This is a genomic window from Mycobacterium sp. ITM-2016-00316, from assembly GCF_002968335.2.
GTDB lineage: Bacteria > Actinomycetota > Actinomycetes > Mycobacteriales > Mycobacteriaceae > Mycobacterium.
Genome location: NZ_CP134398.1, coordinates 1,535,459 through 1,996,831, shown reverse-complemented (window position 1 = coordinate 1,996,831; position 461,373 = coordinate 1,535,459). Strand labels below are relative to the sequence as shown.

Here is a 461,373-nt window from a genome sequence, read left to right as displayed (position 1 = left end):
GCGCGGCCGCGGCGCGGTTGTCCAGCAGCGACCGGCCCGCACCCACATCCTTGATCGCCGCGGCCAGCTCCAGGCCCTTGATGTCCTTGATGACATACCCGCTGGCACCGGCCAGGATGGCATCGAGCATGGCCTCGTCAGAGGTGAACGATGTCAGCATCAGGCATCGCAGATCAGGCAGGGCCGAGAGCAGGTCGCGGCACAGTTCGATGCCGTTTCCGTCGGGTAACCGCACATCGAGCACCGCCACATCGGGGCGGACCGCGGGCACCCTGGCCAGCGCCTCGGCGACGGTGCCCGCTTCACCGACGATCTCCAGGTCGGGATCGGATCCGAGCAGGTCGATCAGACCGCGACGAACGACCTCGTGGTCGTCGACCAGGAACACCTTCAGCACCGACATGACTCCATCATGGCCGGTACTGCGGCAGCGCGTCCTCGCGAAACTCCCGTCCGGTCATCCGGTCGGTCCTGATCCGGATGAAGTGATCCCGTCGGCCCTGCACCCAAGGCTCGATGAAGGTGCCCGCGACGTCCACCAGATCATCGACCCCGGTGATGGGTTCGGCGTGCCCGACGACGGTCACGCTCCAGCCGTTGCGCAGGTCCGCGTCCAGCACGTCGGCCTCGAAGGCCACCACCTGGTTGGCGGTGGCCGCCTGCAGTTTGGGGCCACCGGCCACCCGGATCACCACATCGTCGCGCCATACCCGGAAGTTGACGGGCTGGATCGCGGGCAGCGCGTCCTCGGTGAACACCAGCCTGCCGACCCGCACCTGCGCGAGCCGATCCAGGCACTGCCTGCGATTGAGAACGTCGAGCTGCGATCCGTGCGGCTTGCTCATCGACATTCCGGCCACCTCCCTGGGGCGGCGTGCCTCGCTCGCCGCGTCGAGGTCAAGTGTCGAGGACACCGACCGGCAACGACAGGGCCGAAAGTCCTCAGTTCGAGGAAAAGCCCTGGTGAACAGGTTGCAGGCCAGCTGTTTCGGCACTCGATCCGCCGCCGAGCCCGGTGCGCGTCACGCTGTGTCTCGTGTGTGTCGGAGCCCGGTGGCAGGCTGGACGGGTGCTGCTCGCTGAGATCGCGGCCACCTCGACGGAGGTGGGCTCCCTGTCGTCGCGCCTGGCCAAGGTCACTCGCGTCGCCACGACGCTGTCCGCCGCAGGCACACCCGCCGACATCGGCGTGATCGTGGCGTGGCTGTCCGGGGAACTTCCGCAGCGCCAGATCGGCGTCGGCTGGGCGTCGCTGCGCACCCTGCCCGAACCGGCCGCCACCGCCACCCTCACCGTGGACGGCGTCGACGCGACGTTCTCGGAGATCAAAGGGCTGAACGGGCGTGGTTCACAAGCTCGGCGCACGGCGAGCCTGGCCGCGCTGTTCGGCGCCGCCACCGCTGATGAGCAGCAGTTTCTGCGGCGGCTACTGGCCGGCGAGTTGCGCCAGGGCGCGCTGGCCGGGGTCATGGTCGACGCCGTCGCCAAGGCCGCCGAGGTGCCGGTAGCAGCGGTGCGGCGGGCAGCCATGCTGGCCGGGGATCTGCCGGTCGTCGCGGCCGCCGCCCTGCGCGGTGGTGAGCCGGCGCTGGCCCGGTTCTCCCTGCAGGTCGGTCGCCCGGTCGGGCCGATGCTCGCCCAGACCGCGGCCTCGGTCGAGGACGCACTCGACAAACTGGGCGGCACAGCGCTGTTCGAATCGAAGCTCGACGGGGCCCGGGTGCAGGTCCATCGCGTCGGCGATACCGTCTCGATCTACACCCGCAGCCTCGACGATGTCACCGCGCGCCTGCCCGAGGTCGTCGAAGCCACCTTGGCGCTGCCGCTCACCGCTCTCATCGCCGACGCGGAGGCCATCGCACTGCGCCCGGACGGCCGGCCGCATCGCTTTCAGGTCACCGCCTCCCGGTTCGGCACCCGCTCCGGCGAGGTCGGCCGCGAGCCGCTGTCGGTGTTCTTCTTCGACCTGCTGCACCGTGACGGCACCGACCTGCTGGATCTTCCGATGACCGAGCGGCTCGCCGCGCTGGACGAGGTGGTGCCGCAGAACCAGCGGATGCAGCGGCTGTTGACCGCGGATCCCGATGTCGCGCAACAATTCCTGGCCGACACACTGGACGCCGGGCATGAGGGCGTGATGGCCAAGGACCCGGGCGCCGCCTACGCGGCGGGCCGGCGCGGTGCGGCCTGGCTGAAGGTCAAGCCGGTGCACACCCTGGATCTGGTGGTGCTGGCCGTGGAGTGGGGTTCCGGGCGACGCACCGGCCTACTGTCGAACATCCACCTCGGCGCCCGTGACCCGCAGACCGGGGGCTTCATCATGCTGGGCAAGACGTTCAAGGGCATGACCGATCAGATGCTGGCCTGGCAGACCCGGCGTTTTACCGAGTTGGCCGACGGAGCCGGGCTGCCGGCGACATCAGGCTCAGCGCCGACCGACGGCTACGTCGTCACGGTGCGGCCCGAGCAGGTCGTCGAGATCGCCTACGACGGTGTCCAGGGTTCGACCCGGTATCCGGGTGGGATGGCCTTGCGGTTCGCCCGGGTACTGCGCTACCGCGAGGACAAGAGCGCCGCCGAGGCCGACACGGTCGACACCGTCCGTGAACACTACGAACGCAACGGATGACCGGAAAGTCCCGTTGCAGCCTTTGTCCGGTGCAAGGATCAACACATGGCTTCACCACGCGCACCGGAGCGCCTCGAAGAACATGACGGCGATATCACCTACATCCGCACCGACAAGGATCTGCCGCCGGTAGCGATCGTCGACCGGTCCCCCATCACCGCAAAGCACCGCATCATCTTCGGGCTGGTGGCCGTGCTGGGCGCCGTGGCGTGGGCGATCATCGCGTTCTTCCGCGGCGAGACCATCAACGCGGTCTGGTTCGTCATCGCCGCGATCTGCACCTATGTCATCGGCTTCCGGTTCTACGCCCGCCTGATCGAGATGAAGATCGTCAAGCCGCGCGATGAGGTCGCCACCCCGGCCGAGGTGTTCGAGAACGGCACCGACTACATGCCGACGGACCGGCGGGTGCTCTTCGGACACCACTTCGCTGCCATCGCCGGGGCAGGCCCACTGGTGGGACCCGTGCTCGCCATGCAGATGGGTTACCTGCCCGGCACCATCTGGATCATCATCGGCGCGTTGGTCGCCGGCTGCGTCCAGGACTACCTGGTGCTGTCGATCTCGGTGCGCAGACGCGGACGGTCGCTGGGCCAGATGGCCAAGGACGAACTCGGTGTGGTCGGCGGTGCCGCGGCGATCATCGGCGTGCTGGTCATCATGGTGATCCTGCTCGCGGTGCTGGCCCTGGTCGTGGTCAACGCACTGGCCGAGAGCCCGTGGGGCGTGTTCTCCATCGCGATGACGATTCCGATCGCCATCTTCATGGGTTTCTACCTGCGCTTCCTGCGGCCCGGCCGGGTCTCGGAGGTGTCGCTGATCGGTGTGGTGCTGCTGTTGCTGGCCGTGGTGTCCGGCGGCTGGGTTGCCGAAACTCAATGGGGCGCCGACTGGTTCACGCTGTCGAAGGTGGCCTTGTCGTGGTGCATCATCATCTACGGCCTGGCCGCATCGGTGCTGCCGGTCTGGCTGCTGCTGGCTCCGCGGGACTATCTGTCGACGTTCATGAAGGTCGGCACCATCGCGCTCCTGGCCGTCGGCATCCTGATCGCCCGGCCGGTCATGGAGGCCCCGGCGATATCGTCGTTTGCCACCAGCGGCACCGGGCCCGTGTTCGCCGGTTCGCTGTTCCCCTTCCTGTTCATCACCATCGCCTGCGGTGCGCTCTCGGGCTTCCACGCGCTGATCTCCTCGGGCACCACGCCCAAGCTGCTGGAGAAGGAAAGCCAGATGCGGCTGATCGGCTACGGCGGCATGCTGACCGAGTCGTTCGTGGCGATCATGGCGCTGATCACCGCCGCCATCCTCAATCAGCACCTGTACTTCGTGATGAACGCGCCGTCCGCATCCACCGGCACCACCGCGCAGACAGCCGCCGATTACGTCAACGGGCTCGGGCTGTCCGGGCCGGACATCACCGCCGAGGAGATCACCGGGGCGGCGGCGGGCGTCGGTGAGGAATCGATCGTGTCCCGTACCGGCGGGGCTCCGACCCTGGCCTTCGGGATGTCCGAGGTGCTGCATCAGGTCTTCGGCGGCGAGAGCCTCAAGGCGTTCTGGTATCACTTCGCGATCATGTTCGAGGCTCTGTTCATCCTCACCACCGTCGACGCGGGCACCCGGGTGGCACGCTTCATGCTCTCCGATGCCCTCGGCAACCTCGGCGGGCCGCTGAAGAAGCTGCAGAACCCGAGCTGGCGGGTCGGCGCCTGGATCTGCAGCATCGTCGTGGTGCTCGCCTGGGGCGGCATCCTGCTGATGGGTGTGACCGATCCGCTGGGCGGCATCAACACCCTCTTCCCGCTGTTCGGTATCGCCAACCAGTTGCTGGCGGCGATCGCGCTGACCGTCGTCACGGTGGTGATCATCAAACGCGGATTGCTGAAATGGGCTTGGATACCCGGAGTCCCGCTGGCATGGGATCTCGTGGTGACGATGACGGCGTCGTGGCAGAAGATCTTCTCCGGCGACCCGCGGGTCGGCTACTGGACGCAGCACTTCCAGTACCGCGACGCCAAGGATGCGGGCATGTCGACGTTCGGGGCGGCGAAGAACCCCGATCAGATCGACGCCGTCATCCGCAACACCTTCATCCAGGGCACCCTGTCGATCGTGTTCGCGGTACTGGTGGTCATCGTGGTCACCGCCGGGGTCATGATGGCGCTCAAGGCCATCCGTGGCACCGGCCGACCGCTCACCGAGGACGAAGCGGTGCCATCGCGGATCTTCGCGCCGTCCGGACTGATTCCCACCGCTGCCGAGAAGGAGGTGCAGAAACAATGGGACGCGCTGCCGACATCATCGGCCAGATCGGTTGGTACTGGTCATCATTGATGGGTGACAACCATTATCGTCGCTACGTCGAGCACCTCGCCCGCGTGCATCCCGGCTCGCCGGTTCCCACCGAGCGGGAGTACTGGCGGATGCGACACGCCGCGACCGACGCCAATCCGCAGTCGCGCTGCTGCTAGCTCACCCGGTACCGGATCGGCAGGTGCTTGAGCCCGCCCACGAAGGTGGTCGCGATATGGGCGGGGGTGCCGGTCAGTTCGACCGATTCCAGGCGCGGTAGCAGCGCGGAGAAGAAGCTGTTGACCTCGAGGCGGGCCAGCGCCGCACCCAGACAGAAGTGCACACCGTACCCGAAGGCGATGTGCTTGTTGGGGTCCCGGCCGATATCGAACCGGAACGGCTCGTCGAACACCTCGTCATCGCGGTTGGCCGACACATAGGACAACAGCACCGAATCTCCTGCCGCGATCCGGACGCCGCGAATCTCATAGTCCCGCTGAGCCGTTCGCATGAACTCCTTGACCGGCGTCGTCCAGCGGACCATCTCCTCGACCGCGAGCGGCATGAGGCCGGGGTTGTCGCGCAGCCTGGCCAGTTGGCCCGGATGCTCGATCAGTGCGTGCATGCCGCCGGAGATGCTCGCGCTGGACGTGTCATGCCCGGCGGCGGCCAGAATTGCGTAGTACGAGACGGTTTCGATATCCGAGAGTGGCTCGCCGTTGATCGTCGCGTTGGCGATGGTGGACGCCAGGTCATCGGTCGGGTGCTCGCGGCGCTTCGCGGTGAGCTCGGTGAAGTACTGGAACATCTCCAGCAACGCCATCATCTGCTCGTCTTTACCCTTGCCGCGCTGGAGCTCCTCGTCATCGCTGCCGAACAGTTCCTGGGTCCAGCGCAGCATCGAGCTGAAATCCGCTTCGGGCGCCCCGAGCAGCGTCATGATCATGTACAGCGGATAGTTGACCGCCACCTCTTGCACGAAGTCGCATTCCGGGCCCTCGGCCGCCATCTTGTCGACGAACTGCACGGCCAGTTCGTCGGCGCGCTCCTTGAGCGCCCGCATCGCCTTGGGCCGGAACCAGTTCGCACCGATCGCCCGGAAGTCCCGGTGCTGCGGGTCGTCCATGTGGATCAGCGTCTTGATGCCGACGGCCGCCTGTTGCTCATCACCTTCTCTGGTGATCAGCACCGGCCGCGGAGAGTTGGTGAACACGTCGTTGGCGCGCTCGATCTCCATGATGTCGGCATGCTTGGTGATCGCCCAGAACGGCGCGTAGTCCGGGACCTCGACCCACGACACCGGCGCGTGCGCGCGCAGGTGGGTCAGCGCGGCGTGTAGTCCGGCCTCGTCGGCGTAGGCCTTCGGGTCCGCGAGAACCTTTGCGGCGTCGTCCATCGTCGGAATGCTCACCGTCTGCCCCTTACTGTCCAGTGCCCACGACGCCGAGTGCGTCCTCGGCGCGCCGCTCATACCCCGACCGCGCGGCGGCGTCGAATTCCAGGAACACCTTGTCGGTGCCGAAACGACGGCCCACCCAGCGCCTCCCGCGGGGGCCGAGCAGACCGACCGGACCGAGCACGAACCGGATGCCGGCGGGCACCGTCACGTGTGTTCGGGGTCTGTCGAGCGCCTTTACGATCGCGGCGGCGATCGCCGCGGGTTCCACGGGCTTGTTCGACCTGGTCTGCGCGGTACCGGAGATCAGCTCGGTGCGGGTGAACGGCGGCATCACCACACTGACCTGCACCCCGCGGGCGGCGAACTCGTCGGCCAGCGCGCTCGACAGGCTGATCACCGCGGATTTCGTTCCGGCATAGACGGTCTGGCCCGGTACCGGCATCAAACCGGCCAGCGACGCGACGTTGATGATGTGGCCCGATCCGTGTTCGATCATCTCGGGAAGCACCAGCTGACAACCGGTGACCACGCCGTAGAAGTTGACCTCGATGGCCGATCGCAGCGCCTGCTCGCTCTGTTCGAGAAATCCGCCGATCGGCATCACCCCGGCATTGTTGATCAGCACGTCGATATGACCGCCGCCGCGGGCCTCGTCCAGAAAAGCGGCGAACGAGTCCCGGTCGGCGACATCGAGCGGATATCCGCGCACGCGGCCACCGAGACTGCTCACGGCGGTCTCCAGCACGGCGACGTCACGATCGCCGATCACCACCCGCGCGCCGCGATCCAGCAGGGCACGGGCCGTCGCGTACCCGATACCGCGCGCCGCGCCGGTGATGACGATCGTCTTGCCGGCGATTCTGTCGGTCATGATTCTCTCTCCGCCAACGACTTTCGGACATCACCGAGGACCACCGCAATCGCGGCCTCCGACATCCCCACCGGGAATCCGGGCAGCACGCGGTCGATCGCACCTGCGCACCTGCGCACCAGGGCGTCCGCCACGTCGGGCAGTTCTGCGACGACGGCGAACGCGGCCAGCACGTCGTCGTCGATCAGGGTCGCCATGGTGTCCCACTCCCCCAGCCGGGACAGGCGATGCAACTCGGTGTGCAGGTCGCCCCAGCCGTGCAGCTCGAGCACCGTGCGGTAGGCCGGCGTCGAACCGTAGAACGCAAGCTGCTTGCGGTGCGCGGCCGCCGACGCCTCGAACTGTTCGGCATTCTCACCGGTCACCACGAACACCGGGCAGGACAGCTCGAAGTCGTCCCGGGACCGGCCCGCCGCATCCAGACCCGTCTGCAGCGCGGGCGCGGTCACCTCGTCGAGGTAGCGGCGGGTGGTGAAGGCATGCGCGATCAGGCCGTCGGCGACCTCACCGGCGGTCCGGGTCATCAGGTCACCGACCGCGGCGATGAAGATCTTCGGCACCCCGTGCGGCTGCGGCTCGGGGGTGAACATCGGCGTCATCAGTGTGTGCGTGTAGAACTCGCCCTCAAAGCTCAGGCGTGTGCCGTGCTGCCACGTCGCCCAGATGGCGTGGACCGCGGCGACGAATTCCCGCATCCGGCGGGCCGGATGACTCCACGGCATCCCGTAGCGCCGCTCGATGTGCGGCTGCACCTGGGTGCCGAGACCCAGGATGAACCGCCCTTGCGAGTAGGTGTTCAGGTCCCAACCGAGGTTCGCGATCAGCATCGGGTTACGCGCGAAGGCCACCGCGATACTGGTTCCCAGTTGCAGCCTGCAGGTGTGCTCGGCGGCCAGTAGCAGTGGCAGGAACGGGTCGTGGGCGATCTCGCCGGTCCAGCAGCCGTCATAGCCCTGCTTCTCGATATCCCGGGCCCGCGCGGGAACGTCTGCGAGGTCGCTCGGGATACCACGATCGATGCTCAGCCGGGCGATATTACCCATGCCGGGGACGCTACAGTAAGCAATTCGGTATGGTCAACGGACCACGACGGTCAGCGAGAACAGGACCCCTGTATGACGAACGCCTCCGACTGGCAGGACACGCTCGACGATCTCGAGCGCCGTCGTGAGCACGCCCTGGCGATGGGCGGGCCGGAACGCGTCGCCAGACATCACGCCAAGGGCAAGCTCGACGTGCGCGCCCGTCTCGACCGACTGCTGGACGCCGGTACTTTCCGCGAGTTCGGCAGCTTCGCCGGCGGCGAGATCGCCGCCGACGGCATCGTCACCGGGTCCGGCCTGATCAACGGTGCACCGGTGATGGTGGGCGCCGAGGACTTCACCACCCTGGCCGGTTCCATCGGCTCCACCGGCAACGCCAAGCGTTACCGGCTCGCCGAACTCGCGGTGCGCGACAAGATTCCGTTGGTCATGCTGCTCGAGGGCGCCGGTTTCCGGCCCACCGGCGCACACTACGGCCGCACCCCCACCGATCTCATCGCCCAGGCCCAGTGCTCGGGCCGGGTGCCGACGGTCGCCGCGGTGCTGGGCCCCTCGGCCGGGCACGGCGCGCTGGTCGCACCGGTGAGCGATTTCCGGATCATGAGCAGTCAGGGCGCCATCTTCACCGCCGGGCCACCGGTCGTGAAGGAGTCCACCGGAGAGGACATCACCAAGGAGGATCTCGGCGGACCGGGCGTCGCGCTGCACAGCGGCGTGATCCACAACCACGCCGACACCGACGAAGCCGTCATCGACGACATCCGCCGCTACCTGTCCTACTTCCCGTCCAGCGCCTGGTCCTATCCCGAGCAGCTGCCCCATGACGAGGAGTCCGAACCGCGGCCCACCCCGGAACTGCTCGACATCATTTCCCGCGACAACCGCCGCGTCTACAACATGCGCTCGGTGCTCGACATCGTGTTCGACAACACCGACTGGTTCGAGGTGCAACCGCAGTTCGGCAAGGCCATCATCTGCGCGCTCGCCCACCTGGGTGGACATCCGGTCGCCGTGGTCGCCAACCAACCCAACGTGTTGGCCGGCTCCATCGATGCCGACGCCGCCGACAAGGCAGCGCATTTCATCTTGGTGGCCGACTCCTTCCACCTGCCGATCGTGTTCCTGGCCGACAATCCGGGCATGCTGCCGGGCAGTCGTTCGGAGCGCACCGGTGTGTTGCGGGCCGGTGCCCGGATGTTCGCGGCACAGACGGCGGCGACCACGCTCAAGCTGCATGTGACGCTGCGCAAGGCGTACGGCTTCGGCTCGATGGTGATGTCGCTCTTGGGATTCGACAATCAAGAGGCGACTTTCGCCTTCCCCGGCGCCACGATGGGCGCGATGAGCGCGGCCGCGTTGTCGCGGGCCTCGCATGCCGAGGCGGACCTGTCCGCGCAGCTGCGCGAGGCCGAGCTGTCCGCGTCGTTCCGGTCCGCGGATCACCTCGGCTTCGACGAACTGATCGACCCGCGCGAGACCCGCGACCAGTTGCTCGACGCGCTGCGCCGAGGCTTGCGGGCCCGCCAGGCCGCCGCCGAGCCGGTGCAGCGCACGGTCATCCTCCCCTAGCCCCTGCGATTTGTGGAGTTCTCGTCGGATTGGTTCCGACGAGAACTCCACAAATCACCGCGCGAGTGCGTGTGCGATCTGCCCAATGACGCGATCGGGATACTCGGTGAGATCCAGCCACGTGAATCGAAGGACCTGGAAGCCGGCCAGAATCAGAGCATTCTGGCGCACTCGGTCGTGATTGAAAACGTCGGCGTCACTGTGGAATGCCCAACCATCGACTTCCAGGATCAGTTTCGCATCGGGAAACGCGTAGTCAACCTTGTAACCGGCCACCCGGTGGTTGGCCTTCCACCCGGTGATACCAGCCTGGCGAAGGAGCGTCGCGAGCAGGCGTTCCGCCGCGGATCGGGTACCGTCCTCCGCAGCCCTCAGCAAGCGTCGCGCGGCCGGTGCACCGTGGCGGCCCTTGTTGTTGAGGTGGGCCTTCCACAGCGCGGGTAGGTAGACGTGGCGTTGCAGGGCAGAGTCCATCAGCTTGGCACCCCCACCGCGACGAACGGCGGCTTCGACGACCGTCAGCGGCAGCGCCGTCACGCGCAGACCGTCCCGTTCGACCACCTCTGCGGGATCGAGATCACGCCGGCGCAGCCTTGTCCCGGGCTGTTGCTGCAGACGGCGGTCCCTCGGCACCGTCACCTCGACGAGTTCCGGCGGGTACTGCGTGAGTTGTTGCCACCATGCCGCGGCCATCCCGCTGGCAGCGGCTTGGTCTCCGTACGCCCACACCCCCGCGCGCATCCGGGCGTTCTCGGTGAATTGGCGGTCATCGGCGAAGTAGACCCCGCGGGAGCAGCGTCGCCACTGACCGGTGTGTACCCGGTAGTCCACGTCGTCCTGGCTCAGCCCGGCCCGTCGGGCCTGAGCGAGAGTGATGACACCATCGTGGTCGCGCAGCAGGTCGGCCAGCATACTGATTTGGACGCAGCGCACCGCCAAACGGTTCCATCATCGCGATTTGAGGAGTTTCAACCGGAATGATTCCGGTTGAAACTCCTCAAATCACTGGGGTGCGGTCGCGCGGTACTCGACGACCACGGGTTCGAGCTCGTCGGGGGTCGCGCCGTGCATGATGACCGCGTCCGCACCGTAGTCGAATTCCTTGCGGATCCGGTCGACGCACTGCTGCGCGGAGCCGGTCGCCGACGGTTCCAGCCACTCGTCGGGAATGAGCGTGGCGATATGCTCGATCTGCTCGGCGGTGCCCTTGTGGTCGATACCGCCACCGATGGACTGCACCACGGTGTCGTCGCGGAAGCGTTGCAGCACAGCAGGATCCCAGCCGTTGGTGTTGACCAGCAGATCGCCGTATCCCTGCAGGTAGGTCGCCAGCCGCGCGACGGTCTTCTTCAACCGCAGCTCCTCGGGCAGGTGATCGCCGACGGTGGCGAAGCAGGACCACACCCGCACCTCGTCGGGATTGCGGCCGGCCTGTTCGGCGGCCTCCTTCACCGTCTTCACCGCGCGCTGCAACGTCTCCGGGGTGAAGTAGGTGTGCAGGATGACATCGTCGAACTCGCGGCCCCCGAGCGCCAGCGTCTGCGGACCGAAGGCCACGATCGCCAGCCGGATGTCCTCGTTGAAATCGGGGTCCAGGAAGAGCAGCTGGTACTTACCGATCGGGCCGTCGTGGTCGAAGATCAGCTCGCCGTGCCACAGCCGGCGCATCACCTGCGCGAAGTCCTCCATCTGCGCCGTCGTCACCGCCGGCACACCGAAGGCCCCATACATCGCCGCGATCCCCCGGCCGAGCCCGAGCGTGAAGCGGCCACCGGACAACCGGTGCATGGTGGTGGCCCACGACCCGGTGATCAGCGGATGGCGGGTGTTGTGATTGGTTGCGGCGGTGGCGATCTGCATCCGATCGGTCACGGCCAGAGCCGCGCCGGTGAGCGACGACGCCTCCTTGACGTTCCAGCGCTCAGAGATGAATCCGGTGCCGAAGCCGAGTTCCTCGCCGCGCCGGGCCTCGTCCATGAGCGTGGCGGGACCTTCACCGCCCGCACCCGCCAGCAGGTAGTAGCCCAGCTCATCGAGCACACGATTCGTCACGCCCACACTCCTTGTTTGTAGCCACAGTTCCAGACCTCGGTGATCCGCCCGTCGATCACCCGGAAGATCTCCATGCTGCCGATGGTCGTCTCGGTGCCGTCCGTGAGCGTCATCGGCGACTGGTACACAATCGCCACGTGTTCGCCGTCATCCCCGGCAACGACCAGGTTGAGGTCGAACCGGATGCGCTCGAACATCGCCCAATGGTCCACCACCCGGTTGACCGCCTCGGCATGGGTGAGCACCTTCACCTCGCCGACGTCGTGGCGGGTGACGGTGTCCCCCAACAGTTCGTCGGCCAGCGCGAAATCACGCTCGTTCCACACCACCAGGTTGTACTGCTCCACGACCTCACGGGCTGTTCTCACAGGACGAACTCCTCCAGCGCCGCGATCTCGTCGATGGCGGCCACCGCCCGGTCGATCAGGGTGACGCAGAGTTGTCGCGATCGTTCGGGCACCACATCCCAGGTGAGCAGCGCGACCACCGGCATGAACAGCAGCAGCGCCACCCCGAAACGGTAGTCCCGCCAGGCTTCGTCGAACCCGTAGTCGGTGATCCCGCGGCTCTCCAGCGCGGCGACGTACTCGCGAACCAGGACTTCGTCCTTGCCCCGGCGTACTGACGTGGGCAGTCCCTGACTCACCAGGTAGGCGATATCGGCGGCGCCCCCGCCGCGCACCGACAGCTGGAAGTCGACGATCTTGAGCTCGTCGCCGCGGAAGAACAAGTTGTCCGCGCGGATGTCGCCGTGCAGCAACATCATCCGCTGTGACAGCGCATCCAGTGCCTGCGGCGCCAGCTCGGCGAACCGTTCGGCGAAGCGCGCCACCGCGGGCGGTACCGGCTGGCTCGTCTTCTCCATGTAGAGCTGCCAGCCGGGGGTGAACGCCGGCAGGAACAGGTCGCGGGTCAGCGGGTTGTCGATGTTCGGAAAGTCCTGCAGGCCATCGGCGTGCGGGTTCCGCACCGACCAGGCATGCAGATCGGCCAGCGCGCCGATACACAACTCGGCGCGTTCGATCGACAACCCGGCCAGGTGGTCGGCGTTGTCCCAGTCGCACAGATCCTCCAGCACCAGGACGAAGGTGTCCCCGTCGATACGGGCGATATGGCAGCCGGGCGTGGCGATCGGGGCCGCGGGTGCGATGTGCCGGTAGAACGCCAGCTCCCTGCGGTATCCGCCGAGCAGTTCCATCCCTCCGCGTGCTTCGGAATCTGCGGGCAGCTTCACGATCACCGACGCGGGCAGGCCCGTATCACCGGTCAGCATCAGGCGATACAGCCGCGCGGAGAACCCGGTGTCCTGCGCGATTCGGTGCGCCCGCACCGAGGTGACGGTCGCGGATCCAGGCAACGCATCGGTGAGCCACCGCGCGGTCACCTCCTCGATGGCCGACGGGACCACGACGGGTCCAGCGGGTGATGTCATCGGCGACCTCCGCAGAAATTTGACGCTGAACAACTAAGTTAGTTGTCGGGCGTCTAATATGCAAGGGTGTCCGAGCGCCTCACCCAGCACCAGCGTGTGGAACAGTCCTCGCGCCGGCTGTTGCAGGCCGCCGCCGAGTTGATCGTCGAAAAGGGCTGGGAGGCAACGACAGCAGCCGAGATTGGGCGGCGCGCCGGCTACAGCAGGGCCATGGTGCACGCCCGCTACGGCAGCAAGGACGCCATCCTGGAGGCGTTTCAGCAGGTCTATGTGGCACGGTTGAATCCCGATCCCGAACCGGATTCCACCGGACTGCAACAGGTGTTCGCTCACTTCGACCGGGTGCAGGAGATCCACGCGGAGGACGCCTCGGTGACCAAGGCGATGTTCGTCTCTGCCTTCGAGGCCGTGAACACCAGCTCACCGCTGCGCGAGGGGGTGCGCGCGCAGCTCAGTGCGGCGGCGCAGAAGGTGGCGGCCGGGGTGCGCACCGGGATCGCCGACGGGTCGCTGCGCCCGGACATCGACGCCGACGCCGCGGTCCGCGATATCACCGGCTCGATTTTCGGGATCGCCTTCCAGTGGGTGGTGTTACCCGAGGAACACGACCTCGATCACGAGATCACCTGCGTTCGGGCACGCATCATCTCGACCTACGGCAGCTAAGCCAGCAGGAACCGCTCGGTCGCTGTCTGCACACCCCCGGAGAACAGCTGCCCGACATGGCTTCCGTCATGCCAATGCAGCTCACCGCCCCAGCGCTCGTGCATCGCCAGCGCCGAACTGCGCATCGCCATCTGATCGTGCCAGGCCCCCACGATCAACCGCCGGTCGGTGACCGGCGCGGTCGCCAGCGGATCGATCACCGAGGTCATGGCCGACACGGTGTCCGACAGCAACTGCTCGCCGGCGCTGCGGCCGGGCCGGCCCCAACGACCCAGATGCAATCCGATCATCGCGTTGAGCCCGAGGATCGGGGTGTACAACGCCACCGCATCGACGCGGGCGTCCAGGTGGGACACCAGCGCGGCGACCGCGCTGCCCAGCGACAACCCGGACACCGTCACCGATTCCGAATCGGTTGCCAGCCATCCGATCAGCGCCCGCACCTCGGACACCACCCGCATCGTCCCTGCCACGTTGGCCAACGGGTCCCGCGCCGGATACTCGGGCCATTCCCGCCGCCGCGCACCGTGCCCGGGCTGCACCGGCAGCGCCACGTTGAAACCCAACGCATCCAGCCTGCGCACCCGCGCCACCATCAGATCCATCGGATCGCCCTGTCCGGCACCGTGGATCCAGACCACCCAGGGACGCTGTTCGCCACGCCGGTACAACCGCACCCGCGCCGTCGCCACCCCGCCGTGCCCATCGGCCAGCAGCGACTGCGGCAGTGCGGGCGTGTGTTCGAAGCACAGTTCCTCGAACTGCAGCGCCCCGAAGGTCCGCGGCTCGATGCCCGCCACCTGTAGCGGCTCCGGCTCGCGATGCGCCCCGTCGATCCCCAGCGCCCCGAGCTCGTCGGCGGCATCGCCGTAGGCCGCCAGGGGACGCGGCAGCTGTGGAGGCGGGCCGGTCAACGTCATCCCGGTCACCACCAGCTCATCGAGTGCGACCTCGCCGAGTTGCCGTAACCCCCTTCGCGACAACCCATTCCAGTCACCGGACCCGTTCAGCGCGCCGACCGACCGCGGCAGCACCCCGCCGAGCTCCCATGCGATCTGAATGGCTCTACGCAAGGGTGAACCCTCGATAGCCGCCGGCCGCGATCTCGTCGCAGCGCCGTCGGTACTCCGGGATGCCCGCGGTATAGCCCATGTACATCCGCTTCTTGCCGGGCACGTTGGCGCCGTTGTACCAGGAGTTGCACGACGGGTGCACCAGCACCGTCGCCGCCACCAGCGAGGTGGCGTGCTCGATCCATTCGCGCTGCGCGTCGGACTGTGCGTCGATGGTCCGGTAGCCATGTTCGCGCAGATGGCCGATGCAGTCCGCGATCCACTCGATGTGCTGTTCCATGGCCGCGACGAAATTCGTTGCCGCCGAGGGACTCCCCGGCCCCTGCACGGTGAACAGATTGGGGAACCCGGCCACGGCCAGACCGAGATAGGACAGTGGCCCTTCCTCGGCCCAGTAGTCACCGAGCAGCGCGCCGTCACGGCCGCGTACCTTCATCTTGCTCAGCGCGCCGGTCATGGCGTCGAACCCGGTGGCGTAGATGATGACGTCCAGATCGATATCGCGCTCTTGTGTGCAGATGCCGTCCGCGGTCACCGAGCGGATCGGGTTCGCACGCAGGTCCACCAGCGTCACATTGGCGCGGTTGAAGGTCTCGTAGTAACCCTGATCGATGATCGGGCGCTTGCAGGCGAACGGGTGGGTGGGCACCAGGGCGGCGGCGGTGCCGGGATCGGTCACGATGCGCGCGATCGCCTCGCCGTACAGCGCGGTGGCCATCCGGTTGGCTTCGATATCGAAGAAGACGTCGCCCCAGTTCAGCGCGCCCATCACACCGCGTTCTTCGATAGCACGCAGCTGCTCCTCACGGGTCGCCGACGTGATCGGCGGGCTGGCCAGCATGTCCAGCAGCACCGAGAACGCGGAAAGCCGGGCCGCACCGACCGGGTGTTCCCGTTGGGCCGCTCGGATGTTCGCATAGTCGGCCTTCAGGTCATCCAGTTCACCCTTGGCGAAGGCGCGCACGGTCCAGGGCAGCGTGAAGGCCGGCGAGCGCTGAAGGACGACGAGCTCGCCGGCCTGCCGCGCGACCACCGGGATCAGCTGCACGCCGGTCGATCCGGTGCCGATGACACCGACCCGCTTGCCGGTCAGATCGACGGGCTCGGCCGGCCATCGGCTGGTGAACAGCGATTCGCCGGTGAAGGAAGCGATCCCGGGGATGTCCGGTTCCAGCGGGACCGACAGAATGCCCGTTGCGGCCACCACGAACTGCGCCTCGTACGGTTCGCCCCCGGACACGTCCAGCCGCCAGACCGCGTCGTCCTCATCGAAGGTCATGCCGAGCACCTCGGTCCCGAAGCAGATGTCGCGACGCAGGTCGAGCCTGTCGGCGACGAAATTGAGATAGGCCTCGATCTCCGGCTGGGCCGGCATGGATTCGGTCCACACCCACTCCTGCTGAATCTCCTCGGAGAAACTGTAGGAGTACTCGATGCTCTCGATGTCGCAGCGGGCACCCGGGTAGCGGTTGACCAGCCAGGTGCCGCCCACCGCATCGGCCTTTTCCAGAACCGTTACCCGCAGGCCAAGTTCGCGCAGTGTGTGCAGTGCGTACAGCCCGGAGAACCCGGCGCCGACAACGATGACGTCATAGCCGCGCATGGTGGCGCTCCACGTAGAACTCGGCGGCCCGGGCAATGGCTTCGGTCGCCGGCCGTGGCTGCCAGCCGAGCTCGCGGGTCGCCTTCGAATGATCCAGCGGCGAGGTGTGGTCCAGCAGCCGCACCGAGGTGAGCGTCACGGGTGTGTCGCGGCGCAGCACCCTGCCGAGCAGCTCACCGGCGGCTCCGACCGCGTAGAGCAACTGCACCGGCAGCCCGATGTGCGGCGCGCGCGCACCTACGGCGTGTGCCGCGGTCGAGAACAACTCGCGCTGACTGATATAGCGCTCGGAGACGATGTAGCGCTGCCCCACCGTGCCGTGTTCGGCGGCCAGCACCAATGCCTCGGCGGCGTCCTCGACGCCGACGACCTCCGAGCCGACGCCGTTGACGTAGACCGGCACCCGCCCCAACGCCGCGGCCGCGATCATCGCGCCGTGCGGGGTGGGCTGCCAGTCGCGCGGACCGTAGGTGTTGGACACGCACATCGCGACGGCGGGCAGTCCCCGCTCGCGGGCATAACCCAGCACCAGATCCTCGGCCTGACGCCGTGATTCGACATACGGGCCACCGAGGCCCGGCCAGTTGAACGGGTCGTCCTCGGTGGCCGCCCGGCCGTCGTTCCCGACGGCCACCGCACCGATGGTGCTGGTGAAGACGAATTTGGGCAACCCTGACGCGACCGCGATGTCCAGCACACCGCGCAGCCCCTCCACATTGGTGCGGAACAGCGGGGCCGGATCGCGAAGCCAGGCCCGGGTGTCCACCACGCAGTAGAACACCGCGTCGCAGCCGTGCATCGCGATGTGGACCGCCTCGGTGTCGAAGATGTCGCCGTAGTGGCGGTCGACGTCGAGATCCTCGATGGCTCGTGTGGAACTACTGTCCCGCAACAGCACCCGCACGCGATCGCCGCGTTCCACGAGCTTGCGGGTGACATGGGAGCCCAGAAAACCGCTGGCACCCATCACCAGCACGGTGCGCTGTTCGGTCACCGCTACTTCGCCTGGGTGAAACGCAGGATGGTCCTGGTCAGGTGCAGGCTGGTGATCACCCAGCCACCGTCGCGTTTCTCGTAGGTCTCGTGGTAGTGCCCGGCACCGAAAAGCTCACCGCCATCGGCAAACAACAGCAGATCCTCCATCGCCCAGATGGCCGACGCGGTGGTATCCGAGGTGAGGTCGATCTCCGGGGTATGCACGTGGTGCTTGGTCTGCGCGTGCTCGACTCCGCCCAGCACCACCGGCACGAACTCGTCGAGTCCGTTCAGATCGGGTGCGGTCTGACCGTCGGCGCCACCGGTGGAGATCGCCATGTCCAGCTTCACCACGACATCGGGCGCGAACAACGCCTTCCACGCCTCGTAATCCTTGGTGTCCAGGAACCGGCAGTACCGTGCCTTGAGTTGGCGGATCGCCTCGTAGTCGTCCATATCAGAACTGTGCCATTCCGTTGTCGATGGACAGCGCCACCGCACTGATGTGCCGGGCCTCGTCGGAGGCCAGCCACGCCACCGACGCGGCAATGTCCTCGGGTTCGGCCATCCAGTTCGGGGTGAACGGGGTGCCCATCTGCACCAGCGGCGGGTTGGTCTCGAAGGCCTTACCGAGCGCGCCGACCATGTCACCGGTGCCCATCGCGGTGTTCACCGGCCCGGGGTGCACGCTGTTGACTCTGATGTGGTGCTTGCCGAGTTCGGCAGCGAACGCCCGCGCCATCCCGGTGACGGCGTGCTTGCTGGCGGTGTAGTGCACCATGAATGCCTGCATCTTCACCCCCGCAAGCGAACTCACCAGGATGATCGAGCCACCCCTGCCGCCGTCGATGATGTGCTGAGCGCCGGCCATCACCGTGTTCCAGGTGCCGGTGACATTGATGTCGATGGTGTCGCGGAAGGACTCCGGGGTGATGTCATGCCAGGCCTCGGGGATGGTGATGCCGGCGTTGGCGACGATCACATCGAGGCGGCCCAGTTCGGCGACGCCGTCGTCGACGGCGGACAACAGGGCATCGAAGTCACGCACATCCACGGCGCGATGGAAAATCCGCCGCCCCGTGGCCTTGACCAGATCAACCGTCTCGGCGAACTCATCGGGGGTGGCTGACAGGTAAGGCACCTTCGGCGGAAGCGGCCCGGCGATGTCGACGGCGATGATGTCCGCCCCCTCGTTGGCCATCCGGACGGCATGGGCGCGGCCCTGGCCACGCGCAGCACCGGTGATGAAGGCGACTTTGTCGGTCAACAACCCTGGCATCGTGCTCCTTTGCATTTCACGGCTCTTGCGGACGATACTACTGTAAGCTGTTCAGTATCAGGTTCGGATCTGGAAGGTGTTCCCGTGGAGGTTCCGTTCACCTGGAAGGTCACCGGCTGGTTCATGATCGGCTGGTCGGCCGAATTCGTCGCCGGGGAAACCCGGCCGCTGCGCTACTTCGGTGCAGACCTGGTGGCCTGGCGCGATCAGGACGGCGCACTGAACCTGATGGAAGCCCATTGCAAACACCTCGGTGCGCATCTGGGCCACGGCGGCAAGGTCGTCGGCGACTGCGTGGAATGCCCCTTCCACGGTTGGCGGTGGGGACCCGACGGCACCAACCGCCACATCCCATATCAGCCCGACAAGCCCAACCGCGGCCTTCGGCTGCGCACCTATCCGATCGCCGAACAGCACGGCTGCGTGTTCATGTGGTTCCAGCCGCACGGCGAACCCCCGCGCTGGGAACTGCCCGATATCTTCGACAAGTTCCCGCAGTTCCCCACCGATCCCGACGCGTTCTACCGGCCCTATCCGGAGTTCTCCCGATTCGCCGAGAACGAACCGGTGCATCCGCAGATCGTCGCCGAGAATGGCCCTGACAGCGCGCATTTCCGCTATGTACACCGCGCCACCGTCACCCCGGTCTGCCTGGACTGGAAGGTCGTCGACAACGAGTGGCAGTTCCTCACCGGCTGGCCCGATGCCCGCAGCGACGATCCGGACAAGATGTCGCTCTACATCCACAGCCACTTCTCCGGCCTGGGTTTCGCGATCAGTGCCTTCGAGGGCGCCGCCGAGCACCGGCTGATCTTTGCCTGCACCCCCGTCGATGACCACGTATCCAACATGTTCTATTCGATCTGGTGGCCCAAGGTGCCCGGCGACACCTCCGACATCCCACCCGAGGATGTCCGCACGCGCGTCGAGAAGCAGTATCTGGTGACGGTCTGGGACGATCTCGACATCTGGCGCTACCAGAAGTACATCGAGCGGCCCTCGCTGTCCAAGATCGACGCGAAACCCTATATGGCCATCCGTAAATGGGCGACGCAATTTTATGAGGTCCCGCCGGTCGGCACACCGGTATGACGACGGCGATCATCACCCAGGAACTCCAGGGTGCGGTGGTCGGCCCGAACGCCGGTCTGGCCGTGCTGGCCGACGAGGCCCGTCGGGTGGCACTGCCCAATATCGGCCGGCTGCTGCCTGCGGCCCGCGCCGCAGGCCATCACGTCGTGCACTGTCTGGTGCAGCGCCGCCCGGACGGATTGGGGTCCAATCACAACGCCCGCCTGTTCGCCGCGGGTAAGCGCTCCGTCGACATCACCCCCGGCAGCGAAGGTGCCGCCCTGTTGCCCGAATTCGGCCCGGAGCCAGCAGATCTGGTGCTGTCACGCTGGCATGGACTCGGGCCGATGGGCGGCACCGATCTGGATGCGATCCTGCGCAACCTCGGCGTCACCACCATCGTCGCCGTCGGGGTCTCGCTGAACATCGCCATCCCCAATCTCGTGATGGACGCCGTCAACGCGGGCTACCGGGTGGTGCTCCCCCGGGACGCGGTCGCCGGTATCCCCGCCGAATACGGTGCGGCCGTCATCGACAACAGCCTGGCCCTGCTGGCCACCATCACCACCACCGCAGCACTCATCGAAGACTGGAGCACCCATGGCTGAGGTTTCCCCGATGTTCACCGTGTCTGCGGTGGCCGAGGCCGTCGCCGAAGCGATACCCGACCGCACGCTGGTGGCCCAGGGTGAGCGACGGTACAGCTACCGCCACATGGTCGACCGGTCGACCCGGCTCGCCGCATATCTGCACGCTCAGGGTCTGGGTTGCCACACCGAGCGCGACACGCTGGCCGGGCACGAGGTCGGCCAGGACCTGCTCGGCATCTACGCCTACAACGGCGCGGAGTACGTCGAGGGGATGCTCGGCGCGTTCCGGGCCAGGGTGGCGCCGTTCAACGTCAACTACCGCTACGTGAAGAACGAATTGCAGTATCTGCTGGCCGATTCGGAGGCCTCGGCGCTGCTGTACCACGGCGCCTTCGCACCGCGGGTCGCCGAGATCCGGGACGAACTACCGAATCTCAGGGTGCTCATCCAGATCGCCGACGGGTCCGGCAACGACCTGCTCGACGGTGCCGTCGACTACGAATCGATCGTCACCGCCGAGGCGGCCGCTCCGCCGGTGCAGCCCTCCCCCGACGATCTCTACGTCCTCTACACCGGCGGCACCACCGGCATGCCCAAGGGCGTGTTGTGGCGCCAGCACGACATCTTCATGACCGCATTCGGCGGCCGCAACATGATGACCGGCGAGCGGGCCGGATCGGTCGAGGAGATCGTCGGTCGGGTCACCGAGAACCCCGGCACCACGCTGCTGATCCTGCCGCCGCTGATGCACGGCGCCGCCCAGTGGGCCGCCATGACCGCGATCACCACCGGTCAGACGCTCGTCTTCTCGAACATCGTCGACCGTTTCGACGCAGCCGAGGTGGTCCGCACCATCGAGCGCGAACGGGTGCTGGTGGCCACCGTGGTCGGCGACGCGATGGCCCGCCCGTTGCTGGCCGCCATCAAAGCCAGCCTGCGCGACGGCAGCGCGGATGTCTCCAGCCTCGCCGTGGTGGCCAATGGCGGCGCGCAACTCACCCCGTATGTGAAGCAGCAATTGATCGATTGCAAACCCGGGCTCATCGTGATCGACGGTGTCGGTTCGTCGGAGACCGGCGCGCAGATGAGCCACATGTCCGCTCCCGGTGCGGTATCGACCGGCACCTTCAACGCCGGGCCCGACACCTGCGTGGTGGCAGCGGATTTCACCGCCATCCTGCCGCCGGCCCATGACGGTCTCGGCTGGCTGGCCCAGCGCGGTTTCGTGCCGCTCGGCTACAAGGGCGATGCCGCCAAGACCGCGGCGACGTTCCCGGTGATCGAGGGTGTGCGGTGTGCGGTGCCTGGCGACCGGGCCCGGCATCTGGAGAGCGGTGCGGTCGAACTGCTCGGCCGGGACTCGGTCACCATCAACTCCGGTGGCGAGAAGATCTTCGCCGAGGAGGTGGAGTCGGCCATCGCCTCGCATCCGTCGGTGGCCGACGTGGTGGTGGCCGGCCGCCCCAGCGAGCGGTGGGGTTCCGAGGTGGTCGCGGTCGTCGCACTCGCCGACGGTGCCCGCGCCGACGCCGAGGAACTCATCCGGCACGCCGAAAGTTCCATCGCACGGTACAAGTTGCCGAAGGCTGTGGTGTTCCGCCCGCTGATCGAGCGCAGCCCGGCCGGGAAGGCCGATTACCGGTGGGCGCGTGAGCAGGCGGCGGGAGCCTGATCAGCGGTTCCTGAGCCGGCGCCGGGTACGCCGGCGGGCCATGTTCAAGGTCACGTCGGCGTACATCTGCATCCCACGGCGGAACGGCGGTGCCGCCGAGCCGGTCATGCTGAACGGCAGATCGGTGCCCACCACCGTGCGCTGATGGCTGAAGGCGTCGAAGCCGGCCTTACCGTGATAGGCACCCATACCGCTGCGGCCAACCCCACCGAACGGCGCAGCCGACGGGATCATCTGCGCGGCAAAGTCATTGCGCGCCACACCCCCGCTGCGGGTATTGCGCAGAAAGGTCCGGAAGGTGTCGCCATCCGGGCCGAACCAATAGGCGACCAGCGGCGCCGGACGCGCGTTGATGTAGTCGATCACCTCACCGAGCGCCGAGTAACCCAGCACCGAGAGCACCGGACCGAATATCTCCTCCGACGCGATGGCCATCCGCTCGTCGACACCGCGGACGATGGTCGGCGCGATCTTGCGGGTGGCACGGTCCGGCAGCGACTCGCCGGCCGGGACCACCGATTCCACGGTGGCGCCCCGGTCGCGGGCGTCGTCGATCAGGGCGACCACCCGGTCGAAATTGGCCTCGTTGACACTTGAGCAGTAGTCGTCATTGCCGATGATGCTGGGGAACATGCCCGCCCAGGTCCGCCGGACGGTGTCGACGAACTGCGCCACGCTGCGATCGGGGACGAACACGTAGTCCGGGCAGACACAGACCTGACCGCCATTGACCATGCGGGCCTGCGCGATTCGGGTCGCCGAGCGCTCGATGTCCGCAGCCGGGGCCACCACGACGGGATTCTTGCCGCCCAGTTCCAGGGTCACCGGCACCAGGTTCTCCGAGGCGGCGCGCTGCACCAGCGATCCCACCGACGGAGAGCCGGTGAAGAACAGGTGGTCGAACGGCAGCCGGGAGAACTCGGCGGCCACCTCGGGGCCACCGGTCACCACGGCGAGTTCGGTGTCCTCGAAGTACTTCGGGGCCAGCGTCGCCATCAGTTCCGCGGTGCCCGAGGTGACCTCGGACATCTTGATCATCACCCGGTTGCCCGCGGCGAAGGCCGCCGAAGCGGGTAGCACCACGAGGTTGAGCGGGAAGTTCCACGGACCGATGATGCCGACGACGCCCAGTGGAGCCGGCTCGACCTCGGCGCGGAGCCCGGCCACGCGCGCCGCCCGCATCAGCTTGGTGGCCTTCATCCATTGCGGCACATGAGCCCTGGTGTGTTCGATCACCGGAATGATGCCGACGACCTCGGTGAACAGAGATGCCGCACGTGACCGGGTGCCGAAGTCGGCGGCCATCGCGTCGACGAACGCGTCGGTGTTGTCCAGCACCAGCGCCAACAGCCGGTCGATCCGGTTGCGGCGCAGTGCCGCGCTCGGCGGGCCGGCGGCGATGAACGCCCGCCGTTGGCGTTCCAGCAGAGCTCGTGCGTCGACCTCGTGCGCGATGCGCTGGTCGGTTGTGCTCATTTCCTGAACTCCCTCCGGTAGTCCTCACGGTAACATGGGACGTGTTACTGTAAGGATTACAGTACGAACCGGTGGCACGAAGGCAGGTAGCACGCGTGGACAGCCAGACGCAGGGCGAAAACGACCTACTGGCGGACTTGGGCGACTCGTTCAACCTGCTCCGCGACCCGTACCCGTTCTTCGCCGCACACCGCGCCCGGCACGGCGTCTTCGCGGGCAGTGTCATGGACTGGTCCAAGACCCCGGACGAATTCCGGCCCGCGAACCAGTACGCGGCGGTGTCCTATGACGCCGTCAACACCATCTTCCGAGACGGCAAGTCGTTCAATTCCAAGATCTACGACGACACCATCGGCCTGTTCATCGGCCCGTCCATCCTGGCGATGGAGGGCACGCTGCACCGCGCACACCGCAATCTGGTCACCACGGCCTTCAAGGCGAAATCTCTGAAGCGCTGGGAGCCGGAGATCGTCCGACCCATCTGCGAACAACTCATCGACGAGTTCATCGAGACCGGTCGCGCGGACCTGGTCCGCGACTTCACCTTCGAGTTCCCGACCCGGGTGATCTCCAAGCTGCTGGGTCTGCCCGAAGAGGATCTCGCGTGGTTCCGCGCCCGGGCCGTCGAGTTGATCAGCTACCACGTCAAGTACAAGCGCGCCTTCGAAGCCTCTGCGGCGCTGAAGGATTACTTCGTCAACCAGATCGATCTGCGGCGGTCTTCGCCCACCGACGACATCATCGGCGATCTGGTGACCGCCGAGGTCGAGGGCGAAAAGCTCACCGACGAAGAGATCTACTCGTTCCTGCGGTTGCTGTTGCCGGCAGGGCTGGAGACCACCTTCCGGTCCTCGGGCAATCTGCTCTACCTGTTGTTGACCCATCCCGATCAGTTCGCCGCGGTACAGGCCGACCACGAGCTCCTCGGCCAGGCGATCGAGGAGGGCCTGCGCTACGAGACACCGCTGACCACCGTGCAGCGTTCGGCGAGCGTGGCCACCGAACTCGACGGTGTCGAACTGCCCGCCGGCGCCGTCATCGATGTGTGCATCGGCGCGGCCAACCGCGACGAGTCCCGCTGGGAACGGGCCGAGGAGTTCGATATTTTCCGGACGCGCCTGCCGCACATTACTTTCGCCGCCGGTGAACACACCTGCCTCGGACTTCATCTGGCCCGGATGGAGACCAGGGTCGCCATCGAATGCCTGCTCAACCGGGTCACCGATCTCAAGCTCGACACCAGCGGGGATCCCCACATCTTCGGCCAACCGTTTCGCTCGCCCACCGCCGTACCCGTCACCTTCGAGCCGATCACCTGAGCGTGACTGGCCGCCGGTGGCCGCCCTGGCTGGCGCGTCAGGCCTGACGGGGCAGTCGCCACCCGATGGTCTTGGTCTCGGTGTACTGGGCGAAGCCCTCGATACCGCACTGCCGCCCGACGCCGCTGTTCTTGTACCCACCGAACGGTGCGTCGGCGCCGTAGTACATGCCGCCGTTGACGCCGATGGCTCCGGTCCTGATCCGCCGGGCGATACCCATGGCGCGTTCCGGGGACTTCGACATCACCGCGCCGGCCAGCCCGAAGGCGCTGTCATTGGCCAGCCGCACCGCTTCGTCGTCGTCGTCGAACGGGATGAGCACCAGCACCGGGCCGAACACCTCGTCCTGGGCGATGGACGATCCCGGGTGCGCGCCGAGGATCACGGTCGGCGCCACGAAGTGCCCATTGGCCAGGTGGTCGGGCAGCCCCGCGGGTATGCCGCCACCGACGACGACCTCGGCACCGTCGCGCCGTGCGCCGTCGATGGCATCGAGCACCCGTTGCTTCTGGGCCGCACTGATCAGCGGACCCACCAGGGTGGTCGGCAGCACCGGGTCACCGACGGGCACGCCACCGAAAGCCATTATCACAGTGGTGACGGCCTCGTCGAACAGGCTGCGGTGCACCAGCATCCGGGTATTCGCCGCACATGCCTGACCGGCGTGCACGCAGGCGCCGATGGCACCGGGGATGATGTGTGCCGGGTTGGCGTCGTCGAGCACGATCATCGCGGACTTGCCACCGAGTTCCAGGAAGGTGCGCTTCATGGTGTCGGCGCCGACCCGCATCAGATGCCTGCCCACCGCGGTCGACCCGGTGAACGACACCATGTCCACGCGGGGATCGGTGCCGAGCAGCGCGGCCACTTGATTGGACGGGGTGGGGACCACGTTGATCACCCCGGCCGGGATGTCGGTGCGCTCGGCGATCAGACGCCCGAGCCGGGTGGCATTCCACGGGGTGCTCGGATCGGGCTTGAGCACCACGGTGTTTCCGGCGGCCAGCGCCGGGCCGAGCTTGTTGAGGATGACTTCGATCGGGAAGTTGGACGGGGTGATGGCGGCGACGACGCCGACCGCCTCCTTGACCACGGTGCGCGCGTTGCGCTCGCCGAACAGACCGCCGCCGTCGAGGCGTCGCTCCCATTCGAACTCGTCGATCAGCCGGGCCGGGTAGCGCAGCGCATCGGCGAGCGGCCAATCCAGTTGCGCGTTCTGCGTCGTCATGGCCGGGCATCCGACCTCGGCGATCAGTTCCTCACGCAGCTGTTCGGTTTCGGCTTCGATGGCACTCTGCAGCTGCAGCAGGCAACGCTGCCGCAGTGCGCGGTTGGTCGACCAGTCGCTGTCATCGAATGCGCGCCGGGCTGCACCGATGGCGTGGTCCATGTCCTCGGGACCTGCCGCCGTGGTGCTGCCCAGCACCAAACCTGTTGCCGGGCTGACATTGTCGAACTCGGCACCGGAGACCGCGGCGGTCAGCTCACCGTCGATGAGCATCCGCGTCTCGGCCCGGCCCGCCGCCCGGTACCCGAGGTCCACGCTCGTCGTGACCGCCGCGACCTCACCCACCAGAAGACCTCCCGCACCGCAATCCGTCACCACCGAGGCGACCACCAGATACACTACTGTAAGAATTACAGTTGGCCCGAGCAGTTCGCGGATCCCGAGGAGACCTGAATGCAGAAAGCGCTGGCGGCAGAGATTTCGACGTGGCCCGACGCCGAGCCCGCACTGATCGGCAGCCGGTGCGGCTCCTGTGGCGCGACGACGTTCCCGGTGCAACGGCGCTGTCCCGGCTGCAGCAGTGCCGCGATGAGCCCCGAGCACCTGCCCCGGCGCGGCACCCTGATCGCCTGGACCACCCAGGGCTTTCCGCCCGGTCCGCCCTACAAGGGACCCACCGGCAAGGACTTCGTGCCGTTCGGTGTCGGGCTCGTCCAGCTCGGAGATGTACTGCGGGTCGAGGGACGGCTCACCGAGAACGACCCGGCCAAGCTGACATTCGGCATGCAGGTCGCACTGACCATGATTCCGTTCGCGACCGACGCCGACGGTGACGAGTTGATCACCTTCGCGTTCGCACCGGTAGAGGGAGCCTGATGCACGACGTGGCGATCATCGGAGTCGGCCTGCACCCGTTCGGCCGGTTCGAGGGTAAAACGGCTCTTGCGATGGGGGTGGACGCCATCTTCGCCGCCGTCGACGACGCCGGGGTCGAGTGGAAGGACATCGGTGCCGCCACCGGGGGCAGCTGGACGGTCGCCAACCCGGACGCCATCGTGGGCATGGTCGGGCTGTCCGGCATCCCGTTCACCAATGTCTTCAACGCCTGCGCGACGGCAGCGAGTGCGGCCAAGGTGTGTGCGGACGGTATCCGCCTCGGCGACTACGACATCGGGATCGCCGTCGGGCTGGACAAGCACCCGCGCGGCGCCTTCACCGAGGATCCGGGTCTGGTCGGCATGCCGGCCTGGTACGCCGAGAACGGCCAGTACCTGACCACCCAGTTCTTCGGCATGAAGGCCAACCGCTACCTGCACGACCACAACATCTCGGCGCGCACCCTGGCCAAGGTGGCGAACAAGAATCTGCGCAACGGCGCCCTGAACCCGAACGCCTTCCGGCGCAAGCCCATCACCGAGGACGACATCCTCAACTCGACCATGCTGAACTACCCGCTGACCCAGTACATGTTCTGCGCCCCCGACGAAGGCGCGGCCGCGGTGGTGATGTGCCGGGCCGACCTGGCGCACAAGTACACCTCCAAACCGGTGTACCTGAGGGCCGTCGAGGTCCGCACCCGCCGCTACGGCGCCTACGAGGTGAACACCACCTGCGCCCCGGTGGTGGAGGATGTGGCCCCGACGGTGTACGCCGCGCGTGCCGCATTCGAAAAGGCCGGTGTCGCACCCGAAGACGTCGACGTGGTGCAACTGCAGGACACCGACGCCGGTGCCGAGATCATCCACATGGCCGAATGCGGGTTCTGCGCCCACGGCGACCAGGAGAAGCTGCTGGCCGACGGTGCCACCGAGATCGGCGGCGCGCTGCCGGTGAACACCGACGGCGGCCTGATCGCCAACGGCGAACCGATCGGCGCGTCCGGGCTGCGCCAGATCCACGAACTGGTGCGCCAGCTGCGCGGCGAGGCCGGTGATCGCCAGGTTCCCGGCGAACCCAAGGTCGGTTTCGCCCAGCTCTACGGCGCGCCCGGCACCGCGGGTGCCACCGTCCTGACCCTCTGAGAGGTAACCGATGACCGAGCAGTTCCGGGACGCACCGATCTTCGATGCCGACCAGCACATGTACGAAACCGCCGATGCGCTGATCAAGTTCCTGCCCGAGAAGTACAGCCGGGCAGTGCAGTACGCGCAGTTCGGCAGGCAGACCAGGATCGTGATCAACAACCGGGTCACCGATTTCATCCCGAACCCGACGTTCGAGCGGGTGGCTGCCCCGGGGGCTCATGAGAAGTTCTTCGCCGGGGAGAACACCGAGGGCCTGACGCTGCGCGAGATGCAGGGCAAGGCCATCGAGGCGCCCGAGGCCACCCGCACGCCGGAGGCGCGGGTCAAGGAATTGGACCGTCAGGGCGTCACCGAGGCATTGAACTACCCGACGCTGGGCAGCCTGGTCGAGCATTCCAGCGCCGATGACCCGGCGCTGACGCTGGCCATCGTGCACGCACTCAACGAGTGGATTCTCAGCATTGGTCCTTCAACTACCGGAACCGGGTGTTCACCACCCCGATCATCAACCTGTCCGAGGTGGACGCCGCCCAGCGTGAGTTGGCCTGGCTGCTGGAGAACGGCGCCAAGGTGGCCCTGATCAAACCGGGCCCGGTGAACGGTCTGCACGGCTGGCGCTCCCCCGCGCTTCCGGAGTTCGACCCGTTCTGGCGCGATGTGGAGGCGGCCGGTCTGCCGATCGTGCTGCACGCCAGCTATCCACCGCTGGACGATTACGTCGGCAAGTGGGAACCGCCGTACACCCAGAACTTCATGACGCAGAGCGCCTTCCGCTGGATGGTGCTGGGGCACCGCGAGATCGCCGATATGATCACCGCGCTGATCTGCCACGGAACCTTCACCCGCTTCCCCAGACTGCGGGTCGCCAGCGTGGAGAACGGCAGCGGCTGGATCTACCCGCTGTTCCACGATTTCGAGGATCTGCAGAAGAAGATGCCGCAGAACTTCCCCGAACATCCGCACGACGTGTTCCGCCGCAACATCTGGGTCAGCCCGTTCTGGGAGGGCTGCGTCTCCGATGTGGTAGACACCGTCGGCTGGGACAAGGTGCTGTTCGGGTCGGACTACCCGCATCCCGAGGGGCTTACCGAGCCCAAGGGTTTCTGGCGCTACGCCGAGGGCATGGACGTCCGGCGCACCTACGATTTCATGGGTGACAACGCCCGCCGGTTCATGGGCCTCCCGATCGCCAACCCGGACCCCGAGGCCGTCAAGCCACCGGTGCTGGCCCGCGCCTGACCTTCGCCGAAACGGTATTCCGGAGGGCTGCTGCTCGCAGTTTCCCTTCCGGAATACAGTTTCGGCGCTACGAGGCCTTGACCTTGGGCGCCGAGTAGTTGGGCTTACCCAGCCCGAGCACATGCTGGGCGATCATGTTGCGGAACACCTCGAGCGTCCCGCCGTAGATCCCCACCAGCGGCGCGAACCGGTACACGTACTCGCTGCGGTCATCGAAACCGCCCTCGGCGCCGATCGGCAGTGCGGCCACCGACCCGGCGACGTCCATCAGGTCGGGTGCGACATCACGCATGGTCTGGGCCAGCGCGACCCGGCCGAAGATGCTCGGGGCGGACAGCGATGCCTCGATGCGGGCGATGCTGCGGCCCAGGCGGTATCCGACCGATGCGTCCTCGATGGCGCCCGAGCGTTGCACCACGGCGGCGACGTTGTCGGCGGCCTCGATCATGAAACCGGCCTGATGGGCCATGATCGCCACGTCGGCCAGCCCGTCGTCGGCGGCCGCGACCGCACCGTGCTCGGCATCCAGCGGTTCACGCACCACCGTCCAGCCGCCGTTGACCTCACCGAGGCGGTAGGTGTCGTCGACGCGGACATCGGAGTAGTACACGATGTTCGTGCGGTCACCGTCGACGGTGCGGATGCCCTGGATCTCGACGCCGGGAAGATCCAGCGGCACCAGGAACATGGTGAGGCTCTTGTGCTTCGGGGCGTCCGGATCGGTGTTGGTGATCAGAAAGGTGTACGAGCAGTTGTGCGCGCCGGTGGTGAACATCTTGGAACCGTTGATGATCCACTGGTCACCGTCGCGCACCGCGCGGGTCTTGCAGGTGGCGACATCGGAGCCGCCCTCGGGCTCGGTGTAGCCCAGGCACAGTCGCACCGTGCCGTCGAAGACACCGCGGAGCACCTCATCGCGGATCTCGTCGGGGGCGAACTTGGCCACCGAGCGCGCCACCATCGACGTGGTACCCCAGGTCACCCACGGCACCTCGGCGCGGCGCTTCTCCAGTTCCCAGATGCGCCGCCGCACCCGGCTGAACCCGCCGTCGGCCTCGGTCTTCCATTCCTTCTCCAGGTACCCGGCCGCGCCGAGCGCCAGATGCACGCCCTCATCGAAGTTGTCACCGGTCTCGCGGTCGCGGCGGATGACGTCCTCGGTCACCACGCTCGCCAGGAACTCACGGGCCTCGGTCTGGAAAGCCTTGTCTTCCGCGGACAGTTCGACTGCTGAGAAATCCATGACTCTTACACCCCTGCCGTTTCGCGCGCGGTGACGATCCGCGCGATGTGTACTGCGGTGGCGCCCGGGTCGCCGCCGGCCAGCGCCCAGCCGCGGGCCCGGACCAGGTATGCGGTGGCGGCGGCCTCGGCCGACACCCCGAGCCCGCCCTGTACGTGCACCGCCATCGTGGCGGCCTTGGCGGCCTCCTCGGCCATGAACACGAACGCCGACGGCGCCAGTTCGGGCCGTTCCGCGGGTTCGTTGTCGAGGAACCAGGCCGCGCGCCGGGCCAGCCCACGGCCGCTCTGCACGGTGATGGCGATATTGGCCAGCGGGTGCGAGATGCCCTGCAGGGTGCCGATCGGCACGCCGAGGGTGTAGCGGGACTTGGCGAATTCCGCGGCGATGGTCATGGTCTCCTCGACCAGGCCGACCAGCGCGGCCGCCGTCAGCAGCCGCCACTCATCCAGTGCCCGTTGATATTCAGCCAGGGCGCCGGGACCACTGGCCAGCACCACGCGGCTGTCGGCCGCGGCCGGGTCCACCCAGGCCATCGGCAACTTGCCGATATTGTCCACCTTGGCCGGCGGGCTGGAGTAGCCGAGCTGCACGACGTCGTCACCGTCGCGGACGATGATCTGCCCGGCAATCGCCCCGGCCGGAATCAGCCGCGGGCCACAGGGCGCCACCTGTTGTGCATCCAGCGCGACCAACGTCGTGCCCGCGACGATGCCGTCGGCGTCATCACCGGCCAGCGCGCTCAGGCGCGCCAGCAGCCGCGCGGCCACCACGTGGTCGATCCACGGTACCGGAGCCAGGTAGCGGCCGATCTCCTCGGCGACCAGGGTGAGGTCGACCAGCGTGGCCCCGTCACCACCGACCGATTCGGGCAGGCCCATGGTCGTTGCGCCCATGCTGCACAACCGTTCCCACAGACTCTTGTCGAATCCACCGGCCTCGGCGGCGCGCACGGTCTCGATATCGGAATGCGTCTTGAAGAACTGCCGGTACGCGGCCTGCAGGTCCTTGTGGTCCTCGGTCAGGCTGTAGTCCAGCCTGCGCAATTCGTAGCGGTCCATGGTTTAGCTCCCCTCGTTCTCGCCGAAGAAGAACTCGGCAGCGTTGTGGTAGAGGTAGTTCTCCAGCACCTCGGCCGGCAGATCCAGTGCCCGCGCCTCGGGCACCACGCGTTCCATCCGCAGCACCGGATAGTCCGAGGCGAAGATGATCTTGTTCGGCCCGCGGGTACGCATGTAGTGCAACAGGCTGTCCGGCAGCCGTTTCGGTGACCACGCCGAGGTCATCAGCCGCAGGTTCTGGTACTTGAGCAACATCCGGATCGCGACGTCCCACCACGGGTCCGCCCCGTGGATCATGCACAGCTTCAGCTCGGGGAAACGCACGCACACCCGGTCCAGGTGGATCGGGTTCTGCACCTCACCCGGGATCGGCGGGCCGGGCATGCCGGTGTTGACGCACAGCGGCAGTTCCAGCTCGGCGCATTTGGTGTAGAGCGGGTAGTAGACCGCGTCGCTGGGCGGATACTGACCGTCGGCCCAGAAGCTTGGTCCGACAACGGTGTAGGCGACCGGTAGGTCTTTGGTGATGGCGGCCAGTTCGCGCAGCGACGGGATGGGCCGCAGCAGGTTGACTCCGCCCATCGCCAGCGCGAACCGCTCCGGATGGGACTCGACGAATGTGCGCGCCGTCACCGAGGGTTTGGCGAGTGAGTCCATCAGGATCGCCTTGCGCACCCCGTGGGTATCCATCTCGTCGAGCAGCGCCGCCAGGTCGATCGGGTCGTACATGGACGTCGGGCCCTTGAAGTAGTCGTCGCGCACCTTCGTCATGAAGGTGGGCTGCTGCTCCGTCTCGCCGAAATGCACATTGGCCAGGCAGTCGATCACTTTGTGGGTCATACCCGCACCTCTCCAGACGCCACATTCTTCGCCCACCGGTAATCGGCCTTGCCGTTGCCGAGCCTGCGGACCTGCTCGACGAAGAGCACATCCTTGGGCGCCTTGAAACGCGCCAGCACCGTGCAGCTGTGCTCGCGCAACATCGCTGCGGTCATCGTGGCGTGCGGGTGCAGCGCCACGATCGCGACGATCTCCTCGCCCCACCGCTCACTGGGCCTGCCGACCACCAGGGCATCGACGACGCCGGGGTGCGCCCGCAGGGCCGCCTCGACCTCCTCGACGAAGACCTTCTCCCCGCCGGTGTTCACCACCAGCGAGTCCCGGCCGTAGAGCCGCAGGCTGCCATCGGAGTCCAGCGCCGCCCGGTCCCCGGAGATCACCACCCGTTGGCCGCCGACCTCGGGGAAGGTCTTGGCGGTGGCGTCGGCGTCGTCGAAGTACCCCAGCGGTATCCGTCCGTTGCGGGCCACCCAGCCCACCTCGGCCTCACCGGGTTCCAGGAAGCGCGTGTAGTCCTCGGCGAGCACCAGACCACCGGGCCGCAACTGGAAGGTGTCGGCGGTGTCGGTCTGGCGCTGGGTGTGCCCGAAACCCATGTTGCCGGTCTCCGAGGAACCGAAGCCGTTGATGATGGTGATCTGCGGGAGGTGATCCAGCAGGGCCCGTTGATGTTTCGGGTTGGTGGCCGCGCCACCGGTGCCGATGGCGAACATCGAGGACAAGTCATAGGAACGCGTTGCGAGTTCGTCGACGATCGGGGCGGCGTACGCGTCGCCGACCATGGTCATCAGCCCGACCTTCTCGCGCTCCGCGGTCTCCAGCACGTTGCGCGGATCGAACTTCGGCTTGGTGTCGTGCAATACGACGGTCTGCCCGGACAGCAATCCGGAGAAGGCCGTCCACAAACCGGCCGCGTGCATCAGCGGTGAGACGGCGAACCACGGCGGCCCGGCATGGGCGACCTTGTCGTGGATCTCGCCGACCTCGTCGTGGTCGGCCCCATTCATGGAGGACACGTAGATGTCACCCTGGCGCCAGAGCACACCCTTGGGCCGGCCGGTGGTGCCCCCGGTACAGATCATCAGCAGATCATCCGGCGACGGCACCGCCGTACAGTCCGAATCGCTCTGGGCCAGCGCATCATCGAGGCGCACCGCACCGGGAAGTTCGTCCCCGTCCCCGTCCCCGTCGCCGTCGTCGACGGAGATCAGCAGATCGGCCTGCAGTACCGAAGCGAACGTGGCGCCCAGCGAGCGGTGATAGATGATCGCCCGCGGCCGCAGGTAGGCCAGCAGGTCGGCGACCTCGCCCGGCGAGTAGTAGTAGTTGACGTTGACCGGCACCGTGCGGGCCTTCAGGCACCCGATGACCATCTCCGGATACTGATCGTTGTGCATGATCAGCGCGACGCGGTCCTGCCCGCACTCCCACCGGTTCAGTTCATCGCGTTCGCGGTGTGCGCCGAGTCCGCGCCCGGCCAGGAAGTTGGCCAGCCGCCGGGTCTGGTCCGCGCTCTCGGCGAAGGTGGTGCGCCGAGTGCCGCACACCGTCATCTCCCGGTCCGGGACTGCCTGGGCGATCGCGTCGATGACGGCGCCGATGGTCCATTCGGTCATTGCGGTGGCTACACCGACACCAGGTGCGAGACGCCGGGGGCGATGCGGGTGACGTCACCGAGCAGTTCGAGTGCGTTGTCACGCATCACCTTCCGGGTGTCCTCGAGGCTGAACTCGGGGAACTGCGGGATATCGGCGGTGAACGTGGTCGGGTCGGCCAGGCCCTCGCCGTGCGGCCAGTCCGAACCGAACAGGATCTTGTCCACCCCGATGGTGGCGGCCAGCAGCTTCACGTCGTCCTCGTAGTACGGCGCGATCCAGACGTTGTTGCGCAGCTGCTCCACCGGGTCCTCCTTGAAGTGGTACGGCGCATTGTTGGCCGCCTTCTTGAGGCGCTTGATCAGCCGGTAGACGAAGTAGGAGCCGTTCTCGATGCTGGCGACCTTCAGCGTGGGGTGCCGGGTGAATACCTGGTGCACGATCATCGAGGCCATGGTGTCGTGGATGGCGCGATCGTCCATGATCACCATGTCCAGCGGGTCGCGCTTGCCGAATCCCTTGAACACCCCGCTGCCACCCCACAGCGCCGGGATCGCCATGTACCCGGAGTCGGACAGATGGAACACCACCGCGACGCCGGCCTCGGCCAGCCGGGCCCAGACCGGGTCGTGTGACGGGTCCCCCAGCGACCGCGGCTTGGCCACCCCCGGCACCGGAGCCGGGCGCACGCAGACCAACTTGGCACCCCGGCCGATGACGAATTCGGCCTCTTGGACCGCCTTCACGGGATCGGCGAGCGAGATGATCGGCGCGGAGATGAAGCGTCCGTCGGGCCGCTCGAAGCCCCAGTCCTCGTCCAGCCACAGGTTGAAGGCGTGCACCGAGGCCATGGTGGCCTCGATATCGTGCTTGAGCCCTTCCTCCACACCGCAGGCGAACGTCGGCAGCATGAACACCGTTTCGAGGTGCTGACGGTCCAGCACCTGCAGCCGGGCGTCGCGGTTCTGGTACTCGGGATGCTCGGAGAGCCGGTCGACCTTCATCAACGACGCGGGGTCGACGCCCTCGGGGATTTCGCCGCGGAACAGCAGGTCCAGGCACCCCGGCTCGATGATCGGGTCGAAGGTGGGGTTGGGAATGAAGTGGTTGACCGTCCCGCCGAACACCGCCAGCGTGCGCTTGCCGTCCTGCACCATCTGCACACCGCGGCTCTTGAACTCCTTGGGCAGGTGCCGGGTGAAGGCGTCGATCGGCTCGTAGTAGTGGTTGTCGACGTCGACGGCGAGGTACGGCAGACGCTCCGGTGTGTCAGACATGTCAGTCAACCTTTCAAAGCTGTTTCAATGCAGGGAAGTTCGGCGGCCGTTTCTCGAAGAACGCGGTGATGCCCTCGACCAGATCGGGTCGCACCATGGACTCGTGCATGAGGGTCTCGGCACGCGCACTCACGTCGGTGACCGCGTCGTTCGCGTCGCCGTAGAGCTGGCGCTTGATGACCGCCATGGACGCCGGTGAACAGTTGCGGGCCAGATCCTCGGCGTAGGCCAGGGCGGTGGGGAGCAGATCTTCCGGCGCCACAACCTCTTTGACCAGGCCGAGCTGGGCGGCCTCGTCGGCGAGGAAGGTGCGCCCGGACAGCAGCAAGTCCGCCGCCACACCCCAACCTGCCAACCGGGGCAGGATCCAGGTGATGCCGTACTCGCCGATCAGTCCGCGCCGCGGGAAGGCGGTGGCGAACTTGGCGCCGGCGGCGGCGAACCGCACATCGCACATCAGCGCATGGGTCAGGCCGATACCGACGCAGGCACCGTTGATGGCCGCGATCACCGGTTTGCGCAGGGCGGTCAGGAAGTGCGGGTGTCGTTCACCGACGATCTTGCTGACATCGGTGTCCCCGCTGATCGACGCGCCGAGATCCTGCATGGCGCCCATGTAGGCGCCGGCACAGAATCCGCGGCCGGTGCCGGTCAGCACGATGGCCCGCACCGCATCGTCGGCCTCGGCGCGGTCGAAGGCCGCATAGACCCCCCGGGAGATATCGGCCCCCCAGGAGTTCAGCCGCTCCGGGCGATTGAGCGTGATGACGGCGACGCCACCCGCCGCGATTTCGTAGAGCACGGCATCAGTACCCACGCTGTCGGCGATGGTCACCGGTCACCCACCTCCCGCTGAAGCATACTTACTGTATACCTATCGGTAGTGCATTCCGCAAGTGCCCTGATGCGCCGCGACCAGCGAAAACTCGACGAAATCAGATGAAGTCGCTACCGCCGTCGACGTTGATGTTGGCGCCCGTCATGTAGGAGTTGCGTCTGGACGCCAAAAACGCGGCGACGGGCCCGATCTCACTGGTCAGTCCGGCGCGCGGCAGGTGGGCGGGATGACCGAAGTGCTCGTCGATGGCTGACATCAACGCATACGGGTCGCTCCCGTCCACACCCACCGAACGGGCCCAGCCCAGCAACGCCTCCGAGGAGATGCTGCCCGGGGACACCACGTTCACCATGATCTCGTCGGGCGCCAACTGCAGCGACAGGTTCTTCGAGACGCTGTTCACCGCCGCCTTGGCCGCGGTGTAGGCCGGCAGCCGGGTGCTCTGCCGCTGCGTCGAGTGCGCCGAGAAGTTCACGATGCGCGCCCATTGCGCCCTGCGCAGCAACGGAAGTGCGGCCCGCACGCAGCGCACCATGCCCAACAGCCCGGCGTCGAAGGTCTCCTGCCACTGCCGGTCGGTCAGCTCTTCGAAGTTGCCTGCCGCGCCGGGGCCGACGGTGTTGATGAGTGCGTTGAGCTCCCCGCCCCAGCGCTCACCCAGGTCGGCGAAGACCCGCCGCACCGCGGCGTCGTCACCGATATCGGCGACGATCGCCACGGCGTCCGGACTCCCCCGCAGGGCCAGATCCGCCGCGGCGGCGTCGAGCACCTCGGCCGAGCGTCCGATGATCGCCACCCGGGCCCCGTCATCGGCCAGGCACTGCGCCGTCGCGAAGCCCATGCCACGGCCACCGCCCACGACGACGGTTGCCGCACCGGCGAACCCGAGATCCATTGTGCCGCCCTATTCGTCGACGATCAGCTCCCGGACCAGTTCGGCTTGCGCTTTTCGGCGAACGCGGTGGCACCCTCGATCGCATCCTTGGAACCGAACACCGGACCCATGATCTCGTTCTGCTTCTGCCACATCTCGCTGCGGCTCCACTCGCCGGACTTGACGATGATCTCCTTGGTCGCCGCCACCGCCAGCGGACCGTTGGCGGTGATCTTCTCGGCGAGTTCCAGCGCGCCCGCGAGCGCCTCGCCGGGCTCGGTCAGCTTGTTGACGAAGCCCCAGGCGAAACCCTGTTCCGCGGTGAAGTTCTCACCGGTGAGCGCGAGTTCCAGCGCCTTCTGATACGGGATCCGGTGTGGCAACCGCAGCAGTCCCCCGCCGCCGGCGACCAGCCCGCGCTTGACCTCGGGGATACCGAACTTCGCTTCCCGGGACGCCACGATGAGGTCGGTGGCCAGCACCATCTCGGTGCCGCCGGCCAGTGCGTAGCCCTCGACGGCGGCGATGACGGGTTTGCGGGGCGGCCGCTCGGTGAAGCCGATACCGCGCCCCTCGACATAGGGCAGCTCGCCGGAAGCGAAGGCCTTCAGGTCCATCCCGGCGCTGAAGTTCCCGCCGGCGCCGGTGAGGATCGCCACCGACAGCTCCGGGCTGTCATCGAGCTCATCCATCGCGGCCGCGAGGCCTTGTGCCACCGGCAGATTGAACGCATTGCGCGCCTCGGGCCGGTTGATGGTGATGACCAGGGTGCGGCCCCGGCGCTCGGTCAGGATTTCATCGGCCACTCTCGGGTCCTCGCATTCAGCTGAACAATGGGGCGGGTCAGATACCGGAAAACATTACTATAGTCATTACGGTAGCCGGCCGAGAGCGCCGTATAGCCCACCCGAGAACGCGCGTACCGGCGTCGACGGTATGGCTACCGGTAAGCTTGACGGTTCACTGGCCGGCCCCGGAAAGTGAACCGCAGCATCGATCGCGAAAGAGGTGCCCGCCGTGGCGAAGCAACCGGTTGCCGAGAAACGACAGCGCCGCGAGCGCGGGTCGATCAACCCCGACGACATCATCAAGGGCGCCTTCGAACTCGCCGAGCAGGTCGGGATCGACAACCTCAGCATGCCGCTGCTCGGTAAGCATCTGGGCGTCGGCGTCACCAGCATCTACTGGTACTTCCGCAAGAAGGACGACCTGCTCAACGCGATGACCGATCGCGCGCTCAGCGAGTACGTCTTCGCCACCCCGTATGTGGAGGCCAAGGACTGGCGCGAGACGCTGCGCAACCACGCTCGCACCATGCGCAAGACCTTCACCGGCAATCCGATCCTGTGCGATCTGATCCTCATCCGCGCCGCGCTGAGCCCGCGCGCCGCGAAACTCGGTGTGCTGGAGATGGAGAAGGCGATCTCAGGACTGGTCGAGGCCGGATTGAGCGCCGAAGATGCCTTCGACACCTACTCGGCTGTCACGCTGCACGTCCGGGGTTCGGTCGTGTTGCAGCGCCTCGCGGAGAAGAACACGGGCGAAGAAGGGCCGGGCGCCTATGACCAGAGGATGGTCATCGATCCGGAGGTCGCGCCGTTGTTGGCGCAGGTGACCAGCGAGGGCCACAGCTTCGGGGCCTCCGACGAGAACAACTTCGAGTTCGGCCTGGACTGCATCCTGGAGCATGCGAGCCGCCGGCTCGAGAGCGGCCGAAAAGCGAAAACCCCGGCCCCGAAGGGCCGGGGCAAGTCCACCGGGTAACTCAGCCCTTAGACCTCGATCACCAGGCCGCCGCCCTGACCGCCACCGGCGCACATCGCCGCCACGCCGATACCGCCGCCGCGACGCTGCAGTTCGTAGATCAGGGTGGTGACCATCCGCGCGCCGGAGGCGGCGATCGGATGACCCAGGCTGCAGCCGCTGCCGGAGAAGTTGACGAGTTCCTCGTCGAGGCCGTACTCGCGCACCGCCGCCACGGGCACCGAGGCGAACGCCTCGTTGATCTCCCACAGTGTCACGTCGGAAGGCTTGAGCCCGGCGCGGTCGAGAACCTTGCCGATCACCTTCACGCCGCCGAGTCCGGTGTCCTTGGCGGGCACGCCGACCGAACCCCACGCCCGCACCTTGGCGAGCACATTGAGGTTCTCCGCGGCCGCGTAGTCGTCGGCGACCACCGCGACAGCAGCGGCAGCATCATTGGTGCCACTGCTGTTGCCCGCGGTGATGGAGAAGCCTTCGATCTCCGGGTGCAGGACTTTGAGGCCGGCCAGCTTCTCCACGGTGGTGTCGCGCCGCGGGTGCTCGTCGACGCTGAACTCGATGACCGAACCGTCGGGCTGGGTCACCTTGAGCGGCACGATCTCGTCGAGGAACTTGCCCGCATCCTGCGCGGCGACCGCGCGCTGATGCGAGCGCGCCGCCCAGGAGTCGAGTTCCTCGCGGGTCAGTCCGTAGGACTGCGCGGTGTTCCATCCCACGGTGATGGACATGTCCCGGGAGGGCGCATCCGGAGCCTCCGGGTGGATGGGCGGCAGCCAACGCTCCTCGAACTTGAGTTCCGGGCCGGGAATACGCTGATTCATCAGCGGCGTCATCGACAGCGACTGCACACCGCCGGCGATCAGCGAGCGCTCCATCCCGGAGCCGATCTGGGCCGCCGCATTGCCGATGGCGGTCAGACTGCCCGCGCAGTGCCGGTTCACCGCCTGCCCGGGTGCATTCTCGAAACCCGACAACAGTGCGACGTACCGCGCCAGGTCGCCGCCGCCGTAATGCGACTCGGCGATGATGATGTCGTCGAGGGCCGACGGATCGATGCCTGCGCGCCGGACCAGTTCGGGCAGGACCGCGCCGAGCAGCACCTCAGGCGGGGTGTTGACCAGGGTCCCCTTGAAGGACCGGCCGATGGCGGTGCGGGCGGCACCGACGATCACGGGTTGGGGCATGTCTTTCCGCCTTTACGATATCCAGTGTTTATGTAAACGTAGCACCCACTGTAGGCGCTCCGTTGCGGGGTTGGCTACTGCGGTTCGGGCACGTGGAAATGCTCGTCACGCAGCCGGAACGCCTCCTTGGTCCCGTGCTGGGCACGGGTCTTGACGAAGTTGAACTCTCCCGGCGAGAACTGCAGGTTGGTCCCATAAGCGTGGAACATGTAGCTGGCCACCTCCTCGCCCGCATAGGCCTGGCTCTGCTCGACCCACCGGAACGCCTCCTTGGCGATGACGACGCCGTCGGCCGGCATCTTGGCGGCCTTCTGCGCCCAGTACCGGGCCCGGGCCGCGACCTTGTCGGCATCGCAGGTGTCGGTGAAGACCCCGAGGTGCTCCACGGCGCCGGCCTCGATGATGTCACCGGTGAGCAGCATGCGACGCGCGAGCACCGGACCCAGCCGGTGGAAGAACATGTGCAGGCTGCCCAGCGCCGGACCGAGGAAGCGGGTGGCGGGCATCCCGATCTTGGTATCGCGGGCGATCACCGAGATGTCGGTCATCAGCGCCATCTCGAATCCGCCGCCGAGCGCGTACCCGCTGATCTCGCCGACGGTGACCTTCGGGAAGCCCAGAAAGTTGTGATAGAAGTCGAAAGACTTGCGGTCCACGGTCAGTCGGCGGCGCTGGCTGGGCCGGGATTTCCTGGGTGCGGACTCCTTGGCTCCAGCACTTTGCTCTTCGCGCGAGCGCTCATCGCCATACCAGCCATAGGCATTGTTCATGTCCGCACCAGTGCTGAACACGCCCTCGGCGCCGCGCAGCAGCACCACGGTGATGTCGTCGTCGTCGGCCACGGTATCGAGGTGGCGCGCGATCTCATCGCGCATGGCCGCGTCATAGGAGTTGCGCTGCTTCGGGTTGTTGAAGGTGATGGTGGCGATGCGGTGATCCGCATCGACCTCGAAGAGCACCCGGTCGTCAGTCATGCGAAATCAGCCTCGCTTCAATCGTTTTGTCGGTTCCGGCGGCCAGCGTGGTCCGCCGGGCCGCGGTGAGATGGTCGGCGGCCAGTTTGGTGGCGCGGGCGACGTTGCCGTCGGCGATGGCGTCGAGCAGACGCTGATGATCGCGTAGCGCGGCACGCATCGTGCCTTCGTGCATATCGTCGCCCCATACCGCCGACTCGTGGGTGGACCAGATCAGTTCCAGCGAGCCGATCAGCAGGATCATCGGTTCGTTTCCGCAACGCGCCACCAGCACCTCGTGGAAGCGGCGGGCATTGCGCACATACTGCGCGGTATCGGCGAACTGGGCTGCCTGGGTGTCGATTTCGGCCTGTAGCTGAGGCACCACCTCGGTAGCCCGGTCCGCACGGGCCGCGCACATGCCCGCACAGATCGGCTCCAGGTGCAGCAGGGCACCGCTGACGTCGGCCGGCGTGGCGGCGCGGGTCTGCAGCACCATGCCGATCATGTGCGCCGTGCGTTCCGCAGACGGCAGTTGCACCACCGCGCCGCCCATGTTGCCGCGCCGCACCGAGACCAGGCCGTCGGTCTCCAGCAGGTGGATCGCCTCGCGTAGCGCCGGTGGGCTGACGCCCAATTCGGAGAACAGGTTCTCCTGGGTGGGCAGGATGTCACCGGCGCGCAGCCGCCCGGACAGGATGTCGTCGCGCAGTTTGGACGCCACGATCTCGGCAACCCGTGGCTGCCGGATGCGCCGGGCGCGTCCTTCCATCGACGACCTTTCCTTGCTAACTTGTACAAGATAGTAACCGCATCGCCTACTGTATGGGCAACTGTATGGATGAGGAAAGGCCGGGTGCCAGGTGAGCGACGGTTCGGTGACCACCTCCCGCAGAGACTCCGTCCTGCGGATCACGCTCGACCGGCAGTCACGCCGAAATTCCCTGGACCACCAGATGATCGACGATCTGGTCGGCATACTGACTGCTGCCGCCAGCGACGATTCGCTGCGCGCCCTCTTCATCACCGGCGCCGGTGACCATTTCTGCACCGGTGCGGACTGGGTGTCCACGAACAGTTCCGGGGAGCGCCCCCGCACCGGCGACCTGGTCCGGCGCATCCCGCACACCGCGCATCGGCTGATCGAACTCGTCGCCACCATCCACCTACCGGTGGTCTGCGCTGTCCGCGGCTGGGCCGTCGGTCTGGGCTGCAACCTGGCCCTGGCCGCGGACTTCACCGTCGCCGACACCGGAGCCACCTTCTGGGAGCCGTTCATCTCCCGCGGGTTCAGCCCGGATTCGGGTTCCACCTGGCTGCTCCCTCGGCTGGCCGGCGTGGCCCGCGCCAAGCGGATGCTGTTGCTCGGCGAGAAGGTCAGCGGCACCGATGCCGCCGACTGGGGGCTGATCCACAGCGCGGTGCCCGCCGACGAGGTGGAGACCGCCGCCGATGAGCTGCTGGCCCGGCTTTCCAGTGGACCGACGGTCGCCATCGGGCTGGCCAAGCAGGCCATCGCCTACGGCCAGCACGCCACTCTGCCCCAGTCCATGAATCAAGAGCTGTCCAATCTGGAACTCTCCTGCCGCACCGCCGATTTCAAAGAGGGCCTGGCCGCGTTCCGGGAACGCCGCGACCCCGACTTCCAGGGACGCTGAGAGGAATCATGAGCTACGACACGATCACCTATGACGTCGACGGCCACAAGGCCACCATCACCATGAACCGGCCCGACGCGCTGAACGCGTTGTCGCCGCACATGATCACCGAACTGCGGGCGGCCTATCAGCGAGTCGAGGACGACGACAACGTGTGGCTGATGATCGTCACCGCCAACGGGCGGGCGTTCTGCACCGGCGCCGATGTCAAGGAGATCCCCGGCGACGGCAAGGTGCTCAACGAACGCCCGTACCTGTCCACCTACGAACAGTGGGAGGCCCCGCAGGAGGGCACCCCACCGTTTCGGACCATGACCAAACCGGTCATCGTCGCCGTCAACGGAATCTGTTGTGGCGCAGGGCTGGATTGGGTGACCACCGGTGATATCGTCATCGCCTCCGACAGGGCCACCTTCTTCGACCCACATGTCAGCATCGGCCTGGTCGCCGCGCGCGAGATGGTGCGCCTGGCCAAGGCACTGCCCCGGTCGGTGGCTTTGCGGATGGCGCTGATGGGCAAGCACGAGCGAATGACGGTGCAGCGGGCCTACGAACTCGGGCTGATCACCGAGATCGTCGAACACGAGAAGCTGCTGGCGCGTGCGCACGAGATCGCCGACACGGTCAATCTCAATGCGCCGCTGGCAGTACGGGGTACCCGCCTGGCCATCCACAAGACGCTGGATCTGCCGTTGCACGAGGGGGAGATCCTGGCCGAGACGTTCCGGGAGCGGGTCACCCGCACCGAGGATGCGCTGGAGGGGCCGCGCGCGTTCGTGGAGAAGCGCACGCCCAACTGGCAGGCGCGGTAGGGGTGGACACCATCCTGCTCGACCTGAACCACGGCAGCCACGTCGCCACCGTGACGCTCAACCGCCCCGAATCGCTGAATTCGTTCAACCGCGCCATGTGCCATGAGATGCGCGATGCCTGGCACACCATCAAGGATGACGAGGCCATCCATGCGGTGGTGCTGCGCGCCGCCGGTGACCGCGCCTTCAGTGCCGGCCTGGACGTGAAATCCAGCTATGGACAACCCGAGATCGTCTGGAACCACGAGGATCCGGGCGAGCTGCTCAGCCCCAAGTGGCAGAAGATGTGGAAGCCGGTGGTCTGCGCGGTGCAGGGCATGTGCACCGCGGGTGCGCTGTACTTCGTCAACGAGTCCGATGTGGTGATCTGCTCGCAGGAGGCCACCTTCTTCGACTCCCATGTCAGCGCCGGGCTGGTGTCGGCGCTGGAGCCGATCGGACTGATGCGCCGTATCGGTCTCGGCGACACCCTGCGGATGGCGTTGATGGGTAACGACGAACGGGTGAGCGCCGATACCGCGCTGCGGATCGGTCTGGTCACCGAGGTGGTGCCCCGAGACATGTTGTGGAACCGCGCCGATGAGATCGCCACCGCCATCGCCGCCAAACCGCCGACCGCGACCCAGGGCACCGTCAAGGCCATCTGGGAGTCGCTGGACAAGCCGTACCGCGCCGCGATGGACCACGGTCTGATCTACACCCGGCTGGGCAACCCGATCGCCAAGGAGGAGCTCGCGGCACGACCGATCCCCAAGACCCCGCCGCGGATCCGTTGATGTCCCATCCGCTTTCGCAACGCATCGGCACCGTCCTGGATCTGGATCCGTCGGCGCCGGCGCTGCAGTACGAGGGTCGGTGGTCCAACTGGGGGCAGCTCGCCATGCTGGCGCGCCGCATCGGCGCGCTCACCGGCCCGGTTCGGGTCGGGATCATGCTGCGCAATCAGCCCGCCCATGTCGCCGCGCTGCTCGGCGTGCTGGAGACCGGCGGCACCGTCGTGGTCATCAACCCGTCGCGCGGTGATGACCGCACCCGCGCCGATATCGCTGCGCTCGTGCTGCCGGTGGTCATCGGCGTCGCCGACGATATCGCCAACCTGCTGACACCGGCATTCACCGGCACGGTGATCACCATCTCCGATCTCGACACCGCCCCCACCGAGGAGCTGGGCACCACCATCGATGACGCCCGACGCCCGGGAGTCGCGGTGTGGATGCTGACCAGCGGCACCACCGGCCCGCCCAAACGGGTCGACCTCACCTACGACATGCTCGCCCGCAGCGTGCTGGGACGCCAACCGTGGCAGGCGCCCACCGAGCTGCGACGCGGGGTGGCGATCGTGAACTCCCCGCTGGTGCACGTCGGCGGGGTATTCCGGATCCTGCTGTGTATCAGTGAGGCCCGGCCGTTCGTGCTGCTGCCCAAGTTCGAACTGCAGCGCTGGGCCGCCGCGGTGCGCGAGCATCAACCCCGCGCGGTGTCGCTGGTGCCGGCCGCGCTGCGGATGGTGTTGCACTCCGCACTCACCCGCGACGATCTGGCCGGCGTACGCGCGGTCACCTCGGGCACCGCCCCGTTGTCCGCCGACGACGCCGATGCCTTCACCGCCAAGTTCGGCATCCCGGTGCTGACGTCCTATGCGGCCACCGAGTTCGGCGGCGGCGTGACCGGTTGGACGCTGGCCGATCACCAGCAGCACTGGCAGGCCAAGCGTGGCAGCGTGGGCCGTGCCAATCCCGGCGCACAACTACGGGTGGTCGACGAGGCGGGTCACGTCCTCGGCCCGGACGAGCAAGGGCTGTTGGAGGTCATTCCCGCACAGATGTCGTCTGGGGACTGGATCCGCACCACCGACCTGGCGCGCATCGACGCCGACGGATTCGTCTGGATCCTCGGCCGCGCCGATCAGGCCATCATCCGGGGTGGTTTCAAGGTGATGCCCGACGATGTGCGCACCGCGCTGGAAAGTCACCCCGCGGTGCGCGGCGCTGCGGTCATCGGCCTGGCCGACGAACGTCTCGGCGAAACCCCGGTCGCCATGGTCGAATTGCGCGGCCAGGCCACCGCGGACGAGCTGTCCGAATTCCTGGCCACTCGGCTGGCCCGCTACGAAATCCCGACCGACATCGCCATCGTCGAGGTGATCCCGCGCACCCCGTCCGGCAAGGCCGATCTCGGGGCGGTACGAGAGCATTTCACCACCTCGTGATCGAGTCACTGGTCGACCTGCTCCGCCGCCGAGCGGACCATCCCCTGCTGATCTGCGATGACGAACGGCTGACCTACGCCGAGGCAGATATCCGGTCCGCAGACCTCGCGCGTGGCCTGGTCGCGCTGGGCGCGGGCAAGGGCACCCACGTCGGGCTGCTGTACCCCAACGGCGCGGCGTTCGTGGTGGGGATGCTGGCCGCCGCGCGTATCGGTGCGGTGGTGGTGCCGTTCTCCACCTTCCAGACCGCCGCGGAGTTGACGACCCAGCTGGTCGACAGCGACACCGAGTTCCTGTTGGCGGCGCGGTCTTTCCGTCAACACGATTACGAGCAACACCTCGCAGGGATCGCGGCGCCGTGCCTGCGCCACGTGCTGTTCGACCCGCCATCGGCCGCCGAACCGGACCTGACCGGGCTGGAAGCCGACGTCGACGGCTGCGATCCGCTGGCGATCGTCTACACCTCGGGTTCGACCGGCCCGCCCAAGGGTGCGGTGCACACCCACGCCGGGCTGCTCGGGCATCAACGCAATCTCAACGAGATCCGCGGACTCTCCGAGTCGGACATCTTGTTCTGCACTTCGCCGTTCTTCTGGATCGGCGGTTTCGCGTTCGGCCTGCTCGCCACCATCGTGGCCGGGTCCACACTGGTCTGCTCGAATGCCACCGATGCCGGTGAAACCCTGGATCTGCTGGAGGCGGTGCGCCCCAATGTCACCAACGGCTTCGCCACGGCCGTCGCGCATCTGACCCGTCATCCCAGTTTCGTCGACCGGGACCTGTCGACGCTGCGCCGCGGGAATCTGTACCCGATCATGGCGCCGGATGCCCGTCCGGCCGATCCCGAGTTGCGGCACAACATGCTGGGGATGACCGAGGCCGCCAGCGTGCTGCTGATCGACGGCGACGAGTCCGATCAGCCCGAGCACCGGCGCGGCAGCTTCGGCCGTCCCGCGCCGGGGTTCGAGACCACGGTGCTCGACACCGGTGAGCTCTGTATCCGTGGGCGTTATGTCATGCAGGGCTATTACGGACGCAGCCGCGAGGAGTGCTTCGACGCCGACGGCTGGTTTCACACCGGCGATCTGGTGCGCGTCGACGAGGACGGCTACTTCTATTACCTGACCCGTGCCGGGGCGATGATCAAGACCGCGGGAGCCAATGTCACCCCCGGCGAGGTGCAGAAAGCTCTCGCGGCGCAGGGATTCGTCGCCCACGTGCTGGCTCTGCCCGACGCGCAGCGCGGGCAGATCGTGGCCGCCGTGATCGTCAGTGACGGTCCGGTCGACACCGAGGCGCTCCGCCGGGCATTGCGGGAGACACTGTCGTCCTACAAGGTGCCCAGACGGTTCGCGATCTGCCGCCCCGCCGATGTCCCCATGATGTCCAGTGGCAAGGTCGATCTGCCCGGGCTGGTGAAGCTGTTCGATGACTGAGACCATCGATGAGCTGATCCGCGCGCGGGCCACCGACAGCAAGCCGATGATCATCGATCCCGACACCCGGATCAGCTACGCCGAACTCGATTCGAGCACAGTCGCGTTGGCCTCGGGTTTGCTCGGCGCCGGCATCGGAAAAGGCACCCGGGTCGGGCTGATCATGCCCAACAGCGCCGACTGGGTACGGATCGCGCTGGCCCTCACCAGGATCGGCGCGGTGCTGGTGCCGCTGAGCACACTTCTCACCGCACCCGAACTCACCGGACAGCTGCGTACGGCCTCGGTCCAGCACCTGATCGCCGTCGAGGAGTTCCGCGGCCGGCGCTACGCACCGGGGCCGGTGGCATCCCTGCGCCGGGTGTGGACGCCGAGCGAGGTGCTGGCATTGCGCGGCAGGGCAGCGTTCCCACCCGTGCGGCCCGCCGACCCGTTGGTCATCATGTTCACCTCGGGCAGCAGTGGGCCACCGAAGGGCGTTCGGCATTCCCACGGCAGTGCGCTTGCCGCGGTGCGTTCCGGGCTGGATGCACGCCTCATCACCGAGGACACCCGGCTGTATCTGCCGATGCCGTTCTTCTGGGTGGGCGGTTTCGGGGCCGGGATCCTGTCCGCGCTGCTGGCTGGGGCCACGTTGGTGACCGAGCCGATCCCGCAGGCCGAGTCGACGCTGGAATTGCTTCGCCGCGAGCGGGTCACGCTGTTCCGCGGTTGGCCCGACCAGGCGACGGCGCTCTCCCATTTTCTGTTGGCACCCCTGCCCGACCTACGGGTGGGCAGTCTGGAGGCGTTGTTGCCACCGGAGAGGCGCTCGGCCCCGGGGGCGCGGGCCTCGCTGTTCGGGATGACCGAATCGTTCGGGCCGTACTGCGGGTTTCCCGCGGACACCGATATGCCCGAATCGGCCTGGGGCAGTTGCGGGAAGCCGTTCGCCGGGATGGATGTGCGGATCACCGATATCGAATCGGGTGAGCGGCTGCCCGCAGGCGAGGTCGGCCAGATCCAGATCCGCGGACCGCACGTGCTGCGCGGGATCTGCCGGCGCGGCCGCGAGGACGTGTTCACTCCGGACGGGTACTACCCCACCGGTGATCTCGGGCTCCTCGATGAGGACGGATTCCTGTTCTACCGCGGCCGGTCCGATGACATGTTCAAGGTCAGTGGGGCCACGGTGTACCCCAGCGAGGTGGAGCGTGCGCTGCGGGCGATCCCCGGAGTACGGGCGGCGTTCGTGGTCGATCTCGCCGGCTGCGTCGCCGCTGCCGTGGTGACGAGCCGGTCCGCCGCCGAGTTACGCACCGCGGCCAGGGAAACGCTCAGCGCCTTCAAGGTCCCGACGGTCTGGTCGATCCTGGACAGCGAGCACGCGGTTCCCTTCGGCGCCACCGGTAAGCCCGACAAGCACCGGATCCGCGAGATGCTCGCGGCGTCACACGATGGCGTCCGCCCGTAACCCTGCTATCTGCGCGGCGTCATAACCGATCTCCCCAAGCACCTCATCGGTGTGCTCGCCGAGCAGTGGGGCGCGGCGCCGGATGCTGCCGGGTGTAGCCGACATCCGGAACGGGGTCTCGATGATCGGCACATCGCGGGAGGCGCCGGGAAAGGGCACTCGCTTCAGGTAACCCATGGCCTGGATGTGCGGATCGTCGAGCACTTCCTGAGTGGAAAGCAGCGGCGCGGCGGGCATCTTCGCCTTCTCCAGGAGTTCGAGGACCTCGGCCTTCGTCTTGTCGGCACACCACTGCGACATGATGTCGTTGAGGACATCGCCGTTCTCCCAGCGGATATCGTCGTCGGCGAAGCGCGGGTCGTCGAAGAGTTCCGCACGGCCCATGAGAATGCACCACCGTTTGAACATCGGCTGACCGGCCACCTGTAGGAGCACCCACTGATCGTCGGCGGTGCGATACAGATCGCACGGGGCCACCGAGGCGCCCTTGTTGCCCATCCGCGGCTTGTCGGTCTGCAGGAGTTCCCGCTCGATGAGGAAGGCGTTGGACAGCATCAGCGCAGTCGGCAGCAGGGCACCCTCGACGTGCTGTCCTTCCCCGGTGCGGTCCCGGTGGTAGAGCGCCATCATGACGCCGATCGTCAGCGTGAGCGCGGTGCCGAAGTCGTTGTAGGGCACCACGGTCCGGATGGGTTGGTCGGGCAGTCCCTGCCGGTACACCGCGCCAGACATGACCTGGCCGGCGCCGTCGAAGCCGACCTTGGTGCTGTACGGGCCGCCCTCACCGTAGGCGGTGGCGCTGGCCAGGATGATGTCCGGCTTGACGGCGCGCAGCGTCTCGTAGTCCAGTCCGCTGGCCCGCATCCCGGCGGACGGCATATTGGCGACGACGATATCGGCGCGTGCGACCAGTCGGCGGGTGATCTCCGCGCCCTCCGCGCTCGTGGAATCCAAAGTCAGGGAACGCTTGTTGCGGTTGCACTGCAGGAAGGTGCCGCCCTCACCGCCGTCGGTGACGGCCTGGACCCACCGGTCCTCGCCGCCCTCACGTTTCTCCACGCGCAGGACGTCGGCACCCATATCGGCCAGGATTGCACTGCACCAGGGCGCGGCGATGAATCGGCCGTAGTCGAGTACCCGTATCCCGTCGAGGACCCCTGGCATGGTTGAACCCACCTTCGTCGAATATCCGACTGTAAGTATTACAGTATGGGTTCTTCGTCATCCAGTCCCGGTCGCAGCTCTGGCGGGAAGAGTTCTTCGGGGTGGAAGTGGTGGTTGAGGGTGTCGCCGCCGGTGTCCATCAGTGGTGGTGGGTGCCAGTGCACGCGGCCGGTGACGGGGTCGATGGTGTTGGTCCAGCCCAGTTCGGCGAGCTGGTTGTCGGGTCCGCAGCCCAGCCCGAGGTCGGGTGCGTCGGTGAGTCCGCCGTTGTTCCAGCTGGGGTTGGCGTGGTGGGCCTGGCAGCGACACGCCGCTTGGGTGCAGCCGGGTCGGGTGCAGCCACGGTCCCGGTTGTAGAGCAGTAGCCGTTGGGCTTTGGTGGCCAACCGTTTGGAGCGGCCCATGTAGAGCGGTTCGGCGGTGTGGTGGCGGTAGACGATCAGGTAGTGGTGGGCGTGTTCGGCCAGCCGGATCAGATCCCGCATCGGCATGAGGGTGCCCGATCCGGTGACCGCGATCCCGGCGGCGGCCTCCAACTCTTTGAGGGTGGTGGAGACGACGAGGGTGACGGGTAGGCCGTTGTGTTGGCCGAGCCTTTTGGACATCAGGGTGTCGCGTAGGACGGCTTTGATGGCGTCGTGGTTGCGTTGGGCCTGGGTGCGGGGGTCGCGCAGAAATTCGTCAGGGTCCCACTTCACCGGTGGGCCGGCGGTATCGCACACCTCGGGTTCGGGTTCGGATACGTCGGACATCTCGGGTTCGGGTTCGGATACGCCGGACATCTCGGGTTCGGGTTCGAGTTCACCGTCACTATCGGCGCCGGCCTTGTCCTCGTGCGCGGCCTGGTCCCGGGCCGGCGGCTGGGGCTCGACACCCTCGTCGTCCACACCCTTGTCGTCGACAACCGCGTCGTCGACAACCGCGTCGTCCGCAGCGTCGTCTTCCAGTGGGTTGGGCACCGGATTCTGCTGGGGCTGCTCATCGTCGGGGTTGTTGATGCCCGGGCGTGCCCAGACGTCGAGGATGGTGCGCAGGTAGGCGGCGAATTCGGCGTCCACCCAGCCCGACACCTTGGCCATACCGTCGACGTCCTGGGGACCGATGCTCAGCCCGCGCCGGTGGCGTGCCGGGTCGGGGCCATCACCGTCGGGGTTGATCAGAGCCAGCGCGTGATCGGCGGCCTTCTGCACCGTCTCGGGGGTATTGGTGGTGGCGATATCGACCAGTGTGGATTCCAGTTGCCCGCGCGCGGTGGCATCCAGGCGGGCCGAGGCCTTGTTCAGCGTGGCCCGGATGATCGCGATGTGCCCGCTGGTGATGGCCCCGGCGGCCAGCGCGGCCGCGCATGCCGCCAGCACCGGCTCCAACACCTCACCGGTCATGGTGTGCCGCGGCCCCAGATCGCGGGCGGCGGTGATGCGCCGGGCAGCTTCGGTGGCGCTGAGGCGGTCGCGGGTGGCCAGCACATCGGTCCAGGTTTTGCCGCCGATCTCATGCGGGGTGGCCCGATCCATCAGGGCGGCCAGGATCCGGTGATCGACCGCGGTATCGGCGCGGGCCTGCTGCTCACGCTCAGACAACAGGCCCAGCAGTTCGGCGGTGTCGAACATCGCGAAATCGGCGTCCAGCAGCGCCTTGACCGATGCGGCGCGATCGGACAACGCGTGCTGCACCGCGTCCCGGCCGCCGACCACATCACTGTTCATGACTCGAACATACGTGCGACCACCGACAAAACCGGCCAGGAAGTGACCGATGTGATCAATGAGTCCAAAGAAAATTCTGAGACTCGGCTGTCGCTCGAAAGTCACTGACAGCCGGGCACTTTCGCACCCGAATATTTGCGGGCGCGAGTGATCGAGGGACGATCAGACCGGAGCGAGCACCCGCCGCAGAAACACCAGTTGATCCTCGACGGTCTTGTCGAACCACTCGTTGCCCGGCCAGACGTCGAAGTGGTCGCAGGCATACCGATGCACCTGTGCCCTGGCCAATTCCGCGGTCTTGGCCACCGCGCCGGCGGGGACGAACCGATCGAAGTCGCCGATCTGCACCAATGCGGGGCACGAAATCCGACGGACCGCGGCCTTGACGTTCATCCGCCCCAACTCCATGCCCACCGAGGAATCGATCTGGTTGCGCCAGGTCGGCCCGGCCATCGCCAGATAGCTCTCGTAGGCCCCGGACAGCGTGAGCGCGCCGGGCTCGCCCGGCCTGCCGACGATCGGCATCAGCGTCGCCGCACCGCCCCGGGCCACCGACACCTTGCTGCGCACCCCGGTCGCGGTCCACCGCAACGCGGTCAGCACATCACGCTCACCGATCGCGGCCCGGCCGGCAGCCAGCCCGCTGGTCAGCGGGGTCAACGCGATCACCGCGGCGATATCGTCCCGGTCACCGGCAACCTGAAGGACATGCCCGCCCGACATGGATGCACCCCACAGCCCGATCCTGTCCCGATCGACATCCGGTAGGTCCGCCGCCGCGGCGATCGCGCTGTGGAAGTCGGCCAGTTGCCGTTCCAGCGAGATCGTCTGGCGCGGAGAGCCTTCGGACGCTCCGAATCCGCGATAGTCGAACGCGAACACGTCGATACCGGCCGCGGCGAACCGTTCCGCAAATGGTTCCAGGCCAGAGTCCTTGGTGCCGCCGAATCCGTGCGCCATCACCACGACCGGTCGCGAATGCTCACCGGATGCACGAAAATGCCACGCACTGCAACGTGTTCCGTGCGAGGTGAAGGACAGCTCCTGATAGCTCATCGATTCTCTCCATAGATCGTGCTCAACCACACCGCGGCCGCCCCTTCGATCAGCTGCGCACGCGTCAGCGACCCGCCCAGGATGAACCGCTCCAGCATTCGGTCGTTGAACTCCAGCAGCACCGCCGCGAGGACCGCTGGCTCGGGAGCGGAGCCGGGCCGCTCCGCCCGGATCATCTCGGCCACCGACGGAATGAACGCATCGCGCGCGTCGTCCCAGATCTGCCTGACGGTGGAGCTGGAACCGCGGGCCTCCAGCATCGCGCCGAAGACATGCCGGTACCGGTCGCTGCTGTCGAAGAGCCCGTTCAACATGGTGTACACCCGGTCGCGCGGCGCCCCGTCGCCGGTGGTGAACTCCTCGTTCACGACGAAGATCTCGGTGACCAGACGCTCCATGAGAGCCCCGACGGCGGCCGCCTTGTTCTCGAAGTAGAAATAGAAGGCCGAGCGCGTGACACCGGCCTGCGCGGTGATCTCGGCGACGTTGATGGTATCCAGGCTGGATTCCTGCAGCCATCCGTCCAGTGCATCGAGGATGGCTTCGCGCCGTTCGTCGCTGCGGAGCGACGGCCGGCGATCCGTCGGCGACCTCACGCGGGTACCGACACGGGGCGCGACGCCGCACGCTTGATCCCGGCCGGGATCTCCTTGGTGCGGATATCGTGCTCGTAGTAGAAGTAGTCCACCTGCTGGGTGTGTCGGGCCCGGTTGGTGCAGTGCCCAGCGTGCAGCTGCTGATCGGCGTCGATCACCCGCTCCATCTCATCGGCAGCCGGTAGCACGTACCTCCCGGCGGCGTAGGCCGCGAGCAGCCGCGATTGGCATTCCACGAACGGGAACAGCGTCGGAATGGCCTGAGCGAAACCGATGAAGACCAGATCCTCGAAGCCCGGCTTGAACATCCGCTTGTACAAGCGGATCTGGTTCTCGGGCGCGCTGATCAGATCGGGATCGAAGAACGGGAAGGTGATGTTGTATCCGGTGGCGTAGATGATGACATCGAACACGTCCGATGTCCCGTCGTCGAAGTGCACGGTGTCCCCGTCCAGCAGCGTGACATTCGGCTTCGGGATCACGTCGCCGGAACCCAGTCGCAGCGGTAGTTCGACCGACTGGGTCGGGTGTGCCTCGAAAAGTTTGTGATTGGCCGCAGGTAGGCCGTACTTGGTGGGATCAGCGCCCACCAGGGGGGCGAATGCCTGCGCGGCCCTACGTTGCCAGGACAGTGGCAGGTACGGCGTCGTCTTGAAGATCTTGTCCCCGGGTTGCCCGGCAAGGTATTTCGGGACGATCCAGGCGCTCGACCGCGTCGACAGCGTCACCTTGTTCTGCATTGCCTTCGACGAGAGTTCGACGGTGATATCGGCGGCGCTGTTTCCGATTCCGATGACGAGAATGCGCTTGCCGGTCAGCGCCAGCGGGGTCTGCGGATCGATGTAGTGGTGCGAATGGATCGATTCACCGGTGAAGGTGCCGGGAAACTCGGCCCACCGCGCATCCCAGTGATGTCCGTTGCCGACGACGAGCAGATCGAACTCCCGCTCGGTGCCGGACTGGTCCTCGATCAGCCAGCCACCACCGTCGCGCCGGCGGGCGTGGCGTACCGCGTTGTTGAACTCGATGTTCTCCAACAGGCCGAAAGCCTCGGCATAGGAGTCCAGGTAATCCTTGATATCGCTGTGGTGCGGGAACGACGGAAAGTGGTGGGGCACCGGAAAGTCCTTGAACGACAACCGATGCTTGGAGGTGTCGATGTGCAGTGACCGGTAGGCGCTGCTCAACCCGTTGGGGTTGCCGAACGCCCAGTTGCCGCCGACGCGGTCGGAGATCTCGAAGGTCGTGTACGGAACGCGGTAGTCCTTGAGCATCTTGCCGGCGGTCAACCCGCTGATACCTGCACCGATGACCGCTGTACGCGGCAGGGTTCGCACCACCATCACTCCTCGGGTCGCTGTGATGGGCGACACTACCGAGGGTTCTGACGCGCGTCAATAACTACTGACGTACGTCAAATGGGGCGGATGACCCCCAGCTTGGTGAGGTGCTCGCACAGCGGCGCGACCCCGATGGTGAAGTGTTCGGCCATCGCAGCGCGGGCCGCACCGGCGTCGCCACGCTCGAAGGCCGCAATCACCCGGCGGTGATCCTTGATGGACTGAGCGGGCCACCCATCGAGGGTGGGGAACACCGATTCCGGCTGATAGCGGGTGATACCCGACATGAACTGGGTGAGCTTGGGTGAGTCGGCCACCACGTTGATCAGCCGGTGATACTCGTGATTGAGCCGCACCGTGCGGTCCGAGTCGGGCTGCTCGTAGGCCTGCTCCAACTGGTCCTGGATCGCCTTCAGCTCGGAAAGCTGTTCGGCGCTGATGTTCTCGGCCGCCCGCGCGGCCAGCTCTCCCCCGACGTAGGCCTGCACATTGGCGACATCGGCAAGGTCGCGCGCGGTGAATTCGAGCACCATGAAGCCGCGGCGCGGATGCTGAACCAGCAGACCCTCGGCGCGCAGATTCAGCAGTGCCTCGCGCACCGGGGTGACGCTGATGCCGAGGTCGACGGCCAGCTGGTCCAGCCGTAGATACTCCCCCGCCGGGTAGGTGCCGTCGAAGATGCGGCGACGGACCACGCGGGCGACATCGTCGGAGAGTTGCGGCCGGACCGCGAACTCGGCGTCAGACCCGGTACTCATCCAGCAGATTCTTGCTGATGATGGTCTTCTGGATCTCGCTGGTGCCCTCACCAATCAGCAGGAACGGGGCGTCGCGCATCAACCGTTCGATCTCGTACTCCTTGGAGTAGCCGTAGCCGCCGTGGATCCGGAAGCTCTGCTGGGTGACCTCGGCGCAGTACTCGCTGGCCAGGTACTTGGCCATCCCGGACGCGACGTCGTTGCGGTCACCGGAGTCCTTGAGCCGTGCCGCGTGCACCATCATCAGGTGGGCGGCCTCGACCTTGGTGGCCATCTCGGCGAGCTGGAACGCGATGGCCTGGTGCCCGGCGATCGGCTTGCCGAACGTCTCCCGTTGCTGCGCATAGCGAATCGCCAGCTCGAACGCCCGCAGCGCGACGCCACACGCGCGCGCCGACACGTTCACCCGGCCGACCTCGACACCGTCCATCATCTGGAAGAAGCCCTTGCCCGGAAGTTCGCCGAGCACGTCCCCCGCACCGGCACGGTAGCCGTCGAAGATCAGTTCGGTGGTGTCGATGCCCTTGTAACCCAGCTTGTCGAGCTTGCCCGGAATGGTCAGCCCCGGCAGCACCTCGCCGAATCCGGCCGGCTTCTCGATCAGGAACGCGGTCAGATTGCGGTGCGGTTTGTCCGCTCCCTCATCGGTTTTCACCAGTGCGGCCACCAAGGTGGAACTGCCCCCGTTGGTCAGCCACATCTTCTGCCCGGTGATCACGTAATCGGAGCCGTCGCGGACCGCCTTGGTGCGGATCGCCGCGACATCGGAACCCAGTTCGGGCTCCGACATCGAGAACGCGCCGCGCACCTCACCGGTCGCCATCCGGGGCAGGTAGTGCTGTTTCTGTGCGTCCGTGCCGTGCTGGCGGATCATGTACGCGACGATGAAATGGGTGTTGATGACCCCGGATACGCTCATCCAGCCGCGGGCCAATTCCTCCACGCACAGTGCGTAGGTCAGCAGTGACTCGCCCAGGCCGCCGTACTCCTCGGGAATCATCAGACCGAACAGGCCCATCTCGCGCATCTGGTCGACGATGTGCTGCGGGTAGGTGTCGGAGTGTTCCAGCTCCTGCGCGTTCGGGATGATCTCCTTGTCCACGAACTGCCGCACGGTGGCGAGGATGTCGGTCTGCACGTCGGTGAGACCGGGAGTGTGCGCCAATCTAGTCATGGGCGATCCCGCTCCGCTTCTCGCTGGTCATAGCAAAGTCCGTTCGAATACGGCGGCCAGGCCCTGGCCGCCACCGATACACATGGTTTCCAGCCCGTAGCGGGCATCGCGCAGTTCGAGTTCACGCGCCAGGGTGGCGAGCATCCGGCCGCCGGTCGCGCCGACCGGATGGCCCAGCGAGATACCGGATCCGCGCACGTTGGTGCGGTCGAAATCCGCGTCGGTGAATTGCCATTCGCGGGTGCAGGCCAGCGCCTGGGCGGCGAAGGCCTCGTTGAGTTCGATGAGGTCGATATCCGAAAGCGACAATCCCGCCTTGGCCAATGCCCGCTCGGTGGCCGGCACCGGCCCGATGCCCATGATGTTGGGCGCCACCCCGGCCACACCCCAGGACACCAGCCGGACAAGGGGTTTGAGACCAAGTTCGGCGGCACGTTCGGGTGTGGTGACGATGCACATGGATGCGGCGTCGTTCTGCCCACTGGAGTTGCCGGCAGTCACGGTGGCCTCGGGGTCGCTCTTGCCCAGCACCGGGCGCAGCCTGCTCAGCGCCTCGACCGTGGTGTCCGCGCGCGGGTGTTCGTCGGTATCTATGACGGAGTCAGCCTTTCGCGAGGTGACCGTCACCGGGATGATCTCCTCGGCGAGCACGCCGCTGCGCTGGGCGGCGACGGCCTTCTGGTGCGAGCGCACCGCCAGTTCGTCCTGTTCGGTCCGCGAGATGCCGTACTGACGGCGCAGATTCTCGGCGGTCTCCAGCATGCCGCCGGGCACCGGATAGTGCTTGCCCCCGGCCGTGGTGCGGCCGCGGGCGAGTCCGTCGTGCACCGTCACTCCACCGCGCGACCCGCCCCACCGCATATCGGTGGAATGAAAGGCCACGTTGCTCATCGATTCGGCGCCGCCGGCGACGACGAGATCGTTGTTGCCGCTGGACACCTGAAGGCAGGCCTGGATGACGGCCTGCAGGCCGGATCCGCAACGCCGGTCGAGCTGCATGCCGGGCACGGTGATCGGCAGACCCGCGTCCAGCGCGACCACCCGTCCGATCGCCGGGGCCTCACTGGAGGGATAGCAGTGCCCCAGGATCACGTCCTGCACGGCATCGGCGGGAATCCCGGTGCGTTCCAACAGACCCTGCAGTGCCGCAACCCCTAGGTCCACGGCGGTCAGGGATTGGAACATCCCGCCGTAGCGGCCGATCGGGGTGCGGACCGGCTCGCAGATCACCGCATCAGACATGTCAGATGTGCCGCCCGCCGGTCACTTCGAGCACCGTGCCGGTCATGTACGAGGACAGATCCGAGGCCAGGAACAGGGCCACGGAGGCGACCTCGCTGGGCTCCCCGGCGCGCGCCATCGGGATCTCAGCCAACTTCTGGTCCCAGATCCGCTGCGGCATGGCCTCGGTCATCGCCGAGCGGATGAGGCCGGGTTGGATGGCGTTGACCCGGACACCCAGGTGGGCGATTTCCTTGGCGGCGGCCTTGGTGAGTCCGACGATGCCGGCCTTTGCCGCGGAGTAATTGGTCTGTCCGATCAGACCGACCTTGCCCGAAATGGACGAGATGTTGATGATGGCACCGCTTTTCGCCTCACGCATGATGTTAGCGGCCAGCCGGGTGCCGTTCCACGAGCCCTTGAGGTGCACCGAGACGACCTGATCGAACTGCTCCTCGGTCATCTTGCGCATGGTCGCGTCACGGGTGATGCCCGCATTGTTGACCATGATGTCCAGGCTTCCGAAGGTGTCCACGGCGGTGCCGACGAGCGCTTCGACCTGGCCGGCGTCGGTGACATCGCACCTGACCGCCGTGGCCACGGCGGAACCGCCGAGCGCGGTGACCGCGGCGTCGGTGGCCTCCGGATTCAGGTCACCGAGCACCACCCGGGCGCCTTCGGCGACAAACCTCTCGGCGATCGCGAACCCGATTCCCTGTGCACCGCCGGTGATCACCGCGGTCCGACCGTCGAGCAGACCCATGGGAGCCCATCCCTTCCTGAAGCCAGAAACTAATCCATACATAAAATATGATATTTCTTGTATCAAACCACCCCTTGCGGTGATCGCACCAATTCAGGAGAGCCCGCCGATGGCCGACAACGCCGCCGCGCCCAGCGCGGATCCCACGACAGCCGCCGTATCGGAGGCAGACTTCGCCGATATCCTTGCCGCCACCCGCCAGTTCATCCGCAACCAGGTGGTCCCCCGTGAGCTGGAGATCATGTCCGCCGACCGGGTGCCCGACGACATCCGCGAGCAGGCCAAGAACATGGGGCTGTTCGGGTACGCGATTCCACAGGAGTGGGGCGGGCTCGGACTGAACCTGGCCCAGGACGTCGAGCTGGCCATGGAATTCGGGTACACCAGCCTGGCGCTGCGCTCGATGTTCGGCACCAACAACGGCATCGCCGGTCAGGTGCTCGTGGGTTTCGGCACCGACGAGCAGAAGTCGCGCTGGCTGGAGGGCATCGCCTCCGGCGACATCGTGGCGTCTTTCGCGCTGACCGAACCGGGTGCGGGATCCAACCCGGCCGGGCTGCGAACCAAGGCCGTCAGAGACGGGAGCGGAGGGCTGGGGGCACCTCCCGCTCGCGGGGGAGAGCGCAGCGACCCGGGAAATGACTACGACTGGGTGATCAACGGGCGCAAGCAATACATCACCAATGCGCCGAATGCCGGCCTGTTCATCGTCTTTGCCCGCACCCGCCCCGCCGACGCGGACGGACCCGGTATCGCGGTGTTTCTGGTGCCGGCCGATACGCCGGGCATCCAGATCGGGGCCAAGGACGCCAAGATGGGCCAGGAGGGCGCCTGGACCGCGGATGTCAGCTTCGATGATGTGCGGGTCGGCCGGGACTCCCTGATCGGCGGCAGCGAGGACATCGGCTACCGCGCGGCCATGACATCGCTGGCACGCGGCCGCGTACACATCGCGGCGTTGGCGGTCGGCAGCGCGCAGCGTGCCCTCGACGAATCGGTGGCCTACGCCGCGACCGCCACCCAGGGCGGCACCCCGATCGGCAGTTTTCAGCTGGTTCAGGCGATGCTCGCCGACCAGCAGACCGGCGTGATGGCCGGCCGCGCGCTGGTCCGCGAGGCCGCACGGCTGTGGGTGACCGGCGAGGACCGGCGCATCGCACCGTCATCGGCAAAACTGTTCTGCACCGAAATGGCGGGCAATGTCGCCGACCTCGCCGTCCAGATCCACGGTGGCAGCGGCTACATGCGCGACGTGCCGGTGGAACGCATCTACCGCGAAGTGCGTTTGCTGCGCCTCTACGAGGGCACCAGCGAGATCCAGCGCCTCATCATCGGGGGCGGCCTGGTCAAGGCCGCCCAGCGGCGCGCCGCGAATCAAGCGATATAGCGCACGATCGACTCTGCCACCGCTGCAGGCTTTTCCGAGCCTTCGATCTCGACGGTGATGGTGACCGTCGACTGGGCGGCGCCTTCGAGCGCCGTCACATCGGTGACCACGGCGCGGGCCCGCACCTTGGCACCGACTTTCACCGGCGTGATGAAGCGGACCTTGTTGTACCCATAGTTGACCGCCAGCGAGATGCCCTCCACCCGATACAGGTGATGGCTGAAATACGGCAGCAGTGACAAGGTCAGCAGACCGTGGGCGATGGTGCCGCCGAAGGGTCCGTCGGCCGCACGTTCGGGATCGACGTGGATCCACTGGTGATCTTCTGTTGCTTCGGCAAATTTGTTCACCCGGTCCTGGCCGATCTCCAGCCACTCCGTCGGACCCAACTCGGCCCCTTTGGCCCCCACCAATTCATCGAGATTCTTGAAAACCTGCACCGCTCCTCCTCCGGTCACCATGTCGATTTTTCCCATCCATACATAGCGCGTCATCGACGGGCGTCGGGCACCGGGTCATCGATCACCGGATCGACATGACCGTGAAAAGGTAGCGAATGGCAGACACGGTGCCTTCTGCGTGATCGATTTAGAAAACTATTTGGTCGCTGAATGCGATTTGCCACCACTTACGCCAGCGATAATTTGCATGAAGTTAGCCACTATTAACTAGTTGCCCGTGAAATTGCTAGAAACCCACCTACGCGAAGTTGGCAACGAGTTGTCAGGAACGGCAATAACTTGCCGCTGGTATATCCCCTGGATATGGCGATACTTAACTGCACTATTTGAAGTTACCTCAGGAACGTACCCGCTCGGGGCAACGTTCCGACAACTGATCGGTGGGCCTGGGAATGAGCGTGTCTGTCGCCGAAACCGCGTTTCGCGGACTCCCCGATAATGCGTCGGCGCAGTGGTGGGACAGGGACACGGACTGCACCCTCGTGGTGTCCACGCCCCGCGCGGAGCCCGAGCTCTGGGACGATTTCATCGAGGGCGCCATGCGCAGTTACCGCAAACACGGAGTGGAGCGTGCGATCGACCCGACCGCACTGGCCGACCCCGCCACCACGTCGCTGTTCCTCGCCGCGATCGACGACGCCGGCCAGGTGGTCGGCGGCGTTCGAGCCCAAGGCCCGTACGGTGGCGCCGACGAGAGCCATGCGGTGGTCGAATGGGCCGGACAGCCCGCGCTGCCGCAGGTACGCAAAATGATCGACGATCGCATGCCGTTCGGTGTCGTCGAGATCAAGACCGCGTGGACCGACGACGGGTTTGCACGCAGCCGAGAGCTCACGCCCGTTCTGGCCCGTATGCCCCTGCACGCCACCCTCGTCCTCGGCGCCAAGTTCGCCATGGCGACCGCGGCGGCGCACGTACTCGATCGCTGGCAATCATCGGGCGGTGTGGTCGCCACCCGCATCCCGGCCACACCCTATCCCGACGAGCGCTACGCGACCAAGATGATGTGGTGGGATCAAGCCGAATTCACCAGAACGGCTGACCCGCAACAGATTATCGCCATTCGGGCCGAAGCGCGCGTGTTGCTGCCGCTGCTCGATGACCTCGTCGCGCCGGCCGGGACCGCCGAGGCCGGGGTGTGATCATCCGACCGGCGGGCGCGCTGCCGTTCGGATCGTTCGATCAGACCACGAAACGTCGGACCCATGGGATGGCACCAATCATGGGCGACGTCTGGAATACACTTTTCGCAGGCTGTCCGGACGCCCGCCGGCGCCCGTGCGTCGCCACGCGGCACCGTCAGGTGTCGCCACACAGAGAGGTCTAGGTGCCCCGCAGCCTCGAACTCGTCGTCACCGCGGTCGCCACTCGCCTGATCGCCGTGGACGCCGCCACCGCGACCGGCGTCAGCCAGCAGGTGCTGGCCGAACTGGTCACATACTTCGATGTCGATTTCAGTTTCCTGCGGCACAACGACCACGGCATCCACGCGACTCGGCTCATCGCCGAGTGGCCTCCGCGCACGGAGGAGGTGCGGCCCGACCCGCTTGAGCTGGTCTACTTCGCCGACGCCGAACCGGTTTTCGCGCTGGCCGAACATCTCAAGGAGCCCGTGGTCTTCCGGCCCGACGCAACGACGACGACGGCCTGTGTGCCGCTGCTGTCCGGTGACGTCACGACCGGGGTGATCGGCTTCGCCAAGGCCGGCGACCGGGAGTGGACCGCCGAGGAACTCAATGCGCTGGCCGCCATCGCGTCCCTGTTCACTCAGGTGCAGGCCCGGGTGTACGCCGAGGAGCGACTGCGGTTCCTGGCCGAGCACGATGACCTCACCGGACTGCACAACCGCCGGGCCTTGATGGCCCATCTGGATGACCGGCTCAAGCCGGGGCAACCCGGCCCGGTCACCGCGCTGTTCTTCGACCTGGACCGGCTCAAGGCCATCAACGACTACCTCGGCCACTCAGCGGGAGACCGTTTCATCAGGGTGCTCGCCGAACGGCTCGCACTGGCCTCGGGCCCCAGCATGATCGCCCGCCTCGGCGGCGATGAGTTCGTGGTGGTCCCCGCCTCCCCCACCGGTGCCGCCGCGGCCGAGGAACTCGCCCACCGGTTACAGGCCGTGCTGTCCAGGCGGGTTCCTATCGACGGCGAGATGGTGACCCGCACGGTCAGCATCGGTGTCGCGCTGGGCATCCCCGGGCAGGACACCACCTCGGATCTGCTCCGCCACGCCGATCAGGCCGTGCTCACCGCAAAAGGTACCGGCGGCAACCAGGTGACCATCTACTCCAACGCGATATCGCTGGAGAGCGAGTTCCGCAACGACATCGAGCTACACCTGCAGAGCGTGATCGAGACCGGGTCGCTGTTTCTGCGCTACCTACCCGAGGTCGATATGCGCACCGGCAAGGTCCTGGCGACCGAGGCACTGGTCCGCTGGCAGCATCCCACCCGCGGCCTGCTCGCCCCGGACTCGTTCATCGGCGTCGCCGAATCCATCAATCTCGCGGGCGAGCTGGGCCGCTGGGTGATGCGCACGGCGTGCGCGGACTTCGCCGGTTGGCGGGCCAACGGCTTCGGGCTGGACGCCGTGCTGCGGGTCAACGTGTCACCGGTGCAGCTCGTCGCGGACGGGTTCGCCGAATCGGTGGCGTCGATCGTCAGCGAGTTCGGGCTGCCCCGAGGTTCGGTATGCCTGGAAATCACCGAAAGCATTGTGGTGCAGGACATCGACGTCACCCGGATCACGCTGGCCAAGCTGCATGAGGTCGGCGTGCAGGTCGCCATCGATGACTTCGGCACCGGTTACAGCGTGCTGTCGCTGCTGAAGTCGCTCCCGGTGGATGCCCTCAAGATCGACAAGAGTTTCGTGCGCGATCTGGGTGCCGACCCGGGAGATCTGGCCATCGTGCGGGCGATCATCGCCTTGGCCGAGGCGTTCGGCCTGCAGTTGGTGGCCGAGGGGGTGGAGACCGAGACCGCCGCGATCACGCTGTTGCGGCATGGTTGTCACCGCGCCCAGGGGTTCTTGCTGTCACGCCCGATCGCCAGTGACCAGATGGAGGCACTGCTGAGGCGAGGCCGGGTGTCGGTGGACTTTTCGGCCGGCACCTCCTAGCCGGCCCCGCCAACCACACTCTGTGAGCTATGCCCCGAGGGCCGGGCCGATCGTGGTGTTCCAGGACTCCTGCATCTCCGACTCGAACAGGCCCCAGGTGTGAGAGCCGTCGGGACGCACCACGTAGGTGACCGGGACACCGGCTGCCGCAGCGTTGTCGGCGAACACCCTGGTGCTCTCGGCAACAATGCGCTCGATCAGACCGCCGGTGATATTGGGACCGAAGCCGGGCGGCAGCCTGTCGACCTCGCCGACATTGCCCGACCCCGACGCCGCCACATACACCGCGACACCGGCGAGTTTCGACACGTTCAGCGACGGATCGTGAGCCACCCACAGGGGACCGCCCGCCGGACCCCACATCGCGTCGGCACTGGCGCCGCCACCCATCAGGGTGATTCCGACCTGCTGCGGATTGGCGGCCGGGGTCAGCAGCCCGCTGTAGGAGCCGACGGCCCGATACAACCCGGGAGCCTGAATCGCGTAGTCGACCGCGGTGCCCCCGGTGCTCGACAGACCACCGACGGCGTTGCGCCCGTTCGTGTTGTACTCGGCGTCGATCAGCGGCGGCAATTCCTGGGTCATGTAGGTCTGGTACTGCTTACCCGGGTCGGCCACCCAGTTGGTGAACCAACTGAACTGCCCGCCCAGCGGAGACACCACATTGACGTTCTTGTCGGCGAAGAAGCCCGGGATGTCGGCCATCCCGAACCAGCTCTTGGTACCCGGCGCCCAGAGCCCACCGGGATCGAGATTGTCGCCACCGTCGATTCCGGGCAGCAGATAAAACGTGGGCGACCCACTGCGCGCCGCCTTGTAGACATCGTTGACGATCACCTTGTTCATCGACGGCGAGAACACCGACACCTTGTCCCACCGGTCGTTGACGTGCTCGATGCCGGTGATGTGCGGGCTCTGCCCTGGTTGCGCGGTGGCGGCCGGCACCGTGAGCAATGACACCGCAAACGCCAGCGCGCCGGCGATCGCGCCCGCGCGACGCGTCACACGATGTCGTCGTCGGGTGTCGAAAGTCGTATCCACGGAACCCCTTTGGTCTCTGCGTCGAATGGTCACGTGCGTAGCGCGCGCAGGCACCTGGCCTGCGCGCGCTACGGGTACTGTGCCCGATGCGTCCGCTCCGATGCATGAGGTATTCACCCCAATTTCGGCGCCGACGCAGCCACGTTGGCGGACCCACATACCTGGTTGTCCGCAACGTCGGGCCGGGCAAGCTGCTACGGCACCGGCCCCTGAACGCCCGGGGGGCAGGGAGACGGCGCGAAGAGACCCCAGCACCAGCCCGGCGGAATCGGCGGCGGCGGGACGAATCCCTGACCGGGCGGCGGCCCTGGCGGGTTCGGCCCGTCCCAGATGTTGTTCGCGACGTTGCCTTGCCCGAAGTAGACGAACCAGTATTCGTGGCAGATGTTGGTATCCCAGATCACCGGGTTGACCCGCTTGTTCCCGGTCTCCACCGGGGGATCTCCTGGACACCAGGTGTGCGGTCCGTCCGGGGGAACCTCGGCTTGGGCGGTGCCGGTGGACAGCCCAACACCGGCGATCGCAAGACCGGCCGACATCACCACCCCGGCCACGATCCGCTTTCGACTGTGCGTGGTCTTCATGCTGTGATCTCTCTGATTGAGGGCCGCAGTGCGCGGCCCCGGGTGTGGGAAGTACACAAGCCCCCAGCCGCTACCGATCCCAATTTCGGGGTCCCTTCCCTCGTCCCGTCCCTGCATCCGTCCACACGTGCCGTGCCGCGTCGCGCATGCGTCGTACCCGCCGGGCCGAGCTTTCGACCGGATCCTGACCAGATGACGGTTCGCCGATGCCCGTGGTGGGCCGCGCATGTTCACTGTGCGCCGGCTACCAGCGCCGCACATGAGGCGATTACCGCATTTTGGCCCACATCCGGATTCACGCTCGGCGCGCAACCACTGTCGCGCCGCGACCCGTCCCTGCCGCCACGCACACGCGTTCGCGAGCATGCACGGGCCGGCTGGGCTAATCTCTTGACCGCATCCTGACCAGATGGCGGTCTGCTCACGCACCTGGTGCGCTGGCCGCACATACTCCTGTCGTACCGTGCACGACCGCTCCACCCCAGCACATCAAGCGTCACCCGTTGTGGTCAGAACGCAACGGCCGGGACCAACTGGCCGAGGATTGATCCGAGGCGGGAGGGTTGTGGCCCCGAGGGAACGGCTTCTCAGCGAGGTTCGGCGCTGGCCGAACTGGACAAAGCCCAACGGGCAGTTGCCCGGGGTGCCGGGCGGTTGGTGTTGCTGCGCGGAGAGGCCGGCGTGGGTAAGACCACGGTGATCGCGCGGTTTGTCGACGGGTTGGGCCAGCGCGCGCGTGTGTTGCAGGGCTGGTGTGATCCACTGACGTCGCCGCGACCGTTGGGGCCGCTGGTCGACATGCTCGCGGACACGTCGGGCGAGCAGGCCGCCGGACTGCGCGCCGCGGTCGATGCGGGTGACACCGAGGCGATCTACGCCCGACTCGTCGGCGTGTTCGGCAACGCGACCGCGTCGGTCTGCATCGTCGAGGACGTGCACTGGGCCGATGGCGCGACGCTGGATCTGTTGCGATTCCTGTCCCGAAGGATCGCCTCGCTGCCGCTGCTGCTGCTGGTGTCCTACCGCGACGACGAGATCGGTGCGCAGCATCCGCTGGCGGTGCTGCTCGGCGATCTGGCGACCTCGGCGGCGGTGAGCCGGATCGGGCTGCAACCCCTCAGCGAAGCAGCGGTGGCCGAGTTGTCTGCGGGAACCGGGACCAATGCCGCCGTGTTGCATCGGCTCACCGGTGGTAATCCGTTCTATGTCACCGAGGTGCTGGCTGCCGGTCCCGGCGCGCGTGAAGCATTGCCGCGCAGTGTGTCCGAGGCGGTGTGGGGACGACTGGCCCGACTGTCGAACTCAGGGCGTGAGACCGTGTACGCCACGGCGGTATGCGGGCCGCGTGCCGATCTGGCCCTGGTGCACGCGGTGTGCCCGGCCGCGGCCGAGGGGTTGGCGGAGTGCCTGAACGCCGGGGTGCTGGTCGCCGACGCGGACACGGTGGGATTTCGCCATGAGCTGGCCCGGCGCGCCACGCTCGATCAGATCCCCGCATACCAGCGCCGAATGTTGCACAAACAAGCGCTGATCGTCCTCACCGAACCGCCGGTCGACCCGGATGGGCTGGGAACGTTGGCTTTTCACGCCGATCAGGCCGGCGATACCGACGCGGTCATCGGCTACGGGCCCGCCGCCGCCGAGCGGGCATCCGCATTGGGCGCCAACCGCGAAGCCGCCGAGTTGTACGCGTTGACGCTGCGCCACGCCGACGACGTACCCGACGAACAGAAAGTGCGATGGCACGAGCACCACGCGATCAGTAGCCATTTGAGCGGGTTGCCCGACGCCGCTGTTGCTTCCTTCCATGACGCGGCCGCGCTGCGCCGCGCCTTGGGTGATCGCCTCGGGGAGGCAGAGAACCTGCGCTTGGTGTCGTACCTGCTATGGATGCTGGGGCGCACCACCGAGGGCATCGAAGCCGGCCGCGCGTCACTACGCCTGCTCGAAGGTGTCGGGCCGTGCCCAGAGTTGGCATGGTCACTGGTCAACATGGCCGAGTTGGCCTCCGGGGATTTCGACCCGCGGCGCACCGAGTATGCGATGCGCGCCATGGCCGTCGGCATCGAGACCGGTGAGACCGCCGTTGTGGTGCGCGCACGCGCCGCTGTCGCCATGGTCGAGGTGACATCCGGTGACACCGGATGGGGTGAGGCCGAACGGGTATGGCGCGAGGCCATGACCACCGAGGGACTGACCGAACTCGGCGGCATCATCGGCGCGACGCTCTGCTGGTTCGCCGCCCTGCACCACCACCACGAACGCGCCGAGAACTACATCACCGAAGTCTCCTCCTTCTGCACCACACACGATCTCGGTGTGTTCCTTCCGTTTGCCACCGGCGCGGCCGCCCTCTGTGCGCTGCACCGCGGAGAGTGGACGCGTGCCCGCTCGTACGCCGACGATGTGCTGACGCGACCGTCACCCGGCCCGATGCAGCGCATCATGCCGCTGATCACGGTGGCGTTGATCGGCGCGCGCCGGGGCGAGCAACCCGATGCCGGTCTACTGGACGAGGCCCTGGCGGCGACCGAGCCCAATGAGCTGTTTCGCCTCGGAGTGGTGTGGGCCGCCCGCGCCGAGGTGGCCTGGCTCGCCGGCGACGACGACACCGCCCGCGCGCAGGCGCAGGCCGGTCTGGCCGCGGCCACCAGCCCGCACGCCGATCCCTGGCTGGTGGGCCACCTGCGCCGCTGGGCATACCTGGCCGGCGGCCCACTGCCGGACGGCCCCGCGGTCGACGCCGTCACGCCCTACCGTCACGAGGTCAGCGGAGACTGGCAGGCGGCAGCCGCCGAGTGGACGCGCATGGGCTGCCCCTACGACGCGGCCATCGCTCAACTCGGCGGCGACATCCCCGCGGTGGAGGCCGCACTCGAGACCTTCCGAGCCCTCGGTGCACGTGCCGTGTCCCGGCGCGCCCAGCAACGCCTCGCCCTGCTGCGCGGCCGCAGTCCGGACGCGCGCCGAAAGGCGACCGCCGCCGATCCGCACGGGCTGACCAACCGTGAGCGCGACGTGCTCGAACTCCTCGCGGTCGGCCACAGCGATGCCGAGATCGCCGCCGAGCTGTACATCAGTCCCAAGACCGCCAACCGGCACGTGGGTGCCATTCTCGCCAAACTCGGCGTCCGAAACCGCACCCAAGCCGCCGCCTTCGCGCACCGGATGTCGAACCCGTGACGACGGACAACGGCGTCGGGGCCCGCTGATCGCGCAGGGTCCGCACTAGGCGGAATTCATCTCCGCGGCGGTCGACACATCGGCCGTACTCAGCACCTCGACCCGGCCGAACCGGCTGGCCGCCAAACCGACCAGCGCGATGCGACTGTCGACATCGAGGATTCGGGTGTCCGGCGAGACCGGCTGCTGCGACGTCACCGCGATTCCGACGCGGGCCCGCACCGCCCAGGGTCCATCGGCAGAGTCGACCACCACGCCCACGATCCGGCCCTCCTCGAACACGATGCGCTGCAGCGGATGGTCGGCGAGCACCTCGATATCCCGTTCGGCCACCAGTTCGTCCAGCCGCTCGGTGAAGGTCGCTGCCGTCGGCGGCGACTCGTCGAGCGCGGCCACCTGGAATGACGTTCCGTTCGTCGCCCGCATGGTGGTGGTGGGCCAGTGGTCCACCCGGGTGAAGAGCACGCCGTATGGCGACGCGATGCAGCCCGCGGCCCAGGTACCGAGCCGCGCCCCGACGAAGGTCTCGACCTGCGCACGACGGGAGGTGTCGACCTGGATCTCGTGCAGGGCCCGAACCTGCAGCGCGGCGGGATCCCCGGGCAGCGCCACCGTCGGGAGCTCTTCGGCGAGCGCATCGAAAAACGCCATGGTCTCGTCGTCGGCGACGGCGGGCAGCCAGCCGCGGGGGTGGTCGGTCTGCGGTGCCGTGGCCGCACCCGGCAGCGCGACGAACACGTCGAGCCCGGCATCCACCGCGGCGACCGCACATGCCAGCCCTGCGGGCCCGGCACCCACCGACACCACGTCGACAATCTCGTCCCACATACTCCGTTATCAACCTTTTGATAGCTGTGTGATCATTGCGGCACGCCGCAAGTCTTCTAGGGCAAACGCGTCTGCGCCGTAGTCAGCCCCATCACATGGTGCGATATGCATCGACAGCGGCGCATAGCAATACGCATGCAGTCCACGCAGCAATTCACTCGAGTTTGCTGACGCGGACGGGGGCAACACCCCACCCTATCACCCATAAATATGCCTCGACCTGCGACGACGGCGGGGCGACGCACGCCCGGCCCACCCTAGGTCAGGCGCCGCACCGCGGGTCGCCGTCCGGGGATTTCACAACCGGCCACCCAAACTGCTACTTATATATCTAAGTTAGACAGCAGACGGAGAGGGTGGGCACTCATGGACCTGAGCTGGTCGGACGCGGACACGGCGTTCCGCGACGAGGTACGACAGTTCCTCGCGGACACGATGACGCCGGACATCCAGCGGGCCGGACGCCTGATGACCAGCGTGTACAGCGACCACGAGGCGAGCCTGGCCTGGCAGGCGATCCTGCACGAGCGGGGCTGGGCCGCGCCGGCATGGCCGGTCGAATACGGCGGCTGCGACTGGACCCTGACCCAGCACTACATCTTCAGCCGGGAGTGCCAGCTGGCCGGGGCGCCCACCCTGTCCCCGATGGGCATCCGGATGGTCGCGCACGCGATCGTCAAGTTCGGCACCGCGGAGCAGAAGGATTTCTACCTGCCCCGCATCCTCACCGGCGAGGTCTTCTTCTGCCAGGGCTACTCCGAGCCCGAGGCGGGATCGGACCTGGCCGCGCTGACCATGGCCGCCGTCGACGACGGGGACGATCTGGTGTGCACCGGCAGCAAGATCTGGACCACCCACGCCACCGAGGCCAACTGGATGTTCGCGCTGGTGCGCACCTCACGCACCGGTAAGAAGCAGCAGGGCATCACCTTCGTGCTGATCGACATGACCACCCCGGGGATCGAGATCCGGCCCCTGGTGATGACCTCCGGGGAGGAGGTCCAGAGCCAGGTGTTCTTCGACGAGGTGCGTGTCCCCAAGGTCAATGTCATCGGGGCCATCGACGACGGATGGACGGTGGCAAAATACCTGCTGGAATTCGAGCGTGGCGGCGGCGCGACCGCCCCGGCGCTGCAGGTGATGGCCGAGGACATCGCCACCGTGGCCGCCGAGCAGCCCGGCCCCGCCGGCGGCGTGCTGATCGACGACCCCGCCTTCTCCCGGAAACTGGCCGACGCCCGCATCCGCACCGAGGTGCTGGAGATCCTGGAGTACCGGGTACTCGCGGCGCTGGCCGGCGGCGGACATCCCGGCGCGGCCTCGTCCATGCTCAAGGTGATCTCCACCGAGCTGAGCCAGACACTCACCGAACTCGCCATGGAAGCGGCGGGACCGCGCGGGCGCGCTTACCAGCCGCACGCCGCCTGCCCCGGCGGGCCGATCGCCGATTTCGTTCCGCCCGCCGACGGGTACGTCACCGGCGAGCCGTGGCAGGCCGTCGCACCACTGCGCTACTTCAACGACCGGGCCGGCTCGATCTACGCCGGCAGCAACGAGATTCAACGCAACATCCTCGCCAAAGCAGAGTTGGGACTGTAGATGGACTTCACACTTTCCGACGAGCAGCAATTGCTCCGCGAGGGACTCGGCAAGTTCCTGTCCACCCGCTACGGCCTGGAATCCAGCCGGGCGGCGGCCAAACTGGGCCCGGGCTGGCAGCCCGAGATCTGGCGCGCCTTCGCCGAAGACCTCGGCATCCTGGGCGCCGCGCTGCCCGAGCGGGTCGGCGGAATCGGCGGGGGCCCAACCGAAATCATGGTGATCGCCGAGGCGCTGGGCCACGCGCTGGTCATCGAGCCCTACGTCGATACCGTCGTGGTGGCCGGCGGGCTGCTGCAGCGGGCCCAGAACCCGGTCGCCGACGCCCTGCTGGAGAAGATCGCCGGAGGCGAGGCCGTCGTCGCGCTGGCGGCCGCCGAGGCGCAGTCCGGTGACCGCTGGTGCGACGTCGCCACCACGGCGCGCGCCGACGGCGAGACCTGGGTGCTCGACGGCACCAAGATCGCGGTGCTCAACGCCCCGCTGGCCACGCACCTGATGGTCACCGCGACCACCGGGGCGGGACTGTCGTTGTTCCTGATCGACCTCGCCGATGCCGCGACCGGTCTGACATTGCACGGCTACCGCACCGTCGACGACCGGCGGGCCGCCGATGTGGAGCTGTCCGGCGTCCGCGCCGTCCTGCTCGGTACCGACGGTGCGGCCTGGGAATCGGTGTCGCGGGCCCGCGATGAGGGTGCCGCCGCGGTGGCCGCCGAGGCCGTCGGGAACATGCGAAAGGTGTTGGCCGACACCGTCGAATACTGCAAGCAACGCCAGCAGTTCGGCACGCCGATCGGCGCCTTCCAGGCGTTGCAGCACCGCATGGTGGACATGCACATGGAGCTCGAACAGTCGGTGGCCGCCGTCTATCTGGCCGTGCTGAACCTGGAAGCCGAACCACCACAGCGCGCCCGCGCGGTATCGGCCGCCAAAGCCACCGTCGGACGGGCCGCACGATTCATCGGCCAGAACGCCGTGCAATTGCACGGCGGCATGGGCATGACCGAGGAATTGGCCATCGGGCACTATTTCAAGCGCCTGACCGCCGTCCAGTACGAATTCGGAACCACCGACCACCATGTCGCGCGGTACGCGCAGCTGACCCGGCCGTAACCGTCATTCGGTGCGGGGCCGGTACTCCCAGCTCGCACCCGCGGTCAGGGTGCCCGGTTCGAGTTCGGTGCGGCCCGCGTCGCGGATGTGCACGGTCTGGTCCAGAATCTCGTCGGGCTTTCCGCCGATGACGATCACCGGATGGTCGTATTCGATGCCGTAGAGCTTCAATGCCGCGTGCACCGCGTGTGCGGCGGCCTTGCCGCGAGACATCGTGGCGTTCGAATTGACCCTGATGACGAGCCGGCGTTCCGCGCCCGCCGTCTCGTCGCTGCCGCTGACATCCATGGCCCAGAGTGTAGGGACGACCGTCACTCAACTGCCGCAGGCTTTGCCACAACCTGTGACACACCCGCGCTACGCTGAAATTCCTATGGGGATCTCGACGCTGTCGGTGGCCGCCTACCTATTGGTGGGCGGATTCTGCGGTGCCTGGTTCTGGCGGGTCATCCGGTCCGCCGGCCACCGCGTCAACCTCGCCCTGGTCATCGTCAGCGCCGTCTTCGGCCTACTCTGGCCCGTCATGATGCCCGGCGTCACGGTCTACCGGTGGATGCTGCCGCGTCCCATCGAGTTCCGCGAGGACGCGACCGCACCCGCCGCTCATTGAGGCGCACCCAGCGCGGCGGTACGCATCTCCGGTATCCCGATGAACTTCACCCGCGGGCGCGACAACGAGGTGCCGCGCTCCCGTTCGGCGGCGTCGATCGCCCGCCAGCCCGACCAGTCGATGGGCTGTACTCCCCTGTCCTCCAAGAGATTCCGCAGCTGGTCCGGCTCGGCGACAGGACGGCGCAGCACACCGTCGAGGTGGTCACGCCATAACTGGGCGACGGTCTCCTCCGCGCAGGTCCGATTGGTGCCGATCACCCCGCGCGGCCCACGTTTGATCCAGCCCGTCACATAGCTGCCGGGCGCCCCGTCGACGCGGCCGCCGATATTGGGCACGATGCCGGTCGCCTCGTCGAACGGCAGGCCGTCGACGGGAGCGCCCCGGTACCCGATGGACCGCAACACCAGGCCGGCGGGAAGGTCACCGTCGCTCACCCGCAGCGCATGCACCCTCTCGTCGCCGACGATCTCCACCGGGGTGCTCATGAACCGGAACACGATCCGCTTGTTCCCCGGAGTGGCCGGGCGCTGCGCGTACTCGCGCGCGATCTTGAGTTTCAGAGTGGCCCACAGGTCGGTGTCATCGACCGGGTCTTCCAGCGGTCCGTCGATGATCACGTCGACACCGTCGAGCTGGCCCAGCGCCAGGAACTCGCCCACCGAGAACGCCGCGTCGGCCACACCTCTGCGGCCCAGAATCACCACCTCCCGGATTCTGTTGTCACGCAGCGCTTCCAGTGCGTGCTCGGCGATATCGGTTGCACCGAGCGCCTGCTGATCCATAAGCAGCACCCGGGCGACATCGAGGGCCACGTTTCCGTTGCCGACGATCACCGCTCGCTCGGTGCCCAGATCGAATGTGCGGTCGGCATGATCGGGATGCCCGTTGTACCAGCCGACGAAGTCGGCGGCCGGATGACTGCCCGGCAGATCCTCTCCCGGGACGCCGAGTTCGCGGCTGGTCGCCGCACCGACCGCGTAGATCACCGCATGATGGTGTGCGAGCAGGTCCTCGTGGGTGAGGTCGCGGCCGATCTCGACGCCGAGGTGGCAGCCGAACCGCGGGTTGGCGAAGATGCGCTCGAAGATGCCGACCACCGCTTTGGTGTGCTGGTGATCGGGTGCGACGCCGGCGCGGATCAGTCCGAACGGGGTGGGTAGCCGTTCGAACAGGTTCACCTGGACCCCGTCGACGGCGATCAGTTCGGCCGCGGCGTAGCAGGCCGCCGGACCCGCGCCCACCACGGCGATCCGCAGATCTCCTGGCGTGACACCCTGGCGGGACGCGGGTGGCGCGGAGGTGTCCGGTTCCAGCGGATGGCGCGCGAAGTAGGCGGCGTTGATGTCCTTGAAACGCTCCTGCCCGGCCGGCAGGTCCTCCTCGTAGTGGATCGCGCCGACGGGGCATTCGTCGAAGCAGGCTCCGCAGTCGATGCAGGATTCCGGGTCGATGTAGAGCATGTCCGCCGCGGACGCGCCCACCGGCCGGATGCAGTCGACCGGGCACACCGGTACACAGCTGGCGTCCTTGCAGCAATTCTGCGTGATCACGTAGGCCATGACATCCCCCTCGGCTCGGCATCGGAACTCTTCCCAGAATACTGGACACTTGTCCGATTGACCTAAGTGAATCGGAGCGGTCTTCCACCTTCTCAGGCCGCGGCCAGAGAGTTGTTGGCATATAATTGCTCTTCAATGGCGTCTTGGGAGCTGATGTTGCCAATCTTCGGCTACCGCTATACCTTGGACACATGTCCAGCCCAGTGGTGGCTGAAGTCACCTATCTGCAGGATCCGGCGTACCGCCGCAAGCACACCCACCGCCAGGTGTTCGGCGCGGCCGCGGCGATCCTCGACGCACGAGCCGAACTGTCCATCGCCGAACTGGCCGCCAGGGCCCGGGTCGCACCGTCCACCGTGTCCGCGCACTTTCCGTCCATCGACGCGATGTTCGCCGAGCTGTACCTCAATCGGGTGTACGAGCTGCCGCTGACCATCGATCCCCGTGCCGGTGCGGGCGCCCGGGTCAGCGCCCAGTTGCGCGCCGTGACGCTGGTGCTCGCCGACGAACCCTTGCTGGCCTCGGCCTGCGCGCGGGCACTGCTGCGCGACGGCGACGACGCGGTGGCCGGGGTGCGCGCCCGGGTCGCCGCCGAAGTGCACCGCCGGACCGCCGCCGCCCTCGGGATGGGCGCCTGGCCGGAGGTGCTGGACGCCGTGGAAACCCTGTTCTGGGGCGCCCTGCTGCAGGTGCAGACCAACGGGATGAGCTACCACGCGATGGCCGACAGGCTCGACACCATGCTCTCGCTGATCCTGCCCGACACCGACTGAACCCCGCCGGGTGCGTAACGTCACCGGCACATGACCATCGCCCGTATCCACGACCTGGTGACCGCCGCGGCCGGCGTCGCGCCGGATCGTGCTGCGCTCATTTCCACGGACGGCACGGCAGTCTCGTTCGCCCAGTTCGACTCTCAGGTGCGCGAGCGGGCGTCCTGGATCACCGACCGCAGCCGGCCCGGTGACCGCATCGCGGTCCTCGCCGACAACAGCGCCGACTACGCCCGGCTGTACTACGCGGTGCCACGCAGCGGCCGCATCCTCACGCTGGTCAATCAGCGGCTCAGCGTCTCCGAGCACCTCGACCAGCTGCGCCGGATTCAGCCCGCGGTCGTGCTGGGCGACGCCCGCTATCTGGAACCACTCGCCGGCACGGTCGAGGCACTGATGTCCTTCGACGGACCGGAGTGGCAACAACTTTCGGCGACGGCCCCGGATGTCGCGGTACAGCCCGATGACGCGGCGTGGCTGCTGTTCACCAGCGGGTCCACCGGCGCGCCCAAGGCGGTGCTGCACACCCACCGCTCCATCACCACCGCGGTGCGCGGTACGGTCGCCGGCCGCTCGGTGCGCGCGGGCGGGGTCTACCTGCTGCCCTTCCCCATGTGCCATGTCGCCGGCTACAACATGCTGGTGCACCACAGCGCGGCATCCACGGTGTTGCCGGTGCCCGCATTCCGGCCCGACGCCTTCGTCGCGGCGGTCAACACCCATGGCGTGACCTCGTGTTCGCTGGCCCCGACGATGCTGCACAGCCTGCTGGCGCATCTGGAGGATGTCCCCGCGGAGCTGCTGACCCTGCGCGATATCTCCTACGGCTCCGCGGCCATACCGGCCGATCTGTTACGCCGTGCCGTCGAGCGACTCGGCGTCGGATTCCACCAGGGCTACGGGATGACCGAAACCGGCGGCAACATCACCTTTCTCGGCCCGTCCGATCACCGCTCCGAGGATCCCGCGGTGCTGCGCAGCGCGGGCCGTCCGCACGACGAGGTGAGCATCCGGATCGCCCCCGACGGCGAGATCCTGGTCCGCGGCGCGCAGGTCGCCGCACAGTACTGGCCCGGCGGGCCGGCGACCGTCGACGGCTGGCTGCACACCGGCGACGCCGGGTACATCGATGACAGCGGACGTCTCGTGGTGACCGACCGCCTCAAGGACGTCATCATCACCGGCGGCGAGAACGTGTCCTCGCGAGAAGTGGAAGACGTACTCTCCCTGCATCCGGGCGTCGAGCAGGCCGCCGTGGTCGGCGTGCCCGACGAGTACTGGGGCGAGGCCATCTGTGCGGTGGTGGTGCCCGGCCCGACGCAGCCGACCGTCGATGAGCTGATCGCCCATGTGCGGGCGCATCTGGCCGGATTCAAGCGGCCCCGGCATGTGCACTTCGTCGCGGAATTACCGCTGACCAGTAACGGCAAGGTCGCCAAATCGGCTGTCCGGCAGTACGCCCGCGACGCGCTGTGATCAACCTTTGTCGAGGCCCGCACGCTCGACGCTGAGCAGGCTCTCGGTGTGATGCTCGGCAAGGTAAGCCTGCCCGCCGCCGTTGAGCCCGAACAGCCGCTTACTCCACAACAGCCACACCACCGCAACGATATTGATCAGCACCGCCAGCAGCCGCAGCGTGGTCACCTTCTCGGTCAGCTCGTAGATCTCCAGCGGCAGAAAGGCACTCGTCGCGACCACCGCGAAATACTCGCCCCAGCGTTTCATCGACCACAGCCCGACCGCCTCGACGAGCTCGATCACGGCATAGGCGATCAACCCGATGGCGATCCACAGCAGCGTGGTCTCGGACAGGGTGAAGGCCTCGCCGATGTGCTGGACGATCTTGGAATCGTCGAGGTTCCAGCCGATCTGGTCACTCAACGGCCGAATCAACGGGAGCTCGGCTTCGAACTTCTGCTGCAGCTCCGTGTGAGATCTGCGCAGAGTGAACACCCCGGCGGCCACCAGCAGGATGACCAGCGCGCGGATCACCCGCTCCACCGCGAGCAGGCGCATCAGTGTCCGGTCGCGCAGCAACCGTCCGCGCGGCACCTCGGGGGCGGTGTCGGCGGGCCCGCGTCCACGGGGCGCCCCGACGACGAACGTCTCACACCGCAGGCAGCGCCATGCCTCCCCGACCGGCGTGTCGACACGCAGCCGGTCGGCGAGTGCGGTCTCGTCCGGGGCGAACGTCGCGTGCCCGTGCAGACCGCACGAACGCAGTGCGAAATCCAGTTTCACCGGGTGGCCCCCTGAATCGGCGCGAGCGCGAGCCGATCCCGGCTGCGACGGCTGGGCAATGAGGTCGGCGGGGTGTGTGCCAGGCGCAGGGTGAGGGCGATCGACTCATCGGCCTGCAGTCCGATCAGATCGTCGAATTCCCGCTGCAGCGACCCCAATTCACCGGCGAACGCCGGGGACAGCTCGTGCAGATCCTCGGCGGTCTGCGCGTACAGGAAGACCGGGGATACCGGCTGGGCACCGACACCACTCTGCTGAGCGGTGATCCACACCGCTTCCACCGCGGACCCACCGACGGCGTAGTCGCGCAGGTTGTGCCCTGGCACGCTGATGACGGCGAGTGCCGAGCTGGCCAGGATGCGGTCGCGCATATCGTCACCGAGCGCCGAGCCGGCGCCCCACCCGGCCAGTTGCGCCATCACATCGGGGCGGCGCAGCACGCCGAGCACCGCCATATCCCCCTCGTCGAATTCGAGGTTGCGCACATCGATACCGGCGTCCGGGTCGGGGTCACCCGGCCAGCGCAGCTCGGAGATCATCTCTGCGTGCAGGTGCGGGGTCAGGAACCGGATCCGGTCCGCGGCAGCGAAGATCCTTGCCGCCCGCTCCATGTCGGCGCGCTCGGTGAGCAGCCTGAGCCGCCCGCCCTGATGTTCGGCCGCGGCCGTCAGTGCCGTGACGAGGTCACCATCGACGGGATGCGGCTCGCCGTGATGACGGTTCGTCTCGCGCGCCATCATCGCCGCGAAAAGCCCGGCAAGGTCGGCGTCGGCGCCTGTTCCGAGCCGCAACCGGACCTGCAGCGGCACCCCGCCGGCGTCCTCGGAGACGCTGACCTCGCCGAGCGCGCCGTGCGCGGCCGCGGCGATGCGGGTGTTCAGCAGCGCCGCGCCGACCGCCACCGCGCTGCCGCGGAATCCGACGTCCATCGTCGATGTGTAGGTGGGCGCAATGCCGATCTCGACCCCGTCCGGCCGCACGCCGATACGCCACGGCTGGACGTTGCCGCCCGAGGGTGCCCGCATGGCCGCCACCGCCAGATCGCCGAGGAGTTCGCCCGGCGCAGCCACCGAAGTCGCTGTGTGACCGGGAGAATCGGTCCATTCGGTGTCACTACCGCTGTGATGGTTCATCTCGGGCTCATGAATCTGGTCGAGTGCCCAGCCGATGTCGAGACGGGTCCGGCCCGAACGCAGCTCCTCCCCGAGCCCGATCCGGCGGACGGCCTCGGTCACCGCGCACGCACCGATACCGACGTCGGCGGCGGTCTGCGGCCACGTCGACAGGGATTTGTCGATCTCGAGCAGCGAGGCCGCGATGCGGGCCGACAGCCGGTCGGCCTCCAGATGCCGAAGGATGTGCGGGATCTTCTCGCGATTGGACATGCCCGGCAGCAGATCGATATCGAGCTGCCCGAGCAATCCGTGCAGGATCGGGCGGCCCGGCTCGTGGTCGAACCGTTCCACGTCGACGATCCCGCGGTCGCTGGTCGCCATCAGCACCGGGATGCGCCGTTGCTGCGCGGCCATCCGGAGCACGGCTTTGATGTGCAGCGAATCGCATTCCTCAACCACGATGTCCAGACCGTCGACAAAGTCGTCGAGCGTCTCGGGATTGAGACCCGTGTCGAACACCTCGACGGGCAGGTAGGGATCGATCTCGGCGATCCGGCGCGCGGCGACGTATGCCTTGTTCACCCCGAGATCGAAGACCGTGGCCGGAACCCGGTTCAGATTGGACAGTTCCAGCTCGTCGAAATCGGCGAGCCGCAGGCTCCCGCACACCCCCTGCATGGCCAGCGTGTGCGCGATGATGTGCCCGACGCTCAGACCCGCCACTCCGATCGAGAGTTCGCGGAGGCGATCCTGCTCGACGGCGGTGATGCTGTTGCGATTGCGGTCCAGACGGAGTGCCCGAAATCCGCGCGGCCCCAGCACCGCCACGGCGGCGCGCCGCCACGGGTAGAACGCCCATCTGCCGGGCTCGGCGAGCAGATCCGGATCCGGTGGCGGGCGCAGACCTTCCAGGCTTGCCAGTTGCCGGCCGTGGTGATCCAGGAGTTCGATGCCCGGGTCCCGCCGGAGCGTGTCGAGGATTTCGCTGTCCGCGGGGTCGGCCGGGTCCAGAATCTGTGCGCGGTAAGCGATCGGCATGCTGTCCTCGTCATCCTCGTGCGCCACGGCGCGAACTCATCCGAGTCGTACACTAGGACCGATCCAACGGGGGCGTGGGGACCGACTCGACGGAGGTATGTCCTTGCCCGAGGTGACGCACGATCGGACCGTGGCCGAACTACCGCTCGCCCCGCTCAATCCGTTGCCCTACCGGCAAAGACGGGACGCGTTGCGTAACTTCCACACCGGCACCGACATCCTGCGTGATGCGGGCGGTCCGGTAACCCGGTTCAGCCTTGGCCCGAGTTGGCTCATGCCGCCCATCGTGGTGGCCACCTCACCTCAGGGAATACGCGATATCGTCAGCGTCCGGGACGGTTCCATCGACAAGACGAGCGCGGTCGCCACCCAGTTGCGCAGCCTCATCGGGGGGAATCTTTTCGTCTTGCCACACGAGGAGTGGCTACCGCGGCGGCGGACCCTGCAACCGGTTTTCACCAAGCAACGCGTCGACTCGTTCGCCGGGCACATGGCAGAGGCTGCCGAAATGATCACGGGCTCTTGGGTGGGCGGCAGCGAGATCGATCTGAACGGGCAGGCCCGGCTGCTGTCCATGCGGGCGCTGGGGCGTTCGGTGCTGGGACTGGACCTCGACGAGCGATCCGATGCCGTCGCCGAACCGCTGCGGGTGGCGACCAGTTACGCCGTGGCCCGCGCGCTGCGTCCGCTGCGGGCGCCGTCCTGGCTGCCGACGCCGGCGCGGCGACGGGCCCGGGCGGCCACCGAGGGCATCCGCCGGTTGGCCGCCGAGATCATCACCGCCTGCCGCGCCGACCCCACCCTGGACGCTCCCCTGGTGCACGCTCTCATCGCCGCCACCGACCCGGAGACCGGCCAGCCGCTGTCGGACAACGAGATCCGGGACGAGATGATCATCTTCCTGTTCGCCGGGCAGGACACCACCGCCACCACGCTCACCTACACCCTGTGGTCGTTGGGCCGCCACCGCGAGATCCAGGACCGGGTGGCCGCCGAGGTTGCCGCGATCGGGGACCGGCGGCTGACCACCGACGATGTCGCAAGGCTCGGCTACACCGTCCAGGTGATCAAGGAGGCGCTGCGGCTGTGCCCGCCCGGACCGACCGGCTCACGCAGGGCGACAAAGGATGTGGAGGTGGCCGGGTACCGGGTCGAGGCCGGCACCATGCTGGTGTTCGGTCGCATGTCGGTGCAACGCGATCCGTCGCTGTGGGCAAACCCCTTGCAGTTCGATCCCGACCGTTTCAGCCCGCAGAACGCCAAGGACCGCGACCGCTGGCAATACGTGCCCTTCGGCGGTGGCCCACGGTCCTGTATCGGCGATCATTTCGCGATGCTGGAGGCGACGCTGGCCATCGCCACCATCATCAGGGAGGTTCAGATCACCGCTCTGGACCCCGATTTCCCGCTGGCCGTGCCGTTCACCATGGTGCCGGGCGGTCCGATCCGCGCCCGGGTGACTGCGCGTTGATCCCTGGTGGGGCATACCCCACGAACACCCGCACCAGGGATCAACGCTCGCCAATTGGTCAATCGCACGCTGCGGGAACAGCGGCGGCGTCGAGGACCTGACCGTTGCGGATCAGCCCCGTCACCGCGGCATCCCAGCGCTGCAGCTGCGTGCGGGTCACAAACGATTCCGGAAGATGACGCTCGATGTGCGGCCGTAGGATCATCGCCCCGACCCGCAGGATCAGCGGGTTGAGGGCACCCCACACCGGATCGAGATCGGGGCTGGTCAGGCCGGCCTCGGCCAACTTCTCCCCCTGCGCGGCGCTGATCTGAAGCAGACCGTCGAAGATGACGGATCCGATCTTGTCACCCTCGACGAGCGCGTGCGCAATGTAGTTCACCAGGTCCGGGTATTCGTAGAGCAACTGGGAGAACCGGCTACCCATCTGCGCGAGATGTTCACTCGTCATCTCCGATACCGGTGTCGCCTCGATGATCTCCCCGAATACCTGCAGCACGTAGTCGTCGACGGCGGCCACCAACCCGGCCTTGTTGCGGAAATAGTGCTGCACCAGGCCGATCGAGACCCCGGCTTCCTCGGCGACGGCCCGCAGCGACGTCGCGGCGACACCCTTCTCGGCCAGCGTCCGCACGGCGGCATCACGAATGCGATCGATACTCGTGGGCCCGGGCGTCACCGTTGGCCTGAGAAAGACCGTCATAACCCGAGACAATACAGGCAACTTGTATTCCAATGCGACCCTATGGTTCGGCGATATGGCACGCTGGGCTGGCAATGCGTGCGTACCGCCGCGGACTGCCAGATGCGCTGGACAACCAATTCAGCTGAACAACAACGGGATAACCCACATGCCGAAGGTCACCTATCCAGCACCAGCCGGCCCGCTGCCCGGCTACCTCGCGACACCCACCACCGAAGGCCCCTGGCCGGCCGTCATCGTCGTGCAGGATGTGCGCGGGATGACCGCCGATGTCCGGCGCACCAGTGACCGCCTGGCCGCGGCGGGGTACCTCACGCTGGCGCCCGCGCTCTACGGACGCGGCCTCAAGATCAGATGCATGATCGCCACCATGCGCACCCACTTCGCGGGCACCGGTGCCGCCTTCGACGACATCGTCGCGGCGCGCGATCACCTGCTTGCCGACCCGGACTGCACCGGCAAGGTCGGCCTGGTCGGCTTCTGCATGGGCGCGGGCTTCGTCCTGCAACTCGCGCCCAGCGGCCTGTTCGACGCGACCGCGCCCAACTACGGGCTGACCCCCAAGAACATCGAGGTGCTCGCCCAATCCTGCCCAATGGTGGCAAGTTACGGCGCGAAGGATCGGATCGCGCGCAGCGGATCGGCGGCCGAACTGGAGGCGGTGCTCGCCAAGGGCGGCGTACCCCGCGATATCAAGGAGTACCAGAACGTCGGGCACAGCTTCATGAACGATTTCGGCATCCCCGCCCCGTTCGATGTGATCGAGCGGATCGCCGGCATGGAGTACTCCGAACCGGAGGCCGAGGACGCGTGGCGGCGCATCCTGTCCTTCTTCGGTGAACATCTGCGCTGACTCCCGCTACGCTTTGGCGCTATGGGCGAAGTGATGGACTGGGATGCTGCGTACTCCGACCACATCTTCGCGGGCCCGCCGCCATGGAACATCGGTGAGGCACAACCCGAGATCGCCGCGCTGATCGACGCCGGCAAGATCACCAGTCCCGTCCTGGACGCCGGCTGCGGTGTCGGAGATGTGTCACTGGCGCTGGCCACGGCCGGGTACGACGTCGTCGGCGCCGATATCTCCACGGTCGCCATCGAAGCCGCCACCCGCGCCGCCGCGGAGCGCGGGCTGGCGAATGTCCGCTTCGTGCAGGGTGACCTGCGCACCCTCACCGTGGACGGCGAACCGTTCAACACCGTCGTCGACTGCACGCTGTTCCATTCGCTGCCGGTCGAGGCCCGCCCGGATTACCTGCGCGGCATCCACGAGGTGTGCGCCCCCGGCGCGGTGCTGCACATGCTGGTGTTCACCACCGACGCGCTGCCCCCGGATTCCCCGTTCCCGGTGCCCAACCTGGTGACCGAGGCCGAGCTGCGCGAGGCCGTGTCGCAGGTCTGGACGATCGAGAACGTCCAGCCGGCCTTCGTGGCCGTGCAGTTGCCCGACGTCCCGAACCTGCCGGAACATAGCTTCGACAGCGACGCGAAGGGCCGCGTGAAGCTGCCCGCACTGCTGTTGTCGGCCCGCAAGAGCTGACCCGGAGCGACGGGGAGCTGGCACCGGGGCGAGCGCAGCGACGGGAAGCTAGCACCGGGGCGAGCGAAGCGACGGGAACTAGCACCGCCAGTCGATGGTCCCGGTCGCCAGCATTTGTGCCATGGTGTCCGCGTCGACCGGTGGAGACAGCAGGAAACCCTGGGCCTGATGGCAGCCCAACTTCACCAGCATCTGCGCGGCCGCCTCGGTCTCCAGTCCGACGGCGACCAGCCCGAGGCCGAACGCTTCGCCGAGGGACACGATGGCCCGGATGATCGCCAGATCGTCCTTGCTTCCGTCGAGGTGTTGCACGAATGACCGGTCGATCTTCAAGGTGTCGATGGGCAGCGACTTCAGCCTGCTCAAATCGCTGTAGGCGGCCCCGAACTCGTCGAGTGCCAGTCCCACGCCGAGTGCTCGCAGCGCGGTGAGGATCTCGTTGTTCAGATCGGCGTCGTCGGTGACGAAGCTCTCCGAGAACTCCAGACTCAACGAGGCCGGATCGAGCTCGAACTCCGCCAGCACCCGCGCCACATGGTCGACAAAACCATCGGCCACCCGCTGTACCGGTGACACGTTGACCCGCAACTTCACGTCCTGCGCGAGCCCCATCGACTTCCATTGCCGCAGTTGCGCGCAGGAGTCCTGAAGTACTTTGCGGCCCAATACCGCTGCCAGGTTCGAGGATTCGGCGACAGGCATGAAGGCGCTCGGCAGCAGCATGCCCCGGGTGGGGTGGTTCCACCGCACCAGCGCCTCGACCGCGACCACCGTGCCGGTACGCAGGTCCACCTCGGGCTGGTAGTGCACGACGAACGCTTCGCTCTCGATGCCGTCGCGCAGGTGCAACTCGACATCGTTGAGCAGCTGGTATTTCAGGGCGATGGCGTCGGTGAAGACGGCGGCGTCATTACCTCCCGAGCCCTTGGCCGCGACCAGTGCCAGGTCGGCGTAGCGCAACACATCGGAGGCCGAGTCATGGCCCGGGAAACCCACCGCCACACCGATACTGGCGGTGCGGCGGACGAACTCGCGGCCGACCGTGAAGGACTCCCGGACGAGCAGCCGGATCCGTTCGGCCAGCAGCGCGGCCTCCTCCAGCACCATCGGCTCATGCGGCACGATCACGAACTCGTCCCCGCCCTGACGAGCGAGAAGTGCCGTGTCACCGATGGATTCGCGCAGCCGCCGGGCGAACTGTGCGATCAGTTCGTCCCCCGCGGTGTGGCCGAACAGGTCGTTCACCGATTTCAGGCGGTCCAGGTCGGTGAACAGCACCGCCACCGGTCCGTCCTGTCCCGGCGCGAGGCGTTCATCGAGATGATCGGTGAGCACCCCGCTGTTGCACAGCCCGGTGAGATCGTCGTGTTCTGCCAGAAACTGCAGCCGTTCGATCGCGACCAGCCTGGCCTGCAACTGGGCGAACATGGTCGCGATGGTCTTCAGGGCGTTGAGCTCTTCTTCCAGCCACTCCCGGTCGCCGTATTTCACGAAACCCAACGTGCCGGTGGTGACGTCATGCGACAGCAATGGCACGCAGGCCAGCGACGTCTGCGGAACCTCGGTGCCCTGCTGGATCGTCTGCTGATACTCGTCGGTCTTGGGCTCCGGGCGGATCACCAACGGCTCCTTGAGCCATTCGGCCATCGCGAAAACCGGGTCGGCGTCGGCGAAGTAGACGACACCGATCGGGTCCGGATCGGGCACGAAGGTACGTATCGGCCACTGCGCCACCAACCGGGTCGCGTGGATCTCGTGATCGTTGTGCCGCAGGAAGGCGACATCGAGCCCGAGATAGGCCGCCAGATCGGTGAGCACCAGTTCGCAGACTTCGACCACGTTGTCGGTGTGCGCGGTGATCAGCCGCTTGGCAGCCAGATCCACCAAACCGTTGAGACTGCCGATCAACTGGCGCCACCGACTTTGCAAGCCCCCCGAGTTCCGGCAGCACAGCGAGAGGTGCACATCGCCCACACTTTAGCGGCCCGCGTCCATTCTGCGGCGGCGCCAAGCCGGTGTGCACATACCGCACCGCTCAGTGGATTCGGTCCAGCAGACTGCGCGCGACGACGGTGACCAGAACGCGGTCGTAGGTGATGGCGAGATCGAACCGGCGCTCCGCCTCGGGCACCGAGCCGGTGGTGTCCTGCTCACGGGCGATCAGCGCCGCGCAATGGTCCGGCCCGAGGATGAGCACGATCCACTGCCCGCACAGCGGATCGTCGGGTGCCAGGTCCACGCCCCGGACGCCGGATCCCAGATCCTCGGGCAGGCCCCGGCCGAAGATCGCGACCAGTGCCGAGGACCGCGCCAGTTCGCTGTAGCGCGCACTGGTGGAAGCGGTGAAGTGCTGCGCCATCTGCATGGAGGCCATCACCATCGGCGGGTCGGTCGCATGCCGCGCCTGGGCCTCGATGTGCCGGGAGAACGGTATCAGGGTGGCCTTGCGCGCGGTTCGCACCAGGACCTTGCCCGCCACGAGGTCGAACGGTGAGTCGCCGACCGGCTGCACCGGGTGCTTCATCGGCGGTGGCGACCACGCCACCGACACGGATTCGACCAACGGACCTGGGCGTCCGAACTTGTAGCCCTGGCCGAGGTCGGCTCCCAGCGCCAGTGCCTGCTCGAGGTGCTGGTCGGATTCAATGCCCTCGGCGAGCAGCACCGCCCCGGTGCGCTCGGTGTGCGCCAGCACGGCGGCCAGGATGTGCGCCTGGGCGTCGGTGGGGTGGGACTGCACCAGATCGACGTCGAGTTTGACGATATCCGGGCAGATGACGTCGAGCAGCGCCAGCGAATCAGGATGGGCGCCAATATCGTCGAGGGCGATGCCGAACCCGTCCGCACGCAGACCCGCCACCTTCCGCAGCAGCGCCCGCGGGTGGGTGAGCAGGCTGCGTTCGGTCAGCTCGAAAATCACCCGCAGCTCGTCGTGCGCGCGGTCCAGCAGCGGGTTCTCGGCGCGGCTGAGGTGGCTACCGAGCGGCTCGCAGTTGAGCGCGAGCAGGGTGCCCCGAGGCAGGTCCCGACGCAGGGCATTGTCGATCGCGGCGTCGATGCACATCTTTTCCAGGCCGCCGAGCCTGCCGGTGGCCGCCGCGTGGGCGAACACCGCCTCGGGATCGGGGTCGCCGAGCGCCGGCCACCGCGTCAGGGCCTCGAAGCCGACCACCGAGCCGTCCGCGAGCGCCGTGATGGGCTGGAAGGCCGGGTCGAGCCCGACTCCGGACACGGCCGCGTCGAGATTCGCCTCGTGGGGACGGCTGCGCGCAGTGGGCGACACGATCATCCCCTTGCGTTGATACGCGTGACGCCGACCGATTCCCACTCACCCCGCATGCGCCTCGATGGCAAACATAGTCCGGCCCGCCGAGCGCCGCGTCACGTTCGGCGAAGGCGGTGCACACAGCTGGCCCCGGAAACGGAAAAGTCCGTCCCGACCGAAGCCGGAACGGACTTTCGAAAACGTGGAGCTAAGGGGATTCGAACCCCTGACCCCCACACTGCCAGTGTGAAACTGCATGTGCTGGCTGGTGTCGATTGGTCTAGCGGGGTGTCCATACGTCCACGTCAAATGGTCGGATCACGTCAGGTCTGTCTAGTGCGTATTTGCCCGTGCCCCGGAGGCGTAGGACACCGTTAGGACACGTCGAACTGGTGTTCGCCCGTGTCGCCCCCCGTTCCACCGCCACCTGTGGGTGCCGTACGGCATCATCGTGACTATGCCGTCGATACCCGCCCCGGTGGAGCCTTCCGTGCTCCGTTGGGCACGCGAATCGTGCGGCCTGATCGAGGTAGCGGCGTCGCGCAAGATCGGGGTGGCTGACGATCGCGTGGCCGCGTGGGAGGCGGGCGAGGCTGTGCCGACAATCGCACAGTTACGCAAGGCTGCCGAGGTTTACAAGCGGTCGCTGGCGGTGTTCTTCCTCCCTGCGCCGCCCGAGGGGTTCGACACCCTGCGCGACTTCCGGCGGCTCGACGGTGCCGACGCGGCGAAGTGGTCGCCGGACCTGCATGAGGAGTTTCGCCGCGCCCACACACAGCGCGAATTCGCGCTGGAACTGGCCGAGACCGAGGAACGGGCGCTACCCGACGCCTGGCGCGTCCCGGTGTCCGCCGACGACAACGACACCGACATTGCCGCGCGCATCCGATCAACGCTGATCGAGGTCGGGCCGCTGCCCATCCCGCCGAACTCTCCGAGTCCCTATGAGCACCTGAATGCGTGGGTGTCGGCCATCGAGGCGTCCGGCGTGCTGGTGCTGGCGACCCGTGGCGGCAGGGTGACCGTGGACGAGATGCGGGGCATGTCGCTGTTCTTCGACGTGCTGCCGGTCATCGTGCTCAACGGCGGCGACTACCCCCGCCCACGGCTGTTCTCGCTGCTGCATGAGTTCATCCACCTGGTGCTCCACACCGAGGGGCTGTGCGACGTGGTGACCGACGACAAGCCGCGCAACGCCAACAGAACGTTGGAGGCGCGGTGCAACGCCATCGCCGCCGCCGTACTGATGCCCGCCGCCGCCGTGCGGGCGAGGCCGGAAGTCATCGCGCGAACCGACATACCGGCGTCGTGGACCTACGACACACTGCGCCCTGTCGCCGCGCAGTTCGGTGTGAGCGCCGAGGCGTTCCTACGACGGTTGTCCACGCTGGGGCTGGTGCCGGTCGAGCTGTACCGCCAGCGCCGCGCCGAGTTCACTGTCGCCCACGACGAGGAGGCCGACCGCAACCGCGCCTCGGGCGGCAACTGGTACCGCAGCGCCGTGCGCGACCTCGGCAAAGGATACGTGCGCGCCGTGACCGACGCCCACCGCCGCCGGGTCATCGACAGCAACACCGCCGCGATCTACCTGGACGCGAAGGTTAGCCAGATTCCCCGCCTGGCCGAGTCCGCCGAGTTGCGGAGCGTCGTGTGACCGATCAGTTCTATTCGTTCGACACCAGCGCGATCCTCAACGGGCGGCGCGACCTGTTCCGGCCCAAGGTGTTTCAGACGCTCTGGGTGCAGATCGAGGGCGCCATCGAGGCCGGACAGATCAGGTCGGTGGACGAGGTGCAGCGCGAGTTGAACAGGCGCGACGACGACGCCAAACGGTGGGCCGATGCGCAAGGCGACCTGTTCGTGCCGCTCGAAACCCCCATCCAGCAGAGCGCCGCCCAGATACTCACGGTGCACGGCCGGCTCGTCCGGCAGGGCGGTAGACGCAGCGGCGCGGACCCGTTCGTCATCGCGCTGGCGATGGTGCGCAACGGCACCGTCGTCACCGAGGAGACCGCGACCGGCAGTCTCGACAAACCGCGCATCCCCGACGTATGCGGCGACCTCGGCGTGCCGTGTCTCAATCTCATGGAGTACATCGAGGCGCAGGGGTGGACGTTCTGATCAGTGCGACGACGCCGCCACGACGTCCGTTCGCTCTGCGGGTGCGCCGCGCGAACCTTATCCCTCGGTGATGATCAGCGCGTACTCGATGCTGTAGGTGTTGGTCAGGCCGAGTGCTTGTTCCCACTGGTGAATGAACTCGGCGGATTTGTCGCACGCCCACTGCGCGACCCCGGCGCACAGAACATGGTGCGGGAACCAGGGTTTCGCTCCTTGCATCAACGGGTTCGGCGGCACCAACTGGATCAGCCGTTTCTGCAAGGCGTGCGCCTCGTTGTCCCATTGGAGCTTTGGTTTGAAGTGCACGAACGCGTCGCGCAGTTTTACTAGGCCGCGTACGTCCTGAGCGGGTCGCCTGCCCTTTTCGATACCCCGCCCAGTAGCGCAGATCAATGTTTGGTCTAGCTTGTCGATCACCGGCAGTCGGTCCGAACCTTCCCGCTCGGCCAGGTCGCGTATGGCGTCGACCTGCTTGTCTTCGAGACCAGCTAGCCGCTGGCTAGCAGACGCACGTATCGGCTCCGTGGCAGCGAACCAGATTTCGTTTACGCGGGCTTCTAGGAACGCCGCAGACTCAACGATTGCGCACACCGCGTATGACTCGGCGTCGTAGTCAACGGTCGGCAACTCACCGCGCCGCATCTCCAGAACAGCGCGTTCCCGTTCGCGGCACTGTGACGCCATCAAGCGGGCGGCGCGGATATGTGCACCCGCAAAATAGTGGCGCGTCCCGATAACGTCGTACTGCCCTTTGGCCGATGGGTCTCCCATGGCCGAATTATGCCGCCCTCAACCGACGGTGGTGGGCGAGGAAAAGGAAGCATCAGGTCGAGCTCGGCCAGGCACAAGGCGCAGACCGATGGAGCGGCTGAGCATGTTGGGGGCAACCACCGCCACCAGCACGCCATCCGGTCCGTGCGCGACTCTAGCTTGTTCCCTGAACGCCGTTGCGGCAGACCACTTCGACTTCGTCCATGCGCCAGACGAACCCAAGGTCAGACTCGTCGCTCGTCCGGCCTGAATACACCCCGATGAGCTGCGACACCGGACCGGTCGTCACGCCCAACGCACCGTCACTGCGAGTGACGACGGTGCCCTCGGGGCGGTGCCGCATGACAGCCGAGCCCGACTGGCCCTGACGAGTCCTCGCGTCGATGAGCATCAGCGGTAGGCGCTTGTCCGCGACGGTGTAACCGAAGTACGGCTCGGAGGCGATGCTGCCACGTGTCCAGAGCGGGAACATCGGTCCGGTGATCAGCGCGTCGGGGTAGCCGACGACGAAGACTTCCTGCCCGGCGGCGAGGTTGGGCCAGGGCGCTTCGTGAGGCTCGCGCGCCTCGACCAGGGGCGTGGTCCAGGGAATGACGAGCGTGTCGTCATCGGTGAACTTGACTGGCAACACCACGACGTCCATATCGGCGCCGAACGTCGGGTGCTCCATCCAGCGGGGCTTCCAATCGTCTCCCAGGAGCGGAACCAGGAACGCCTTCAACTTGATCTGCGTGCTTCCGACGTGCGGCCCGACCTCTGATGGTCCGATCTGCCAGCCGCCAGCGGGCGGCTTCGCCAAGAGATGGAGCACGATGTGGGTCGGGGCCATCGAGTATCCACCAAGGAACTCGCCCGTCTGCCAATGACGGCCCGTCACGTTGTGCCGCGCAGTGACGAGGAACTGCTGGCCTTCGAGTTCGAAGATGAATGCGCTGCCGTAAGCCAGTGATCGCAACTCTTTGGCCTGCTCCGCGTCCACGTCGGGGCCGTCCGGGCAGTAGACCATTTCCATGCGCACCGATCGTGCCGACGCCGTTGGTAGCTGAATTGGAGGCATGGCCAAGCTGTAGCACTCGCCACCGACCATCAGGGTGACCGGGTCGTCGCGGTGACGGCCCGGCGCACCCCTCCGGCCTCAACTGCTAGGACAGGAACAGGATGACGCCATCGCAGATGTCCTGCGTGACCGTGTTCCCGCAATCCTGGCAGTGGCCATTACCGTGGCCGTCGGTCCGGTGTTCAGTGAACATCCCAGAACCTCCTGGTTGCGAAGTGGACCCCGGCGACAGGCCGTCCGCCGTGGCTGCGGAAGCCAAATAACCCACAGGAGTTCCTAACGTTCCCGGTAATTCAGCTAACCGAACACTAGCAATATTACTCCTTTGAACTGCAGTTCTAGCAAATAGAATCAGATCAGCAAAGTTTAGATAGAGGCACTAAATTCACCCGCGTCCCATCTGGTTGCGAACTTGGCTCCGCTACAGGGTGCTATCCGAGATCGTTACCGGATCGTTATCTAGTTCGGCCGTTCGCGCAGGTTGGGGCAGCACTTTCCGGCGACGGGACATTCGTCGCCACTGTGGTTCGAATCACAGGAATTGTGGTCCCAGCTAACGCCGAAAACGACATACATGCAGCAGGCCAGTTCCTCGATCACGTCGCCAACCACCGCCTCGCCGGATGCTTCGCGCTGACGCTGCTCGGTCTGCGCCGCGAGGAGGTCGGCGGGTTGCGCTGGCAGGACATCGACCTAGAGACCGGCGCGCTGCGGATCCGCCAGGCCCGTGTCGATGTCAACGGCCACGACACCATCGTGACGCCGAAGACCGACCGCAGCTCTCGCGATCTCCCCCTCCCGCCGCGCGAGCTGTCGATGATCAAGACGATGCGTGCCGCCCACCTGCGCGAGCACCTGGCCATAGGCCGACCGCTGGCCAACGCCGATCTGTTGCTCTCGCGGGCCGATGGCACTCCCCTGCCGGTGCGTGAGTACAGCCGCGAGTTCACCGCGCAGCGCACGGCGTGGACTTAAGGCGATCACTCTCGGCAAGCTGCGGCACTCCAATATCTCGCGGATGCGCGCGGCAGGTATCGGGGCCGATGTCGTCGCCGCCTGGCACGGTCACACCGAGCGCATGACGCAGGCCGTCTATGGCCGGGTGACCGACGACCGGCTCACGGCAGCGTCGGCGGTGTTCTCGGCATCCGTAGGACAGCCACCGGCAGTAGGACAAACTTAGGACAATCGGCCCTGCGCGCAACCCCGCCGACTAACCAGAAAACCCGCCCTGACCGAGGTCAGAGCGGGTTTCTGTCTGTGGAGCTAAGGGGATTCGAACCCCTGACCCCCACACTGCCAGTGTGGTGCGCTACCAACTGCGCCATAGCCCCGTTTGTGGTGCTGTTGAAAGGTACACCACTGTCCCACACAGGTTCAAAACAGCTGGTCAGGGCACCTCGCCGCCGGCCTCTGGGCCCAGCGGGCGGACCGGGGTGTGCTCGGCGGGCGGCCGGCCCCTGGTCTCGGGGGCGAACACCCAGGCCAGCGCGGCGACCAGCAGGATCGCCCCGCTGATCACGAACGCCCAGGAGAACGAGAAGTACTGCGCGATCAACCCCACCAGCAGCGAGCCGCCGATCGAGCCGACGTCGGCCATCATCTGGAAGGTCGCCACCGCGGTGCCGCCGCGCGATTTGTTGCCGACCACGTCGGCGACCGCGGCCTGCTGCGGTGAGACGAAGATCCCCGTGGCCGCGCCGGCCACATAGGCCGCGGCCAGGAAGACCGGCAGCGAGGTGGTGTAGCCCACCAGCGCCGTCGACACCGCTGCCAGCGTCAACCCGAAGATCAGCAGCTTGCGCCGCCCCAGCTTGTCCGACAGGTACCCGCTGGGGATGACGACCGAGATATTGCCCACCGCGAACGCCGTCAGCGCCAGCCCGGCCGCACCCGGGCCCCGACCCAGCACCTCCACGACGAACAGCGGAACCAGCGCGATCCGCAGCCCGAACGATGCCCACCCGGTGGCGAAGTTGGAGATCAGCGCCGCCTTGTAGGCCCGATGCGCGAACACGGTGCGGAACGGCACCGGCGGGGCCTCGTCCTCGTCCGAGCGGCCGGCGATGGTGGAATGCCGCAGGCTGACGAACACCACGGCGGCGGCGACCAGCAGCGCGGCGCCGTAGATCAGGAACGGCGCAGACAGGCCGAACCCCACGGTCAGGCTGCCCAGGACCGGCCCGCCGACCGAGCCGATCATGAAGCCCGACGAGAACAGTCCGGCGACCCGGCCCCGCGCATCGGCCGGCGAGATGCGGATCAGCAGGCCCAGCGAGGACACCGTGAACATCGCCGAACCGAGACCGCCGAGGGACCGGAACAACAGCAGCTGCCAGTAGCTTTCGGCCAGTGCGCAGGCACCGGTCGAGAGCGCCACGATGACCAGTCCGCTGATGTAGACCTTGCGCTCGCCGAGCCGCTGCACCAGAAATCCGGCCGGCGGTGCACCGATCAGACGCAGCACGGCGAAGGCGGTGATGACAAACGTCGCGGCGGCAATACTGACCCCGAAGTGCCGGGCGTACTGCGGTAGCACCGGCGCCACCACCCCGAAACCCAGCGCCACCACGATATTGGCGGCGACCAGGACCCAGACCTCGCGCGGCAGCCTCCGCTTGGCGTCAGCCGGACAGTCTTCCTCCGCGGTAGAGCTCACCCGATGACTGTATTCACCACATCTTTGGCGGCCTCCTGCACCTCCGCCAGATGCTCGGGTCCCTTGAAGGACTCCGCGTAGATCTTGTACACGTCCTCGGTGCCCGAGGGCCGGGCGGCAAACCAGGCGTTCTCGGTGGTGACCTTCAGCCCGCCCAGGGCCGCCCCGTTACCGGGCGCGCTGGTGAGCTTGGCGGTGATCTTCTCCCCGGCCAGTTCGGTGGCGCTCACCTGCTCGGGTGACAGCTTGGCCAGGCGGGCCTTCTGGTCGCGGTCGGCCGGGGCGTCGATGCGTGCGTAGGTGGGCGCCCCGTACTCGGCGGCGAGTTCGGCGTAGCGCTGCGACGGGGTGGACCCGGTGACCGCGAGGATCTCCGAGGCCAGCAACGCCAGGATGATGCCGTCCTTGTCGGTGGTCCAGGTTGAGCCGTCGGTCCGCAGGAAGGAGGCGCCCGCGCTTTCCTCACCACCGAAACCGATTGTCCCGCCGATCAACCCGTCCACGAACCATTTGAAGCCGACGGGCACCTCGACCAGCTCGCGGCCCAGCCCGCCGACCACCCGGTCGATGATCGAACTGCTCACCGCGGTCTTGCCGACCGCGGTGGTACCCGGCCAGCCCGGGCGGTGGGTGAACAGGTAGTCGATGGCGACCGCCAGGTAGTGGTTGGGGTTCATCAGCCCGCCGTCGGGGGTGACGATGCCGTGCCGGTCGGAGTCGGCGTCGTTGCCGGTGGCGATCTGGTACTCGCCGATCTTGCCGATCAGCGAGGCCATCGCGTTCGGCGAGCTGCAGTCCATCCGGATCTTGCCGTCGGTGTCCAGCGTCATGAACCGCCACGTCGCATCGACCAGCGGGTTGACCACGGTGAGGTTCAGATTGTGGGTCTCGGCGATGGCGCCCCAGTAGTCGACGCTGGCGCCACCGAGCGGATCCGCCCCGATGCGCACCCCCTGCGCGCGGATGGCGTGCAGATCAACCACGTTGGGCAGATCCGCGACGTAGGCGTTGAGGTAGTCGTGGCGCTGGGCGACCTGCAGGGCGCGCGAGAGCGGGACCCGCTTCACCGAGCGGATGCCGTCGCGCAAGATCTCGTTGGCCCGCTTGGCGATCACACTGGTGGCGTCGGTGTCGGCGGGGCCGCCGTTGGGCGGGTTGTACTTGAAGCCGCCGTCGCGCGGCGGATTGTGCGACGGGGTCACCACGATTCCGTCGGCCAGGTCGGTGTCGCGGCCCCGGTTGAAGGTGAGGATGGCGTGGCTGACCGCCGGTGTCGGGGTGTAGCGGTCGGCGGCGTCGATCATCGCCACCACGTCATTGGCCGCCAGCACCTCCAGCGCCGACGCCCAGGCCGGCTCGCTCAGGGCGTGGGTGTCGCGGCCGATGAACAACGGGCCCGTGGTGCCCTGCGCGGCGCGGTACTCCACGATCGCCTGGGTGGTGGCAATGATGTGCGCCTCGTTGAAGGCCCCGTCGAGCGCGGAGCCGCGGTGCCCGGACGTCCCGAACGCCACCTGCTGCGCGACGTCATCGGGGTCGGGTTGCACCGTGTAATAGGCGGTGACCAGATGTGCGAGGTCGACGAGATCTTCGGGCTGTGCCGGCTGACCGGCTCGCGGATTGGCCACCATGACACCATCCTTGCCTACCCGCGGCACCGGTGTCTCGCCGTAGTGCAAGCCGGTCGCAAGTTCGTCGCAAGTGGGCCGTTACAAGGTTGCCGGCATGAACAATTCCGCACGATCAGCCCACTCCGCAGACAACATCGGTCGTCCCGCCGATCCGGCGCCCGACCTCAGCGGGATCACCCTGACCCACCGCGCCATGGTCACCGACACCCGGCGCCTCGCCGAGCTGACCACCGCCGTCGCCCAGCGCCGGCTGCCGTGCGGTCCCCCGCGTGCCAAGGCCTTGGCCCGCTATGTCGCGCTGATGTGTGAGTCGATCCACCATCACCACACCATGGAAGACGATGTGCTGTGGCCGGTGATCGAGGCCTGCGCGGGTGACTTCATCGACCTGACGGAGCTGACCGAGGATCATGCCGCGCTGGATCCGCGGTTGGACCGGCTGCGCGTCCAGGCCGCGGCCTTCGGGCGGTCCGCCGACCCGGAGCTGGCCCGGCCGCTGGCCGCCGGGCTGACCGATCTGCACCAGCTGCTCCAGGCGCACATCGCCGACGAGGAACGCGAACTGTTCCCGGTGATCCGCCGGTACGTCTCGGTCGAGGACTGGGAGGCGATCGAGAAGGCGGCCCGGCGCAGCGGGCGGTTGTCCTTCGAGGGGCCGCGCATCCTGGGAGTGGCCGATGATGCCGAGCGCGCGATGATCGCCGCCAGTGTGCCGGGCCCGCTGATGCTGCTGCTGCGTTTCTTCTCCGCCCGGCACCGCCGCTTCGAGCGCGCGGTATTCGGCTGACTCACCCGTTGATTACGGGGTGAAACTCGCGTACCCGGGGTGAATCCGCCCGCGGGAACCCCGGGTACGCGAGTTTCGCCAACGAAGGTCAGTCGACGGTGGGTGCTCCGCCGATCAAGAGCAGGGCGCTGTCCCGGCCCTGCCTGAGGAACTCGATGATCTCGGCCGCTGCCGAGCGCAACTGCTTGTCGCTGGCCCGCTCGGGTCCGAGCAGCGCGGTGACCGCGGCACCGAGGACGCCGAGGGGGTCGGCGGGCTGGGGCCGCGGCGCGGGGTTGACGACGGACATCGCGATCCCGGTGACCAGCCCGTGCAGGGCAAAAGCCTGATCGTTTGTCTCCCAATCATTTCGGGCCAACGTGTGACGGCGCCACACCGGAAGCACCGCACCGATCACCGCGCCGGGGCCGAGCGTGTCATTCAGTGCCACCGAGCGCGGATGGTCGGCCAGGACGCCGAGCAGATCTTCATCATGGCGCTGCATGGCGGCCAGCAGTGGCTGGCTGACCGCGACCTCGAGCATCATCGGGCAGAACCGGGATGGGCGTGCAAGGTCGGGATCGTCGCCAATGCGTCCGATCAGATCATCAAGCAGTCCCAGGAAGCCACGTCCGACCAGGCCGATGAGCAGATCCTCTTTGGTCGGCCAGTACAGATAGACGGTGCCCTTCCCCACGTGTGCGCGTTTGGCGACGTCGGCAACGGTGAAACCGCGTGCGCCCCTTCCCATGAGCAACTCGCCGGCCGCCGACAGAAGTCGGGCCGCTTTCGCCGAGTGCTGCTCGGGCAGGCCGACCGCCGGGGTGCTCACCGCCATGAGTCTAATGTCCGATCGATCAGGCAGGACCAACTGACCAGAATGGTCGTTTGGTCAGTTCTTCGGTACGGTGAACATCGAGACGCGATGTACACACTGGGGCTGGGAGACGACATGACCACGAATCCGCGTGCTGATCGACCGAGCCGAATGCACGCGATGCAGCACGCCATATTCGCGGTGGCAGATGCGGTCGCACCGCTGGTGGATGCGTCCCGGGTCTATGTCGACGGGCTGCACACCCTGCCGCGAGACGGCAGGTTCCTGCTGGTCGGAAACCACACGACCGCCGGCTGGGTCGAGGTTGTCTCGATTCCGTATTTCGTGCACCGCGAACTCGGCGTGCGCGTCCGAGGGCTCGCCACCCGTCAGCTTGCCGATATGAACGGAGTGCTTCGAGACGTGTTGGAGGCGGCCGGGGCGGTCGTCGGCGACCCCGAGACCGGGGGTCAACTGATGCGGCAGGGCGAGACGGTCCTGGTCTTCCCCGGGGGCGGCCGGGACATGCTCAAGTTCAAGTCCGAGGAGTACCAGTTGCATTGGGAGGGACGCAACGGATTCGCGCGGCTGGCCATCGCACACGACTACCCGATCATCCCCGTCGGACTGGTGGGCGGCGACGACGTCTACGGCAGCTTCGTCGAACGCGATGGCACCTGGGAACGGATGACCCGCGGCCTCGGTGAACGTCTGCACGGTGTCTCCGGCGTCGGGATCCCCCTCATTCGCGGAGTGGGCCCCACCCTGGTGCCGCGACCGCAGCGCATGTACCTGAAATTCGGATCCCCAATCGATACGAAACGGCCCGCGAACGCAAACGCCGAAGAGTGGGAAGCCACCGTCAAGATGCGCTCACAGACGGCACTGGAGGCGACACTGGCCGACCTTCTGGCGATACGGCGCAACGACCCGTTCCGCAACCTGAATCCGCTCGCCTGGAGAAGGGCCGTGCGCCCGGGGTGCACCACCTGACGGAACCAGCGGTTGGCGGTACGTCCGCTGTGGTCCGCCGAAACTCGCGTACCCGGCGTCGGCGCGGCCGAAATGACGCCCGGTACGCGAGTTTCGCCAACGAAGGTCAGTCGATCAAGGCTTGGGCGGCCGCGCGCAGCCGTTCGGTCAGCTCCGCCGCGGCCCGCCGGTAGCGCGCGGCACCCGCGGCATCGCCGGTGGCCTCGGCGACGGCGGCCAGCGCGGCGTCCACCGGGCCGGTGAGCAGAGTCCCGTTGTCGAGGCCGGCGAACCGCCCGGAGTACGGCAGCAGCTCCGCCGCGGTGGCGGTCGCGACGGCGAGATCGCCCATCGCGACGGCCGCATGGGCCCGCAGGGTCGCCATCGCGACGAAGTAGAAGGATCGCTCGATCGGGACGCGCTGCGCCCAGATCTGCTGGGCCTCTTGGGTTCTGCCCGCCTGATGCAGGGCGATCGCGGCGCCGTCGGCGATGATGCGGGACACGAAGCGGTGCACGGCGACCAGATCGTCGGCCATCGGGGCGAGGCTGCCGCGCACCAGGTTGGCGCTCACCCGGCCCACGATGCCGATATGCGCCCCGTTGGCCACCCCGTATTCGGCCAACTTCGCCGAGACGGCGATATAGGCCCGCTCCCCCTCGTCGGCCCGGCCGGCCAGCACGGCCAGCTGCGCACCGAAGGCGTCGAGCACACCCAGCAGGAAACCGAGCTGGCCGGTACCGGCGCGCGCCACCGCCTGGTCGGCGTGCGCGGCCGCACCCGCCAGATCCGAGCGCCCGGACGCGTCCAGAAACGCGAACCAGTGTGCCACCGCCTGATAGTCGATGGCATCGCAGGCTTCGGCTACCGAGAGTAGCTCGGCGACAACGCTTTCCCGCTCGTGGGCCAGGTCGGGGCCAAGGCAGGAAAAGGCCCGCACGTTGAGCGCCGCACACAGCAGCCGCTGGTTGCCGGCCGGATCCTGCGCATGCACTGCCCGGGCCAGTGCCAGCGCCTCCTCCCCGGCGGCCAGCGCCGAATCATGTTCCACACCCTCCAGTTCGGTGAACAGGGTCAGCAGCAACCGGGCACGCACCTGCGGGGCCTGTTCACGGTTCAGCACCCGCCGCAGCGGGTCGACGATGGCGTGGTCGATGAGGTCGCCGTCGCGGACCCGCCACACCAGCGGGCTGTCCGAGGCGGTCAGCGCCTGCACCGCCAAGACGTCGTGGGAACCGACAGCAACCATGGTGTGGTGCAACTCTTCCCGCGATCCGATCGCATCACCGGCCTGGGCGAGTGCGGCGATGAGACCGCACCGGGCGGGTACCACCGCCGAGCGGTCCGCGCCGGCCAGCTCGAACATGCGCACCGCGGCCCGCCACTGCCGGGCGGCTTCCACCGGCGCCCCGACTGCGTCGGCCTCCCTGGCCGCCTGTATCACGAGAACCGCTGCCTCGGCGGCGGTGTCGGCGGTGGCGGCCGCGACGGCGTGGTAGGCCAGCGAGGCCGCGTCGGCACCGCGCGGCCGCAGCAGGTCCAGCGCCGCGGCATGCAGCCGGGACCGGCGCAGCACCGAGGTGTCCTCGTAGAGGGTGTCCCGGATGAGGTTGTGCGCAAATCTGATCCGTCCGGGCACCGGTTCGTCGAGCAGGCCGGCGAGTACCGCGGGTTCCAGCGCATCGAGCAGTTCGTCGTCATCGCTGCGGGCCAGCTCGCCCAGCAGGGTGATATCGACCTCGCGTCCCAGCACCGCCGCCTGGCGCAGCGCGGTCGCGGTCTGCGGTGGCAGCCGGGCCAGCCGGCGGCGGACCACGTCCCCGACCCCGGCGGGAATCCTGCCGTGGGCGGCGTCGACACCTTCGGCGACCATCAGCCGGGCCAGTTCCCGGACGAACAGCGGGTTGCCACCGGTGCGGTCCCGCAACAGCCGCAACGTTTCCCGGGTGACCGCGGGCAGCCCGCAGTCGATGGCCAACGCGGTCAGCGCCGCATCGTCCAGACCGGACAGCGTCAGGTGCGCCGCGGTGTGATTGGCCAGCGCGGCCCGGGCCTGGCCCAGCTCGGCACCGGATTCCGAGGGCCGGTAGGTGCCGATGACGAGCACCCGCCCCGAACCGAGACGGTCTGCGGTCAGCCGCAGCAACTCCAGTGTCAGACCGTCGGTGCGGTGCAGGTCGTCGAGCACGATGAGCAGTGGTGTCCGCTCGGCCGCCTGCCCGAGCACCTCGGCCAGCGCATGCGCGATCCAGAACGCGGAGCCCTCCGCGGTTGCCCGGCCGTCGTGCAGCAGCGGCGCCAGCGCACCGGCCTGTCGCGGCGGCAGTGTGGCGGCGAAGGTTTCGAGCACCTCGGTCCACGCCCACCCGGGTGGCGCGCCGTCGACCTCGGGGCTGCGCCCGGCAACGACCGTCCAACCGGCGTCGCGCAGCCGGGCCGCCGCCGCGTCGACGACGGTGGTCTTGCCCGCACCGGCCTCACCGCCGATCCACACCACCCGCAACCCACCGCGCACCGCGGTGGCCGCGGCTGCGTCGATGGCGGCCAGTTCATCGGCGCGGCCGCGGGTGGGGCTGGCCTGCGGGGCGTCATGGGGCGGCGACACCGGCGCCGGCGCGAGTGCGATGGGATCCAGGTGATCGGCGTGGCGCAGGATGTCGCGTTCCAGATCCCGCAGCGCCCGACCGGGTTCCAGGCCGAGCTCCTCGGTGAGGTAGGCGGTGGTGCGGCGCAGCACGTCCAGGGCCGCGGCCTGATGACCGCAGCGGTACCGGGCGACCGCCAGTAGGCAGGCGGCCGCCTCGCGGTCCGGGTGATCGCGCACATGCGGTTCCAGCACCCGGGCCACCACACCGTGCTGTCCGAGGGCGGACTGGGCCGCGGCGTGGGCCTCGGTGACGGACAGCCGCAGCTGGGCCAGCCGAGCCACCTCGGGGGCCGCCCACAGCGCGTCGCGGACCTCGCCGTAGGGATCACCGGTCCACGCGGCGACCACATCCTCCAGCAGCGGCGCCCGCTCCACGGGATCGTTGTTGTGTTCGGCCGCGGCGATCCTGGCTTCCAGCGACCACACGTCGACGGCTTCGTCGGGTAGCCGCAGGCAGTACCCGGGGGCGGCACTGACGATCACCCGGGCCGCGGCGCGACGTTCACGGCCGGGTTCGAGGACCCGGCGCAGATGCGAGATGTAGGCCTGCAGCGCCGCCAGCGCCTTCGGCGGCGGTTCCCCGGCCCACAGGTCCTCGATCAGCCGGTCGACGGACACCACCTCGCCGTGCGCCAGGACCAGCCGGACGAGCACCGACCGCTGTTTGGGTCCGGCCAGATCGACCGGGTCACCACCCACCCACGCCCGGACCGGTCCTAGTACGGAGATCCGCACCGGGAGGAGATCCTGCGCCGTCATGGTGTGCCGACACTATCGGTACGGCCGCCGGGCTACATACTTTGCGTGTGGCGATCACCGACCGGCGGGAAGTGGCTGCGGTGTTTCTCGGCGGCGCGCTGGGGACGCTGGCGCGCGCCGCGCTCAGCCATGTCCTCGCGGTGCCGCCGGGGCACTGGCCGTGGGCGACGTTCATCGTCAACATCGTCGGGGCCGCGCTGCTCGGGTACTTCACCACCCGGCTGCTGGAACGGCTGCCCGCATCGGGGTACCGCCGTCCGCTGTTGGGCACCGGGTTGTGCGGCGGGCTGACGACGTTCTCCACCATGCAGGTCGAGGTGCTGGTGATGCTGGAGCACGGTCACCACGCGCTGGCCGCCGGCTACACCGTGGTCAGCATCGGACTGGGCCTGCTGGCGGCGCAGGTGATGACCGCGTTGGTCCGACGGGTGCGTGTCCGGTGAGCACGGTCGCGGTGTGGGCCGGCGTGATGCTGCTCGGCGGGGTCGGCGCGGTGTGCCGGTTGCTGGTCGACCGGGCGGTGTCGTCCCGGGTCACGGTCGCCGGCGGTTTCCCGGTGGGCACCCTCGCGGTGAATGTCAGCGGCGCCTGGCTGCTGGGTTTTGTCGGCGCGTTGACCATCAGCCCGCACGTGGCACTGCTGGCCGGCACCGCGTTTGTCGGCGCCTATACGACGTTCTCCACCTGGATGCTGGAAACCCAGCGGCTCGGTGAGGAACGCCGGGGACGGATCGCGGTGGCCAATATCGTGCTCAGCGTCGCGCTGGGACTGGCGGCGGCCTGGCTGGGCCAGCTGATCGGACGGGCACTGTGAGTGCCGAACTGCTGAAGCTGACCGCGTACTTCGGTGAGCGGCTGCGCGGTGATCGCGGGTTCGCCGCCGATGAACTGCTCGATCTGATCGGCACCGAGCAGGTGGCCGACAGCGTGGTGCTGCGCGGCATCGGCGGATTCGGGCCCAGCCATCAGCTGCGCACCGACCGTTCGCTGTCGGCGTCCGAGGATCTGCCGGTGGCGCTGGTCGCGGTGGACACCGCCGATCGCATCGCCGGCCTCGCGCCCACCGTGGTGGCCGGTATCGCGCGCGGCATCGTCACCCTGGAACGGGCCGGGACCGGCGTCGACGGTTCGGGCGCGGCAAAGCTCACGCTGTACATCGGGCGTCAGACCCGGATCGGCGGCCGGCCGGCGTACCGGGAGATCTGCGCGGTGTTGCACGAGCTCGGATTCGCGGGCGCGGCAGTCTTTCTCGGGGTCGACGGTACCGAGCACGGCGCGCGCCGGCGAGCCCGGTTCTTCAGCGCCAACACCGAGGTGCCGGTGATGATCGTCGGGTCGGGCACCGACGGACAGGTGACGGCGGCGTTGCCGCGCCTGCGTGAACTGCTGCCCGCCGCGGCGATGACGGTGGAGCGACTCCAGATCTGCAAGCGCGACGGACGGCTGCTGGACCGGCCGGCGACCCTGCCCGCCGCCGACGCCGACGGCGTGCCGCTGTGGCAGAAACTCACCATCCACACCTCCGAGGGCACCCGGCACCACGGGGTGCCCATCCATCGCGCGATCGTCGACGTGCTGCGGGCTCGACAGGCCGGCGGCGGCGCCACCGTGCTGCGTGGAATCTGGGGCTTCCACGGCGATCACGCGCCGCACGGCGACAGACTGCTCCAACTCGGACGTGAGGTCCCCGTCACAACCGTGGTCGTGGACACCCCGGCCCGGATTGCTGCGTGTTTCGACCTGATCGACCCGCTGACCGCGGTTCATGGCCTGATCACCAGTGAAGTTGTGCCCGCACTGGTCTCGATTGACGGGGGCGTCACAAAGGGCGACACGAGACTCGCCCGCCCGTCGCCCTGAGGGCACATTCGGTAAGCCTACCCTGAGTAAATTCTCAGGTGTAGGGTCGCCGAACATGGAAATGTCACAGCCCGAAGCGGTCAATCCGGAGCTCTTGGCCATCCTGCGCGACGATCTCAACATCGACGTCAGCCGGGTGTCGCGGGACTCCCGACTGGTCGACGATGTCGGCATGGATTCGGTGGCCTTCGCCGTCGGCATGGTCGCCATCGAGGATCGCCTGGGCGCCGCGCTGTCAGAGGAAGATCTGCTCAGCTGCGAGACCCTCGGCGACCTGGAAAAGGTGGTCCTGGCCAAACTGCCCGCGGATCAGGCGAACTCGTGACGGCGGCGCCATGGGGGCTGGCGCAGGCGCTGACCCATGCGATGACCTCCACGGACCGCGCGCTGGCGGTGCTCGACACCGGCGCAGGCACCTGGACCCGTCACCCGTGGGGTGAGATTCACTCGCGCGCCGAGAATGTCGCCGCCCGCATCTGCGATGACGGCGCCGCCACGATCGGCCTCGTCGGCGATCCCACCGCGGAGTTCATCGCCGCCATCCCCGGCGCCTTCCTGGCCGGTGCCGCCGTGTCGATCCTGCCCGGACCGGTGCGCGGTGCCGACCCGAAGCGCTGGGCCCGCGCCACCATGGAACGGTTCGACCGGGTCGGGGTGCGCACCGTGTTCAGCCACGGCGCGCCGCTGCGTGAGCTGGCCGGCGTGCAGAGTGCCATCGCGGTGCACGATGTCGGTGCGGTCGCGCACGCGCAGCGCTCCACGACCCACAGCGGCGTGGTGACCGGCACCGGGACGGCCGTGCTGCAGGGCACCGCGGGCTCCACCGGAACCCCACGCACGGCGCAACTCTCGCCGGAGGCCGTGTTGGCCAACATCGGCGCACTCGTGCAGCGCGTCGGGGTCACCGACGCCGACTGCGGCCATTCCTGGCTGCCGCTCTACCACGATATGGGCCTGTCCTTCGTGCTCACCATGGCGCTGGCCGGCGCCGAGCTGTGGCAGGCGCCGACATCGGCGTTCTCCGCATCACCGTTCGGCTGGATCAAGTGGCTCACCGAGAGCCGGGCCTCGCTGACCGCGGCGCCGAACATGGCCTACAACATCGTCGGCAAGTACGCCGGCCTGATCAGCGAGGCCGACTTCTCGAATCTGCGCTTCGCACTCAACGGCGGCGAGCCCGTCGACTGCGACGGCAGCCGGCGCTTCGCCGCCGAGATGGCCAAGTTCGGACTCGACCCCGGCGCGCTGGCCCCGTCCTACGGCCTGGCCGAATCCAACTGTGCGGTAGCGGTTCCGGTACCCGGGCACGGTCTGCAGGTCGACGAGATCAACATCGTCACCGATGACGGTGGCTACGTCCGCAAGCACGCGGTGCTGGGTGAGGCCATCCCCGGTATGCAGATCCGCATCGCACCCCACGAACGGTTTTCCGGCGATGTCGCCGACCGCGAGGTCGGCGAGGTGGAGATCCGCGGCACCTCGATGATGAGCGGTTACCTGGGCGAGGGCACCGTGGATCGCGAAAACTGGTTCCCCACCGGGGATATCGGCTACTTCCTGGACGGCAGCCTGGTCATCTGCGGGCGCGCCAAGGAGATCATCACCGTCGCCGGGCGCAACATCTTCCCCACCGAGATCGAGACCGTGGCCGCCCAGGTCGACGGTGTCCGGGCCGGTGCCGTCGTCGCCGTCGGCACCGACGGACCGGCCACCCGCCCCGGTCTGGTGATCGCCGCGGAGTTCAAGGGCGCCGACGAGCCGGCCGCCCGCACCGCGCTGGTCGAGCTGGTCGCCTCCGAATGTGGCGTCGTACCGGCCGAAGTCGTCTTCATGCGACCCGGATCGCTGCCCAGAACCTCCTCGGGCAAGCTGCGCCGGCTCGAAGTCAAACGCAACCTGGAGAGCGCCGGACAGTGACCGCCACCATCGACACCGCCGAACCGACATCGCTGGCGGAGTTCCAGGAGCTGCTGGACCGGGTCTTCGACGACCAGGTCCGGGCCTGGACCGCCGCAGCCGAGCGCACCGGGAAGTTCCCCCGCGAGCTCATCGAATACCTAGGCGCCGAAGGGGTTTTCGCCGCCAAGTGGGGTGATTCGCAGCAGCCCGACGTGGCCAAGGTGATCGCGCTGGCGCTGGAACTGGGCAAGCTGGGATCGGCCGGTATCGCCGTCGGGGTCAGCCTGCACGACTCGGCCATCGCGCTGCTGCGCCGGTTCGGCCGCTCCGAGCATCTGCGCGACATCACCGAGAAGGCCATCCGCGGCGAGGTCGTGTTGTGCGTCGGCGCCTCGGAGGAGTCCGGCGGATCGGACCTGCAGATCGTCGAGACCAAGGTGCGCTCGGTGCGCGACGGGTTCGAGGTCAAGGGCATCAAGAAGTTCGTCTCGCTCTCCCCTATCGCCGATTACGTGATGGCGGTGGCCCGCAATGTCGACAACAATCCGGACAGCAGGCACGGCAACGTCGTCGTCATCGCCATCCCGCTGCATGATGCGGGCGTGCGGGTGCAGCAGCCCTACAACAAGGTCGGCGCCGGACCGCTGGACACTGCGGCGGTGCACATCGATACCTGGGTGCCCGCCGATGCGCTGGTGGCCAGGGCGGGTATCGGCCTGGCCGCCATCTCCTGGGGGCTGGCCCACGAGCGGATGTCGGTCGCCGGCCAGATCGCCGGCAGTTGCCAGCGGGTGCTGGGAATCACGTTGGCCCGCATGATGACCCGCAGCCAGTTCGGGCACACGCTGTACGAGCATCAGGCGCTGCGGATGCGGATGGCCGACCTGCAGGCACGGGTGGACATGCTGCGCCACGCGCTCACCGGGATCGCCGCAGGGGGGAAACTCGACCTGCGCACCGCGGCCGCCATGAAGGTGTGCGCGGCGCGACTGGGTGAGGAAGTGGTCTCCGAATGCATGCACATCTTCGGCGGCACAGGCTATCTGGTCGATGAGACACCACTGGGCCAGTGGTGGCGCGATATGAAGCTGGCGCGCGTGGGCGGCGGCACCGACGAGGTGCTGTGGGAGCTGGTCGCGGCCGCGATGAAGCCGGATCACGACGGCTACGAAGCGATGATGGGCACCGCTTCGTAGCGCCGGCGGCGTTACTTGTGCGCGGGGATGTCCTCGGGAGTGCGCGGAAAGACGTAGAGCGCCATCGTGCGATTGGCCATCTGGTGCTCGCCGAGGAAGGTGGCGCCCACGTACTCGACGAGCCGGCGCGCACCGATGTTGCGGTGGTCGGGATCGAACATGATGCGCCGGCACTCGGGTTCCAGGGCGAACATGTCCTTCATCAGCCGCGGCAGCATCAGCGGCGCGATCCCCCGGTTCACCAGTTTGGTGTCCGCGATCGCGGCGTGCATGCCGAGATCATGCGGGTCGGCGTCATAGCGGGTGGCGATGGAATCCTTTGCGGCCCGGTACAGCTCGACGTAGCCGATGTCCTCACCCTTGCGACTGGTGAGGAACGGCCGGGAGAACGACCCGGCCAGCTGGGCCTTGAGGTAGAGCCGCCAGCGCTCCGGCGGCCAGGCGTACTCCCAGGCCTCCGCGAGATGCGGAAGGTTCATCCACTCCGAGATCAGCTCGGCATCGGTGTCCGGGTCGACCGGCCGCGCAGCGTACGGCGCGGCGATATGGGGTATCTGCGGCGGGCCGACCCGGCGCACCGCGTCCGGGATGTCGGTGAGCTCGCGCGGAAGAATCGGCAGTGCCTCGTCAATGTCGATCATTTGATATGCGACCCTACCTAACCGCCCGAAGTTGGAGTGCTCTACACCGGCATGCTTCCCCGACCAGCTCCGCATTGCCATAGTAGGTACATGACGCGCGACCCGGTCGAAGAACTCCGCCGCTGGGAAGACTCCGGCGCGCACTGGCAGGTGGTGTCCCGGACCGCGGATCGGCTCACCATCGCGCTGCTGCGGTGCGACGGCGGGGAGGAAGTCGAGCGGCTCGTCTCCGATGACCCGGCGCTGCTGGCCTTCGTCGGTGGTCGGGATCGCTCCGAGGACTGAGCCTCGACACTTAGAGTGTCTGACTGTGCAGACCCCGTTCGCCGACGCCGAGCCGGCCGACTCCGCCGAAGAGCAGGAGAACGCCGAGGCACTCGGGGCGGACCTGCCCTCCGGTGAACCGGCGCTGGCGCTGCAGAAGATGGAGAACCGGCTGGTCCGGCTGAACCTGGCCCACCCGGACGTGCTGAACGCCGAGCAGGTCCGCAAGCTGCGCTACCTGCTCAACTTCGCCAAGCTGGCCGACTTCGAACCGGGTGCGGCCGGCCCCGGCGGGACGCGTGGGCGCGGCGACGTGGCGGTCGGTTCGGAGCTGAGGGGCTGGCAGTCCCGGGTGGTCGACGCCCTGCACGCACCGTTGCGTGAGCAGAAACACGGGGTGAGCGCGCTGACCGCGGCGCGCGAGGTGCTGACTGTGCTCGCCGCGGACCAGGACACGCAGCGGCGTTCGCTGGCCGACCGCCACGGCAGTGATTTCTCACTGCGCGAACTGGACGCGGAGGTCGGCAACAAGAAGTTGGTGACCGTACTCGGCGGCGGCGGTGGCGCGGGCTTCGTCTACATCGGCGGGATGCAGCGGCTGCTGGAGGCCGGGCAGGTGCCCGATTACATGATCGGCTCGTCCATCGGGTCGGTGATCGGTTCGGTGATGGCGCGGTCGTTGCCGGTGCCGATCCAGGAGTATGTGGCGTGGGCCAAGACGGTGTCCTACCGGTCGATTCTGGGGCCCGAACAGCTGCGCCGCAGGCATGGGCTGACCGGGGTGTTCTCCCTGCGCTTCGACCAGTTCGCGCACGCGCTGTTCACCCGCCCCGACGGTGAGCAGCTGCGGATGTCGGATCTGGGCATCCCGTTCGACGCGGTGATCGCCGGGGTGCGCAGGCAATCGTTCGCCGCGCTGCCCGCCAAGTTCCGCCATCAGGAACTCGCCGTGCTCAAGCTGCGCACCCTGCCCTTCCTGCCCATCGGTATGGGGCCCGAGGTGGCGGCCCGGCTGTGGCAGGCCGCGGCCTTCATCGATTCGCGGGTGGTCAAGGCGATCGTCATCGGCGGTGACGATCTGACCCGCGACGTCAATGTCGTTGACGCCGCATCATTCTCGTCGGCCATTCCCGGCGTGCTGCACCATGAGACCCGGGACCCACGGATGGTCCCGATCCTGGACGCGGTGCTGGCGACCCACGATGTCGCGGCGATCGTCGACGGCGGCACGGCCAGCAATGTGCCGGTGGAGCTGGCGTGGAAGCGGATCCGGGATGGCCGCCTGGGCACCCGCAACGCCTGCTATCTGGCCTTCGACTGTTTCCACCCGCAGTGGGATCCGCGGCATCTGTGGCTGGCGCCGATCGCGCAGGCCATCCAGCTGCAGATGGTGCGCAACCTGCCCTACTCCGACCACATCGTCCGGTTCTCACCCACCCTGTCGCCGGTGAACCTGGCGCCGTCGCGGGGTTCGATCGACCGGGCCTGCGCCTGGGGGCACAAACGCGTCGAGCGGGCCATTCCGATCACCTCGGCTCTGCTGCAACCGATCTGGTGGGAGGAGGCGACCCCGGCCGGACCACCCAGACGCGTCAAGGCGTCGGCGGCCGCACCGATGAGCGAGGTGCTCTCCGGGGTTGGGCGGCCGCGCAACCGATTCGAGCGCTGGCGCAACCGCTACATCACCTAGAGATCGCTGGCATCGTCGGGAACGTCGACGGCGTGCTCGGCGAGCGCCTCCAGCGGGACGACCTGCAGGGTGTTCTCGTGGGTGGACGCCATCACCACCGGGGCGGCGCAGCCGTCCTGATAGGCGCGCAGCCAGTTCACCGCGGTGACACACCAGCGATCCCCCGGTGTCAGTCCGGGAAACCGGTACTGGGGCATCGGCGTGCTCAGGTCGTTGCCGATCGAGCGCTGATGTTCCAGGAATTCGGCCGTCACGACCGCGCAGATGGTGTGCAGGCCCGCGTCTTCGGGGCCCGTCGAGCAGCAGCCGTCGCGGTAGAAGCCGGTCACCGGGTCGGTGCCGCACGGCTCCAGCGGTCCGCCCAGCACATTGAGTTCGGGTTCGTCGGGCATGTGCCCATCATGCTCCAAACGGTCCCAGACCGTTGACCGGCGCCCCGAACGTGCCATTGCTCAGCGGCATCTTGATTTCCCGGCGCCCGCGAATACAGTGACCCCATGGTGCTGATGTTCATGGTACGGATCATCGACGTGGTGGTGCGTGCCGTGCGGCTGATGGCGAGCGGTTCGGCGGCCGGTATCGCGCTGCTGGTGTTGGTGGTCGCGTTGGGCGCCGCCGGCGCGTTCTCGGTCGTCGCGCTCGGGGCGTGGCTGCTGGCCACGATGCAGAACAACCACGGCTGGATGGATGCCGTGTTGCCCTGCGCGCTCGGGGGTACCTGCCCGGCGCTGTGAGTCCGCGCTATACCCACGCCCCGCGGTGCAGCACACCGGTGACGGCGAGATCGCGGTCCAGCGCCACCAGATCGGCGGTGGCGCCGGCCGTCAGCGTGTTCGCCGGGAGCCCGAGGGCGCGGGCCGGGTTGATCGAGGACTGGGCGACGGCCTGCAGCAGCGCCTCATCGCGCGCCAACCCGCTGTGCGCCACGGCGAATCGGAACACCCGGTCCATGGTGGCGGTGCTGCCGGCGATGGTGTCGGTGCCGGCGACCCGGGCCACCCCGTCGACCACATCCACCCCGAGCGGGCCCAGTTCGTAGCGGCCGTCGGACATCCCGGTGGCCGCCATGGCGTCGGTGATCAGCGAGACCCGCTGAGCGCCAACGCTTCGGGTGACGAACCGGTAGATGGCCGGGTCGATGTGCACACCGTCGGTGATCAGCTCGACGGTCACCCGGGCGTCCTCCAGCAGCGCGACAACCGGGCCGGGTTCGCGCCGGTCGATCGGACGCATCGCGTTGAACAGGTGGGTGCCGACGGTGGCGCCGGCGTCGATGGCCGAGCGGGTCTGCGCGTAGCCGGCCTCGGTGTGACCGACCGCGGCCACCACCCCGGCCGCGGTGAGTTGTGCGATGGCCGCCGGCGCACCGTCGCGTTCGGGGGCCAGCGTCACCATCGCGATGGCACCGTCGGCGGCGGCCAGCACCCGGTCGATCTCGGCCGGGTTGGGGTCACGCATGAGCGCGGGCTGGTGCGCCCCGCAGCGGTGCACAGAGAGCCACGGGCCTTCCAGATGGATGCCGGCCAGCACACCGGCCCGGACATCGGGGGCCAAACTGCTTACCTGCCGCAGTAATTCGTCGGGAGCGGCGGTCACCAGCGAGGCGATCAGCGTGGTGGTGCCGTGCCTGCGGTGCAGCGCGGCCGCGGTGGCGGTCTCCTGTGCCGAGGCGGCGGAAAAGTTCGCGCCGCCGCCGCCGTGCAGGTGGGTGTCGACGAACCCGGGCACCACGACGGCGAGCTGATGGTCCGCGGGACCCGGTGGCGCCCCGGCACCGACGGCGCGGATCGTCCCCTCGGCCACGTCAATCCAGCCGGGCCGCAACAGGTCCGCGCCCGTCAGCAGGGTGTCAGCGGCCAGCAACACTCAGATGCCCTGCCAGTCGGGTTTGGAGCGGTGCGTCTCGCGGTAGTAGTCGGCCAGCTGCAGCCGGCGCGCGGCGGCATCGTCGAGCAACACCGTCACATGCGGGTGATGCTGCAGCACCGATCCCGGCCACATCGCGCTCACCGCGCCCTCGACGAGGTGGTGCACGGCCTCGGCCTTCTGCCGGCCGGTGGCCACCAGCACGACGTGGCGGGCATCGAGGATGGTGGCCAGCCCCTGGGTCAGGCAGTGGGTGGGCACCGCGTCGATATCGTCGTCGAAGAATCGGGCGTTGTCCGAACGGGTCTGTGCGGTCAGGGTTTTGATGCGGGTGCGCGAGGCCAGCGACGACCCGGGTTCGTTGAAGCCGATGTGACCGTCGGTGCCGATGCCGAGGATCTGCAGGTCGATGCCGCCGGCCGCGCGGATGGCTTCCTCGTAGGCGGTGCAGGCGGCCGGGATGTCGGCGGCCAGCCCGTCGGGGCCCTGCACCGCGCCGGGCGCGAAATCCACCCGGGACACGAACACGTTGTCGATGACGTTGCGGTAGCGCTCGGGGTGTTCTGCGGGTAGGCCGACGTACTCGTCGAGGGTGAAGCCGCGGACCTGTCTGAAGGAGATCTGCCCTGCCGCACAACGGGTCACGAGTTCGTCGTAGATCGCCAGCGGGGAGGATCCGGTGGCCAACCCGAGGACGGCGTCGGGCTTGCGGTGCAGCAGCGCGCTGATTGCGTCGGCGGCCAGGGTGCCGATCTCGGGCGGACCGCCGACGATGATGACCTCCATCAGCGGTTCGACACGAACAGCTCGTCGCCGGACGCGATCGCGGCGTCGAGCGCGGCGGTCACCGAGATGTTGGCGGCTTCGCGCTCGTCCATCACCACGACGGGCACGATCGGGTCGAGTCCCTTGGCGACGATCGCCGGGACGTCGAAGGTGATCACCGGCTGCCCGGCGCGGACCTGCTCACCCTGCTGCAGGTGAGTGGTGAAACCCTCCCCGTCGAGTGCGACGGTGTCCAGACCCAGATGCACCAGCACGCCCACGTTGTCGGCGGTCAGCACGACAAAGGCGTGCGGCATCAGCTTGAGCAGCCGGCCGCCGACCGGCGCGACCGCGGTGATGACCTCGCGCGGCGGGTCGATCGCGGCGCCGTAACCCACCATGCCCTGGGCGAACACCGGGTCGGGTACATCGCCGAGGGCCACCGCGCGCCCGGCCACCGGGGCGATCACTGTCGTCGTCATGGTCCCAACACTACGAGCGTCGCCCAACATGGTCTTGGCTTCGCCGCTTCTCGTTTAAGCTCCCCGCATGGGTGGGTCGACGAAACGTCAAAGCAGTCGCAGTATTCCGGGATTCGCGCAATTGCAGCGGCTCGGCAAGAGCCTCATGCTGCCGATCGCGGTGTTGCCTGCGGCGGGCATCCTGCTGCGGCTGGGCCAGCCCGACCTGCTGGGCCGCATCGAAGCACCCGTCATCGGGCCGTTCTTCCAGGCCATGAGCGCCGCCGGCGGCGCGCTGTTCGACAACCTCGCGCTGCTGTTCGCCGTCGGTGTGGCGATCGGGTTCGCGAAGAAGGCCGACGGCTCCACTGCGCTGGCCGCCGTGGTCGGCTACCTGGTGATGGACAAGGTCTTCGAGACCATGTCGCCGTTCGTGCTCGACGGGGTGCTCGACAAGGCCGGCGAACAGGCGCAGATCAACTACAGCGTGTTCGGTGGCATCGTGATCGGCCTGCTGACCGCGTGGCTGTTCGACAAGTACCACACCATCGAACTGCCGTCCTATCTCGGCTTTTTCGGCGGCCGCCGGTTCGTCCCGATCGTGGTCTCGCTGACCAGCCTGTTCGTCTCGTTTGCGATGAGCTACTTCTATCCGATCTTCGACGCCGGGCTGACCGGGCTGGGCCAGTTCATCGGCGGCGCCGGCGCGCTGGGTGCGTTCGTCTACGGGTTCGCCAACCGCATGCTCATACCGGTGGGCCTGCACCACATCCCGAACTCCTACATCTGGTTCCTCTACGGCGACTACGACACCCCCGAGGGTGTGGTCACCGGCGAGCTGACCCGGTTCGCCGCGGGCGACCCCACCGGCGGGCACCTGACCGCCGGGTTCTATCCGATCCTGATGTTCGGTCTGCCCGCCGCGGCACTGGCGATGATCCATGTGGCCAACAAGAAGCAACGCAAGGTCGCGGTCGGCATCCTGTCCGCGGCGGGGTTGACGGCGTTCCTCACCGGCGTGACCGAGCCGCTGGAGTTCGCCTTCATGTTCGTGGCGTTCCCGCTGTACGTCATCCACGCGGTGCTGACCGGTCTGTCGCTGGCGATCGCCTACATGCTCGACATCCATCTGGGCTTCTCGTTCTCCGCGGGCCTGATCGATCTGCTGCTGTACGGCACCGCACCGGCGGCCAAGAACATCCCGCTGCTGATCGGGATGGGCGTGGCGTTCTTCGTCATCTACTACCTGCTGTTCCGGTTCGCGATCACCCGATGGAACATGCGTACCCCGGGCCGCGAACCCGAGGCGGAATTCGAGGCCGAGCAGGCCGCCAACCTCGGCGACGCCGGCGAGTCCACCACCACGGTCGCCACCGTCGCGGCACCGGCGCGCGCCGATACCAAGGCCGAGCAGGTCATCGCGGCGTTCGGCGGCCGGGAGAACCTGGTCAATGTCGACGCCTGCATCACCCGGCTGCGGATGGAGGTCGCCGACCCGGCCAAGGTCGATCAGGCCCGGCTGAAGAGTCTGGGTGCAGCCGGGGTGATCGAGGTCGGCAGCAACGTGCAGGCGGTGTTCGGCACCGAGGCCGAGGCGCTCAAGAACGCCATCAAGGATGTGCTGTAGCTCGGCTCAGCGGCAGTAGTCGTGGGTGGCGTATTCCAGCGCGCGCCGGTAGAGCGGGTCCAGCCCCCGGTTCACGGCCACCTCGTCGATGGTGGCGCCCAGCTCGGCGCGACAGGTCGGGGCCTGGAGGTCCGGCCACCGCTGGGCGATCTCGGCGACCATGGTCTGGTTGAGGCCGTCGATGGTTGCCCGCGTCGACGCCAGGTCCGGGGCGCTTGCCGGCGCGGCGGCCGGGTCGACCTTCCAGTCGCCGAACAGGCTGTACTGCAACGACACCGTCGCGTCGATCTGGTCGCGGAACACGTCGCGGACATAGGCCGGGTCGGCGCCCTGGGCCTGGGCCGCGGTGGCCACGGTGTCGAGGACCTGCGCTTCGCGCTGCGGATCCTCGATCGGCCCGCCCATCAGATACTTGCTGGCCGCCACCGGTTCGGCGGTCAGCAGTCGCTGCGCGGCGGCGTCGACCAGCGGGTGCAGCGGGCTGAGCACATCGGCGCCCGCCACCGGCGCGGCGGCAACCGCCAAGGCCGCCAACGTGACCGCGAGTCCGCGCATCAGCGGCTCCCGCGGACCAGCCGGCCCGGACGCGCCCCGGTGTCGACCCCGTCGCGGCGGGTGATGACACCGTTGACGATGGTGGCGGTGTAGCCGGAGGCGCCCTGGACCAGGCGGTGACCGCCGGCGGGCAGGTCATAGGCCATCCGCGGGGCGTGCAGCGTCAGCGCGTCGAGGTCGATCACGTTGACATCGGCCTTCTTTCCGATCTCGATCACGCCGCGGTCGGTCAGCCCGAACAGTTGCGCGGTGTCGCGGGACTGTTTGCGAATCACGTACTCCAGCGGCAGCTTATCGCCGCGGTGCCGGTCGCGCGCCCAATGGGTGAGCAGGAACGTCGGGTAGGAGGCGTCGCAGATCATGCTGCAGTGCGCACCGCCGTCGGACAGGCCGAGCACCCCGGCGGGGTGGGTCAGCATCTCGCGGATCGCGTCGTGATTGCCCTCGGCGTAGTTGAACATCGGCAGCATCAGCATGGTGGCGGCGTCCGCCTCCAGCATCAGGTCGTACATGGTGGTCAGCACATCCTCGCCGCGCGCCTTGGCGATCGCGGACACCGTGCGCTCGGCGGTGGGCTCGTAGTCCGGCGGGTTGCCCAGCGAGTAGAGCCGGTCGCCCGAGTACTGCGCCAGCGCGAACATGCCGTCGAAGAGCACGTTGGGGTCGAGCGGCAGGTCCTCCTCGGACAGGATCGCCGCGCGCACAGCGGGTTCGGCGAGCCGGGCGGCCAGCTCCTCGCGGCTGAGCGCGGCCTTGAGCTTGCGGTAGGTGGGCCGGTGGGTGAAGGCGTGGTGGCCCGGGAAGCCGAGCAGCATGCCGAACGGGCGGGCCGCGACCTGCGGGTAGAGCCGGCTTCCGGCCTGGTGCGCGGCCGCGGACAGGTCGAGCTGTTCCCGCCACAGGTTGGGGTCGGCGTCGACCTGGATGAGGGCGAAGCTCAACGCGCAGTCGATCTCCTCGCCGAGCCGGCGCATCCACTCCAATTCCTTTCGGGGCGCGACGATGTCCTCGCCGGCGGCACCTTGCGGGGCGAGTTCGAACACCGCGCCGCCGCCGGCCGCGGTGGCCCGGCCGAGCGCGAACAGTTCGTCCTCGGCGGCGAAGGTTCCGGGTACGGGTTCGCCGTCCATCGCGCGGTGAGCCAGGGTGCGCGATGACGAGAAGCCCAGTGCGCCGGCCTCGATGGCCTCCTGGACGATCCGGCTCATCGCGGCGATATCGTCGGGGGTGGCCGGTTCGTTGCGGGCGCCGCGCTCCCCCATGGCGTAGGCGCGCACGGTGCCGTGCGCGATCTGGCTGCCCATGTCGACGGCGAGTTCGCGGCGGCCGATGACATCGAGGTATTCGGCGTAGGTCTCCCAGCCCCAGGTGATGCCCTCGGTGAGCGCGGTGCCCGGGATGTCCTCGACGCCCTCCATCAGTTCGATCAGCCACTGTTCCTGGCCTGGGCGCACCGGCGCGAAGCCGACTCCGCAGTTGCCGGCGACGATCGTGGTGACGCCGTGGTTGCTCGACGGTTCCAGCAGGTCGTCCCAGCTGACCTGGCCGTCGTAGTGGGTGTGGATGTCGACGAAACCGGGCGCGACGATCTTGCCGGTCGCATCGATGGTCTCGGCGGCGTCGGCCTGCAGCACGGGGTCGCTCGGCCCACGCCGGCGGACCTCGACGATCTTGCCGTCCTTGATGGCGACGTCGGCGGTGAACCGGTCGGCCCCGGTGCCGTCGACGACGGTGCCGCCGGTGATCAGTAGATCGAACACGATGCACTCCCTGTGGCCGGCGTCCCTTCCGTCGTGTGTAACACGACGGCCCCACCGGACTAGGCAGATTCGGAAAAGTGTTCACTGCTGCGGCGCCGGCCTCCTCCCATACTGTGGTCAACACCCTCTGGCCCACATCGAGCCCACGGTCGTAAATCACCCAGGCACCCTGTTATCCACAACCCTCACCTCGATCTGGGGCAGAGGGACCCACACGTGTCGGTACCGCTGGCGAGCATGTCGCCATGTACGCATTTCTGGGCAGTGAAGCCATCGCGAGCAGAGCCGTGTCCCGCGGCGAGCTCCGATCTCGCTACACCCGAGTCCTGCCGAACGTATACGTCCACAAAGGTCTCGAACTCACCCTGGAAGACCGGGCTCACGCGGCCTGGGTGTGGTGTGGGCAATCCGGTGTCATTGCGGGGCGCACCGCCGCCGGCCTGTATCTGGACCCGTGGGCTGTCACCGCGGAACCCGTCGAACTGATCGCGCTCAAGAGCAGGCATCCGCCGGGTCTGATCGTCCGCAATGAGCGGATCGCGGTCGATGAGATCACCGTCGTGGGACCTCTGGCGGTCACCAGTCCGGCTCGCACCGCACTGGACCTGGCGCGCCACCATGACCGCGATATCGCCGTCGCACTCATGGACCAACTCGCCCGGCAAGCCCGCATCTCGAAGGACGACATCCTGCGATTGGCCGAGCGCTACCCGCGCTCACGTGGAATCAACGGGGCGAAGGAGGCCATCGCCGACATCGACCCCGGTGCCCGGACACCCGAAGAGACCAGGGTTCGCCTCATTCTCTCCGACGGTGGGCTGCGCCCGACCCACACCCAGATTCACGTCACCGACGGGTTCCGGGAAGCCGTCATCGCCATGGGATGGCCGGCCCAGAAAGTGGGAGTGAACTGCGATTATCTTGCTGCGCAACGCTTTCCATATTTGGCGGTGAACGCCGCTGATCTGTTGCGGGATCTGGGCTGGCTGGTGATCGACGCCCTGCCCGACCACACCGAGCGCTACATCTACCTGCGCACACGCGATGCGCTGCGGTCGCGGGCTTAGAGCGCCTCGAAGCAGGAGTCGCTCTCCCCGGTCGGGATCGCCGCGTCGGTGGACGAGAACTTCCCGGTCACACCGGTGCTCGTCACCGCGACGCTGTCGGCCTTGATCCCCAGCGGGTAGTTGTCATTCAGCGTGGTGGTCAGCTCGCTGAGCGCGGTCTGCACGGCGTCCCTGCCGAACGGCCCGGTGACGTCCACGACGTTGAGCTCCAGATTGCCGGCGTTGACCTCCGGGCGTGCGGTGATGGTGGTGCCACCGGTGGCGTCCATGATCAGGGTGCCCGCGGCCGCGTCGGTGCGCACATCGGTGACGAGGTCGCCGACGACCGGCAGGTTCTCGGCGACGGTCTGCTTGATCCCGTCCGCGGTCCAGTCCAGGGTGGCCGTCACCGACCCGATGGTGCCCTTCGCGTCGGCGGTGGGCTGCAGGTCGATATCGCTGAGCGTGACATCGGCGGTCATGCCCTTGGCTTCCTGCACCCGGTCCCCGGTGGTGATGACCGAGATGTCGGAGTAGTGGTCGGTGAGGTACTGCCACAGGAACGGCGGCGTCACCGAGTACGACACATCGGCGGTGTCCTCGACCAGGCAGTCGGTGATACCGGAGAGCACGGTGCCGGCCCGGTGCCGGGCGTAGAGCTCTGCGGCGGCGAGTCCGCCGACCAGCACCGCCACCACGATGACGGCGATCAGCACGATGCTCTGCTTGTTGCGTGCGGCCGGGGGCGGCGGGGGCGCCATCCCGGGCGGCCGCACCGGCGGCGCCGGTGGCGGCGGCGGTGGCGTGCGGATCTGCTGGGTCACCGGGTCGGGGACCCGGATCTTCTGGGTGGGCGGCTCGGGACGCGGGAGGCGTTGCGTCGGCGGCTCGGGACGCGGTGGCCGCTGGACCGGGAGCTCGGGGCGCGGCGGTCGCGGTATCCGCCGGGTCGCCGGGTCACGCGGCGGTTCGGGCGGCTGCGTCGACATCTGCACAGTCTGCCAAACGACCGGCGGCGGGAACCCGAAGTTCCTCGCCGCCGGTGCTGACGTGCGCTTACTGCTCGGGCTGCTCGCCCTCGACGGCGCTGTAGCGGGTCCAGAAGGCGAATGCGGCCAGGCCGGCGGCCACCGCGACCACGGTCCACACCACGAAGGAGATGATCAGCGAGATCGGGGACAACCCGAAGGTGGACAGCGCGAAGCCCGCGTAGACCAGCCACAGCAGCCGGTACACCGACCACAGCGCGGTCAGGCCGCTGAAGAGGGCGATGATCAGGGCCGGGGTCTTCTCGACACGCTTGGTCAGGTCCTGCAGCTGGGCGGGGATCACGTTCATCGGTTGTCCTTTCGGGGTGCGCCGCCGCTCTGGCGTCGTCATGGCGCAAGTACAGCCGGGCGCATTCGCTACCGATCCCAACAATCTGGTGTTCAATTTGACGGGTGAGTCAACCCGACATCGTCATCCTGATGACCGACGAGGAACGCGCGGTCCCCCCGTACGAGTCGCCCGACGTGCTGGCCTGGCGGCAGCGCACGCTGAGCGGGCGGCGCTGGTTCGACGAGCACGGCGTCAGCTTCACCCGGCACTACACCGGGTCGCTGGCCTGCGTACCGAGCCGGCCGACGCTGTTCACCGGGCACTACCCCGACCTGCACGGCGTCACCCAGACCGACGGCCTGGGCAAGCGCTACGACGATTCGCGGTTGCGCTGGCTGCGCCCCGGTGAGGTGCCCACACTCGGAAACTGGTTCCGCGCAGCCGGATACGACACCCACTACGACGGCAAGTGGCACATCTCGCATGCCGACCTGGAGGACCCGGCGACCGGCAAGATCCTGGCCACCAATGACCGCAAGGGGGTCGTCGACCAGGCCGCCGTGCAGGCCTATCTCGACGCGGACCCACTGGCGCCCTACGGGTTCTCCGGCTGGGTGGGGCCCGAGCCGCACGGAGCGGCCCTGGCCAACAGTGGTTTTCGGCGCGACCCGCTGTTCGCGGACCGGATCGTGGCGTGGCTGGAGGACCGGTATGCCCGGCGCCGCGCCGGTGATGCCGCGGCTTTGCGGCCGTTCCTGCTGGTCGCCAGCTTCGTCAATCCCCATGACATCGTGCTGTTTCCGGCGTGGTCGCGGCGCAGCCCGCTGAAGGCCTCGCCGCTGGATCCCCCGCAGGTGCCGGCCGCGCCGACCGCGAACGAGGATCTGCGCAGCAAGCCGGCCGCGCAGGCGGCGTTCCGCGATGCCTACTACTCCGGCTACGGGCCCGCCGCGTCGGTCGCCCGGACCTATCGCCGTAAGGCGCAGGAGTACCGCGACCTGTACTACCGGTTGCACGCCGAGGTCGACGGCCCGCTGGACCGGGTGCGCCGCGCCGTCACCGCGGGCTCCACCGACGCGGTGCTGGTGCGCACCTCCGATCACGGGGAACTGCTGGGTGCGCACGGCGGGCTGCACCAGAAGTGGTTCAACCTCTACGACGAGGCGACCCGGGTGCCGTTCGTGATCGCCCGAATCGGCGCGGGGGCGACGACGGCACGCACGGTCACCGCGCCCACCTCGCATGTGGATCTGGTGCCGACGCTGCTCGGTGCGGCAGGCGTCGACGTGCCCGCGGTCGCTGCGCAGTTGGCCGCCGAGTTCAGCGAGGTGCATCCGCTCCCCGGACACGACCTGATGCCCGTCGTGGACGGCGGCCCGGCCGATGAAGACCGCGCGGTGTATCTGTTGACCCGCGACAATGTGCTCGAAGGCGACACCGGGGCGTCCGGGCTGGCGCGCCAGCTCGGTCGGGACGTCAATCCCCCTGCACCGCTGCGCATCCGGGTACCGGTGCAGGTCGCCGGCAACTTCGAGGGTCTGGTGGTGCGCGCCGATGACCGGCTGTGGAAGGTGGTGCGCACCTTCGACGATCCGGGTACCTGGACCGAGCCAGGGGTCCGGCAGCTGGCCTACACCGGCAGCGGCGCCCAGCGCTACCGCAGCGATGTGCTCGACGATCAGTGGGAGCTCTATGACCTGACCGGCGATCCCGCCGAGGCAGTGAACCGCTGGGAGGACCCGGCGCTGCACGAGCTGCGGGCGCTGCTGCGCATGCAGCTCAAGCAGGTACGGGCCGCCGCGGTGCCGGAGCGCAACGCACCGTGGCCGTACGTGCGCCGCCGGCCCCCGGCCCCGGAATCGGGTGGGCTGCTCGGGCGCGTGCTGGCCCGGTTCCGCCGCTGAGTCAGCCCTTGGCCAGGTGCACCAGGAATTCGATGGTCGCGACCGGCTGCACCTCCAATAACGAGGCGGGCGGCCGCGGCGGATCCACATTGAAGTCGAAGAATCTGATCGGGATGGTCCCGGCGACGTCGACGCGGTCGCCGTTGCGCTGGATGTCGATCTGCGCGCTCACCACCCGCGTCACGCCCTTGAGCGTCAGATGCACGGGCACCTCGAGCCGCGCCGGGCTGCCGTCCGCGGGCACCGCGGCCAGATCGACGGGCATGTTCATGCTCACCGTCGCCGTCGGGAACGCCGCGGTGTCCAGCGCGTCGGTGCTGCGGAAGCGTTCGTCGCGGCCCGGGCGCCCGGAGTCGAGGGCCGCGACGTCGACGGTGAACTTGGCCGACACCAGCTGGGATTGGCGGATCTCAGCGCCGCCGGTGACGGCATCGGTGCGCCCGTTGACGTCCACCATCAGCCAGAGCAGCTGCTGCTGGACGCGGTAGCCGGCCGACGATCCGGGTTGCACCGTCCAGGATCCGTCGACGTCGGTGCTCGCGGGACCGGCGCCGGGCGGCAGCGCCAGGGGCGCGTCGGGCGGTCGTTCGACATAGGTCTTGTACGCCCACGGCGCCACCGCCACGGCGGCGACGAGAAGAACGGCCAGCAGACCCGCAAAGATCAACCAGCTCTTTTTCCTCATCGCGTCATCGTGACAAAACCCGCAGGCCTTTGGGGTGATCTTGAAGGAATCAACGTCGCTGCAGGTGGGTGAGCATTCTCCGGCGATTATCCGTTTCGCCACCTGGGCAAATATCATCGGAGGCGAGATGACCGAGAACACCCTGACCACCGCCGACACCAAGTCCGCCGCCCGCGTCACCGCGGAGGCCGCCCGGCGGCGCACCTTCGCCGTGATCAGCCACCCCGACGCCGGTAAGTCGACGCTGACCGAGGCGCTGGCCCTGCATGCGCGGGTCATCACCGAGGCGGGCGCCATCCACGGCAAGGCGGGGCGGCGCTCCACGGTGTCGGACTGGATGGAGATGGAGAAGGCCCGCGGTATCTCGATCACCTCGACCGCGCTGCAGTTCCCGTACCGCGACTGCGTCATCAACCTGCTCGACACCCCCGGCCACGCCGACTTCTCCGAGGACACCTACCGGGTGCTCACCGCCGTCGACGCCGCGGTGATGCTCATCGATGCCGCGAAAGGCCTTGAGCCGCAGACCCTGAAGCTGTTCCAGGTGTGTAAGCACCGCGGCATCCCGATCATCACGGTGATCAACAAGTGGGACCGCCCGGGCCGTTATGCCCTGGAGCTGATGGACGAGATCCACGAGCGCATCGGGCTGCGCACCACTCCCCTGACCTGGCCGGTCGGCATCGCCGGCGATTTCAAGGGCGTGATGGACCGCCGCAAGGGCCACTACATCCGGTTCACCCGCACCGCCGGCGGTGCCACCGCGGCGCCAGAGGAACACATCCCGGCCGACGACGCGCTGGCGGCCGCCGGCACCGACTGGGAGACCGCGGTCGAGGAATCCGAGCTGCTGTCGATGGACGGCTCCGACTTCGATCCGGACACCTTCCGCACCGGCGAGTCCTCCCCGGTGCTGTTCACCTCCGCGGCGCTGAACTTCGGCGTGAACCAGTTGCTCGACGTGCTGGTCGAGCTGGCGCCCTCGCCGGGGCCCATCGTCGACGTGGACGGGACGCCGCGGCCGGTCGAGTCACCGTTCAGCGCGTTCGTGTTCAAGGTGCAGGCCGGGATGGATTCCTCGCACCGTGACCGCATCGCGTACGCGCGGGTGTGCTCGGGCACGTTCGAGCGCGGCGATGTGCTGACCCACGCCGGCACCGGTAAGCCGTTCGTCACCAAGTACGCGCAGTCGGTGTTCGGCCAGCAGCGCTCCACGCTCGACGATGCGTGGCCCGGCGATGTGATCGGGCTGGCCAACGCCGCGGTGCTGCGCCCCGGCGACACGCTGTATCGCGATGTGCCCGTGGTCTATCCGCCGATCCCGAGCTTCTCCCCGGAATACTTCTCGGTGGCGCGCGGCACCGATCCGAGCAAGCACAAGCAGTTCCGCAAGGGCATCGAGCAGCTGGACCAGGAGGGTGTGGTGCAGGTGCTGCGCTCGGACCGCCGCGGTGAGCAGGCCCCGGTGTTCGCCGCCGTCGGGCCGATGCAGTTCGAGGTGGCCCAGCACCGGATGGCTGCCGAGATCGGCTCCCCGATCGCGCTGGAGTCGCTGCCCTATCAGGTGGCGCGCATCGTCGACCCCAAGGACGCCGACTTCATGAACAAGCAGGTCTCCGCGGAGGTGCTGACCCGCAGCGACGGCGTCATGCTGGTGCTGTTCTCCACGCCGTGGCGGCTGCAGGGCTTCCAGCGGGACAACCCGGAGATCACGCTCCGGTCGCTGGTGGCTGCCGCGGAGGGGTAGTCGCGAAGCCGGTCAGAGCCGCGGCGATGTCATCGAGTCCACGTTCGGTGGTAGCTACCTCGTTCATCAGATCCTCGGCCCGATCCACGTCGAAGTCTGCGGCCAGTTCAAAACCGTTGATGTGCAGGAACGTCCACGCCGCCGCCCAGGCCGTTCGCTTGTTCCCGTCGACCAACGCGTGGTTGCGCGCCAAGGACTGCAGCAGCGCCGCAGCCTTGTCCCAGATGGCCGGGTAGGCATCGACGCCGAACACCGTGGCCTGCGGCCGGGCAATCGCGGCGTCGAGCAGTCCGTAGTCCCGGACCTGAAGCTCCGCACCGAAGGCAATCGAGCCCGCAGTCAAGACATCCTCGCGGTCGAGGTATTCCGTCATGCCAGACGGCGGTTGAGCTCGGCCGAACGCTCGGCCACTACGCGGGCGGCCTCCGCGACCCTGCGCTTGTGCATACTGGCGCGCTCCATCACCGCGGCGTGCACGAACTTCTTCAACGACAGGTCATCGGCGCGTGCAGCCGCGCGGATCAGGTCCATCTCGGCGTCGTCAAAGTCGAGGTTCAACGAAGGCATGCTGCCGATCGTACCTGATATGGTACTGAAACAGGTACCAACTTCGCCGCCGCCGGCTTCTCAGGGCCCGAGTTTCGCCGCAATCCATCCGGGTAACCACCCGCCATGGAGTCAGCCCACTTCACCGAGGTCACCGTGCACGTCGACGGCACCGACCGCACGGTTCGCATCGACAACCGCACCACCCTGCTGGATCTGCTGCGCGAGCACCTCGGCGTGACCGCCCCCAAGAAGGGCTGCGACCACGGCCAGTGCGGCTCGTGCACCGTCCTGATCGACGGCCGCCGCGCCACCACCTGCCTCGGTCTGGCCGTCGCCCACGACGGCGCGGAGATCGTCACCGCCGCCGGCCTCGGCGAGGACGACGCGCTGCACCCGGTCGCGCAGGCCTTCCTGGACCATGACGGGTTTCAGTGCGGGTACTGCACGCCTGGACAGATCTGCTCGGCGGTCGGCATGCTCGACGAGGTCAAATCCGGTGCGCCCAGCCACGTCAGCGACGACCTGGAAGCCACCCCCGAGCTCACCGTTGAGGAAATCCGGGAACGCATGAGCGGCAACCTGTGTCGCTGCGCGGCCTACCCGAACATCGTCGGCGCGATCCAGACGGCGGCACGATGATTCCCTTCGACTATCACCGCGCCACCAGCGTCGAGGACGCGGTCACCACGCTCGCCGAGCACCCCGACGCCATGTTCCTGGCCGGCGGCACCAACCTGGTCGACCACATGAAACTCGGTGTCGCACAACCCTCCCTGCTGGTCGACGTCGGGCACCTCTTCCCGCTGCAGGACATCGACGTGCAGCCCGACGGGTCACTGCGCGTCGGCGCCGATGTGCGCAACGCCGATCTGGCCGCCCACCCGGTGGTGCGCGGGAACTACCCGGTGCTGGCCCGCGCGCTGCTCTCCGGCGCGTCCGGCCAGCTGCGCAATCTGGCAACCACCGGCGGAAACCTGTTGCAGCGCACCCGCTGCGTGTACTTCCAGGACGTCAGCACGCCGTGCAACAAGCGCGAACCCGGTACCGGTTGCTCGGCCATCGGCGGCTATGTGCGTTATCACGCCATCCTCGGCGCCTCCGAACACTGCGTGGCGGTGCACCCCTCGGACATGGCGGTGGCGATGACGGCGCTGGATGCGCAGATCGTCTACGTGGATGCCGACGGTGACCACCGGCTGCCGATCGACGAGTTCTACCGGCTGCCCGGTGACGAACCCGACCGCGACACCACCCTGCCGCACGGTGCGTTGATCACCGCCGTCGAGATCCCCGCACCACCGGCCGGCGCGCACTCCACGTACCGCAAGGTCCGTGACCGCGCCTCCTATGCCTTCGCGCTGACCTCGGTGGCCGCCGAACTGGTCATCGAGGACGGCACCATCGGCTCCGCCCGCATCGCGCTCGGCGGCGTCGCGCACAAGCCGTGGCGGGCCCGCCTCGCCGAGCGGACGCTCATCGGCGCACCGGCCGGCGCGGAGGCGTTCGAACAGGCCGCCGCCGCCGAACTGGCACAGTCAAAACCGTTGGACGGCAACGAGTTCAAGGTGGAGCTGACGAAGCGGACGATCGTGGCTACCCTGACCTCCGTCGTGGAAGGACGTGCACGATGACGCTGGCACACCGCGTGATGGGCACCGCCGTCACCCGCCTGGACGGCCCGGCCAAGGTCACCGGCACCGCGCCGTACGCCTTCGAGTTCGGCGTCGAGAACCCGGTGTACCTGCATCCGATCCAGGCCACCATCGCCCACGGCCGCATCACCGCCATGGACACCTCCGCGGCGGCAGCCATCGACGGCGTGGCCGCGGTGCTCACCGTATTCGACGCCCCGAAGCTCGCCGACGCCTCCAACGGTGACCTCGCGGTGCTGCAGGACCCCGCCGTGCATTACCGCGGCCAGCTGATCGGCGGTGTGCTCGCCGAGAGCGCCGAAACCGCCCGGCAGGCAGCGTCGCTGGTGCGCGTCGAATACGACGAGCAACCCGTCGACGCCGAACTGACCGCCGAGCACCCGAAGCTCTACACCCCCGAGCAGGTCAACCCGGACTACCCGGCCGTGACCGCCCAGGGCGATGCCGAGGCCGCACTGCGCGAGGCGGCCGTCGTCATCGACAACACCTACACCACCCCGCACGAGCACAACAGCCCGATGGAGCCGCACGCCTGTATCGCACTGTGGGACAACGACGAGCTCACGCTGTGGGATTCCACCCAGGGTGTGCACGCCGCGCGTAAGGAGATCGCTTCGGCGTTCGGCCTGGACCCCGAGCAGGTGCGGATAATCGCCAAGAACGTCGGCGGCGGGTTCGGCTCCAAGGGTGCCCCGCATTCGCACAATGTGCTGGCCGTGATGGCCGCGCAACGACTTCCGGGCTGGCACGTGAAACTGGCGCTGACGCGGCAACAGATGTTCGACATGGTCGGCTACCGCACTCCGACCATCCAGCATCTGCGCCTGGGCGCCATGCCGGACGGCAGCCTGACCGCCATCAGCCATGACGTGGTGGAACAAACCGCGACGGTCAAGGAGTACGCCGAGCAGACCGCGACCCCGACGCGGATGATGTACGCCGCGCCGAACCGCGCAACCTCGCACCGACTCGCGCCCCTGGATGTCCCGGTGCCGTTCTGGATGCGGGCACCCGGTGAATGCCCCGGCATGTTCGCGCTGGAAGTGGCGATGGACGAACTCGCCGTGGCCTGCGATATCGACCCCATCGAACTGCGCATCCGCAACGAGCCGCCCGTCGACCCGGAGACCGGCAACCCGTGGTCCAACCGTCGGCTCATCGAGTGCCTGCAGACCGGGGCCGAACGGTTCGGCTGGGCCGGCCGCGACCCCAAGCCCGGAAATCGTTGCGAGGGTGAATGGTTGACCGGCTCCGGTGTCGCGTCGGCGGTGTACCCGGCGATGGTGATGCCCGGCAACACCGCCCGCATCGAGCACGCCACGCCCGGCCGGTTCGTCGTGCAGATCGGCGCGGTCGACATCGGCACCGGCGCATGGACCGCCCTGGCGCAGATCGCCGCCGATGCCCTGGGCGTCGAGTTGGCCGCGGTCGACCTGCAGATCGGCGACACCGCGCTGCCGAGCGCCTCGGTGGCCGGCGGCTCGTCGGGCATCACGTCGTGGGGGCGGGCCATCGTCGCCGCGGCCCGGTCCTTCCGGCATGACCACGGCGAGCACCCCGAGGTCGGCGTGCACACCACCGCGTCGGCAGCCGACGCGAACGAGGAGGCCGAGAAGTTCGGGATGTACTCCTTCGGTGCACATTTCGTGGAGGCGCGGGTCAGCCGGTTCACCGGCGAGGTGCACGTGTCCCGGATGTTGGGGGTGTTCTCGGTGGGCCGGGTGATCAACCCGACGACGCTGCGCTCACAGCTGATCGGCGGCATGACGATGGGCCTGTCGATGGCCTTGCATGAGCACAGCGTGCGCGATCCGCGCTTCGGGCACATCGTGACCCGCGACTTCGCGACCTACCACATCAGTTCGCACGCCGACGTTCCCGCCATCGAGGCGATCGCGCTCGACGATGTCGACGAGCACGCCAACCCGATGGGATCGCGCGGCGCCGGGGAGATCGGCATCGTCGGTTCCGCGGCGGCGGTGGCCAACGCGGTCTTTCATGCCACCGGGGTGCGGGTGCGCGATCTCCCCATCACCTGCGACGCCCTGATCTAGGGGCTACTCGGCCCCTGCGGAGGCCCGCAGCAGCGGGTAGGGCAGGTCGATACCGTTCTCGTCGTAGGCCCGCAGGATCTCGCGGCGCAGCCGGCGCTGCACCGACCACTGCGCGTTGGGCTTGGTCTTCAGCGTGAGCCGCAGCGTCACCTGGTCCACCGACATGGTCTGCACACCCAGCATCTCCGGCTCGCCGATCACCTTGGCGGCGATGGCCTCGTCCTTGATCGCCTCCCGCGCGGCGTCCAGCGCGACCCTCTCGGCCTCATGCAGGTCGGCGTTCAGCGCGACGGGCACCTCGACGCGGGCGACCGCGTAGTCCTGGCTCATGTTACCGACCCGGGCGATCTCGCCGTTGCGGACGTACCAGAGTGTGCCGTCGATATCGCGCACGGTGGTGATGCGCAGGCCCACGGATTCCACCTCCCCGGTGGCCTCGCCGAGGTCGACGGTGTCCCCGACGCCGTACTGGTCCTCCAGCAGCATGAACACACCGGTCACGAAGTCACGCACCAGGTTCTGCGCGCCGAAACCGATGGCCAGGCCGACCACGCCGGCCGAGGCGATGAACGGCGCGATGTTCACCCCGAAGACGTTGAGGATGGTCAGCACCACCCAGACCAGCAACACGATCGACACGGTCGACTTCAGCACCGACCCGATGGTCTGCGCGCGCTGCTGGCGGCGGGCGGCGACCTTGGCGGCGTTCGCCGAACCGGAGCGTTCGCGCAGATTGCGCAGCAGGGGCGGCTTTTTGGACGGGGATTCGCCGGCGTCGGGTTGGGCTTCGGCGACGATCTTCGGGTTTCTGCCGGTGGTGGCGCGGTCGATGGCGCGGTGGATCAGATAGCGCGCGATCAGCGCGATGACCAGGTACGCGGTGACTCTGATGGGCACTTCCACCAGCCAGTGTCTGTTGGTGTCGGTCCATTCGAAAGCAACGTTGTACACATCCATGCTGTGGCGCGTACCCGAATCCGCGCAGCGTCAATCCGCCTGCGCCAACGCCAGCACGTCCTCGGCCGACGGCGGGCTGGCCGCGTGATAGGACAGGCACCACGGCGCGACGACGCGGTGGAACGCCTCCCCCTCGGTGGCGACGTAGAAGTTGCCGGCCCGCAGGCGGCTGATATCGGGCACCAATCCGCCCTTGGCCCTGGCCATTTCCTCGGCGGTGCCGATCTGCACCGGTGAGTTCAGCAGCCCGTAGAACTGGGTGGTCGCATTGCCGGGGATCTGGTTGTGCAGGCCCTTCGGCGACTGGGTGGCGAACACCAGGCCCAGCCCGTACTTACGGGCTTGGGAGGCCAGCGCCAGCGTGCTGCGGGTGCTGGCCGTGGTGCCGCGCGACGGGGCGAGGGTCTGCGCCTCGTCCATCACCAGCAGCCCGCCCAGCGGCCGGTCGCCCGCCGGGTTGCGTTTGATCCAGGCGAACAACGCCATCTGCAGCTGGTTGACGAAGCCCTGGCGCGCCTCGTCGGACTGCAGACCGATCATGCTGATCACCGACACCCTGGCCCGCTTGCCCTCCGACGGAGTCAGCAGCACACCCGGGTCGACGGGCTGGCCCGCGCCGCCGAACATCGGGTCGTTGACCATCGCGGCCCGCAGATCCTGGGCCATGTCCGCGGCGATGCGGCGGCCGTCGGCCAGGTTGCTGACGTCGTCGGGCAGGTCGGCGAGCATGTCGATGAACCCGTCCAGCGTCGGCGCGGGTTGACGGCCGTACTGCTGCAACGCTTCCCGCAGCACCGCGCGGGACCGGTTGGCCTTCTGTGTCTGCCCGGCGATCAGCGCACGGGGTTCCAGTGCGGCGCAGGCCGATTCGACTGCATCCTGGTACTCGTCGCGGTCATCGACGACACTCGGGAAATCGGGCAGCGGCTGAAACGCCAGCGGGCGACCGTTGGAGCGGCGCGGCGTCCAGATGACGACCTCGGTGTTCTGCAGGTAGTCCTGGGCGCGGGCCTCGTCGGAGGGCCGCCAGCCGTTGGGCAGCACCGGCCACGCGGTGCCCAGGCGCGACAGGTCGTTGTTGGGGTCCAGCACGATCGCGGACACCCCGCGCAGTGCGCACTCCTCGACGAGGCGGCGGATCAGCACCGTCTTGCCCGACCCGGAGCCGGCGAAGATGGCAATGTGCTTGCGCAGCATGGCCAGATCGATCGCCACCGTCTCGTCGGTGTGCAGGTCGATGCCGAGCGGGATCTGGGTGTCGGACACCTGGGTTTCCGGCAGCGGTTCCGCTTCGGGTTCCGCTACCGGCTGCTCGACGACCACGGCGGCGGGCGCCTCGAAGTCCAGGGCCTCCTGCAACAGCGTAATGCCGTGCGCGGGCCGGCGTTCACGCAGCCAGTCGGTCAGCCCGTGCACGTCCTCGGCGATCAGGTCGCGCAGCGCGGCCATGGTGCGGATGTCGTTGTCGGCCAACGCCAAAGTCCGCCCGCCGGCGGCCTTGACCTCGTCGATCAGGCTCTGGGTCTTCGGTCCGCTCGGCCAGGGGTCGTTGCGCAGCAGGAACAGCCCGCGCCGGTCCGATCCGGACCCGAGACCCGTTGCGCTGTAGGCCTTCTTGATGCGGTTCTGGGCGGCGACGGCGTTGGTGGCGCCGACCGCGCGAAACGCCCAGTGCCGTTCGTCGTCGGTGGCCGAGTCGATGGTGTGGCGCAGCCGGGCGTGCAGCACGACGTGTGAGCCGGGCGGCGGGTCGCACTTGTAGGATTGGTCATCGCCGTGTTCGACGATCCACGCCGTCAGCGCGGCGTTGAGCAGGGCGGGCACCGCGGTGTCCTCGCCGTCGGGGTCCAGGGCGGCGGCGGTGACGGCGCGGCGGCGGTACTCGGCGAAGCGCCGGTCGATCGGCGAGGTGTCGATGTCGTTGTCCGGCTGGGGATCCGACGGTTTGGGGACGGCTCCGAAGCGGTGGATCTCGATGACCTCGCGGCGCAGCAGGCAGTCGCGGACGTGTTTGTCGGCGCGGATCAGCAGCTGGCGCGGGGTGTGCCCGGCGGCGCCGTCGAAGGCCGCGGGCAGGATCGGCCAGCTCGGGTACGGCGGGGTGAACCCGACCGAGGCGTAGCTGGCGGCGAACCGGCGTTCCAGGATGGCGCGGCCGATATCGGCGCTGGGCAGCGGCGCCAGCGGCGCGGTGACCCGGAACCGGTCGGACACGCTGGCGGTGGCGTGATCGCGGATGCGTTCCCACGCCGAGGGCAGACACGCCACCACCGCGACGGTGCGCCGCATGGATTGCCGCAGCGACATCAGGCCGTGCGCGACCTGCTCGAGCACGCCGTCGGCGTCGGGTCCGGCCTCGTCGGTGCGCGTGGAGGTCTGCGCGAGCAGGGTGTCGATCTGGTCGAGCGCCAGCACCGCGGGCCCGGCCAGCGCGGTGAGCCGGGCGATATCGCGCACGCACTGCTGCGCGGACGGGCTGGTGCCGCGCAACCGCCAGGCCTGACGGTCCTCGGCGCCGACCTCCTCGCTGGCCTGCAGGTAGGCGTCGCCGATATCGCGGGCGCCAAGATCGTTGGCGGCCAACAACACCAGCGCACGCAGGGTCTGGTGGCAGTCGCGGACATCGCGGCGCGCCTTGGCCAGCGTGTTGACGAAGTCGTCGAGCACCTCGGGTTCGAGGTCCTCGTCGCCGATGATGGCGCGGCGGTCGGCGCGCGAGACGTGCGCGATGGAGGACAACTCCCACAGCAGGTCCTTGAGCTGGGTTTCGCGGTGCTCACCGGGGCGGCCGAGGCTCTCCAGGACGCCGCTGCGCACCGATTCCCAGAAGCTGGCGGCGTCCAGCAGTTCGACGACGAAGAAGAATCCGCCGCCGGCCTGCACGCGTTCGCGGATCTGGCCGAGCAGGTGGGTCTTGCCCGAGCCGGCCTGACCGCGGATCGCGACGCCCAGCGGGGCGGTGTCGGGATCACGCAGCGCGTCGCCGAACGCGTCCATGACGTCCTCGATGGCGCGCTCGTTGAGGCCGTCCACGTGGGTGGCCTGCGGGCGCCACAGATCGTCACTGGTGGGCGCCCAGGTGAGGCGAAGCGCGGCGAGCGCGTCGCGATGTGCATCCTGCATTAAGCCTCGATGCTAATCAGATGCTTGGCCTGATTGCCGACTTCCAGCGCGGCGGCGCGGTCTGCCGGGGTGAGGACCTTCTGGTTTTCCTCGGGGATGAGGCTGATGGCGCCGGCGCGGTACAGCTCGCCGAGCGCGTCGTCGATCGCGGTGCGGGGCAGGTCATCGAGCTGTGCGCGCAGTGTCGCGAGTGCGACCCAGGCGCCGGGGCGGGCGGCCAGGGCGGTGTAGGCGTCACGGATCCGGTCGGCGGGGCCGCTCGGCGTGTCGGGCCAGAACACATCGGCCAGGCTGAGGTCGGCGCGATGCAGGTAGCGCTCGAAGCCGTGCAGGATCGTGCCCAGGGTCTTCGCCGGTCCGGTGGCGCCGGCGGGCGGGGCGGCGCTCAGGATGTCGCGGCAGACCCGCCAGCCGCGGTCGGTGAGCTCGTGCACGAAACGGCCACCGGTGCGGTCGGATTCGATCAGGCCGAGGCTGTTGAGCTTGTCGCGGCCGGCCTTCTCCAGGCGGGGGCCCAGCGCGATCAGGTCGGGGTTGGGCACCGGGCGGGATTCGGCCATCAGGACCAGCAGCACAGCGCGCTCGGTGCCGGTCAGGTCTGCCGGGGTGACACTCACGGCTTACAACGTAGCCGGATGCGCGTGGCGCGTCAGAGCGAGCAGGTGGTCAGTTGAAGCGGCCGATGATCGGGATGCGGTCCAGGATGCGGTCCCGCAGCCGCGGCTCCTGCACCGCGGGCACCGACGGTTGCAGCGGTGCGGGGGCCGCGGCCGGCGGGGGTGGTGGTGCGGGTGCGGCTTGTGGTGGTGCGGGCGCGGCAGCCGGCGGTGGTGGCGGCGCCGGGGCGGCCGGGGCGATGTTGAGGGTCCGGGCCATCTCCCGGGACGCGCGCGGCGGTACCGGACTGAGCGGCGCCGCAGGCGGTGGCGGAGCCGTTTCGACGGCCGCCACGGGCTGCGGCGGCGGTTCGGGTGCCTGCGGGGCGGTCAGCGCGACCGACAGCGACACGACGAAGACGACCGCCGCGGATCCCAGGGCGATGGCCAGCGCACCGTCGCGGGTGATGCGCTTCTTGGTTTCGGGGGCTTCGCGTGCGTTCGCGGTGAGCGCGGACGCCAGGGCGGCGCCGCGGGTGAGCGCGAAGTCGGCCTCGGTGGCGGTGATGACGGGGCGGTCTGTTTCCTCAGACACGGCGGCGACCAGGTCGTCGGGGTCCTGCGAGCCCAGGATGTAGACGGCGTCGGGGCTGGGGCGGGCGGCGCGCACGATGGCGCGGACCCGGTCGTTCAGGGTGGCGGCGTCGGCGTGGTCGATGCTTTCGACGTGGATCTCGAAGCCGTCGACGGTGGCCACGACGGCCCCGTCGGGCTCGACGACGCAGATGACGGCGAAGTCGTGTCCGGCGATATCGGCGATGCCGCGGGCCAGGGCTGCGGTCGCCTCCACATCGCGGACGGCGACGACAGGTGCGCCGCCGGCGTAGGCGTCCAGGGCTTCGCGGACCTTGACGGCCTCGGTTTCGGCGTCGTGTGACCAGGTGATGCCGACGGCGCGCAGGTCGGCATCGGCCGGGAGTTCTGCCAGGAACTCGTCGATGTGGTCGGCGTCCACGACGGCGCGGTCGATCGGCTGGCCCTCGCCGGTGTCACCGTCGACTAGCTCGCCGTGGATGTCCTTCGAAGTCACCGAAAGGCCCAGTACGAGGCTCATTGGGGTCCCCCTGATCCGTCGTCCATTGGGGTTGAGGTTACCCGGGTGCGACGCGAAGTATCCCGGTGAGTTGTTGCGGGGTCACACTGGTCATCCGCGTTGCCGCGAAAAAGACGGGTCCGTCGGTGCCCACCTATGAGCGACAAATGAGCGACAACTAGATGCTGGGAGCGATCGGGTTGACACACTCTTCGTCCGGAATCGATCACGACACCAGCTCCGATCGGATGTACAGCAGTTGAGTGGTGATTGTTCGCGCGACCTCTAACCGGCTTTCGCGAGGAAAACCCGCAGGCCTGGAGGCGATGAAACGCTCCGTGCAGCTCGCCACGGTGCTACCTGATCCGGAACTGTTCGAACTCGCGCGGCTCAACGAGGCACTGCACGGTCCCTTCGTCTCCGCAGTGCTGGGCGGGCTGGATTCGCGCCTCATCTCCCTGTTGAGCCGGTTGCCGGACGGTCCCGTGCTCGTCAACTTCGTCGCGGGCCTTGTCCAGTTGAGTTCGGCACCCACCATCGTCGACGACGACATCCTGCGAGCCAATCTGACCGCACACCAATGGTTCTTGGACCGGGCGGTGAAGGACGCCATCCCGTTGACATCGGCCGGCTATCTGAAACCCTCTGACATGACCGCCGCAGCAGCGGTGGTGCCGCAGGTGGCCGAGTGGATGGGCAAGAACAACCGTGAAGCCAATTGCCCTGCACTGCTGAACTTTCGGGAGTCCTTGCAGGCGATGGGATTGCTGCGCAAGCTGAAGGGCTCGCTGGTGCTGACCAAGGCCGGCATCGCCGCCCAGCGCGATCCGGCGGTGTTGTGGCGCCATCTCGCATCGCGACTGATTCCCTCTGACGGCGAAGCGTTCGAATGCCACGCCACGCTGTTGTTCCTGGCACAGGCCGGCGGCGCGGAGGACGGCGGCGTTCGGTTCAAAGGCATCGCCGAAGCGTTGACCCAGCTGGGCTGGCGTCGCGAGGACGGTGAACCCGTCCCGTCAGACGTGCTGTACCGGCTGACCGCGCACGATGTGCTGGTCAACGTTTGCGATCGGCCGCGGCGGCTCGCCGACCTCAACTGGATCAGTCCTGCAGCTGCCGCGTTGGCAAGGGCGGCGCTGCGGGCCGGGCGTCTTACTTGAGGCGGAAGGCCTGATCGCTTGCTGCCCTCGGCCTACCGATCTTATTGCGCTAGTTACGCTAGCGCGATTAGCTTCTCCGATCTACCATGGGCGTATGGAAAGCACGGTGACCAGCACGGAAGCCAAGAACCAGCTGAATCGCATCCTGGCCGAAGTTGAACGGACCGGCGCATCTGTGACCATCACGAATCATGGCCGCCCCATTGCCAGGCTGGTACCGGTGCAGCCCCTTCCGCGCACATTCGGCCAGTTGCCAGCCCTGCGCATCCCCCATGACTTTGATGAACCGCTGCCCGAGGCCGAACTACACGCATGGGACGGCGCAGACGAGTCGTGAACGTTCTTCTGGACACCCACACCCTCCTATGGCTGGCCAGCTCACCGGCCGAAGTGGAGGCCGCAGCCATGGCAGAACTGATCAAACCCGAAACCCACGTCGTCGTCAGTGCCGCTTCCGCGTGGGAAATCGCCATCAAAACCAGGATCGGGAGACTCGATGGTGAGGCGTTACTGTCGGCTTGGCCGGACATCATTGCCGGCATGAGCGCCGTGGAATTGCCCATCGAGTCTGCCGACGCGATCCTCGCCGGACGGCTCCCGTGGCAACACAAGGACCCATTCGATCGGGCGATCGTGGCGCAGGCACTGCGCCGCAACCTCACCGTTGCCACTCGTGACGACAAGATCATCGACGCTGCACTGGTGGCCGTGATCAGGGCCTGATCACGGCCACCAGTAGGAGATGTTGGCGCCGGCGAGCGCCGCTTGAACGTCAAGTCAGGTGCGATGTGCGTTGCGCCGGAACAGTTCAGCCGGACGCCCCCGACCGAGGGCCACCCGTTCACCGGTGGGCTCCAGGTGCGGCTCCACGGCGCGCCGAAAGGTGTCGCGCTGCAACGTCTCCCCCACGATCGCCTCATGCAGCAACCGCAGATCCCGCAGGGTGAACTCGTCTCCGAGCAGCCGGCTCGCTCGTGCGTGTAGCCGGGAGTGGATCCGTCAGTCTGCCGAAATCCGCTGTCGGAGATGATCACGGCGCCCGATGATCCACTCCCGGCGGGTGGAGACCAGATAGTCCGCCGAGCCGAGTCGCACATCGAGGTACTCGGACGGAGATCCGCCGGCCCGCAGCATCACCTCTCCGCGCTGGGATGGGCTGCTTTTGATATCGAAGTGCCGCACGATGTCCGATGTTCGCAGTCGGCTTCCGTAGTCGAACAATCCGTTCGCCTTGCCGGCGATCCACACCACGGCCGCTGCCGCGGTTTCCACGCGACCTTTGCGCCGGAACACCTGCGGAGCGCGGGACGCCACGCGAGCCAGTACCCGTCGGCACACCGTGCGGTACTCGACGTCGAGCAGCGCATCGCAGCACCGGTCGGTCAACTCGAGCACCTCGGCGACGCGGGCGTCGATGTCATCAGGGATGCGCGACCAGTCGAACGGCTCGTCGGGCAACGGTGCGGTGTCGAGTGCGTCCAACTGCTCATGACCGCCGACTCCCTTTGCCAGGCCGTCCAATTCCAGCTCCTCGAACCAGTTTGATTCGATCGACTCGTCGAGCTCGCGAGGATCGAATCCGAGGGCACCGAACGACTGCCGGGGCGCAGCGATCGCCCGCATGTACTCGGGGGTCCAGGCATCGATGGCGTTCAAGGTCTGGTCGGTGAGATCCGCACGCACACCCGATTCGTCGTGCGCGAAACACACGAAGGCCCGCAGCAGCTCGGGCGCCAGAGCCAGGTACTCGGTGGCAGCAATGACCTTGCGGGGCAGCCAGTCTGCCAACAGAATTTCGATACGCACGTCACTCCAGCGCAACGGGTCACCCGGCCCGTAATCGGTGGCGTACCACAATATCGAGTCCAGCAGTCCGCGATGATCGGCGTCGTCGAAAGCACGACCCGGCAGCGAGCCGAAGAATCGATCGGCGAGTAGATCAAGCTTGTCGGTGTTCCTTTGCGGGCGTTGATAACCGGCTCCGCCGGCCGGCAGTGTGCGGGTGAGCCACTCGACCAGGGGGCGACACGCCGGCCAGGATTCGGTTTCCAGCGGCGGGTAGGTGCGAGCCGCCATGTCGATCGCGGGTTCGATCCACGCGCGGGCATCGGCGAGGCTCACGTCCTCCCACGTCGTGTCCGGGTCATCGTCGAGGCTCTGGTATTGGCCGACGACGTACTCGATGGATTCGGGAATGACGAAGGCGTCCTTGACCAGTTGCCCCATGTTGTGGTCGACGTAGACGACGCAGGTGGCCTCGTAGCCGCCCGCCACCCGCGCGCCGATCATGATGTTGTCGCCGTCACCGAGGATGTGCGTCATGCGGACAGCGCGGTACGCCGATGTCTGGTCGAGCCGACTCAGCCAGTCCGGTGTGGTGTGATCCCGGGCGGCCAGTTCTCGTCGGATCCGCGCCCGCAGGATCTCGTCGTCGACGAGGGCGGCGATGACGGCCAGCAGTGCGGTGGTCTCCGGCGCCGGTACGTCGATGAACATCGCCGCCAACTCTTCGCGGCTCGGCCCGTCGGGAGCGTCGAACGGATGCTTCTTGCGGCGGGGATCCACCGCGGTCAGCAGCATGCTGACGTAGCTGAGCAGGTGCAGTGGGTCGGGATCGGCCACAGCCGTGCGCACCTCACCCATCAGGTCGGGTTCGGCCGGTGCGCCGCCGCGAGGGCGCTGGGACTTCGACATGAAAACACCGTACGACGCCACGGACTGGTCCCGCGGCACCAAGTACCGCTTCGTCAGGCGCCGGCGCCGCGCGCCTGTTCGATCTGGCTTTTGATCTCCCGGTAGGCCTGCACCCGCGCCATCACCGCGTCCACCGCCGAGTTCGTCGGCGTGGAGTCCGGTGTTGCCTCAATGCCGTAGAGCATCGCGCTGAGCGTGCCGTGCAGCTCGGCCCGCTGTTCGGCAACGCGGGCATCCTCGCGCTCGGCGCGCAACGAAGCGTCGATGTGTCGTGCCTCGACGGCGCACTGAGCGATCAGTTCGACCCGCTCGATCGCGGTGCGTTCCAGGTTCGCGATGGTGGTGCGCGCCTCCGCGAGGATTCGGCGGTCATCGGCGTTCGGCTTGGTCAGCGCCGACAGCTTGCCCGTCACGGCGTTCAGGGCATGCGCTTTCGCGAAGCCGTCGGCGATCCCGGCAATATCGGTGCTGAAGTCGACATCACCCAACCACCCGGCGCGAGCGGCCTCGGTGCCGGCAACCTGCTTGACCGCTCTCAGCGCAGACTCCATCAGCACTGCATTCTGCGGCCCGAGCATGTCGATGCGCGCCTGCTTCTCCCGGCGCTCCCACTCCACGCGTTCATGCTTGGCGGCGGCCGCCTGCGCCACGCGTTCTATGCGTAGACGTTCCTGCTCCTCGACACGTCTCTTCTCGGCAGCCTCAACCGCTTTGGAGACCATCCAGATCACCAGGATGAGTGCAGTCATGGCTCCGAGGGTGATCCACACCTCTTTCGGCACCGCCGCGATGAGCACGACGATGACGACAAACAGGACGCCCACGCCGCCAGACCCACCGGATGAACCCTTGCTCACCGTTCCGCTCCCATCACGATTGACTGCGACGGATGTGCGCATGCCAGCCGGACAGAATGACAGCGGGCACCGACAAGTTGAGCCGGATGGGCGGCGCCCCGTTACCAAGGCTTTGTGCCGCACGCCATCGACCCCCTGCTGCTCGGGCAGCGCATGGTGGCGATCCTGGAGACCGGGGTGCGGGTCGCGACCTACAAACTCGCGATCCTGATGGCGCTCATCGACCACTGCATCGAGAACCTGCCCGAGTACCCGGCGGACCAGCTGGCCGTGCCGATCCCCGACCTCGCGCACCGGGTGCTGCAGCTGTACTGGCGTCAGGTTCGCCCTTTCGAAGGCCATGACCTGCGCCAGTCGAGCAATGAGAAAGAGCGAATCCCGCGGGCCGTCAGGGCCTTGCGCGCTGCGACGTCGGCTTCCTCATTGAGCGTGGTGATGACGACGGCGCCGGAGGTCTACCAGGCATCCATCGACGAGATCGGCTTGTGCCTGGCGCAGCAGCCGCTGTTTCGGCTGCAGCGACTTCCCGGTGACGCCAATGATCCGTTCCTGTACGACGACAGCTTCCTGCACGCCAACGTGTCCCGGCGAACGTTGCGAGCCCACGGTGACGCGATTGTGCTGATGCCGGGCGTGGCGGCCGGCCTTGCCCGGCTGGCCGGCCTGCTCAAGCCCGCGCTGGAGATCATGTGGGTCGACGACGTGCGCCGGATGAACAAGTTTCTCACCGCCGAGGTGCCGGATATCGCCGGGCATCTGTTCGGCCGGGACCGCACCGCATTGGCCGCGGTGCGTTGTCCCTTCAAGGACGCGTTCGGTGCGCGCTGCTTCTACTGCGACACCAATCTGCCGGCCGACAGCCCGATCGACCACGTGCTGCCGTGGTCACTCGTCGGCATCGACGGACTGGCCAATCTCGTGTTGGCGTGCGCGCGCTGCAACACCGACAAACGACATGCACTGCCGGCGGTCGACCTCGTCGACAGGGTGCTCGGTCGTGACCGCGAGAAGCTTGAGCAGATCGCCGACGCGATCCGGTGGCCCGCCGAGTACCCGCGCGTCGTCGCGGCGGCGCGCGGGATCTACGGGAGCCAGCCACCGGGAATCGCGACGTGGTCGGGATACCAAGCGAGTGTGCGACTCGACATCGGGTTCGCGCCCCGGTGGATGGATTCGCCCAGCTGAGCGGACTTGTCGGTACCCGCCCTCATACTGATCGGCTCGCTGGAGATTCCACGTCGAGCGAGAGGACACTTCGGTGGGCACGAGGCTCGCGACACTCAACATCCGGCACGGCGGCACCAAGTCCGCCGAGGCGCTGGCCACCCGACTGCTCGGCTACGACGCCGACATTTTGGTGGTCACCGAGTTCCGCGCCAACGCGGTGGGCGCGCGGTTGATCGACCGTCTTGAGCAGGTCGGCTACGACACTTCGCATCCACCGGTGGGGCCGAAGGAGAACACCGTGCTCATCGCCGCGCGCATCGGCATCGAGCGGTCATGGGCGTTCAGCGAGTCGCTCGACCCGCGACACCTGTGGTGCGCCGAGATCGACGGCGCCTACGTATGCGGGGTGTACATGCCGCAGAACACCGCGAAGCTCCCCTACTGGGAGAAGCTGATCCGGGACGCCTCGTCAAAAGGCATCGACCTGTTGATCGGCGACTTCAACACCGGCACCAACGATCTCGACAAGGATCCCCGGGGAGCCAAGTTCATCGGACCGGAAATGCCCGGCCGGCTGATCGCCTCCGGGTACACCGATATGTGGCGATCACTGCACCCCGACGTCCGCGAGTACTCCTGGTTCAGCCGACCGGGCGACAACGGCTTCCGGCTCGACTACGTCTACGCAGCGCCGGATCTCGCGCCGCGGATCAGCGTCTGCGAGTTCGACCACGACCCACGGTTGACGGGCGAAAGCGACCACTCAGGCCTGGTGGCCGTGGTGCGGGACTGGCCATGACGAATCTCGATATCCGCAGTTATTGCGGACTCCGCACTTTGTGCGGTATGGTGGCACATGCCCAGCCGGTACGAACGCATCCGCGCAGACCTCGCACACGCCGAGACCGCTGCAACCGCCGACCAAGCCCTGCAACACCTTCGGTCGGTTCTCACAGAGGTCAGCCAGTTACTCGACGAGCAGCTGGCCCGCGCCGTCGTCGACGACGAAATGTCGATCGCGGCGGCCGGAAAGAGCGCCGGCCTCACGGAGAACGCGGTCGGCCCGCGCCTCGCCAGTACGCCGAGACTGAACCCGTACGTCAGCAGTGGCGACCGGATCACCGCCGAAGACGTCAAACGCGCCCGTAGCGACAAGCACGCCAAGACTCCACTGCCACCCGCTCCCCCAGCCGAGCCGATGCGGTTCAAGCCGCGCCGAAACACCAAGCCTCGGTAGTCAACAACCGAAAGGAATCGACCATGCCGAACCAGAACCTCACCCTCATCGCCTTCCTGCTGGATCGCTCCGGATCGATGCAGTCGATCAAGTCCGACGTGGTCGGCGGCTTCGACGCGTTCCTCACCGAGCAGCGCGCCGGCGACGGGGAATGCCGCGTCACGCTCGCGCAGTTCGACAGCGAATACGAGGTCGTCTACCACGCCGTGCCCGTCGGCGAAGTGCCTGCGCTGGAACTGAATCCACGCAACAGCACCGCGCTGCTGGACTCGATGGGCAAGCTCATCACCGACACGGCAGCCGAGATCAACGCTTTAGCCGAGGACGAGCGGCCCGGCTCGGTCGTCGTGGCGATCATGACCGACGGCATGGAGAACTCCAGCCGCGAGTGGAGTCGGCCGGCAATCAAGTCACTGGTCGAGCAGCAGACCAACCAATTCGGGTGGGAGTTCCTCTATATGGGCGCCGATCAAGACGCTGTCGAGGTCGGCAAGGATCTCGGGGTCAGGGCCGAGCAGGCGGTCACCTACGGCCGGGGGAAGTCCCGGGAGGCGATGGCCGCCATGTCGGGGAATGTGCGGGGGTACCGGACCGCGAAGTTGGTCGACGCCGAAGCTGCGATGCCGGCTTTCAGTGAGGATCAGCGGTCGGACTTGGCGGAGGGGTGACACAGGTGCTGTCGAAGTCTGCACTGATACCCGAAGCGTTCAGGCGCATCCCTAAAGCAGACCGTGGCAGGCCGCCTCTTCCCGCAGTTCAGGCGTTGACTCCATGCAAACGAGCTATCAGGACGAACAACCCGCGGAGCCATCGTCGGCGCGATAACGTCGCCGTGGACGGACAGCTGCCTGGCCGTTCCGGTGACATGACCGTGTACAGCACCACCGAAGGACCACGATGGACACCCAGCGTGACATGTTCGCGCGCTTCGCACCGATGCTGCGAAGCATGTCTGACGAGCAACTTTCGGAGGAGATCGAGACTCCGAAACGGTTGTTACTTAGCAGCGGCACGGCAGGCAACAAGCGCATTGACATCGCTTACGCCCCATTTGATGACGCGGATCCTGAAGCCCGCATCGTTCTAGTTGGGCTAACCCCAGGACGGCAGCAGATGGGCAACGCTCTGAGAGAGGCTCGGCGCGGACTACTGGCAGGCCTCAACGGAGCGGAGTCGCTCGCTGCCGCCGGGTCATTTGCCAGCTTCTCTGGGCCCATGCGTACGCATCTCGTCGCCATGTTGGACAGCATCGGAGTCAATCAGCTGCTTGGTGTGCGGTCGACGGCGCTGCTGTGGGACGGCGATACCAGCCTGGTGCATTTCACATCGGTATGCCGCAATCCAGTGTTCGTTGACGGAAAGAATTACTCCGGCGCACCGCCAGTGCTGTCGACACCGATACTGCGGGAACAGGTTGAACTCGGCTTCGTGCCAGAGGTCGCCAGCCTCCGCCGCAGCATCTTCGTGCCCTTGGGCACGCAAGTCAGTGAAGTCGTCGAGTTCGCCACTTCCCAAGCCGGTCTTGATCAGTCCCGCGTCTTAGCCGGCCTGCCGCACCCCAGCGGTGCGAATGCAGAACGGATCGCGTTCTTTCTTGGAAGAAAGCCGCGGGAGACGCTCTCAAGCAAAGTCAATCCAGATCGCCTGATCGCCGCCCGCGCCGAGCTGAAGAAGAAAGTCACAAAACTCAAAGCGAAATCGGTTGGGCGATAGCGGCACCCACGATGTCCGTCCTTGACCGCAGATCAGCACGAACCAGATACAACTGCAACAAATGCCCGGATCAAGTTCCGCCCAGAAACGACAGGGGATTGCAGTGCCACTGAACCAAGAAGGCCACAAGATCTCGATGCAAGATGCGTTCGATGCATGGGAGCCTCATGCGGTAGCGCTACTGACTAAAACAGCAAAGCGGTACAACGGCTTTGTGACGTATTCGCAGCTGGCTGAGTTTGTCCAAATGCAGACCGGCATCACGCACAGAGGCCTAGTGATGAACTGGATCGGAGATGTCCTCGGTCGGGTCATTTCTGTGTGTGCGAGTAACGGATGGCCGCAGTTGACGTCGTTGTGTGTGACTTCAGATGGAACAGTAGGGGCTGGATACAAGTTCGCTCTTGATGCCGCCGAACGCGCCAGCTCAGGCAACGAACATAAGCCTTTACCCCAGGGCCTCGACGATCTCGACGAACACGCTGCCTATACGCGCTTGGAGTGCTACAGATTCTTCGGTGCTGAGCTTCCACCGGACGGCGGCAAGCCAACACTGACGCCAAAGGCTCAGGCGAAGAAAGATTTCAAGAAAGCTCAGGCGAAGCTCGATGTGCCGTTGAATTTCTGCTCCAGGTGCAACCAGGCCCTACCCATGACAGGACAGTGCGACAACTGCGACTGAGCAACGGAGCTGCTGGCTTGTCGTACCACACGGTTACGCTCTGCGAGAATTGATGAGCCGTTGACTTTGGGGAGGATGCACGGGTGTACGGACGCAGCGACGACGAGTGGGACCGAATGGTTGAAAACGTCGTCAGCTTTCTGACCGAAAAGGCGCAGTCGGAGCGCACCACCAATTACAGCGACCTGAATTCGGCATTGGCTCGGGCCGGTCACATCCCCTTCGACTTCGGCCTGGAACGCGACCGCGCCGCGGTGGGCGCAGTGCTCGGCGAAGCTGTACTCCGCACCATCGGCGACCCCAAAGTCATGCTGTCGGCGATCGTGTCCTACACCGGCCAGAACGATCCTGGCCCAGGCTTCTATAAGTTCGCCACTGAGCTGGGCCTGCTGCCGAATACGGCCACTGCCGACGACAAGCTGGCTTTTTGGGCGGGGCAGGTCAAGGCAATTCATGACCGCTACGCGCGACCAGGACGGCAGCTGAAATGACCGATCTTCAGAGCCGGGTGCTGTCCTTCGTCGGCGAGCCCGCCAAGCGGCTCGTTGAGCAGTTCTTCGACACCGACGGGCCTTTTGCCGCGACGACGTTCGATACCCTGCCCGACAACGACCGCGATCGCTTCACCACGACGGACCTACTGGCGGTGACTCTGCTCGACGTGGCGCTCCCGCCGCCGTCCGTCCGCAGTCTGTTGAAGACCGACGCGGATAAGTTCAGCGATCTACTCGCGGCGGTCCCCGACGACGTGGACCTGTGGAATGTGTCCGACGAGGACCTGGCGCATGCCGAGGCGTTGTACTGGGCGCTGCGCGTGCTCCCCAAGGTGGGCAGGACACGGGCCAGCAAGCTGATGGCACGCAAGCGGCCCCGACTGATCCCAGTGGTCGACAGCGTGATCATTGAAGCGCTGAATCTCGGAGACGATTCATGGGTCGCCCTGCGTGCCTGCCTGAGCGACCCCGGGGTCCGGGACTCGATCGAAGCCTGCCGTCCAGACAACGCACCGACTAGTTCTATCTCGACACTTCGCCTGCTGGACGCCGCAGTGTGGATACGATGCAGCCAATCGCGTCACGCGAAAATCGCAAGGCGGAACGTCGGCATCAGCACCTGACACTCATACAGACAGCAGCGACGCCACAACACCGCAGAGGTGCTCGACCTCGGCCGCCGATGGCTGCAACTCAAAAGCGTGTACGTGACACGCGCTGCTGAGCCGGTTCCACGCGATCGCGGCTGAATCGGCCGCCTCCTCTGTGTCCAAAGAACGCAGCACCGCCAGCTTGCTGCGCATGCTGGCCCATGACGCCGGCGCTTCAACTTCGATGCACCGTTGATCGACAATCAATTCCAGCGCCTGCCGCGCCAGGACTGCCGCCATGCGCGATGAGAGACCGTCCTTACGTGGCTCATTCAGCACCCGCTGCGCTTGACCCAACAATTCGACGGCGCTCATTGCGCACCGACCAGATCGGCGACCGCGCGTTCTAGGTCACGCACATCCGCCTTGGATAGCTTGCCCACCTTGCCATGAGCACCGGCATTTCCGATATCCAGCACGTTCTTTCGGCCCGGTTGCGCACCGATCCAACTCGACACATCGGCTTTCGCATCACCGAGAACTGCCAGCGCGAGGCGCTGGCGGGTAGTCTTCGCGGCCTGCCACTGCCCCTCGGCAACGAACCGTTCCGTCCCCGACATCGACTGCCGTGCGTAGTGCGCCTGCTTGGCCGCCGATTCCAGCGCCATCCGGAACAGGTTCGGCGCCACCCGGCCCTTCACATCGTCGTGGAGTTTGTCGTCCTGGATCATGGCGAACGCGTCGTCGATCAGGCGCCGAGCGGGGTCAATATTGGGGCGCGTCCTGACCTTGGAGCCAGATTCGCGAACGACCTCGATCAGTCGTGCGTCGATCCCAGTTTCTCTGATGACCGAGGCCAGTCGGTCGTCGTGGGAGAACACCACAACCTGGTGGGTGCGGGCGATATCGGTGAGGACTCGGACGAACCCGTCGATCTTGGATGGGTCCATGGCCTGGATCGGATCATCGAGCACCACAAAACGGAAAGGGCTCTTCACCGAGGTGGCACGCGGCAGGAACAGTGCGAGCGCGACGGCGTTCTGCTCCCCCTGGCTCATTACCGACAGGGCTTGCGTCGGCTCGCCATCCACCGAGCCGCCGAGCACGGCCTTTCGCTTGGTTGCGGTGCCGGCCAATGTGATCTCGCCAAGGTCGACGTTGCTTTCCTGACGGAGTTCAGCCCAGATCTGACGGGCCTGGGCGGCAATAGGTTTGAGTCGTAGGTTGCGGAACTCGGCACCTCGCTTCGTGGCCCAGTTCCGGGCGGCGGTGATCGCCTTGAGCTGGCCATCGAGTTGTTGGGCGCGGCGCTCCGACGGGATCCACGCTGCCACTTGTTCTGCCAGCGGACCCCAGGCGTCCTCGCGTTCAGCCAGTGCCGTTGTCGCCTCGTCCCGCAGGGCCTCAGCGGCTCCTACGGCGTCCAGCAGTGCCGTTTCGAGATGGGCCGCACATTCCTGGTGATCGACGGGTAGCGCCCGCGCCCGCTCCGCTGCCGTGTTGTAGGCGTCAAAGGTCGCCGGTGCAACCCCGGGAACCACTGGCGCGGGCTGCAGTTGCCTTGCCAGGGCCTCTGCATCTGCGCGGGCCGACTTTGCGTCGGCTGCCGCGGCGCGGTATTCGGTGACTGATCGCTCGCCCTCGGCGACCGATGTCCGCGCACGATCGGCCCAGGCGGAGTTGAGGCGGCCATCCCCGCATACCGGGCAGTCAGCATCGCCGGCGCGCGAGTGATAGTCCAGCGCACTGTTCAGCAGGTCCACGCGTTCGGCGGTCAGCGCGGCCAAGTCCTGCTCGCTACGCCGCAGTGCGTCCGCGGCAGCGCGCATCCGCGCCGCGCAACTCTCGATGTCGGCCACCTGCGGCGGCGCAATCTGGCTGAGTGTTTCGAGCGGTCGAATCACCTCGCGGTCGATACGGCCAGTGCCGGTCACCGCGGCCACGATCTCGTCGAGTGGGCGGACATGCTTTTTCAGCAGCTTCACCAGCGGAGCGGCCCGCTCATCATCGGACGCTGACAACGCGACCACGGCCTGCTTGCGTGCGCCATCAGCTGTGTCGCGGATCGCTTTCGCTTCCTTGAGGTTGGCGGCCAGCTTCTTCTCCACGGCGGCAAGGACTTCGAGACCAAGGAGCTGGGCCAGCGCGTCGTACAGAGCAGACGGTCCACCGTCGAAGAGCCTGCCGAGCTCCTCGTACGTCAGCACCGGACGGTAGAGCTCCAGTGCATCCGCCCAGCCGAGGCTTTCGATCCCGTCGGTAGCCTGCTCGCCGTCGCGTTGTGTCCAGAGCGTGCGATCGGCCAGTTCAGCCTCAGGCTCCCAGTCCACTCCGATCTTGACCGGCCCGCTGCCCTCGCGGGTGAAGCCGACCCGCAGCGCACACGGGTTCGGCTTGTGCAGGTTGCGCCAGGTTTCTGACCACAGCGCCTGCTTACCCCGCCAGCGGTAGCTGCTGCCGGTCAGTGCGAGCTCGACGGCTTCGGCGAAGCTCGACTTGCCGGAGCCGTTGCGACCGCTGATCACGGTCAGCCCCGGCGCGGGGTGGAGGTCGAGTTTGGCGGTGGAGCCGATGCCGCGGAAGCCGGACACCGTGATGTTGGCCAGGTACGTGGGCGACAGGTCCGCTGTGGACCCAGCGTTCTGATCCACCACCTCCGCGAGGGCGCCAAGGACGAGCTCGCGGGCAGCGTCGTCCAGGTCGCTGTCGGTGTCGAGCAGTTGCAGGATCGCGTCCTGAACGGACTGCTCGGCATTACTGGATCCCCCGGGTTCAACTTCCTCCACGGGATGATTGAACTACGAGACTCCGACAGGTGTGCAACATTTGCATCGGGCGCAAACGCACGAGACTTCCATCGCGCCCGCTCGTTGTACGCGAAACTGAAGGCATCCACCTGCAATCGCCCACCGCACACCATGAAGGGATGACATGTCCGTTGAACACCCTGAAGCCGACGCATCCGAATGGCTGACGGCCGGTGTGCCCAAAGTAGAAGCGCAGGTATACGCCGATGCCGCAGTACCGGTCGCTCTCGCCCTTCAATGGACCGATGCCGAGCTAGACACCGATGATGCGGTCGATTTCCTCGACAAGGGCGTGCCGCAGGACCAGGTGCTGGGACTGCACGAACGTGGCATCCGGCCCGAACAGATCACCGCCACCGACACCGGATTCGACATCGAGTTGGAACCTTGGCAGGAAGACCCACTGCATCAACTTCCGGAGGTCGTGACACCCGGACGTTTCCGCGTCAGCCTGTGGTCGGTAGTTCCATGGGACGGCTCGCACATTGAGAACGAAGTATTTCTCAACTGGGATGGTGGACACACCGTCGAGTGGTCGGTGCTGAGCGGTTCAGGGCTTTCGATGATGTCCGAGGTCTCGATCAACGGACTGGCCGGTTGGCCCGACGGGAAGGATGCCCTGATCAGTTACACGGGCGAGTTCGGTGATCACGGGTTTACTCGACTAGCGGGCGCTGCTGCGGCGGCGCCTAACGCCGACGGAGCCAGCACTCCCGAAGAATGGTTGGACTTCGCCACGGCACTGGTCGCCCTCGCCGAGGAACTCATGGATTCGGGTATTGAGGCCCGCGACGAACTCGCCCACGAGTACCGCCGATGCGCCGACGACGAGTGGTTCGAATTCAACGACATGTTTCGAATCTATTTGGATAGTGCACTTTCGGAAGTTGGGATTCCCGATTTCGATGACTGGATCAAGGGGGCTCTGGAAGACGGCACGTACGAAACTGGTTGATTAGGCGCCGGGTCGACGTCATTGACGACACCTTGTCAGAGGTGTATGCGACCATTTGCTGAAAGGACAGTACGACCACGCATGGGGAGAATGGATGTCGGATCCGGGACTGCAAATGCTGGGGATCTTGCACGAGAAGTTGATGATCGATGATCGATGGGCAACCCGGCGCGAACGCGGTTTCACCTGGTGGGGATACCGCCTAGCCCAGCATTTTGAGGTCGACCCACCCATGGGTTCGCAGGGGCTGAGCTACTGCAACCTGCGGATCTGGACCGAAGTTGTCAAGGACGTCGATCCTGCAGCCCAGCCGTTGCGGTCTCTGGGAGTCGTCAACCTTCAGGCGACACTGAGCGCACTGGTGTGGGACGAGCAGGCAGCAACGATCAATGAGTGTTGTGCGATCGGCGTGCACGAGGACAACGTCGGCTGGCTCGGCGACCTCCTAGCGACAGCCGCTGTTCTGCAGAACACGGCGGCCCACTCCCGGGCGCATGCCCTGGCGCGGGAATGTGGTGGCGTGGCAGCTGCATCGAACCATCCGACGAGTGGTCTCCGACCCGAAATGGACGACATGCTGAATGTCCCAGAACAGGTCGTCGTACCCGAAGGAGCCAAGCCCTCCCGCTTCGAAGGACCGCTTTCGCAAGGGTTGGCACAGTTTGCAGCGACCATGGGATGGTACGGCAACTCTGACGCCACCGGCATTGTCGTCGAGGTTCCCTACACCGGCATTCGGCCGGCATTCACCCAGAATCCGCAGGCTCCAGACACCGCTCTAGAAACCGCGCTAGTGCGAACCTTCACCGATCAGACACACCCACAGTTCGGGCAGGGTGCGTTGCTGGTAACTCAGCTGCCCGTTGCTCCCGGTTCCGATGAATCCGTTGATCTTGCGAATCGGCTCAACGCGGCCGAGGCTGCAGGGGGCGCTACCGCAGCGCCGCTGCTTGGCGCGTGGTGCCCCGATGTTCTGTCCAAGGACGGCAACGGATTGGCGTTCTGCAGCTTCCTACCCAATATTCTCGCTCGGCCAATGCTTTTGGAGAATCAGATCCTCTACCAAGGGACAAGAGCTCAGTTCGCACGCACCTTTCTGGGGTGACGCTGGCGCGCTACCAGTCCGGGAACACGAACTCAAAGGACCACATGCCCGAACAGCTCCTCACACCGTCGAAGATCACCGCGTGGCTGGACTGCGAGCACTATCTTGCGTTGCGGCATCAAGTCGACGCCGGCTCCCTGCCCAAACCTGAAGTCCACTTCGGTTCCTTCGCAAGACTGTTGGCAGACAAGGGCCTGAAGCATGAGCAGGACTGTCTAAAGCACTACGATCAACAGGGTTTGTCGATCCACGAGGTGGAGGACCGCCCAAAAGGTGAGTCCTTCGCGAGTTGGGCAAGCCGTGTCGGCAACCCGCTGGCAGACGGACACGACGTCGTCTACCAGATGCCGTTCGTGCACGACGGCATCCGAGGTATCGCCGACTTTCTGATTCGCGTCGTCGACGACGAGACAGGTGCCATTTCGTACGAGCCGGTCGACGCGAAGCTGGCGCGAGTAGAAGCAAAGCCAGGACATGTGCTGCAGCTCTGTTTCTATGCCGATGCCATCGAGGCGCTAACTGGCGCCCGACCCGCCCAGATGCACCTGTGGCTCGGGTCGGGCAAGGTAGAAACGCTGCAAGTCAACGACTTCGGCGCATATTGGCGTCGGCTGCGCGGGCGGCTGGCCGAAACTCTCGACGCAGGTCCAGCGACATCTACCAAAGCCGTTCCATGCGCGCACTGCGACTTCTGCGAGTTCTCTGAGGTCTGCGAAGGCACTTGGCGAGCCGAAGATTCCTTGCACTATGTCGCTGGTATCCGCAAGCCCGAGATCGCAGCGCTGGCGGACTCGGGCACAACGACACTCACCGAGCTCTCACTTCTTAAACGAGAAGTAGCAGGAATACGTGAGGAACGGCTGCGTCGGCTGACCGGGCAAGCGCTCCTACAGACACAGGCCAACGCCGATGCACCGCCGCCGTTCGCTGCAATCGACATCGGCGCAGACAAGACCTGGGGCCGCGGATAGGACAAACTCCCCGAACCTAGCGAAGGCGACGTGTTTCTGGACTTCGAAGGTCACCCCTTCTGGCGCTCCGATGCCGGACTGTTCTTCCTTTTCGGTCTGATCGAATGCGATAGCCAGGACAAGTGGAACTACCGATGCTGGTGGGCACACGATCTCGAAGGCGAGGCCGCAGCTGTCTCCGCCCTTATCGACTATCTGGCAGCTCGCCGTGAGGCGTACCCAACGATGCACGTCTATCACTACAACCACACGGAGCGGTCCTCGCTGGAAAGGCTGGCGACAGAACACCGTGTGCGTGAAGAGGTGCTGCGCGAGATGGTCGACACCGGATTATTCGTAGACCTGTATGTCGTGGCGCTCAATAGTTTTCAGGCTGGCGTCGAAAGCTACGGACTCAAGCATCTGGAGCGGCTGACCGGTTACCAACGAAGTCACGATATCGACAAGGGCGCCGGCGCTGTCGTGCAATACGAGCGGTTCATGACTTCGGGCTTCAGCTCAGATCTCGATGGCATCGCCAGATACAACGAGGATGACGTCCGAGCCACGATGGCACTCAGAGATTGGCTGCTTGCTAAACGGCCGGCCGACCGCGATTGGCGTGCAGCGTATCTGGATCCGGAAGAAGCGCTTCCCGAACTCGATGAGCAGATTGTCCGCATGCATTCCTTTGCGCCTGAGTCACACGAGTATTTCCTTGGAGATCTCCTCGGTTACTGGCGCCGCGAGTGGCGCGCGTATCTTGCCCCGAAGCTAGTAACAGTGCAGTCGGATTCGACGGAGTTGTTCGACGATCCCGAAGCCATCACCGCGATGACGCTAGTAGAACGGATCGAACGGACCAGCAAAGGCGGCAAGCAGCTGCTTCCTGCCATGCGGTTCCGCTTTCCCGAGCAGAATCTTGAGCGCATGCCCAAGAGTGGCGGCAGCGTGGTTGTGCAGGCGCCCGACGACCAGGCATATTTTCCGAGCATCAACAATCTAAATGAGGAAGAACGCTACATCGACCTCGTGTGGAATGAAGATTTGCAGAAAGCGGACTTCATTCCCGCTTCGGCCGTCCTGCACGACTGGATCGCGGCAAAGCCCAAACCTGGCAGGCTGTCGACCTTTGTTTCACAGTGGCCAGCCGGTGCCGACTCGGTGACAGCGGCGCTGCTTCGTCGCGACCTCCCCCTATTCCTCGACGGCAACCGACCCGGCGGTACTCTGTTCACCGACAACCTCGCAGACATGACGCGATGGGTCACCCAACTCGATAACAGCTGCGGCGGCATCCAGGGCCCACCGGGAGCTGGAAAGACCTACAGTGCAGCCCATCTGATACACGCCCTCATCCGATCAGGATTACGGGTGGGAGTGACTGCCACCAGCCACCACGCCATCAGCAACGTCCTCAAGAAGTGCGTCGATGTGTTCAGCGACAACGCCGATCTCAGCCTTCTGAATGCCGTGCGCAAACCGCCCACGGGCACGACCGCGACGATCCCCAGCATCCGCAACGCAACCGACAACAAAATATGTGCGCGACCTGAGTTCAATCTTGTTGCCGGGACGACATGGTTGTTCGCCTCCGATGTCATGCAGGCGGCACCGGTCGACGTCCTTCTGATAGATGAAGCGGGCCAAATGGCGCTGGCGGACGCGCTGGCCGCGTCATGCGCGTCCCGCAACCTGATCCTGCTCGGCGATCCACTGCAATTGCCGCAGGTTGCCCAGGCCTCGCATCCCGGCAACTCCGGACGCAGTGTCCTCGAACACCTGCTTGGCGACGACGCCACCATGCCGGCAGACCGGGGAGTGTTTCTGCAGACCACTTGGAGGATGCACCCCGACGTATGCCGCTTCATTTCCGACCAGATCTACGAGGGTCGGCTGCGCAGCCATCCAGACTGTTCGCGGCAGTCGACGATGGCGGGGACTGGACTACGTTGGCTGCGAGCGACGCACAGAGGGTGCACGACATCTTCGACAGAAGAAGCCGAGATAATCGCCGCGCAGGTCGAGGAGCTGGTCGTTACTGAATGGACGAACATGGAGGGCGAGCAGAAGGCCTTGACGACAAGTGATTTCATGGTCGTCGCGCCGTACAACGATCAAGTTCGCCTGCTCCGAGAGCGGCTTGACAGCAACCCGCTCACTGCGCATGTCCCGGTCGGGACCGTGGACAAGTTTCAGGGCGGCGAGGCCGCAGTGATCTTCTTCAGCATGACCACCTCCAGTCGCGACGACATGACACGGACGGCCGACTTCCTGTTCTCACGCAACCGGCTCAACGTGGCGATCAGTCGCGCACGATGCCTGGCGTACCTGGTGTGCACTGAGGAACTTCTGAATGCGCGGGCGCACAACGTCGAGGAGATGCGGTTAATCGGGACATTGAATGCGTTTGTCGAGTACGCGGAGCTTTTCAATTGACAGCTTGGGAAACCCTGTCCCCCACGGCCCACACATCGTCCGGATCGAGACCTCTGACCGGCACTACTCTGGCCGGACCACGCTCGTCTTGGCCCAACATCGATGCGATCTCGGCGAATCCGTGTGACCCCGAATGCTTGAAATTTCCCTTCCAACAACCGGAGATCATGAGATTGCCGTCCTTGATGGAAAGCTTGAATGGTGGGAACCGTCGGCCGAACGGGTACACGAATAGGTAGCCACTGGGCCGCTTTCCATAGTGAAGCCGGGAATGGGTACCCTGCGACCGGAGTTGGCCGTTGGCATCCACCAACTCAAAAAACCTCAGTAGGAACGATCGATCGCTTGGGTCCTCCACGGCGGCGATAAACTGCTGGCGGGTCCAAGCACCGGACTCGTAGGTGGAGTACGCCTCTGGGTAGGTGGCAGTTTGGGCAGCTGCCAGTTGCCGGCCAGTTAGCCAAGACCGCACGTGGTCGACCTTATCGAGAGCACTCTCCGCGAGGGCGTTGACTTCGTCGTTCGGACCGCGTTTCACCGCGCTCACGATCCCATCGTTCACTGAATAGCGGATCTCCACGCTGACAGCAGCCTTGCTGAAAATATCAGTGTCGTCAGTCGACTCGACCTGCCAGCCACAGCCATCGGCGATGTCGACGGTATCTAACCGGGACCCTGTTCCTACTGCCAATGGTCAACCCTCCTTGAAGTCTGGTCCATACCCTCACACCGCGTGGTTCGAGCGAAAGATGAGTACGCAGCTGTGGAGCGGCGCACACTCTGTTCAACGATCAGCATCTAAACCACCGACGGCTTGAATCGCTCGTCGAAACCCTAGATGCTTTTGGATGAGCCACTCCATCATTGCCGGCCACTGGTCGCGATCGGCGACGCTGGTGAATGCCGACACCACGTACAGGCGAGTGTCGTTCTTGCCCGGCATCTCGTCCCACACAACACTCTCCCCCAACTCGAACTCGAACTGGCCCTTCTTCGCCCGCAAGGATTCAAAGCGGGCAAGGTTAACCGCAGGATCAAGGTGTCCGAACGCCAGCTCCAGGCGCAGGGGTCCAGGTTTGAAGGCCGAACAGAAAAAGGTCCGTGGCACGCCAGTCGGTAGCGTGGCATTTGGCGCGGTTCTCGACGTGCCTGATCGCGCCCTCCAGTCCGGATACTCGGCAGCTACTCGGCTACGGAACTGCCTCCAAAATTCCGAGTAGAGCTGCGATCCTGAAACGGTCGCCTCGACGAGTTCTCGCACGCCGTCCTGGCAGGCGAGCCATGACCGCAGCTGATCGACTCTTGCGGTCACACCACCCCCGGTAGTGTCGACGTCGCCGTCCGCACCACGCTTGACCGCTCTCTCGACTACATCGTTGGCCGCATAGTGGACCTCGATGGTGACCGTCCCTCTGATGAAGGTGCCAGCTCGGTCTGTTGACTCAATCTGCCATCCCAAGCCATCTGCCATGTCCACGGTGTCGAGTCGGGTACTAGTTCCCTTCTCCAGTGGTCGCCTCTCCATCAGACGAGTTCGGTTGACTGGATGGAGGTCATCGCGCTCACCACGTCGTCAACCTGTCGCAGTAGATCGGTTGGCGCCAAGGCTAGGTCCAGCGCGTGGCAACTGATTGTCACTCCAGCATTCCGTACTGTGTGCACGCTGACCGACTCGTTGCCCTTCGCGTAAATGAGATGTCCATCCGAAAGCCCCAGAACGGTGCAGTATGCCAGCATTTGGTACAGGTCAGCGTTTGGAAAGCCTTCAGGGCGTTCGGCTTTGTATTTCGCATCGGCCACTGCCGTCGGTGATCCGAGTTGGCGGCATAGGAGGTCAGGACGCATGTCAACCTGCCGTTCATCGTCCAAATGCAGTGCGGCCTGTGTTTCGCAGTGCCAGCCCCGGCTTGCTAGAGACTCGCGCAGCGCGACGGAAACGAAGTCCTCGAAAATACGCCACATGTCGAACATAGAGCCCGTCACTGTCACACGACCAAGGTGGTGATCGAAAGACTCAGCAGCCAACACGATCTCGGCCAGACGGAGCGCGGACTCGTAGCGGACGTTCAACCGACTCGGCTGCCACCGCGGTACCTGCGCGCCGCGCGCAGGTACCGAAACTTCAGCCAGTGCGCGTCGAAGTCGTTGCAACAGCCTGCGCGCGGGCTCACTGATGCGCGCGATTGTCAACAGCCGCAGCGTGGCCATCGCAAGAATTTGGTTTTCGGCGATGTCCACCGTGAAGTCGTCATACTCAACCGCGATTGGGACGGGCACCCCGTAGAGCCGGCTCATCTGCTCACTGGCCAAGATGCGACCTCGCAGTACCGGCAGCGTGTCGGTGACCGTCCGGTATCCCTGCAGAAGTCCTTGTTCGACAGCACGGGTAGCAAGGCGCGCAAATGACTCAGCCACCGCAGGTAAGAGATCGTCGGCCGCCTCGAGCTGCACAGCGTCATTACGCCATATCTGCGGGTTCTGTGCGTATCCGAGCAGGAACAGCAGGCGGTTCAGATCTGTGATCTTCGGTCGAATTACGACTTGGAGCCCACCGACGGTGACAGCGCCGACCTTCCGGCCAGCAGCCACCTCGAAGAGCCCATCTTCGAGCGTCGGAGTGACCGCCGCGAGTTCTAGGTCAGTAAATGCGCGATACTCCGAAGCGGACAGCCTGACCGTCTCGGGCGGACCGCCCTCAGTCAGTACCAGCGATGCCGGCATCGTCGTCCAATTCGTCTCTATCACGTTGAGCCGCAGCCGATCTCGCAGCGATACTCTTCCTCAGCACGTCCAGCCCGTATTTGGCTGGAACGTCTACATTGTGGTCGCCGAAATGGTGTTCCTCCAGCAACGGCAGGATGTCGGTGCGCCACATGAGCTCCAATGCCTTACCCGTGTGGTCCTGGGCGAGGCGTCCTCGCATGAAGTATGAGGGCCCGATTTTGAAGTCGGAGTCGGCGATGCGCGAGTTAAGCTCCTCATGGATGTCGGCCAGCCGGCTCGTGTGACCGTTGGCCACCAACCAACTACGGAGGATCCCACGGGTGGGTTCCTCGGATGGGTGCAGAGGCAGAAACGCGAATCGTCGACGTAGCGCGCCGTCCACAAGCGCAATAGAACGGTCGGCTGTGTTCATGGTGCCGATCACAAAGATATTCTTGGGCAGCGAGAAGGGCTCGGAGCTGTCCGAAGAATACATAAGGTCGATTGTCTGGTCGCGGTACTCCAACAGGAAGTAGAGTTCTCCGAAGATCTTCGGTAGATTGCCGCGGTTGATCTCGTCGATGATCAGAACGTAGGCGTCCTCGGGGTTGTCGGCAGCTTTGTCGACCAGAGATCTAAGCGGGCCGGGCTTCAGCTCAAACGTAATATGGCCGCCTGCTTCGCTCTTCGGCCGGAAGCCTTCGAAGAAGTCTTCGTACGAGTAGGCCGGATGGAACTGAACCAGCTTCACGTTCGACGAGTCGGTTAGATAGTTAGCGAGTTCCCTCGCAATGTAAGTCTTTCCGGTGCCCGGTGGTCCGTAGAACACAAGCTGACGACGCTCGCGTAAGAGCTCGATGCAGTCCTGCACCCAATTAATGCCGACGTGAAGACGACCTGCCAGTTCGCTGGTGGCATCTCGCAGATGGACGCCTGACGACGGATTCCGCTGCGGCTTTCGTTCCGCCAACGCGGTCAGTAGCTCTAGATGCTGACTCAGCTCGAGAACCTCGCCCTGCGCGCTTAGACGTGCCGCAACGTCGTCCGGGACGTCGGACCAAGGGCACGGATGGTCGAACCACTTCACTGGCCGGCGCAGGTTGGATCGCCCGTCAGTGCTCACGACAAACTCAGGGGGACCGGCGACCGTGCCGAAGTGGATAGCGCCATGGCTTACTGTGACGACCAGATCTCCGGGACGCATCCGCTCGAGGAAGGCAGAGAACTCGTCAACCTTCTCCTGGCGTGCAGCGTAACCGGATGAGCTGTAATCGGTTTCGACGAACTCTTTCAGCTGCTCGCGTGTGACATCGGCATCGATCGGCCGCAGTAGGCTCGCGGCCAGCGACACCGACTCCTTGCGTCGCCAGATAGGCACCATGTCTTGCCCTTTGACATTGGATCCGTGAATCTTCCACGCGTGTTGCAGGGTAGGCGCAGGCGGCTTCAACCAGCGCTCTATCCAAGGTTTGGCGTAGAGGTCGACGTGTCCGCCCTCAGCCTCAGTGAGAGCTTCGTAGATCTGCGCAATATCGACATCAAGGTCACCTGATGGCGCGGCGAGGAACCTTCCGGCGAGACCGTCGCGGAGCGCCGTGCGGTGGTCGATGTTCACCACCGGCAGGTAGAAATGAGGAAATGCCAAGTAAAGCAGCGACTGCCGTTGGGCCGCTTGACCGGTCGGTACCGCGTTCACTACTTCCCGGAAGATCAACGGCTCAGCGACGGCGTCGACCCGACGTTGATCGGACAGCGACTTGAAATGGCGGGCGAACTGAATTAGGTAGACGATCTGCGCCCACCGATAGGTTGTGAACGCTTGCCCACCATTGAACACTCCACCGCCGAGCAGCGCTGCTCTAACGGCATCCGGCAGCGTAACCGGAGAACTACTCATGCTGAGAACGTTCTCCACCTGCTTGACCTTCAGGACGCCGCCGAGGTTGAGAATCGGCAGCATGTTCATGATGAGCAGCTCGGCGAATAGCTGAACAGCATCGGGGGACGAATCCGCCAATTGATGCTCCAGCTTCTCGAAGAATCCGCCGGGTCCGGCATCGGGCTTATCGACGTACGCCGCAGCGAGTTCGTCGAGATTGGAAGCGGTCCAGACCGGCCGGCCGGGGGTAAGCAGTGAGTCGTCGTTGGCCAACCCGGAATCGATCAGGTGTCGTCCGACCGCCTCAACACCTACCGCCGCCGCACGTGCAAACGTCCCCACCTCGGCAGTGCTCGTCACTCGGTGCTCCTTCTGCGCAGATCATGGGATTGTTCGCTAGGAGCACTGTGGCAGTCTGCCAACCAACACTCGCATTCCGTCGCCCCCGCTTCTCCTTATACCAACAGTCGCTGCCACCGGCCGTGCATCGCACGTCAATCCGGGGCTGTCGAGCCACACTATCGCTAGCCATCGACGCGGCGACGGTTTCTGTGCGACAAAAGTTCTCGCCGAAGGACTGACACTTTCCTGGCCTACAAATCTGTCGAGCACTCGGGCCGTTGATCAGGTGGCAATGAGACCGCGGCCCTTGGGCTGCCACTCCCAGGTGTTAAGACTGTTCAGCAGCTTGATCCTTTCTTCGCCGAGGACCCCATTTCGCCACCTCTTGCGCTGGGCCTTGACCCAGGACATCAGCTTCTTATCCGGGTAGTCCCTGGGAATGCTGGTGTGCCCATGCTGCTTCTCGAAAACACTGAGCTTGTCGAACATCTCCATCCATTTGGCGAGTTGCCCATCCCAAGTCCAGCCGGGGATCTCCTCCAACAAAGCGATGCGCTCGGAACCAAGCCTGTCCTTGTTTATTCGCTGGGTAGAAACCCACGAACCGACATTGACGCCTCCCACCGCGTAGTCCTGCGGGATGTTTGCATGGCCGTGCTCCATGGCAAATTTCAGTGCCTCCTGGCGGTTAGCATCCCATTTGACATCACGGGCGGACAGCGCCCACCCCGGCAACTCCTTGTCCAGTCGTTCCCTGCGATCGGCTTCGAGATTCTTGGCGGACCGCTGCAATTGAAGCCACCGGGCATCCGGTCCTGATGTAGGCATAATTCCGTGCTCATTATGAAAGCCAACAGCCCGGAGAAGCCCTTCCTCCCAGAGTTCATCGAAAGGAGCCCACTGAAACTGCAACGCGTCCAACTGCGCTATGCGTTCCGCGCTGAGCTTGCCGTTCTTGGCCCAGGTGCGAAAAATATTGGTCACGTTCCCCAGAGCGTGGCCGCGGTAACGGAATACCGCACCGTCGACCCTAGTGGGAATGTTTGTGTTACCGAACTCCTGCTTGTACTCCTTGATCAAATCGACCCAGAACGAAAAGGAGGAGTACAGCCGTTCCACCAGACGCGCCTCAAACGCCTGCAGGATGTCTTCGGTGATGGCGGGAATGTCGATCTCCGCCACATGAGACAGACCAATTGTCCTCTTGTATCCACCCCTCTGTGCGCCGAGTCTCAGCCTCACCATGTTGATCTCTTCAGCGAACCTCTCATCCTCGTTACGCAGCACCATGAGGACCCGATGGATTGGCTCATAAAGTGAGTTTGCTATCGCGCTCACGGGGTCATCGTCCGTGGCGTCGACAAACACCGGCAGAACGATTGTGCCGATCTTGTCGGGGTCATTGCGGTCAAGCCGCAGAACCCGACCTACTGTCTGGATAATGTCGATCTCCGACCCTTTGGGATCGATAATCGCGACTGCATTCAGGTTCGGCACGTCGACACCCTCGCCGAATAGTCGAACGTTGCTCACCACCGCATACGTGTCCTTGCCAGGGCTGCGAAGGGCCGTTAATACTTGCTGACGTTCAAACGCTGAGTTCGCCGACGAAAGATGGGCAACCGACAGATTGTCGATGCGCTGGTCCGCAGGCATCCAGTGATTGACTTCCGTGAGCGAGTCAGCCCACTCTCGTGAGCGCTTTACCAGTGAATGAAACGCGGCAACGCGATGTAATCCGTGCTTACGCATCGCCCTGATCAGGGCTATCTGCCCGCCCACGGATCGCATGTTGAGAGGCTCATCAGGCTTGACGTTGGCGCCGTCGAGGGTGATGAACCGGCCCTGATTGGTCTCGTCGAGGAGGACCTTGCGCACCACCGGGTCGTCCTTGGTGACGCCCACGATAATGATCTGATAGTCCGAAAGCAGTCTGCGCTTGATCGCCTCGCCGAAGCTCAGTTCGTGAAACACCCGACCGAACTTCTCAACATCGTCCATCGACGCCAGCTCAACGCCGGCCTTCAGGGCAGGCTCCAGCACCTTCTCGAGGTCGTAGGTCTTCGGTGTAGCGGTCATAAATAACCGCTTCTTGGCTGGGATCTTCTTGTCGTCGAGAACGGTGGCGAATCTTGAATCCGCCTGCAGCGCCAGATGATGGGCCTCGTCCACAATGACGAGATCGAACTCCGGCACGTTGCCCAGCCGGAACGCGGCGGCGATCTCCGGTGAAGAGTGCAGGGTAGAAAACACCGTGACGGAGGCGCCCGTCCGCAACTCCGCCGCGATCACCTCGGGATTGGTGGTCACCGGCAAACCCAGATCACTCACCCGGACGTCATCCCCTTCGCTGACTTCCGATGCCACCACCACGGGCGTGAAGTCCACAGTCTTATTGGTCATGAACGCACCAAGGTTCTGTCCCACCAAGGCGATCGAGGGCTCTAAGACCAGCACCCGACGGGCCTCGAGCTTCTCGCTGATGAACAACGCCGTGAGGGTTTTGCCGGTGCCGGTTGCCGAGATCAGCTGGCCGCGATCATGCACCTGGAATTCATTGACCACGTCCGTGACCGCCTCGACCTGATGCGGCAGTGGCGCCTTGGGTTTGGGCTTCGGGGTCCGCAGATCCTCTAATGAGCTGGGCCATGTGACATCAGCCTCTTCCAGATCTGTCCGAAGCCGGGTGCCAACCTTGATCGCCTGTCCCTTGATCGTGGACTCCGCATTGCCCCCAATACGGTTGGTCGTCGCGACCAGCAGCCGGTAGGTGACCTCTGGGCGGTTGGAGTCACTCAGCCATGAATCCACGTCCCTCTTCGTGATTCTGTAATTGGGGCCATAGGCTTTGGCCTGAATCGACCACAGCCCCCCGTCGCGGTGCACGGCGATCAGGTCGGTGCCCAGATCCTTCGTGCCCCACTTGTGTGGGGAGTCCTTCCACAGATCGACCCGTACTAACTCGTGCGCGTAGTACGGGTCGTTCTCCAGGAAGAACTTGACAATGCGCTCGAACTGCGTGCCCTTCTTCTTTGGGTCAATGCCGAGCTGCTCATACAGCGCCGTGAAGCCATTCGCCATGGCCGATTCTCCGCTCACCTGATATACCCGACGCTTGCTTCAGTCAGGTAGAAGTGCGGTCCGTTCGCTGTCCGGGCTATGTAGCCCGACGCAATCCCTCGCTCGCCGAATTCGATTGCGTCCTTTAGTGACACTGCCTTCTGGAGGCGATCGCTGGCATCGTCGGGTCCGATGCCAGCGTCTGACCATTGGCGTGCGATGGCCACGGACACACCCCTGTCGATAAGCGTCCGTGCATCTTGGGTGGATATTCCAGTACACAGCCACTCGGGCGGAGCCTCATTTGTTGAGTCCCCGGTCATGATTGCCTTCCTAGGTGTCTCGTAGCGGGCGGTGTGCCCAGCTATCGTCGGATTCGGTGAATCCTGTATGGCATTCACCGCCGGAGTCGTTTCACCTCGGCTGGTATCGCGACCGTCCGCACGGAGTGATTGTTCTCCCCCAGGCACCACGTCACCCTGCGCGATACCGGACAATGCGCGCTTTGGCAGTCTCCCCAGCGCCACGCGGATCAGCCAGCCGCTCACCAAGAGTCCTGACAGCCAGATTCGGCGGCAGCGCTACGGAGAACTTGAGCCCCGAGATCGCTTCGTCATCGACGCGCGGAACGGCGTCCGGGTCCGCAGCCTTCACATCAGTTCCCCTGATGCCTTCTGGAAGAACGACGCTCTCGTTCTCCACACCACTCGCCTCAATACCCAGCCCTGCGAGAAGTGTGGCGTTCGCCTTCAGGCCGGCCCAGGTCCACAGTCGCGTACCTCCCACACCGCGCGGATGCATCACAAGGCCGTTGTTCTCGACCTCCGTGGCGCGCTCTTCACGAAGGCGCGTCAGCGCTCCTGCAACACGTTTGGACAACTCGACGTCAGGCTCCGCCCCAAGCAGCACCTTCCTCTTCGCCTGGCATACCTCGAACGATTGCGCGACTGCACCTGACGGCCACTTCACATCGCCCTTGGTTGGAACCTCCTCAACCCATACGGTGAAGCGCTCCCAGTCGACGTATTGCACGAACCAGCCGCGGCCTCCGAGAACGAGGGGTCGTTGTTCGCGGTCCGGCCGGGCCGGGAGGGCCAGTGGGGAGACGAATCCGATCTCCTTGACGCCGGCCACGACCCGCAGCTCAAGATCGGCAATGAACGTCGAAAGTAGATCCATGAAGTGTCGCTTGCCGAACTCCTTCTCCGCGCGCGGGCCGATCATCAGTAACCCTGAGTCTTCAACGAGGAACTCTTGTGCGCGCAGATAAGCGAGGACCTCCGCGCCATCCGCCATGAGCGGAAGGTCCCCCCACCACCGCGGCCAGTCCGATGTGCCGAACGATCCTTCTTGAAGGGCCAACGCCAGAAGTTGTTGGGCAGCAAGGTGTCTCGGGTGTGGTGGAGCAACGACATCTTCGACGAAGCCGCGTTTCCACAGGAGCAGCACGGCGGCAGCGTCAAGTAGTCCGTCGAGGCTGGTGGCGAGGAACAGAGTGTTGCGGCTCGTGCCCGGTCGCCGGCCAGTGCGGCCCAGTCGTTGCAGGAACGAGGAGACGGTGTGCGGCGCGTCGATCTGGATGACGCGATCGAGGTCGCCAATGTCGATACCGAGCTCAAGCGTCGATGTCGCAACAATCACTGTGTCCTTGGCCTCGGCGAACGCCCGTTCGCTTTGTCGCCTCTCGTCGGCGGAGAGCGATGAGTGGGACACGAAGGTCTGAACGCCGCGCTCGCGCAGGAGGAAGGCGAGTTCCTCAGCGGAACGGCGTGATTCGGCGAACACCAGTCGCTTCTCGCCTCGATGGAGCCGGGATATGACCGTGGCAGCGTTGTCCATGCTCCCGACGTAGTCGACGGTGATTTCCGGGCTCAGTGCCGGCGACGAGTCCTCTCGCACCACCACGACCGGTGTCCGCCCCTCGGTCGAGCCTTGCATCCACGTGCCAACCGTTTCCGGATTACCTACGGTTGCCGAAAGACCCACGCGCTGGATCTTGCGGCCGGCGATCCGTTCGACTCGTTCCAGCACGGCGAGTAGGTGCCAGCCCCGGTCGGATCCAGCGAACGCGTGAAGCTCGTCGACCACGACGGCTCGGACTGACCCCAGGAACCGCTCGTGATCGACTCGTCGTGACACGAGCATGGCCTCAATGGATTCCGGGGTCGTGAGAAGAATGTCCGGTCGATCAGCGAGCATCCTGCGACGCTCAGATTGCCCCACGTCGCCGTGCCACAACCCCGCCGTGCGGCCGAGCCAGGAGCAATAGGTGCTCACGCGAGCGTGGAGGTTGTTCAGGAGAGCACGAAGTGGAGTGACATAGAGGATGGTCGCGCCTGACCAGTTGCCTTCGACCATCTCGGAAAGGAGCGGGAATACGGCGGCTTCGGTCTTGCCCCCTGCTGTGGGTGCGACGAGGACACAATCGGAACCTGACCTCACCGGCTGGACCGAGGCGGCCTGCAGCGGTCTGAGTGCGGGCCACCCCAGTGAGTTGACGATGTGGTATTCGATGGCGGCGTCGAGGCCAGTGGGAGCCGACATCGGCTAGATGTCCAACTCGATTTCGTCGACGCTCTCCGCCGGAACGCGGTTGCTCCGGGCATGCGCTTCTCGCTCCGTTGGCGTCATCTCGTCGGCGCTGACCGTGAGGTGGTAATCGCGGCGAGGGTTGAAGTCCTCGAAGAGGTCCACGCGGTCGAGGACGTCGGAGACCAGTTTCTTCAAGAAGAGTCGTGGCGCAATTCCGGTTCGCCCGCCCAACTCACCTCCAACGGCGGCTGCGAGGTCTCGCAGGTAACCGTCGTCGACGACGTTCCTAACGCGCTCAGGATCTTTGGCTCCGGTCGCGTAGATGTCACGAACGCGGCTGCCTAGCTCCAACAGCGACTCGGGCGTGAATCCGGTGAGGCGGATCTGCGTGGCGCGCGGGTTATCGAAGCGCGCGTCCGTAGTGAAGTCAGTCTGAAGGCGTTGGGCCAGCGGCGGAAGACGCTGCACGCCTTGCTGCCCGTCGAAGAACGCGGGGGTGCCGGTGAGAAGGAGATACAGGCCCGGGAATCGACCTCCGTCGATTTCATCCATGAGCTGACGAAGAGCATTCAGCGACTTCTCTCGGACATCGCTTCTCATGCGTTGCAACGTCTCAACTTCATCGAAGACGACGACGAGTCCTGCGTAGTCCGAATCGCGAAGGACGGTGAGCAGCCCCTGCAGGAAGCCGAGTGCGCCGAAGTGGTCGAGGTCGCCACGAACTCCAGCGGAACGCTTCACCGACGCCGCTACGTGAGGCTGACCACCGAGCCACGCTAACAGTCCATCGGCCTCCGCAGAGTCCCCCGCCGTCTGCGCCAGCCGGTACTGCCGCAGCACAGCCGCAAAGGCCGGCGCCTCCTTCGAAACATCGGACAGTCGACGTTGAAGGAGGTCGAGCGTTCCTTCTGAGCCTGTTGGTATTGAGGTGGCTCCATCCTTGGCGTCGTGGTCGAGAATGTAGAACCAGCCGTCAACCACGTCTCGGAGGGCACCCGACTGGGTGGTCGGGGTGGAGAGGTTCTCAGTGATGCGCCGGTACACCGTCTCCAGTTTGTGCAGAGGTGTTTCTGTCTCGCTGATCTGCACTTCGGTGGTTGCGAACCCTGCTCGCTTGGCTCGCTCGGTGAGCCATCGGGAGAAAAAGGTCTTACCAGAGCCGTACTCGCCACGGACGGCCTTGAATACGGCGCCTCCACCGGAGACGGTCTGCAACTCTTCGTCAACGGTGTCCTCAAAGCGAGCCAAGCCGACGGCAAGCACGTCGAGGCCCTGTTGGGGCACGGTGCCGCGTCGCAGTGCGTCGATGATGTCCTTGCGGCGGCGGGGGCTGATGCTGCCCGGCACCTCGGTCATCGCGCACCTTCGATCGAGAACTGTTCGCGGAGAAGGCGTTCGTCGAGCCGTAGCGTGACGCCATCGGTGTCGAGCTCAATGACGCCGTATCCGTCGACGTTGAGCAACCGGCGAACAGCCGCAAAGACCTGTCCAACATCGGCGGTGGGGATGCCGGCCGCAGCGGCGATCGTGTCTTGGTGTGCACGACCACCACGATCCACCAATGCGCGCAACACCGCCTCGGTGGTCCGGTCATCCAGCGCCCGCCGACCAGCCATCCGCTTCTGCTCGGAGTACGCCGCGGATGCAAGCACCGCTTCGACCAGTCCTGCAGGAGCTGCCGGCGGCGGGGGCGGCTCATCGAGTTCAAACAGGCCATCACTCTGACCCGCCTGTTCCGGCTTTTTCGTCTTCTTGGGCTGCCTGGTGGCTGTCGGCGGTGTCTCGATGGATGGGGTGCGGCCGATCGGGTCGTTCCACCACAAGGGGACTTGCGGTGCGGCAGGCTCCCACCCCGCAGCGCCAATCGTGACGGCTGCCGGTTGAAACACGAGTACGGGAATCGTCAACTCCGCGAGGCTGGCACCTCCGTGGTAGCCCGCGTGCCGAGGGCCATAGTGTGCGTCGCCACGCCAAAGCAGTACCGCTTCGCTGCCCGGTGCGACGACTCGCGAACCAGACACGAGAACTTCGCCATCGCCCGCTGGGCCGGTTGATGCCGGACGCCAACGTGACTCGGCGCCACTGACGCTCAGCGCCTCTGTTTCTCGCTCGACGATGTGGCCGTGATCGGACGTCATAATGACTGTGCGGCGAGCGGAGATGGCGGCCTCCAGAAGTGCCCGCAGCGGATCAAGCGAACGCAGATCCCAATCCCACGCTGACATGTCGTTCTTGTGGGTCGCGTCGTCGATCGCGTTGATCACCACTCCGACAACAGGCACTGCGGTGTCCTGGATCGCGGCCATCACATCGCCGGGTAGTGATGCACCACCTTCGGATCGTAGGTCGTTCTTATGAAAGAGCTTTGCGCCAGGGAATGCCCTGGCCAGTCCACGCTTTTCGTCCTCACCTGTACCGGAGCGGATCTCGCCACTGAACAGCGATGTTCGAGAGACGTTGGTAAGCGACGGCAATGCCGCGACGACCGACTGCCGAGCGTGCGTTGACGTAGGAACCCACTCGACAAGACCCAACCGGGCGACCTCGGATGCGATTGCTGTGGCGATAGCACTACTCATTCCGTCCAGCACGACGAGAAGTGCACGAGACTTGCGTCGCCAGGGATCGACGATCTCGGCCAGCAGCCGCTCCACGCCGATCGCGCGTTGGCCATCTGACCCGTTGACTTGGTCAAGTCTCGACGCAGCAACGCGGTCACGCTGCTTCCGCCGAACGTGCACCCTATCGAGGTGTTGTTGGTACGCCTCGGCGACGATCGGATCAGCAGAGCCGTGCCACACGGCTCCGATGGCGGCGTCGACCCATGCGCCGTCGTTCATTTGCCGTTGAAGATCTCCGCCGAGTGAAATTGTGGTCTCCTCGGTGATGGCGAGCCAACGGTGAAGGCGCACAGCCATCGTCGGAGCTTGCGAGGAATCTGCGTCGCGGTGTTCATGGACGCGAACAAGGGCACCCTCGACGTCGTTTCCGGAAGTCAGTGCTGAAGCAAGCGCACGAACGCGGGCCAGGTAACCGGGATGCAGGACAACCGACTGCTCAGCACCCTCAGTCCAGGCAAGATCACCAAGCAGTGCTTCCGCCTGCTGTAGCGCGACACCCAGTTCCGGTGAGTCGTCCACCTCAAGACGTAGCACCGCCGCCTTGGTCAGTCGCGCAAGGGCTTTCGCGCCATCGACAGGCACCGCTTTCCCGTCAACGAAGCGCTCGACCCGTACCCGTGCGGAAACCTGCGCCTCAGTGGGGGGAGCGCCGTCCTCCGGCCACAAGACGTCCAATGCGAGGCCGACGGCAAGTGGAGTCACATGCTCGTTGCGCTGAGCGATCTGCAAGGTAAGAGCAGCAGGATCGCCTAACTCTGTTGCAGCCCAATCAATCAGATGTCGCCTCAACTGCTCATCAACCGCGGCCCAGGCAGCACGTACGTTACGCCTTCCTAGAGCCGTGAGCAGCACAACGCCGTCGAGCTGAGCGTCAGGACCAAGCCCGAGGACATGCGCGAGGAGAGCGCCGATCGCGTGGCGCGCGGTGAGCGCAGGCTCTACCGATCGCGGCCATCCGCCGGATGGCTGATGGTCGAGCAACGCTGTTGCAGCCCAGCCCAATCGACGAAGATCGCTGCCGACCTCGGATGCCCCCGGGAAAAGCCGTGGCACGGCCCGCCACTCGTCCGGCAGTTCGATTTCCTGCTTGTAGGCACGAGAAAGTACTGCGTCTCCGAGGTCATCGGCTGTGCGATCGGTGAGGACGATGGCGCGCTCGTCGGCTGCCAGCGAGTCGAGGATGTCGAGAACTGCTAGCTGGGACATGCCGGGCAGTATGCGAACGGCCGTGTCCCCGACCGTGACGTCTCCGTGTCTCCACTCGGGGCGAGCACGAAGCAGAAGGATCTGCGCGTCCGAGTTGACCAGGTCTGCTGCGCGTTGCCGCACCATCGCTGGCGAAACGCTGACGGTGCGAAGCTGATTGCTCAGAACCATCGCCAGTCGACCCTTAGCTTCTTGCCCTCGACCGGTCGGCTGAGTTCTTCAGTCAGCTTCAGGAGGAGAACTTCAACCTGCGACTCATCTTCGACTTCGAGCGTGTGTTCCTGCTTCGCGCGTACGTCATCGTCGCGCTTTGCCTCCTCTCGCAGGCGGCGGAACTCCTCCTCTTGTTCACGCAGCCGCCGCTCGCGGTCGGCAGCCTCCTGCTCGCGCCGCTTTAGTTCCTCTTCCTGCTCGCGGAGACGTTGGTTCTCTTGCTCACGACGCACCCGTTCCTGCTCGGCTGCGGACTTGTCGTCGGACCGCGCTTCCTTGCCACGCAGCTCGACGAGAATCTGGGTGACCTCGTGGGCCGCTGCGGTAAGCGCGGGAGCCAGTTCGACATGCATCTGATCGGCGTCGGCCGCAGCCCGTAACGCCGCAAGCGCGGCGGCCGATCGTTCACCCGCCAAGTTGGGCAGTTGATCGAGCAGCTGCCAGTTGGCCCCTTGAAGAGCCGCCGTCACGTCGGGAGCAGAGGAAAGTGACCTGGCAACGGGTTGCAGTTCATTAGGAAGGTCGAATTCGGCTACTACCCGAACCCGACCGACGTGGTCGACATCGCGCAGTGCCTCGACAAGGTCCCGAGCGCGGCGGGCGGTGGCAAGTCGCGGGCTCACGTCCCCGAGCCCGAGAATGTCACTGTGCGCTTCAAGTGCACCGACAAGATCCGTCGCACCTCGATCGAGCTGGCGCAACTTCTCCATCAACTCATCGCCGAGTCGCTGCACAGCGCCGCTGGAGAGGTGGTACTCATTGGCCCCGAGACCGAAGATGGCTTTGACCCGGGTAAGCGCGTTGGTCCAATCTTCTTGGCTCGGAAGAATGGGCTCCTGAAGGGTGATGTCATTCGCCAATCCGCCGATGCCGGGCGAGCCTGCCGGCGAACCGTAGCGGAGGAGTTGCCTATCGGTGAGCGCCACCCACGCGAGAATCAACAGATCCTGAGCATCGGTTGTCATGCCGAAGTGTGCAAGCGCGCCTCGCAACGTGCCGACCGTCTGGTCGCCACCAGCAAGGGCCTTCGTGAAATCGTCGTGCCGCGCGAAGTGCGCCGTATCCAGCACGTAGGTGACTTCACTGAGAGTGCCAACCCCGTAGGCATCGACCACCCGGCGCACCTTGCCCGCGGTGTTCCTGTCCACGGTGTCGATGCGCCCGCCCTTAGCCATCGCCTCACGCGCCAGCTCGAGCACCGCGGTGAACTCAGCGCGCCGGACCTCATCTGTGCCGCGATCGACGTCGGGGTGCGATGGGAAACGCGCATCAAGACCGCCGTTGAGGACCGCGACAATAGCGTCGGAAAAGGAAGGTGACGAGGGCTTCCGCGGGTCGTAGTCCGGCGCGAGGGTGACGAATGTGTTCCCTTCCGGAACTCGCTCGCCGAGGTAGTCGTCACTTGCTGCGTCGATGCCATAGGCCTGGCGCAATGCGAGCACAATCTGGTCGCGCAGCGAGTCTCGTTGGTTGGCGAGCTGCCTACGCGCTGGTTCTCGGTCGTTGACCGGTAGAGACGTCGAGTATTGGTCGAACCGCGCGCCGGTGAGCAGGTAGTCGAGCACGACGAGCTTGCCGATGTCATCCATGCGGGTGGCGGTCAAAAAGTGTGGCAACCAGGCGATCGTGTCGCTCACGCGACCATCCTGTTTGAGTTGCACGAGGCGGAGTACGTCGTCAGACGGCGGGTGTCCGGCGTCGTCGAATGGGAAGTCGACGACGAGTTTCCACCGACCGTCCGTTGCGGTGAGCGCCGCATCTGGAAGGGCGCGGGCATCACGAACGTTGCCGAAAACGACGTCGACTTCCCGTTTCTGCCCCCGCCATACGTGGGTTAATGAGTATTCGCTACCCAACGCGCCCGTCGGGGACGCTCCGATCTGCTCGGCGAGCAGGCGCCGCAGCAGGCCGCGGCGGTTCTCGTGGGTGTCCTCGTTCTGGACATGGACGAGGACCGAGTCGTAGTCGACACCCGACAGTTGCAGGGTTATGACGGGGTCGCCTGCCTGGGGCCCGACGGCGACTTCACCAAACTCCCCCGACCAGTCTCGTGCAAGAGTGACGACCTGGACCGCTTCCTGGCCAGGAACCATCGACACAACCGTGCCGAAGTTGAGAGCCGCCAACTTCGAGGCTGTGAGGTCCTTCAGCGAGGCTGCGCCGGGTGCGATGGCCGCAACGAGCAGTGTCTTGGCGAGCCGGTCGTCACGACGGAACGCATGGTTACGTGTCAGCCCCTTCGCTTCATCTTCGACAAGGCCGTGCCGATTCAGGAGGTACGGGCGCATCTTCCGTGTGTAGAAGGTACGTGCTGCACGGAACAGGTTCTTCATGTCATCGGTCAGTGGCTCAGCATCGCCGAGCACAACCACGTCGAAGAGGTCACCGACAGGGATGACGTCACCGACAGTCAACTCGTCCCGGCCTCGGGACAGCAGCTCGCTCATGATCTTCAGTGCTGTGCGTTCGCGCTGCATGATCGACGAGAGCGCAACCATTGCGTCTACCAGCGCAGGCGTGAACGGGTACACCTGCTCGAAATCGACTGCGGCCGAGCCAGCTTCGTCGGTAAGCAAGTGCTTGAAGGCTACCGGGTTCGTGCGCACCCGAGCCACTGCCGAAGCGAGTGCATCACGACCAGTTTCACCGGTCGGCTGCAGCAGGCGCTTGTTGACGATCTGGGGAAGATTGGCCGCAGCAAGGGTGATCTTCTCGAACCGGCCCTCCCACCACTGGAAGGAGTCATCGAGTGCGACCTGTTCGGCTCCGACGGCCCCTCCGCCGAGGAAGTCCTTGAGGTTTCGCTGACGAGCGACGAAGGACGCCAACGGAATCGGCAATGTGCCCATGCCGGTCTCGACGAGCTTGGCGACCTTGGAGGTTTCGGTCTGGATAAAGGCGGTGTCGCGCAGGTGATTTGCCAACCAGAGCACAAGCTCGTCGAGGAAGAGCACGACTCCGTCGTAACCGAGGCCCTTGGCGTGCTCGGTCATCGCCCGGAGGCCATCGGTCATGTCTAGCCAGGTACCGGTGTTCTCGAAGGCCGGGAAGTATGTGCGAACGAGATCGGCGACTACCCGCTGCCGGTCGGCGTCGCTTGCCGGCTTAATTCGGGCAGCGTTATATAACTCTGGATTCAACGTGGTGGCAAACGTGCCCCAGCCAGATGAAGCGGAGCCGCTCGCCTCGAACCGGGCAAAGAATTGCTCGTCTCCGAGCTGTGACCGCAGCTGGTCTGCGTTCTCGAACAACGAATCCGAGCGGTGCAGGACGGGCGCGGCCGCCTGTGGGTGCCGCCTCTTCATCGTGGCGAGGTAGCCACCGAAGAGTGCCGACTCGAAGGACTCCGCCCCGATGAGGTGGTAGTCGATCGCAAGCAGATTGCGGCTGAGTAGAGCCTCATGCCTGGCGACCGCGGCTTGGAGTCCGGGTAGAGCCTTTGCCTGTGGGTTGCGGGAAAGCAGCAGGTGCATCACCGCCATGTAATGCGACTTACCGGAACCAAAGGAACCGTGGATGAACGCGCCCTTGGACGATCCGCTCGACAGGGTGGCCTCGACTAACGTCAGGCCCTTGTCAAACGCTTCGGCGATTGATTCGGTGACCACGTAGTCGGCCAGTGTTTGAGACGCAGCCTCTTGAGCGCGATGAATCTGTAGGACGAAGTCGTCGTCATGGACGGACTCCGGAATGTCAATCGCATCCCGCAACGGCAAAGACAAGTCAGTCATCGCGAGGGCCTCCGTCCCCTGGTCGCGACCGGTGGCGTCCATGCCGTCACCTGGTCGCGTGTCTTCTCCATTCGGGCAAGATACTGGTCGACGACACCTGAAATTACCGAGGCTGGGCTGGCGCCGAACTGGGGCTCGATCTCCGAATGCCACTGCGCCAACCACGGTTCCAGCTCCACCAGCCCCGCCACCAGCGGCACCAGCGCTTCGTCATCGGCACCGAGCGCCTGCTGGCCGGGAATCTCGCGGGCTAGAGCGAGCGCCTGATCACGATGGGACCAACCGGCCCAGCCGAGCACCGGTGTCGAGTCGCCTTCGCGCGCCACGCCGGGGTACGAGATGAAGCGCTCCTTCGGCACGTCGAGCTTGCCTCGGGCCTTCCAGTACGTCGTCTTTCGAAAGTCGGCCTGTGCGTACTTTGGCGGCACGTGCACGTCGACCTTCTCGCCAGCGTCCTCACGCCGTTGCAGCTCCCACACGGCCTGCCATGAGCGGAACTTCTCCACCCCTGACGGCTTATATCGGTGCGCGGCAAGGAACGGCACTGCCTCGTCGGAAGCGAGCCGCTCGATTAGGGCAGTTAATTCAGGCTCACGGCTCCCGGTAAGTGCCGCCGCGAGCTCTTTGACGAGCGCATCTTTGCGAAGCTCATCTGCGAGCTCAGCCGCCGACCGATTTATAGGCCCACCGGCGTCTTGCCACAGCGCCGGCAATTCTAATCGGGCCAGAATCGCGTCGCGCAATGCAGACGTGAGTTGGTCGCCCCAGAGCGCAAGCGCCCATCGCCTTTTGAACTCTGGGCGCTCCAGCAATTCCATGTGTCGGTCGGTCTCGATTAGATTGAGACGCCTCTGCACCAGGTCGGCATAGTCTTCCGGCCATTCTGACGGAATCTCTGTCGTCGGCACCGACCGGTGCCTGTCGAACCACGCCGTCTCCTCTTCACCTACCGCCACTCTTCTGGCCAAAGCGATCTCGAACGCGCGCTGGCCGAGCGCAATCTCCTCGATGCTCTGGCCTGAGTAGGTCAAGTCGCTATCAACGAGGCCGTACATTCTGTAGACCTCCCAGTCCAGCTCCTCCTGCTCGAAGATCAGGCGGCGCTGGAGGCGCGAGGAAGTTGCCTCCGCATCGGTGAGCAACTGGGCGAGCTCCCTATTGCACGATTCACCCCAGTCCGCCACGACCTGAGACGGAGCGGTCGCACCGAGTTCGTTGGCTAAAGAGTCCAACACGCGCCCGCGCGCGCGCGGAAGAATCGTGGGCAGCGGAAACTGTGCGAGCTTGGTACCAGTGAATTCGTACCGCGGCTCCCAATCCTCATCGCCAATTCCCCCGCCGATCCCACCATTGCCTTTGTTGTGGCACACCTGCTTAAGCCAAAAGCAAGCGGTGGAACTATTTAGCAGCCCCAGCAGCTCCAGATGCTGGTCAAGAGGCGCGCCCTCGGCAAGCCAAATCGTTGGCGCCGAACGATTGAAAATCCGCCCCTTTCGATCCAGTGCGAAATGGTTGTGCGTCGCAACAAAGGCAGACGTGATCGATAGCCCCCCAACGCGGTTTAGGGCAACCTGGTGCCACTCCCACCAGGTACGGCGCTCGGCCTTATAGGTGCGTTTAGAGAAGGTCCTCCGCGCCCAAGTAGATGCACGGAGCCGCCAAAGCCACCTGTACAGACTAGGATGTTTGTCGATGGCGACCAAAGCCCCGTCAAGGTAAGGAAATATCGCGGCGCTCCCGACACCGATTCCAAAGTTGCGGACGTCCTCGCCTACCACATAATCCCGTAATAGCCGTTCCTCGACTTGTGCGCGGGCGAAGTCGCCGGCCGACGCGATGAACGCGCTATCCGCGTTTGTCTGGCCTGTGTAACCGAAAGTCGCAGCGACAGAGACGAGGCGCCTCGTCGAAGTTGACTCCAAATGCTCGAAGGGCACCCCCCCGCTTAGGGTCCACGGGGAGGTTCCCAGTCGCTCGCGATCGAACGCCATAACCGAGACATATCGGCCCTCATAACCGGGTTTGTTAAAATTCTCGGCAATCTCAGTCCAAGCAAGTCCCTTGGCTGCGTCCCTCGGTAGGCCCGGCTCCCCTCTCACTCGCAGGACTACTGGAACTGTGGGGCTAACCGGCCGGCGTCGCCGCCCAATAAGGATGACCGTCGGCGTCCCGTGCCCGGGGATGTGAGCACCGGAGGTGTCTACAACTCTGGTTAGATCGACAGGATTTGTTGGGTTGCTCCCACCGAAAAACTCCTCAATTAGCTTTTTTCCGAACTCGCGTTTCATGAACGAGTTTGACGTGATCTGACCCACGTACCCTGCGCCTTGGCCTTGGTGTCCGCGTATTGCAAGCCGGAAAAGTAATTCGGAAAACGGTGCAGACAGCGCATACTCGCGGTACGCGGTGTCGTAGACCGATCGGTAGAGATCGCTGAGCAGCGGATCAGCTACGTTGATATATGGAGGATTCCCAACCACCACGTGGTACTGACCCGGTTGGAGAATGCCCAAATAGTCAGTCAAGTCCTCGGTGTCGTACAGGTAGGTCTGCTTCTCATCGTCTTCCTCGAACAAGTCAAGCGCGGCAGGCACACCGCCCCACTCCCCGAGCAGCGAATCGCCGATCGCGAGGTGGAATCCAAGCACCGGAACTCCGACGAGCGAATGCTCTCCGGCCGCATTCAAACCAGCGACAGTGAGTCGGAATCGCGCGATCGCGACAGCGAACGGGTTGATGTCGACTCCGTAGATCGACGCCATCGCGCGGCGCACGCGTTCCTTGGCGTCAAGTCCCGGCGCAGCTTCGAGCCACGCCTGGTTGAGTCGCTCGAACGCGCCGAGCAGGAAGTGCCCAGACCCGCAAGCGGGGTCGATCAACTTGAGCCCGTCGAGTCCGAACTCCGCAACCGCCGGGGTCAACGTCTGGTCGAGGATGAACTCCTCGACAAACACCGGCGTTTGCAGCAGTGCGTAGGTCTTCTTGGCGTGCTCGGAAAGGTCTTGGTAGAGGTCGCCGAGGAAGCGGGTCTGCAGGTTGGGGTCGGTGAAGTCGTGAATAAGGATGCCGTCGTCGTTGGTGCGACGCCAGAACGTGATCAGCGCGGTCGCCACCTCCGGGTTGATCTCGGCCTTCCACACCGGATTGTGCTTCGGGTCGACCAGCGCAGCACCGGCGGGCTGGGCAGCGAGCACGGCGAAACCCTGCTGAAGCCAGTGGCGACGGTTATGGGTGGGATTGTCGCGAAAGTACGCGGTGAGGTTCTCCTCAGCACGTTGCACTCGGTCGCCAGGGCCGGCGATCCAACCGACTGCGGTCGGTAGACCGTCGATCTTGGCTCCCGCAAGTAGGTCGTTGTCTTCGCAGAAGCGCAGGAAGGTCGTGGCGATAATCCACGCGACAGCAGCCTGGTCAACCTCGTTGTCACGCCAGTCCACCCAAGACAAGCCAGTGCGCTCCCGGCGCAACGCCTCGGCGTGCTCTTCCTTCAAACGCGTGCCCCACGCACTTGACGAGTCCTCCGCCCCTTGTTTCAGGTCAGCCTGAAGGACTCTCAGCTGCCCCTTGAGGTCGGCCAGCAGGGCGGACGAGTTGATCATGATTGAACTCCCGGAGTACTGCTAGTAATTGAGGGCTCGGTGAGAAGCGAGAGGTCGGCGGGCAGCTCTATCCAGCCGCTCGGTCCGAGTGGCACGGGCTTGCCTTCCATCAGCGGGACAGCCTGGTTGCCCTGCTTGGCGACCAGCAGCCACCGGGCAGCGGGTCGCGGCGTGCCGACGTCGAGAAGGGTTGAGAGAAGCCCTGCCATCCCGTATCGGACAAGGGGGCCCGCGTGGACAATGAGCAACGGGATGTCGCTTGCGAGTCTTTCCTCCCACACTGGTGTCACAGCTTGCTGGACAAAGCCCACGAGATTCGACCACTCCGCGCCGCCCCGCTTTTCAGCGTCGACGCCGAGGACGAACTCCCAACTTGCCCCGTGCTCCCTGGCGAGTGCGCGTGTCGCGGTCACGACCAGTGACGCGACATCAAGAACTTCGACGCCGTACCGCTTCGGTAGTTCGTGTGCCGCCTTTACGTATCGCTTGGGCGGTGTGGTCAACGTAAGGGCGCCGTTTCGCGAGAGCGACTCCTTGAGCTTTGCCGCCGCCTCGGCGACAGCGACCGGCGCGAAGACAGTGAGGCTTGAGGCTGTATGTGTGCTGGAACGCACCTCGGACGCCAGCTCGTAGACGCCGTTGCGGTTCACCACCCCGGGCAGGACCGCGGAGACGAGAGCGTCGAGTCGGTGCGACGCGGCGGGAAGCTCGACCTGTGGGAAACGTGCAGCCACAGTGCGACGAACATTGGACTCACTGATCCGCCGGCCAGGCTTGCCACGTAGCGCACGCTCCACTGCCTGCTGTGGGTCGAGGTCTAGCGGGTACAGCTCGTCGAATCCCGACACGACCGCCTTCGTCGAAACTGCTGCGGCGAGTGTCAAGAGTTGCCGCCCAGTCAGGCCGATGAGCGGAGACGCCCCGGCCTCGTTCACGACGTCAGTGAGGTCTGCGTGTGCGGTTGCGAACGGCACGATCCCGGTCGCAACGAGTTCATCGGCGCGACGCCCTAACTCGATAGCCGTCTCGGTCAGGATGTCGGCTGGTGGAAATTCTTGCCTTAAGTCGTCAGGGTCCGCAGTTTCACGCAGGGCGATGACATTGGCACGTTTTCCGATGACTCGCCTGAGTTCCAATGCTGGCTCGGGCATGCGCGCATCGAGCTCATAGCTCAAACGCAGGAGGGCCGATCCATGGCGAGTCCGGTCCTCCCCGTCGAGCAGTGATCCGCGCTGGGCGACCAATGCGTTCGCGAGGGACGTCACGGCCATCACCCGGCCGTTGCGGGCAAGGAGCGTGGCTGCTTCTGCGCGCACGCTGTCGATCGCCGAGGCGTTCTTGCCCCAGGTTGTGACCGCTCGGTCTACGGCGTTCGCGACTTGGTCGCGAGTAATCCGAAGCGATTGAGCTGTGTCTCCTGTGGACGGCCATTCGCCTGGTGCCGCGTCGCCTGACAGGCCCAGAAGACGTTCGATCACCGTCCGCTCAGTCCCTTTGAGCTGGTCCAGCAGGAGGGATACGAGTCGCTCGGTGCCCATGGGCTGATCGGCGGAGACCTCTCCTCCACCGCTGAGTCTTGCTCGCCAGCCGCGGATCCTTGCTTGGATCTCCTTGCGGTAGGTCTCACCGAGGCCGCGAATCGAGTTGATCCGGGTCGGGTGGACGCCCAGCAGCTGACCAACGGTCGCCACCTCAAGACGTGAGACAGCGGACAGCGCCCGCGCTGAAAGGCCCGCACGCTCCAACGGAGTATCGAGTGTCGCCGCGTCCGCGAGGTCGTCGCTTCCGGCTGCGCTGTCGTCGTCTGTGTCGAGAGAGGCAAACACTCCCTGCCATGCCACCGCCAGCTCGTCGGCGCTGCTGAACCTGGCTCCTGCGTCCGGATGGAGGGCGCGTTGGAAGAAGGCCGTGAGTTGAGTCGCCACGGCTGGCTCGAAGCTTGTGGGCTCGATGATCGGCGGGTCACTCGGGTCGGCAGGACGGCCGGCACCCTCACCCCACCACGGAAGCTGTCCCGTCGCCATCTCGAAGAGCGTGGTCGAGACCGCCCACAACTCGGCGGCACGGTCAAACTTTTGTCGGCGACCACGGCCGAGATAGGGGTCGAGATAACTCGGCGTTCCCGATGACGTGTTGTCCACGCTCTCACTCGCGAGCGAGAAATCGAAGAGAATCAGCGACGGCTTCCGCGTCCCGGGATCTGGCGTGATACCGAGGTTGGCCGGCTTGATGTCTCGGTGAAAGACACCTTGCGACTCCACGTAGATCATTGCTTCCAGCAGCTGGCTTCCATACTGCTCAAGCTGACCCACTGTCGCCCGCCCCTCTTTGGAGAGGCGCGTAGCAAGCGTTTCCTTGCCAGCGTCGCTGAGAAGAAGCGCTCGTCTGTGCCCGACGTCGAGCGGCCCTGCCATAAGGCGCACCACCCGGCGGTGGTCGAGCGCTCTCAGCACGTCGGCTTCCGGCGAGAGCCTGCGCGCGGCGGACTCCGTCCGAGCGACTTTGAGGACGAGCTCGCGGCTTGGGTCGTCAGAGTCGGTGTCATGGACCCCGAGTGCGACGCCGCTAGAACCTTCACCACGACGACTAGTGACGATGAAGCGGTCGGCGACAATATCGTCGGTCTGCGCGTCGACGGGATCTTCCACCGGCGTTGGGTCCTCGGCGTGGTCCCTACGACGAAGCTCATCGCTGGTCAGTCGGAGGAGTTCGAGCGCCTCTTCAATCGTCGACAATCGCTCCGACTCGACGGCACGGGTTGCCATGGCGACGACTTCGGCCACGTCGTCGGGCATGCCTGGCGACGTTGCGCGCGGGTCGAGGGCGCCCGCCTCAGACAGCCGTTGCTCCAGCTCGACAAAGGTCTCAGCGGGCGGCTTCCCGGTGAGGATGAGGTAGGCCAGGACGCCAAATCCGTAAACGTCAAGTGGTATCGGTGGGAGTCCTTCGACGGAGTGGCGGGCCTCGGGTGCGAGCCACAGCCAGTCGTCCTGGTCTGCAACGCCCATGAGGTCATCAACTCCCGCACTGATCGCGGTCAGGCGGGAGACGTTGCGAGTCGAGCTGTCGCGCTGGGCGAAGTACCAATCACGGATTGTGAGGTTGGGCAGCGCGTCCTTGACGGGGGTTGCCCATACACGGCGCGGCGACAGCGCCCGGTGGCGAAGGTGGACGTTGTGGGCGAACCGCAGGATCTCGCCCAGCCTGAGTACCAGCGAGAGTCGCTGGTCGAGGTCGAGCTCGGCACCCTCCCCGGCGATGTAGGCATCGAGCGGGAGCTCTTGAGAGTCGTGCTCGAACACCAGCGCCGGGCCGTCGTCGGTTCGCTTGAAGTCGATGGGGACCGCGATGCCGCCGTGGCGCAGCCCCTGGGTGAGCTGGAACTCGCGCTGCGCAAGCTGCTCGATGTGCTGGCGGTCTGCAGGTGAGGCGGTTGCGGGGACGTCGTACAGGCGCAGCCGACGCTTGATGTTCGGCAACGCGGGAAGGTTGACGAGTACGTCCTGCCAGTCCCTGCCTTGGGCGATGGGCTCGTCGTCGGCGACCACAAAGTCGCCGACCATGCGGACCTTCGGCGTCGGGGCGAATCCGACGGCGTCGCACAGAGTGCGGACTTGCCGTGCTCGCTGGACGTCGATCGATTGGCGGAAGTCGTGCGGGGGCTGTTTGAGGAAGTCGGAGAGCTTCAGGAGGCGCGGCTTCGAGGTGACGTGGTACCCGTCGAGGGTCAGCACTCCGATGTCACCGGGAGCCGCAATCTCGACGGTGCTGCCTTCCCCGTGCATGACGACGACGGCGTGGATGCGCGGTACCAGCCCTCTCGCTGCTTGGTTGGGTGCTCGATCTTGAAGGAGACCCTTCAGCCACTTGGCCTTGCGGTCAGCAAGGAGTCGTGGGTTCTCGACGTTCCGCTGCGCCTGGTTCCAGCGCTGGGCGTTGCCGCGGATCGTGCCGTGCCAGCCCTTGAGTTCGACCAGGTACATCCCCTGGGTGGTCAGCAGGAGTACGTCGACCTCTGCGGTGCGCCCCTGATCGTTAATGAAGGTCAGGTTCGCCCAGGCAGTGGTGATGCCGTCATCCGGGAGGAGCTCGCGGAAGGCATCCAGCGCGGCGGCCTCGGCGGGAGTGGCCGGGTCGCCCATGACCTTCCAGAGCGGAGAGTCGGGCTTCATTGCGCCTCGTCGCACGATCTGGGCATAAATGTCCACAACCGCTTCACCCCGGAGACACTACCGATGAGACCGCCGGATTACTGGCAACCAGAACCCCGTCAGCCGACATCACGGCAAGCGTCCTCTCCGTTCCAATGCATCACTACCCGTAATCGCCAATCCACCCCGACACCCGGCCCCTCCCCATCTCGCGGAGGTCTACTGTGCCGGCACTGCCTGATCCCGGTCACACCCCCAGCAGGTTCAGAGCCGCGCCCCGCGACAGCTCCTCATGGAACCGCGCGTTGCGGTACGACCGCAGGCACCCGTAGCACGATGTCTCCTCGCCGCACTCGCAACTCGTCACCCGTTTGACGGCAGACTCTAAGACCACCTCGATGTTCTCTGCAATTCGTTTCGCAGACCCCGCACCGCCCGGCACAGTGTCGAAGAGAACGAGGCTTCGCTTGTGGTCGGCACTCCACGACAGCGCCCCGTCGATATCGTCCCGCGTGATCTCAAGCGCATACGACGCTCCTTCAAGGATCGCGTACAACGCTGAAAGCCAGTTCGAATCTTGATCTTTCATATAGGGCACACCATCGAAGGTGAACTCCGCGATATCCGACTGATAGCGATGACCCAGCGAGATCGTTTCCAGCGGACCATCGCACTCGCGCCCATTCTCGGGCCGGTTGTGCTTGCGCCGCCTGCTGCCCCGCTCCACCGATGCCGCCCAGCCGCACCATTGGCACATCTGGAAGCCCTCGCCAGACCCATCGGACACGACGGCCAGCCACGCCCTGACGCCCGCGCGCGCAGTCACCTTCATGCCGTTAGGGCCGGCCCAGTGGTGAAGCCCGGTCTCGTCACCGTGCGTCTCGACGTAGCTTCCGCCGTGCCAATGCCGCACCGGCGGTGCGCTGCCCACATCCTTCGTATCGGTTGCGGCGACAAAGCCAAACTCCGGGATGATCATCGTCCTGATCGACTTGAACGGCTCCATGCAACTCGGGCACGGAACGGACTGGTCGAGCTCAGTGCCACGTTCGAAGCGACCGCAGGCGTTGCACACTCTGTATTTGTGTCGAACCAGTTCTTTGCCAGGTCGCCTTCGCAGCCCAGCAGATGTCCATAGCTTCCCGCCGGCAACCACCTGATTGCCGGGTGCGTAGTCGTAGATCGCCTGCGACAGGTCACGGTCCAGTGCCAACTTGCGCCCTACCGGGTCTGCAGAGTTCAGGGTGTTGAACTCAACGGTATCGACGGGAAACCCATACTTAGGAAGGATGTTTCGGCTGCCCAAATGACCGAGCAGCGCTCGGCTCAAGATCGTCTTCTTGGTCTCCTCAAGCTGCTTGCTGACACTAAACTTTCGAGCCTTGATCGACTCTTCGAGCCGCTCTTCGATATCGGCGACATCCTGGATCAGCTCTTTCTGCACCGATTCGACCAGCTCGACCAGCGGAGCAACCCAGCTGCCGTCGTGCACTCCGATCTCCGATTGCACACCGACGGGCAGCGCCTCGGTCAGTGCCTGCTGGACAGCGGCAGGCACCGGTGTCAGGAAATCCTGCAAGCCGTCCGCGGGTGACGGACGGCCGCCGTCTTCCGGCGAGAAGAATCTCCCGGCTGTCTTCCACCACGCTTCTCCAGCGTCGTAGCGGTCACGGAAGTACGCAGCGAGGGCAATCGAGTGTGCGTGGCGGCGCCCGATGCGAGCATTGTCCACTGGCACCCACGGGATGCGCATCTGGCCGGCGATCATCGACGTCGGATTCTGGTACTGCGCAAGGTCGTGGGCTGATCTGTTTGCGTAGGTGACAACCAACGCGGCCGACGCCGCTCGACGGCCCGCGCGCCCGGCCCGCTGAACATAGTTGGCCGTCTTGGGTGGCATATTGCGCATGAACACCGATTGCAGATCGCCGACGTCGACGCCGAGCTCGAAGGTCGTGGAGCACGACAGGACATTGACTGCGCCGCTGATGAACTGTCGCTGGATCTCGGCCGCTTCTTTGGCGCTCCACTGAGCGGTGTGCTCGCGTGCGCTCAGCGGCGCGGTGTTCATGGTTTGGTAAACCGCCCGGTAGTGATTCGGGTCGCCGGCGGGATCTGGACGCTCGAAGGGTTTGAGCTTCCCGGTGCATCGACTGTTGGGACAGATGTCGCGGACCGAGAACGCGGTCAGTAGTCGGCAGGTTTCGCATTGGTACCACTCGCTGTCCGCTGCGTCGGACACGGAAAGCATGTTGGCGTCGAGTTGGTAGACGTAGCCACCTGATCCGCGCTCGGCCTCGGACGCCAGGAGCCCGCTGGACTCGAGCAGCTTCCAGCAGCCTTCGAGAATCCGTTCCGCTGGAGTGTCATTGGACAGGTCGGCAAGGACCTTGCGTAGGAACGTGACTCGGCTGTTAGTGGTCCCGGTGCCACTGGGACTCCAGCTGATGATCTGTTTGGCGCGATCCGAACCGGTCGAGCGCATTCGGACCCGTGTGTTCCGTGGAGCGAATCGCTCGTTCTTCACGTCGACGTGATCCAGCACCGTCACAGCACCTTGGAGTCGGACGGTCTTTACGAGCTCATTGAGCAACGCCCAGGACTCGGTGTCCGTCAGTCCTAGCGCCGTGAATCCGCGCAGCGGAATCGAAGCCTGTGGCCTGAGTTCGACGCGCATCAGCGCGAGACCTTCAAGCGATTGGCGGGTCTCCAACGTCATCAATTCGCCCGACACCCATTGATTGACTTCCCTGCTTATCTCGATGCGTCCCATCGCGCGCGGAAAATGCCCGGCCGCGTCTGCCTTTTCCCGTGTGAGCACGGCGAGGTCGTTGACTGTGAGAGAACCATCTGCCGCGGCCGGATCACGCAGCGCTTGGGTGATGTAGCGCCGCTCCAACATTCGTGTGTAGGTACGGTCCAAGTAGGGTGCAGCGAAGGCCGCTGACTGACGCGAGTCGGAAAACATCAGTAGCTTGCGCCCTCCACCGACCTGGTCTGCCGACTCATCGGCCGCTTCAGGCAGCTGCTGATACAAGGCTGTGGTGACGACCGCGGGTGCGGCATTCACATCAGTGCGGAGTCGGCGAACACCCTGGCGTGATTGTGTGCCACATTCGGTGCAGCGGCTCATCACGCGGGTGGCGCGGGGATGCTCGCGAACAAGGAGGAGCTGTGCGCCATTGCACTGCGGTCCGGTGCAGCCGGTCGCGGCCGCGTCGGTCAGCAGGCCGCATCCGGTGCACAGTCGGCGGGTGGTGGGGTCGGAGGTGCCGGACTTCGCGTCGTTGTCGGCAAGGGTGAGCTCGTCCTCGTCACGGACTATGTCGCCCTGTTCATCGGCGAGGACTAACCAGTTGACCGACCTATCGGCGGCCTTCGCGGGGACGAAGTAATCCTGGCCCTTGCGAAGGTCAAGATCGCCGGCGAGATGGACGGCTCCGCAGCGCTGGCATGTTCCAAATTCGAAAACTGCTCGGCCAGTGTCGGGATCGATCTCGTGGCGGGCGAGAAATACACGCGGGCCGGGCTCGTTGAAACTGACGAATGCACCTTCTGTGGCGCGGACAAAGAGATGGTAGCGCGCGGAGAGTACGGGGTGGCCTGCGTCGTCTTGCGTCGCACTGCCCAGCTCAACCAGGGCATCGAGCTTTTCTGCGGACTGCTCGTCTCCGGGCCACAATCGGTCACGGAGGGCGTACACGTCGACCGGGCCCGTGCTCAGTGCGTCTTTGAGCTCGACCATCGACCGCTCACTGGCCAACTTTTCGGCGGCAGCCGTTGATGGAAGCACATCGGCGGATTGGACCGAGCCACTACGCAACCCGAGGAGCTGCTCGCCCGTGAGCGACCATGTCGGAGTGGGGGTGTGTTTCTTGCGTACCGGTTCAACCAAGTCTTGTCGGGCGAGATCGCCGTCGATGTACTCGAAGTTGGCGTCGAAGAGATTCTGGGCGAACTCCATTGCCTCGCCGTGCGGATCATTGCGGACAGATCCGTTCAATGACGCAGATGTCGCGATGCACTGCAGGTTTGCACCGGATGCGACACGTTGCTTGAGGCGGCGGATCAGCAGCGCGACCTCGGAGCCTTGTGCGCCGTCGTACACGTGTGCCTCGTCCATGACGATGAACCGCCACGTGCCTGAGTTTGGTCCGTCGAACAGCACCATGTCGGCCGGGCGAAGCAACAGGTATTCCAGCATCGCGTAGTTCGTGAGCAGGAAATGTGGTGGTGTCGCCTGCATTTCATCGCGGCTCAGCAGCTCATTCGGCAGCCGTCGTACTCCTGGATTGCCCTGCCGGAACTCGGCTTCGGCGTCGTCGGCCCGCTGCTGGGTCTCCCCCGTATAGCGGCCGAAGGTGACGTCAGGTAACGAGGCAAGCACAGCCCGCAATCGCTTCAGCTGATCGTTGGCCAATGCATTCATCGGGTACAGCAGCAGCGCGCGGACTCCTGGACCGAGAGTGCTGTTGCGGGATTCTTCGATCAGTGAATTGATGATCGGGATAAGGAAGCTCTCTGTCTTGCCTGAGCCAGTTCCCGTGCTCACCACAAGGTTTCGTCCAGCGACAAACTTGCGGATTGCCGTCTCTTGATGCACGTACAGACTCTGGTCCAACGGAAACGACGAACCGATCCGATCGAAGTCTTGATCGAGCACACCTTCGGCGATCAGCTCGCGGCACGTTGCGCCGGTCTCGTAGGGCGGTGTCATCTCAAGAATCGGCCCCTTGGTCAACAAGGTGCTGGCATCAATCTCGGCGTCGAACGCCGTAGCGAGGCGTTCATCCCGTGGAGCGAGGAGTGTCTTGAGGTAGCGCTTGTAACTTCCTTCGATCTGCTTCGCGGTTTCCAGCGGGTCAAGCCGGTCGATCATGCATCTTCTCCAATGAGGTCGCCGCGTCGGTCATAGAGCACTACTGCCTCGGCGATCAATAAATCGTTCGCCACCATGGTCGGACAGAACTTCGCCATCTGCGACCAGTCCCTGAGCAGGCCAGAGTTCAGGTAGCGGCCTTCGATGCGACCGTAGGCCTCGAGGCGCGCAAGGAACGCAAGGGTCAGTGACTGGACGGACATCAGCATCCACGGGTGCTCGACGGTATCGATGCCGCGCACCCCGTCCTGGCGCATGGTGATGGTCTCGTGCGCGAGGCGCGAGGCGCGTTTGAGCGGCGTGAGGACCATCGACAACTGCTGCTCAAAGTTTGATGACCATCCGAATGCTCCCCACTGGGTTCGCCCGCACAACGCCTCATAGATGCCGGCCCTGAGGTTCGCATGGTCCAGCTGCGCGTGGGGCACTTGCTGGATCTCGTGGAGTTTCGATTCGATGCGGTTACCCGGGACGAAGCTCAACTCCAGTACCGAAGAATCAAAGCAAGTGTCGTGGAATTTTGCGGTCTTACCCGTGCGCAGTAGCTCCGTGAGTGGTTCGCCGCCGCGGTCTCGCAAGTAGGCCAACGTCTCTGCGCGCTCGGCGGGAACTTTATGGCGGCGGTGATGAAGCGACGGCAGGTCGGCGAGTTCAACCATGCACCCGAACCATGGATGTGGATGCAGCTCGTTCGAGGTGTCGTCAGCCGTGAAGTTGTGGTTGACGAGTTCACTGCGGATCAGCATGGCCATCTTGTCGTTGGCAGAGATCGTGCTGTCGCCCAAACATTCCAACGCGGGTCGAGGATCTGCGGTCAAGATTCTGATCAGACCTGCGAAACGCTTAGGTTTGCCATCGGCGTGCAACCGGGCCATCGCGGTCCAGACTTCGGGCCGCACGCTCACTTCGTCGAGAGCGGATTCGCCCGTGGCGACGTGCCGGGCAAGCATCACCTGTTCTGCTGTGCCGTCGGCACACCAGCCCGGCTGCTCGATTTGGAACGCGGACGCAGACGGGGCCGCCGGTGGGTCCACGGCCACCCACGGGTCGTCGACGAAGAGCTGGCACCGCAGCTCACCGTGTCCAATGAAATGATCGGGCAACGTCGCGCTCCCGTCGACCACCGGGAATGATTCCGGGGGCTGCCAAGGAGCGGTCATTCTCCAGACGTGCACGGCGAGGTCATCGACCGACGCAACGTCGCTGAATTCCAGTGCGTTGTTCACCAGATGCACAGCAGAGGCCAACAACCGCGGACGCGCTAGGAGAACGGTGACGTCGACTGGACCGGCTTCGGTATGCAAGGTGGCCACCACGCGGCCCGTCGGATGGTGGCGCGCCGTATCGGCGAATTGCTGGGTCCGCGTCTCGAATACGTCGTTCTGCCGACGTCGGGGACTCGTGTCGGCTTGGATCAGATCGCCAAGATCGGAGAAGTAGCCGAAATCGACTCGACCGATCCCCGGCGCGCGAATCGCGACGAATCGATCTTGGGCGAAGTCTTCGGGATCGTTGACATCAGGAGTCATTCGCCACGCGATAGGGACCCCGGCTTCACCGCTACGGATCTCGACGTGCGGGGGTCGAAGAATGACCGAATCGGCGATGACGTCGTTACGGACATCGAGCTTCCGCTCGATTACGCGACTGTCGAACGTGATCGGCTCGTGAGGAAGGCCCTCGCATCCTTCAGCCTCGACCACTGCGGTGCAGACAGACAAGCCGCCCAGCGCTGGTACCCGAATGACAGGCTCAAAGCCAGCGTGGAGGCCCTCAAACACGTACACAACGCAGCGGGCATCCGAACCCATCGGACCGGTCACCAGAATTTCGAAGTATCCGAGCTGGGCTTCCTCGGCGTCGTCGAACGGATCGACGCTGGTCTCCTCATCCTCGCCCAGCCACGTCTCGTTAACCAAGAAATCGGTCTCGCCCACTCGGCGAACCTGGACTTTCCATTCTGGAGGCGGATCCGCGTGGGTCGATGGCAGGATCACCCAGGGGCGCTGGGTATAAACGGAGCGCCCCTCTGGCGTGAGTACACCGACCGCCGGCTCGCTCAGCACGAAACGCGGACGGGCGTCCTTGCGAACTAGGCGCTGCGTACCCACCGCCGTGCCGTCCCGGTACAGCTGCAGAGCGCCGATGTCGTCGAGTTCGACGAACACGCTTCGCCAACGGTGCCAGCCTGCGGGATTTCCCGTGTCGCGATACTCAACAGGTTGCTTTGAGTAGGCATCCACCAGTTGGTGGTCCTCGGGAAACACCGCCCATACGCAGTCCTTCAGACCGTCACGCCGGGCGATCCACCGCCCCGTCTCATCAAAGATGAGGAGCGGGTCCGATTGCACGACCAACGCGATGGATGAAGATGGGGTGTCCGGATGGGACACGATAGCTTCACGAACTGGGCCCGGCACCGCAGCGCGCGCGACGGCAGTCTGGTTTCCCTCGCCCCAGCGTCGGCCCGCGAGTATTTCCCGCACTTCGCCGTCGAACGAGACCCGCCAGGGTGAGTCGGTGCCATCCGTAGGCGTGGGCAGTTCCAGGACAATCTCGTCGTCGTCGACCAAGTAGGTCACCGATGGTTGCGCCAACGTGCCGGCGCCGATGCGACGCCTCCGGATGTGTAGGGGCGCGTCTTTGAGCTGCTGAACCAACTCTTCGAGCAGCACAGTGGGCAAACCTGTGGTCCCGGCATTCAACTCGCGATCGAAGATGGTCGGGTCGACTGTCGCTTCCTGGATGAACTCGATGATTCGGTCGAGGATGTCGGCGGCGAATTCAGCGCCGTTGATCAAGAAGTTCCGCACTGGCACGTCCAACGTGGACGTCCGGTATTCCTTGCCAGGTTCCTGCAGCCATTCCATGACGGCGGCCCCGGTTGCCGGGCGCCCTTGTGTGATGTGCTCATGGATGACGACCAGCAGGTCACGTAATGAGTGGATCGGTATGCCCGCGTGCAGGGCGAGCATCATGACGTACTTGCGGTTGCTGTCGCGTTCGATGTCGGGGAATCTTGCCAGCGAGAACTTGTCGAGGATGTCGACGATGCTCCGCCGGATGTCGTTCTCGAAGTCGGCGTTGCGAGCCATCCCCAGCTCGTCCCAGTAACTTTCCCAATACGCGCCGTGGTCGTAGGCCAGCGCGGCATGCCCCACCAACGTCAGCAGGGTCAACGCCGGGTAACGCTTGATAATCTTGCGATACGGAATCTCTTGCTTCTCAAGCTGACGGACCGTGGCCCCAAATTTGCGCTGCGCCTCGCGGATATCATCCTCGGAGAAGTCGGCCTCGATCACCAGGCTGACAGGCTGCAACAGCGCACGCCAGCGGTACTCCTCGTCGCTGATCCACTCCGACAAGGTTCGATTGTCCGACAATGCGCCTCCCCTTGAACAACTGATAGGCACTTTAGGACAAGTCACCGACCAATCGGCCGATATCCGGCCTACGGCAGCAAATATTGACGGGGGTCGCTAGAAATTGCGGGCTGCGGCCGGGTGTGCTTCGGCGTGTCGTTTGCTACATCGGCTACATCACGCAACCGCGGCCCGCGCCCCCAGGTACACCTCCGCTGGCATCGACTGCCTTAAGCGCCACGTGATCGCCATCGGCCGCTCCCCCTCATGTGACACGTAGTCCGCCGGGCCCAGGAATACGTACGGTGCACCGTCGCCGAACACGGACTTCTTGGTCTCCCGCACGAACAGCAGAATGTGCGAGCCGGTAGTGCGGTGGTTGATGTACCGATGCCCGGTCGGCGAGGCCGCTGACGTCGTCGACTGGGACTCCCAGTGGAACAGGTCGTGACTCAGCGCGAAGTCCCGATACATCGTCGTCGGCGAATAGTCGGTATCGGACTTCTTGAGCGTGATTAGGAAGGCGTCGGCATTCACCGCCGGGCACCACGCGACACCCTCGCGCATCGTCGCCGGACTACGTCCCTCGGCAGTCCAACCAAGGGCTGCCAAGATCTCCTCACGCGAGTACGTCGCGTGGAGCGATAACGGCACGTCGGACAGCGTCGGGATGAATGCGCCCAGGTCGTAGGTGCTGCGTCGCGCGGCGTCGAAGGCGATGTCGACGATCTGCCTCATCTCGTCGGCGACCTGTTCAGCCTGTACGGCACTCACGCCATCTGCGGCGTTATCGAATCCACCGCCATTGGGAAACAACGAGTAAAACAGCATCTCAGCCAGGCGGCGTTCAGTGACGGAGCCGCCCAGAGTGACGCCGCCGAGCAACGCCTGATAGGCGTCGGCACGGCGACGGTCGTCCACGTGCGCGACGGCCTTAAGCCGCTTCACTAGATCCGACTCTCGCTGCCCAGGCTGATCACTCAGCTTGCCTGCATCGCGACAAAGTGTGGTCCACGATCGCCCGGGGCGCAAAATGTCGTCGAGGCTTCGCTCGTACTCGTCGAGATAGCCCGAGAGGTCGTGATGCTGGTAGGAACGTATCTCGGCGATCAGAGCGGTCTTCTTCGGCGAAACCTGCTGTCTCACATTGGCAAGGACGAGCTCCTTCGCCACCGCATCGAGGATGATCTGGCTACCCGATGGAAGGAACGGGAACCCCTCCTCCACTTGCCGTTCAAGCTGCTTGCGCGCCAAGCCAGTGAGCGCCTGGAACCGCTGGTCAAATCTGAATTCGCGGCGTTGATGTCCCACGAAGTCCAGGGCCGTCAAGACCGACTTGCCGGGCGCAAGCCGCAATCCGCGGCCGAGCTGTTGGAGGAATACAGTGGCACTTTCGGTGGGCCGAAGGAACAGCACGGTGTCCACGAGCGGGATGTCGAGACCTTCGTTGAAAAGGTCAACGGTGAAGAGCACGTTGATGTCTCGGTCTCGCAGCGCGGCTAGTGCGCCGCGCCTGTCAGCTGTGTCGTCGAGACCGACAACGGCCCGAGCCGGGATCCCGGCAGCTTCGAACTTCTCCGCCATGTAGCGAGCGTGATCAACGCTGACGCAGAATCCGAGTGCACGCATGTCGCTGACGTCAGTGATCTTGTCGCGCAGCTGGTCGAGGACGATCCGCGTGCGCGCGTCGTTGCCGGTATAGAGCGCGTTCAACTGCGCGACGTCATATCCGCCGCGTTTCCACTGCAATGCTTCAAGGTCCGTGTTGTCATGGATGCCGAAGTAGTGAAACGGGCATAGCAGATTTTGTTCAAGGGCATCCCATAGCCGCAATTCGGCTGCCGTACGTCCGTCAAAGAAGGATCGGACGTCGACTCCGTCGCTACGTTCCGGGGTCGCGGTGAGACCGAGCAGTTCGACGGGGTTGATGTGGTCGAGTAACCGTTGGTAAGACGCCGCCTGCGCATGATGAAACTCGTCGACGACGACGATATCGAAATGGCTCGGCTCAATAGACGAAAGCCGTTCAGTCGTCAGCGACTGAATGCTCGCGAAGACATGACGCCACTTCTCCGGCTGCTGACCAGCCACCAGCAACTCGCCGAATGTGCCGTCGGTGAGGACTTCCCGGTACATCCTGCGCGCTTGCTCAAGGATCTCCTTGCGGTGCGCCACAAACAGCAGCTTCAGATTTGCGCCGCGCGCTTCGCGGAGACGGCGGTAGTCGAGCGCGGCGATCGCTGTCTTACCAGTGCCTGTCGCCGCGACGATCAGGTTGCGGTGCCGGTCGTGCAGCACCCGTTCGGCATCCAGCTGTTCGAGCAGCTCGGCCTGGTACGGCTTCGCCGTGACTTCCAATCCCGACAGAGTGATCTCGAAGGGATCGCGCGCTTTCTTGCCTGACGCGACCTCGAGGGCGTTGCGCAGTCGATCACCGTCCGCGGCGGGCTGATAGGGCTCGAAATCACGGTTCTCCCAGTAGGAGTCGAATGTGGCACGGAACTTCTCCAGTAGGTGCGGCGTGGCGATCGCCGACAGCCGCACATTCCATTCGAGGCCGTCCACCAACGCTGAGTGCGACAGGTTCGACGAGCCGACGTATGCGGTATGGAACCCCGTGTTGCGCCGCACCAGCCACGCCTTCGCGTGCAGCCGTGTCATGTTGGTGTCGTAGTTGATGCGGACCTCGGCACCAAACTCATCGACCAGCCGGTCCAGCGCCTTGGCGTCGGTGGCACCGATATAGGTGGTGGTGATGACCCGCAATGGAACCCCGCGTTCGCGCAGTTCGTTGAGCTCACGCTCGAGCAGGCGTAGACCGTGCCATTTCACAAATGCGCAGAGCAAGTCGACTTGGTCAGCACTGGCAAGCTCCGCCCGCAGCTCGGCAGCCAAGGTTGGTTCGTTGCGCGCGTTGGTCATCAGTGCGGCATCCGACAGTGGCGTCGCCGGCCGTGGCGGCCGAACCGAACCCACCACATCAGCCGTCACAGCATCCAACCGCCGGATCTTGGTCGGGTCATCTTGGTAGATGTTCTCGGACAGTAGGTCGGAGTCCCCAAGTGCGGCAAGAATCTTTCGGGTCAGCTGCGCTCGTTCGTCCGCACCTCGGGCTGCTCGCAGTTGGCGCTCGATGAGTGGGCTGAGGTGCCGAGCGAGGACGAGTGCCTGTTCGGCGTCGTCTACTGCGCTGAGCGCAGCCTGTAGTCCAGTGTCATGAGCGAGTGCCGAATTCAGGCGCTCGGTGAGCAACGTTTCGTAAAGTCCGACATCCACGCTCGCAGGCTAACCCGGGGCTGCGAGAAGACCACGCTTTATCGGCGTCCGTGAGGGACTCCGGCATGGAAAACTACTCTGCCTCCGACCGAAGCCAGTAGGTCGCGCAGCCGGATGGCTGCAGGATCGCCGGTGAAGAGAAGGAAAGCCTCCATCACTTCCGCCGCGCCCCGATCCAGATCACCGCCCTGGAATTGCCGCCCACCGTCCGGAAGTCGCGCAGCCAGCCACTTGACCACGGCGGAGTACCCCGGACGCCTGTCCCTGACGCGGCGGGCAATGCACTTGCCGAGCGCCTGCTCGATTCCGGGGCGCGCATCGGAGTGGACAACAGCCCCAGCGACCAGCGCAGCTCGATCTACATGCACCGAACCTCTGTGAGGTAGAAACTTGGCTGTGAGTGATGGTGGAATGCCGGCAGCCAGTTTCTGGACGCGTCTCTGCGCCGTAGCAAGGCGATCATTGTGATTGACTCGGCACTCTTGGCTGTGATTGCCGCCGCTGGGATCACGTACTTGATTAATGAGCGATCTGATTCGCCTACGCCGGGCACCACTACTGCGCCCGCGATGACTCAACCAACGACTCCACCGCTCCAGCCGTTCCGGACGCCGTACGGATTCGCATGGATCGTCGCAGCATGCGGCGGACCGATGATCATCGAGGATCTCCCCGATCCGCCACTGCCTCGCGCATCCGACTCAGGCATCTGTCTCACAGCCCCCGGGGGTCTGGCGATGACCGTAGGCGTATACGAAAGAGAAGAAGACCTGCGCGCCGATATCGCTGCAATCGACGGCGCCCACCGGTACGCCGCCCGGTCTGATGAAGTGGGCCTCAGATGGTTGTTTCTCGCCGAAGGACACAACGCCGAGCCTCTTGCGCCGCTGGTGAAGTACGGCTTCGAGGTGCAGTAACGCAAGAGAAATCGGTGTAGTAGCGGGTAAGCAGGACCCGATAGACTCTCCTGGCGAGGGGAGTGCACATGATCATCGATACCGATCTGCTGCGGATGGGGGCGGATTTCTCGGCGAGCGCTGGAGAGATCGTGCGGCGTGGAGCTAATCACTTTGCTTCGGCGCCTATGCCAAGTGGTGTGTTCGGCGACTTCGACGCCGCGCACGAGTTCCAAGGCGCTCTGCAACGACACCACGAAGCGCAAGTGGCCGCCATGCACGCAAGTCGACAGGGATTTGAGATCTTGGCTCAGAAGGCGAAGTCCGGTGCGGCGATGTTTGCAACGGAAGACGCGGCGAGTCAACAGAATCTGGACTCGGCTGCACGCACCATCGGCTGACTGGCAATGACCGATCAGTTTCGGCACCTCGACGCTGACAATCTCGCCGCGAATGCTGGCGGCGACCCGTGGCAACTGAATCGCACGGTCCAGAGCGGGTCGCCTGGGGAGATCAGCGAACTCGCCACCGCATTTCGCGGCGCCGGAGTGTGTACTAGCGAGACAACGGAAGAGTTTCTAGCCGCTAAGCAGCGATTCGAGGCCGCATGGGACCGCCAAGACGGAGGCGGGCATCCAATCAACGACTCGGCCGAAGTTCGTCGGGCCACGGAGTCCCTGCAGCTCAATCGCGAGCAACTTGATCGCGTGGCTGTGGACCTACAGAACATCGCAGCTACCTTGGCTGAAGCTCAGCGTAGTGGGGATATTTCGGTCGGCAACCTCAACGCAGCACTCCGCATGATCGATGACCAGATCACTCGTGAGATCGCTTTCGCCAACGCCAACGGCCAACCCGTAGACACGTCTGAACTCGAACAACTGGCGATTGACAGAACGCGGCAGGCGGTCGACGAGATGAACGCAATTCGCGACGGCTACGCCAGTCAACTGGACACGTCCCGCCTCGAAATGGCCTCGGAAGGCTATGAGTCGAGCCCTTTGACAGATAGTGAAGGCCGACAGGAAGCGGCTTCGACCGAGAATGCAATTGCTGACGCGGATCAATATGGCAGTGGACAGCGCGCGGCCGACCAAGCGATCGTCGGCTCACCTGGACCGTGGACACCGGAGAAGCAAGCAGCGGCCGGGCGCCTCCGTGACTACGCGACCGTCAACAATCCGACCGCGTCGCTTGAAGAGGTTCGTTACGCCGGCCAACGTCTCGATGACTACCACACAGCAAACTCACTCGGCCCGCTTCCCGCGGACCCGGTTCTCGGAGGCGATGCACGTAGCCAGGCCCGGACTCGACTCGACCTCCAACAGAAACTCGAACAGGGCTTGCTCGATACACCGCCGATCTCTCCTGACCAAGCAACCGCACTAATCAACCAGAGCCAGTCCGACGCTCGCGCCTTGGTGATTTCCCGCGTAGAGGAACAGCTCGTGCAGGCGGGAATGTCGCCCGATGGCGCGGCACAGGCCGCGAGCAGCATGTCCCACGGCATCATCCCCAAGGAATTGGTCGATGCCGCTTCCGCGGCGGGAAAGCCGATGGCTGGAATAAAGGAAGCATTCGACAGGACCGCCGATTCCCTCCCAACCGGCAGCCACTGGGAAGAGTCGGTCAAGACGTACACACCAAGCGACGTGGAGGCGCTGAAGTCGGTCGGCAGTCGCCTGGGTGTCGCCGGAAATCTCGTCGGCTTCGGAGTCGGACTGTACGAAATACAGAACGGCGCACCTGTCGGACAGGTGGCAGCGAAGACGGGTGGTGGAATGGCTGGCGCGTGGGCGCTTGGGGCTGTCGGCGCTGAGATTGGTGCGTTCGGTGGCCCTCCCGGCGTGTTCATCGGGGCCGCCACCCTTGGCACAGTCGGCGCCATCTACGGCGAAAATGCAGGACAGTTAGCGTACGAATGGCTCTCCGGAAAATGATGGACGACGTCGCTTTCATATCGGCAATTGCGGGACTGGCCGCGATGGCTCTCGCGCCGCGCAAGAACATGCGGGCTGGTCGAATCACCTACTGGGCGGGAGCCGCGGTAACTGCCATCTCGGCATACTTCATCGCGCAGCCGCAAGGGTGGAAATCGGCGGTCGGCGCATTGGCGTTGGCCGGCGTCGTCGCGGCATTCGTTGCGTACGCCTACACGCCGTTTCTGAGCCTCAAAGGCCGCGCAATCTCCTTCTACAGCAGATCACCACAGCCCTACGGCGCAGGAGTCACCGCCAAGCGATCGTGGTGGCGCCTGCTGGTGGCAATAGCCGTTCTGGCGTTCGGAATTGTGTCGTTTTTCCTCGGCGAAGGCAGTCCGTGGCTCGCCGCTATTGCGGCCGGAGGAATCGTCATCGCCGGAGCAGCGTTCGGATACCGCGATGCACTTCTCGGAGCCGGAATTGCCTCAGGTCAGAGCAACCAACTCATCCTCGCGTCTGCGATCACGCTTGGTGTCTTTCCGATCGCCTACCTGAGCGCATATTTTCTCCGTCTGCGCCGGCTGCCTGCTCGAGAACGCCATGGCCGCCACGCCGGGCCACCCGGATCCCACGCCGGCGGATAGGTCGAAAGCACTCGTCGCCGCGCTGCGCGAAGCAGTTGTCATCACGCCAGGCAAAAGTCCATCAACTGAACGTGTGGAACCATCGATGAGAGTCTTCGCACGGCGCCGCCCGTCCTCACCGGCTACCCAGCGAGTGACATGCAGGAGTACGCGAAAGCTGCTGTCAATGCGGCTGATTACGACGTACGTGAGAAATTCGACAGCGAAGAGGGCGCCTACCCGCACACCGTTCAGGCGTGAAGCTGGGCGAAAGGTGACTCGCAGGCCGCCCGTATAGATCCGTATACTTCTGGGTGATCTATACCGAACTATGCGGGAGGTGTGCCGATGGAGCCGAGCCCGTACGCACCCGGGTCGCTGCCGGAATACCTGGCCGGCCGTGGCCGTGAACGCGAGCTCATCCGTGACAAGGTAGCCCGGCTGAGCATGCTCGGGCGTTCCGGCGGGCCCCTGCTGGCCTTCCATGCTCCGCGTGGCCTCGGGAAGACGTCGCTGCTGCGGATGGCCCAGCGCGACGCGCTCGCCGAAGGCTTCCTGACCGTGTGGGTCACCGGCCGAGATGACCGACCGATGTCGCCCGATATGGCGCAGGGATTGAGCGCGGCGGTCAAGGACCATTCCTTCGGGGACCGGGCGAACGCGCTGCTGGATCGACTGGCCCAGGTCCAGGTCGAGTTCGGGATCCCGGGAGTCAAGGTCGGCGCGACGCTTTCCGCCAAGGACAAAGCGGCGGGCTCGGCCGTGTTGGAGAAGCTGCTCGAGGATGCCGGTCGGTTCAGCCGCGCGCATGCCGCCAAGGGGCTCGTCGTGTTCGTCGACGAGTTCCAGGAAGCCCAACTGAGCGATCGCAAGAGCCTGCTGATCGGGCTGCAGCACTTCGATGGCGCCCCGGACGCCATACCGGTCGCGGTGATCGCCGCCGGCCTGCCCTCGTTGCCGCCGGCGGTGACCGAGGCGGCCACCTTCGGCGAGCGGTCCCGGTTCGTCGAACTCGGCCTGCTCACCGACGTCGCCGTTGCCGAGGCGATCCGGTTGCCCGCCGAGCATCACCGGGTCACCTGGTCTGACGAGGCGATCATGGCCGCCATCGAGCTCGCCGCCGGCTACCCGCACAAGGTGCAGCTCATCGGCGACTCCACCTGGGAGATCGCCCGTCCCACCGCCGGGAGCACGATCAACGTGGGCCACGTCCGGCGGGCCGAGGAGGAGATCGAGGACCGCATGACGGGCCTGTTTCGTACCCGCCTGACCCGCGTCACACCCGAGCAGCAGCGGTTCCTGGCGGCCATGGCCGAAGTCGGGGACGGCCCGGTGGAGCGCGCGGCGATCGCCGCCGAACTCGGGGTAGCGACGACCGCGGTGAGCCGACCCCGGCAGCAGCTGATCGACGGCGGCTATATCGAGGCGGTTGGGCGCGGCAAGCTGCGATTCACCATTCCCGGGTTCGCGGCCTACATTCGCGCCAATGGTTGACGCGCCGGACTGCTGACGGTCACGGAGGTTTCGCGACGGCGGAGATGACTGCCCCGGTGATCCACCAACCCGTTCCGTTCACCCCACGCTGCTGCCGACCCACACGTAGTGGGCCGGATCAATCTGCGTATCCCCCGACCACCGGTGCGCCGTCAACGCCCCGCCCTTGACCGCGCTGAAGTCCACGCACGCGGCGTAGTCGGTCCAGTCGTGCAGATGCCGCGGCGAGCCTTGGCGCCAGTAGTGCCCGTAGAACACCGGGATCTGTTCGTCGTAGACGTAGTCCTGTGACACTTCGATATCCGGTAGCGGCGGGTAGGGATCGCCGTGCTGGGTCGTGAAGGTGCTGCTGATCTCGGCGAGGTCGGCCAGCGTTGTCGCCGTGCCATTCCACCACCGCAGCCGGGCGGCACCGCGGGAGTGCCCGTCCTTGTCGAGGTAAGGCGGCTGACGATGCTCAACCAGACTGATCTCGGGTCCCTTGAGCAGCGTCTCCACCGCCTCATACATCGGGTCGCCCTTCGTCGAAGCCCGCACCAGCTGCTCATCGGTACTGATCCGGTCATCACCGAGCGCCGCCATCGACGCCTCATGCCAGCAGGCATGCACCACCCGGATCCCACCCAGGTCCAGCCACAGCGGCTGCGTCCGGAACCAGGCCAGGTACTCCGCGCGCGCCTGCCCCGTCACCTGACGCAAGAACTCCGCATGCTGTCTCTCATTCTTCGCCGCGTCCGGATTGCCGGGGTCGTCATGCGGCCGTAGGTACTTGCCCGAGCCGCGCGGCCACTCGGTGGCGTAGGCGAGTGCGTTGAACTCGTGGTTGCCCAACACCATTCGCGCGCTGCCGGCGTCGATCATCGCCTTGACCGTCTGCAGCACCCGCAGCTGATCGGGCCCGCGATCAATGAGGTCGCCGACGAAGATCGCGGTGCGGTCGGGGTGCCGGTAGGCGCCCTCGCGGACGGCGTACCCCATCAGGGCAAGCAATGCCTCGAGGTCGTCGGCGCAGCCGTGGACATCGCCGATTACGTCGTAACCATTCATCGGTACCTCCTTCGTCCGCCTCGTCAAAGGCGGCCCATCAGTGGTGTGTGCCGACCATCGCCTCGCGCCGATGAACTCGGCGGGCAGGTCTGGAATCTGTCTTCAGGATATCGCGGGACACCGACATGTCGGAGTGGAGCCGTATCCTCGGAGACAGCTCACGAGCGGACGACTGTTCGGGTACCTGGCCCGTCGTCCCGGCAACCGCGCGCCACCGCACGGTGCCCCAGGGGAAGAGCGGGCACGACAGTGCAAGCGGTGGGCGCCCGAACGCGGCGCCGCCAGGAACGGCGAACGATGACCGACCAACCCCTGACAGCGGCGGATGCTGCTCTGCGCGAACGCATCACCGAACTCTCGGTACATATTCCGTGCGGCGGCCTGCGCGGACCGGTGCAGCGCACGTTGTGGCAATCCTGCCGCCACGAAGACTCCCCGCAGAAGTGGGAGGGTGTCGACGTCTCGCGTCACGACGACCTGTGCATCGTCTGCTTCCGCGCCACGGCAGGCGGAATCTCGCGGTGGTCTTGGCTGGCCTGCGCGGACTGCCGCTCCGTCAACGACGCGATCGCCCAGGTGTGGGGATTCCGCCCCTTCGCACTGGGGCGGCACAGCCTGATGAACGGCATCGGGCTGCGCGGTGGCGCGTCTCCGGAAGTTCAACAGCGCCAGGCCGAACGGCTCAGCGAGTTCGCCGGCGGTGACTGGCGGCTGAAAGGTTGGCGCGATCACGAGTACCGGCTCATGACGGCACGATTCGAACCCGACGCCGATGTGCCCCTGCGGGAGTGGCAGCAGGCATGGCCGCCCGGACCGGCCGCGTCGCGGGAGGCATTCGCCCAGCTGATTGGTCCGACGTTTCCTTTGGGCCGCCCGTGAGGGTCAGCCCGCGACCTGACCCAACCAGTCCGAATTCCCATCGATGGGCTGCCCGTCGATCAACACCAGTGGAACCCCCGGCTCCGGAAACTGGTGCAGCAGAGCGAGGTTATTGGCCGCGATCACCCGCGCGTCGTAACCGATCGGCAGGCCGATCCTGATGAGGTCGAGGGCGGCCGGTGGGGCTCCCGCACCGGCGGCCAGATCAGCCAGCTGGTTGTTGTCCAGATCGGTGGAGCCACCTTCGTGCGGCTGGTGCTCGGCGGAGAAGATTTGCTGCACGAAACGCCATGTGACATCGCTGGACTGTGACTGCCCAGCCACCACGAACGCCGCGTAGATGGCCCGGCTGTCGTATGTGCCGCTGGCCGAATACTTTTCGAGGAAGTTCACCAACCGCAGGTTGACATGCAGCGAGCCGTTCTCGATGCGCTGCCCGATATCGTCCCCCTGTTCCTGGATCAGCTGACCGCTGAACGGGCACAGCGGATCCAGATACAGATCGACCTGCCCGACCGCATGCGGGTCACCGATGGAGATCACATCGCCGGCAGGCGCCGCGACCGCCGCATGCGCGAAGCCCGCGGCCGGCGCTAACAGCAGCGCCGCGACCACGGCGAGAATTGCCCCGACGGCGCGCATCGGCCGGTTCACCCAGGTTCGGTCCATGACACCCATCATGCCGGGGCGAACGGGCCCTGCATCGTCAGTTGACAAGGAGACCGTTGCAGATGCTCGTATCGACATCGCCGTCGCCGCGCCACCCATCGACGGTCCGAGCACCGCCAACGTGCGTACCCGAGCGACCAGTGACCTGTCGTACCCCTCCGACACAATCCGGACATGAGCCGACACAACCGCCAGAAGCGCGCGGCCAAGCAGAAGGCCCGCCGCCGCGCCTCATTTCAGCATGACCACCGCGAGCCCGAGCCGGGCCATGACCGCATCGTCCTACTCGACCACCTCGTCGCGGCGTTGTACGCCTCGGCGAACTGTCCCGACCACGACGCCGATGTCCACGCCGCTGAGCTGATCCAGGAGTTTTCCGGCTGGACCCGTGACCTCGATACCGCCGCCGAAGTCGCCATGGCCGGTGCCATCGGCCGGGCGTGGGAGGCGGGCTGGTCGCCGAGTGACCTCCACGAACTTGTTCGTCGCCACCTCGATGCATCGGCGACCGACTATCTGGCCGAGGCGATCGTGCGCGAGTCTGCGCAGTACGCCACCGCAACACTGCACCCTCGATGGCGGGCGGACCTCAATGCGCTGTCCGCGGGGATCGATCCCACCGCCCACGCGCCGCAGATGTGGGACTGGGCCGACCGACGCGCGGTCAGTCATCGCGCGGCCTTGGCGGTGGTGCTGAACGTGCTCCGGTTCCTGGGGCGGCTTCCGGTCCTGGAGCCGTTGCTGCCCTTGCCCGGCGCGAGCCGGCACGCCGCGTTGGTGGTCGGCGAAGCCGACGCCAAGGTGCTCGGCCGAGTGCGCGGACTACTCGCAAAGGCCGAGGCCACCAGGTTCCCCGAGGAGGCCGAGGCTCTTTCGGCCAAGGCGCAAGAATTGATGAGCAGGTACTCGCTGCACCACGCCATCAACAACCACGAGGCCGGCCGCACGGCAGAGGCGGCCGCGCGGCGGCTCTGGATCGACAATCCCTACGCCGGCGCCAAGGCGACGCTGGTGCAGGCAGTGGCGACGGCCAATCGTTGTCGCATGGTGTGGGCGGAGAAGCTCGGCTTCGTCACCATCGTCGGCGCCGATGCTGACCTGGAATCCGTTGAGCTGCTCACCACGTCGCTGCTGGTGCAGGCCAACCGGGCCATGCTGGCCGCGGGACGCCAAAACGCCAGTGGGCAGGCCAGAACGAGATCATTCCGTCAATCGTTTCTCGTCTCCTACGCCCTCCGCATCGGCGAACGTCTCACCGTCGCCAGTTCGGACGCCGCCGCCAACGTCGATCACGACAAGCTGCTACCGGTCTTGGCGGCGCGCAGCCAGGCGGCCGACGACCTGTTCGACCGACTCTTCCCGGCCGCCATCGCCCGGGCGGTGTCGGCGTCCAACGCCACCGGGCTGGCGGCCGGGCGCGTCGCTGCCGACCTTGCCCACCTGGATGTACGCAGACCGATTGCGGGGTAGCAAGCACTGGACGTCAGAGTTTCTTGGCGTCGAGTGCCTTCATCAACGATGGCCGTCGGCCGTACTCCCGCCGGATCTCGGCCATGAAGAGCGCGAAATCGGCACTGCGTCCGCCCTTTTCGTACAGCTTCGCCATGGTGGCCAGCGTCGCAGCGATATCGGGATAGATCTTGGAGTTGGGATACCGCAAATCGGTCTCCAGCTGCGGACGGTACAGGTCAGCCGCGGCGACGGGTCGGGCATCAGCACCGCGTTGCGCCAGTTCCTTCCAGGCCCAGCCCGGGCCGTAGCGATCTGCGGCCCGCCACGCGGCCTCGATATCACCCTCACTGAGCCACAGCTGCACCAGAACCGCGCCCTGGGCGAATCGGTCCGCCGCGAGTCTCTCCGCATGCTCGAGCGCCCATGCCTGTTCGGTGTCGGCGCGATCGATGGTTGTCGCGAAGTCCAGCAAGACACGGTAAGTGGGAACCGAAGGCTGCCGGACAAAGTCGGCCCGCATGACATCGAGAGCGTCATCGAGACGGCCCAGGCTCAGGTAGGTCTGCGCAACGGCATCGGGGCTCAACCAGAAGTCATTGCCGCCACCGTGACTGGATACTCGGCCCTCGGTGACCGCGCGGTCAATCCACCCGACCGCTTCATCGGCTCGGCCGGCGGCCCGCAACCGATCCACGATCGCCCCGTATTGCGGGTGGTCGCGTCGGCTCAAGAGGTCGACGGCTTGGTCGACGTCGCCGTCGTGGTCGGCAAGTTCAAGTACCATTCGGTCGATTTCCGACCGAGTCCACTTTTCTCGGTCGGCGTACTTGCGGTCCACCGCGGCCACCGCCCGCCGATAGGTCGCCAGCGCAGGTTCGTCGAACGCGTCGACGAAATCGGCAAGGACCAGTTCGGGCCAGCCCGGCGAGTCGGCGCGAAATTTCACCAGCCAGGTGGCGAGCTTGACGGGATCGGGCCGGCCCAATCGGCACGCCCGTGCATAAAGGGAAGCCGCCCTTTCACATTCAAAGCCGATCGACCCCGACGAGTCGTCGGCCTCCTCCATGATCTTGCGCAACCGGGTCACCGCTCGCAGTAACGCGGGGCGCACCGCCTCGGCGGCCCCACCGTCCAGGTAGCTTTCCAACTCGTCGAGCACGTCAGCGGCCACGCCCGCAACGTCGAACGAGCGCCGATAGTCGATAAAGCCGCGAAACGACAGTGCGTTTCGCACATAGGCATCCAGCTCAGGTGCGGCCTCGGCGCCATCACTCGACGCTGCCATGGTTCGGATCTCGATCAGCCGTTGCACACTGTCGTCGCGGCGGGCAAGATCGAGCACCTGCTCGCGTAGCTCATCGAGATCCATCGCCCGCACCGCGTCATCCAAGGCCGTATCGGGTGCACCGTTGGCGTCAAGGTCGACTGCGACGCGGCCGGTGTCGATCGCGGCGAGCCCGACTGCGACCAGGTGCTTGCAGAAATGGCCGTCCTCGAAATGCGGGCAGGTGCACCATCCACCGAGCACCGAACCGGACCAATCGAGTTCCACGGTATACACCCGCTTGGCCTGGACGGACGCGTACGCCTTCGTGTCGGCGACCCGCAGCCCGCGGACATACCCGACGTAGTCCTCACCCCGGGCAAACACGACGCCGCCTGCCGCGCCAAGCAGGCCCGCTTCGGACAATGGCACATCCCCATCGTGCCGTATGAACTGCGGCTTCGGCCACTACCGGCAGCACGTGAGTTGTCGCTGCTTTGTCGCTACAAGGCGGGCAGTGACTTACTCACTTCTCCGCCGGCGCAGCGGCACGTGCCGGCCCCACAACGTCACCCACTCGGGTACGGCCAACCCGTGAATTATCCGTTGCGTCCGAAACAGCTGGCGCGGTAGCGAAGCCGAGTTGTGCGGCAGGTCGTACTTCTCGCACAGCTTCCGAACCCGGACACCGACTTCGCGGAGCCGATTTCTCGGCAGAGGGACAACTGACCTGCCGCCGTGCCGAAAAACAGCCCATCAACGTGGCACCAGGATCTCAGCACTACCTGAGATCGAATCGTCCATCGCGGAACCGCTCATCGACCCTCGAATCGACCAACTCCATCCGATCCTCCGGATGTAGCCAGTAGTGCCGCACCAACCAGTACACGGCCACACCGCGGGGAACGTATAAATTGAGGCCGCCAACGACCTTCTCGCTGCCATCGCGCAGGGACAGCACCACCGACCTGCCGGCTCTTTTGCCATCCTTGGTCTCGGAGTGATCCTTGATGCCGACAATGTCATCCCATTCCACCGCTCGGGTTTTGACTACATCGGCGATCTCGACCATTGCCGGACTGAGCCTGATGTATCCCACTCCCCCGCGCCGCACCCAGCTGGTCAGCCCGATGACCGCACACACGGCAGCTGCCAGGAACAGCGGGGGCGAGAAGATTTGGAGCCCTCGCGTCATGGGAATGTCGATCGCACCGCGCGGGATGAAGAACGCGAGCAGCAGTGCCGAGGGGACGATCACCGCGAGTCCGGTCAAGTACAGCATGGTGAACCGCTTATCCGGCCACACGGTGAACCCGGTTGCGTCGCTGGAGGTCCGCGTCTTCGTCTTGCCGGCTGCCGCCAGGAGAAGAGCAGCCATCATCAGGACTGGAAACGTAATGAAGCCGAAAATCAAACACGTCGTCAAATAGTTGCCCCGCAGTCCGGCGAGGATTCCTCGGACAACGAAGTAGGCCACCCCCACAGACACGATGAGTCCCGCCCACAACACGTACCTGCCGGATTCGGCCCAGTTCGCCGGCTTGGGGAGATTTAGTTCGGACACAACGCCTCCCCAACGAACTCGCCCATTTCTATGCCCCCGAAACCTCCGACAAGGCCACCTGCAACGGCGAATACCGGGACGGCACCTGGCGCGAACGGACCCGTCGCGAGACCCAACGCCGCACCGCCTTCTGCCAGAGCCCAACCGCCGCCACCACCGGCGGCAAGTTGATCGTTCCGGCTCACCCGCTGGTCGCGAAGTAGAACGGCTCCCAGTAACCCATCTCGGCGATCGCCACGACCCCGAGTTCGCGGGTGCGCGACGCTTGCCCCAGGCACCGCTCCTCGACCGTGACGTCGAAGCGGTAGGTCGAAGCTGCCGAGGACAACCCCGGAACCTGTTGTCCTCGTTGCTCCCCACGATCCTGCACCGCTGCCAGTTCGTACGCGCAGCCCGTCGCCGGCATGGCCGCTTCGATGGAGTCGCGCTGCTCCAGCGATAGCCCGCCTTTCAAGCGAAGAACCGGAACCTGTTCTGCGTCATGCGTGTTGAGACCCGCCACGAGTCGATCTGCCCACTCTTGTTGCTTGCCGGGACCGTAGTCACCTAACGACAGACCATCATCGTTAGACGGCAGAGTCAACAGCCAGACCGTGACGGCCACCGCGACGACAAGCACCGCCGCAGCAGTCCACGAAACGCGCCGGTGCGCGGTGTACCACTCCATCATGGATTCACTCCCCCGGGTACCTCAGATGGACGAACTCGACTTGGGCTGGCGCATGAGTGTATTCCGCTGAGTTAGGCATCCAGTCATCGTGCAGCTTTACTCCACCGGAATGCTGGTTGATAACGTCAGTTGGCACACCGTTGATCGTCTGCTGGCCGGCGTAGACCGCTACATGGTTGATGCCGCCGTCGGCGTCCTTGTAGTAAATGAGATCTCCGGGAAGCAACCCCGCCTTTGAAGGCGCCAATGGATCCAGCCCGTTACTGCTGGGCGTCGGCACCACTCCGACGATGTCGCCTCGACCCGAATGCTGTGTCACGAAATTGTGGTTCTCTTTCGCCAGCGTCCAAGTCTTGGACGAGGTATTCCCCGGAAGTATCGCGCCATCATTTTGGTAGTACCAGTCGTCGCTGTCTCCACGACGCCAATCATCGATGTCGTTGCCCACGTCATCGAACCCGCCGGCCCGCATTACTTGAGAAGCGAAGTTCGTACAGTCCAGGTCGCCACCACCAAGGGATTCGTATTCGGGATTAAAGCCTTCCGCCCACTTCTCGGAGTACTCGAGAGCCCGACGACGACTCTCTGACAACGGCGGATTCTCGCCTAGCTCTGGACCGAGCTTGAACTCGTTGCCGACGAGTTGCACCTGGTCTTCGGGCGCCTTGCTCCTGTCCTCTCCGTCGAACGGGATGCCTGCAAGTTCCTCGGCTTTGGCTTCGAGCCGTTTGCCAACCAGTGCATCAGTCTGAACGAGTTGTTCGGCGCGCCAACGGATATCTTCGGCATACTCGATGGCGGAGACAACACGCGTCGCCGCGGTCTGCGCGTCGTACTGGCGAGTATCGCTGACCGTCAGGTCCTCACCCACCAGGAAGCCGTCAGCCTCGGCAGTGTGGATTGCCTCCAGTACTTGCTGCTGAGCACTGCGAATGTCCTCTGCGCCGCGGGCTGCGATCACAGCAGCTTGACGCTGTGCGTCGCCCTGTCGATGTGCAACGGCGACGTCCGCGGTCACCCGCTGCAACGCCGCATCCTTGGCCTCGCCGACCCATACCGGGTTGGCGATGTTCTGACGGTGCTGGTCGAAGGCGGATTCTGCTGCCGACGCCGACTGCTCCCACCGGGTCGCTGCACTGCTGAGATCCGACGTGTTCCAGACCGCGACCTCAGATCGAGTGGGCAGCACCGTCTGTGTAGCCGTCGGACTCAAACTGCCCCGTCAAGAGCGGCTGCGCTGCCATGGTCCGCGTCGTCGTAGCGGGCGCCGGCGGATGACAGATGGGCCGCCTGTTGCGCGATCCGGTCAGACTGCCTGATCCGCACCTCGGCGCATACCGCGTCCAGCGCCGAGATTCCTGCGTCACTCGGCCTTAAACCACTCACCGACTCCGTCACCGGACCATCCGCAAGACCCGCAGCGACCAATGTGCTTGCAGACGACGCCGTACGTAGACCGTCGACTTCTACTTCTAGATTCCTCGCCATAGCTCCCCATCCAGCGACTCCAGAATCTGCAGAATATCGCACCATGAGGAGGCGCCGGTGCACCAATTCTATGTGAAACGATCGATCACAGTCGTCGCATACAGCGGCGACGAAAGCTACTTGCTGCGGCCAGCGGGCGAAAGCCTGTCTGGAATCCCCAACCCATGAATAATCCGTTGCGTCCGAAACAACTGGCGCGGAAGCGAAGCCGAGTTGTACGGCAGGTCGTACTTCTCGCACAGCTCCCGCACCCGGACACTGACTTCACGGAGCCGATTGCTCGGCAGATCCGGGAACAGATGATGCTCGATCTGGTAGCACAGGTGCCCGCCCGAGAGCGCCACCAACGGACTCACCTCGAAGTTGGCCGTCCCCAGCATCTGCCGCAGATACCACTCACCCCGGGTCTCATCCGTGACCACCGCCGGATCGAACGTCTCCGCACCATCGGGGATGTGCCCGCAGATGATGTTCACGTACACCCACAGATTCCGGAGCGTATTCGCCGCCACGTTGGCCGCCAGGGTCCGCCGCCATCGGCGCAAGCTCAGCGCCGGCATGAACACGTAGTCCTTGGCCAACTGACGGGCGGCCTTGCCGACGAACTTCCGCCGCTCGACCGCCAACACCGCCGGCTCACCCCGCAACTTCTCCGAGTGCAGCCCGTGCAGTGCGATGCCCCATTCGAACATCGCCGCCAACACCAGGTTTCGCAGCGGAGTCGCCAGATACCACCAGCGCCACGGCTGGTCCTCGGTCACCCGCAGCAGGCGGTAGCCGATGTCCTCGTCCATGCCGAGCACATTGCTGTAGACGTGATGCCGGTAGTTGTGCGAGTACCGCCACTGCGCGGAATGCCCGACCATGTCCCACTCCCAGGTATTGGAGTGGATTTCGGGGTCGTTCATCCAGTCCCACTGGCCGTGGGAGATGTTGTGGCCGAGTTCCATGTTCTCGAGGGACTTCGCGTACGCCAGCGCGCCCGTGCCCAGCAGCCAGCCCTTCTTGGAGCGGCTGCCGGCGATCACCAGACGCGCCGCGACGTCGAGCGCCCGCTGAAAATGGATGACCCGCCGGATGTAGGCCGCGTCCTTGGCCCCGAGCGAGTCCTCGACGTCTTGGCGGATCGCGTCGAGTTCGTAGGCGATCTCTTCGACGTCCGCGCTACTGAGATGCAGGTAGCTGGGAACATCGGCGATCGCCATCAAGGTGTCCTCGGGTGGGTGCGGGATGAAGAGCGGCGCAATCCACCGCGAGCGTCAGACCGCAGCTTAGAGGCTGCGGCTTAACGGCGAGTAATCGAGGTTCGCCGTCCAGGCGAAATGGCGGTGCGGACGCGCTGTGCGGCCTCCCCGTGGCTGCGCTCGTACTCGGCGACAACCAGCATGAACGCTGGTCGACGATTCGGCGATGCAGCCCGCGGACTTGCTGAGAGCCTGTTCAGGATCCCGCCGGGTGCCCACCATGATCGGGCGCCGCATCCACCAGGTCATGCGCCATGCCGTAGCGCTTGCGCTGCTGCGCCATCACCCGCGGGTAGCCGGCCAGCGCCCGCCGAGTGCGCCACTGCGAAACCCCGGGCACCGCGCCGAGCACCCGGTTCACTCCCCCGACCACCGGGCTGATCACCGAAGGCAGATGCTTCAACACCGTGTCCGGCACCCCCAGCTTGGAGGCCGCCTCGTCACCGAGGAACGCCCGCGTCAGCCCGTTGACCACGGCGACACCCACGCAGCGCCCGCCGACCGGCAGCAGGTCGGCGATCTCGACCGCCAAGTAGTCGTGGGTCAGCGCCCGCACGAAGTCGCGGTCGCCTTGGTCGGGGTTGCTCCCGGTCAGCGCGTACAACTCCTCGATCCGCACATGGTCGGCCTCGCACGTCGGATTAAGCTCAGGGCCAACCCCATTCAGGAATCCGACGTAGCGCCAGAAGTGGAAGATGTCGTCCAGCTCGGCAGCGGTGTACCGCACGCCGAGCTGCCGCATCGCCGTCAACGCGATGTTCCCGAACTCGACGATGGTGAACGCCATGAAGCTCTGCGGGATCGGTGCACCCCAGGCTTGCGCATCCCACGAACCGCTGTCCCACAGCGACTTCCGCACGAACGCGTGGATCAGCCGCACCCGCAGCGTCGTCGCGAATCCCGCACCGGAGCGGCGCAACCCGCCCGGGGTCAGGATCGTCTCCATCCACGATCCGACCTCCAGCGAACGCACCGCGGCTTGGCTGGTGTAGCGATTGGTGATCACCAGCGGCATGCCGGCGACCTGGTTCATTGCGCCCTTGGTCAACGACGCTGCGCCGAGCACGATCCCGTAGGACGCCATGTGGCGCACCAGATGTCCGGCGGCCCGGTCCAACGTCGAATGGTCCAGCCACGCGGGCTCGGTATCGACCTCGGCGAAGAGGTCCCGCAGTGCCACCGGCGCATCCGGGACCGCGTCGATGCCCTCGGCCAGCGCCGTCCGGAACATCGCCATGCCCGCACCCTTCGGCAGCTCAGCGAAGACCGCCACCACCGCATCGGCCAACGGGTCGGCGACATACACGCCGTCCACCCAGTCCTGGCCGGCGCGCCCGTACCGCTGCACGGCAATATCGGCCCTCGGAACAGCGGTTTCACTGGCAATACTCATGCCTCCATGCAAACATGAGAGTTCCTCAGTTACTACTCACCTTTGAACGAGATGAGAATGGCCACCAAAGCCCGGTCCCGGCCCCAGCAGCAACGGGCCCGCGAGATGCGCCGCCGACTGCTCGACGCCGCCCTGCAACTGATCACCAAACGGGGCATCCAGGCGCTGACTACTCAGGCCATCGCCGACACCGCGCACGTCAGTATCGGCACTGTGTATCGGTACTTTCCGGACCGCGCCGGCATCCTCGCCGAGCTGGTCGACGAGGCCACGCGCGACATCTCCTTCGAACTCGTACGCGGGGTCAGCGCCGCCATGGACCGCGATGTTCCCGATGCCGCCCACATCGTGGTCGACACCCTGACCACCGCCTACGAGAAGCACGCACCGATCCTGCACGCGGCGCTAAACTCCTCATCTTTCGACATCCCCGCCTACCTCAATCACACCGCGATGGACGAGATCGAACGCAGCCTGCTGCCACTGGGCAATGCCATCCCAAGCCGCACCCGACCGGACCTCGACGCCGACCAGTTGCAGGATCTGGTGTTCGTCACGATGGGTGTGACCTCGAGTGCCTGCCTTCGTATGGCGCTGCAGCGCCCACCCGGCTCGGACCGCGACGCGATGGTCGCGCTGACCGCCAGGATGCTGGCGGCGGCGCTCACCCCGTAGCCCCCGAGTCCCATGGGTACCAGCGCACACGCACCAATACGATGGCGCCACCGGCGAACGGAGGACAGTAGATGAAGCACCTACTCGAGGTGTTTCTTGAGTATTTCGATTTTCTCTACCTCGACCCTCAGTACAGCATTACGCGATCCAGCACGTCCGGCTCACCCTTGACCGGCGCGCAGCTGATCATTACAGGCAACACACTGAGCTGGTCTGTCACGAATGACCGCGGACAGATTTCACTCGCAGCGGCCCCGACCGCGGCTATCGCGCCAGAAAACTGGTTTCGCCTCTCGATCATTCGCAGACATCTCGACGGAACAGTCGCCGCTGGGGGAACCATCAGCACTGAAGACCTGGACTGGCTGAAAGCAAATATGACCGGAGTGGAGGAGCTCTTCGCGGACGCCGCGAAGACGCAGAGATCGTGCGAGGAACTCATCACATTGGAGAACATGGTCGCTGACGAGTTATTTGGTCCGCCAAAATCCCCATGACAGGAGAGAGTATTTTCGGTCGCCTCACCAGGAACTGGCTGTCCTGGGCGCCGCTGTGCGGGTTAGGAGAAATCCAAGTGTCGGATCGGCTCTCTGACAACGAAATCCGCTACACATCCAGTGAGTACTCGGTTCACCTCCACGAAGATGCCGAGTGGTGGTTTGTCGACACGGTCGACGATCGTGGTCAGCTGCGTGAGAACGTCGCGAGATTCTCGACGTTCGAACTCGCCGAGGTTTTCCTCGTCTGGCACTGGGCATCCACCGCGCGGAACGTGCTCCGCCTCACCAGCGTTGGCCGGGAACTCTATCTGCGTGGAATCGCGCCCAACGTTGAAGCCATAGCTCTGGCAGAGGGTATCTACGAGCTCCGGTCCGCTGAGGGTCGAGCCGTGCTACTCGAGCCCGAGGCCACAATTTTCAGTCATCTGATGTCGAAGTCGATCAACGAAATTGAGACCATCGGCAAAGCAGGCGTCGATTCGTGGGGAAGCTCAGACCCTCATTCGACGAACCCGAGCAAAGAGGACTGAAGGCCGATGTCGAACTTCACACGGCTAACGGAGCAGTGGATCAAATGGACACGGCTGTCAGGTATGACCGACGTATCTGTATCCGAGGCCGACGAAGATTGCCTCATCCGATTCAAGTCCGCGGATGAATCATTCTTCCTTAGGCGAGAAGGCACCTGGTGGGTAATCGACGAGGTTGACGATCGCGGCAAACGCTACGACGATACGGCGAGATTCTCTACCTTTGAACTGGCGGAAAAGTACTTGATTTGGACGTGGGGTTCGGTGGCGCGCAGTGTCCTCCGCGCTGAGCATCTCGGCGTGCGCCTCAACTCACTTGGAATGGCGCCCGGCGTAAGAGTCGAGCCCACCGATCGGGAGTATGTGGTGGAACTGCATGCCGCTACCGGAGTCGCAATCCTGCCATTATCGAGGGCGACGATCGCGAGCCACTGGATGACCTTGTCCATCGAAGAGGTCGAGCAGATGCTTGAAGCAGGTCTTGGCTGACACAGCGCGCACCGCAGGGCCCGCGCGTCAAGGTACGACTGCGGGCTACGGGCACTCCTCGGAATCGATCCGCACCACACCGAAGTCGATCTTGGTGCTCACGGTGAACGTGCCACCCGGCGCCGGCGTCGAGCTGCATACCTGCCAGTTGCGGTCGCTCATCTGCGCACGATCCTGACCGGTGAGGTCGGTCGAACTGCTGAACCAAACCTGCCCGCCGCTCACCGACTGGATCGCGTCCTGCGCACCCTGCAGGTCCATGCCAATCAGGTTCGGCATAGTCCAGGACGGCTCCGCCGACGCAGGCGGGCTCATCGCGATCGCAACACCGACCAATGCCGCGGCCATCGCAACACTTTTCATCTCAATCTCCTTGGCTTGAAGTAGCCGGACATCGTCGCATCCGGTACCGACAAGACCATGGCAGAGCCCTAGGAGAGCTCGAAGCCGAACCGCTCTAGAGACGCGAGCGGCGCAGATTCGCGGCTTTCAACGGCGACGAACACCCACGTTCTTCCTCGGTCGTCGGTGCGGGTGGCATAGCCATGCTCGACGCCGATGGTGCCCAGGTCACTGGCTGCCGCCGCGGGATTTTCGTACACACCGACCAGAACGCCATCTCGCCCTGGCGGAGTAATGCACAGCGCCACCGGGTCGGCACCGGGAAGCCAGGAGTTCGGCGACGCATCCCCGACAGACGGGCTGCCGCAGGCCGCAGTCAACCACGCGACGCCGTCACGCGTCTGGAAGGGAGACTGCGTCTCGGTCGGTTCGGCGACTGCCGAAGACGTCGCCGGTGGGGCAACCGGGTCGTCGGTCGCACAACCCGCGAGCACCGAAACAACACCAAGAAGCCCTACGCCCCGCCAAGTGACTGCCATGCCATACATCCTGCACTCAGGGCGCGACTCACTCGCACTTCTGCGCCATCACCGCAGAGCCAAGCGGAAATAGTCATTGTCGCTCAGAGGTGGGCAACTCAGAGCCCAAAATTTCCGGCGCGCGGCGGCGGCGACCGGAATCAGCGCCGGCCCGAAGGAATCGCATCGCTGTACGGCGCAGTACTCCGACCAGCCACCGGGTGAACCACCATGTACACCAACCCGATTCCGATCACCACGACCGCCGACAGCGCCACGATCCAGTTGTCATACCACGCGGCATCCGGGGTGCGCGGCCACGCCATGTTGACCATCGCGATCACGCCGTACACCAGCGCGGCGATGTTCACCGGCAGCCCCCACCGCCCCAGCGAGTACTTCCCGGACGGCACCCAACCCTTCAGCCGGGCTCGCAACGCCGCCAGCACCACCATCTGGAACGCGATGTAAATGCCCAACGCCGCAAAGCTGATGATCTTGGTGATCGCATCGGTGGAGAACCGCGACCCGATCACGATCACCGCCGGCACCACGGCCGCGATCACCAAGGCGTAGGGCGGCACATGCCGGGTAGCCGAAAACTTCGAAAGCAGAGACGATCCCATGATCATCCCGTCCCGACCGTACGAGTACGCCAGCCGGCTCGCCGCGGCCTGCAGGCTCATCGCGCACGACAGGAACGAGATCAGCACGACCACCAGGATCACCTTCGACCCAAACGGTCCGAACGCCTCGTTCAACACGGTGCTCACCGGGTCGGTGTCCTCGCCGGCGATCACCGCGGGGATGTCGGCCACCGCAAGGATCAGCGCCAGGCACACGAAAGTGGCTGCCGCACCACCGATGTAGATGGTGCGGCGCATCGCCTTGGGGATCAGCCGGCCCGGGTCTTGCACCTCCTCGGCGACGTCACCGCACGCCTCGAAGCCGTAGTACTGGTAGATGCCGATCAACGCCGCCGCCGCGAACGCGAACATGTAGTTGCCGTCACCGCCGGTGCCGAAGCTGTCGAACAGCACCCCCAGGTTGTGCTCGCGGTGCGCGATCAGCAGCCAGCCACCCACCACCAGCGCGCCGATGATCTCCGCGACGAAGCCGATGATCGCCGCCTTGGCAAGAACTTTCGTGCCCAGGAAGTTGATGGCGGTCGCCGCCGCGATCAGCACCAGCGCGAACAGAATGATGTTGTCGGTGGTGGCCTCGATACCGAGGACAGCGGCAACGAACGGCCCGCCACCGTAGGTGACCGAGGCGATGGTGACCAGCAGCGCCACCAGATACACCCACCCGGTCATCCACGCATACCGCCGCCCCCACAACCGTCGCGCCCACGGATACACCCCGCCGGCGACCGGGAACTGCGCGACGATCTCGCTGAACACCAGCGCCACCAGCAGCTGGCCCACACCGACGATCAGGAAGCTCCAGATCATCGGCGGCCCACCGGTGGCCAGCGCGAACGCAAACAACGTGTAGACGCCGACGACCGGCGACAGGTAGGTGAACCCCAGGCTGAAGTTCGCCCATGGGCTCATATCCCGCTTGAACTCCGATTTGAAGCCCAGCGCGTGCAGGTGCGCGGCGTCGTCATCGGGATGAGAAGCGTCATCGGGGCGGGAAGTCGGTGGCGTGGCAGTGGTCATGAGCTGCTCTCCTTCGGGCGGGAAACCGAATGAGCGAAAAACTACAGTCCTATTGTTTAAGTCGTCCCCGAAACGGCAGAATTCGTCACTGATCCGGTACATTGCGACGTCAGGCCAACGGGGAGGGAGGCAACAGTGGTGTCCTCACTGTCTCCCCTGGTCGCCCCCGACGCCCCCGTCGGCCGGGCCGACGAAATCGTCCTGCGCATCACCGAGGCCATCCACCTCGGCCTGCTCGACGACGGTGAACGCCTCCCGGTCGAGGTGGACCTGGCCGCCCAGTTCGGCGTCGCCCCGATGACCGTCCGCGAAGCCCTGGCCACCCTTCGCGAACAGCACCTCGTCGAGACCCGGCGCGGTCGCAGCGGCGGCTCCTTCGTCCGCCGCCCCGAGGGCCCGCCCGTCGAGCAGCTCACCGAACGCCTGGCCGCGATGAGCGCCTCGGACCTGCGCGACTTGTTCGACGAACACACCGCCATCGCCGGTCAGGCCGCGAAGCTCGCCGCCCAACGCGCCGCCCCGTACGCGGTCCGACGGCTGTTCGCGCTCACCGACCAACTCGGCGCGGCCGCCACCCTGGGCGACCGGATCCGCGCCGACAGCCGCTTCCACATCCAGATCGCCGTCGCCTCCCAATCCGCGCGGCTGGCCCGCCGCGAAGCGAACCTGCAGGCCGAACTCGCCGGACTCATCTGGCTACCCATCGGCCCGGACATCGACGTCGCCGCCTACGTCGACACCCAGCACGCCATCGCCGCGGCGGTCGCCGCCGAGAACGCCGCCGAGGCGCGCCGGCTCGCCGAAGACCACGCGATGAGTCAGCTGCCCCGATTGACCACGGTGAACATGAATCTGGCAGCCGGGTCATGACCGCACAGGAGCTCGCCGCCGAGGCTTCGCACGCCGTCGAGCCGTTCTACCGATTGCTCGATGCCGTCGCCGAGGAGGTGCTGCGCAGCCGCCCACCGCGCGCGGCGCTCACCGAGACGCACTTCTCCGGGTTGCAGCGCCTGCTGGCCGAACTGCTCACCGAGGAACACGGCATCTGGGGCATGGGCTTCGTCGCCGCGCCCTCGGTGGTCGAGGGCCGCGAACGCTATATGGCGTGGTGGCAGCGGCACAACGAGCGGGTCGCCCGGCTGCGGCTGAACTTCGATCCGACCAGCATCGACGTCTACGACTACCTGCAGATGGACTGGTACCAGCTGGCCCAGCGCGGCCAGCAGCGCGTCGCCTACGGCCCGTATGTCGACTACAGCGGCTCGGACATGTACACCATCACCGCGACCATCCCGGTCATCGCCGACGGCACCTTCCTCGGCGTGGCCGGCGCGGACCTGGTCGTCGGCGATGTCGAACGCCGGCTCATCGAGGTGCTGCGCCACACCGACGAGGACGCCGTCGTGGTCAACACCGAACGCCGTGTCATTGCCGCGAACACCCCGCGCTGGCTGGTCGGCTCCCGGCTCGGCGCCGTGCCCACCGACGACGACACGTTCCACGAGGTGGCCGAACTCCCCCTCGGCAACGGCTGGTCCGTTGCGGTCGCAAAGAGTTGAACGAGCGGTTACCCAGACTTAACTCGCAGCCCTTGACATTAATCCTCTCTTTCTAGAGTCTTTAAAGGCATCCGGTCACGCACCCTGGAGGTAGCCCCGATGTCGCCCGTCCCCCTCGATGAGGTTCCGCACTTCGACGTGAGTGACCCGGAATTCTCGCTGACCTCCGCCGAGGTGCACGACGCCCGCGAACGCAGCTGGTACGCCACCACCCCGTACGGCATCGCCGTACTGCGCTACGCCGAGATGAACAAACTGCTCAAGAGCCGCCAACTCCGCCAGGGCAGCATCGCCTGGCCCGCGCACAACGGCGTCACCGAAGGCCCCTTCGCCCGGTGGTGGGCCAGCTGGCTGCTCAACAAGGAGGGCGAGGAACACCGCCGCCTGCGCCGCCTGATGACCCCGGCCTTCACCCAGCAACTCATCGCCGGGCAGGTCCCCCGATTCCAGGCGCTGGCAGGCGAACTCGTCGACGCCTTCGCCGCACCCGACCGCTGCGAGTTCATGACCGAGTTCGCCGAGCCGTACTCCGCGCGGGTCACCGCCATCATGCTCGGCACCCCCGAACAGGACTGGCGCATCCTCGCCAAGGAGGCCACCACCATCGGGCTGGCCATGGCGGTCACCCTCAAGGACGACCTGCCCGAGATAGAGGCCGCCCTGGCCCGCCTCTATGACTACTGCGACGCCCAGATCGCCGACCGCCGCGCGCATCCGCGCGAAGACTTCGTCACCGCCTTCGTCAACGCCGCCGACCCCGAGGACGGCCGGCTCTCCGACGACGAACTGCGCGACGGCCTGACCATGCTCATCTTCGCCGCCTTCGACACCACCCGAAACCAGCTCGGCCTGGCCATGCAGACCTTCCTCGCCAGTCCCGACCAGTGGCGGCTGCTCGGCCAACGCCCCGACCTGGGCGGCAAGGCCGTCGAAGAGATCATGCGGCTGAACCCCACCACCCGCTGGGTGACCCGCGAGGTCGTCGAGGACTTCGAATACGAGGGTGTGGAACTCAAGGCCGGCACCACCGTGCACCTCTACGCCGAAGCCGCCGGGACCGACCCACGCGTCTACACACCCGGCCTGGACATCACCGCGGAACGCAAGCCGCACTTCGGGTTCGGCGGCGGCCTGCACTACTGCCTGGGCCACTTCGTCGCGCGCGCCGATATGAGCGAGGCGCTGCCGCTGCTGGCCCGACGGATGGTCGACCCGCACGAACTGCCCGGCGCCACCTGGCTTCCCGACTCCGGCAACACCGGGCCCATCACCCTTCCCATCGGCTTCACCCCAGCCCCCTGACCCAGGAGATCCGATGACCACCACCCCGCTCGACGCGCACCGGCAGACCAACGCCACCAGCGCACACCTGGCTCACGTCCTGGAAACCATCTCCGAGCGCGGCGTGCAGTTCGTCTACTTCCAGGCGATCACCATCACCGGTCGGGTGGTCGGAAAGGTGGCCCCCGCGCGGCATTTTGAGCGCCTGGCCGTCAAAGGGGTGCAGCAGCACCAGACCGCGATCGCCAACCTGCAGGGCACCCGCGAAGGTGTGCTGCTGGCCGGCGGGGTCAACGCCCCCGAGTACACCGCGATCCCCGATCTGGACACCTTCGCCGTGCTGCCCTGGGACACCAGCTTCGCCCGGGTGTTCTGCCGCCTCTACGAGCCCGACCACCTGACCGTCGACGCCGGGATCGAACTGGCCTGCGATTCCCGGGCCCTGCTGCAACGCGCGCACGCCGGGTTCACCGACCGCACCGGCCTGGAACTGCGCACCGGCTGCGAACCCGAAATGACCTGGCAGGGTGAGGGTCTGGAAGCACAGTTCCGGCCCGGATCCAGCCCGGCCTACCACATCGAGCATCTGGAACGGAACCGCCCGATCGTCAAAAAGGTCGTCGAATACGCCCAGGCGCTGGGCCTGGACATGATCGAGGGCGATTACGAGGACGAGTTCCAGGTCGAACTGAACTTCATGTACGACCACGCCAACCTGACCGCCGACCGGCTGACGACCTACCGGCAGATCTGCAAGCAGGTCGCCCGCGAACTCGGCATCCAGGCCAGCTTCATGCCCAAACCGGCTACCGGCATGATGGGCAACGGCTGCCACCACAACTTCAGCCTGTGGCGCGACGACGTCAACGTGCTCGTCGACCCTGGCGTCACCGAACTGCACCTCTCCGAGATCGGCAAGCACGCCCTGGGCGGGCTGCTGGCCCATTCGGCGGGCGCCATGCTGGTCAACGGCTCCACGGTGAACTCCTACAAACGCTATTGGGACGCCGGGCAATTCGCCCCCTCGAAGATCAACTGGGGCCTGGACAACAAGACCTGCACGGTGCGGCTCTCTGCCAACGGGCGCCTGGAATACAAGCTGCCCGACGCCGCGGTCAACCCGTATCTTTCCCACACGATCCTGCTGGCGGCCTGCGAGGACGGCATGAAGAATGCCACCGACCCTGGTACGCCGTGCCAGGGGTCCTCCTATGACACCCCACAGGACGAGCGCTTCCCCGCACTGCCGCTGACCCTCGGTGACGCCATCACGGCCTTCGGGAAGGACACCGTGATCACCGAGGCGTTCGGCCCGAAACTCTCCGCACTGCTCGTCGACTTCCACACCGATGAGTGGGCGCGATTCTGTGGATATGTCACCGACTGGGAGCGTGAAATGTACTGGAACGATGCCCCGTGACCACTGAAGCTTCTCCCGTCGCTTCGCTCGCCCCGGCCCTGAGACTGGCCTGCCTGGACGCCGAGGCCCCACCGCTGTTCACGCTCTGGACCCCGGAAAACGGCCGCGACGGCTATGAGCCCGGCGTCGCCGCGGCGCTCGGGGCCGAACTGGGCCGCGAGATCGAATGGGTGCGGGTGCCGTGGGTGGACATGATTCCCGCGGTGCAGCGCGGGGACGCCGACGCCGTGCTGTGCGGGCAGGGCATCACCGCCGAACGCCGGGCCCAGGTCGACTTCACCCGCCCGTACGCGATCTTCCATGAGGGCGTGCTGATCCGGCGCGGTGACGATATCCACTCCGCGGCCGATCTGGTGGGCCGCAAGGTCGCCGCCATCGAGAACAGCACCAATATGGCGCTGGCCCAGACCTTCACCGGCGCCGAGCCGGTCGCGTTCGGGGCGGGCAGCGACGACGTGTACGCCGATATGCTGGCCGCGCTGCTGGCCAAGGACGTCGACGCCGTCGTCGATGACGATGTGGTGTTTGTGCCGCTGGGCGCCACCCACCCCGACTACGAACTGGCGTTCACGGTGCAGACCGCCAACCGGTGGGGCATCGCAGTGGCCAAGGACCGGCCCGACACGTTGGCCGAGATCGACGGCGCGCTCGGCCGGCTCATCGACTCCGGGCGGCTGCAGCAGGTGTGGACCCAGCACCTGCCGACCCTCGACTACCCGTTCTGACCGTGCGTCCGCTGATCGCGGTCACCGGCCGCCGGGCCGCGCAGGTACCGATCCTGCGTTTCTCGGCGACCCTGGCCGCCGAGGCGATCTGCGAGTCGGTGTGGGCGGCCGGCGGCGAGCCGGTGATCCTGCACCCTCCGGCCGCCGACCCGCTCGCCGAACTACCCGGCAGGCTGGAGGGTTTCGACGGGGTGCTGCTGCCCGGCGGCGCCGACCTGGAACCCGGCCGCTACGGCGCGGAGCCCGCCCCGCAGACCACCGACACCGTCGCCTTCCAGGACGACTTCGACCTCGGCGTCATGAAGGCACTGCTGGATACCGGCATCCCGGTGCTGGCGATCTGCCGTGGGCTGCAGGTGCTCAACGTCGCCCTCGGCGGCACCCTGTACCAGCATCTACCGGAGATCATGCACCACAACGGCATTCACGCCGTCGACGTGCAACCCGGCTCGAAGTTACGCGCCATCGTCGGCGCCGACCGCATCCAGGTGTCCTCCTACCACCACCAGGCGGTGGACCGGCTCGGACGCGACCTGGTGGTCACCGCCACATCGGCCGACGCTGTCATCGAGGCCGTGGAGCACCGCCGCGCCGATATCCTCGCGGTGCAGTGGCATCCCGAGGACCGGCACGCCGTATCCCCCACCGACGCAGCGCTGTTCGCCGATCTGGTGGACCGTGCCCGCAAACGAAAGGCCAATCGATGACCGCCGTCGTGCACCTGCGGGATGTGCTGCCGGACCTGCCCACACCGGAGCCGCCGCGCGCCCACATCTGCGTGCTGGCCTCGCTGAACTACCCCGACGTCAGCGACGCCGACGTCGCACTGATCAGACGGTTCACCAAGGTCGCGCTGAGCACGCTGTACGAACTGGGCGCCGACTTCGAGTTCTTCGACACCACCGTGCCGCTCGACAACCCGTCCTCGGCAGCGTATTTCGACGGACTACTGCTGCTCGGCGGCGGTGACGTCGACAACTCCTGCTACGGCATGAGCACCCCGCACCCCACGACCTACGGGGTGGACGGCCGCGCCGACCGCGACGCGTTCGCCGCCATCGCCGCGGCCGCGGCCGCCGACCGGCCGATCTTCGGCATCTGCCGCGGCTCGCAGCTGCTCAACGTCTTCCGCGGCGGCACCCTCATCGGCGATATCGAGGACTACGCCCTGCACCACGGCGCACCCGGGGAGCCGGAGTTCGTCGACGAACCCGTCGACATCATCCCCGGTACCCGGCTGGCGGCTATCCTGGGCACCGACCGCATCATTGCTCGCAACGGACATCACCAGGCCGTGGACAAGGTCGGCGGTGGGCTGGTGGTGGCGGCCCGCGCGCTGGACGGCATCACCGAGGGCATCGAGGATCCCAAGCGGTTCTTCCTGGGCGTGCAGTGGCATCCCGAGGACGATGACGGCCCGACCGCCGACCGGATGGCGCTGTTCGGCGCGTTCGTCGACGCCGCCGAGCGGGCCCGCGACCGCAGTGCGGCCGCGGTCGCGCGGGCCGACTGAAAGGTGGCGATCCGCGAAGCTCACCCCTCTTCAGCTTCGCGGATCGCCCACTAGATATCGGCGGCTTCCGCGGTGAACTGCCCCTTGCGGATGAGGGCCGTCACGGCGGAATCCCACCGGTTCAACTGGCTGACGGTGTAGAACGGCTCGGGGATGTGCCGTTCGATGTGATGGCGCAGCATGGTCGCGCCGACACGCAGGATCAGCGGGTTGATGGTGCCCCACAGCAGATCGAGGTCCGAGCGAACCAGCCCGTGCTCGGCGTACTTCTCGCCCTGTTCGGTGCTGATGCGCAGCAGCCCGTCGAAGATGACGTTGCCGATCTCGTCACCCTGGCTCAGCGCGTGCGCGACATAGTCGGTGACCTCGGGATACTTGTGGAAGAGCTTGGCGAAGCGGCCGCGCAGTTCCACGGAGTGATCGCCCGGGGGCTCGGGCAGCGGCGCCGATTCGAGGACTTCGCCGAAGACCCGCAGCACGTACTCGTCGACCGCCGCCGTCAGGCCGGCCTTGTTCCCGAAGTAGTGCTGCACCAGCCCGACGCTCACGCCGGCGGCATCGGCCACCGCGCGCAGCGGGGTGTTGGAAACCCCGTGCTGGGAAAACGATTTGATGGCCGCATCGACGATTCGCTCCCGACTGGACGGCACGGCCGGCGTCGGCTCCCGAAGAAACACAGCTGCAGCCACCCGATGACAGTACGGCAGTGCTGGTTCAGCATACAAGTGTCCGGTGTTGCCATATGACGATGGGGTAATGCAATATGCACATATGGCACGCCATGGAGCGGGCCTGTGAAGCGGGGGTTTCCAGACGTGAATTCGGCACTGCGACAGCAGATCCAATCAGCATGCGACGCGGTGTACCGCGACCCGGATGACACCGGCGCGGTGGAGCGATTGCGCGGCCTGCTCGGCGCCCAGCCTGCGATATCGCACGCGAACTGGCGCCGGCTGGTGAAACTGGCCTGCGACAAGCTGTACGACTCGCCCGAGGACCAGGACTCCCGCGATCTGCTGCTGGTCTTACTGACCGCCCGCGGATCGGCCACACTGTAGGGGTGACGGCGAAAAAGCGGGACATATCAACCAAGCAGGACTGGCTGACCCCGCAACAGCAACGCGCATGGGTCGCCTATATGCGGGTGCAGCTGCGGATGAACTACGAGATGAACCGCCAGCTGCAGGCCGATTCGGACCTGTCGCTGTCCGATTACGACGTGCTGGTGGCACTGAGCGGTAACCGCGACCAGTCGATGCGGGTCAGCGATCTGGCCGCCCACATCGGGTGGGAGCGCAGCAGGCTGTCACATCAGTTGCGCCGCATGGAGGAACGCGGACTCACCGAACGCCGGCCCAGCACCCAGGACGGCCGCACCAGCAATGTCGTGCTGACCGAGCGGGGCCGCGCCGCCATCACCGACGCCGCACCCGCGCATGTCGACCTGGTACGCAGCCTGTTCTTCGACCCGCTGCCGGACAATCTGCTCGCCCCGTTCACCGCGGCGCTGGAACATATTCACGTCAATCTCAACCTGAACAGCTCGCTGCCGCCCGCGCCGCGCTAGTCTTGAGTGAAATATCACTCACTTGGAGGTCGTTCATGAGCGACGCAATCACCCGCCTGATGGAAGCCAACCTGCTGGCCGTCTTCGATGAGCGTGACCCGCAGCGCCGCGCCGCGGCGATCGCCACCACCTACTCCCCCACTGTGCAGTGGTTCGACGACGAAGGCGTCGCCACCGGCCACGAGGAACTGGACGCCAAGGCCGCCGAACTGCAGGGAAAGCTCACCGGCCTGCACTTCGTCCCCGCGGGGCCCGTCCGCCAGACCCGCGGTCTGGGCTTTCTGGCCTGGGAGGTGCACACCCCGGATGACACCGCGGTGGCATCGGGATTCGACGTCGCGGAGATCGCCGAGGACCACATCGTCAAGTTGTGGACCATCCTGACCCAGGAATAGGTGATACGTCACCTATGTTATATCGGGTGGACCGTATGAACCCGATATGAAACGGAGCCCGATCATGGGACAACTCGACGGCAAGACCGCACTGGTGACCGGCGGCACATCCGGCATCGGCCTGGCCACCGCCCACCGCTTCGCCACCGAAGGCGCCGACGTCTTCATCACCGGCCGCGACCGCGCCCGCCTCGCCGAGGCCGTCGCCACGATCGGCGGCAACGCCCGCGGCGTCCAGGGTGATATCAGCAACCCCGATGATCTCGACACCTTGGCCGCCGAAATCGGCGCGCGCGGAAAGGGTCTCGACGTCGTCTTCGCCAATGCCGGTGGCGGTGACTTCGCCGCGCTGCCCGATGTGACGCTCGAGCATTACCGGAACACCTTCGACCGCAACGTCGCCGGCACCGTGTTCACCGTGCAGAAGACACTGCCGCTGCTCAACCACGGGGCCTCCATCGTGCTGGCCGGCTCCACCTCCGCCACCGGGGGTGTGCCCTCGTTCAGTATGTACGCCGCCTCCAAGGCCGCGATCCGCTCGCTGGGACGCACCTGGGCCGCCGAACTGATCGACCGAAAGATCCGGGTCAACACCATCATCCCCGGGCCCATCGAAACCCCCGGGCTGGCCGGTCTCGCCGAGCCCGGACACGAGCAGGACCTGCTGGACGGCATGGCCGCCGGAGTGCCGATGAAACGCCTCGGCCACGTCGACGAGATCGCCTCTGCCGTACTGTTTCTGGCCTCGGACCAGAGCAGCTACATGACCGGTGCCGAGTTGGCCGTCGACGGCGGACAGCTGCAGTTGTAGCGGCTCAGAGGTCGAGCACCAGCCGACCACCCGCCGACCGTGACACGCACAGCAGCATCTGCCCGAGCTCGCGCTGCTCATCGGTCAGTAACTGGTCGCGGTGCTCGACCGCACCGGCCACCACCTGCTGCGCGCAGCTGCCGCAAAAACCTTGCTGGCACGAGTAACTCACGTCCGGCTTGGCCGAAAGCAGCGCGGCCAGCGCACTCTGGTCGGCGGGCACGGAAATGATCTCGCCGCTTCCCGCCAACTCCAGTTCGAACGGCCGGCCGTCGACGACCGGCACCGGCGAGAAGCGCTCGATATGCAGTTCGGCGCGGTCCGGGACCGCCGCGCGCACCACATCCATCATCGGCGGCGGCCCGCAGGCGTACACCGCGGTCCACGCGTTCACATCGTCGAGAAGGTCAGCGGGCGCGGGCAATCCGGAGACATCGTCGGTGATCACCCGTACCCGGTCACCGAACGCTTCGAGCTCGTCGAGGAACGGCAGGCTGTCACGGTGCCTGCCGGTGTAGCGCAGCGACCAGTCCATGCCCAGGCGGTCGGCCAGACGCACCATCGGCAGGATCGGGGTGATCCCGATACCGCCGGCGATGAAACGCAGCCGCTCCGAACGGGATCCGGAGCCCGGCAGCGGCATCATGAAGGCATTGCGCGGTCCGCTGACCTCGATGACCTGACCCACGCTCAGTCCGTGCACTTCGATCGAGGCGCCGTCCTGGCCGGGGATCTGGCGCACCGCGATGCGGAACTGATCGGGGCGGTCAGGGTCCCCGCACAACGAGTACTGCCGGGTCCGCCCGGACGGCAGGTGCACGTCGATGTGGGCGCCGGCATGCCACTGTGGCAGGTCCGCGCCGTCGGCGGCCACCAGCGTCAGCGCGACGACATCGGGATCGCGGGCGACGACCGTGCGGGCGTCGACCACCACGGCGCGCCGGTTTGTCCGGCGCGGGAGCTCCGGGAGCTCCTTGTCGCCGCCGAGGCGGGTGACCACCGACAGGAAATGCGGGACCGCCGCGCCGGCAATCCGGATCAGCAGGTCCGAGGACTTCCCGTACAGTCCCGGCGGCGGCTGCCCGTCATAGGGCCGCAGGAGTCGGGTCAGCCGGTCACCCATGGGTGGCGCGGGCGGCCGGCGAGGTGGCGAGGTACGCGACGGCCTGGGCGGTGCTGCCCTCGTCAACCGGGTCGTAGTCGCGGCGCAGCAGCGTCAGCCCGGAGGCGCCCAGGTAGCGGAACGTCGGCAGCGCGCCCGTCTTACCGGACTTGCGCAGCTGCCACAGCAGCCGCGGGTAGCGCATGTTCGGCAGCGCCGGGTCCTGATGAACCAGGTACTTGGTGCCGCGCAGCATCATGGCGAAGAAGACCACGCTGACCATCACCCCGCCGAGGGCCTGCGCGACATAGTCCATGCCGAAGTACTTGGCGACGTTGAACGAGACGTGCCGGTGCTCGACCTCCTCGGCGCCGTGCCAGCGGTACAGGTCGGTCAGGGTCGGGTCGGCGCCCAGCTCATCCCAGCGGTTGTTGAGCGCCCAGTGCCCCAGCACGCCGGTGTAGTGCTCGGCCGCGCACAGGGCGTGGCAGCCCGATTCCAGTGCCTTGCGCCGGTTGGCCGGCTCGGCCTGCTCGACGCGCCGCTCGTACTGGCCGGCCACCCATTCCAGTTGGTCGGTGAAGGGCTCCGGGTCGATGCCGTGCCGGCGCAGGTATTCCTGGAGCACGTTGTCGTGGGTGCGGGCGTGCACCGCCTCCTGGCCGATGAACCCGACGATCTCCTCACGCAGGTGCTCGTCGCGCACGTAGACCAGCGAGTCGGACAGCAATTTGCTGAACCAGCGCTCCGCGACGGGCAGGAACAGGTTCAGCGCGGTGACCGAATGCGAGGCGTACGGGTCGCCGGGAATCCAGTGCAGCGGCGCGTCTGACCAGTCGAACTGCACGTTGCGGGGGCGCAGGGCGACTTCCTCGGGGGCGAACTTGTCCGCGGCGTCATGGATCACCCGGTCTTCAGTCATCCGGCCACCATTCCCAGCTCCAGCGTTGCTCAAACACGTCCCAGCGAAAGGGCTGCCCAGGACGGGTATGCCGCCACTCTACGGGGCTGCCGCAGCAACCGAGAATGTTCTTGCCGCCGGTCAGCCGGTTTTCGGGCCGCGCCCGGATATCGGAGACAGCCGCGCCACCCCGCGCAGCATCCACGGCGTGCGCCTCGCCAGTACCTCCACGGCGCGGTCGGTGCGGTGCATGGTGGCCCGCGGCCCGGGCGTCGGTGTCGACGCCAGGTGCGCCTCCGCCGAATCCGACCGGGCACCATGCCGGTCGACCGCGAGCAGTTGCCAACTACCGGGCACACCACGCAACTCGACGCTGCCGCGATCGGTGAAGCTCTTCCCCGAACCCACGACCAGGTCACGCACGGTGCGGGAGACGACGATCTCGCCGGCGCCGGCCTGCCCCATGATCCGGGCGGCGATGTGCACGGCGATGCCGGCGATGTCGGCATCCAGCAGTTCGCACTCACCGGTGTGGATGCCGACCCGGATCTCGAAGCCCAGCATTTCGGCTTCCGCGTGCAGGGCCTCGGCACAGTGGATGGCCTGCGTCGGGCCGTCGAACGTCGCGAGGTGACCGTCGCCGGTGCTCTTGACGACGGCGCCCCCGAACCGCTGCACGCGCTCGGCGTTGATCTCACCGAAACGCTCGATGACCGCCCGCCACCGCTCATCGCCCGCGGTGGCGGCGTGTTGCGTCGAGGAGACGATATCGGTGAACAGGACGGTGCGCAGGGCCCGGTGCGCGGGTGGCGCCGCCCCGTGGCCGCCGGTGAGGAGTTCCTCGATCCCGGTCAGGATGGTGTCCGGTTCGGTCAGCCACGGCGCGTGGTCCACACCGTCGACCTCGAGGTATTTCGCGCCGGGAATGTGGTCGGCCAGGTACCGGCCGCACTGCACCGGCACGCCGTCGCCGCGGGCATGCGCGACCAGGGTGGGCACGCGGAGCGTGGGCAGCACCGGCCGCAGATCGATGTGGAAGTTGGATTCCATTGTGGCACGCGCCATTCCGGGGCTCGAAGCCATCCGCTCGAACATGGCGAGCTGGCGCAGCGAGCGCACCGACGGTGTCAACGCCATCGCGCTCGCGCCGCTGCCCCACTGCGAGCGGGCGGCGCGCGCGAAGGCCTGGATCCGCCGGATCTGCTCCAGCGACGGCGTGTACTTCGCGCCCAGCTCGCCGACCAGGTGCGCCGACAGCGCCTCCGGGTCGCCCAGCACCTCGTCCCATCCGCCACCGGACAGGTAGGCGAAGGAGCCGTAGATAATCAGCGCCCGGGTGCGCTGGGGCCGCTTGGCCGCGAAGTAGACGGCCTGGGCGCCGCCCTCGCTCATCCCGAAGATCGCCGCCCGGGAGAAACCGGCGGCATCCAGGACGGCCTCGATCTCGGTCACCCGGTCATCGAGGGTGCGCACCCGGGGCACCGGATCCGACAGTCCGACACCGGCTTTGTCGAACAGCACGACGCGGCAGAATGCGGCCAGCTGATCGAAGAACGACTTGAATTCGGGCATGGTCCAGAACAGTTCGATATGGCTGACCATCGGTCCGACGAAGACAAGCTCGACCGGTCCGGCGCCGAAGATCTGATACGCCAGGCTCAACTCGCCGCATGGCGCGTACGAGGTTTCGGGCATAGCCTTCGAGCATAATTGACGCAGACGCCATAACACAGGTCCTGGCAGGTAGCGCGAACTCAGGCCACCTCGTCGGTCCACACCCGGAAACTCGACAGCGTGTTCGCCCCGAACGCATTGCTCAGCGCGACATCGCCGGCATCGCGGCCCCGCGCGATCAGCACCCGGCCGATGCGCGGCATGTTGTTGCGCGCATCGAAGGTGTGCCATTGCCCGCCGAGGTAGACCTCGAACCAGGCGGCGAAATCCATCGGACCGTACGGTGGCGGCATGCCGATATCGCCCAGGTAACCGGTGCAGTAGCGGGTCGGGATGTTCATGCAGCGGCAGAACGCCACCGCCAGGTGCGTGTAATCGCGGCACACGCCGACCCGCCCGGTGAACGCCTCCAGCGCCGTGCGCGTGCTGTCCGCGCGCTGATAGTCGAACGTGATGTGCCGATGCACGTAATCACAGATCGCCTGCACCCTGTCCCAGCCCGGCGGTGTCTGCCCGAACAGATCCCACGCCGTCTGCGACAGCCGATCGGTATCGCAGTACCGGCTGCCCAGCAGGAAGATGAGCGTCTCGTCGGGCAGGTCCGGCACCGGCACCTGCTGCGCCCCGGGGACCAGGACATCCGGCAGCCCGCTGTCGTTGACCATCGAGTCCGCCGAGACCCGGGTGCGTCCGGCCGGCGCGACGATCCGGGTGCACCAGTTGCCGAAATCGTCGCGGTAGGCCTTCATCGGGACGGCCGGGTCGACCACCAGTACGTCGCGGCCGATCAGGTCGGAGACACGGGTGAAGTGGACGTTGAGGTTGAAGATCATCGGGGTGGGCTGGGGGCAGTCGAAGATCATCTCGAAGCCGACATGAATTTTCATGGTGTCCTGCCTGTTCTTTCGCGGTGCAGTTCGGGGTCGGTGACCGCGTGCAGCGAGTCGATCAGCGCGCGACGTAGCTCGCTGAAGGCCCGGCCGGCGGCGAGCACGATGCGCTGGTTGATCTCCAGTTCGATCCCGACGTAGTCGCCCGGCGCGAAACGCTTGCGCAGATGGGAGGTCAGGCCGTCGGCCTTGCCCGCGTACGGATAGTTGCGCCGCACCCGCAGCTGCGGCGCCACCGCCGCCAATGATCGCTGCCAGCGCATACCGGTCTCGACCTCCCCCGGCCGGCGCGGGTCATAGAGCAGTCCGACGTCGGTCCGGCGCACCACGCCGTCCAGCTCCGGGGTGAAGCTGTGCGACGACAGGTGGATCACCCGCTGCCCGCTGGAAACCATCTGCGCGACACGGCTTTCGACCTCGTCACGGTAGGGCCGGTAGTGCTCCTCGACGATCTGGTCCCGAACCGCCGCCGGTGCCGCCCGGGTGATCGGCGAGAAGACGTGCCGGTGGCCCAGCGAACGGTTCAGGTCGATGAGCAGCCGGCTCGTCGTCGACGACACCAGCGGCGCCCGGCACGCCGCGGCGAGCGCCTCGGCCATCACCAGGGCACCGGGATCCCAGCCGCGATGGGTATCGAGCAGGTCCTGGTGCCGGACGAAGAGCGGACGAAACGGCACCGGCACCCCGTTGCCCCCGTGCTCGCAGGTGATCAGCAGGCGGGCCATGGCGGTTGGTCACCAACGAATTTCGGGCAGCTTGGCGAACACCGTCCGGGTGCCTTCGCTCCAGGCCTCGCTGACCGCGGTGAAATACGGGTCGCCGTCGTCGAATCGGCGTCGCCGCACGCACAGGCTGTCCCGTTGGTAGCTGATGAGGTCGATCGGCATGCCCACCGACAGGTTGCTGCGCATGGTCGAATCGAAGGACACCAGCACGCATTTCGTCGCATCCGCCAGGGATGTCTGCGGGGTCAGCACCCGGTCCAGAATCGGCTTGCCATACTTGGCCTCACCTGTCTGCAAGAACAGGGTGTCGGTGCCCGCCTCGATGAAGTTGCCCTCGGCGTAGATGCGGAACAGTCGCATCGGTTCGCCTGCGAGTTGACCGCCGATGATGAACGAGGCGTTGAAACCGGTCGGGTTTTTGTTCAGGTAGCCCGCATCGCGTTGCTCGGTCTCGCGCATCGCGTCCGAGACCAGCCGGGCGGCGTCGAACATGGTGGTGGCGCCGAGGAGATTGGTGGGCGACGGACCGTCGGCGCAGCGCTGGCGCAGCACGCTGATGATGGCCTGGGTGCCGGCCAGGTTGCCCGAGCTCAGCAAGGTGATCACCCGGTCACCGGGAGTCTCGAAGACCGACATCTTGCAGAACTTCGCGACGTTGTCGACCCCGGCGTTGGTGCGCGAGTCGGACGCGAAGATGATGCCGTCCTCCAGCAGTACCCCGATGCAGTAGGTCATGAGATACCACAGCCGCGCATGCCGATTCCCCGTTCGCAGGACGGGTAGCTCTGACTCGTGGCAGACGACGGCGTGCTCAGGGCCGGGAGTTGATTCCCCGGCTCGACGCCGTCGATTCCTCGACTCTACGCCGGTCGGCGGCGTGCGGCAGCGTGGCGGGCGATCGAATAGATGCGCGCATCCCATCCCGGCAACTCCAGCGACGACGACCCGGCCGGGGTGCCGGGCAGGTTGCCCAGCAGCAGCTGCGCCCCCTCCCATTCCGCGCCGATGTCGACGGTGCGGGTGTCGCGGCCGCAGTTGGCGATCACCAACAGACGGTGCTCCGCGGTCGCTCTGGTGTAGGCCCAGATCTGCGGGTCGTCGGGGAACACCGGCGTGAAGTCGCCCTCGGCGAGGATCGGCAGCTCGTGCCGCAACCGGATCAGCGCCTGATAGTGCGCGAGCACCGAATCCGTGGTGGCCGTTTGCACCTCGGCGTTCAACCAGCGGTGGTTGGGGTTGACCGGCAGCCACGGCTCGCCGGTACTGAACCCCGCGTGCTCGCCGGCGTCCCACTGCATGGGGGTGCGGGCGTTGTCGCGGCTCATCCGGGCCAGTCCGGCCAGCGCCTGCGCGGTGTCACCGCCGCGGGCCAGGACGTCGTCGTAGTAGTTGACCGCCTCGAGATCCCGGTAGTCCTGCGGGTACCGGAACGGGTGGTTCGTCATGCCGAGTTCTTCACCCTGATAGATGAACGGGGTGCCGCGCATCCCGTGCAGCACGGTGGCCAGCGCCTTGGCCGAGGCGGCCCAGTACGCGAGATCGTCATCACCGAACCGGGACACCACCCGCGGCTGATCGTGATTGCTCCAGTACAGGCTGTTCCAGCCGGTGTCGGCGAGCGCGGCCTGCCAACGGTGCATCGTGGCTTTGAGCGCCACGAGGTCCAGGCCGCGGTCCTCGAACTTGTCGGTGGGACTCTGGTCGATCGCCATGTGCTCGAACTGGAACACCATGTCCACCTCGCCGCGCGCCGGGTCGGTGTAGAGGCGGGCCCGCTCGGTCGTCACGCCGGGCATCTCACCGACGGTGAGGTACTCGCCGTCGCGGCCGCCGAACACGGTGCGGGTCAGCTCGCCCAGATAGTCGTGCACGCGCGGCCCGTCGGCGAACCCGTCGAAGGCGATGACATGGCGCTGCAACGGCACCGGCCGTGCGTCGGGCAGCCCGTCGACCTTGGAGATGAAGTTGATGACGTCCATCCGGAATCCGTCGACACCGCGGTCCAGCCACCACACCATGATGTCCTGCACCGCCTTTCGGACCTCGGGGTTCTGCCAGTTCAGGTCCGGTTGGGTGCGGTCGAACAGGTGCAGGTAGAACTGTTCGGTGCCGGGATCCCAACTCCAGGCCGGCCCGGAGAAGAACGATCCCCAGTTGTTCGGCTCGCCGCCGTCGCGGGCATCACGCCAGATGTACCAGTCCCGCTTCGGATTATCTAGCGAGGAGCGCGATTCGGTGAACCACGGGTGCTCGGCGGAGGTGTGATTGACCACCAGGTCCATCACCAGTTTCATCCCGAGCGCATGCACCCTGGCGATCAAGGTGTCGATATCGGCCAGCGTCCCGAACAGCGGATCGATATCGTGGTAATCGCTGATGTCGTAACCGTTGTCGGCCTGCGGCGAGCGGTAGACCGGTGACAGCCAGATGACGTCGACCCCGAGCGCGGCGAGGTGATCGAGCCGACCCAGGATGCCGCCCAGGTCCCCGATCCCGTCCCCATTGGAGTCGGCGAAGCTGCGCGGATAGATCTGGTAGACGACCGCCGACTTCCACCACGGCGTCACGCGCGCCCGCCGATCACACCGCGGTACACGTCCACGTACTTGTCGACCATCGCCGCGATGGTGAAGCGGCCCTCGGTCAGCTCACGGATCTTCGGACGGTCCAGTCCGCCGACCGCACCGACGGCGGCCACCGCCGAGTCCGGATCGTCCACCAGATATCCGGTCACCCCATGCTCGATGAGCTCGTTCATCGAGCCCCGGTTGTAGGCGATCACCGGTGTGCCACAGGCCATCGCCTCCACCACGCTGTAGCCGAAGGGCTCGTCGAAGTCGATGAGGTGCAGCAACGCGTGCGCACCGCCGAGCGCTTCGGCGCGTCCCGCGGCGTCGACGGCACCGAGGTAGCGCACCGTCTCGCCGTCGATATGGGGTTCGACGGCCTCGCGAAAGTAGTTCTCGTCCTGGATGATTCCGGCGATGTCGAGCCGACGGCCGCAGCGCCGCGCGACCTCGATGGCACGGGCGGTGCCCTTGTCGGGGTGGATGCGACCGAAGAACAACAGATGCTCACCGGGCTCCGGGTGTAGGGCGAACCGGTCGGTGTCGATGCCGTGGTGGATGGTGGCGGCGTAGCGCAGGGCGGGGTGGCGGTCGGCGTCGCTGATCGACACGTAGGCGCCCCGATCGTTGTAGCGCCGGTAGACGGGGACGATGCGCTCCGAGGAGAACCCGTGGATGGTGGTGACCACCGGTGTGCGCACCAGATCGCTGTAGGTGAGCGGCAGGAAGTCGAATCCGTTGTGGATGACCTCGAAGTCGGCGGCGCGTTCGAAGACCGACGCGATGTGCAGGCATTCGGCGACCTTGGCGTCGATCGACGAATCCTCGGACCAGCCGCCCGCCGCGGTGGACACCAGCTCGGCGGAGGTGAGCGAGTCGGCGGTGGCGAACAGGGTGACCTCATGCCCGGCGGCGACCAGACCCTCGGTGAGCAGCGAGGCGAACTGTTCCCACGGGCCGTAGTGCCGCGGCGGTGTCCGCCACGCGATCGGCGCCAGCACGGCCACGCGGATGGGATCGTGCCGGGAATTGTCGATGCACCCAGCCTACGCGGGCACGTCGATTCCCCGCGCCGCCAGGCGGCGCTGCGAGGCCTCGGTACGGATCACCTGCGGCCACCAGAACCACTTGCCCAGCAGGGCGGCGATCGCGGGTGTCATGAAGGAGCGCACGACCAGGGTGTCGAACAACAATCCCAGCGCGATGGTGGTGCCGACCTGGGCCATCACCGTCAGATCGCTGAACGCGAACGAGGCCATGGTGAACGCGAACACCAGCCCGGCCGAGGTGACCACCGATCCGGTGCCCGCCATGGCCCGGATGATGCCGGTCTTGAGCCCGCCGTCCAGTTCCTCCTTGAACCGGGACACCAGCAGCAGGTTGTAGTCCGAGCCCACCGCCAGCAGCAGGATCACCGACATGGGCAGCACCATCCAGTGCAGTTCCAGCCCGATCAGGTGCTGCCACAGCAGCACCGACATGCCGAAGGAGGCACCCAGCGACAACAACACGGTGCCGACGATCACCGCGGCCGCCACCAGGGCCCGGGTGATCAGCAGCATGATCACGAAAATCAAGGCGGCGGCGGCGATCCCGGCGATCACGAGATCCCACTGCGCACCGTCGTGCATGTCCTTGTAGGTGGCCGCGGTGCCGGCGAGGAAGATCTTGGAGCCCTCCAGCGGGGTGCCCTTGATGGCTTCCTTGGCGGCCGTCTTGATGGGGTCGACGTGCGCGATGCCCTCGGGGGTGGCCGGGTCACCCTCATGACTGATGATGAACCGCACCGACTTTCCGTCGGGTGAGATGAAGTTCTCCATCCCGCGCTTGAAGTCCTCGTTCTCGAACGCCTCCGGCGGCAGGTAGAAGGTGTCGTCGTTGCGGGACGCGTCGAAGGCCTCCCCCATGGCCGTCGAGTTCTCCTGCATGGCCGAGCCCTGATCCTGCATGCCCTTCTGGGTCTGATACATCGTCAGCATCGAGTTGCGCATGTTCTCCATGACGCGGATGTTCTCCGGCATCAGCGCGACCATCTGCGGCAGCAACGTGTCCAGGCGCTGCAGGTCGGGCACCAGCTCCTGGATGTCGGCGGTCAGGATGTCGATACCGTCCAGGGTGTCGAAGACCGACCGCATGGTCCAGCAGACCGGGATGTCATAGCAGTGCGGTTCCCAGTAGAAATAGTTGCGGATGGGCCGCAGGAAGTCGTCGAAATCGGCGATGTGATCCCGCATTTCGGCGATGTCGAGCGTCATGTCGGTGGTCTTGAGCACCATCGAGTGGGTGGTGGCGGCCATCTGCTCGGTGACGGACGAGAGCTGCTGCATGGTCTCGATATTGGTTTGCATGTCGTCGGCCTGCTTGAGCATGTCGGCGAACTGGTCCTGGCGGTACTTCTCGTTCATCGTCTGGGTGGCGCCCTGCTGGCTCAGCATGAACGGAATCGTGGTGTGCTCGATGGGTTTTCCGTTGGGCCGGGTGATGGTCTGCACCCGCGCCACACCGGGGACGGCGAGAATGCCCTTGGCGATCTTGTTGATGACCAGGAAGTCGGCCGGGTTGCGCAGATCGCGGTCGCTCTCCACCATCAGCAGTTCGGGGTTCATCCGGGCGGCGCTGAAATGCCGTTCGGCGGCGTCGTATCCGACATTCGCCGACAGGTCCGCCGGCAGGTAGCGCCGGGCGTCGTAGTTCGTCTTGTAGCCGGGCAGGGTCACCAGACCGATGAGCGCCAGCGCCAGGCTGGCCACCAGCACCGGTCCGGGCCAGCGCACCACGGTGACCCCGATGCGGCGCCAGCCCCGGGACCGGATGGCGCGTTTGGGCTCGAACCGGCCGAAGCGGCTGCCTATCGTGATGACCGCCGGACCCAGTGTCAGCGCCGCGAGCACCGCGACCAGGGTGCCGATCGCGCACGGCACCCCCATGGTCTGGAAGTACGGCAGCCGGGTGAACGACAGGCACAGCATGGCCCCGGCGATGGTCAGCCCGGACCCCAGCACCACATGCGCGGTACCACCGAACATGCTGTAGTACGCGGCTTCCCGGTCTTCCCCGGCACCGCGCGCCTCCTGATAGCGGCCGACGGCGAAGATGGCGTAGTCGGTGCCCGCCGCGATGATCATCAGCGTCAGCAGGTTCACCGCGAAGGTGGACAGCCCGATCACCCCGGCGTTGGCCAAGAATGCCACCACACCGCGGGCGGCGCCGAGTTCGACGAACACCATGAGCAGGATCAGCACGGTGGTGCCGATGGAGCGGTACACGATCAGCAGCATCAGCAGGATGACGCCGAGGGTGATCATGGTGACCTTGGCGATGCTCTTGTCGCCGGCGTGGTGCTGATCGGAGATCAGCGGTGCGCCGCCGGTGACGAAGACCTGCAGCCCGGGCGGCGGCGGGGTCTGCGCGACGATATCGCGGACCGCCTCCACCGACTCGTTGGCCAGCGTCTCACCCTGGTTGCCGTGCAGGTAGAGCTGGACGTAGGCGGATTTGCCGTCGGCGCTCTGCGCGCCGGCCGCGGTCAGGGTGTCACCCCAGAAGTCGGCCACGTGCTGGATGTGGGCGGGGTCGGCCTCGAACTTGTCGATGAGGCCGTCGTAGTAGTGGTGGGCTTCGGCGCCGAGCGGCTGATCGCCCTCCAGCACCACCATGGCGTTGCTGTCGGAGTCGAACTCCTCGAAGTTGGCGCCGATCTGGCGCATCGAGATCATCGCCGGCGCGTCCCGGGCGCTGAGCCCGACGGTGTTCGCCTCGCCGACCTTTTCCAGCGAGGGCACCAGCACGTTGGTCGCCACCGTCAGCGCCAGCCAGCCCAGCACGATGGGTACCGAGAGCACCCGGATGAGATGCGCGATCCTGGATCGATCGGTGGTGGTCTTCATTTGTGGCCCGTCGGGATTACAGAATCGCTGTCGGGCGTAATTTACGTAGCTAAGTTAACAATTGCCAACCGATGCGCCGGATTGACAGCAACTTCACAGACTCAGCCGAACAGGTCGTCGAGCGCCTGCTGCTTGAGCTTCACCCACCGGGCCACGTCCTTGCGGACCGCGTCGACCTGTTTGGGCGTCAGGTGCTGAGCGCCCTCACCCGGGGTGATCCGGCACAGATCCATCGGCCCGCCGACACTCGACGACGAGGCGTCCAGCGCATCGAGCACCCGCAGGGCCGCGACCACGCCGTAGTCCACATCGCGATCGGGCATCTGGAAATGGGTGAGCAACGCGTGCGCCTGCTGCGCCATGGGCGCGCCACTGCCGACCGCCTGGAAACCGGTCTCCTCGTGATGACCGAGCAGCGCGTTCGGGTCCAGATCGATGATGAACGGCCGGTCCCCGACATAGCCGGCGGCCAGGATGTAGGTGGCCGGGGTGCCGGCCTTGTCCTGGCCGGGCACGTGCGCGATGAAGTTCTCGTAGTGATGCTCCAGGATCGGCCGGACCCGGGCCTGGATGGCGTGCCCGATGTCCTTGGCCTCCACGATGGCCTCGGCTTCCTCGGTGAACAACTGCTCGACGTCGTAGAGCACCGCCCGGGAGCCGCTGCCGCCCCAGGCCGCGGACTGCCCCAGCGGGTGCAGCTTCTGCGCGGGGAAGGTCAGGCCGCGGCCCGGATCGGTGATCTGGGAATCCGACGCCAACACGATCCCGTTGGCGCACTTCACGGCCAGGACGACAGTCATCCCACGATCCTATGGTGGAGCCATGACCGCGGACGAGCAGCGAGCCGGCGTCGAGCTGACCAACCTGGATCAGCCGCTGGGTCCCGACGCCGGGACCACCAAGCGTGACCTGGTCGACTACCTGGACGCGGTCGCCGACCGGATCCTGCCGGTGCTGACCGGCCGGCCGCTGACCGTGCTGCGGGTGCTGCGCGGGCGCGCGCCCTTCATGCAGAAGAACGTGCCCAAATACACACCGGACTGGGTGCGCACCGTGCCGATCTGGGCCGAGGCCTCGCACCGCGAAGTCCACTACGCGCTGTGCGATGACCGCCGCACCCTGCTGTGGCTGGCCAATCAGCGCGCCGTCGAATACCACCCCGCGCTCGGCCTGGCCGACAACATCTACCAACCGACCCACCTGATCCTGGACCTGGATCCGCCCGACGCCGAGGACTTCGCCGCGGTGGTCGCGGTGGCCGAGCTGGTGCGCCAGGCGCTGGCCGACTGCGGGCTGACGGGCGCGGTGAAGACCAGCGGCTCGCGCGGGCTGCACATCTTCGTGCCCGTCGACGACTTCTGTTCCGGCGATGACGTGGCCGCGGCGACCCGGGCGCTGGCCGCCCGCGCCGAGGCGCTCGATCCGGCCATCGCGACAACGGCTTTCATCGTCGAGGACCGGGCCGGCAAGGTGTTCGTCGACGCCACCCGCTCCGGCGGGGCCACAGTGGCGGCGGCGTACAGCCCGCGGCTGCGGGGTCGGGGCGAGGGAAGCGACGGGGGAAAGCCATGCACCACGGTGTCCTTCCCGCTTTCCTGGTCCGAACTCGGCGACGTACACCCGTCGGACTTCACCGTGCACACCGCGCTGGAGCGCCTCGGTGACCGCGACCCGTGGGCCGAGGCGATGCCGGCGCCGCAACGGCTGCCCGACGATCTGATCGAGCAGGGCCACACCATCCCGGTCGCCCGGGTCGCCGCCATGCACGAGGGCAAACGTCGGGCCAAGGCACGCCGCGAGGGCTGAGCCGTTTCACGCACGCCCGGCGCGTTACCCGAATTCGTCATCCGAACGTCGTACGGTCGAAGCACTATGGCGAACAACGGACCTGGCGGCTACTACTCCGACGACGACGAACCCACCCAGTACGCCGCGAACTACAGCGACTACACCCAGCCGTATGAGGCGGCCGATCCCTACGCCGGCGGCGGCGAACCACCCGAGCCGCCGCAGCCCTGGTACCGCAAACCCGCGGCGCTGGTGGTCATCGGCGCGATCGCCGCGCTGGTGCTGGTCGGTGCGATCTGGGGCATCGTCAACGCGCTGAGCGGTGACTCGTCGCCGTCCACCAGCACGACGACGTCGTCGACCACGTCGTCCTCGGAGGCGGCGACCACGTCGGCGGTGGCGCCGGTGCCGACCGAAACGGTGACGGCCACCCCGGAGACCACCACGACCACCGCGCCGACGACCACGACGACGACCACCACCCCGTCGACGACCACCACCACGACCACGACGACCACCACGCCGAGCACGTCGGTCAGCACGAGCACCAGCACGGTCACCGAAACCCAGACCGAGACGCAGACCGTGACACCGGAGGCACCACCGGCTGACGGCGCGGGATAGTTCGCAGCCGAGGCGCCCGTCACACAGATTTCGAGCGCGGTCGCCCAAGGCCCGGTCTCGCGCGGTGCGCGACATCGCGCGAGACCCTTTACGGTCATGCCATGTCGTGCCAGCAGCGAGGCGACCGCTCATGACGGTTGTCGCCATCTATCTCGTGGTCACCTTCGGCCTCGGCGGCCTCGCCATGGCGATCCGCCTGCCGCCGCTGGTGGGTTTCCTGGCCGCCGGTTTCGTCATCAATGCCCTGGACGTCGAGGAGTTGCCACAGCTGGAGGTGCTGGCCGACCTCGGTGTCACCATGCTGCTGTTCGCGATCGGACTCAAGCTCAACGTGCGCATCCTGCTGCGCCGCGAGGTGTGGTTGACGACGTCGGCGCACATGGTCATCAGCGTCGTCCTCGGTGGTTGTGCACTGTGGCTGGCCGCCGTCGCCGGCGCGGCAATGTTGGCCGGGCAGAGCCTCCAGACGATCGCCCTTCTTGCGTTCGCACTGTCCTTTTCCAGCACGGTCTTCGTGGTGAAGGTGCTGGAAGAGAGAGGTGAGACGCACGCGCTCTACGGGCGGGTTGCCATCGGCATCCTGGTGATGCAGGACATCATCGCGGTGGTGTTCCTGACCGCCACCAGCGGTCATCTGCCCAGCCCGTGGGCGCTCGCGCTGGTCGGCCTGTGGCCGCTGACCCGGGTTCTGCGCAGGATCTGGAGCCGACTCGGGCACGGTGAGATGCAGTCGTTGTTCGGCATCGTGATGGCGTTGGTGCCTGGCTACGCCTTGTTCTCCGCGGTCGGGATCAAAGGCGACCTGGGAGCCCTCATCATCGGGATACTGCTGGCCTCGCACCCGGCGTCCTCCGAGCTCGCGCGGTCGCTGTTCCACATCAAGGAGCTGCTTCTGGTCGGGTTTTTCGTGTCGATCGGTCTGACCGGCCTGCCGGACCTGCCGAGCATCGGCGTCGCGCTGCTGATGGTGGTGCTGCTGCCGTTCAAGGCAGCCTGGTTCGTGGGGCTGCTGGTGATGATGCGATTGCGCTATCGCACCGCGCTGCTCGCCGGGTTGAGCCTGATGAACTACTCGGAGTTCGGCTTGATCGTGGTGTCGATCGGGGTGTCGGCCGGGTTGTTGGGCCCGGCCTGGCTGGTCGAGATGTCGATCGCGGTGGCCCTCAGTTTTGTGGTGTCGGCGCTGATCAACGGCCGCGGCCACATCATGGTGGAGAAGATCGCGACGCGACTGCCCGCCCAGGACGAAACCACCCTGCATACCGAGGAGCGCCCCGCCGACGCCGGCGACGCCGAAGTCGTGGTGATCGGGATGGGCCGAGTCGGTTTCGCCGCCTACCAACGCCTGACCGAGCACTACGGGCTGCGGGTTGTCGGCGTCGACTACGACGGGAACCGGATTGAGCGGCTCAAGGCCGACGATCTGCGCGTCATCGAGGGCGACGCCACCGACCTGGACTTCTGGAATCAGCTGCGGCACTCCGACTCCGTGCGCATCGCCGTGCTCGCCATGCCGCGCCACGGCGCGAACGTGACCGCACTGGAATGCCTTCGCGAGTCGGGTTTCAGCGGCACGGTGGCCGCCGTCGCCCGCTACGACGACGAGGTCGCCTGGGCCAAGGAGCACGGCGTCGGCATCGCCTTCAACGTCTACGCCGGTGCCGGGCTGGAACTGGCGGACCAAGTGGCCGGCGGTCCCCGCGCGCACACCGAATCCGGGGACGACCCGGCGAACTGAATCTCGATCCGCGCTCGGTTCGGTCACGGGCGGCTCGGCCCCGCGCCACCGGTGGTTGGATCGAGCGGTGGCAACGTTCGCGCTCGTCGTCGGGGTCGCCCTCGTCGCCGCGATCGGTGGCTACCTGGTGGGTCGGCCGAGCGGGCGGCGATCGCGGCGGGTGTTCATCGCGGGCTTCCTGTGCGGCTCGGTGGCCGGGTCGGTGGTGCGCCGCCGGCTGCCGCAGCGCGCCTTCCGCCGGGTGCTGCCGCGGACGTTCTCAGATCCCCGGCGGCGCGGTCGCTCCCGGCCCCAGAAGATCGGCCTCGCTGTTCGATGACGTACGGCGCCACCGCCCATATAACGGCAACTCGCGCAACGACTCCCACGACCAGCGTCGGGCGAGAAACCTGATGACCGTGCGCACGTAGCGGCTGGTCTCGGAGTACCACCGCCACTCGTAGAGCCGCCCACCCGCCAATCGCTGTGCGAGCGCCTCGGATTCGACGCCCTGCAGATACGGCCGCACCCACGTCACCATCACCCAGGCCTGCGTGGCGTCGGCTAGCGGGAACGCCCACTCGATCGGGGCGTCGCCGGCGGCCATGGTGTGGCGCACCGCGGGCGGCGCAATCCCGTCCGCACCGAACAGGTGCACCGTGACGTTGTGGAAGACGCCGGGCCCGCCCACCTCGAAACGCACCCGATGCTGATCGCCGTCGCGGGTCACGGTGAACGCCACCAGCCCGCCCACGGCGACGTAGCGGGAGAACACCAGCGCGCTGCCGACCATGAGGATCCGGCGGGCCGCGAGCAGCACCGTGAACGTCGCAACGGTCAGCGCGATGACGCTCCACATGAGATCCACGTGGACAGCGTGGCAGAACGGTCCAGCGATTACCGGGCGGTGCCGATGAAATCGACGCCGGCGTTGATCGCGGCCCGGTGCCGCAGGATCCGGTAGTGCGCCAACCGGCCCAATCCGCGGGTGGTCACCAGCTCCGCACCCGGCCAGTCGCCGATGAACTCCTTGCTGAAGCTGTACGGCGCGTCGGGGTCGTCGGGGTCGTGGATGACCAGCAGCGGTGTCGGGGAGGCGAGCGTGGCCCCGATGACGCCGAGATCGGTCTCGTGCAGCGGCATCTCGATGCGCTTGGCGAGCCGACGGTGCAGACCGTCACGGATGCGCGGCCCGAACCCGTGCCGCTCGGCGAACATGTCGAGGTAGAAATCGAAGTCACCCATCGGTGCCAGGAAGACCAGGCGTTCGATCTCGGCGCCGCGGCTGAGCGCCAGCGCGGCGGCTTTGGCGCCGAGCGAGTGCGCGACGATGGCGCGGGCCGGGCCGTGGGTGCGGATGAAGGCGCTGACGGCTTCGGCGCATTCGACCAGGTGGGTGCGCCCCGGCGCCAGCGCACCGGTGTCGGAGTCGTTGTGCGCGGGCAGGTCGAAGGCGATGACGCGGTGCCCGGCCGCAACGAGCGGTTTGACGAACACGCCGAGATGCGCGCGGCACCCGCCCCAGCCGTGCACCAGGTACACCGCGGGTCCCTGCCCCCAGGCCTCCCCCGCGACCCGGTGACCGGACCAGTACGCCTCGACGGGCTCGCTCGCCGGGACACCCGGCGGCATGCGCAGGCTGGCGTCGACCACCGGCGGGGTGCACCACAGCTCGGTGGCCCAGTGGGCGCCGATGGCGGGGGCGAATCGTTCCAGCAGCCCCAGCGCTCGGCGGATCTTGGGTTCGACGGGTGGTTCGATGCCCGAGCCGGCCTGACTCTCGGATTGCGTGCTGTCGCCGACCATCAAACGTTCCCTGTCCCCATGGCGCCGATCCTAATTGGGGCCTCCCCGCTCGCTATTGCGCGAGGTATCCCCCGTCGACCGGCAGCACGGCACCGGTGATGAAGGAAGCGTCGTCGGAGGCCAGGAAGACGATGGCCTTGGCGACCTCGTCCGGTTCGCCGAGGCGGCCCATCGGGTGCATGCGCTCGATCGACTCCAGGTACTCCGCGCCGCCCGGCTCGTCGGGCAGCTGCTTGACCCGTTCGGTGCGGATCGTTCCGGGGGCGACGGCGTTGACCCTGATCCCCCGATCGGCCCATTCGACCGCCAGGTGCTTGGTCAGACCGGTGGCGACGAACTTGGCGGGACCGTAGGCCGCCTGCCGCTTCTGCCCGGCCATTCCGGAGATCGAGGAGAGACAGACGATGGCCCCACCACCGGTGGACAGCATCGCCTCGATCGCGAACTTGCACGTCAGGAACATGCCGCGGCCGTCGATGGCCATCACCTCGTCCCAGCCGGCGACGGTGATCTCCCGCGCATCGCCGAGCGGGATGATGCCGGCGTTGGCGACGAGCACGTCGAGACGCCCGAACCGTTCGGTCGCCGCCGCGATCATCCGCCGGGCATCGTCGTGCACCGAGACGTCACCGATCACCGTCTCGACATCGGCCCCGGCCGCCCGCAGTTCGTCGGCCAGCGTCAGCAGCGGCGCACCCCGGATATCGGTCACCACCAGCCGCGCACCCTCGCGCGCGAAGAGCACCGCGGTGGCCCGGCCGATGCCGAACGCCGCCCCGGTGATCACCGCGGATTTCCCGAGCAGACGTCCTGGTCCTTGGGTCACGGCGCCATCGTGACACCGCTGTTCGACGGCGTCCCCGCTTTGGTGATCGCGGTCGGCGATGAGGTTCGCCCGCCGGTGCAGTCTGATCTGTATGGGAAAGCTCATCTATGGCTTCAATGTGTCCGTGGACGGCTACATCGCCGACGCGCACGGCAATATCGACTGGTCCGATCCGAGCGAAGAACTGCACCAGTACTGGAACGACTTCGCGCGGGCAACAGACCTGTCGTTCTATGGCCGGCGGCTCTACGACCTGATGTCCGCGCACTGGCCGACCGCCGACGAGGCCCCGGACGCCACCGCTTTCGACATCGACTTCGCCCGCGCCTGGCGCGATATGCCCAAGGTGGTGTTCTCCCGCACGCTGGAGTCCGTCGACTGGAACTCGCGCCTGGAACGCGGCGACCCGGTCGAGGTGGTGTCCAGGCTGAAAGCCGAGACCGACGGCCAGTTGGAGCTGGCCGGCGCGACGCTGGCCGCACCGATCGTGCAGGCCGGTCTGGTGGACGAATTCCGGATCGTGATCGCGCCCACCGCGGTGGGCGGCGGCACACCGTTCTTCCCGGCACTGCCGTCGTGGATCTCGCTGCGACTGCTGGAGAACCGCACCTTTCCGGGCGGCACGGTCCTAATGCGCTACGCGGCGAATCCCGACTGATCGTCCGCGCGGTCTGAGACACGAGAAAGGCCGCAGGTCGTGTGACCTGCGGCCTTCCCCTTGTGGTGGAGCTGCCGGGAATTGAACCCGGGTCCTACGGCATTCCCTCAAGGCTTCTCCGTGCGCAGTCCGCTATGCCTCTACTTGGATCTCCCGGTCACGCAGACAAGCCGAGATGACGATCCCAGTCGCTGTTTGATGTCCCCACGGGTCCCGCGACCGAACCCGTGGGTGGGTCCCTCTAGCTGATGCCAGGGTCCGGGCCGAGGGCGCTCCCGGTCTGACAGACACGCATCGCTACTTAGGCAGCGAGTGCGTAGTCGCGCTGATTGGAATCGGCGCTTAATTGGTTGCAACGACGCTTACGGTGGTCATTTGCCTGCACCGGCACGCTTCCCTTGATTCGATGCGCGAAGTCGAAACCGTTCAGCCCCTCGCACCCCCGCCGACATTCGGCAGGACTCACCATCATAGCGCCCACACCGACAAGACCCCAACGATTAAGTCTGACCGTGCACCGTCGACAACGAGGCGACGAGCTCGGTGATCGGCACCGGCCATCCGAACAGGTGCCCCTGGGCCAGCCGGCCGCCGGCCCGGGCGACCATCTCGGCCTGCTCGGAGGTCTCCACGCCCTCGGCGATCACCTCGAGGCCGAGGGCATCACACAGCGTGATCACCGAGCGGTACAGCGTCTGATCCCGCGCGGGATTACTGCCGGAGGCCAGGCTGCGGTCCAGCTTCACGATGTCGACGGGCAACGCGTGCAGATAGGTCAGCGAGCTGAAGCCCGACCCGAAATCGTCCAGCGCGACCTTGACACCCAGTTCACCGAACCGGCCGATCTGGCGCGCGGCCCGGTCGAGGTCGACGATCGGCATCGTCTCGGTGATCTCCAGGACCAGGCGGTTGCGCGGAATCCGGTAGCGCTCCAGCACCTTGCGCACCTGCAACTCGAACCCCGGATTCCCCAGCCGTGCCCCACCGATGTTGACGTGGATGTCGATATCGAGGCCACGCCCGCGCACCTCCGAGCACGCCAGGTCGAGCACCAGTGCGTCGAAGTCCGCACCGAGGCCGGCCGCTTCGGCGTCCGCGACGAAGGTCTCCGCCGAGATGTCGATCCCATTGGCCGCCGTCCACCGGGCCAGCGCCTCCACCGCCACCGCCGTGCCGCCCGCGAGCGCCACGACCGGCTGGTACACCAGCCGGAACCCGGGCGGCGGCTTGCCCTTGGAGACGCGCAGCAAGGTCGGGAAGTCGACCACCGCCCCGGATGACGGTTGGTAGACGACGGCGGTGTCCTTACCCATGCGCTTGCCCGCGTACATCGCGATATCGGCCTGCCGCAGCAGATCGTCGGAGGTCTGCGGTAACCCGTCGGTCTGCGGCCGGACCAGCCCCATGCTGGCCTTCACCCGCAGCGACGAGCCGTGCACCGGGAACGGCTCGCGCAACGCGGTCCGCAGCCGTTCGGCCGAGGCCTCCAACTGCTCGCCGTGATCGTCGCCACCCTCGATCAGGATCGCGAACTCATCGCCACCGATGCGGGCCAGGGTGTCGTCGGCGGCGACGAACCGCCCCAGCCGCTCCCCGACCGCGCACAGCAGTTCATCGCCGGCGGCATGCCCGTAGCGGTCGTTGACCTCTTTGAAGTCGTCGAGGTCGATGAAGATCAGCACGAACTGTCCGTGCCGCATGGCCTCGTCGAGTCGCTGCGCGAACAGGGTCCGGTTCGGGAGCCCGGTCAGCGGGTCGTGGTGCACCTGGTGCGCCAGTCCGCGCTGCGCCCAATACAGCCATTGCGTCAACGAGCGTTCCGCGCGCGTCGCGAGCACCTGCCGGGTCGCCACCAACGCCACCATCAGCACCGTCAGGATGACGGCGGCAAGGGACAGCTCGCGTTCGATGTAGAGATGGAAGGCGAACAGCACCGCCACACCGAGGAAGCCCAGATAGGGCAACAGCAGCTGTGGCCAGTCCTGACGGCGGAAGGCATTGTCGGACGGCGGTGCCGTCGGCAGGAACGCGAAGCCGGCGAGCACCGGCCCGATGATGAGCCCGAGACCGGCCCACAGTTGCGCGTCCGGCACATCCACCGATTGCAGGTAGGCCAGCAGCCGGTTGGCGGTGCCCATCAGCAGGAGAGCACCCGCGAGCAGCAGGAAGTTCGTCCGGTTCGGACGGCCGGGGTCATAGATCATCGCGATCAGCACGACGGTGCCGACCACGAAGATCTCCGCGCCGATGAAGATGACGTCGAGCACCCGCATCGCGGGGTCCGACGCCGAGAACCGGGTTCCCAGATCGCTCATGACCGCCAGGATCAGGAAGGCGAGCCCGGCGATGACGCCGTCGAGGGCGTTGGTCACGAACGGCTGCCGCAACGGGCTGTCGGGCGGGGACATCACCCCGCCACTGGAGCGCACCAGCAGGACCACCGAGGTGAACACCAGCACCGGTATCGACAGGTACACGGCGCGCACCAGCACCGGCGCCGAATCGGCCACGTGCAGACGCCACAGCGTCTGGCCGAGCATCCAGGTCGCCAGCGCCGCGACGAACACCAGGCGCCACCACCGGTCGGCACCGTGCCGGCGCCGCGCGACGGTCACCCCGCAGATGACCGCGCCCACACCCGCGCAGATCTGCAGGATCAGCGCGCAGGTGTCGGCCACCGAGTCGCCCCAGAACGCCATCGCGTTGACCGACGCCAGCGTGCTGAGGCCGACGAGCACGAGGAGACGGAGACGCGAGCGTCGTACTGTCAACCGCCCTCCCCCGTGCGTCTGGCCGCGTGGGGCGCACTATATCGCCGCGGAGGCCGGTCCCTGCGGATCGTGCGTGCGTGGCGTCAGGTCAGATCGACTAGCTCATACCCTTGTTGCGCCGACCCAGCTCGCGGGTGATCTCCCGGTCGGCATCGCGCTTGGCCAGATCCTGGCGCTTGTCGCGGGCCTCTTTACCGCGGGCCAGGGCCAGTTCGACCTTGACCTTGCCGTCCACGAAGTACAGCGACAACGGCACCAGAGTGAGGTTGCCGTCGCGGATCTTGCCGACCAGATTGTCGATCTGGCTGCGGTGCATCAGCAGTTTGCGGTTGCGTCGCGGCGCGTGGTTGGTCCAGCTGCCGTGGTGATATTCGGCGATGTGCAGATTGCGCAGCCAGATCTCGCCGTCGTCGACGGTGGCGAACGCGTCGGCCAGTGAGGCCTGCCCTTCACGCAGACTCTTCACCTCGGTGCCGACCAGCACGACCCCGGCCTCGTACACATCCAGGATCGAATAGTTGTGGCGCGCCTTGCGATTGGTCGCGACCACGTGGTTGTTCGCCTTCTCGGCAGCCTTATCTGGTTTTTTCGCCATCTTCTATCTTCGTACGTAGAGGCGCAGCGTCACATAGGCCGTGACGCCGGCCATCGCCACACCCACGAACAGCAGGATCGGCGCGATGTAAAGAATATCGGCGAAGTCCAGCGGCGCAATCAAATTAGCCTGGGTGAACTGACTGAGCGCCTTTTCCAGGAACAACGTGCGCACCGTCAGCAGTCCGATCAGCGCCAGCACCACACCGATGAACGCGGCGAGCATCGCCTCCACCAGGAACGGCAACTGGGTGTACCAGCGGGTCGCGCCGACCAGGCGCATGATGCCGATCTCGGTGCGCCGCGTATACGCCGCGACCTGAACCATGTTGGCGATCAACAACACCGCGCCGATCGCCTGCACCAACGCCACCGCGAAGGCCGCGTTGGACATGCCGTCCAAGAGCGCGAACAACCGGTCGATCAGATCCTTCTGGTTCAGCACGTTGAGCACACCGGGCTGGCCTTGCATGGCGGCGTCGAAATCGACGTGCTGTTCCGGGTTCTCCAGCTTGACGATGAACGATGCCGGGAAGGCGTCCTTGCTGGCGACGTCCTTGAACGCCGGGATCTTCTTGATCGCGTCGGCGTAGGCCTCCTCCTGGTTGAGGTAGCGCACCGACCGCACGTCCTCGCGCGAATCGATCAGCGCGCGCAACGCCATACAGGGGTCGGCATCGCAGTTCGGGTCGTTGACCGACGCGTCGTTGGTGAGGAAGACCTGGCTCTCCACCCGGTCCAGGTAGATGTCGCGGGACTGATCCGCGACCCGCATGACCAGCAGACCACCGCCGAACAGGCCGATGGAGATGGCGGTCGTCAGGATCATCGCCACCGTCATCGTGACGTTGCGACGAAGTCCGGTCAGAACCTCATTGATCAGGAAGCCAAAACGCACTAGCGATCCATTCCGTAAACGCCGCGCTGCTCGTCGCGGATGAGGCGGCCCAATTCGAGTTCGATGACGCGCTGACGCATGGAGTCCACGATGTGGTGGTCGTGCGTCGCCATCAGAACCGTGGTTCCGGTGCGGTTGATCCGCTCAAGCAGATCCATGATGTCCTTACTGGTTTCCGGGTCCAGGTTGCCGGTGGGCTCATCGGCCAGCAGCACCAACGGCCGGTTGACGAACGCCCGCGCGATCGCGACGCGCTGCTGCTCACCGCCGGACAGCTCGTGCGGCAGCCGGCTGGCCTTGCCGCTCAGCCCGACCATCTCGAGCACGTCGGGCACCACCCGGTTGATCACGTCACCGCGCTTGCCGATGACCTCGAGGGCGAAGGCCACGTTCTCGAAGACCGTCTTCTGCTGCAGCAGCCGGAAGTCCTGAAACACGCAGCCGATGACCTGCCGCAGGCTCGGGATGTGCCGGCCGGAGAGCTTGTTGACGTGGAACTTCGATACCCGGATATCGCCCGTGGACGGGTGCTCGGCGCCCAGCAGCAGACGCATGAACGTCGACTTGCCCGACCCCGACGGCCCGATGAGGAAGACGAACTCACCCTTGTCGATTTTGAGAGAGACGTCATCCAGTGCCGGACGAGCAGAGGATTTGTACTGCTTGCTCACTTTGTCGAGGGTGATCATCACGGCACGCCAGTGTAGACGCGCGTCAGTTCGCGCTGCGTGCAGGCGGCGGCGGTGTCGCCGTCGACTGCGGCGCCGGGGTCGGTGCCGACCCCGGTAGCACCGGCAGCGTGATCGGCGGGATCAGCCCGTTGGGACCGTCCGGGTCGACCACCGTGGTGGTCGGCGCGGTCTCCGTCGGCGACGTCGGCGTGTCGCCCGGTGACGTCGTCTCGGTCGGGTCGGTGGGCGAGGTCGTCGTGGTCGTCGGCGGCTCGGTCGTGGTGGTGGTCGTCGTCGTGGTGGTCGTCGGGTACGTGGTGCGCGGCACCTCGACGTTGGTGCGCGGCACCCAGGTGTACTCCGGGTCGGGCACGAAGCCCGGCGGCACGATCTGGGTCGCCGGCACCGGTTCCGGCGGCGGCTTGTACGTCTCATACAGCCACGAGGTGAACAGGAACGCCGCGATCAGCCCGATCGTCGAGGTCCGCAGCCGGCCGCCCAGCACATAGCCGGGCCAGCGTTTGTCGTCATCACCGGCCCGGCGCGAGATCAGCTTCATTCGCGCACCTCGGAGTTGGCGGCCAGCGACGTGGACTCGGCCTTGGTCGCGATGCCGGCCCGGGCCAGCGCCGCGATGACCAGCAGCCGCAGCTGCCGTCCCACCTCGAACTGCTTACCGGGCAGGGTGCGCGCCACCATCCGCAGATTCACGGTGTCGAGCTCCAGGCTCTCCACCCCCATCAACTGGGGCTGATCCAGCAGCAGATCACTCATCGCCGGGTCCTTCATGGCGTTCTCGCAGACGGCGTGCAGCAGCTCGTTGACGGCGTTGAGGTCCGCATTCGTCGGCACCGGGATGTCCACCACCGCGCGCGCCCAGTCCTTGGACAGGTTGAGCGATTTCATGATCTGCCCGTTGGGGATGGTGAAAACCTCACCGTCACTGGTGCGCAGTTTGGTGACGCGCAGCGTGACGTCCTCCACCGTTCCCGTCGCATCGTTGGACGAGCCCAGCGTCAGCGTGACGAGGTCGCCGAAGCCGTACTGCTTCTCGGTGATGATGAAGAACCCCGACAGCAGGTCCTGCACGATGCGCTGCGCGCCGAAACCCAGCGCCGCACCCAGCACCGCCGCCGGCGCGACCAGCGAGCCCAGCGGGATGGCCAGGATGTCGGTGATCTGCAACAGCACCACCACGCAGATCAGCGCGATGGTCACCCAGGAGATCACCGACGCGACGGCCTGGCGGTGCTTGGCGGTCTCGGTGCGCACCAGCGCGTCGCTCTCCCGGAAATCGGCGTCGATGCGCCTGCTGATCCGCTGTGCCGCCCAGTTGACGAACCGCGCCAGCAGGATCGCCAGGATCACCAGCATCACGATGCGCAGACCCTTGGTGATGATCCACTCGCCGATGTTGCCGCGCCAGAAGTCGTGCCAGTGTTCGGCCACTGACAATGCGCTATAGCTGTTGGTCAGTGCGTTAGTCCTGATCATCTTTCCTATTGCGCCAACGGATCCCTGCCTCCAGGAAGCCGTCGATGTCTCCGTCGAGAACCGCTGCCGGGCTACCGACCTCGAATTCGGTGCGTAGGTCTTTGACCATCTGATACGGGTGTAGCACGTAGGAGCGCATCTGGTTGCCCCACGAGCTGCCGCTGTCACTCTTGAGCGCATCCATCTCGGCGCGCTCCTCCTGACGCTTGCGCTCCATCAGCTTGGCCTGCAGGACACGCATCGCCGACACCTTGTTCTGCAGCTGCGACTTCTCGTTCTGGCAGGTGACGACGATGCCGGTCGGGATGTGGGTCAGGCGCACCGCCGAGTCGGTGGTGTTGACCGACTGGCCGCCGGGGCCGCTGGAGCGGTAGACGTCGACCCGGATATCGCCCTCGGGGATCTCGATGTGGTCCGTTGTTTCCACCACGGGCAGCACCTCGACCTCGGCGAACGAGGTCTGCCGCCGACCCTGGTTGTCGAACGGGCTGATGCGCACCAGCCGGTGGGTGCCCTGCTCGACCGACAGGGTGCCATAGGCGTACGGGGCGTGCACCGCGAAGGTGGCGCTCTTGATGCCGGCCTCTTCGGCGTAGGACGTGTCGAACACCTCGACGGGGTACTTGTGCGCCTCGGCCCAGCGGATGTACATCCGCATCAGCATCTCGGCCCAGTCCGCGGCGTCCACACCGCCGGCGCCGGAGCGGATGTTGACCAGCGCCTCGCGCTGGTCGTACTCCCCGGCCAGCAGGGTCCGGACCTCCATGGCCTCGATGTCCTCGCGCAGCTTGGTCAGCTCGGCATCGGCCTCGGCGAGTGCGTCGGAGCCTTCCGAACCTTCTTCTTCGGCGGCCATCTCGTAGAGCACCGGCAGGTCCTCCACGCGCTGGCGCAGTTCCTCGACGCGACGCAACTCGTTCTGTGCGTGCGACAGGTCGCTGGTCACCTTCTGCGCGTGCGCCTGGTCGTTCCACAGGTTGGGGTCGGCGGCCTCGGCTTCGAGTGTCTCGATGCGGCCGCGCAGACCGTCGACATCGAGCACCCGCTCCACGGTCGTCAACGTGGTGTCGAGGGCGGCGATATCGGCAAGACGGTCAGGATCCACGACTGTTGAGGTTACCGGCCGCTTCTCCGGACTCCGCCCTCGATCGCCGGTGCGCGGCTAGCATCGGGCTGGTAACCGGTCCGGTGACGTCGCGACAGCCCCTTGCGCGCCGCCGACCAGCCTCACGAAAAGGCTTGCCATGCGCCCGTACCACATGGCGATCGTCGGCTCAGGCCCCTCCGGGTTCTTTGCCGCCGCCTCGCTGTTGAAGTCCGATCTCGAAGTCCGCGTCGACATGCTGGAGATGCTGCCCACCCCGTGGGGACTGGTGCGCTCCGGCGTCGCCCCCGACCACCCGAAGATCAAGTCGATCAGCGCGCAGTTCGAGAAGATCTCGGCGGACCCGCGGTTCCGGTTCTTCGGCAACATCTCCGTCGGCGAGCACGTGCAGGCCGCCGAGTTGGCCGAGCGCTATGACGCCGTCGTCTACGCGATCGGCGCCCAGTCCGACCGGGTGCTGGGCATCCCCGGCGAGGACCTGCCCGGCAGCGTCGCGGCCGTCGACTTCGTCGGTTGGTACAACGCGCATCCACATTTCGGGGAGGTGGCCCCCGACCTGTCCGCCGACCGCGCGGTGGTGATCGGCAACGGCAACGTCGCACTCGACGTGGCGCGCATCCTGATCAGCGACCCGGAAATCCTGGCGCAGACCGATATCGCCGACCACGCGCTGGACGTGCTGGGGCCGCGCGGTGTCCGAGAGGTCATCGTGGTGGGCCGGCGTGGACCGCTGCAGGCGCCGTTCACCACGATGGAACTTCGCGAACTCGGGCACATGGAGCAGATGGCCGAGGTCGACATCGTCGTCGAGCGCGCCGACTTCGAGCACATCACCGATGCGGACCTCGAGGCCGCCGACAAGACCGTCAAGACGAACATCAAGGTGTTGCGGCAGTACGCGGAGATGCAGCCCGAAGGCGCGAAGCGGCGGGTGGTGTTCCGGTTCGCCACCTCACCGATCGAGATCCGCGGTTCCGATCGGGTGGAGTCGATTGTGTTGGGCCGCAACGAGCTGGTCGACGAGGGCGGCCGTGTGGTGGCCAAGGACACCGGCGAACGCGAAGAGCTGCCGGCGCAGTTGGTGGTGCGCGCCGTCGGGTATCGCGGTGTGCCCGTCGACGGACTGCCGTTCGACGAGAAGTCCGGCACCATCCCGCATGCGAACGGGCGCATCGAGGGCCGCGAGCACGAGTACGTCGTCGGCTGGATCAAGCGCGGGCCCTCCGGTGTCATCGGCAGCAACAAGAAGGACTCCGCGGATACGGTGCAGACGTTGTTGGGCGATCTCGGCGAGCCCGGCTTCGATGCGGGCCACGACGCCGAGTTGGCGCAATGGCTGCTGTCGCGCCAACCGATGTTGGTCACCGACGATCACTGGGCGCGCATCGACTCCCACGAGCGCGCGACCGGCGATGCGCAGCACCGGCCGCGGGTGAAGCTCACCAGCGTCGCGGAACTGCTGGGGATCGCGCACGGCTGACGCCCTCCCTTCGCCACTCCGCTCTACCCGCGCCCTCCCTACCGCGAGATTGTCGTTATCGACATCCGCACTCACACTTTCGCGCGATAACCGCAATCTCGCGGACGCTTGTCGGTGCCCGAGGGGACTATCCGGCCATGAGGAACCTGATCGTCGGGAGCCAGGCCCGCGCACTCGGAACAGTGAGCGAATACGACCTCCGCCGTTGCTACCAGCGAGTCCACCGCAACATTTACATGCCGCGCGGTCACCAACTCACCTTGGATGAGCGCATCGACGGGGCGTACCTGCGCTCCGGCCGTAACGGGGTCGTCGCCGGCGTCGCCGCTTCCGCCCTGCTCGGCGCGCAATGGGTCGACGACGACATCCCTATCGAGATGATCTGGGACGTGAGCCGTGCGCCGGCCGGGATCATCGTGCAGCGAGACCGCCTGGCGCCCGACGAGATCACCGTCGAGGACTGCGTGCCGGTGACGACGCCCGCACGGACCGCATTCGACATCGGTCGACGCATCGATCGCCACGACGCCCTCGCTCGCCTGGACGCCCTGCAGCGGGCGACGTTCTTCCGGCCCCCGGAGGTGCTGACGCTTGCCGAGCGATACCGCGGTGCCCGTGGCCTCAAACAGCTGCGCGCCCTACTCCCACTGGTCGACGGTGGCGCCGCATCGCCTCAGGAGACGCGCCTGCGCTTGTTGCTTGTCGACGCCGGATTCCCGGTTCCGCGCACGCAGATCCAGGTGGTCTCCGGGATACGACCGCTCCGCACGCTCGACATGGGCTGGGAGGACTTCATGGTGGCGATCGAGTACGACGGCGGGCAGCACCAGACTGACCGCTACCAGTACGTCAAGGACCTCCGCGTGCTGCCGCAGGTCGAGCGCATGGGATGGCTGGTGCTGCGCATCATCAAGGAGGACAGCGACGCGGAGATCCTCGTCCGCGCCTATCGCGCGCTCATCGCGCGCGGCTGGGACGGCAGGCTACGCAAGCCGCATCCGTCCGTCGCCGCACTGGTCGCGAGATTGTCGTTGTCGACATCCGCACTCGCACTTTCACGCGAGAACCGCAATCTCGCGGGCTGATCACTCGCCGGGCGGCGGAGTCACCTTGTCTGCCTCGATGGTGAGGATGAGCCGCGTCTCGTCCGGGTTTCCGCTGAAGTACGGGTACGGGATGCCCAGGTACTTCTGCGAGATCTCGTGGATGCTCTCGTGGCCGCCCTCCGCGGTGGTGGCCGTGACCCGGCCACGAATCGCGTAGAACCGTCGGATCTCGTCGGGGTCGGCGACGTTGATGGCGATCCGCGGGTCGCGGGCGATGTTGCGGTCCTTCTGGGAGCCCCCGACGATGTTGAGCACGACGTGCTCGCCGTCGGTGTGCACCCACGTCTCGGTGAGCTGCGGTGAACCGTCGGGCATCAGCGTGGCCACGAAGCACGGGCTGGGCTTGCGCAGCAGCTCGATCAGTCCGGCCGGAAGCGGTTGGGGCACGGGGTGTCCTCTCAGACGGTCGGGTAGGTCTCGGGTGCCGGTGGCGGGGGCGGCGCCGACGGGGCGAAACCCCACTTGTCCGGGTTCTTCGGCGAGTAGACGACGTCGATCAGTTGGCCGATGGTGGGCCACTGGTTGACGTCGACGACCAGACGTTGATAGACGACGTGCTCGTTGACCGTCGGCCCGTTGATGACGCCGCTGATGGTGACGAACTGCTCGCCGACCTCGTCCGGGCGTGGGCTGACGCCGGTGACCAGCAGCGTGCCGGGCGCCATGCCGGCGCCCATACCGCCACCCATGCCGCCGCCCCCTGCCTCGCGGCGCTTGCGGATCCACGGCATCGCTATGAGCACCAGCGCACCGACCAACAGCAATATCATCGCGAATTCGATCACCTAGCCATGGTAGGACTGCGGGCATGAGTGCCGACGATCTCGACCTTGCCCTGCGACTGGCCGACCAGGCCGACGAGCTGACCATGGCCCGCTTCGGCGCACTGGATCTGCACATCGAGACCAAGCCCGATCTCACCCCCGTCACCGATGCCGACAAGGGCGCCGAGGAGGCGCTACGAGCGGCGCTGTCCCAGGCCCGGCCCGATGACAGCGTGTTCGGTGAAGAGTTCGGCGGTACAACGTCTTCCACGGGCCGCCAGTGGGTGATCGACCCGATCGACGGGACCAAGAACTTCGTCCGCGGCGTCCCGGTGTGGTGCACGCTGATCGCACTGATCGAGGACGGCGTGCCCACCGTCGGTGTGGTGAGCGCACCGGCGCTCGGGCGGCGCTGGTGGGCCGGGGCGGGGGCGGGCGCGCACACCTCGTTCGGCGGCGCGACTCGCCGCATCCAGGTGTCCGGGGTCGGCGATCTGGCCTCGGCGAGCCTGTCCTATTCGGACCTGACGACGGGGTGGGACGACCGCCGGGAGAGTTTCCTGACATTGACTGACGCGGTGTGGCGGGTGCGGGCCTACGGGGACTTCTGGTCCTACTGCCTGGTGGCCGAGGGTGCCGTGGACATCGCCTGCGAACCCGAGGTGAAGGTGTGGGACATCGCGCCGTTGGACATCCTGATCCGGGAGGCCGGCGGCACGTTCACCAGTATCGATGGCACTCCAGGACCGCATGGCGGCAGCGCCCTGGCCACCAACGGCCGGCTGCATGCGGCGGTTCTGGCCACACTGTGAGGTTGGTTACAGCCTTTTTCTATCTTACTCCGGAGTAAGATACGGTCATCACGCATTGCCCCCACCAAAAGAGGCTGCCGAAATGACTCAGATCGAATCTCGCCCCCAGCGCAAAGGCCCGGAAAGCGCCGTCGGGCTCCAAAAGCACAAGCGCACCGCGACCGATATCGGGATCGCGCTGCTCACTCCCCTCATGGGCCAGGAGTTCCTGGACCGCTACGGCCTGCGCGATCCGCTCAACAAGGGCATCCGGTACGGCGTGAAGACGGCGTTCTCCGCCGCCGGCGCGTCGACCCGTCAGTTCAAGAAGATCCAGAACCTGGGCGGCTCCCCCACCCGGCTCGCGCCGAAGGAGTCCGATTACTTCGACCTGACCCCGGATGACGACCAGAAGATGATCGTCGAGACGGTCAGCGAGTTCGCCGAGGAGATCCTGCGCCCGGCCGCTCACGACGCCGACGCCGCGGTCACCTACCCGGCCGACCTCATCGCCAAGGCCGCCGAGCTCGGGATCACCTCGCTGAACATCCCGGAGAACTTCGACGGCATCGCCGAACACCGCAGCACGGTGACCGGCGCCCTGGTCGCCGAGGCGCTCGCCTACGGCGACATGGGGTTGGCCCTGCCGATCTTGGCGCCCTCCGGGGTCGCGTCCGCGCTGACCCATTGGGGCAGCGCCGCCCAGCAGGCCACCTATCTGCCCGAGTTCGCCGGCGAGAAGGTACCGCAGGCGAGTGTGGCCATCGCCGAACCGCACGCGCTGTTCGATCCCACCGCACTGAAAACCACCGCGGTGCGCACCCCGGGCGGCTACCGGCTCTCCGGCGTGAAATCGCTTGTCCCCGCGGCGGGTAGCGCGGAGCTGTTCATCGTCGCCGCCCAGCTCAACGGCAAGCCCGCGCTGTTCATCGTGGAGGCCTCGTCCGAAGGCGTCACCGTCGAGGCGGATCCGTCGATGGGCGTGCGCGCCGCCGCGCTGGGCCGGGTGGCCCTCGACAACGTCGCGGTGCCGCTGCACAACCGCCTCGGCGAGGATGATCGCAGCGACGCCGACTTCGCCCAGGACTATTCCGAGGCCATCGCGTACTCCCGATTGGGTTGGGCCGCATTGGCAGTCGGCACCTCGCATGCCGTGCTCGACTATGTCATCCCCTACATCAAGGAACGCGAGGCGTTCGGTGAGCCGATCGCCAACCGGCAGGCGGTGGCCTTCATGACCGCCAATATCGCCATCGAACTCGACGGTCTGCGACTCATCACGCTGCGCGGCGCGGCCCGCGCCGAGCAGGGCCTGACGTTTGCGCGCGAAGCCGCGCTGGCCAAGCGGATCGCCACCGACAAGGGCATGCAGATCGGCCTGGACGGCGTCCAGCTGCTCGGCGGTCACGGCTTCACCAAGGAACACCCGGTCGAGCGCTGGTACCGCGATCTGCGGGTCCTCGGCGTCGCCGAGGGTGTTGTGGTCCTCTAAGACTTCTAGGAACGGAAACCCAGTCATGGCAATCAATCTGGAACTACCCAAGAAGCTGCAAGCGGTCGTCGAAAAGGGACATCAGGGCGCGGCGGAGATGCTGCGGCCGATCTCCCGCAAGTACGACCTCGCCGAGCACGCCTACCCGGTCGAGCTCGACACCCTGGCCCACCTCTTCGAAGGCCTACAGGAGGCCAAGACCATCTCGTTCGCCGGCGCCGACGCCTTCGGTGGCCGCAATGACGAGGGCAAGAAGACAAACGTCAACGGCGCCAACATGTCTGCGCTGCTGAACGCGCTGGAAGTCAGCTGGGGCGACGTCGCCCTGCTGCTGTCGATCCCCTTCCAGGGCCTCGGCAACGCCGCGATCTCCAGCGTTGCCAACAAGGAACAGCTGGAGCGTTTCGGCAAGGTCTGGGCCTCGATGGCCATCACCGAGCCCAGCTTCGGCTCCGACTCGGCCGCGGTGTCCACCACCGCGATTCTCGACGGCGACGAGTACGTGATCAACGGCGAGAAGATCTTTGTCACCGCGGGATCCCGCGCGACCCACATCGTGGTGTGGGCGACGGTGGACAAGTCGCTGGGCCGCGCGGCGATCAAATCGTTCGTCGTGCCGCGGGAGCACCCCGGTGTCACCGTGGAACGCCTCGAGCACAAGCTGGGCATCAAGGCCTCCGACACCGCAGTGATCCGCTTCGAGAACGCACGGATCCCGAAGGAGAACCTGCTCGGCGACCCAGAGGTCAAGACCGACAAGGGCTTCGGCGGCGCCATGGAGACCTTCGACAACACCCGCCCGATCGTGGCGGCCATGGCGGTCGGCATCGCGCGCGCCGCTCTGGAGGAGCTGCGGGTCATCCTGACCGAGGCCGGTATCGAGATCTCCTACGACAAGCCGGCGCACGCTCAGAGCGCACCGGCCGCGGAGTTCCTGCGCATGGAGGCCGACTGGGAGTCCGGCTATCTGCTGACCATCCGTTCGGCATGGCAGGCCGACAACAAGATCCCGAACTCCAAAGAGGCCTCGATGGGCAAGGCAAAGGCCGCCCGGGTGGCCAGCGACATCACCCTCAAGGCCGTCGAGATGGCGGGCACGGCAGGGTATTCGGAGCAGACGCTGTTGGAGAAGTGGGCCCGCGATTCGAAGATCCTCGACATCTTCGAGGGCACCCAGCAGATTCAGCAGCTGGTGGTCGCCCGCCGACTGCTGGGGCTGTCCTCGGCTCAGCTGAAGTGATACGTGGTGGCGCCGATCCGGGGGGACGGCGCCACCTCCCTCTTCTTCTCGCCGAGAGTGCGGTGTCATCCGCACCACACCGCGGCCCCCGTATCCCGACGCAGACTCGCGTGAATCACACCTGTGGATAGCGAGCGCGAATCGGGTGCCGCCGGCTGATCCGTGTCGGCGCTCGTCGTCGCCGTCGGTGGCATGAACCCCATCGACTGGCCGTTCCGCGGCCCGGAGGCCGTGCACGACGGCACCCTGACGTTCCGCGCGGAAGCCGGTCGGCCTGAGGCTCTGAGTCCCCGTGCGAGACCCTGACACGCCGCACGCTGATCCATGCCGGGTTTCCCGTGTCGGCCTGCTGCACAACCATCCAGAGGCGTTCTTCGATCGCGTCCAGGCGGCGTTGCTGTCGTGGGTCTGCCCGCCGTTCGGGTATTCGGGTAACGATCGCCTCTACTGAGCACGCGAGCTCCCCGAAAGTGCCTCCGCATACGGCGATGTCGGCGAGTCGCGGACGACACCACGCTCTCGCCGACGCTGGGGCCCGACATAGAAAAATCCCCCGAGGCAGATGCCCCGGGGGATTTTCTACGGCTTACTTATGCGCCGAGAACACGCTGCAGGTCGGGCAGCATGGCCTGGAGCTCGCGGCCCCAGTACGCCCAGTTGTGCGTGCCGTTGTTCGGGAAGTTGAACACACCGTTGGATCCGCCCGCGGCCAGGTAGTTGTCGCGGAAGGTGATGTTGGTGCGGATGGTCAGGTCCTCGAGGAAGGTCGCGGGCAGATCGCCGCCACCGAGCTCGTTGGGCTGGCCGTTACCGCAGTAGACCCAGAGGCGGGTGTTGTTGGCCACCAGCGTCGGGATGTTGACCATCGGGTCATTGCGCTTCCAGCCGCTGTTCGGATCCTGGGTCTTGCCCCACATGTCGTCGGCCTTGAAGCCACCGGCGTCACCCATGGAGATGTTGATCAGGAACGGCCACCAGCCCTCGGAGGGGTTCAGGAAGCCCGACATGGAGCCTGCGTAGATGAACTGCGCGGGGTGCCAGGTCGCCAGGTTCAGCGCGGCCGAGCCGGCCATCGACAGACCAACCGCGGCGCTGCCGGTGGGCTTGACGGCCTTGTTGGCCTGCAGGTAGGCGGGCAGCTCCTGGGTCAGGAAGGTCTCCCACTTGTAGGTGACGGTCGGGCCCTTGTTGCGAGCCGGCGCGTACCAGTCGGCGTAGAAGCTCGACTGGCCACCGACGGGCATGACGACCGACAGACCACTGTCGAGGAACCACTCGAAGGCCTGGGTGTTGATATCCCAGCCATTGAAGTCATCCTGCGCACGCAGGCCGTCCAGCAGGTACACGGCCGGCGAGTTCTCGCCACCGCTCTGGAACTGGATCTTGATATCGCGGCCCATCCCAGCGGACGGCACCATCAGGTACTCCACCGGGAGACCCGGGCGGGAGAAGGCACCAGCGGTGGCTGCGCCACCCGCCACTGCGATCGCACCCGGCACGACCAGCGCGGCCGCGGCGACGGCCCCGATCCGGCGCATCCACCGGCCTACAACGTTCTGCATCAAATTCTTCCCAACTCTAATTGTCACGGTCCCGCCCGACCCGGGGTGCAGCATGTCCAACACCCAGAGATACCGCAGTGCGTCCTTGCACTGCGGTATCCGCGTCCGCTCGCTCTGTCGTGGAGCGGACCGAGAATTCAGTTGTCGCGACTTGCAGTAAAACACGCAGCGAGGGCCAACAGAAAGTCAGGGGTGCGCGCGAGTCGTCGTAGGCTGCCCCTCATGGCGACCGCCCAGAGTCCGTCCGGCAACCGTCTGACCATCGACGATTGGCTTCAGGCCGGGTACGCAATCCTTGCCGAGGACGGTATAAAACTGCTGAAAATCGATCGTTTGTGTGCGCGACTGAAGGTGACCAAGGGCAGCTTCTATTGGCACTTCGACGGCATGCCCAGCTACCGAGCCGCCCTCGTGGAGGGCTGGCGCGACCTGCGAGATGCCGATCGCAGCCAGATCGAGGCCGTCCGCGAGTTGCCGCCGCGCGACCGCCTGGCCCGGATGATGGCGTCGCTGGTGAGCCCGCGGCACTGGACGCTGGAGCGCGCCATGCGCGAGTGGGCCCGCTCCGATGACGCCGTCGCTGACAGCGTCCGGGACGCCGACCGGCGGGTGCTGGCCGCGGTGCGCACCGCCTTCGAGGACTACGGGTTCGACACCGATGAGGCCGAACTGCGGGCCGGCGCGACATTCGCCGTGGGTATCGGCTTCCTGCACCTGGCCGGCCGGGTGCCCGATCCTCGCCAGGCCGCCCAGAGCGACCGCTTCCTGGACCTGATGCTGGCGCGCTGACGACCCCGCTTCCATACTAAAAGGTATGGTACGGTCTGGCCATGACCACGATCGAGGCCCGCACCCTTGTCACCGATGAGTTCGTGAGCGCACTGGCCCAGCGCGCCCCCGAGGCCGAGGAGCTGCGTCGGCTGCCCGAGGCGACGATCGCCGACCTGACCGCGTCCGGGTTCACCGATCTGTTGGTCCCGGCGCGCTACGGAGGCCAGCAGGCCCCTTTCCCGGCCCTGCTGGACCCGGTCCGGCGGATGGCCCACGGCTGCACCTCCAGCGCGTGGACGATCGGCTTCTTCGCGCTGCACAACTGGATGCTGGCCCTGTTCGGCGAGCAGGCCCAGCAGGAAGCCTTCGGCACCCGGCCCTTCCTGGCCCCGGCTCCGCTGGCACCGACGGGCCGCGGCGTACCCGCCGACGGTGGTATCCGGCTCACCGGACGGTGGTCCTGGGCCACCGGGGTGAACCACGGCAACTGGATCATCGTGGCCGCACTGTGTGGCGCGGATGACGCCCTCTACCCCGCGCTGGCGCTCTTGCCGGCGGCCGACGTCACCGTCGAGGACGTCTGGCACACCGATGGCATGCGCGCCACCGGTTCCAATGACGCCGTCGCCACCGACGTCTTCGTGCCCGAGCACCGCTTGGTCAAGGTCACCGACATCTATGCCGGCACCGCGCCCGGCGCCGGTCTGCACGATTCGGCCACCTACCGCTGGCCGATGGTGCCCGCGCTCGCGCTGCTGGCCGCCATGCCCGCCGTCGGCAGCGCCGAGCGGGTCACCGAGATCTACGCCCGACGGCTCGCCGAACGGGTGCTGCCCTATGAGGGCGTGATGCAGAAGGACAAACCGATCGCCCAGGCGCATCTGGCCGGCGCGCAGGTTCGGCTGCGCGCGCTGCGCGGCCTGCTGGCCGACACCGTCGGCGAGATCGAGGTCATCGTGGACACCGGGGATCCGGTGGCCAAGCCGGTGCGCGCGCAGGCCCGGCTGGCCGCCGCGCACATCGTCGCGGAGTCCAAGGCCGTCATCGGTGAGCTGATGGGCGCCGGCGGGGCCAGCATCCACTTCCTGTCCAGCCCCCTGCAGCGCTACAAGCGCGATGTCGACGTTCTGTCCGGGCACGTGGTGTTCGACTACGACACCAGCCGGGAGTTGGCCGGCGCGCTGTCGCTGGGCATGAAGATCCCGCGCACCTCGATGGTCTGAGGTAAAGCCCAGCCGTGGAGGTGGCTCGACTCCCGTTCGTCGGCAGCTCCACCTACCTGGCTTCAGCCTCGTGAGCCATGGTGCGTCCAGACTGATGCCAGGTAGCGAAATCGGCTCTGCGACCTACCGGGCTTCAGCCGCTCGCGGTACCGGTCATCCGGACTGAAACCACGTACTTATCAACGCCATTGGCCGACGGCAACGGGCTCGTTCTCGGACGGTTGCGCGGGGTGCGGCGCCCCGACGGCCACCAGTGGTACTTGCCCACCAGCACCGCCGGCGCGGTCACCTACAGCGTGCGCACCCGCAGGATGTCGACCAGCAGGCCGACCCCGAACAGGCCTTGCACCACGGCAGAACAAAAAGTAAAGTCACTTTCAGTTTTGCTGACCGAATCTGTCGAGGAGCGTCATGGAATCCTTCGTTCACCTGCGAAAAGGCAAGACGCCCAAACGCGTGCACGCCGACCTCGACGGGCTCAAGGACGACGAGTTGGGGCGCGGCGGCTTCGTCGGCCGGACCGCGAACATGTACCGGCGCAACGACCCCACCGCCTACCGCACCGTCGGGCCACTGCGCCCCACCGACGTGCTGTCCTCGGAGCTGAAGCCCAGCGATGCCACCGACGCGCGCGGCGGCCCGCTGCTGATGTTCTCCAACGACGACTGCCAGGTCCTGCTGTCCCGGCGGACCGAGGAGATGCCGTTCTTCGTCCGCTACGTCGACGGCGACCTGCTGATCTTCGTGCACAAAGGCGCCGGGCTGCTGGAGACCGAGTTCGGTCCGGTGCGCTACCGCGAGGGCGACTGGGTCTATCTCCCCAAGGCCTGCACGTTCCGCCAGGTGCCCGACACTGAGAGCACCTGGCTCATGATCCAGGCCACCGACGACTTCCGGGTACCGCCGGCAGGCATCCTGGGCAGACACTTCCCGTTCGACCCGGCGCAGGTGACCATCCCGGAACCGGCGCCCAGCGACGATGACGGCAGGGCCGAATACGAGGTGCGCCTCATCCATGAAGGCGGGCCCACATCGCTGTTCTATCAACACAATCCGCTCGATGTCGAGGGCTGGCGCGGGGACAACTTCCCGTTCACCTTCAACATCGAGGACTACACCGTCATCACCTCCGAAAGCGTGCACCTGCCACCGACGGTGCACCTGTTCATGCAGGCCACCGGCGTCTACGTGATGAACTTCCTGCCCAAGCCCGCCGAAAGTGTCCCCGGCACCGAGCGCACGCCGTGGTATCACCGCAACGTCGACTATGACGAGATCGCCTTCTTCCACTCCGGCTCGCTGTACGGCATCCCGATGCCGCCCGGACTGGTTTCCCATGCGCCGCAAGGGGTTCACCACGGCGCGCCGGAGAAGGCCAGGGAGCGCGCCCGCCGCAAGTTCGACGACTACGACCGGGTGGACTGGTCGGTGATCGCCATCGACACCCGTCGCCGGCTCATCCCGTCCGCCGAAATCCTCGCCAATGATCTGGGGCAACACTAGACATGACCGCCACCGAAGTACCCGTCAAGTTCGAGTACGAGCGCATTCCGTATCTGGTCGCCTACCAGAACACCTCCAGCGTCCGCGACGTGTACGGCGGCGTCGCCGAACTCGTGGTGCTGGAGAGCTATCTGCTCAAGCCGAAGCAGAAGCCCAGCGATACCGTGCTGGTCTTCATGCACCCGATCGGCGGCGGCGCCTATCTGCCGATGATCAACGCGCTGGCCCGCGCCGGGCATCACGTCATCTACTGCAACAGCCGGTTCCGCGGCACCGACTCCGCGCTGCTGATGGAGAAGGTCGTCGAGGACCTCGGTGAGTGCATCAAGGATGCCAAGAACCGCCTCGGCTATGACAAGGTGGTGCTGGCCGGGTGGAGCGGCGGCGGGTCGCTGTCGGTGTTCTACCAGCAGCAGGCCCAACACCCGACGGTCACCGCCAGCCCGTCCGGCGACGGCCCCGATCTGACCACGCTCGGCCTCATCCCGGCCGACGGCATCATGCTGCTGGCCGCGCACATCAGCCGGCACGGCACGATGACCGAATGGATGGACGCCTCCATCCTCGACGAGAACGACCCGTCCCGGCGGGACCCCGAGCTCGATCTGTACAACCCCGACAATCCGAATCAGCCGCCGTACACGCCGGAGTTCCTGGCGCGCTACCACGAAGCCCAAATCGCGCGGAACCGGCGAATCACCAAGTGGGTCAAGGAGAAGCTGGCCGAACTCAGGGCCGCCGGCCGCCCCGATGACGAATATGCGTTCGTGGTGCACGGCACCATGGCCGATCCGCGCTGGCTGGACCCGACCGTCGATCCGAACGAACGCACCCCGGGCACCTGCTATCTGGGCGATCCTCAGGTGGTGAACAACTCCCCCGTCGGGCTGGCCCGGTTCTGCACGCTGCGCAGCTGGCTGTCGCAATGGAGCTACGACGACGCCAACGGCGACGCGGTCAAGGCCGGCCCCGACATCGCGGTACCCGCGCTGGTGATCGGCAACCTCGCCGATGACGCCTGCACACCGAGCCACACCCGCCGCCTGTTCGAGGCGATCGGGCATCCGGACAAGGAGATGCACGAGATCAGCGGCGCCAACCACTACTACTCCGGACCGGACCAGCGCGGCACCCTGCGCCAGGCCGTCGGAGTCTGCACGGATTGGCTGCACCGGCACGGGTTCTCGGTATGAGCGGGCCGACCGGTGCGCTGGACGGTATCCGGGTCCTGGAGCTGGGCACCCTGATCTCGGGCCCGTTCGCCGGCCGGCTACTCGGCGACATGGGCGCCGAGGTCATCAAGATCGAGCTGCCCGGGACACCGGATCCGCTGCGCACCTGGGGACAGGCCGAACTCGACGGTCACCACTTTTTCTGGACCGTGCACGCCCGCAACAAGAAGGCTGCCACCCTGGATCTGCGCACCGACCGCGGTCGCGAGCTGTTCCTGGAACTGGTGGAACGCTCCGACATCATCGTGGAGAACTTCCGGCCCGGCACGCTGGAGAAGTGGAACCTGGGCTACGACGTGCTGCGCGCCCGCAACAAGGGCATCATCCTGGTGCGGGTGTCCGGCTACGGCCAGACCGGACCGGACGCCGGCAAGGCCGGCTACGCCTCGGTCGCCGAGGCGGCCAGCGGGCTTCGGCACATGAACGGATTTCCCGGCGGCCCGCCGCCGCGGCTGGCATTGTCGCTGGGCGACAGCCTGGCCGGGATGTTCGCCGCGCAGGGCGCACTGGCCGCGCTGTACCGGCGCAGCGTGACCGGCGAAGGACAGATCGTCGACACCGCCCTGACCGAAAGCTGCTTGGCGATCCAGGAATCCACCATCCCCGACTACGACGTCGGCGGCGTGATCCGTGGGCCGTCGGGCACCCGGCTGGAGGGGATCGCCCCGTCGAACATCTATCAGAGCGCGAACGGCAGCTGGGTGGTGATCGCGGCCAACCAGGACACGGTGTTCCGCAGGCTGTGCGGTGCGATGGGCATGCCGGAGCTGGCAGGCGATGACCGGTTCGCCAACCATGTTGCCCGCGGCCGCCATCAGGACGAGCTCGACAAGATCATCGGTGACTGGGCGGCCGAGCGTCAGCCCGACGACATCATCGCCACGCTGTCGGAGGCCGGTGTGATCAGCGGCCCGATCAACACCGTGGCCGAGGTGGTCAACGACCCGCAGCTGCAGGCCCGCGGGATGATCGCCGACCACTGGGATGAACGGGTCGAACGCAACGTCAAGGGACCCGGTGTCATCCCGGTGCTCTCGGTGACGCCGGGCAGCGTGCGCAACGCCGGTTCGGCGCGACCCGGACAGCACAATGACGAGGTGTACTCGGGGCTGCTCGGCCTGAGCGCCGAGGAAGTGGCCGGCCTGAGTGCGGAGGGGGTGCTGTGATGCGGCGGGCACGAGCGAAGCGACAGGGGAGATCATGAGAGTCGATATCCGCGAGGTCTGCCTGCGCGACGGTCTACAGATCGAGGCGCCCATCCCGCTGGCCGCCAAGATCGGCATCTTGGAGGCCATCGTCGCCACCGGGGTGCGTGAGGTGGAGGCCACCGCCTTCGTGTCGCCGTCGAAGGTGCCGGCCCTGGCCGATGCCGCCGAACTCGCCGCCGAACTGCACCGCTTTCCCGACGTCGAGTTCTCCGCGCTGGTGGCCAGCCCCAATGGCGCCAAACGAGCCGTCGCGGCCGGTCTGACCTCGATCGAGTACGTGGTGTCGGCCTCGGATGCGCACAGCCGCGCGAACGTCGGCCGTGACGCGGGCCAGGCGACGGCGGCCATCGCCGACGTCACCCGCATCGCCCATGATCACGACGCGACCGTCGAGGTCATCATCGCGACCGCCTGGGACTGCCCGTTCGACGGCCCGACGGATCCCCGCCGGGTGATCGAGATCGCTTCGGCGGCGGCCGAACTCGGCGTCGACCGGATCGCCATCGCCGATACCATCGGGACCACCACTCCGCGCCGGGTCACCACACTGATCGAGCGGGTCCGACCGGTGATCGGCGATCTGCCGCTGGGTGCGCACTTCCACAACACCCGCGGTGCCGGACTGGCCAGCGCGTATGCCGCCGTACAGTCCGGGGTGACCCGGCTGGACGCCTCCGTCGGCGGCCTGGGCGGGTGCCCGTTCGCCCCGGGAGCCAGCGGTAACATCGCCACCGAGGATCTGGTGTACCTGTTGCGCGACAGCGGTATCGAGGTCGACGTGGACCTCGAGGCAGCCATCGCAGCGGCTCGGATCGCCCAGGACGCCGTCGGGCACGAACTGCCCAGCGCGTTGCTGCGCGCCGGTGATCGCATCCTGGCCTGATATGACGCCCGCCGAATCGCTGACCGCCAAGGGCAGGCAGACCCGAGAGGCCATCGAACTGGCCGCCCGGAAACTGTTCGCCGAACGCGGCTTTCACGGCACCACCCTGGCCGATATCACCTCCGCGGCCGGGAAGTCCTCGGCGGTGTTCTACCGGTATTTCGACGACAAGGAAGATCTGCTGGCCTCGCTGGCCGAGTCGTTCCTGCACGATATCGTCGAGCCGTCCGGCTCGCGGGTACCGCTGCCGGATACTCCGCAGGACAGCGAGTACTTCACCACGGTGGTCACCGGGTACTGGAATCTGTTCCGGCAGAACATCGGCATCATGATCGCCGTCGCTCAACTCGGGGCCACCCAGCCGCGTTTCGCGCAGGTTCAGCACGAGTTCCGGCGATTCGGTATGGATATGGTCGCCGGGTCGGTGCGCCGGGCCCGCGAGCAGGGCTACGCACAGGACCTCGACCCCGAACACATCGCCGCCGCGATCGCGCTGCTGTTCGAGAACTTCACCGTCGTCGTGGTGGGCAACCCCGGCTCCGAGCTGCAGATCAGCGACGCCGACGCCATCAAGACGCTGTCGACGATCTGGAAGAAAACGCTGTACGGCCACTGAGCCAGAAGGAGAGATCACCGTGGATTTCGCTTTACCCGAGCACCTTCCAGGCCTGCTGGCCGAGATGGACGCCTTCATCGAGGCTGAGATCAAGCCGCTGGAACGCGAGAACATGCAGTACTTCGACCGGCGTCGCGAGTTCGCCCGGACCGACCTGGACAACGGCGGCGTGCCGACCCGCGAATGGGAGGACCTGCTCGACGAGATGCGGCGGCGCGCCGATGCCGCCGGGTGGCTGCGGTACGGGCTGCCGGAGGAGTTCGGCGGTCGAGGCGGATCGAACCTGGACATGGCGGTGATCCGGGAACACCTGGCGCACAAGGGGCTCGGGCTGCACAACGATCTGCAGGACGAATCGTCGATCGTCGGTAACTTCCCGCAGGTCATCATGATGAGCAGGTTCGGCACCGAGGCCCAGAAGAAGGACTGGGTCGAGGCGATGCTCACCGGCGAGCGCTCGATGGCGTTCGGGCTCACCGAACCCAACCACGGCAGCGACGCCACCTGGATGGAGACCACCGCGGTCCGCGACGGCGACGACTGGGTGATCAACGGCGCCAAGCGCTGGAACACCGGCGTGCACCGCGCCACCCATGATCTGGTCTTCGCCCGCACCTCGGGTCAGGACGGCTCCGCGGTGGGGATCACCGCATTCCTGGTGCCCACCGACACCCCGGGGTTCACAGTTCCGTACTACTGGTGGACCTTCAACATGCCCAGCGACCATGGCGAGGTCGAGCTCAAGGACGTCCGGGTGCCCGCCGACGCGGTCCTCGGCGAGGTCGACCACGGACTCGAGGTCGGCCAGACCTTCCTGCACGAGAACAGGATTCGGCAGGCCGCCAGTAGCCTGGGGGCGGCGCAATACTGTATCGACCGGGCCGCACAGTATGCCGGGGACCGGATCGTGTTCGGCAAGCCGTTGTCGGTCAACCAGGCCGTGCAGTGGCCGCTGGCCGAGTTGCAGACCGAGGCCCAGATGGTGCGCCTACTGGTGTACTACGCCGCCTGGCACCTGGATCGCGATCACCACATGGAGGTCTCGGACAAGGTCTCGATGGCCAACTACCGGGCCAACCGGCTGGTGTGTGAGGCCGCCGACCGGGCGATGCAGATCCACGGCGGTGTCGGTTACAGCCGCCATGAACCGTTCGAGCACATCTATCGGCACCACCGCCGGTACCGGATCACCGAGGGCGCCGAAGAGATACAGATCCGCCGGGTCGCGCAGCGCATGCTGAAGTTCGGTCGCAAGTGACCGATCCCGCCGCCCTCGCCGGCGTTCTGGCGCCCGCGTTCGGCGAGGTCACGGTCGCCGATCTGCGGGTGCTCACCGGCGGAGCCAGCCGTGCCACCTGGGCCTTCGATGCGCACACGGCGGCGGGCGTACGCGCCCTGATCCTGCGCACCGGTCCACCCGATGACGTGCACGCCAGCATGGAGTTGGAGGCTGCCGCCCTGCGCCGTGCCGCCACCACCGGGGCCCCGGTGCCGGAGGTCATCGCCGCCGACAATTCCCCTGCCGCCCTGGGCAATCCGTATCTGATCTGCGATTTCATCGGCGGCGAGACCATCGTCCGCAAGATCCAACGCACCCTCGACGATGCGACGCGGGCTCGCCTGCTCCGCCAGTGCGCCGAAGCGTTGGCCGCGATCCACCGGGCCGACCCGGCGGGTATCGGGCTGCCGACCTCGGACCCGCTGGCGGAGTGGCGCCATCAGCTCGACGAGATGGGTGACACCACAGCCACATTCGAGTGGGCCTTCCGGTGGCTGGAACTGCATCGGCCGCAGCCGACCCCGTCGGTGCTGGTGCACGGCGACTTCCGGATGGGCAACCTGATCGTCGACGACACCGGCCTGGCGGCGGTGCTCGACTGGGAACTGACCCACATCGGCGAGGCCCTCGATGATCTGGCCTGGTTCTGCATCCGGGCCTGGCGCTTCGGCGCGCCGGCATCGCTGGGTGCCGGCGGGCTCGGCAGCGTCGAGGATTTCGTCACCGCCTACGAACGGGCGGGCGGCCTGCCGGTGGACCGCGCCGCGCTGCGCTGGTGGCTGGTCGCGGCCACCCTGCGCTGGGGTGTCATCTGCCGCTACCAGTACGAACGGCACCGCAGTGGGCTGACCCGCTCGGTCGAATTGGCCGCCATCGGACGACGGGTGTGCGAGACCGAGTACGACCTGCTCGACCTGCTGGAGGCCTCGTGACGGACCTGCATTACAAGCCGACCGCCGCCGAACTCGTCGCCGCCGTCGCCGAATTCCTCGAGGGCGAGGTCCGCGCCGAGACAACCGGAGCGGTGAACTTCCACGCCCGGGTCGCGGCGAATGTGCTGCGCACCGTGGAACGCGAGCTGCTCGACGACACCGGCGATCAGCCGCGGGCCGCGCTTGCGGCGCTGGGCTTCGACGACGAGTCCGCGCTGGCCGCCGCCATCCGCACCGGCGGCTTCGATGGGCGCGATGACGAGGTGTTTCCCGCCTTGCGCGCGCTGGTGGCGCACCGGCTGCGGGTCGCACACCCCGGCTATGAGGAGGCGTGAGCTAGTCGTGCCGACGATCGTCGCTGACCGTCTGGATCAACGCGACGATCTGCTGCTGGCCGGCGGCTGCCGCGTCGAGACGTCCACGGATCTCGGCGAAACCGCGATCAAACTGTCCACGCAACTCGACAAACTCCTGTCGCAAGTCGACGAAGTCTGTACGCATCGCATTGAACGACGCCGTCGTCGCCTGCCGGAAGTCCCGGATCTCGTTTCGAACCTCCCGGCGATTCTCGCGCTCGTCGGACGCCACGTCCGAAGAATACCGCCGCAACCACGACCGTCGCGGCGCCAGTTCTCACACCCGAGCCACCCGCGCCAGCCAGGCCGGCTCGTCGACCACCGTGCCTGCCGGCAGCCCGAGCAATTCGGCGTGCGCCTGCCCCACCACGCCGCGGTAGGTCGTGGTCTCCAACGCCTCCACCTGCCAGCCCTCGGCGAACGCCGACCGGATCACCTGCTCGCTGACCTGCGGACCGAACCCGCGACCGGCGTCGGACAGCGCCAGCACATGGAGGTATCCCCCGGGCCGGCAGACGCGGCGCAAGCTCTCGACGTAGCGCGCCCGGTCGGCATCGTCGAAGATGTGGAACAGCGCGCTGTCCAAGACCGTCTCGTACGGCGCCGCCGCTTCCAGATCGAAGGCGTCGCCGATCTCGAAGCGTGCATCCACCCCGCGGGCGGTCGCGTTCGCACGGGCCTGCTCGATGGCATGCGGCGCGAAGTCGATGCCGACCACGTCATAACCCAACCGGGTCAGCAGGATGGTGTGCTCCCCCAGACCGCATCCGATGTCGAGGACCGGACTGCGCAGCAGACGCGTTCTTTCCAGGGCGACCACCGTAGGTTGTGGTTCACCGATCACCCAAGGCGCAGTGTGTGTTTCATAAGCGGTATCGAAGCGTTCCCTCATATCCGCCAGTGTCCGACCTGAACTTCGGTTGAGGTCAACCCCCGGGGCGAGCGAGCGATGGGGAACAATCCAGAAGGAGAAACAATGACCGTTGAGGTGGCGAACCGCTTGTTCGACGCGATCGAACGCGGCGCCTACGCCGATATCGAGGCGCTGTGGGGCGACGACGTCGCGGTGTGGCACAGCGGCGATCCGGCCGACAATGACCGCGAGCTGGCGCTGAAGGTGATCCGCTGGTTCCTCCGGATCACCACGACACACCGCTACGAGATCCTCGATCGACAGTTCTTCGACGGCGGGTTCGTCCAGCAGCACATCCTGCACGCCGACGCCACCCATGGTGCTTCCGTCAAATTGCGGGTATGCATCGTGATCAAGGTGGGAGCCGACGGCCGCATCACCAGGATCGACGAGTACTTCGACCCGGCCGATATGGCTCCCCTGCTGACGAGCTGAGGAGAACACCATGGACCCGCTGGACTGGATAGGTACCTGGCGGCTGGATCCCACGCGAACGGAGCTGGCCTTCCACAGCCCGACGTTCTGGGGTTTCGCCCACGTCAAAGGCGTGTTCACCGATACCGAAGGGACCGCCGAGGCGGTCGCGGACGGCAATGTCACCGGCCGTCTCACCATTGCCGCGGCATCGGTGAACACCGGCATCGGCCGCCGTGACACGCACCTGCGCTCCGCGGACTTCTTCGATGTCGAGCGCTTCCCGCTGATCGAGGTGACCGTGGAGTCCGCGGAGGTCACCGGAGCTTCCTGGGTCACCCTGAGCATCGTGGTCCGGGTCAAGGGCCGCGAACAGGAACTCGATCTCCCGGTGCACGTCCGCGACGCCGCCGGCGGCGAGGTCCAATTGCAGACCACCACGACGCTCAATCGCCAGACGTTCGGGGTCGACGGCAACCTGCTCGGGATGATGGGCGACGCTGTCACCATCGAAGCCGCCGCGGTTTTCGTCAAGCAGTCGTAGCATCGGCCATGTGGCCGACACCGATGCCCAGCTCCGGATCCTGGTCTACAGCTCCAACTACCGCACCCGAGATCAGGTGCGCTCGGCACTTGGCCGGCGCATCCACCCCGATCTGCCCGAGCTGAGCTACCTCGATGTCGCGACCGCTCCGGTCGTCGTCGAACAGGTCGCCGCCGGCGGGTTCGATCTGCTCATTCTGGACGGCGAAGCCGCCCCGGCCGGCGGGCTGGGACTGGCCAAACAACTCAAGGACGAGGTCGAGGTCTGCCCGCCGATCCTGGTACTCACCGGACGGGCCGACGACGCCTGGCTGGCCTCCTGGTCACGCGCCGAAGCGGTGGTGTCCCATCCGATCGACCCAATCCGCCTCGGTGAGGCCGTCGCGCATCTACTGCGCAACTCCGCTTGAGTTCCAGCACGAAACAGCCTGCGGCCGTTGGTTCTTCACCACTCTCTGCGATGAGAGCGGGCAGCCGAGCTATTGCACCCGATACTAACGAAAATGCGCCGCCCCAACCGTTAACGCGACTAAGCTGTGTCCTAGCTCACATCGACAGTCCAACGAGAGAGCGGCACAAAGGTTGACACAGGCATGAACGTCTACACACCCATACTGGTGCTCGGGGCGATCGCTGCCGTGTTCGCGGTCGGGTCGGTGGGCATCGCCACCTTCATCGGACCGCGCCGCTACAACCGGGCCAAGCTCGAAGCCTACGAATGCGGTATCGAACCCCTGCTGCCCGCCGAGGATGCCAAGCTCGCCACCGGCCAGCGCTTCCCGGTCAAGTACTACCTGACCGCAATGCTGTTCATCATCTTCGATATCGAGATCGTGTTCCTCTACCCGTGGGCGGTGTCCTTCGACTCGCTGGGATTGTTCGCGGTGGTCGAGATGCTGCTGTTCATGCTGACCGTCTTCGTGGCCTACACCTACGTCTGGCGCCGAGGAGGCCTGTCATGGGATTAGAGGAACAACTGCCCGGCGGCATTCTGCTGTCCACCGTGGAGAAGGTCGCCGGCTATGTCCGGAAGGGCTCACTGTGGCCGGCCACCTTCGGGCTGGCGTGCTGCGCCATCGAGATGATGGCGACGGCGGGTCCGCGCTTCGACATTTCCCGGTTCGGGATGGAACGGTTCTCCGCCACGCCGCGGCAGGCCGATCTGATGATCGTCGCGGGCCGGGTCAGCCAGAAGATGGCGCCGGTACTGCGTCAGGTCTACGACCAGATGGCAGAGCCGAAATGGGTGTTGGCCATGGGGGTCTGCGCGTCCTCGGGCGGCATGTTCAACAACTACGCGGTGGTGCAGGGCGTCGACCACGTGGTACCGGTGGACATCTATCTGCCCGGCTGCCCGCCGCGGCCGGAGATGCTGCTGAACGCAATCCTGAAGCTGCACGCCAAGATTGCCGAGATGCCACTCGGGGTCAACCGGGCCGAGGCCGTCGCCGCCGCCGAACAGGCCGCGCTGGCGTCGCCGACAACCCTCGAACTGACCGGATTGTTGCGCTCATGAGCGAGAAGCCAGACGCCGAAGTCATCGGCACCCGCCGCGGCATGTTCGGCGTCACCGGCAGCGGTGACACCTCCGGCTACGGGCGGCTCGTGCGTGAGGTCTCGCTGCCGGGCAGTTCACCGCGCCCCTACGGCGACTACTTCGACGAGGTGGTGGACGCACTGATCGCCGGACTGGGACCGGACCAGTTCACCGCCGCCGTCGAACGCGTCGTGGTGTTCCGCGACGAGCTGACCCTCGAGGTCCGACGTGAGCATCTGCCGGTGGTCGCCCAGGCCCTGCGCGACGATCCCGCGCTGAGATTCGAGCTCTGTCTGGGCGTTTCGGGTGTGCACTATCCGCAGGAGCAGGACCGCGAGTTGCACGCCGTCTATCCGCTGATGTCGATCACGCACAACCGCAGATTGCGGGTGGAGGTGGCGGCGCCGGACGCCGATCCGCACGTACCTTCGCTGTTCTCGGTGTACCCGACCACCGATTGGCATGAGCGGGAGACCTACGACTTCTTCGGGATCATCTTCGACGGGCACCCGTCGCTGACCCGCATCGAGATGCCCGACGACTGGGTCGGGCATCCGCAACGCAAGGACTACCCGTTGGGCGGCATCCCCGTGGAGTACCACGGGGCGCAGATACCGCCGCCCGACGAGCGGAGGTCATACAACTGATGTCAGTGGAGAGCACTCCGCCCGTGGTCATGGTCGGCGGCCAGGACTGGGATGCGGTGGTGGCCGCCGCGCGCGAACACGCCGGCGAACGGATCGTCGTCAACATGGGTCCGCAGCACCCGTCCACGCACGGCGTGCTGCGCCTGATCCTGGAGATCGAAGGCGAGACCATCACCGAGGCCCGGTGCGGAATCGGCTACCTGCACACCGGAATCGAGAAGAATCTCGAGTACCGCAATTGGACCCAGGGCGTCACCTTCGTGACCCGGATGGACTACCTGTCCCCGTTCTTCAACGAGACCGCCTACTGCCTGGGTGTGGAGAAGCTGCTCGGGGTCACCGACGACATCCCCGAACGCGCCAGCGTCATCCGGGTGCTGCTGATGGAGCTCAACCGGATCTCCAGCCACCTGGTCGCACTGGCCACCGGCGGGATGGAACTGGGTGCGATGTCGGCCATGTTCTTCGGATTCCGCGAGCGCGAGACCATCCTCAGCATGTTCGAGACCATCACCGGGCTACGGATGAACCACGCCTTCATCCGCCCCGGCGGGCTCGCCGCCGATCTGCCCGACGAAGCCCTGCCCCAGTTGCGCGAACTGCTCACGACGCTGCCGGAGGGGTTGCGCGATCTGGAGAAGCTGCTGCGGGAGAACTACATCTGGAAGGCCCGCACGCAGGGCATCGGGTACCTGGATCTGACCGGGTGCATGGCGCTCGGCATCACCGGACCGGTGCTGCGCTCCACCGGCCTGCCGCACGACCTGCGCCGCGCCCAGCCCTACTGCGGGTATGAGACCTACGACTTCGAGGTGTGCACCGATGACGGCTGTGATGCCTACGGCCGCTATCTGATTCGCGTCGACGAGATGAAGGAATCGCTGAAGATCGTCGAACAGTGCGTCGCCCGGTTGAAGCCCGGGCCGGTGATGCTGACCGACAAGAAGCTGGCCTGGCCGGCCGACCTCAAGATCGGCCCGGACGGGCTGGGCAATTCACCCGAGCACATCGCGAAGATCATGGGCTCCTCGATGGAAGCCCTCATCCATCACTTCAAGCTGGTCACCGAGGGTATCCGGGTGCCGGCCGGTCAGGTGTACGTGGCCGTGGAGTCACCGCGCGGTGAGCTCGGCGTGCACATGGTCAGCGACGGCGGCACCCGCCCGTACCGCGTGCACTACCGCGACCCCTCGTTCACCAATCTTCAGGCGGTGGCCGCCATGTGCGAGGGCGGCATGGTCGCCGACGCGATATCCGCGGTGGCGTCGATCGACCCGGTGATGGGAGGCGTAGACAGGTGACGACCATCGATCTTCAGCTGGGGCAACGCCCGGATGAAGCCGGACCCCCGATCAGCGCTGGGCCCCAGCACTATTCGGACGAGGTGACCGAACGGCTGATCGCCGATGCCGAGCAGATCATCGCCCGCTACCCGGTGGCGCGGTCGGCACTGCTGCCGCTGCTGCACCTGGTGCAGGCCCAGGACGGTTACCTGACCCCGGCCGGAGTCGGTTTCTGCGCCGCACAACTCGGCCTCACCCCCGCCGAGGTCACCGCCGTCGCCACGTTCTACTCGATGTACCGGCGCACCCCCACCGGGGACTACCTCGTCGGGGTCTGCACCAACACGTTGTGCGCGGTCATGGGTGGCGATGCCATTCTCGAGGTGCTGCAGGATCATCTCGGCATCCACGCCGGCCAGAGCACCGCGGACGGTGCGGTCACGCTGGAACACATCGAATGCAACGCCGCATGCGACTACGCCCCGGTGGTGATGGTGAACTGGGAGTTCTTCGACAACCAGACCCCGGCCTCGGCACGGGATCTCGTCGACGATCTGCGCTCGGGCGCGCCGGTCACGCCCACGCGCGGGGCGCCGATGTGCACCTTCACGCAGACAGCCCGCATCCTCGCCGGCTTCCCCGATGACCGACCCGGCGCGAACGACGCGACGCCCGGCGATGCCACGCTCGCGGGCCTGAAGGTGGCCCGGGAGCGCGGCATGACCGCTCCCGCGTCCGGCGAAAGCCACTCCACCGCAGGCGGTCCCGATGACCAACGGATCGCCGAGGAGACCGCTCGCGACCAACCGGCACCCGCACCGTCGGCCGACCTGCCACCGAAGAACGGGGGCCGACCGTGACCCTCGCACCCGTTTTGAGCAAGCACTGGGATCAGCCGTCGTCCTGGACGCTGGACGCCTACCGGCGCCACGGCGGATACCAGGCGCTGACGAAGGCGCTCACCATGGCCCCCGATGACGTCATCGCCCTGGTCAAGGAGTCCGGACTGCGCGGCCGGGGCGGGGCGGGGTTCCCGACCGGGCAGAAGTGGTCGTTCATCCCGCAGGGCACCGAAGGTGCCGGCGCCAAACCGCACTACCTGGTGATCAATGCCGACGAGTCGGAACCCGGTACGTGCAAGGACATCCCGCTGATGATGGCGTCACCGCATGTGCTCATCGAGGGCGCGATCATTGCGGCGTACGCGATCCGGGCCCGGTATGCGTTCATCTACCTGCGCGGTGAGGTGGTGCCGGTGCTGCGGCGCCTGCAGGCCGCGGTCGCCGAGGCCTACGATGCGGGCTACCTCGGGTCCGGTGTCGACCTCGTCGTGCACGCCGGTGCGGGCGCCTACATCTGCGGCGAGGAAACCGCGCTGCTGGACTCGCTGGAAGGGCGTCGCGGCCAACCCCGCCTACGCCCACCGTTCCCGGCGGTCGCCGGTCTGTACGCCTGCCCCACCGTGGTCAACAACGTCGAATCCATTGCCAGCGTGCCCGCCGTCGTCGCCGGTGGCGTCGACTGGTTCAAGTCGATGGGCTCGGACAAGTCACCCGGCTTCACGCTCTACTCGCTGTCCGGTCACGTCACCCGACCCGGCCAGTACGAGGCCCCGCTGGGCGTCACACTGCGGGAACTACTCGACTACGCCGGCGGCGTGCGGGTCGGACACCAGCTGAAGTTCTGGACCCCGGGGGGTTCGTCGACCCCGCTGCTGACCCCCGAGCACCTCGACGTGCCACTGGATTACGAAGGGGTGGCAGGCGCGGGATCGATGCTGGGCACCAAGGCGTTGCAGATCTTCGACGAGACCACCTGCGTGGTGCGCGCGGTGCGGCGGTGGACCCAGTTCTACGCCCACGAGTCCTGCGGCAAGTGCACTCCGTGCCGGGAGGGCACCTACTGGCTGGCCCAGATCTACCAGCGCCTGGAGGACGGCACCGGGGTTCCCGAGGACATCGACAAACTGCTCGACATCTCCTACGCCATTCTCGGCAAGTCGTTCTGCGCGCTCGGGGATGGGGCGGCCAGCCCGATCATCTCGTCCATCAAGTACTTCCGCGACGAATACCTGGCCCATCTGGGCGGCGGGTGTCCGTTCGACCCCTATGCGTCGACACTGTTCGCCGTCGAAGGAGCGGGCGCATGACGATTGCCGAACCGGCCAAGGAGACCACCCCGGTCGAGATGGTGGAGCTGAGCATCGACGGGCACCAGGTCAGCGTGCCGAAGGGCACCCTGCTGATCCGCGCCGCCGAACTGATGGGCATCCAGATCCCGCGGTTCTGCGATCACCCGCTGCTGGATCCGGTCGGCGCCTGCCGCCAGTGCCTGGTCGAGGTCGAGGGTCAGCGCAAACCGCTGGCCTCGTGCACGGCCTCGGTCACCCCGGACATGGTGGTGCGCACCCAGCTGACCTCCGAGATCGCCGACAAGGCCCAGCACGGGGTGATGGAACTGCTGTTGATCAACCATCCGCTGGATTGCCCGGTCTGCGACAAGGGCGGCGAATGCCCGCTGCAGAACCAGGCGATGTCCAACGGCCGCAGCGACTCCCGCTTCACCGACGTCAAACGCACCTTCCCCAAACCGATCAACCTGTCCGCCCAGGTGCTGTTGGACCGGGAACGGTGCGTGCTGTGCGCCCGGTGCACCCGGTTCTCCAACCAGATCGCCGGTGACCCGTTCATCGAGCTGCTGGAACGCGGTGCGCTACAACAGGTCGGCATCGCCGCCGGGGAGGCGTTCGACTCCTACTTCTCCGGCAACACCGTGCAGATCTGCCCGGTCGGCGCCCTCACCGGCACCGCATACCGCTTCCGTGCGCGGCCCTTCGACCTGGTGTCCTCGCCGAGCGTCTGCGAACACTGCGCGTCGGGATGCGCCCAACGCACCGATCATCGGCGCGGAAAGGTGTTGCGGCGACTGGCCGGAGATGACCCGGAGGTCAACGAGGAGTGGAACTGCGACAAGGGTCGCTGGGCATTCACCTACACCCGTCAAGGTGACCGCATCACCACTCCTCTGGTACGCGACCCGGACGGCAGCCAGCGTCCGGCGTCGTGGTCGGAGGCGGTGGCGATCGCGGTGCGCGGCCTGACCGCCGCCGCCGGGCACGCCGGTGTCCTGGTCGGTGGGCGCGCGACCGTGGAAGACGCCTACGGCTACGCCAAGTTCGCCCGGATCATGCTGGACACCAACGATATCGACTTCCGCAGCCGGGTCCACTCGGCGGAGGAAGCGCAGTTCCTGGCCCACGCGGTCGCCGGACTGCCGCAGTCGGTCAGTTACGCCGAGATCGAGTCCGCACCGGCGGTGCTGCTGGCCGGCTTCGAGCCCGAAGAGGAATCCCCGATCGTGTTCCTGCGGCTGCGCAAGGCCTTCCGCAAGCGCGGCCTGCCGGTGCTGTCGATCGGTCCGTTCGCGACCCGCGGCCTGCAGAAGATGGGCGGCCGCCACATCCCGGTCGCGCCCGGCGGTGAGGCCGCGGCACTGGACGGCCTGACAGCCGAACTGCCGCCCGATGCGCTCATCCTCGTCGGGGAACGCCTGGCCGGCTCCCCCGGGGCCTACTCCGCGGCGATCCGGCTGGCCGCCGCAACGGGCGCCCGGCTGGGCTGGATCCCGCGCCGCGCCGGTGAGCGCGGTGCGCTCGAAGCCGGTGCCGCACCGCATCTGCTGCCCGGTGGCCGTCCCGTCGAAGACGCCGCCGCGCGCAGCGAGGTGGCCGCCGCCTGGAACGTCGAGGAACTACCCGCCCGGCCCGGCCGGGACACCGGCGCGATCCTGGCTGCGTCCGCCGCCGGCGATATCCGGGCCCTGCTCATCGGCGGTGTCGAGGTCGACGACCTGCCCGACCCGGAGGCGGCCGTCGCCGCCCTGGAGGCGACACCGTTCATCGTCAGCCTGGAGCTGCGGCACAGCGCCGTCACCGAACGTGCCGACGTGGTGTTCCCGGTCGCACCGGTCGCCGAGAAGGCCGGCACCTTCGTGAATTGGGAGGGCCGCCACCGTCCGTTCCCGGCGGCGCTGCCCCCGGCCGCCACCGCCGATATGCGGGTGCTGGCCGCGCTGGCCGACGAGGTCGGGGTCGATCTCCGGCTGACCGATGCCGCCACCGTGCGCGCCGATATCGAGCGGCTGGGCGGCTGGGAGGGCGCGCGGGCCGCCGCGCCGACCGTCCCTGCGACCGAGGCGCCGCACCCCGGGCCCGGCGAAGCCGTGCTGACCGGCTGGCGGATGCTGCTCGACGGCGGACGCCTGCAGGACGGGGAGCCGCATCTTGCCGGCACCGCCCGCCCCGCGGTGGCGCGGTTGTCCGCGGCGACGGCCGCCGAGATCGGTTGCGCCGAGGGCGCTCCGGTACGTGTGCGCACCGACCGCGGTGAGCTGAGCCTGTCGGTGGCGGTGACCGAGATGCCCGACCGGGTGGTGTGGGTGCCGCTGAACTCCGCCGGATCGGCGGTGCATCGGACCCTCGGCGCCGTGGTCGGATCGATTGTCGGGATCGGCCCGGCATGACGCGGCGAGAAGCGGAGCGGGATCGCCCATGAATATGCCGGACCTGAGCTCATTCGGCCGCGACCCGTGGTGGCTGATGCTCGCAAAATGCCTGCTGATCTTCGTGTTCCTGCTACTCACCGTTCTGGTGGCCATCCTCGCCGAACGGAAGATCCTGGGCCGCATGCAGATGCGGTTCGGTCCCAACCGCGTCGGGCCGTTCGGGCTGCTGCAGAGCCTTGCCGACGGTGTCAAACTCGCGCTCAAGGAGGGCCTGATCCCGGCGGGGGTGGACAAACCGATCTATCTGATGGCACCGGTGATCGCCGTCATCCCGGCGATCATGGCATTCGCCGTCATCCCGATGGGCGGGCTGGTGTCGGTCTTCGGGCACACCACCGCGCTGCAACTCACCGATCTGCCGGTGGCCGTGCTCTACGTGCTGGCGGTGACGTCGGTCGGGGTGTACGGAATCGTGTTGGCGGGCTGGGCTTCCGGATCGACCTATCCGTTGCTGGGTGGTCTGCGCTCAAGTGCCCAGGTGGTGTCCTACGAGATCGCGATGGCGCTGTCCTTCGTCGCCGTGTTCCTCCTTGCCGGAACCATGTCCACCTCCGGGATCGTCGCCGCCCAGCACAGCACCTGGTTCGTGTTCCTGCTGCTGCCCTCGTTCCTGGTGTATGTCACCTCCATGGTCGGCGAGACCAACCGCGCACCGTTCGACCTGCCGGAGGCCGAGGGCGAACTCGTCGGCGGATTCCACACCGAGTACTCGTCGCTGAAGTTCGCGATGTTCATGCTCGCCGAGTACGTCAACATGACGACGGTGTCGGCGCTGGCCGCCACGATGTTCCTCGGCGGCTGGCAGGCACCGTTCCCGTTCAACCTGATCGACGGCGCCAACACCGGGTGGTGGCCGCTGCTGTGGTTCATCGGGAAGGTGTGGGCGTTTCTGTTCCTGTTCATGTGGCTGCGCGCCACCCTGCCCAGGATGCGCTACGACCAGTTCATGGCGCTGGGCTGGAAGCTGCTCATCCCGGTCTCGTTGGGCTGGATCGTCATCGTCGCCATCACCCAGACGCTGCGCGGACAGGGCTCGCCGATCTGGGTGGCCATGGTCATCAGTCTCGGCGCCGTCGTCGCGGTGGCCCTCATCCTGATGATCCGCCGTTCGTTGCGGCGCAACGCGATCCCGGCGTTCAGCCTGCCCACGGATCCGAGTGCGGTGAGCGTCTACCCGATACCGCCGATACCGCATATTCCGCGTCCGCTGCGCGAGGAACCGAAGGAGCATTCAGATGTCTAAGACCGGTGATGCGCTGGCCGGGTTCGGCGTCACGTTCAAGGCGATGTTCAAGAAGCCGATCACCGAGCAGTACCCCGAGGAACCGGGCCCCGTCGCGGCGCGCTACCACGGCAGGCATCAGCTGAACCGGTACGCCGACGGGCTGGAGAAATGCATCGGCTGCGAGCTGTGTGCCTGGGCCTGCCCCGCGGACGCCATTTTCGTCGAAGGTGCGGACAACACCGAGCAGCAACGGTTCTCCCCCGGCGAACGGTACGGACAGGTGTACCAGATCAACTATCTGCGGTGCATCGGCTGCGGACTGTGTATCGAGGCCTGCCCCACCCGGGCGCTCACCATGACCAACGACTACGAGATGGCCGACGACAACCGCGCGGACCTGATCTACGGCAAGGACAAGCTGCTCGCCCCGCTGGCCGCCGACATGACCCCGCCCCCGCACGCGATGGCGCCGGGCAGCACCGACGAGGACTACTACCGCGGCAACATCAACGCACTCGGACTGATCCAGCAGCCGGAGACGACGTGATGACCCGCGACCTGGTGGCCGCCGCGATCGACGGTGAGGCACTCACCCGCACCACGACCACCGAGGCGGTGCTGTTCTGGATCCTGGGCGCGGTGATCGTTGGCAGCGCGCTCGGGGTGGTCACGGCGACCAAGGCGGTGTACTCGGCGATCTTCCTGGCCATCACGATGATCAACCTCGCGGTGCTCTACATCGCCCAGGACGCGGTGTTCCTCGGGGTGGTGCAGGTCGTCGTGTACACCGGCGCAGTGATGATGCTGTTCCTGTTCGTGCTGATGCTCATCGGCGTCGACTCCTCGGAGTCGCTGGTGGAAACCATCCGAGGGCAACGGATCTCGGCCATCGTCGTGGGCGTCGGCTTCGGGGTGCTGCTCATCGGGGCGATCGGCAACGCCTCGGTCACCGGATTCGCAGGCCTCGAGCAGGCCAACGGCGCCGGCAACGTCGAGGGTCTGGCGGTGCTGATCTTCACCCGCTACGTGTGGGCCTTCGAGTTGACCAGCGCGCTGCTGATCACTGCGACACTCGGCGCGATGGTGCTGGCCCACCGGGAGCGGTTCGACCGCCGCAAGACCCAACGGGAGATGGCCGCCGAACGCTTCGCCCCTGGTGGGCATCCGACGCCGATGCCCAATCCCGGTGTGTACGCCCGGCACAACGCGGTCGATGTGCCGGCACGGCTGCCCGATGGCACCGGCGCGCGCACGTCGGTCAGCTCGGTGCTGGTGCCGCGTGGTCACGTGAGAACCGAGGATGACGAATGAACCCGGCCAACTACCTGTTCCTGTCGGCCCTGCTGTTCACCATCGGGGCCGCCGGAGTGCTGCTGCGCCGCAACGCCATCATCATGTTCATGTGCGTCGAGCTGATGCTCAACGCCGCAAACCTGGCGTTCGTGACGTTCTCCCGGATGCACGGCCACCTCGACGGACAGGTGGTCGCCTTCTTCACCATGGTGGTCGCCGCCTGTGAGGTGGTGGTCGGACTGGCCATCATCATGGCGATCTTCCGGGCGCGCCGGTCGGCGTCGGTGGACGGCGCAAGTCTGCTGAGGCACTAGTGGACAACCTGACCTGGCTGCTGATCGCCCTGCCGCTGGCCGGAGCGGCGCTGCTGCTGCTCGGTGGCCGGGCCACCGACGCGTGGGGGCATCTGCTCGGGTTGGCCGCCGCCGCAGCGTCGTTCGTGGTCGCGGCGGTGCTGTTCACCCAGCTGCTCGGGCGCCCCGAGGATGACCGGACGCTGCACCAGACCCTGTTCTCCTGGGTGCCGGCCGGCGACCTGCGCGTCGATTTCGGGTTGCAGGTCGACCAGCTGTCCATCTGCTTCGTGCTGTTGATCACCGGTGTCGGATCGCTGATCCACCTGTACTCGATCGGCTATATGGCCCACGACGCCGAGCGCCGAAGGTTTTTCGCTTACCTGAACCTGTTCCTGGCGGCCATGCTGCTGCTGGTGCTGGCCGACAACTACCTGGGCCTGTACATGGGCTGGGAGGGGGTCGGCCTGGCGTCTTACCTGCTGATCGGGTTCTGGTCACACAAGCCGAGCGCGGCCACCGCGGCCAAGAAGGCGTTCGTGGTCAACCGGGTCGGCGATATCGGGCTGGCGGTCGCGTTGATGGTGATGTTCGCCGCCACCGGAACCGTCTCGTACTCCGGCGTTTTCGCGGCCGCACCGCAACTGTCCGGCGCAACGCTCAACGCTATCGGGTTGTTGCTGCTGCTGGCCGCGTGCGGTAAGTCCGCGCAGGTGCCGCTGCAGTCGTGGCTGGGCGACGCCATGGAGGGCCCGACCCCGGTCTCCGCGCTGATCCACGCGGCCACCATGGTGACCGCCGGCGTGTACCTGATCGTGCGGTCCGGCCCGGTGTTCAACCTGGCGCCCGAAGCCCAGACCGCGGTGGCCGTCGTCGGCGCCGTCACCCTGCTGTTCGGCGCGATCATCGGCTGCGCGAAGGACGACATCAAGAAGGCCCTCGCCGCGTCGACGATGAGCCAGATCGGCTACATGGTGCTCGCCGCCGGGCTGGGACCCGCCGGGTACGCCATCGCGATCATGCATCTGCTCACCCACGGGTTCTTCAAGGCGGGCCTGTTCCTGGGCGCCGGTTCGGTGATGCACGGGATGAACGACGAAACCGATATGCGGCGTTACGGCGGTTTGCGCACCGTCATGCCGGTCACCTTCGTCACGTTCGGCCTGGGCTACCTCGCGATCATCGGGGTGCCACCGTTCTCCGGCTTCTTCTCCAAGGACGCCATCATCGAGACCGCGTTCGCCGCAGGCGGAGTCAAGGGACTGTTGTTGGGCGGTGCGACCCTGCTGGGCGCGGGGATCACCGCGTTCTACATGACCCGGGTCATGCTGCTGACGTTCTTCGGTGAGCGCCGGTGGCAACCGGATAGCACGCCGCACGAATCCCCCTCGGTCATGACCGCCCCGATGATCGTGCTGGCCGTCGGGTCCGTCGGCGCCGGCGCGCTGCTGGCCATCGGCGGCACGCTGGCGCACTGGCTCGAACCGGTGGTGGGTACCCACGAGGCCCACCATGTCGTCCCGGTCTGGGTGATGACCACCATCACGCTGTCGGTGGTCGCGATCGGTATCGGTATCGCCTACCGCATGTACGCCACCCGGGCGATCCCCGAGATCGCACCGGACGGGTCCGCGCTGACCGTGGCCGCGCGCCACGACCTCTACGGTGATGCGTTCAACGAACGGGTGCTGATGCGTCCCGGCGCGCAGTTCACCGCGGGACTGGTGGAACTCGATGACGATGCGGTGGAGGGTGTGACCCGGGGCCTGGCCGCGGGTGTGGCGGGTGCATCGCAGCGGATGCGGCAGTGGCAGACCGGGTTCGCCCGGTCCTATGCGTTGACCATGCTGGCAGGCACGGTCCTGGTGATCGGTGCGATTCTGGTGGTGAGGGTCTGGTGAACGGGATCGGCTTGCTGACCGCGCTGTGGGTGGTCCCGATGGTCGGCGCGGTGGTGGTGATCCTGCTGCCCTCCAAGGTGTTCGCCAAGTACCTCGCGCTGGCCGTCTCGCTGGCGGTGCTGCTGCTGGCCGCGACGCTCGCCGTCCAGTTCGACCCGGCCGGGCCGCAGTTCCAGTTCGTCGAGGACTATCCGTGGATACCGACCTTCGGCACCGGCTACATCCTGGGCCTGGACGGGATCGCGTTGGCGTTGGTGGTGCTGACGGCGGTGCTGGTGCCGCTGCTGATCGTGGCCGGCTGGAACGATGCCAGTGAGCGAAGCTTCGGTCACCGCTCCACACAGAGCTATCTGGCGCTGACGCTGGCCGTCGAGGCCATGGTGCTGATCTCCCTGATGGCCCTCGACGTGTTGCTGTTCTACGTGTTCTTCGAGGCGATGCTCATCCCGATGTACTTCCTGATCGGTGGGTTCGGCGGCGCCGGACGGTCCAAGGCAGCGGTGAAGTTCCTGCTGTACAACCTGTTCGGCGGGCTCATCATGTTGGCCGCCGTCATCGGCCTCTACGTGGTGACCGCGAGCAGCGGGGCCTTCGATTCCGGCACTTTCGACTTCCGGGCCATCGCCGCGGCCGTCGCCAACGGCGAACTGAACATCGACCCGGCACTACTGAACGCGCTGTTCCTCGGCTTCATGTTCGCGTTCGCGGTGAAGGCGCCGCTGTGGCCGTTTCACCGCTGGCTACCCGATGCCGCCGTCGAATCCACCCCGGCGACCGCGGTGCTGATGATGGCCGTCGTCGACAAGGTCGGCACCTTCGGTATGCTGCGCTACTGTCTGCAGCTGTTCCCCGACGCCGCGAAGTACTTTCAGCCGCTGATCATCACGCTGGCCGTCATCGGGATCGTCTACGGCGCGATCGTCGCGATCGGCCAGACCGATGTGATGCGTCTGATCGCCTACACCTCGATATCGCATTTCGGCTTCATCATCCTGGGCATCTTCGCGATGACCAGCCAGGGCCAGGCGGGCTCGACGCTGTACATGGTCAATCACGGCATCTCCACCGCGGCGCTGTTCCTGATTGCCGGATTCCTGGTGTCGCGCAGAGGGTCCCGGCTCATCGCAGACTTCGGCGGCGTGCAACGGGTCGCGCCCGTGCTGGCGGGTACCTTCCTGGTCGCCGGTCTGGCCACCCTGTCGTTGCCCGGGCTGGCGCCGTTCATCAGCGAGTTCCTGGTACTCATCGGCACGTTCACCCGGTTCCCGGTGCTCGCTGTCATCGCGGCCAGCGCACTCGTGCTGTCGGCGGTCTACATTCTGTGGGCCTATCAGCGGATGATGACCGGGCCGGTCACCGCGGGCAACGAATCGGTGCGTGACCTGATACCGCGGGAACTGATCGTGGTGGCCCCGTTGATCGCGCTGCTGCTGGTGCTCGGGGTGTATCCGAAACCGGCGCTCGATGTCATCAACCCGGCCGTCACACACACACTGACCACCATCGACGTCCAAGACCCGGTACCCGCCACGGCGGAAGGGCCCCCGCAATGATCATCGAAGCGCCGTCCATCGAATACGGCCAGCTCTCACCGTTTCTCATCGTGCTGGGTATCGCCGTCCTCGGCGTGCTCGTGGAGGCGTTCCTGCCGCGCCGCGCCCGCTACGCGACTCAGCTGGTGCTGGCCCTCGGCGGTCAGCTGGCCGCGCTGGGCGCCGTCGTCTGGGTACACACCGACCTCGGCGACTCGCCGGGCAACACCGCCGCGGTGGGCTCCCTGGTCGTCGACCGGCCCGCGCTGTTCCTGCAGGGACTGCTGCTGCTCATCGGCATCCTCGGTGTACTACTGATCGCCGAGCGGCGGATCGACGCCGGGGGCGAGTCGGGGCTGGACGCGTTCACCCCGCAGGCGGCCGCGGTGCCGGGCAGTCTCGCCGAGAAGGTCGCCGTCAAAGCCGTTGTCGCACAGACCGAGATCTTCCCGCTGACGATGTTCGCGCTCGGCGGCATGATGCTGTTCCCGGCCACCGATGACCTGCTGACCATGTTCGTCGCCCTGGAGGTGCTCTCGCTGCCGCTGTACCTGATGTGCGGTCTGGCCCGGCGCCGCCGTCTGGTGTCGCAGGAAGCGGCCCTCAAATACTTCCTGCTCGGCGCGTTCTCCTCGGCATTCTTCCTGTACGGAATCGCGATGCTGTACGGGTATTCCGGCGGTTTCCGCCTCGACGATATCGCCGCCGCCGTGCAGGCCGAACGCGGTGACACCGCGCTGGCGCTGGTCGGGGTCGGGCTGGTGGCCGTCGGGATCCTGTTCAAGGTCGGCGCGGTACCGTTCCATTCCTGGATTCCCGATGTTTATCAGGGCGCCCCCACCCCGGTCACCGCATTCATGGCGGCCGCCACCAAGATCGCCGCGTTCGGCGCCATGCTGCGCATCTTCTACGTCGCGCTGCCCGGACTCGCCGACGACTGGCAGCCGATGCTGTGGGTGATCGCGATCGTCACGATGGTCGTCGGCACCGTCACCGCGGTGTCCCAGAGCGATGTCAAACGGATGCTGGCCTATTCGGCGGTGGCGCACACCGGGTTCATCCTCACCGGCGTCATCGCGTTGAACGGGGCGGGGGTCGCGGCGACACTGTTCTATCTGTTCGCCTACGGGTTCAGCACCCTGGGCGCCTTCGCGCTGGCCGGCCTGGTGCGCCGCACCGACGGCGAGGAGGAGACAACACTCACCCGGTGGGCCGGGCTGGGCCGCCGCTATCCGGTGGTGGGCGTGGTGTTTTCGCTGTACCTGCTGGCCTTCGCCGGTATCCCGCTGACCAGTGGATTCGTCAGTAAGTTCGCGGTGTTCAAGGCGGCCGCCGAGGGCGGAGCCGGACCGCTGGTGATCGTCGGCGTCATCGCCAGCGCGGTGGCCGCTTACTTCTACGTGCGGGTCATCGTGCTGATGTTCTTCACCGACCCGCCCGAGGATGCACCGGTCGTCGTGGTGCCCAGCCTGCTGACCACGGGTGCGGTCACCGTCACCGCCGCCGTCACGTTCGCCCTCGGCGCGCTGCCGCAGCCGCTGCTGGATCTGGCGAACCAAGCACAACAGTTCGTCCGCTAGGTTCCCCGGATGAGCGAAGTTCTGATCACCGACCACGACGCCGTGCGGGTGCTGACCCTGAACCGTCCGCAGGCCCGCAACGCGCTGAGCCACGACCTGATCAGGGCGCTGTACGCCGCGCTGAAAGCGGCCGACGCCGACGAGGCGGTGCGCGCGGTCGTGCTCACCGGCACCGACCCGGCCTTCTGCGCCGGCGTCGACCTCAAGGAGGCGGCCCGCGACGGGCTGAAGTACTTCGAGGAGTTCCGATCCCAGAGTTGCATCACCGCGGTCCGGGAGATGCGCACCCCGATCGTCGGCGCCATCAACGGCGCCACCTTCACCGGTGGGCTGGAGATCGCGCTGGGCTGCGACTTCCTAGTAGCCTCCGAACGCGCGGTGTTCGCCGACACCCACGCCCGGGTGGGGATCCTGCCCGGCGGCGGGATGACCGCGCGGCTACCTCAGGTCGTCGGCCTGTCCATGGCACGCCGGATGTCGATGACCGGGGAGGTCATCGACGCGGCCCGCGCCGAGCGGATCGGCCTGGTCACCGAGGTGGTCGCGCATGACCGGCTGCTGGAGCGTGCCCTGGAGCTGGCCGGGGCCATCGCCGAGGTGCCGGGCCCGACCATGTTGGGGCTCAAGGAGATCTACACCGAAGGTGCGGCGGCGGTGATCGACCCGGCGCTGGCCGCAGAGGCACGCATCGCCTATGCGCAGCACCGCGAGTTCGGGGACCTCGGTGACCGGTTCCGCGCGGTGTCCGAGCGCAACAAGAGCCAGATCACCTAGTTGCCGAAACTGTATTCCGGCAGGCCTCCACTCGCAATTTCCCATCTGGAATACAGTTTCGGCGGAAAAGGACCTAACGGATCACGCCGTGCACCAGGATCGCGGTGGTCTGGTCGACCCACTGGTCGTGCAGATCCTGTCCGGGGGTGAGCAGCATCCGCAGCAGGGTCGCGCCGCCGACCAGTTCGATGAGCCGGTCCGGGTCGACCTCGGGCTTCACCTCACCGCGCTCCACGGCGCGCTGCAGCCGTAGCCGCACCACCTCGAACAGCCCGGTGAACCGGCCCATCACCCGGTCGTTGAGGTCGGGGTCGGCGGCCATGTCCGCGATCACCCCCGGCAGCGCGGCCCGCACCACCGGGCTGGTGAACACCGCTCCGGCGGCCGCGATCATCTCCCGCACGTCGGTGGCGATATCGCCCTCGGGCAGGCCCAACGCCGTGGGTGTGGTGGGGAACGCCGCTTCGTGCACCAACTCGGCCTTGCTGGACCATCGGCGGTACAGCGCGGTCTTCGTGGTGCCCGCCCGTTCGGCCACCGCGGCCATGGTCAGATTCGAATATCCGATCTGCACAAGAAGATCCGATGTCGCCGCAAGGATGGCAGCATCGATGCGCGGGTCCCGGGGACGGCCGGCACCCTTGTCAACCGGCGGTATCTCTGCTTTCATAACGCTACCCACCGTATCGTAATTCGGGCCGGAAGGAACAACCGTGGCGAATGAACCGGCTGTCGAGGACGTCAGCCGCCTCCAGCATTCCAGCCGCGACACCGACGCTCTACCCGAGCAGCTGTCGCAGTGGTTGGCCACGGTGCTGCCCGAACGAGCAGCACCGCAGATCACCGTCGAGAACGGTGTCGACGCCAACGGCATGTCCTCGGAGACCATCCTGCTCACCGCGCGGTGGGGCGACGACGAGCAGCGCCTGGTCGCCCGGGTGGCGCCCACCGCCACCGATGTGCCGGTGTTCTCCTCCTACCGGCTGGACCACCAGTTCGAGCTGATGCGCCTGGTCGGCGAGCTCACCGAGGTTCCGGTGCCGCGGGTGCGCTGGATCGACACCACCGGCGAGGTCCTCGGCACACCGTTCTTCCTGATGGACCGCGTCGACGGCGAGGTACCGCCCGACGTGATGCCCTACACCTTCGGCGGCAACTGGTTCGCCGATGCCGCACCGGAGCGCCGGCGTGAGTTGCAGGACTCCACGGTCGAGGTACTGGCCAAGCTGCACGCCATTCCCGATGCGGCACAGCGGTTCTCTTTCCTGGCCGAGGTCGATCCACCCGGTGACACCCCACTGCGCAGGCACTTCGGCTGGCTCAAGGAGTGGTACGAGTTCGCGGTACCCGATATCGGCCGCTCACCGCTGGTCGACCGGGCGCTGCAGTGGCTCGAAGCGCACTTCCCCACCGAGGTCGCGGCGTCCCCTCCGGTGCTGACCTGGGGCGACTCCCGCATCGGCAATGTGCTGTACGCGAACTTCCGGCCGGTCGCCGTGCTCGACTGGGAGATGGCCACGGTTGGCCCGCGCGAGCTGGACGTCTCATGGATCATCTTCGCCCACATGGTGTTCCAGGAGCTCGCCGGCCTGGCCGGGCTGCCCGGCCTGCCGGACGTGTTGCACGAAGACGATGTCCGCGCGACCTATGAACGGCTCACCGGGGAAACGCTGGGCGATCTGCACTGGTTCTATATCTACTCCGCGGTGATCTGGTGTTGCGTGTTCATGCGCACCACCGCCCGCCGGGTGCACTTCGGGGAGATGGAGCAGCCCGAGGATGTCGAGTCCACCTTCTACCACGCATCACTGTTACGGCGGTTGCTGCAAGATGAGGAGTCATAGTGCTCGGACCGATGGATGAGTTTCCGGTACACCAGGTTCCGCAACCCATTGCGTGGCCTGGATCCTCGGACCGGAACTTCTACGACCGTTCGTATTTCAATGCCCACGACCGCACCGGCGACATCTTCGTCATCACCGGGCTCGGTTACTACCCCAATCTGGGTGTGAAGGATGCGTTCTTTCTGGTTCGGCGGGGAGATGTGCAGACCGCGGTACACCTGTCCGACGCGCTCGATCAGGACCGGCTCAACCAGCACGTCAACGGCTACCGGATCGATGTCACCGACCCGCTGCACAGCCTGCGGATCACCCTGGAGGAGACCGACGGTATCGCCGCCGACCTCACCTGGAACGGCCTGTTCGACGTGGTGCAGGAGCAGCGCCACCTGATGCGCCAGGGCAACCGGGTGACGTTGGACGCCCAGCGCTTCGCCCAGTTAGGTTCCTGGAGTGGGCATCTGGAGATCGACGGGGAGCGCATCCCGGTCGACCCGGCGACCTGGATCGGGTCCCGCGACCGGTCCTGGGGCATCCGCCCGGTCGGTGAGGCCGAAACGCCCGGCCGGCCTGCCGATCCCCCGTTCGAAGGCATGTGGTGGCTGTATGTCCCGATGGCGTTCGACGACTACTCCATCGTCATCATCATCCAGGAGGCACCCGACGGGTTCCGCTCCCTGAACGACTGCACCCGGATCTTCAAGGACGGCCGCGTCGAGCAGCTCGGCTGGCCCCGGGTGAAGGTCCACTACCGCTCCGGTACCCGCATCCCCACCGGCGCCACCATCGACGCGACGGCACCCGACGGTACCGCGCTGCGATTCGATGTGGAATCCAAACTGCCGGTGCCGATTCACGTCGGCGGCGGCTACGGCGGCGACTCGGACTGGATCCACGGAGTCTGGAAGGGCGAGAAGTTCACCGAGCGGCTCACCTATGACATGACCGACCCGGCGATCATCGGCCGGGCCGCTTTCGGCGTCATCGACCATGTGGGCCGGGCGGTCTGCACCGAGGGCGACAAGGCCCCGGTCGAGGGCTGGGGCCTGTTCGAGCACGGCGCGCTGGGCCGGCACGACCCGTCCGGGTTCGCCGACTGGCTGACCGTCGCCCCCTAGATCTCTCCTCGCGAGCGGGAGAACTAGGCCGCCCAGCACAGTGCGGCGGCGGCCACCGCCTCCACCAGGCAGTAGAACCAGTTCGGGTAGAACGACGTCCGGTCACCGAGCACCGCGGACGCCAACCGGCCCAGCGCCATCCCGCCCAGTGCCGCGCCGACGGTGATCAGCACGCCGGTGCGCACCTCCCCCGGCGTGGCCGCCGCATACCCGAGCACCGCGGCCATGGCCACACCGAAACCGCCATACACCGCACGCACTTCCGCGCGCTGCGCATCGGCGGCAAGGGTGAACCCGAACGGGCGCAGCATGGCTGCCGGCGCAGCGAGCGCGTACAGACCCATGCCCAGGAAGAACAACCCGACGATGCCGATCACTGCCAGGGCCACGGTAACCTCCTGATCACTTGACGAGGAGTCCAGCATGTCGCCCCGAGCACCCGCTCCGCTTCCACAAACCTGCTATCCGGCGGTGTGGTTGTGGCCGGGACAGGCGCTCTACTCCGGCCCCGGTCTCGGTCTGGAGCCGCACTCCGGCTCGGTGTGGTGTCTGGCCGTCGGTGTGGACGGGCCGCTGACAGTGCAGGTCGGCGCGCAGCGCATCGAGGCGCGCACGGCGCTGATACCGCCGCGGCTGGTGCACCACCTGACTACGACGGGCCCGCTGGTGTCGTGTTACCTCGACCCCGCCACGCAGCGATCGGCCGCCTGCCGCGCGCAGTTCGACGAGTTCCGCGGTGACATCGGTGTCCAGCACGCCGCCGAGACCGCACTGCTCACCCCGCCTACCGATGATGTCGAGGCGCTGCGCTGGCTGGATATCGCGGCACCCTCGGATGTCCGGGTGATCGACCCACGAATCGAGCTGACCGCCAAGCAGGTTCGTGACGACCCGGCCGCCGCGGTATCGGCCGCCGAGCTCGCCGCGTCGGTCGGTGTGTCCGAATCCCGGTTCCTGCACCTGTTCCGGCAGGAGATCGGGTCGAGTCTGCGCCGCTACCGGCTGTGGTGCCGGCTGATGCGCGCCGGGGCGGAGCTCGCCGCGGGCCAGAATCTGACCACCGCCGCGGCCGAGGCCGGGTTCGCCAGCCCGTCGCACCTGGCCGACCGGTTCAAGACGACCTTCGGCTTGTCGGCCACGCAGCTGATGGCGACGGGCCTGACGATCCGGGTGCCCTGAGTTCAGCCCGCGACGGTGCGCAAACTCTGATCCGTGGGCGGCGTGTCGGCCTCAGACACGCCCGCTCGCGGAGAAGTGGAGCTGCCGGCTTGCACCCGGCCGAACACCATCGACTCCTCGATCCGGTCGAAACGATGCTCGACGGCATCCAGCGCGTAGTTGTGCCGGACGTTCCACGGCCGCTTCGTCCCCGATTTGGGCAGTGCGTGCGGGGAACGTTTGATGTAGCCGGCGTCGAGGTCGAACGTCGGCTTCTCCGGCATGACGGTGGAGCCCAGGTGCGGGTAGGCGCTGGTGTAGCCGTGGGAATCCATGTAGGCCAACAATTTGGCGACCGCCCGCGCGGTCATGTCGGCGCGCAACGTCCAGGACGCGTTGGTGTAACCGATGCACCAGGCCATGTTGGGGATGTCCTCGAGCAGATGTTCCTTGTAGACGAAGCGTTCGGTGGGGTCGACCCGGTTACCGTCCATGGAGATCTCGATACCGCCGAATGACTGCAACTGCAGACCGGTGGCGGTGACGATGATGTCGGCGTCGATGCGGTCCCCCGAGGTCAGCACGATGCCGTCGGCGTCGATGCGGTCGATGTGGTCGGTGACCACCTCGGCGCGGCCGGCGCTGATGTCCTCGAACAGATCGCCGTCGAGCACCAGGCACATCCGCTGGTCCCACGGGTTGTACCGGGGCTTGAAGTGGACGTCGACCGGATAGCCCTCGGGCAGTTCGGCAATGGTGGCCCGGCGGATCACCTTGCGGCCGAGGCCCGGCGCCTTGCGGAAGAACATGTACAGCAGGAAGTGGTACCAGGCGTTGCGGAACCGGACGACCTGGTGGGCGATCTTGCGCGGCAGCACCTTCCGGACCGCCTGCATCGGCTTGGGCACCGCGGGCATGGACATCATGTAGGTGGGTGAGCGTTGAAGCATGGTCACGTGGGCGGCCTTCTCGGCCAACTCGGGCACCAGGCTGATCGCGGTCGCGCCGCTGCCGATGACCACCACCCGCTTGCCGGCGTAGTCGAGGTCCTCCGGCCAGAACTGCGGATGCACGACGGTCCCGGCAAAGGACTCGATGCCCGGGAAATCCGGGGTGTGCGCCTGGTCGTAGTTGTAGTAGCCGGTCCCGAAGAACACGAACCGGGCCCGATGGGTGCTGGCCTCCCCGTCCTGTTCGGCGTGCACCGTCCAGGTGTCGGTTGCCGAATCCCAGTCCACCGAGGACACCCGCGTATCGAACCGGATGTGCCGGTCGATGCCGTACTTACGGGCCGTCTCGGTCAGGTACTCGCGGATGTCGGCGCCGTCGGCGACATGCTCGCGTCGGGTCCACGGCTCATACGGGTAGCTGAGGGTGAAGATATCGCTGTCGGAACGAATCCCCGGGTAGCGGAACAGGTCCCAGGTGCCGCCGATGCGCTGCCTGCGCTCCAGGATGGTGTAGCTCAGCCCGGGATTGCGCTCGTGGATGCGGTAGGCGGCGTTGATGCCCGAGATACCGGCCCCGATGATCAGCACATCGGAGAACTCGGGTTCGGTCGCAGTTTCGTTGGACACCGGACAACCTCCTTGTGGTCCTGCCCCGTACCACCCACCTTAGGACCTCAGGTGCGCAGCTCGTCAACGATCTGGGCCAGCAATTCCGTTTCGATCGGTCCGGGCTGATAGATGCAGATCCGGTCCGAGATGCCGTCGACGCGGTCCCGGATATGGGCCGCCACCTGCGCCGGGGTGCCGCACGCGGCGATGGTGTGCAGCACATCGTCGTCGATGAGCGCGCCCATCTCCGACCAGCGGCCCTGCTTGGACAGCGCGTTCAGTTCGGGCTGCAGGTCCCCCCAGCCGTGGATGTCGAGCACCGGCCGATAGGCGGGTGTCGACCCGTAGAAGGCCAGCAGCTGCCGGGTGGCCGTGTGGTCCTCACCCACCGACACGATGATCTCGGGGACGATCGCCAGGTCGGCGCGGGTGCGTCCGCCCGCGGCGAGGCCCTCGTCGACGGCGGTCATGGTGACTTCGTGCAGGAACTTCTTGTTGCCGAACGGCATCACCAGCAGACCATCGGCGTGCTGCGCGGTCGCCTTGGTCAACCGCGGCCCGAGTGCGCCGACGTAGATGGGCGGCGGCCCGTACGGATTGTCGCGGGGGGTGAACGTCGGCGTCATCAGGGTGTGGCGGTAGTACTCACCCCGGAAATCCAGCCGCTCCCCGGTGGACCAGGTGGTGAAGATGGCGCGCAGCGCCGCGACGAGTTCGGTCATCCGCACCACCGGGCGGTCGAACTCGGCGCCGAATCGCTTCTCGATCTGGGTGCGGATCTGGGTGCCCAGCCCCAGGGTGAACCGGCCCTGGGTCAGGATCTGGTGGTCGATGGCCTGGTGCGCCAGATGGATCGGGTTGCGCGGGAACGCGATCGCCACATTGGTCATCAGGTCCAGGCCGCCGACGGTGGAGGCCAGCGTCAACGGCGTGAACACGTCGTGCGGCCCCTCGAAGGTGAACACCCCGCTGGCGCCGGCATCGCGCAGCGCCTCGGCGCGTTCGATGGCTCCTACAGGACCGAACAGCGCAGTCATCACCTTCACAGCGGGCACCCTACTGGGATTTCGGCGTGAAATCGTGCGCATACCGCACGTTTTCACGCCGAAATCGCGTAGGAAGGGGGCGTGACCGATGTGATCGTGGTGGGGGCCGGATTCGCAGGACTGTCAGCGGCACGCGAGCTGACCAAACGAGGGCACGAGGTGGTGGTGCTCGAAGGGCGGGACCGGGTCGGGGGTCGCGCCTACACCGCGACGCTGGCCGGGGTCCCGGTCGACCTGGGCGCGACGTTCGTCGGGCCGACCCAGGACGCCGTGATCGCGCTGGCCGCCGAACTGGGGTGCGAGACGGTGCCGACCTACAGCCGCGGCAAGAACCTCATCCGCTGGCACGGCAAGGTGCGCTCCTACCGCAGCACCATCCCGAAACTGTCGCTGATCGAACTGCTCGACGTGTCCCGTATCCAGTGGCGTTTCGACCGGCTGAGCAAGCTGATCCCGGTGACCGACGTCTGGGCGGCGCCGGCCGCGCACCGGCTGGATCAGAAGAGTCTGGAGGGCTGGCTGCGCGCCGTCCATGCCAGCGCCTCCACCCGCAATCTGATGGCCATCATGGCGCGGGTGACGTGGGGGTGCGAACCCGGCGATGTGTCGATGCTGCACGCCGTGCGCTACGTCAAGGCCGCCGGCGGGCTGGGCCGGATGCTCGACGTCAAGGGCGGCGCCCAGCAGGACCGCTTCCCGGCGGGCACTCAGCAGATCGCCCAGCGCATGGCCGCCGACCTCGGCGACCGGGTGATCACCGACGCGCCGGTACGGAGCATCACCCGCACCGGTTCCGGTTTCACCGTGGAGTCCGCGCGCGGCGAGCATGCCGCGGCCGCCCTCGTGCTGGCGATCGCGCCCGCCCACCGGGCGGCGATCACCTTCGATCCGCCGCTGCCCGCGGGCCACGTCGAGCTCGCGAAGCACTGGCCGCAGGGCAACCTCAGCAAGGCCTATGCCGCCTACGACAAGCCGTTCTGGCGGACCGGTGGGTGCTCGGGTGAGGCACTGTCGGATGAGGGCCCGATCTTCATCACCTTCGATGTCAGCCCCGGCGATGACGGGCCCGGGGTCCTGCTGGGCTTCGCCGATGCGCGCACCTTCGACGACCTGGCGCCCGAGGTGCGTCGCGAACGCGCCCTCGGGTGCTTCACGACACTCTTCGGCGCGGCCGCCGCCACCCCCGTCGACTACCTGGACCACTGCTGGAGCGCCGAGCCGTTCGCCCCCGGCGGGCCCACCGCAGCCGTCCCGCCCGGTGCGTGGGTCGAGCACGGAGCGCACCTGCGTGAACCGGTGGACGGAATCTTCTGGGCCGGAACCGAAACCGCCGACCAGTGGACCGGTTTTCTGGACGGCGCGGTGCGCTCCGGGCACCGCGCGGCGGCCGAAGTGGGTGCCTACCTCAGGAGCTGAGGCGCTGCTGGGCCACCGATTCGGCGAGTGAGCGCAAGGTGCGGTTCACCTCATCGGGGCATTCCAGGATGGCGCAGTGCCCGCCGGGCAGCTCCACGAACTCGGTCAGGTTGGGGGCGTGCTCGGCGATGTGCCGGGATGCCTTGATCGGCAGCAACCGGTCCTTGGTGCTGCCGATGACCAGCGTCGGCACCGTCAGGTTCCGCAGCGAAATATGCTGTGCACCAAGACCGTCCACCAGCACCCGGGCCCATCCGCCGCGGCCCGCGGGCGAGGTGGTGGCGAACAGCCGGTACACGAGTTCGGCGACCGACGGATCGGCGTCGCGACCGACCGCGAGGTAGGCGACGAAACGCTTGTTGGCCCGGTCGGCGAGCTTGGGGACCGGGGTGGCGCCGAAGGTCTTGAGCAGGGTTCCCGCACCGCGGATGCGGGTGGCGGCCAGCGCCGGAGGCACCTGGGCCAGCTGCACGTCGCGCAACAGATCCCCGGTGGTGGTGTTGATCAGCGCGACGGCGTCGGCGCACTGGGCGACGCGGTGCGGGTAGCGCTGTGACCAGGCGCTGATGGCGATACCGCCCATCGAATGCCCGCCGATCACCGCGCGTTGTCCCGGGGCCAGCGTCGCATCGAGCACCGCATCCAGATCGGCGGCCAGATGGTTGAGGCTGTAGGCCTTGCGGCCGCGCGGCGCCTCGCTGAGGCCGTGCCCGCGGTGGTCGTAGGCGATCACCTTGTAGTCGCGGGCCAGGTCGGCGATCTGGTGGGCCCAGACCTCGATGGCGCAGGTGATGCCGTGTGCCAGCACGATCGGATAGCCGTCGTCGGGCCCGAAGACCCGGACGTGCAGCCGGGTGCCGTCGAAGGAACGCACGTGCACGGTGTTGGCCGGCGGGAGCGCTGGCAGTGTCATCGGGGTTGCTCCAATCGGTCGGCGCCGTTGCCGGTGGACAGGCTTTGCCTGGACAGGGATCTTAACCCCCGGTGAGCAGCACCGGCTTGATTGCCCGGCCGGCCTTCGCGGCGGCCCATGCCTGGTCGAAGTCGTCGAACGGGTAGCTGGTGATCAGCTTGTCCAGCGGCAGTTCACCGCGGCGGTGGTACTCGGCGAGTCGCGGGATGAACACCTGTGGGTCGCTGTCGCCCTCGACCACGCCGCGGACCGTCAGCCCCTTTGCCATGATCAGCGTCACCGGTAGCTCGGCGGTCGGCGCCCCGAGACCCACCAGGGCCAGGGTGCCGCGTGCGGCCAGCACCCCGACGGCCGAGGCGATGACATCGGGGCGTGCGGTGGTGTCCACCGCGCCGCCGACTCCGCCGGTCAGCTTCACGATCTCGGCGGCGGCGTCGGTGTCGGTCGGGTCGAGGGTGACGGTGGCGCCCAGCTCGGCGGCCAGCGCGCGCCGCTCGGCGATCGGGTCGACCGCAATGATCGTGGTAGCCCCCGCGATCCGCGCGCCCATCACCGCGGACAGCCCGACGGCGCCGGCTCCGAAGATCGCGATGCCGGGCACCGCGCCGATCACGTTGAGCACCGCGCCGACGCCGGTCTGCACGCTGCAGCCCAGCGGGGCGGCCAGTGCCGGGTCGAAGCCGTCGGGCAGCGGTACCGCGTTGCGGCTGCCGGCGATGGCGTGGGTGGCGAAGCTGGACTGCCCGAAGAAGCCCCCGGTGATGGGTATTCCGCCGAGACGCAGCGCGCTGGTCTCGTCGCGGCGGCCGCCGCGCATGTTGAGGTTGGTGGACTGATCGCAGTAGGCGGGCCGGTCCTGCGCGCAGTTGCCGCAGGCGCCGCAGCTGGCGAAGGTCAGCACGACCTGTTCCCCGACCCGGCGCTGAGCCTGCGGGCCGACGGCGACGACGGTCCCCGCGCCCTCGTGCCCGAACACCATGGGTGTCTTGCTGAAAATGGACGCCATGGTGATGTCGGTGTGGCAGATCCCGACGGCGTCGATGCGCACCAGTACCTCGTCACCGACCGGATCGCGCAATTCGATGTCGGTGAGCTGCGGATCCCGTCCAGGTTCGAGGAGTACCGCGGCACGTGCCTTGATCACTTGACGCATGTTAAATGGTCAGTCATGCGCGCAATACACATACCCCGGTTGGACGGTCCCGACGCTGCTGAGCTGGTGGACATCGACGAACCCGCGGCCGATGGTGTGGTGATCGATGTGCACGCGGCCGGGGTGGCGTTCCCGGATGCCCTGCAGACCCGCGGCCTTTATCAGTACAAGGCACCGCTGCCCTATGTGCCGGGCGCCGAGGTGGCCGGTGTGGTGCGCAGCGCGCCCGCGGGATCGGCGTTCGCGGCCGGTGACCGGGTCGCCGGGTTGTGCATGCTGACCGGCGGGATGGCCGAGGTGGTGGCCCTGCCCGAGGAGCGGGTGTTCGCGCTGCCCGACAACGTGTCCTTCGAGGCGGGCGCCGGGGTGTTGTTCAACGATCTGACGGTGCATTTCGCGCTGCGCACCCGCGGCCGGATCGCCGAGGGTGAGACGGTGCTGGTGCACGGCGCGGCCGGCGGTATCGGTACCTCGACGTTGCGGCTGGCCCCGGCGTTCGGTGCGGCGCGCACCATCGCGGTGGTGAGCTCGCAGGACAAGGGCGAGATCGCCCGGGCGGCAGGGGCATCCGATGTGGTGCTGGCCGACGGGTTCAAGGACGCGGTCAAGGAGCTCACCGGCGGGCGGGGCGTGGACATCGTGCTGGACCCGGTCGGTGGTGACCGATTCACCGATTCGCTGCGCTCGCTGGCCCCGGGCGGGCGACTGCTGGTAGTCGGTTTCACCGGCGGCGAGATCCCGACGGTCAAGGTGAACCGGTTGCTGCTCAACAACGTTGACGCCATCGGTGTCGGGTGGGGCGCCTGGACCGGGACACATCCGGGTTACCTGGCGCAGCAGTGGGCCGAGCTGGCGCCGCTGTTGGCCTCCGGTGCGGTCAGCGCGCCCGAGCCCAGCGTCTACCCGCTGGAGCGCGCCGGTGAGGCCATCGCGTCGTTGGAGAACCGCAGCGCCAAGGGCAAGGTCGTCCTCAAAGTGCGCTGACCCCCGGCGATTTGTGCGAGATTTGTAGCGCTGAGCGTCACAAATCTCGCACAAATCACTCGGGGACGGGCAGGATCAGCCGCGAGCCCGGGCCGATCTCGTGCGTGGCGCGCAGCAGCCGCGACGCCGACCACACCGGCTCGCCGGTGCCGGGGTTGCGGGCGAACCGCGGATGCGACCCGCCCGCGATCGATACCCGGATGCGGGAGCCGGCAGCGAAGCGGTGCGCGATCGGGTCGAGATCCAGCGCCAGCATCCCCTGATCGCCCGGCGCCCGGCTGACGTAGCCGTCGCTGACATTGCGGGAACGGCCGTCGGCATCCACCTCGCTGATCCGCACCCACACATCGGCCCATCCGGTATCGGTGCTGTGCGCCAACTCGATTCGCGGTACCCCGACCACCTCCAGCGGTGCATCGAGTGCCGGGCCGGTGAAGGTGACGACGTCGCCGCGGGCCGCGAGCGCGGTGTCGTCTCGGTAGCCGCGCGGAGCGAACAGCAGCCGTCCGCCGACGGTCGGCGTCGGATCCGCCGGGTCGAACACGAACCGGGCCACGGCGGCGCCGACCGGCGCGGATTCCGCGCCGAGCCTGGCCCGCGGCCGCAGGTGCAACACCCGTTGCCCGGCGGGCGGCGGCCAGGCCGGCAGCTCGCGCCATTCCCCGCCGCCGGTGACGTGGACCCGCACCCCCGCGGGGCGTTCCCCGTCCAGCCAACGCAACGAATCGCGCAGCACATCGCCGCCACCGTCGCCGTGGCTCCACGGACCGATCACCAGCGACGGCCGCACGCCGCGGTCTTCCAGCTGCCGGTACTGATCGAGGGTCTGGGTCAGGAAGACGTCCTGCCAACCGGTGACCAGCAGCACCGGGGTGTTGACCCGCTGCAGCGCATGGCCGAGCCGGCTCGGCCGCCAGTACGGGTCGGACAGGTCCGGGGTGCGCAGCCAGGACTCGTGCCACGGGGCGCGGCCCTTCAGCATCTTCGCGCCGGCCCGGCTCAGCGGCACGGTGCTCAGCGGGCGTTTGAGCCGCCAGGGCACCGTCACCATCCGCAACACGGTGCGCAACGTGCCGCCGTCTTCCTGCCGGGCCACCTGGAAACTCCAGGTCAGGAAATCGGCGAGGGCGAATGCACCTGTGCTCCAGCCGGATTCGGCGAAGTCGTGCGGGGCCATGCCGATCACCGAGGTGCTCAGTTCGGCAGGCGGGTCGGCCAGCAGCGCCCACTGGGTGAAGCCCAGATAGGACGAGCCGACGGTGGCGAACTCACCGCCGAACCAGGGCTGGTCACGCATCCAGGCCACCGTGTCGGCAGCATCGTCGGCTTCGGCGACTCCCGGCTCGAAATGCCCTTCCGAGCCGAAAGTTCCCCGCACGCTTTGCATCACGACGCGATAGCCGCGCTCGGCGTAGATCCCGGCGGTCACCGTCGCCGGCAGGTTGGCCCGCCCGTAGGGGGTGCGGATCAACACCGTGCCGGACGGGTCGGTCACCGGCGTGTACAGGTCGGTGAGCAGCCGGACACCATCGCGCATCGGTACCGCCAGATCGCGGGTCATCCGGTACCCGCCGGCGGGCCGGGGCAGCCCCAGCCGGCTGCGGGTCACGCGGGTGACCAGCCGTACGATCGGGCCGGGCCGGGTCTCCACAGTGCTCGCCATCGCGCTCCATTGTTGCGGATGGGCCACGAAAGCCTGAATGGACGCTGGTGAGGCAGCCGATGACCTACCTTCGTGTCATGCACAGAAGTCTGTTCGGCGGCCTGACCGCCCTCACCGTGGCGTCGGCTGCGCTACTCGGTGCGGCGCCCGCCGGAGCCGATCCGCAGACCGAACGTGCCTATGTCAATGCGCTGACCAGTGCCGGCATCATTCCCGAGTTCTATACCGCACCCGCGGCGCTGACGAGCGCACAGAGCCTGTGCCGCATCATGGGCACCGGCGTCAGCCAACTCGCGGTGGTCGACAACGTGATGGCATCGGACTCGGTGCCCGAGGATGTCGCATCGTTCGTGGTGGGTACCGCCACGGTGGCGTTCTGTCCCTGGCATTCGATGAACAACTAGCCGCCGGCGGCGACCTCGAGGCCACGTTTGACTTCGAGCCTGCGCAGCTTGCCCGACGACGTCCTGGGCAGCGTGCCGGGTTTGACGAACACCACATCGGCGGGAACAACACCGCACCCCGAGGCCACTTGCTGCATCAGTGCGGCGCGGGCGCCGGGTTCGTCCGGGCCACGGAACTCGGCGGTGACGACCAGGCCGGGGCGGATGGAGCCCTCACCGACGCCCACGGCCACCACCGCACCCTCGCGCACCCCGGGGACCAGGGCCGCGATCCGCTCGACCTCGGCCGGGAAGATGTTGCGGCCGGCCACCGTGATGATCTCCTTGGCGCGTCCGCACACCACCAGGCCGCCATCGACGAAGTAGCCCAGATCGCCTGTGCGGAACCATTCGTCGGCGGTGCGGGAGGCCTCGCCGAGGTAGCCGGAGAACATGGATGTGCCACGGATCGCGATCTCGCCGAGCTCACGGTCGGCGACCTCGGTGGCGGCGTTCTCATACGGTTCGATGCGGACTTCCATCCCGGCGATGGCCGCACCGAGGATGGCGTGCCGGCGCGGCGCGGTGCCGTCCTCGGTCGTGAACACCGTCTCATCGATGCGCATACCGACACCCGGTACCGGAACCGTTACCGCACAAGTGGATTCGGCCAGTCCGTAGGACGGCGACAGTGCGCCCGCGGAGAAGCCGAAGCGGGCCATCTCGGTGGCGAAGCGCTCGGTGAGCTCGCAGTCGACGGGTTCGCCGCCGTTGAGCGCGAAGCGCAGCGCCGACAGATCGACATCGGTGACCCGCCGGGAGTACTTCCCGATCATGCCGTAGGCCATGTTCGGTGCCGCGGTGACCGACGCTCCGCTCTCGGACAGCCAATTCAGCCAGCGGAACGGTGAGGCCTGGAACGCCGTGGTGGGCGCCTGCCAGACGTCGGTGCCGGCCAGCGCCCCGGAGAGCAGAAAGCTCAGGCCCATATCGTGATAGAGCGGCAGCCAGGAGCATCCGACGTCGCGGGGACCGACCCCGATCCGGTCGTTGAGTCCGCTCAGATTGGCCAGCACCGCCGCGGGCGGCAGTTGCACGGTCTTGGGCGTGCCGGTCGAGCCCGCCGTGCCCTGCATGATCGCTACCGGAGCGTCCCGGCCAGGCAATCGGAAGCCTGTGGACCGTCGCGGATGTGCGACTGTCGTGAGGTCGACGATATCCGGCGACTCGCCTGCGGTGGAGAGCTTTTCCAGATAGGCGCCCTGGCTGCCGACGCGCCCGGCGGAGATGCCGCGGAACCGGGCCTGGGTGGCGCGTGCCCACTGGGTGGTGTCGGCACCCCGGATGGGTCCCGGCAGGATCGACACCGCCGCGCCGGCCAGGAATGCGCCGATCACCGAGGAGATCAGTTCCGGGGTCGGCTCACCGACCAGACCCAGGCAGCGGATGTCCTCGTTGAGCAGAAAGTCGGCGACATTCTCCGCGCGCGCGTAGATCTCGGGCCAGGGATGGCGGTTCCAGTGGCCGTCCGCGAGCAGGACCAGATCGTTGGCACTGGCGGTCAACGACGCGGCCAGCGCGGACGCCAGAGGGTTCACCATGACTGGAAACTATATGACGTTTGCTCGATATGGTTTCCTCCACTGACGACGGCGACAATTTGACATTCGTTCGGTGGTTGTGCGCAATTTCGCGACCTGCCGAGCACCGGGCCGGGCGTTTCTCCGGTCGCTGAGGACTTCCTCAGCTACCACGTGGAGCCGGCCGCCTCGATGCGGCCCGTCCGGCGCGAACGGGTACTGCCAAGCTGTATCGGTGGGTTCCGATGCCGAGCGCGACCGCGACGACACCGGACGGCCGCGCAACACCCGGCCCCGCGACGCGCTGGGCCGGCCACTGCCCTATGGCAGCACCGGGGTGCCGCGCATCCCCGACGATCTACAACTGTCCCCGGCCGAGACCCTGCGCTACGCCCAGGACCTCCTCGACCGCGGGCAGGCGTTCGGCGCCCACGAGGTGCTGGAATCGGCGTGGAAGGACGGCCCCGATTCCGAACGCGCGCTGTGGCAGGGGCTGGCGCAGCTGGCGGTCGGCATCACCCATGTGCAGCGCGGCAACCGATCGGGTGCGGCCAAGCTGCTGCGCCGGGCTGCCGGGCGGCTGCGTCCGATCGAGCTTCCCGCCCCGCACGGCATCGGAGTTGCCGGGTTGATCGACCGGGCCGAGGCACTGGCCGATGACCTCGACGGCGGCGGCGATATCACCCCTGACCGGCTGCGCATCAGGCTGCTCGGCGCTGACTAGGCTGGGCATCCGGCACGACGGAGGAGCCGCTCATGGTCACCCTGGACCGCCTGGTGAACGTCTTGGGCAGTTACGGCGTGCGCTTGTGCACCTCGGCGATACCCCGCGCGGCGGTGCTGCGCAGCGTGGTGCTGCACGAGGCGACCGAGGAGACCGGCCCGGTCATCGGCGATGTGTTGCTCGCCGTCGGCGCGCGGTCGGTGCCCGAGGCATTGCAGTGGGCGCGCGCCAGCCAGTCGGTGGCCGTCCTGAGCCGCGGTGACCAGTCCGCCGTCGGCGCGGAATCCGATGTCGCGGTGCTGGTCGTGGATTCCGCGGTGCCCTGGAGCGAGCTGGCCGCCATCGTCTACGGACTGGTGCTGGAGGGCCGCGAGACCGCTGCCGGTCGCGGCCCCACCGATCTGTTCGCGCTGGCCGACAGCGTCGCCGACTCGATCGGCTGCGCGGTCACCATCGAGGACGCTCATGCGCGGCTGCTCGCGTATTCGCGACTGCAGGCGCACGCCGATCCCGCCAGGGCCGACACCATCCTGAACCGCGAGGTACCCGCCGGGGTGCGTGAATTGCTCAGCGCCCGTGGTGTTTTCGCGCACCTGGCGGCATCGGACGAACCGCTGTTCGTCGACGCCGAACCCGCCCTCGGCCTGACCGGGCGCACGGTCGTGGCGGTGCGGGCCGGCCGCGAACTGCTCGGTTCGGTGTGGGGCACGTCGCGGGAACCGCTGGATGACGCCCGGCGACGGGCATTGTCCGACGGGGCCCGCACCGTCGCCATGCACGTCCTGCGCTCCCGGGCGAGTGCCGACCTGGAGCGTCAGGTCGAGTCCGATCTGGTGGCGCGGCTGCTGGACGGCTCCGCCGATTCCGCGACCGCGGCCAGCAGGCTCGGGCTGCGCCGGACGGGGCTGCGGGTGATCGCCGTGCACGCCGATATCGCCGCCGAACCGCATGCCGCGCTGCTGCTGGCGTTCGAACACGCCACCTCCGGATTCGGCTGGTCACGTCCCGGTCGCAGCAGCCTGGGCCGCAACACCCTCTACACCGTGCTGCCGAGTGAGGATGTCGACTCGGCCCGGCGGTGGGTGAGCGCGCTGCGCGACGCACTGCCGGGGCACACCACGATCCGGGCCGGTATCAGCGCACCCGCCGAGGCCACCGAACTGGCGGCAGCCCGCCAGGAGGCCGACGAGTGCCTGGCCCTGCACGAAGACCCGGCGACCCCAGATGCCGTACCCGCCTACGACGAAACCTGGCACGACATCCTGCTCCAGCGGCTGCGCACCGCAGCCCGGTCCACCCGGGTGCCTGCGCGCGGGCCGGTGGCCGAACTGCGGCGTCACGACGCCGCGCAGTCCACCCAGTACGTCGCGACGCTGCGCGCCTGGCTGACCGCGCAGGGCGATCTCGCCCAGGCCGGCGAGGCGCTCGGCGTCCACGAGAACACCGTCCGTTACCGGCTGCGCAAGATGGCCGAGGTGACCACCCTCGACCTCGACGACCCGCACAAGCGGCTGGCGATGACGATCGAGCTCGCCGCGCAATAGGGCATGTCGGGAACCGACAAATGCCACCGGTCCGGTTGTCCCGTCCGGGCAAACGCGCCGGGGCGCCGCCGGGCCACCATCGAGTGGACGGCCCGATCGACGGCCGATGAGGAGAACCCATGCGCCCGAATCACCAGGTGTGGATCAGCAGGCAGGCCCGCGACCGGATGGAAGCCGAGCTCGCCGACCTACTGGCGGTCCGCGCCGATGACGACACCACCGATTGGGACATGCACCAGGCCCGAAAGTCACGGATCTGGCAGATCCAGGATCTGCTGATGAACGCCGCGATCGACGAGATGCCGGCCGATGACGGAATCGCCGAGCCCGGAATGATTCTCACCGTGCGATTCGACGGCACCGGCGAGACCGAGACCTTCCTGCTGGGCACGCCGATCGCCGAGCTCGGCGACCTGGAGGTGTGCTCGGCGCAGTCCCCGCTGGGCGATGCCATCTCCGGTGCCCGCCCCGGGGAACAGCGCAGCTACCGGGTGCCCAGCGGGGCGCAGGTGTCGGTGACGCTGCTCGACGCGGCACCGTACGGGGTGCGCACACCGGACCCGGCCGCCGGCTGAATCTACTGCGGGTTGCAGATGCCCTGCAGCTTGGCGTTTTCGTCGTCGGCGTCCTTGACGCGTTCCTGGTGTGCCGGGTCATCGCTCGGAATATTGGCGACCGCGGCGGCCCCGACGTCCATCAACGCGTTGCCGAAGGCCCGGGCCGCCTCGGCGAGTTGAGGCTCGGTGGCCGGGTCGACCCGGTTCAGCATGTACACACCCCCGCCGTAGAGGGCGAGGCGCGCGTTGGTGGCGATGGCGAGGGCGCCGATGGCATCACCGTCGGCGGCCTGCAGGCCGCTGCTGTTGGCCACCCCGGTGCTGACCACCAGAAAGGCGTCGCACACCTTGGCCTTCGCCTCATCGCGCTGGGCATCGGTGAAGGTCGGCTCCGGCGCCTCGGTCGGCGCCGCGGTGGGGGCGTCGATCGGGGTGAGCGGATTGCGCCACATATAGGCCGATGCGCCCAGGGTGGCGATGGCCAGCAGCATGGCGATCACGGCGATGACCACCGGGCTGCGCCCGGAGCCCTCCGGCTGCTCGACGTCATCCCCGGTCGTACCTGCGGGCGCGGCGTGCTTGCTGCCGTTCACCTCGTTGGCTTGGTCTTCCGAAGCGGAGTCCTCGCGGACGGCGTCGTCCTCGGGCGTGGTTTCGTCAGGCACGCCGGCAATCGTAGCAACGCGGTGCCTGCGGGCAGGTGGTCCGTAGTGGGTATTTGCCCAGTTCTACGGGGTTGTCCGCAGCGCACGGTCCAGTGATTCCAGCAACTGAGCGGTGCGGCTGCGGCCGGCCGGGGCGGGCGGATAGCGCCGCAGAATCTCGCGCAGCCCGGGTGTGGCGCGCGCCGCGGCCCGCGCGATCGCGGCGTGCGCGGCACCCGGGTCGGAGCCGGCGGAGATCTCGGCGATACGGGCGGCATTGGCATCGGCCCGCAGGATGTGGCCCACCTGGTGTGCCCTGGCGATCGGATGCAGATAGGCGGCGGACGCCGCGTCACCGGCGGCCTGGGCGGCCAGCCGCGCCACCTCATCGGCGGCGCCGGCGGCCGCGCGGTGCGCCTCCATCGATGTGGTCCGCTGCAGCGCCGTCCGCGGCGCACCGCCGACGAAGAGCCACGCCGCCGCGACGGCGTCGTGCGGCCGGGTGTCACCGGGGTGGACGCCGGAGTAGGACGGAAGTAGCGCTTCGGCCGCGGTGGCCACATACCCGGCGACGACGCGCAGCTCGTCGGGCGAGAGCTCGAAGTCCGCCGGTGTCACGACTGGTCGGGGTACAGGCCGTACCGGCCGGGAGCCAGCTCCGCACGTTCCAGGAACACCTGCATGGCCCCCAGCATCTGCCAGTGCAGGCGCTGCAGGCGCAGGGCCTGTTCGGGGCTCGGTTCGAAAACCGCCGGACCTTGCTGCGGTGCAGGCGGCAGCTCACCGAGGATGCGTGCCATGTCCACCTCGATGAAGGTGAAGTCGCCGTAGGGCCGCTTCGGGTCGGCAGCGGCGGCCGGGTAGCGCCCGGCGTCGAGGCGGTCGCCGCATTCGTATTCCGAGGGCCAGCGGATCTCGATACCGCGCAGCAGGCGCAGGTGATCATCGGTGAGGTTCACCTGCCCGTCGGCATCCACGCCCAGGTCATCGCCGGACAGTTCGCCGTAGCCGCGCAACGCGATGCGCACGTCTGCGGGCCCGACGTTGGTCAGCCCGTAGCGGCCCGGCGCCAGGGTGGCGTGCCGCAAGGCACGCGCCACCACGAAGTACATCTCCACGTGGCGGCGGCCGAGTTCATCGGCGTCGTCGGTCCCGAAGACCTCGGCCAGCTGGGCCAGCAGGTCGGCGCGCCCGTACGGGCGGTCCGGATCCAGCATGGGCGCCCCACGTTCGGCACCGTCCCAGGTGAGTCGCGCCCGACGCAGCAGCCGCAGGTGGGCGTCGGTGATCTCCAGGAATCCGTCGCCGAACCAGTCGCCGCCGTCGAGCGCGAGTTCGTCGCCGGGGTCACTCCACATCTCGTACACCGAGTCCGGCACGTTGACGCGGGTCGGCCCGAACATGTCATCGGCGGCAGCCTGCAGCGCCGCCTCGTGCCCGCCGCCACCGCTGCGGGAGCGCCGGTAGGCGCCGATGAACGTGACCATGAACTTGGCGCGCTCGAACACCACTTCCCCTTCGCCGGCCCGTGCGGAGTTCAAGCATAGGCAGCGCAGCAGCCGCCAATACCTGTCACTTGACAGAAACATTGGCAGCACGCTGTTAACAGCATCCAAATCATCGGTTACATCACGGCAACCACCACCGACCGCCCGACGCGAAAACTGTCACCTGACAGAAAGCCCGTCCATCCGGCGGGCTCCCGACTTTTCGAGGGTGGTCAGTGAGCAGCACCGACACGGCGTCCGAAACCGCCACCACGGCAGGAGCCCGCACGCATGCCCGCGCCCAGCACGGACGCACCGCAGAGTTCATGCGCCATATCCCGGCGTCGTCGTCCCCGACGGCACCTGCCGGGGTACCCGCCGAATCCCTGGTGTGGTCCGAAACCGTGGCGCCGGGCGGCTATTCGAGCGCGACGCTGGCCCGCGGCACCCGAGTGCGACTCACCGACCCGGTCGGTGACGCCTGTGCGCACCTGCTGCTGCACCGCGCCGACGCGCCCCATGAGCGCCTCAATGTCGCCGACACCGTGAAGGTGCCCTGGCAGGCCTACCTCGGCAACGGCCATCCGCTGCTCAGCGGATTCGGCCGCGCCTTGGCCACCATCGTTGCCGACACGTCCAGATCTCACGACGCACTCACCGGAACCTCCACGCGCGCAGGCAATCTGGAGCGCTTCGGTGCAGCCGCACCGGAGTCCCCCTCCCCGCCGGCCGCGAACTGTTCACCCTTGCCGCGCTGAAACACGGCCTGGACCGCCGCGATCTGCCACCGTCGGTGTCCTTCTTCCAGGGCGTGCGCGTGCAGGCCGACGGCACCTTCGACTGGGTCGGCTCCGCGGGCGCCAACACCTCGGTGGAGCTGTTGCTACACGTCGATGCCATTGTGCTGGTGGCCAATACGGCGCATCCGCTGGACCCGCGACCGGAGTTCACTTGCTCCCCACTGCTGATCCACGCCTGGCCGGCACCCGCCGACCTGCATCGGCTCACCGATGGAGACCTGGTGGGGCAACTGGGACCCGAACACCGCCAAGCCATCGCCAACACCGATGCCGACCTCACCGCAAGGGGACAGCTGTGACCACCACTGCCATCGTGCCCGCCCTGATCGAAGGGACGGTCGTGCTCGACGAGTACGTCGCGGCGCGCGCCGCCTGGTCGGCGGTCGTGGCCGCCGGGGACGTGCTGACCATCGTCGACCTCGCCGGCAACCAGGCCGTCGACTGCCTGCTCTACGCGGCAGCGGACACCGGCGTGCGGTACTCGGCACAGGAGACGATCCGCCGTCAGGGCCGCATCACGCTGACCACCGGGTCGGTGCTGCGCGCGGACACCGGGGACGCATTGATGACCGTCGTCGCCGACGAAGTAGGCGTGCACGACACCCTCGGCGGCGCCTGTTCCAAGGAATCCAACACACTGCGCTACGGGCAGCACACCCGCGCCCAGCACGGCTGCCTGGAGAACTTTCTGCTCGAAGGTTCCCGGCACGGCCTCGGCGCGCGGGATCTGGCCAGCAACATCAACTGGTTCATGAATGTCCCGGTCGACCCCGACGGAGCCCTCGGCATCGTCGATGGCCTGTCCGGCCCCGGCAAGCGGGTCGCCCTGCGCGCCGACATCGACACGCTGGTCCTGGTGTCGAACTGCCCGCAGATCAACAACCCCTGCAACGCATTCGACCCGACGCCGGTCCGGATGATCGTCACGCGACCGGATGGTGCCGTATGAGCGACCACACTGTCCTGATCGCCAACCGGGGCGAGATCGCGGTACGGCTCATCCGCGCCGCCAAGGGGCTCGGCATGCGCACCGTCGCGGTGTTCTCCGACGCCGACCGCGGCGCCCCGCATGTCGCGCTGGCCGATGACGCGGTGCGGGTCGGGCCCGCCGCACCACGGGACAGTTATCTGCGCATCGAGGCCATCCTCGCCGCCGCGGCGTCCTCCGGAGCGACCATCGTGCATCCCGGATACGGATTCCTTTCCGAGGACGCCGATTTCGCCGCGGCCGTGGAAGCCGCCGGGATCGCGTTCGCCGGCCCCACCCCGCACCAGCTGCGCGAGTTCGGGACCAAGCACACCGCGCGGGCCGCGGCCCGCGCGGCCGGCGTCCCGATCTTCGCCGGCTCCGATCTGCTCGACGATCCGGACGCCGCGGTGGCCGCCGCCGAGGTCATCGGCTACCCGGTGATGCTCAAGGCCACCGGCGGTGGAGGTGGCATCGGTATGCAGGTCTGCCGCACCGCCGACGACCTGCGCACGGCGTACCAGCGGGTGGTGTCCCAGGCCGAACGCAGCTTCGGCTCGGCCGGCGTCTTCGTCGAGCGCTATGTCGAGAACGCCCGTCACGTCGAGGTGCAGATCTTCGGCGATGGCACCGGACGTGTGCTGTCCCTGGGTGATCGGGACTGCTCGCTGCAGCGCAGGCACCAGAAGGTCATCGAGGAGGCACCCGCACCCGCTCTCCCCGATGCGATCCGTGCGCAATTGCACGCCACCTCACGCGCATTGGCGGCCTCGGTGAATTATCGCTCCGCGGGCACCGTCGAATTCGTCTACGACGCGGCACGGCGGGAGGCGTCGTTCCTCGAAGTCAACGCCCGTCTGCAGGTCGAACACCCCGTCACCGAGGCCGTCACCGGAGTGGACCTGGCCGCCTGGATGATGCGGCTGGCCGTCGGCGACGCGCGCATGCTCGACGAATACCCCACCGGCACAGTGCCGGTGACCGGTCATGCGGTGGAAGCACGCGTCTACGCCGAGGACCCGACCCGCGACTACCGACCCAGCGTCGGCACCATCACCGCCGTCCGCTTCCCCGACCCCGAACTGTTTCCCGACATCCGGGTGGACGGCTGGGTGCAGGACGGTACCGAGGTCACCGCATCCTACGATCCGCTGCTGGCCAAGGTCATCACCCGCGCCGGGGACCGTGACACCGCACTGACCCGGCTCGGCCAGGCGCTGGCCGGCACCGAGCTGCACGGTATCGAGGTCAACATCGGAATGCTGTGCGCAGCACTTGATCACGACGATGTGCGCGCGGCCCGGCACAGCACCGCCACCCTCGCCGGGGTCACCGATCCGCGGCCCCGCATCACCGTCGACCGGCCCGGCCTGCTGACCACCGTGCAGGACGTACCCGGGCGGGTCGGGCTGTGGCAGGTCGGCGTGCCCCCCAGCGGCCCGATGGACGACCTGTCGTTCCGGCTCGGCAACCGTGCCCTGGGCAACCCCGAGAACGCCGCCGGACTGGAGTGCACCGCGTCGGGCCCCGCGCTGCGCTTCACCCACCCGACCACGGTCTGCGTCACCGGCGCCGAATGCCTGGTGACCGTCGACGGTGCGCCGGTCCCGATGTGGGAACCCGTACAGATCCCCGCGGGCGGTGTGCTCGATGTGGGCGCGGCCGAGACGATGGGCCTGCGCACCTATGTGCTGCTTGCCGGAGGTCTCGACGTGCCCGCCTACCTGGGCAGCGCCTCCACCTTCACCCTCGGCCGGTTCGGCGGGCACGGCGGCCGCGAACTGCACGCCGGAGATGTGCTGCGCACCCACCCGGCAACGATCGAGTCCGGTGGTCTCGTGCCGCATGGCGAGCGACCCGTCTTCAGCACCGAATGGGAACTGGCCGTCACCGAAGGCCCGCACGGCGCACCGGAGTTCTTCACCCGCAGCGATATCGACACCCTGTTCGAGGCCGCCTACCGCGTGCACTTCAACTCGGCACGCACCGGTGTCCGCCTCGAAGGCCCCAAACCGCAGTGGGCCCGCCCCGACGGCGGCGAGGCGGGCCTGCACCCGTCCAATATCCACGACAACGCCTACTCCGTCGGTGCGCTCGATTTCACCGGTGACACCCCGATCCTGCTCGGCCCCGACGGACCGAGCCTCGGCGGATTCGTCTGCCCCGTCACCGTGGTCGCGGCGCAGCGCTGGAAGCTGGGACAGCTATGCCCCGGTGACACCGTGCGGTTCGTGCCGGTACGTGCCGCCCAGGCGCCGTCGCGCACCGAACTCGGACCTCGCCGGGTGGCTCGGCTGCCCCGTAGCGGAGACGGCGATGACGGCGTGCTGGCCCGCCGGGCCGGTGTCGACGGCGCGCCCGCGGTGACCTACCGCCGCAGCGGCGATGACAACGTGCTCATCGAATACGGCGATATCGTCCTGGATCTCGCGTTGCGTGCCCGGGTGCATGCCCTGCACACTCGGCTGGAGGGCAACGCCACCGGAATTCTCGACCTCACCCCCGGCATCCGTTCCCTGCAGGTGCACGTCGACCCCGATGTGCTGCCGATCCCCCGGCTGCTCGGGCTGCTCTCCGAGATCGAGGACGACCTGCCGGCCTCCTCCGAACTGGTGGTCCCCAGCCGTCAGGTCCGGCTCCCGCTGAGCTGGGATGACCCGGCCACCCGGGAGGCCATCGCCCGGTACACCTCCGGGGTCCGCGATGACGCGCCGTGGTGCCCGTCGAACATCGAATTCATCCGGCGGATCAACGGTTTGGCCGGCCAGGCCGACGTCTACGACACCGTCTTCGCCGCCGAGTACCTGACCCTGGGCCTCGGCGACGTCTACCTGGGTGCCCCGGTGGCGACCCCGTTGGACCCCCGGCACCGGCTGGTCACCACCAAGTACAACCCGGCCCGCACCTGGACCGCCGAGAACTCCGTCGGCATCGGCGGCGCCTACCTCTGCATCTACGGTATGGAAGGCCCCGGCGGCTACCAGTTCGTCGGCCGCACCACCCAGGTGTGGAGCCGCTACCGGCGCACCGCGCCGTTCGAGCCCGGCAGCCCCTGGCTGCTCAGGTTTTTCGACCGCATCTCCTGGTACCCGGTCTCGGCGGAGGAACTCCTGGAGCTGCGCGCCGATATGGCCGCGGGCCGGGGTTCGGTCGATATCACCGACGGGACCTTCTCGCTGGCCGAGCACGACCGGTTCCTGGCCGACAACGCCGACGATATCGCCGCGTTCCGAGCCCAGCAGGCCACCGCGTTCGGCGCCGAACGCGCCGCCTGGGAACGCGCCGGTGAGTTCGACCGGGCCGAGCGTGCCGCCACCGACGCCGTCGTTCCCACTGCCGAACTCGTGCTCGGCGACGGCGACCAGCGCGTCGACGCGCCGTTCTCGTCGAGCGTGTGGAAGGTCGACGTGGCCATCGGCGAACAGGTGGTCACCGGCCAACCGCTGCTGGCGCTGGAGGCGATGAAGATGGAGACCGTCCTGCGCGCACCGTCGGACGGTGTGGTCACCCAGATCCTGGTCTCGGCCGGGCACCTGGTCGATCCCGGCACACCGCTGGTCGTCGTCGGCACCGGCGGACACGCATGAGCGCCGTCGAACGGGTCCGTGCCGCCTACGCCGCCATCGCGGCGGCTGAGCGCCCCGAGATCTGGATCACCCTGCGGCCGTTGACCGATGCCCTGGCCGACGCCGAGCAGGTCGACGCCTCCGATGCGCCATTGCCGCTGGCGGGACTGGTCGCCGCGGTGAAGAACAACATCGACATCGCCGGCATCGCGACCACCGCCGCGTGCCCGGGCTATGCCGACGGTCCTGCCGCCGACGACGCCACGGTGGTCACCCGGCTGCGCGCGGCCGGCGCGGTCATCATCGGGGCGACCAACCTGGACCAGTTCGCCACCGGCCTGGTCGGCACCCGCAGCCCGCACGGCGCGGTGCGGGATTCCCGCCGACCCGAATACATCTCGGGTGGCTCCAGTTCGGGCTCCGCGGTGGCCGTCGCCCTGGGCCTGGTGGATATCGCGCTGGGCACCGATACCGCCGGATCCGGGCGGGTACCGGCCGCCCTGCAGGGCATCGTCGGGATCAAACCGACCCTCGGGGTGGTCCCGACCGACGGGGTGGTGCCCGCCTGCCGCTCGTATGACTGCGTGACGGTCTTCGCCCGCGATATCGACACCGCCGACACCGCCATGGGTGTGATCGCCGGCGGCGCACGGCTCTTCCCGGCCGACGCCCCGCTGGCCGCACCACCGCGGACCCGGGTCGCGGTGCCCCGCGCACTGCCCGGACTGTCCCCGGAGTGGGCGCAGGCATTCCGGGCCGCCGCGGACCGATTGGCCACCAACGATATCGAGATCGTCGAGATCGACCTGGACCCGTTCCTGGAGGCGGCCCGGCTGCTGTATGACGGCGGCCTCGTGGCCGAACGCCACGAGGCGGTCGGTGCGTTCGTGGACGCTCACCGAGACGACGACGACCTGGACCCGACGGTGGCGGGCATCATCGCCGCCGCCGGTGCGGTGCCGGCCACCCGCCTGCTGGCCGACAGGGTGCGCCTGGACGAGCTCACGGCGACCGCGATGGCCGAACTCGGCGACTGCCACGCCCTGCTGATCCCCACCACCACCGGGCACCCCACCATCGCCGAGGTGAACGCCGACCCCGTCGGGGTCAACTCCCGGATGGGTACCTACACCAACTTCTGCAACCTGATGGACCTGTGCGCGGTCGCGGTGCCGTCCGGAACCGATGCGCAGGGCACCCAATTCGGTGTCAGCGTCCTCGCCCGTGCCGGTGCCGACGCGCTCGCACTCGATCTGGCCCGGATGGTCACCCTGCACTCCGCGTGCGTGACACTGCCCGGCGCGGCATCGGTCCCCGCGCCGGGCACACCATGGCCGGCGCGGGCCGGCCTGGACACCACCGCCCTACTGGTGGTGGGTGCGCACCTGCGCGGTCAGCCGTTGGCATGGCAGCTCGACGACCGCGGGGCACGCTGGTGCGGCCCGGTCCGCACGGCACCGCAGTACCGGCTGGCCCGACTGGACACCGACCCGCCGAAACCCGGGCTGGCGCGCGTCGCCCCGGGTGACGGCGCCTCCATCTACGGCGAGCTCTGGCTCATCGGCACCGCGATGCTCGGTGATTTCCTGGCCTCGCTGCCCGCACCGATGTCGTTGGGCCGGGCGACGCTCGCCGACGGCACCGAGGTGGTCGGGTTCGGCTGCACCGCCGAGGCGTGGGATGCCGGGCAGGACATCACCCACCACGGTGACTGGCCCGGCTATCTGCGCCGCGTCGGTCGGGGCGCCGAGGTCACCCGCAGCGATCTCAGCCACCGCAATTGGCGGCGCCTGGCGATGGCGGTGCCCGGCGCCGTCGTCGACACCACCACCGAGGTGCAGTGGTTGCAGGCCGGTGAGCTCTACATCGACCTGCGGACCCCGGCCGACATGGTGGCCATCACCGGCCGCGCGCTCGACGAACTGACCCGCGCGGACCTGCTCGCGTTGTGCGAGCAGCAGGCCTTCGCCGGGCACCTGGAGGACGACGGCGCGGAATGGACGTGGTGGCGGGAGGTGGATCTGCACCCGGCCGATCCGTTGCCCGACCGCGGCCGGCTGCACCTGATCGATGGGATCCTCGTCGAAACCGGTATCGGCCGTGACTATTTCGAGGACTGGGCGGCCGAGACACCGGAGGTGAGTGGTCTGGAACTGGCGCTGCACGATGACACCGGCCGACCCGGGTTGTTGTTGCGGGTCGGTGCACACTTCGGCTACGTCCGGGGACGGGCCGCCGGCATCGCACCGACACCCGGTGTGGCGCTGCGGGATGCCGTGGCCGCCGCCGATCTGGAGTCGGCGCGCGCCCTGCTGGACCTGGAGATCTCGCTGGGCACCGTCGAGGACGATCGCTGGCTCATCAGTCGATCGACGCTGCCATTCCGGGTCGGTGACGATCTGGCACCTGAGCTCGGCTCCGGGGAGATCACCGTCGCCGAACGTGACACCGCAGGCACCCCAGTCCGACGCCGCTGGACCGTCGCTCTGGACCGCTCCGAACCTCTACTGACCCTTTAGGATTGATTGTGAACAACGACTTCACCGACATTCCGGTACTGGACGTCTCGGGGTTGCTCGACGCGTCCGGCCCCGGCTACCGCACCGCGGTCGATGCGCTCGGCGCTGCCGCCCGCCACATCGGTTTCGCCCAGATCGTGGGCCACGGCGTCGATCCCGCACTGTTCGAGGCCCTGCTGGAACGCACCAAGGCGTTCTTCGCGCTCCCCGACGCCGACAAACAGCGCGTGCACATCGCCAACTCCTCGAATCACCGCGGCTATGTGCCACCCGGGGAGGAGATCTTCTCGGCCGGCACGGTCGATGCCAAAGAGGCGTTCGACCTGTCCATCGATCTGCCCGCCGACGACCCCCGCTACCTGGCGGGTCACCCGCTGCTCGGCCCCAACCAGTGGCCCGAGCTGCCCGGCTTCAGAGAGGCCGTGACCGCCTGGTATGACGCGGTTTTCGCGCTGTCCCGGATCCTGCTGCGGGCCTTCGCGGTGGCGCTCGACGAGCCGGCCGACCGTTTCGACAGGTATGTCACCGCGCCGCCGTCCCAGCTGCGGCTCATCCACTACCCGTACGATCCGGCCGCCGCCGACCGTCCCGGGATCGGCGCACACACCGACTACGAGTGCTTCACCCTGCTGCGGCCCACCGCACCCGGACTGGAGGTGCTCAACGCCGCAGGCACCTGGGTCGACGTCCCGCTCATCGACGGTGCATTCGTGCTCAATATCGGTGATCTGCTGGAGATCTGGACCAACGGCGAGTACGTGGCGACCAGCCACCGGGTGCGCAAGGTCGCCGAGGAGCGCTACTCCTTCCCGTTGTTCGTCAACGTCGACGCCGACACCGTGGTCGCGCCACTGGACGCCTTCCTCGGCGGCGACGCGGGTTCGGCGAGGCCCACCGTGGTCGCCGGTGATCATCTGTTCGCCCAGACCGCCCAGAGCTTCCGCTATCTGCAGGACCGGGTACGCCGAGGGGAGGTGACGATGCCCGAGGGTGCCCAACCGCTGGACAGTTTCGGGCGAGATGCGTTGCTGCATCGGTAGTTCTGTCCCGCGGTATCCGCTCGTCCGGCAACGGCGCCGTATCCCTTTCACTTCCTCAAACCTCCTCCCCCCTTTGGAGTTCCGCCATGATCATCACCGGCGTTGCCATATTCCTGCTCATCCTCACCGTCAGCGGTGTGGTCTCCGCGCGACGGGTGCGCGGCGACTGTTCGAACTATCTGGTCGCGGGCCGTGCCCTGCCCGCCGCGCTGGTCGCCGCGGTCCTGATCGCGCAGCCCGTCGACTCCAACGCCACCATCGGCAATGCCGACCTGTCGGCGGCGTTCGGATTCTGGGCCGGCGCCGCACTGCCGATCGGTCTGGCCCTGTGCCTGCTGCTGATGGGGTTGTTCTTCGCCAAACGCATGCGGACCGCCGACGTCGTGACGCTGCCCGAGTACTTCCGCAACCGGTTCGGCCGGGCCACCGAGGTCGCGTCGTCCTACCTGACCATCGCCAGCTTCATCATCCTGCTGGCCGGCAACCTGGTGGCCATCGGCTTCCTGCTCGAACGGTTCGTCGGCGTCTCCTATGCCTACGGCATCCTGCTGACCATCCCACTTGCACTGCTATACACCATCACCGGTGGCATGTTCGCCAGCGTCTACACCGGCGTGACATGTGTGATCGTCAACATCATCGGGGTGGTGTCCCTGGTGACCTGGGTGGGCACCACGCACGGTTTCAGCGCGCCGGAGGGCATGGGCGCCGGTGATCTGGCGCAGCTCACTTCCAGCGAATCCGGTGCGGTCATCAACTGGGCCACCATCATCGCGCTCGGCCTGGGCAACCTGGTCGCCATCGATCTGATGCAGCGGGTGTTCTCCGCCCGCACTCCCCGCGGCGCCCAGAACGCCTGCTTCGCCGCGGCGGCGGGCATCCTGATGCTGTGCATCCCGCTGTCGTTCGTCGCGCTGGCCGCGGTGAGCATCGTCGGAGACGCGGCCGCGGACGGGCCCATCCTCTACACCCTGCTCGCCCAGTACGCCCCGGTGTGGCTGGCCATCATCGTCATCTCGGGTCTGCTCGCGGCCACCCTCACCACCGTCAGCGGCATCCTGCTCGCGACGGCGGCGGTGCTGGTGCGCAACGTGTTACGCATCGACGCGGAGGCGCCGGTGATGACACCGCGGGTGCTTCGGGCCACTCGGTGGGCGACGCTGCCGATGGCCGTCCTGGCGGGCGTGGTCGCGCTGCGGGTGCCGCAGACCGGCATTCTGCTGACACTGTCCTTCGACCTGCTGCTGGCCAGCCTGGTGGTGCCGTTCATCCTCGGGCTGTACTGGTCGCGTGGCGGCGCCGCCGCGGCCGGCGCGGCCATCGTGGTCGGGATCGGGGTGCGGCTGACGTTCTTCGTGCTGACCCCGACCATCTACGGCGTCGACAACACCCTGTTCTACGTGCCGAATGAGTGGGTGACGACGGCGGCCGACGGCTGGAGCACCCTGCTGGCCGGTGCCGCGTCGCTCATCGCCTACGTGGCGGTCGCCGCATTCACCTCGCGGCCCGTCGCGCCCGTGGCGGCGGCCGAACCGGAAGACCAGCCGGCACCGGCCGTGCTGACCTCGGCCCAGTCCTGAGCAACATCCCGCACGTGTCGATCCTGCCCACCTGGCAGGATCGACACGTGCGCACCCCCGCGAGTGGCCGTCCCCGACTGGAGGAACGTAAACGGCCGGGCAAGACCGCCCGCGATGAAGTGCTCGATGCCGCCGCCGAGCTGTTCACCACCCTGGGGGTGGCCGCCACCTCGACCCGGCAGATCGCCGAGGCCGTCGGGATCCGCCAGGCCTCGCTGTATCACCACTTCCGCACCAAGAACGACATCCTGGCGTCGCTGCTCAGCGGGACAGTGGTGTCCTCACTGAAGGCCGCTCACCAGTTGCGCGAGCGGTCCGAACCCGCGGTGGTGCTGTTGCACGCGCTGAGCTACCTGGACTGTCGGCTGCTCTGGGACAGCCCGTGGAATCTGGGCATCCTGTATCTGCTGCCCGAGGTCCGCGATCCGCAGTTCGACGAATTCCACCGGCAGCGCACCGAATTGCGCAACGCCTATCACGACCTCTCGCGCCGTGTTCTCGCCGAGCTGGATCCACCGGCACCGGACACCCTCGACGTCGGAGTCGACGGCGATGTGGTGTTCCGGTTGGTCGAGACGCTGCCCAACCTGCGGGTCGACGGGCTCGGCGTGCCGAATCAGCCGGAGCGTACCGCCGATCTGGCCGTGCATCTGCTCGGCTGGCGGGGCGACTGGGAGGCGCTGCGCGCGGCGTCACGGGTGGTGGCCGACGAGGTGCGCTGACCGACTCTGCGCTGAGGGCGCAAAAGTGCGTGTGGGCCGCACCCTCGCCGCAGAGTCAGCGAGAGTTTGATTGAAACCGCGAACCAAGACGGTATAGGTTCATCTGACCGCATTTGCGGCGGTTTCGATCGATGGGAGGCGCAGATGCCGGACATCCGCATCAGGGATGCGGCCGCCCTGCTCGGGGTCAGCGATGACACCGTGCGCCGGTGGATCGACGGTGGAGCCTTGGCGTCTCACAAGGACGATGCGGGGCGCAAGGTCATCGCCGGTGATGTCCTGGCCGAATTCGTCCGTGAGCAGGCCTCCCCGCCGACCGACCCCACCGGCGCCAGTAGCTCGGCCCGCAACCGGCTCGTCGGCCTGGTCACCAAGGTGACCTCCGATCGGGTGATGAGCGAGGTTCAGATGCAATGCGGGCCGTTCACCATCGTCTCGCTGATGAGCACGGCCTCGGTCGAACAACTCGGCCTGGAGCCCGGGGCGCTGGCCGTCGCCGTGGTCAAGGCCACCACGGTCATCGTCGAAACCCCCGCAGGGGCCTCGTGAAGCCGCTGGCCGCCGTGCTCAGCGTTGCGGCGCTGCTCACCGGATGCTCACCCACCGCCTCGGATGCGCCGTCGTCGGCCGCGGTCACCGTCTTCGCGGCGGCGTCGCTGAAGACGAGTTTCACCGAGCTCGGAGCCGGCTACGAGGCCGAGAACCCGGGAACCACGGTGACGTTCAACTTCGCCGGTTCCGCGGATCTGGTGGCACAGCTCGCCCAGGGCGCGCCGGCCGATGTGTTCGCCTCGGCCGACATCGACACCATGACCAAGGTCTCCGATGAGGGACTGGTCGCCGGTTCGCCGGCGAATTTCGCCGCCAACACGCTGACGATCGTCACCCCGCCCGGAAACCCCAAGGGCATCGCTACTTTCGCGGATCTGGCCAAGCCCGGCACCCAGGTGGTGGTGTGCGCGCCGCAGGTGCCGTGCGGGTCGGCCACCGAGAAGGTCGAGCGGGCCGCCGGTGTCGAACTGTCCCCGGTGAGCGAGGAATCCGCCGTCACCGACGTGCTGGGCAAGATCACGTCCGGGCAGGCCGATGCGGGGCTGGTGTATGTCACCGACGCCGCCGGCGCCGGGGACAAGGTGACCGCCGTCGCGTTCCCCGAATCCGCCGAGGCGGTGAACACCTACCCGATCGCCGTGCTGAAGGATGCCGCCAATCCGCAAGCAGCACAGGCTTTCATCGACCTCGTGACGGGGCCGGCCGGGCAGGACGTGCTCACGAGTGCGGGCTTCACCGCGCCGTGACCATCGCCCGGCGCCACGGCGCACTGATTCAGGTGGGTCTACCGGCCTGGATCTACCTGCCCGCCGCGCTCGGCGCGCTGTTCGTGATCGCGCCGCTGATCGCGATCCTGTTGAAGATCGACTGGCCCCGCTTCATTCCGCTGATCACCTCCGAGTCATCGCGGGCGGCACTGGCGTTGAGCCTGAAGACTGCCGGCGCCAGTACGGTGGTCTGCGTGCTGATCGGTGTGCCGATGGCACTCGTGCTGGCCCGCGGGCAGTTTCGCGGCCAGTCCGTCCTGCGCGCCCTGGTGCTGCTGCCACTGGTGCTGCCGCCGGTGGTGGGCGGTATCGCGCTGCTGTACACCTTTGGCCGGCAGGGGCTGCTCGGCGAGTACCTCGATCTGTGGGGTGTCCGGATCGCCTTCTCCACCACGGCGGTGGTGCTGGCCCAGTCCTTCGTGTCGCTGCCGTTCTTGGTCGTCAGCCTCGAAGGCGCGCTGCGTTCGGCGGGCACCGGCTACGAGCACATCGCCGCCACGCTCGGCGCCCGGCCCACCACCGTGCTGCGCACGGTGACCCTGCCGCTGGTGCTGCCCGGTCTGCTCTCGGGCGCGGTGCTGGCGTTCGCCCGATCCCTCGGCGAGTTCGGGGCGACGCTGACGTTCGCCGGCTCACTGCAGGGCGTTACCCGGACGTTGCCGCTGGAGATCTACCTGCAGCGCGAGTCCGATGCCGACGCCGCGGTCGCGCTGTCGCTGCTGCTGATCGTGGTGGCCGCGGCCATCGTGATCGCCTCGGGCACCCGCCGGCTGGCGGGCCCGCTGTGAGCGGGGTGCGGGTGGCGGCCCGCCTGGAGCAACGCGATGTCGAGTTCGACGTGTCTCTCGACGATGGCGAGGTGCTGGCCGTGTTGGGCCCCAACGGCGCCGGGAAGTCGACGCTGCTGATGCTGATCGCCGGTCTGCTGCGACCGGACACCGGGCGCATCGAACTCGGGGACACCGTCCTGACCGACACCGATGCGGGGACGTTCCTGCCCACCCACGCCCGCGGGGTGGCCATGTTGTCGCAGCAGGCGATGCTGTTCCCGCACATGAATGTCACCGCCAACGTCGGCTACGCGCCGCGGTGCCGGGGCCTGTCGCGCCGCGCGGCCCGCACGGCCGCCCGGCGCTGGCTCGCCGCCGTCGGCGCCGCTGACCTGGCCGACCGCACACCCGCCGAGTTGTCGGGCGGGCAGGCGCAGCGCGTGGCGCTGGCACGAGCCCTGGCCGCCGAGCCGGCGCTACTGCTGCTCGACGAACCGATGGCCGCCCTCGATGTCAGCGCCGCCCCGGCGATGCGCCGCCTGCTACGCGAGGTGCTCGGCGACACCGGCCGCACCGCGATCATCGTCACCCACGATCTGCTCGACGCCCTGGCCATCGCCGACAAGGTCATCGTGGTGGACAGGGGGCGCATCGTGGAGCGCGGTCCGGTCCGCGAGGTACTGACCACCCCGCGCAGCGAGTTCGCCGCGACCATCGCCGGAGTCAACCTGGTATCTGGCTCCATCACCGAGCCCGGAATCCTCCGGACATCCTGGGGCGCTGATCTTTCCGGCATGTCCGAGCTACCGGTCGGTGCACCCGCGATTGCGCTGTTCCGGCCGGCCGCGGTCGCGGTGCACCTGAGTGCTCCGCGCGCCAGCCCGCGCAATGTCATCGCGGTGACCATCACCGAACTCGACATCCACGGCACCACCGTGCGGGTCCGGGGCGTCGATCCCCGCGATGACCGCACCGCGCTGGCCGCCGATATCACCGCCGCGGCGGCCGCCGAACTGGATCTGGAGCCCGGCAAGAGCGTGTACTTCGTGGTGAAAACGCAGGAAGTGCAACTTCATCCGGCGCTGGCACCAATGATGTAGGGCATGCTCGAAGACAAACCCGTAGAGAGCCCGGCGGCACCCGAGATCCGGCCGCTGCGTCCGGCCATCATCGTCGGCGCGCTCGGTGTGGTCTTCGGCGATATCGGCACCAGCCCCATCTACACCCTCCAGACGGTGTTCAACCCGGCCGATCCGCATCCGGTGCCGCTCGACGAGGCGAACGTGTATGGGGTTGTCTCCCTGATCTTCTGGTCGGTCATGCTGATCGTCACCTTCACCTACGTCACCCTGGTCATGCGTGCCGACAACCACGGCGAGGGCGGCATCATGGCACTGATCACGCTGCTGCGGCGCGGTGCGAGCACCCGGGGTCACCGGACCGCCATCGCCCTCGGCTTCCTGGGACTCTTCGGCGCAGCCCTGTTCTTCGGTGACTCCATGATCACGCCCGCGATCTCGGTGCTGTCGGCGGTCGAGGGCCTCAAGACCATCGAACCCGACCTGAAGGACTGGGTGGTGCCGATCACCGCGGTGATCATCGTGGCGCTGTTCAGCGTGCAGCGCCACGGCACGGCGGTCGTCGGCCGGTTCTTCGGACCCGTGATGATCGTCTGGTTCGTCGCGATCGGTGCCTGCGGAATCAGCGGCATCGCCGCCAATCCGGGCATCCTCGCCGCGCTGTCACCGACCCACGCCATCGCGTTCCTCAGCGGGCACTTCCACATCGCCTTCTTCGCGCTGGCCGCGATCGTGCTCGCCGTCACCGGGGCCGAGGCGCTGTACGCCGATATGGGGCATTTCGGGCGGCGGGCCATCGTGATCGGCTGGCTGGGCCTCGTGCTGCCGGCCTGCACCCTCAACTATTTCGGCCAGGGTGCGCTGCTGCTGCACGACGACAACGTGCACACCGCGCCGTTCTTCTTGCTCGCCCCGGAGTGGGCGCGGCTGCCGTTGGTCCTACTGGCCACCGCGGCCACGGTGATCGCCTCACAGGCGGTGATCACCGGCGCCTTCTCGGTGGTCTCGCAGGCCGTTCAGCTGGGATACCTGCCCCGGCTGCGGATCACGCACACTTCAGCGAAGGCCATCGGGCAGATCTACGTGCCGTGGATCAATTGGGTGCTGATGGTCTCGGTCATCACGCTGGTGTTCGCGTTCGAAACCTCCGCGGCGTTGGCCTACGCCTTCGGCATGGCGGTGAGCGGCACCATCACGATCACCACCTTGTTGTTCATGTATTACGCACGCCAGCAATGGAAGTGGCCGCTGTGGGTGCTGGTGATCGGTGGCGGCGCGCTGCTGGTGGTCGACCTGATGTTCTTCGCGGCGAACCTGACGAAGTTGGTGCACGGCGCGTGGCTGCCGCTGGCGATCGCCGTCTTCGCGTTCACCGTGATGACGACCTGGCAGCGCGGCAGGCACCTGGTGACCGACTCGCGGCGGGCGATCGAGGGACCGCTACGCCCGTTCATCGACGAATTGGCCGACCGTAGGCCCCCGCTGGCGCGCGTGCCCGGCACGTCGGTCTTTCTCAACCGCAGCGATGACACCACCCCGCTGGCCATGCGCGCCAACGTCGAGCACAACCATGTCCTGCACGAGCACGTCATCATCGTGTCGGTGGAGACGCTGCCGGTGCCACGACTGTCCGAGGACCAACGGATCACGGTCGACACGCTCGGGTACCGCGACGACGGCATCGTGCACGTCACGGTGCACGCCGGCTACATGGAGCGACCCGATGTCCCGGCGGCGCTGCGGATGCTTCCGGCGACACTCACCGAGGGCGGCGTCGATCTGGACCGCGCGTCCTTCTTCCTGTCCCATCTGGAGTTGGTCCCCGGTGACAGCACCGACATGACGGGCTGGCGCAAAAGGCTCTTCGTGGCGACGTCGTTCCTCACCGCCGATGCCGCCGGCTATTTCCACCTGCCCCAGGATCGGACGATTCTCGTGGGATCCCGGATGGAAGTGTGATCTGGAGCTTCTCTGATTGGGCCGTCGATCTTGTGGGTACCAACCATGCCAGCGATCAACATCAACCTGGAGGTATCCGATGGCTGACAGTGGACCCGAGAACGCCGTGAGCGGCATTGTCGAAGACGTCAAGGGCAAGGCCAAGGAAGTTGCCGGCATCGTGACCGACAATGACTCCCTGCGCGAAGAAGGCAAGGCTCAGCAGGACAAGGCCGACGCGCAGCGCGATGTCGCCAAGAAGGAAGCCGAAGCCGAGGCCGCGCGTGGCGCAGCCGGCGCCGCCGAGGCGCGCCAGGAGTCGGCGGAACACGCGAAATAGCACCAGACCGAAACGATGGGTCCCGCTACCGGCGGGGCCCATCGTTTCGCGGCTGATCAGTCGCGCGCGATTCCCCCGCGGCGCACAGATCACCCCACCAGACTTTCCGGAGCGGGTAGCTCCAAGCCCATGGAACGGCCCCGGTGTGTTTCCCGGGGCCGTTCCGATATCTTGTGGGTTCCCGCAGCGCGGCGGCCAGGGCTGAGCCCCTCACCAGCATGTCCTTAGGCTAGGCTAAGCTCTTCGCGAGCACCGAGCCTGCGGTCACCGCATGGGCCGAGCGGGATCCCTCAGCGTCGAGAACCCATGCGGTGCGATCTGTGCATCTGCAGCGTTGAGGAGGTCACCGGGTGGCGGGGCTCCATGATCCGGATCTGGAAAAGAACAGCTGCGGCGTCGGCTTCCTGACTCGCAAGGACGGCCGCCAGACCCATGACGTGATCCAGATGCTGCACGACGCGTTGTGCGCTGTGCCGCACCGCGGCGGCATGTCCTCCGAAGGTGTCGGCGACGGCGCCGGCGTGAACCTCGACCTCTCGGTCCGCTTTTTCGCCGATATCACCGGCGTCGCCGACCTAGCCCTCGGACAGTTCGGCGTCGGCAACTTCTTCCTGCCCAACGACCCCGACTTCCACTCCGAGGCCGAACGGGTCATCGAAGACGCATTGACCGCCCGCGGTCTGCGCATCTTGGTCAAGCGCGATGTGCCGGTCAACAACAGGGCCATCCGCCCCGCCGCCATCAAGTACCAGTCCCCGATCCGGCAGTGGATCTTCACCGCCGAACGGCTGTCCGACAAGGTCATTCACGAAGCGCTGATGGCCATCGAGGCGGTCGCCTACACCCGGGCGGAGCTGTCGGGCCTGTACCCGTTGTCGCTGAGCGCCCGCACCCAGGTGCTCAAGGGCCGGCTGAACTCGAACGAGGTGGTCCCCTACTTCGACGATCTGTCCGATCCGCGGATGGAAGTTCATTCGATGTTCTTCCACACCCGGTTCTCCACCAACACCGCACCGAACACCACGATGGCCCAACCGTTCCGGTTCATGGCGCACAACGGCGAACTGAACACCGACAAGAAGAACCGGCTCTCCGACAATGCCATCGCGCTGGCCCGCAACCGCGCCATCATCCGGCCGGTCGGCCAGTCCGACAGCTGTCGCCTCGATCAGACCCTGCAGAACCGGGTCCTGGAGGACGATCTGGATCTGGTCACTGCGGTTGTCGCGATGATGCCGCCGGCCTGGGAGAACGACACCACGCTCTCCCCGCAGGTGCGGGCCATGCTGGAGTACTTCAGCCTCTACGAGGAGAAGAACGACGGCCCGGCAGCGCTGATCTTCGGTGACGGCACCTACATCGGGGCCCGGTTGGACCGCCTGGGACTGCGGCCGCTGCGCACCGTGGAGACCGACGAGTATTTGGGCGTCATGTCCGAGGCCGGGCAGGTGAACTTCGCTCCGGGCCAGGTCACCAAGCGCGGCCGCATCGAGGCCGGCGGAATGTTGTACTACGACCACCGCGAGCAACGGTCCTACGGCACCACCGAAGCCCTGGAAATGCTTGCCGCCAAACATGATTACCAGGACATGCTGGCCGTGGCGCGGGTGAATCTCGCCGCTCTGCCCGCCGTGCCGCCGGAGAGCCAGCTGTCCCCCGCCCGGTACAACGGTGACCTCAACCGACACCAGCGCTACGTCTGCTACTCGATGAGCCAGGAAGACTTCAAGTTCCTGATGGATCCGATGCTGACCACCGGGCAGGAGAAGATCTCTGCGATGGGCTACGGCGCGGCCATCAATGCGCTGTCCAACCACGAAGGCGGGATCGCCCGCTACTTCTCGCAACGCTTCGCCCAGGTCACCAACCCGCCCCTGGACAGCATCCGCGAAGCGGACGGGATGACCCTGCGGGTCGCGCTGGGCGCCAAGCCCAACAGCGGTGCACAACCCGCACCGCAGATCGTGATCCCGTCACCGATCCTCGGTCACCTCGACATGCTGAGCATCCGCGATCAGCAGCACACCCCGGTGCGCCGCTTCGGGATGCGTTTTCGAGTGGACCTGCAGAACCGGCAGGCCAATGCCGATGCGCTGGTCGCCGCCATCGACGCCTTGTGCGATGACATCGAGGGCTACGCCCGCGAGACCGGCGGCATCGCCGTCATCTCCGACCGGCACATCGAGACCGGCCTGGCACCGATACCGGTGATCATCGCCGTCTCGGCCATCAACCAACGTCTCATCGAACAGGGCCTGCGACTGCGGGTTTCGGTGATCGCCGAGAGCGGCCAGCTGGCGTCCTCGCATCACATCGCGACGGTCCTCGGGTTCGGCGCGTCCGCGGTGTACCCGCTGGCGGTGCAGATGCGCGCCGAGGAGAAGTTCGGTCCTGATGAGACATTGGTGACCGCCGCCTACCAGCGGTTCGCCAAGGCCGCCGAGAAGTCCCTGATGAAGACCATGGGCCGGGTGGGTCTGTGCACCGTGGAGAGCTACATCGGCGGCGAGTTCTTCGAACCCAGCTACCTGGACACCGGAGATCCGGTGCTGCACCGCTACTTCCCCAACGTGGTGTCCGTGGTCGGCGGTGTCGGATTCGACACGCTGGCCGCCGCTGTCGCCGAATGGCACCACCACGCGCTGTCGGTCACCGGCGAAAAGGATGTGCCCCTGCTCGGTTTGTTCAAGGAACGCGCCGAGGGTTCCGGGCACTCCTACGGCACCACCGCTGTCCGGGGTTTCGTCGACATGACCGAGGAGGCCATCTCTTTCGGTGACGAGGGGCGACCGGAGAACCCGGACATGACCGATCCGGCGTTCCTGCGGTCGCTGCCCCTGCACCAGCTCGAGGGTGCCTTCGGCCTCGACGATGAGGCCTACCAGCACAACAGTTTCGAGGAGATGACGCCGCGGGCGATCAACAGCTTCGACATCACCCCGGGCTACCGGCACTTCGTATTCGCGATGAACGCCGAGCGTGCCCGCCGGCCCGCCGCCCTGCGCGATGTCCTGGCGTTGCCCGCCGACGTCAACTTCCTGCACACCGCCGACGAGTTCCGTTCCGAGCTCGGACAGTTCGCGCGGTTCGGCAACAACAGCTTCCAGGTCCGTGGACTGACCTGTGTTCGGGTCGGTGACGAGTTCACGCTGCGCCTGAGCCACAGCGCGCAGCGCCTGGAGGCCTTGGCGGAGTCCCTGCTGCGCCGCTTCGGCGCCGATATCGTCGACCACGAGGTCGACGTCGACCGGCTGTGGATCCGCGCGCAGGGCGCCGCCCGCGACTATCTGGCCATGGTGCAGACCGCGCCGGACTCGATGCCGCTGGCCGCGGTGCAACCCGCCAGCGAGATCGCGGCAACGCTGACATCCGGCGCCATGAGCCACGGTGCCCTGGTCGCCTCGGCGCATGAGGCCGTCGCGCACGGCACCAACATGGTGGGCGGGCTGTCCAACTGCGGTGAGGGCGGCGAGCACATCACCCGGTACGGCACCATCCGTGGCTCCCGGATCAAACAGTTCGCCTCCGGCCGGTTCGGGGTATGGGCCGGCTACCTGGCCGACCCGATGCTGCGCGAACTGGAGATCAAGATCGGCCAGGGCGCGAAACCCGGCGAGGGCGGGCAGCTCCCGGCCCCCAAGGTCACCGTGCAGATCGCGGCGGCCCGCGGCGGGACACCCGGGGTGGAACTGGTCTCTCCCCCACCGCACCACGACACCTATTCCATCGAGGACCTCGCCCAGCTCATCCACGACTGCAAGGCCGCCCGGGTACGGGTGATCGTCAAGCTGGTCTCCAGCGAGGGCATCGGCACCATCGCGGTGGGCGTCGCCAAGGCCGGCGCCGATGTCATCAACGTCGCCGGCAACACCGGCGGCACCGGCGCCGCGGCCGTCACCAGCCTCAAGTACGCCGGGCGTTCCGCCGAGATCGGCGTCGCCGAGGTACATCAGGCGCTGGTGGCCAACGGGATCCGGCAGAAGGTCGTGCTGCGCTGTTCGGGCGCACACCAGACGGCCAGCGATGTCATCACCTCGGCACTGCTCGGGGCGGACAGCTTCGAGTTCGGTACCACCGCGCTGATGATGCTCAAGTGCGTGATGGCCAAGAACTGCAACATCAAGTGCCCCGCCGGTTTGACCACCAACCCCGAGGCCTTCGACGGAGACCCGCGCGCCCTGGCGCAGTATCTGCTGAACATCTCGCACGAGGTGCGTGAGATCCTCGCCACGCTCGGCATGCCGTCCCTGGCGGCTGCCCGCGGCCGCAGCGACCTGCTTCATCTGCTCGATCACCCGTCGAGCATCGGCCGGCTGGACCTGCGCGCCATGCTGCAGGTCGCCAGGGGTTTCGTGCCCGAGGATCCGATCTACATGGAGAAGGACTACGCGGTCGACGACGCGTTCCTGGGCCAACTCGATCTCGACGGTGTCGAGATGGCGCCGGTGGTGTTGACCAACCAGAACAAGAGCGTCGGCGGGCAGCTGGCAATCGATATCGAACGCAGGCTGAACCATCAGGACGACACCGGGGCTGCGGTCGTGACGGATGTCCGTGGGCGGCGCTACCTGACCCCCGACAGCGTCGTGATCACCACAACCGGATCGGCGGGCCAGAGCTACGGGGTGTTCTGCAACGACGGTATGGCGATGACGCACACCGGAACCTGCAATGACGGCGTCGGCAAGAGCCAGTGCGGCGGCACCATCGCGGTGCGCTCCCCCGGCGGTGGATCGACCCTTCCCGGCGGCAATGTGCTGATCGGCAACTTCGCCCTGTTCGGCGCCTCCGGCGGCCGGTTGTTCGTCGAAGGCGAGGCCGGTGACCGGTTCGCGGTGCGCAACTCCGGGGCCACCGCGGTGGTCGAGGGCGTCGGAGAGTTCTTGTGCGAGTACATGACCAACGGTGCGGTGTTCAACATCGGTGGCTTCGGTAAGGGTGTCGCCAACGGGATGAGCGGCGGCTTCCTCTATCAGTACGACCCGGATGCCGAACTGGCCGCCAAGGTCAGCGCCGACTCGGTGCTGCTGGCACCCATCAGCGAGGCACCCTTCCACGAGGTCGCCGCCCGCACGATGTTGCAGTGGCACCTGGAGGCCACCGGATCGGCGAAAGCCGCTGCTCTGCTCCAGGATTGGGATGTCACGCGCCTCCAGGTCAGCTATGCGATGCCGCGGGCGCTGCTGCAGTACCAGGATGCCGAGGCGATCCTGGCGGCCAAGACGCGCAAGGAACTGCTCGACGAGTTGGCCTCCGCGCTGGCCGGTTACCAGGTGCACAAGTTCAAGCGCTCCTACCGCCACGGGCAGACGGTGCTCGACGGTGCGGTGCCCGGTTACGGCGAAACGGACACCGAGACCATGTTCGCGCTGCTGAACACCTACACCGTGCTGAACATGGCGCAGCGGCTGGCACTCACGCGACTGCCCGGGGTCACCGATGTCGCCGATCCGCGGGTCGCCAAGATGGTGCGCAACCTGGTGCTCACCGAGGACTTCTTCCTGATCCAGAAGCTGCAACGCTTCGCGCGGGAGGCCATCGACGATTTCAGCGACGAGAACCTGGCCGTGTTCATCGCCGACAAACGCATCACCGATTACAAGGATGCGCTGGCGCAGCGCAACGTGTTGTCGATGGACAGCCTGGGAACCTACGGCTGGATCCTGTATCAGAACGCCAAGAACGTCGACATGATCGGCCGCCTGCCCTCGTTCGAGGAACTGTTTGCCGCGCAATCGGTTCCGGATGTGGTGGCGTCCCTCACCTCGCTGGAGAGCGCGTAACCCGATGAAGATCGCATACATCCCCCAGGACGCTCCGTTCAACGAGGACCAGCGCGCCTGGCTGTCGGGTTTCCTGGCCGGCCTGCACTCCCGGCTCGCGATGAACGTCGCGCCGCCACCGGCCGTCCCCGGTGACCAGTCCGCGCCGCGTCCGGCGCTGCGCATCCTGTACGGCACCCAGACCGGCAACGCCGAGGGCGTGGCCAACGATGCGTCGGCCGCTGCCAAGGCACAGGGCTTCGATGTGTTGGTCAGCGGACTCGACGAGATCGAACTCGACGAGTTCGCCGGACTCAAGTACGTGCTGATCGTCACCTCCACCTACGGCGAGGGCGAGATGCCCGACAACGCCGAACTGTTCTGGGAGGCGCTGTCGGCGTCGACCGCACCGCGCCTGGAGGGCGTGTCCTTCGGGGTGCTGGCACTCGGCGACACCAGCTACGACGAGTTCTGCCAGGCCGGAAAGCTATTCGACACCCGCCTGGAGCAGCTCGGTGCCGCGCGGGTGGTGCCTCGCGCCGACTGCGATGTCGACTACGAGGCCCAGGCCGCCGAATGGATCCAGTCCGCCGTCTCGGCGCTGGTACCCAGCTCCGGGGCCAGCGGCGCACCGAGCACGCCACCGCCGAGCGCGGTGGCGCGTTCCGGGTGGACACGCAAGAACCCCTTCGTCGCGGACATCGTCGTCAACCGCCTGCTGTCGGGGCCCGGCTCGGACAAGGAGATCCGGCACTTCGAATTCGACCTGGCCGACAGCGGGATCGAGTACGTCGCCGGCGACGCGCTGGCCGTCATCCCGGAGAACGACCCGGTGCTGGTGGACGCCATCGCCGGGCACTTCCGGGTTTCGGCCGACACCCTGGTCGGCGATGAGCCGCTCGGGGATCTGCTGGGCCACCGGTACGAGATCAGCGCTCCGTCAAAGGATCTGCTCGGCGAGGTGGAACGGCGAGCGGAGAACCCCGAGCTGTCACATGTTCTGCGCGGCGGGGTGAAGGAGACTCTGGAGCGCTGGCTGTACGGCAAGGACATCTTGGACGTGCTGAGCATCGCCGGGGATGACCTCAGCCTCGAGGAGTTCGTCGGACTACTCAAACCGCTTCAGCACCGGGCGTATTCGATCTCGTCGAGCGCGCTGGCACATCCCGACCGGATCCACCTCACGGTGGCCAGCGTGCGGTACCACAACAGCGGACGGATGCGCGGCGGGGTCTGCTCGACGTTCCTGGCCGACCGTGGCACGGAGTCCAAGATCTTCCTGCAACCCAACAAGTCTTTCCGGGTGCCGGCCGATGACGACGCTCCGATGGTCATGGTGGGCCCGGGCACCGGGGTGGCGCCGTTCCGCGCGTTCCTCCAGGAGCGCGAGCAGCGTGGCGCCGGCGGACGCAACTGGCTGTTCTTCGGCGATCAGCACCGCGCGCATGATTTCGCCTACGCCGACGAGATCGCAGCGTGGCAGGACTCCGGACTGTTGAATCGGTTGGACCTGGCGTTCTCTCGCGATCAGGCCGACAAGATTTATGTGCAGACCCGGATGCGCGAACACGGTCGGGAGCTGTTCGGGTGGCTCGAAGAGGGCGGCCACTTCTATGTGTGCGGTGACGCGACCCGGATGGCCAAGGATGTCGACAAGGCGCTGCACGATATCGTCGCCACCCACGGCGGGCTGGACGCCGACGGTGCCGTCGAGTACGTCAACTCGCTGAAACGCGAGAAGCGGTACGTACGCGATGTGTACTGACCGACAGCGCTGCAGCACCTGCCCCGCGCAACGGCTGAACGCCGGAAGCCGGGAAATCGGCGCGGCCCTCCCTGCGCTGGGCACCGTGGTGTCCTGCACCGCCAATGACGCTGCACTGCTGAGTCATACCGGTGAATACGCCACACCCGCGCACCCCGGCGAGGCACTGATCTGCGGTGAGGAGCAGATCAACGTGCGCCTGGGCACCGACGTCACCGGCTACCTGACACCGCAGGCCCTGACCCTCACCGATACCTTCGGAACCCATCGGGCCTACCTGACACCCATGTCGGATCCGCTTGCCGTCAAGGGCCTTTCGCTGGCACCGCGCGGGCCGCAGGTGCCGTTCACCGCCGGGGACTGGATGGATGTCGACTGGAACGACACCGATCAGATCGACCACCTCGACTCGCTCTCAGACGAGCGGTACCGGGTGCTGCCGTTCACCGGGGCCCGCAAGATCGACCCGCGGGTGCTGCCGCATCTGCTGGTATATCTGGTCGAGCAGCACGTGGAGTACACGGTCGCGGTGCCGGGCGGCGGATGCGTGCAGTTGCATCGCGGCAGGGCCGCATTGGCCGACACGTCCGGTCCCGCGGTGGCGGTGATCTTTGGCGCGGCCCGGTACGCGTTGGATCCGGCGCAGGTCGGCGAGTGTTGGGTGAGCACGCTGCACGGCGCGGCCGGACCCACCGCAGCGATCGAGATCTACGACCGCGTCCGGCGATGCGTCACCATGCTGACCCTGACCGGGTCGGTGTGCGGGCGGACCTACGACGATTGGCAGGCCATCGCAAGGTCGCTTCCAGACCTCTGAGTTCGCCGAACGCGCAGTTGTCACAGACAAATCCGCGCCGACCGTGCGCGGCTGCAGCCGATGGGCTACAGCCGCGCACGAAGGCAGAGCGGTTAGCTCGAGTCGACGGTGGACGACTCGATGGTGCGGGTGGCTCCCGCGTGCGCGACGTCGATGCGGCGCGGCTTGGCCCGCTCGGCGAGCGGAATGCTCACCGTCAGAACACCATTCTCGTAGGTGGCCGAGATGCGCGAGCAGTCGACTCCGTCGCCCAGGGACAGTTGGCGGCGGTAGGTGCCGGAGAACCGTTCGTTCGACAACCACTGGACCGCCTCATCCGACCGTGCGCTGCGATGCGCGGTCAAGGTCATCGTCCCGTTGTCGACACTGACGTCGACCGATCCGGGATCGACCCCCGGCAGGTCGGCAGTGAGTACGTAATGATCGTCGACCTTGTAGAGGTCCATCGGCATGAATCGCGGCACCCGGCCGGAGCCGGCCTGGGTCGCGAAGATGTCCCGAGTCACAGCGTCACCAAACGGATCAAAACGAAGCACAGCAATCCACCTCCTCGTCACTCACGGAGCCCGCCCGTTCGGCGGGCTGCCAATCACTGTGCAAGACAGAATTTAGCACTCGAGACCAGAGAGTGCCAAGAGTGAATCGGAGGAATTTCTTGTTCTGTCTGCGCGCACATTGCGGCCGGCGAATGATCGGGTAGCGCTGCGGCGCAGTCGCTCTCAGCCCCGCCCCGCTGCGCGGCGGGCCTGGTCCGCCGGACAGGCCTGGACCGCCGGTACCGTCGTTGGCAGTGAACCTGTACACGATCGAGGTGCAATGACCGACAACCCGGCCGAAGTAGTAGAAGAAGCCGCTCACCCGCCGCACCGGTCGGGAGCACGGTGGCGCCGCACCGCGGTGGTGACCGCCGTGCTGGCCCTGTTGTTCGGGGTGCCGTGGTGGACGCTGGTCGCCGCCGGCGGCTGGCCGCTGCCAGTCTCGATCGCGGGAACCCTGCTTTTCGTCGCCGCCCTGGTTCTGCTGCCCACGCTGCTGTTCACCGGCCACGGTAAACACCGCGATCTGCCATCGGCGCTGGGCGACGCGCTGCTGGGCATCATGTGGGTGTTGTTCGTGTGGTCGGCGCTCGGCAATCTGCTGCGACTGGCACTGCTGGCCGCCGGTATCGAGGATCCGCTGCGATCCCGGGTGGTTGCGGTGGCGGTTCTCCTGGTGTCGGCAACGTTGCTGGCCTGGGGCCATTTCGAGGCGATGCGGGTGCCGCGGATCCGGCCCGTCGACGTGCGCATCCCCCGCCTCGGCCGAGGCCTGGACGGGCTGCGCGTCGCGATGATCACCGACACCCATTACGGACCGCTCGATCGGGCGCAATGGTCGGCGAACGTGGTCGAACGGGTCAACGAACTCGACGCCGATATCGTCTGCCATGTCGGCGATATCGCCGACGGCACCGTCGAGGTGCGCCGCAATCAGGCGAGTCCGCTGGAGACGGTGCGGGCCCGATCGGCGCGCGTGTACGTGACCGGCAACCACGAGTACTTCAGCGAGGCACAGGGCTGGCTCGACTACATGGAGGGCATCGGCTGGTCGGCGCTGCACAACCGGCACATCGTTGTCGAGCGCGGCGGCGATCGTCTGGTCGTCGCCGGGGTAGACGATGCCACCGCCGAGGGTTCCGGTCTGCGCGGGCACGGCGAGGATCTGGCGACGGCACTGTCGGGTGCCGATCCCGGGCTGCCGGTGCTGCTGCTGGCGCACCAGCCCAAGCAGATTCCGCAGGCGGTGGCCGCGGGTGTGGACCTGCAGATCTCCGGGCACACCCACGGCGGGCAGATCTGGCCGTTCAACTTCCTGGTGCGACTGGACCAGCCGGTGGTGCAGGGGCTGAGCGCACACGGGCAACGCACCCAGCTCTACACCAGCCGCGGCACCGGGTTCTGGGGCCCGCCCTTCCGGGTGTTCGCGCCCAGCGAGATCACGCTGCTGACACTTCGCTCGGCGTGATGCGCGGCGCCGAGCGGGTGTGACGGCCGACACCCCGCGGGGCTGGATGCGGCTGAGCTGTCGCGGAACTCACACTAAATAAATTGCTTTACGCAGAATTAACACGGACCATGGAGGCGTTGCACAGAGCGGGTGATCCCCGACCTGGCCCCACCAGATACAACCAAAGTCCCTGTGACCCAGGGCACTTACAAGGAGTGAGAACAATGTCCCTCGCGCAGTTTCGCGACAACATGAAGCGCGCCAACAATCGGCGCCGCCTCTACGCGCGGATCAACGCAATGCCCGATTCGACGGTTCGTGAAGAACTGATCGCGGTGGCGCAGCGCTACGAGTTCGAGGACTCCGCTCGCTGATTTTGATCCCGTTCCCGCTGACCAGAGCCGGTGGCCCCACAGGGCACCGGCTCTGACCTATTCCGGGGGGTTTCGCGATCGGCCGCCGCGCCGGGGCCACGGAAGCCACCCGAACGGATCCGGCCCGTCGGCGCGGTACTCCAAGCTGACATGGCCGCGGTAACCACGATCGGCCAGCCGCTGCAGGTACCCGTCGATATCGAGGGATCCGGTGCCCGGCGCGCCCCGGCCGGGTATGTCGGCGATCTGTACGTGCCCGAGGCGGTCCAGATGGGCGTCGATGACGGCGGCGATATCGTCGCCGTTGACGCCCAGGTGGTACAGGTCGGCGAGCAGTCGCAGCGAGGTGGCATCGACGCGGTCGATCACCGCCAGGACGTCGGCGGCCGTGCGTAGCGGATAGCCGTCCACACCGCTGAGCGGCTCGATGAGAACGATCGCCCCGAGGTGTTCGGCCATGCGACCGACGTGTTCGAGGTTTGCGGCGGCCACCTCGTCCTGGCGCTGCGCATCGACACCGGCGAGCCGGTTGCCGTAGAGCGCGTTGAACGCCCGGGTACCCAATCGGTCCGCGATGCCGAACACGATGTCGGCATTGTCGCGGAACTCCTGTCGCCGCCGGGGATCAGACAGCAGCCCGCGCTCCCCTGCCGCCATGTCGCCGCCGGCGAAATTCAGTGCGGTGAGGCGCACCCCGGCGTCGGCCACCGCCCCGACGAACGCGTCGATCTCGGCGTCGGCGGGCACCGCGTCATCGAACGGCCACCAGAACTCGACCGCATCGAACCCGGCGTCGCGGGCGGCCTGCGGACGCCGCAACACGGGCAGGTCGGTCAGCAACATCGAGCAGTTGACGACGAAGGACATGTCAGCCACGGCCGACGTACCGCATGCCACGCGCCATGACGGTGATGGCGGGCACCGAGACGTCCACCGGGAGGTCCACGATGTGCGCGATGGTGGTGGCCACGTGGGTGACGTCGATCGTGGGTTCGGCGGTGAACCCGCTGGTCATCTCGGTGGCGGCATTGCCGATGTCGATCTGGGTGACGTCGATGTCGAGGTCGCGCAGGTCCAGCAGCATCGATGCCGTCAGGCCACTGATGGCGTGTTTGGTGACCACGTAGGCCAGGGTGTCCGGGCGCGGCCGGTGCGCGGCCAGCGAGCCGTTGTTGATGATTCGTCCGCCGCGCGGCAGTTGCGCGGTCATGATGCGGGTCGCCTCCCGCGCGCAGAAGACCGCGCCGTCGACATTGGTGCGCCAGACGGTGTGCCATTGCTCGTCATCGATATCGGCGATCGACGCTGCCGGCCCGAAAGTGCCCGCATTGTTGAACAGCACATCCACCCTGCCGAACGTCGACACCGTGCGCTCGAACAGCGCCCGCACCGCCGCCGAGTCGGTGACATCGGTGGGCACCACCAGAGCGTTCGGGTGGCTGCCGGCGGCCTCGGTGAGCTGATCGGGCCGACGTCCCGCCAGAACCACCTGATGCCCGGCATCGAGCAGGGCCCGGGCCGTGGCCCGACCGATACCGCTTCCTGCTCCGGTGATGACGACGACCTTGTTCATGACACCGATTCTTCACCGTGGTCGCACCGGTGGCCGGCGCCCCCTCAGGCAGTGCGCCGAAGTCTCATGACATCTCGTTTGGCGCAGCCGACGCGCTCGGCGGCTTCGGCCGCCGTCAACAGCGGATCCAGCAGGATGGCGAGTTCGGTCTCGGAGAACTGCGGCTCCTGCTCCCAGGGTGCGAAATCCCACCCCGCGTCCTCGAAGCCGGTCGACAGTTGTTCGGTCATGGTTGTTCCCTGGAGTCGTGTGCCGGTACCCCGCCGCCATCCGTGAAACGAATCGAAAATGGCCGCGCCACAGGGCGTCCGCGGTGACACCGGTACCAGCCTAGGGACATTTGCGTCCGCGTGCCTCCTGAACCGCGATGCGGACGTTTTCTGGACGGCTCGCCTGCCGGTGGCGATGGAACAATGAAGTGATGAGCTCCCCGATCAGTCCTGAGGCCGACAAGGCGCTCACCGATATCGCGGCGCGCCACGGTCTTTCCCGCGACGCGGTGCTGGCCATGCTGTCGGCGCTGCATGCCGGCGGCGGCACCATGGCGCAGTTCGACATACCCGAGTTGGGCGGGTCGGGTCAATGGATGCGCGGCGGAATGACCATGGTGTCGAACATGTTCGACACCGCACTCAAGGCGCGCGTCGACGCACTGTGCGCCGAGTTGGCCCAACTGCTCGCCACGACGGCGGTCTTCCCCACGCGCAGCGCTGAGCCGTCGGGCGGTTGGTGGCCGGCCGACCTCGGCGTCCCGAGCGCCACCGGCGGCCAGAACGATGCCCGCTACGCGATCTTTCCCGCCACCCGCCGGTTGGCGATCCACCTCGACGGCGTCACCCGGGTGTTCGACACCGCGGATCACCGGATCGCCGGCGTCCAACAGCAACAGGGCGGACGGCGCGGCAGCGTCACCTTCACCAGCCAACTCGGCACCTTCGATGTGACGAGCCTGACCGAGATCGGCGCCGCGCCGGTCGCCGCGACGCCCACCGTCGCACCACAGCAGCACGCACCTGCCGCCGGTGATGCCTCCGCGATCATCGGCGCGATCGAAGCGCTCGCCGACCTGCATGAGCGGGGCATCGTCTCCGACGGCGAATTCACCGCGAAGAAGACCGAATTGCTCGGCCGGCTGTAGATCAGCCTGCCGCGGTATCGACCGGACGCACGGGCACCGGGTCCGGATGCGGCAGGCCCGGCGCCCGGCGGCGCCTGACGACGATCACCGCGGCGGTGCCGAGCGCCGCGCCGGTCAGGATCATCGTGGGCCAGAACAGGGCCTGCGCGATCACGATCCTGCGTTGCACTTTCACGCCCGTGCGGGTGACCGCGCGTGCACGGCTGGTGACACTCACAGCAGCCTCTCCCCTCTAATGGTTCGCCTCGGCAATACCCTCGTCGTGCCGGCGAGAAACGCTGTCATCGCCACCGTCTGCAGTGTCGGGTTCGTCGAAGCTGACGTCCACCCGCTGAAAGCCCTTGGCCTGCTGGGCCTCGGCCTGCCCTGCGTACATGCGGCGATCGGCGGCGGTCAGGTCGACGTTGTCGGTGAACGGTGTGAGCAGCGCGCGCGGATGCAGCCGGTCCACGCGCACCGCATTGATCTCGGCGCACACCAGCAGCGACGTACCGACCAGGTACAGGAACGCCAGCAGGCCGAGCACGATGGCGAACACGCTGTTGGTCACGCTGGCCGAGGCCACCACCGAAGACACGTAGGTCGCACCGAACCACTGCAGCATCTGCCACAGCGCCGCGGCCGTCACCGCCCCGGGCAGCACCTGCCGGACGGTCAGCGAGCGCACGGTGCTGACCCGGAAGGCGGCCACGCATACCCCGGTGTTCAGGACGAACGAGGCCACCACCACACCGGCGGTCCCGACGAAGCCCAGGTCGGCCCAGTTCTTGCCGACCGCGGTGAGCAGCGTCGTGGCGATGAGGGCCGACCCGAGCACGATCAGCAGCATCAGGCTGCGCAGGCGGGCCTTGATCGGATCGGGGCGCACGTAGCGGGGCACGGCCCACACGGTGTCCATGGCGTTCTGCAGCGCCGTGCCGACGCCGAGACCGCCGTAGAGCGCACCGGCGATCCCGATCACCACTGCGGTCGTGCCGCCGCTGAGCGCGCTCGGTTCACTGAGTTGGTTGCCGAGCAGCGGGAGCTGACTGATCGCGGAGTCCACGATCTGCTCGCGCCACTCGGGCCGGTCCCGCAGTATCACCCCGAGCGCCGTGGTGAGTAGCAGCAACAGCGGGAACAACGAGACGAAGGCGTAGTAGGTGATCAGGGCGGCCAGGTAGTTGGCCTGGTCATCGATGTATTTGTAGACGACGGCGATGGCGAAGCCCGCTGCCCGACTGCGCTGCTGCAACCGATCGAGCCATCCCAGCATCGTGACCTCCGCCCGCCGCCCGGCCCTGTGCCGACGAGGAGGTGTACCCATTCGACACGGGGTTCTCACGCGATGTCGGTGTGATGTCCGCGGCACCGAGTTGGGCGGACCTCACCGTTCGAGCATGCGGAGCTCGGCCGGTCTCGGTGCGATGGCCTGCCCGAACAGGAAGCCCTGCCCCATCTCGCAGCCCCAGTCGGCGATCAGGTTCCATTGCTCGCGGGACTCGATGCCTTCAGCGATCACCGACAGCCCCAGGCTTTCACCCAAGCTCAGGACCGCGCGGGTGATCGCTTCGCAACGCGGATCCTGCGGTAATCCGCTGATGAACTGCTTGTCGATCTTCAGGATGTCGATCGGCAGGTCGACGATCTTGGCCAGACCGCTGAATCCGGTGCCGACGTCGTCGATGGCGACCCGCACGCCGATCTCGCGGAGGGCCTCGAGGTCGGCCTTGGCGGAACGGGCGACCCGCCCGGCGTAGGTCTCGGTCAATTCGAGGACGAGCCGCTCGGGAGCGAGCCCGGTCCGTTCGAGCGCTCCGAGGACGTCCGCGCGGAAGTCGCCCACCTCCAGCTGCCGGCCCGACACGTTGACGTGTACTGCGGCGGTGTCCATCGGCGAGCGCCACAGTGCAGCGTGGCGGCACGCTTCGTGAAGAACGTAGCGACCGATGTCGGACATTTGACGAGAAGTCTCGGCAACGGCCAGGAACTCGGACGGCTTGAGCAGTCCCCGCTTCGGGTGCTGCCACCGCAGAAGCGCTTCGGCCGCGACCTGCTCAGCGGTCCGCAAGTTCACGATCGGCTGGAAGTGGACGACGAATTCGTGCAGATTCACCGCCCTTTCCAGTTCGGGGATCAGCTGCAGGGCGCGGTGCATGGCCGCCTCCTCCACGGTCTCGGCGAGAGCCACGCAGTCCTTCCCGCTGCGCTTCGCCTGATACATCAACGCGTCCGCCCTCTGCAGCAACCCCTCGGCCGTGCATCTCGGGGTCGATATCGCCACGCCACCGCTCACCGAGAGCTGGTTGTACACACCTCCCACGGCGAGCGGGACCGGCCGGTGCAGTTCGTTGCGGATCCGGTCCGCGACGTGCTGCACGTGGGCGATGTCGGACACACCCGGGCAGAGCACGGCGAACTCGTCCCCGCCCAGCCGCGCCGCGGTATCCCGGGACCGGATCGAGGCTTCGATGCGGCGTGCGATCGTCGCGAGCACCTTGTCTCCCTGGGCATGACCCCAGGTGTCGTTGACCGCCTTGAAGCCGTCGAGGTCCAGGAAGATCAGGCCGACCCGGCGCGCATCGTCAGCTGCGGCGTCGGCCAGGGCCTGCTCGGCGCGTTCCATGAACAGCGCGCGGTTCGCCAATCCCGTCAGCCGATCATGCATGGCCAGGTGCTGAAGTTCGGCCTCGGCGAGTTTGCGCAGGGTGATGTCCTCGACCAGACCCATCCCGTACGGGCTGGAGCCCTGCGGCGCCACCACCGACGCCGACACCGCTCCCCACACAGTGGCGCCGTCCGCGTGCCGGAACGCGACCTCGGCTTCGAACGGTTGGTCGCTGTGCAGCGTCAGCAATCTCTGCAGAGTTCCCAGCGTGCAGACGCCACCGTCCGTGCCGCCGAGGGCAGTCACGGTGGTGGCCAACACGTCGGCGATCGATCGGCCGAGCAATGTGGCCATTGCTTCGTTGCAGCGCGTGATCCGCCCGGAGCTCTCGAACATGAACATGCCCATCGGGGCGGTGTCGAACGCCAGCCGGAACCGTTCTTCGCTCTCCGCCAGCGCCTGCTCGGCGGCCTTCTGTTCGGTGACATCGGTGGCGACGCCGATGTATCCCGCGCAGTCGCCGTCGTCGTTCGTCATCTGAGACACCGCCAGGCTGACGGCCGTGTGGGTGCCGTCGCGTCGCACGTACGTCCACTGGCGCACCTCGGCCACCTCCGGTGTCACGTTGTGTACGAAGACCTCGAAGCCCATCGGGATGCCCAGTTCGGTCGCCCGTGCGCGGACTTCGCACTCCAGGTGAAAGTCCACCGGCGTGCGGCCGAGCATCTCGGCCTCGGTCCAGCCCAGGAGTCGCTCCGCACCGTTGTTGAAGACGGTGATGTGCCCCACCGGGTCGGTGCCGATGATCGCCTGCTCGGACGCGGCGTCGAGGACGCCGGCGAACAGATCTCGGGCCTCGCGCAGCGCCCGGGCCGTCCCGCGCTCCTCGGTGACGTCGCGAAAGGCCATCACCTTCAACGTCGACTGCAGCGCCAGCGGGGCCGTCGTCAGCTCGATCACCCGGGGCGACTCGGCGTCGAGGACGACATCGCGCGGAATCTGGCGCGACGAGTTGACCGCGGAACTGATCGGGGCGTCGGCCGCGGACGCCGCGACCAGCTGCGTGGCGAGGTCGGAGTCGGTGGTCGCTTGGGCGTTGCGCAGGACCACCTCGCCGGCCGGGTCGACGAGGATCACGCTGTCGTGGATGCTGTCGAGCACGGCGCCGAGCAGTTCGGAGTCCTGATCCGCCCGGTCGCGTGCCTGCCGCAGTTGCGCGATGAGACGCGCACGGGAGTCGCGGTACAGCGACAACGTCAACACGATCACCGTCAGGCTGCAGACCATCGCCTGCGAGAGCATCGCCCGCGCCTCCAGGTCCTGGACGATGAAGACGCCTTTGCCGAGAAGGGTGGCGTAGATGATCCACACGCCCGTCACGACCAGAAACGTCATGCTGACCGTGGTGCTGTACCGCAGTGTCACCCACATCGCGGCCACCAGCGCCAGGAATGCCATCGGGACACCGGTGTTCAACCAGAAGATCCACACGAAGATCAATGCGACGGCGGCTCCGACCACCAGTGCCTCGGTCAGGGCAGCCCACGAAAGACGCGGCCACTTCCACTCGAGGTCCTGCAGCCTGAGCCACAGGGCCAGTCCCAGGAGTGCGGAAGTCCCGTTGCGCACCGCAAAGAGCGCGAACGTCTCCCCTGGTGCGGCATCCAGGACGACCACGAAGTACGCCGTGGCCAGCGCGGCGGCGCAACACGTACCGGTGACCACCGCGACCAGCAGACGCGCCAGGTCACCGGGATCGCGGAGCACCACCTCGTCGCGGCGGTAGGCCAGAATTGCCACCGTGATCACCGCCAGCGCGACGTTGACCAGCGCAAACCACGCGCTCATCGGCGCGGCAGAGCCGGCGGCGATGTTCACCGCGCACGTCACCGCACCCAGCACCAGCACGTGCAGCGCGCGCTCCCGCGGTCCGCAACGCTGCGTGGTGAGGACCCAGATGATCGCGACTGCCGCGGCCGGCCAGACGAGCGCGACGTCATCCTCGCCCACCCGGGTGGCCCGACCGGCGAGAACCGCGAGCGCATAGGCCACGGCAAACGCGATCAGGAGCATCGCAGAGCGCAGAGACCGACCCACCGCAAACCCCACTTTCGACGTCAACGTCAATAAGAGCATGCCGTCAAGATCACCGCTTGGGGCGTAAATGCGCGATCAAACTCCAGCGTCGGCCGGGCGCAGGGTGTTCTTTGCTGCCGGGGCCGGTCGACAGCAGGCGATCGGCACCGCGACCAGAGCCGGTAACGGAGGAAACCGACTGTTCATGCAGGTTCGGAGCCAAAGGCAAAGCGGCGGCCGACGATCCCCGCCGGCTCGATACGGATGAAACACTGCTTCGCCGTCGCCGTCCACGGCAGCACCTGCGCCTTCTCCGCCAGCGCGATGTCCGCAGCAGAGTCGAGCACCGATGCACGGCCGTGCACCACGATGCTCCAACCGCGCACGACATCGTGGTCGTCGGCTTCGAACGCCACCCACGGATTGCGCGATACGGCGGCAAGTTTCGTACCTTCTGCCGTTCGGATGAGGATGGTGCGCCGCTGGACGACGAAGTTCACCGGGAAGATATCGGGTTTCGAGTCGCTGCTCGTCACGAGTCGGCCGAGCGTCATGGCGGACAGCTGATCCCAGCACTCCCCCTCGGCCATCGAGGTGACGGGGCCGGCTTCGGAGAACTTCATCGGGGTGATCCTTCGCGTTCGCGACAGCACTGTGGTCAGGTGGGACATGCGTGCTGACGCATGCCGGTCAGTCACACTCAGCGCGGGTTCACCGGGGCCCAGTCGTCGACGGCATCCCCGTACTGCGGTCTTTCCGAAATCGTCGCGCATCCGAGGTGGACGGGACAGAGGCTTTGGCCTCTCCCCCGGGGCCAAAGGTCACCCCGGGGGGGATGGCGGCATCGACTTCCGAGATTTGCCCGGGTCAGGCCAGACCCTTGAGCATCAGGTTCCAGTACATGAACGGCAGCCCGTATTTCTTGAGGTACCAATAGCTGCGGTGGGATGTGGTCGGGTCGAGCAGCGGGATCGACGGGGTCAGGCTCAGGTCGTAGTCGAACTCCGCCAGCAGCATCGAGTGCGATGACGTGACGATCGGGCACGAACCATAGCCGTTGTAGCGGGCGCCCAGCGGCCGGCCCTGCAGAAATGCCTCGATGTTGTCGACGACGACCGGCGCCTGCTTGCGGATCGCCGCGCCGGTCTTCGAGTTCGGTGACGACCCCGCGTCGCCGAGGCTGAACACATTGGGATGACGCACATGCTGCATGGTGTGCTTGTCGATCTCGACGTACCCGTTTGCGTCGCCGGTCGACAGCGCACTCGACTTGATCCAGTCCGGAGCCGATTGGCGCGGCACGGCATGCAGCACGTCGTAGGACAGCATGGTGTCTGATCCGCTTTCCCCGACCCCGGACACCCCGACCTTGTGCGATGCCGCGTCGACCGAGGTCACCTCGGCGTTGGTGTGCACGGTGATGCCGTATCCGGCGGCGACCTTGTCCAGGTTGTCGGCGATCGCCGGTATGCCGAACAGCCGTGGCGTCGGTACCACCAGGTGGACGTCGATGTCCTTGAGCACGCCCTGCTTGCGCCAGTAGTCGGCCGCGAGGTAGGCGATCTTCTGCGGCGCTCCGGCACATTTGATCGGCCCTGACGGCATCATGAAAACCGCACTGCCCGAACGCATGTCGCGGATGAACTCCCAGGTACGGGGCGCAAGGTCGAACCGGTAGTTCGACGACACCCCGTCCTTGCCGAGGGTATCGCGCAATCCCTCGGTGCGATTCCAGTCCAGCTGGATGCCGGGACAGACCACGAGTACGTCGTAGGAGTAGACCGCCCCGTCGGCACAGGTGATCGTGTTGGACTCGGGGTCGACGGCGGCGGCCGCGTTCTTGATCCAGGTCGCCTGCTTGGGCATCACCGAGGCCTCGGACCGTTCGGTCGTCGATGCCTTCGCCTGGCCACCGCCGACGAGCGTCCACAGTGGCTGGTAGTAGTGCTTGCTGGACGGCTCGATGACGGCGACGTCGGAACGGCCGTTGCGGAGCAGGCGCGCGGCGACCGAGATACCGGCCGTCCCGCCGCCGACGATGAGGATCTGGTGCTTGGCGGTGATCATGATGCCCTTTCCTCAGGCGTTCTGGTGTGATTCGTCCCAGGCGCCGTACCCGCCCAGGATGTCGCTGACGTCGCCAAAGCCGTTCCGGCGCAGCAGGCTTGCGGCCACCGAGGACCGGTATCCGCCTGCGCAGTAGACGACGGTCGGCTTGGTGGGATCGAGTTCGCTCAACCGGCTGGGCAGCTGCCCGACCGGAATGGCGATCGCATCCGGAATCGTGCCCGCTTCGACCTCGCCCGGATTGCGCACGTCGACGACCTGCAAATCCCTCAGCTCGGCGGCGCGCTGGTCGAATGCCCTGGCCGTCAGCCGGGAGGCCACCTGGACGTCATCTCGATGGGAGAACATCACCTCGAAGGGAGTGTCGACATATCCGATCACCCGGTCGAATCCGATCCGGGCAAGGCGGTTCTTGCCTTCGAGTTCCTGTCCCGGCTCGGTGAACAGCACGATGTCGACATCGGTGGGCAGCACCGACCCGGCGAACTCGGCGTAGCGGCCCTCCAGTCCGATGTTGATCGCCTGACGCAGGTGTCCCAGCGCGAAGTCCTCCGGACCGCGTCCGTCGACCAGCACCGCGCCGGCGGCCAGCGCTGCCAGGACCTGTTCATAGGTCATCGGTGCCGGCATCTTGGTCTCATCCAGCAGCTCGCGGTCCTTGCGGTTGAGGATGGCGTCGTAGACGAAATAGCTCGGCGCGGGTGGCTGCCCCGCGGTGACCAGATCCATGAAGGTCGCCTTGTCGGGAGCCCGCAGGGCGTAGTTGGTCTCCTTCTGCTCACCCATCGTCGACCACAGGTCTGTCGACAGGTTCTTGCCGCACGCCGAGCCCGCACCGTGCGCCGGGTACACCCGGGTGGCATCGGGCAAGGTCATCAGCTTGTTGTGCAGTGAGTCGTAGAGCTTGTCGGCCAGCTCCTCACGGGTGAAGCCGATCGAGGCCAGCAGGTCCGGCCTGCCGACGTCACCGATGAAGAGCGCGTCTCCGGTGAGCACCCCGTAGGGCACCTCGTCGTGCGCGTGCTCGAAGACCACGATGCTCAGCGACTCCGGGGTGTGCCCGGGGGTGTGCCGGAACTCCAGCGTCACCTCCCCCAACGAATAGCGCTCACCGTCGGCCACGCCCACCGACTCGAACTCGGTCTCGGCGACCGAGGAGTAGACGATTTTCGCGCCGGTGGCCTTGGCCAGTTCGAGGTGGCCGGACAGGAAGTCGGCGTGAAAGTGCGTCTCGATGACGAGCTCGATCGTCATGCCCATGTCCTGCGCATCGGAAAGGTACTCCGAGACATCGCGCTGCGGATCGACAACGACTGCGCGACCGGTGGTTTCGTCACCGATCAGATACGACGCATGGGAAAGGCAGTCCAGATAGTACTGGGTGAACTTCATGACGATGGTCCCTTTCGTTCGGCGGTGGGTACGGCCATCATGGCTATACCCGTATGGGTATGTCAACTACCCCAGGGGGTATCTGATTCCCCACTTGACAATACGGGTGGGGGTATATCTACACTCACAGGTAAACATACCCCCGGCGGTATCTAGGGCCTAGAGGCTTTGGTCACCGCCGGCCAGCCGGAAGGACCCAGTCACCATGACCGCACCCACCACCATCGATTCGCAGAACCTCAGCGAGCTGCTCGACTCGGCGACCCCACCGCGGGTGCTGGACGTGCGAACCCCGGGCGAGTTCGAGTCGGCGCACATCGCCGGCGCCTACAACGTGCCGCTGGACCTGCTGCGCGAACATCGCGACGAGATCATCAAGCATCTCGACGAGGACGTCGTCCTGGTCTGCCGCTCCGGGCAGCGCGCCACCCAGGCAGAGGAAACTCTGCGCACCGCCGGGTTCACGAACGTGCACATCCTCGATGGCGGTATCGCCGCCTGGGAAGCCAAGGGCTTCGCCGTCAACCGTGGCGCGCAGCGCTGGGACCTCGAACGTCAGGTGCGGCTGGTCGCCGGGTCGATCGTGCTGGGCAGCGTGTTGGGCAGCATCGCCGCCCCCAAGCTGAAGTGGGTGGCCGGCGCCATCGGTGGCGGACTGACCTTCGCGGCGCTGTCCAATACCTGCGCGATGGGCATGATGCTGGCCAAGCTGCCCTACAACCGCGGCGCCACCTGCGACGCCGACACCATCGTGTCCCAACTCGTGCGCGGGTAGTGCGCGATGACCGACATGATCGTTCTCACCATCGGGTTGGCCGTGTTCGTGGGCGTCGCCCTGGGATTGCTCGGCGGCGGCGGGTCAATCCTCACCGTCCCGCTGCTGGCCTACGTCGCAGGGATGGATGCCAAGCAGGCCATCGCCACCTCACTGCTGGTCGTCGGTGTCACCAGCGCGATCGGCGCGGTCTCACACGCCCGTGCCGGCAGGGTGCAGTGGCGCACCGGCCTGATCTTCGGTGCGGCGGGCATGGCCGGCGCCTACGGCGGCGGTTTGCTCGCCCGGTTCATTCCCGGCAGCGTCCTGCTGATCGGATTCGCCGTGATGATGATCGCCACCGCCATCGCCATGCTGCGTGGACGCAAGAACATCGAGGTCACCGACGAGGCGCACCGGATGCCCGTGCCCAAGATCGTCGCCGAAGGGCTGGTCGTCGGCCTGGTCACCGGACTCGTCGGCGCGGGCGGCGGATTCCTGGTCGTACCCGCCCTGGCACTGCTCGGCGGCCTGCCGATGCCCGTCGCGGTCGGCACCTCGCTGATCGTCATCGCGATGAAATCCTTCGCCGGCCTCGGCGGCTATCTGTCCAGCGTCCAGATCGACTGGGCGGTGGCGGGCGCGGTGACCGCCGCGGCCGTGATGGGCACCCTGCTCGGGGCCCGTCTGACCGCGAAGGTCGACCCGGACGCGCTGCGGAAGTCCTTCGGCTGGTTCGTGCTGGCGATGTCATCGGTGATCCTCGCCCAGGAGATCCATCCCGGCGTCGGGATCGCCGCCGCGGCACTCACGGCGGTCGCGGCGGCCATGACCTTCGCCTGCACCCGGTTCGCACACTGCCCGCTGCGGCGTCTCATCGCCGCACCGGGCTCGCGACCGGCGGCCGCATCATGACCGCGAGGAATACCCCCGCGGGTACCATGGCTGTACTGTCCGTAGAGAGGAACAACACCATGGTCGGTGACGAAGACGCAATCGCCGCAGTGCTCAACAGGCTGCGCAGGGCACAGGGGCAACTCGCCGGAGTGATCTCGATGATCGAACAGGGCCGCGAATGCAAGGACGTGGTGACCCAGCTTGCCGCGGTGTCACGCGCCCTGGACAGGGCCGGCTTCAAGATCGTCGCCACCGGGATGCGGGAATGCCTGACCGGTGAGGCTCAGGACGGCAAGCAGCCGATGACCGAAGCCGAACTGGAGAAATTGTTCATGGCACTCGCCTGATCAGGAGGTAGATATGGGTTACGCACTGTCGACGACGCTGCACACCACATTCGAGGATGCGGTGGAGCGGACTCGAAAGGCCTTGGCCCAACAAGGTTTCGGCATACTGACCGAGATCGACATGAAGGCCACGCTGAAAGCCAAGCTGGGCGAGGACATCGAGGACTACCTGATCCTCGGTGCCTGCAACCCCCCGTTGGCACACCGGGCGGTGATCGCAGACCGGCAGATCGGCCTGCTGCTGCCCTGCAACGTCGCGGTGCGTGCCGATACCACCGCCGGTGCCGACACGGTGATCGTCGACGCGATGGATCCGCAGGTGATGGTTGCGCTCTCCGATCAGCCCGGGGTACGCGAGGTCGCCGACGAGGCCGCCGCCAAACTGCGGGCCGCCCTCGACACCCTGGACGGGGGAAGCCGATGACGTTGCCGCACAGCAATATCAGCCCTCCGCCCCAGATCGACGTGGCCATCATCGAAACCACCGGACTGGGTGACCGCAGCTACCTGATCAGCATCGACGACATCGCCGTGGTGATCGATCCGCAACGCGATATCGACCGGGTGCTGGACCTGGCCCGTGAGCGGGGGGTGCGGATCACCCATGTGCTCGAGACACACATCCACAACGACTACGTCACCGGCGGTCTGGAGCTCTCCCGCACCGTCGATGCCGAATACGTGGTGCCCGCCGGTGACGAGGTCGGCTACCAGCGCCGCGCTGTCGGCGATGGCGACGTGATCGATGTCGGGCCGATCCGGCTGCGGGTCATGCACACCCCCGGCCATACCCACCACCACGTCAGCTACGTGCTGCACGACGCCGCCGACGCGGTGCTCGGCGTGTTCACCGGCGGGTCGATGCTGCACGGCACGACCGGCCGTACCGACCTGCTGGGCTCCGAGCACACCGAAGAGCTCAGCCACGCGCAGTTCCACTCGGTGCGCCGGCTTGCGGCCGAACTGCCCCAGAATGCCCAGGTCTACCCGACACACGGCTTCGGCAGCTTCTGCTCGGCGACCCCGGCCAGCGGCGACGCATCAACCATTGCCGATCAGCGCCAGGACAATCCGGCACTGACCCAGGACGAGCAGAGTTATGTCGACGAGCTGATCGCCGGCCTGTCGGCCTACCCCGCCTACTACGCACACATGGGCGTCATCAACGCCCGGGGTCCGGCGCCGGTGGACCTGTCGCTTCCACTGCCGGTGGACCCCGCCGAACTGCGTCGGCGCATCGACGCCGGCGAGTGGGTGGTGGACCTGCGCAACCGCACCGCCTTCGCCGCCGGGCACCTCGACGGCTCGGTCGGGTTCGAGCTCTCGGATTCCTTCGTCACCTACCTGGGCTGGCTCTACTCCTGGGGGTCTCCGCTGACCCTCATCGGCGACAGCGAGTCCCAGATCGCCGATGCCCGGCGCGAACTGGCGCGCATCGGCGTCGACAACCTCACCGGGTCGGCCGTGGGCGAGGTACACACGCTGACCGGGGATACACCGCTACGGTCCTACCGGGTCGCGGATTTCGCCGACCTGGCCGAGGCGCTCGGCACGCGACGGCCCGCCGTGCTCGATGTCCGGCAGAGCGGTGAGTTCGACGACGGCCATATTCCGGGCGCGCTCAACATCCCGCTGCACGAAATCAGCAGGCGCATCGATGAAGTGCCCGGCGGCGACGTGTGGGTGCACTGCGCCTCCGGCTACCGCTCCTCCATCGCCGCCTCGTTGATCGACCGCGCCGACCGCGCCGTGGTCCTCATCGACGACGATTTCGACACCGCCGAGAAGCTGGGCCTCGTCCGCTAACCGAACACCGCCGAGACGAGCAGCGCGATGACAACAGCCGCCGCGAACGCGACGGTGGCGCCGCCGATCAGCAGGATCTCGGTACGTGGAGCGGGCATGACCGCGCCGTCCGCGGCTCGGATCTGCCGCGACCGCCGATAACCGAGCGCCAGGACGAGCAAGGCGAGCGCCGTCGCCGTCAGCGCCAGCGCTGTCCGGCCCGGCCCGAGCGGGCCGTGTTGGCGCAACATCACCAGCGCGCCACCGACCAGGAATCCGAATGCGCTTCTCTCCCATGATAACAACGTGCGCTCGGCGGGCAGTCCGGGTTTCCACGGCTCTCGGCGTGCCATCTCACCCCCGGGCCGGCGGCCAGACGACCAGGATCACCAGGACCGCGACGGTGACCACGAAGATCGCGCCGCCGAGCAGCACCGGCACCAGCGTGGGCGGCAGGTCCTCGTCACGGCGCATCGCCGTCTGTACGCGTTGCCAGCGCCGCACCGCCAGTGCCGCCAGCAGCCCACCGCCGGCGGTGAGCACCACGCTCAGACCGTGCCGCACACCGGGGATACCGAAGGACGGCACGAACTGCACCACGGCGATACCGCCGGCGATCAGCGCCAGCGCCGTGCGGATCCAGGCCAGAAAGGTGCGCTCGTTCGCCAGCGTGAAGCGGTAGTCCGGTTCGGCCTCGCCACCGTGATCCGGCGAGTGATCGTGACCGGTTGACATCACGAGACCGCCCTTTCTGAACCATCAACTCTCTTGTCAGACTACATCGTCGTTGTGCGGCAGCAGGTTCCGTTCGGCGAATTCGTTACGCGCCGGCGGCGACCAGGCGCATCGCCAAGACCTATCTGTCACTGTGACCGCCGGACTTCCCGTCATCACCCGTCGCGTCGCCGCCGTCGGTGAGCAGTTCGTGCAGCGTGTCCGACGTCGCGCGCGCGGCCGTGGAAAACGGCTCGAGCACGGTGTGGACCCCGGCGGCGCGCAGGCGCTCGGCATCGTGGTGGGTGTGTGCGGTGAGCGCGATGGTGCCGCCGAATCCGTGGTGGCGCAGGGCGTGTAAGAGCGTCAGGTTGATCGTCACTATCGGAATGGCGCTGATGACGTACTTCGCCTGCGCCAGCGGCAGCGCCTCGAGCAGCTGCTCGTCCTCGGCACTGCCGAACACCACGGCGAACTCGTCACCGGAATGCGTCTTGATCTGGTGTGGATCGAAGTCCACCGCAAGGACCCGGTGGCCGGCCTCGCTCAGCCGGTGGGCCAGGTGTCCGCCGAACCGGCCCAGGCCGTAGAGGATCACGTCACAATCATCGGCGACAACGGTTTTCGGATCGCGGGGCCGTCGCCGCTCCAGGCGAGCCAAACCGCTCTTGACGCGGTCGTAGATCTGTTCGGAATAGGTGATCAGGTACGTCGACACGGCGATCGTGATGAGTCCCACCAGGGTGATGAGACTGACCGTGGCGTTGGTGATGTGACCGAGGCTGAGCCCCAAAGCGGCCAGGATCCAGGAGAACTCCGATATCTGCCCCAGCGGTAGTCCGGCAAGGACGCTGACGCGCAACGGATAACGCATCAGCGACATCACCGCGATCACGATCAACGGCTTTCCGATCAGCACCAGCGCGGCGAACACCACTGCCGGGAGGATCTGTCCTGCGACATCGGTGAATTCGAGTCGGGAGCCCAGTTCGAGGAAGAAGAACAGCAGCAGGAAGTCACGCAGGCTGGCCAGCCGGGCGCCGAGGGCGTCCCGGAACGGCGTGCTCGCCAACGAGACTCCGGCGAGAAAGGCGCCCACTTCGGAGCTGAATCCCAGCCATTCGCTCAGCGCGGCCATCGACGCCGCATACGCGACGCCGAACAACACCAGCAGGTCCGCCATTCTCGCGATGTGCGGCAAAAGCCAGGGCAGCACATAGCGCATCAACAGCCACGCCGCGCCCAGCAGCCCCGCCCCTTTGAGGAGCACATCCACCACGCCGTGGCCGAGCCCGCCACCGGTGTCCTGCCCGAAAGCGGTCAGCACGATCATCACGACCACCACCACGAGGTCCTGCACGATGAGCAGGCCGACCGCGATGCGCCCGTGTAGTTGGTCGAGTTCGCGCTTGTCCGACAACAACTTCACGATGATGATCGTCGACGAGAAGGTCAGTGCCATGGCGATGTAGAGCGCGGTGAGGCCGTCCATTCCGAATGCCAACGCCGCGAGGTAACCGAGCACCGCGGTGATCACCACCTGGCTCAGCCCCGTGATCACCGCCACGGGGCCGGTGCTCCGAATCATCTGCACGTCGAGTCGGAGCCCGACGAGGAACAGCAACAGTGCGATCCCGAAGTCGGCCAACAGTTCTATCGTGCCGTCGGCCGATACCCATCCGGTGCCCACCGGACCGACGGCGACGCCGACCGCCAGGAACGCGACGAGCAGAGGTTGGTGCAGGCGGGCGACGACAAGCCCGGCGACGGTGGCCAGCGCCAGCACTGCGGCGAGGATGGGGAAGGGGTGCACATCCATACTCCGGAGTCCTTTCGCCTGTCCGCTGAGATGATGCCACCGGTGACGCACCACCGACGCGCCGCTGTCACCACGTGCGGACGTGGCGAATCAGCGGGCTACCGGATCCGCGCCGGCGCTGGCGAATCTGCGCACTCCCGCCGCCTCGGCTGTCACCCGGAATGGGGCGCTTTCTGCTCGACGCTGGACGCCACGCAACATGGCCCGTGTCACGAGAGCCCGCACGGGGCCGAGCAGTTCCACGCCGACGACTTGACCGGGGTGTCGCAGACCGATCCGGCACCGCAGCAGTACCCGGCAGCGGTCCGCACCGTGCGGAATCACGCTCACCGACCACACGGCGCCCGCGTGCAGGCCCTTCGGCGTCGACTGCAACACCAGGACAGCGCCCTCGGACAGGTGGGCCACCTGCAATGGCGCAGCCATCCATCGGCTCATGCCGGCACGATTCCGAAGGGTCCGCAACAACTCTGACCAGACCGCGTCCGCTGGTGCGTCCACCCACACGCCTTCGGTGGTCTGGACGGCAGGCGCGCCCACAAGGTCGTCGCCGGGCAGGCGCGAGGTGCACTCCCCCTTCGTCGTGCCCCAGTTTCGGTAGAACTGCCGCAATCCCACCAGGCCGGCGACGACCACCACCCCGTTCACGATGTACTTGACCATGTGGTCACCATGCGACGGTTCGCAGTCCTGGGCTAGGGCCGGTGGTCCTCAACCGTGAGGTGTTTCGGCCACTTGCCCGTGGGACGCGCCCTTGTCGTTGGGGGGACGCTCGGACCGCCACCCCATGTAGCTCACATAGAGCGAACCCACCATCAGGAGCGCGTAGACAACGGGCACGACCGCCGTCGCGCTCAACATCCGTTGTGCCAGCGAATCCAGCGCGGCGGGAAAGGTGAGCAGCAGGATGCCTTTTGCCAGCATCGTCCAACCCAGCAGCGAAACGATGAACGCCGTGGCGCCCCGCCATGACCGGTGAAAGGTGACGACCGCGATCCCCGCGGCCGTCACGAACACACCTGTCACCCAGGGCCACACGGCGCTGGCGGAGAACTCGGACAGAATCGGTGTCAGATCGTCGGCACGCAGCAGCACGGCGAACGACATCATGCCAAGGAGCGGTCCGAGAACCCTGGCGAAATTACGCGTATGACCGTCGGCCCGTTGCGACACGTTCATGTCGTCTCCCTCGATGAGTCCCTGCGACCGGGCTGATCGGCCCATCTCAGGGAACCACCGGCCCACCCTCGGCAGGCAGGGCCAAAGGCCCTCTGCCTGGGTTTCCTTGGTCACGGCGCCTGCCGTCCGGCCCGGCCGGGCCACGGCTTTCCACACCGCCCCGGAACTCGAACCCTGATCCCACATCGCCGTATTGCGGCCGCACATGAGCGCGTACCCTGGCCCGCAGGGGGTGCCGTGGAAATCAAGAACGAAGAGTCGGCGTTCACCCATCTGGGCAAGCCCGACCTGGTCGGCGAGATACACCTGCAGCTCGATGAGCTGCAAGGCGCCTCCGATCAGACCGAGAAGCTGTTGCACGTCATCATGGGCATCAGCTCCGACCTGGATCTGGACGCCACCCTCGATCGGATCACCCACGCGGCGATCACGCTGACCGGTGCGCGGTACGGCGCGCTGGGGGTGCGGGACGGCGGCGGCGCACTCACGTCCTTCCTGCACCAGGGCATCGACCCCGCACTCGTCGAACGTATCGGGCCGCTACCGGTCGGCAAGGGTGTACTCGGCGTTCCGCTGCAGGACGCCCCGGCGCTGCGCCTCGATGATCTCGCCGACCACCCGGCGGCGGCCGGTTTCCCGCCGCATCATCCCCCGATGCACGCCTTCCTGGGGGTTCCGATCACCATCCGCGGCGAGGTGTACGGGAGCCTGTACGTCACCCACGACCGGCCGGGCCCCACGTTTTCGGAGAGCGACGAAGTGTCCGTGCGGGTGCTGGCGTCCGCGGCCGCGGTCGCCATCGACAACGCACGCCTGTTCGAGCGGGTGCGGGCGGCCGCCACCTGGATGCAGGCAAGCCGCGAGATCAGCACGGCCCTCCTCTCAGGGGGCCCGGGGTCGGAGAACCCGCTGCGCCTGATCGCCGAACGCGCCCGCGACCTGACCGACGCCGAGCAGGCGATCGTCCTGGTGCCCGAGACCGGCGATTCCGACGACGACGCCCGGACCTTGATCGTGTCCACAGCGGTGGGGTTGCACGCCGAGAAGGTCGTCGGACAACGTGTCCCCATCGATTCGTCGACCAGCGGCAGCGTGTTCCGGTCCAAGATGCCGGTCATCACCGAGTCGTTCCTGCACCCGATCCAGTCCTTCACCGATGTCGGTCAGCGGCCGGCGATCGTCATGCCGCTGACCCTCGAGGACGCCGTGATCGGCGTCCTCGCCATCGCTCGCCACCAGGATGACGCACCGTTCGACCCGTCCTATCTGGACCTCGTCCGCGACTTCGCACGGCATGCCGCAATCGCACTGACCCTGGCATCGTCGCGGGCACGCGAACGTGAATTGCTGGTGCTCGCCGACCGGGAGCGCATCGCGCACGACCTGCACGACCACGTCATCCAGCGGTTGTTCGCCGCGGGTTTGGACGTTCAGGGCACCATCGCGCGGTCGAGGTCGCCGGAGGTCAACGATCGCCTGGCCCGTACGGTCGACGAACTGCAGAGCACCATCGAGACCATCAGGTCCACCATCTTCAAATTGGAGTCGCCCGTCGCGAAGAACGCTGATCTTCGGGTCCGGTTGCAAGCGTTGATCTCCGAACTGGCGGGTGACAGCGGTATCGCCACCTCGGTGCGGGTGGCCGGTCCGTTGGGCGGCGTCGCCGCCGCGGTGTGCGAACACGCCGAGGCGGTGGCCAGTGAGGCCATCAGCAATGCGGTGCGTCATGCTCATGCCTCGCATATCAACGTCACCGTCATGGTGGACGACGATTTCACCGTGGAGATCGCCGACGACGGCGACGGCATACCCGAAGACAACGTGCGCCACAGCGGTCTTGCCAATATGCGTTGGCGGGCAGAACATCTCGGCGGGACGTGCACCATCGTCACCGCGCCCGGATCCGGCACCACGGTGCGCTGGACCGTACCGGTACTGCTGGACTGACCACCCGGCCTAAGACACCGGGCCACCGTCGAGGGTGTGCACGACGTCGTCGACCGCTCGCCGCGCCGTCGCGGGCAACGGGTCGGCACCGACCGGCGCCCAACCGATGCGCAGCATCATCTGTGGATAGGCTTCGTCATCGAACACCTCGGATCGGAGCGCGGCACGCGTCTCGGCGATCTCGAGCGGCTCTGACACCGGGCAGCTGGACAGCCCCAGCACCGTACTGGTCAGCAGCGCCACGCTGGTCGCCTCGCCGGCCCGCAACCGGCCCAGCGCATCGTCATCCCCGGTGCCCAGCGCCAACAGCAGGCCGTGATCGTCTGCGGCCGTGGCACCGGGCGGCTGCGCCAGCGCCGGCCCGGCGAACAGCCGACCGGGTAGGGCGGCCATCGAGTCGGACTCCGGGGTGCTGCGCGCCGGCACCCCGGCAATCGAGGAGTAACGACCGCTCCACGTCGTCAGTTCTGCGAGGTACTCGGCGTCGTTGGCGTGCAGCCACACCGCCTCGGCGACGATCGCCCGGATGTCGATCGTCGTCTCGACGTGGCGCAACTGCACTCCCATCCGGGCCAACCGCACCCCGATCGTCACGATATCCGCGTGCGGCACCGGCCAGTGGCTGAAGTACCGGCGGTCCGTGCGGCGGCGCGGGATGGCGGCGGCCAGCGCGATGTCCTTCTCATCCGGCTCACCCATCGTCAATTCGATCGCAGCCAGATGATCGGGCTCGGCCGCGTTCGGCAACCGGCTGACCTTGCACTGCCAGCCCAGTGCGGCGAACGCCGTCGTGGCGTGGTGCAGCGACGCACCGCAGCTGATCAGGAGGTCACGTCCATCGGGGTCGGTACGTGATAGACGCCGGCCGGGGTCGGCGTACAGGTGGACGCTTCGGTCGCCCACCCGCCACTGCCACGGCTGCGAATTGTGCACCGACGGAGCGCGGGTGGCCATCGACAGCGCCGTGCGAATCGTCGCGGTGTCAGGAAAGTGCACGGTCATCTCTTTCCACGCTCCAGGGGTGAAACACGAAGTTGTCATCTCAATATCGCGCCGTCCTCGGGTCACACACAGAGTCCGAAGTCCCTAAAGCTCGGGACCCGGCTGCGCGCTGCACCACCGCCGGTAGGCAGCCACGGCAGTCGGCAGCGTCATGTAGATATGGTCAGACCCGATCAGTTCGAGCATGCCCGCGGCGCGCAACGCCTCGCGCAGATCGTGTTTGACCCGCGCCATCGCAAAGACGATGCCCCGCCGGTTGCATTCCTGCCGGATGCCGTCCAGCGCGTCCAGAGCAGTCAGGTCCACTTCGACGTTGGCCTCGGCGTTCAGGACGAACCAGCGCACGGGCGTCGGTGACCGGTCGACGGCGGCCATCGCACGCCGGCGGAAGTCGTCGGCATTGGCAAAGCACAGCGGCGCGTCGTACCGATACACCACGAGTCCGGGCACCAGTTCGGCCTGCGGGTAGTCGTCGATATCGTGCATGCCGGCCACGCCGGGCACCAGGCCTTGCACGCTGTCGTGGGCACGGGCGATGCGCCGCATCAGTTCCAGGATCGACAGCGCGACTGCCACCAGCACCCCGTTGAGCACTCCGAACACCGGCACGCAGACGGCTGTCACCACCGCGAGAAGCAGTTCGCTGCGCCGGAATCGAGCGAGCCGGCGGAATTCCGCGATATTCACCAGCTTGATCGCCGCGAACACGACCAGTGCTCCCAAGGCAACGGAAGGAATAGCCGCGACCAGACCGCGCCCCCAGGTCGCGACGCCGAGGACAACGACCACGATCACCAGCGAATGCACCTGTGTGCGTGCACCCGCGGCCACACCGAGGGCGGTGCGGCTTCCGCTGGAACTCACCGGGAATCCCCGGGCCAGCCCCACCGCCAGATTGGCGACCCCCAGGGCGCGCAACTCGGCATTCGCATCGATGTCCTCACCGGCGCGGGCGGCGAAGCCCCGGGCGGTCAGGACGTCGTCCGAGAAGGCCACGATCGCGATTCCCAGTGCGGGAACGATGAGTTCGCGCAGCGTTTCCAGCGGTATCTCCGGTAGACCCGGTGCCGGTATGCCCAAGGGGATCGCACCGACCACGTCGATACCGTGCTGGTGCAGCGCGAAGACGGACACGATGATCGTGGCGCCGAGGACACCGATCAGCGGCCCCGGCACCTGGGGTACACATCGATCGACGGCCAGCAGGAAAACGAGCAGTCCGGCACCCAGAAACGCGGTGGGCCAGTGCAGGTCGCCCATATCCGCGAGGAGTTCGCGGGCCTGCCCCACCAGGTCGGTGCGAGAGAGGTCCAGCCCGAGCAGGGTGCCCGACTGGCTCACCACCATGGCGATCGCAATCCCGGTCATGTATCCCACCAGAACCGGTTTCGACAACAGGCCGGCCAGGAACCCGAGTCGGAGAACTCCTGCCAGGCAACAGGTCAGCCCGACCAGCAGGGTCAGCGCGGCCGCGCAGGCGATATAGCGCGCCGGGTCACCGTCGGCGACCACCACCGCCAACGCCGACGATGTCATCAGGGCGGTGGTCGATTCCGGACCGATCGACAGCTGCCGAGAGGAACCGAGCACGGCGTAGACGAGGAGCGCCGGCAGTGCGGTCCACAAACCCACGGCGGGACTGAGACCGGCGAGGGTGGCGTAGGCCATGCTCTGCGGCACCAGGTAGGCGGCGACGCTCAACCCCGCCTGCAGATCGCCCCGGAACCACTGCCGTTGATAGCCCTGCAGGTTGGCCACGCCCGGTGCCCAGTGGCGCCAGCCGGCGCCGCGACTGCTCATCCGGAAATATAGGTCGACGTCTCAGCCAGGACCAGGAATTCGCGCGGGCGATCCGCAGGGTGCCGATCCCGCTGTATCCGCATCAGGCGCATACTCCGATTCAGCGTCAACGGAATCAGGTGTGCGGTGACCGTCGCCGTGCGTGCCAGATGCCGGTAGGCGCCGCGTACGACATCCTCGACTTCCTCCAGCGGCCGTTCCGGGAACTTGGCCTGCACCTCGGCGATGACTTCACCCAACTCGTCCCGATCCATCGCACGAATGTGGCCCGTTGTCGGGACGGCATGATTGAGCACGGTCGGCTCCCCTTCGAGCAAAACTGCTCATTGTGTGAAGCATGTGCGCACAAACGTAACCCGCGAACGGCCGTCCGGCTTAGGGCCGAAAGACCCCGGGAGGCAGTCAATCGGCCGTCCTCATCCCAAGCAGTCCGCCATGACCGACGATGGACCGGTGAGCACACACATGATGTCGGCATGGCGGGTTACCTCTCCGGGCCCGCTCATTACACGTCCCCTTGACTACGTCACCACCACGGTCACAGAACCCGGCGAGGACGAGGTGCTGGTCGCCGTGACGGCGTGCGGGGTGTGCCGCACGGACCTGCACGTCACCGAGGGCGACCTACCGGTACACCGACCACACGTCACTCCCGGGCACGAGGTGGTCGGCGAGGTCGTCGGGATCGGCACCGGCGTCGGGCCGGGTATCGCCGTCGGCGACCGGGTGGGCGTCGCATGGCTCCGACACACCTGTGGGCGCTGTCGTTTCTGCGTGCGCGGTGCCGAGAACCTCTGCCCGGACTCGCGCTACACGGGATGGGACGCCGACGGCGGATATGCCGAATTCCTCACCGCACCAGCCGATTACGTGCATCCGCTACCGTCCGGCTACTCGGACGCCGAACTCGCCCCGCTGTTGTGTGCGGGCATCATCGGCTACCGGTCGCTGCTGCGGGCGCAGCTTCCGCCCGGCGGCCGGCTCGGCATCTACGGTTTCGGCGGCAGCGCCCACATCACCGCTCAGGTTGCCCTCGCCCAGGGGGCAGAGGTGCATGTCATGACCCGGGGCCGGCAGGCGCGCGAACTGGCCCTCGCACTGGGCGCGGCGTCCGCACAGGCAGCCGCCGACCCACCGCCGTTGCCGCTCGACGCCGCCATTCTGTTCGCACCGGTCGGTGACCTGGTGCCGCCCGCGCTCGAGGGTCTCGACCGCGGCGGCACCCTGGCGATCGCCGGCATCCATCTCAGCGACGTGCCCGCCCTGAACTATCAACGTCATCTGTTCCAGGAACGACAGATCCGGTCGGTGTCGTCGAACACGCGCGCAGACGCTCGAGAGTTCCTGGCGTTCGCCGGTCAGCACCGTATCGAGGTCACCGCACTTCCCTACGCGCTCGATCACGCCGACCGGGCACTGAATGACCTCAAGTCGGGGCGTATCGCGGGGGCTGCGGTGCTCCTACCGTGAGGGCCCGTCGACCGCCGGGATGCCCGTCACCGCGGACGGACCACGATCACGGCACTGCGCGCTCCGTGCGCCACCGCCGAACCCACCGAACCGAGCAGCAGGCCGGCAAACCCGCCGCGCCCATGGCTGCCGACGACCACCAGCTGAGCCGACTCCGACAGCGCGATGAGCTGCTCGGCCGGCTTGCTCTCCACCGCAGTGCGCTCGACAGCGACGTCGGGATAACGCTCCGACCAGCCGGCGAGCCGCTCGGCGAGGGTCTCCTGGGCATCGACGCGGAAATCCTCCCAGTACAGTCCCGGTACGGTCGCGCTGCGGTCGAGCCACGCATGCACGGCGATCAGCCCGACACCCCGCCGGGACGCCTCGTCGAAGGCGACCTCGACGGCGAGTTCTGAAGCAGGTGAGCCGTCGACGCCCACCACCACGGGCGCGTCGGCTGGACGGGACGACGCCGAAAAGTCCTCGTGGACAACGGCAACCGGGCCGTGGGCGTGATGCAACAGGCCTGCGCTCACCGAGCCGAGAACCAGACCCTCGATCTTGCCGAGCCCCCGACATCCCACCACGACCATCTGGGCGTCCTTGGACATGTCCACCAGCGTCCCGGCGGCACGACCCTCGACCATGCACTGGCGGATGGGGACGCGTGATTCATCGGAAATCCGCTGTGCCGCCGCGTCGACGGCATCGCGCATGATCTCCTCACCTCGCCGATCCCGCATTTCGAGGAAGTCCTCGGGGATGGGTACGTCGATCCAGGCCGCGGCGTCCACCTGAGCCAGCACGTGGACGAGGGTGAGCGGGAGGTCGCGCAGATCCGCATCACGCGCCGCCCACTCCAGCGCGGCCAGTGAAGCCGTCGAGCCGTCCACTCCCACGACGACCCCATAGGGACCCGCCGGTACACCGGATGATTTCATGTCGATCTCCTTACCTCTCGGCACGACGATATTGCGGGTGCAGCCGGGCGATCTGGAGGCGTTGGTCACCGCCGAGGTGCCAAAGGGCCCTACTGTGGCGCGGCTGCCACATGGCAACGTGGTCGCCGCAGACTCCGCCCGCAGCACAATGGTCACCCGCCCGCGGTCGGCTGCGGGAGGGTTGGACAGCCATGGTGACTGTGTTTCTCGTCGATGACCACGAACTGGTCAGACGCGGACTGATCGACCTGCTCAGCACCGACCCCGAACTCCAGGTCATCGGCGAGGCCGGTTCGGTCTCTCATGCGTTGGCGCAGATCCCCGCCCTGAGGCCGGACGTGGCAGTGCTGGACGTGCGGTTGCCGGACGGCAACGGTGTCGAACTGTGTCGTGACCTGCTCGCCCGGATGCCCGACCTCCGCTGCCTCATGCTCACCTCGTTCACGTCCGAGGAGGCCATGCTCGATGCCATCCTCGCCGGGGCCAGCGGCTACGTGGTCAAGGACATCAAGGGCATGGAGCTCGCCCGCGCGATCAAGGACGTCGGCGCCGGTCGGTCACTGCTCGACAATCGCGCCGCCGCGGCGTTGATGGCCAAGTTGCGCGAGTCGGCCGAACACTCCGATCCGCTCTCCGGGTTGACCGCCCAGGAGCGAACATTGCTCGCACTGATCGGCGAAGGCCTGACCAACAAGCAGATTGCCGCCCGGATGTTCCTCGCGGAGAAGACGATCAAGAACTACGTGTCCCGGCTGCTGGCCAAACTCGGGATGGAGCGGCGGGCACAGGCGGCCGCGTTCGTTTCCCGACTGAACCAGCCATCGCGCCTGGCCGAGTGATCGGCCGGGATCCAGCGGCGTTCGAGGCCGAATGACCCTTCCCTCGGGCGGCGGCGCGTCATAGGTTGGCAGTGCCGGGCGCCCGGATGGGCGGCGCGGCCCATCCTGGCGAAGGGATCGACCGATCATGGGCGGATCATTGGACGCGGGCATCCTGGTGGGTGTCGACGGGTCCCCGTCATCGGAGACGGCGCTGCGCTGGGCGGCCACCGAAGCCGCCCTTCACGACTCGGCGTTGACGATCGTCCACGCGGTTGCGCCGATCCTCGGCACCTGGCCGGTGCTGCCGCCGCCGGACGGATTGCTAGACTGGCAGCAGGAACTCGGCGCGCGGATTCTCGAAGACGCCGAAAAGATCGCCACGGAGACCACCCACGGCGCCGTCCGGGTCACGACAGCATTCAGCTCGGCCGCACCGGCGGCCAGCCTTGTCGAACGCTCCAAGCACGCCGGCATGGTGGTGGTGGGAAATCGCGGGCGGGGGGCCTTGTCGCGAACCTTGCTCGGCTCGGTCAGCACCGCACTGGTGCACCGGGCCCATTGCCCCGTCACCGTGACCCATGACGACTACCTGCCGCCGCATGACTCGAAGGATCCGGTCGTGCTGGGCTTCGATAGCTCCGCCGCATCCACGTCTGCCATCGCGCTGGCCTTCGAGGAGGCGCAGCGGCGTCGGGTGGAACTCGTTGTGCTGCACGCCTGGTGGTCACCGGGTGCCTGGGAGCTCCCCCGATTCGACTGGGATGACCTGCGACCGGACATCGAACGAGAAGTTTCCGCCGAGTTGGTGGACTGGCAGAAGCGCCACCCCGACGTGGCGGTCCGTCGCGTCGTCGTGCTGGACCAGCCCGCGCGCCACCTCGTCGAACAGGCGGAGACGGCACAATTGCTCGTCGTCGGCAGTCGCGGCTACGGCGCGGTGGCAAGTACCCTACTGGGCTCGGTCAGTTCCGCCGTCGTCCAGGCGGCTCGGGTTCCGGTGATCGTCGCGCGCAGCTGAGTCGGTTGCGGCACAACCACTTCAGGGTTGACGTGAGCCGGTCGTGGTGTGTCAGAGAGCACGGTCGAGAGGTCACCGCACCGCTTCACCGCTGGTGAGGTCGAGTGCGATGTCGACAAGCAGGTCCTCCTGGCCACCGACCATCCCGCGGCGGCCGGCCTCCTCTAGCAGTGTGCGCGCGTCGATGTCGTAGCGTTCCGCAGCCGCCTCCGCGTGACGCAGGAAACTCGAGTAGACGCCGGCGTAGCCCAGCGTCAGGGTCTCGCGGTCCACCCGGACCGGTCTGTCCTGCAAGGGTCGGACCAGGTCGTCGGCGGCGTCCTCGAGAGCGTGCAGGTCGCAGCCATGATGCCAGCCCATGCGGCTGGCGGCGGCGATGAACACCTCCAACGGCGCATTGCCCGCACCGGCGCCCATCCCGGCCAGCGAGGCGTCGACTCGGTTGGCACCGCACTGCACCGCGACGATCGAGTTCGCCACCCCCAGCGACAGATTGTGGTGGGCATGAATGCCGACCTCAGTTGTCGGCGAGAGGCTTTGGCGCAACGCATCGACCCGCTCGGCTACGTCACGCATCGTCATCGCGCCGCCGGAGTCGACAACATAGACACAGGTTGCGCCGTAGCCCTCCATCAACGTGGCCTGCCCGGCCAGCTCGTCGGGGGTGGTCAGGTGGCTCATCATCAGGAATCCGACGGCGTCCATGCCGAGTTCGCGTGCGGCGGCAAGGTGTCCGGCGGAGATGTCGGCTTCGGTGCAATGGGTAGCCACCCGAACCACGCTCGCACCGGCCCGGTGGGCATCTATGAGGTTTCTGACGGTGCCGATTCCCGGTAACAGCAATGTTGCCACCCTGGCGCGCTTGACCACTCCGGCAACGGCTTCGATCCATTCCAGGTCGGTATGCGCACCGAAGCCGTAATTGCACGTCGAGCCGGCGAGTCCGTCGCCGTGGGCGACCTCGACGGAATCCACCCCGGCGTCATCCAGAGCGGTGGCGATGCCTTTGACCTGCTCGATGCCGTACTGGTGACGAACGGCATGCATCCCGTCACGCAGCGTGACATCGCTGATGTACAGATCGTGCGTCATGACCGGGCTCCGGCAGTTCGGCTGGCGTGCAGGGCGATCCGCTCGGCGGTGGCTTTGGCTGCCGACGTCATGATGTCGAGGTTTCCGGCATATGCGGGTAGATAGTGGGCTGCGCCGGCGACTTCGAGAAGCACGGTGACCCGGGTGCCGGTGAACTTCCCTGTTTCCGGAAGGAACAGCGGACTGTCGGCGGCAAAAGTCTCGAACTGCACTCGCTGCTTGAGCCGGTAGCCGGGAACATACGCTCGCACCTGGTCGACCATCGCCTCGACCGACCGCTCGATCGCGCCGTGGTCGGCGTCTCCGTCGACAAGGCAGTAGACGGTGTTGCGCATCAACACCGGCGGGTCGGCGGGATTGAGGACCATCAGCGCCCGCCCGCGTTGCGCTCCCCCGACGGCCTGCAGTGCGGCGGCAGTGGTCTCGGTGAACTCGTCGATGCTGGCCCGAGTCCCCGGACCGGCGGACTTCGCCGAGATCGACGAGACGATCTCGGCATAGGACACGATGCCCACCTGTGCAACCGCGGCAACGATCGGCACCGTGGCTTGTCCACCACAGGTCACCATGTTGAGGTTCGGGGCGTCGAGGTGGTCATCGAGGTTGACTACCGGCACACAGTAAGGCCCGATGGCGGCCGGGGTCAGATCGAGGACGCGCACCCCGGTGTCCTTGAGTGTGGCCCAGTTCGCCCGGTGTGCGCCGGCGGAGGTGGCGTCGAAGACCAGCTTGATGTCGCCGAAGTTCGGCATCGCAAGCAGGCCGTCGATTCCGTCGGCCGTGATGGCGGCACCCATCCGTTGGGCTCGAGCGAGCCCGTCGGATTCCGGGTCGATGCCGACCATCGCGCCCATCGTCAGTGGGCCGTCGCTGCGTAGGATCTTGATCATCAGGTCGGTGCCGATGTTGCCCGAGCCGATGATGGCAACCGGCCACTCTTGTTGCGGTTCCATGCTTTTCCTCAGGTAAATGCCAGCGACACGGTGCCCAGGCCGCTGATGGTGGCCGTCGCGGTATCTCCGGGGTGGACGAACGCGGCGGTGGTGAACGAGCCCGACATGACGAATTGGCCGGGTGACAGTTTCGTGCCGAATGGGGCGAGCGCGTTGGCCAGCCAGGCCACCGCCGCTGCCGGGTCACCGAGTACCGCCGAACCCGAACCGGAGTCAGCCTCGGTCCCGTTGAGCCACAATGACGCTCGGGCAGCAGCGAGTTCGACGTCCCGGCTGTAGGGCACCCAGTCACCCAGGACCACCGCACCGGAGCTGGCGTTGTCCGCGACGGTGTCGCGCAGCGTCAGCTTCCAGTCGGCGATGCGACTGTCCACGACTTCGAGCGCTACTGCGACCGCCTCGGTCGCGGTCCGCACATCGTCGATGGTCACCTCCGGCCCGCACAGCGGTTCACGAAGGAGGAAGGCGACTTCGGGCTCGACGCGGGGTGCGCAGAACTGTCCGCACCGCACGGCGGCTCCGTTGGGCACCACCATGCTGTCGAGGATGTATCCGAAGTCGGGTTCGTCGACACCGAGCAGATTCTGCATCGGTGTGGACGTCAGCCCGATCTTGTGCCCCAACAAGGTTCGGCCGGTTGCCAGTCGACGGGCCAGGTTCAGCTGCTGAATCGCGTAAGCGTCGGCGAGGTCCATCCCGGGATAGCGTTGCGTCAGCTGACCGATCGGGGTCACGTCGGCATGAGCCACCGCGAGCAAGTCGGCGGCTTGCTCAATCTGGTCGCGGGTCAGGGTCATCACCGCTCGTTCTCTTCGATCATTCGCATGGCCGTTTCGTACAGCGCGTTGCCGTGAAGGGTGAACAAGGACACCAGATCCACGGTGTCACCGCCGATCTCCTTGGCAATGAACAGGCCGTCAGCACCGGCGATGGCGTAGGTCGCCAATTGATCGACCTGCGCCTCGGACAGCCCTAGCGCCAGTTCCCGAAGGCTCGTCGACAGCGCTTCGTGCGCCTGCTCGCGAACCTGGATGAACCTCGCGCGCGCCCGCGGTTCCACCGGCCGGCGCTCCAGCGCGAGCATGAGGCCGAGGCGAAGGAAGTCCGGTGAGTCCATCACCGCCTTGGCCGTGCCCACCGCGACCTCCATCAGGCGTTCCCGAGCCACGACGTCCTCGGGCAGCTGCCACACCTTCAGCCAGTGCTCGAAGCTGCGTTCGATCACAGCCGCAATCAGGTCGTCCTTGTCCTTGAAGTGCCAGTAGATCGAACTGGCCGGCAGTCCGCACTTGGCGCTCACCGCACCGATGCTGGTTCCCTCGTAGCCGCGCTCGGCCGCGATCTCGGTGGCCGCGTCGAGAATTCGGTTGCGGGACAACTCGCCATCCGCTCGTCGCGGGCGACGCTTGGGCTTGTCTGGCGTGGCCATCTTCTCCCTACCTCTTGACTCTGTAGTGATCGCTACATTACCGTAGCGATCACTACAGGACAAGTCCCCGGTGAACGCGGACACGGCAGACAGCTGAGAACAGCCATGAATGATTCGTCGACCTATGACGTGGCGATCGTCGGTTACGGACCGGTGGGTGCCACCGCGGCCAACTTGTTGGGCCACATGGGCCTCAATGTCGTGGTGGTGGAGCGCGACCCCGACATCTACTTCCGCGCACGCGCCATCTCCACCGATGAGGAGGTGGTGCGGATCTGGCAGCAGGTGGGGCTGGCAGACCGGCTCAACGCCGACATGCAACCCGGTGCGGGTGCGAGCTTCGTCGACGCGAAGGGCGAGGAGTTCGTGAAGCTGCTACCCATCGACCGGGGCAACGGGCACCCGCCGCAGCAGTTCATCTATCAGCCTGCGGTGGACAAAGTCCTGCGCGAAGGGGTCGACCGTTTCCCCAACGTCGCGATCCTGCTGGAACACGAATGCCTGCGCCTCATCCAGCACCCGGATGGCGTCGAGTTGATGCTCGCCGACCTGACCACAGATCAGTTCAAGCGCGTCCGCGCCTCCTATGTGATCGCCGCCGACGGGGGTTCGAGTTCGATTCGCGGACAACTGGGGGTCGGTTTCGGCGGCCGTACCTTCTCGGAGCGCTGGATCGTGATCGACACAAAGGTGCTCCACGAGTGGCCCGGCCATGACCGGCTCCGATTCCACTGCAACCCTGCCCGGCCCACCGTCGACTGCCCCACTCCGCTGGGGCACCACCGCTGGGAATTCCCGGTTCGCGCCGAGGAAGACGAAAAGAACCTGCTCAGTGACGACGCCATTTGGGATGTCCTGTCCGCTCAGGGAATCACCGAGGCGAATGTCGAGATCATCGGATTCGCCTGTTACAGCCACCACGTCCGGTTCGCCGAACGGTGGCGGGTGGGCCGGGTTTTCCTCGCCGGCGACGCAGCCCATGCGATGCCACCGTGGATCGGCCAGGGTATGTGCGCCGGCGTCCGCGACGTGGCCAATCTCTGCTGGAAACTCGACGCTGTTCTATCCGGCTCGCTGCCCGAAACAGTGCTCGACACCTATCAAGCCGAGCGACTGCCCCATATCAAGGAAGTCACCGGTCGGGCAGTCAAGACGGGCAAGCTCATCGTCGAGCGAAATCCACTGCGGGCCGCGGTGCGCAACCACTTCTTCCGCACCGCAGGCAAGGTGCCCTACTTCAACGACTGGCTGCGCGACCACCGCTGGCTACCTGACGCGCGTTATCGCGAAGGGCTGTTGGCGCGCAACGGTAACGACGCCGTTGGCTGGCTCATTCCGCAACCCTGGGTCACCGACGAGAAGGGCGATCGGGTTCGCCTCGATGACGTCATGGGCGGCCGGTGGACAATCCTGCATACCGCGCCGGCGGCTCCTTCCCCCGCATGGCGATCTGCCGGCGTGCCCGCAGTGAGAATCGCCCCACGCGGCAGCGCTCCGGCCGCCGAATGCGTCGTCGATCGTGACGGCACTCTGACCCGCTGGCTCGAGAAGAAGAAGGCATCCACCGTTGCCGTGCGGCCCGACGGATTCATCTTTGCCGCCGGCGGCGAGCACCCACTTCCCCCACCGCCAGCCGGATTCACCGTCCCGACCATCCACCGAGTTAAGGACCACGCATGACCAGAGTCGAATCTGAGCACACCGTCCGCGTCAACGGCGCAGACATATTCGTCGCCGATACAGGCGGAGACGGCCCGCCCGTGGTCATGCTGCATGGTGGCGGTCCCGGCGCATCCGGAGTGTCGAACTACTCGCGCAACATTGATGCCCTCGCAGGCTCGCACCGCGTGATCGTCCCGGATATGCCCGGCTACGGCCGTTCGGCCAAACACGTCGACCACCGCGATCCCTTCGGATACCTGGCCGACATGATCCGGGGCCTGCTCGACGAAATGGGCATTGCGACCGCGCATGTGATCGGCAACTCGTACGGGGGCGCAGCGGCCCTTCGACTGGCCCTCGACACCCCGCACCGCGTCGGCAAACTCGTCCTCATGGGGCCGGGAGGCATCGGCACTACGCGAGGTCTGCCCACCGAAGGGTTGAAGAGCCTGCTGTCCTATTACGGCGGTGAGGGTCCCAGCCGGGAAAAGCTGGCAGCGTTCATCCGCACCTATCTGGTCTATGACAGTGCGGCGGTCCCTGACGAGCTGATCGACCTGCGCTATGCGGCCTCGATCGATCCGGAAGTAGTGGCCCATCCTCCCCTGCAACGGCCGAAGGGGCTGCGGACACTCTGGCGGATGGATCTGACCCGCGACACACGGCTCAGCCACCTGAACAATCCGACCCTGGTGCTGTGGGGCCGCGACGACAAGGTCAACCGCCCTTCCGGCGGGCCGCTCCTGCTCAACCTCATGCCGAACGCGGAGCTCGTGATGACTTCACACACCGGGCACTGGATGCAGTGGGAACGCGCCGAGTTGTTCAACCAGCTCGTCACCGAATTCCTCGGCACCGAATCACAATTGGCGTTCTCGTGACCACGACCACAGACGTCTTCGGCAAGGTCCATCTCGGGTATCTCGTGATCGAGACTGAGAAGTTCGACGACTGGCGACGATTCGGCCGCGATGCCATCGGCATGCACGTCGATGAGACACTCCCGGACGTGATGCGGTTCCGGCTCGATGACAACGAATGCCGCTTTCTGCTGCAGCGGGGTTCAGCCGAAGACACCACGGCATTGGGCTGGCAGATCGATGATCACGCCACGTTCGACACCATCGAGGCGCGTATCCGCAGTCACGGCGTGCCGGTGACCGAGGGGGCCGCAGAGGAGGCCGCGCTGCGTGGCGTCGAGCGGTTTGTCCGGTTTCCCGGGCCCAACGGTTTGATTCAGGAGATGTTCGTCAACGCTCGAATATCCACTGTACCAATGCATATGGTGAATCACGGTGGATTCGTCACCGGCGTCGACGGTATGGGACACGTGGCGATCGCGACCAGCAAGCCGCACCAGATGCGTGGCTACTACAGCACGGTGTTCGACGCCCGGCTCAGTGATTACATCGACGAGACGATCAACGGACTGAAGTTCAAGATCCGCTTCCTACGAGTCAACGAACGCCATCACACCGTCGCCATCGCATCGGTGAACCGGCTGCCGCTCAACCCGATCCGGACCCGCATCCAGCACTGCAACGTCCAGGTCGCCGAACTCGACGACATGACCCTCGCCTATCAACGGGTCAAGCAACTCGGTTTCGACATGGCCCTGTCGGTCGGCCAGCACACCAACGACAAGGAACTGTCGTTCTACGCCGTCAGCCCGTCGGGCTTCGAGTGGGAAGTCGGCTGGAACCCGATCGTCGTCGACGAATCGACCTGGGAACCAACCACCCATCACGGCATCAGCATCTGGGGCCACACCCCGGAAGGGCAAACGATCATCGACACCCTCGAGCGGTTCAAGACCGGCGTCCAATCGGTGTGGCGTCCCGAGGACGCCGTGCTCGCACTCGCCGGTTCCGGCATCGCCGACGACTGAGCAGGAGTGCATCTGACGCCCGCGGACCACAAAGGGCGCTACGCGCAACTATCGGCAGCCTTCCGCATCCGAACCCGACGACCTCACCCGGCAGGTGCGCAGCGAGCTCAACAAACCCATCCAGGAACGCACGCCGAGCTGAGGAACGCCCGAGCCAGTAAAAGTCAGCACTGACTGCACTCTTCGGAAACTCGGCTACCATGCCGAGATGACGACTGTCGACCCGCCCACCCGCAAGTCGCAAGCGAGCCGGCGTGCCAGCAGCCGAGCGCTCATCCTTGACGCCGCCGTCGATGTCTTGGTGGAACTCGGCTACAGCAGCACAACCACCGTGGCCATTCAGGAACGCGCCGGGGTTACCCGCGGCAGACTACTGCACCATTTTCCCTCCCGCGACGCCGTGCTGGTCGCCGCTGCGCATCACCTTGCCGGCGAGCGGATAGCCGAGATGGAGAGCTGGTTCGAACGCACCGACGACCCCGACCCCGGCGGATCGGAACGGATCGACACCGCAATTCACCAATTGTGGAACACCTTTCGTCAGCCCTACTTCTGGGCCGCAATGGAACTGTGGTCGGCCGCACGCACCGACATGGCGCTGCGCGACGAGGTTGCCACTGCCGAGCGCCGGCTCGGACGTGCGATCCAGAGCGTCATCGCCACGATGTTCGGGCCGGTGCACAGCAGTCACCCACAGTTCGACACCGTGCGCGACCTGCTGTTCAGCAGCATGCGCGGTGTCGCCCTCACCTACACCTTCATGGAACGCGATCCCGAGAAAGATCCGCATCTCGGGCTCTGGAAGTCGATCGCCCACCACTTCCTCCTCGAAGACCAAAACGAACTATAAACAGTCACACTCGACTGTTACTGTGGACTCGACACAGAAGGAGTGCAGATGTCGACCACGGATGCGCCGCCCGCCAATCCCCCGGTGCCGCGAACTCAAGACCACATGACCCATGATGTGTGGCTGCCGGACGAGATCATCGAGCTACGCATGGAGGCGCGGTCCGCCGTCGAGAAGCGGCTGGCGCCGTTCGCCCGCGAGATCGGGCAACGTGAGGAATCTGCCGACAGCTTCCCCTGGTCCGCGTTCCGCGGCCTCGCCGACGAGGGGATGTTCGCTGTTCCGTTCGGGTCCGAGTACGGGCGCGGATTGCAGCACCCGATGCTCGGCACCTGCACCGTCACCGAGGAGATCGCGTATCACTCGTCCTCCATGGCCGGCGTCTACGACGGCCAATGCATCCTGGTACCACAGACACTCACTTACGCTTCGGAGGAACTGCGCAGACAGCTGATCCCCGAGCTGATCAGCGGACAGACCGCGTTCTCCTTCGCCACCACCGAGCCGGAGACCAGTTCAGACCTCACCGCCGAGCGCATGCACACCGTGGCCGAGGACACCCCGGCGGGCTATGTGGTCAACGGCCGCAAGCGGTGGATCACGAACAGCATCGTGGCGGGCTGGGTGTCGGTGCTGGTGCGTGCCGGCGCCGGTAGCGACCGAGCGACGATGCTGCTGATCGACCTGTCGTCACCGGGCGTACGGATCGGCGTGCCGGACCTGAAGATGGGGCACCGCGGACAGATCACCGCTGACATCATTTTCACCGACGTTCTTGTCCCGCATGCCAACCTGCTCGGCCACGCAGGAAACGGCCTCAGCGTTGCGCTATCGGCGCTCGTGCGCGGCCGCGTCGGCATCGGCGCCGCGGGTGTCGGTGTCGCCCAGGCCGCCCTGGATCTCGCCGTCGCACGCCTGCGCACCCGCCACGTCTTCGGCGGACCACTAGGTGCGATGCAACATTGGCAGTTCACGATGGCCCAGCGCGCCACCGAAATCGAATGCGCCCGCACTCTTTACCAGAAGGCGGCCACCCTGCTCGACCGCGGCGACCGCAATGCCGAACCCGAAGCCGCAATGGCCAAGGCCTACGGCACCCGCTTGGCCAACGACCTGATCCGCGACGCGATACAGATCCACGGCGCTCTCGGTTTCGCCCGCCAGGTGGGCGAAACCGGAGAATCGGTCCGGCTGGAAGAGATGTATCGCGACGCCAAAATTCTCGAGATCTTCGAAGGCGCCAATGAACTCCAGCAGTGGATCGTCGCGCGGCAACTGATCGGCCGGGACGTCACCGGCTGAGTTCATCGCCACTCACCGCCCCATCAGGCAAGGTACGGGTGGCGCTCATCAGATACAGCCGCCGGCACAGGGATCGACGGGCTGCGCCGACTCCGGTGCCAGAATCCCTGCCCCGGTCTGCTGTTGGGTGTAGTCCACATCGCCTTCGAGCTCAGGAGCGATCGGCATGAATCTGCAGAGCAGCGACACCGCCAACGCACAAGGCTCATCCAGCGGATCAGCATGGACCGGAGCTGCCCCGACGACCGCCACGGCGACACCTACCGCGACAACGACCGCGCTCACGCAGCTCCTCGACAGCATCTGCTCACTCGGCTTCGAGGCGCCGGAGGGCCCGGAACGCGTACGGCGTCAGCACGGCGATCAGGACGAAGAACATCACGAACACGGCCCAGAAGTTCAAGAGTCCGTGCCAGGCGAACGGCCCGGTGCGCGCGAACGGCACAAGAGTGAGCGGAACGTAGACCGCGGCGGTGAGAAAGCAGACATAGCCGACCCATCGAGGGAACAGGGGCTCGCGGCGGCGATCCATCAGGATCGCGATTCCCAGAGCGGCGCTCTGCAGGAACGAGAACATGAACGTCAGATCGAAGAACAGCCAGCCGAAGTCGTACAGCGTCTGAATGGTCTCTGCCGAGCGGGATTCCGAACGAAATGCCGCCGTCTGCCAGACGACTGCGGGAACGGCGGTGACGACACCCGTCATCAGCCCGCCTATCAGTTCGGTCATGGACAACGGACCCATCGGACCTTCCATACGCCCGATGATCTTCGACAGCGCGATGCTCCACGTGTAGTAACACGGCGCACCAACGACCATCAGCACCATACCGATTCGAATGGCGGCCTCATGCTCCCGGAAGTATGCCGCGATGGCTGCGGCATCAAGGTCTTGGCTCGGCGGTGGCCAGAACCCGGCGAAGACCGCAAATCCCAACAGCCCCAGTCCGACGTAGACGCATACCGACCAGAGCGCAACCCGCAGCATCCGGTAGTCGCCACTCGTGCTCAGCTGCCCCTGGGCCCTCAACTCCGGACCGATCGTGGTTGCCATATTTCCTCCGCACGGTAATTCGAGTTGCGCAGCAGAGATCCGTCCGCGCGTGGCCATCGCCCACAACCGTGAATATAATCGAATTGATATTCAAAACACTAGACATCGGGTCATATACACGGCCGCGTGACCCCATGAAGCCCTTGATCAGAGCCACTTCGGCGGCGTCACAGTGCTTATTCTCTCTCGATATGAGGGTGCGGACCGCTGATCGCTCTCCCTGGAAGCCGTTCGGCCCCATCACTTTCGAGCAAGGTGATCAGATCGCGGAGGATGCCCGCAAGGCCTTCGATGTCCGGGGCCAACGCCGCCTGCTCGTACCCGACGAGCAGATACAGCGATGCGGCGGCGAACCGGTTCGCGCGCGGCTCGTCGACACCCATCTCGCGGGCGGAGTCGAGCACGACCCGGTGACGCAGCGAGTCAACTTCCGACTGAACCGCGGCGACCTCGTCGTCCACCCTGCTCCACGCGCGGATGGCTCCCTCAGCGGAGTGGTCCAGACGCACTGCGACGTCGACGAGACCCTCGATACGCCGACGAGGATCGGGCTCGGCGCTGATGATGGTGAGCTTCGCCAGCGTGCCGTGCTCTTTCCAGTACTGGATCAGCTGGCTGCGGTATGCCGCCCAACTGTCGAAGAAGTGATAGAAGGATCCCGAGGTCACACCAAGCCTGCGACACACTTCGGCCAGCTTGAGGCAGAGGTGACCGCGGTCGGCCAGAACTTCCAGACCCACGATCATGTAGTCCTCGCGAGTCACGATGAGTGCGACCGCTCCTGCGCGACCCGACTTGATCTCATTGACATATTCTAATTCATGATAAATAAAGTTGTCATGGACACTCATCCGGAAGCCGGCCTGACTGTGCCCGCCCATGACACCACCCGCGGTGGCCACGGGCCCGACGGCGCGGGGATGTGGACGCAGCCGGTCGCCGTCCTTGACTGGATGCTGGCCCACGACCTCGACGCCACGCCTCCCCTGACGATCACCCGCGTGGGCATCGGCCAGTCGAACATCACCACCGTGATCACCGATGCCGCCGGCGGCGAGTGGGTGATGCGTGAACCGCCACCAGGCACCTCGGCCGGCTCGGCACACGATCTTCTCCGCGAGGCGGGCATCCTGCGAGCACTGTCCGGTTCCGGCGTCCCGGTGCCACGGTTGGTCGGCACGGGCACGAGCCCGGAAGGGTCACCCTTTCTGGTGATGGAGCGCGTTGCGGGCGCCGCGCTGGAGAACGAGCAGGACGCTCATGCGCTCACCCCTGCTCAGCGGCGCGATCTCGGGGTCTCGGTGGCCGCAACGCTGGCCACACTGCATCGCCTCGACCCAGACATTCTCGGCATCGAGGTCTCGCGCAGCCCGTACGTCGCGCGGCAGATCCGCCGCGTGACGGCGGCATGGGATCTCGTCTGCACCGAGAGTCGCCACGACCGTGACTGGCGGGCGGTGCGCGACGGACTGGCGGAACGCATGCCGCAGGCCGGTCCCCCGGCGATCATGCACGGCGACTATCGGCTGTCGAATCTGCTGGTTTCCGCGGGGCGGATCACCGCAGTTCTGGACTGGGAGCTCTGCACTGTCGGCGACCCGCTGGCCGACCTGGCCTGGTTGCTCGACGACTGGCGGCCCGCAGACGAGCCCGCCATCGTGATGCCCAGCCCGACCAGGGCCGGCGGGTTCCCCGACCGCGACGAGATGGTCTCCGTGTACCGCGAGGTCACCGGGTGCCGAGTCGATGAGCTCGACTACTACCGGGCTTTCACGCAATGGCGCGCAGCCAGTCTGCTGGAGGGAGTCCGGGCGCGTCGCCGCTCCGGGGCAATGGGGTCACATGCCGCCATCGACCCAGAAGAGCTCGAGGACTCCATCGGTGTGCTCTTGACGTCGGCGGCCGCGCAGATCCGAGCGACGCGCTGAGTTCACTCAGCCGGGCGCGGCCTCGGTGAGACCGTGCCGAATGATCGACTGGGCGTTGTGGACAACAGCTTCCACCGAGCTACGCCGCGGGTTCCACCATTCCACGGCCCAGTTCAACGCCCCCAGCACCAGCATCTGCGCGATGTAGAGATCCAACTCGGGGCGCAATATGCCCTCCCTGGCCACGTCGTTGATCAGCCTGCGCCAGATGTCGCCGTAACGTTCTTCTTCGAGGATCTGCCGCTTGCGAATGGCCTGCGGCACCTGGCCCGCATTCCGGATTGCCGCCGTCGTGTAGTCAGAAATCTCAAGCTCATGACGCAGATGCGCTTCAGCGGCGCTGAGCAGCTTGTCCAGCGGCGGCGTCCCATCTGGAATGTTGTCCAGTGCCGACGCCACGTGCTCGCGCATATCGGCGATCCCGGCCCACATCACCTCTTCGATGAGCTCGTCCCGAGAGGGAAAGTAGTAGTAGATTGCCGGTGCCTGCAGGTCCGCAGCCGCCGCGACATCGGTGAGACGCAGTCCCGCGTAACCGCGGTCCGAGAGCACCCGCGCCGCAGCATCGAGGATGCGAGATCTCGTCAACACCGACTTAGATTCCGTCACCGGATCCTCGACAACCGCCTGATCTACCGGCGCCGACAGCCGATTGCTTTGCCTGGACATTTCCACATGATACGACCGAAGCGGCCAGCGCACCCGCACCGCACAGTCACCGTACTTAATCAAAAATAAAAAATGCTTGACGCCGACCGCCTCCGTTGCGCACAGTGATCACGTGACATCCGCCCCATTGCCGATGACGGAGACCCCATCAGGTGCCCCCCGCGTGCCGAAACGAACGCGACGGGGGCGCGCGGTGCGTCTCCTGCTCGGCGTCGCCGTCGCCGGTGGCGTCATCGGCCCGAACATGGCAGCCATCGCTCACGCCGACGAGGTGGCCTTCCTGGTCAATGTGACGGTTCGTCCCGGCTACAACTTTTCCAGCGCCCAAGCCGCGCTCGGCTACGGGGACAGGCTCTGTGAAAAAGTCAGATCCGGTAGCCCCTACGCATCGGTCATGTCGGACGTGAGGCACGACTTCGGCATCACCGACGAGTACCAGGCGTCCTACCTCATCACCCAGGCAGCCAACGAATTGTGCCCCGACGCCATCTGGCAGCTGCGCAACTCTGCTGCCGGCTACCCAGGGTCGGAGTAGATCGATGCAACCGACCATCCGTGCAGACCGCAACAGACGCGAGTCGACCGCCGTTTTCGTACGCGGATCCCTCGCGGTGAGCGCCGCGGTGCTGATCGCACTGGCGACCGCGGCGACATCGCAGGCAGATAACCGCAGGCTCAACCAGAGCGTGATCGCCAATGTCTACACCGTGCAACACCAGGCAGGCTGCACGAACAACGTCGTGAACAACCCACAATTGCAGCTCGCCGCGCAGTGGCACACCCGCGATGTGATGGGCCACCGCGACCTCACCGCCGAACTCGGCTCGGACGGATCGACACCGCAGTCACGCGCCGACGCCGCCGGCTATCGCGGTGTCGTGCAGCAGACTGTGGCGATCAACCCCGCTCTGGCCATCAACGGCATCGAGCTCATCAACCAGTGGTACCGCAACCCGACAGCGCTGGCCACCATGCGGAACTGCTCGAACACTCAGATCGGCGTGTGGTCGGAGAACAGCCTGGATCGCACGGTCGTCGTGGCGGTGTACGGTCGGCCGGCCTGAACTGCGGGTGCCGGAAGGACAATCCGCACGGACGCAATTCTGTTGATTGCCAGCACATCACACCGGTGACAACGATCGATGACGCAAGCGCTAGGAATGACATGGAATCGACAGCCACACTGATCGGGCAACCGACGTCCGCGACAACGGGGTGCACGGTCGGCTTCTCAGGATCGGTCGAAGCACGGTTCGGCCTGAAAAATTGCCGTTCAACAGGATCCGGCGGGAACCGCTGCGAATACACCGCGCCTCCGTGGGCGCGCGATTCCCACGGGCAGGTACGGGTCGGCGCATTGATGGTTCTGGCCGACCACATCCTCGGCGAGCTGCCCTACGTGTGCCGGCCGCCCGGGACATGGTCGCTGACCTCCGAACTGACGCTGGACATCATCAGCGAAATGTCGTTTTCAGAAACGTATTTCGCTGAGGGACGCGACATCTCCACCGGCACCGACCTATTCGTTCGGTGCGATATCACCGATGCCGCAGGCAGGCTGGTGGCGGTGGGGACCACCCGTTGTGCGTACGTCGCCGGGAGCACCGTCAGCCCGGCCGCCGCCGGTTCCGGGAGGCGTAGGCAGCCGGCCGCGACAGACGACATCGGCCAGTTCCTCGGACTGGACTACCAGCAGCACAGCGACGGTCTGCAGGCGACACTGGCCGACCCCGGGAGCTGGGTCAACGGGTTCGGCATCATGCACGGTGGGGTATCGGCTTGCGTCACCGAACTGGCGGCGGCGGAGGCCATCTCTGCACACAATCCCGACCTGTCCACCGCGCACGTGCACACCAGCTATCTACGGCCGGTCGTCGTCGGAGCGCCGTTCGTCGCCGTCGCCCGGCCGTACCACGTGGGCAGGTCCTCGGCCGTCGTCGAGGTCCTCGGCTACGGCAGCGGAGGCCAGTTGTGCACTGTGTCCACGGTGACCGCCCGGCGTCCAGGCCGCGCCCATCCCAATCAACCCACATCACCGCGATGATCACCGAGTACAGGAGTTCGATGAGCACAGTTCTACGCAAGGGCGATGTCGTTCGCGGCGCGACGGTGGTCAACGCTTCGCCAGACGACGTGTACGACGTGGTGTCGGATATCCGCCTGATTCCGGAATGGAGCCCGGAGTGTGTCCACGCAGAGTGGATAGCTCCCAACGTGTTTCGCGGAACGAATCGTCGCCGGCTCGGCCGGTGGTCGACAACCGCCAACGTGGTCACCGCGGATCCGGGTCGAGAGTTCAGCTTCGCCGTACAGCTGGGTGGGGCAGATTTCACGACGTGGAGCTACCGGATGGAGTCCCACCCGTCGGGTTGCCTGCTCAGTGAAGAGATGCAGATGCGTGTGGACCTGCCGCTGGCGGCGCTGCTCTTCGAGAGAATCGCGCTGCGCGTCAAGGATCGACGTTCGGATCTGCGGGGCAACATCGACCAATCGCTGCGGCGGATCAGGGAACTGATCGAATCCGGACAGCATCGACGGGGCGCACAGTGAGCGCGGCTCACGCGTCCGACTACATCGTCGTCGGCGCGGGTTCTGCTGGGTGTGTCATCGCCTCACGATTGGCGGCCGCCGGTGCGGCCGTGACACTCATCGAGGCCGGCGGCACCGAGCGTCGTCCCGACGTTCGGCTACCGTTGGGCGTCGCCAGCCTGTTCGCCACCGCGAACTGGCGGTATCCGACTCTCGCCGATCCGAGTAAGCACCATCAGCGCAGCGCCTTCGCCAGTGGACGCGTCGTCGGCGGCAGCGGGTCGATCAACGCCATGGTGTACGTGCGAGGGCGGGCGGCCGACTACGACGGATGGGCTCACGCGGGGGCAACCGGGTGGGCGCACCAAGATGTCCTGCCCGCCTTCCGATCGATCGAGAACTGGTCCGGTGGCCAGGATGCCTATCGCGGCGCCGGCGGACCGATCGACGTCACCTGGTGCGGACACCGGCACCCGGTCGATCAGGCCTTCATCGAAGCCGCGGTCGACGCCGGATATACCCGCAACCCGGACCAGAACGGGCACGTCCAGTTCGGTATCGCGCCGGTGCAGGTCAACCAACATCATGGCCTGCGATGTTCTGCCGCAACAGGCTATTTGCGCAGTCTGCCCTCCGATCGGCGGCCCCGACTACTCACCAAGACACCGGTCGAGAAGGTCCTGATCGAAAAGGGCCGCGCCGTCGGTATCGTGTCGCGTGGCACAACGCTGCGCGCCAACCAGGGCGTCATCCTCAGCGCCGGGGCCATCGGCACTCCGGCGGTCCTGTTGCGTTCGGGCATCGGGCCAGACGGCGCGGTCGCCGATCTCACCGGAGTCGGTGCCAACCTGCAGGATCATCTCGTCGTCGCACAGCACTGGTCCTGCGAGGTTCCCACCGTCAACACCATGGGCCCGCTGCGGGCGGCACGCGCGGTCGGCTCACTCGTCGTCCACGGAACCGGGCCGCTGACGACGACGCCTTTTGAGGCACAGCTGTTCACCGATGAATTCCAGATTGCGATCAGTCCGATCCGTTATCAGCTCGACCCGGTACGGGGGCGAGCCAGGATCCACCGCAAGGACGCCTTCACCGTCTACACCGTCCTGCTGCATCCGGAATCGCGTGGACGGGTCGAGCTTCGCGATGGCCGCCCGGTGATCGACCACCCGCGCCTGGCCCACAAGCATGACAGGATCCGACTTCTCGACGGCACGGCGCTTGCTCGCGATCTCGTGGAATCTCAGTCCGCCATGCGCGGCCTGACGGGGCGTTATCTCGATGACAACGGCACCCGCGGCGCAGACTGGCTGGCCACCAACGAATCCAGCATCTATCACGCGGTCGGCACGTGCCGGATGGGCACCGACGAACACTCCGTCGTCGACCCCGCGCTGCGTGTGCACGGGATCGACGGCCTGCGTGTCGTGGATGCATCCGTGATGCCGACCATCACATCCGGCAACACCAACGCCCCGACGATGATGATCGCGCATCGAGCCGCCGACTTGGTCTTGCACGGCTGAGTGTGCCTCCGCGCCAACCCGAAAGGACCAATTCAGCGCATGAAACCAGACATTGAGGACGGCGCTGTGCGGCCGCAGCGCCGGCGCCGGTCGATAGCGATGACCCCTGACGAGGTCGACACCTTTCTCTCGGGCCAGCGCACCTGCCGCGTTGCGACCGTGACGCGCTCCGGCCAGCCGCATGTCACGCCGCTGTGGTTCGGCTGGGACGGTACGTCTTTATGGCTGTACTCGATCACCGACAGCCAACGGTGGTCAGATCTCAGCCATGGTTCGCAGGTCGCCGTCGTCATCGACGACGGCGATCATTACGGTGAGCTTCGCGGTGTCGAGATCCTCGGCACCGCCGCGGTGGTAGGTGAGGTACCGCGGCGCGGCATCGTTCATCCCGAACTTGCCGAACCCGAACGACTGTTCTCCGAAAAATATTTCCGTGCAGACGAATTCAGCTACGACGGCCGCCATGGCTGGCTGCGCATCACACCGGCGATTCTGCGGAGTTGGGACTTTCGCAAGATTCGGACCGCGAAGCACTAGGCGTAGAGATACAGACCGATCAGCACGGCTGCCACCACCACATTCCAGGCCCCGAAGATCGCCGTCAACCCGACCGGCGCGTTGCGCAACTCCATGAAGTACCGGCCCACGAAGTGCACCTTCGCAAAGGAAATCACCAGGATGCTGATCGCTGCGTACCTATCTGGCAGGTCATGGCCGACGCCGAGGACCCAGGACGCCAGCGTCGCAGCGACCAGGATGAACCATACGACGGTAATGCGGTCACGCAGAAGGGTTGTCAGCATCATTTCACCAAGTACAGGAGCGGAAAGATCACAATCCACAGCAGGTCGACCATGTGCCAGAAACACGCAGACCCTTCCAGGTAGCGCTGCTCGCGGGCTTCATATGCGGGTTTGCGGGTCAGCTTGACGACGAACCACAACAGGGCCAATCCGATGGCGACGTGAACCAGGTGCAGTCCGGTCATCACGTAGAAGTACATGAAGAACTGATTCGTGGCCGGCACCAGCCCGTGGGAGATCTTCTCGCCGTACTCGATCGCCTTGTTGAGCACGAAGATGAACCCACAGAGCATGGCGCCATAGGTGAGCCAGCGGGCCAACCCACGGGCATCTCTGCGCATGGCACGCACGGCGGTGACCACCAACAATGAACTGGTCAGCAGCACCACCGTGTTGACGACACCGAATGTCTGGTTGAGCTGGAGTTGGGATTCGTTGAACTGAGCCGGTGCTTCGCCGCGGTAATAGAGGTATACGCCGAAAAGCATTGCGAAAACCGTCATATCGCCGAAGATGAAGACCCACATGCCCTCCTCGCCGGGAAGGTGGCGTGCGGCGGTGACCGGCTTGCGCGCCGCACCGCCATCCACGTGCACTTCCACCATGCCGCAGCCCTTCGTCGCCGAGATCAACCTGTGGAGATAATTTAACATAAAGTAAAAACGCAGGTATTGTGCTTCCCATGCCTAGTCTGCTCAGCGAGGAAGAGACCCTGCTCGTCGAGACCGTGCGGTTGTTCGTCGACCGTGACGTGAAACCGACCGTTCGCGAGGTCGAGCACGCCAACGAATACCCCGCGGCCTGGATAGACCAGATGAAGCGCATCGGTATCTACGGCTTGGCGGTGCCCGAGGAATACGGCGGAACCCCCGTGTCGACCGCGTGCTACGTGATGGTCACCCAGGAGTTGGCTCGTGGCTGGATGAGCCTGGCCGGCGCGATGGGTGGTCACACCGTCGTGGCCAAGCTCGTGTCACAGTTCGGCACCGACGAACAGCGCCAGAAGTATCTCCCCGTGCTGGCCACCGGCGAGATGCGGGCCACCATGGCACTGACCGAACCCGGCGGCGGTTCGGACCTGCAGGCCATGACCACCACCGCGCTGCCTGCGGCGGACGACGAGTCCGAACTGGTGGTCAACGGCTCGAAGACGTGGATCTCCAACGCGCGCCGCTCGGGACTCATCGCCCTGCTCTGCAAGACCGACCCCAAGGCCTCCCCCAAGCACGCGGGCATCTCCGTGCTGCTCGTCGAGCACGGCCCGGGCTTGACCGTGTCCCGGGATCTGCCCAAGCTGGGCTACAAGGGCGTGGAGAGCTGCGAACTGTCGTTCGATGACTGCCGCGTACCGGCGTCGGCGATCCTCGGCGGCGTTCCCGGCAAGGGCTTCGGCCAGATGATGAAGGGGCTCGAGACGGGCCGCATCCAGGTGGCGTCGCGGGCACTGGGCGTGGCGACCGCCGCGCTCGAGGACGCCCTGGCCTACGCGCAGGACCGCGAGAGTTTCGGTCAACCGATCTGGAAACACCAAGCCATCGGGCACTACCTCGCCGATATGGCCACCAAGCTCACCGCCGCCCGCCAGTTGACGCTCTACGCGGCGGAGCGCTATGACAGCGGCGAACGAGCCGACATGGAGGCCGGCATGGCCAAACTGTTCGCGTCCGAGACCGCGATGGAGATCGCACTCAACGCCGTCCGGATTCACGGCGGGTACGGGTACTCGACGGAGTACGACGTTGAGCGCTACTTCCGCGATGCGCCCCTGATGATCGTCGGCGAAGGCACCAACGAGATCCAGCGAAACGTCATCGCGGCGCAACTGGTGGCACGCGGCGGCATCTGAGGCGCGGGACTCCCGCGCGCCGGGTCGACCGCACGTGAGTGGCCAACGCTCCTATCATCAAGCGATGCCCAAGAAGCCAACAGCCGTCGAGGCGAGCGATACCAAGGCCCAGCGCACGCGAGTGCGGATCCTGGACGCCGCTGCCCGAGTCCTCAGCGTCAAAGGCTATGCCGGCACGCGACTGACGGATGTGGCACAACAAGCCGAGCTTCAGGCCCCCGCGATCTACTACTACTTCAAGTCGCGGGACGACCTGATCGAGGAAGTGATGTTCTGCGGCATCAGCGATCTGCGCACGTACCTGCAAGACGCGCTCGACGCGCTGCCCGCCGGCGTCGGCTCGATGGACCGCATCATGGTGGCGGTCGAATCGCATCTCCAGCATGAACTGGAACTCTCCGACTATGCGCGTGCGTCGATCCGCAACTCCGGTCAGATCCCCGATCACCTCAAGACCCGGCAGAAAAAAGAGGAAGCGGCGTACGACCGCATCTGGCGTGGTCTGATGAAAAACGCCGTAGCCGACGGGCAGATCCGCTCAGATCTGGACGACCGTCTGGCCCAGGCCCTGGTGCTGGGCGCATTGAACTGGGCTGCCGAATGGTGGGATCCGCGGCGCAACTCGGTGCAGACCATGGTCGACAACGCCAAGGTCTTCGTGCGGCACAGTTTGATCCCGACAGCCCCACCCCCGGCGCGGCGCCGCCGATAATGGCCGGCAGCCCACGTGCGCGAGGCCGAGCTACTCCCATTTTTGATTCTATGTTAAATTAATTTCATGACTGAAGCTTTCATCGTAGACGCCGTTCGTACACCCGTTGGCAGGCGGAAAGGTGGCTTTGCGGCTGCGCACCCGGCCGATATGGCCGCGCACGTGATCAAGACCGTGGTGGGGCGTCATGACATCGACCCTGCGGCCATCGACGACGTGATCCTGGGATGTCTGGACAATATCGGCTCCCAGGCCGGTGACATTGCCCGCACCGCCGCCCTGGCGTCCGGGTTGCCCGAGTCCGTTCCCGGAGTCACGATCGACCGCCAGTGCGGATCCGCCCAGCAGGCAGTGCATTTCGCGGCCCAGGCCGTGATGAGCGGAACCTCCGATCTGATCGTGGCCGGCGGCGTCCAGAAGATGAGCCAGTACCCGATCCTGAGCGCATTCGCAGCCGGCGAGCCCTTCGGGTCCACCGACCCCTGGACCGGCTGTGAGGGTTGGCGGGCGCGCTACGGTGACCAGGAGATCTCGCAGTTCCGCGGCGCCGAGATGATCGCCGAGCAGTGGAACCTCAGCCGCGAGGACAATGAGCGCTTCGCTCTCGCCAGCCATCAGCGCGCCCTCGCGGCGATCGCCGAGGGCCACTTCACCAGGGAAATCACCGAATACGCCGGCATCAGTGTCGACGAGGGCCCACGACCGGACACCTCCCTGGAGAAGATGGCGTCGCTGCCGACCCTGGTGGAGGGCGGCGTCCTGACGGCCGCCGTCGCCAGCCAGATCTCCGACGGCGCCGCCGCCCTTCTGGTGGCCTCGCAGGCCGCGGTCGATCGGTTCGGACTCACTCCGCGCGCCCGGATTCACCACATCTCGGTCCGCGGCGCCGATCCGGTCATGATGCTGTCGGCACCCATTCCGGCCACCCAGCATGCGCTGAAGCGCGCGGGGCTGTCCATCGACGATATCGACACCGTCGAGATCAACGAAGCCTTCGCGCCGGTGGTGCTGGCCTGGCTCGCCGAGCTGGGGGCGGACCCGGCCAAGGTCAACCCCAATGGTGGAGCCATCGCCCTCGGCCACCCCATCGGCTGCACGGGGGCCCGGCTGATGACCTCAATGCTGCATGAGCTGGAACGCACCGGCGGTCGCTACGGCCTGCAGACCATGTGCGAGGGCGGTGGCCAGGCCAACGTGACGATCATCGAACGGCTGTAGACGATGCAACGATCGCTGTACGAGGCCGATCACGAGGCATACCGAGAGACCGTCCGCGAGTTCCTGGAGCGTGAAGTCGTTCCACACCAGCATGATTGGGACCGTGATCGTTGGATCGATCGGGCCGTCTTCGCGCGTGCAGCCAAGTCGGGGATCTATGCCTTGCAGATCCCCGAGGAGTTCGGCGGATCCGGCGAACCCGACTACCGATACCGCATGATCGTCTGCGAAGAGGTGGCAAGGATCAACGCATTGTCGTTCGGTCTCACCGTCAGCTTGCAGGATGATCTGGTGCTGCACTACCTGCTCGACCTGACCAATGGCGACCAGAAGGCGCGCTGGCTGCCCGGTTTCGCGGCCGGCGAGTTGATCGGCGCACTGGCGATGACCGAGCCCGGCGCCGGCAGTGACCTTCGGGGCATGCGCACCACGGCACGCCTCGAGGGTGACACCTGGATTCTCAACGGTCAGAAGACCTTCATTTCCAGTGGCATCATGTCCGATGTCGTCGTTGTGGCCGCCAAGACCGATCCGGCGGGCGGTTCCAGGGCCTTCAGCCTCTTCGTCGTCGAACGCGACACCCCGGGATTCGAACGGGGCCGAAAACTCGACAAGATCGGCCTGCCCGCACAGGACACCTCGGAGCTGTACTTTCGCGATGCGGTCGTGCCGGCAGCGAACCTGCTGGGCGAGCCCGGCCATGGCCTTCGCTACCTGATGAGCCACCTGCCGCGCGAGCGCCTGGGCGTCACCGCGAAGGCGATGGCCACGACCCGCGCCATCTTCGATATGACCGTCGAGTACTGCAAGAACCGCCAAGCCTTCGGCGGTCCCCTGACGGACAAGCAGCATGTCCGTTTCGAACTGGCCGAGATGGCCACCGAAATCGACATCGCCGAGGCCTACACCGATCGCAGCGTCCTTGCCTACAACGCGGGCGAATTGACCGCCGTAGACGCCGCGAAGGGCAAGTGGTATCTGAGCGAGCTGCAGAAACGGGTCATCGACCGTTGCCTGCAGCTACACGGTGGCTACGGCTACATGCTGGAGTACCCGGTGGCGCGCGCCTACCTCGACACCCGAATACAGACGATCTACGGAGGCACGACCGAGATCATGAAAGAGATCATCGGTCGCGACGTCGCCGCTTCCTGAGCCCGCACCACGATATGCGCGGGCCGAGCAGATGCTCGGCCCGCGCTTTCGTTCTCGGAGCGCTCATCAGGCCCACGAGACCTGTGGCTACCCGGCGGAATGCGCCGAAATGCTTGTGCCGCGAACATTTTCAAATCTATACTAAAAATTCACCGTCTTTCGAACTGAGGAGCAGCCGGTGTCCAGCAGCCCAATGGATTCGGTCACACAACAGTCGGCTCTGGCCCCTGCCGGCAGCGAAAAAGGCAGGCCCTACGACACCGTGGATATCTCGCCCACAGCATTCTGGGCACAGTCGGCCGAACAGCGGGACGTCGCCTTCGCCGAACTGCGCCGGCGAGCACCCGTCAGCTGGCAACCACCCGCCGAGAGCGATCTGGCGCCGTCCGGCATTGCCGGCTTCTGGGCGGTCACCTCGCATGAGCTGATCCGCGAGGTCAGCACCCATCCCGAGATCTTCTGTTCGGGCGAGGGTATTCAGCTCGAAGAGGTTCCGGACGAGTTCCTCGAGGCCGCGTCGTCGTTTCTCGCCATGGATGGTCAGAAGCATCTGACGTACCGCAGGTTGATGAGCGGGTCCTTCACCCCGCGGCAGGTCAAGCGGATCGAAGACCAGATCCGCCACCGGGCCGCGACCATCGTCGACGATTTCCTCGCCAAGGGTTCCGGCGACTGGGTGGAGCACGTCGCCAAGCAGATGCCCATGAACACCATCTACGACATGACCGGTCTGCCTTCGGGACAGCGCGAGGAAGCGGCCCACTTCGCCGATGAGCTCGCCGGGTGGAACGATCCCGATATTGCCGCGGGCCGCTCGTCGGCCGAAGTCTTGAACGACGCCCTGATCGGAAACCTCAGCATCGGGCTGGAGTTCGCCGCGAGCACCCGCGAATGCCCCCGCGACGACATCTGGTCGAACCTGGTGGCGGCCCAGGTGGACGGTCACGAACTCACCGACGACGAGCTCGCCTCGATGTTCGTCCTGACCTCCTTTGCCGGTAACGACACCACCCGCACCACCCTGTCTCTGGGTGTCAAGGCCTTCGTCGACAATCCGGATCAGACCGCCTATCTGCTGGAGGATTTCGACGGACGCATCGACGCGGCGATCGACGAGGTCCTGCGCTGGGTGACGCCCGTCATGACGTTCCGCCGCACGGCCACCCGGGACACCGTCCTGGGCGGACGGCAGATCCGCAAAGGCGAATGGGTCGTGATGATGTACTCCTCGGGCAACCGCGACGAAGTCGAGTTCGCCGATCCCTGGACCTTCGACATCTCCCGTAAACCCAATCAGCATGTCGCATTCGGCGGCGGCGGTCCGCATTACTGTCTGGGCGCGTTTCTGGCCAGAATGCAGATCAAGCACATGCTCGACCAGATTCTGCACCGGCTGCCCGATTTGCGGCTCGCCGAGCCCGACATGCTGGTCAGTAACTTCGCCGCGGCCGTGAAGACCATGCACGCCGACGCCCGCTGCCCGGTCCAGCACTGACATGAAACCGGCACCCACATCAACCCCGTTGTCGGTGTGGGTGCCGGTGGTCCGGTAGCCCGACATGTCGGGCCTCCTGGAATCAGGCGGCCCGATCGAACAGGCCCTCGATCAGCCTTCGACGATCGGTCCAGCCCGCCGCACGCAAGTCCACGTGGCCCGTCTCCGTCACGATCACCTCGACGTCGTGAGCTGGAGTGGAGGCCGGTCGGCTCAGCGCGTCGACCAACGTCGACCGGCCGTTGAACGCAGCCGGAACGGCGATGATCGACAGGCCATTCCGGTTCATCCGCGCCGCGGTGCAATAGTCGGGGTGACCTCCGATGCCACCGACAACCTTGTCGCCGACGCCCTCGACATTGATCTGACCGAACCGATCGATCTCGATCGCGGTATTGACGGCGACGAACGGCGCTCCGCGGGAGAGTCGCGTGAGGTCGTGGCTGTGCTCGATACCGCGCAGGATGGCCCTGCCATTCGCCCAGTCGTACAACTCGGTGCTGCCGAACAGGTAGGTCGCCGACGGTTCACCGACCAGAAGTCCTCTGCGCTCGAGATCCAGTACGGCGTCGGTGAGCAACCCGGTGTCGATGGCCAAGGGCTTGGTACTCCGTTGCAGTAGCGCGGTGCCGAGTTGCCCTGGGCCGTACTGCAGTCGGGCGCCGGCCGGGATCAGAGCCAGAACACGGTCGGCCAGTGCCTCATGAACGGCCGCCGCACCCTTGGATGGTATGTCGGCCGGTGCGTCACCGGCGTATCCGATGACTGTCACGGCCTCGGCCGGCAGCGCCGGTTCAGCGCTCGCGGTGGGCGCGCCGTCATCGAGCACCGCCCATACCGGGACACCGAGATCCACCAGGGCGCGCTGCCAGGAGATCTCGGTGCAGAAGTGCAGCCCGTCCCCGCGGCTCGTCATCCGGGTGATCAACACATCGGGTCGCAGGTGCCCGCCCAGCAAGGCCGGAATCGCGGCCATGCTGACCGGCACGGCGCTGGTCACCGGACTTGGCAGCAGCGCGCGGACACCCCACCCTGGCATCAGGGGCACGATCCGCGCGAAGGCGTCCGGCGTAATCCCTTGCGGTGCCACCGGACTCCATCCGAGTACCAGCGTCACCCCTGGCGTCTCGGCGGCAAAGGCACTCAGGACCGCACCAATAGATTCGCTATCCTGGAGGGCATTGACTGCACCGACGCCGTCGCCGACCGCGATCACGCATTCACGTCTGACCGGCAGCCGGCGCAGCATGACCGCCACATCGTAGGTGGGCACTGCCGCCGCTACGATGTCACACCCGCAGCGATGAGCAGCGCCTCCCGATCCACGACCTTCACCCTGGGCCGGGACATCGCCGAGCCGTGCGAACGCTCGGCTTCGTCGATCAGCCGCCAACCGGCCCAATCCACCACGGAAACGCCTTTGGCCGCCAGATCATCGGAGATCATCAGACCATCTGACGAGGCAGCGGGCAGCGTGCCGGCACGGGCGTCGGCAAGCAGGTTCTCCACGGTCTCACGTGCGCACAGCCGGTTCGTCCCGATGACACCGCGCGGTCCACGCTTGATCCAGCCCGTGACATACAGCCCGGGGACCACAGCACCCGCGCTGGTCACCCTGCCGCCCTCGTTGGGCACCACACCGGTCTCGGGGGCAATGGGCAGGCCCGCTATCGGTGCACCGCGATAACCGATCGCGCGCAACACCAATCCCGTGTCGATGGTCGTCGTGCCGTCGTCGTCACTGACCACCAGGCCCGCCACGCGTTCGGTGCCCACCATCTCGACCGGGCGCGCACCGAACCGCAACACGATCCGCCGGTTGCCCTGGTGTGTGGATCGCTGCGCGTACTCCTCGACGATGTCGAACTTCAACGCGCCTTCATGGTCGTCCGGTCGCTCGCCGACGTGTCCTTCGACCACCACGTCCACGCCCCGAAGCGCGCCCAGCGCAAGAAGCTCGCCGACGGAGAAGGCTCCATCGGCCGCTCCGCGACGGCCCAGCACCACCACCTCACGGATCTCGCTGTGCCGCAGTCCCTCGAGTGCGTGCTCGGCGATATCGGTGGCCATCAGTTCGGCGGGGTCCAGAACCAGCATTCGGGCCACATCGAGCGCCACGTTGCCGTTGCCGACGATCGTGGCCCGTCCGGTGTCGAGCGCGAACTGCGCCCCCGCGTGATCGGGATGCCCGTTGTACCAACTCACGAAGTCGGCGGCGGCGACGCTGCCCACCAGTCCTTCTCCGGGGATACCGAGATCGCGCGACCGGGACGCGCCCACCGCATAGATGACGGCGTCGTAGGAGGCCATCAGCTGGTCGTGTGAGATGTCCTCGCCGACAGTGACATTGAAATAGCAGTTCACATTGGGATTGGTGAGTGCCGACGCGAAGACCTGGGTGACGTCCTTGGTGTGCTGGTGGTCGGGTGCGACGCCGAAGCGCACCAGCCCGTAGGGCGTCGGCAACCGATCGAACACGTCCACCCGAACATCATGGGAACGCGCCAGATCCGCCACGGCATAGCAGGCCGCCGGTCCCGCTCCCACGACGGCCACCCGCAGTGCATCGCGTCCGACCGAGGCCGGTGTCCAGGCCGCCGGGATAGCGCGGATGTCGAGCGGCGTGCCGGCAAAGTAGTCGGCGTTGATCGTCTTGAACCGCTCCTGGGACTCCGGAAGCTCATCCTCGTGGTAGATCGCCCCGACAGGGCACACCGCAACGCAGGCACCGCAATCGACGCACGAGGCGGGATCGATGTACAGCATTGGCGCGGCGCCTGCGTTGCCGCCCGGAACGGGGCGTATGCAGTCGACCGGGCACACCGGAACACAACTGGCGTCTGTACAACAATTCTGCGTGATGACGAAGGCCATCGTCTCTCCTATGGGCTTCCAGGGATCGGTACTCGCGGAGCGCCAGGAGCGCGTGCGCTGAACGTCAGTTGTCGAAAGAGATCGCGCTCGTGGGGCAGTTGGAGACCGCCTCCGAAGCGGCCTCACGGTGGCTCTCGGCGTCGCCGATCACGTGCGCCTGTCCGTCATCGCCGATCTCGAAAATATCCGGAGCGGTCATCTCGCAGAGCCCGATGCCGGAACACTTGGTGCCATCAACGCGAACTGCCATCAGAACAACTTCCTCATGATCTTGATTGCCCCATCGGTGTAGGGCGGGTAGGTCAACTTCAGATCCGGTTTGGCCGGCTTCGCCAGTACCGCACGCCGGTGACTGAGGGTCTCGAAGCCCCAGCGGCCGTGGTACTGACCGATTCCACTGGCGCCGACCCCGCCGAACGGCAGCTGCGGAACCAGACAGTGCATGGCGACGTGATTGATCACCGCGCCACCGGCAGGGATCGCGTCGATGAGTTCGCTGCCGAGGCGCTGGGAGTTCGTGAAAATGTACAGGGCCAGCGGTTTCGGGCGGGAGTTGATGAATTCCACTGCTGCGTCGTTACTTCCGACCGTCAGAATGGGCAGGATCGGGCCGAAGATCTCGTCCGACATCACCAGATCGGACGGTGCTGGATCCCGGATGACGGTGGGCTGGATCGTCAATGCCGACACATCACGGCCGCCGCCGGTGACGATCGCTCCGCTGGTCGACTCGATGAGGCCGCACAGCCGGTCATACTGACGACGGTTGACGATGCGCTGTCCGCGGACCCCATCCTGGGACCTGAACTCGGCCATCGCCTCGACGACCTTCGCGGTGAAGGCCTCGACAACGGTGTGATCGGCCAGCACGTAGTCCGGTGCGATACACGTCTGTCCCGAGTTCATCAGCTTCACCCACGCGACTCGTCGCGCGGCGACGTCCAGATCGGCGTCGGCGGTGACGATCACCGGGCTCTTGCCGCCGAGTTCCAGGGTCACCGGGGTCAGGGTCGGCGCGGCCGCCGCCATGATCTTGCGACCGATCTCGGTGCCCCCGGTGAACAGGATGTGGTCGAAACCTTGGGCAATCAAACCCTGGGTGGTGCTCCCATCACCCTCGACCACGCGAATTGCGCTGGAGTCGAGGTACTTCGGGACCAACTCGGCCAGCAGCGCCGACGTCGCCGGCGCGAGCTCCGAAGGCTTGAGCACCACGCAGTTGCCGGCGGCGACTGCCGCCACGATCGGCCCCATGCTGAGGTAGAACGGATAGTTCCACGGACCGATGACGAGTACGGCACCCAGCGGGTCGTACTGGACCCAGCCACGGCCGGGCAACTGCGCGAGCGGTAGTGGCTGACGCCGCCGGCGCATCCACTTCTTGAGGTGCTTGCGGGCGTAGGTGGCCTCACCCTTCGTCGACGCGATGTCACCGAGCCACGCCTCCACCGGTGGGCGCCCCAGATCCTGCGCCAGAGCCCGTGCGATGGCCGATTCCTCGTTATCGCACATCGATTCGATGGCGGCCAGTTGATCGAGTCGCCACCGCAGCGGCCGGGTGCGGCCGGTGGCGAAGACCTGTCGTACGTCGTCGAGGTCCAGATCCAAACCGAGGCTCCCCGGATGATCCGTGGTTGCTCGTGGGGTCATGGCGGCGCTCAGATCTCTGGCTTGGGGACGACACCGGTGACGACGGCGCCGGTGATCCCGCCGTCGACGGCCAGCGCCTGTCCGTTGACCCACCGTGCTGCATCGGAGGCGAGGAAGAGCACCACCGACGCGATGTCCGCCGGCTCTGCGTGACGCCCCAGCAGATCCTTGACACCGTCCAGCGCGTCCTTGCCCATCGACTCTTCGAAGTCGACGAGGATAGGTGTCTCGACCGGCCCCGGCAGGACTGCGTTGATCCGCAAACCCATCTGCGCCACTGCGAGTCCCATCGACTGGGTGTAGACCGTGGTCACCTCTTTGGAGAAGTTGTAGGCGTTGCCCTGCTGTGGGTTGGCCTTGAACCAGGCGGCGCCTTCCTCGAAGGTATCGGTGGCAAGCAGGTCGCGAATGGTCTCGAGCCGCTCCGGCCAGCCGAATCCGGCGGTCGAGGACACGATGGTGATCGAACCACCGGGCACCAGTCGTTCGAAGAATGCCTCGCTGAGCTGCCGCACCGCCAAGCTGTTGACGGCGACCACCACATCGCCCGGGGCGGTGCCCGGCACACCCGCGATGTTCATCAGGCCGTCGTAGGGACCATCGAGTGACTCGAGAGCGGCATCGATGCTGCGCGGGTTGGACAGGTCGACCTCGATATGACGGGTGACGCCGGCCCGCGGCTGGTGGCGATCGAGGCTGGTGACGGAGGCACCCGCGACGAGCAGCTGTTCGGCCACCGAGTGGCCGATCCCGGATGCTGCGCCGGTCACTACGTAGTGCTTGCCCGCGAATTCAGACATGGTGTTCCTCCGGTCAGTCAAGGGTGTAGGGAAGAGATTTGACGGCATGGACGAAGTTCCCGGTGAGGAACTCCGGTTCACCGACACGTAGGTTCGGTGCGCGGAAGATCAGCTCCTTGAAGATCGACTCGAGCTGCATCTTGGCCAAGAACGCGCCCATGCAGAAATGTGGTCCACCGCCGCCGAAGCCGACATGCCCATTCGGCTCCCTGGTGATGTCGAACCGGTGCGGGTCGGGAAATGCCCGGTGGTCTCGGTTACCCGAGGAGTACATGAGCAGAACCCACTCCCCCTCCCTGACCAGCTGACCGCACAACTCGGTGTCCTGGGTGGCGGTGCGACGGAAGGTCATCACAGGACTGGCCCAGCGCACGAACTCTTCCATGCCACGTTTGATGTGATGGTCGAAATCGCTCGCCAGCAGCGCCCGTTGATCCGGAAACTGTTGCAGGGCAATTGTCGTGAGTGTCAGGGTGTTGCGTGTCGTGTCATTGCCCGCGACCGACAACAAGACGAAGAACGCGCCGAGTTCCTCGTCGGTCAGCCGACGCCCGTCGATCTCCGCCTCGACCAGCAGCGACATCAGATCGGATGTGGGCTCCGCGCGCCGGCGTTCGGCGAGCTCGAGACCCATGGTGAGCAGCGCCACGAGCGATTCGTTGAGAACCTCGCCCGGCTCGCGTCCCGCAGCGACATCGGGATCGGCCCACGACACCATCCCGTCGGCATGGTGTGCTGCTTCATCACGGTATTCCTCAGGCAGACCGATCATTTCGTAGATCGTCCACATGGGGAGCCGCTTGGACACCTGCTCGACGAAATCGCCGCCGGCCGTCGTCAGCAGATCGGTGACGATCGCCTCCGCCTGGCGCTTGACCTGATCGGAGATCTTGGCGACCTGGCGCGGGGTGAACACCGAACTGATCAGGCGGCGCAGGGTGGAATGCTTGGCCGAGTCCATCGCCAGGAAGGACTGTGCGGCATCGAGAATGTCCTCGGGGACAGCCTCGATCATCACCCCCTGTCCAGAGCAGAACAGCTGGGGGTTCTTGCTGACGTAGGCGATGTCCTCGTTGCGGGTGACCGCCCACAGGCCGTCGATCTCGGCCTCCATCAACGCGCCCTCGATCGGCGCGTGCCAACTCAACGGCCGTTCGTCGCGCAAAATCGCGAACGACTTGTCCCGTTCCTCGGCCGTGGTGGCCCAGAAGTCCAGAGAAGAGATGCTGACCGGATCGAAGTCCCTTGTCCTGGGCGGTGTGTGGATACTCATCGATTGGCTCCTGTGTAGCTCTGCACAAGCTTTCTTTTCGCCAGCTTGCCGGTCGCCAGCCGCGGGAGTTCCTCGACGAAGTCGACCGATCGCGGGGCCTTGTAGTGCGCGATGCGATCGCGCACGTAGGTGATCAGCTCACCGGCCAGTTCCGCTGAGCCCTGCCCACCATCACGCAGCTGGACGACGGCCTTGACCTGTTCGCCCATCTCGGGGTGCGGAACACCGATGACCGCCACATCCGCGATCGCGGGGTGCACCGCGAGAACGTTCTCGATCTCCTGGGGATAGATGTTGACTCCACCCGAGATGATCATGAAGGCCTTGCGGTCGGTCAAGAACAGGTAGCCGTCCTCGTCCACGTAACCCACATCGCCGACCGTGGACCAATTCGGGTGTCTGTGGTGCCGTGCATCCGAGGTCTTTGCCGGGTCATTGTGGTACTCGAACGGAGCAAACTCGCGTTCGAAGTAGACGGTGCCCACCTGACCGGCGTCGACCTCGACGCCCTCGTCATCACAGATGTGCAACGAACCCAGAACCGCACGCCCGACAGTGCCACGCTTGGCGAGCCACTCGTCAGTGGTCACCGCAGTGAGGCCATGGCCCTCGGTGGCGCCGTAGTACTCGACGAGGATGGGGCCCCACCAGTCGATCATCGCCTGCTTGACGTCCGGCGGGCATGGTGCCGCGGCATGCACGGCGAGCCGAAGCGACGAGACGTCGTACTGCGCACGCTCATCGTCGCTCAGTTGCAGCATGCGGATCAACATGGTGGGGACCATCTGTGTCACGGTGACCCGATAGTCCTGGATGGCCGCCAACGCCTTGGTGGCATCGAACTTCTCCATGAGGACCACGGTGCCGCCCAGCGCATGGACACCGCCACACCATTTCAATGGTGCGCCGTGGTACACAGGAGCCGGAGACAGGTAGCGGTCGGCGGGGTTGATCCTAAAAGCGTGGGCCATAATGCCTACCAGTGGCTCGCCGGGCTCGTCGACCTGAATATCGGGCAGGACGGGCTTGATGCCCTTCGGCCTGCCGGTGGTGCCCGACGAGTAGAGCATCTCGGTTCCGCGCGGCTGATCGGGAAGCTCGCCGATGTGGTCGGTGGCGATCTCTTCATAGGGCCGGTGGTCTGCGACGGCCCCGCCGAAGGCGTACCGGTGGCTGACGTCCGGGGTCAGCGCAACGATCTCTTCGGCGAGCACCCGTATTCCCGCAGAGGCGAACAGCACCCGCGCGCCACAGTCGTTGACGATGTAGGCCGCTTCATCGGCGGCGAGATGCCAGTTCACGGCCGTGATGTACAGGCCGGAACGAATGGCCGCCCAGTACACCTCGAATACTTCCACCGCATTGTCGGACAACAACGCGATGACGTCGCCGCGGCCAAGTCCCAGACCGTGCAGGGCCGAGGCAATCGATGCCGAGCGCTGCTCCAGCTCGCCATAGGTCACCGTCCGGCCGGTCTCGGCCAGGATCACGGCGGGCCGGTCCGGATCTGACTTTGCGTGAGTTCCAGGGAACATTGCTCAGGCCAGCAGGTCTTCGCGGCCGTCGGCCTTCAACCGTTCGACATAAGGCCCGTAGAGCTTCTTGCCCAATGGTGCGAGCTTGAGCAGGCTTGCAACGTTTCCGTCGACCTTGATCTTCTTCTTGGCCATCGCGAGCGGAAGGTTGACCTTTCCCTGCCAGTACGCGTTGCCGGTGTCTGCCGTCATCGACATCGTGGCCATCGGCTGCTGGCCGCCTTCCAGTCCGCTACGCACGGCTTGGTTCGCCATGTCGATCACGACCACGGCCTCGGGTTCGGTGAAGTCGAATGCGACCACGAGTTCGGTGGCCACAAGTTTCGGGCCGATCTCGGGATCCTGGAACGCGGTCTCGAAGATGCCACCGATGTACTTGGCGACCTCGGCGGAATTGGTGAACCCCATCGTTCTCCTTAATTTATCTTTGATTCAAAACGGCCATCGGCAGGTGGCTGGATGTGAGGCCATCGTCACACCCTGGCCACCGTAAGTCAACCTATGGTTTTACTGAAGTCGCCCCTGGTCGCCTGTGCAACTGCGGCTTTCGCGGATTCGGGATGCATTCGGCTGTCGAGCCGATTCCCGCAAGGGCGGCAGCCAGAACGCAGAATGCAACCCGCTCCGGGGATTCGATTCGGTATTCAGAAGGGCCGACACGGACCTGCCACCTGCTAGGCGATCAGCCCCGGCTCCGCCCGCATCCCGGCTCCCCGCCCGTGGTCGTGCTCATCGCCGTGCAGCTTCAGGGCAGCCGAACGCAACACCAGACCCATCACGACCAGGAACACGGCGTAGGCCGTGAGCGCGAGCCAGAAGACGAAGATGCCACGCCACGAGAACGGCCCGCCGTGGAAGAAGAAGGCGAGCGGGTCCGGCAGGAACAGGGCGGCCACCCAGAAATTCGTGTATCCCACCCACCTCGGGAGGAGTCCACTTCGGTCCCGAAGGATTGCCGTACCGATGGCGATGTTCTGGATGATGAACGGGGCGATCGGGGTGATGAAGAACAGCCAGGCCATGTCATTGAGAGTGACGGTCAGTTCGGGATTGCGGTCCGGCCGGAACGCGATCACGGCCATCAGCAGCATCGGCAGCAGGAGCAGCACCCCGGTGGCAGCGCCGGTAACCAGCTGCACGAAGGTGAGGATCGGATGTCGGCCCTCGATACGGAGCAGGTGGTATCCGATGAGGGCAATGAGCGGGAACACCAGACAGATACCGACCTGTGCGATCACCAGGCCGAACAGCACCCGAGTGTCATTGGCGTAGAAACCGACAACCTCTTCGGTGGTGCTCGAGGAGCCCAGCGGCATCGGCAGGATGCCGGCGATCAGCCAGCCACACAGCGTGATGAGGACCGTTCCCGGTCCACACCACGCACAGATCAGCTGAATACGACGTGACATATTCGACACCATCCTGGTCGAAGTGACTTAATCAACATTAAAATAGTAGAGCTGTGGACTTGTCCATGGCAAGGGACAAACCGCAGCACCGGAAGCACACCGCCGGCGCGCGTCGCGGGGATCCGAACTGGAAAAGGCGCCTTCCAGGCGTTATATGGACCGCTGTGCATTGGATCCTCGACTGGCCGCGGGTGCAAGGAGTGCCCCTAGCGCGCCGCCAAGGCAGACTGAGCGTTCCCAATTGTGGAATAAATACTGTGCCCTACTGCTGACTTGCGTCAGGAGTTCGGCCTACCGTGAGTGCGCACCGGTGATCCCGGGTCCGTTGGCGCGCGCCAACATCCGGAGGGCTCTGGCGACCACCGGCCTGTCCACCATCTTGCCGTCGATGACACACGCCCGGCCATCCGTTGCCGCGGCCACCACCCGGCGGGCCCACTGGAGCTCGGCGGCCGACGGGGAGAACCGCTCGTTCACCAGCGCGACCTGGCTCGGGTGAATACACAGCTTTCCACCGAATCCCAGCCGGCTTGCGTGCGCCACGTCCTCGGCGAGCCGGCCGTCCGCACGTAGGTCGGTGGTCACGCCGTCCAGCGGCGCCGCGCAGCCTGCCGCCGCCGATCCGAGCACCACGGAGCTACGCGCGTGCAACAGTGCCTCGTGAACCTCCGGGTCAACCCCGAGTTCGGCGCCCAGGTCGATACTCCCGAACGCGGCGCGGACCACTGAGCCCGCCGCGCAGATCTCCGGCGCCGCCGTGATCCCCGCCGCCGTTTCGATGAGGGGTATCAGCGGAGTTCCCGGCGCGAGGCCGGCGGCCACGGCCTGTAGCTGGGCCACGTTGTGCGCCTTGGGGAGCATGACCGCACAGCGAGCGCCCGCCAACGCCGCCACGTCGTCGGCGAACCACTCGCTGTCGGTCCCGTTGACGCGGACAACCACCTCTGCGCCGGTGGCCAGGAACTCGTTCACCGCGGCGCGCGCAGCGTCCTTGTCCGTCGCGGCGACGGCGTCCTTGAGGTCCAGCACGACCATATCGGCACCGCTGCCGAGAGCCCTGGCGAACCGGTCGGGTCTGTCGCCGGGGACGAACAAGACGCTGCGCGCCGCGGCGATGCGCTCGGCCAGGTCGCTCAGCGCAGCACCGCCGGCTTGTGGGCGGCGACGATCTTGTCCACCACCAGCTTTGCCGTCTCGGCACATGCCGTGGTCCCGCCGTTGGCGTACTCCTTGACCCCGTCGCCGACGTTCCACAGGTTCCGGAACGGTGTGTCGTGGGTCAGGTCGTAGCCGGCAACGGCACGCTGCGGCGGCCAGCCATCGCGCGTGACGGCGATATTGAGGATGCGGGCCCGGCTGTCGAAATCCTCGATGTTGTCCCGAAGATCCTGCAGCAGAAACTCGGTTTCGGCCGCTTCGTCGAAGTCACCGGTCGGATTGTCTGGCACGGATGTGCCCGCGTAGAGATTCCAACCCTCCGGCGCCATCTCGGGACAGGTATCGGTGAAGTTCGAGATGTAGGCCAGCCGGCGGGACTTCGCGAAGCTGAGCATGCCGGGCACGTCGATGAGGCGTTCCTGGCTGGCGAAGTTCACGGTGATCATCGACGTCGGACGGTCTGCCCTCTTCACCAGGTCCTGGTAATCCGGCGGCACGTTCTCCTCGCCGATCAGCCGGACGGTGCAGGCGGGACCGATGTCACTGACCACCACGGGTGCATCGATGCGCACCGTCTCGCCGTTGCGGGTGACGTCGACCCCGGTCACGACGTCACCGTCGCCCTTGTGGATCTTCGTCACCGGCGTCGACAGCCAGATCTCGCCACCGTTGGCCACCACCGCGTCGGCCAGCGCGCGCCAGATGCCGATGGTGCCTTCGGGGTGGAAACCGAAGCGTTTGAACGCACTCTTGCGGGTGAAGTAGGTGAGGAACACGCGGGCCGGCAGGTCTTCTGAACCCACCGCGAACACCGAGGCACACATGTTCCGGAAGATTCCGTGCACGCCCTCGTTCTTGGTGTACTTGGAAACCCAGTCAGCGGTGGACAACTCGTCCTCGGGCAAGCCGGAATCGTTGCGGGCGGCCCCGATTCCCTTGACGAGCTTGGCACCCTGACGGGTCAGCTTGCCGAGCAGGAAACCCCAGCCGCCCCCGGTGACGTCGACGTCCTTGCCCGCGATGCGGTACAGGATCGGCGGTTGGGGCTCACGGATGTCGAAGCGGGCTCCCACTTCGTTGCACGTCTCTTCGGTGATGCCGCCGACCTCGATGACGATGGCGCCGTTGTTGACCTTGAAGCCGTCGATATCGTCGGTGGAGGCCCGACCTCCGACCTTGTCCAGCGTCTCGACCACCAGCGTGCGGTAGCCGAGCTTGGTCAGTCGAGCGGCCGTGAAAAGGCCACCCGCGCCCGCGCCGATCACCACGGCGTCGAATGTGTTCTCCGCTGACGTCATTGTCGTTCTCCTTCGATGCAGTGTCGGGGGTCAGTAGGAACGGGGCAGGCCGAGCGAGGTCTGGGCGACGAAGTTGAGCACCATTTCCCGGCTCACCGGAGCGGTGCGCATCAGCCTGGTCACGAACCACAGTTCCGAGAGCCCGTACTCGTGCGAGAGCCCGTTTCCACCGTGGGTTTGGATGGCCTGATCCAGCGCCTTCAGCGCGGCTTCGGATGCCGAGAACTTGGCGATGTTCGCCGCTTCGCCGGCGGACTCGCCCGCGTCGAACTGCTGGGCGGACAGCGCGGTGGCCAACCGGCTCAGCTCCACGGCAATATGGCTCTCGGCCAGCGGATGGGCGATGCCCTGGTGCGCGCCGATCGGGGTGGACCATACCGTGCGCTCGTTGGCGTAGGCGACGGCCTTCTCGATGGCGAACCGTCCGACACCACCGCAGATGGCACCCACCAGAATTCGTTCGGGGTTCAATCCGTCGAACACCTGCCGCAGCCCATGGCCGGCCTGGCCGATCAACGCGTCTTCGCCGATCTCGACCTCGTCGAGGAAGACGGTGAACTGCTTGTCCGGCGAGACGATCGAGGTATCGATCTGCTGGTAGGTCAGGCCCTTCGCATCGGTCGGCACCACGAACAAGGACAGCTTGGACTTCTCCGGTGTGGACAGATCGCCGTCGCGCGCCACCACCAGCAGCGCGTCGCACTGGTCGATGGCGGAGATGTAGTACTTCGAACCCGACAGCACCCAACCGGTATCGGTCTTTCGCGCTGTCGTCTTCACATTGTGGCTGTTGGACCCGGCATCGGGTTCGGTGAGACCGAACGCCACCTTCTGGCTGCCATCGGCAATCCCCGGTATCCACCGCTGCTTCATCTCTTCGGAGCCGTGGATGGCAATGATGCTGCCGCAGATGGCCGGCGAGATCACCCAGATGAGCATCGGCATCCCATGCGCGGCAAGCTCTTCGACCACCACGACGGCCTCGGCCATGCCACCACCGCCGCCACCGTAGGCTTCGGGCAGGTGAACGCCGAGCAGGCCGGCGGCGCCGAGGTCCTTCCAGAGTTCTTCGATACCTTCGCCCGCACGGCCTCGCTCCAGGAAGTACTGCTGGCCATAGCGGCCCGCGATACCGGCCACGCTCTCGCGGATCGCCCTGTGTTCGTCGGTGTCGTGGATCAGTCCCGCCATGGCTATCTTCCTTCGAATGTTGGTGCCCGCTTCTCGGCGAACGCGGAGAACGCGCCGGCCGCATCGCGGGTGAGTCCTGTCTTCTTGGTCCCGCGCAGCTCCGCAGCGAGTTGCCCGGGGAGGTCGTTGCCCCAGCTCTCCCGCAACAGTGCTCGCATCGTCCCGAACGCGACAGTGGGCCCTTCGGCCAGTTCGCGGGCCAATGCCGTTGCACGAACCGAGAGTTCGCCAGCCGGCACGATCTCGTTGATCAGGCCCCAGGCCAACGCCTCTTCGGCGCTGATCGGCGTATTACGCAGGTACGCCTGCGCCGCGCGCCGCGGTCCGATCAGTCGTGGGAGGTGATAGGTACCGCCCCCGTCCCCGGACAGCCCGATGGCGGCAAAGGCGGGAACGAACCGGGTGCCCTCCGCGGCAAGAACCAGATCCGCGGCATAGACGAATCCCATCCCGCCGCCGGCCACCGCGCCGTGCGCGGCCGCCACGATGGGGGCCTCGATGCGGCTCAGGATGTCGAACGCCTCGTGGAAGGGCCAGATCATCCGCTCGAACAGCTTGTCGTAGCCTTCACCCGCGCCGTCGAGGAAGTACGAGATGTCGCCGCCGACGGTGAACGCCGGACCGTTGGCACTGATCAGGACTGCGCGTACGGAGCGATCAGCTGCTATCCGGCGAGCCACTTCCAAGAACTCCTGGGCCATCCGCAGGTTGATGGCGTTGCGCTGGTCCGGCCGGTTCAGGCAGATCGTCGCCACTCCATCGGACACCTGGTGCTCGATGGTCTGCAGGCGGCCGTCCCCGTCGAGCGCCGCGTGCCAGGCGGCCGTGTCGGTCAACTGGTCCAGCGCTGTGATGCGTCCGTCTGCGCCGAAAGACAGCACGTGTACGAAGGCTGCGTCGAGGACGGCACCTGAGCGGCGCGCACTGCCGCGGTAGGTGCCGATGACGACAAGACGGCCATCTTCGAGTGCCTGGAAGTCCTCGGCGACGGCGCGCGCCGTGAAATGCTCACCTATGCGCCACCACAACTGCGTACGCATGGCGTCCGGACCGACGTGCGTGCCGCCCATGCCGAGCGGCAAACCGTGTGCGGCGTGCCCGATGAAGTCCGGTGCGAGAAGACGGTCGAGGGCATCACGATCACCCTCGGCCAACGCCCGATAGAGATTTTCAGCCGTGGCGACGCGGACGTCGCGGGTCAGTTCAACCGACATAGCGAATGATCGATTCGACCACGGCGGCCGGCTTGACAGCCCCTTCGACCTCGATGGTGGTCACCATCGTCGCCTGCAGTCCGGTGTCGAGCTTGTCGACCTGCTCGATACACGAGGAGGCGCGCAGCTTGGACCCCACCGGTACCGGCGTGATGAAGCGAACCTTGTTCAACCCGTAGTTGATCGCCATCGCGACGTTGTCGACGCGGTAGAGATCGTGCATGAATTTCGGCAGTAGCGACAGCGTGAGCAGACCATGGGCGATGGTGGCACCGAACGGGCCGTTGGCCGCGCGCTCCGGGTCGACGTGAATCCACTGGTGATCGTCGGTCGCGTCGGCGAACTGATCGACCCGCTGCTGGTCGATCTCCAGCCAATCGGTGGGCCCCAGTTCGATACCCGCGGCCGACTCGAACTCAGCCAAATTCTCGAACACTTTCATGATGTGTTGCTCCCTTCACTTAAACCCGAGATCCGACGGGTTCACCGTGTTCAATTTGATCCAGATATTCGGCCATACCATGTATTTCGCGTCCGTCGGCCAGTCTCCAGCGCATCGCCGATTCGACGATGCGGGTGTCCGGCCTGCCGTCGGTACTTCGATGTCTCAGCGGCACCGAGGACAGCGCCTCCCCTGACATCTGCCAGTGCCGGTCTCCGGCACGCACCGACAACTCGATCTGCCGTGGGAAACCGGTGGTGTCGCGCGAGGTCACGATCTCGACGTCATCGCACGCATGCACCGTGCCGTTGTCGAAGACGAATCCGCCGCGTCGGCTGGTGCCGTCGGGCTCGCCGAAGTACGCCGCCATGAAACCGAAATCGCCAGAGGTGGCGTGCAGCCAGCGGTAGAACCACGGCGCCTGCCACGACCGCGGGCCCCACGAATGATCCCGCAGGCCGTGTCCGCGAACGGTGACGTGGTTGCCGCCGATCTCCAGCCGTCCGGTGACCTCGGTCAGTTGTTCGTAGTGGTTCGGCGCGAACGATTGTCCGTCGGCATCGAACGTCTGCTCATGCGCGGGTGCGATCGCAAAGTACTGCAACACGATGCGCGCCTCCACGACCGGGCTCTCGGCCAGTGCGGTCTTGGGATCGAGCATCGCCAGCGGATCGGCCAGCAGATTCACGCCCCCGTCGAACCGCACTCGAACGTCCTGCATCGGCCGCACGACCTCGACGCTCAGTCCGGCGGCCTGCAGGGTCGCGTTGCCCTCGATGCGTGGCCGTTCGAATCCGAAGCCGACAGTGCCATCTGGAAGATACAGGCAGACCGTGCGCTCGCCGATGCCCTCGTTGGGCCGATTCGCCAGTCGCAGGAAGCCGCCGACCCCTGACGTGGCATCGTGGAATTCGAAGTACATCGACTCGTTGAAGTTGGCTTCGACACCCACTTCATGGGTGTAGTCGTCGAGAGCTGTGATCACCGACGGCCCCTCAGCTGGAACCGCTCGGCCTCGATTCCACCAACAGGGTCGAGGCCGGCCACGCTGCGGATCATGCCGACTTCCTCCACTCAACGATCTCTTTGAATATTGATTCGAGCGCATTTCAGGGCCGCTTTCACGGCCACGGCTCGACGCTAACACAGTTTTCTAGTCTGTGTTAAATTCTCTTCTCGATAGGAGGACTCACGTCATGACGTACAGCTCGACGGCCGGGGTCGGCCAGGGCCTGGAGCACCTCACCGCCAACATCGCGCGAGTCTCCCTGCCGCTTCCCCTCCCCGACCTGAAGATCGTCAATGCCTACGCCATCGTCGCCGGTGACGGCATCACCCTCATCGATCCCGGCTGGGCTTCGGAGGCATCCGAGTCGGTACTTGTCGAAGCGCTCGCAACACTCGGGGCCGGACCTGGCGACGTACGCAGAATCCTGGTCACGCATCAACACTGGGATCACTACTCCCTCGGCGTGAAGTGGCGTGACGAGCACGGCATCGAGCTGATGCTCGGCCGCGAGGAGCGGCACAGCATCGAGGCCTTCACTTCCATGGACGGCGTACACCCGGTTCAGGTCGGCATGCTGATCGAGGCCGGCGCCGAAGCACTGGCCGCCCAGATCGATGAACTGGACTGGCAGTCCTACGAGCGCGGGGTGGCATTCGCACCCCCTGACCGTTGGCTTGACGACGGGGACGTCCTCGACTGTGGCACCTCGTCGATCGTCGTTCGCGCCACCCCGGGGCACACTCGCGGCCATATCGTCTTCCAAGATGCGGCTCGCGGACTCGTGTTCACCGGCGACCATCTGCTGCCCCGCATCACGCCGTCGATCGCCTTCGAGCGGCGACCCGAAGCGTTGCCGCTGCGCTCGTATCTCGACTCCCTGAGCGTGCTGCTCGATATTCCGGATTCGCGGATGCTTCCCGCCCACGGCAGCACCGAACACACCACCCATCACCGGGCCGCCGAACTCGTCGCACATCACCGCGACCGGCTCGACGTGGTCACCGGCCTTGTCGCCGCAGGCAACTCGACTTCCTTCGAGGTCAGCAGCAAGATGCGCTGGACCCGGCACGGACGAACCATCGACGAACTCGACATCGTCCACCGCATGACGGCGATCCTGGAAGTGAAATCCCATCTGGATCTCTTGGAGACACAGGGCGTTCTGACGGGCACGACGATCGACGGTGTGCGTGAGTTCGCCCTCGCCTGATCAGGCCACCGTTGAGCCCATCGCGCTGACCTGTTCGACCAGGCGGAACTTCTGGATCTTGCCGGTGGGCGTCGTCGGCAGGTCCTCGGGGCGGTAGAACACCACACGCTTGGGGACCTTGAAGCGTGCCAGCTTGTCCCGGCACAGCGCCAGCACATCGTGCTCGGTGACAACGTGGTCGGGTGCCGGAATGACGACAACACAGCCGATCTCACCCCACCGCTCGTCACTGAGACCGATCGCGAAGACCTGGCTGATACCCGGGTGGGCAGCCAGCACATCCTCGATCTCCTTGGGCATGACGAGTTCGCCACCGCTCTTGTAGAGCTCCTTGCTTCGCCCGGTCACCCGGAGGTAACCATCCGCACGGACGCGACCCAGATCACCGGAGTGCAGCCACCCACCGCGCAGCGCCGCGCGCGTCTCATCGTGCTTGTTCCAGTACTCGAGCATCGTGGTGGGACCACACGATACGAGTTCCCCTTCGGCGCCGACCTCGACGTCGGTACCCGTATCCGGATCGACCGCGCGGTAGCGCACAAGATCATCGGTGCCGGGTATCCCCGCGGCACCCGCCATCTTCGGCCTGCCCACTGTCTCGGAGATCATCTCCAATGGGTCTTCGGGAAGCGTGAGCGTCATGGCGCCCCCGCATTCGGTCATGCCGTAACCGGTGACGATCTCGGTGACGTCGAACTCCCGGGCGACCCGCTGCCACAGCCAGATCGGCGCCGGCGCCGATCCGCAGAGGATGGCGCGCAGGGAGGACAGGTCGTAACCGCTCGCTGCCGGACTCTCGACCATTGCGACCGCCATGGTCGGCACACAGAGAATATCGGTGGCGCGATAGCGCTCGATACCGCGAAAATAGCCTTCGGCGCTGAACGACGGTTGCAGCACCACCGCGCCGCCGACATACATCACCGAGAGCAGGCCCTCGATATAGCCGAACATGTGGTAGCACGGCAGCGAGAACAGGACACGGCGACCGTCTGGGTAGGCCCTGGTCAACGCGGAGGCATAGGCGGTACGCAAGACGGCATCGTGCGATACGACAACACCTTTCGGAGATCCGGTGGTGCCCGAGGTGTAGAGCATGTCACCGGGGCCGAGCGGATCGACCACCACTTCGGGTTCACCGCCCTCGGTAGTGGCGGCCGGTTGCGCCAGACCGGGCACCGACATCGCACCCGCACGCGGCCGACCACCCGTATCCAGCACCACCACGTGTCTGAGCTCGGGTACACCGTCCGCCCCGGCCGTGCGATCGGCGAACCCGGGTCGATCCCAACCGGGGGCAATGCCGTCGAGCATGCTCTGGTAGTCCAGCGTCGCGAACTCTGTCATGGTCACGAGCACGCGGCACCCGGAATCTGCCAGGACGAAGCCCAATTCGCTCTCGCGGTACAGATAGTTCAACGGCACCGCGATGGCGCCCACCCGTGCAATGGCGAACTTCACCGTCACGAACTCCGGATAGTTCGCCACCAGCATCGCGACCCGGTCAGCGGGGCGCACACCCAGCGCCAGCAAGCCGGCCGCCAGGCGTCGCGACTCCGCCGCGACGTCACCGTAGGTCAGGGATGCGGAATCCGAGAGCACGAACGACCGCGTCGGATATCGGGCGGCGCAGCGATCCAGCCAGTCGGCCAGAGTCGTGGCACGCCAGGCGGGCAGACTGTCCCGCAGCGCTCGGCGGCGGAGGGCGATCGACGGTGTTGCGGTCACAGTTCGTCCAACTCCCCCGACAGCGCCGCGTTCCGCAGCTCGAAGCGCCGGACCTTTCCCGTGGGGGTCACCGGAAACTCGTCGACGAGGAACCACCGCGCCGGAACCTGGTAGGCAGGCATCCGTGCCGCGGCATGAGCGAGCAGGCTTTCCCGCAGGCCAGCAGGAGGATCAGCCGCGACTCGACACGCCACCGCGACGATCTCTCCCAGTCGTTCGTCGGGGAGTCCGATCGCCACCACGTCGGTGATGTGATCGTGCCGGGCGATCATGTTCTCGACCTCGACCGGCGAGATGTTCTCGCCACCACGGATGATGAGTTCTTTGAGTCTGCCGGTCACCGTCACGAATCCGCGGCTGTCCATGGTGCCCAAGTCGCCGGTGCGGACATAGCCTTCGGCGTCGAGAGCGCGTTCGGTGGCGGCCGGGTCGTGCAGGTACTCGACGAACTGCTGGTACCCACGGGCGCAGATTTCGCCCACTTCGCCGACACCCACCACCCGGCCGGTGTCCGGATCGGTGATCTTGCAGTCGACTTGCGGAAGGGGACGACCCACCGTGTTCAGCAGATCTTCTCTGCTGTCCTCGGGGCGGGTCATGGTGAGCACCGGCGCGAGCTCGGTCTGGCCGTAAAGGTTGTACACGCCGGCCCCGAACACTGTTGCGGCGCCGTCGATCAGCTCACTGGAGACATTGGCCGCGCCGCCCATGATGACGCGCAGGCGGGGCGCGCTCGACATGCTCTCCCGCTGGCGTTGGAGCAGGGCATGCAACACCGCCGGGACGTAGAAGAGCACATCGACACGCTCCCGCCGCATTGCCTCCAGCGCGGCGCCCGGTTCGAAGCGTTCGCACAGGACGGCGGTGCCCCCGACCCACAGTGGACCAAGGGTGGCGATGACGCACCCGGCTGTGTGGAACAGCGGTAGCGGGTTGAAACAGGTCTGCGCCTCGCCGATCCCGACGGCTTCCATGGTCAGTTTCGCCACATTGATCAACGCACGGTGGGTGAGCAGCACGCCCTTGGGGCGCCCCGTGGTGCCCGAGGTGTACTGCAGCATGACCGGGGCGTCCGCATCCCCGGGTGCGCCCGCACCGGATCCGGGCCCGCCGGCCGACGCGGAAGCCAACCAGGTGTCGTACTGCGACAACGAGATCCTGTGGATGCCAGGAATACCCTGACAGACGCGCTCGGCGACTTCTGCCATGGCGTACCCGCGACTGACGTCGGCGTGCAGCAGCACCCGGGCGCGACTGTGCCGTAGCGCGTAGTCAAGTTCTTCATCCCGAAGCACCGGGTTGAGCGCCACCAACACGACACCGGCCAGCGCCGCCCCGTATTGGATCACCGTCCACTCGATGACGTTGGGAGCCCAAAGGGCCACCAGGTCACCGGGATCGGCCACCGCCATCAAGCCCGCCGCGACCCTGGACGCCTCCTCCACCAGCTGCGCGTAGGTGAGCCGGTGCGTTGCGTCCGACCCGTGGCGAGCACCGACAAGCGCATCGCGATCGGGATGCTGCGACGCGCGCTCGGCCAGCAGGCCACCGACGGTGTCATCGACCAGTGGCACCGAACGGTCAGCGGCCACGAACGCGGGCACGGATCGGCCCGGCCCGGGATCAGCTGTGTCGTTCGGTGTCGCCATGGGCCGCACTCACTCACACAGGGTTGCGGCCGAGGCGGGCATCCGACATATCGCTGATCTGTGACCACTGCGCACCGATCTCGGCCAGGCTCGGCGGCGCGGTGAAGGTGACACCGTTGTTCTGGAACTGCGCAACCCGCTGCACCAGTCCACCACCGACCACGAACACCGACGCGGTGTCCTGGTTCTCTTCGGATACCAGGTAGCCCACCGCCGGCGCGACCAGTTCGGGATTCAGCTTGTCCAGCAGCTCCTGCGGCGCGATGTCCTCGGTCATCCGGGTGGCAGCCAGTGGCGCAACCGCATTCGCGGTGATCGAGTACTTGCCGCCCTCGATGGCCAAGGTGTTGATCAGACCGACCAGTCCGGCCTTGGCCGCGGAGTAGTTGGCCTGGCCGAAGTTGCCGTAGAGACCGCTCGTGGATGTCGCCACCACGATCCGGCCGAACTTCTGCTCCCGGAAGTGCGGCCATGCGGCACGAATGACGTGGTAGCCACCGTAGAGATGCACCTTCTGCACCGCGTCCCAGCTCGCTGCCTCCATCTTGTGGAACGCGCCGTCACGCAGGATGCCGGCGTTGCTGATCACCCCGTGCACCGCGCCGAACTCGTTGAGCACCGTGTCGATGATCGCCGCGGCACCGGCTTCGTCGGACACGGAATCGTAGCTGGCGACCGCCTTTCCGCCGGCGCTGCGAATCTCTTCGACCACCGTGTCGGCGGCCTGAGTTCCCGCACCCGAACCATCGCGAGCGCCGCCGAGGTCGTTGACGACCACCAGCGCTCCGTTGGCGGCCAGGAATCGCGCGTACGAGCGACCGAGTCCCCCTCCCGCACCCGTGACGACGACGACCTTGTCTTCAACACCCGACACCTGAGCTCCTCTGTTCCACGATACTTTGAGATTGAATCTAGGTTAAAAAATTCCGCTACGTCAAGGGTGGCTCACGTGCAGGGCCGACACCGGGCCCTTCGACCTAGTCTCTGCGGCGCAACTGATTCGAGACAACGGACACGAATGACACACAACCGCCCGGCCGTCCGCCGAGGTTGTGTGTCAACGCCGTGTGCGGGTCGGCGAGCTGCCGCTCCCCGGCCTCGCCACGGAACTGCAACCACGCCTCGTAGAGCATCCGCAAGCCGCTGGCACCGACGGGGTGACCGAACGACTTGAGGCCGCCGTCCGGGTTGACCGGCAGCCGGCCATCGGCATCGAAGTCCCCTCCGAGCACATCTTTCCAAGCATGTCCGGTCTCGGAGAAACCCAGGTCTTCCATCAGGATGATCTCAGTCGGGGTGAAGCAGTCGTGGACCTCGGCAAGGGAGAACTGCTGCGCCGGACGGTCGATCCCGGCCTGGGCATAGGCGTCCTTGGCCGCCTTCACCACTTCCGGAAAGCTCGTGTAATCGAACGCGGAATCCATCGCCCCCCTCGTCGAACCCGCGACCAGCGAGAGCCCTTCCACGAACATGGGGCGATCGGTGAACGCGTAGGCCCGCTCGGCCGGCACGATCAGTGCGCAGGCGGCCCCATCGGACACACCCGAGCAGTCGAACACGCCCAGCCTGCCCGCCACCTTCGGAGCCCTCTCGACGGTCTCGGCAGACACCGGAGAGCGAAACTGCGCCTTCGGGTTTCGGGCGCCGTTATCGTGGTTTTTGCGTGCCACATGGGTCATCGCGGCGCGCATCTCGTCGGGGTGCACCGCGTAACGATCACAGTAGGCGGGGTCCAGCAACGAGAAGGCCGCGGGGGCGGTCATCGAGATTTCCGGTGCGGTGCCGTCGCCGGGAGGATCCTGACGGAGCAGACCCGAGTAACCGGAATCCTTCAGTTTCTCGACTCCGACCGCCATCACGATGTCGTACGCGCCGGCCGCGACGGCGTAGGAGGCATTGCGAAAGGCCTCCGAGCCGGTCGCACAAAAGTTCTCCACCCGGGTCACCGGTTTGTCGTCGCTGCCGATCGCACGGCTGAGGGTCAGACCACCAAGTCCCGAACTGAGGGTCCCCAGCCAGTAGGCGTCCACGTCGTCGCGGCCGACACCGGGCAGCGAGGACAGACACTCCTGGTATGCCTCGAGGATGAGATCGTCGGTGGAGGCGTCCCAGCGCTCCCCGAACGTGCTGCACCCCATCGCCACCACGGCAACCTTGCCGGCAATTCCGTTACTCGCCACTGTCCTGCACCGCCTTCCAGAAGTAGTCGTGGACGCCGCCGGCGGTGAACAGCCGCCGGAAGGCGAATCGCACCCGGGTGCCCACCGTCAACTGCTCCGGCCGGGCGTCGGCGACCTCGAGCGTGCAGCGTCCCCCGCCGTCGATGTCGATGACCGCCTGGACCATCGGCGGTGACGGCGAAAACGCCAGGCGATCCACCGTGTAGGTCACCACCGTCCCTGCCATCGCAGCGATCGGGACCTCGGTCATGGCATCCACCGAGTGACAGGAACGGCATACCCGTAGTGGCGGTAGGTGCGTGAAACCACATTCGATACAACGTGATCCGTTGAATCCGAACTTCCACCGCTGTGAGCGGGACGCCGGCGGCGCGGCAGCGCGCTCCGGTTCGGGCCGCCGCGGCGACTCCAGTTCCACCAGGCCACGCCACGCCAGATAGGTCAGGTGCGGTACCGGAATGCCTTCGGACCGTTGGCCGGCCAATGGGCGCGCCTGCCGCTTGGCGGGCAGTTCCGCGGTGGCACGCAGCACGACGGCGTCACAGCCTTCGACCGCCGAGAGAAGCAGGATCGAGTCGCCGGGCTCGGCGATATCGAGTACGCCGGCCAGCGCGATCAGCGGATCCGCGGCACCGCTGTGGCCGACCGGCGAGGTGGTGACCGTTTTCTGCCCCTTCACCAGGGTCGATGCGCGTTTGACCACGGCGGTGTTCGGGCAGGCGATCACGACATGGTCGGCATCGGCGAGCTGGGCGGCATCCAGCGCGGCGCACGCAGTGGACCGGATCAGGGAACCGTAGCGTTCCGCCCCGAAGCGCTCCTCCCATTGGTGGCCGGTCGTCGAGGTGGGTTCACGCCAACGGTCCAGGAACTCGGCGGTGCATGACTGTGCGGCAAGCATTTCCGCGATCGGGGCACCTTCACCGAACCACACCGCCGCGGCCCCGTCGCCACCGGCTTTCTCGTCGGTCGACCCCGGCTTTCCCACCCGCACATCGGCGGCCACCACGAGACCACCACCACGTGCTGACGTGAACAGTCCGGCGATAGTGCTGCGCGCCGTGCCGCACAGGTCTGCAGCCAGCACCTCGGCGGGCAACCCTAGCGCGGCATGAACCGCCGACGCGTTCGTCTTGTCCGCATAGGCGGGCGTGCTGGTGGCCAGGTAGATCGCCGCGGGAACATCACCCGCGCGCAGGGCTCGGCTCGCGGCCGCCACCGCCATGGTGGTCGAGTCCTCGTCGTAGGACGCGACCACACGGTCACCCTTGCGCAGACCGATCGCCGCACCGGGCAACCGGTGTTGGGGCAGATAGCTCGCATATCCGAGCAGACCGTAGGTCACGAGGCGCTCCGGAATGCCGCCGCGAGTCCCTGGCCACCACCGATACACATGGTCTCCAGCGCCAGACCGCCGCCGCGGCGCTGCAACTCATGCAGCATCGTCGCGAGGATGCGCACTCCCGTCGCCGCGATCGGATGGCCCAGCGAGATCCCGGAGCCGTTGACGTTGAGGCGGTCCTCGACGTCGGCCAGTGTGACTCCCCAGCCCGACAGCACCGCCAGCACCTGAACCGCGAACGCCTCGTTGACCTCCATCAAGGCGAACTCGTCGAGCGTGAGCCCGGTCTTGGCGAGCAGCTTCTCGACGGCGCCGACGGGGCCGATGCCCATCCGGGAGGGTTCGCAGCCCACCGCGGCCCACCCCTCCAGGAATCCGATCGGTTCCAGGCCGAGCGCCTCCAGGCGATCCTCGGCGACGACCAGGCAGGCCGCGGACGCATCGTTCTGCTGACTGGAGTTGCCTGCCGTCACGGTGCCACCGGTCTGCAGCGTGCGCAGCCGTGCCAGCGATTCCATGGTCGTGTCGGGCCGGACGCCCTCGTCGCGGCCGAAAACAATCGGGTCGCCCCGGCGCTGGGGAACGTCCACGGCGACGATCTCGTCGTCGAAGGCCCCGCGACCCTGCGCGGCGGCGGCGCGCTGATGGCTGCGCACGGCGAACTCGTCGGCGGCGGCACGGTCGATGCCGTAGTCGGACGCGAGGTTCTCCGCGGTCTCGATCATTCCGCTGATCGCACCGAAACGCCAGGCCGGTTGCGACATCTCGCGTCCCCGGTCGAGCCGGTCATAGAGGACCTGGTTGCCCGAGCGCGCACCCCAGCGTGCCGTCGTGGTGTAGTGCTCGATATTGCTCATCGATTCCACACCGCCGGCGATGACGACATCGGCGGCCCCGGTCTGCACCGTCATCGCCGCGGTGATGACGGCCTGCAGGCCACCTCCACAGCGACGATCGATCTGCAGGCCGGACACACTGATCGGCAGACCCGCGTGCAGCGCCGCCCACCGGCCGATGCACGGCGCCTCCGAGTTGGCGTAGGACTGGGCGAACACCACATCCTCGATGAACTCCGGGTCGATACCGCTGTCCGTGACCACGGACTTGATCACCTGCGCGGCAAGGTCTTCGGCGCGCAGGGGCCGCAGACCGCCACCGAATGTGCCGACCGGTGTGCGCCGCGGTGCGACAATCGCCGCGCGCCTCATTCCTCACCCCGCCAGCGGTCGGCGGACGGATCGAGCAGACTGTTGAGCTTCTCATCGGGCAGCCACACGATGGTCTCCAGTTCGAGTGCATCCAGAAAGCGCACCCGTCCGGTACGCAGGTCGGCCACCTTGAGCCGGGGCGAGTTGGCCTCGACGTCGATGCTGACCGCCACGTCGGCGAACTCGCTGCCGATGACCGCGCCCACACCCGGTATGGCCGTGGGTGAGGATTCGTCGAAGTGAATGCCCATAATGCTCCTTAGATGAGGAAGCTCAGTGTCGGAATCGGTTTGTCGGCGTCCACGAGCTGGACCTTCTTGTAGGCCAGGCGCAATTGCCCATCGACACGGCGCAGCCGGTACGTGGTGCGACCACCCCAGGTGTGGTTGCCGCGTGGACGTGCCTCCACGACAAGGAAGTTCGCCCCGACCTCCAGGTCGATGGTGCCGTCCCGGCTCGGCCGTCCACCGAGGAACTCGATATTGGAGATCAGTCGGCGCAGATGGGATGGCGGTGCTTGTGCGTAACGACGCCCGGTCCGAACCTGCTTGAGCCGGGTGGAGATCCGGCTGCGGTTGTCGTAGATGATCGACATCTGCCGAGCCGGGTCCGACGGCGCGGAATCGGCAGGCACCCAGTACAACGCATCGTCGGTCCAGAGGGACTCCCATGCGTCATAGTCGTTCTCATCGGCGTAACGGGCCTCCCGGTAGAGAAATTGCTCCACCTCATGGCGATCGAAGCCATCGGGTGCCGATGGGAGTTCGTCGGACTTGTTCAGCGACATCGTCACGGTGCTCAGTCCCTTTCCATCAGCGCTTTGTACTGGGTCCAGAAGCCGCGCATACCGGTTTCGTCGGTGTTCGTACCGATGGTGAAGCCGTTCTCGTCCACGGATTCGCGGTTCAGTCCTCGTCGCACGTCCAGCCATTCCGGGCTCAAGGCCTTGATGCCCTCCTGATTTCGCTCGTACATCTCGGTGTCATCGGCCAGCAGCATTCCGGCCGGCCCCACCGAACCGACGCACTGGGACACCATCCGACGATTCAGCTCGGGTGCACCGGCGAGCTGCACCGCCGTCGCATACTGCACGCACTGATCGACCGAGACGGGCTGGATGTTGAAGACCTGGATCTCGGCGATGAACAGGTTCGGGAAGATCATCACGTGGGGGGCACCCTCGATCAGGATCTCCTCGGCCCGCTCCCCGTGCTTGGCCCGCATCGCCGCCACATAGTCGGGGACCCGCGACTCGGTGGTCCCGAACCAGCGCATCGGCTGAGCGTGCTTGCGGAACTCCGGGCGCAGGTCGTTTTCGCTGTGACCATTGCCGAGGTCCCTGGTCACCGCGATCGACGAATCGCTGTACAGGGGGCCGATGGTGCTTCCGGTGACCCCGAAGATGGAACCGTGCACGAACTGCGGGTGGTAGCCGTCGGTTTCGTTCTCCGCGAGCAGTTTCCAATTTGCGCGTGCACTGTGCTGGAGCCAGCCGGCAGTCAGCTCGACCCGGCCCTCCGGTGACAGCCGGACCAGTCGGTCGATCTCGCCCGCGGCGGCACCGAGGTGCTCGATCAGCGACGGGCCGTCGGGGGCAAAGCTGCCGAAGACGAACCCGCCGTAGGACTCGACCCGGGGCACCCGCCCCATGGCGAGGTCCAACTTGCGTCCGCCGTAGCCCTTGAAGAACGGAAATCCGATGAGGTCGCCGTCATTACGGAACGTCCAACCATGGTAGGGGCACCGGAACGTGCTTGAGTTGCCCTTGGCGTCGTCACATACCTGATTGCCCCGGTGCGCACAGCGATTGAGCAGCAGGTGGATCTCGCCGTCGCGGTCACGGGTCATGATGACGTCCTGGGGACCGAGCTTCTTGCGGACGTAGTCGTTGGGGTGCGCGACTTCGCTCTCGTGGCCGACGAAAACCCACGTGCGGTACCAGATCTTCTCGAGTTCTTCGGCGAAGATCGACTCGTCGGTATACATGGTGCCGTGCACCTTGTCCGGCCGGATCAGCCGCTCGTAGCGGCTGCCGGTCTGTGCGCCGGGATCAATGACAGAGGTCATGGGTGAACTCCTTGTCGTGTGCCGAACGAGGGGCGCCGCTTCTCGCGGAACGCGGCGATACCCTCGGCGAAATCGTCGCTTCCGAAGAGCCGCGCCTGGTGGGCCGCCTCCAGGTCGAGCACCTCCAGAGGCGCCAGGGTGGGCGCGACGGCCAGCAGTGTCTTGATGGCGCCGTAGGCCGCCGCAGGCCCGGCCGCGAGCCGGGCCGCGTCGGCGTGCGCGACGGCCAACGCTTCGCCCGGTTCGGTGGTCTGGTCCACCAGTCCCCAGGCCTGGCCGGTGTCGGCGGTGAAAGGTTCGGGCAGCAGGAACATCTGACGGGCCTTGGCGACCCCGACACGGCGCGGCAGCGACGCGAACGAGCCCATATCGCCTGCGAGCCCGACGTTGGTGAATGTCGTGGCGAAGCGCGCGTTTCGGGCCGCGACGACGCGGTCACACGCCGCGGCGAGTGCGGCCCCGGCGCCGAAGGCGGCACCTTCGACCGCGGCGATGACCGGTTTCGGGGTGTTCCAGATCGCCCGGATCACCCGTTGCGCCAGCTGGGCGCGTTCGCCTGCCTCGACCTCGGACATGACCTTCATGGTGGAGATGTCGCCGCCGGAGCAGAATGTGCTGCCCGCCCCGGTCAGGATGATGACACGCACCTGGGAGTCGGCGTCGGCGGCCTCGAGCGCATCGGCAAGTTCCAGCCGTAGTGGAATGTCGATGGCATTGCGGACATCTGGCCGGTTGAGGGTGATCACCCGGACAGCTCCGTCGTCGTGCACCAGGACGTTCATCGGCCGATGAACTTCGGCGAGCGACGTTCGATGACCGCGCGAAGACCTTCGAGCGCGTCAGCGGTACCGGACAGTTCGGATACCGTGCGGGACTCCTCGGGCAGCCGCTCCTCGATGGAGGCACCGACGCCCGACCACACCAGCCGCTTTGTCGCGGACAACGCCAAGGTGGGCATCGCGGCGAGCTCTGCGGCGAGGCTTTCGGCCCGAGCTTCCAGAGTGTCGTCGGGGACGACCTCGGTGATCAGGCCGATGGCAGCGGCCTCGTCGGCGGTCAGGGTCGGGTTCGTCAGCAGTATCCGCAGGGCTTGCCGCAGGCCGACCAACTGGGTGAGGGTGACCGACGACCCGCCGTCGGGCGCCATTCCGACCCGTACCGCACCGGAGAAGAACTTGGCTGACGCAGCGGCGATCACGATATCGGAGGCACAGACGAGGCCCAATCCCCCTCCGCCGGCGGCAAAACCCTGGACGGCAGTGATGACAGGAACGCGCAGCTGGATGATCGCGGCCGTGGCCAGCTGCAACCAAGCGGTCGCCTCGCGCAGATAATCGGGCAGCTGTTCACCCTTGGACTCGAAGGTGTGCACGTCGCCGCCTGCGCAGAAGTTGCGACCGGCGCCCGAGAGCAACACCACCTTCACGTCGGGGTCGGCGTGACAGCCCAGCACCGCTTCGTGCAACGCCTTGAGGGTCTCGACATTCAGCCCGTTGGAGATGTGCGGACTGTTCAGGCGGATCTTGGCAACTCCACTGGGAGTCACCTCACGCAGTACGGGGGTGTAGATCGTCTCGGTCACGCTTGGATTTCCCTTTCCTTGAAGGCATCAACGCCGGCCTGGCCGGCTGGGCCTCCGATGCGCCAGACGACAGCGTCGGTCTCGGCGGCGTTGGCCGAATCGAAGTCCTGGTCCAGGCCCTCGGTCACCAGACGCTTGATGGAGGTGATCGCGGACCGGTCCCGCCGCGAGAGTCGGTCAAGAAATCTCTCGACCGACTCGTCGAACTCATCGGCCGGATACGCCTCGTAGGCCAGCCCGAGCTCGACCGCCCTGGTACCGCTGAACTTGTCACCGGACAGCAACAGCGCCAGTGCCTGCTGACGGCCCAGAATGCGTGGCAAGCGCGCCGTGCTCCCCCCGCCCGGAATCATCCCGAAGTTGACGTGGTTGTCCGCGATTCGCGCGGCGTCACTGACCACGACGATGTCGGCGGCTTGCATGAGCTCGAATCCACCCGCCATGGCCACCCCGTCGACGGCGGCGACCACCGGCACCTGGGCACGTGCAATGGCATCGCAGGCGGCCTTGAAGGACGTGAACAGCTCGCGCAGTTCCGCCGAGCCCTCCGCGCGCAGTCGCTGCACCTCCTCGAAGTCCCCACCGGCGCAGAAGTTGCCGCCTGCCCCCCGGATCACGATAACGTTGATGTCCTGGCGCTGACCGAGGCTGGTGAGCGCCGCGTCGAGCTCACCGGCGAGTTGGACGCTGATGGCATTCATGCGGTCGGGCCGGTTGAGCGTGATCCGCCCGATCGTGCCGTCGATCTCGCTGAGGACAGTTTTCACATGTACCTCCCGCCGCCGACTTCGATGACGGTGCCGGTGATGTAGCTGGACAGACCGGATCCCAGGAACACCACCGCGCCCGCAACCTCGCCGGGCTCCCCGGCCCGTTTCATCGGGACGTCGGCTTCACGCTGAGCGAAGACATCCGGCGGCATCGCCGCCGTCATCGGGGTACGAATCAAACCCGGCTGGATCGCGTTGATCCGCACATTGTGATGAGCGACCTCTTTCGCCGCGGCCTTGGTGAGGCCGACGATTCCGGCCTTGGCCGCGCTGTAGTTGGTCTGGCCAGGGTTGCCCGACTTGCCGGAGAGCGAGGAAATGTTGACGATGCTGCCCGACTTCTGCTCTCGCATCACCGCCGAGGCTTCCCGGATCCCGAGCCAGGTGCCCCGCAGATGGACGGTGATCACGGAATCGAAGTCGCTGACCTGCATCTTCTTCAGCGACGCATCGCGAGTGATACCGGCGTTGTTGACAAAGATGTCCAGACGCCCGTGCTTGTCGACCGTCTCGGACACCAATGTCCGCACGTCATCCTCGGAAGTGACGTCACAGGCCGCGCCGCTGCACTCGACGCTTCCGCCGGCGACATCTTCGGCCGCGCGCCGCGCGGCCGTGTCGTCCAGGTCGGCGAGGACCACGCGGGCGCCGTGGTGGTGGAGCGTTCGCGCGATCTCCAACCCGATGCCCTGTGCCGCGCCGGTGACCACCGCGATCTTGTCCTGGAGCAGTTTCTCCACCGGGTTCTCCCATCGGTCCATGCGGTCATGGACAAATCTAGCCGAAATTTCTAATCTAGGTTAAATCAATGGGTCGGGCGGTTTCAACCAGCCTTCCGGCCGGGAAGGATCATCATGGATCTGGGACTGACGGGCGCGCGGGTCGTCGTGACGGGCGGCGCGTCCAATATCGGCCGCGGCATCGTGCACGAGTTCGCCACCGAGGGCGCGCGAATCGTCCTGAACGACATCGATGAAGCGCAGGCCAAGAAGGTCCGCGACGAGGCCCTCGACCTGGGCGCGACCGCTGTCGAGCTGGCGGTCGAGGACTTGACCGTGCCCGGCGGTGCCGAGCGCACCATCGGGCGCGCGGTCAGCCAGTGGGACGGAATTGATGTTCTGGTAAACAATGCGGGATGGAGCGTGCCCGGCTTCGTGGCAACCGACACCGACCGTGACAAGTGGCAGCGCACGATCGAGGTGAACTTCTTCAGCGCGGTGGCCGCGACGCAGGCCGCCATCGGCCCGATGAAGGACAGCGGCAGCGGAGCGCTGGTCTTCATCGCCAGCGACGCGGCATTGGGCCAAATCCGGCAAGGCATCTACGGGGCGTCCAAGGCCGCCATGGTCGCCTTTGCCCGCACCACGGCCCGCGAACACGGACGTCACGGCATTCGATCCAACATCGTGTGTCCAGGCTTGGTCATGCCGGAGAGCCCCGATGCGGTTGGCGCATCCAGCCTTTGGGCGGTAGGCGAGGATGCGGTGTTCAACCCGAAGCAGATCGATTTCATGCTCAAGGACACCCCGACGCGCAGCCTGACCACCGCCCAAGACGTCGCCAGGGCCGTGCTGTGGTTCTCGTCGGCGACAGCGGCGCGTCAGGTCACCGGACAGATGATCTCGGTCAGCGGCGGTTACACGATGCCGTGACCACCGGTGGCCGGGCTGCGGTCAGATCGGCGTGAACTCGGAAACCAGCCACCGCCCGTCGACTTTCTCGAGGCTGACCCGGACGGTGGATGCGGTATCCGTCGGAGCACCGGCACCGATGGTCGAGGTCTGATTGACGAACAGCAGTGCCACGGCGTGCCGGGAACTCGCCGATACCGACGCTGCCGCAGCGACATTCGCGACAGCAGAGATTTTCTGTGCCTCCGCGCCGGGTATCACCACCTCCTGGATCAGCTGTCCATAGGAATCGCGGAATGACCCGGTCAGTCGCGACTGCGCGGCTTCGAGGCTCTCCTTGACCGAGCCCGGCTGGTAGGACAGCAGGGCGACCGTGGTGTCACGGGCGGCCTGCACCGACTCACCGGCGGCCGAGCGCGCCTCGCGGGAGGACCCGTCGACCCATTTCAGCCAACCCGCCATACCCCCGAGACCGATGATGACCACGGGTAACGCGACGAAGGCGAGCGCCCCCACCAGTGAGGTGGTGCGCCGTCCGGTCCCGGCGGCCCTGCGCTGATCACCGCTTGACTCGAGGCCGTTGTCGTGGGCGTCTGCGGTCGTTTCATCATCGGCGGCAGTGACCTCCGGCGAGGCCGCGGTGCTGTCGAGATCGGTAGGCATATCAACCCTTTATGTTGTGTGACTGCATTTTCCGTCCGTCCTCGATGCCGGTCAGGGCACGAAGGCGACATTGGATACCTTGACGTCCTCGCCCATCCGTTGCACGGAGATCCGCATCCGCCAAGACTTCGGCTGTTGCTCGGTGCCGTCGGCCATGGCCGTCGTGACACGGACGGCAACCAGAACCTGCGCTTCGTTGTCCGACACGGATTCCAGGCCGGCATCGAGCACCGTGCCCTCCGACGTGGACTGCGCTTTCTTGACCACCTCGATGAATGGTTGTGCACGAGAGCTGAAGTCGTCGTAGAACGTCCCCGTCGCAGAGTCGAGAATGCGTTCGACGTCGTGTTCGACCTCGGCGTGATCGACCGATGTCAGGTTGATCGCGCCCTGCCTGGCCACCTGCACGAAGACCGCGTTGTCATCGTTGATCTGCGCAGAGTGATAGGCCCGGGTGCCCAGCCAGCCGCACAGGGATGCGACCGCCACTGTCGCCATCAGTCCCGCGATCAGCGCGATGCTGCGCGGACTCCGGCCAACGCCGGAATCGGATTTCTGTTGTGCGGCAACGGCTATTTCGGTGTCGGCGGCATGATCATCGTCTGCCATGTCTGCTCCTGGGCGTTGTTGGCCAGATTCGCTTGGGTGTAGACGTGTCCGTCCGGCCCGATGTAGGTCCCTGTCGCGGGGTCGTACTCGGCAACGGCGATCGGCGGCCCGGGCGGCGGGGCCGGGGCGGGCGGGACGGTTGCCGTCCGCGGCGCGGGTACGGGCTGCCCCGACAGCGTGGCGTTCGGGTCGCCCTTCCAGTTGTAGCCGTCGTTGAGCGGTACGTAGTTCTCGTCGCTCTCACACATTTTCACCGTCGGCGCGCGCTTGCCGGGTCGGGTCGCACACGGCAGGTTGCGGGCTCCGCGCACGTTGAACATCGAATCTTGCGGGACCCGGCAATAGAAATCACCCTCGGGGCGATCCGGGTAGTCGGTCAGGCTCGTCGGCCGGGCCTGCTGCGGCGGAAGATAGCCGGTCAGGCACGGTGGGGGCAGGTTGATGTTCAAGTTGAAGCTCAGGAATGCGCCCTTGTAGTCCTGCTTTGTGTTGCGGTTGGTCACCCCGGCGCCCTGCACCACCTCCACGGCGGAGGGGGCCAGCACCAGCAGCTGCTCGATATGGGGCTGGTAGGTCACCGCGACATCGCCGAGCGTCACCAGATTCGCCAGCACCACCGGCAAAGTCGGCTGGAGCCGGTCGAACAGTTGCGCTACTTCACCGGCCGCCTGCGATCCGTCGGTGAGGATGGCTCGGACCGACGTGTCCTCGTTCTTGAGCTGCTCGGTCGCCGTTGCCACATTCGACGCCCATGCCTCGATCGAGCCGGCGGTCGCCGACTGCGAGTCGAGGATCGGTGCGGAATGGTCGATCAGATTCGTCAGTGCATCCAGATTCGCACGGGCGTCGATCGCCAGCGTGGTCGAGCCCTTCACCAGGCGCGCCAAGTCAGGGCCGAGGCCACCCACAGCGGTGGCGGCCTCGCTGACCGCGGTCTGCAGGTTGTCCCGCGGGATGACTTCCAGACCCCGGTTCGCGGCGTCCAGCAGCATGCTGATGTCGGGCGGGACGGTCGTCTGATTCCTGGGAATGACGTCGCCGTCCTTGAGCGGGCGGCCGCCGCCGTTCGGGAGCAAGGCGACGTACTGCTCACCGATCGACGACGCGCTGTGCACTTCGGCGGTCAGGTCCTCGGGGATGTCGATGCCGGACTTGAGCGACAGCACCGCGACAACGCCGGTGCTGTCGAGGTTCACCTCATCGACCCGGCCGACCTCGGTCCCGCGATAGGTGACATTGGCGTTCTTGTAGAGGCCTGCGGCGGCGGGCAACTCCACGGTCACCTTGTAGTGCCCGACGCCGAACAACAGATTGGGCAACCCCATGTAGTTGAAGATCATGATCGCGCCGCCGGCGAGGGTGAGCACGGAGAAGAAGGCCAGCTGGATGAGGATTCGTCTGCTGAGTACCATTTACGGCCCCTGGTTCAGGTGGTACGGGATGACCAACGGGTTGACCGCGGTGTATGGGCTCGGAAGCTGACCGATCGTTCTCCCCCACTGCATCTCGAGCTCGGTGAGCTCCCCTTCGAACCGGGTGCCGGTGAAGAAGGACGAGTCGATCCGGCTCAGGGTCAGGTCGATGACGGCGGTCAAGTTCGCGTAGTCACCGCGGAACCATTTACTCAATGTCTCGTGCGCAAAGGGATAGACCGAGAAGAAACTCAACGATCGGGTCAACGCCGGACCGGAGTCGGCGAGCGATTTGAGCACCGGCCCGATGTCCTTCAGCTCCTGGATAAGAGCTTCCTTGGTGAGGTTGCTCGAGTCGGCCGCGAGCGCGCTGAACTTGCCGAGTTGATCGAGCGCGTCGGCCAGCGTGTCACGCTCGTCCTTCAGCACTTGCAACGCGTCGGGAATCGTGGTCAACGCCTTGTCCACCACCGGCCGCTGGTCCGCGAAATCGGATACCAGATTGTTGAGGCTGTCGGTCGCCGCGATGATCTCGTCGGTCTGCCGGTTGGTGTTGCCGATGAAGGTGTCCAGCTGAGTGATCAAACTCCGCAGATCGCTTTCGCGTCCCGCGAAGGCCGAACTCAGTGCCGTGGTGATGTCCTGGATCTGTCCGATGCCACCACCGTTGAGCAACAGGGACACCGCGGCCAGGGCCTGCTCGGTCGACGGGTAGGCACCTCCCGATGCCAAACCGATGAGCGATCCCTCTTCGAGTCGCCCCTGGGGCGCTTCGGCGGTCGGCGGGGCGAGTTCGATGTGCAGTGAGCCGAGCAGGCTGGTCTGACCGATGGTCGCCGTCGCGTTCGCCGGCAGGTTGACATCGCCGTTGAGTCTCATCGTCAGCACGGCGTGCCAGCCTTGCCGTTCGATCTTGGTGACCGTTCCGACGTTGACATCGCCGACCCGCACCCGGGAGTTCTGCTGGACGTTGTTCACGTCGGGCAACTGCGCCTGAACGGTGAACGCGCCCGGACCTTTGCCCTCGGTGCCGGGCATTGGCAGCGAGTTCAGGCCGCGCCACCCACTGCAGCCGCTGAGCACGAAGATCAGTGCGGTCACCGCCACGGCCAAGGTCGCGACGTGGCGCCGGTGCCCGGTCATGATCCCCCTCCGGCGGGCACCATCATGCCGGTCAGCCCTGCCGACGGATCCGTCTGCGCTTCGGCCGGCAGCGGAGGCGGTGCGGGTGCAGCGGTAGGCGGTTGCGGCGGAACGTAATTCGGCCGCATCCAGTCTTCGCTGTAGGTCACTTCGTTGGGGCGCGCCACGGCACCGACGATGGGGTTCATCCCCAGCGGGAAGAAGTTCATCTGGCGGTTCTTCACGATCGGCGCGAGGTACTGCACGCAGAGTTTGGCGGACTGCTCGGCTCCCAGCCGTGAGGCGGCCTGGATGGCACCGCACAAGAAGCTGATCGGGTCGCTGAAGTTGTTGGTCGACAGCGCGCCGCTCAGCGTGCCCTGGGCAGGCTGATAGATGTTGATGAAGTTCTGCAGCACCGTGGGCGAGATGTGCAGCAGCTGTTTGACATCATCGAGGCTGTCGGTCAATGCCTGCGACACCGAACCCAGTTTGTCGGTGGTGGTACCGAGGGATTCCCGGTTGTCGGCGACAAAGCTCGCGACGTCGCGGGAGACATCGCCGACACTTCGCACGGCAGCGCCGATCTCGTCGGGATCGTCGGTCAGCGCCCAGGTGACCGAAGCCAGGTTGCGGTTGAGCTGTGCCATCAGATCCGAGCTGCCCTGCAGCGCCGTCACGAGCAGCGACAGATTCCGCAGCGTGCTGAACAGATCGGAGCTGTGGTCGCCCAGCGCGGAGGTCGCCTGCGACAACTTGATCAACGTGTCGCGGATGCTGGCACCCCGTCCGCGCAGGTTGTCCGCCGCGGTGTTGACCACTGATCCGAGAGTGCTCACGCCGCCGGGCTCGGTCGGCTGCAGCATCTCGGTGAACCGCTGCAACTGGACCCGGACGTCGTCCCACTCCACCGGCACGGCCGTGCGCTCCCGCGGGATGGCCGCGTTGTCCTCAGCACCGGGCCACCCGTGTAGGCCGGCGTGAGCTGGATGGCGCGCGCCGTCACCAGAGACGGCGCCAAGATCACTGCCTTCGCATCGGCGGGAACCGTGTTCGCATCGTCGATCCAGAAGCTGACCCGTACCTGCTGCGGCTCGACGTCTATGCGGTCGATCTCGCCCACCGGCACGCCCAGGATGCGGATCTCATCGCCGACGAACAGTCCGTTGGTGTTGTCGAAGTACGCGGTGAACCTGGTGCGCGAGATATCCGTGGTGACAGTGATGGCGGCGGCGAATCCCGCCACCACGATCACCACCAGGACGAGCACCAGCCCGATTCGGATGCGTGGTGTGGTCACGGTTGCGTGCCTCCTGAGGCGACGGGATTACCGTCGGGCCCGATCTCGCCGGGTGCCGGCTGGTACACGGGCCCGGGGGTGGGCTCCGGAGTCGACTGCTGGCCGGGCGCCGCGGCCGCGGGCGGACCCGGCGGCGGACCACCGGGGGCCGGCTGCGGCCCCGGGTCTCGATACGGATAGCAACCGGGCCCCGGCAACGCCAGACCCGGCGGCCCACACTGCTGGTCCCCCGGGTTGCCGGTGATGGCGTCCGGGATCGTGAGTCTGGGCTCGCCGCCCTGTCCGGTCCTCGGGAACGGCACGGGGAGCGCCGGGGTACCGGGTTGACCGGTCTGCGGGTCGGTCCGCTCCGAGGGCGCCAGCACATTGGGGTCCAGCCCGAGATCGGAGAACGCGGCATCTACGAACGGCTGAATGTACTGCCCTGGCAGCAGGTTTGATAGGTAGGCCTTGAAGAACGGCCCCGACGACACCGATTCGCCGAGCGAGAAGACATAGCTGGTGAAACCCTTGATCGACTGCTGAACCTCCGCCTTACGGTTGTCCACGATCGTCAGTGCGCCGTTGAGCTTGTCCAACGCGGGTTTCAGGGTGCCGCGATTGTCGGCGATGAACCCTTTGATCTGCGTTGCGAGCGCGGTGATGTTGTCGGAGATCTGATCGAGCGCGGCGCTCTGCGCCTGCAGGGCGACCAACAGTGCGTTGGTGTCCCGAATGAGCTGGACGATCTTGTCGCTGCGCTCGCCGAGTACGGTCGTGGCCTTGTTCGCATTCGCCAGCAGTTGACGCAGTTGGTCATCGCGCCGGTTCAGCGCCTCGGAGAACCGCGCGACACCGTCGACCGCGACACGAAGATCCTCAGGGGTGTCCCGGAAGGTGTCGGCCAATGTCGACAGGGAGTCCGACAGCTGGTCGGTGTTCAGGCCACTGATCTGCGCCGTGATGTCGCCGATGGCATCGGGAAGCTGATACGCCGACGTCGTACGTTCCAGCGGTATCACCCCGTCCTGCTGACCGTCACCGCGTGGAGTGATGTCGAGGACCTTCGTGCCGAGAAGGCTCTTGGTCTTGACCGCGGCCTCGGTGCGATCACCGAGAGACACATCGCTGTCGACGTTGAACCGCACCAGAACCCGCGGCCCGTCCAGCGAGATGCTCTGGACCTTGCCGATCTGGAAACCGGATACCTGCACCGCCGCACCGGATGTCAGACCGCCGGCCTCCGCGAAGTACGCCGAGTAGGACTTCTGCGATGACACCAGCGGCAGCTTGTCGTAGTTGAGGACGCCGAAACCGACGGCGCCAATCGCGACGACACCGATGGCGCCGATGATCACCGGGTTGCGTTCCTGAAATGCCTTCATCGCGGTGTGCACCTACCCGAATCCTGGCCGGCCAGCTTCACGTAGACCGGTTGGCCGCCTTTGCCGTTCAGCTTCAAGACCAGATCGCAGATGTAGAAGGAGAAGTAGTCGCCGTTGAGTCCCTGCCTGCCCAGAATCCGGTAGGACTCCGGCAATGTCGCGAGCAGGTTGTCCACATAGTCGTGGTCGGCAACGACAATGCCTGCCGTGCGGTCGAGCTCCTCGACGGTGTTGGCCAGCGGGGGCCGGGCACGTGCCATCAGATCCGCAATGCTGGCAGCCGACTCATTGGTGTACGCGACGGCATTACTGAGATCGCCCTTCCTGGCCTCGAGCGTGTGCACGATCTCCGACAACGAGTCGACCGCCGCTCCGAATTTGTCCTTCTGATCGCTCAAGGAACCCAGCACGGTGTTGAGGTTGGTGACGACCTGCCCGACCAGCTCGTCGCGGTCGGCCAAGGTATTGGTCAGCGCCGCGGTCTGCGAGAGGAACGAACCGACCGTCGCCCCCTGACCCTGGAGAGCGGAAAGCAGTTGCCCGCTCAGCGCATTCACCTGGTCGGGGTCCAGCGCACGAAAGAGCGGCCGGAAGCCGCCGATCAGGGCATCGAGATCCAGCGCGGGTGATGTCCGGTCGGCAGGAATGGTCGCACCGGATTTCAGCTGCTGGGTCGAACCCGTGCCCTCTTCCAGTGCGAGGTAACGGCCTCCGATGACGTTGTCGTAGCGGATCACCGCCCGGCTGCCCTCGGTGAGGATCACCGAGTCCTCCGTGCTGAACTCGACGGTGACGGTGCTGTCCCGGTTCAGCTCGATCTTGCTCACCTTGCCGACCTCGACTCCGGCAATCCGGACGAAGTTCCCGTTCTCCAGACCGGTGACATTGGTGAAGATGGCCCGAAACGTCTGAGCGCCGTCGAATCTGAACTGCGCGAAGACGGTGAGCAGCGCAAACATTCCCAGGGCGGCGACGATCACGAATGCGGTGAGCCGCCAGGCGGCGCCCGACAGGTTATCCCTCATATCGTTGGCCTCTCAGAAATTCTGGATTCGGTGTTGCTCATGGCCCCGGCGGTGCGGCCGCGAGATCCGGCGCAAGGCCGTTGATTCCCGGTGGAATCGGGGCCTCCACAGCAGCGGGAGCGGCAGGCGGCACCCCCGGATACAGCGGCGCACCATCCGGGCCGTACTGGGGCGCGCCGTAGGGCGGGGCGCCGGGGTATGGGATCGGTCCGGGTGCCGGGCCACCGGGGTAGCGGATGCTCGGTGGTTCTGGCACCGCACGGGTCACCGGGAAGAAATTGGCCCAACCGGGGAATCCGATACCTGGATTCGGGCGATTGTCCAGGCCCGCGCCCCAGCCGGTGTCGGCGATCAACGTCCGCACCGGCCAATTCTTGGCCACGTCGGGCAGCGATCCACAGCCCGGTTTGCCTCCCGGACCGCCCCTGGCGCCGTTCTTGGGCAGGTTGCCCGGGTAGCGGTAGGGGTCGTCTCCGAGCAACAGTGCGGCATCGACGATCAGCGATTTGCCGTTGGCCCCACCGGTGTACTCCGCCTGCCCGAAGTCGATCGCGTTCTTGCCGCCCATGATGAGGCAGGTGTATTCCGGGTTGTACTTGTACAACAGGCCGGTCGTCGGTTGCAGGGTGTTGATCGCGCGGACGAGGTTGTCCTTGTTCGGCCCCAGCAGCTGCGTGCCGCTCTGCGAGAAGCCGATGACGTTGAGCAGCAACGTATCCAACTCAGCAGCGTTGCCGACTACGGTGGCACTCGTGGTACTGGCCGCATCGAGAATCCGGATGATATCGGGGGCGGCTGCGTCGTAGGCATCATTGAAATCCTTGAACGAACGCCAGTCCGCTCCGATGGCGTCCGACCTGGCGTTCAGCGCCAGCAGCACCTCATTGGCCGCACTGGTTGCCTCCCCGATGCGGGGGCCCTGGCCGCGCACGCCTTCTGCGATGGCGGAGAAGACCGAGTTCAATTTGGCCGGATCGATCTTCTCGATGACGCCGACAAGGTTCTGGAACACCGTGTTGACCTCGGTGCTGACATTCTGTGACTCGAGAACGTCGCCTGCGGCCAATACCTTCGGCGAAGGATCCTCGGGGTAGATCAGGTCCACGTATTTCGCACCGAAGACCGTTGTCGAAGCGATCCTCGCCTGAACGTTGGCGGGCAGATAGCGCACCTTGTCCGGATCGAGTTCGAGCCGGAGGCTCACCGGATCACGCCCACCGGCGATCCCACCGACATGGCCGACCTGCACGCCACGCATCTTGACCTTCGCACCGACCTCCATCACCAGACCGGCGCGATCGGAGGCCAGCGTCACCGGGATGTACCTGTTGAACGACCCGGTGAAGAGGGCCCCGGTCAGGGCGATAGAGCCGACCACGAACGCGATCAGAATCGCGGTCCACCAATCGGCGTGGATTCGGGATTGCCCGGCTACCCGGCGTGCCATCGCTCAGCCCGCCAGGTTGAAGTTGCCGGACTGCCCGTAGATGGACAGCGTGACCAGGAGCGTGACGAAGACGGCCACCACCAGAGAGGTTCGCGTAGCGCGGCCCACCGCTTCACCGACGCCTGCCGGGCCGCCGGCCGCGGTGAAACCGTAATAGGTGTGAACCAGCATGATCACCACCGCCGTCACCACCGCCTGGACGAAGGACCAGATGAGATCCGTCGGGATGAGGAAGGTGCGGAAATAGTGGTCGTACACACCGGTGGACTGGCCGTAGATCACGGTCGTACCGAAACGCGCTGCCAGAAAGGACATGATGACGGCCACGCAGTACAGCGGAATGACGACGATCACGCCGGCCAGGACACGGGTGGACGCGAGGTAGGCCATGGATCGCACCCCCATGACCTCCAGCGCATCGATCTCCTCGTTGATGCGCATCGCGCCGAGTTGGGCGGTCGATCCGGCACCGATCGTCGCCGCCATGGCGATCGCGGCCGTCAACGGTGCGATCAGACGCACATTGAAGTAGGCGGATGCGAATCCCGTCAGCGCTTCGACACCGACCTGCGCGAACTGGTTGTATCCCTGAACGGCGACGAGCGCGCCCGTCGAGATGGTCAGGAACCCGACAATCACCACAGTTCCGCCGATGACCGCGAGAGCGCCTGTGCCCAAGCTCATCTGCGCGACCAGCCGAACGAGTTCGGTCTTGTAGTGGACGAAGACATCCGCCACGGACATCAGGGTCCGCCCGTAGAACTGCGTCTGTTCGCCGACCCGCGTCCAGCCGGAATGCCAGTCGCGGGTCTTTCGCGACAGCCGGGGAAACTGTTGATTGATCGACGTCTTGACGCTCAAAGGTTCACCTTGATTCCCACGGCGGTCATGAAGATGTTGATGACGAACAACGCAAGGAAGGAGAAGACCACGGTCTCGTTGACCGCGTTACCCACACCGGCGGGACCACCGCTGACGGTGGTGCCCATGTAGCAAGCAATCAGCCCCGCCGTCATCCCGAAAAGTGTTGCCTTGATCAACGACACGACGACGTCGCCGACGCCCGTGACGAGCGTCAGACCGGCGACGAACGCTCCTGGTGTCACATTCTGGAAGAACACCGAGAACACGAAGCCGCCCGCCAATCCCACCAGGATCACCAGCGACGCAAGAAGCAGCGCCACGAGGGTGGCAGCCAGCACACGGGGCACCACGAGGGCCTGGATCGGGTTGATCCCCATGACGCGCTGCGCATCGAGCTCTTCGCGGATGGTTCGCGCGCCGAGGTCGGCGCACATCGCTGTGGCGCCGGCACCGGCGACCACCAGCACGGTAACGATCGGCCCGATCTGAGTGACTGCTCCCAGAGCCGCGCCGGTCCCTGAGAAATCAGCCGCACCGAACTCGGCGAGCAGCACGTTGAAGGTGAACACGGTGAGCACCGTGAACGGAATCGACAACATGAGGGTCGGTAGGAGCGAAACCCTTGCGACGAACCATGACTGCAGCACGAACTCGCGCCAGGCGAACGGCGGGGCGAATATGGCGACCGCCGTGTCGAGCGAGAATCCGAAGAAGCCACCGATACCTCGCAGCGGCTTCGACACACTCAGCGATGTGAGAACCACGTTCGTCACCACTTCCGGTCGGGGTGCATTGACGAAGCATCCGGAGGACCCGCCGAGAGAACTCGCGTACACGCTGATCGACTCACTGGTGCATCCTTTTTCCGGCTTCGGTTCGGTCACACCACCCACAGACGAGTGACTCGGCTCACGAATCTAATCAACATTAAACTAAAAACTCAACCTGTTCGGCGCAAATCGCCTCGTCCGCGGGCATCGCTCCCGGCATCTACGCTGGCAGTCCCCGATTGACGTGAACGTCAGACTTGGAAACGCCGATTGAGTTGACAGCCGTCGACAGAACACCGCGATCGGGGTCTGGCCGCAGCGATGCCCACGCCGCCACCGGACGGGCACCAAGTGCGCTGCGATCGGCCGTCAGACTTTCTAATCTGGGCTAAATGTTGGGCTACTTCCCGCATCCCCTGCCGCCACAGCGACTCGGCACGGGACGAGTCGGCCAGTCAGAACAGCAGCGCAGCGAAGCGCCAATCCAGCACTTGGCGGTCGCCCTCGCCTCCGATGCCGACGGCGTACACCAGCGATCGCACGTGCAGGATGCCGCCACGACCACCGGGCAGAGTTGACGCCTGTTCAACCTCCACGTCGCTGTAGAGCGTATCCCCCTCGCGGACCGGGCCGGTGTGATCACAGGAGGCCCAGTTCAGGATGGTAGCCAGGTTCGGGAGCAGCCGTGTCGCCTGCGCAAACGCGATACCGATGGTGTGGCCCCCGTACACCAATCGTTCGTAGCCGCTGCGATGGTCGTGATGCGTCGCGGCAATATTGAGACTCAACCTGGCCAGTTCGGGGGCACTGCTCACGACATCACCAGTGCTTCGATAGCGGCGGCCCTGCAGCTCCGGCGCGAAGTGGGGCCCGGGTACCCGTGAGCGGAAAGCATCCGCGTCCCAATCACGTGTCGGATCGGTCGCAGTCGCACCAGCACCGATCGACGTCAGATCGTCGCGATGGTCCGTCGCGGTGGTTCCCGGCGACAGCGGGAGCATTGCGCACCGGTGAAAATCGAGCACGAGGCGACCTAGCTGGTCGGTCGTTGTCACACGCAATGCGACCAGGCCGGTCGGCGCGCGGCCGTCACGAAGGGCGTTCTGTTTCATGCCGACGACTTCGGTGCGGGTGCCGAGCGTGTCGCCCACCTCGACGAAACGATGGAAAGCCAGCCCCCGATAGAACAGATTGGCCTTGACCCGCTGGGTCGCCAACGTGCTCTGTCCGATGACAATGTCGGACACCAACGCCGGATGCGCCAGTGGTGCCGAGCTTCCCGTGACCGCGGCAGCCAGTGTGGCATCGAGCGCCAGCCTCAAACGGTCACCCAGGATGGCTTGATGCAACGCCGCCGCCCCGGTCGTGAGGGTCATCGTCGGCGCGCAGTCGAAAACGTGGCCGACCTCCACATCATCGAAGTATGGGCCACCTGCAACCTGCTCTGCGTCAAAGATGCTCAATGCAGACTCCTCGGGACTACATAGCTGTTCGCCACGGCACTGGACCAGTTGGCAGCGGCCCTATTTGAGAGTCGCACGGGTGGCGCCCGGCGAGGGATTTTGAATCTAGACTATAAAGTGCTCGCCGGCTGCCCGCCCTTGCGACAGGCCGGCCGCTGACCAGTAGACCGCCAGGGCCGGCTCCAACTCCGCCGGGTCACTCTCCTGCGTGTGCTCGGCTCCGCTTCACCGATATCGACTATCTCTGCCGTCCGGCTTATTTCTAATATAGAGTAGAAATAATATTCAGCGACCGAAGGCCCGTCACCATGACCACACCTCGACCGACAGACGATCTCGACGCCTATGCGTCCTCCTACGGGAGCGCATGGACGAAAGACCCTACGGGCCTGCTTGATTTCTTCGATCCGGCGGGCACCTACTCCGATATGGCCATGGGCACCACCTATACGGGCCACGACAACATCCTGCGTTTTCACCGTTGGATGCTGAAGTTCGCACCCGACTCCGTCATCGAGTTTCACTCACCCGCGGCTCGCCACGGCGTGCTCTATCTCGAATGGCTGTGGTCGGGGTCGTTCCAGGGCCAGTTGCGGTTGGCGGACGGATCCGAAATCCCCTCCAATGGTGAGAGATTCAGTGTTCCCGGGATTGCCGCCTGCCACGTCACACCCCACGGCAAGCTGACCAGCCATCGGGACTTCTGGGATGTCGCGCAGATGATCGCGCAGCTGGGCGCCTAGCCAGTGCGTCGGCCGAATAGTGTCATGGCATCGGCACGCTCGGTGGCGTCGGGAACCAGGAACCGTTCAGCACCTCGGAGAAGCGCATTCACACGCCGAAATTGGTGCGCTGCCCGGTGATCGACGCGCAGTAGGCTGACTGCGGGGTCAGTTTTACGGACGGCGAGGGGGCCAGATGTCTGAGGTACGGGTTGTTGCCGAGGACCTTCAGGTATCCGCAGCGACAGTCGATGCGCACGCGGACAACGTCCGCGCGCGGTACGCAGCTGCCGACGCTCGGTTCGATGGCGCGCAGAAGGGTCTACCCGCCGGGTCTGCAGCTGCACTCGGTGCAGCCGTCGCGAAGTGGCAGGCCGACAGCACCGCAATGATCGACCGGATGATCGGCGGCAGCACCGGCCTGCGCAGCGGCGCCACGGCCTATGTCGCTGCCGACGAGGACGCAGCGGTCGCGGTCGAATCGGCCGGCAACCAGATCCGGCCCGAGGACATGGGGCTCTAGTTCAGCGGCCGGCGTGGATGTCATTTGTCGAGGACGTGGGCCACGACCGCCCGCTGACTCGGCCATCGAGGTGACACCGCTCGCGCCACTATGACGCCGGGCTAAGCGGCCGCCGCAGCTCACGGGGATGAGCTGCCCGTTACCCCCATTTTGGCCTCGACAGGTAATTCGCCTGCCGTGCTAGTATCTAGTGCACTATGGAATCGCGCGCTGGAAAACACTCTGCGGCCGCACCGGCAGGCTCGAACAACACGCTGGGCGAGCAACTGTCGTTCGCGCTCTACGGCGCGGCCAACCGAATGATTCGGCTGCACAAGCCGTTCCTGGAGCCGTTGGGTCTGACCTTCCCGCAGTACCTTGTGATGCTGGCGTTGCTCGACGGTGCACCCCAGACCGTGGGTGCGTTGGGCGCCCGCTTGGATATGGACACGGGCACGATCACGCCGCTGGTCAAGCGCCTGGAAGCCGCCGGGATGGTCTCGCGCGTGCGTGATCGCAGCGACGAGCGGCGGGTACTGGTCGACCTGACCGCCGCGGGTCGACGGCTCGAATCGAAGGTCCGCGGTGTCACCGACCAGATCAAGTCAGCGTGCCAACTCGACACCCGCGGCGTCGATGACCTTCGACGCACGCTCGAAGACCTGGCCCACCCGGCTGTCGACTGACGAACACCAAAATCGAGGAGCGAGAATGAAAATCGGTATTGTTGGCGCCGGCAACATCGGCAAGACGCTGAGTCAGAAGCTGAGTGCAGCAAAGCACGATGTCAAGATCGCGAACTCCCGTGGTCCGCAGACGATCGACCCCGAGGCGTTGTCGACCGGCGCCCGCGCGGTCGAGGCGGCCGATGCGGTGCGCGATGTCGATGTCGTCATCTTGTCGATACCGCTGAGTCGCATGCCGGCCTTTGCGTCCGTACTTTCTGCAGCGCCGACCGATGCGGTGATCATCGACACCTCGAACTACTACCCGCTGCGGGACGGACACATCGAGGCCCTGGATAACGGCGAAGTCGAGAGCGTGTGGTTGACCGAGCAGATCGGACGACCGATCGTCAAGGCGTGGAACGCCATCGGGTCAGCATCCCTGGCTGATCAAGGTGTTCCCGCGGGAACTCCCGGTCGCATCGCCATCCCGGTCGCCGCCGATGACGCTGCCGCACGCACGCTGGGAATGACGTTGGTCGACCAGACCGGATTCGACGGCTTCGACGCCGGCCCGCTGTCGGAGTCTTGGCGACAGCAACCCGGCGCCCCGTGCTACTGAACGGATCTCACCAGCGAAGAAATGGGTGACGCCCTGGTCACCGCCGAGAAGGATCGGCTGCCCAAGCGCCGCGACATCTCCATTGCCGCCATCGCCGAACGCGTCGGTGACGGCACGACCAACCCTGATTCGGACTACGCCGTCCGACTGACGCGCGCGATCTTCATGTGAGTGTGCGTCCAATACACGAAGCGAAGGTACAGACTATGACGAATAAACCTGGCAGCATTGACTTTCCGTCCAAGGTCGGCGTGTTCTGGAACAGCGAGCCCTGGCCGATCCGCGATGCGCAGAATATGGCCCGCGAGATCGAGGCACTCGGATTCGGGTCGTTGTTCATGCCCGAGGGTGGCGGCAAGGACGCCCTGGTCGAATCCGCAGCCTTCCTCGGTGCCACCGAGCGCCTGGTGGTCGGGACCGGCATCGCCAACATCCACGTCCGGTTGCCCATGATGGCAGAGAGTGGCGCCCGGATCCTCACCGCCCTATACCCGGGACGGTTCGTCCTCGGCCTCGGCGTCAGCCACGCCCCCCTCGTCGAAGGCTCGCTCGGCGGTGCCTACCGCAAGCCGCTGGCGATGATGCGCGCGTATCTGGACGGCATGAACTCGGTGCCGGCTGAACTCGAGCCCGGCGCGCGACCGACACGACTGCTGGCGGCGTTGGGGCCCAAGATGATCGAACTCTCCGGTGAGCGCGCCGACGGCGCACACCCCTATCTCGTGCTGCCCGAACAGACCCGAACCACTCGCGCCATCCTCGGTGCCGACCGTTGGATTGTCACAGAACAAGCCATCGCCATCGGTGGCAGCGCCGAAGACCAGCTGCGGCGCGCCCATAACCACCTCGATCTTTACTCGCGGCTGGACAACTACCGGAACTCCTGGCTGCGACAGGGTTTCGACGAGACCGACCTGGTGGTCGGCGGGTCCGATCGGCTGGCGCGTGCCCTCGTCGGTATAGGAACAGCCGAGGACGCGGCCACCTCGGTCACCGCACATCTGGACGCCGGCGCCGACCACGTCGTCGTGCAGGTTGCCGTCGACGCACCAACCGACGACCCACTGCCCAATCTGCGGGCACTCGCGACCGCATTGGGCTTGTGATGCGCGTCGGAGTCACCTACCAGCAGAACGAACTCGGTGCCATACGCGCCTACGGACAGCGCGTCGAGGAACTGGCGTACAGCCAGGCCTAAGTCGACGCCGTCGCTGGATCAGTGCGGGCCCGGCGTCGCACGGGACCCACAGCCCTGCCAGACGGTCTGCACCAATCGATGAACCGCGGCGTCGTCCAGTGGCGGCATCCCGAACATCAACCGGTAGTAGGGCGGGGACACAAGAGCGTCCACGGCGACCTCGATGTCAACGTCGGCAGGTAACTCCCCGCTGCTGACGGCACCGCGCAGGGTGTCGGCGACGGCTGCGCGACGCGGGGTGATCCACTGGTCACGCAGTGCCCGCTCGATCGCGGGATCGAATCCAGACGCCGCAATGACGTTGCGCAGCAGCGGCCCGACGGACGGATCGGCGAGGATGCCGAATAGAGCACTGACGTGATGGACGACCGCCCCGACCGACGTGCTGCCTGTCGGGCGCGTGATGGATTCGCGCACCGAATCGAGCAGACCCTCCAACACGATTGCCGCCGCCGACGGCCACCACTTGTAGATCGTCGTGCGGCTCACTTCCGCGCGCTTGGCGATGGCCTCGATCGTCGCGGCCGCGGGCCCCCCGGCCAATGCCAACTCCGCGGCGGCTGTGAGGACTGCGTGGCGGGCAGCTTCGCTACGCGGTCGACCCCGTTGAGCGCCGCCACGCGCCGTGTCAGGACCGCAAGCCATTCTCCCAGCCTATTGCAGCGCCCGCTCGGATCCTGCCAACGCGATGACCAGACATACCGCGGCGGCGACTGCCCCGAACCCGAACATCACCGGATAGCTCAGTGATCGCGACAGGAACGCGAGCGCCGCGGGGACCGCAAACCCGAGATAGCTTAAGCAGTAGAACACCGCGGTCAGGCCCGCCAGGTCGTCAGGTCCCGCGATGCGCTGGATCTCCTGAAGACCGGCAAGCAGAGCCATTCCATATCCAGCGCCGAGCACGGCGGCCGCGACGAGCGCCGCCCACATCGTCAGTACCGTGGCAGCCCACCCGGCAAGACCCATACCCACGATGACCAGGCCCAGCGCAGCGACCACACCGCCGGCGCGGCCGGCCGTGACGAGGTTGCGGCCAATGTGCTGAGCCGTGAATCCCACACCCAGAGCGACGACGCACAGCAGAGCAGAGAACGCGATGGGTGCCGCGGCGGCACGTTCTGACATCAACGCAGGAAGTACTGCGTACGCCGAAGCGCCTGCACCGAAGACCCACGGGGCGAGCGGCACGACCACGAACAGGAAACGTCGGTGCGAGGCCCCCTGCACAACAAGGTCGGTCCACCACGGGCGGGCCGAGGTGCTGCGGACACGCGACTCGGGAACACCGAGAAGAACAACCGCTGCGGCCAGCGCCATCACCGCGTTGATCGCGTACGGCAGCACTGTGGGCGCGGGTCCCCATTCGGCGAGCGTGCCCGCAACACCGGCGCCGAGGCCGAAACCCGCTGTCAGACTCATTGCGGCGCGCCGGGCGCCGGCGTTTCCATGCTCCCCCGGAGCGCCTGATAGTTCCTTGATCCAACTGCCGCCGACGGCCATCACAAGACCAAGTGCCAGTCCGCTGAACACCCGACCCACACCGAGCACCACAGCGGATTCCGCACCGCCCGCCAAGATCAGCGAACCCACCGCGGCGAGTACCGGTGCAGGAAGCATCAGCGGGCGACGCCCGAAGCGATCCGACAGCGGGCCACCCACGAGCAGGCCGGGCACGATTCCGAGGACATACGCGAAAAGCAGTAGATCGACGGTGACCGCGGAGAAGCCGCCTTGGGCGCGGTACATCACCAGTAGCGGAGTGAATTCGTTACCGCCCCATGCGATCGCGAACGTCGCCGACGCGACGGCCAGCCACTGCCGGGCGCCGCCTGAGCCGACACGGTCGGCTGAGGTCTCCTTGGCGGGCGCGGTCATCACACGGCCCGGCATTTACTGAACATGATGTCCACTATATAGGGGGCGCCCTTGGAGCGCGACACCGGTGGCGTTGACGTGAAACATATTCTGCCCCTTTGGTTTCACCAGTCACGCGGCAGCCGGAATTGTCGGTGGTAGCACGTATGTTCGATATATGACATCGGACCTGGCCGCTGCGGTCAGCGCCTACACCGCGAGTGTGGACGCGCTGCTGACCGCCGACGTCGATGCCTGCTCACACCGGGACCTGCTCACCGCGTTCGCCGACGTCGAGACCACCACGCAACGAGTCCCGATGCTCCAGTACGCGATCCTGGCCCGTCTGCAACGCGAAGCCACTCCCGCCGAGTTGGGCGCGACCTCCTGGACGAAACTGCTCACACTGCGCACCCGGATGAGCAAGGGCCGCGCCCACAAACTCCTCACCCGCGCCGCCCAACTGGCACCGCGGCGAACACTGCAGGGCCAAGACATGGCGCCCGAGTGGGAACACACCGCCGCCGCGCTGTCGCGCGGCGCTTTCGGCGAGGAACATCTTGAGGTGATCCGCAAGTTCTTCAACGCATTGCCCGCCACCGTCGACCCGATCACCCGCTCCCACGCCGAGCAGTCGCTGGTCACGGCCGCCGCCGACCTGGACCCGCACTCGTTGACCGTCCTGGCGATCCACCTGCTGGCCCTGCTGCACCCCGACGGCGAGGAACCTGCCGACGCCGCCGCACGCAAAGCCGGCCTGCACCTGGGCTCTCAACAACCCGACGGCCTGAGCTACCTATCGGGGTGGGTCACCCCGAAATTGCGCGCCATGATCGAACCCATCCTTGCCAAATTCTCCGAACGCGGCCGCCACCCCGCACCCGAACCCGGGCCCACAGAAGCGCAACCGCCACTGTTTGACGAACCCGAGCCGGAACCGCACCCCGAACTCGAACAGCCTGCCAGTGAGGACAATCCGTCTCCTCCGCACCACGAGGACCCGCGCCCGCCGCTGTTGGATGCCCAGTGGCGCAGCAAGGCCCACTACCTTCACGACGCCGTCGAAGCCGCCTTCGACCTGCTGCTGCGCTCCCAGACCCTGGGCCGACTCAACGGACTACCCACCACCGTGGTGATCACCACGACCCTGCAAGAACTCCACGCCGGCGCCGGATACGCCGTCACCGGCGGCGGGTCCGTGCTCCCCATGCGCGATCTGATCGCGATGGCCGCCGCCGGGGCTTACCACTACCTCGCCGTCTTCGACGGCCACACCTCCATGGCCCTGCACCTCGGCCGCGCCCAACGCTGCGCCACCGGAGCCCAGAAACTCGCACTGTTCGGCCGTGAACGCGGCTGCACCTGCCCCGGCTGCGACGCCGCGTTCTACGACACCCAGGCCCACCACGGCCACAAAGACTGGAAACACGGCGGACAGACCAACATCGACGACCTCACACTGGCCTGCGGCCCCGCAAACCAGATGATCGAAGACACCGGCTGGAGCACCCGACGCCGCCCCGACGGCCGCTTCGAATGGATCGACCCCACCACTGGCCGAGCCCATCTCAACAACCTGCATCACCCCGAACGCCTCCTCGCACCCCGAGAAGACGACCCGCCTCCCTAGAACAAAGCGCCCAACCCGCGCAACGCGCGCGGTACAGCTCCGGATCATCTATCCGGGTGCTTGCCATCGTTTCCGGACCGCGGCTATGGCCCGCACGGCAATTCGATGGGGTTGACCGTTCGCCAGGTCGATGATCGAGTCCGCGACCGCCCAGGACATCTTGCCGTCGCTCATCGAGACCATTTGCGCAACACTCTGGTATGCGGCCATGCCGACGAACATCGCGACCTCGCGGTCATTGGTGGCCGTCTTCCTGGCCTGCCGGGCGACGACGCGGTTGAGCAGCCGCCCGATTCGTGACGCGGCGAGTTCCTGCAGGGTTGACTGACGTGTGAAGTGCGGATGCGAGGGTGGGGGGACCTCAGCCGCCGGCACGGGCGGGGGCGCGGGCACCAATTGGGTTCCCACGGCGGGAAGGTCGGAGTAACCGACGATGCCTGGCCGCGCAGCCACGACGGCCGGAATGGCGTTGACGACCGGCATGGCCGTGATGACCGAGCCGATGCCGACCATCTCGTCCATGGTCATCGAGCCGAATTCCGGCAGCACTCCGGCTCGCAGGGTGACGTTCGGGTGGCCGCGGATCTCGATCTCGTAGGCCATTGCGATGTCCCAAGCCGGGGTGAGGTGGGGGGTGATCGTCCACTTCACGGCGGTCTCGACAACGTCCAACCCACTGACCGAGCCGATCCAGCGCGCGTAGATGCCGGCAACGGTACCTGCGCGAACATCACGTCCGGGGATATCGAGATCTTCTGCTGCGTAGGCGAACTCGACATCGCACCGAATGCCGTCGAGGGCGAGGCCAAGCAGGTCGGCCAGCGCCTCGCAGGTGTCGCCGAACGGGATGGTGGCGTGCTCGATGTCTGCTTCGTGGTTCGCGTCACCCGCCGGACGCCCCCAGCCCAGCTCGTCCTGGTTCGCGTCCCCGGCCCAGGGCCCGATGTCGAAAGACTCCACAATGCTCACGTAGTTGGCGGTACGGCACACGTTGGTCGCGATCGACGCCAAATACTGCACGTAGCCCGGGTTCACGCCACTGCCGAACATACTGACACCACCTTCGACGGCGGCGGCCTCGATCCGCGCACGACTCTCCTCGCCATACGCACGGCCGGTCATGAAGTGTGCAGTCGTCGCGACATTGATGCCAGCACGAAGCAGCGTCTCCAGATGGTCGATGTCGGGATGCAACGGCATATAGACAACGCAGTCTGGCTTCAGCGCGAGGATCTCGCCGATGTCATTGGTAGCCGAGATACCAAGTCTGCGGTCGAGCCCGCACAGCTCGCCGAGGTCCTTACCCACCTTGTCAGCGCTGTAGGCGAATACGCCGACCAGCTCCAGCCCGGGGCGTTCGAGAATGCCCCGGACCGCCTCACGCGAGATGTTTCCGGTGGTCCACTGCACCAGGCGAATCGGGGCGTCTGTCACGGAGCACTCCAGGGTCTAGCGCGGAGGCGATCAGGTAGGGCGGCATGGCCACTGCAGGCGGCACGTCACACGGAGCCTACATACATCCTCTTCGGCGCATAGTCCTTTACAGAAGACTCATTCTCTGTAAACATGTCGCCAAGTACATTCACTGGACATGCCGTCCAGCGAGATGGATGGAGCCACGACATGTCACTGGGTCCCCAACCCGCGGTCTACGACGCTGACTGGGTGCGCGCCAAGTACGCCGCCGAACGCGACAAGCGCCTGCGCGCCGACGGCGTCGACCAGTTCGTCGAGGTCACCGCGGATTTCTCGCACTACGCCGACGACCCGTACACCGAGCGCACCGAACGCGAACCCGTCAGCGATCACACCCAGGTGCTGATCATCGGTGGCGGGCTGGGCAGCCTGATCGCCGCGGCGCGGCTACAGGAGGCCGGCATCACCGATATCCGGGTGGTGGACACCGCCGGCGACTTCGGCGGCACCTGGTACTGGAACCGCTATCCCGGCGCCCAGTGCGATATCGAGTCCTACATCTACCTGCCGCTCCTGGAAGAGCTGAACTACATCCCCACCGAGCGCTACGCCCACGGACCGGAAATCCGGGAGCACCTGCAGGCCATCGCCCGCCACTACGGGCTGTACCGAAACGCCCTGCTGCAGACCACCGTCACCAACATGGCCTGGGACGACGACGCCCAGCACTGGGTCGTCGAGACGGATCGCAAGGACCGTCTCACCGCGAATCTGGTCGCCGTCTCCCCCGGATCGCTGACCCGACCGAAGCTGCCGGGCATCCCCGGCATCAACGAGTTCCGGGGGCATACCTTCCACACCAGCCGCTGGGACTACCGCTACACCGGCGGCGACGAGACCGGCGGGCTGACCCATCTGCGCGACAAAAGGGTCGGTGTCATCGGTACCGGCGCGACCGGGCTGCAGTGCATCCCGCACCTGGGCAGGGCAGCCAAACAGCTGTACGTCTTTCAGCGCACCCCCAGCACGGTCGCCGAACGCAACAACTGCCCGACCGACCCCGCCTGGGCGGCCACCCTGAAGCCGGGCTGGCAGCGCGAGCGGATGGAGAACTTCACCCGGGTCACCTGCGGGGTCGAGATGGATCTCGATCTCACCGATGACGGCTGGACGCGCAACGCGCTGGCTTTGACGGAGCCGGCCGTCGTCCGTGAAACCCGAGGACTGGGCCGGGAGATGACCCCCGAGGAGATCACCGAATTCCTGTACCGCGCCGACTGGGACGCGATGGAACGTCTGCGCGGTCGCATCAGCACCGTGGTGACCGACCCGCAGACCGCCGAAGCGCTCAAGCCCTGGTTCAAGCTGAACTGCAAACGCCCCGGCTACCACGACGAATACCTCCCGACGTTCAACCGGGACAACGTCACGCTGGTCGACACCGACGGCCGCGGTGTCGAACGGTTCACCGAGACAACGGCCGTCGTCGACGGCGTGCACTACGAGCTCGACGCCTTGATCTTCGCCACCGGATTCGACGTCGGAACCGAGTTCACCCGTCGCCTCGGCTTCGAGATCACCGGCCGCGACAACGTGCGCCTCAGCGACACATGGGCCAAGGGCATGCGCACCTTCCACGGCCTGCAATCCCACGGCTTCCCCAACTGTTTCTTCCTGGGCTACACCCAATCCGGGGTCTCCCCCAACTACACCCACACTGCCGAGGAACGCGCCCGGCACTTCACCTATCTGGTCAGCACATGGGTGCAACGCGGCGCGGCCACCATCGAAGCGACTCGCGAAGCCGAAGACGAGTGGCTGTCGGCGATGAACGAGGCCTCGGAGAGGCCGAAGGCGTTCTACGAAGACTGCACGCCGAGCTACCTGAGTTCCGAAGGCCAGAAGGACAATCCGCACGGCATGCTCGCGAACAACTTCGGCGGCAAACCCACCGACTTCTTCGACATGCTCGGCGCCTGGCGCGCCACCGGCCGCCTCGAGGGGGTCACCATCACATGACGACTGCCACCAAGAAACTCACCATGCGCGACCGCCACCGCATCATGACGCGCGACCACATCATGACCTCGGCGCTGGAGGCATTCGCCGAACGCGGTTACGTCACAACGACCATCGACCACATCGTGCAGCGCGCCGGGATCGGCCGCGCCACGTTCTACCTGCATTTCGACAGCAAGGCGGCGGTGCTGCGCGAACTGCGCAACACCCGGATGACGGTATGGACCGACCGGGATCATCCACGCGGCGGCGAATCCGGGCGCCCCACGGTCCGCTCCTTCTTCGAGAAGGTCGTCGATTTCTACACCTCGGCACCCGAGCTGTACACGGCATTGCACCAGGCGCGCGCCGCCGACCCCGAGTTCGCCGCGGCGCACCGCGCGACCATGGAAGCCAACGTCGACGACTGGGTCCGAACGGATGCCATACCCGGCGCCACCGAAGCCCAACTACGCCTGGCCATCGCGATGATGTACACGATGGTCGACTCCTTCATGCATCTGTGGCTGGTCGACGGCTGGCCGCTGGACCGCGAGGCCGCCATCGAGGCGATGACCGACGCGCTGTACTCCACCATGCGCTGAACGCGCCTCGCACTCAACGACAGGAGCCATCCGATGGCCGAAAAGCGTTATCTGCATCTCAATCTGGTCGCCAACGACATCAACCTGCACCAGGGCGCCTACAAGTACGAACAGGCGCACGGTGTGCCCGAGCGCGGCACCTTCGAGCGACTCATCGAGTACGGCAGGTTCGGCGACGAGGGCCTGTTCACCGCCCTGTTCGTCGGAGACATCCCCGGCTTGAACGGATCCCCGGCCTTCGACGGCGGGCCCGCCGAACCCATCACCGCGCTGACCGCCATCTCCCAGCACACCAAGCACGTCGGCCTGATCGCCACCGCGTCCACCACGTTCTACGACCCGTACAACCTGGCCCGGCTGCTGGCCTCCCTCGACCAGGCGTCGGACGGGCGCGCCGGGTACAACGCCGTCACCTCCGTCATCGACCAGTTCGCACTGAACTACAGCCTCAAACAGCACCTGGATCGCGAGGCCCGCTACGCGCGCGCCGACGAGTTCCTCGACGTCATGCGGGCGTTGTGGGACAACCGATCCCTGCGTCGCGACCCGGACGGACTCACCCGGTTCTACGCCGAACCGATCAACCACCGGGGAAACCTGTTCGAGGTCACCGGCCCGCTGAACATCGCGCCCAGCCGGCAGGGCCGCCCGCTGATCGCGCAGGCCGGCGGATCGGGCGCCGGCATCAGGGTGGCCGCCAAACACGCGGAAATGGTGTTCACCAACTCCTCCACCCGCGAGAGCGCGGCCGAATACCGCGAGACGCTGGACAAGGCGCTCGTCGAGCAGGGCCGCGCCCCCGGCTCGGTGCCACCCATCCCCGGTCTCATCCCCTATCTCGGTAGGACGACCACCGAGGCCGAGGAGAAGCTGGCCGAACTCGACAGCTACGTCGACTGGGAACCGATCGCGCCATTCGCGTTGGGACAGTTCGGACTCGACATCCGCTACGGCGATATCAACGACCCGTTCCCCACCCACGAACTCCCCCGCCCCCAGGATGTCGAGAAGACGATCAAGAGCACCTTCGGCAACTACGTCGGCCTCTACACCTGGATCCAGGAACGCCCCGGCGTGACGGTGTGGGAGGTCGTCGCGCAGGCCGTCGGCCGCGGTGGCGCCACGCACCGTAAGTTCGTCGGCACCTACGATGCACTCGTCGAGGACTTCGCGGCCTGGCATGAGGACGGCAACGTCGGCGGCTTCAACCTGATGTTCTCGGCGGGTTCGGCCGCGATCCGCGAGTTCATCGACGAGGTGGTCCCCCGGCTGATCGACCGCGGCATCTACCGCAGCAGCCCGCACGATCGGCCACTGCGGGAACGGTTCTAGCCTGCCGCTACAGCAGCGGCGCGAACCCCTGCCGCTGCTGGGCAAAGCGCGCCAGCACCGCGTCGGGGATCGGGATACTGCCGCTGGCCATCTCGACCGGGACGGGCGGCAGCGCCCCGTGCACGTCGTGGTGCAGGCTCTCCATCTCGTCATCCAACCGCGCGGCGGTGGTCGCGGCTTCTTCCAGGCTGCGCGCGATATGGGGAGGGACCGCACCGGAGTACTTGTAGAAGATCTTGTGTTCGAGGCTGGCCCAGAAATCCATCGCCACGGTGCGCACCTGCACCTCGACCGGAACATTGACCACTCCGCTGGACAGGAAGACCGGCACCTCGACGATCAGGTGCAGGCTCCGGTAGCCGTTCGGTTTGGGCTCGGCCACATAGTCTTTCAGCTGAAGGACGGTGAGATCGTCCTGCCGCGTGAGCGCGTCGGAGATCAGGTAGACGTCCGAGGTGAATGAGCAGGTGACCCGGACGCCGGCGATATCGGTGATCTTGGCGCGAATCTCCTCGAAACGGGGCTCGCACTGCTTGCGGGCGATCTTGTCGAGCACACTTTCCGGCGTCTTGAGCCGGCTGGTCACATGCTCGATCGGGTTGTACTTCTGCAGATGCTTGAACTCCTGCTGCAGGATGGAGACCTTGGTCGTCACCTCGTCCATGCCGAACTTGTAGGCGAACATGAATCGGGAGAACTCCTCGCGCAACACCTGAAACTCCTCCAGCAGAGCATCAGGCATGGCGTCCAGAGAAGAATTCATGCCTCCAGGATGCCTGATCGGGAAAACTCTGCGAAAACCGTGCGTTCGAGCGGGTAGAAGGGCAACCCGCACCTTCGTCGACACGACGATCAGGAGAACACCATGAGCGTGGGCAGCGTTGCACATCTGAGCCGGACATGTACCTGCCGCCGGAGATCACGGACTGGCCGCTGAACGTGGCCGTCGTGCGCAGCGGCGGCAAGACCATCCTCATCGATTCCGGCCTCGGCACCGAGTTCCCGGACTTCCCGCGGGCCGGGCAGCTGAGCATGCGTCTGGTGGCCGCCGGTATCGAGCCGTCCTCGGTGACCGATGTGGTGCTCATCCACCTGCACATGGATCACATCGGCGGGCTGCTCGTCGACGGACTGCGCAACAAGCTGCGCCCGGATCTGCGGGTGCACGTCGCCACCGCCGAGGCCGAGTTCTGCGAGGTGGCCGGGGGTGTGGCCTCCGGTGCGGCGCAGCAGCACGCCGGGTGCCACCTCGTATTCGTTCTCGAAGGTCCACAGTTGACTGCGGTAGACATCGAGGAACTGCGCGGCGGTCCGCCGCAGTATCTCGGGGATGGGCGCGGGCATCACGGTGGGGGTGAAGTCGGGCGAGTCGGCGCGGGTCCGGATCAAGCTGTTGACCGAGCTGGCGGCCACCAGCGAGCAGCTGGTCGCCACCCATCTGCCGTTCCCGTCGGTCTGCCACGTGGCGACCGCGGGCAGCGGATTCCGCTTCATCCCGGCGGTCTGGGACTACTGAGCAACCCGTGCGGCACCGAGCCTGGGACCCGGTCGCGGGCCCTGTGTCGCACGAAAGTTCATCTCTCGTTCACCTGAGCCGGTTTGGGCTGGGATACCTGCGGGGTACAGGCGTGGCATTGGCGCGATACGGCGCCGTACCACCGACCTGAAGGCGCCGACCATGATCCCTTTCATCTGCCCGAGCTGCGGACACATCGACATCGATTCGGCCGACTGCTCGACGTGCGCGCAGTCGCCCGGTGGACCTGACGTAGTGGACGCGGACGTCGCCTGACGTTTTCGGTTCCCTGTAGCGGCGAGGTCATCACCGGAGGGTTCCAGAGCTCGATCTAGGTGTCGGACCACCTCGTTAGAATCGTGGTATGCCGCCGCCGACAACACCTTTCGCCGCACACACACCTCGGGTGTCGCGGTTGGAGGTGTTGTTCGACGAGATGGCGGAGTTGACCGGGCAGCGCAATGCGATCGATGGCCGGTTGGTGGAGATCGTCGCCGAGATCGATGGCAGAGGCACCGATGACGGCAACTCCCTGTGGGGTTCCACCGGATGCCGGTCGATCGAGGCGTTGGTCGCGTGGAAGGCCGGTATCTCTCCTCGCAACGCCGAAACTATGGTCGCCGTGGCCCATCGCATCGACGAACTTCCCCGCTGCACCCAAGGCTTACGGGAGGGTCGGGTGTCCTTGGATCAGATCGGGGTGATCGCTGAAGGCGGTGGCCAGGGCTGCGATGAGCATTACGCGGAGTTGGTGAAGGTCGCCACCGTCGTCCAGTTGCGCACCGCGGTCAAGCAGGAACCCCGCCCCGACCCCGAGTCCAAGCCCGAACCGACACGCAAGATCACCAAGATCGAGAACGACGATTCCACGACGTGGCGGATCACCCTGCCCAAGGTGGAGGCCGCGAAATTCGAAGCAGGCCTGCAATCACATCGGGACGCTTTGGTGGCGGACTGGAAACGTGACCACGATGCGCAGGACAGCATTGATCCCGAGGACGGTAGTGCCCGCGTCTGGGACCAGGAATCCACGATTTCTGAGCAGGCACCGCCGTTCCCGGACGGCGTGGATACATTCATGAGCCTGATCGAGGCCGGCTGGGACGCCGACGTGGCGCGCCGCCCGCACGGCCAGCACACCACCGTGGTCATGCACCTCGACCTCGAGAAACGGGTCGCGGCCCCGCATCTGGGCCCGGCCCTCACCGCAGACGACCGCCGATATCTGCTCTGCGATGCCACCTGTGAGGTGTGGTTCGAACGCCACGGCCGCCCCATCGGCGTCGGCCGGGCCACCCGCACCATCAACCGCCGGCTCCGCCGCGCCCTGGAGCACCGCGACCAGACCTGCGTGGTGCCCGGTTGCGGGGCCACCCGCGGTCTGCATGCCCATCACCTGGTGCACTGGGAGGACGGCGGCCCCACCGATCTGTCCAACCTGGTCTTGTTGTGCCCGTTTCACCACCGCCTGCACCACAAGGGTGTCATCACCCTGACCGGGCCCGCCGAGAACCTCAAAGTCACTGACAGCGACGGTGACACCCTCACCGACGCGTCGCTGGCCCGCCCACCGACGACACCCCCGCCGGATGTACTACCGTGCCCTGGGCCAAAAGGCGAACGCGCGCAATGGTGGTGGTACACACCATACGAACCACCGCCACGGTCGGACAACTAGGTCCCGGCGCCGGGCTCAAATGACGACGAACGCCAGTTCGCCGACTCCGTCGATGCCGCCACGCACCTGCTGCCCGCGGGCGATCGCCCCGACGCCGGCCGGGGTGCCGGTCATGATCAGGTCGCCTGGTGCCAAGGTGACCGATTTCGACAGGTGGGCAATGACATCGGCGACCGGCCATATCTGGTCGGCGAGGTCACCTTCCTGGCACAGATCGTCATCGACGCTCAGCCAGATCCGTCCATGGGTGGGGTCCACCGATTCGGCAGGCACCAGTTCCGACACCGGGCCGGACGCATCGAAACCCTTCGCCAGATCCCACGGCCGGCGGGTCTGTTTGGCCACGTCCTGCAGATCTCGACGGGTCAGATCGACACCGACGCCATATCCCCAAACATGTTGCAGCGCAGAGGCGGCATCGAGATCCGCGCCGCCGGCGGCCAGGGCCACGACGAGTTCGATCTCGTGGTGCAGGTTCTGTGTCTGGGGCGGGTACGGAACCTGGTGCGCCGGACCGCCGCCGTATCCCTCCGACGCCGTGAAGACGGCGTCGGCCGGCTTGGTGAAGTAGAACGGCGGCTCCCGATCCGGGTCGGCACCCATCTCGCGGGCATGGTCGGCGTAATTGCGGCCGACGCAGTAGACCCGGCGGACGGGGAAGCGTTCCGCGGAGCCGGCAATGGCGAGCGTCGTGGGCGTGATCGCAAACATCGAGACCAGCCTAGGGCCGCCGCTCAATCGGTGGGCATTCACGGCGCCAGGTCAGAGCCGCGCGGCGTACTTCTCGGCGAACTGCCACGCGAGAGAACTCGCATCTGGTCCGGACCGCTCCGCAAAAAGGCCCTCGCCTGTCGGTGAAGGATAAGCATGACCCATGTTCTCGACGAGGTACATGTCGATGTACGCGAACCCGTCGGAGCCACTGAGCGTAGTGCGCGTAAACGGGTGCGTGCCGGGCGCAGCCGGCACCGTCGTCGCCTCCTCCACCCACCCAAGGCTGACGTTGAGCAGTCCGTCGTCGACCAAGTCATTGACCACCGACCAGTGCTCGAAGAGCCGAGTGGCCACGACGGGGGGCACCACTGTGTCCCGCCTGCCCTGAACGATGAGCAGCGGGACGTGCCGGACGCGGTCACCCATCTGCGCCCACGCCTGGCGGGCGGTGCGTTCTGGCGGCGTGGCGTCCGGGCTACCGGGATCCACCTGGTTGAGCCCGTACTCGCCGCCGGCCACCGAAGTGGCGGTGGCAAAGAGGTCCGGGTGAGTCGCAGCAAGAATGACCGCGGTGCCCGCACCGGATGACGCGCCCACCACGTGCACCTGATCGCCGTTGGCGTTGTACTCCTCGATCACCCGGCGTGCCACGCCGGCCAGTAGCGCGGGTTCGCCTGTGTCGCGGCGTTGCTGCCGCGGATCGTTGGATTCCCAGCAGTTCAGCAGATTCTGGAACATCCGTTGAGTCGGATAGACGACGATGAAACCTTCGCGGTCGGCCAGGGCGTTGAATTGTGTCATCGACTTCATGGAGTTGAATCCATAGCCGGTCATCCCGCAGCCGTGGATCGCCATGATCACCGGGAGCGCAGTGCCGCTGTCGTATTGCGGCGGTAGATGAACCTGGTAACGCAGGCTGCCGGCGGGCCCGTCGAACACATGATTGTGGTCCCGCTCCCCCGTCCACCACGGCAGACCGTGCTGCACCGCCGCGGTGGCCGCCCCGAGCGCGACCACGACCACCCCGATCACTGCGGCGAGCATCGTCAGCCATCGCCTCCGCTTCCCGACCACCCCGGTTTCGCTCAATGGAAGTACCTGAACCTGAACAATGCGATATCAGAGGCGCGCGGTCATCCGCACGGGCAGCGAGTCGATCCCGATGCCGACGTTGTGCACAGGCCCGCCGCCCGCCCACACCGCAGGTCCGGCCAGTTGGATGTCGTAGCCGGCCGCGAGGGCCCCGAGCACCGCCTGGACCTCCTTGCGTGCCAGGTTCGCACCAAGGCAGTAGTGCACTCCGCCCCCGCCGAAGGACAGGTGCGGGTTGGGCGAGCGGCGAATGTCGAACCGGAAGGGATCGGCGAACACGTTTTCGTCGCGGTTGCCCGACGGATACCAGAACAGCACGCGGTCACCGGTTTTCACGTCCTGCCCACCGACGGTCACGTCGCAGGTGGCGGTTCGGCCGAAGAACAGCACCGGGCTGGCCCAGCGGATCGCCTCATCGGCGGCGGTCAGGGCGAGCTGCTGATCCGACCGCAACTGCGCCCATTGATCAGGATGGTCGAGCAGTGCAATCAGGCCTTGCGTCAGTGCATTTCGGGTGGTCTCGCTGCCGGCGACGGACAGGATGAGGAAGAACATGTCCAGCTCGAAGCCGTCGAGTTGCGCGGCGAGCTTGGTCCACACGTCGTCGGTCGGGTGCGCCCGCTTCTCGGCGCTGAGCCCCTGCGCATACTCGAACAGTTCGACCTGGAATCCCAGCCGATCGTCCTCGGTGTAACCGCGGTACGGATCGCCCGATTTGAGCAGATGGTCGACGCGCTCGAAGACCCACGGCCGGTCCGATTCGGGGATGCCGACGATGTCGGCGATCAGGTGCATCGGCACCTGATAGGCGATGTCACGGACGAAATCACAGGTGGCGCCCGACGCGGCTTCGAGGATCTGAGCGGTGCGGGCGGCAATGAGTTGCTCGAGCCTGCCGATCATCCGCGGCGTGAACTCTGAGGTGATGATCCGGCGCATCTCGGCCTGATCGGGCGGATCCATCGAGACCAGTGTCCGTCCCGCCGATAGCAACGGGTTCGGTTCCATCATCGGCCCGCCGATGGCCGCGAAGGTCTTCCAGTCGCGGTTGGCCTGCTGGATCTCCGGGTGGGTGACGATGGACCAGAACGGAATCGACGGGATCCCCGGCCGGCCCTCGACGGCCAGGTGCCGGTGTATCGCACCGCGACTGCGCAATTCGGTGAAGACCTCGTGCGGGAAGCCATTCGTGTAGAGCGCCGGATCGGTGAGATCGACGTCCAGGACATGGGTCATGTCTGCTCCCCTAGGGCTTGCCGGATCAGTGCGCGGACAGCCGCGGCATCGGCTGCCTCGCCGAGCAGCAGCCGCCGGTAGACGAGCCCTCCGGCGAGCATGTCGACAAGCGCATCGGCATCCGTCGATGCCGGGACGTCCCCGCGGGTGCGGGCCCGTTCCACCGCGTCGATCGCCTGCTGCCGGCACCGCCCGGCGAAGGTGCGCACCGTGGAGCGCACCGCCTGGTCGTTGGTGGCCTCGGCGAGCAGGGACGGGAGCAGAGCGGCGAGTTCGGGTTGGGTGAGCATGTCCGCGATGGGCAGCAGCGCGGCGAACAGGTCGTCGACGAAGGAGCCGGTGTCCACACCCTCGGATGGCTGGGTGATCGAGACCGCGGCGTACTGGAACAGCTCGTACTTGCTGCCCCAACGCCGGTAGATGGATGCGCGGCCGACGCCGGCGCGGGCGGCGATCCCCTCGATGGTCGCGCCACCCCACCCCTTGGCGCCGACCTCGGCGACCGCCGCCGCCACGATCGCGGCGTCCAGCCGGTCGTCGCGGGGCCTGCCTCGGCGGGGCGCCGCTATCGGCGTGCTCGTCGTCACACCTGAATCCTGGACTACTGGGTTCCGGAATTCAAGAGTCTCGTAATAGAGACCGCCTGGGACAGATCGGAGGCGAGAGCGAAAATCAGCGGCTCGGGTTGGCGGGCTCTGTCGTGGAGATGAACTCGTCGAGTAGCTCGATCACCTTTTCGGGTGCTTCGACCTGCGCGAAATGCCCGACGCCAGGCAGGATCTCGAGGCGGCAGTCCGGGCGGGCCTCCAACGCCGCATAGGCATGGTCGACCGGGATGATGTTGTCCTGCTCGCCCCAGATCGCGAGTATCGGCAAACCCTCGCGCAGATTCAGCCGGTTCAGGGCACTCACGGCCTGGCCACGATAATCGACCACCGATCGCAGGGTCCGCAGGAATGCCTGACGCGTCTCACCGTCCCCGAACGACGAGTACGCGCTCCACATCTCCGCGCCCCGGGGGGAGCGCAGACCGGCCGAGCTCAGCCAGGACTTCACGGCGTTTCCGGCCCGCAGCACCGGTGACGGCGCGATCACCGGCATCACGAACTCGGCTCCCGGCGCCGCCAGCAGGCGCAGAATCAATCCCACATCGGGACCGAGTCCGCCACTGCTGATGAGTACGAGCCGGCGGCAGTAGTCCGGATGTTGATAGAGGAACTGCATCGCGACGCCGCCGCCCAGGGATTGGCCGACAACGGTCGCCGATTCGACGCCGAGTTCATCGAGCAGATCACGCAGGCCGACCGCGAAGGCGCCCAACGAGTAGTCGGTGCGGGGCTTTGACGACTGGCCGTGTCCGAGCAGGTCAGGCGCGATGACGCGGTATTTCTTGGCGAGCTGGGGCAACACCGCGCGCCAGGTCTGCGCGCTGCCCGCCATGCCGTGGATCAGCAACAGGACTTCGTCACCGTCGCCCTCGTCCACGACCGCTTGTCGCATGCCATGAATCTCGATGAACTTCGTTTCGATCACTGCAGCTCCCACCCGTCGGCCCCATCGAGCCTACTGAGCGGTAACTTACCCTGACAACCTGTCAGCCAGCGGACACCGCCACCACGACCTTGTCGCCCTCGCGCCGGGCCGCCGCGCGGAAAGCCTCGCCCGCGTCATCGAGGCGATGGCGCCCGGTGACCAGCGCATCGAGATCCACCCCGTCGGCCGCCAGGACGATGGCCCGCGGGTAGGTGTCTTTCATCCGGCGGACCATCGCGAAGGTCAGGCCCTTGCGCCGTGCCGCCGCGGCCGGAAACGACGACCGATCCTCGGACGGGATGCCCGCGAGCGCCACCCGTCCGCCCGGCCGCACGGCAGCCACCGCGGTGGCGATCCCCGCGTCGGTCCCGGCCAACTCGATCACCACATCGACTCCCCGTCCGCCGGTGGCGTCCAGGACCTCGGCGTCGCCCTCCGCCGGCGACCACACGGCATCGGCACCGTGGCGCAGCGCCGTGGCTCGTCGATGCACAAGGGGTTCGGTCACGAACACCCGTGACGCGCCGCCGCGTTGGGCCACCTGGACCGCGAGGACACCGATCGGGCCGGCACCGACCACCAACACGTCGTCTCCTGGGTGCAGGTGGCTCACGTCGACCGCGTGGATGGCCACACCGAGGGGTTCCAGCAGTGCCCCCGCGTCGTCGCTGAGCTCGTCGGGTAGCGGGTGCAGCAGGTGGTCCGGCCACACCAGGTATTCCTGCAGCGCACCGTCGAGCGTGCCGTGCCCGGCGAACTGGACTGTGGGACAGAGGTTGTGGTGACCGGCGAGGCAGAGCTCGCAGGTTCGGCACGGGATGGCCGGGTCAACGGCCACGCGGCGGCCGGCGTACGGGCCGGTGACGGCCCGCGCCGCGAACTCATGGCCGGGCACCACGGGGTCCTCGATCCGGTTCTCCCCGATACCGCCATCGGTGAACCAGTGCAGATCGGAACCGCAGATGCCCACCGAGGTCACCGCGAGCAGCGACCACCCCGGCGGGGCGTCACCGGGACCGTCCTCGCTGCCGACGCGTAGATCACCGACGGCGTGCAGGCGCGCCGCGATCACAGTCCGGCGGCGACGTGGTGATAGACGTCGTTCCACCGCAGTTCGTGCTGGAAGGTGCGCACCGTGGTGGTGTCGTCGATGACGAGCAGTTCGGTGTCGGTCATGGTCGCGAAGTCCTCGAACACCTCGGTGCCGACGGCGGTGGTGAGCACGGTGTGGTGTGGTGCACCGGCCATCAACCAGGCTTCCGCCGAGGTCGACCAGGACGGTGAGGGTTCCCACACCGCGCACGCCACCGGCAGGTTCGGCAGTTCCTCGGCCGGTTCGATGACCCGAACCTCGTTGGCCACCAGTCGGAATCGGCTGCCCATATCGCAGATACCGATGATGACGGCATCGGCGGGTGCGGCGGTGAACCGCAACCGGACGGGGTCGTCGCGATCACCGATCGCCAGCGGGTGGATCTCCAGGGTGGGGGTCGACGCCGCGATGCTGGGACACACCTCAAGCATGTGCGCACCGAGGATGCGCTCGCGGCCTGGCGTCAGATCGTAGGTGTAGTCCTCCATGAACGAGGTGCCACCGGGCAGCCCCTCTGCCATCACCTTCACGGTGCGCAGCATCATCGCGGTCTTCCAGTCGCCCTCGCCGCCGAAACCGTAGCCGTCGGCCATCAGCCGCTGCACCGCCAGCCCCGGCAGCTGGCGGAGCCCGCCGAGGTCTTCGAAGTTGGTGGTGAAGGCGTGGAACCCGCCGTCGGTCAGGAACTTTCGCAGGCCGAGCTCGATCTGCGCGCCGTGCCGCAAGGCGACATGCCGGTCTCCGCCGGGCAACAGGTCCGGATCAACCCGGTAGGTGTGTTCGTATTCGCGCACCAGTTTGTCGATATCAGCCGCCTGCACTCGTTCAACGACGCCGACAAGGTCATTGACACCGAACGCATCGATGGAGGCGCCGAAATGCGCTTCCGCCTCCACCTTGTCGCCCTCGGTGACCGCGACACCACGCATGTTGTCGCCGAACCGCGCGACCTTGAGCGTCGACAGTTCGGCGGTGCCCAGTGCCGCGCGCACCCACGACCCGACCCGCACCTGGGTGCGCGGATCGCTGACGTGTCCGGCGATGGTCTTCCGCGAGGTCGACAACCGGGACTGGATGTAACCGAACTCGCGGTCTCCGTGCGCGGCCTGGTTGAGGTTCATGAAGTTCATGTCGATGGTCTGCCAGGGTAATTCGACGCCGAACTGGGTGTGCAGATGCAGCAACGGTTTACGCAGCGACTTGAGTCCGCGGATCCACATCTTCGCCGGTGAGAAGGTGTGCATCCAGGCGATGACACCGACACATTCCGGTGCGGCATTGGCGTCGCTGAGCACCCGGGCGATCTGCTCGGCATCGGTGACGACGGGAAGCCACCGCACCTCGACCGGGATCTCGGCACTGCCATCGAGTCGTTCGGCGATCTGGCGTGACTGGTCGGCAACCTGGTCCAGGACATCGGGTCCGTACAACGATTGACTGCCGGTGATCAGCCATACCTGGCTGGTGGCGAGTCGGGACGCGATCATGGGTTCTCCTGGTGGACGTCGGAAGTCTGTTCGTTCTGGCCGTACACGTTCTGGTACCGGTCGAAGAGCGCGGTCACGTCGGCGGCGTCGATGGGCGGCGCGGCACCGAGTTGCCGACTGATGTGCACGGTGCGGGCCACGTCTTCGACCATGACGGCGGCCTTGACCGCATCGCGCGCGGTCCGGCCGATGGTGAAGGGACCGTGGTTGCGCATCAGCACCGCCGGGGATCGGCTGTCCCGCAACACCTCGACGATGCCACGGCCGATCGAGTCGTCGCCGATCAGGGCGAACGGACCGACCGGGACCTCGCCACCGAATTCGTCGGCGGCCATGGTGAGCACACACGGGATCGGCTCGCCGCGTGCGGCCCACGCGGTGGCGTAGGTGGAGTGCGTGTGCACCACCCCGCCGACCTCGGGCATGTGCCGGTACACATAGGCGTGGGCCGCGGTGTCCGAGGACGGTGCCAGCGCGCCGTCGACCAGATTGCCGTAAAGGTCGCAGACCACCATGTCCTCGGCGCGCAGTGTGGCGTACTCGGCGCCCGAGGGCTTGATGACCATGAGGTCGCGACCGGGCACCCGGGCCGAGACGTTGCCCGCCGTCCAGATGACCAGTTCGTAGCGGGTCAGCAGGGCGTGCAGGTCGCACACCTGTTGCCGCAGTTCGGCAATGACGTGGTCGATGTCCGACGTGATGGTCATCGGATGGCTCCTACCGGTTCCGGAGTGGCGATGCGCCGCAGCCGGCGCATCATGTCGTTGCCGCGACCGAACCACTCGTAGGCCGCGACGTATTCGCGGTAGAGCCGGTCGTAGGCCGCAGCATTGTGCGCGATGGGCAGATAGGCGTTGCGGGTCCGCGTGCCCATCTGTCGGGCGGCCGCGCCCACGTCGAGGTAGGCACCCGCCGCGACCGCGGCGTGAATCGCCGATCCCAGCGCGGGCGCCTGCTCCGACGGCACCGTCGACAGCGGCAACCCGACCACATCGGCATAGATCTGCATCAGCAGCTCGTTCTTCAGCAACCCCCCGGCGACCACCAGCTCGTCGATGCGGACACCCGAGGTCGCGAACGTCTCGACGATCATCCGGGTGCCGAACGCGGTGGCCTCCAACAACGCCCGGTACATGTCGACGCACGTGGTGTGCAGGGTCTGCCCGATCATGACACCGGACAGTTCGTGGTCGACCAGCACCGAACGGTTGCCGCTGTGCCAGTCCAGCGCCACCAGGCCGTGCTCTCCCACCTGCTGGTGGCTCGCCAGTTCGGTCAGGTGGGCGTGCAGCGACACACCCAGGCGACGGGCCTCGACGTGGTAGCTCTCGGGGACGCAGTTCTCGATGAACCAGCCGAAGATGTCGCCGACGCCGGACTGCCCAGCCTCGTATCCCCAACTGCCCGAGGAAATTCCACCGTCGACGACGCCACACATGCCGGGTACGTCGCGCAGCACGTCGGAATTCACCACGTGACAGGTCGAGGTGCCCATGATGGCGACCAGTTGCCCGATATCCAGCGCATCGGCCGCCGCGACCGTCACGTGCGCATCGACATTGCCCACCGCGACCGGGATGCCCGCCGGCAGCCCGGTCCATCGGGCGGCCTGCGCGGTGAGCGCACCCGCGCGGTCACCGAGCCGGCCGATCGGGGCGTCGAGCTTCTCGGTCACGAAATCGCCGAAGCCCGAGCGCACCTCGGAGAGGAACTCCCGAGAGGGATATCCGCCGTCCTGCCGGATGCCCTTGTAGCCTGCGCTACACGCGTTGCGGACATAGGTCCCGCACAGTTGCCAGACGATCCAGTCGGCGGCCTCGACGAAATGATCCATCGCCTGGTACACCTGTGGATCTTCATCGAAGATCTCCAGGGCCTTCGCGAACTCCCACTCGCTGGAGATCAATCCACCGTATCGCGACAGCCATGGCTCACGGCGTTCGGCGGCAACGGCGTTGATGCGATCGGCCTGCGGCTGCGGCGAATGGTGACGCCACAGCTTGCCGTAGGCGTGCGGACGATCCGCGAACTCCGCCAGCTGATACAGCGGTGTACCGTCGCGGCGGACCGGCACCATGGTGCACGCGGTGAAGTCGGTGCCGATGCCGATGATGTCGCCCGGATCGACGCCGGACTTCGCGATGGCCTCGGGAACGGCGCTGCGCAACACGTCCAGGTAATCCTCGGGAACCTGCAGCGCCCACTGCGCCGGCAGCCGGATCGTGCTGCCGGGCAACCTGTCGGTGATGACGCCATGTCGGTAGGCATGCTCGGCGGCGGCGAGCTGGTGGCCGTCGCTGACCCGCACCACCAGCGCGCGTCCGGACAAGGTGCCGAAATCGACACCGACCGTGTACTTCTCGGTGCTCATGAACTCTCCTGGGTGGTGGCGGTGCTGTCGCGGATGATCAGTTCGGGGGGTAGCAGCGGAACGTCGAGCGTCGATCCACCCAACGTGGCGATCACCAGCTCGATCGCGCGCTGGCCGACGGCCTTGAAGTCCTGCCTGATGGTCGTCAGCGCGGGGTTCAGGTAGGCGGACTCGGGGATATCGTCGAATCCGATGACACTCACGTCTTCGGGAACGCGTATCCCGTTCTGGGCGAACGCGTGCAGTACGCCGATGGCCATCTGATCGTTGGCCACGAACACCGCCGTCGCCTCGTTGCGCCGCACCAGTTCACAGCCGATCTCGTAGCCGCGGGCCGGGGTCCAGTCCCCCGCCAACGACTCCCGCACCGCAAGACCGTTGTCGCGCATGGTCTCCTCGTATCCGATCCGGCGCCCCTTTGCCTCGGTCCAGGTCGGCGGGCCCGCCACATGGTCGATGACGCGATGGCCGAGGTCGATGAGGTGCTGGGTGGCTTGGCGGGCGCCGTCGATCTGGTCGACGCCGACACTGAGTCCGCGACCGGAGAGGTCACCCTCGACCACGATGAGCGGGACGCCGGCGTCAGCGGCATGCGCGACCGCGAGGGCGCCCTCCTGCGCGGCGATCATGACGATCGCCTCCACCGATTGCCGGGCCAGGTGGTCCAGGGAATCGTGCAGCGCCTCACCGGTCAGGTCGACCAGCGGCACCATGCTGGAGAAGTAGCCGGCGGCCCGCGCCGCCTCCTCCACCGACCGCTGGATGCTCGACGGTCCGTAGAGCGCGTCGTTGGTGCCGACGATGCCGATGATCCTGGATCGTCGGGTCACCAGGGCGCGTGCCGCGGTGTTGGGACGGTACCCGAGTTCCGAGATCGCCTGCTCGACGCGCTCTTTGGTGGCGGGGCGGATGCTGGGCGATCCGTTGATCACCCGTGACACCGTCTGGTGGCTGACGCCCGCCAGTCGCGCGACATCGGCCATGACCGGCTTGCCGGGTACCGGGCTGTTGGGCTGGATGTTCATCCGGACTTCCTCACCACTAGGCGCTGCACGAGAACGAATACCAGCAGCAGGGCGCCGGTCATGATGCGCGTCCAGTACGAATCGAGGTTCGCGGCCGTGACGAACGTCTGGATCGTACCGAGCACCAGCACGCCGATGACGGATCCGAGCACGAAACCCACACCGCCGGAGAGCAGTACACCACCGATCACCGCGGCGGCGATGGCGTCGAGTTCCAGCCCGATGCCGTTGAGGCTGTATCCGGACAGTTTCTGCACGGCGAGCAGCAGCCCGGCGATCGCCGCGCACAGCCCGCTGATGGCGTACACCGATACGTTGGCCCGGGCGGCGTCGAGCCCCATCAGCTGGGCCGACTGCCGGTTACCGCCGACCGCGTACACAGTGCGACCGAATCGGGTCTTGTGCAGCACGTACGCTCCGACCGCCACGGCGACGAGCGCGACGACGACGGTCCAGCGGATGAACTTGTCGTCGTAGAGGTAGACGTAGTTGAGTCCGAAGACGCGCAGCGCGGGATCCCTGATGGGTAGCGAATCCACGCTGAGCACGTAACACAGGCCGCGAGCCAGGAACATCCCGGCCAGCGTCGCGATGAACGGCTGGACGTCGAAGTATTCGATGACCAGTCCCATCATCAGCCCGAGGGTGGGGCCCGCCACCAGCACCAGTGCCACGGCCAGCGGCATCGGCCAGCCGGCCCGCAACGTGGTCGCCAGGATGACCGTGGACAGCGCGACCACCGCGCCGACGCTGAGATCGATGCCGCCGGTGAGGATCACGAACGTCATGCCGACGGCCAGCACGATGAGGTAGGCGTTGTCGACGAGCAGGTTCAGAAACACCTGTGCGGGGCTGGCGAATTCATAGCGTGCGATGACCGCGAGGAACAGCACCGCGAACAGCACCAGCGAGGCCAGCGGCGACAGGTAGCGCCCACGCGCGCGCCGGATCAGTTCGGAGCCGACGGTGCGCGGTCGCACGGCAGTCTGGACGCTCATTTGGTCACCACCGCCGGGAATCGTGGTGCCGAGATCGACGCCAGGTCGGACGAACTCGGCCCCGCTTCCGACGGATGGATCGGTGTGGGTCGGCGAGGGGTCCGGCGCCGCGACAACAGCGCTCGGAACTTCGGGGCCTGCAGCAGGCACACGGCGACCACCACGAGGGCCTTGAACACCAGCGTGGTCTCCGGGGTGATCCCCGCGGTGTAGACGGTCGTGGTCAAGGTCTGGATGATCAGCGCGCCGAGGATGGTCCCGGTCAGGCTGAATCGCCCGCCCAGCAGGGATGTCCCACCGATCACCACGGCCAGGATGGCGTCCATTTCTATCCACAGCCCCGCGTTGTTGGCGTCGGCCGCGGAGATGTTGGACGCGATCATCAGGCCTGCGACACCTGCACACAGGGCGCTGAACACGTACACCGCGAAGACGATGGAGCGGTGACGCACGCCGGCGAGGCGGCTGGCTTCGGGATTGATGCCGACCGATTCGAGCAGCATGCCCAGCGCGGTGCACCTGGTCAGCAGGGCCACCACCGCGAACACCGACAGACTCACCAGGATCGCCACCGGTAGCCCGAACGCGTAACCGGCCCCGAGGATCTTGAACGGCGCGCTGGTCACCGTGACGATCTGGCCGTCGGTGACCAGCAGGGCGATCCCCCGGCCGGCCGTCATCAGCACCAGGGTCGCGATGATCGGCTGGATGCCGAACACCGAGACGAGCACCCCGTTCCACAACCCCAGCGCCACGGCCACGCCGAGTGCGATGCCCATCGCGGTGACGACGGTACCGGGACTACCCGGGTCCGCGGCTGCCGCGATGTGCGCACAGGCCAGCGCGCCGCTGATGGCGACGACCGCCCCCACCGACAGGTCGATGCCACGGGAAGCGATCACCAGGGTCATACCGAGCGCGATCAGCATCGTCGGGGCGCCATTGCGCAGGATGTCGATCAGGCTGCCGAACAGGTGACCGTCCTGCACCCGCAGCGTCAGAAAGCTGGGTGTGAGAACGACATTGACCGCCAGCAGGGCGATCAGCGCGAGCGCCGGCCACAGCAGCGGCGATGCCAATACCTTGTTCCTCACGACGCACTCGCCCCGGCGATGAGTTCGGTCAGCCGCTGGACCGTGCAGTCATTGCCGACTTCCTCGACGCAGTGCCCGTCGCGCAGCACCAGGATGCGGTCGCTGATCCGCGTCACCTCTTCGAGTTCCGCGGAGATGAACAGGACCGCCATGCCGTCGGCCGACAGGTCGGTGACGAGTTTCTGAATCTGCGATTTGGCACCGATATCGATGCCCCTGGTGGGTTCATCGAGGATGAACAGTTGCGGCTCGGTGATCAGCCAGCGTGCCAGCAGGACCTTCTGCTGGTTGCCGCCGCTGAGGTTCTTCACCAGCGCGGCGGGGTCGCGGGGCCGGATGTCGAGCGCCTCCAGGTACCGTGCCACCAGATCGTCCTTGGTCTTCTTCGACAGGGGCCGGGCGAAGCCGCGGCGGGCCTGCAGCGCCAGGATCATGTTGTCCCGCACCGAGAGCTCGCCGATGATGCCTTCACCTTTGCGGTCCTCCGAGGAGAATGCGAAGCCGCTGGCGATGGCGGCCCGCGGCGAACGCATCGGTGCGGTCTTGCCGTTGATGACCATGCGTCCGCTGGTGGCGTGATCGGCGCCGAAGAGCAGCCGCGCGAGTTCGGTTCGCCCCGAACCCAACAGCCCCGCCAGACCGACCACTTCGCCGCGATGGATGTCGACATCGGTCGGGTGGATGCCGGGGGCACGCCCGAGCTGTTGCGCGCTGAGCACGGTCTCATCGGCGTCGGCGCCGCCGCCGGCGGCGACCGCCTCCTCGAGATCTTCGAGGAGATCGAGCTCGTGGCCGAGCATGGCGGCGATCAGGGCGACCTTGTCGAGTTCTGCGGTCAGATGCTCGGCGACCAGCCGACCGTTGCGCAGCACGGTCATTCGGTCCGAGATCTCGTAGACCTGATCCAGGAAGTGCGAGACGAACAGGATCGCCACGCCGCGGTCGCGCAGGTTGCGCATCACCCGGAACAGCTCGGCGACCTCATCGGCGTCGAGGCTGGAGGTGGGTTCGTCGAGGATCAGCACCCGCGCCGACACCGCCATCGCGCGGGCGATGGCCACCAGCTGTTGCAAGGCGATGGGGTGTGCCCCCAGGGTGTCGGCCGGATCGATGGTCAGGTCGAGCTCGCCCAGCAGTTCCTCGGCGCGGCGGTTCATGGCGCGGTAGTCGATCCGCCCCAGGCGCCTCGGCTCCCGGCCCAACAGGATGTTCTCTGCCACCGTCAGATTCGGGCAGAGGTTCACCTCCTGATACACCGTGCTGATGCCGGCGTCCTGCGCCTGCCGCGGGCTGCTGAACCGGCGGTCGGCGCCGTCGATCGTGATCGTCCCCGCGGCGATATCGTGCACGCCGGTGAGCGCCTTGATCAGGGTCGATTTCCCGGCGCCGTTCTCGCCCATCAACGCATGGATCTCGCCGGGCAGCAACCGCAGGTCGACGCCGTCGAGGGCTTTGACCCCGGGAAACTCGACCGTGACTCCGGTCAGCTGGATCACCGGCTGCACCACGGTTTCCGACAGCGACGCGGTCATCAGTACTTGCGGTCCGGCAGCACCGCGGCCGCTTGCTGCTGGTCGAAGGCCTCATCGGGGGTGACCACCCGTTCCGGTACCTGCTCACCGGCAACGACCTGCTCGGCGAGCTCCATGAGCTGCGGTCCGAGCAGCGGGTTGCACTCGACGATGTAGTTGAACTTGCCGTCGGCCAGCGCCTGCATGCCGTCGTGGGTGGCGTCGATGGTGACGATCTTGATGTCCTGGCCGGGTTTCTTCCCGGCCGCTTCGATGGCCTCCATCGCGCCCAGGCCCATGTCGTCGTTCTGCGAGAACACCATGTCGATCTGCGGGTTGGCCTTCAGGAACGCCTCCATCACCTGTTTGCCGCCGGAGCGGGTGAAATCGCCGCTCTGCGAGGCGATGACCCTCAGGTTCGGGTTGGCGGAGATGGCGTCGGCGAAACCGGAGTTGCGGTCGATGGCGGGATCGGCGCCGGTCGTGCCCTCGAGTTGGACGATGTTGACCGGTCCGGGCGCCGAGGCGTACTGCTGGACCACCCATTCGCCGGCGCGTCGGCCCTCGTCGACGAAGTCCGCGCCCAGGAACGTCTTGTAGACGCCGGGCTCCTGGGTGTCGACGGCACGGTCGGTGAGGATGACCGGGATACCGGCGTTCTGGGCCTCGAGCAGGACGGCGTCCCAGCCGGTGCGCACGACGGGGCTGAACGCGATGACATCGACGCCCTGCTGGACGAAGGAACGGATGGCGGAGATCTGATTCTCCTGCTCGCCGTTGGCGTCGGAGAACTTCAGATCAACCCCGGCGTCCTTGGCCGCGTCCTGGATGGATTTGGTGTTCGCGGTGCGCCAGCCGCTCTCGGCACCGACCTGCGAGAAGCCCATGGTGAGCGCTCCCCCGTCACCACCGGATCCGGCGTCGCCGCCGGGTGCCTGCCCGCTGCCGCATCCGGCCAACAGGACGGCCGATGCCGCGGCCACGACCACAGTGCGAATCCTCATGACGGTAACTCCTCTAATGTCGCTGTTTGCCGAGATCGGGCCGCGATTCGCGGAGATTTGGGGCCGGTCGGGACGTCGGAACTGTGATGTGACCGGCGTTACACCGACCGAATGTTAACGCTCACATTCAGCGGATGTCAACGGCTTTGTGAGCGCTCACATCGATTTGTTGGAGACCTTGACAAAGCCGTGAGCCCCGTCACACACTTCTCGATGTTAGCGCTCACATCACCGCGGCCGGCACGGCCGGCCGCGCGTTTCGAGCAGATACCTTTCGGAGGATTTCATGCGTAAGAGCCTTGCTCGCGCCGTCGGCGCCCTCGCCGTGGTCGCGGCACTGACCAGCGCCGGTTGTGGGCGCCCGGACGCGACGGATGCCGCCGGCAGTGGCGGCGGTGAACGCACCGGCACCGTGGGCATCGCGATGCCCACCAAGTCATCCGAACGCTGGGTGGCCGACGGCGACAACATCGCCGCGCAGTTCCAGAAACTCGGATACCAGACCGACCTGCAGTACGGCGACGACGTCGTGCAGAACCAGGTGTCCCAGATCGAGAACATGATCACCAAGGGTGTCAAGGCTCTGGTCATCGCCCCGATCGACAGCTCATCGCTGACCGACATCCTGCAACGCGCCGCGGACGCCGACATCCCGGTCGTCAGCTACGACCGGCTGATCCGCGGCACCGAGAACGTGGACTACTACGCGACATTCGACAACTTCAAGGTCGGCGTGCTGCAGGCCACCTACATCGTGGACAAGCTCGGCGTCGCAGTGGGCAAGGGCCCCTTCAACATCGAGCTGTTCGCCGGCTCCCCCGACGACAACAACGCGACCTTCTTCTTCGACGGCGCCATGAGCGTGCTGCAGCCCCACATCGACAGCGGGAAGCTGGTCGTGAAGAGCGGTCAGACATCCTTCGATCAGGTGGCGACGTTGCGCTGGGACGGCGGATTGGCACAGTCCCGCATGGACAACCTGCTCAGCCGCGCCTACACCAGCGGGCGGGTCGACGCCGTGCTCTCCCCCTATGACGGGATGTCGCTGGGAATCATCTCCGCGTTGAAGAGCGCGGGATACGGAACGCCCGCCAACCCGCTGCCCATCGTCACCGGTCAGGACGCCGAATTGGCCTCGGTGAAGTCGATCATCGCCGGCGAGCAGACAGAGACCGTGTTCAAGGACACCCGCGAACTGGCCAACGCCGCTGTGCAGATGGTGGATTCACTGCTGACCGGCGGCACGCCCGAAGTCAACGACACCACCACCTATGACAACGGGATCAAGGTGGTCCCGGCGTTCCTGCTCGATCCCGTCAGCGTGGACAAAACCAACTACGAGAAGGTGCTCGTCGACTCCGGCTACTACACGTCGGCACAACTCGCGTGACCGGGGTGACGGCGGCGCCGTTGCTCGAAATGCGGGACATCACCAAGCGATTCGGCAACGTCACGGCGCTGAGCGAGGTCAACCTCACGGTGCGCCACGGTGAGATCCACGCCATCTGCGGTGAGAACGGCGCCGGGAAGTCCACACTGATGAAGGTGCTCAGCGGCATCTACCCGCACGGCAGCTACCACGGCGACATCGTCTTCGACGGCCGGCCCGGCGAGTTCAAGGACATCCGCAGCAGCGAGCGCCGCGGTATCGGCATCATCCACCAGGAACTCGCCCTGGTGCCCGTGCTGTCCATTGCCGAGAACATCTTCCTGGGCAATGAACACGCATCGGGAGGAATCATCAGTTGGCACGAAACCACGAGTCACGCCCAGCAACTGCTCCAACGTGTCGGCCTGAACGAGAACCCGCAGACCCTGATCTCCGACATCGGAGTCGGTAAGCAGCAGCTCGTCGAGATCGCCAAGGCACTGTCCAAGAAGGTGAAGCTGCTCATCCTCGACGAGCCGACGGCGGCACTCAACGACGAGGACAGCAGGCACCTGCTCGACCTCATCGTCGAGCTCGCCGGGCAGGGACTGACCTGTATCATCATCTCGCACAAGCTCAATGAGGTGATGCGGGTGGCCGACACCATCACCATCCTGCGCGACGGCCAGACCATCGAGACCCGGGCCGTCGAAGCCGGACTCACCGAGGAACACATCATCCGCGGCATGGTCGGGCGCGATATGGTCGACCGTTTCCCGCCACGCACCCCCCATCCCGTGGGCGAGGTCACCTTCGCGATCCAGGACTGGACCGTCTTCCACCCGCTCGACCAGGAACGCAAGGTCGTCGACGGGGTGTCGATCAGCGTGCGCCGCGGTGAGGTCGTGGGCCTGGCTGGGCTGATGGGAGCCGGCCGCACCGAGCTGGCGATGAGCGTCTTCGGGCGCAGTTATGGAAAGAAGGGTGGCGGCGCGGTCTTCAAGGACGGCAAAGAGATTCGTACCCGCACGGTGTCCGAGGCGATTGCGCACGGTATCGCCTACGCCACCGAGGACCGCAAGCATTACGGGCTCAACCTGATGGACGACATCGCCCGTAGCGTGACCCTGGCCTCGCTGCCGAAGGTCAGCAGAGCAACCGTCATCAACGAACACGAAGAGACCGTCGTCGCCGAGCGCTTCCGCAAGGACATGCACATCAAGACGCCTTCGGTACGGGCCACCACCGGCAACCTGTCCGGAGGCAATCAGCAGAAGGTGGTGTTGAGCAAGTGGATCTTCGCCGACCCCGATGTGCTGATCCTCGACGAGCCCACCCGCGGCATCGATGTGGGCGCCAAGTACGAGATCTACACGATCATCAATTCGCTGGCATCCCAGGGAAAGTCGGTGATCGTCATCTCCTCCGAGCTGCCGGAACTGATCGGCCTGTGCGACCGCATCTACACCCTCAACGAGGGCAGGCTCACCGGTGAGGTGGCCCGCGAGGACGCCGCGCAGGAAACACTGATGCACTACATGATGAAGGGATCGACCTCATGACCACCAGTTCCACGGTGGATGCGGGCTCACGCGCACCCGCCCCGCCACCGGACTCCGGCGCAGCGCGACTGGTGACGGCCGTGCGCAAGAACTTCCGGCAGTACGGCATGGTCGTCGCGCTGGTTCTCATCGTCATCCTGTTCCAGATCTGGACCAGCGGGATCCTGCTCAAACCCCTCAATGTCACCAATATCGTTCAACAGAACGGCTACATCCTGATCCTGGCGATCGGGATGGTCATCGTCATCATCTCCGGCCACATCGACCTCTCGGTCGGTTCCATCGCCGGTTTCATCGGCGCCATGTCGGCGGTGCTGATGATCCGGCAGGACATGCCCTGGCCGGTCGCGGTCGGGTTGTGCCTGCTGCTCGGCGCGCTGATCGGAGCGTGGCAGGGATTCTGGATCGCCTACGTCGGTATTCCGTCGTTCATCGTCACCCTGGCCGGCATGCTGGTGTTCCGCGGCGCGACCCAGTATCTACTGGAGGGTCAGTCCATTGCCCCGTTCCCCCGCAGCTTCAGCCAGGTCAGCAGTGGGTTCCTACCCGAACTCGGCGGCAGCAGCCTCTATCACTTGCCCACGATCATCCTCGGCGCGCTGGTGATGGTCGCCGCGCTGTGGCAGCAGGTCCGCCAGCGAAGCACGCAGACCCGTTACGACTTCGACGTTCTGCCGTTCGGGTGGTTCGTCTTCAAATGCGCCGCCATCGTGGCCGCCCTTGCCGCGTTCACGTTGCTGCTCGCGAGCTATCGCGGGGTGCCGGTGGTCGGGATCATCCTGGCGGTGGCATTCGTCATTTACGCATTCATCATGCGCAGCAGCGTGTTCGGCCGGCAGGTGTACGCCGTGGGCGGCAACGTCGCCGCCGCCCGGCTCTCCGGGGTCAAGACCAAGCGCGTCACCTTCCTGGTCTTCGTCAACATGGGTCTGCTGTCCGCGCTGGCCGGTCTGCTCTTCGCCGCGCGACTCAACTCGGCCACCCCGCAGGCGGGCATCGGCATGGAACTGGAGGCGATCGCCGCGGCATTCATCGGTGGCGCCTCGGCCAACGGCGGCGTCGGCACGGTGTTCGGTGCCATCATCGGCGGTTTCGTCCTCGGCGTGCTGAACAACGGGATGTCGTTGATCGGCATCGGCAGCGATGTCCAGCAGGTCATCAAGGGCCTGGTGCTGCTGGCCGCGGTGGGATTCGATGTCTACAACAAGAAGAAAGGTGGATCGTAGCGCCATGGACCGGTTCGACCGCGTGATCCTCGACTACGTGCGCAGCTGGTCCCCCTACGGCGGCCCACCCGCAGACGAGGTTCTCGCGGAGTTCGGCCTGACGCCGGGCCAGCTCACCGAGCGGGTCAACCACATCATCGCCGCCGAGAATGCCCGGCATTTCCAGGAACTCGCGCAACCCTGGCGGCGGATCCAGGCCACCCGCGACAATGCTCGGATGATCGGAACGTGAGGATCGAGCCACTGCGATGGCCGTTGGCCGACGGGCGCGAACTGCTGTTCTTCTCGCTGCCGGGTCGCAGTGCCGCCCCACTTCCCGACCGTCGCGTGCTGCCGGGCCGGACCGGCTCACACACCGAGCTTCGCCTGGACCGGCAGACCGGTGAATGGGTGGTCATCGCGGCCCTGCGCCAGAACCGCACCTACAAGCCCGCTCCCGACCAGTGCCCGCTGTGCCCGGGACCGTCCGGGATCTCCAGCGAGGTGCCCGCACCCGACTACGACGTGGTGGTGTTCGAGAACAGATTTCCCAGTCTGGCCGGCGATAGTTCCTGCGGGCTTCCCGACGCCGTCGACGGGTTCACCTCCGCGCCGGGCAACGGCCACTGTGAGGTCATCGCCTTCTCCAGTGACCACACCGGCCGGTTCGCCGACCTCGACGTCGACCACGCACTGCTGGTCGTGCAGGCATGGCGGCACCGCACCGCGGAGTTGATGGCGCGGCCGGGCATCGAAGAGGTTTTCTGTTTCGAGAACCGCGGCGAGGAGATCGGCGTGACGCTGACCCATCCGCACGGTCAGATCTACGCCTACCCGTACCTGACACCGCGCACCGCCACCATGCTGCGGCAGGCCCGGCTGCACCGAGAACGACACGGCACCAACCTGTTCGCGCGCATTCTCGCCGACGAAGTCGACCAGGGCAGCCGGATCGTGGCACGCAACGATTCGTTCACCGCCTTCGTGCCCTTCGCCTCCCGGTGGCCGCTGGAAGTGCACATCTATCCGCACAGGTTCGTGCGCAACCTGACCGAACTCGATGACGCGGAACTCAAGGGGTTCGCGCGGATCTACCTCGACGTGCTCGGCCGGTTCGACCGGCTGTACGACGCGCCGCTGCCCTATATGTCGGCGCTGCATCAGTACACCGAGGACCACGCGCAACGCGAAGGGTACTTCCACGTCGAGCTACTCTCGATACGGCGTACCGCCACCAAGATCAAATATCTGGCCAGTTCGGAGTCGGCGATGGGCGCGTTCATCAACGACACCACACCCGAGATCGTCGCGGGCAGGCTGCGGGAACTATGAGCAAGCCTGTCGAGTACAGCGCGCCCGGCCGGATCAACCTCATCGGCGAACACACCGACTACAACGACGGATTCGCGCTGCCCATTGCGCTACCCGACCGCACCACGGTGACCTTCCGGCCCGAGGACACCGACGCACTCGTGGTGCGCAGCGACCGCGAGGCGGCGCCGGTTCGGTTGCCGCTGGGCACGGCGCCCGGCGATGTCGGCGGCTGGGCCGCATACGTGGCCGGCGTGGTCTGGGCGCTGCACAGCGCGGGTCACCACGTCCCCGGCGGCACCATGGCGGTCACCGGCGGTGTGGCGGCCGGCTCCGGCCTGGCCTCGTCGGCCGCACTGGAGTGCGCGGTGCTCGGCGCCATCCTGTCCGCCTCCGGCCTGACGCTGGACCGCGTCGAGCAGGCCCGGATCGCGCAGCGCGCGGAGAACGACTATGTGGGCGCGCCGACGGGCCTGCTGGATCAGCTGGCCATCCTGTTCGCCGAACGGCGGCACGCCCAGCTGATCGATTTCCGCGATCTCAGCGTCCGCTCGGTGCCGTTTGAACCCGAGGCCCACGGCGTCGCGCTGCTGCTCATCAATTCCCATGCCGCACATCAGCATGCGGGCGGCGAATATGCCGACCGCCGCGCCGCCTGTGAGCGTGCCGCGGCCGCGCTGGGTGTTGGCACGCTGCGCGACCTGCAGGACCGCATGCCACAGGCCCTGACGGCGCTACCGGACTCCGAGGACGGCCGGCGCGCCCGGCACATCCTCACCGAGAACCAACGTGTCCTCGATACCGTTGCGGCGCTGCATAACTCCGACTTCGCCGCGGTCGGCCGGCTACTGACCGCGTCGCAGGCATCGATGCGCGACGACTTCGAGATCACCACCGATCACATCGATCTGATTGCAGACACCGCGTTGCAGGCAGGCGCATTGGGGGCACGGATGACCGGTGGCGGCTTCGGGGGC

Annotated in this window: 420 protein-coding genes, 1 tRNA gene, 1 other RNA gene, 4 pseudogenes and 1 riboswitch (2 of these 427 only partly in view); of the genes and pseudogenes, 202 read left to right on the top strand and 224 right to left on the bottom strand. The window is 66.5% G+C overall.

Annotated features, from left to right (window positions below; genetic code table 11):
• Window positions 1–397: the 5' portion of a response regulator transcription factor gene (locus tag C6A86_RS09515; protein ID WP_105364926.1), read on the bottom strand. 254 nt of this gene lie to the left of the window's left edge; only the first 397 of its 651 coding nucleotides appear in the window; it begins with the start codon at window positions 395–397; the stop codon falls past the left edge of the window.
• Between the two features lie 13 nt (window positions 398–410).
• A complete protein-coding gene (locus tag C6A86_RS09510; RefSeq protein WP_396834994.1) occupies window positions 411–851 on the bottom strand; it encodes a pyridoxamine 5'-phosphate oxidase family protein in 441 nt (146 codons plus the stop codon).
• 218 nt (window positions 852–1,069) lie between these two features.
• On the opposite strand from C6A86_RS09510, the gene C6A86_RS09505 reads away from it, so the two are divergent.
• From C6A86_RS09505 to C6A86_RS09495, 3 genes are read left to right on the top strand one after another with little or no spacing between them, the layout of a single operon-like run.
• On the top strand, window positions 1,070–2,629 hold the full coding sequence (locus C6A86_RS09505) for an ATP-dependent DNA ligase (protein WP_105364902.1): 1,560 nt from the start codon (window positions 1,070–1,072) through the stop codon (window positions 2,627–2,629).
• 45 nt (window positions 2,630–2,674) lie between these two features.
• Window positions 2,675–4,963 (top strand): carbon starvation CstA family protein, encoded by a 2,289-nt coding sequence (locus tag C6A86_RS09500; protein ID WP_105364903.1) that lies wholly within the window; start codon window positions 2,675–2,677, stop codon window positions 4,961–4,963.
• Window positions 4,909–5,100, top strand: coding sequence for a YbdD/YjiX family protein (locus tag C6A86_RS09495; protein ID WP_105364904.1), 192 nt, complete (start codon window positions 4,909–4,911; stop codon window positions 5,098–5,100). Before C6A86_RS09500 ends, C6A86_RS09495 begins: the two co-directional genes overlap by 55 nt.
• On the opposite strand, the gene C6A86_RS09490 is transcribed toward C6A86_RS09495, so the two are convergent.
• The 3 genes from C6A86_RS09490 to C6A86_RS09480 are packed head-to-tail and all read right to left on the bottom strand — an operon-like array spanning window position 5,097 to window position 8,234.
• Window positions 5,097–6,317, bottom strand: a complete 1,221-nt coding sequence (locus C6A86_RS09490) for a cytochrome P450 (RefSeq protein ID WP_105364905.1) — start codon at window positions 6,315–6,317, stop codon at window positions 5,097–5,099. The two genes, C6A86_RS09495 and C6A86_RS09490, sit on opposite strands and share 4 nt — an antisense overlap.
• Window positions 6,318–6,342: 25 nt before the next feature.
• Entirely contained in the window at window positions 6,343–7,191 is an 849-nt protein-coding gene (locus tag C6A86_RS09485) for an SDR family oxidoreductase (protein WP_105364906.1), read from the bottom strand.
• On the bottom strand, window positions 7,188–8,234 hold the full coding sequence (locus tag C6A86_RS09480; protein WP_105364907.1) for an LLM class F420-dependent oxidoreductase: 1,047 nt from the start codon (window positions 8,232–8,234) through the stop codon (window positions 7,188–7,190). The genes C6A86_RS09485 and C6A86_RS09480 overlap by 4 nt, the downstream gene beginning before the upstream one ends.
• Window positions 8,235–8,306: 72 nt before the next feature.
• On the opposite strand from C6A86_RS09480, the gene C6A86_RS09475 reads away from it, so the two are divergent.
• Window positions 8,307–9,803 (top strand): acyl-CoA carboxylase subunit beta, encoded by a 1,497-nt coding sequence (locus tag C6A86_RS09475; protein WP_105364908.1) that lies wholly within the window; start codon window positions 8,307–8,309, stop codon window positions 9,801–9,803.
• Between the two features lie 54 nt (window positions 9,804–9,857).
• On the opposite strand, the gene C6A86_RS09470 is transcribed toward C6A86_RS09475, so the two are convergent.
• The 4 genes from C6A86_RS09470 to C6A86_RS09455 form a co-directional block, all read right to left on the bottom strand.
• A complete protein-coding gene (locus tag C6A86_RS09470; protein ID WP_105364909.1) occupies window positions 9,858–10,715 on the bottom strand; it encodes a type IV toxin-antitoxin system AbiEi family antitoxin domain-containing protein in 858 nt (285 codons plus the stop codon).
• A gap of 90 nt (window positions 10,716–10,805) precedes the next feature.
• A complete protein-coding gene (locus C6A86_RS09465) occupies window positions 10,806–11,855 on the bottom strand; it encodes a TIGR03857 family LLM class F420-dependent oxidoreductase (RefSeq protein WP_105364929.1) in 1,050 nt (349 codons plus the stop codon).
• Window positions 11,852–12,223: a nuclear transport factor 2 family protein gene (locus C6A86_RS09460; RefSeq protein ID WP_105364910.1), complete on the bottom strand. Its 372-nt coding sequence runs from the start codon at window positions 12,221–12,223 to the stop codon at window positions 11,852–11,854. Before C6A86_RS09460 ends, C6A86_RS09465 begins: the two co-directional genes overlap by 4 nt.
• Window positions 12,220–13,287 carry a phosphotransferase gene (locus C6A86_RS09455; RefSeq protein ID WP_105364911.1) on the bottom strand — a complete coding sequence of 356 codons (1,068 nt, stop codon included), beginning with the start codon at window positions 13,285–13,287 and terminating at the stop codon, window positions 12,220–12,222. Before C6A86_RS09455 ends, C6A86_RS09460 begins: the two co-directional genes overlap by 4 nt.
• A 66-nt stretch (window positions 13,288–13,353) precedes the next feature.
• Here C6A86_RS09455 and C6A86_RS09450 point away from each other — a divergent pair, with 66 nt between their 5' ends.
• Window positions 13,354–13,953 carry a TetR/AcrR family transcriptional regulator gene (locus C6A86_RS09450; protein WP_105364912.1) on the top strand — a complete coding sequence of 200 codons (600 nt, stop codon included), beginning with the start codon at window positions 13,354–13,356 and terminating at the stop codon, window positions 13,951–13,953.
• Here C6A86_RS09450 and C6A86_RS09445 read toward each other — a convergent pair.
• The 5 genes from C6A86_RS09445 to C6A86_RS09425 are packed head-to-tail and all read right to left on the bottom strand — an operon-like array spanning window position 13,950 to window position 18,883.
• Window positions 13,950–15,026 carry a PHB depolymerase family esterase gene (locus tag C6A86_RS09445; RefSeq protein ID WP_105364913.1) on the bottom strand — a complete coding sequence of 359 codons (1,077 nt, stop codon included), beginning with the start codon at window positions 15,024–15,026 and terminating at the stop codon, window positions 13,950–13,952. The genes C6A86_RS09450 and C6A86_RS09445 overlap by 4 nt on opposite strands.
• Window positions 15,019–16,629, bottom strand: coding sequence for an NAD(P)/FAD-dependent oxidoreductase (locus C6A86_RS09440; RefSeq protein WP_105364914.1), 1,611 nt, complete (start codon window positions 16,627–16,629; stop codon window positions 15,019–15,021). Before C6A86_RS09440 ends, C6A86_RS09445 begins: the two co-directional genes overlap by 8 nt.
• Window positions 16,616–17,623 carry an NAD-dependent epimerase/dehydratase family protein gene (locus C6A86_RS09435; protein WP_233213142.1) on the bottom strand — a complete coding sequence of 336 codons (1,008 nt, stop codon included), beginning with the start codon at window positions 17,621–17,623 and terminating at the stop codon, window positions 16,616–16,618. Before C6A86_RS09435 ends, C6A86_RS09440 begins: the two co-directional genes overlap by 14 nt.
• 2 nt (window positions 17,624–17,625) lie before the next feature.
• Window positions 17,626–18,060, bottom strand: a complete 435-nt coding sequence (locus C6A86_RS09430; protein ID WP_105364915.1) for a nuclear transport factor 2 family protein — start codon at window positions 18,058–18,060, stop codon at window positions 17,626–17,628.
• Window position 18,061: 1 nt separating this feature from the next.
• A complete protein-coding gene (locus C6A86_RS09425; protein WP_105364916.1) occupies window positions 18,062–18,883 on the bottom strand; it encodes a mycofactocin-coupled SDR family oxidoreductase in 822 nt (273 codons plus the stop codon).
• Window positions 18,884–18,967: 84 nt separating this feature from the next.
• Between C6A86_RS09425 and C6A86_RS09420 the strand changes: the two genes are divergently transcribed.
• From C6A86_RS09420 to C6A86_RS09410, 3 genes are read left to right on the top strand one after another with little or no spacing between them, the layout of a single operon-like run.
• Window positions 18,968–19,975, top strand: coding sequence for an aromatic ring-hydroxylating dioxygenase subunit alpha (locus tag C6A86_RS09420; protein WP_105364917.1), 1,008 nt, complete (start codon window positions 18,968–18,970; stop codon window positions 19,973–19,975).
• On the top strand, window positions 19,972–20,562 hold the full coding sequence (locus C6A86_RS09415; protein WP_105364918.1) for a cysteine hydrolase: 591 nt from the start codon (window positions 19,972–19,974) through the stop codon (window positions 20,560–20,562). Before C6A86_RS09420 ends, C6A86_RS09415 begins: the two co-directional genes overlap by 4 nt.
• Window positions 20,555–22,216: an acyl-CoA synthetase gene (locus C6A86_RS09410; protein WP_105364919.1), complete on the top strand. Its 1,662-nt coding sequence runs from the start codon at window positions 20,555–20,557 to the stop codon at window positions 22,214–22,216. The genes C6A86_RS09415 and C6A86_RS09410 overlap by 8 nt, the downstream gene beginning before the upstream one ends.
• On the opposite strand, the gene C6A86_RS09405 is transcribed toward C6A86_RS09410, so the two are convergent.
• Window positions 22,217–23,692 (bottom strand): coniferyl aldehyde dehydrogenase, encoded by a 1,476-nt coding sequence (locus C6A86_RS09405; RefSeq protein ID WP_105364920.1) that lies wholly within the window; start codon window positions 23,690–23,692, stop codon window positions 22,217–22,219. It lies immediately after the preceding gene.
• Between the two features lie 128 nt (window positions 23,693–23,820).
• Here C6A86_RS09405 and C6A86_RS09400 point away from each other — a divergent pair, with 128 nt between their 5' ends.
• Window positions 23,821–25,011 (top strand): cytochrome P450, encoded by a 1,191-nt coding sequence (locus tag C6A86_RS09400; RefSeq protein ID WP_105364931.1) that lies wholly within the window; start codon window positions 23,821–23,823, stop codon window positions 25,009–25,011.
• Between the two features lie 37 nt (window positions 25,012–25,048).
• Here C6A86_RS09400 and C6A86_RS09395 read toward each other — a convergent pair whose 3' ends face one another.
• Window positions 25,049–26,512 (bottom strand): aldehyde dehydrogenase family protein, encoded by a 1,464-nt coding sequence (locus C6A86_RS09395; RefSeq protein WP_105364932.1) that lies wholly within the window; start codon window positions 26,510–26,512, stop codon window positions 25,049–25,051.
• 180 nt (window positions 26,513–26,692) lie between these two features.
• Here C6A86_RS09395 and C6A86_RS09390 point away from each other — a divergent pair, with 180 nt between their 5' ends.
• The 3 genes and pseudogenes from C6A86_RS09390 to C6A86_RS09380 all read left to right on the top strand — a co-directional run bounded on the left by C6A86_RS09390 (window position 26,693) and on the right by C6A86_RS09380 (window position 29,502).
• Complete coding sequence (locus tag C6A86_RS09390; protein WP_105364921.1) at window positions 26,693–27,115, top strand: Zn-ribbon domain-containing OB-fold protein; 423 nt, start codon at window positions 26,693–26,695, stop codon at window positions 27,113–27,115.
• On the top strand, window positions 27,115–28,260 hold the full coding sequence (locus C6A86_RS09385; RefSeq protein ID WP_105364922.1) for a thiolase family protein: 1,146 nt from the start codon (window positions 27,115–27,117) through the stop codon (window positions 28,258–28,260). Before C6A86_RS09390 ends, C6A86_RS09385 begins: the two co-directional genes overlap by 1 nt.
• 10 nt (window positions 28,261–28,270) lie before the next feature.
• Window positions 28,271–29,502: pseudogene (locus C6A86_RS09380) on the top strand (amidohydrolase family protein).
• A 67-nt stretch (window positions 29,503–29,569) separates the two neighbouring features.
• Here C6A86_RS09380 and C6A86_RS09375 read toward each other — a convergent pair.
• The 8 genes from C6A86_RS09375 to C6A86_RS09340 form a co-directional block, all read right to left on the bottom strand.
• A complete protein-coding gene (locus C6A86_RS09375) occupies window positions 29,570–30,745 on the bottom strand; it encodes an acyl-CoA dehydrogenase family protein (RefSeq protein WP_105364924.1) in 1,176 nt (391 codons plus the stop codon).
• A 5-nt stretch (window positions 30,746–30,750) separates the two neighbouring features.
• Window positions 30,751–31,806: an acyl-CoA dehydrogenase family protein gene (locus C6A86_RS09370; RefSeq protein ID WP_105364925.1), complete on the bottom strand. Its 1,056-nt coding sequence runs from the start codon at window positions 31,804–31,806 to the stop codon at window positions 30,751–30,753.
• A 3-nt stretch (window positions 31,807–31,809) separates the two neighbouring features.
• Window positions 31,810–32,646, bottom strand: coding sequence for an amidohydrolase family protein (locus C6A86_RS09365; protein WP_311101094.1), 837 nt, complete (start codon window positions 32,644–32,646; stop codon window positions 31,810–31,812).
• The gene (locus C6A86_RS09360) at window positions 32,643–34,262 is read right to left on the bottom strand and encodes an acyl-CoA synthetase (protein WP_105362958.1); all 1,620 of its coding nucleotides are present in this window, start codon (window positions 34,260–34,262) and stop codon (window positions 32,643–32,645) included. Before C6A86_RS09360 ends, C6A86_RS09365 begins: the two co-directional genes overlap by 4 nt.
• A gap of 8 nt (window positions 34,263–34,270) precedes the next feature.
• The gene (locus C6A86_RS09355; RefSeq protein WP_105362957.1) at window positions 34,271–35,518 is read right to left on the bottom strand and encodes an amidohydrolase family protein; all 1,248 of its coding nucleotides are present in this window, start codon (window positions 35,516–35,518) and stop codon (window positions 34,271–34,273) included.
• 13 nt (window positions 35,519–35,531) lie between these two features.
• Entirely contained in the window at window positions 35,532–36,353 is an 822-nt protein-coding gene (locus tag C6A86_RS09350; protein WP_105362956.1) for an enoyl-CoA hydratase, read from the bottom strand.
• Between the two features lie 100 nt (window positions 36,354–36,453).
• Window positions 36,454–37,251, bottom strand: a complete 798-nt coding sequence (locus C6A86_RS09345) for an SDR family NAD(P)-dependent oxidoreductase (protein ID WP_105362955.1) — start codon at window positions 37,249–37,251, stop codon at window positions 36,454–36,456.
• A gap of 23 nt (window positions 37,252–37,274) precedes the next feature.
• Window positions 37,275–38,036, bottom strand: a complete 762-nt coding sequence (locus C6A86_RS09340) for a crotonase/enoyl-CoA hydratase family protein (RefSeq protein ID WP_105362954.1) — start codon at window positions 38,034–38,036, stop codon at window positions 37,275–37,277.
• A gap of 211 nt (window positions 38,037–38,247) precedes the next feature.
• On the opposite strand from C6A86_RS09340, the gene C6A86_RS09335 reads away from it, so the two are divergent.
• Window positions 38,248–38,994 carry a TetR/AcrR family transcriptional regulator gene (locus C6A86_RS09335; protein ID WP_105362960.1) on the top strand — a complete coding sequence of 249 codons (747 nt, stop codon included), beginning with the start codon at window positions 38,248–38,250 and terminating at the stop codon, window positions 38,992–38,994.
• 8 nt (window positions 38,995–39,002) lie between these two features.
• Here the strand turns inward: C6A86_RS09335 and C6A86_RS09330 are convergent, their stop codons facing one another.
• From C6A86_RS09330 to C6A86_RS09320, 3 genes are all read right to left on the bottom strand, one after another.
• On the bottom strand, window positions 39,003–40,178 hold the full coding sequence (locus C6A86_RS09330; RefSeq protein ID WP_105362953.1) for a thiolase family protein: 1,176 nt from the start codon (window positions 40,176–40,178) through the stop codon (window positions 39,003–39,005).
• A 74-nt stretch (window positions 40,179–40,252) separates the two neighbouring features.
• The gene (locus C6A86_RS09325) at window positions 40,253–41,152 is read right to left on the bottom strand and encodes an enoyl-CoA hydratase/isomerase family protein (RefSeq protein ID WP_199196156.1); all 900 of its coding nucleotides are present in this window, start codon (window positions 41,150–41,152) and stop codon (window positions 40,253–40,255) included.
• On the bottom strand, window positions 41,145–41,903 hold the full coding sequence (locus C6A86_RS09320) for a FadR/GntR family transcriptional regulator (RefSeq protein WP_105362952.1): 759 nt from the start codon (window positions 41,901–41,903) through the stop codon (window positions 41,145–41,147). The genes C6A86_RS09325 and C6A86_RS09320 overlap by 8 nt, the downstream gene beginning before the upstream one ends.
• A 91-nt stretch (window positions 41,904–41,994) precedes the next feature.
• On the opposite strand from C6A86_RS09320, the gene C6A86_RS09315 reads away from it, so the two are divergent.
• From C6A86_RS09315 to C6A86_RS09290, 6 genes are read left to right on the top strand one after another with little or no spacing between them, the layout of a single operon-like run.
• Window positions 41,995–42,789 carry an enoyl-CoA hydratase/isomerase family protein gene (locus tag C6A86_RS09315; RefSeq protein WP_105362951.1) on the top strand — a complete coding sequence of 265 codons (795 nt, stop codon included), beginning with the start codon at window positions 41,995–41,997 and terminating at the stop codon, window positions 42,787–42,789.
• An 8-nt stretch (window positions 42,790–42,797) separates the two neighbouring features.
• Window positions 42,798–43,601, top strand: coding sequence for an enoyl-CoA hydratase/isomerase family protein (locus tag C6A86_RS09310; protein WP_199196155.1), 804 nt, complete (start codon window positions 42,798–42,800; stop codon window positions 43,599–43,601).
• Window positions 43,602–43,603: 2 nt separating this feature from the next.
• Complete coding sequence (locus C6A86_RS09305) at window positions 43,604–44,377, top strand: enoyl-CoA hydratase/isomerase family protein (protein ID WP_199196154.1); 774 nt, start codon at window positions 43,604–43,606, stop codon at window positions 44,375–44,377.
• The gene (locus C6A86_RS09300; RefSeq protein ID WP_105362948.1) at window positions 44,377–45,810 is read left to right on the top strand and encodes a class I adenylate-forming enzyme family protein; all 1,434 of its coding nucleotides are present in this window, start codon (window positions 44,377–44,379) and stop codon (window positions 45,808–45,810) included. Before C6A86_RS09305 ends, C6A86_RS09300 begins: the two co-directional genes overlap by 1 nt.
• Window positions 45,807–47,246, top strand: a complete 1,440-nt coding sequence (locus C6A86_RS09295; RefSeq protein WP_105362947.1) for a class I adenylate-forming enzyme family protein — start codon at window positions 45,807–45,809, stop codon at window positions 47,244–47,246. Before C6A86_RS09300 ends, C6A86_RS09295 begins: the two co-directional genes overlap by 4 nt.
• Window positions 47,239–48,699 (top strand): class I adenylate-forming enzyme family protein, encoded by a 1,461-nt coding sequence (locus tag C6A86_RS09290; RefSeq protein WP_105362946.1) that lies wholly within the window; start codon window positions 47,239–47,241, stop codon window positions 48,697–48,699. Before C6A86_RS09295 ends, C6A86_RS09290 begins: the two co-directional genes overlap by 8 nt.
• On the opposite strand, the gene C6A86_RS09285 is transcribed toward C6A86_RS09290, so the two are convergent.
• The 9 genes from C6A86_RS09285 to fabG (C6A86_RS09245) all read right to left on the bottom strand — a co-directional run bounded on the left by C6A86_RS09285 (window position 48,676) and on the right by fabG (C6A86_RS09245) (window position 58,477).
• Window positions 48,676–49,863, bottom strand: coding sequence for a CaiB/BaiF CoA-transferase family protein (locus tag C6A86_RS09285; RefSeq protein WP_105362945.1), 1,188 nt, complete (start codon window positions 49,861–49,863; stop codon window positions 48,676–48,678). The genes C6A86_RS09290 and C6A86_RS09285 overlap by 24 nt on opposite strands.
• Window positions 49,864–49,901: 38 nt before the next feature.
• Window positions 49,902–51,569 (bottom strand): DUF222 domain-containing protein, encoded by a 1,668-nt coding sequence (locus C6A86_RS09280; protein ID WP_311101093.1) that lies wholly within the window; start codon window positions 51,567–51,569, stop codon window positions 49,902–49,904.
• Between the two features lie 162 nt (window positions 51,570–51,731).
• Window positions 51,732–52,625 (bottom strand): alpha/beta hydrolase, encoded by an 894-nt coding sequence (locus tag C6A86_RS09275; protein ID WP_105361477.1) that lies wholly within the window; start codon window positions 52,623–52,625, stop codon window positions 51,732–51,734.
• Window positions 52,622–53,221 carry a TetR/AcrR family transcriptional regulator gene (locus C6A86_RS09270; protein WP_105361476.1) on the bottom strand — a complete coding sequence of 200 codons (600 nt, stop codon included), beginning with the start codon at window positions 53,219–53,221 and terminating at the stop codon, window positions 52,622–52,624. Before C6A86_RS09270 ends, C6A86_RS09275 begins: the two co-directional genes overlap by 4 nt.
• The gene (locus C6A86_RS09265) at window positions 53,218–54,561 is read right to left on the bottom strand and encodes an NAD(P)-binding domain-containing protein (RefSeq protein ID WP_311101218.1); all 1,344 of its coding nucleotides are present in this window, start codon (window positions 54,559–54,561) and stop codon (window positions 53,218–53,220) included. The genes C6A86_RS09270 and C6A86_RS09265 overlap by 4 nt, the downstream gene beginning before the upstream one ends.
• 74 nt (window positions 54,562–54,635) lie before the next feature.
• Window positions 54,636–55,319, bottom strand: coding sequence for a GntR family transcriptional regulator (locus C6A86_RS09260; RefSeq protein WP_105366093.1), 684 nt, complete (start codon window positions 55,317–55,319; stop codon window positions 54,636–54,638).
• Entirely contained in the window at window positions 55,303–56,493 is a 1,191-nt protein-coding gene (locus tag C6A86_RS09255) for an acyl-CoA dehydrogenase family protein (protein WP_105366092.1), read from the bottom strand. The genes C6A86_RS09260 and C6A86_RS09255 overlap by 17 nt, the downstream gene beginning before the upstream one ends.
• A gap of 27 nt (window positions 56,494–56,520) precedes the next feature.
• Complete coding sequence (locus C6A86_RS09250) at window positions 56,521–57,735, bottom strand: acetyl-CoA C-acetyltransferase (protein WP_105366091.1); 1,215 nt, start codon at window positions 57,733–57,735, stop codon at window positions 56,521–56,523.
• Between the two features lies 1 nt (window position 57,736).
• A complete protein-coding gene (gene fabG / locus C6A86_RS09245) occupies window positions 57,737–58,477 on the bottom strand; it encodes a 3-oxoacyl-ACP reductase FabG (RefSeq protein WP_199196426.1) in 741 nt (246 codons plus the stop codon).
• 109 nt (window positions 58,478–58,586) lie between these two features.
• On the opposite strand from fabG (C6A86_RS09245), the gene C6A86_RS09240 reads away from it, so the two are divergent.
• The gene (locus tag C6A86_RS09240; protein ID WP_105366090.1) at window positions 58,587–59,864 is read left to right on the top strand and encodes an acyl-CoA dehydrogenase family protein; all 1,278 of its coding nucleotides are present in this window, start codon (window positions 58,587–58,589) and stop codon (window positions 59,862–59,864) included.
• On the opposite strand, the gene C6A86_RS09235 is transcribed toward C6A86_RS09240, so the two are convergent.
• On the bottom strand, window positions 59,852–60,304 hold the full coding sequence (locus C6A86_RS09235) for a MaoC family dehydratase (RefSeq protein WP_105366104.1): 453 nt from the start codon (window positions 60,302–60,304) through the stop codon (window positions 59,852–59,854). The genes C6A86_RS09240 and C6A86_RS09235 overlap by 13 nt on opposite strands.
• A 413-nt stretch (window positions 60,305–60,717) precedes the next feature.
• Between C6A86_RS09235 and C6A86_RS09230 the strand changes: the two genes are divergently transcribed.
• Both C6A86_RS09230 and C6A86_RS09225 read left to right on the top strand, forming a co-directional pair.
• On the top strand, window positions 60,718–61,467 hold the full coding sequence (locus C6A86_RS09230) for a hypothetical protein (RefSeq protein ID WP_105366089.1): 750 nt from the start codon (window positions 60,718–60,720) through the stop codon (window positions 61,465–61,467).
• Window positions 61,468–61,652: 185 nt separating this feature from the next.
• Window positions 61,653–63,446 carry a bifunctional diguanylate cyclase/phosphodiesterase gene (locus tag C6A86_RS09225; protein ID WP_105366088.1) on the top strand — a complete coding sequence of 598 codons (1,794 nt, stop codon included), beginning with the start codon at window positions 61,653–61,655 and terminating at the stop codon, window positions 63,444–63,446.
• Window positions 63,447–63,473: 27 nt separating this feature from the next.
• Here C6A86_RS09225 and C6A86_RS09220 read toward each other — a convergent pair whose 3' ends face one another.
• Window positions 63,474–64,451, bottom strand: a complete 978-nt coding sequence (locus tag C6A86_RS09220; protein WP_233213250.1) for an alpha/beta hydrolase family protein — start codon at window positions 64,449–64,451, stop codon at window positions 63,474–63,476.
• A 230-nt stretch (window positions 64,452–64,681) separates the two neighbouring features.
• Window positions 64,682–65,071, bottom strand: a complete 390-nt coding sequence (locus tag C6A86_RS09215; protein ID WP_105366087.1) for a hypothetical protein — start codon at window positions 65,069–65,071, stop codon at window positions 64,682–64,684.
• Window positions 65,072–65,614: 543 nt separating this feature from the next.
• Between C6A86_RS09215 and C6A86_RS09210 the strand changes: the two genes are divergently transcribed.
• The gene (locus tag C6A86_RS09210) at window positions 65,615–68,254 is read left to right on the top strand and encodes an AAA family ATPase (RefSeq protein ID WP_311101217.1); all 2,640 of its coding nucleotides are present in this window, start codon (window positions 65,615–65,617) and stop codon (window positions 68,252–68,254) included.
• 45 nt (window positions 68,255–68,299) lie between these two features.
• Here the strand turns inward: C6A86_RS09210 and C6A86_RS09205 are convergent, their stop codons facing one another.
• Window positions 68,300–69,082: an FAD-binding protein gene (locus C6A86_RS09205; RefSeq protein WP_105366085.1), complete on the bottom strand. Its 783-nt coding sequence runs from the start codon at window positions 69,080–69,082 to the stop codon at window positions 68,300–68,302.
• Window positions 69,083–69,448: 366 nt separating this feature from the next.
• On the opposite strand from C6A86_RS09205, the gene C6A86_RS09200 reads away from it, so the two are divergent.
• Together C6A86_RS09200 and C6A86_RS09195 are read left to right on the top strand one after the other, a co-directional pair.
• A complete protein-coding gene (locus tag C6A86_RS09200) occupies window positions 69,449–70,681 on the top strand; it encodes an acyl-CoA dehydrogenase family protein (protein ID WP_105366084.1) in 1,233 nt (410 codons plus the stop codon).
• Window positions 70,682–71,797, top strand: coding sequence for an acyl-CoA dehydrogenase family protein (locus C6A86_RS09195; RefSeq protein ID WP_105366083.1), 1,116 nt, complete (start codon window positions 70,682–70,684; stop codon window positions 71,795–71,797).
• A 3-nt stretch (window positions 71,798–71,800) separates the two neighbouring features.
• On the opposite strand, the gene C6A86_RS09190 is transcribed toward C6A86_RS09195, so the two are convergent.
• A complete protein-coding gene (locus tag C6A86_RS09190; RefSeq protein ID WP_105366082.1) occupies window positions 71,801–72,085 on the bottom strand; it encodes a hypothetical protein in 285 nt (94 codons plus the stop codon).
• An 85-nt stretch (window positions 72,086–72,170) separates the two neighbouring features.
• Between C6A86_RS09190 and C6A86_RS09185 the strand changes: the two genes are divergently transcribed.
• On the top strand, window positions 72,171–72,407 hold the full coding sequence (locus C6A86_RS09185; RefSeq protein WP_105366081.1) for a hypothetical protein: 237 nt from the start codon (window positions 72,171–72,173) through the stop codon (window positions 72,405–72,407).
• Here C6A86_RS09185 and C6A86_RS09180 read toward each other — a convergent pair.
• Entirely contained in the window at window positions 72,401–73,969 is a 1,569-nt protein-coding gene (locus C6A86_RS09180) for an FAD-dependent oxidoreductase (protein ID WP_311101092.1), read from the bottom strand. The two genes, C6A86_RS09185 and C6A86_RS09180, sit on opposite strands and share 7 nt — an antisense overlap.
• A 191-nt stretch (window positions 73,970–74,160) precedes the next feature.
• Between C6A86_RS09180 and C6A86_RS09175 the strand changes: the two genes are divergently transcribed.
• Window positions 74,161–74,742, top strand: a complete 582-nt coding sequence (locus C6A86_RS09175) for a TetR/AcrR family transcriptional regulator (RefSeq protein ID WP_105366079.1) — start codon at window positions 74,161–74,163, stop codon at window positions 74,740–74,742.
• A gap of 30 nt (window positions 74,743–74,772) precedes the next feature.
• A complete protein-coding gene (locus C6A86_RS09170; RefSeq protein WP_105366078.1) occupies window positions 74,773–76,218 on the top strand; it encodes an AMP-binding protein in 1,446 nt (481 codons plus the stop codon).
• Here the strand turns inward: C6A86_RS09170 and C6A86_RS09165 are convergent, their stop codons facing one another.
• Together C6A86_RS09165 and C6A86_RS09160 are read right to left on the bottom strand one after the other, a co-directional pair.
• A complete protein-coding gene (locus C6A86_RS09165; protein WP_105366102.1) occupies window positions 76,219–76,977 on the bottom strand; it encodes a DUF2127 domain-containing protein in 759 nt (252 codons plus the stop codon). It abuts the gene before it with no gap.
• A 2-nt stretch (window positions 76,978–76,979) separates the two neighbouring features.
• Complete coding sequence (locus C6A86_RS09160; RefSeq protein ID WP_105366101.1) at window positions 76,980–79,136, bottom strand: Rv1355c family protein; 2,157 nt, start codon at window positions 79,134–79,136, stop codon at window positions 76,980–76,982.
• 97 nt (window positions 79,137–79,233) lie between these two features.
• On the opposite strand from C6A86_RS09160, the gene C6A86_RS09155 reads away from it, so the two are divergent.
• Complete coding sequence (locus C6A86_RS09155) at window positions 79,234–80,607, top strand: cytochrome P450 (RefSeq protein WP_105366077.1); 1,374 nt, start codon at window positions 79,234–79,236, stop codon at window positions 80,605–80,607.
• A 58-nt stretch (window positions 80,608–80,665) separates the two neighbouring features.
• Here C6A86_RS09155 and C6A86_RS09150 read toward each other — a convergent pair whose 3' ends face one another.
• A complete protein-coding gene (locus C6A86_RS09150) occupies window positions 80,666–81,310 on the bottom strand; it encodes a TetR/AcrR family transcriptional regulator (protein ID WP_105366076.1) in 645 nt (214 codons plus the stop codon).
• Between the two features lie 148 nt (window positions 81,311–81,458).
• Between C6A86_RS09150 and C6A86_RS09145 the strand changes: the two genes are divergently transcribed.
• Window positions 81,459–82,163: a dienelactone hydrolase family protein gene (locus C6A86_RS09145; RefSeq protein WP_105366075.1), complete on the top strand. Its 705-nt coding sequence runs from the start codon at window positions 81,459–81,461 to the stop codon at window positions 82,161–82,163.
• Window positions 82,164–82,184: 21 nt separating this feature from the next.
• A complete protein-coding gene (locus C6A86_RS09140; protein ID WP_233213248.1) occupies window positions 82,185–82,850 on the top strand; it encodes a class I SAM-dependent methyltransferase in 666 nt (221 codons plus the stop codon).
• Between the two features lie 78 nt (window positions 82,851–82,928).
• Here C6A86_RS09140 and C6A86_RS09135 read toward each other — a convergent pair whose 3' ends face one another.
• Window positions 82,929–84,734: a bifunctional diguanylate cyclase/phosphodiesterase gene (locus tag C6A86_RS09135; RefSeq protein WP_233213252.1), complete on the bottom strand. Its 1,806-nt coding sequence runs from the start codon at window positions 84,732–84,734 to the stop codon at window positions 82,929–82,931.
• Window positions 84,735–84,885: 151 nt separating this feature from the next.
• The gene (locus C6A86_RS09130) at window positions 84,886–86,133 is read right to left on the bottom strand and encodes an EAL domain-containing protein (RefSeq protein ID WP_233213247.1); all 1,248 of its coding nucleotides are present in this window, start codon (window positions 86,131–86,133) and stop codon (window positions 84,886–84,888) included.
• Between the two features lie 439 nt (window positions 86,134–86,572).
• On the opposite strand from C6A86_RS09130, the gene C6A86_RS09125 reads away from it, so the two are divergent.
• Together C6A86_RS09125 and C6A86_RS09120 are read left to right on the top strand one after the other, a co-directional pair.
• On the top strand, window positions 86,573–87,769 hold the full coding sequence (locus tag C6A86_RS09125; protein ID WP_105366099.1) for an XRE family transcriptional regulator: 1,197 nt from the start codon (window positions 86,573–86,575) through the stop codon (window positions 87,767–87,769).
• A complete protein-coding gene (locus tag C6A86_RS09120; RefSeq protein ID WP_105366072.1) occupies window positions 87,766–88,236 on the top strand; it encodes a DUF4411 family protein in 471 nt (156 codons plus the stop codon). The genes C6A86_RS09125 and C6A86_RS09120 overlap by 4 nt, the downstream gene beginning before the upstream one ends.
• A 57-nt stretch (window positions 88,237–88,293) precedes the next feature.
• Here C6A86_RS09120 and C6A86_RS09115 read toward each other — a convergent pair whose 3' ends face one another.
• On the bottom strand, window positions 88,294–89,007 hold the full coding sequence (locus C6A86_RS09115) for a hypothetical protein (protein WP_105366071.1): 714 nt from the start codon (window positions 89,005–89,007) through the stop codon (window positions 88,294–88,296).
• A gap of 154 nt (window positions 89,008–89,161) precedes the next feature.
• Window positions 89,162–90,019, bottom strand: a complete 858-nt coding sequence (locus tag C6A86_RS09110) for a hypothetical protein (RefSeq protein WP_105366070.1) — start codon at window positions 90,017–90,019, stop codon at window positions 89,162–89,164.
• A 588-nt stretch (window positions 90,020–90,607) separates the two neighbouring features.
• Between C6A86_RS09110 and C6A86_RS09105 the strand changes: the two genes are divergently transcribed.
• The gene (locus C6A86_RS09105) at window positions 90,608–91,039 is read left to right on the top strand and encodes a hypothetical protein (RefSeq protein ID WP_233213246.1); all 432 of its coding nucleotides are present in this window, start codon (window positions 90,608–90,610) and stop codon (window positions 91,037–91,039) included.
• A gap of 43 nt (window positions 91,040–91,082) precedes the next feature.
• Window positions 91,083–91,247: a hypothetical protein gene (locus C6A86_RS09100; RefSeq protein WP_233213245.1), complete on the top strand. Its 165-nt coding sequence runs from the start codon at window positions 91,083–91,085 to the stop codon at window positions 91,245–91,247.
• Between the two features lie 78 nt (window positions 91,248–91,325).
• Here C6A86_RS09100 and C6A86_RS09095 read toward each other — a convergent pair.
• The 3 genes from C6A86_RS09095 to pgm all read right to left on the bottom strand — a co-directional run bounded on the left by C6A86_RS09095 (window position 91,326) and on the right by pgm (window position 94,354).
• Window positions 91,326–91,398: transfer RNA gene (locus C6A86_RS09095), tRNA-Ala, on the bottom strand.
• A 56-nt stretch (window positions 91,399–91,454) separates the two neighbouring features.
• A complete protein-coding gene (locus C6A86_RS09090; protein WP_105366069.1) occupies window positions 91,455–92,723 on the bottom strand; it encodes an MFS transporter in 1,269 nt (422 codons plus the stop codon).
• A complete protein-coding gene (gene pgm, locus C6A86_RS09085; RefSeq protein WP_105366068.1) occupies window positions 92,720–94,354 on the bottom strand; it encodes a phosphoglucomutase (alpha-D-glucose-1,6-bisphosphate-dependent) in 1,635 nt (544 codons plus the stop codon). Before pgm ends, C6A86_RS09090 begins: the two co-directional genes overlap by 4 nt.
• Before the next feature lie 94 nt (window positions 94,355–94,448).
• Between pgm and C6A86_RS09080 the strand changes: the two genes are divergently transcribed.
• Window positions 94,449–95,141, top strand: a complete 693-nt coding sequence (locus C6A86_RS09080; RefSeq protein ID WP_105366098.1) for a hemerythrin domain-containing protein — start codon at window positions 94,449–94,451, stop codon at window positions 95,139–95,141.
• An 88-nt stretch (window positions 95,142–95,229) separates the two neighbouring features.
• Here the strand turns inward: C6A86_RS09080 and C6A86_RS09075 are convergent, their stop codons facing one another.
• Window positions 95,230–95,952: a TetR/AcrR family transcriptional regulator gene (locus C6A86_RS09075; RefSeq protein ID WP_233213244.1), complete on the bottom strand. Its 723-nt coding sequence runs from the start codon at window positions 95,950–95,952 to the stop codon at window positions 95,230–95,232.
• Window positions 95,953–96,072: 120 nt separating this feature from the next.
• On the opposite strand from C6A86_RS09075, the gene C6A86_RS09070 reads away from it, so the two are divergent.
• On the top strand, window positions 96,073–96,930 hold the full coding sequence (locus tag C6A86_RS09070; RefSeq protein ID WP_105366097.1) for a lysophospholipid acyltransferase family protein: 858 nt from the start codon (window positions 96,073–96,075) through the stop codon (window positions 96,928–96,930).
• Window positions 96,931–97,036: 106 nt separating this feature from the next.
• Here the strand turns inward: C6A86_RS09070 and C6A86_RS09065 are convergent, their stop codons facing one another.
• Complete coding sequence (locus tag C6A86_RS09065) at window positions 97,037–100,315, bottom strand: BTAD domain-containing putative transcriptional regulator (RefSeq protein ID WP_105366066.1); 3,279 nt, start codon at window positions 100,313–100,315, stop codon at window positions 97,037–97,039.
• A 47-nt stretch (window positions 100,316–100,362) separates the two neighbouring features.
• Between C6A86_RS09065 and crcB (C6A86_RS09060) the strand changes: the two genes are divergently transcribed.
• From crcB (C6A86_RS09060) to mbtN, 6 genes are read left to right on the top strand one after another with little or no spacing between them, the layout of a single operon-like run.
• Entirely contained in the window at window positions 100,363–100,758 is a 396-nt protein-coding gene (gene crcB / locus C6A86_RS09060; RefSeq protein ID WP_105366065.1) for a fluoride efflux transporter CrcB, read from the top strand.
• A 26-nt stretch (window positions 100,759–100,784) separates the two neighbouring features.
• Window positions 100,785–101,129: a fluoride efflux transporter CrcB gene (gene crcB, locus C6A86_RS09055; protein ID WP_233213251.1), complete on the top strand. Its 345-nt coding sequence runs from the start codon at window positions 100,785–100,787 to the stop codon at window positions 101,127–101,129.
• Window positions 101,126–102,175: a DUF190 domain-containing protein gene (locus C6A86_RS09050; protein ID WP_105366063.1), complete on the top strand. Its 1,050-nt coding sequence runs from the start codon at window positions 101,126–101,128 to the stop codon at window positions 102,173–102,175. The genes crcB (C6A86_RS09055) and C6A86_RS09050 overlap by 4 nt, the downstream gene beginning before the upstream one ends.
• A 55-nt stretch (window positions 102,176–102,230) precedes the next feature.
• The gene (locus C6A86_RS09045) at window positions 102,231–102,500 is read left to right on the top strand and encodes an acyl carrier protein (protein WP_105366062.1); all 270 of its coding nucleotides are present in this window, start codon (window positions 102,231–102,233) and stop codon (window positions 102,498–102,500) included.
• 17 nt (window positions 102,501–102,517) lie between these two features.
• Window positions 102,518–104,092, top strand: a complete 1,575-nt coding sequence (gene mbtM / locus C6A86_RS09040; RefSeq protein WP_105366096.1) for a long-chain-fatty acid--ACP ligase MbtM — start codon at window positions 102,518–102,520, stop codon at window positions 104,090–104,092.
• Complete coding sequence (gene mbtN / locus C6A86_RS09035) at window positions 104,089–105,270, top strand: mycobactin biosynthesis acyl-ACP dehydrogenase MbtN (RefSeq protein WP_105366061.1); 1,182 nt, start codon at window positions 104,089–104,091, stop codon at window positions 105,268–105,270. The genes mbtM (C6A86_RS09040) and mbtN overlap by 4 nt, the downstream gene beginning before the upstream one ends.
• 11 nt (window positions 105,271–105,281) lie before the next feature.
• Here the strand turns inward: mbtN and C6A86_RS09030 are convergent, their stop codons facing one another.
• On the bottom strand, window positions 105,282–105,911 hold the full coding sequence (locus tag C6A86_RS09030; protein ID WP_105366060.1) for a GNAT family N-acetyltransferase: 630 nt from the start codon (window positions 105,909–105,911) through the stop codon (window positions 105,282–105,284).
• A gap of 90 nt (window positions 105,912–106,001) precedes the next feature.
• Here C6A86_RS09030 and C6A86_RS09025 point away from each other — a divergent pair, with 90 nt between their 5' ends.
• Both C6A86_RS09025 and C6A86_RS09020 read left to right on the top strand, forming a co-directional pair.
• Entirely contained in the window at window positions 106,002–106,196 is a 195-nt protein-coding gene (locus tag C6A86_RS09025; protein WP_105366059.1) for a hypothetical protein, read from the top strand.
• Window positions 106,197–106,221: 25 nt separating this feature from the next.
• A complete protein-coding gene (locus C6A86_RS09020; protein ID WP_233213242.1) occupies window positions 106,222–107,865 on the top strand; it encodes a patatin-like phospholipase family protein in 1,644 nt (547 codons plus the stop codon).
• On the opposite strand, the gene C6A86_RS09015 is transcribed toward C6A86_RS09020, so the two are convergent.
• Window positions 107,862–108,257, bottom strand: a complete 396-nt coding sequence (locus C6A86_RS09015) for a DUF2237 family protein (RefSeq protein ID WP_105366058.1) — start codon at window positions 108,255–108,257, stop codon at window positions 107,862–107,864. The two genes, C6A86_RS09020 and C6A86_RS09015, sit on opposite strands and share 4 nt — an antisense overlap.
• A gap of 105 nt (window positions 108,258–108,362) precedes the next feature.
• Between C6A86_RS09015 and C6A86_RS09010 the strand changes: the two genes are divergently transcribed.
• The gene (locus C6A86_RS09010; RefSeq protein ID WP_311101091.1) at window positions 108,363–108,599 is read left to right on the top strand and encodes a hypothetical protein; all 237 of its coding nucleotides are present in this window, start codon (window positions 108,363–108,365) and stop codon (window positions 108,597–108,599) included.
• A gap of 7 nt (window positions 108,600–108,606) precedes the next feature.
• Here C6A86_RS09010 and nagA read toward each other — a convergent pair whose 3' ends face one another.
• From nagA to C6A86_RS08995, 3 genes are read right to left on the bottom strand one after another with little or no spacing between them, the layout of a single operon-like run.
• On the bottom strand, window positions 108,607–109,731 hold the full coding sequence (gene nagA / locus C6A86_RS09005) for an N-acetylglucosamine-6-phosphate deacetylase (protein ID WP_105361594.1): 1,125 nt from the start codon (window positions 109,729–109,731) through the stop codon (window positions 108,607–108,609).
• Window positions 109,732–110,517 carry a glucosamine-6-phosphate deaminase gene (gene nagB / locus C6A86_RS09000; RefSeq protein ID WP_105361595.1) on the bottom strand — a complete coding sequence of 262 codons (786 nt, stop codon included), beginning with the start codon at window positions 110,515–110,517 and terminating at the stop codon, window positions 109,732–109,734.
• Window positions 110,517–110,978 (bottom strand): PTS glucose transporter subunit IIA, encoded by a 462-nt coding sequence (locus C6A86_RS08995; protein WP_105361596.1) that lies wholly within the window; start codon window positions 110,976–110,978, stop codon window positions 110,517–110,519. Before C6A86_RS08995 ends, nagB begins: the two co-directional genes overlap by 1 nt.
• A 67-nt stretch (window positions 110,979–111,045) precedes the next feature.
• Between C6A86_RS08995 and C6A86_RS08990 the strand changes: the two genes are divergently transcribed.
• Window positions 111,046–112,584, top strand: a complete 1,539-nt coding sequence (locus C6A86_RS08990; RefSeq protein ID WP_105361597.1) for a PTS transporter subunit EIIC — start codon at window positions 111,046–111,048, stop codon at window positions 112,582–112,584.
• Between the two features lie 6 nt (window positions 112,585–112,590).
• On the opposite strand, the gene C6A86_RS08985 is transcribed toward C6A86_RS08990, so the two are convergent.
• Window positions 112,591–113,139 (bottom strand): chorismate mutase, encoded by a 549-nt coding sequence (locus tag C6A86_RS08985; RefSeq protein ID WP_105361598.1) that lies wholly within the window; start codon window positions 113,137–113,139, stop codon window positions 112,591–112,593.
• Window positions 113,139–114,899: an amidohydrolase family protein gene (locus C6A86_RS08980; RefSeq protein ID WP_311101090.1), complete on the bottom strand. Its 1,761-nt coding sequence runs from the start codon at window positions 114,897–114,899 to the stop codon at window positions 113,139–113,141. Before C6A86_RS08980 ends, C6A86_RS08985 begins: the two co-directional genes overlap by 1 nt.
• Window positions 114,900–115,144: 245 nt before the next feature.
• Here C6A86_RS08980 and C6A86_RS08975 point away from each other — a divergent pair, with 245 nt between their 5' ends.
• Window positions 115,145–115,966 carry a hypothetical protein gene (locus C6A86_RS08975; RefSeq protein ID WP_105362740.1) on the top strand — a complete coding sequence of 274 codons (822 nt, stop codon included), beginning with the start codon at window positions 115,145–115,147 and terminating at the stop codon, window positions 115,964–115,966.
• Here C6A86_RS08975 and C6A86_RS08970 read toward each other — a convergent pair.
• Window positions 115,963–116,934, bottom strand: a complete 972-nt coding sequence (locus tag C6A86_RS08970; RefSeq protein WP_105362739.1) for a DUF2993 domain-containing protein — start codon at window positions 116,932–116,934, stop codon at window positions 115,963–115,965. The two genes, C6A86_RS08975 and C6A86_RS08970, sit on opposite strands and share 4 nt — an antisense overlap.
• A gap of 67 nt (window positions 116,935–117,001) precedes the next feature.
• On the bottom strand, window positions 117,002–117,283 hold the full coding sequence (locus tag C6A86_RS08965) for a hypothetical protein (protein ID WP_105362738.1): 282 nt from the start codon (window positions 117,281–117,283) through the stop codon (window positions 117,002–117,004).
• A 131-nt stretch (window positions 117,284–117,414) separates the two neighbouring features.
• Between C6A86_RS08965 and C6A86_RS08960 the strand changes: the two genes are divergently transcribed.
• The gene (locus C6A86_RS08960; RefSeq protein ID WP_105362741.1) at window positions 117,415–119,169 is read left to right on the top strand and encodes a sulfatase-like hydrolase/transferase; all 1,755 of its coding nucleotides are present in this window, start codon (window positions 117,415–117,417) and stop codon (window positions 119,167–119,169) included.
• 1 nt (window position 119,170) lies between these two features.
• Here C6A86_RS08960 and C6A86_RS08955 read toward each other — a convergent pair whose 3' ends face one another.
• Window positions 119,171–119,854: a YceI family protein gene (locus C6A86_RS08955; RefSeq protein WP_158263250.1), complete on the bottom strand. Its 684-nt coding sequence runs from the start codon at window positions 119,852–119,854 to the stop codon at window positions 119,171–119,173.
• A gap of 127 nt (window positions 119,855–119,981) precedes the next feature.
• Here C6A86_RS08955 and C6A86_RS08950 point away from each other — a divergent pair, with 127 nt between their 5' ends.
• A complete protein-coding gene (locus C6A86_RS08950) occupies window positions 119,982–121,601 on the top strand; it encodes a peptide chain release factor 3 (RefSeq protein ID WP_105362736.1) in 1,620 nt (539 codons plus the stop codon).
• Here C6A86_RS08950 and C6A86_RS08945 read toward each other — a convergent pair.
• Complete coding sequence (locus C6A86_RS08945) at window positions 121,564–121,974, bottom strand: type II toxin-antitoxin system death-on-curing family toxin (RefSeq protein ID WP_105362735.1); 411 nt, start codon at window positions 121,972–121,974, stop codon at window positions 121,564–121,566. The genes C6A86_RS08950 and C6A86_RS08945 overlap by 38 nt on opposite strands.
• Complete coding sequence (locus tag C6A86_RS08940; protein ID WP_105362734.1) at window positions 121,971–122,168, bottom strand: antitoxin Phd; 198 nt, start codon at window positions 122,166–122,168, stop codon at window positions 121,971–121,973. Before C6A86_RS08940 ends, C6A86_RS08945 begins: the two co-directional genes overlap by 4 nt.
• 105 nt (window positions 122,169–122,273) lie before the next feature.
• Between C6A86_RS08940 and C6A86_RS08935 the strand changes: the two genes are divergently transcribed.
• The 3 genes from C6A86_RS08935 to C6A86_RS08925 are packed head-to-tail and all read left to right on the top strand — an operon-like array spanning window position 122,274 to window position 125,856.
• Window positions 122,274–122,789: a 2Fe-2S iron-sulfur cluster-binding protein gene (locus tag C6A86_RS08935; protein WP_105362733.1), complete on the top strand. Its 516-nt coding sequence runs from the start codon at window positions 122,274–122,276 to the stop codon at window positions 122,787–122,789.
• Window positions 122,786–123,781 carry a xanthine dehydrogenase family protein subunit M gene (locus C6A86_RS08930; RefSeq protein WP_105362732.1) on the top strand — a complete coding sequence of 332 codons (996 nt, stop codon included), beginning with the start codon at window positions 122,786–122,788 and terminating at the stop codon, window positions 123,779–123,781. Before C6A86_RS08935 ends, C6A86_RS08930 begins: the two co-directional genes overlap by 4 nt.
• The gene (locus tag C6A86_RS08925; protein ID WP_105362731.1) at window positions 123,778–125,856 is read left to right on the top strand and encodes a xanthine dehydrogenase family protein molybdopterin-binding subunit; all 2,079 of its coding nucleotides are present in this window, start codon (window positions 123,778–123,780) and stop codon (window positions 125,854–125,856) included. Before C6A86_RS08930 ends, C6A86_RS08925 begins: the two co-directional genes overlap by 4 nt.
• Before the next feature lie 3 nt (window positions 125,857–125,859).
• Here the strand turns inward: C6A86_RS08925 and C6A86_RS08920 are convergent, their stop codons facing one another.
• The 4 genes from C6A86_RS08920 to C6A86_RS08905 are packed head-to-tail and all read right to left on the bottom strand — an operon-like array spanning window position 125,860 to window position 131,646.
• Entirely contained in the window at window positions 125,860–126,813 is a 954-nt protein-coding gene (locus C6A86_RS08920) for a mechanosensitive ion channel family protein (RefSeq protein WP_105362730.1), read from the bottom strand.
• Window positions 126,814–126,843: 30 nt separating this feature from the next.
• Window positions 126,844–129,936 (bottom strand): helicase HerA domain-containing protein, encoded by a 3,093-nt coding sequence (locus tag C6A86_RS08915; protein ID WP_105362729.1) that lies wholly within the window; start codon window positions 129,934–129,936, stop codon window positions 126,844–126,846.
• On the bottom strand, window positions 129,936–130,553 hold the full coding sequence (locus tag C6A86_RS08910) for a hypothetical protein (RefSeq protein ID WP_105362728.1): 618 nt from the start codon (window positions 130,551–130,553) through the stop codon (window positions 129,936–129,938). The genes C6A86_RS08915 and C6A86_RS08910 overlap by 1 nt, the downstream gene beginning before the upstream one ends.
• 49 nt (window positions 130,554–130,602) lie before the next feature.
• The gene (locus tag C6A86_RS08905; protein ID WP_311101089.1) at window positions 130,603–131,646 is read right to left on the bottom strand and encodes a hypothetical protein; all 1,044 of its coding nucleotides are present in this window, start codon (window positions 131,644–131,646) and stop codon (window positions 130,603–130,605) included.
• A gap of 305 nt (window positions 131,647–131,951) precedes the next feature.
• Between C6A86_RS08905 and C6A86_RS08900 the strand changes: the two genes are divergently transcribed.
• From C6A86_RS08900 to C6A86_RS08890, 3 genes are all read left to right on the top strand, one after another.
• Window positions 131,952–132,785 (top strand): hypothetical protein, encoded by an 834-nt coding sequence (locus C6A86_RS08900; RefSeq protein ID WP_105363143.1) that lies wholly within the window; start codon window positions 131,952–131,954, stop codon window positions 132,783–132,785.
• A gap of 94 nt (window positions 132,786–132,879) precedes the next feature.
• A complete protein-coding gene (locus C6A86_RS08895; RefSeq protein ID WP_067999278.1) occupies window positions 132,880–133,122 on the top strand; it encodes a type II toxin-antitoxin system Phd/YefM family antitoxin in 243 nt (80 codons plus the stop codon).
• A complete protein-coding gene (locus C6A86_RS08890; RefSeq protein ID WP_105363142.1) occupies window positions 133,119–133,508 on the top strand; it encodes a type II toxin-antitoxin system VapC family toxin in 390 nt (129 codons plus the stop codon). The genes C6A86_RS08895 and C6A86_RS08890 overlap by 4 nt, the downstream gene beginning before the upstream one ends.
• 54 nt (window positions 133,509–133,562) lie before the next feature.
• Here the strand turns inward: C6A86_RS08890 and C6A86_RS08885 are convergent, their stop codons facing one another.
• The 3 genes from C6A86_RS08885 to C6A86_RS08875 form a co-directional block, all read right to left on the bottom strand.
• A complete protein-coding gene (locus C6A86_RS08885; protein ID WP_311101088.1) occupies window positions 133,563–133,694 on the bottom strand; it encodes a hypothetical protein in 132 nt (43 codons plus the stop codon).
• Window positions 133,695–133,784: 90 nt separating this feature from the next.
• Entirely contained in the window at window positions 133,785–135,479 is a 1,695-nt protein-coding gene (locus tag C6A86_RS08880; protein WP_142406968.1) for a DUF6398 domain-containing protein, read from the bottom strand.
• A 53-nt stretch (window positions 135,480–135,532) separates the two neighbouring features.
• Complete coding sequence (locus tag C6A86_RS08875) at window positions 135,533–136,336, bottom strand: hypothetical protein (protein ID WP_233212982.1); 804 nt, start codon at window positions 136,334–136,336, stop codon at window positions 135,533–135,535.
• Window positions 136,337–136,450: 114 nt separating this feature from the next.
• Between C6A86_RS08875 and C6A86_RS08870 the strand changes: the two genes are divergently transcribed.
• The 8 genes from C6A86_RS08870 to C6A86_RS08835 all read left to right on the top strand — a co-directional run bounded on the left by C6A86_RS08870 (window position 136,451) and on the right by C6A86_RS08835 (window position 142,252).
• Window positions 136,451–137,521 (top strand): HNH endonuclease, encoded by a 1,071-nt coding sequence (locus tag C6A86_RS08870; protein WP_233212981.1) that lies wholly within the window; start codon window positions 136,451–136,453, stop codon window positions 137,519–137,521.
• Between the two features lie 73 nt (window positions 137,522–137,594).
• Entirely contained in the window at window positions 137,595–138,302 is a 708-nt protein-coding gene (locus tag C6A86_RS08865; RefSeq protein ID WP_105363139.1) for an endonuclease/exonuclease/phosphatase family protein, read from the top strand.
• A 57-nt stretch (window positions 138,303–138,359) separates the two neighbouring features.
• Window positions 138,360–138,740: a hypothetical protein gene (locus C6A86_RS08860; protein ID WP_105363138.1), complete on the top strand. Its 381-nt coding sequence runs from the start codon at window positions 138,360–138,362 to the stop codon at window positions 138,738–138,740.
• A gap of 23 nt (window positions 138,741–138,763) precedes the next feature.
• A complete protein-coding gene (locus C6A86_RS08855; RefSeq protein ID WP_105363137.1) occupies window positions 138,764–139,408 on the top strand; it encodes a vWA domain-containing protein in 645 nt (214 codons plus the stop codon).
• A gap of 229 nt (window positions 139,409–139,637) precedes the next feature.
• Window positions 139,638–140,453, top strand: a complete 816-nt coding sequence (locus C6A86_RS08850) for a hypothetical protein (RefSeq protein WP_105363136.1) — start codon at window positions 139,638–139,640, stop codon at window positions 140,451–140,453.
• A 103-nt stretch (window positions 140,454–140,556) separates the two neighbouring features.
• Window positions 140,557–141,135 (top strand): hypothetical protein, encoded by a 579-nt coding sequence (locus C6A86_RS08845; RefSeq protein WP_142406967.1) that lies wholly within the window; start codon window positions 140,557–140,559, stop codon window positions 141,133–141,135.
• A 116-nt stretch (window positions 141,136–141,251) separates the two neighbouring features.
• Window positions 141,252–141,626 carry a hypothetical protein gene (locus tag C6A86_RS08840; protein ID WP_311101087.1) on the top strand — a complete coding sequence of 125 codons (375 nt, stop codon included), beginning with the start codon at window positions 141,252–141,254 and terminating at the stop codon, window positions 141,624–141,626.
• On the top strand, window positions 141,623–142,252 hold the full coding sequence (locus tag C6A86_RS08835; protein ID WP_105363135.1) for a DUF6308 family protein: 630 nt from the start codon (window positions 141,623–141,625) through the stop codon (window positions 142,250–142,252). Before C6A86_RS08840 ends, C6A86_RS08835 begins: the two co-directional genes overlap by 4 nt.
• A gap of 3 nt (window positions 142,253–142,255) precedes the next feature.
• Here the strand turns inward: C6A86_RS08835 and C6A86_RS08830 are convergent, their stop codons facing one another.
• Both C6A86_RS08830 and C6A86_RS08825 read right to left on the bottom strand, forming a co-directional pair.
• A complete protein-coding gene (locus C6A86_RS08830; RefSeq protein ID WP_105363134.1) occupies window positions 142,256–142,594 on the bottom strand; it encodes a hypothetical protein in 339 nt (112 codons plus the stop codon).
• A complete protein-coding gene (locus C6A86_RS08825) occupies window positions 142,591–145,005 on the bottom strand; it encodes an AAA family ATPase (RefSeq protein ID WP_105363133.1) in 2,415 nt (804 codons plus the stop codon). The genes C6A86_RS08830 and C6A86_RS08825 overlap by 4 nt, the downstream gene beginning before the upstream one ends.
• A 145-nt stretch (window positions 145,006–145,150) precedes the next feature.
• Between C6A86_RS08825 and C6A86_RS08820 the strand changes: the two genes are divergently transcribed.
• The 4 genes from C6A86_RS08820 (at window position 145,151) to C6A86_RS08800 (ending at window position 150,475) form a co-directional block, all read left to right on the top strand.
• Window positions 145,151–145,981, top strand: coding sequence for a hypothetical protein (locus C6A86_RS08820; RefSeq protein ID WP_105363132.1), 831 nt, complete (start codon window positions 145,151–145,153; stop codon window positions 145,979–145,981).
• A 94-nt stretch (window positions 145,982–146,075) separates the two neighbouring features.
• On the top strand, window positions 146,076–147,086 hold the full coding sequence (locus tag C6A86_RS08815; RefSeq protein WP_142406966.1) for a hypothetical protein: 1,011 nt from the start codon (window positions 146,076–146,078) through the stop codon (window positions 147,084–147,086).
• The gene (locus C6A86_RS08810; RefSeq protein WP_105363130.1) at window positions 147,083–148,057 is read left to right on the top strand and encodes a PD-(D/E)XK nuclease family protein; all 975 of its coding nucleotides are present in this window, start codon (window positions 147,083–147,085) and stop codon (window positions 148,055–148,057) included. The genes C6A86_RS08815 and C6A86_RS08810 overlap by 4 nt, the downstream gene beginning before the upstream one ends.
• A gap of 30 nt (window positions 148,058–148,087) precedes the next feature.
• The gene (locus C6A86_RS08800; RefSeq protein WP_396834963.1) at window positions 148,088–150,475 is read left to right on the top strand and encodes a DEAD/DEAH box helicase; all 2,388 of its coding nucleotides are present in this window, start codon (window positions 148,088–148,090) and stop codon (window positions 150,473–150,475) included.
• Here C6A86_RS08800 and C6A86_RS08795 read toward each other — a convergent pair.
• The 14 genes from C6A86_RS08795 to C6A86_RS08730 all read right to left on the bottom strand — a co-directional run bounded on the left by C6A86_RS08795 (window position 150,468) and on the right by C6A86_RS08730 (window position 188,029).
• Window positions 150,468–151,166: a hypothetical protein gene (locus C6A86_RS08795; protein ID WP_233213235.1), complete on the bottom strand. Its 699-nt coding sequence runs from the start codon at window positions 151,164–151,166 to the stop codon at window positions 150,468–150,470. The genes C6A86_RS08800 and C6A86_RS08795 overlap by 8 nt on opposite strands.
• Before the next feature lie 93 nt (window positions 151,167–151,259).
• Window positions 151,260–151,946 carry a DUF4268 domain-containing protein gene (locus C6A86_RS08790; protein ID WP_233213236.1) on the bottom strand — a complete coding sequence of 229 codons (687 nt, stop codon included), beginning with the start codon at window positions 151,944–151,946 and terminating at the stop codon, window positions 151,260–151,262.
• A 53-nt stretch (window positions 151,947–151,999) separates the two neighbouring features.
• A complete protein-coding gene (locus tag C6A86_RS08785; protein WP_105365957.1) occupies window positions 152,000–153,196 on the bottom strand; it encodes an McrC family protein in 1,197 nt (398 codons plus the stop codon).
• A complete protein-coding gene (locus tag C6A86_RS08780; RefSeq protein WP_105365956.1) occupies window positions 153,171–155,417 on the bottom strand; it encodes an AAA family ATPase in 2,247 nt (748 codons plus the stop codon). The genes C6A86_RS08785 and C6A86_RS08780 overlap by 26 nt, the downstream gene beginning before the upstream one ends.
• A 264-nt stretch (window positions 155,418–155,681) precedes the next feature.
• On the bottom strand, window positions 155,682–158,498 hold the full coding sequence (locus C6A86_RS08775; protein ID WP_142407087.1) for a DEAD/DEAH box helicase: 2,817 nt from the start codon (window positions 158,496–158,498) through the stop codon (window positions 155,682–155,684).
• 435 nt (window positions 158,499–158,933) lie between these two features.
• Window positions 158,934–161,003, bottom strand: a complete 2,070-nt coding sequence (locus tag C6A86_RS08770) for a DEAD/DEAH box helicase (RefSeq protein WP_105365954.1) — start codon at window positions 161,001–161,003, stop codon at window positions 158,934–158,936.
• A gap of 3 nt (window positions 161,004–161,006) precedes the next feature.
• On the bottom strand, window positions 161,007–162,347 hold the full coding sequence (gene brxD, locus C6A86_RS08765) for a BREX system ATP-binding protein BrxD (protein WP_105365953.1): 1,341 nt from the start codon (window positions 162,345–162,347) through the stop codon (window positions 161,007–161,009).
• On the bottom strand, window positions 162,344–164,944 hold the full coding sequence (gene pglZ / locus C6A86_RS08760; RefSeq protein ID WP_311101214.1) for a BREX-2 system phosphatase PglZ: 2,601 nt from the start codon (window positions 164,942–164,944) through the stop codon (window positions 162,344–162,346). The genes brxD and pglZ overlap by 4 nt, the downstream gene beginning before the upstream one ends.
• Window positions 164,945–164,979: 35 nt before the next feature.
• Window positions 164,980–168,804, bottom strand: coding sequence for a DUF6079 family protein (locus tag C6A86_RS08755; protein WP_105365951.1), 3,825 nt, complete (start codon window positions 168,802–168,804; stop codon window positions 164,980–164,982).
• Window positions 168,759–172,361, bottom strand: a complete 3,603-nt coding sequence (gene pglX, locus C6A86_RS08750) for a BREX-2 system adenine-specific DNA-methyltransferase PglX (RefSeq protein WP_105365950.1) — start codon at window positions 172,359–172,361, stop codon at window positions 168,759–168,761. Before pglX ends, C6A86_RS08755 begins: the two co-directional genes overlap by 46 nt.
• Entirely contained in the window at window positions 172,358–176,533 is a 4,176-nt protein-coding gene (pglW, locus tag C6A86_RS08745) for a BREX system serine/threonine kinase PglW (RefSeq protein WP_142407086.1), read from the bottom strand. The genes pglX and pglW overlap by 4 nt, the downstream gene beginning before the upstream one ends.
• A gap of 226 nt (window positions 176,534–176,759) precedes the next feature.
• Window positions 176,760–181,391 carry a DEAD/DEAH box helicase gene (locus tag C6A86_RS08740; protein WP_105365948.1) on the bottom strand — a complete coding sequence of 1,544 codons (4,632 nt, stop codon included), beginning with the start codon at window positions 181,389–181,391 and terminating at the stop codon, window positions 176,760–176,762.
• Window positions 181,388–184,756, bottom strand: coding sequence for a hypothetical protein (locus C6A86_RS08735; protein ID WP_233213234.1), 3,369 nt, complete (start codon window positions 184,754–184,756; stop codon window positions 181,388–181,390). Before C6A86_RS08735 ends, C6A86_RS08740 begins: the two co-directional genes overlap by 4 nt.
• Window positions 184,757–184,930: 174 nt before the next feature.
• Window positions 184,931–188,029, bottom strand: a complete 3,099-nt coding sequence (locus tag C6A86_RS08730; RefSeq protein WP_105365946.1) for a DUF3427 domain-containing protein — start codon at window positions 188,027–188,029, stop codon at window positions 184,931–184,933.
• A gap of 737 nt (window positions 188,030–188,766) precedes the next feature.
• Here C6A86_RS08730 and C6A86_RS08725 point away from each other — a divergent pair.
• From C6A86_RS08725 to C6A86_RS08705, 5 genes are all read left to right on the top strand, one after another.
• Window positions 188,767–188,946: a hypothetical protein gene (locus C6A86_RS08725; RefSeq protein ID WP_311101086.1), complete on the top strand. Its 180-nt coding sequence runs from the start codon at window positions 188,767–188,769 to the stop codon at window positions 188,944–188,946.
• Window positions 188,947–189,014: 68 nt separating this feature from the next.
• Entirely contained in the window at window positions 189,015–189,326 is a 312-nt protein-coding gene (locus C6A86_RS08720; RefSeq protein ID WP_142407084.1) for a DUF2563 family protein, read from the top strand.
• Between the two features lie 6 nt (window positions 189,327–189,332).
• On the top strand, window positions 189,333–190,865 hold the full coding sequence (locus C6A86_RS08715; protein WP_105365943.1) for a hypothetical protein: 1,533 nt from the start codon (window positions 189,333–189,335) through the stop codon (window positions 190,863–190,865).
• Complete coding sequence (locus C6A86_RS08710; protein WP_199196415.1) at window positions 190,862–191,491, top strand: hypothetical protein; 630 nt, start codon at window positions 190,862–190,864, stop codon at window positions 191,489–191,491. The genes C6A86_RS08715 and C6A86_RS08710 overlap by 4 nt, the downstream gene beginning before the upstream one ends.
• Window positions 191,492–191,818: 327 nt before the next feature.
• Window positions 191,819–192,964, top strand: coding sequence for an ATP-binding protein (locus tag C6A86_RS08705; RefSeq protein WP_105365942.1), 1,146 nt, complete (start codon window positions 191,819–191,821; stop codon window positions 192,962–192,964).
• 78 nt (window positions 192,965–193,042) lie between these two features.
• Here C6A86_RS08705 and C6A86_RS08700 read toward each other — a convergent pair whose 3' ends face one another.
• Window positions 193,043–194,011: a metallophosphoesterase gene (locus tag C6A86_RS08700; RefSeq protein ID WP_105365941.1), complete on the bottom strand. Its 969-nt coding sequence runs from the start codon at window positions 194,009–194,011 to the stop codon at window positions 193,043–193,045.
• 156 nt (window positions 194,012–194,167) lie between these two features.
• A riboswitch (SAM riboswitch) is annotated at window positions 194,168–194,275 on the top strand.
• 33 nt (window positions 194,276–194,308) lie between these two features.
• Here C6A86_RS08700 and C6A86_RS08695 point away from each other — a divergent pair.
• Window positions 194,309–194,890: a hypothetical protein gene (locus C6A86_RS08695; RefSeq protein WP_105365940.1), complete on the top strand. Its 582-nt coding sequence runs from the start codon at window positions 194,309–194,311 to the stop codon at window positions 194,888–194,890.
• A 3-nt stretch (window positions 194,891–194,893) separates the two neighbouring features.
• Here C6A86_RS08695 and C6A86_RS08690 read toward each other — a convergent pair whose 3' ends face one another.
• A complete protein-coding gene (locus C6A86_RS08690) occupies window positions 194,894–195,544 on the bottom strand; it encodes a serine/threonine protein kinase (protein WP_396835284.1) in 651 nt (216 codons plus the stop codon).
• A gap of 189 nt (window positions 195,545–195,733) precedes the next feature.
• On the opposite strand from C6A86_RS08690, the gene C6A86_RS08685 reads away from it, so the two are divergent.
• Window positions 195,734–197,029 carry a DUF2786 domain-containing protein gene (locus C6A86_RS08685; protein WP_105365939.1) on the top strand — a complete coding sequence of 432 codons (1,296 nt, stop codon included), beginning with the start codon at window positions 195,734–195,736 and terminating at the stop codon, window positions 197,027–197,029.
• 13 nt (window positions 197,030–197,042) lie between these two features.
• On the opposite strand, the gene C6A86_RS08680 is transcribed toward C6A86_RS08685, so the two are convergent.
• From C6A86_RS08680 to C6A86_RS08655, 6 genes are all read right to left on the bottom strand, one after another.
• A complete protein-coding gene (locus tag C6A86_RS08680; RefSeq protein WP_158263332.1) occupies window positions 197,043–198,707 on the bottom strand; it encodes an SWIM zinc finger domain-containing protein in 1,665 nt (554 codons plus the stop codon).
• A 349-nt stretch (window positions 198,708–199,056) separates the two neighbouring features.
• Complete coding sequence (locus tag C6A86_RS08675) at window positions 199,057–199,839, bottom strand: hypothetical protein (RefSeq protein ID WP_105365937.1); 783 nt, start codon at window positions 199,837–199,839, stop codon at window positions 199,057–199,059.
• Window positions 199,840–200,020: 181 nt separating this feature from the next.
• Window positions 200,021–200,509: a hypothetical protein gene (locus C6A86_RS08670; RefSeq protein WP_105365936.1), complete on the bottom strand. Its 489-nt coding sequence runs from the start codon at window positions 200,507–200,509 to the stop codon at window positions 200,021–200,023.
• 4 nt (window positions 200,510–200,513) lie between these two features.
• Window positions 200,514–201,698 (bottom strand): amidase domain-containing protein, encoded by a 1,185-nt coding sequence (locus tag C6A86_RS08665; RefSeq protein ID WP_311101085.1) that lies wholly within the window; start codon window positions 201,696–201,698, stop codon window positions 200,514–200,516.
• A gap of 415 nt (window positions 201,699–202,113) precedes the next feature.
• Complete coding sequence (locus C6A86_RS08660) at window positions 202,114–203,202, bottom strand: acyl-CoA desaturase (protein ID WP_105361430.1); 1,089 nt, start codon at window positions 203,200–203,202, stop codon at window positions 202,114–202,116.
• Between the two features lie 235 nt (window positions 203,203–203,437).
• Window positions 203,438–204,634, bottom strand: a complete 1,197-nt coding sequence (locus C6A86_RS08655; RefSeq protein WP_311101084.1) for an oxygenase MpaB family protein — start codon at window positions 204,632–204,634, stop codon at window positions 203,438–203,440.
• 57 nt (window positions 204,635–204,691) lie between these two features.
• Between C6A86_RS08655 and C6A86_RS08650 the strand changes: the two genes are divergently transcribed.
• The 4 genes from C6A86_RS08650 (at window position 204,692) to C6A86_RS08635 (ending at window position 206,828) form a co-directional block, all read left to right on the top strand.
• A complete protein-coding gene (locus C6A86_RS08650) occupies window positions 204,692–205,309 on the top strand; it encodes a TetR/AcrR family transcriptional regulator (protein ID WP_233213021.1) in 618 nt (205 codons plus the stop codon).
• A 71-nt stretch (window positions 205,310–205,380) separates the two neighbouring features.
• Window positions 205,381–205,806: a hypothetical protein gene (locus tag C6A86_RS08645; protein ID WP_105363585.1), complete on the top strand. Its 426-nt coding sequence runs from the start codon at window positions 205,381–205,383 to the stop codon at window positions 205,804–205,806.
• Between the two features lie 77 nt (window positions 205,807–205,883).
• Entirely contained in the window at window positions 205,884–206,339 is a 456-nt protein-coding gene (locus tag C6A86_RS08640) for a hypothetical protein (protein ID WP_142406987.1), read from the top strand.
• 63 nt (window positions 206,340–206,402) lie between these two features.
• On the top strand, window positions 206,403–206,828 hold the full coding sequence (locus C6A86_RS08635) for a hypothetical protein (RefSeq protein WP_142406988.1): 426 nt from the start codon (window positions 206,403–206,405) through the stop codon (window positions 206,826–206,828).
• A gap of 45 nt (window positions 206,829–206,873) precedes the next feature.
• Here C6A86_RS08635 and C6A86_RS08630 read toward each other — a convergent pair whose 3' ends face one another.
• The 3 genes from C6A86_RS08630 to C6A86_RS08620 all read right to left on the bottom strand — a co-directional run bounded on the left by C6A86_RS08630 (window position 206,874) and on the right by C6A86_RS08620 (window position 209,352).
• Complete coding sequence (locus tag C6A86_RS08630) at window positions 206,874–207,176, bottom strand: hypothetical protein (protein WP_233213022.1); 303 nt, start codon at window positions 207,174–207,176, stop codon at window positions 206,874–206,876.
• Between the two features lie 83 nt (window positions 207,177–207,259).
• Window positions 207,260–207,709, bottom strand: coding sequence for a hypothetical protein (locus C6A86_RS08625; protein WP_142406989.1), 450 nt, complete (start codon window positions 207,707–207,709; stop codon window positions 207,260–207,262).
• Window positions 207,710–207,849: 140 nt separating this feature from the next.
• Window positions 207,850–209,352: an APC family permease gene (locus C6A86_RS08620; protein WP_105363589.1), complete on the bottom strand. Its 1,503-nt coding sequence runs from the start codon at window positions 209,350–209,352 to the stop codon at window positions 207,850–207,852.
• A gap of 138 nt (window positions 209,353–209,490) precedes the next feature.
• On the opposite strand from C6A86_RS08620, the gene C6A86_RS08615 reads away from it, so the two are divergent.
• The 7 genes from C6A86_RS08615 to C6A86_RS08585 all read left to right on the top strand — a co-directional run bounded on the left by C6A86_RS08615 (window position 209,491) and on the right by C6A86_RS08585 (window position 215,850).
• On the top strand, window positions 209,491–210,222 hold the full coding sequence (locus C6A86_RS08615) for a FadR/GntR family transcriptional regulator (RefSeq protein WP_105363608.1): 732 nt from the start codon (window positions 209,491–209,493) through the stop codon (window positions 210,220–210,222).
• A complete protein-coding gene (locus C6A86_RS08610; protein WP_105363590.1) occupies window positions 210,219–210,911 on the top strand; it encodes a hypothetical protein in 693 nt (230 codons plus the stop codon). Before C6A86_RS08615 ends, C6A86_RS08610 begins: the two co-directional genes overlap by 4 nt.
• A 99-nt stretch (window positions 210,912–211,010) precedes the next feature.
• On the top strand, window positions 211,011–212,213 hold the full coding sequence (locus tag C6A86_RS08605) for a cytochrome P450 (RefSeq protein WP_105363591.1): 1,203 nt from the start codon (window positions 211,011–211,013) through the stop codon (window positions 212,211–212,213).
• A gap of 13 nt (window positions 212,214–212,226) precedes the next feature.
• Window positions 212,227–213,612: a glutamine synthetase family protein gene (locus C6A86_RS08600; RefSeq protein ID WP_105363592.1), complete on the top strand. Its 1,386-nt coding sequence runs from the start codon at window positions 212,227–212,229 to the stop codon at window positions 213,610–213,612.
• Window positions 213,609–214,337, top strand: a complete 729-nt coding sequence (locus C6A86_RS08595; RefSeq protein ID WP_105363593.1) for an ABC transporter substrate-binding protein — start codon at window positions 213,609–213,611, stop codon at window positions 214,335–214,337. Before C6A86_RS08600 ends, C6A86_RS08595 begins: the two co-directional genes overlap by 4 nt.
• 2 nt (window positions 214,338–214,339) lie before the next feature.
• Window positions 214,340–215,044 carry a gamma-glutamyl-gamma-aminobutyrate hydrolase family protein gene (locus tag C6A86_RS08590; RefSeq protein ID WP_105363594.1) on the top strand — a complete coding sequence of 235 codons (705 nt, stop codon included), beginning with the start codon at window positions 214,340–214,342 and terminating at the stop codon, window positions 215,042–215,044.
• Window positions 215,041–215,850, top strand: a complete 810-nt coding sequence (locus C6A86_RS08585; RefSeq protein WP_105363595.1) for a gamma-glutamyl-gamma-aminobutyrate hydrolase family protein — start codon at window positions 215,041–215,043, stop codon at window positions 215,848–215,850. The genes C6A86_RS08590 and C6A86_RS08585 overlap by 4 nt, the downstream gene beginning before the upstream one ends.
• 50 nt (window positions 215,851–215,900) lie before the next feature.
• Here the strand turns inward: C6A86_RS08585 and C6A86_RS08580 are convergent, their stop codons facing one another.
• Window positions 215,901–216,539, bottom strand: coding sequence for a TetR/AcrR family transcriptional regulator (locus C6A86_RS08580; RefSeq protein WP_233213024.1), 639 nt, complete (start codon window positions 216,537–216,539; stop codon window positions 215,901–215,903).
• 126 nt (window positions 216,540–216,665) lie between these two features.
• Here C6A86_RS08580 and C6A86_RS08575 point away from each other — a divergent pair, with 126 nt between their 5' ends.
• The 4 genes from C6A86_RS08575 (at window position 216,666) to C6A86_RS08560 (ending at window position 218,623) form a co-directional block, all read left to right on the top strand.
• Complete coding sequence (locus C6A86_RS08575) at window positions 216,666–216,908, top strand: hypothetical protein (protein ID WP_142406990.1); 243 nt, start codon at window positions 216,666–216,668, stop codon at window positions 216,906–216,908.
• A gap of 80 nt (window positions 216,909–216,988) precedes the next feature.
• The gene (locus C6A86_RS08570) at window positions 216,989–217,417 is read left to right on the top strand and encodes a MarR family winged helix-turn-helix transcriptional regulator (protein WP_105363609.1); all 429 of its coding nucleotides are present in this window, start codon (window positions 216,989–216,991) and stop codon (window positions 217,415–217,417) included.
• Window positions 217,418–217,452: 35 nt separating this feature from the next.
• Window positions 217,453–217,812, top strand: a complete 360-nt coding sequence (locus C6A86_RS08565; protein WP_233213025.1) for a nuclear transport factor 2 family protein — start codon at window positions 217,453–217,455, stop codon at window positions 217,810–217,812.
• A gap of 64 nt (window positions 217,813–217,876) precedes the next feature.
• Window positions 217,877–218,623 (top strand): SDR family oxidoreductase, encoded by a 747-nt coding sequence (locus C6A86_RS08560; protein WP_105363611.1) that lies wholly within the window; start codon window positions 217,877–217,879, stop codon window positions 218,621–218,623.
• A gap of 4 nt (window positions 218,624–218,627) precedes the next feature.
• Here C6A86_RS08560 and C6A86_RS08555 read toward each other — a convergent pair whose 3' ends face one another.
• From C6A86_RS08555 to C6A86_RS08510, 10 genes are all read right to left on the bottom strand, one after another.
• Window positions 218,628–219,746 (bottom strand): PDR/VanB family oxidoreductase, encoded by a 1,119-nt coding sequence (locus C6A86_RS08555; protein ID WP_105363598.1) that lies wholly within the window; start codon window positions 219,744–219,746, stop codon window positions 218,628–218,630.
• Window positions 219,739–220,647 carry a metal-dependent hydrolase gene (locus C6A86_RS08550; RefSeq protein WP_105363599.1) on the bottom strand — a complete coding sequence of 303 codons (909 nt, stop codon included), beginning with the start codon at window positions 220,645–220,647 and terminating at the stop codon, window positions 219,739–219,741. The genes C6A86_RS08555 and C6A86_RS08550 overlap by 8 nt, the downstream gene beginning before the upstream one ends.
• Window positions 220,648–220,767: 120 nt before the next feature.
• Window positions 220,768–222,321 carry an adenylate/guanylate cyclase domain-containing protein gene (locus C6A86_RS08545; protein ID WP_105363600.1) on the bottom strand — a complete coding sequence of 518 codons (1,554 nt, stop codon included), beginning with the start codon at window positions 222,319–222,321 and terminating at the stop codon, window positions 220,768–220,770.
• A 59-nt stretch (window positions 222,322–222,380) separates the two neighbouring features.
• Window positions 222,381–223,187: a transglutaminase family protein gene (locus C6A86_RS08540; protein WP_105363601.1), complete on the bottom strand. Its 807-nt coding sequence runs from the start codon at window positions 223,185–223,187 to the stop codon at window positions 222,381–222,383.
• On the bottom strand, window positions 223,184–223,915 hold the full coding sequence (locus C6A86_RS08535) for an N-formylglutamate amidohydrolase (protein ID WP_105363602.1): 732 nt from the start codon (window positions 223,913–223,915) through the stop codon (window positions 223,184–223,186). Before C6A86_RS08535 ends, C6A86_RS08540 begins: the two co-directional genes overlap by 4 nt.
• 9 nt (window positions 223,916–223,924) lie before the next feature.
• A complete protein-coding gene (locus C6A86_RS08530) occupies window positions 223,925–224,650 on the bottom strand; it encodes a peptidase (RefSeq protein ID WP_105363603.1) in 726 nt (241 codons plus the stop codon).
• 125 nt (window positions 224,651–224,775) lie between these two features.
• Window positions 224,776–226,482 (bottom strand): alpha-glucosidase, encoded by a 1,707-nt coding sequence (locus C6A86_RS08525; protein WP_105363604.1) that lies wholly within the window; start codon window positions 226,480–226,482, stop codon window positions 224,776–224,778.
• Entirely contained in the window at window positions 226,479–227,489 is a 1,011-nt protein-coding gene (locus C6A86_RS08520; protein WP_233213026.1) for a glycosyltransferase family 4 protein, read from the bottom strand. The genes C6A86_RS08525 and C6A86_RS08520 overlap by 4 nt, the downstream gene beginning before the upstream one ends.
• Before the next feature lie 39 nt (window positions 227,490–227,528).
• The gene (locus C6A86_RS08515; RefSeq protein ID WP_311101082.1) at window positions 227,529–230,369 is read right to left on the bottom strand and encodes an MMPL family transporter; all 2,841 of its coding nucleotides are present in this window, start codon (window positions 230,367–230,369) and stop codon (window positions 227,529–227,531) included.
• A gap of 101 nt (window positions 230,370–230,470) precedes the next feature.
• Window positions 230,471–231,169: a proteasome protein gene (locus tag C6A86_RS08510; RefSeq protein ID WP_311101081.1), complete on the bottom strand. Its 699-nt coding sequence runs from the start codon at window positions 231,167–231,169 to the stop codon at window positions 230,471–230,473.
• 22 nt (window positions 231,170–231,191) lie between these two features.
• Between C6A86_RS08510 and C6A86_RS08505 the strand changes: the two genes are divergently transcribed.
• The 4 genes from C6A86_RS08505 (at window position 231,192) to C6A86_RS08490 (ending at window position 234,838) form a co-directional block, all read left to right on the top strand.
• Window positions 231,192–232,175: a DNA polymerase domain-containing protein gene (locus C6A86_RS08505; protein WP_105363321.1), complete on the top strand. Its 984-nt coding sequence runs from the start codon at window positions 231,192–231,194 to the stop codon at window positions 232,173–232,175.
• A gap of 66 nt (window positions 232,176–232,241) precedes the next feature.
• Entirely contained in the window at window positions 232,242–232,781 is a 540-nt protein-coding gene (locus tag C6A86_RS08500; RefSeq protein ID WP_105363320.1) for a hypothetical protein, read from the top strand.
• A gap of 130 nt (window positions 232,782–232,911) precedes the next feature.
• On the top strand, window positions 232,912–234,519 hold the full coding sequence (locus C6A86_RS08495) for a cation:proton antiporter family protein (RefSeq protein ID WP_105363319.1): 1,608 nt from the start codon (window positions 232,912–232,914) through the stop codon (window positions 234,517–234,519).
• Window positions 234,520–234,586: 67 nt separating this feature from the next.
• Entirely contained in the window at window positions 234,587–234,838 is a 252-nt protein-coding gene (locus tag C6A86_RS08490; RefSeq protein WP_142406981.1) for a hypothetical protein, read from the top strand.
• Here the strand turns inward: C6A86_RS08490 and C6A86_RS08485 are convergent.
• From C6A86_RS08485 to C6A86_RS08475, 3 genes are read right to left on the bottom strand one after another with little or no spacing between them, the layout of a single operon-like run.
• Window positions 234,779–235,366 (bottom strand): hypothetical protein, encoded by a 588-nt coding sequence (locus C6A86_RS08485; RefSeq protein ID WP_105363318.1) that lies wholly within the window; start codon window positions 235,364–235,366, stop codon window positions 234,779–234,781. The genes C6A86_RS08490 and C6A86_RS08485 overlap by 60 nt on opposite strands.
• 29 nt (window positions 235,367–235,395) lie before the next feature.
• Entirely contained in the window at window positions 235,396–236,304 is a 909-nt protein-coding gene (locus tag C6A86_RS08480) for an alpha/beta fold hydrolase (RefSeq protein ID WP_105363317.1), read from the bottom strand.
• Between the two features lie 52 nt (window positions 236,305–236,356).
• On the bottom strand, window positions 236,357–237,130 hold the full coding sequence (locus C6A86_RS08475; protein WP_105363326.1) for an SDR family NAD(P)-dependent oxidoreductase: 774 nt from the start codon (window positions 237,128–237,130) through the stop codon (window positions 236,357–236,359).
• A 91-nt stretch (window positions 237,131–237,221) separates the two neighbouring features.
• On the opposite strand from C6A86_RS08475, the gene C6A86_RS08470 reads away from it, so the two are divergent.
• Window positions 237,222–237,788 carry a dihydrofolate reductase family protein gene (locus tag C6A86_RS08470; RefSeq protein WP_105363316.1) on the top strand — a complete coding sequence of 189 codons (567 nt, stop codon included), beginning with the start codon at window positions 237,222–237,224 and terminating at the stop codon, window positions 237,786–237,788.
• 63 nt (window positions 237,789–237,851) lie between these two features.
• Here C6A86_RS08470 and ssrA read toward each other — a convergent pair.
• The 8 genes from ssrA to prfB all read right to left on the bottom strand — a co-directional run bounded on the left by ssrA (window position 237,852) and on the right by prfB (window position 245,321).
• Window positions 237,852–238,222: a transfer-messenger RNA gene (gene ssrA, locus C6A86_RS08465) on the bottom strand.
• Between the two features lie 66 nt (window positions 238,223–238,288).
• Complete coding sequence (locus C6A86_RS08460; RefSeq protein WP_105363325.1) at window positions 238,289–240,487, bottom strand: EAL domain-containing protein; 2,199 nt, start codon at window positions 240,485–240,487, stop codon at window positions 238,289–238,291.
• 169 nt (window positions 240,488–240,656) lie between these two features.
• Window positions 240,657–241,154: an SsrA-binding protein SmpB gene (gene smpB, locus C6A86_RS08455; protein WP_105363315.1), complete on the bottom strand. Its 498-nt coding sequence runs from the start codon at window positions 241,152–241,154 to the stop codon at window positions 240,657–240,659.
• A 3-nt stretch (window positions 241,155–241,157) separates the two neighbouring features.
• Entirely contained in the window at window positions 241,158–242,051 is an 894-nt protein-coding gene (gene ftsX, locus C6A86_RS08450) for a permease-like cell division protein FtsX (RefSeq protein WP_105363314.1), read from the bottom strand.
• Window positions 242,051–242,740: a cell division ATP-binding protein FtsE gene (gene ftsE, locus C6A86_RS08445; protein ID WP_105363313.1), complete on the bottom strand. Its 690-nt coding sequence runs from the start codon at window positions 242,738–242,740 to the stop codon at window positions 242,051–242,053. The genes ftsX and ftsE overlap by 1 nt, the downstream gene beginning before the upstream one ends.
• 25 nt (window positions 242,741–242,765) lie before the next feature.
• A complete protein-coding gene (locus C6A86_RS08440; protein WP_199196186.1) occupies window positions 242,766–243,281 on the bottom strand; it encodes a hypothetical protein in 516 nt (171 codons plus the stop codon).
• Complete coding sequence (locus C6A86_RS08435; RefSeq protein WP_105363312.1) at window positions 243,278–244,216, bottom strand: mechanosensitive ion channel family protein; 939 nt, start codon at window positions 244,214–244,216, stop codon at window positions 243,278–243,280. The genes C6A86_RS08440 and C6A86_RS08435 overlap by 4 nt, the downstream gene beginning before the upstream one ends.
• A complete protein-coding gene (gene prfB, locus C6A86_RS08430) occupies window positions 244,203–245,321 on the bottom strand; it encodes a peptide chain release factor 2 (protein WP_105363311.1) in 1,119 nt (372 codons plus the stop codon). The genes C6A86_RS08435 and prfB overlap by 14 nt, the downstream gene beginning before the upstream one ends.
• Before the next feature lie 139 nt (window positions 245,322–245,460).
• Here prfB and C6A86_RS08425 point away from each other — a divergent pair, with 139 nt between their 5' ends.
• Window positions 245,461–246,801, top strand: a complete 1,341-nt coding sequence (locus tag C6A86_RS08425; RefSeq protein WP_105363310.1) for an FAD-dependent oxidoreductase — start codon at window positions 245,461–245,463, stop codon at window positions 246,799–246,801.
• Between the two features lie 137 nt (window positions 246,802–246,938).
• The gene (locus C6A86_RS08420; RefSeq protein WP_233213005.1) at window positions 246,939–247,886 is read left to right on the top strand and encodes a hypothetical protein; all 948 of its coding nucleotides are present in this window, start codon (window positions 246,939–246,941) and stop codon (window positions 247,884–247,886) included.
• Here C6A86_RS08420 and C6A86_RS08415 read toward each other — a convergent pair whose 3' ends face one another.
• Window positions 247,887–248,294, bottom strand: a complete 408-nt coding sequence (locus C6A86_RS08415) for a PPOX class F420-dependent oxidoreductase (RefSeq protein ID WP_105363309.1) — start codon at window positions 248,292–248,294, stop codon at window positions 247,887–247,889.
• Between the two features lie 11 nt (window positions 248,295–248,305).
• Window positions 248,306–248,692, bottom strand: coding sequence for a hypothetical protein (locus C6A86_RS08410; protein WP_105363308.1), 387 nt, complete (start codon window positions 248,690–248,692; stop codon window positions 248,306–248,308).
• Between the two features lie 23 nt (window positions 248,693–248,715).
• Here C6A86_RS08410 and hisN point away from each other — a divergent pair, with 23 nt between their 5' ends.
• From hisN to C6A86_RS08395, 3 genes are all read left to right on the top strand, one after another.
• On the top strand, window positions 248,716–249,483 hold the full coding sequence (hisN, locus tag C6A86_RS08405) for a histidinol-phosphatase (protein ID WP_311101079.1): 768 nt from the start codon (window positions 248,716–248,718) through the stop codon (window positions 249,481–249,483).
• Between the two features lie 82 nt (window positions 249,484–249,565).
• Window positions 249,566–250,954 (top strand): acyl-CoA dehydrogenase family protein, encoded by a 1,389-nt coding sequence (locus C6A86_RS08400; protein WP_105362096.1) that lies wholly within the window; start codon window positions 249,566–249,568, stop codon window positions 250,952–250,954.
• Window positions 250,955–250,979: 25 nt separating this feature from the next.
• On the top strand, window positions 250,980–252,194 hold the full coding sequence (locus C6A86_RS08395; RefSeq protein WP_105362095.1) for an acyl-CoA dehydrogenase family protein: 1,215 nt from the start codon (window positions 250,980–250,982) through the stop codon (window positions 252,192–252,194).
• 590 nt (window positions 252,195–252,784) lie between these two features.
• Here C6A86_RS08395 and C6A86_RS08390 read toward each other — a convergent pair.
• Window positions 252,785–253,756 carry an esterase family protein gene (locus C6A86_RS08390; protein ID WP_105362094.1) on the bottom strand — a complete coding sequence of 324 codons (972 nt, stop codon included), beginning with the start codon at window positions 253,754–253,756 and terminating at the stop codon, window positions 252,785–252,787.
• A gap of 222 nt (window positions 253,757–253,978) precedes the next feature.
• Here C6A86_RS08390 and C6A86_RS08385 point away from each other — a divergent pair, with 222 nt between their 5' ends.
• The 10 genes from C6A86_RS08385 to C6A86_RS08340 all read left to right on the top strand — a co-directional run bounded on the left by C6A86_RS08385 (window position 253,979) and on the right by C6A86_RS08340 (window position 263,738).
• Window positions 253,979–254,545: a TetR/AcrR family transcriptional regulator gene (locus C6A86_RS08385; RefSeq protein ID WP_105362093.1), complete on the top strand. Its 567-nt coding sequence runs from the start codon at window positions 253,979–253,981 to the stop codon at window positions 254,543–254,545.
• Between the two features lie 41 nt (window positions 254,546–254,586).
• Window positions 254,587–255,750, top strand: coding sequence for an acyl-CoA dehydrogenase family protein (locus tag C6A86_RS08380; RefSeq protein WP_105362092.1), 1,164 nt, complete (start codon window positions 254,587–254,589; stop codon window positions 255,748–255,750).
• Between the two features lie 411 nt (window positions 255,751–256,161).
• The gene (locus C6A86_RS08375) at window positions 256,162–257,253 is read left to right on the top strand and encodes a homogentisate 1,2-dioxygenase (protein WP_105362091.1); all 1,092 of its coding nucleotides are present in this window, start codon (window positions 256,162–256,164) and stop codon (window positions 257,251–257,253) included.
• Between the two features lie 2 nt (window positions 257,254–257,255).
• The gene (locus tag C6A86_RS08370) at window positions 257,256–258,446 is read left to right on the top strand and encodes a S9 family peptidase (protein ID WP_105362090.1); all 1,191 of its coding nucleotides are present in this window, start codon (window positions 257,256–257,258) and stop codon (window positions 258,444–258,446) included.
• Window positions 258,443–259,651 carry a CaiB/BaiF CoA-transferase family protein gene (locus C6A86_RS08365; protein ID WP_105362089.1) on the top strand — a complete coding sequence of 403 codons (1,209 nt, stop codon included), beginning with the start codon at window positions 258,443–258,445 and terminating at the stop codon, window positions 259,649–259,651. The genes C6A86_RS08370 and C6A86_RS08365 overlap by 4 nt, the downstream gene beginning before the upstream one ends.
• 34 nt (window positions 259,652–259,685) lie before the next feature.
• Window positions 259,686–260,576 (top strand): hydroxymethylglutaryl-CoA lyase, encoded by an 891-nt coding sequence (locus C6A86_RS08360; protein ID WP_311101078.1) that lies wholly within the window; start codon window positions 259,686–259,688, stop codon window positions 260,574–260,576.
• 1 nt (window position 260,577) lies between these two features.
• Complete coding sequence (locus tag C6A86_RS08355) at window positions 260,578–261,192, top strand: TetR/AcrR family transcriptional regulator (RefSeq protein WP_105363563.1); 615 nt, start codon at window positions 260,578–260,580, stop codon at window positions 261,190–261,192.
• 19 nt (window positions 261,193–261,211) lie between these two features.
• Window positions 261,212–262,450, top strand: coding sequence for an acyl-CoA dehydrogenase family protein (locus tag C6A86_RS08350; protein WP_105363564.1), 1,239 nt, complete (start codon window positions 261,212–261,214; stop codon window positions 262,448–262,450).
• On the top strand, window positions 262,447–263,403 hold the full coding sequence (locus C6A86_RS08345) for a phosphotransferase family protein (RefSeq protein ID WP_233213018.1): 957 nt from the start codon (window positions 262,447–262,449) through the stop codon (window positions 263,401–263,403). The genes C6A86_RS08350 and C6A86_RS08345 overlap by 4 nt, the downstream gene beginning before the upstream one ends.
• Window positions 263,400–263,738: a DUF6285 domain-containing protein gene (locus tag C6A86_RS08340; RefSeq protein ID WP_233213019.1), complete on the top strand. Its 339-nt coding sequence runs from the start codon at window positions 263,400–263,402 to the stop codon at window positions 263,736–263,738. The genes C6A86_RS08345 and C6A86_RS08340 overlap by 4 nt, the downstream gene beginning before the upstream one ends.
• 1 nt (window position 263,739) lies before the next feature.
• Here C6A86_RS08340 and C6A86_RS08335 read toward each other — a convergent pair whose 3' ends face one another.
• Both C6A86_RS08335 and C6A86_RS08330 read right to left on the bottom strand, forming a co-directional pair.
• Entirely contained in the window at window positions 263,740–263,991 is a 252-nt protein-coding gene (locus C6A86_RS08335) for a hypothetical protein (RefSeq protein WP_105363565.1), read from the bottom strand.
• A gap of 45 nt (window positions 263,992–264,036) precedes the next feature.
• On the bottom strand, window positions 264,037–264,651 hold the full coding sequence (locus C6A86_RS08330) for a class I SAM-dependent methyltransferase (RefSeq protein ID WP_105363566.1): 615 nt from the start codon (window positions 264,649–264,651) through the stop codon (window positions 264,037–264,039).
• Between the two features lie 84 nt (window positions 264,652–264,735).
• Between C6A86_RS08330 and C6A86_RS08325 the strand changes: the two genes are divergently transcribed.
• The 18 genes from C6A86_RS08325 to C6A86_RS08240 all read left to right on the top strand — a co-directional run bounded on the left by C6A86_RS08325 (window position 264,736) and on the right by C6A86_RS08240 (window position 282,257).
• On the top strand, window positions 264,736–265,107 hold the full coding sequence (locus C6A86_RS08325; protein ID WP_105363567.1) for a nuclear transport factor 2 family protein: 372 nt from the start codon (window positions 264,736–264,738) through the stop codon (window positions 265,105–265,107).
• Between the two features lie 10 nt (window positions 265,108–265,117).
• Window positions 265,118–265,630, top strand: a complete 513-nt coding sequence (locus C6A86_RS08320; protein ID WP_105363568.1) for a YceI family protein — start codon at window positions 265,118–265,120, stop codon at window positions 265,628–265,630.
• A gap of 10 nt (window positions 265,631–265,640) precedes the next feature.
• Window positions 265,641–266,039, top strand: a complete 399-nt coding sequence (locus C6A86_RS08315) for a response regulator transcription factor (RefSeq protein WP_105363569.1) — start codon at window positions 265,641–265,643, stop codon at window positions 266,037–266,039.
• Window positions 266,040–266,222: 183 nt separating this feature from the next.
• Window positions 266,223–266,597, top strand: coding sequence for an NADH-quinone oxidoreductase subunit A (locus C6A86_RS08310; protein ID WP_105363570.1), 375 nt, complete (start codon window positions 266,223–266,225; stop codon window positions 266,595–266,597).
• Entirely contained in the window at window positions 266,588–267,145 is a 558-nt protein-coding gene (locus C6A86_RS08305) for an NADH-quinone oxidoreductase subunit B family protein (RefSeq protein ID WP_057167587.1), read from the top strand. Before C6A86_RS08310 ends, C6A86_RS08305 begins: the two co-directional genes overlap by 10 nt.
• On the top strand, window positions 267,142–267,813 hold the full coding sequence (locus tag C6A86_RS08300) for an NADH-quinone oxidoreductase subunit C (protein WP_105363571.1): 672 nt from the start codon (window positions 267,142–267,144) through the stop codon (window positions 267,811–267,813). The genes C6A86_RS08305 and C6A86_RS08300 overlap by 4 nt, the downstream gene beginning before the upstream one ends.
• Window positions 267,813–269,114 carry an NADH dehydrogenase (quinone) subunit D gene (gene nuoD, locus C6A86_RS08295; RefSeq protein ID WP_105363572.1) on the top strand — a complete coding sequence of 434 codons (1,302 nt, stop codon included), beginning with the start codon at window positions 267,813–267,815 and terminating at the stop codon, window positions 269,112–269,114. Before C6A86_RS08300 ends, nuoD begins: the two co-directional genes overlap by 1 nt.
• Complete coding sequence (gene nuoE / locus C6A86_RS08290) at window positions 269,111–269,956, top strand: NADH-quinone oxidoreductase subunit NuoE (protein WP_105363573.1); 846 nt, start codon at window positions 269,111–269,113, stop codon at window positions 269,954–269,956. The genes nuoD and nuoE overlap by 4 nt, the downstream gene beginning before the upstream one ends.
• Entirely contained in the window at window positions 269,953–271,245 is a 1,293-nt protein-coding gene (nuoF, locus tag C6A86_RS08285) for an NADH-quinone oxidoreductase subunit NuoF (RefSeq protein ID WP_105363574.1), read from the top strand. The genes nuoE and nuoF overlap by 4 nt, the downstream gene beginning before the upstream one ends.
• Window positions 271,242–273,617 carry an NADH-quinone oxidoreductase subunit G gene (locus C6A86_RS08280; RefSeq protein WP_105363575.1) on the top strand — a complete coding sequence of 792 codons (2,376 nt, stop codon included), beginning with the start codon at window positions 271,242–271,244 and terminating at the stop codon, window positions 273,615–273,617. Before nuoF ends, C6A86_RS08280 begins: the two co-directional genes overlap by 4 nt.
• A gap of 28 nt (window positions 273,618–273,645) precedes the next feature.
• Window positions 273,646–274,902 (top strand): NADH-quinone oxidoreductase subunit NuoH, encoded by a 1,257-nt coding sequence (gene nuoH, locus C6A86_RS08275; RefSeq protein WP_105363576.1) that lies wholly within the window; start codon window positions 273,646–273,648, stop codon window positions 274,900–274,902.
• Window positions 274,895–275,431, top strand: a complete 537-nt coding sequence (nuoI, locus tag C6A86_RS08270) for an NADH-quinone oxidoreductase subunit NuoI (protein ID WP_105363577.1) — start codon at window positions 274,895–274,897, stop codon at window positions 275,429–275,431. The genes nuoH and nuoI overlap by 8 nt, the downstream gene beginning before the upstream one ends.
• The gene (locus tag C6A86_RS08265) at window positions 275,431–276,195 is read left to right on the top strand and encodes an NADH-quinone oxidoreductase subunit J (protein ID WP_105363578.1); all 765 of its coding nucleotides are present in this window, start codon (window positions 275,431–275,433) and stop codon (window positions 276,193–276,195) included. Before nuoI ends, C6A86_RS08265 begins: the two co-directional genes overlap by 1 nt.
• Complete coding sequence (gene nuoK, locus C6A86_RS08260; RefSeq protein WP_057167596.1) at window positions 276,192–276,491, top strand: NADH-quinone oxidoreductase subunit NuoK; 300 nt, start codon at window positions 276,192–276,194, stop codon at window positions 276,489–276,491. Before C6A86_RS08265 ends, nuoK begins: the two co-directional genes overlap by 4 nt.
• Window positions 276,491–278,371: an NADH-quinone oxidoreductase subunit L gene (nuoL, locus tag C6A86_RS08255; protein ID WP_105363579.1), complete on the top strand. Its 1,881-nt coding sequence runs from the start codon at window positions 276,491–276,493 to the stop codon at window positions 278,369–278,371. The genes nuoK and nuoL overlap by 1 nt, the downstream gene beginning before the upstream one ends.
• Window positions 278,372–278,409: 38 nt before the next feature.
• Entirely contained in the window at window positions 278,410–279,924 is a 1,515-nt protein-coding gene (locus tag C6A86_RS08250) for an NADH-quinone oxidoreductase subunit M (protein WP_233213020.1), read from the top strand.
• Window positions 279,921–281,483, top strand: a complete 1,563-nt coding sequence (nuoN, locus tag C6A86_RS08245; protein ID WP_105363581.1) for an NADH-quinone oxidoreductase subunit NuoN — start codon at window positions 279,921–279,923, stop codon at window positions 281,481–281,483. The genes C6A86_RS08250 and nuoN overlap by 4 nt, the downstream gene beginning before the upstream one ends.
• Window positions 281,484–281,492: 9 nt before the next feature.
• Window positions 281,493–282,257 (top strand): enoyl-CoA hydratase, encoded by a 765-nt coding sequence (locus C6A86_RS08240; RefSeq protein WP_105363582.1) that lies wholly within the window; start codon window positions 281,493–281,495, stop codon window positions 282,255–282,257.
• Between the two features lie 73 nt (window positions 282,258–282,330).
• Here C6A86_RS08240 and C6A86_RS08235 read toward each other — a convergent pair whose 3' ends face one another.
• Complete coding sequence (locus C6A86_RS08235) at window positions 282,331–282,927, bottom strand: TetR/AcrR family transcriptional regulator (RefSeq protein ID WP_105363583.1); 597 nt, start codon at window positions 282,925–282,927, stop codon at window positions 282,331–282,333.
• A 43-nt stretch (window positions 282,928–282,970) separates the two neighbouring features.
• Between C6A86_RS08235 and C6A86_RS08230 the strand changes: the two genes are divergently transcribed.
• A complete protein-coding gene (locus C6A86_RS08230; protein WP_311101077.1) occupies window positions 282,971–284,101 on the top strand; it encodes a phosphotransferase family protein in 1,131 nt (376 codons plus the stop codon).
• An 11-nt stretch (window positions 284,102–284,112) separates the two neighbouring features.
• Window positions 284,113–285,216 (top strand): hypothetical protein, encoded by a 1,104-nt coding sequence (locus C6A86_RS08225; RefSeq protein ID WP_311101076.1) that lies wholly within the window; start codon window positions 284,113–284,115, stop codon window positions 285,214–285,216.
• Between the two features lie 23 nt (window positions 285,217–285,239).
• On the opposite strand, the gene C6A86_RS08220 is transcribed toward C6A86_RS08225, so the two are convergent.
• Complete coding sequence (locus C6A86_RS08220) at window positions 285,240–285,605, bottom strand: DUF4345 domain-containing protein (RefSeq protein WP_233213003.1); 366 nt, start codon at window positions 285,603–285,605, stop codon at window positions 285,240–285,242.
• Between the two features lie 34 nt (window positions 285,606–285,639).
• Here C6A86_RS08220 and C6A86_RS08215 point away from each other — a divergent pair, with 34 nt between their 5' ends.
• The gene (locus C6A86_RS08215) at window positions 285,640–286,395 is read left to right on the top strand and encodes a helix-turn-helix domain-containing protein (protein ID WP_105363289.1); all 756 of its coding nucleotides are present in this window, start codon (window positions 285,640–285,642) and stop codon (window positions 286,393–286,395) included.
• A 2-nt stretch (window positions 286,396–286,397) separates the two neighbouring features.
• On the opposite strand, the gene C6A86_RS08210 is transcribed toward C6A86_RS08215, so the two are convergent.
• Together C6A86_RS08210 and C6A86_RS08205 are read right to left on the bottom strand one after the other, a co-directional pair.
• Entirely contained in the window at window positions 286,398–287,951 is a 1,554-nt protein-coding gene (locus tag C6A86_RS08210) for an NAD(P)/FAD-dependent oxidoreductase (protein ID WP_105363290.1), read from the bottom strand.
• Between the two features lie 47 nt (window positions 287,952–287,998).
• A complete protein-coding gene (locus C6A86_RS08205) occupies window positions 287,999–288,970 on the bottom strand; it encodes a TIGR03617 family F420-dependent LLM class oxidoreductase (RefSeq protein ID WP_168145424.1) in 972 nt (323 codons plus the stop codon).
• A gap of 90 nt (window positions 288,971–289,060) precedes the next feature.
• Between C6A86_RS08205 and C6A86_RS08200 the strand changes: the two genes are divergently transcribed.
• Window positions 289,061–290,395 (top strand): flavin monoamine oxidase family protein, encoded by a 1,335-nt coding sequence (locus C6A86_RS08200; RefSeq protein ID WP_105363292.1) that lies wholly within the window; start codon window positions 289,061–289,063, stop codon window positions 290,393–290,395.
• On the opposite strand, the gene C6A86_RS08195 is transcribed toward C6A86_RS08200, so the two are convergent.
• A complete protein-coding gene (locus C6A86_RS08195) occupies window positions 290,385–291,308 on the bottom strand; it encodes an alpha/beta fold hydrolase (protein ID WP_105363293.1) in 924 nt (307 codons plus the stop codon). The two genes, C6A86_RS08200 and C6A86_RS08195, sit on opposite strands and share 11 nt — an antisense overlap.
• A 61-nt stretch (window positions 291,309–291,369) precedes the next feature.
• Complete coding sequence (locus C6A86_RS08190; protein WP_396835280.1) at window positions 291,370–292,449, bottom strand: NAD(P)-dependent alcohol dehydrogenase; 1,080 nt, start codon at window positions 292,447–292,449, stop codon at window positions 291,370–291,372.
• 27 nt (window positions 292,450–292,476) lie between these two features.
• Here C6A86_RS08190 and C6A86_RS08185 point away from each other — a divergent pair, with 27 nt between their 5' ends.
• On the top strand, window positions 292,477–293,445 hold the full coding sequence (locus C6A86_RS08185; protein WP_105363295.1) for an NADPH:quinone oxidoreductase family protein: 969 nt from the start codon (window positions 292,477–292,479) through the stop codon (window positions 293,443–293,445).
• A gap of 55 nt (window positions 293,446–293,500) precedes the next feature.
• Here C6A86_RS08185 and C6A86_RS08180 read toward each other — a convergent pair whose 3' ends face one another.
• Window positions 293,501–295,108: a CocE/NonD family hydrolase gene (locus tag C6A86_RS08180; protein ID WP_105363296.1), complete on the bottom strand. Its 1,608-nt coding sequence runs from the start codon at window positions 295,106–295,108 to the stop codon at window positions 293,501–293,503.
• Between the two features lie 77 nt (window positions 295,109–295,185).
• Here C6A86_RS08180 and C6A86_RS08175 point away from each other — a divergent pair, with 77 nt between their 5' ends.
• Window positions 295,186–295,512 (top strand): DUF732 domain-containing protein, encoded by a 327-nt coding sequence (locus C6A86_RS08175; protein ID WP_158263265.1) that lies wholly within the window; start codon window positions 295,186–295,188, stop codon window positions 295,510–295,512.
• On the opposite strand, the gene mbtM (C6A86_RS08170) is transcribed toward C6A86_RS08175, so the two are convergent.
• Entirely contained in the window at window positions 295,509–297,092 is a 1,584-nt protein-coding gene (gene mbtM, locus C6A86_RS08170) for a long-chain-fatty acid--ACP ligase MbtM (protein WP_233213004.1), read from the bottom strand. The two genes, C6A86_RS08175 and mbtM (C6A86_RS08170), sit on opposite strands and share 4 nt — an antisense overlap.
• Before the next feature lie 214 nt (window positions 297,093–297,306).
• Here mbtM (C6A86_RS08170) and C6A86_RS08165 point away from each other — a divergent pair, with 214 nt between their 5' ends.
• From C6A86_RS08165 to C6A86_RS08155, 3 genes are all read left to right on the top strand, one after another.
• Window positions 297,307–297,795 carry a DUF309 domain-containing protein gene (locus tag C6A86_RS08165; RefSeq protein ID WP_105363298.1) on the top strand — a complete coding sequence of 163 codons (489 nt, stop codon included), beginning with the start codon at window positions 297,307–297,309 and terminating at the stop codon, window positions 297,793–297,795.
• Between the two features lie 32 nt (window positions 297,796–297,827).
• A complete protein-coding gene (locus tag C6A86_RS08160) occupies window positions 297,828–299,339 on the top strand; it encodes a CdaR family transcriptional regulator (RefSeq protein WP_105363299.1) in 1,512 nt (503 codons plus the stop codon).
• Between the two features lie 119 nt (window positions 299,340–299,458).
• Window positions 299,459–299,914: a GreA/GreB family elongation factor gene (locus C6A86_RS08155; protein ID WP_105363300.1), complete on the top strand. Its 456-nt coding sequence runs from the start codon at window positions 299,459–299,461 to the stop codon at window positions 299,912–299,914.
• 2 nt (window positions 299,915–299,916) lie between these two features.
• On the opposite strand, the gene C6A86_RS08150 is transcribed toward C6A86_RS08155, so the two are convergent.
• The 3 genes from C6A86_RS08150 to C6A86_RS08140 form a co-directional block, all read right to left on the bottom strand.
• The gene (locus C6A86_RS08150) at window positions 299,917–300,561 is read right to left on the bottom strand and encodes a hypothetical protein (protein WP_105363301.1); all 645 of its coding nucleotides are present in this window, start codon (window positions 300,559–300,561) and stop codon (window positions 299,917–299,919) included.
• A 63-nt stretch (window positions 300,562–300,624) separates the two neighbouring features.
• Window positions 300,625–301,158, bottom strand: a complete 534-nt coding sequence (locus tag C6A86_RS08145; RefSeq protein WP_105363302.1) for a putative immunity protein — start codon at window positions 301,156–301,158, stop codon at window positions 300,625–300,627.
• Window positions 301,155–302,081, bottom strand: coding sequence for a hypothetical protein (locus C6A86_RS08140; RefSeq protein WP_105363303.1), 927 nt, complete (start codon window positions 302,079–302,081; stop codon window positions 301,155–301,157). Before C6A86_RS08140 ends, C6A86_RS08145 begins: the two co-directional genes overlap by 4 nt.
• Window positions 302,082–302,263: 182 nt before the next feature.
• Between C6A86_RS08140 and C6A86_RS08135 the strand changes: the two are divergent.
• The 16 genes and pseudogenes from C6A86_RS08135 to C6A86_RS08060 all read left to right on the top strand — a co-directional run bounded on the left by C6A86_RS08135 (window position 302,264) and on the right by C6A86_RS08060 (window position 327,011).
• A pseudogene (locus C6A86_RS08135) lies at window positions 302,264–303,126 on the top strand (urea amidolyase associated protein UAAP1).
• The gene (locus C6A86_RS08130; RefSeq protein WP_105363305.1) at window positions 303,123–303,776 is read left to right on the top strand and encodes an urea amidolyase associated protein UAAP2; all 654 of its coding nucleotides are present in this window, start codon (window positions 303,123–303,125) and stop codon (window positions 303,774–303,776) included. Before C6A86_RS08135 ends, C6A86_RS08130 begins: the two are co-directional and overlap by 4 nt.
• Window positions 303,773–307,381 (top strand): urea carboxylase, encoded by a 3,609-nt coding sequence (uca, locus tag C6A86_RS08125; RefSeq protein WP_311101075.1) that lies wholly within the window; start codon window positions 303,773–303,775, stop codon window positions 307,379–307,381. The genes C6A86_RS08130 and uca overlap by 4 nt, the downstream gene beginning before the upstream one ends.
• Complete coding sequence (gene atzF, locus C6A86_RS08120; protein WP_105366695.1) at window positions 307,378–309,879, top strand: allophanate hydrolase; 2,502 nt, start codon at window positions 307,378–307,380, stop codon at window positions 309,877–309,879. The genes uca and atzF overlap by 4 nt, the downstream gene beginning before the upstream one ends.
• A gap of 8 nt (window positions 309,880–309,887) precedes the next feature.
• The gene (locus C6A86_RS08115; RefSeq protein WP_105366694.1) at window positions 309,888–310,919 is read left to right on the top strand and encodes an isopenicillin N synthase family oxygenase; all 1,032 of its coding nucleotides are present in this window, start codon (window positions 309,888–309,890) and stop codon (window positions 310,917–310,919) included.
• An 86-nt stretch (window positions 310,920–311,005) separates the two neighbouring features.
• The gene (locus tag C6A86_RS08110; RefSeq protein ID WP_105366693.1) at window positions 311,006–312,499 is read left to right on the top strand and encodes a sodium:solute symporter family transporter; all 1,494 of its coding nucleotides are present in this window, start codon (window positions 311,006–311,008) and stop codon (window positions 312,497–312,499) included.
• A gap of 5 nt (window positions 312,500–312,504) precedes the next feature.
• Entirely contained in the window at window positions 312,505–313,221 is a 717-nt protein-coding gene (locus C6A86_RS08105; protein WP_105366705.1) for a TetR/AcrR family transcriptional regulator, read from the top strand.
• Window positions 313,222–313,365: 144 nt separating this feature from the next.
• The gene (locus tag C6A86_RS08100) at window positions 313,366–313,770 is read left to right on the top strand and encodes a molybdopterin-binding protein (RefSeq protein ID WP_105366692.1); all 405 of its coding nucleotides are present in this window, start codon (window positions 313,366–313,368) and stop codon (window positions 313,768–313,770) included.
• Window positions 313,767–314,519 (top strand): molybdate ABC transporter substrate-binding protein, encoded by a 753-nt coding sequence (modA, locus tag C6A86_RS08095; protein WP_396834930.1) that lies wholly within the window; start codon window positions 313,767–313,769, stop codon window positions 314,517–314,519. Before C6A86_RS08100 ends, modA begins: the two co-directional genes overlap by 4 nt.
• Window positions 314,516–315,328, top strand: coding sequence for an ABC transporter permease (locus C6A86_RS08090; protein WP_105366690.1), 813 nt, complete (start codon window positions 314,516–314,518; stop codon window positions 315,326–315,328). Before modA ends, C6A86_RS08090 begins: the two co-directional genes overlap by 4 nt.
• On the top strand, window positions 315,325–316,410 hold the full coding sequence (locus tag C6A86_RS08085; RefSeq protein WP_105366689.1) for a sulfate/molybdate ABC transporter ATP-binding protein: 1,086 nt from the start codon (window positions 315,325–315,327) through the stop codon (window positions 316,408–316,410). The genes C6A86_RS08090 and C6A86_RS08085 overlap by 4 nt, the downstream gene beginning before the upstream one ends.
• 3 nt (window positions 316,411–316,413) lie before the next feature.
• On the top strand, window positions 316,414–318,348 hold the full coding sequence (locus C6A86_RS08080) for a potassium transporter Kup (protein ID WP_105366688.1): 1,935 nt from the start codon (window positions 316,414–316,416) through the stop codon (window positions 318,346–318,348).
• A 79-nt stretch (window positions 318,349–318,427) separates the two neighbouring features.
• A complete protein-coding gene (locus C6A86_RS08075; RefSeq protein WP_105366687.1) occupies window positions 318,428–318,667 on the top strand; it encodes a CsbD family protein in 240 nt (79 codons plus the stop codon).
• 350 nt (window positions 318,668–319,017) lie between these two features.
• A complete protein-coding gene (locus C6A86_RS08070) occupies window positions 319,018–324,450 on the top strand; it encodes a glutamate synthase-related protein (RefSeq protein ID WP_105366686.1) in 5,433 nt (1,810 codons plus the stop codon).
• Window positions 324,451–324,454: 4 nt separating this feature from the next.
• On the top strand, window positions 324,455–326,194 hold the full coding sequence (locus C6A86_RS08065; RefSeq protein ID WP_105366685.1) for a sulfite reductase flavoprotein subunit alpha: 1,740 nt from the start codon (window positions 324,455–324,457) through the stop codon (window positions 326,192–326,194).
• Window positions 326,184–327,011, top strand: a complete 828-nt coding sequence (locus C6A86_RS08060) for a hypothetical protein (protein WP_199196469.1) — start codon at window positions 326,184–326,186, stop codon at window positions 327,009–327,011. Before C6A86_RS08065 ends, C6A86_RS08060 begins: the two co-directional genes overlap by 11 nt.
• 92 nt (window positions 327,012–327,103) lie before the next feature.
• On the opposite strand, the gene C6A86_RS08055 is transcribed toward C6A86_RS08060, so the two are convergent.
• On the bottom strand, window positions 327,104–327,547 hold the full coding sequence (locus tag C6A86_RS08055) for an Hsp20/alpha crystallin family protein (protein ID WP_105366683.1): 444 nt from the start codon (window positions 327,545–327,547) through the stop codon (window positions 327,104–327,106).
• 280 nt (window positions 327,548–327,827) lie between these two features.
• On the opposite strand from C6A86_RS08055, the gene C6A86_RS08050 reads away from it, so the two are divergent.
• Together C6A86_RS08050 and C6A86_RS08045 are read left to right on the top strand one after the other, a co-directional pair.
• On the top strand, window positions 327,828–329,015 hold the full coding sequence (locus C6A86_RS08050) for a metallophosphoesterase (RefSeq protein WP_105366682.1): 1,188 nt from the start codon (window positions 327,828–327,830) through the stop codon (window positions 329,013–329,015).
• Between the two features lie 206 nt (window positions 329,016–329,221).
• Window positions 329,222–329,371, top strand: a complete 150-nt coding sequence (locus C6A86_RS08045; RefSeq protein ID WP_105366681.1) for a hypothetical protein — start codon at window positions 329,222–329,224, stop codon at window positions 329,369–329,371.
• A 57-nt stretch (window positions 329,372–329,428) separates the two neighbouring features.
• Here the strand turns inward: C6A86_RS08045 and C6A86_RS08040 are convergent, their stop codons facing one another.
• From C6A86_RS08040 to C6A86_RS08030, 3 genes are read right to left on the bottom strand one after another with little or no spacing between them, the layout of a single operon-like run.
• A complete protein-coding gene (locus tag C6A86_RS08040) occupies window positions 329,429–330,247 on the bottom strand; it encodes a hydroxypyruvate isomerase family protein (RefSeq protein WP_105366680.1) in 819 nt (272 codons plus the stop codon).
• Window positions 330,240–330,944: an SDR family oxidoreductase gene (locus C6A86_RS08035; RefSeq protein ID WP_105366679.1), complete on the bottom strand. Its 705-nt coding sequence runs from the start codon at window positions 330,942–330,944 to the stop codon at window positions 330,240–330,242. Before C6A86_RS08035 ends, C6A86_RS08040 begins: the two co-directional genes overlap by 8 nt.
• A gap of 44 nt (window positions 330,945–330,988) precedes the next feature.
• Complete coding sequence (locus C6A86_RS08030) at window positions 330,989–331,174, bottom strand: hypothetical protein (RefSeq protein ID WP_105366678.1); 186 nt, start codon at window positions 331,172–331,174, stop codon at window positions 330,989–330,991.
• Between the two features lie 191 nt (window positions 331,175–331,365).
• Here C6A86_RS08030 and C6A86_RS08025 point away from each other — a divergent pair, with 191 nt between their 5' ends.
• Window positions 331,366–332,082, top strand: coding sequence for an SHOCT domain-containing protein (locus tag C6A86_RS08025; protein WP_105366677.1), 717 nt, complete (start codon window positions 331,366–331,368; stop codon window positions 332,080–332,082).
• A 1-nt stretch (window position 332,083) separates the two neighbouring features.
• On the opposite strand, the gene C6A86_RS08020 is transcribed toward C6A86_RS08025, so the two are convergent.
• From C6A86_RS08020 to C6A86_RS07995, 6 genes are all read right to left on the bottom strand, one after another.
• Window positions 332,084–332,299: a hypothetical protein gene (locus tag C6A86_RS08020; RefSeq protein ID WP_105366676.1), complete on the bottom strand. Its 216-nt coding sequence runs from the start codon at window positions 332,297–332,299 to the stop codon at window positions 332,084–332,086.
• A 15-nt stretch (window positions 332,300–332,314) separates the two neighbouring features.
• A complete protein-coding gene (locus C6A86_RS08015) occupies window positions 332,315–333,337 on the bottom strand; it encodes a YihY/virulence factor BrkB family protein (RefSeq protein WP_105366675.1) in 1,023 nt (340 codons plus the stop codon).
• A gap of 111 nt (window positions 333,338–333,448) precedes the next feature.
• On the bottom strand, window positions 333,449–336,742 hold the full coding sequence (locus C6A86_RS08010) for an EAL domain-containing protein (protein WP_233213289.1): 3,294 nt from the start codon (window positions 336,740–336,742) through the stop codon (window positions 333,449–333,451).
• 206 nt (window positions 336,743–336,948) lie between these two features.
• Entirely contained in the window at window positions 336,949–337,368 is a 420-nt protein-coding gene (locus C6A86_RS08005) for a pyridoxamine 5'-phosphate oxidase family protein (RefSeq protein ID WP_105366704.1), read from the bottom strand.
• 244 nt (window positions 337,369–337,612) lie between these two features.
• The gene (locus C6A86_RS08000; RefSeq protein ID WP_105366673.1) at window positions 337,613–338,812 is read right to left on the bottom strand and encodes an FAD/NAD(P)-binding oxidoreductase; all 1,200 of its coding nucleotides are present in this window, start codon (window positions 338,810–338,812) and stop codon (window positions 337,613–337,615) included.
• Between the two features lie 12 nt (window positions 338,813–338,824).
• Complete coding sequence (locus C6A86_RS07995; RefSeq protein WP_105366672.1) at window positions 338,825–340,204, bottom strand: rhodanese-like domain-containing protein; 1,380 nt, start codon at window positions 340,202–340,204, stop codon at window positions 338,825–338,827.
• A gap of 205 nt (window positions 340,205–340,409) precedes the next feature.
• Between C6A86_RS07995 and C6A86_RS07990 the strand changes: the two genes are divergently transcribed.
• From C6A86_RS07990 to C6A86_RS07970, 5 genes are read left to right on the top strand one after another with little or no spacing between them, the layout of a single operon-like run.
• Entirely contained in the window at window positions 340,410–340,979 is a 570-nt protein-coding gene (locus C6A86_RS07990; protein WP_105366671.1) for a rhodanese-like domain-containing protein, read from the top strand.
• Between the two features lie 15 nt (window positions 340,980–340,994).
• On the top strand, window positions 340,995–341,873 hold the full coding sequence (locus C6A86_RS07985; RefSeq protein ID WP_105366703.1) for a sulfite exporter TauE/SafE family protein: 879 nt from the start codon (window positions 340,995–340,997) through the stop codon (window positions 341,871–341,873).
• A 59-nt stretch (window positions 341,874–341,932) separates the two neighbouring features.
• Window positions 341,933–342,202, top strand: coding sequence for a metal-sensitive transcriptional regulator (locus tag C6A86_RS07980; protein WP_105366670.1), 270 nt, complete (start codon window positions 341,933–341,935; stop codon window positions 342,200–342,202).
• 13 nt (window positions 342,203–342,215) lie between these two features.
• Window positions 342,216–342,626 (top strand): DUF302 domain-containing protein, encoded by a 411-nt coding sequence (locus C6A86_RS07975; protein ID WP_105366669.1) that lies wholly within the window; start codon window positions 342,216–342,218, stop codon window positions 342,624–342,626.
• 35 nt (window positions 342,627–342,661) lie between these two features.
• Window positions 342,662–344,008 (top strand): MBL fold metallo-hydrolase, encoded by a 1,347-nt coding sequence (locus tag C6A86_RS07970; RefSeq protein WP_105366702.1) that lies wholly within the window; start codon window positions 342,662–342,664, stop codon window positions 344,006–344,008.
• Here C6A86_RS07970 and C6A86_RS07965 read toward each other — a convergent pair.
• The 5 genes from C6A86_RS07965 to C6A86_RS07945 all read right to left on the bottom strand — a co-directional run bounded on the left by C6A86_RS07965 (window position 344,005) and on the right by C6A86_RS07945 (window position 347,813).
• Entirely contained in the window at window positions 344,005–344,340 is a 336-nt protein-coding gene (locus C6A86_RS07965) for a DUF202 domain-containing protein (protein ID WP_105366668.1), read from the bottom strand. The genes C6A86_RS07970 and C6A86_RS07965 overlap by 4 nt on opposite strands.
• A 1-nt stretch (window position 344,341) precedes the next feature.
• A complete protein-coding gene (locus tag C6A86_RS07960) occupies window positions 344,342–344,722 on the bottom strand; it encodes a YidH family protein (RefSeq protein ID WP_105366667.1) in 381 nt (126 codons plus the stop codon).
• Between the two features lie 121 nt (window positions 344,723–344,843).
• Window positions 344,844–346,520 (bottom strand): cation:proton antiporter, encoded by a 1,677-nt coding sequence (locus tag C6A86_RS07955; RefSeq protein ID WP_105366666.1) that lies wholly within the window; start codon window positions 346,518–346,520, stop codon window positions 344,844–344,846.
• A 90-nt stretch (window positions 346,521–346,610) separates the two neighbouring features.
• Window positions 346,611–347,183, bottom strand: coding sequence for a hypothetical protein (locus C6A86_RS07950; RefSeq protein WP_105366665.1), 573 nt, complete (start codon window positions 347,181–347,183; stop codon window positions 346,611–346,613).
• A 48-nt stretch (window positions 347,184–347,231) separates the two neighbouring features.
• On the bottom strand, window positions 347,232–347,813 hold the full coding sequence (locus C6A86_RS07945; protein WP_142407103.1) for a hypothetical protein: 582 nt from the start codon (window positions 347,811–347,813) through the stop codon (window positions 347,232–347,234).
• Between the two features lie 186 nt (window positions 347,814–347,999).
• Between C6A86_RS07945 and C6A86_RS07940 the strand changes: the two genes are divergently transcribed.
• Window positions 348,000–349,646, top strand: a complete 1,647-nt coding sequence (locus C6A86_RS07940) for a GAF domain-containing sensor histidine kinase (protein WP_233213292.1) — start codon at window positions 348,000–348,002, stop codon at window positions 349,644–349,646.
• 9 nt (window positions 349,647–349,655) lie between these two features.
• Here the strand turns inward: C6A86_RS07940 and C6A86_RS07935 are convergent, their stop codons facing one another.
• The 3 genes from C6A86_RS07935 to C6A86_RS07925 form a co-directional block, all read right to left on the bottom strand.
• The gene (locus C6A86_RS07935; RefSeq protein WP_105366663.1) at window positions 349,656–350,648 is read right to left on the bottom strand and encodes an Acg family FMN-binding oxidoreductase; all 993 of its coding nucleotides are present in this window, start codon (window positions 350,646–350,648) and stop codon (window positions 349,656–349,658) included.
• Between the two features lie 84 nt (window positions 350,649–350,732).
• The gene (locus C6A86_RS07930) at window positions 350,733–352,448 is read right to left on the bottom strand and encodes a solute carrier family 26 protein (RefSeq protein ID WP_105366662.1); all 1,716 of its coding nucleotides are present in this window, start codon (window positions 352,446–352,448) and stop codon (window positions 350,733–350,735) included.
• Window positions 352,445–352,702: a three-helix bundle dimerization domain-containing protein gene (locus C6A86_RS07925; protein ID WP_105366661.1), complete on the bottom strand. Its 258-nt coding sequence runs from the start codon at window positions 352,700–352,702 to the stop codon at window positions 352,445–352,447. The genes C6A86_RS07930 and C6A86_RS07925 overlap by 4 nt, the downstream gene beginning before the upstream one ends.
• Before the next feature lie 181 nt (window positions 352,703–352,883).
• Between C6A86_RS07925 and C6A86_RS07920 the strand changes: the two genes are divergently transcribed.
• Complete coding sequence (locus C6A86_RS07920; protein WP_199196468.1) at window positions 352,884–353,918, top strand: zinc-binding alcohol dehydrogenase family protein; 1,035 nt, start codon at window positions 352,884–352,886, stop codon at window positions 353,916–353,918.
• Between the two features lie 26 nt (window positions 353,919–353,944).
• Here C6A86_RS07920 and C6A86_RS07915 read toward each other — a convergent pair whose 3' ends face one another.
• Window positions 353,945–354,841 carry a universal stress protein gene (locus C6A86_RS07915; protein ID WP_105366699.1) on the bottom strand — a complete coding sequence of 299 codons (897 nt, stop codon included), beginning with the start codon at window positions 354,839–354,841 and terminating at the stop codon, window positions 353,945–353,947.
• 191 nt (window positions 354,842–355,032) lie between these two features.
• Here C6A86_RS07915 and C6A86_RS07910 point away from each other — a divergent pair, with 191 nt between their 5' ends.
• Complete coding sequence (locus C6A86_RS07910) at window positions 355,033–355,680, top strand: response regulator transcription factor (protein ID WP_105366660.1); 648 nt, start codon at window positions 355,033–355,035, stop codon at window positions 355,678–355,680.
• Window positions 355,681–355,807: 127 nt separating this feature from the next.
• Complete coding sequence (locus C6A86_RS07905; protein WP_105366659.1) at window positions 355,808–356,680, top strand: universal stress protein; 873 nt, start codon at window positions 355,808–355,810, stop codon at window positions 356,678–356,680.
• Between the two features lie 72 nt (window positions 356,681–356,752).
• Here C6A86_RS07905 and dmpG read toward each other — a convergent pair whose 3' ends face one another.
• From dmpG to C6A86_RS07885, 4 genes are read right to left on the bottom strand one after another with little or no spacing between them, the layout of a single operon-like run.
• Window positions 356,753–357,772: a 4-hydroxy-2-oxovalerate aldolase gene (gene dmpG, locus C6A86_RS07900; protein ID WP_105366658.1), complete on the bottom strand. Its 1,020-nt coding sequence runs from the start codon at window positions 357,770–357,772 to the stop codon at window positions 356,753–356,755.
• A complete protein-coding gene (locus tag C6A86_RS07895; RefSeq protein ID WP_105366657.1) occupies window positions 357,769–358,725 on the bottom strand; it encodes an acetaldehyde dehydrogenase (acetylating) in 957 nt (318 codons plus the stop codon). The genes dmpG and C6A86_RS07895 overlap by 4 nt, the downstream gene beginning before the upstream one ends.
• Before the next feature lie 8 nt (window positions 358,726–358,733).
• Window positions 358,734–359,522, bottom strand: coding sequence for a 2-keto-4-pentenoate hydratase (locus tag C6A86_RS07890; RefSeq protein ID WP_105366656.1), 789 nt, complete (start codon window positions 359,520–359,522; stop codon window positions 358,734–358,736).
• A complete protein-coding gene (locus C6A86_RS07885) occupies window positions 359,522–360,154 on the bottom strand; it encodes a TetR/AcrR family transcriptional regulator (protein ID WP_105366655.1) in 633 nt (210 codons plus the stop codon). Before C6A86_RS07885 ends, C6A86_RS07890 begins: the two co-directional genes overlap by 1 nt.
• 105 nt (window positions 360,155–360,259) lie before the next feature.
• Between C6A86_RS07885 and C6A86_RS07880 the strand changes: the two genes are divergently transcribed.
• From C6A86_RS07880 to C6A86_RS07860, 5 genes are all read left to right on the top strand, one after another.
• The gene (locus C6A86_RS07880; RefSeq protein ID WP_105366654.1) at window positions 360,260–361,834 is read left to right on the top strand and encodes a bifunctional 3-(3-hydroxy-phenyl)propionate/3-hydroxycinnamic acid hydroxylase; all 1,575 of its coding nucleotides are present in this window, start codon (window positions 360,260–360,262) and stop codon (window positions 361,832–361,834) included.
• Window positions 361,831–362,697 (top strand): alpha/beta fold hydrolase, encoded by an 867-nt coding sequence (locus tag C6A86_RS07875; RefSeq protein ID WP_105366653.1) that lies wholly within the window; start codon window positions 361,831–361,833, stop codon window positions 362,695–362,697. Before C6A86_RS07880 ends, C6A86_RS07875 begins: the two co-directional genes overlap by 4 nt.
• Window positions 362,694–363,704: a VOC family protein gene (locus C6A86_RS07870; protein ID WP_105366652.1), complete on the top strand. Its 1,011-nt coding sequence runs from the start codon at window positions 362,694–362,696 to the stop codon at window positions 363,702–363,704. The genes C6A86_RS07875 and C6A86_RS07870 overlap by 4 nt, the downstream gene beginning before the upstream one ends.
• Before the next feature lie 208 nt (window positions 363,705–363,912).
• Window positions 363,913–364,554: a TetR/AcrR family transcriptional regulator gene (locus C6A86_RS07865; RefSeq protein ID WP_105366651.1), complete on the top strand. Its 642-nt coding sequence runs from the start codon at window positions 363,913–363,915 to the stop codon at window positions 364,552–364,554.
• A 48-nt stretch (window positions 364,555–364,602) separates the two neighbouring features.
• Entirely contained in the window at window positions 364,603–365,856 is a 1,254-nt protein-coding gene (locus tag C6A86_RS07860; RefSeq protein ID WP_233213288.1) for an acyl-CoA dehydrogenase family protein, read from the top strand.
• A 48-nt stretch (window positions 365,857–365,904) separates the two neighbouring features.
• Here the strand turns inward: C6A86_RS07860 and C6A86_RS07855 are convergent, their stop codons facing one another.
• From C6A86_RS07855 to C6A86_RS07845, 3 genes are all read right to left on the bottom strand, one after another.
• A complete protein-coding gene (locus tag C6A86_RS07855; protein WP_233213287.1) occupies window positions 365,905–366,141 on the bottom strand; it encodes a fibronectin-binding protein in 237 nt (78 codons plus the stop codon).
• 22 nt (window positions 366,142–366,163) lie between these two features.
• On the bottom strand, window positions 366,164–366,976 hold the full coding sequence (locus tag C6A86_RS07850; protein ID WP_142407102.1) for a hypothetical protein: 813 nt from the start codon (window positions 366,974–366,976) through the stop codon (window positions 366,164–366,166).
• Window positions 366,977–367,086: 110 nt separating this feature from the next.
• Complete coding sequence (locus tag C6A86_RS07845; protein ID WP_142407105.1) at window positions 367,087–367,761, bottom strand: TetR/AcrR family transcriptional regulator; 675 nt, start codon at window positions 367,759–367,761, stop codon at window positions 367,087–367,089.
• Here C6A86_RS07845 and C6A86_RS07840 point away from each other — a divergent pair.
• Complete coding sequence (locus C6A86_RS07840; RefSeq protein ID WP_105366648.1) at window positions 367,750–368,838, top strand: phosphotransferase family protein; 1,089 nt, start codon at window positions 367,750–367,752, stop codon at window positions 368,836–368,838. The two genes, C6A86_RS07845 and C6A86_RS07840, sit on opposite strands and share 12 nt — an antisense overlap.
• Window positions 368,839–368,844: 6 nt before the next feature.
• Here the strand turns inward: C6A86_RS07840 and C6A86_RS07835 are convergent, their stop codons facing one another.
• On the bottom strand, window positions 368,845–369,507 hold the full coding sequence (locus C6A86_RS07835) for a TetR/AcrR family transcriptional regulator (protein ID WP_105366647.1): 663 nt from the start codon (window positions 369,505–369,507) through the stop codon (window positions 368,845–368,847).
• A gap of 244 nt (window positions 369,508–369,751) precedes the next feature.
• Here C6A86_RS07835 and C6A86_RS07830 point away from each other — a divergent pair, with 244 nt between their 5' ends.
• The 6 genes from C6A86_RS07830 (at window position 369,752) to C6A86_RS07805 (ending at window position 374,099) form a co-directional block, all read left to right on the top strand.
• On the top strand, window positions 369,752–370,042 hold the full coding sequence (locus C6A86_RS07830) for a DUF732 domain-containing protein (RefSeq protein WP_233213291.1): 291 nt from the start codon (window positions 369,752–369,754) through the stop codon (window positions 370,040–370,042).
• A 4-nt stretch (window positions 370,043–370,046) separates the two neighbouring features.
• Window positions 370,047–370,571 (top strand): CAP domain-containing protein, encoded by a 525-nt coding sequence (locus tag C6A86_RS07825; RefSeq protein WP_199196467.1) that lies wholly within the window; start codon window positions 370,047–370,049, stop codon window positions 370,569–370,571.
• Between the two features lie 296 nt (window positions 370,572–370,867).
• A complete protein-coding gene (locus tag C6A86_RS07820; RefSeq protein WP_158263347.1) occupies window positions 370,868–371,551 on the top strand; it encodes a PaaI family thioesterase in 684 nt (227 codons plus the stop codon).
• A 20-nt stretch (window positions 371,552–371,571) separates the two neighbouring features.
• Complete coding sequence (locus C6A86_RS07815; protein ID WP_105366644.1) at window positions 371,572–372,057, top strand: SRPBCC family protein; 486 nt, start codon at window positions 371,572–371,574, stop codon at window positions 372,055–372,057.
• Window positions 372,054–373,562 (top strand): GMC family oxidoreductase, encoded by a 1,509-nt coding sequence (locus tag C6A86_RS07810; protein WP_105366643.1) that lies wholly within the window; start codon window positions 372,054–372,056, stop codon window positions 373,560–373,562. The genes C6A86_RS07815 and C6A86_RS07810 overlap by 4 nt, the downstream gene beginning before the upstream one ends.
• On the top strand, window positions 373,563–374,099 hold the full coding sequence (locus tag C6A86_RS07805) for a pyridoxamine 5'-phosphate oxidase family protein (protein WP_396834915.1): 537 nt from the start codon (window positions 373,563–373,565) through the stop codon (window positions 374,097–374,099).
• Here the strand turns inward: C6A86_RS07805 and C6A86_RS07800 are convergent.
• Both C6A86_RS07800 and C6A86_RS07795 read right to left on the bottom strand, forming a co-directional pair.
• On the bottom strand, window positions 374,096–374,365 hold the full coding sequence (locus C6A86_RS07800) for a cytochrome C oxidase subunit IV family protein (RefSeq protein ID WP_233213286.1): 270 nt from the start codon (window positions 374,363–374,365) through the stop codon (window positions 374,096–374,098). The genes C6A86_RS07805 and C6A86_RS07800 overlap by 4 nt on opposite strands.
• The gene (locus tag C6A86_RS07795; protein ID WP_105366640.1) at window positions 374,365–374,970 is read right to left on the bottom strand and encodes a cytochrome c oxidase subunit 3 family protein; all 606 of its coding nucleotides are present in this window, start codon (window positions 374,968–374,970) and stop codon (window positions 374,365–374,367) included. Before C6A86_RS07795 ends, C6A86_RS07800 begins: the two co-directional genes overlap by 1 nt.
• A 77-nt stretch (window positions 374,971–375,047) precedes the next feature.
• On the opposite strand from C6A86_RS07795, the gene C6A86_RS07790 reads away from it, so the two are divergent.
• From C6A86_RS07790 to C6A86_RS07770, 5 genes are all read left to right on the top strand, one after another.
• Window positions 375,048–376,211: an acyl-CoA dehydrogenase family protein gene (locus C6A86_RS07790; RefSeq protein WP_105366639.1), complete on the top strand. Its 1,164-nt coding sequence runs from the start codon at window positions 375,048–375,050 to the stop codon at window positions 376,209–376,211.
• A gap of 64 nt (window positions 376,212–376,275) precedes the next feature.
• Window positions 376,276–376,923: a TetR/AcrR family transcriptional regulator gene (locus tag C6A86_RS07785; RefSeq protein WP_105366638.1), complete on the top strand. Its 648-nt coding sequence runs from the start codon at window positions 376,276–376,278 to the stop codon at window positions 376,921–376,923.
• A 66-nt stretch (window positions 376,924–376,989) separates the two neighbouring features.
• On the top strand, window positions 376,990–378,141 hold the full coding sequence (locus C6A86_RS07780) for an acetyl-CoA C-acetyltransferase (protein WP_105366637.1): 1,152 nt from the start codon (window positions 376,990–376,992) through the stop codon (window positions 378,139–378,141).
• A 3-nt stretch (window positions 378,142–378,144) separates the two neighbouring features.
• On the top strand, window positions 378,145–379,296 hold the full coding sequence (locus tag C6A86_RS07775) for an acyl-CoA dehydrogenase family protein (RefSeq protein WP_105366636.1): 1,152 nt from the start codon (window positions 378,145–378,147) through the stop codon (window positions 379,294–379,296).
• 193 nt (window positions 379,297–379,489) lie between these two features.
• Window positions 379,490–380,791 (top strand): cytochrome P450, encoded by a 1,302-nt coding sequence (locus C6A86_RS07770; RefSeq protein WP_105366635.1) that lies wholly within the window; start codon window positions 379,490–379,492, stop codon window positions 380,789–380,791.
• Window positions 380,792–380,873: 82 nt separating this feature from the next.
• On the opposite strand, the gene C6A86_RS07765 is transcribed toward C6A86_RS07770, so the two are convergent.
• From C6A86_RS07765 to C6A86_RS07695, 15 genes are all read right to left on the bottom strand, one after another.
• Window positions 380,874–382,040 carry an acetyl-CoA hydrolase/transferase C-terminal domain-containing protein gene (locus C6A86_RS07765; RefSeq protein ID WP_105366696.1) on the bottom strand — a complete coding sequence of 389 codons (1,167 nt, stop codon included), beginning with the start codon at window positions 382,038–382,040 and terminating at the stop codon, window positions 380,874–380,876.
• 32 nt (window positions 382,041–382,072) lie between these two features.
• Complete coding sequence (locus tag C6A86_RS07760; RefSeq protein ID WP_105366634.1) at window positions 382,073–383,665, bottom strand: FAD-dependent oxidoreductase; 1,593 nt, start codon at window positions 383,663–383,665, stop codon at window positions 382,073–382,075.
• A gap of 64 nt (window positions 383,666–383,729) precedes the next feature.
• Entirely contained in the window at window positions 383,730–383,915 is a 186-nt protein-coding gene (locus tag C6A86_RS07755; protein WP_105366633.1) for a ferredoxin, read from the bottom strand.
• Complete coding sequence (locus tag C6A86_RS07750) at window positions 383,915–385,315, bottom strand: aldehyde dehydrogenase family protein (RefSeq protein WP_105366632.1); 1,401 nt, start codon at window positions 385,313–385,315, stop codon at window positions 383,915–383,917. Before C6A86_RS07750 ends, C6A86_RS07755 begins: the two co-directional genes overlap by 1 nt.
• Window positions 385,316–385,323: 8 nt before the next feature.
• On the bottom strand, window positions 385,324–386,115 hold the full coding sequence (locus C6A86_RS07745) for a coniferyl-alcohol dehydrogenase (RefSeq protein ID WP_105366631.1): 792 nt from the start codon (window positions 386,113–386,115) through the stop codon (window positions 385,324–385,326).
• Between the two features lie 13 nt (window positions 386,116–386,128).
• Window positions 386,129–387,388, bottom strand: a complete 1,260-nt coding sequence (locus C6A86_RS07740; protein WP_105366630.1) for a cytochrome P450 — start codon at window positions 387,386–387,388, stop codon at window positions 386,129–386,131.
• On the bottom strand, window positions 387,385–388,923 hold the full coding sequence (locus C6A86_RS07735) for an acyl-CoA synthetase (RefSeq protein ID WP_105366629.1): 1,539 nt from the start codon (window positions 388,921–388,923) through the stop codon (window positions 387,385–387,387). Before C6A86_RS07735 ends, C6A86_RS07740 begins: the two co-directional genes overlap by 4 nt.
• Before the next feature lie 3 nt (window positions 388,924–388,926).
• Window positions 388,927–389,331, bottom strand: a complete 405-nt coding sequence (locus C6A86_RS07730) for an SCP2 sterol-binding domain-containing protein (protein WP_105366628.1) — start codon at window positions 389,329–389,331, stop codon at window positions 388,927–388,929.
• A 266-nt stretch (window positions 389,332–389,597) separates the two neighbouring features.
• Window positions 389,598–390,332: a hypothetical protein gene (locus tag C6A86_RS07725; protein ID WP_199196466.1), complete on the bottom strand. Its 735-nt coding sequence runs from the start codon at window positions 390,330–390,332 to the stop codon at window positions 389,598–389,600.
• Between the two features lie 291 nt (window positions 390,333–390,623).
• Entirely contained in the window at window positions 390,624–391,535 is a 912-nt protein-coding gene (locus tag C6A86_RS07720; protein WP_311101073.1) for a CoA ester lyase, read from the bottom strand.
• The gene (locus tag C6A86_RS07715) at window positions 391,466–392,788 is read right to left on the bottom strand and encodes an NAD(P)/FAD-dependent oxidoreductase (protein ID WP_105366626.1); all 1,323 of its coding nucleotides are present in this window, start codon (window positions 392,786–392,788) and stop codon (window positions 391,466–391,468) included. The genes C6A86_RS07720 and C6A86_RS07715 overlap by 70 nt, the downstream gene beginning before the upstream one ends.
• A gap of 30 nt (window positions 392,789–392,818) precedes the next feature.
• Window positions 392,819–393,979 (bottom strand): acyl-CoA dehydrogenase family protein, encoded by a 1,161-nt coding sequence (locus C6A86_RS07710; protein ID WP_105366625.1) that lies wholly within the window; start codon window positions 393,977–393,979, stop codon window positions 392,819–392,821.
• 2 nt (window positions 393,980–393,981) lie between these two features.
• Window positions 393,982–395,193, bottom strand: a complete 1,212-nt coding sequence (locus tag C6A86_RS07705; protein WP_105366624.1) for an enoyl-CoA hydratase-related protein — start codon at window positions 395,191–395,193, stop codon at window positions 393,982–393,984.
• On the bottom strand, window positions 395,183–395,635 hold the full coding sequence (locus tag C6A86_RS07700) for a MaoC family dehydratase (protein WP_105366623.1): 453 nt from the start codon (window positions 395,633–395,635) through the stop codon (window positions 395,183–395,185). Before C6A86_RS07700 ends, C6A86_RS07705 begins: the two co-directional genes overlap by 11 nt.
• A 19-nt stretch (window positions 395,636–395,654) precedes the next feature.
• Window positions 395,655–396,620 (bottom strand): hypothetical protein, encoded by a 966-nt coding sequence (locus tag C6A86_RS07695; RefSeq protein WP_105366622.1) that lies wholly within the window; start codon window positions 396,618–396,620, stop codon window positions 395,655–395,657.
• 211 nt (window positions 396,621–396,831) lie between these two features.
• Here C6A86_RS07695 and C6A86_RS07690 point away from each other — a divergent pair, with 211 nt between their 5' ends.
• Entirely contained in the window at window positions 396,832–397,854 is a 1,023-nt protein-coding gene (locus C6A86_RS07690; RefSeq protein WP_311101072.1) for an MBL fold metallo-hydrolase, read from the top strand.
• On the opposite strand, the gene C6A86_RS07685 is transcribed toward C6A86_RS07690, so the two are convergent.
• From C6A86_RS07685 to fabG (C6A86_RS07625), 13 genes are all read right to left on the bottom strand, one after another.
• Complete coding sequence (locus tag C6A86_RS07685; protein ID WP_105361901.1) at window positions 397,855–399,582, bottom strand: class I adenylate-forming enzyme family protein; 1,728 nt, start codon at window positions 399,580–399,582, stop codon at window positions 397,855–397,857.
• Window positions 399,579–401,231, bottom strand: coding sequence for a class I adenylate-forming enzyme family protein (locus C6A86_RS07680; protein ID WP_105361900.1), 1,653 nt, complete (start codon window positions 401,229–401,231; stop codon window positions 399,579–399,581). The genes C6A86_RS07685 and C6A86_RS07680 overlap by 4 nt, the downstream gene beginning before the upstream one ends.
• A 13-nt stretch (window positions 401,232–401,244) precedes the next feature.
• A complete protein-coding gene (locus C6A86_RS07675) occupies window positions 401,245–402,105 on the bottom strand; it encodes an SDR family NAD(P)-dependent oxidoreductase (protein WP_105361899.1) in 861 nt (286 codons plus the stop codon).
• A gap of 103 nt (window positions 402,106–402,208) precedes the next feature.
• On the bottom strand, window positions 402,209–403,411 hold the full coding sequence (locus tag C6A86_RS07670; RefSeq protein WP_105361898.1) for an acetyl-CoA acetyltransferase: 1,203 nt from the start codon (window positions 403,409–403,411) through the stop codon (window positions 402,209–402,211).
• Window positions 403,401–404,756: an OB-fold domain-containing protein gene (locus tag C6A86_RS07665; protein ID WP_105361897.1), complete on the bottom strand. Its 1,356-nt coding sequence runs from the start codon at window positions 404,754–404,756 to the stop codon at window positions 403,401–403,403. The genes C6A86_RS07670 and C6A86_RS07665 overlap by 11 nt, the downstream gene beginning before the upstream one ends.
• A complete protein-coding gene (locus C6A86_RS07660; RefSeq protein ID WP_105361896.1) occupies window positions 404,753–405,961 on the bottom strand; it encodes an acetyl-CoA C-acetyltransferase in 1,209 nt (402 codons plus the stop codon). The genes C6A86_RS07665 and C6A86_RS07660 overlap by 4 nt, the downstream gene beginning before the upstream one ends.
• Window positions 405,958–406,212, bottom strand: a complete 255-nt coding sequence (locus tag C6A86_RS07655) for a hypothetical protein (protein WP_105361895.1) — start codon at window positions 406,210–406,212, stop codon at window positions 405,958–405,960. Before C6A86_RS07655 ends, C6A86_RS07660 begins: the two co-directional genes overlap by 4 nt.
• 8 nt (window positions 406,213–406,220) lie before the next feature.
• Window positions 406,221–406,748 (bottom strand): aromatic-ring-hydroxylating dioxygenase subunit beta, encoded by a 528-nt coding sequence (locus tag C6A86_RS07650; RefSeq protein WP_105361894.1) that lies wholly within the window; start codon window positions 406,746–406,748, stop codon window positions 406,221–406,223.
• A gap of 11 nt (window positions 406,749–406,759) precedes the next feature.
• Complete coding sequence (locus C6A86_RS07645) at window positions 406,760–408,028, bottom strand: aromatic ring-hydroxylating dioxygenase subunit alpha (protein ID WP_311101071.1); 1,269 nt, start codon at window positions 408,026–408,028, stop codon at window positions 406,760–406,762.
• Window positions 408,025–408,810, bottom strand: coding sequence for an enoyl-CoA hydratase-related protein (locus tag C6A86_RS07640; protein WP_105361650.1), 786 nt, complete (start codon window positions 408,808–408,810; stop codon window positions 408,025–408,027). The genes C6A86_RS07645 and C6A86_RS07640 overlap by 4 nt, the downstream gene beginning before the upstream one ends.
• Window positions 408,807–409,610: an enoyl-CoA hydratase/isomerase family protein gene (locus C6A86_RS07635; RefSeq protein WP_105361649.1), complete on the bottom strand. Its 804-nt coding sequence runs from the start codon at window positions 409,608–409,610 to the stop codon at window positions 408,807–408,809. The genes C6A86_RS07640 and C6A86_RS07635 overlap by 4 nt, the downstream gene beginning before the upstream one ends.
• Window positions 409,607–410,377 (bottom strand): enoyl-CoA hydratase/isomerase family protein, encoded by a 771-nt coding sequence (locus C6A86_RS07630; protein WP_105361648.1) that lies wholly within the window; start codon window positions 410,375–410,377, stop codon window positions 409,607–409,609. The genes C6A86_RS07635 and C6A86_RS07630 overlap by 4 nt, the downstream gene beginning before the upstream one ends.
• Window positions 410,374–411,141, bottom strand: coding sequence for a 3-oxoacyl-ACP reductase FabG (fabG, locus tag C6A86_RS07625; protein ID WP_105361647.1), 768 nt, complete (start codon window positions 411,139–411,141; stop codon window positions 410,374–410,376). The genes C6A86_RS07630 and fabG (C6A86_RS07625) overlap by 4 nt, the downstream gene beginning before the upstream one ends.
• Before the next feature lie 93 nt (window positions 411,142–411,234).
• Between fabG (C6A86_RS07625) and C6A86_RS07620 the strand changes: the two genes are divergently transcribed.
• Complete coding sequence (locus C6A86_RS07620) at window positions 411,235–412,032, top strand: SDR family NAD(P)-dependent oxidoreductase (RefSeq protein WP_105361646.1); 798 nt, start codon at window positions 411,235–411,237, stop codon at window positions 412,030–412,032.
• Between the two features lie 21 nt (window positions 412,033–412,053).
• Here the strand turns inward: C6A86_RS07620 and C6A86_RS07615 are convergent, their stop codons facing one another.
• The 11 genes and pseudogenes from C6A86_RS07615 to C6A86_RS07565 form a co-directional block, all read right to left on the bottom strand.
• On the bottom strand, window positions 412,054–412,674 hold the full coding sequence (locus C6A86_RS07615) for a hypothetical protein (protein ID WP_105361645.1): 621 nt from the start codon (window positions 412,672–412,674) through the stop codon (window positions 412,054–412,056).
• Window positions 412,675–412,725: 51 nt separating this feature from the next.
• Complete coding sequence (locus tag C6A86_RS07610; protein WP_142406858.1) at window positions 412,726–413,283, bottom strand: Mce protein; 558 nt, start codon at window positions 413,281–413,283, stop codon at window positions 412,726–412,728.
• Complete coding sequence (locus tag C6A86_RS07605) at window positions 413,247–414,695, bottom strand: MlaD family protein (RefSeq protein WP_311101070.1); 1,449 nt, start codon at window positions 414,693–414,695, stop codon at window positions 413,247–413,249. The genes C6A86_RS07610 and C6A86_RS07605 overlap by 37 nt, the downstream gene beginning before the upstream one ends.
• A complete protein-coding gene (locus tag C6A86_RS07600) occupies window positions 414,696–415,838 on the bottom strand; it encodes an MCE family protein (RefSeq protein WP_105363463.1) in 1,143 nt (380 codons plus the stop codon).
• Window positions 415,835–417,117 (bottom strand): annotated as a pseudogene (locus tag C6A86_RS07595) (MCE family protein). The gene C6A86_RS07600 and the pseudogene C6A86_RS07595 overlap by 4 nt, the downstream one beginning before the upstream one ends.
• Window positions 417,114–418,481, bottom strand: coding sequence for an MCE family protein (locus C6A86_RS07590; RefSeq protein WP_105363470.1), 1,368 nt, complete (start codon window positions 418,479–418,481; stop codon window positions 417,114–417,116). The pseudogene C6A86_RS07595 and the gene C6A86_RS07590 overlap by 4 nt, the downstream one beginning before the upstream one ends.
• The gene (locus C6A86_RS07585) at window positions 418,478–419,506 is read right to left on the bottom strand and encodes an MCE family protein (protein ID WP_105363461.1); all 1,029 of its coding nucleotides are present in this window, start codon (window positions 419,504–419,506) and stop codon (window positions 418,478–418,480) included. Before C6A86_RS07585 ends, C6A86_RS07590 begins: the two co-directional genes overlap by 4 nt.
• A 37-nt stretch (window positions 419,507–419,543) precedes the next feature.
• Window positions 419,544–420,953: an MCE family protein gene (locus C6A86_RS07580; protein ID WP_105363460.1), complete on the bottom strand. Its 1,410-nt coding sequence runs from the start codon at window positions 420,951–420,953 to the stop codon at window positions 419,544–419,546.
• 3 nt (window positions 420,954–420,956) lie between these two features.
• Window positions 420,957–421,814, bottom strand: a complete 858-nt coding sequence (locus tag C6A86_RS07575) for an ABC transporter permease (protein WP_233213012.1) — start codon at window positions 421,812–421,814, stop codon at window positions 420,957–420,959.
• Window positions 421,811–422,581 (bottom strand): ABC transporter permease, encoded by a 771-nt coding sequence (locus C6A86_RS07570; RefSeq protein ID WP_199196201.1) that lies wholly within the window; start codon window positions 422,579–422,581, stop codon window positions 421,811–421,813. Before C6A86_RS07570 ends, C6A86_RS07575 begins: the two co-directional genes overlap by 4 nt.
• Window positions 422,582–423,042: 461 nt before the next feature.
• Window positions 423,043–423,963, bottom strand: coding sequence for an acyl dehydratase (locus tag C6A86_RS07565; RefSeq protein WP_396835275.1), 921 nt, complete (start codon window positions 423,961–423,963; stop codon window positions 423,043–423,045).
• A 395-nt stretch (window positions 423,964–424,358) separates the two neighbouring features.
• Here C6A86_RS07565 and C6A86_RS07560 point away from each other — a divergent pair, with 395 nt between their 5' ends.
• From C6A86_RS07560 to C6A86_RS07535, 6 genes are all read left to right on the top strand, one after another.
• Window positions 424,359–424,793, top strand: coding sequence for a nuclear transport factor 2 family protein (locus tag C6A86_RS07560; protein ID WP_105363458.1), 435 nt, complete (start codon window positions 424,359–424,361; stop codon window positions 424,791–424,793).
• Between the two features lie 175 nt (window positions 424,794–424,968).
• The gene (locus C6A86_RS07555; protein WP_142406985.1) at window positions 424,969–425,295 is read left to right on the top strand and encodes a hypothetical protein; all 327 of its coding nucleotides are present in this window, start codon (window positions 424,969–424,971) and stop codon (window positions 425,293–425,295) included.
• A gap of 197 nt (window positions 425,296–425,492) precedes the next feature.
• Window positions 425,493–425,960, top strand: coding sequence for a MarR family winged helix-turn-helix transcriptional regulator (locus C6A86_RS07550; RefSeq protein ID WP_199196200.1), 468 nt, complete (start codon window positions 425,493–425,495; stop codon window positions 425,958–425,960).
• Complete coding sequence (locus C6A86_RS07545) at window positions 425,911–426,561, top strand: NADPH-dependent F420 reductase (RefSeq protein WP_233213011.1); 651 nt, start codon at window positions 425,911–425,913, stop codon at window positions 426,559–426,561. Before C6A86_RS07550 ends, C6A86_RS07545 begins: the two co-directional genes overlap by 50 nt.
• 21 nt (window positions 426,562–426,582) lie before the next feature.
• A complete protein-coding gene (locus tag C6A86_RS07540) occupies window positions 426,583–426,732 on the top strand; it encodes a hypothetical protein (RefSeq protein ID WP_199196198.1) in 150 nt (49 codons plus the stop codon).
• 35 nt (window positions 426,733–426,767) lie between these two features.
• Window positions 426,768–427,667: a TIGR03620 family F420-dependent LLM class oxidoreductase gene (locus C6A86_RS07535; RefSeq protein WP_105363457.1), complete on the top strand. Its 900-nt coding sequence runs from the start codon at window positions 426,768–426,770 to the stop codon at window positions 427,665–427,667.
• Window positions 427,668–427,777: 110 nt separating this feature from the next.
• On the opposite strand, the gene C6A86_RS07530 is transcribed toward C6A86_RS07535, so the two are convergent.
• Entirely contained in the window at window positions 427,778–428,302 is a 525-nt protein-coding gene (locus C6A86_RS07530; protein ID WP_233213010.1) for a TetR/AcrR family transcriptional regulator, read from the bottom strand.
• A 111-nt stretch (window positions 428,303–428,413) separates the two neighbouring features.
• Window positions 428,414–429,637 (bottom strand): MFS transporter, encoded by a 1,224-nt coding sequence (locus tag C6A86_RS07525; protein WP_105363455.1) that lies wholly within the window; start codon window positions 429,635–429,637, stop codon window positions 428,414–428,416.
• A gap of 157 nt (window positions 429,638–429,794) precedes the next feature.
• On the opposite strand from C6A86_RS07525, the gene C6A86_RS07520 reads away from it, so the two are divergent.
• A complete protein-coding gene (locus C6A86_RS07520) occupies window positions 429,795–431,246 on the top strand; it encodes an HNH endonuclease signature motif containing protein (protein ID WP_105363454.1) in 1,452 nt (483 codons plus the stop codon).
• Between the two features lie 48 nt (window positions 431,247–431,294).
• Here C6A86_RS07520 and C6A86_RS07515 read toward each other — a convergent pair whose 3' ends face one another.
• Entirely contained in the window at window positions 431,295–432,680 is a 1,386-nt protein-coding gene (locus tag C6A86_RS07515; protein WP_233213009.1) for a dihydrodipicolinate reductase, read from the bottom strand.
• Between the two features lie 189 nt (window positions 432,681–432,869).
• Between C6A86_RS07515 and C6A86_RS07510 the strand changes: the two genes are divergently transcribed.
• From C6A86_RS07510 to C6A86_RS07500, 3 genes are read left to right on the top strand one after another with little or no spacing between them, the layout of a single operon-like run.
• Window positions 432,870–434,681 carry an NAD(P)/FAD-dependent oxidoreductase gene (locus C6A86_RS07510; protein WP_199196197.1) on the top strand — a complete coding sequence of 604 codons (1,812 nt, stop codon included), beginning with the start codon at window positions 432,870–432,872 and terminating at the stop codon, window positions 434,679–434,681.
• On the top strand, window positions 434,678–435,265 hold the full coding sequence (locus C6A86_RS07505; protein ID WP_105363453.1) for a TetR/AcrR family transcriptional regulator: 588 nt from the start codon (window positions 434,678–434,680) through the stop codon (window positions 435,263–435,265). Before C6A86_RS07510 ends, C6A86_RS07505 begins: the two co-directional genes overlap by 4 nt.
• Before the next feature lie 33 nt (window positions 435,266–435,298).
• Window positions 435,299–436,597 carry an NtaA/DmoA family FMN-dependent monooxygenase gene (locus C6A86_RS07500; RefSeq protein ID WP_311101069.1) on the top strand — a complete coding sequence of 433 codons (1,299 nt, stop codon included), beginning with the start codon at window positions 435,299–435,301 and terminating at the stop codon, window positions 436,595–436,597.
• A gap of 7 nt (window positions 436,598–436,604) precedes the next feature.
• Here the strand turns inward: C6A86_RS07500 and C6A86_RS07495 are convergent, their stop codons facing one another.
• The gene (locus tag C6A86_RS07495; protein ID WP_105363127.1) at window positions 436,605–437,360 is read right to left on the bottom strand and encodes a GTP pyrophosphokinase family protein; all 756 of its coding nucleotides are present in this window, start codon (window positions 437,358–437,360) and stop codon (window positions 436,605–436,607) included.
• Window positions 437,361–437,521: 161 nt separating this feature from the next.
• On the opposite strand from C6A86_RS07495, the pseudogene C6A86_RS29165 reads away from it, so the two are divergent.
• A pseudogene (locus C6A86_RS29165) lies at window positions 437,522–438,113 on the top strand (MBL fold metallo-hydrolase); the annotation flags it as partial.
• Between the two features lie 364 nt (window positions 438,114–438,477).
• Window positions 438,478–439,791: an HNH endonuclease signature motif containing protein gene (locus C6A86_RS07475; RefSeq protein ID WP_105363126.1), complete on the top strand. Its 1,314-nt coding sequence runs from the start codon at window positions 438,478–438,480 to the stop codon at window positions 439,789–439,791.
• A gap of 15 nt (window positions 439,792–439,806) precedes the next feature.
• Here C6A86_RS07475 and C6A86_RS07470 read toward each other — a convergent pair whose 3' ends face one another.
• The 14 genes from C6A86_RS07470 to C6A86_RS07405 form a co-directional block, all read right to left on the bottom strand.
• Window positions 439,807–440,502: a fumarylacetoacetate hydrolase family protein gene (locus tag C6A86_RS07470; RefSeq protein ID WP_105363125.1), complete on the bottom strand. Its 696-nt coding sequence runs from the start codon at window positions 440,500–440,502 to the stop codon at window positions 439,807–439,809.
• Window positions 440,503–440,553: 51 nt separating this feature from the next.
• Window positions 440,554–441,594, bottom strand: a complete 1,041-nt coding sequence (locus tag C6A86_RS07465) for a PHB depolymerase family esterase (RefSeq protein ID WP_142406965.1) — start codon at window positions 441,592–441,594, stop codon at window positions 440,554–440,556.
• A gap of 30 nt (window positions 441,595–441,624) precedes the next feature.
• Window positions 441,625–442,833: a cytochrome P450 gene (locus tag C6A86_RS07460; protein WP_105363123.1), complete on the bottom strand. Its 1,209-nt coding sequence runs from the start codon at window positions 442,831–442,833 to the stop codon at window positions 441,625–441,627.
• Window positions 442,830–443,420, bottom strand: coding sequence for a TetR/AcrR family transcriptional regulator (locus C6A86_RS07455; RefSeq protein ID WP_105363122.1), 591 nt, complete (start codon window positions 443,418–443,420; stop codon window positions 442,830–442,832). Before C6A86_RS07455 ends, C6A86_RS07460 begins: the two co-directional genes overlap by 4 nt.
• An 85-nt stretch (window positions 443,421–443,505) precedes the next feature.
• Window positions 443,506–444,366, bottom strand: a complete 861-nt coding sequence (locus C6A86_RS07450; protein ID WP_105363121.1) for an alpha/beta fold hydrolase — start codon at window positions 444,364–444,366, stop codon at window positions 443,506–443,508.
• A gap of 61 nt (window positions 444,367–444,427) precedes the next feature.
• Window positions 444,428–445,438, bottom strand: a complete 1,011-nt coding sequence (locus tag C6A86_RS07445) for a zinc-binding dehydrogenase (protein WP_105363120.1) — start codon at window positions 445,436–445,438, stop codon at window positions 444,428–444,430.
• Complete coding sequence (gene araA, locus C6A86_RS07440) at window positions 445,435–446,946, bottom strand: L-arabinose isomerase (RefSeq protein WP_105363119.1); 1,512 nt, start codon at window positions 446,944–446,946, stop codon at window positions 445,435–445,437. Before araA ends, C6A86_RS07445 begins: the two co-directional genes overlap by 4 nt.
• Entirely contained in the window at window positions 446,943–447,653 is a 711-nt protein-coding gene (locus C6A86_RS07435; RefSeq protein WP_105363118.1) for an L-ribulose-5-phosphate 4-epimerase, read from the bottom strand. The genes araA and C6A86_RS07435 overlap by 4 nt, the downstream gene beginning before the upstream one ends.
• Window positions 447,650–449,317 carry a ribulokinase gene (gene araB / locus C6A86_RS07430; RefSeq protein WP_105363117.1) on the bottom strand — a complete coding sequence of 556 codons (1,668 nt, stop codon included), beginning with the start codon at window positions 449,315–449,317 and terminating at the stop codon, window positions 447,650–447,652. The genes C6A86_RS07435 and araB overlap by 4 nt, the downstream gene beginning before the upstream one ends.
• The gene (locus C6A86_RS07425) at window positions 449,314–450,342 is read right to left on the bottom strand and encodes a LacI family DNA-binding transcriptional regulator (protein WP_199196170.1); all 1,029 of its coding nucleotides are present in this window, start codon (window positions 450,340–450,342) and stop codon (window positions 449,314–449,316) included. The genes araB and C6A86_RS07425 overlap by 4 nt, the downstream gene beginning before the upstream one ends.
• Entirely contained in the window at window positions 450,339–451,340 is a 1,002-nt protein-coding gene (locus C6A86_RS07420) for an ABC transporter permease subunit (protein ID WP_105363116.1), read from the bottom strand. Before C6A86_RS07420 ends, C6A86_RS07425 begins: the two co-directional genes overlap by 4 nt.
• Window positions 451,337–452,434, bottom strand: coding sequence for an ABC transporter permease (locus C6A86_RS07415; protein WP_105363115.1), 1,098 nt, complete (start codon window positions 452,432–452,434; stop codon window positions 451,337–451,339). The genes C6A86_RS07420 and C6A86_RS07415 overlap by 4 nt, the downstream gene beginning before the upstream one ends.
• Window positions 452,431–453,966 (bottom strand): sugar ABC transporter ATP-binding protein, encoded by a 1,536-nt coding sequence (locus tag C6A86_RS07410; protein WP_105363114.1) that lies wholly within the window; start codon window positions 453,964–453,966, stop codon window positions 452,431–452,433. Before C6A86_RS07410 ends, C6A86_RS07415 begins: the two co-directional genes overlap by 4 nt.
• Window positions 453,966–454,949: an ABC transporter substrate-binding protein gene (locus tag C6A86_RS07405; RefSeq protein WP_105363113.1), complete on the bottom strand. Its 984-nt coding sequence runs from the start codon at window positions 454,947–454,949 to the stop codon at window positions 453,966–453,968. Before C6A86_RS07405 ends, C6A86_RS07410 begins: the two co-directional genes overlap by 1 nt.
• Window positions 454,950–455,235: 286 nt before the next feature.
• Between C6A86_RS07405 and chvE the strand changes: the two genes are divergently transcribed.
• The 6 genes in view from chvE to C6A86_RS07375 are tightly spaced (at most 29 nt apart) and all read left to right on the top strand, a layout consistent with a single transcriptional unit that may run on beyond the window.
• Window positions 455,236–456,339 (top strand): multiple monosaccharide ABC transporter substrate-binding protein, encoded by a 1,104-nt coding sequence (chvE, locus tag C6A86_RS07400; RefSeq protein WP_311101068.1) that lies wholly within the window; start codon window positions 455,236–455,238, stop codon window positions 456,337–456,339.
• A gap of 29 nt (window positions 456,340–456,368) precedes the next feature.
• Window positions 456,369–457,880 carry a multiple monosaccharide ABC transporter ATP-binding protein gene (gene mmsA / locus C6A86_RS07395; protein ID WP_105365731.1) on the top strand — a complete coding sequence of 504 codons (1,512 nt, stop codon included), beginning with the start codon at window positions 456,369–456,371 and terminating at the stop codon, window positions 457,878–457,880.
• Entirely contained in the window at window positions 457,877–459,106 is a 1,230-nt protein-coding gene (gene mmsB, locus C6A86_RS07390; RefSeq protein ID WP_105365696.1) for a multiple monosaccharide ABC transporter permease, read from the top strand. Before mmsA ends, mmsB begins: the two co-directional genes overlap by 4 nt.
• A gap of 4 nt (window positions 459,107–459,110) precedes the next feature.
• Window positions 459,111–459,338: a hypothetical protein gene (locus tag C6A86_RS07385; protein WP_105365697.1), complete on the top strand. Its 228-nt coding sequence runs from the start codon at window positions 459,111–459,113 to the stop codon at window positions 459,336–459,338.
• Window positions 459,335–460,417, top strand: coding sequence for a galactose-1-phosphate uridylyltransferase (gene galT / locus C6A86_RS07380; protein ID WP_311101067.1), 1,083 nt, complete (start codon window positions 459,335–459,337; stop codon window positions 460,415–460,417). The genes C6A86_RS07385 and galT overlap by 4 nt, the downstream gene beginning before the upstream one ends.
• A protein-coding gene (locus tag C6A86_RS07375; protein WP_105365698.1) for a galactokinase crosses the window boundary here: on the top strand, window positions 460,414–461,373 show its 5' portion. Its footprint extends 132 nt past the window's final position; the window shows 960 of its 1,092 coding nt (coding positions 1–960); its start codon is at window positions 460,414–460,416; its stop codon lies beyond the right edge, outside the window. The genes galT and C6A86_RS07375 overlap by 4 nt, the downstream gene beginning before the upstream one ends.

Coding starts and splice junctions, on each gene's coding strand:
- C6A86_RS09485 (WP_105364906.1), bottom strand. CDS start 7,191: ATGACCGACAGAATCGCCGGCAAGACGATCGTCATCACCGGCGCGGCG.
- C6A86_RS08320 (WP_105363568.1), top strand. CDS start 265,118: ATGGACCCGCTGGACTGGATAGGTACCTGGCGGCTGGATCCCACGCGA.
- C6A86_RS07825 (WP_199196467.1), top strand. CDS start 370,047: ATGCAACCGACCATCCGTGCAGACCGCAACAGACGCGAGTCGACCGCC.
- ftsE (WP_105363313.1), bottom strand. CDS start 242,740: ATGATCACCCTCGACAAAGTGAGCAAGCAGTACAAATCCTCTGCTCGT.
- C6A86_RS08530 (WP_105363603.1), bottom strand. CDS start 224,650: ATGACCTACTGCATCGGGGTACTGCTGGAGGACGGCATCATCTTCGCG.
- C6A86_RS07930 (WP_105366662.1), bottom strand. CDS start 352,448: ATGAGCAGTCGCGGCGCCGGCTGGCGCCACTGGGCACCGGGCGTGGCC.
- C6A86_RS08380 (WP_105362092.1), top strand. CDS start 254,587: ATGACCACGATCGAGGCCCGCACCCTTGTCACCGATGAGTTCGTGAGC.
- C6A86_RS09500 (WP_105364903.1), top strand. CDS start 2,675: ATGGCTTCACCACGCGCACCGGAGCGCCTCGAAGAACATGACGGCGAT.
- C6A86_RS08920 (WP_105362730.1), bottom strand. CDS start 126,813: ATGGATGTGTACAACGTTGCTTTCGAATGGACCGACACCAACAGACAC.
- C6A86_RS08600 (WP_105363592.1), top strand. CDS start 212,227: ATGACCACCACCCCGCTCGACGCGCACCGGCAGACCAACGCCACCAGC.
- C6A86_RS07770 (WP_105366635.1), top strand. CDS start 379,490: ATGGATTCGGTCACACAACAGTCGGCTCTGGCCCCTGCCGGCAGCGAA.
- C6A86_RS08955 (WP_158263250.1), bottom strand. CDS start 119,854: ATGAGGAAAAAGAGCTGGTTGATCTTTGCGGGTCTGCTGGCCGTTCTT.
- C6A86_RS08005 (WP_105366704.1), bottom strand. CDS start 337,368: ATGAAGTTCTCCGAAGCCGGCCCCGTCACCTCGATGGCCGAGGGGGAG.
- C6A86_RS07655 (WP_105361895.1), bottom strand. CDS start 406,212: ATGGGCATTCACTTCGACGAATCCTCACCCACGGCCATACCGGGTGTG.
- C6A86_RS08555 (WP_105363598.1), bottom strand. CDS start 219,746: ATGGGTGACCGGCTGACCCGACTCCTGCGGCCCTATGACGGGCAGCCG.
- C6A86_RS08720 (WP_142407084.1), top strand. CDS start 189,015: ATGATCATCGATACCGATCTGCTGCGGATGGGGGCGGATTTCTCGGCG.
- C6A86_RS09405 (WP_105364920.1), bottom strand. CDS start 23,692: ATGAGCACAACCGACCAGCGCATCGCGCACGAGGTCGACGCACGAGCT.
- C6A86_RS07830 (WP_233213291.1), top strand. CDS start 369,752: ATGGCAGCCATCGCTCACGCCGACGAGGTGGCCTTCCTGGTCAATGTG.
- C6A86_RS08900 (WP_105363143.1), top strand. CDS start 131,952: ATGAAACGCTCCGTGCAGCTCGCCACGGTGCTACCTGATCCGGAACTG.
- C6A86_RS07700 (WP_105366623.1), bottom strand. CDS start 395,635: ATGAAAGTGTTCGAGAATTTGGCTGAGTTCGAGTCGGCCGCGGGTATC.
- C6A86_RS07875 (WP_105366653.1), top strand. CDS start 361,831: ATGACCAGAGTCGAATCTGAGCACACCGTCCGCGTCAACGGCGCAGAC.
- C6A86_RS08355 (WP_105363563.1), top strand. CDS start 260,578: ATGACGCCCGCCGAATCGCTGACCGCCAAGGGCAGGCAGACCCGAGAG.
- C6A86_RS08235 (WP_105363583.1), bottom strand. CDS start 282,927: ATGAAAGCAGAGATACCGCCGGTTGACAAGGGTGCCGGCCGTCCCCGG.
- C6A86_RS08835 (WP_105363135.1), top strand. CDS start 141,623: ATGACCGATCTTCAGAGCCGGGTGCTGTCCTTCGTCGGCGAGCCCGCC.
- pglZ (WP_311101214.1), bottom strand. CDS start 164,944: ATGGTGCGGCAACGCGCAGCAGACCTGGTCAACTCGGACGCGCAGATC.
- C6A86_RS09290 (WP_105362946.1), top strand. CDS start 47,239: ATGACTGAGACCATCGATGAGCTGATCCGCGCGCGGGCCACCGACAGC.
- nuoK (WP_057167596.1), top strand. CDS start 276,192: ATGAACCCGGCCAACTACCTGTTCCTGTCGGCCCTGCTGTTCACCATC.
- C6A86_RS07560 (WP_105363458.1), top strand. CDS start 424,359: ATGACCACACCTCGACCGACAGACGATCTCGACGCCTATGCGTCCTCC.
- C6A86_RS07735 (WP_105366629.1), bottom strand. CDS start 388,923: ATGTTCCCTGGAACTCACGCAAAGTCAGATCCGGACCGGCCCGCCGTG.
- C6A86_RS09455 (WP_105364911.1), bottom strand. CDS start 13,287: ATGACATCACCCGCTGGACCCGTCGTGGTCCCGTCGGCCATCGAGGAG.
- C6A86_RS08840 (WP_311101087.1), top strand. CDS start 141,252: ATGGTTGAAAACGTCGTCAGCTTTCTGACCGAAAAGGCGCAGTCGGAG.
- C6A86_RS09345 (WP_105362955.1), bottom strand. CDS start 37,251: ATGGATCTCGGGTTCGCCGGTGCGGCAACCGTCGTCGTGGGCGGTGGC.
- C6A86_RS09195 (WP_105366083.1), top strand. CDS start 70,682: ATGGACTTCACACTTTCCGACGAGCAGCAATTGCTCCGCGAGGGACTC.
- C6A86_RS07835 (WP_105366647.1), bottom strand. CDS start 369,507: ATGTCCAGGCAAAGCAATCGGCTGTCGGCGCCGGTAGATCAGGCGGTT.
- C6A86_RS08495 (WP_105363319.1), top strand. CDS start 232,912: ATGACGGTTGTCGCCATCTATCTCGTGGTCACCTTCGGCCTCGGCGGC.
- C6A86_RS08855 (WP_105363137.1), top strand. CDS start 138,764: ATGCCGAACCAGAACCTCACCCTCATCGCCTTCCTGCTGGATCGCTCC.
- C6A86_RS07880 (WP_105366654.1), top strand. CDS start 360,260: ATGAATGATTCGTCGACCTATGACGTGGCGATCGTCGGTTACGGACCG.
- C6A86_RS08860 (WP_105363138.1), top strand. CDS start 138,360: ATGCCCAGCCGGTACGAACGCATCCGCGCAGACCTCGCACACGCCGAG.
- C6A86_RS08685 (WP_105365939.1), top strand. CDS start 195,734: ATGAGCCGACACAACCGCCAGAAGCGCGCGGCCAAGCAGAAGGCCCGC.
- C6A86_RS08700 (WP_105365941.1), bottom strand. CDS start 194,011: ATGAATGGTTACGACGTAATCGGCGATGTCCACGGCTGCGCCGACGAC.
- C6A86_RS07960 (WP_105366667.1), bottom strand. CDS start 344,722: ATGTCAACCGGTCACGATCACTCGCCGGATCACGGTGGCGAGGCCGAA.
- C6A86_RS07545 (WP_233213011.1), top strand. CDS start 425,911: ATGACCTTCGACGCACGCTCGAAGACCTGGCCCACCCGGCTGTCGACT.
- C6A86_RS08915 (WP_105362729.1), bottom strand. CDS start 129,936: ATGCAGGATGCACATCGCGACGCGCTCGCCGCGCTTCGCCTCACCTGG.
- C6A86_RS08560 (WP_105363611.1), top strand. CDS start 217,877: ATGGGACAACTCGACGGCAAGACCGCACTGGTGACCGGCGGCACATCC.
- mmsB (WP_105365696.1), top strand. CDS start 457,877: ATGACCACCAGTTCCACGGTGGATGCGGGCTCACGCGCACCCGCCCCG.
- C6A86_RS09490 (WP_105364905.1), bottom strand. CDS start 6,317: ATGGACGACGCCGCAAAGGTTCTCGCGGACCCGAAGGCCTACGCCGAC.
- C6A86_RS09100 (WP_233213245.1), top strand. CDS start 91,083: ATGCGCGCGGCAGGTATCGGGGCCGATGTCGTCGCCGCCTGGCACGGT.
- C6A86_RS08995 (WP_105361596.1), bottom strand. CDS start 110,978: ATGACGACGACAGTGATCGCCCCGGTGGCCGGGCGCGCGGTGGCCCTC.
- C6A86_RS09300 (WP_105362948.1), top strand. CDS start 44,377: ATGTCCCATCCGCTTTCGCAACGCATCGGCACCGTCCTGGATCTGGAT.
- C6A86_RS08325 (WP_105363567.1), top strand. CDS start 264,736: ATGACCGTTGAGGTGGCGAACCGCTTGTTCGACGCGATCGAACGCGGC.
- C6A86_RS09150 (WP_105366076.1), bottom strand. CDS start 81,310: ATGACGGTCTTTCTCAGGCCAACGGTGACGCCCGGGCCCACGAGTATC.
- C6A86_RS07585 (WP_105363461.1), bottom strand. CDS start 419,506: ATGAGGGATAACCTGTCGGGCGCCGCCTGGCGGCTCACCGCATTCGTG.
- C6A86_RS08370 (WP_105362090.1), top strand. CDS start 257,256: ATGACCGCCACCGAAGTACCCGTCAAGTTCGAGTACGAGCGCATTCCG.
- C6A86_RS08570 (WP_105363609.1), top strand. CDS start 216,989: ATGCGGGTGCAGCTGCGGATGAACTACGAGATGAACCGCCAGCTGCAG.
- C6A86_RS09310 (WP_199196155.1), top strand. CDS start 42,798: ATGAGCTACGACACGATCACCTATGACGTCGACGGCCACAAGGCCACC.
- C6A86_RS09425 (WP_105364916.1), bottom strand. CDS start 18,883: ATGCCAGGGTTGTTGACCGACAAAGTCGCCTTCATCACCGGTGCTGCG.
- C6A86_RS08460 (WP_105363325.1), bottom strand. CDS start 240,487: ATGGCGTTCTGGGGCGACTCGGTGGCCGACACCTGCGCGCTGATCCTG.
- C6A86_RS09325 (WP_199196156.1), bottom strand. CDS start 41,152: ATGACTGACGACCGGGTGCTCTTCGAGGTCGATGCGGATCACCGCATC.
- C6A86_RS07605 (WP_311101070.1), bottom strand. CDS start 414,695: ATGGTACTCAGCAGACGAATCCTCATCCAGCTGGCCTTCTTCTCCGTG.
- C6A86_RS08565 (WP_233213025.1), top strand. CDS start 217,453: ATGAGCGACGCAATCACCCGCCTGATGGAAGCCAACCTGCTGGCCGTC.
- C6A86_RS08395 (WP_105362095.1), top strand. CDS start 250,980: ATGGCAATCAATCTGGAACTACCCAAGAAGCTGCAAGCGGTCGTCGAA.
- C6A86_RS09480 (WP_105364907.1), bottom strand. CDS start 8,234: ATGGGTAATATCGCCCGGCTGAGCATCGATCGTGGTATCCCGAGCGAC.
- C6A86_RS07905 (WP_105366659.1), top strand. CDS start 355,808: ATGGGCGGATCATTGGACGCGGGCATCCTGGTGGGTGTCGACGGGTCC.
- C6A86_RS09410 (WP_105364919.1), top strand. CDS start 20,555: ATGGCTGAGGTTTCCCCGATGTTCACCGTGTCTGCGGTGGCCGAGGCC.
- C6A86_RS07890 (WP_105366656.1), bottom strand. CDS start 359,522: ATGACCCTGACCCGCGACCAGATTGAGCAAGCCGCCGACTTGCTCGCG.
- C6A86_RS08850 (WP_105363136.1), top strand. CDS start 139,638: ATGGACACCCAGCGTGACATGTTCGCGCGCTTCGCACCGATGCTGCGA.
- C6A86_RS09280 (WP_311101093.1), bottom strand. CDS start 51,569: ATGAACAGTGATGTGGTCGGCGGCCGGGACGCGGTGCAGCACGCGTTG.
- C6A86_RS08830 (WP_105363134.1), bottom strand. CDS start 142,594: ATGAGCGCCGTCGAATTGTTGGGTCAAGCGCAGCGGGTGCTGAATGAG.
- C6A86_RS07910 (WP_105366660.1), top strand. CDS start 355,033: ATGGTGACTGTGTTTCTCGTCGATGACCACGAACTGGTCAGACGCGGA.
- C6A86_RS07535 (WP_105363457.1), top strand. CDS start 426,768: ATGACGAATAAACCTGGCAGCATTGACTTTCCGTCCAAGGTCGGCGTG.
- nuoH (WP_105363576.1), top strand. CDS start 273,646: ATGAATATGCCGGACCTGAGCTCATTCGGCCGCGACCCGTGGTGGCTG.
- C6A86_RS07620 (WP_105361646.1), top strand. CDS start 411,235: ATGGATCTGGGACTGACGGGCGCGCGGGTCGTCGTGACGGGCGGCGCG.
- C6A86_RS07845 (WP_142407105.1), bottom strand. CDS start 367,761: ATGAGTGTCCATGACAACTTTATTTATCATGAATTAGAATATGTCAAT.
- C6A86_RS08820 (WP_105363132.1), top strand. CDS start 145,151: ATGTCCGTTGAACACCCTGAAGCCGACGCATCCGAATGGCTGACGGCC.
- araA (WP_105363119.1), bottom strand. CDS start 446,946: ATGATCGCGTCCCGACTCGCCACCAGCCAGGTATGGCTGATCACCGGC.
- C6A86_RS09370 (WP_105364925.1), bottom strand. CDS start 31,806: ATGGACCGCTACGAATTGCGCAGGCTGGACTACAGCCTGACCGAGGAC.
- C6A86_RS08500 (WP_105363320.1), top strand. CDS start 232,242: ATGGCGAACAACGGACCTGGCGGCTACTACTCCGACGACGACGAACCC.
- C6A86_RS08100 (WP_105366692.1), top strand. CDS start 313,366: ATGCCGGACATCCGCATCAGGGATGCGGCCGCCCTGCTCGGGGTCAGC.
- C6A86_RS08610 (WP_105363590.1), top strand. CDS start 210,219: ATGACCGCACAGGAGCTCGCCGCCGAGGCTTCGCACGCCGTCGAGCCG.
- C6A86_RS08075 (WP_105366687.1), top strand. CDS start 318,428: ATGGCTGACAGTGGACCCGAGAACGCCGTGAGCGGCATTGTCGAAGAC.
- C6A86_RS08205 (WP_168145424.1), bottom strand. CDS start 288,970: ATGACTGCGCTGTTCGGTCCTGTAGGAGCCATCGAACGCGCCGAGGCG.
- C6A86_RS08385 (WP_105362093.1), top strand. CDS start 253,979: ATGGCGACCGCCCAGAGTCCGTCCGGCAACCGTCTGACCATCGACGAT.
- C6A86_RS09395 (WP_105364932.1), bottom strand. CDS start 26,512: ATGCTCATCGACGGTGAGCTGACCGCCGCGGTCTCCGGTGCCGAGTTC.
- C6A86_RS07755 (WP_105366633.1), bottom strand. CDS start 383,915: ATGGCAGTTCGCGTTGATGGCACCAAGTGTTCCGGCATCGGGCTCTGC.
- C6A86_RS08265 (WP_105363578.1), top strand. CDS start 275,431: ATGACCCGCGACCTGGTGGCCGCCGCGATCGACGGTGAGGCACTCACC.
- C6A86_RS07505 (WP_105363453.1), top strand. CDS start 434,678: ATGACGACTGCCACCAAGAAACTCACCATGCGCGACCGCCACCGCATC.
- C6A86_RS09045 (WP_105366062.1), top strand. CDS start 102,231: ATGGAAATGTCACAGCCCGAAGCGGTCAATCCGGAGCTCTTGGCCATC.
- C6A86_RS07950 (WP_105366665.1), bottom strand. CDS start 347,183: ATGGTCAAGTACATCGTGAACGGGGTGGTGGTCGTCGCCGGCCTGGTG.
- C6A86_RS08280 (WP_105363575.1), top strand. CDS start 271,242: ATGACGATTGCCGAACCGGCCAAGGAGACCACCCCGGTCGAGATGGTG.
- C6A86_RS07470 (WP_105363125.1), bottom strand. CDS start 440,502: ATGTTTGCGATCACGCCCACGACGCTCGCCATTGCCGGCTCCGCGGAA.
- C6A86_RS07800 (WP_233213286.1), bottom strand. CDS start 374,365: ATGCTGACAACCCTTCTGCGTGACCGCATTACCGTCGTATGGTTCATC.
- C6A86_RS07705 (WP_105366624.1), bottom strand. CDS start 395,193: ATGTCGGTTGAACTGACCCGCGACGTCCGCGTCGCCACGGCTGAAAAT.
- C6A86_RS07990 (WP_105366671.1), top strand. CDS start 340,410: ATGACCGCACCCACCACCATCGATTCGCAGAACCTCAGCGAGCTGCTC.
- C6A86_RS08425 (WP_105363310.1), top strand. CDS start 245,461: ATGCGCCCGTACCACATGGCGATCGTCGGCTCAGGCCCCTCCGGGTTC.
- C6A86_RS09145 (WP_105366075.1), top strand. CDS start 81,459: ATGCCGAAGGTCACCTATCCAGCACCAGCCGGCCCGCTGCCCGGCTAC.
- C6A86_RS09255 (WP_105366092.1), bottom strand. CDS start 56,493: ATGACTAGATTGGCGCACACTCCCGGTCTCACCGACGTGCAGACCGAC.
- C6A86_RS08605 (WP_105363591.1), top strand. CDS start 211,011: ATGTCGCCCGTCCCCCTCGATGAGGTTCCGCACTTCGACGTGAGTGAC.
- C6A86_RS07895 (WP_105366657.1), bottom strand. CDS start 358,725: ATGGAACCGCAACAAGAGTGGCCGGTTGCCATCATCGGCTCGGGCAAC.
- C6A86_RS08785 (WP_105365957.1), bottom strand. CDS start 153,196: ATGCCGGCATCGCTGGTACTGACTGAGGGCGGTCCGCCCGAGACGGTC.
- C6A86_RS07460 (WP_105363123.1), bottom strand. CDS start 442,833: ATGACCCATGTCCTGGACGTCGATCTCACCGATCCGGCGCTCTACACG.
- C6A86_RS08300 (WP_105363571.1), top strand. CDS start 267,142: ATGAGCGAGAAGCCAGACGCCGAAGTCATCGGCACCCGCCGCGGCATG.
- C6A86_RS09355 (WP_105362957.1), bottom strand. CDS start 35,518: ATGTCTGACACACCGGAGCGTCTGCCGTACCTCGCCGTCGACGTCGAC.
- C6A86_RS08535 (WP_105363602.1), bottom strand. CDS start 223,915: ATGGCCCGCCTGCTGATCACCTGCGAGCACGGGGGCAACGGGGTGCCG.
- C6A86_RS09330 (WP_105362953.1), bottom strand. CDS start 40,178: ATGCCCCAACCCGTGATCGTCGGTGCCGCCCGCACCGCCATCGGCCGG.
- C6A86_RS08360 (WP_311101078.1), top strand. CDS start 259,686: ATGAGAGTCGATATCCGCGAGGTCTGCCTGCGCGACGGTCTACAGATC.
- C6A86_RS07410 (WP_105363114.1), bottom strand. CDS start 453,966: ATGACCGCGTCGCTGTCGGAAACCGTGGTGCAGCCGGTGATCCAGCTG.
- C6A86_RS09200 (WP_105366084.1), top strand. CDS start 69,449: ATGGACCTGAGCTGGTCGGACGCGGACACGGCGTTCCGCGACGAGGTA.
- C6A86_RS07720 (WP_311101073.1), bottom strand. CDS start 391,535: ATGTGCCGAGACGGCAAAGCTGGTGGTGGACAAGATCGTCGCCGCCCA.
- C6A86_RS08540 (WP_105363601.1), bottom strand. CDS start 223,187: ATGAAAATTCATGTCGGCTTCGAGATGATCTTCGACTGCCCCCAGCCC.
- C6A86_RS08630 (WP_233213022.1), bottom strand. CDS start 207,176: ATGGCCGCGGCATTGGTCGGTGTTGCGATCGCGATGAGCCCGCCTGCG.
- C6A86_RS07925 (WP_105366661.1), bottom strand. CDS start 352,702: ATGGATCGGGACGAGTTGGGTGAAGTCATCGCCGAGGTGCAGGCCAAG.
- C6A86_RS07420 (WP_105363116.1), bottom strand. CDS start 451,340: ATGAGCGTCCAGACTGCCGTGCGACCGCGCACCGTCGGCTCCGAACTG.
- C6A86_RS09430 (WP_105364915.1), bottom strand. CDS start 18,060: ATGGACGACTACGAGGCGATCCGCCAACTCAAGGCACGGTACTGCCGG.
- araB (WP_105363117.1), bottom strand. CDS start 449,317: ATGAGCACCGAGAAGTACACGGTCGGTGTCGATTTCGGCACCTTGTCC.
- nagB (WP_105361595.1), bottom strand. CDS start 110,517: ATGGAGGTCATCATCGTCGGCGGTCCGCCCGAGATCGGCACCCTGGCC.
- C6A86_RS08620 (WP_105363589.1), bottom strand. CDS start 209,352: ATGACCACTGCCACGCCACCGACTTCCCGCCCCGATGACGCTTCTCAT.
- C6A86_RS07600 (WP_105363463.1), bottom strand. CDS start 415,838: ATGACCGGGCACCGGCGCCACGTCGCGACCTTGGCCGTGGCGGTGACC.
- C6A86_RS08025 (WP_105366677.1), top strand. CDS start 331,366: ATGAGCTCCCCGATCAGTCCTGAGGCCGACAAGGCGCTCACCGATATC.
- C6A86_RS08155 (WP_105363300.1), top strand. CDS start 299,459: ATGCGCCCGAATCACCAGGTGTGGATCAGCAGGCAGGCCCGCGACCGG.
- pgm (WP_105366068.1), bottom strand. CDS start 94,354: ATGGTGGCCAATCCGCGAGCCGGTCAGCCGGCACAGCCCGAAGATCTC.
- C6A86_RS09230 (WP_105366089.1), top strand. CDS start 60,718: ATGAGCGTGTCTGTCGCCGAAACCGCGTTTCGCGGACTCCCCGATAAT.
- C6A86_RS09470 (WP_105364909.1), bottom strand. CDS start 10,715: ATGCTGGCCGACCTGCTGCGCGACCACGATGGTGTCATCACTCTCGCT.
- C6A86_RS07980 (WP_105366670.1), top strand. CDS start 341,933: ATGGTCGGTGACGAAGACGCAATCGCCGCAGTGCTCAACAGGCTGCGC.
- C6A86_RS07815 (WP_105366644.1), top strand. CDS start 371,572: ATGAGCACAGTTCTACGCAAGGGCGATGTCGTTCGCGGCGCGACGGTG.
- C6A86_RS08670 (WP_105365936.1), bottom strand. CDS start 200,509: ATGATGGAGTGGTACACCGCGCACCGGCGCGTTTCGTGGACTGCTGCG.
- C6A86_RS08815 (WP_142406966.1), top strand. CDS start 146,076: ATGTCGGATCCGGGACTGCAAATGCTGGGGATCTTGCACGAGAAGTTG.
- C6A86_RS09375 (WP_105364924.1), bottom strand. CDS start 30,745: ATGGATTTCTCAGCAGTCGAACTGTCCGCGGAAGACAAGGCTTTCCAG.
- C6A86_RS08375 (WP_105362091.1), top strand. CDS start 256,162: ATGGAATCCTTCGTTCACCTGCGAAAAGGCAAGACGCCCAAACGCGTG.
- C6A86_RS08160 (WP_105363299.1), top strand. CDS start 297,828: ATGGTCACCCTGGACCGCCTGGTGAACGTCTTGGGCAGTTACGGCGTG.
- C6A86_RS08330 (WP_105363566.1), bottom strand. CDS start 264,651: ATGAGGGAACGCTTCGATACCGCTTATGAAACACACACTGCGCCTTGG.
- C6A86_RS08975 (WP_105362740.1), top strand. CDS start 115,145: ATGTACGCATTTCTGGGCAGTGAAGCCATCGCGAGCAGAGCCGTGTCC.
- C6A86_RS08435 (WP_105363312.1), bottom strand. CDS start 244,216: ATGATCAGGACTAACGCACTGACCAACAGCTATAGCGCATTGTCAGTG.
- C6A86_RS08310 (WP_105363570.1), top strand. CDS start 266,223: ATGAACGTCTACACACCCATACTGGTGCTCGGGGCGATCGCTGCCGTG.
- C6A86_RS08755 (WP_105365951.1), bottom strand. CDS start 168,804: ATGGACGCCACCGGTCGCGACCAGGGGACGGAGGCCCTCGCGATGACT.
- C6A86_RS07790 (WP_105366639.1), top strand. CDS start 375,048: ATGCCTAGTCTGCTCAGCGAGGAAGAGACCCTGCTCGTCGAGACCGTG.
- chvE (WP_311101068.1), top strand. CDS start 455,236: ATGCGTAAGAGCCTTGCTCGCGCCGTCGGCGCCCTCGCCGTGGTCGCG.
- C6A86_RS09475 (WP_105364908.1), top strand. CDS start 8,307: ATGACGAACGCCTCCGACTGGCAGGACACGCTCGACGATCTCGAGCGC.
- mbtM (WP_233213004.1), bottom strand. CDS start 297,092: ATGGTGAACCCTCTGGCGTCCGCGCTGGCCGCGTCGTTGACCGCCAGT.
- C6A86_RS09260 (WP_105366093.1), bottom strand. CDS start 55,319: ATGAGTACCGGGTCTGACGCCGAGTTCGCGGTCCGGCCGCAACTCTCC.
- C6A86_RS09110 (WP_105366070.1), bottom strand. CDS start 90,019: ATGGAAATGGTCTACTGCCCGGACGGCCCCGACGTGGACGCGGAGCAG.
- C6A86_RS09025 (WP_105366059.1), top strand. CDS start 106,002: ATGACGCGCGACCCGGTCGAAGAACTCCGCCGCTGGGAAGACTCCGGC.
- C6A86_RS07760 (WP_105366634.1), bottom strand. CDS start 383,665: ATGGCCTTCGTCATCACGCAGAATTGTTGTACAGACGCCAGTTGTGTT.
- C6A86_RS08110 (WP_105366693.1), top strand. CDS start 311,006: ATGATCATCACCGGCGTTGCCATATTCCTGCTCATCCTCACCGTCAGC.
- C6A86_RS08695 (WP_105365940.1), top strand. CDS start 194,309: ATGACCGACCAACCCCTGACAGCGGCGGATGCTGCTCTGCGCGAACGC.
- C6A86_RS09360 (WP_105362958.1), bottom strand. CDS start 34,262: ATGACCGAATGGACCATCGGCGCCGTCATCGACGCGATCGCCCAGGCA.
- C6A86_RS08035 (WP_105366679.1), bottom strand. CDS start 330,944: ATGAACAAGGTCGTCGTCATCACCGGAGCAGGAAGCGGTATCGGTCGG.
- C6A86_RS08015 (WP_105366675.1), bottom strand. CDS start 333,337: ATGCTGGGATGGCTCGATCGGTTGCAGCAGCGCAGTCGGGCAGCGGGC.
- C6A86_RS07495 (WP_105363127.1), bottom strand. CDS start 437,360: ATGAATTCTTCTCTGGACGCCATGCCTGATGCTCTGCTGGAGGAGTTT.
- C6A86_RS09510 (WP_396834994.1), bottom strand. CDS start 851: ATGTCGATGAGCAAGCCGCACGGATCGCAGCTCGACGTTCTCAATCGC.
- C6A86_RS09065 (WP_105366066.1), bottom strand. CDS start 100,315: ATGACGGCGCAGGATCTCCTCCCGGTGCGGATCTCCGTACTAGGACCG.
- C6A86_RS08930 (WP_105362732.1), top strand. CDS start 122,786: ATGATTCCCTTCGACTATCACCGCGCCACCAGCGTCGAGGACGCGGTC.
- C6A86_RS09115 (WP_105366071.1), bottom strand. CDS start 89,007: ATGGGAGACCCATCGGCCAAAGGGCAGTACGACGTTATCGGGACGCGC.
- C6A86_RS08790 (WP_233213236.1), bottom strand. CDS start 151,946: ATGGCAGATGGCTTGGGATGGCAGATTGAGTCAACAGACCGAGCTGGC.
- C6A86_RS07435 (WP_105363118.1), bottom strand. CDS start 447,653: ATGACCATCACGTCGGACATCGACCACGTCATTGCCGAACTGCGGCAA.
- C6A86_RS09185 (WP_105366081.1), top strand. CDS start 72,171: ATGGGGATCTCGACGCTGTCGGTGGCCGCCTACCTATTGGTGGGCGGA.
- C6A86_RS07795 (WP_105366640.1), bottom strand. CDS start 374,970: ATGGTGGAAGTGCACGTGGATGGCGGTGCGGCGCGCAAGCCGGTCACC.
- C6A86_RS09320 (WP_105362952.1), bottom strand. CDS start 41,903: ATGGAAGGACGCGCCCGGCGCATCCGGCAGCCACGGGTTGCCGAGATC.
- C6A86_RS08985 (WP_105361598.1), bottom strand. CDS start 113,139: ATGCGCGGACTCGCGGTCACGTTGGCGGCCTTGGCGGTTGCCGCCGCG.
- C6A86_RS07775 (WP_105366636.1), top strand. CDS start 378,145: ATGCAACGATCGCTGTACGAGGCCGATCACGAGGCATACCGAGAGACC.
- C6A86_RS07935 (WP_105366663.1), bottom strand. CDS start 350,648: ATGACCGTGCACTTTCCTGACACCGCGACGATTCGCACGGCGCTGTCG.
- C6A86_RS07865 (WP_105366651.1), top strand. CDS start 363,913: ATGACGACTGTCGACCCGCCCACCCGCAAGTCGCAAGCGAGCCGGCGT.
- C6A86_RS09010 (WP_311101091.1), top strand. CDS start 108,363: ATGGTGCTGATGTTCATGGTACGGATCATCGACGTGGTGGTGCGTGCC.
- C6A86_RS08470 (WP_105363316.1), top strand. CDS start 237,222: ATGGGAAAGCTCATCTATGGCTTCAATGTGTCCGTGGACGGCTACATC.
- C6A86_RS07725 (WP_199196466.1), bottom strand. CDS start 390,332: ATGTCACGTCGTATTCAGCTGATCTGTGCGTGGTGTGGACCGGGAACG.
- C6A86_RS08965 (WP_105362738.1), bottom strand. CDS start 117,283: ATGAACGTGATCCCCGCCCAGCTGCAGGACCTGACCAAGCGTGTCGAG.
- C6A86_RS09180 (WP_311101092.1), bottom strand. CDS start 73,969: ATGGCCTACGTGATCACGCAGAATTGCTGCAAGGACGCCAGCTGTGTA.
- C6A86_RS07740 (WP_105366630.1), bottom strand. CDS start 387,388: ATGAGTATCCACACACCGCCCAGGACAAGGGACTTCGATCCGGTCAGC.
- crcB (WP_233213251.1), top strand. CDS start 100,785: ATGCTGCTCGGCGGGGTCGGCGCGGTGTGCCGGTTGCTGGTCGACCGG.
- C6A86_RS09385 (WP_105364922.1), top strand. CDS start 27,115: ATGCACGACGTGGCGATCATCGGAGTCGGCCTGCACCCGTTCGGCCGG.
- C6A86_RS09240 (WP_105366090.1), top strand. CDS start 58,587: ATGGCCGACAACGCCGCCGCGCCCAGCGCGGATCCCACGACAGCCGCC.
- C6A86_RS09080 (WP_105366098.1), top strand. CDS start 94,449: ATGAACAATTCCGCACGATCAGCCCACTCCGCAGACAACATCGGTCGT.
- C6A86_RS09495 (WP_105364904.1), top strand. CDS start 4,909: ATGGGACGCGCTGCCGACATCATCGGCCAGATCGGTTGGTACTGGTCA.
- C6A86_RS07745 (WP_105366631.1), bottom strand. CDS start 386,115: ATGTCTGAATTCGCGGGCAAGCACTACGTAGTGACCGGCGCAGCATCC.
- C6A86_RS07525 (WP_105363455.1), bottom strand. CDS start 429,637: ATGACCGCGCCCGCCAAGGAGACCTCAGCCGACCGTGTCGGCTCAGGC.
- C6A86_RS08895 (WP_067999278.1), top strand. CDS start 132,880: ATGGAAAGCACGGTGACCAGCACGGAAGCCAAGAACCAGCTGAATCGC.
- C6A86_RS07785 (WP_105366638.1), top strand. CDS start 376,276: ATGCCCAAGAAGCCAACAGCCGTCGAGGCGAGCGATACCAAGGCCCAG.
- C6A86_RS08710 (WP_199196415.1), top strand. CDS start 190,862: ATGATGGACGACGTCGCTTTCATATCGGCAATTGCGGGACTGGCCGCG.
- C6A86_RS08215 (WP_105363289.1), top strand. CDS start 285,640: ATGTCGCCCCGAGCACCCGCTCCGCTTCCACAAACCTGCTATCCGGCG.
- C6A86_RS07750 (WP_105366632.1), bottom strand. CDS start 385,315: ATGACCCCACGAGCAACCACGGATCATCCGGGGAGCCTCGGTTTGGAT.
- nuoI (WP_105363577.1), top strand. CDS start 274,895: ATGTCTAAGACCGGTGATGCGCTGGCCGGGTTCGGCGTCACGTTCAAG.
- C6A86_RS07550 (WP_199196200.1), top strand. CDS start 425,493: ATGGAATCGCGCGCTGGAAAACACTCTGCGGCCGCACCGGCAGGCTCG.
- nuoD (WP_105363572.1), top strand. CDS start 267,813: ATGTCAGTGGAGAGCACTCCGCCCGTGGTCATGGTCGGCGGCCAGGAC.
- C6A86_RS08950 (WP_105362736.1), top strand. CDS start 119,982: ATGACCGAGAACACCCTGACCACCGCCGACACCAAGTCCGCCGCCCGC.
- C6A86_RS07615 (WP_105361645.1), bottom strand. CDS start 412,674: ATGCCTACCGATCTCGACAGCACCGCGGCCTCGCCGGAGGTCACTGCC.
- C6A86_RS09365 (WP_311101094.1), bottom strand. CDS start 32,646: ATGACCCACAAAGTGATCGACTGCCTGGCCAATGTGCATTTCGGCGAG.
- C6A86_RS08550 (WP_105363599.1), bottom strand. CDS start 220,647: ATGACTGAAGACCGGGTGATCCATGACGCCGCGGACAAGTTCGCCCCC.
- C6A86_RS08515 (WP_311101082.1), bottom strand. CDS start 230,369: ATGAAGACCACCACCGATCGATCCAGGATCGCGCATCTCATCCGGGTG.
- C6A86_RS09285 (WP_105362945.1), bottom strand. CDS start 49,863: ATGCCAGGGGTCCTCGACGGGATACGGGTACTCGACTACGGCCGATTC.
- pglW (WP_142407086.1), bottom strand. CDS start 176,533: ATGAAGCCCGACTCTCCGCTCTGGAAGGTCATGGGCGACCCGGCCACT.
- mmsA (WP_105365731.1), top strand. CDS start 456,369: ATGCGGGACATCACCAAGCGATTCGGCAACGTCACGGCGCTGAGCGAG.
- C6A86_RS08000 (WP_105366673.1), bottom strand. CDS start 338,812: ATGATCACCGCCAAGCACCAGATCCTCATCGTCGGCGGCGGGACGGCC.
- C6A86_RS09190 (WP_105366082.1), bottom strand. CDS start 72,085: ATGGATGTCAGCGGCAGCGACGAGACGGCGGGCGCGGAACGCCGGCTC.
- C6A86_RS07520 (WP_105363454.1), top strand. CDS start 429,795: ATGACATCGGACCTGGCCGCTGCGGTCAGCGCCTACACCGCGAGTGTG.
- C6A86_RS07975 (WP_105366669.1), top strand. CDS start 342,216: ATGGGTTACGCACTGTCGACGACGCTGCACACCACATTCGAGGATGCG.
- C6A86_RS07710 (WP_105366625.1), bottom strand. CDS start 393,979: ATGGCGGGACTGATCCACGACACCGACGAACACAGGGCGATCCGCGAG.
- C6A86_RS08935 (WP_105362733.1), top strand. CDS start 122,274: ATGGAGTCAGCCCACTTCACCGAGGTCACCGTGCACGTCGACGGCACC.
- C6A86_RS07580 (WP_105363460.1), bottom strand. CDS start 420,953: ATGGCACGCCGGGTAGCCGGGCAATCCCGAATCCACGCCGATTGGTGG.
- C6A86_RS08420 (WP_233213005.1), top strand. CDS start 246,939: ATGAGGAACCTGATCGTCGGGAGCCAGGCCCGCGCACTCGGAACAGTG.
- C6A86_RS09030 (WP_105366060.1), bottom strand. CDS start 105,911: ATGATCGACATTGACGAGGCACTGCCGATTCTTCCGCGCGAGCTCACC.
- C6A86_RS09390 (WP_105364921.1), top strand. CDS start 26,693: ATGCAGAAAGCGCTGGCGGCAGAGATTTCGACGTGGCCCGACGCCGAG.
- C6A86_RS09170 (WP_105366078.1), top strand. CDS start 74,773: ATGACCATCGCCCGTATCCACGACCTGGTGACCGCCGCGGCCGGCGTC.
- fabG (WP_105361647.1), bottom strand. CDS start 411,141: ATGGACCGATGGGAGAACCCGGTGGAGAAACTGCTCCAGGACAAGATC.
- C6A86_RS08225 (WP_311101076.1), top strand. CDS start 284,113: ATGGATGAGTTTCCGGTACACCAGGTTCCGCAACCCATTGCGTGGCCT.
- C6A86_RS08715 (WP_105365943.1), top strand. CDS start 189,333: ATGACCGATCAGTTTCGGCACCTCGACGCTGACAATCTCGCCGCGAAT.
- C6A86_RS08660 (WP_105361430.1), bottom strand. CDS start 203,202: ATGGCGATCGCCGATGTTCCCAGCTACCTGCATCTCAGTAGCGCGGAC.
- C6A86_RS07860 (WP_233213288.1), top strand. CDS start 364,603: ATGTCGACCACGGATGCGCCGCCCGCCAATCCCCCGGTGCCGCGAACT.
- C6A86_RS08505 (WP_105363321.1), top strand. CDS start 231,192: ATGACCGCGGACGAGCAGCGAGCCGGCGTCGAGCTGACCAACCTGGAT.
- C6A86_RS08740 (WP_105365948.1), bottom strand. CDS start 181,391: ATGATCGACCGGCTTGACCCGCTGGAAACCGCGAAGCAGATCGAAGGA.
- C6A86_RS08990 (WP_105361597.1), top strand. CDS start 111,046: ATGGGTGGGTCGACGAAACGTCAAAGCAGTCGCAGTATTCCGGGATTC.
- C6A86_RS08970 (WP_105362739.1), bottom strand. CDS start 116,934: ATGTCGACGCAGCCGCCCGAACCGCCGCGTGACCCGGCGACCCGGCGG.
- C6A86_RS09415 (WP_105364918.1), top strand. CDS start 19,972: ATGACGACGGCGATCATCACCCAGGAACTCCAGGGTGCGGTGGTCGGC.
- C6A86_RS08655 (WP_311101084.1), bottom strand. CDS start 204,634: ATGAGTATTGCCAGTGAAACCGCTGTTCCGAGGGCCGATATTGCCGTG.
- C6A86_RS08400 (WP_105362096.1), top strand. CDS start 249,566: ATGACTCAGATCGAATCTCGCCCCCAGCGCAAAGGCCCGGAAAGCGCC.
- C6A86_RS07510 (WP_199196197.1), top strand. CDS start 432,870: ATGTCACTGGGTCCCCAACCCGCGGTCTACGACGCTGACTGGGTGCGC.
- atzF (WP_105366695.1), top strand. CDS start 307,378: ATGAGCGCCGTCGAACGGGTCCGTGCCGCCTACGCCGCCATCGCGGCG.
- C6A86_RS07660 (WP_105361896.1), bottom strand. CDS start 405,961: ATGAGGCGCGCGGCGATTGTCGCACCGCGGCGCACACCGGTCGGCACA.
- C6A86_RS07985 (WP_105366703.1), top strand. CDS start 340,995: ATGATCGTTCTCACCATCGGGTTGGCCGTGTTCGTGGGCGTCGCCCTG.
- C6A86_RS09140 (WP_233213248.1), top strand. CDS start 82,185: ATGGGCGAAGTGATGGACTGGGATGCTGCGTACTCCGACCACATCTTC.
- C6A86_RS07610 (WP_142406858.1), bottom strand. CDS start 413,283: ATGGCAGACGATGATCATGCCGCCGACACCGAAATAGCCGTTGCCGCA.
- pglX (WP_105365950.1), bottom strand. CDS start 172,361: ATGATCAACTCGTCCGCCCTGCTGGCCGACCTCAAGGGGCAGCTGAGA.
- C6A86_RS08770 (WP_105365954.1), bottom strand. CDS start 161,003: ATGTCGGCTCCCACTGGCCTCGACGCCGCCATCGAATACCACATCGTC.
- C6A86_RS07965 (WP_105366668.1), bottom strand. CDS start 344,340: ATGGCACGCCGAGAGCCGTGGAAACCCGGACTGCCCGCCGAGCGCACG.
- C6A86_RS07590 (WP_105363470.1), bottom strand. CDS start 418,481: ATGAAGGCATTTCAGGAACGCAACCCGGTGATCATCGGCGCCATCGGT.
- C6A86_RS08390 (WP_105362094.1), bottom strand. CDS start 253,756: ATGCAGAACGTTGTAGGCCGGTGGATGCGCCGGATCGGGGCCGTCGCC.
- brxD (WP_105365953.1), bottom strand. CDS start 162,347: ATGACCGAGGTGCCGGGCAGCATCAGCCCCCGCCGCCGCAAGGACATC.
- C6A86_RS07540 (WP_199196198.1), top strand. CDS start 426,583: ATGGGTGACGCCCTGGTCACCGCCGAGAAGGATCGGCTGCCCAAGCGC.
- C6A86_RS07555 (WP_142406985.1), top strand. CDS start 424,969: ATGTCTGAGGTACGGGTTGTTGCCGAGGACCTTCAGGTATCCGCAGCG.
- C6A86_RS08365 (WP_105362089.1), top strand. CDS start 258,443: ATGAGCGGGCCGACCGGTGCGCTGGACGGTATCCGGGTCCTGGAGCTG.
- C6A86_RS07640 (WP_105361650.1), bottom strand. CDS start 408,810: ATGAACGTCCTGGTGCACGACGACGGAGCTGTCCGGGTGATCACCCTC.
- C6A86_RS07730 (WP_105366628.1), bottom strand. CDS start 389,331: ATGGGGTTCACCAATTCCGCCGAGGTCGCCAAGTACATCGGTGGCATC.
- C6A86_RS07690 (WP_311101072.1), top strand. CDS start 396,832: ATGACGTACAGCTCGACGGCCGGGGTCGGCCAGGGCCTGGAGCACCTC.
- C6A86_RS08635 (WP_142406988.1), top strand. CDS start 206,403: ATGACCGACGTATCTGTATCCGAGGCCGACGAAGATTGCCTCATCCGA.
- C6A86_RS07820 (WP_158263347.1), top strand. CDS start 370,868: ATGGTTCTGGCCGACCACATCCTCGGCGAGCTGCCCTACGTGTGCCGG.
- C6A86_RS08625 (WP_142406989.1), bottom strand. CDS start 207,709: ATGGCAGTCACTTGGCGGGGCGTAGGGCTTCTTGGTGTTGTTTCGGTG.
- C6A86_RS09125 (WP_105366099.1), top strand. CDS start 86,573: ATGCCGTCGATACCCGCCCCGGTGGAGCCTTCCGTGCTCCGTTGGGCA.
- C6A86_RS07915 (WP_105366699.1), bottom strand. CDS start 354,841: ATGAAATCATCCGGTGTACCGGCGGGTCCCTATGGGGTCGTCGTGGGA.
- C6A86_RS07840 (WP_105366648.1), top strand. CDS start 367,750: ATGGACACTCATCCGGAAGCCGGCCTGACTGTGCCCGCCCATGACACC.
- C6A86_RS08065 (WP_105366685.1), top strand. CDS start 324,455: ATGAAGATCGCATACATCCCCCAGGACGCTCCGTTCAACGAGGACCAG.
- C6A86_RS08185 (WP_105363295.1), top strand. CDS start 292,477: ATGCGCGCAATACACATACCCCGGTTGGACGGTCCCGACGCTGCTGAG.
- C6A86_RS08510 (WP_311101081.1), bottom strand. CDS start 231,169: ATGACTGTCGTCCTGGCCGTGAAGTGCGCCAACGGGATCGTGTTGGCG.
- fabG (WP_199196426.1), bottom strand. CDS start 58,477: ATGGGTCTGCTCGACGGTCGGACCGCGGTGATCACCGGCGGTGCACAG.
- C6A86_RS08905 (WP_311101089.1), bottom strand. CDS start 131,646: ATGAGCCTCGTACTGGGCCTTTCGGTGACTTCGAAGGACATCCACGGC.
- C6A86_RS08195 (WP_105363293.1), bottom strand. CDS start 291,308: ATGACACTGCCAGCGCTCCCGCCGGCCAACACCGTGCACGTGCGTTCC.
- C6A86_RS07405 (WP_105363113.1), bottom strand. CDS start 454,949: ATGAGGATTCGCACTGTGGTCGTGGCCGCGGCATCGGCCGTCCTGTTG.
- C6A86_RS07645 (WP_311101071.1), bottom strand. CDS start 408,028: ATGACCTCTGTCATTGATCCCGGCGCACAGACCGGCAGCCGCTACGAG.
- C6A86_RS08645 (WP_105363585.1), top strand. CDS start 205,381: ATGAAGCACCTACTCGAGGTGTTTCTTGAGTATTTCGATTTTCTCTAC.
- smpB (WP_105363315.1), bottom strand. CDS start 241,154: ATGGCGAAAAAACCAGATAAGGCTGCCGAGAAGGCGAACAACCACGTG.
- C6A86_RS07565 (WP_396835275.1), bottom strand. CDS start 423,963: ATGACCCTCACGACCGGGGCGGCGGCGTTGCATCAAGCCATCCTGGGT.
- C6A86_RS08480 (WP_105363317.1), bottom strand. CDS start 236,304: ATGGTCGGCGACAGCACGCAATCCGAGAGTCAGGCCGGCTCGGGCATC.
- C6A86_RS08925 (WP_105362731.1), top strand. CDS start 123,778: ATGACGCTGGCACACCGCGTGATGGGCACCGCCGTCACCCGCCTGGAC.
- C6A86_RS07385 (WP_105365697.1), top strand. CDS start 459,111: ATGGACCGGTTCGACCGCGTGATCCTCGACTACGTGCGCAGCTGGTCC.
- C6A86_RS08010 (WP_233213289.1), bottom strand. CDS start 336,742: ATGCTCCTGATCGCGTTTGCCGTGGCCTATGCGCTCGCGGTTCTCGCC.
- hisN (WP_311101079.1), top strand. CDS start 248,716: ATGAGTGCCGACGATCTCGACCTTGCCCTGCGACTGGCCGACCAGGCC.
- uca (WP_311101075.1), top strand. CDS start 303,773: ATGAGCGACCACACTGTCCTGATCGCCAACCGGGGCGAGATCGCGGTA.
- C6A86_RS09215 (WP_105366087.1), bottom strand. CDS start 65,071: ATGAAGACCACGCACAGTCGAAAGCGGATCGTGGCCGGGGTGGTGATG.
- C6A86_RS07475 (WP_105363126.1), top strand. CDS start 438,478: ATGCCGCCGCCGACAACACCTTTCGCCGCACACACACCTCGGGTGTCG.
- C6A86_RS07885 (WP_105366655.1), bottom strand. CDS start 360,154: ATGGCCACGCCAGACAAGCCCAAGCGTCGCCCGCGACGAGCGGATGGC.
- C6A86_RS08545 (WP_105363600.1), bottom strand. CDS start 222,321: ATGCCCGAAACCTCGTACGCGCCATGCGGCGAGTTGAGCCTGGCGTAT.
- C6A86_RS08180 (WP_105363296.1), bottom strand. CDS start 295,108: ATGGCGAGCACTGTGGAGACCCGGCCCGGCCCGATCGTACGGCTGGTC.
- C6A86_RS07425 (WP_199196170.1), bottom strand. CDS start 450,342: ATGAACATCCAGCCCAACAGCCCGGTACCCGGCAAGCCGGTCATGGCC.
- C6A86_RS07680 (WP_105361900.1), bottom strand. CDS start 401,231: ATGGCGACACCGAACGACACAGCTGATCCCGGGCCGGGCCGATCCGTG.
- C6A86_RS07765 (WP_105366696.1), bottom strand. CDS start 382,040: ATGCTGCGCCGGCTGCCGGTCAGACGTGAATGCGTGATCGCGGTCGGC.
- C6A86_RS08080 (WP_105366688.1), top strand. CDS start 316,414: ATGCTCGAAGACAAACCCGTAGAGAGCCCGGCGGCACCCGAGATCCGG.
- nuoN (WP_105363581.1), top strand. CDS start 279,921: ATGATCATCGAAGCGCCGTCCATCGAATACGGCCAGCTCTCACCGTTT.
- C6A86_RS09155 (WP_105366077.1), top strand. CDS start 79,234: ATGTCCTTGCCCGAGGTGACGCACGATCGGACCGTGGCCGAACTACCG.
- C6A86_RS08585 (WP_105363595.1), top strand. CDS start 215,041: ATGACCGCCGTCGTGCACCTGCGGGATGTGCTGCCGGACCTGCCCACA.
- C6A86_RS08705 (WP_105365942.1), top strand. CDS start 191,819: ATGGAGCCGAGCCCGTACGCACCCGGGTCGCTGCCGGAATACCTGGCC.
- C6A86_RS08305 (WP_057167587.1), top strand. CDS start 266,588: ATGGGATTAGAGGAACAACTGCCCGGCGGCATTCTGCTGTCCACCGTG.
- C6A86_RS07715 (WP_105366626.1), bottom strand. CDS start 392,788: ATGACGTCAGCGGAGAACACATTCGACGCCGTGGTGATCGGCGCGGGC.
- C6A86_RS08880 (WP_142406968.1), bottom strand. CDS start 135,479: ATGTCGAAGTCCCAGCGCCCTCGCGGCGGCGCACCGGCCGAACCCGAC.
- C6A86_RS08725 (WP_311101086.1), top strand. CDS start 188,767: ATGACCGTAGGCGTATACGAAAGAGAAGAAGACCTGCGCGCCGATATC.
- C6A86_RS07995 (WP_105366672.1), bottom strand. CDS start 340,204: ATGAAGTTCACCCAGTACTATCTGGACTGCCTTTCCCATGCGTCGTAT.
- C6A86_RS08940 (WP_105362734.1), bottom strand. CDS start 122,168: ATGCCTTCGTTGAACCTCGACTTTGACGACGCCGAGATGGACCTGATC.
- C6A86_RS09015 (WP_105366058.1), bottom strand. CDS start 108,257: ATGCCCGACGAACCCGAACTCAATGTGCTGGGCGGACCGCTGGAGCCG.
- C6A86_RS07650 (WP_105361894.1), bottom strand. CDS start 406,748: ATGTCGCTGAACAAGTCCGACGAACTCCCATCGGCACCCGATGGCTTC.
- C6A86_RS08650 (WP_233213021.1), top strand. CDS start 204,692: ATGGCCACCAAAGCCCGGTCCCGGCCCCAGCAGCAACGGGCCCGCGAG.
- C6A86_RS09250 (WP_105366091.1), bottom strand. CDS start 57,735: ATGTCTGATGCGGTGATCTGCGAGCCGGTCCGCACCCCGATCGGCCGC.
- C6A86_RS09070 (WP_105366097.1), top strand. CDS start 96,073: ATGACCACGAATCCGCGTGCTGATCGACCGAGCCGAATGCACGCGATG.
- C6A86_RS08945 (WP_105362735.1), bottom strand. CDS start 121,974: ATGACGGAATACCTCGACCGCGAGGATGTCTTGACTGCGGGCTCGATT.
- C6A86_RS08240 (WP_105363582.1), top strand. CDS start 281,493: ATGAGCGAAGTTCTGATCACCGACCACGACGCCGTGCGGGTGCTGACC.
- C6A86_RS08060 (WP_199196469.1), top strand. CDS start 326,184: ATGTGTACTGACCGACAGCGCTGCAGCACCTGCCCCGCGCAACGGCTG.
- C6A86_RS07955 (WP_105366666.1), bottom strand. CDS start 346,520: ATGGATGTGCACCCCTTCCCCATCCTCGCCGCAGTGCTGGCGCTGGCC.
- C6A86_RS08440 (WP_199196186.1), bottom strand. CDS start 243,281: ATGAAGCTGATCTCGCGCCGGGCCGGTGATGACGACAAACGCTGGCCC.
- C6A86_RS08960 (WP_105362741.1), top strand. CDS start 117,415: ATGACCGACGAGGAACGCGCGGTCCCCCCGTACGAGTCGCCCGACGTG.
- C6A86_RS07920 (WP_199196468.1), top strand. CDS start 352,884: ATGACCGACGATGGACCGGTGAGCACACACATGATGTCGGCATGGCGG.
- C6A86_RS08045 (WP_105366681.1), top strand. CDS start 329,222: ATGTCCCTCGCGCAGTTTCGCGACAACATGAAGCGCGCCAACAATCGG.
- C6A86_RS08175 (WP_158263265.1), top strand. CDS start 295,186: ATGCACAGAAGTCTGTTCGGCGGCCTGACCGCCCTCACCGTGGCGTCG.
- C6A86_RS08030 (WP_105366678.1), bottom strand. CDS start 331,174: ATGACCGAACAACTGTCGACCGGCTTCGAGGACGCGGGGTGGGATTTC.
- C6A86_RS09205 (WP_105366085.1), bottom strand. CDS start 69,082: ATGTGGGACGAGATTGTCGACGTGGTGTCGGTGGGTGCCGGGCCCGCA.
- C6A86_RS09275 (WP_105361477.1), bottom strand. CDS start 52,625: ATGAGCTATCAGGAGCTGTCCTTCACCTCGCACGGAACACGTTGCAGT.
- C6A86_RS09160 (WP_105366101.1), bottom strand. CDS start 79,136: ATGCCGATCGCTTACCGCGCACAGATTCTGGACCCGGCCGACCCCGCG.
- C6A86_RS09175 (WP_105366079.1), top strand. CDS start 74,161: ATGTCCAGCCCAGTGGTGGCTGAAGTCACCTATCTGCAGGATCCGGCG.
- C6A86_RS08250 (WP_233213020.1), top strand. CDS start 278,410: ATGGTCGGCGCGGTGGTGGTGATCCTGCTGCCCTCCAAGGTGTTCGCC.
- C6A86_RS07780 (WP_105366637.1), top strand. CDS start 376,990: ATGACTGAAGCTTTCATCGTAGACGCCGTTCGTACACCCGTTGGCAGG.
- C6A86_RS09440 (WP_105364914.1), bottom strand. CDS start 16,629: ATGCGCGGCTATGACGTCATCGTTGTCGGCGCCGGGTTCTCCGGGCTG.
- dmpG (WP_105366658.1), bottom strand. CDS start 357,772: ATGACGCACGATCTGTACATCAGCGATGTCACGCTGCGTGACGGGATG.
- C6A86_RS08050 (WP_105366682.1), top strand. CDS start 327,828: ATGACCGACAACCCGGCCGAAGTAGTAGAAGAAGCCGCTCACCCGCCG.
- C6A86_RS07500 (WP_311101069.1), top strand. CDS start 435,299: ATGGCCGAAAAGCGTTATCTGCATCTCAATCTGGTCGCCAACGACATC.